We start from the raw sequence: 461,373 nt of genomic DNA, 5'->3' as shown, positions 1-461,373 counted from the left end.
CGCGGCGGAAGTACAGCAGCTCCGGGACCTGGTGGAAGGGCCCGTGCAGGGTGATCTCGGCGACGAACGTGCGGTCCGCGTGGTGGTAGCTGTCGTGCGGCTTCACCCGGCGCAGCACGTCGGCCCGCATCACACCGTAGAAGTCGTCGCCACCGGGCTCGAACAGCAGACTGCGGAAGCGCTCCGGCGCGTGTGGCGAGTCGGTGGCCAGCCCGTAGTCGTACGGGACCTTCACCTTGCCGTCCTCGTCGATGACCGCCTGGTCGCTGTGCGCGAGGATGACGTCCGGCCGCTCGTCCAGCGCCTGGACGCAGCGCCGCAGCAGGTCGCGGGCGTAGAGGTCGTCGTGCGAGGCCCACTTGAACAGCTCGCCGCGGCACTCGGTGAACACGTAGTTGTGGTTCGGTGCGGCGCCTATGTTCCGGGGCAGCCGGATGTACCGGATGCGCGAGTCCTGCGCGGCGTACTTGCGGCAGATGTCCTCGGTCCCGTCGGTCGAGGCGTTGTCCGAGATGACCAGCTCGAAGTCCTCGTAGGTCTGGCCGAGCAGGGCGTCGAGCGATTCGGCGAGGTACTCCTCGCCGTTGTAGACGGGCAGGCCGATGCTCAGCCGGGGAAGGGCGGTCATGGAGTCCTCACTTCGGGGATGGGGTTCCGGCGGCGCTCGCGCAGGGCGGACCGCAGCTGCAGCCACCACACGGCCGAGCCGCAGACGGTCGCGGCGGCGACGCCCCAGGCCGAGCCGACCGTGCCGGCCACGGCAGCACCGCCGAGCCCGCCGATGACGTAACAGGCGGAGGCGAACAGCTGGCTTCGCAGGCTGCGCCGGGCCGCGGCGAGTGCGCGCAGCCCGGCCGCCGCGCCGCTGCCGAGGCCGGCCCCCGCGACGCCGAGCGTCGCCGGCACGATCAGCTCCGAGGCAGAGCTCCAGACGCCGCCGAGCACGAACTCGCCGGCCCGGTCCGGCATCAGCAGCAGCGCCGCGCCCCAGAGCATCGCGGCGGCGGCCTGCCCGCCGCCGAGGAGAAGGCAGAATCTGTTCAGCTGATGCGGGGCCTGCCGCAGGACCCGTGCCGCTTCGGCGACGGTGACCAGCGACAGCCCCATCAGCAGAGCGAGGAACGGGCCGAGCAGGAGCTCGGCGCCCCGGACCGCGCCGACCGCGCCGACCCCGACGATGGCGCCGAGGCCGTACGCCCTCAGCTGGCTCGCGCCGCTGAGGCTGACGTTCTCGACCAGGTACCGGTAGCCGAGATCGCGCTGCTCGCGAAGCCACCCGCGCGCCCCGGTCGTCCGGGGGCGGATGCCCGACTGGAGGCAGCCGTACACCGCGGCCACCGTGGCGGACGCGCCCCAGGCGAGTACGAAAGCGGCCACGCTTCCCACGCGGGCCGCCACCACCATGGCCGGGACGAGCGCGACGCCCCACACCACGTCGTTGGCGAACGCCTTCTGCCCGTGCCCGGCGGCGAAGAACGCGAACCGCCAGGCGTCCTGCAGCAGCAGCGCAGGCAGTACGACGCCGAGGCAGACGAACGCGGGCCCCACACGGCCGCCCAGGCCAAGACCGACCAGCAGACACACTGCGCCGAGAGCGGCACCGATGCCGAGCGCGGCACCCGACGACCGGGCCGCCGCCGCGCGCCAGGAAGCGGTCGGCACGCCGCTGAAGCGCACCACGAGCGGGTCGGTGGCCAGGCCGCGGGAGACGTTGAGCACCACGCCGTAGGTCAGCCAGGCCAGGCTGAAGACGCCGAACGCGGCAAGCCCCAGCGAGCGTGCCACGTAGATCCCCACCGCGAAGTTGGTCATGCTGGAGGCCGCCTGGTCGGCCAGTCCCCAGGACAGACGGCCGACCATGGCCCGCTTGGCGGTCCGATTCCCTCCCTCGGTGGCCATCGGCGTCACGCCTTGATCAGCCCGGCGCCGTGCAGGGCGTCGGCCGCGGCGGCGACGGCGTCGAACGGCAGCCCGGACCGCTCGGCGACGTCCAGCAGACTGTGCTCGCCGTCGGAGAGACTGAGCACCCAGAGCATGGCCATCTCGGCCTGCTTCGCGTCGCTGCGGCCGCCGAGCGAGTCGTACAACCCCCGTCGGCCCAGCTGTGGTTCGCCGTAGGGGCTGAGGTTGACGTACCGCCGGTTGCCGTCGAGGACGGCGAACGCCTCGCGGCAGACGGCGAGCGTGTCCTCCATCGCGTCCGGGGAGACGAAGTCCGGGTTGTCCGCCGAGGTGTGGTACTCGGGGTAGCCGGCGTACGGGGTCCGGCTGAGCGAGCCCACGCCGAGATCGAATCCGGGCGAGCAGTACTGCCGCTCGTCGTAGCCGTACGGAGTGAACTCGTTGACGCGGTGCGGGCGTTCGGAGGCGCTGAGCACGTGCCGCATCACCCGGTCGATCTCCGCGTCGCCGCGCCTGCTCTGCTTGTACGTCAGCCGGCCCGGGTCGCCCGCGCAGGCCAGCACGAGCCCGTGCTTGACCCGTTCCACCCGCTCCGCGTTGCGGGCCAGCCAGGTGATCGCCCCGATGGTGCCGGGCGCGTAGATGAACCGGTAGGTGTAGTACGGCGTCCGCTGGGCCAGCGCCCGGGCCAGGAAAGTCGCCACCGCGATGCCGGCCAGGTTGTCATTGGCCAGCGACGGGTGGCAGACGTGGCAGGAGACGATCACCTCGTCGGAGACCTGCCCGGGGACCACGTGCTCGGCGTAGGTGAGGTGGCCGTCGGCGAGTGTGGAGTCGACGCGCACCTCGTAGTCGCCGTCCGGCATCGCGTCCAGGGTCTCCTGGGCCAGGCAGAATCCCCATTCCGGCTTGTAGTAGCTGGTGCGGTACGGCACCCATGCCGGGTGGTCCGGCAGGGTGTGCAGGTGCGCGCGGAGCTCGGCCAGCGGCATGGTCGCCGACACCGGCACGCTGTAGCCGAGCACGTGCAGGCTGGACGCGGCGAAGTCGACGACCCGGTGGCCGGCCGTGTCGGCGATGTACGCGTCCCGGATGTTCCACTCCTGCGGCACCGTCCAGTCGAGCACCTGCGTCCCGGTCGGCACCTCGTGCACCTGCAGCGGGACGTACTCGCCGATGATCTCCAGGGTGGCGCGCACACCGTCGCCGGTGATGCTCCGGCACAGCGGGTACAGCCGCTCCACCAGCGCGTGCATCTGATCGCCGGCCCCGGTCGTCATCTGCTCGCCGGCCGCGGTCATCCGCGCCGCCGCAGGGTGTCGTCGACGGTGCCGGCCTCGGACGCCGCGCGCAGCACGGCGAGACGGGTGAAGCGCCGCTCGAAGTCCTCCTTGGTCAGCCCGAACTCCCGGTAGGCGTCGGCGAGTTCGAGCGCGCCCTGCTTGACCGTCCACTCGCAGTCGAAGCCGGGGATCGCGGCGCGGAACCGGGAGAAGTCCACCCGGTACGACCGCGGATCGGCGCCGTGCTCCCCGGTGATCACCACCTTCGCCCCGGAAACCGCCTCGGCGACCTGCTCAGCGATCTCTGCGACCGTGACGTTGTTGACCTCGCTGCCGATGTTGAACGCCCGGTCGTGCACCGCTTCCCGCGGCGCGGTCAGCGCGGCCGCGAAGGCCCGTGCGATGTCGGCGGCGTGGACCAGCGGGCGCCAGGGGGTGCCGTCGGAGAGCACGAGGACCTCGCCGGACAAGAGGGCGTGCCCCACCAGGTTGTTCAGCACGATGTCGGCGCGCAGCCGGGGCGAGTAGCCGAATGCGGTGGCGTTGCGCATGAACACCGGGCTGAAGTCGCCGTCGGCCAGCGCGTGCAGGTCGTCCTCCACCCGCACCTTGGACTCCGCGTACGGCGTCACCGGGCGCAGCGGGGCGTCCTCGGTCACCAGGCCCTCCCCGCCGGCGGCGCCGTAGACCGAGCAGGTCGACGCGTACAGGAAGCGCCGTACGCCGGCCTCGCGGGCCAGCCGGGCCAGCCGTACGGACGCGTGGTGGTTGATGTCGTAGGTGAGGTCCGGCGCCAGTGATCCCAACGGGTCGTTGGACAGCGCGGCCAGGTGGATCACGGCGTCCACCCCGGCCACGTGTTCGGCCGTGACGTCGCGCAGGTCCACCCGATGCCCGGGCGGGTCCACGGGCGGCGTGCCGAGGACACAGTCGGCGAACAGGCCGGCGTCAAGACCGACGACCTCGTGCCCGGCGGCCGTGAGTACCGGGGCCATCACGGTGCCCAGGTATCCCTGGTGTCCGGTCAGCAGTACGCGCAAGGTTCATTCCCCCACATTGAAAGTGCCCAGATTGAGAGTGAGTTTGGTGACGGCGAAAGCCTCGGCGTAGCGCGCATGGCATTCGATGCCGCGGATCCGGGCCAGACCGAGGAAGGCCTCCCGGTCGTACCAGGGCCGGTGCCGCTGCGAGGGGTAGTGCTCCTGCAGCAGCCGCACCTTCTGTTCGGCGATCTCCTCAGACAGCGGCTGGTACGCCGTGGGGCGGCCGAGATCGCCGTCCCACTTGACGATCTCGTAGCCGAGCACGAGGTGGTCACGGAACGCGGTGGGTATCAGCTTCGCCAGGCCGCGGTGATCCTGGTGCGCGTCATCGGTGCGCGGGGCAAGGACGAGATCCGGTTCAGTTGCCGCCCGCAGTTCCTCGACCGCGGCCTTGGCCTCCTCCCAGTGCGCGGGCAGCCGGCCGTCCGGCAGCTTGTGCACGGTCAACCGCAGGTCGGCTCCGGGGCAGAAGGCGGCGAGCGCGGCCTGCTCCTCCTGTTCCCGCTCGCTGCCACCGCCGGAGAGCACCAGCGCGTCGACGCGGACACCCGGCCGCGCGAGGCACATCGCGAGCAGCGTGCCTCCTGCGCCGATGGCGATGTCGTCGCAGTGCGCGCCCACCGCGACGATCCGGTCCAGGCCCCCGGCGCCGAGCCGGATCATGCGGTCCTCACTCCGGCGCTCGCCTTCGCGCCGTCCCGCTCCCACACGGCCCACGGGCGGTCGCCCCGGGCGTACGCGTCGTCGAGCGCGGCCCGCTCCTTCACGGTGTCGGTCGGCTTCCAGAAGCCGCGGTGCTGGTGTGCCACCAACCGTCCGCGCTTGGCCAGTTGGGCGCATCCGTCGGCGACCAGGTCCCCGCCCTCCGGGATGTGGTCGAAGACCTCCTGGCGGAGCACGAAGTAGCCGCCGTTCTCCCACAGCGGCATGTCGCTCACCGCGGTGATGCCCCCCACCAGGCCGTCGTCGCCCAGGTCCACACAGTGGAACGAGGACTGTGGCGGCACCACCATCATCGACGCACCGGCGTCGCGCCCGGCGAACTTTTCGATCATCTCCGGCAGCGGGGCGTCGGTGAGCACGTCGGCGTAGTTCGCGAGGAACATCTCGTCGCCGTCCAGGTGGTGCCGCACCCGGCGCAGCCGCTCCCCGATCGGCGACTCGATGCCGGTCTGCACGAACGTGATCGTCCAGGAGGCGATGTCGGTGGACAGCAGCTCGGTCTGTCCGTTGCGCAGCACGAAGTCGTTGGACGTCGTCTCCTCGTAGTTGAGGAAGAAGTCCTTGATGTGGTGGGCCCCGTACCCGAGGCACAGGATGAACTCCGTGTGCCCGAAGTACGCGTAGTAGCGCATGACGTGCCAGATCAGTGGCCGCGGGCCGACCATCGCCATCGGCTTGGGCATGTCGTCGGAGGTTCCGCTGCGCATACGCAGCCCATAACCGCCGCAGAACAGTACGACCTTCATGGCTTGACCTCGACAATGCTCAGTTCCGGGATGGGAAAGACCAGCCGGCCGCCCCAGGCGTGCACGAAGGACAGTTGCTCGACCAGCTCGGCCCGCAGGTTCCACGGGAGGACGAGGACGTAGTCCGGTTCGTCGGCGGCTATCTGCTCGGGCGGCAGGATCGGGATGCGGGTGCCCGGGGTGAACCTGCCGTGCTTGTAGGGATTGCGGTCGACCGTGTACGCGAGCAGGTCGGGCCGGATGCCGCAGTGGTTGAGCAGGGTGTTGCCCTTGCCCGGCGCGCCGTAGCCGACGACCGTCTCGCCGCGCTCGGCCGCGTCGATGAGGAACCGCAGCAGGTCCCGGCGCACCTTGGCCACCTGAGCGGAGAACTCGGTGTACCCGGACAGCTCCTGCAGTCCGGCGGCCTTCTCCCGGGCCAGCACGTCGGCCACCCGCCGGGTCGGCTCGCCGGCCACCCCGGCCGGCCGGGCCCACAGCCGGATGGAGCCGCCGTGCGTGGGCAGCAGTTCGACGTCCACGAGCGAGAGTCCGCCGCTCGCCAGCGCCCGGGCCGCGGACGCGACCGTGTAGTACTGGAAGTGCTCGTGGTAGATCGTGTCGTACTGGTTCTCCTCGATCAGGGTCAGCAGGTGCTGCACCTCGATGGAGACCCAGCCGTCGTCGGCGACCAGGGCGCGCAGCCCCTGAGTGAACCCGACCACGTCGGGGATGTGCGCGTACACGTTGTTGGCCACGACCAGGTCCGCCGGGCCGTGCTCGGTGCGGACGTCGGTGCCGGTGGCCGGGTCCAGGAACTCCGTGAGCGTGGGTACACCCGCGTCCCGCGCCGCGGCGCCGACGTTCACCGACGGCTCGATGCCGAGGCAGCGGATACCGCGGTCCACCATGTGCCTCAGCAGGTACCCGTCGTTGCTCGCGACCTCGACCACGAAGGCGTCCGTCCCGAGATCCAGCCGTTGTACGGCGTCGGCGACGAAGGTACGCGCGTGCTCCACCCAGGAGGTCGAGTAGGAGGAGAAGTACGCGTACTCGCTGAACGTCTCCTCCGGCGTGATCAGCGGAGGAATCTGCGCGAGCCAGCAGTCGGTGCAGACCCGCAGATGCAGCGGGAACGCCGGCTCCGGCCGGTCCAGTTGGTCCGCGGCGAGAAAACTCTCGCACGGCGGGGTCGCTCCGAGATCGACGACGCTCTCCAGCGCCGCCGAGCCGCAGAGTCGGCATCGTGTCATTTACTGCCCCCCATTGATTCGGTCCCCACCGGCGGCGGGGTGTCCCTGCCGCCGGACCGACCCGCGATCGCGGTGCGGTACCCCTCCACCAGGCGCTCAAGGCCGACGGCCGGGCTGAAGCCCTGCTCGTAACGGCGCCGGGCCGCCTGGCCCATCTCCCGGTTCCGGGCCGGCTCGGCCGCGATCCGGCGTATACAGGACGCGAGCGAGGCGGGCTCGCCCGGTCGGTGAAGGAAGCCGGTCACCCCGTCCTCGACGAGTTCGACGAAGGCGCCGTGACCGGCGGCGACGGTCGGCACCCCGGCCGCCATCGCCTCCACGACCACCAGTCCGAACGCCTCCAGCCACGTCGAGGGAGCCACCACGGCCACCGACCGCGCGACGGCCTCCCGGCACTCCGCCGTGTCGTACAGGCCGACGTACCGCACGTCGTCCCGGCCCGCCGCCCAGGCGGTCACCTCCGGCTCCAGCGGCCCCGTGCCGGCGATCACGAGCGGCACGCCCACACCGCCGCTCGCCGCGAGCTCGTCCCACGCGGCCATGAGCAGCCGCACGCCCTTGGCCTCCGCGAGCCGGCCGAGATAGAGCAGATGCTCGCCGTCGCCCGTTCGGCAAGTGCCCGGCTCCGGCACGAAGTTGTGCTTCACCGCCAGCCGCTCGGCCGGCATGCCGGACCGCACCAGGACGTCGCGCTGCGCCGCGGAGATGCAGAAGAACCGCTCCACACCCGACCACCACCGCCGCCGGTTGACCGACAGACTGACCGCGAGCGGCACCGTCGCAAGACGCGAACTCCGGTAGCAGCCGTGCCGGACGGCGGGCAGCGGCGCCCTCCCGACGCACTCGGTGCACGGCCGGCCGTCCCGTTGCAGCGTGCCGGGCGGGCAGACCTGGGTGTAGTTGTGCAGCGTGGCGACGGCGGGCACACCGGCGTCGGCGCAGGCGGCCAGGACCGCGGGCGACAGGAGCGGGAAGACGTTGTGGACGTGCACCACGTCCGGTCGCTCCGCGCGAAGCCGGGCCGCGAGCTCCGAGCGGACCGCCGGGTTCCACGGCACGAGGAGCGGCAGCGCGGCCTTGGAAAGGAGGGACCGGGCGGCGATGTCGTCGCTGCGCCGCTCGAACACCTCGACCCGGTGACCGGCCCCGCGCAGCAGCGCGACCTCCTGGTCGACGACCTTGTTCTCCCCGCTCGGCTGCGCCGAGGCGTAGCGGTTGTGCACCACGAGGACGTGCATGCTCAGGTCACCTCCGATCTCCGGGCCCATCGCGGGACGGGCCGTCGAGGGACTTCGGGCGTCGGGAGGGGAGCGGCCGCGGCAGGTACCGCAAGGAGCGAGGCGGCCAGGGCCAGATGCAGCAGATACGGCGAGGCGTCGCCGAGCCCGGCCTCGGTGTACGACGCGATCGCGCAGTAGCTGATCAGGAAGATCGCGCAGGCCCTCTGCAGCGACGGTGGCCGCAGCAACGCGACGACACCCAGCACGATGATGATCGCCGCCACCAGGACGACGCCGGTCAGACCCTGCTCCTGGTAGACGGCCAGCCAGCTGTTGTCGATCGGCAGCCCGCCGAACGACTTGTCGCCAAGACCCGCGCCGAACAACTGCTCCGAGGTCGTCCTGGGCGCTGCCAGCAGGGCGTCCCACACCTTGGCCCGACCGGTGAGGCTGGTGAAATTCTCCTGGCTCTGTCCGCGCAGGAACCACGCCTGCAGTGCGGAGCCGAACCCCACCGCGGCCACCGCGGCGCAGAGCACCGTCCAGGTGAAGAACCGGCGGGCGGCGGCGCTGGTCAGGACGAGCGAGCCGATCGCCAGCGTCAGCCCGATGAGCAGGCCGAGGGTGGCCGTCCGGGTATGGGTCAACGCGAGCAGGACGAGTGACGGCACGATGACCACGGCCGCGCCTGTCCTGTCGGTCCGGCGGCCCAGTACGAGCAGCACGGTGAGCCCGATGATCACCGCGGCGTACTGGCCGATCTGCGGCGGGGTGAGCGGCCACAACGCGCCGACCAGGCGCCCGCCGTAGAGCTCGGGCAGGGCCGCGCCCGGCGACACGACCAGGCCGGCGGCCACCGACCCGAGCACCGCGAAGTACATCCGGATGTGGTGCCGTACGAACGTCAGGCCGCCGTCCCACCAGCGGCTGAGCAGCCACAGCGTGCCGATGAAGAGAGCCAGCCGGGTGCAGCGGAACAGCGCGCCCAGCCCGGACTCCAGCTGCAGGCTGGAGATGAGGCTCGGCACCAGCAGCAGGGTGAGCAGGAGCACGAAGGAGCTGGCCCGTATGCGCAGCCGGAGATTGACCGCGAGTGCCAGTGTGAACGCGGCGACCAGCGCGCCCATGGTGACCAGTTGGATGAGGGAGCGGGGCAGCGGAACGATGGTCTTCGCCCCGGCGGAGCCGAGCGTGTTGAGGATCAGCAGCCCCCAGACGATCCCGACGATCCTCGGTGTGCCGGCGGGGCGCGGTTCGGCGCCGGGCCGCGTGCCCGCCGTGTCCGCTCCGCCCGGCGGCCCACCGTGCCGCAGCTCCCCGCCCATCTCAACCACCGGCCCGTGGGCCGAGGGTGCTGCCCGTGTCCTGCTGGTAGGTCCTGCCCTGCCACTCCCCGAAGCCGAGCACCCGGCCCGGGTCGTGGGCGACGAACTTCCACGGTCCGAGGTAGACGTTGTCGTGCCAGCGGTTGTGCTGTTTGCGGGTGATCGCGTCGGCCACCCGCTCGCCCTTGTACGGCGACCAGTCCGGATAGGTGCCGTAGTTGGACAGCACCGCCATTCGGTCGCACATCGTCGTGCAGTCGACGACGGACTTGTCCAGCACGAAGCGGTTGTCGTGGATGTCCACCCGCTGGGTCTTCCACCGGCAGTCGGCGTAGAGCGGTGGCTTGGCGATGCCCGGCTGCGCGCAGCGGTCGGAGTTCCGCACCAGCAACGTGCAGTCACCGGACGAGGTGTTGGCCGGGCTGTTGCAGAACCGGTCGGCGTTCTCCCACAGGGTGATTCCGGACCAGTTGTTCTCCAGCAGGTTCCCGTGGACCTCGATCTTGTCGGTACGGGCTCGGATCCGTGGTTCGCCGCCGGACTCGGACAGGTAGACGGTCGCGTACGGGAAGTCGTCTCCGCCGTCGGCCCCCTTGCGGCCCTCGACCCAGTTGTTCCGCCGGATCGTGTTGTTCCGGATCACCGCGTTGTAGCTGGTCTCGTAGATCAGCGCGGCACCGTCGTTGGCCTCGATCACGTTGTTCTCGATGCGGAAGTCGTTGTTGTTCGTGTCCGCCCACAACCCCGTTCCGCGGTTGTCGTGCACCCAGTTGCCGCGTACGTCGGCGCCGTTGACGGCCCAGAACTTGATGCCTCCGGTGCAGCCGCAGCCCTCCTTCCGCCGCTCCCAGTCGCCGGTGTTGTTGCCCACGATCTCGTTGCCCTCGACCACCAGGCCGCGGATGGAGTCGCCGGCCTTGTACGCGTTCATGCCGTACTGGCCGTTGTCGCGCAGGCAACTGGCGCGGACCTGCTGACGGGCACCGGCCATCAGCCCGGCGGCGGAGTTGTACTGGATCGTCGCGTGCTCGATCACCCACCCGTCGGCCGAGTCATGGTTGACCACGCCCTCGTCGTGCGGCGCGACGAAACGCTGCACGGTCAGGTAGCGGATGGTGACGTTGCCGGCACTGCCGCCGAACGCGTACTGGTTCTTCTTCCGGCCGTCGAGCACCGCGCCCGGCGCGCCGAGATAGCGGTTCCCCTTCTTGGGGATGACCTGGGCGTAGCGGTCCGGATCGAGCCTGTGCTTGCCCGGCCGAAGCCAGAACGTGGTCTTCGGGGGGCTGCTCCTGGTCTTCGCGGCCAGGTCACCGACCACCGCGGGGTCCACCGTCACCGCGCCCGCCGGCGCCTTCGCCGGTCCGGCCGCGGGCTCGGCGCACACCCGGGCCACCGATCGGGTCGCGGACGGGGCGGATGCGGACGCCGGGGCCTTCGGCTCCGCCTTGGCGCCCTGCGAACCGTCGCAGCCGGTCACCGTCAGCAGGGCCAGTGCCAGCGGTGCCGCCGCCGGCGCCCAGTGCCGCCTCTTGACGCTCACTCGTCCCCCGGGCCGCGGAACCTGAGCACAGTGGTGAACTCCCCCAACGGCGCGGAGCCGTCGGCGAAGCCGGTGCCGACCAGCGTCGTGGCGGGTTCCTTGCGCCCGAAGCCGGGGGAGTACCAGCCCAGCGGCGGGTCGGTCTCGCCGCGATGCGACCGCCAGCTCAGCTGCCCGGGCAGGTCGAGCACCGCGGAACGGTCCTCGCCGTCCCGGGTCCAGGTGAGCACCGCCCGGTCGTCCGTCAGGTCCGCGGCGATCGCGGGGCCGAGGTGGAACGCCAGCCGCACGGCACGGCGCGGTCCGTGTCGGCCGCGGACCTCGTCGACGACCCTCAACTCCTGGCTGGCGCCCGTCAGTTCCACCCGGCGGCGGTGCACCGCGCCGTCGGTGCGCCGGTAACCGTCGTGCTCGGCACACCAGTGGGCCGTCCCCCCGTCGGAGGCGTCGGACGTGTCCGCGACCAGGACGCGGCTGCGGGCCTGCCGGGTCCACAGGAACGGGCCGCCGGAGACGGACTGGTCATCGCCGTCCAGCTGCAGGGTGTTGTGGCCGAGGGTCGAGCGGAAGTACTGCCGCCACTCGGGCTGCCCGTGGTAGCAGAACGTCCCCGGGTCGGCGAGCACGTCGACCCCGTCGTGCCGGACCTCCACGGACAGCGCGTCCGCGTGGGCATGAGCGGCGATGGACAAGAAGCCGTGCGGACCACCGTCGCAGCGGCACCAGATCTCCGCCGGACCGCGCAGGATCGTCATGCCCGCGTCGGCGAAGTGGCCCGGCCGGCTTGCCGGACGGGTCGCGGCCGGTGCCGTTCCATCTTTCGGGTACGGACGGATGAGCGCGGCCAGCAGCGGGGTGCGCACATCGGTGCCGGTCACCTCCGGCCACCACGCGAGCCGGCCGAACACGGCGTCCCCGGTGGTCAGCAGCGAGGCCCAGCGGTCGGTGCCCGCGCCGTCCACGACCAGACCGTGCCCGTCGTCCGCGTCCCCCTGGCGTGGGGGCCGTAGCCGGTTGTCCACCACGGCCGCGAGCGCGTCGGTCATCCGCAGCAGCACCAGCCGGACCGTCGCGGGGACCGGCACGTCGGCGGCGTCCGCCTCGGCCACCGCGGCCAGACCGAGTTCCAGCACGAGTCCGTGGTACTCGGTGGCCAGCTCGCGGTTGAGGCCGGAGGGGAAGGTGTTGCTTCGCAGGTGCCGCTCAAGGGATCGCAGCGCCTCGGCTCCCCAGCGCGCCGAGGAGGGGAACCACCCGAACGCGCAAGCCGCCGCGAACTGCCCGGCGGCCTCGGCGACGACGTGGTTGTTCGCCGAAGACCCCCGGCTGGGGAAGGCGGCCAGCCAGCGCTGGTGGTGCCAGATCTGGTTCAGCGCCACCGGGTTGCCCTCGAAAAGACCGGCCGCGCCCGGCCAGCCGTCGAGCAGCCGGCGGATCCACACCCAGGACAGCAGCCGGATGCCCAGCTCGATGCCGCTGATCCAGTGCACGCCGCGCAGCGGTGGGTTGGCCGTCCACCACGACCGCAGGTGCTCGGCCACGCGCTCGGCGTACCGCTCGTTCCCGGTGATCGCGTAGGCGGCGGCGAGCTGGGTGAGGTACTGATGCCGGGACGGCTCCCAGATCTGCTTGATGTCCCCGACCGCGTCCTCGTTCCGGTACGGCACGTCGAAGGCGTAGCCCCACGGGGCCCGGCGCCCGGTCTTCGGGTCGGACCACCAGTCCGGGTCGGTCAGGTCGTGGCGGGCCACCCCGAAGAACTCGGCGTGGCCGTCCATCAGCCGGTCCGCCTCGGCGACGAGGCGTTTCGCGGCGTCCGAAGGTATCGCGGCGATCGTCCCGGCGGGCAGTACCGCGGTGAACCGGGCGCCGGTCACGCTCGGGCAGTTGGGCGGCTCCGACCGCCACCGCCGCCTGCGCACCGCGTCGGCCGCCCGGCCCCCGACCTCCCGCGGCCCCATCCGGGACAGGCGCCGCAGGTACCAGCCCGGACTCCCCGAGTTCACAGTCATCGCGCCCTCGCCAACGTCACCGGCGCGCCGCCGGCCAGGCCGGTCCCCACGGCGAGGGTGGCCGACGTGGTGGCGACCAGCGACTCCAGCGGCACCGGCATCGGCCCGCCGGTCCGCACGGCCTTGATGAACGCGGCCAGCTCGGCGTTCTGGCCCTTGTCCCGGGCCTTGGGCAGCCGCGAGCTGACCCACTGCTTGCGGCCGGCTGTGCCGTCCGAATACACGGAGGCACGGACGAAGTCGTCGAGCCGCAGCACCTTGCCGTCCGCGATGAGGTCCAGCGTCTCCTTGGGGAAGCCGGCCGCGCCTGTGGTGACGTAACTGATGGTGGCGGTGGACCCGTCCGGGTAGCCCAGCACTATCTGCAGGTCCTCGTTGCCGGACGTGGCGACCGCGTAGACCGAGACCGGGTCCGCTTCGAGCAGCCAGCTCGCCGTGTCGATGAAGTGTCCGCCCTCACCGGCGAACCGTGAGCCCTCGGTGCCCTGTTGGAGGTACCAGCTGCCGTGCCCCAGCCGGCCCGCGTTGACCAGATAGCGGAGGCTCGCCGGACCGGTCCGGGCGCCGAACCGCTTCCTGGCCTCCTGCAGCAGCGGTGCGAACCGGCGGTTGAAGCCCACCTGCAGCCGGTCGTTGCCGGACTCCTCCACCGCGGCGAGCACGCCGGCCAGCTCGTCCTCGGTGAGGGCCAGGGGCTTCTCCACGAACACCGTCTTGCCGGCAAGGAGGGCTCTGCGGGTCAGTTCGGCGTGCGAGCTGTGCCGGGTGACCACGAACACCGCGTCGATGGACTTGTCGCCGAGCACGGCGTCGAGATCGGTGGTCGCCTCGGCGAAGCCGAACTTCCGCTGCGCGTTGGCCGCGGACAGCGCCGTGGTGGTGACGACGGTCGACAACTCGACGCCGTCACGCTGGGCCAGGTGCGGCAGCAGCATCGACGTCGCGTAGTTTCCCGCGCCGACGAACGCGAGGCGCACCGGCGTCTTGGCGGACCGGGCCGGGGCGGACGCCGTGCCGCTGCGTCGCACCGCGGGTACGGCCACCGTCGGGGCCGCCGCTTCCCCCGCCTCCTCCTTCTGCCCGGGGTACCGGAACAGCACGGCCACGGCCTTCAGGTCGCCGTCCTTCAGGCGCTGGTACGTCTCGACGGCGTCATCGAAGTCGGCGACGTGGGACACCAGGGGCTCCACGTCGACCCTGCCGCGGGCGAGGAGATCGAGGAAGCACGCCAGGTTGCGGCGCTCGGTCCAGCGCACATAGCCGATCGGGTAGTCGCGCCCCTCCAGCTCGTACTCCGGGTCGTAGCGCCCTGGGCCGTACGAGCGGGAGAACCGGACGTCGAGCTCCTTCTCGTAGTACGCGTTCCACGGCAGGTCCAGGCGGCACTTGCCGATGTCGACGACCCGGCCGCGGTCCCGGCAGAGCCGCGCGGCCAGCTCGACGGGCTGGTTGCTGCCGCCGCCGGCGGCCAGGTACACCTGGTCGACGCCGTGACCGCCGGTGAGTTCGGCGACGGCGGCCTCCACGGCCGTGGACGCGGGATCACCGCAGGCGTCGGCGCCCAGGCGCTCGGCCAGCTCGCAGCGCACCGGGTCGGGGTCGACGCCGACGACGCGGACCCCCGCGGCGGCGAGGAGCTGCACCACCAACTGCCCGATCAGCCCGAGGCCGATGACGAGGGCCACCTCGCCGAGCTGCGGCTCGCCTCGGCGGACGCCCTGCATCGCGATCGACCCGACGGTGCCGAAGGCCGCGTGCCGCGGCGCGAGGCCGTCCGGCACCGGGGTGTAGAGGTTCTTCGGCACCCAGTTCAGCTCGGCGTGCAGCGCGTGCTCGTTGCCGGCGCAGGCCACGAGGTCGCCGGCCTTCACGTCGTCGATCCCGGCGCCGACCTGCTCGACCACACCGCACAGCGAGTAGCCCAGCGGCGTGTAGGAGTCCAGCTTGCCCATCACCTTGCGGTAGGTGGCGGGCACCCCGTTGGTGGCCACGCTCTGCATGACCTTGGCCACCTGGTCCGGCCGGGAGCGGGCCTTGCCCAGCATCGACATACCGGCCTCGGACACCTTCATGAGCTCGGTCCCGGTGGATATGAGCGAGTAGGCCGTGCGGACAAGGACACCGCCCGGCTTGCACCCCGGCACCGGCACGTCGAGCACCGCCAGCTCGCCGCTCTTGTAGTTCTGAACAACCTGTTTCACCCGAAGTCCCCTTGTTTCTACGCCGTCAAGCCGCTTGGCTCCGGCCGGAGCCAGAGGTCGCGTCGCGATACCAGTACTCGAGCGTCAGCACATGCCACAGATGCTTGGAGAAGTCCCGCTGCCCGGCGGCGTCCTCGGCGACCATGCGCGCCAGCGCGTCACGGCGCAGGATCCCGGAACCGACGAGCACGCCGTCGTTGACCACCTCGCGCACCAGCGGTGCCAGATCCCGGCTCATCCAGGCGCGCAGCGGGGCGCTGAACAGGCCCTTGGGCCGGTAGACGATCTCCCGGGGCAGGATCGAGGAGGCCGCCTCCTTGAGGACGGCCTTGCCCTGCCTTCCGACGATCTTGCGGTCGCCGGGCACGGCGAACGCCGCCCTGACCACCTCGACGTCCACGTACGGCACCCGCACCTCGGTCGACGCGGCCATGCTCGACCGGTCCGTGTAGGCGAGGTTCAGGCCCGGCAGGAACATCCGGGCGTCACCCAGGCACATGCGGTTGACGAAGTCGTCGAGGTCGTTGTCGTGGTAGATGTCCGCGTGCTCGGTCAGTACGTCCTGCACCGTCCCGGCCAAGTCGGGGTTGACCAGGGCGAGCAGCTCCTCCTGGTCGTACATGGTGTAGCTGCGCCGGAACGCGGTCTCCTCCGGCAGGTCGGCGAAGGAGAGGAACCGCTTCGCGAAGCGCACGGACCGGTACCCCCGGCGGGCCGTCGCGACCGGCAGCCGGTCCACGGCCCTGGACAGGCCGCGCCGCAGGGGCCGAGGGACGCGCTGGTAGCGCAGCGCGATCAGGTTGGCCAGGTGCTTGCGGTAACCGGCGAACAACTCGTCCGCACCCATCCCCGAGAGCATCACCTTGACCCCGGCCTCCCGGGCCGCCTCGCAGATCAGGAACGTGTTGATCGCGGCGGGGTCGCCGATCGGCTCGTCCAGGTGGTACGTCATCCGCGGCAGCAGGTCGAGCACGTTCGGAGCGATCTCGATCTCGTGCAGGTCGACGCCGAACCGCTCGGCCACCTGCCGGGCATAGCGCAGGTCGTCCGGCATCGCCTCGAACTTGGCGTCCTCGGCGCGGAACCCGATCGTGTACGCGGAGATCCCGGGCCGGTCGCGGGCCGCCAGCGCGGTCAGGTAGCTGGAGTCGAGGCCGCCGGAGAGGAAGGTCGCCACGGGTACGTCGGAGAGCAGGTGACGTCGAGTCGACTCCTCGACGATGGCGGCCAGGTCCGGTTGCTCGCCGCTGCGGGCCCGCTCCTGGCCCTCGGCGGCGACATCCTTCAGATTCCAGTACCGGCCGCGCTCCACGCGGCCGTCGGGCCGGCACCGGAGCCAGCTCCCCGGCGGCAGCTTCTCCGCTTCGCGGAACGCGCACCGTGAGTCCGGCACCCAGTAGTACAGCAGTGACGCCACCAGCGCCCCATGGTCCACCTGTAGCGGTCCGCCGGTGGCGGCCGCCAGCGCCTTGAGCTCGGAGGCGAACACCAGGCCCTCGCCGCGCCGGAGCAGGAACAGCGGCTTGATGCCCAACTGGTCGCGGGCCAGCACCAGTTCGCCGGTGCGCTCGTCGAAGATCCCGAACGCGAACATGCCGCGCAGCCGCGGCAGGCAGTCCGTTCCCCAGCGCCGCCAGGCCTCAAGGAGCACCTCGGTGTCGGAGGTGCCGCGGAAGCGCACCCCGGCGGCCGCCAGCTCGGCGCGCAGCTCGGGCGCGTTGTACAGCTCGCCGTTGTACGTGAGGGCGAGGCCGTCCGAGACCATCGGCTGGGCGCCGGTCTCGGACAGGTCGATGATGGCCAGCCGGCGGTGCCCGAGCTGTACTTCGCCGTCACCGAGGGGGTGGCCGTAGCGGCCCGCGCCGTCCGGGCCGCGGTGGGCGAGGGTGTCGGTGAGCCGGTCGGTCACGGCCTTTCCGTCCGGCCATCGGTAAGTGCCTGCGATGCCACACATGTCCTACCGCACCTCCTGGTCGTCGTCCGGGACCCGTGCGGCCGGCATCGGCTGCCGCTCCGTGCGCCGCCGGCCCGTCCCGTTCTGCCGGACCGGCCGCTCGGTCCGGCCGCGCAGCGCGTTGTGCAGCCCGTCCCACAGCGTGCCGTCGGTCCGGTCGCGCGGATCGGGGTCGATCAGCACCACGCCGATCACCGGAATCCGCTGGTCCGCGAGCTGCCGCGCCACGGTGTGCAGCCACGCGGCGCTGCCGTGCCCGGCACGCACGACGAGCACGGTCTGGCTGCCGAGGTGCTGCAGGTCGGTCCAGGCAGTGCCGGGCGCCACCGAGCCGACGCCGATCCGGCGCTCCTGATGCGACACGGCCGCGGCTCGCTCGCCGCTGACCACGGTGGGGTCTCCTGGCTTCTGGCGGCGCTTCGCGAGCTGCGGTCCGGGCAGATCATCGATGATGACCACTGGCCCCTCCGCCCCCAGTGCCCCGGCGAGGTCCAGGGCGATCACGCTCGTGCTGCGCGCGCAGCCCAGTTCCAGCAGCGACACCGGTTCCGTGGAGCCGCGGACGGTGCGGGCAAGGGTCGCGGTGAGCCGTTCGCGTGTCGTCCGGGTCCGTCGGCGCTGCCACAGTCTGCCCGGCCGGCGGGGCAGCTCCGCGATGACCGAGGCGCCCAGGTTCGCCGCGATGTCCCGGCGCAGCACGGGGCGGTCCGCCACCACCGTGCCGACCGCGGCGAGCGCGAGGCCGAGGACGAGCCCGAGGACGAGCCCGATCGCGGAGTTGGTGACCGCGGCCTTGGGCAGGGAGTGCCGCACCGCGCGGGGGGCGTCCACGATCTGCGTGCCTGTGATGATCTTGGGCGTGCCTGTGCGCGCCTCCGCCGCGCGCTGGTCGAAGTCGGCGATTCGCGAGTTGAGCTCGGCCCGGCGGGCGAAGAGGGACTCGATGCTCGCCGACGCTTCCGGGTCGCTCTCCGGCGACTGGTCTCCGATCTCCCGGTTGACCTGGGCGAGTTCGTCCCGCATGCGGTCACGCTGGTCGAGCAGGGCCTTGGCCTCGGCCTTCGCGGTTTCCCGCATCCGCCTCACATGGTCCGCGACGAACGCGTCGGCCAGTGCCTTGGCCCGGGCCACCGCTTCCGCGTCGCTGTCACCCGTCACATCGATCTGCAGCAGGTTGTTGGTCAGGCCGGTACCCCGGTAGTCCTCCATGAAGTCCTCGGGTTTTTCCGGGGAGTTGAGGGACTGCAGGGCCTTGTCGGCGATCCGTGTGGTCCCCAGCAGCGCGACGTCGGTGCGGATCAGCGTTCCGGTGTCGTTCGGCTGGTCCTCCTTGTGCGCGACCAGCACCTTGGTCACCGCGGCCGGCCGCGGCGGCAGCAGGACCGCCACCGCCAGGCCGGCCAGCAGCCCCAGGAGCGCCATGGAGCTCCAGAGGCGGCGGCGCCTGCGCACCGACACCACCAGCGCCTGCAGGTCGAAGAGCGGAGTGGCTGCCGACGACTCCGAAGTCGTGCTCGTCGTCACACCGGACCTCCCGTCGCGTGGTCGCGAACCGCGAGCGCCGGGGCGGCGCTGTCCGGAGGACCGTCGGCAGACCGTGTGGGACGGGCCAGGACCGGGCCGGCGACGACGATGCCGACGACCTCGTGCCTGCCGTCCGCACACGCCTCGGCGAGGCCGGCGAGCTCCTCCTTGGTCCAGCTGCCCGCACTGAGGACAACCAGGGCACCGGACTCGGTGCCGCTGTCCGGCACCATCGGCCGGTCCACCGAAACCTCCACCACCCGCAGCAGCGGATCGCCCTCGGCCTCGGCGACGAGCTGCTCGGCGGCCCGGCGGGCGATCTCGTCGCCGTCCGGCACGACGGCCAGCAGCCGCCGGGGGACCGGTAGCCGGTCCCGGAGGCGAGCGCACACCCGCCGGTAGCGGATCCGCCTGCCGGCCTCGTCGCCGGACCTCTGCGGCGTCGGCACGTCCCACCGGGTGTCGATGCGCAGGAGTCGGCGGATCGACACCCGTGGGCCACGGGTTTCCGGCCGGTGCGCACGCCGTTCATCAGGCACGTCGACGGTGCCGAGGAGCGCCGAACCCAGCGCCGCGGCGATCTCCGGTTCGCCGCGCAGCCGACGATTCATCCGTGCGGCAGTGAGATGGCCGACGACCGCGAGCAGGAAGAACAGCAGTGCCCCGGCGACGATGAGCTGCATCCTCGTCGGCGGCGCCTCGCCGGTCGGCCGGGCCGCCGGACCCATGACGACCATGCCCGCCATGTTGGCTGCCGGGTCGGCCTGGTCCAGCTTCGTCATGGCCTCCTCCAGCGAGGTGCGCAGCTTCTCGAGCGCGGTGCGGGTCTGCACGCTCTCCACGCTCTGCCCCGGATCGGCCGCCTCGGCCAGGTCGCTGATGCGGCGGTTGGTCTCCTCCACCTGCTGCCGCAGCTCCTCGGGCTCTGCGGCCGCTGCGGAGTCGGTGCTGCCGCCTGCTATCCGCGCGGCGAATCCGACGAACTGCCGGGCCACCTGGTCGGAGAGCTGCTGCGCGCGCTCCGGGGTGTCGGCCGTACCCGAGATCCTGACGATGTTCCCGTCGGCGGCCTTGGCGCTCACCTGATCCCGTAGCTCGGCACCGCTGACGTCCGGCCAGTCGAGCCTGGCGGCCGCGCGGTCGACCACCGTCGAACTGGTCGCGATGTCCACCTGGGTCAGCAGCGCGCGCTCTTCCCACTGCCCCGGCAGCAGAACCGATGCCGACGTCGTGTACCGCGGCGGGAACACCACCGAGGCGCCGTAGCCGACGAGCGCGCCCACCATGGCGAGGACGGCGAGAAGCCGCCCGCGCCGACGGAAAATCCGCCCGATCGTGACCAGACGTATCGTGTCATCGCTCAAGGGCGCTGCCTCCTCCGTGCCCGGACCGGCTCGCGCGACGACACCGGAGTGTGGTCACGGCAGGCGGCGGCGTAGGCGGCGAGCAGCGATGCCTGCGAGTTCCGCCAGGAAAGCTGCCCGCTGATCCGCTCCTGGCCGATGCCGCCCATCCGGGCCCGCTTCTCCGGATCGTCGAGGAGCACCGTGATGAGCTTGGCGAATTCGGCCTCGTCGTTGGCGGGCGCGTAGACAGCGGCGTCACCGGCGGAGACTCGCGCCTCCCGGAGGTCGAACGAGACGATCGGCCGGCCCATCGCCATGTACTCCAGGACCTTGTTCATGGTCGACACGTCGTTGAGCGGATTGCGCGGGTCGGGGGAGAGGCACACGTCCGCGGTGGACAGGTAGCGCACCAGGTCGGCGTCCGGAACGCGCCCGGTGAACTGCACCTGTTCGGAGAGACCGAGCTTCCGGGACAGCTCCACCATCGCGTCGAAGGCGTCGCCGGAGCCGACGAACACCGCGTGCCAGTCGGTCCGCCCGAACTCGTCGCGCAGCTTCGCGAGGGCGCGCAAGGCGTAGTCGACGCCGTCCTGCGGGCCCATGACGCCGAGGTAGCACAGCAGATGAGACTTGCCGCGCTTCAACTCAGGCTCGGGCGGCACCGGTTGGAACCGGTCGGTCTGGGGCGCGCTGCGCACCACGAAAACGTCCTCGGCGCGTTGACCGCCACGGCGGATCGCGACGTCCCGGTAGCTCTCGTTCGTGGCGAGTACGACGTCCGCGGCCCGGTAGGTCCGCCGTTCCAGCGCGCACACGGCGCGGTAGAGCAGATCCTCGCCGCGGTCGAACCGGGAGAGGTACAGCTCGGGTACCAGGTCGTGCTGGTCGAAGACGAACCGCGCCCCGCGCCGCTTCAGCCACAGTGCCGGCAGGAACAGCAGGTCGGGCGGGTTGCAGGCGTGGACCACGTCGACCGGGCCGACCTTGCGGGCCAGCCGGGCCGTGTGCCACAACGCCGATCCGTACTCCCGCAGATAGCCGGCCGGCCCTCCGGTGGCCGCGCGCAACGGGTAGCGGTGGATCCGCACCCCGTCGATCTCCGCCTCCGGCTCCGTGTCCCGCTTCTCCCCCCGGGGACAGATGACGTGCACCTCCCAGCCCGCGTCGCGCAGCGTCGTGCACTCCTGCCACACCCGCCGGTCGAACGGCACCGACAGGTTCTCCACCAGGACCAGCGCGCGCCGGTTCGAACCGGCGCCGCCGGCCGTGTCTTCAAACGATCTGTCACCAAGCAAGGCCCATGTACCCCGGTTCGGTCCGGCGCGTCTCGGCGTCGGGTAGGTGGATGAGGTCGACGATCACCGGGCTGTCGCCATGGGGCAGCGCCGACAGCACGGCCGGGTCCCTGGTCCCGACCAGGCACACCTCGGCGTGTTCCAGCACCTCGTCGACGGAGTCCGCGAGCAGCTGCGCGAGATGCGGCAGCCGGCTTTCGATGTACTCGCGGTTCGCGCCGATCAGCCGGGAGAGGCTCACGTTGGCGTCGTAGATCCGCAGGTCGTACCCCTTGCCGAAGAGTCTCTCCGCCAGCTCGACGAGCGGGCTCTCGCGGAGGTCGTCGGTGCCGGGTTTGAAGGACAGCCCGAACAGGCCCACCCGGCGCTTGCCGGTGCGCTCGACCAGCTCCACCGCGCGCTGCAGATGCGCGGAGTTGGAAGGCAGCACGTGGGCGAGGATGGGCACCGAGATGTCGGCCCGCTGCGCCGCGTGGACCAGGCTGCGCAGGTCCTTGGGCAGGCAGGAGCCACCGAATGCGAAGCCGGGCCGCAGATAGGCGGGGCTGATGTTCAGCTTGCGGTCGGCCAGGAAGACATCCATCACCTGGTGCGAGTCCACCCCGAGCGCCTGGTACACCGCGCCCAGCTCGTTCGCGAAGCCGATCTTGAGGCCGTGGAACGCGTTGTCCGCGTACTTGATCGCCTCGGCCGTCGGGACCGGCACCCGGAACACCTCGCCGGGCAAGCCGTCGTACAGCGCCGTCACCGCGTCGCCGCTTGCCGGGTCGATCTCGCCGATGACGGTCTTGGGCGGGTCGAAGAAGTCCTGCACGCTCGTGCCCTCGCGCAGGAACTCCGGGTTGACCGCGACCCCGATGTCCACCCCGGCCGTGCCGCCGACGTACTTCTCCAGGATCGGTACCAGCAGGTTCAGGCAGGTGCCGGGGAGCATGGTGCTGCGGAACACGACGGTGTGCCGGCCCTCCTTCTTGGCCCCCTCGGCCAGCACGGCGCCGATCTGCTCGGTGACCCGCTCCAAGTACGTGGTGCACAGGCTGCCGTTGGGCTCCGACGGTGTGCCCACGCAGACCAGCGACACCTCGCTTCCCATGATCGCCTCGCGGACGTCGGCGGTGGCTCTCAAGGCTCCGGTCCGTACGACGTCGGCGATGAGCTCGCCGATCCGTTCCTCGACCACCGGGGCCTTGCCGTCGTTGACCAGGTCGACCTTCACCTGGTTCACGTCCACCCCGATGACCTCGTGACCCATGTCGGCCAGACATGCGGCCGACACACAGCCCACGTAGCCGAGCCCGAAAACGCTGACCCTCATGACCCGTCCCTCCCCCCAGGCAGGCCCTTTTGGCCTGCGGTCCGCGTGCCGGCGGGGCCGTTGAGTTGCAGACCCCCGTGCATCAGTAGGCCCCCTGCCCGTAGAGCACCGCACGCAGCGTCTTCCACAAGATCACTGTGTCCAGGGCGAGCGACCAGTCCTCCACGTACCGAAGGTCCAGCCGGACCGCCTCGTCCCACGACAGGTCGCTGCGTCCGCTTATCTGCCACAGGCCGGTGAGCCCGGGCTTGACCAGTAGCCGCCGCCGGATGTCCGGGCCGTACGCGGCGGACTCCTCCGGCAGCGGAGGCCGCGGACCGACGAGCGACATCGATCCGGTGAGCACGTTGAAGAGCTGCGGAAGCTCGTCGATCGAGTACCGGCGCAGCACCGCTCCCAACGGGGTCACGCGCGGGTCCCGGCGGAGCTTGAACAGCAGGCCGGCGCCCTCGTTCCGGTGGGCCAGCCCGGCACGTGCCCTGTCGGCCCCGGCGACCATGGTGCGGAACTTGAAGATGGTGAACTCGCGGCCGTCCTTGCCGACCCTGCGCTGGCGGTAGAGCACCCCACCCCGGCTGTCCGCCAGCACGAGCAGCCCGACGAACACCATCAGCGGTGCGAACAGCATCAGCAGGACCGCCGCGCCCATCCGGTCGACGACTCCTTTGACCGCCCGGCGGCCCCCGGTGAAGGTCGGCATGCTGACCCGCAGCAGCGGGATCCCGAGCACCGCGTCGACGTGCAGCCGCGGGCCGGCCACCTCCATCAGCACGGGGGCCACGACCATCTCGGTATCGCTGCCTTCGAGGTTCCAGGCCAGCCGCTGCAGCCGGTCCGGTGACCAGTGCGGGTCCGGTGTGACCGCGACGACGCGGTAGCCGTCGTGGCGGACGTGCTTGGCGACGTCCGTCAGCCGGCCGACGACCGGCACTCCGTCGACTTGGTCACCGTCGAGCCCGCGACCGTCCGTCGTGCACACCGCGTCCACTCGCCAGCCGATGTGCGGGAACTTGCGCGTTCGCGTGATCAGGTCGCGCACGGTGTCCGGGCTCCCGGCAGCGAGCACCGGTCTCAGGCACCGTCCTTCCTTCCGCTGTTTGTGCAGCCGTAGGCGGAGCAGATACCGCGCGGTCATGGTGACGAGCGCGATCGCGGGGATCGCGACGAAGATCCAGAGCTTGATGTTGCGTGAGGTGAGTGCGATCCCGCCGAGCGCCAGCACGACGGTCGCCGTGAACAGTGAGCGTCCGAGCCGGCGGAATTCCTCGGCGCCCTGGCCGAGTACGGCCGGAGCCCACGACCGGCTCACCGCGAGCGCTCCCAGCACCAGCAGCTCGGTGCCGAATGCGAGAATTCCCCACTTCTCATGCCAGTTGGCCGCGTCCCGGGCCCCGAAGAAATTTCCTATCGCCCCCACCACGAAGGCGGTCACCACGGTGTCGGTGGTGATCACGGTACGGCGATACCGCTGCTCCCAGTCGATCGCGGGCCGGCTGATCGCCCCGTTCGCCAGACGCTCGCGCGCCGACGGAAATGGGCGGACTGATCCCCCTTGCCGCACAGAACCCCCCAGGTTCCCAGTGGTTCGACGTATTCGCCTAACACTGTTCCGCTCCCCGGGGGCCCCTCCCCCCGCACTGTCCTCCCCTCGGGAGGCCCCCCGCCCCCGAGCCGTGCTGTTCCTCCCCGCAGGAAGCCCTCGCTCCCCGCGCATGACATCCCGGCTACTTCAGAGGTACTTGAACAACCCGCCCCGGCGGCGACAGTTCGTGTGTCCCGCCAGGCTCTCGAGGTGCGCGGGAACCCGCCGGAACCTCGGATGCTCCCCGCACCCAAGGCCCCCTCTCGGGCTCCAAGAATTGATCATCCCCACGTCTGGGGATGCGATTGCCGACTGTCCATAGCGCCAGACCTTTTGATCATTATTTGTCGCCATGTGTCCGATCAGCTGAAGCACGGTCAATCTAGACCATGAAGGACCTGTGTGTAGAGGGGATGTGTGTAATTTGTGGTCAAGCTTTGAGGCTGGATGCATTGGTTGGTGACCGCCCGCGGGGCCTTGGCGCCGGCGCGTGCTCCAGCGGCTCGCCGGACCCCGGGCGCGGCTTCGGCGCGGTGGTGATCGGCGAGCCGCGGCGGGCCTTCTCCGGCGCCCGGTTCGACAACGGCTTCCGCTGTTCCTGCACTACGGCGTGCCGTTGGGGGTTCCCGAGGTGGGCGGGGCGATCGACCCGGACGACGAGGCGTACGACTTGATCGTGCCGGTGTCCGGCGGCATGTCCACGGGCGGGTGCGGCCGCCTCGCGGTCCGGGTGTGTGCCGCGATGTCGGCCCGGGCGCCGATGGAGGGCCGGGGCAAGAATGGCCGGTACTCGAAGTGCGGGAGCGAGCCTGATCGAAGTGCGTGACGCCCACCGACTTGCAGGGCCTGGTCTGAAGGCTCGAAGGCGGGGTCTGGCCTCACGGTTTGTCGCACAGGGGTCAGTTGCTCAGTCGCGCATTTTCCCGACCAATTGTGATGTGGAGCGGGAGGCGGTGCTGGCGCCCTTCTCAAGGGTGTCCGGGTCGGCGGCTGAACCGGGGTCTCCCGTACCCGCTCTCGTGTGCGCGTCCGCCCGGTGAGCCGTGGTCAGTGTGGTGCGAGTGCGGCGAAGGCCTCGTCCAGGAGGTCGACCAGGTCGAGGTGGCCGTTGGAGGCGGTCCAGTGGTCGATGGCGACGTTCAGGCAGTCCAGGGCGGCGGCGGCCCGTACGGACCGGCCCAGCGTTGTGGAGTCTGCGGCGTTGTCGCGCTCGGCCAGGGCCTCGACCAGGGCGGGACGCCAGCCGTGCTGCTTCTCCAGCTGGCGGGCGCACAGGGCAGGAGTGTCCTTCACCAGGCGTGTCATCGCCAGGGAGCCCGCCGGGTCCAGGCGGTAGCGCTCGACGACGGTGTCCAGTGCCCGGCGCAGAGCCGTCCAGTCGTCCTCGTCGGCGGGGCGGGCCCGCAGGGCGTCGGCGACCTGGGCGCCGTGGGCGTTGAAGGCGCCGAGGACCGCGTCCTCCTTGGTGCCGAAGTAGCGCAGAAAGGTGCTGCGGGACACTCCGGCAGCCGCCGCCAGGTCGTCGAGGGTGACCTTGGCGAAGCCCTCCTGACGGAACAACTCGAAGGCAACCTGGGCCAGTTCGGCCCGCACGGCCGCCCTGGCGATGTCTCGTGTGTTCGTACGCGCCGCTCCACTCACCCCGTGATCGTACCGCTTGACCGACCCCGGATCGCAGGAGAGAGTCTTGGTGGCTAACATGACACTGAGTTTCACACTTGACATCGAGATTGACATCGAGATTGGCATCGATCCTCATCGAAGGGGAGATTCGACACCGTGACCCAGACTCTTGGATTCATCGGCAGCGGCATGATCGACGGAGCGCTGGCCCGCCTCGCCGTCGCCGCCGGACTGAACGTCGTCGTGAGCAACTCCCGCGGCCCGGACACCCTCGGCGACCTCGTCGCCGAACTCGGTGAGCGGGCCCGCGCGGCCCTGCCCGCCGAGGCCGCGCGGGCCGGTGACCTGGTGGTGGCGACCGTCCCGCTGCACGCCTACGACCGGCTCCCCGTGGAGGCCCTGGCGGGCAGGACGGTGATCGACACGATGAACTACTACCCGGACCGCGACGGCCGCATCGCCGAGCTGGACTCGGGCGGGCTCACCTCCAGCGCCCTCGTGCAGCGGCATCTTGAGGGTGCGCGCCTGGTCAAGGCGTTCAACAACATCGACTTCCGGCGCCTGTTCACCAGCGCCCGCACCGCCGGTGCCGCCGACCGCAGCGCCCTGCCCGTCGCCGGTGACGACCCGGCCGCCAAGGCGGACGTGGCCCGTCTCCTCGACGTCCTCGGCTACGACGCGGTCGACATCGGCACCCTCGCCGACAGCTGGCGCAGCGAACCCAACACCCCGGTCTACGTCCAGCCGTACATGGCGGAGCGGCCCGAAGGGCTGAGCCAGGAGGAGACGGGGCGCTGGTTCTTCGAGACCCCTGGCGTCCCGGTGCCCGCAGCCCGGGTGAAGGAGCTGACGGACGCTGCTGTCCGGGGTCCGGTGGGCGGTCCTCCCGCGGCCGTCCCCAGGAGCTGAGTCCGGCAGTCGCAGTACGGGATACGGGAGTTGTGGGGCCGCCTCGCAACTCCCGTACCGAGAGGCGGCCTTACCCCCCCCGGGTGCCGGCCGGTGTGGGTCCCTCCCCTTGACGCGTCGGGCTTTACGCCTCGGTGCTCTACGCGTTGGGGTCGAACGCGATTCCCGCGGGCTCGGCCTTCGTGAGGTGGGCGGCGAAGTTGGCGTCCTTGAGGCCGAAGTTGGCGCTGCCGAAGTCGTACGCGCTCAACTTGTCGCGCAGGCCCGCCGGGTAGCCGTTCCAGCCGACCAGGGCCGGGTACTGCCATGTGTGGTGGTCGTTCTCCGGCGGCTCGTCGGCCGAGTTCGCGGCACGGAAGGCGTGCGTGCTCACCCCGTCCTTGTGGTACACGATCTTGGCGTGTGTGCCGTCCCACCGGATCTGGTCGCGGGTGTGCACGGTGAACTCGCCGTGCGCGGAGGTGGAGACGTACTGGACCTGGTTGTTCTGCACCCACACCACGGCGTGCTCCCAGTCGTGGCGGTGGCCGCCGACCGTCGCCTGGTCCTTCTCGAAGTAGAGGCCGTACATGATCGCGCACCAGCCGTTGTTGCACTTGGACCGTGCGTACCCGTTGGTGTTGGCGAGGTCCGAGGCGTCGTGGCACTCGGCCTGCGGGGCGCCGGACGGGTTGAGGCCGCCGTTCACGGTTCCGTCGGGGCCGATGGCGGGAGTGGGGTAGCAGCCGTCCGTGTCGTAGTCGTACGTCGGCTGGTACGTCTTCTCCAGGTCATCCGCGTTGGCGGGCAGGGCCGTTGGGGGAGCGGCGAGCGCGCTGCCCGGAAGGGCGATGACCAGCGCTATGGCACTGCCGAGGGTGAGCGAGGCTTTGCGGATGCGCGAGCTCTTCTGCACAGCGTCCTCCTGTGTGGCCGCGATGTGGGGGTGGGCGGCCTCTTTGGCATGCCCAGATCACCTTGCCAGGATTCGCCGGCCGTCCGATCGTCGACAGGTGTCGGAGTCGTGAAAGATCAACCAACAAAGGGGAAGGGTGAGTTGGGGCGCGCTGAACGAGGGAGGGCCAGGTCAGGGTCGGTGAGGGCGAAGTGATGGCGCCGGAAGCGGAGTTGGGCGCGTGGTGGCGTCGGCGAGGGCCTTTGGGTCACACCGGGCTCGTGCCTGGTCGCCGCGCCGGGGTGCTGGAGGCGTCAGGATTCCCTCGCGGGAACCCTGGTCTCAACTCCGCGGCCAGGGCCGCCCGTCGTGGCGTTCGACGTCGCGGTTCAGGCGGCTGAGCAGGGTCGCGAACTCGGCGACCTCCTCGGGCGTCCAGTCGGCCACCACCTTCTCCAGCCCGCTGATGTTCTCGGCGCGGTCGGCGGTCAGGCGCCGCTCGCCCTCGGCGGTGATGGCGAACTTGCGGGCGACGCCCCCGTCCGGGTCGGGGATGCGCTCGACGACGCCGGCCCGCAGCATGGCGGCGGTCTGCCGGTTGAGGGTGGAGACGTCCAAGCCGAAGGCGGCGCTGAGCCGGCCGATCGACATCGGCCCCTCCGCCCGGATGCGGCTGAGCAGGAGATAGGCGCTGCGGTCGAGCCGCCCGTGCAGACCCCGTGCGTGCGGGGTGAGCAGGTGGATGTGGCGCCCGAGCAGCATGGCCTCGAACTCGATCAGAGGTGTCGGCTTGTCCATGCGGGATTCCTCGACTCCTGGATCGGCGTTCTGGTCCTGCTGGGGGGCGCTGGTCCGTGCGGTGCCGCGAGGTATGGCGCGGTGCGGCACGGCGTGATGCCTGACCGCATCACGCGGGCGTCGTCATGAATATGCATGATGCACTGGGCATGTACGATGCACATTCTATGCATGCCGCATTCCTGCCGTGCAGTGCGTCGCGCCCGCCGTGATCCGGAAGCGCAAGAGGGAGAGTCCCCCCGTGGAAAGTCCTGACAGTCCCAAGGCCGAGTCCCGCTCAGGCGGTGTCGTCGGCATCCTCGCCTTCGCGGGCATCGTGGCCGCGCTCACGCAGACCCTGGTCGTGCCGCTGATCGGTGACCTGCCGAAGCTGCTCGACACCAGCGCCTCGAACGCCTCGTGGGTGATCACCGCCACGCTGCTGGCCGCGGCGGTGGCGACGCCCGTCGCGGGACGCCTCGGTGATATGTACGGCAAGCGGCGCATGCTTCTGGCCTCGCTGATACCGCTCGTCGTGGGCTCGATCGTCTGCGCCCTGTCCTCCTCCGTGATCCCGATGATCACCGGACGCGGTCTGCAGGGCCTCGGCATGGGCGTGGTGCCCCTGGGCATCAGCCTCCTGCGCGACGTGGTGCCGGCGGAGAAGCTGGGCTCGTCCATCGCGATCATGAGCGCGTCCATGGGAGTGGGCGGTGCGCTCGGCCTGCCGTTCTCCGCGGCGATCGCCGAGAACACCAGCTGGCGCGTGCTGTTCTGGGTCGTCGCCGCCCTGGCCCTCGCGGTCGGCACCCTGATCTGGTTCGTCGTGCCCGTCGGCCGGGCGAACACCGCCGCGGGCAGCAGCTTCGACCTGCTCGGCGCGGCCGGCCTGGGCGTCGCGCTCGTCTGTCTGCTCCTCGGCGTCTCCAAGGGCGCCGACTGGGGCTGGGGGAGCGGCACCACCCTCGGACTGCTCGGTGCCGCGGTCGTCGTCCTGCTGGCCTGGGGCTGGTGGGAGCTGCGGACGCGTGAGCCGCTGGTCGACCTCCGTGTGACCGCCCGCCCGCAGGTGCTGATGACGAACGTCGCCTCGATCCTGGTCGGCTTCTCGATGTACGCCCAGTCGCTGGTCGTGCCCCAACTGCTCCAGCTGCCCGAGGCCACCGGCTACGGCCTCGGCCAGTCGATGCTGGCGATGGGTCTGTGGATGGCACCCGCCGGCCTGATGATGATGGTGATGTCGCCGATCGGCGCCAAGGTCTCGGCCGCCCGCGGCCCCAAGGTCACCCTGACCATCGGCGCCCTGATCATCTCCCTCGGCTACGGCATCTCCCTGCCGATGATCGGCACCGACTCGCCCCTGGGCCTGCTCGCCGTGACCATCGTCGCCAACACGGGCGTCGGCTTCGCGTACGGCGCGATGCCGGCCCTCATCATGAGCGCGGTGCCCCAGTCGGAGACGGCCTCCGCCAACAGCTTCAACACGCTGATGCGCTCGATCGGCAGCTCCGTGTCGGCCGCCGTGATGGCGGTGGTCCTGGCCCAGATGACCACGGACTTCGGAGGGTTCGCCCTGCCGTCCGAGGACGGGTTCCGGGTCGCCATGCTGATCGGCTCCGGTGTGGCCCTCGTGGCCGCGGCCGTCGCCTTCTTCATCCCGGTCCCGAAGGCGGTCGCCGAGCCGGAGCCCGGTACGGCACCGGACGCCACCCCCGAGACGGCCGAGGCCAAGGCCTGACCGCGGCGACCGAGGTGACCGCGGCCCGACTTCGGGGGCCCAAGGACTGTCAGTAGACGTCCCGGACGTACCGCTTGTCCGCCGCGAGTTGCTTCACGTACCCGGCGGCCTCGGTCTCGCTCAGGCCGCCGTGCGTGACGGCGATGTCCCGCAGGGCCCGGTCGACGTCCTTGGCCATACGGGAGGCGTCACCGCAGACGTAGAAGCGGGCGCCGCTCTGGAGCCAGGACCAGAGTTCCGGTCCGTGCTCGCGCATCCGGTCCTGGACGTAGACCTTGGCGCGCTGGTCGCGGGAGAACGCCGTGTCCAGACGGGTGAGGGTGCCGTCGTCGACGAAGGCCGTCAGCTCGTCCTCGTAGTAGAAGTCCGTGGCCCGGTGCTGCTCGCCGAAGAACAGCCAGTTGGGCGCCCGGTGCCCGAGGGCCCGCCGCTCCTGGAGGAAGCCGACGAACGGCGCGACTCCGGTGCCGGGCCCGACCATCACCATCGGAGTCGTCGGATCCGCCGGGGGCCTGAAATGGGGCGAGCGCTGCACGAACACCGGTACCGGCGTGTCCGGTTCGGCGTCTGCGAGGAAAGGCGAGCAGACACCGCCCCGGACCTGTCCGCCGAGGTTCTCGTACCGCACGACGGACACCGTCAGCGACACGAGGTGCGGGTCGACGAGCGGGCTGGAGGATATGGAGTACAGGCGCGGCTGGAGCCGTTTCAGAACCCCGGCCCACTCCTGGGCGCTCGCCCGTACGGGGTGCTCGGCGATGACGTCGACGGCCTGCCGTCCCCAACTCCACTTGGCCAGCCCGTCCTTGTTGTCCGGGCGCAGCAGCCTCTTCAACTCCCGGTTGTCACCGGTCCGTTCGGCCACGAAGCGCAGCAGGTCGGGGGTGATCCTGGTGATGTCGAGATGCCGTCCCAGTGCGTCGGCAAGAGAGGTGTGGCCGACTCCGTTCACGTCCACGGTGGTTGAGGCGTCCAGCCCGGACACCTCCAGCCATTCCGCCACCAGGGAAGGGGAGTTGACCGGCCGCACACCGAGCGCGTCCCCGGCCTCGTACGTCAACGGGGTCTCGCTGTCCCGCGTGTCGAAGGTGAACCCGCGGACCTCCTTGCCCGCACCGGGCAGGCTGAGCAGCCGGTTGCCGGTGAGCCGGGCGGTGACGGGGGCGGGCTTCCGCAACGCCGAAGGCGCACTCGGGGCCGGTGCGGGAGCGGATACCTGGCCCGGCACGGGAGCAAGCACGGGAGAGGGCGCCTGTCCCGCCCGGCCGGGCACGAGCGCGGTGAGCACCTGGTCGAGCCAGGCCTGCGCGGAGGGCTCGTAGTCCGGCTCGCAGTCCGTACGCGGAGCGAGCCGGACCCCTCCCAACTCGTCCAGCCGCCGGTCGAGCCGGCGGCCGTGCCCGCAGAAGTCGTCGTACGAGGAGTCGCCGAGGGCCAGTACGGCATAGCGCACGCCGTCCATGCGCGGCGACTCGGAAGTGGCCAGCGCCGACCAGAAACCGGAGCCGTTGTCGGGGGCTTCGCCGTCGCCGAACGTGCTCGTGATCAGCAGCAGATCCGCCCCCGGCGGCAGCGCACGAGGGTCGGCGTCGTCCATCCCGAGGAGCGTCGCCCGGTGCCCGGTCGCGGTGATCCGCTCGGCCGCCGCGACCGCGAACTCCTCGGCGTTGCCGGTCTGCGAGGCCCAGAGGACGACGACCTCGCGCAGGGGAGTGGCCGGGGCCCGAGGGGTCTGGGCCGCTCGCGAGTACATCCCGGCGAGGACGCCGTTCACCCACAGGGCGTGGTCCGGGCTGAACGGTGCGTCCGGCGGCAGCACGGGCACACCGGGGGCGCCCGCGGGAAGCCCGGCGAGGAATCCGGTGAGGTACTGGCGTTCCTGGGCGGTGAGGACGGGGGGAGGGGCGGGAGTGAGGCCGAGGGCGCCTGCAATCCCGGCGCCGACCGTCTCGGCTCCGGAAACTTCAGCCCTTCCGGCGTTTGAGGAGCGGGGGCCTGGGAGCAGCGCCCCCAGCGGGGCCCGGGGCAGCGCCCCGCTTTCGGGAAGGGGCGGGGTGGGGGAGGAAACCCTCACCACCGAAACCGCACACACCTTCAACTCCGGCTGAAACGACACAGGATCAACGGCGTCACTGGTGACGGCATTGACGCTCAGATACTCCCCGAACAGATCGTTCCAGTGGAACGGCGCGAACAGACACCCCGGCTGAACCCGGTCCGTCACCACCGCGGGCAGCACGGCCCGCCCCCGCCGCGAGGCGACCTCGACCCGGTCACCCCCGGCCACGCCGAGCGCCGCGGCGTCCTCCGGATGGACCTCCACGAACGGCCCGGGATCGAGCTTGTTGAGCTTGGCCACCCGCCCCGTCTTGGTCAGCGTGTGCCACTGATGCTGAAGCCGTCCGGTGTTCAGCACGAAGGGAAAGTCGTCGTCCGGCATCTCGGCGGCGGGCATGTGCGGCCGAGCATGGAACACGGCCCGCCCACTGGCCGTGGGAAAAACGGGGCCTCCGGAGTCGACGTACCGAATCGGATTCCGGTCGTCCCCGTCCTCCCGCGCCGCCGGCCACTGCACGGACGTCTCCCGCAGCCGCTCGTACGTCACACCCCGCAGATCCCACCCGGTCTTCGGGTTCCAGGCGCGTTTGATCTCCTCGAAGATCTCCTCCGCGCTCTCGTACGAGAACCCCTTCTCGTACCCCATCGCGCAGGCGACCCGCGCGATGAGCTGCCAGTCCGCGAGCGCCTCGCCGGGCGGCTCCACGGCGGCCCGGGCGAGCGTGAGGTTGCGCTCGCTGTTGATGAGGACGCCCTCGGTCTCCGTCCACATCGCGCCGGGGAGCACGACATCGGCGTACGCGTTGGTCTCGGTCTCGGCGAAGACGTCCTGTGTGACGACGAACTCGGCGGCCTCAAGACCCTCGATGACGGTCCGGCGGTTGGCCACCGAGGCCACGGGGTTGGTGCAGATGATCCAGCAGGCCTTGATCTCGCCGTCGGCCATCTTCTGGAACATCTCGACCGTGCCCTTGCCGACCCCGTCCTTGCGGAGGGTGTCGGGCGGCAGCTCCCACAGCTCCTCGACGAAGGCACGTTCGTCGTCGACGAGCACGGACCGCTGCCCCGGCAGACCGGGACCCATGTACCCCATCTCGCGGCCGCCCATGGCATTGGGCTGCCCGGTGAGCGAGAAGGGCCCGGACCCCGGGCGGCAGATCGCGCCGGTGGCGAGATGCAGGTTGACCAGGGCGTTCGTGTTCCAGGTACCGTGTGTGGACTGGTTGAGGCCCATGGTCCACAGGCTCATCCACTCGCCCGCTTCACCGATCAGCCGCGCGGCCGCACGGATGTCGTCCTCCGGGATACCGGTGATCTCGGCGACGGCGGCGGGCGGGTAGTCGGCGAGGAAGCCGGGCATGGCCTCCCAGCCCTCCGTGTGGGCCGCGATGAAGTCGGGATCCGTGTCCCCGTTCTCGTGGAGCAGGTACAGCAGCCCGTTCAGCAGAGCGAGATCCGTCCCCGGCTTGATCGGCAGGAACAGATCGGCCTTGTCCGCGGTGGCGGTGCGCCGTGGATCGACGACGATCACCTTCGCCCCCGCCGACCTCACCCGTTCCATCATCCGCAGGAACAGAATCGGGTGGCAGTCCGCCATGTTCGAGCCGATGACGAGGAAGGCGTCCGCCTTCTCGAAGTCCTGGTACGAGCCGGGCGGCCCGTCGGCCCCCAGCGACAGCTTGTAGCCGGCGCCCGCGCTCGCCATGCACAACCGCGAGTTCGACTCGATCTGGTTCGTCCGTACGAAGCCCTTGGCCAGCTTGTTCGCCAGGTACTGGGCCTCCAGGCTCATCTGCCCCGAGACGTAGAAGGCGAAGGCGTCGGGACCGTGCTCGTCGATGACCGCCCGCAGCCGCCGCGCGGTCTCGGCGATCGCCGCGTCGACGGGCGCCGGCACCGGCTCCGCCCCGCGGTCGTCCCGTACGAGGGCGGTGGACAGCCGTCCCGGCGCGGCGAGCATGTCGGCCGTGGTCGCGCCCTTCGTGCACAGCCGGCCGAAATTCGCGGGGTGCGCCTTGTCCCCGGACGCCTTCAGGACCGTACGCCGTCCGTCCGGGCCCATCCCGATGTCGAGGACCATGCCGCAGCCCACACCGCAGTACGAGCAGACCGTGCGCACCTGCGACGTGGGGGTGGTGGTGCTCACACGCTGCCCTTCTCCGGCCTCTCCGAGGGGAACCTCGGTCCATGAGCGTACGAATTGCCCGTTACGCCTGTGTCACATGGCGCGATCATGAGGAGTTACACGCGCCACACAGCCGCCGTCGGCGAGGTGTGAGGGGACCCGGAGGTGCGACAGGGGTGTGAGGGGACGCATAGGGGACCGGTCCGCCGCGGACCGTGTCGCATTGGGCCGAACGGGTGATCATGCGCAAGAATTGCCCGGTGCAGGCAATCAGTGCGAGTCAGGTCGGGGGGAACCGGTGAACAGCCACGACGTCACCGATGAACAGTGGGAAGGACTCGCCCAGGTCGTACCGCTGCGTGGTCGCGACGCCTGGCCCTCGGCAGTCGGCCACCGGGCGATACCGGAGGCGGAGACAGAGGCGCGACGCCGTTTCGTGGTGCTCCGGGTCAGCATCTTCGCGGACGCCCGTGAGGTGGCCGAGACCCTGATGGCCGGTATCCCGGTCCTCCTCGACCTCACCAGCGCCGAGACGGACGTAGCCAAGCGCGTACTCGACTTCAGTACGGGTGTCGTCTTCGGCCTCGCGAGCGGGATGCACCGGGTCGACCGGAACGTCTTCCTGCTCACACCGCCCGGAACCGAGGTGCGGGGGCTGATGGAGGGGGCGGGGATTCCCGGGGTGTGACGTGCAGGGGGTGACCCCCGGGGTCCGGCGCACAGAGTGTGACGTGCGGGGAGTGGTTCCGGGGGTGCGATTCCGCGGAGGCGATTCCTGACGGTCGAGGGTGTCAACCCTCGATCCGGTCCCCCGTTCGTAGGAACGTTTCGCGGACGAAACGGTTCCGCCTGGTCGCGGAGCCCTACCGTCCGGATATGACCGTGTCACCTCTCGGGTCCCGCGCGAAGGCCGAGGCACGTCCGGACCGGCCGAGCGTCGTCGAACTGCGGCTCACCGCGTTCGCCGCGCACCGCCGCGCCGGTTTCCCGCTCGGACCGCTCAGCCTCTTCGCCGGCCCCAGCGGCAGCGGCAAATCCAGTGCCCTGCGGGCGTACGAGGCACTCGCCCGGCTCGGCGGCGGCGCCGAACTGGACGAGGTGTTCCCGGACCCGGTCGCGTGCGTGCCCGAGCGGGCCCGCCCCGACGCCCAGCGGCGGCGCGGCTTCCGCATCGGCTGCACGGCGGACGGCCCCGAGGGTCCCGTACGGCTCGACGTCGCAGTGCAGGCCGAGCCCGAACTGCGCATCGTGGGCGAGCGGTTGACGGCCGGCGGGCTGACCCTGCTGGAGACCGCCCTGCGCGACCCGAGCCGACGTTCCGTGCAGGCGGCCTGGCACACCGCGGGCTCCTCCCCGGTGACCCGGGCGCCACTGCCCGACGACCGTCTCGGCACGCCGCTCCTGCCGCTCCGCGTCGCCGGAAAGACGGACGGCCAGCGCCAGGTCCTCGCCGCCGCCGAGCAGATGGTGGTGGCCCTGCGGTCGGTCTTCGCCTGCGATCCACTGCCCCGTTCGATGCGCACGGCGGTGCCGCTCGGCGCGGGACGGCTGCTGCGCGGCTGCGGCAACCTCGCCGAAGTGCTGTGGCGTACGAGGTCGGAGTGCGGGCGCCGGCACGGGCTGCTGGTCGACGCGGTGCGCGCGGGATGTGCGGGACCGGTCCGTGACCTGTTGGCCGAGCGGCAGCCCGGCAGGATCGACGGGATCGACGGGACGGTCCGGGCGCTGCTGGACCGGGGCGACGGGCTGCGCACACCGCTCGGGCGGCTGGGGGACGGGGAGTTGAGGTACCTAGCGCTGTCCCTGGTGCTGCTCACCGGGCCGGGCGTGCTGGAGGTCGACACGGCGGGAGAGGTGCCCGCGGCACTGCAGACGCTCACCGTCCTCGCCGACGGCTTCGACCGCGATCTGGACGTACGGCAGCGGGAGGGGCTCGTACGGCTGGCGGCGCGGATGTGTGAGCGCGGGCACATCCGGCTGGTGGGAGCCGTGAGCGACGCGTCCTGGGCGGCGGGGGTGGGCGGGGTGACGGTGGTAGACCTTGAACCGTGACCGAACTTGATGTGGCGATGTTGCAGCGCAGGCTGACCGAGTTCGCGGCGGCGCGGAACTGGCAGCAGTACCACACGCCCAAGAACCTCGTGGCCGCGCTCAGCGTGGAGGCGTCCGAACTCGTCGAGATCTTCCAGTGGTTGACGCCCGAGGAGTCGGCCCGGGTGATGGAGGACCCGGAGCGGGCTCCTCGTGTGACGGACGAAGTCGCCGACGTGCTCGCGTACTTGCTGCAGGTGTGCGAGGTGCTCGGCATCGATGTCCTTGAGGCGCTCGATGCGAAGATCGACCGGAATGAACGGAGGTTTCCGGTGGGGGAGGGGTCGTGACCGTCCGCTTGTTGCCCATGAGGCGCCCCCGGAAAGGGACTTGAAGACCCCGTTTGTCACTCTCCGGAGTCGTTGATCTGTCCACAATCAATTCCGTGTCCACAGATTTCAGGCTTCCTCTGGCTTTTCGTCCCGAAGCACTTCACTCTGGGTAGTGGACAGGCGGAGTTCGGGCAGGCGTGTGAAGAGCGCGTCGGGACAGACGGGGTCAGCGCATGGACGCGGTGCGGCTCATCGGCGCGAGCAGATGTGCCCTGATGGGGAGCGCGGACGCTCCCGGGATCATGGCGGAGGCCTGGCAGGCGCAGGCCCTCGCCCAGGCGATAGGCAGTCGGCTGGCGGTGTCGGGGCCGCCCGAATTACGGGGCGAGGCGCTGGGGTTGACCGAGTTGGCGGGGCGGGGGTGCGGGGTGCTGGACGCGCCGGTGCTCGACGTGGGAAGGCTGCGGGCCGCCCAGCTCACCGAGCTCGGCGATGCGCGCCTCGCTCTTCTCGACCTCGGCGGGCTGCTCGGCGAGGTCGGCATCGCCCTCGTCGGGATAGCCTGCGCGGCCAACGACGAGGGGACGTACTGGCAGTGCATGGAAGCGATCGACGCGGCGGACGAGTCCCGGGACCGGGTACTGGAGATGCTCCGAAGACTCGCGGCACGGGACCAGGGGGCGACGGCGGGGTAGGGGGTTTCTTCGCCCCCGCCGCCCCTGCCCATTCCCTTCACTCTGGGGGCTGACGCCCTGAAATTCAGCCCCTCCGGCGTTTGAGGAGCGGGGGTTCGGGGGCGGAGCCCCTGAGCAAGTGACGGGAATGGGCAGGGGCGGCGGGGGCGAAAGATCAGGTGCGGTCAGGCCCCTCGGCCGGGGCCGGGCGCTCGGCCGACTGCTGGAAATCCGCGTCGAGTTGCGACAGATCCGCGTTGAGCGCCGCCATCAGCTCCTCCATCTGCTGCAGCAAACCCTTCGGCTGCGACGAGGGAACGGCTTCCTGGGACATGACGGCCTCCTCGGCCTTCGCCCTCCCCCACGGGGAGAACCAGCAACGCACCGGCCGACCGCCGGCGACGGGTGCCGGGCGGTCCGGCTCCGCCCGAGCCAACGATCACCGCACAGACGGGTCACTGGCCCGGTCTCCCCGCAGGCACACGGTTGACGGATTTTCACCCGACCGGGGACGCGGAGGACCGGCGGGACCGATGGGGTTGACCGACGTTCGACCGTGCAGGATGGAGGCATGGATCTTCGAATCTTCACCGAGCCCCAGCAGGGCGCCACCTACGACACCCTTCTCGCTGTTGCCAAGGCCACCGAAGACCTCGGCTTCGACGCCTTCTTCCGCTCCGACCACTACCTCCGCATGGGTTCCGCGGACGGCCTCCCGGGCCCCACGGACGCCTGGATCACCCTCGCCGGACTGGCCCGCGAGACCAAGCGCATCCGCCTCGGCACGCTGATGACCGCCGGTACGTTCCGCCTGCCCGGCGTCCTGGCGATCCAGGTCGCCCAGGTCGACCAGATGTCCGGCGGCCGCGTCGAACTGGGCCTGGGCGCGGGCTGGTTCGAGGAGGAGCACAAGGCGTACGGCATCCCCTTCCCGAAGGAGAAGTTCGCCCGTCTCGAGGAGCAGCTGGCGATCGTCACCGGGCTGTGGGAGACGAAGGTCGGCGAGACCTTCAGCTTCGACGGCACCTACTACCAGCTCACCGACTCGCCCGCGCTGCCCAAGCCGGCACAGCCCAAGGTGCCGGTGCTCATCGGCGGCCACGGCGCCACCCGTACCCCGCGCCTCGCGGGCCGTTACGCCGACGAGTTCAACATGCCGTTCGCGTCGATCGAGGACAGTGAGCGCCAGTTCGGCCGGGTGCGGGCGGCGGCGGAGGCGATCGGCCGCAAGGGCACCGACCTCGTCTACTCCAACGCCCTCGTCGCCTGCGTCGGCAAGGACGACGCGGAGGTCGCCCGCCGCGCCGCCGCGATCGGCCGCGAGGTCGAGGAGCTGAAGGCGAACGGGCTGGCCGGCACCCCGGACGAGGTCGTCGAAAGGATCGGCCGGTACGCGGAGATCGGCTCCCAGCGGGTCTATCTCCAGATCCTCGACCTCGACGATCTGGACCACCTGGACCTGATCTCCTCCCAGGTGCAGTCCCAGTTGCAGTAGCAGGGCGGTCGCCGCGCCCCGGCGATCCACCGACCGGTGGTGACTGTTCCGGGATTCGTCCCGGTCCCTGGCCGACGGAAGCTCCTTGGCCGGGACCGGGACCGGGATTGGGGGACCGGGTCCCGGACGGAAGACCGGACCGAAGCCGCGAGCGTCAGCCGTACTCCCTGCCTCTGCTCCTGCCCTCGCCCCCGCGTCAGCGGTCGGTGAGCAACCCCGCGTCATGGGCCAGGACGGCCGCCTGGACGCGGTTGGCGCAGCCGGTGCGGGTCAGGATCCGGCTGATGTGGGCCTTGACCGTGCCGGCGCTCATGTACAGCTGGTCGGCGATCTCCGCGTTGGACAGGCCCGTGCCGAGCAGCCGCAGGACATCCCGTTCGGCCGGGGTCAGTTCCTCGGTCCTGCGCGAAGCGGCCTCGGTGTCACGGCCGGAGCGCACGTGCCGTTCGAGCAGTTGGCGTGTGATGCGGGGTGCCAGGACCGGTTCGCCCTTCGCGGCGAGCTGCACGGCGCGGATCAGTTCGGCGGGGCCCGTGTCCTTGAGGAGGAATCCGCTCGCCCCGGCCCGCAGGGCCCGCGTCACGCTCGCTTCCTCGCCGAACGCCGTCAGCATCACCACACAGGTACGGGGCGAGAGCCGGGTGATGTCCTCGGCGGCCGCGATACCGTCCCTGGTCGGCATCTGGATGTCGAGCAGGGCGACGTCGATGTCCTGGGCGCGGCAGGCCGCCGCGGCCTCCAGGCCGTCACCCGCTTCGGCCACGACCTCGATGTCGTCGGCGTTCTCCAGGATCAGCCGGATTCCGACACGCATCAGTGCTTCGTCGTCGGCGACCAGGACTCGGATCATCAGCTCATCCTAGGGCCGCCATCACCAGCAGGACGATCAGGAAGCCCGCCGTGGGCAGGACCACGAGCACCGCCGTGCAGCCGGCGCCGAGGGCACGCGGCCAGGTCAGGGTCTGGGCCGACAGCGGGGAGTTGGACCCCGGCTGCCAGGTGTCACCGGAAGGAGGGCCGGGCGCATGCGGAAGGGGGGCGGCGCCGGCCTCCGCGGGCGCGGACACAGGCCCGTTCGTCGTGTGGGACGGCAGCCATGCCGTCACGCGGAAGCCGCCGTCCGGCAGGGCACCCGCCCCGAAGGTGCCGCCGAGCAACGAGATCCGCTCCTGAAGTCCGGCCAGCCCGCTGCTCGTTCCCCCCTGGGAGTCGCCCGGCATGCGCGGCGCCCCGTTGGTGACGTACACCTCGATGCCCGCGTCGGTGCCTTTGACCTCCACCAGGGTGGGCGCGCCGGACGCGTGTTTCAGTACGTTCGTCAGCCCTTCGCGGACCACCCGGTGGATCGCCTGCCGGACACGGGCGCCCACCTCGACCGTGTCGGGAACCGACCAGACCAGCTCGACCGGGCCGCCACCCGTCTGCCGGGACTGGGCCACCAGAGCGGTGATGTCCTCGTACGTTCCCCGGTCGCCGCCGGTCTCGTCCGACAGGTCCGCGTGCCGCAGGACGCCGAGGATCTCGCGCAGCTCCTCCATGGCCGTCCCCGCGGTCGTGCGCAGCAGCTCGACCTGTCCGGCCAGGGGAGGGGCCTGGCGTGCGGCGGCGAGTTCCAGCGCCCCGGCGTGCACCGAGATCAGGCTCAGCCGGTGGCCGAGGAGGTCGTGCATCTCCCGCGCGATCCGGGTCCGTTCCTCCATCCGCGCCGCCGCGGCGGTCAGCGTACGGGTCTGTTCCAGATAGGCGTTGCGCTCCCGCAGCAGGTCGACCAGGGGCCGTCGCCGGCCCAGCATGGTGCCGGCCAGCGCGGGGAGCAGCAGGAGGAGTACGGCGGAGACGGCGTTATCCGCCAGCTTCAGCGGCAGGGTCTCCCACCGGAACAGGCCCCCGGCGACGGTCAGTCCGCCGAGCGCGGCGCAGGCCACCCCGACGACCCGCCACGCGCGCCGCGGCGGCGCGATACGACGGGTGGCGGACAGCACGATCAGCGGTATCACCGCCAGCACCCAAACGTTGGCACCCGCCAGCAGCGGAAAGGCGCCCAGGACCGCGGCGACCGGCCGGCCGCGCCGCGCGGCGACGAGCAGCGCCGCCCACAAGGCCTCCAGTACCGCGAGGACCGGCCGGTCCGGCGGTATCAGCAGCAACGGGATCAGTCCGAAGGCCGCCGCCAGGGCACACACCAGTCCCTCGGCGACGACCGTGCGACGTGGAGTGGCGCGTATCGCGGCCCGGCTCTCGGCCGCCTCGCGGCGCAGCCGCCGTACCGCACCGGTCGGCCGGCGCGTCGGCGGTCCGGGCGACTGCCGTTCCTCTTCCGTCACTTGACTCATGTTCGCCTCTGTCCCCGGTGCCACGGATCCGCCGGAAGGAACGGTATCCGCGGCGGACAGGGGCGCTGCCCGGCGGTCCCCCGGTGTCACGCGCCCGACCGCGGACCCAGCTCCGCCCGCAACGCGGCGGTGTCCACGCGCTCGGCGGCCAGCAGCCGTCCGACCGTCCGGCCCTCGTCCCCCGCCTCCGCGTCGACCGCGGGTGCTTCGAGCAGCGCGGCCAGCAGGTGGACCGTACCGACCGTGGGTGAACCCTGCTCGGCGGCGATGAGCTGCGCGGTCGACCTGGCCTGCTGGGCGGAGTCGGAGAGCTGCGTCTGGTCGAGGCCGCCGACCGGCGCGTCGATGGTCGCCGAACGGGCCAGGGACTCGTGCCGTACGCCGTGCCTGCGCAGGAGTTCGGCGGCCGTGCTCACGGATGCCAGATCCTCGGGCAGCGACCGTCCGGCGACGGCCAATGCCCGGTCCAGGGCCAGGATTCCCAGCAGGAGGTCCACGGGCTCCGTCCTGCCGCGCCCGTACCGTGCCACCTGCCGTGCGGCCTCGACGCTCACCGCGAACATCACCGGTGAGCCGTAGATGGACGACCCGGCGGTCCACGACGTGATCGCTCGGGACAGGCGGTTGCCGCTCCTGCCCAGCGTGCCGGCCCGGCGGAGGAGCAGGACGCCACGGGATTCCGGTCCCTCGGTCTCCGCCGAGGCCCTCGCGTCCAGTGCGTCGAGCGCCGTGGCCGCGGCGGCCAGGTCCAGCCTCTCCACGACCAGTGCTTCCCGGGCGCGGCTCGCAGGCAGGTGCAGCAGGGCCCGCGCCACGTGCCGGCAGCGCACCGCGACCGTCCCTTCGGCGCGGGCCGACCTGAGCGCGAGCAGCAGGCACATCCGTGTCGCGTCGGTCATCCCGGGCAGCGGCCGGTCGCTCTCGGCGGCCGGTTCCTTCGCCTTGCGCGAGCCACGCGATGCGCCGGTCTTGAGCCCGAGGCGCCACTGTGCCTCGCGCCAGGCGGCGGTGACCTCGGCCTCGTCCTCGTCGGTGGCGTCCACCGGAGTGCTGCCGTATCCGTCGTCGTTCGCCCAGGCCGCCCCACCGCTCCCGGCCCGCCCGGAGACCAGGCCGCTGAGCGAGCCGGCCTTTCGCATCCCGGGGGCGATCGCCGAACCGGCGTCCGTCTCACCCATCACGAGCGCGGACAGCAGGTTCTCGGTGCCCACGGCCGGCGACTCGAACTTGACCGCGTCGCGCAGTGCCTCCACGAGCAGTTCCATGACATCGAGCTCGAACTCCGTGGACGCACCGGCCAACGCGGCCCTGGTGGTGGCGTCGGTGGGTGCTCCGGTCGTCGGTCGCTGGTGCATCGGACGTTCCCCTCGGGCAGCTGTGGCCGGACATGACCGACGCTAGACGGACACCGCACCCCACAGCGTCGGCCGACCGGCCAAGCTCCCGGTCCGACCGGCCAAGCGTCCGGTCCGATCGGCCCGCACGCTGTCCGCGTACGGTCCGGAAGCCTTCCTCGTACGGCCCGGAAGCCGTCCGTGTGCAGCCCGGAAGCGGCTCGCCCGCAGTACGCGGAGGATGGAAAATGCCTGACTCCTCCGGAGAGGTTCGCTGTACGTTGTGCACGGTGCCGGACGGCGGCATCCCCGATTTCCGCAGTTCAGAAGCGGTTCTGAAAGACGTTTCGAGGCAGACCACCGTGTTCCTGACGATCAGTACCACCGGCACTCCAGAGCGCCCCGCGACCGACCTCGGCTTCCTGCTGCACAAGCATCCCGACAAGGCGCAGGCGTTCTCCACCTCCTACGGCAAGGCGCATGTCGTCTACCCCGAGGCGAGCGTGGAGCGCTGCACGGCGGCGCTGTTGCTGGAGGTCGACGCGGTGGCGCTGGTCCGGCGCGGCAAGGGAAAGGGCCGCGGCGGAGCCCCGGACGCCGCCCTCGCGCAGTACGTCAACGACCGGCCGTACGCCGCCTCGTCCCTGCTCGCCGTGGCACTGAGCAGTGTGTTCTCCAGCGCGATGAAGGGCACCTGCCAGGCGAAGCCCGACCTGCCCGCGCGCCCGCTGCCCCTGCGCGTCGAGGTGCCCGCACTGCCGGCCCGCGGCGGCGCCGACCTCGTACGGGCGCTGTTCGAGCCGCTCGGCTGGACGGTGGGTGCCGAACCCGTGGCGCTGGACACCGAGTTCCCCGAGTGGGGCGACTCGCGGTACGTGAGCCTCGTACTGGAAGGTGAGCAGCGGCTCGCCGACGCGCTGCGGCATCTGTACGTCCTGCTGCCGGTGCTCGACGACGCCAAGCACTACTGGGTGTCGTCCGACGAGGTCGACAAGCTGCTGCGGGCCGGGGAGGGCTGGCTGCCCGACCACCCGGAACAGAAGCTGATCACCAGCCGCTATCTGTCACGCCGTTGGTCGCTGACCCGGCAGGCCATGGAGCGCCTCGAACTCGTACGGCTCGCCGAGACCGACGACAGCGCGGTCGAGGAGATCGACAACGCCGTCGACGAGCAGACGGACACGGAGGAGAAGCCGGTACCGCTCGCGGTGCGGCGGCGCGATGCGATCGTCGCCGCGCTGAAGGCCACCGACGCCGCGCGGGTCCTCGATCTGGGCTGCGGGCAGGGCCAGTTGGTGCAGGAGCTGCTCAAGGACACGCGGTTCACCGAGATCGTCGGGGTCGACGTCTCGATGCGGGCGCTCACCATCGCCTCGCGGCGGCTCAAGCTGGAGCGGATGGGCGAGCGGCAGTCCGAGCGCGTCAAGCTCGTCCAGGGTTCGCTCGCCTACACCGACAAGCGGCTCAAGGGGTACGACGCCGCCGTGCTGAGCGAGGTCATCGAGCACCTCGACCTGCCGCGGCTGCCCGCCCTGGAGTACGCGGTGTTCGGTTCGGCGCGCCCCAGGACCGTGATCGTGACGACGCCGAACGTCGAGTACAACGTCCGCTGGGAGACCCTCCCCGCCGGCCACGTGCGGCACGGCGACCACCGCTTCGAGTGGACGCGCGAGGAGTTCCGCGGCTGGGCGGGGACTGTGGCCGAACGGCACGGATACGACGTGGAGTTCGTGGCGGTCGGGTCCGACGACCCCGAGGTGGGGCCACCGACCCAGATGGCTGTTTTCACCGTGACCACGCGGGACGCGAGGACCACCGGCGACGCGAAGACCACTCAGAACACGAAGGAGGAGAAGGCCGCATGACCAGTAACGAGACCAAGGTGCGCACCCTGCCCGTCACCGACCTGTCCCTCGTCGTGCTGATCGGCGCGTCCGGGTCGGGCAAGTCCACCTTCGCCCGCAGGCACTTCAAGCCGACCGAGGTGATCTCGTCGGACTTCTGCCGCGGCCTCGTCGCCGACGACGAGAACGACCAGAGCGCCAGCGGCGACGCCTTCGACGTCCTCCACTACATCGCGGGCAAGCGGCTCGCGGCGGGCCGGCGCACGGTCGTCGACGCGACCAACGTGCAGCAGGAGAGCCGTAAGCAGCTCATCGACCTCGCCAGGAAGCACGACGTGCTGCCCATCGCCGTCGTGCTCGACGTGCCCGAGGAGGTGTGCGCCGAGCGCAACGCCTCCCGCATCGACCGCGCCGACATGCCGCGCCGCGTCATCCAGCGCCACACCCGCGAACTCCGCCGCTCCCTAAGGCACTTGGAGCGTGAGGGGTTCAGGAAGGTGCACGTCCTTCGGGGCGTGGCGGAGATCGAGAGCGCCGAGGTCCGCACCGAGAAGCGGTACAACGACCTGACCCACCTCACCGGACCGTTCGACATCATCGGCGACATCCACGGCTGCGCCTCCGAACTGGAGTCGCTGCTCGGCAAGTTGGGCTACGCGGACGGCGTGCACCCCGAGGGCCGTACGGCCGTGTTCGTCGGCGACCTCGTCGACCGCGGCCCGGACACCCCGGGCGTCCTGCGCCGGGTGATGTCCATGGTCGGCTCGGGCGCGGCCCTGTGCGTACCGGGCAATCACGAGAACAAGTACGGCCGTCACCTCAAGGGCCGCAAGGTCCAGCACACCCACGGCCTCGCCGAGACCATCGAGCAGATGGAGGGCGAGAGCGACGAGTTCAAGCAGCGGGTACGGGAGTTCGTGGACGGGCTGATCAGCCACTACGTCCTCGACGGCGGCCGGCTCGTCGTCTGCCACGCCGGACTGCCCGAGAAGTACCACGGGCGTACGTCGGGCCGGGTCCGCTCGCACGCGCTGTACGGCGAAACCACCGGCGAGACCGACGAGTTCGGGCTGCCGGTGCGCTACCCGTGGGCCGAGGACTACCGGGGCCGGGCGGCCGTGGTCTACGGGCACACCCCCGTCCCGGAGGCCACCTGGCTGAACAACACCATCTGCCTGGACACCGGTGCCGTGTTCGGCGGCAAGCTCACCGCGCTGCGCTGGCCGGAGCGCGAACTCGTCGACGTACCGGCCGAGCGGGTCTGGTACGAGCCGGTCAAGCCGCTGGCCTCCGAGGCGCCCGGCGGACACGAGGGGCGGCCGCTGGACCTCGCGGACGTGCACGGCCGCCGGGTCGTCGAGACCCGGCACGCCGGACGTGTCTCCGTACGCGAGGAGAACGCGGCCGCGGCCCTGGAGGTCATGAGCCGCTTCGCCGTGGATCCGCGGCTGATGCCGTATCTGCCGCCGACGATGGCGCCCACCGCCACCTCCAAGGTGGACGGCTATCTGGAGCACCCGGTCGAGGCCTTCGCGCAGTACAAGGCCGACGGGGTCGCGCGGGTCGTGTGCGAGGAGAAGCACATGGGGTCGCGGGCGGTCGCGCTGGTGTGCCGTGACGAGGAGACCGCACGCGAGCGGTTCGGCGCGACCGGGGTGTCGGGCGCGCTCTACACCCGTACCGGGCGTCCCTTCTTCGACGACTCCGCCGTCACCGAGGAGGTCCTCGGCCGGGTACGGGCCGCCGTCACCGAGGCCGGGCTGTGGGAGGAGCTGGAGACGGACTGGGTGCTGCTCGACGCCGAGCTGCTGCCCTGGTCGCTCAAGGCTTCCGGGCTGCTGCGCTCGCAGTACGCCGCGGTGGGCGCGGCTGCCGGAGCCGTCTTCCCGGGAGCGGTGGCCGCCCTCGAAGGTGCCGCGGCGCGTGGTGTCGACGTACAGGACCTGCTGGCCAAGCAGCGGGAACGGGCCGTCGACGCCGCCTCCTTCACCGACGCGTACCGCCGCTACTGCTGGACCACGTCCGGTCTCGACGGTGTCCGCCTCGCTCCCTTCCAGATCCTCGCCGTACGGGGCCGGAGCCTCGCCGATCTGCCGCACGAGGAGCAGCTCGCGCTGATCGACCGGCTGGTGGCGGACGACCCGTCCGGCCTCCTCCAGACCACCCGGCGCCTCTTCGTCGACACGGGTGATCCCGAGTCGGTGCGGGCCGGTGTCGACTGGTGGCTGGAGATGACCGGCCGGGGTGGCGAGGGCATGGTCGTCAAGCCGGACCGGGCTGTGGTGCGCGGCGGGGACGGGCGGCTGGTCCAGCCCGGTATCAAGTGCCGCGGTCGCGAATACCTCCGGATCATCTACGGGCCCGAGTACACCCGTCCCGAGAACCTCGACCGTCTCCGAGGCCGCTTCCTCAACCACAAGCGGTCGCTGGCCCTGCGCGAGTACGCCCTGGGCCTGGAGGCCCTGGACCGGCTCGCGGAGGGGGAGCCGTTGTGGCGGGTGCATGAGGCGGTGTTCGGGGTGTTGGCGTTGGAGTCGGAGCCGGTGGATCCGCGGCTGTAGCCCTTTTTCTCCCAGACCCCCGCTGAAATTCAGCCCCTCCGGCGTTTGAGGAGCGGGGGTTCGGGGGCAGCGCCCCCGAAAAGGGACGGGGACGGGTAGGGGCGGCGGGGGCGAGAAACTCCTGGCCTTCGGTGGGTGAACACGCGCCCGAATGGTCAGGATGGAGGCATGGGATTCCACGTCGACTCCGAAGCCGGGCGGCTGCGCCGCGTCATCCTGCACCGGCCGGATCTAGAGCTCAAAAGGCTCACCCCCAGCAACAAGGACGCCCTGCTCTTCGACGACGTGCTGTGGGTGCGCAGGGCCCGCGCGGAGCACGACGGTTTCGCCGACGTGCTCCGCGACCGCGGAGTCACCGTCCACCTCTTCGGCGACCTGCTGACCGAGGCCCTGGCGATCCCGGCGGCCAGATCGCTCGTCCTGGACAGGGTCTTCGACGAGAAGGAGTACGGGCCACTGGCCACCGACCACCTGAGAGCCTCCTTCGAGGCCCTGCCCGCGGGCGAGCTGGCGGAGGCACTGGTCGGCGGGATGACCAAGCGGGAGTTCCTGGAGGCACACCCCGAGCCGACCTCCGTGCGCTTCCATGTCATGGACCTCGACGACTTCCTCCTCGGCCCCCTCCCCAACCACCTCTTCACCCGCGACACCTCCGCCTGGATCTACGACGGCGTCTCCATCAACGCCATGCGCTGGCCCGCGAGACAGCGCGAGACCGTGCACTTCGAGGCGATCTACCGGCACCATCCGCTGTTCCAGGACGAGACGTTCCACGTGTGGTCCGAGGGCCAGGCCGACTACCCGTCCACCATCGAGGGCGGGGACGTGCTCGTGATCGGCAACGGCGCCGTGCTGATCGGGATGAGCGAGCGGACGACGCCCCAGGCCGTGGAGATGCTCGCGCACAAGCTGTTCGCCACCGGCTCGGCGCAGACGATCGTGGCGCTCGACATGCCGAAGAAGCGCGCCCTCATGCACCTCGACACGGTGATGACGATGGTCGACGGCGACACCTTCACCCAGTACGCGGGGCTCGGCATGCTCCGCTCGTACACCATCGAACCGGGCGTCGGCGACAAGGAACTGAAGGTCACCGACCATCCGCCGGAGCACATGCACCGCGCGATCGCCGCCGCGCTGGGGCTCGACCGGATCCGCGTGCTGACCGCCACGCAGGACGTCCACGCTGCCGAGCGCGAGCAGTGGGACGACGGCTGCAACGTACTCGCGGTCGAGCCGGGCGTCGTCGTCGCCTACGAGCGGAACCAGACCACGAACACGCATCTGCGCAAGCAGGGCATCGAGGTGATCGAGATCCCGGGGAGCGAGCTGGGACGGGGGAGGGGCGGTCCTCGGTGTATGAGCTGTCCGGTGGTACGGGATCCGGTCGGGTAGCGGTCAGCGCCTGTGCGGGGCTTCGAAAGTGAGGCCTACGTCTCGAAAATGAGTCCGTATAGAAATGTGGAGCATCGTATAGAATTCCAAGAGTCCCTGTTTACGTAACCCTGGAGCGCCCCCATGGCGACAGTCCCGTACGCCCTCGCAGGCCGCCACTTCCTGAAGGAGCTGGACTTCACGGAAGAGGAGTTCCGTGGCCTGATCGGGCTCGCCGCCGAGCTGAAGGCGGCGAAGAAGGCCGGGACGGAGATCCAGCACCTGCGGGGCCGGAACATCGCGCTGATCTTCGAGAAGACCTCGACGCGCACGCGCTGCGCGTTCGAGGTCGCGGCCGCGGACCAGGGGGCTTCCACCACCTACCTCGATCCGTCGGGCTCGCAGATAGGGCACAAGGAGTCCGTGAAGGACACCGCACGGGTGCTGGGCCGGATGTTCCACGCGATCCAGTACCGCGGGGACAGCCAGGACGGTGTCGAGGAGCTGGCCGCCCACGCGGGCGTGCCCGTCTACAACGGTCTGACCGATGCCTGGCACCCGACCCAGATGCTCGCCGACGTCCTCACGATGACCGAGCACACCGCCAAGCCGCTGAACCGGATCACCTTCGCCTACCTCGGCGACGCGCGCTTCAACATGGGCAACTCCTACCTGGTCACCGGCGCGCTGCTCGGCATGGACGTACGGATCGTCGCGCCGAAGGCCTACTGGCCCGCCGAGGAGGTCGTCGACCGGGCGCGCGAGCTCGCCGTGCGCAGCGGGGCGCGGATCACGCTCACCGAGGACGTCGCGGAGGGGGTCGCGGGCGCCGACTTCGTCGCCACCGACGTCTGGGTGTCCATGGGGGAGCCCAAGGAGGTCTGGGACGAGCGAATCGTCGCCCTCGGCCCGTACGCCGTGACGATGGACGTCCTGCGGGCCACCGGCAACGCGGACGTCAAGTTCCTGCACTGCCTGCCGGCCTTCCACGACCTGGGCACCAAGGTCGGCCGCGACATCCACGAGCGGCACGGGCTGGACTCGCTGGAGGTCACCGACGAGGTCTTCGAGTCGGCCCACTCGGTCGTCTTCGACGAGGCGGAGAACCGGCTGCACACGATCAAGGCGATGCTGGTGGCGACCCTCGCCTGAGTGCTGTGAGTGCTGTGAGCGCTGAGAGGGGTGCGGCGGGTGACGCCGTCGCTACAGCGGGTTCCGCTGGTGCGGCACCACCGGCAGCCTGAACCAGACCGCCTTCCCGGAGTCCGTGGGGCGGTGCCCGCACGACGAGCTGAGGGCGCGGATCAGGAGCAGCCCGCGGCCGTGCTCCTGCCAGGGGTCGGGCTCGCCCGACGGGTCGGGAATCGTGAGATCGCCCGGCGGGGCCGGATCGGGGTCGTGCACCTCGACCTGGCAGCCGGTCGGCAGCAGCTCCACGACCAGCTCTATGGGCCGGTCGCCCTTGGTGTGCTCCACGGCGTTCGCCACCAGTTCAGCGGTGAGCAGTTCGGCGGTGTCGCTGTCGGCGGCGTGTTCGAGCTCGGCGAGCGCTGTACGGACCAGGGCACGGGCGACGGGCACGGCCGCAGCGGTGTGCGGCAGAGCGATGCGCCAGGAGGCCGGGGCGTGGGGATCGTGCAAGGCGGGTCCGTTCATGGAGCAGGATGTCCTGCTTTCAACTTTAGGAATGGTACGACGCAACCGGGCAGAGGCGCTCGTCGGGCTTTTTTCGGGACGTTCGGCCTGGTACCGGGCTGCTTACCCAGGTGAACGGTCCGGCTCCCGTGTTCTGCGCCCGTCGTTACCGGGCTATCGACGAGTCGTGACTCCGTGACCGCGTTGTCGCGCAACCATGACGGCGGTCACCAAGGCAAAACAGGGCCGTGGGAGGCCAGGCACGTCGGTGCCTGGCCTCCCACGGCCCTGTTCGGACGACTGGCGGACGTCCGCAGATCAGCTGTACGGACGGATGCCCCGCCTACCCCGTCTCCCTGGACTCCTCCGCCTACCTCGGCTCACGCGTGCGGGTCGGCCTCCCCCAGGTCGACCATCCCCGCCGTCAGCGTCGCCCCGTCCGCCGGGTCGACCAGGATGAACGCCCCGGTGCGGCGCGAGTCCGCGTAGTCGTCGAGCGCGAGCGGCTCGGCGGTGCGCAGCGTGATCCGGCCCAGGTCGTTGGCGGCCAACTCGGCGGCCCCGGCCAGATCCTTCACCATCGCCTTGACCGTACGGGTCGTGTGCCTGACCAGGACCCGGTCGCCGACCCGCAGCGGACGGTCGGCCAGATGACAGACGGCGGCCCGGACGTCCCGTGTGAGCGCGGGCACGTCCGCCCCGGTCGTGATCATGTCCCCGCGCGAGACATCGCGCTGGTCGGCCAGGCGCAGGGTCAGCGACTGCGGGGCGTACGCCTCCCGCGCGTCCTCGCCGAGTACGTCGATGCCGGTGATCGCGGAGGTCTCGCCGGAGGGGTGGACCGTCACCCGGTCCCCGACGCGCAGCGAGCCGGAGACCAACTGGCCCGCGTAGTAACGGGTCCCGGCGTGCCGGATCACGTACTGGACGGGGAAGCGCGCGGGTTCGCCCGAGCGGTCGCCGCCGACCGGGACGGACTCCAGATGCCGGAGCAGCGCCGGACCCTCGTACCAGTCCATGCGCGTCGAGCGGTCCACCACGTTGTCGCCCGCCAGCGCCGACACGGGGACCGGTGTGAAACCGGGCAGGTCCAGCTCGGCGGCGTGGCCCGCGAAGTCCTCGACGATCCGGTCGAACTCCTTCTCCTCGTATCCGACGAGGTCCATCTTGTTGACCGCCAGCACGATGTGCGGGACGCGCAGCAGTGCGGCGATCGCCGCGTGGCGGCGGGTCTGCTCGACGACACCGTTGCGGGCGTCGACCAGGATGATCGCCAGTTCGGCCGTGGAGGCGCCGGTGACCATGTTGCGGGTGTACTGCACGTGTCCGGGGGTGTCGGCGAGGATGAACCGGCGCCGGGCCGTGGCGAAGTAGCGGTACGCCACGTCGATGGTGATGCCCTGCTCGCGTTCGGCCCGCAGGCCGTCGGTGAGCAGCGCCAGGTCCGGCACGTCCTGGCCACGGCTCTGGGAGACGCGCTCCACGGCCTCCAACTGGTCGGTGAGGACCGACTTGGAGTCGTGCAGCAGCCGGCCGACCAGGGTGGACTTGCCGTCGTCGACGGACCCCGCGGTCGCGAACCGCAGTGTGTCCACGGTGGTGCGGGACATGGCAGCGATGGCGCCGGTCGTGGGTTCGGTGGTGCCGGTCATCTCTAGAAGTACCCCTCGCGCTTGCGGTCTTCCATCGCGGCCTCGGACATCTTGTCGTCGGCACGGGTCGCGCCCCGCTCCGTGAGCCGGGAGGCCGCGATCTCGGCGATGACCTGGCCGAGGGTCACCGCGTCCGAGTCGACGGCGCCGGTGCAGGACATGTCGCCCACGGTCCGGTAGCGGACCTGCCGCTTCTCGACGGTCTCGCCGTCCTTCGGGCCGCCCCACTCGCCCGCGGTCAGCCACATGCCGGCCCGCTGGAACACCTCGCGATGGTGGGCGAAGTAGATCTCCGGCAGTTCGATGCCTTCGCGGGCGATGTACTGCCAGACGTCCAGCTCGGTCCAGTTGGACAGCGGGAAGACGCGGACGTGCTCGCCGGGGGCGTGGCGTCCGTTGTAGAGGTTCCACAGCTCGGGGCGCTGGCGGCGCGGGTCCCACTGGGAGAACTCGTCCCGGAGTGAGAACACCCGCTCCTTGGCGCGGGCCTTCTCCTCGTCCCGGCGTCCGCCGCCGAACACCGCGTCGAACCGCTCGGCCTGGATCTTCTCCGTCAGCGGCACCGTCTGCAGCGGATTCCGCGTCCCGTCGGGACGTTCCCTCAGCACACCCCGGTCGATGTAGTCCTGCACGGAGGCCACATGGAGCCGCAGCCCATGTGCGGCCACCACACGGTCCCGGTACTCAAGGACTTCCGGAAAGTTGTGTCCTGTGTCCACGTGCAGCAGCGAGAACGGCACCGGAGCGGGCGCGAACGCCTTCAGCGCGAGATGCAGCATGACGATGGAGTCCTTGCCGCCGGAGAAGAGGATCACCGGCCGCTCGAACTCACCCGCCACCTCGCGGAAGATGTGCACCGCCTCGGACTCCAGGGCGTCCAGATGCGAGAGCGCGTGCCGGGGGAGCGTGCGCTGCGGAAGCGCGTGCGTACGGTCGGCGGTCGTGTCGGCGGTCGCGTCGGTGGTCGTATCGGCGTTCGTCGGGCCCGGTGTCACGCGAGCCCCCTGGCCGCCAGCACCGCGTGCACCGAGTCCGCCGACTCCTCGGGCGTCTGTGACTGCGTCTCCAGGGAGAGGACAGGGTCCAGCGGCGGCTCGTACGGGTCGTCGACTCCCGTGAGACCGGTCAGCTGCCCCGCCGCCTGCCGCGCGTACAGGCCCTTCACGTCCCGCTCGCTGCACACCTCGACCGGAGTGGCCACGTGCACCTCGATGTACGGCGTCCCGCTGGCCTCGTGCCGTTTGCGCACCGCCTCGCGGCTGTCGGCGTACGGCGCGATGACCGGTACGACCGCCAGCACCCCGTTGCGCGCGAGGACTTCGGCGACCAGGCCGATGCGCTGCACGTTGGTGTTGCGGTCCTCGCGGGAGAAGCCGAGACCGGCGGAGAGGAAGCGGCGGATCTCGTCGCCGTCGAGGACCTCCACGCGGTGTCCCTCGGACCGCAGCCGGCCGGCGAGGAAACGGGCGATGGTCGTCTTGCCCGCGCTCGGCAGCCCGGTGAGCCAGATCGTGGCTCCCTGAGCCGTGGGAGGCTTCTGACGGCCCCTGGCCGTGGTGGTCATGCGCGCTGTCCCTTCGAGGCGCCCGTGACGCCGCGCCGTTGATCGGAAAGGTCGTGGAGGTCGTGGAGTTCGCGAACCTCGTGGAGTTCTCGGAAGAGGGCCTCCCAGCGGGGGTGCACGGCGTCCGGGCCGTACGAGGCCGCCGTCAGCACTGCGGCGACCCCCATGTCCGCCCGCAGCGCCCGGTCGCCCATCAGCTTGGCCATGGCGTCGGCGAGCGCGTCGGGGTCCTCGGGCGCGACCAGCAGACCGTCGACTCCGTGCGTGAGAACGTCCGAGGGCCCGGTCGGGCAGTCGAAGCTCACCACCGGGAGCGAGTGGCTCATCGCCTCGATCATCACCATCGGCAGCCCCTCGAAGCGCGAACTGAGCACATAGAAGGAGGCCTTGGCGAGTTCGTCGTCGAGCCGGTCCGAGTGGCCCATCAGGAACACGTGGTTGTAGAGGTGGTGCTCCTCGATGAGCGCCCGCAGCTCGGTCTTCTTCTCGCCACTGCCGTAGATCCTCAACTGCCAGTCGGGGTACGTCTCGACGAGCTTCGCCCACGCCGGGATCAGCAGGTCGAAGCCCTTCTGCGGGAAGAGCCGCCCCGCCGCCACCGCGATCTTCGAGCGGTGGTCGGAGGGCACCTGGTCGAGGGAGTGCACGGCGTTGGGGATGCGCACGACGCGAGTGCCGGGCAGCAGTCGCTCGTACTCCTCGCGGTCCCGTTCCGTGAGTACGGCGACCGCGTCGAAGCGCGCGTAGGTCTCCCGGATGCGCTGCCGCACGTCGTCCTTGTGCGTGCCGTGGTTCATGTGTTCCTGCGCGACACGCACCACGCCGCCCGTCGCGTGCTCCGCCGCGAGGAAGTTGAGCGCGGGCCGCGTGGTCACCAGCACCCCGTCGCGCAGCGAGGAGAGGTACGCGATCAGCCGCCGCTCCACGTACCGGTTGAAGTAGCGGTAGCCGAACTCGCCGCACGGGATGTGCCGCGCGGGCTGCTCGGTCAGCCGGCCGCGGCGCCAGTCCTGCCAGCGGCCGGCCACCCCCGACGGCGGGGTGTGGGCCTCCTCGCGCAGGTCGACGACCGTCGTGACCGTCACCCGCGGGTCGAGCGGGAACTGGAGGTCGTCACGGCGGCGCAGCGCGCTCACCAGCTCGACCTGCCAGCCGGCCCGCACCAGGGAGTTGGCCTGGTTCATCACCGTGCGGATGGTGCCGCCGCGTCCGTACGCGTGCAGGAGCAGATAGCGGACCTTCGGCCGCCCTCCGATCTGATGGATCGTCATGTCGTGGCTCCCGTACGGCACTCCAGCGAAAGGTTGTCCTTCACCGTGTAGTACGGACGCACGCCGATGCCGTGTACCCGTTGCTCGGGAAAGACCATGATCTTTTTCTTGCCGTGGACGTCGTCGAGCCGCCGCCCTGCCCGCAACTCCGCCTCGCCGTCGGTGAGATGGATGTCCCACTCCTCGGCCTCGGCCGTGTCGCCGGCCGCCAGGTCGGCGACGGGAAACTCGCCCTCGAAACGGTCGCCCTTCACCTGCGCGGGATAGTCGAGGCGCTGTTCCGCATGGCTCCGGCGGGTGAGCAGCAGCCGCCACTCGCCCTCGGCGGGGTGCCCGTGGATGTGTCCGACGAGTCTGACGCGCCCGTCGCGCGGCCAGACCTCGGTTATCTCGGCGTGCGGCTTCACGAGGTGTAGCCCCAGGCCTCGCACATCGGTCGCAGGATCTCCGGTATCTCGTCCTCCGCGGGAAGTGCCCGGCCGCTCTGCACCTGGCCGGTGCGGATCTTGTCCCGCCAGTCGCCGAGGCCCTTCACGACCTGTGTGTCGTCCTTTCTGCCGTAGTCGAGCATCGACGGCTCGAAGTCCACGTCCAGGAAGGCGCAGAGCCGGCGCATCTCCTTCTCGGGGCCGGCGGTGATGTCCTCGTAGCGCAGGGTGTGGCCGCCGGTGATTCCCTTGCGGGCGTTGTCGACGGCCCGCATGTAGCGCAGCGCGTCGGCGGCGGCCTCGTCGAAGGTCCGCTTGCCGGGGTCGCCCTCGTGCCAGGACCGGGCGACGGACACCGGGTGGCGGAGCAGGAAGACGAAGCGGGCGTCGGGCCAGCAGTCCCGGATGCGCCGGTACACGAACGCGTTGCTCGGCGTCTTCTCGACGATGAAGTCCTTGCCGGACCTGACCAGTTCCCGGTGCATGACCCGGTCCCACAGCAGGTGCTCCAGATCGCCGCGCTCCAGGTCCAGGGCGCTCATCGCACGCTGCGACAGCTTGCTGCCGAAGTCGACCTCCAGGCGGCGGATGTGCAGCTCGTGCGGGGAGTGGAAGCGCGAGTGCGCGTTCAGGAGCATCCGCAGCAGGGTCGAGCCGGAGCGCACGGGGGACATGATGAAGACCGGCTCCCGCAGCAGCCGGTCCGTCGCGAGGTCCACGGGCGCGGGACATCGGTACACCGGCGTGGGCCTCTTCCCGGGTTTCGCCGCCGCTTTCTTCGGACCGGGCGGCGCGACGGCAGCGGCCTTACGCACCTGGAGGCCGGTGGTGGCGGAGAGCGCCCGGTTCAGACTGCGCATCAGACTCATGCGTCACGACGCTAGGTAAGGATTATGAGAAGAGGGACTGAGCAGCCTGAGCGTTCCCTTAGCGGTCCGAAGTGTGGCCGGCGTCACATGGATTCGGGTTTGGGGTGGTTCTCCGGTACGCCCGCGAAGGCCGCCCCCGCGTCCCGCAGCCGCTCGTGCAGCGCCCGGAAGACCGCCGCCGAGCGGGCGCCCGGCCAGTCCTCGGGCAGCAGCGCGGGAGGCAGCCCGGGATCGGCGTACGGGAGATGGCGCCAGGTGTCCAGGGCGAGCAGGTAGTCGCGGTACGCCTCCTCCTCGGGGGTGTCGTCCCGCGCCTCCCAGTCGTGCAGCACGCGCGCGTGGTGGTCGAGAAACGCCTCGTGCTGCTTGGCGATCGCGGCCAGGTCCCACCAGCGGGCGACCGCGTCGGCCGTCGCCGCGAAGCCCAGATGCTCGCCGCGGAACAGTTCCACGTACGCGTCGAGACGCAGCCGTTCCAGCGTGTGGCGGGTCTCCTCGTAGAGGCGGGCGGGCGCGAGCCACACCCCGGGGGCGGCCGTCCCGAAACCGAGGCCGGCCAGCCGGGAGCGCAGTACGTGACGTTTCTGCCGCTCGGACTCCGGCACGGAGAACACGGCCAGCACCCAGCTGTCGTCCTCGGGGGGCGAGGCCGCGTAGACCCGCCGGTCGCCGTCGTCGAGGAGCTGTCGCGCGTCCGGCGACAGTACGTACCCGGCCGCGCCCGACGCCGTGCGCGCAGGCACGAGCAGCCCGCGGCGTTTGAGCCGGGACACCGACGAACGCACGGAGGGCGCGTCCACGCCGACCGCGGCGAGAAGCCGGATCAGTTCGGCCACGGGTACGGGACCAGGGGCGAAGCGGCCGTACGCGCCGTAGAAGGTGACGATGAGGGACCGGGGAGTGTGCTGCTCGGACACGTTGATCACTCTAGATCGTCACCATCACGCTTGATCGCCTTCCAGGGGCATGGGATCACTTTCCGTTCGTACGGAACCGCCTTCCGCACGTGCCGGGTTGACGTCCGCGCGCGGCCGGTTCGCCGGTCAGGACGTGTGCGATACGGTCGACCCGGGTGCGGAGGTCGCCGTACGTCCAGGGCTCACCGGAGGCGGTACGGAAGACCGGGCGGTCCGGGGCGGTGTGGGCGAGGAGCTCGGCGGCGCAGCTGAGGCGCTCGGGAAAGCGCAGTTCCGGGAGGTCGAAGCGGAGCTCGGGCCACTGGTCCGGCGGCGGCGGATGATCGCGCGGGAAGGTGTCGACGTCCCGGGGGTTCCTGGGCTCCATGGTGGTTCGCCCCCTTGTCATGGTGGGGTCGCACCTGGAGCGTATCGTCTTCATGACGGCAGTCAATGGGCCGCGATAGGTGGTCCTTGCTGTCCTGCGGCCCCGCCTGTCCCCGACGGGATCCGCGGAGATGACGGGATCCCGGGAGATCCGGGGAGATCTGAGGAGACCCGGGAGATCCGGGGAGTGTCAGGCCGCGATGGTCAGCTGCACGGCCGGTACCCGGTGCGGGGCGACGACACGGCCGTCGGGCAGCAGCACGCCGGTGTCGTCGAAGGCGATCGCGCCGTCGCACAGCAGGTACCAGCCCTGCTCGGGGTGCGCGGAGACGATGTGCGCCTCGTCGCGGTGGGAGCGCTCGGCGCGGTCGGCGGACGGGCACGAAGACTGGTGGGAACACATGGCGTACCTCCACGTGCGAAGGGTTCGGCGGCGTTGTCGCCGCCTCTTGTGGATAGACCATCCTCCTGCCGCGAACTCATCGGAACAGTGGGAAGGGAAGCGTGACAACACGCGGACAACACACGGACGTGCCCAGGACGGATGGTGCGGACTCGCCACCAAAGGGGTGATGATCACGCGCGCGAGCACACCGGGCCGGTACCTGTGGAGACCCCCACCCCAGGAGGTACTCCAATGCCATTGCGCCAGGTCATGGGCACAGCCACCGGTGCCGCGCTGCTGCTGCTCACTGCCGCGTCGTCCGCGCACGCGGTCGCCGGCTCGCACGAACTGTCCGAACGGTCGGGGCCGTTCGAGACGGTGACGGTCGACCCGACGGGCCGCGTCGCCGCGGACGGCACGGTCACCCTCTCCGGCACCTACCGCTGCACTGGCGGCACCGGACCGGTCTTCGTGAGCTCCTCGCTGGGCCAGGGCGAGGGCAAGTCACGCAAGGGGGTCGGGGGCACCAGCGCGGTCTGCGACGGCGCCGAGCACCGCTGGACGAACACCGACCGCACCGAGCCGGGACGGTTCACGCCGGGTGCGGCCCGCGTCGAGGCCACGGTGATGGAACTGCGTTCGGGTGGCGGCCTTCCGCTGCCGTACTTCCACGCGCGTCAGCAGCAGGACGTCACGCTCGTCGACTGACCGCCGACGAGCACGTACCGGGCCGGGCCCGCCCGCCGAGTCCCAGGAGACCCGGCGGGCGGGCCCGGTTCGGGTTCACCGTCTGCCGCCTGTGCCGCTTCCTCTGTCGGGCCACCGTCGCCCCTGTCGGTTCACTGCAGGTCCTGTTGAGAGCCGTCCTCGGTCGGCAGGCAGCCGTCCTCGTCGGTGGGCCCGCTCACATAGCTGGAGTCCAGCCGGTACAGGCCCGCCCGCCGCACGGTCAGCTCTGTCCAGGGTCCGGCCGGCCGTACGCAGGCCCCGGCGGCCCGCAGCCACGGCGAGTACCGGACCCGGACCGTCACCGTGCCGGGCCCCGGAACCCTCAGCACCACGGCCGCCTCGCCCGCCCGCACCACTCGCGCGGGCGCCGAGACGAGCGGCTCCGCGTCCCGGACGCGGTAGATCCTCCAGTACGCGTCGTGCCACACGGGCTCAAGCCAGTCCTGCCCGGAGGTGACGAGGGCGGCCTCGTGCTCGGCGGGGCCGTCGGGTGTCCCGTCGGGTACGACGACGTATCCCACGGCCCACTGGCGCAGCCAGGCGTGGTAGCGCGGAGCGTCGAGCGCGCCCTCGTAGAACAGCCGCCCCCGCTCGACGTCCAACTGCCGGTTCCAGCCCCGCATCAGCTGCGCGTGCGGCGCGAAGAGGGCGGCCTCGCGGTGGTTGCGGGCGGGCACCACCTCGACCCGGTCGCGATCCGCGTCGAGCCGCTCGAGTTCGGCGAGCACGCCGCCGGTGTGCGTGGCCCAGGCCGGCACCGACGTGGTGACCCGCAGGTCGTTGGCGGTCGTCGTGGTGGTCCAGGCGACCGACGCGGCGAGCGCGAGAGCCAGGGCGAGCGCGCCGGCCCGGCGGTCGGTGGCCCGGCGTGCCGTGATCCGGCGTGCCGTGGCCCGGTACGCGGCGGCCCACCGTACGGCGGTCCGCCGCAGGGAGGTCTGCCACCACGAGGTCTGCCGCGCGGAGACCCGTTGCACGAAGACCCGCCACAAGGAGGGCCGGACGTCACCGGACCCGGCCGCGCCCCGCAGACACGCGAGCAGCACCGCGGGGGCGAAGAGCGCCGCGAGCCGTTCCACGTTGGTGCCGATGGGCGAGGGGACGAGACAGGTCAGTACGACTCCGACGGCGTACACGGCCGCCCCGCCCCGTAGCACCCGCCACGCGCGGGGAGCCGCCCACAACACGGCGCCGGACAGCAGCAGGGGCAGCAGCATCCGGACCGCGGGCATGGGCTGCTCGCCCTGGAAGGGAAACAGAAGTGCCGTCGACGCGCAGACGACGACGGGTGGCACGCAGAGGACGAGGCACTTGGCGTACCGCCGGTCGAGCAGATACCCGGCACCGGCCACCAGCAGGAAGAGCCCCGCCACCGGACTGGCCAGGGTGGCCAGCAGTGCTCCCAGGGCGCCCGCGGTCAGCCGGTCCCGCCGCTCCGGACGGCCCGCCACGGCCAGGAGGCCGGCGAGTCCGAAGGCCAGCCCGAGGGCGAACGTGGTGCGCCCCGAGGCGACGTTGGCCCACAGTCCGAGAGCGCCGAGCAGCGCGGGCCACAGCGGCACCCTGGCGACGGTCCGCTCCAGCAGCGAGCCCAGCAGCCAGGTGGCGGCCACCCCGGCCAGGACGGAGGCGGTCCGTACACCCAGCATCGCCATCAACGGAGGGGACAGCACGCTGTAGTTGGCCGTGTGGGTACCGCCGTACCAGAACAGGCCGTAGGCCGAGTCCGGGTTCCGGGCAAAGAATCCCGCCCAGGCGTACTGGGCCGCGAGATCGCCGCCACCCGTCGCGAGAAGCGTCGCCCACACCCCGTACAGCGGGAGGACGGCGAGGACCGCGAGCACCGGGACGCGGCCCGCCCACAACCGAAGCGGCCGGTACGCGGGCCTCCGGGGGACGTCGAGGACACCGTCCGGACCGGAGGGTGCGGGGGCGACCACGGAGAGCGGCTGTACGCGCATGAAGGCTGTTCCTGGGGCAGAGCGGGCGGGACGGATGGGACTGCTGCGGAGGTAGATGCGATTCTCCCTGGTGACGTTCACTGCTCGACGCCCACGGAGGGTGAGAAGGAACAGCCCTGCCAGGCCACATTCCGTGACCCCGCGCGGTCTCTCTGGCGCACGCCGGAAACCGCCCGCCCGGTCCAGTGCCCGGTCCAACGAACCGCAACTGCGGCCGTCACGTGGCGTGCGGCCGTCCGGCTGAGGCCCGGTACCACCGGAGCGGCAGGTGCCCCGACAGCGGATACCGCCGAAGTCACCTCCGTTTTGATCGATTGATCGCTACGATGGGGTCATCGCGCGAAACTCGATCGTGCGAGCCGCCGTGCGGTGGTGGCCGGGCGGCGCGGCCGACGTGGGCGGGAGCGGTGGGGACATGCGGGAGTCGGCGCGGACGCGGCAGGACCGGATCGCGGAGACGGTGCGGGACCGGGGTGTCGCGCGCATCACCGATCTCGCCGACGAACTCGGCGTGTCCGTGGTGACGGTGCGCAGGGACGTCGAGGACCTGGCCCGGCGTGGGGAGGTGCGCCGCGGGCACGGGGTGGCGCGTTCACTGCGGCCGGTGCCCGAGGAGGCCCCCGTCGGCGGCGACGCGGTCGCCATGGTCGTACCGGAGAGCAACACCTATCTCACCGAGGCCGTGCAGGGCGCGCGGGAGGCCGCGGCCAAGGCCGGTCTGCGGCTCGCGCTGCACATCACCGCAGGTGACGGCGGGTCGGAGCGCGAGGCGGTGCGCCAGGCGGTGGACGCCGGCGCGCGCGGCCTGCTGCTGTCCCCGCACTGGCGCACACGGGCCGAGGCGGAGGCGGACCACTCGTGGCTGGCCGCCCTGGACGTCCCGGCGGTGCTGGTGGAGCGTCGCCCCGCCCGGGCCGGCGGGATCTACTCGCTGGACTGCGTGCGCACGGACCATGCGTACGGCGTGCACCTGGCGCTCGGGCACCTGGTCGGTCTCGGGCACCGGCGGATCGTGCTGGCTGCGCGTGACGACAGCCCGACCGCACGGGTCATCCGCGCCGAGTTCGCCGAGCAGACCGCCGCCCGGGGGCTCGCGGAGGGATGCCCCACGATCCTCAGTTCGAGCACCGCAGGTCCCGACCCGCGCCTCGCCGACCCGCGGGCTGCCGACCTGGCCGAGGCGGTCGGGGAGAGCGGCGCGACCGCGGTGCTGATCCACAGCGACATGGACGCGCTGATGCTGGTGCAACGGCTGCTGGCGGCGGGAATCGACGTGCCGGGACGCTGTTCGGTGGTCGCGTACAACGACGTGGTCGCGGACATGGGACCGGTGCCACTGACGGCCGTCGCCCCGCCGAAGGCGGAACTCGGCCGAACCGGGGTCGAGCTGCTGCTGCGAAGGCTCGACATGGCGGGCGGCGGGCTGCGGCCCGGGGCCACCCGGCACATGGAACTGCTGCCGGGCCTCGTGATCAGGGAGTCCACGACCGCGCCGGTGGTCTGATCCCGTCCGTGATCCCGTCGAGGCCGCCTGGTGTCCCCCTGGTGTCCCCTGGTATTCGGGCTGGTACTCCGCCTGGCGTCCCGGTGTGTTCGTTTGACCGCTTTAGTTTCTTCTGTTCGATGTATTGACGCCTTTTTCGTCTGGCGCTGAGGATGCCCATGACCCAGCAACGACGCGGGAGGGCCCATGCCTGGTCAACGCCCAGCAGTCAGACGCTCAGGTGCGGCCGTGACGGCACTGCTCACGATCTTCGCCATGCTGCTGGTGGCGGGCTGCTCCGGCGGCGGGAAGGGGGACAGCGTCGGCGACGGGCCGGTGCACGTCACCTTCTGGTCGGCGCTGCGCGGCAGCCAGGAGGTCGTGGACGAGTACAACCGCACCCACACCAGGATCAAGGTCGACTTCGAGCAGGTCCCCTCGGGCGACCAGGGCGGCTGGGCCAAGCTCAGCAACGCCGCACGGGCGGGCAACGCCCCCGACGTCGCCACCATCGAGTATCCCCAGCTGCCCAGTTACGCCATCGACGGTGTGCCCCGCGACATCACCGACATGCTGCCCGACTCGGTGCGCCGCAAGATCATCCCGCAGGCGATGGACCTGACCACGTTCGAGGGGCGCACCTACGCCCTGCCGGTCGACATCGAACCGATGGTCTTCCTCTACCGCAAGGACCTGTTCACCAAGTACGACATCCCGGTCCCCAAGACCTGGGCCCAGTTCGAGAGTTCGGCCCGCAAGCTGAAGAAGGCACAGCCCGGCTCCCGTATCGCCAGCTTCTTCACCACCGGCGGCACGCTCGCCATGGCCGGCCTCGCCTGGCAGGCGGGCGCGCAGTGGTACGACACCTCCGCCACGTCCTGGAACGTCTCCATGGACGACGCCCCCACCCGCAAGGTCGCCGCCTACTGGCAGCGCCTGGTGGACGACGACCTGGTGCGTGTCGAACCCTCGTCCAGCCAGCAGTGGCGGGCGCATCTGCAGAGCGGTGAGACGGCCGGCTGGCTGGCGGGAGCCTGGGCGGCGGGCTCGATGATGGCCTCCACACCGGGCGGCAAGGGCAAATGGGCCATCGCCCCCTCCCCGCAGTGGGACCCGGAGAAGCCGTCCCTGGGCACCCAGGGCGGCTCGACCTTCATGGTCACCAAGGACAGCAACCACCCCGAGGAAGCCCTGGACTTCATCACCTGGATGGTCACCAGCCCGGACGCTCTGCGCGCCAAACTCTCCAGCGGGGTCAGCAGCGCGTATCCGACCGTGACCGACCTGGTCCCGGTCGCCCGCAAGGAGATGGACACCAGCTACTACTCGGGCCAGGACATCTTCGGTCTCTTCCAGAGGGAGGCCGAGCTGATCTCCACCCGATGGAAGTGGGGACCGCGCATGGTCTCGACGATCAGCTCCGGCGACGACGGGCTCGCGCGGGCCGGTGTCGGCAGCGGAACCATCCTGGGGGCCCTCCGGGAAGCACAGAGCAAAACCCTGCCCGACCTGAAGAGCCTCGGCCTGTCCGTCACCACCCGCTGACCGGCAGCCGTGCTGCACCACGCCGCACACCACCCCTCCAGAGCCGCACATCAGGTTGGATCCGAGGTGCATCCGTGAGCACAGTGATGACTTCCAGAAAACGGACGGGGACCACACCGCCACCGGCGGACCCCGCCCGCACCCGCAGAGCCGGACGCCGACAGCAGAGGTTCGCCTACGTCACGCTCCTCGCCCCGTTCACGGCGCTGCTCGTCGCCGTGTTCCTCGTCCCCGTCGGCTATGCCGTCTACCTCAGCTTCTTCTCCGAGGACCACGACGGCCTCGGCTTCGGCGGCGGCCGCACCATCTTCACCGGGCTGCGCAGTTACCTCGCCGTGCTGCAGGACCCGAGCTTCATCTCCGGCTTCGGCTCCATCGCCCTGTACTGCGTGATCTTCGTCCCGCTCGTGGTCGCCGGTTCCCTGGGCCTCGCCCTGCTGCTCGACTCCGGACTGATCCGGCTGCGGCGCACCGCGCAGATGCTGCTCTATCTGCCGCACGCCGTGCCCGGCATCATCGCGGCGGTCATCTGGCTGTACCTCTACACCCCGGGGCTCAGCCCGGTCATCAAGCTCTTCGCCGAGGCCGACATCACCATCGACTTCCTGGGCCTGCACACCGTGCTCCCGTCGATCGTCAACATCGCCCTGTGGAGCGGCCTCGGCTACAACATGGTGATCTTCTACGCAGCGCTCCAGGCGCTGCCGCGCGAGGTGCTGGAAGCGGCCAGGATCGACGGGGCGGGAGGCGTGCGCACCGCGTTCCAGGTCAAGATCCCCATCATCCGGGGGTCCGTCCTCATGGTGTGCATGTTCTCCCTCATCGCCGCGCTGCAGCTGTTCACCGAGCCCATGCTGATGAACCAGGCGACGCCGATGGTCAACTCCCGCTTCACACCGAACATGTACATCTACGACGCGGCCTTCCGCCGCAACAACTACGGACTCGCCTCCGCGGCCTCCGTCATCCTCCTCGTCGTCACCTGCGCCCTGTCGTTCGCGGTAACTCGTTGGGCCGGCCACCGGGAACGGAGCGCGAAATGACCACGACGACTCCCGTCACCCCCACGGCCCCGTCCGCCGGGCCGACCGCCAAGCCACTCGGCCGCCCCTTCGGCAGATCCGGACTCACCAGCCGCGGCGTCGCCAACGCCGTCGTGCTGATCGCCGCCCTCTACACGATGATGCCCGCCCTGTGGCTGCTGTTCGCGTCCACCAAGAACGCCGACGCCCTCTTCGGCTCGGACATCTTCTCCCTCGGCGACTTCTCCCTCTCGCGCAACCTCTCCGACCTCTTCGCCATGGACGGCGGACTCTACGGCGAGTGGTACCTCAACAGCCTGCTGTACGCGGTCGGCGGCGCCCTGGTCGGCTCCCTCATCAGCGTCTCCGCCGGATACGCCTTCGACAAGTACGAGTTCCGGCACAAAGAGAAGCTGTTCGGGCTCGTCCTCACCGGCGTCATGGTCCCGCAGACCGTGCTCGCCCTCCCGCTCTATCTGGTGGCCTCCGAGATCGGCCTGGTCAACACCTTCTGGGCGGTCTTCATCCCCGTCCTGTTCAACCCCTTCGGCGTCTACCTCGCCCGCCTGCTCAGCAGCGGCTACGTACCCAACGAGGTGCTGGAGGCGTCCCGCGTGGACGGCGCGGGCGAACTGCAGACGTACATACGCGTCAGTCTGCGCATGCTCGGCCCCGGATTCGTCACCGTCTTCCTGTTCCAGCTCACCGCCATCTGGAACAACTTCTTCCTGCCGATGGTGATGCTCTCCGACCAGCACCTGTATCCGCTGAGCCTCGGGCTCTACACCTGGAACAGCTCCGCCACCGTCTCGCCCGAGTACTACCCGCTCGTCGTCATCGGCTCGCTGCTCGCCGTCGTGCCGCTGATCGTCGCGTTCGTCACGCTGCAGCGCTACTGGAAGTCCGGCCTGACCGCCGGAAGCGTCAAGTGATGTGCAAGGAGCCCCAGTTGACCCGTAGGAGCGTCAAGTGACCCATCCCGGCCTCCGGCCCCGTCCACGCCCGCGTGCCGTGCTCGCCATGGCACAGCGGACCGCCGAGCAGGTCCTCGACCCGGATGTACGGGCCCGGCTGGCCGCCCTCACCGACATCGACCCGCGGCTCGTCCTGGACGATCTCACCACCCCCGCCGCCCACCACGCGCTCGCGGACGCCGACCTGCTCGTCACCGGCTGGGGCTGCCCGCCCATCGACGCGGCGGTACTCGACGCCGCGCCCCGGCTGCGCGCCGTCGTGCATACCGCCGGGACCGTACGCCACCACATCACCGCCGCCTGCTGGGAGCGCGGCCTCACCGTGTCCTCCGCCGCCGCGGCCAACGCCGTGCCGGTCGCCGAGTACACCCTCGCCATGATCCTGCTCGCCAACAAACGCGTCCTCGACACCGCCCGGACCTACCGCACCGAGCGCCGGCGCATCGACTGGAACGCACGCCACCCCGACGCGGGCAACTACCGCAGGACCGTGGGCATCCTCAGCGCCTCGATCATCGGACGCCGCGTCATCGACCTGCTCCGCCCGCACGACCTGAACGTGCTGCTCCACGACCCCTTCGTCACGGACACCGAGGCACGCGATCTCGGGGCGGAGCCGGTCTCCCTGCCCGATCTGTTCGCGGTCAGCGACGTCCTCAGCGTCCACACACCGCTGCTGCCCGAGACCCGCGGCCTGGTCGGCCGCGAGCTGCTGGGCCGGCTCCGTACGGGCACCACGCTGATCAACACCGCGCGCGGCGCGGTCATCGACCAGACCGCTCTCACCGGCGAACTGGTGTCCGGGCGGCTCCACGCGGTCCTCGACGTCACCGAGCCGGAGGTACTGCCCGCCGACTCACCGCTGTGGGACTGCCCGAACGTCCTCATCACACCGCACATCGCCGGCTCGAAGGGCGGAGAACTGCGCCGCCTCGCCGACCTGGCCCTCGCCGAGATCGAGTCGTACGCCCTCGGACGGCCCTTCGCCCACCCCGTCCGGCCCGAACACCTGGCCCGCCTCGCCTGACCCCACCCGTCCATCGCAGCCGCCTTCGGAAACCGACGGAACGAACAGGAGACATGGCCCCTCCCATGCCTGAACACCCGCTGCCCACGGCCCCCGAGGAAGACCGCACTCTCAGCCCGTACACCGGCTACACCCGCGCCCACTGGGAAGCCACCGGCGACCGGCTGCTGACCGCCGCCCTCCGCTACGCCACCCCCGGCCACGCCCTGATCGACCTGCCCGGCCCGCCCTCCCAGTCGGGCGTGCGCTCCGACGGTCTCGAAGGGTTCGCCCGTACGTTCCTGCTCGCCGCGTTCCGCACCGCCGGGGCCTCCGGCAAGGACCCGCACGGATTCCTGGAGCGCTACACAGCCGGCGTCGCGCGCGGCACCCGCACGCCCGGCCGCGACGACGCCGAGTCCTGGCCGGAGATAGGCCACCACGGCATCCAGGGCCAGCCCATGGTGGAGTCCGCCTCCGTGGCGCTCGCCCTGCGGCTGACCACGCCCTGGACCTGGGACACCCTCCCCGCTGCCGACCAGGACCGCGTCGAGCAGTGGCTGCGCGGCGCGCTGCGGCACACGCCCGCCCCCAACAACTGGTACCTCTTCCCGCTGACCGTGGCCGGATTCCTGGAGTCCGTCGGGCGGGGCGACGCCGAGACACGCGGGGCGATCGACCGCGGGCTCGGCCTGCTGGACGGCTGGTACCAGGGCCAGGGCTGGTACTCCGACGGCGACGGCCGCTCCTTCGACCACTACAACGGCTGGGCCCTCCACTTCTACCCGCTGCTGCACGCCCACCTCACCGGGGACCGGGCGCTGCTCGACCGACTCGGGCCGCGGCTGCGGGAGTTCCTGGACGGGTTCGCGCTGCTCTTCGACGCGAACGGCGCGCCCATTCACCACGGGCGCTCGCTGACGTACCGCTTCGCGGCCGTCACCGCCGTGGCGCTCGGTGCGCTCACCGGTGAGACACCGCTCGACCCGGGCGTCACCCGCCGCATCCTCAGCGGAGGGCTGCGCCATTTTGCCGACCGGGGTGCGCCGACCGCGGACGGGCTCCTCGGACTTGGCTGGTACGGGCCGCACGAGGCGACTCTCCAGCGGTACTCGGGGCCCGGCTCCCCGTACTGGGCCTCCAAAGGGTTCCTCTCGCTGCTGATCCCGGCCGAGGATCCGGTGTGGACGGCCACGGAGGGGCGAGCGCCGGTCGAGGGGGCCGACCGTGTGCTCGCCCTCCCCTCGCCCGGGCTGCTCGTCCAGACCACGGGCGCGGACGGGCTGGCGCGTCTGCACAACCACGGCAGTTACAAGCTCGACTCGCGGGAGCCGGAGCGGGCCCCGGGCAACCCGTTGTACGCCCGGCTCGCGTACTCCACGCGCACCGGTCCGACCAGCGCGGCCAACGCTTCCGACAACCATGTCGCCCTGTCGGCCCGTGGCATGCGGAGTGCCCGTGTACGCATTCACCCGCTGGGTGCCGGGCGTGACTGGCTCGCCTCGTGGCATCGGCCCGTCTTCCCGGTGGGCGGGCCAGTTCTTCCCTCGGCGCGGATCGAGAGCCTGACGCTGGCCCGCGGCAGGCTCGAACTGCGTGTGCATCGCACGGTCGGTGTGCCGATGGGGACGCCGGTCCATCACAGCGGTTGGGCTGTTGCGGTGCCGCCGGGCACCGTCCCCGAGGTCGAACAGGGCGCGGAGGTACGGCTCGACGGGGCGGAGGTGACGAGTCAACTGGTCGGGCTGTACGGCTGGGAGACGCCGTGCGTGGTGCGGGCGCCGCAGGGGACGGCGTATGGAGCCTGGGCGCTCCTTCCCGAGCTCACCGGAACTGTTGGTGAGGGGGGAGAGGGGACGGTGTTCGTTGCGTTGGCGTCCCTCACCGGGGAAGCCGGTGCGGCGCCGATTGCCGGGCAGGTCGGGGCCGGGGCCGGGGCCGGGGTCGGGGTCGGGGTTGAGGTGAGTGGGCTTGTTGTTGCTGTTCGTTGGGGGGATGGGGGGCGTACGGTCGTGGACTTCGGTGCGGGTGGTGTGGGTGGCCTCTCGGTCACCGAGGAGTCGGCGTGACGCTGCGGCTGGGGTTGTGTTCCGTCACCCTGCGGCACCTCGATGTGGCCGGGGTTCTCGCGGCCGCGGTCGAGGCGGGGCTGGAGTGTGTGGAGTGGGGCGCCGACGTCCACGTACCTGCGGGTGACGGGGCCGCGGCCGTCCGGGTTCGCGGCGCCACCGAGGAGGCGGGGCTCGCTGTGGCCTCGTACGGCTCGTACTACCGCGCCGGGCTTACCGACCCCGCGGAGTTCGACGGAGTCCTTCGTTCTGCTGTGCTGCTCGGGGCTGCGCGTATTCGGATCTGGGCGGGGGCGACGGGTACGGAGGAGGCGTCGGCGGAGGAACGGGCGGCGGTCGTCGAGGACACTCGGCGGGTGGCGGCGCTTGCGGCCGATGTGGGCGTGTATCTCGCTTACGAGTTCCATCGCAACACGCTCACCGATGGGGCTGATCGTGCGTTGCGGTTGCTGGAGGAGGTGGGGAGGCCTGACGTGCTCACGTATTGGCAGCCGCCGCTCGATGTGGCCGACTCGGATGCGCTTGTTGGTCTCGACGCGGTGATCGACCAGGTGGCCGCCGTTCATGCGTTCTCGTGGTGGCCGGGGACGAGTCGGCGTCCGCTGTCCGTGCGGTCCGAGTTGTGGGGGGCGGTTTTTGATCGGCTGCGGGGGCTGGGTGGTGGCGGGCCGCTGGATGTTCTTCTGGAGTTCGTTCCCGACGACGACGAGAAGATCCTGGTGCGTGAGGCTCGGACGCTTCGGGGGTTTGGGGGATAGGTTCGTTTTCGGCCGCGGGTGTGTTGTGGCTGGTCGCGCAGTTCCCCGCGCCCCTTGGGTGGGTGGGGGTTTCGGTTCGTCTTCTGGGTGCGGGGCCGTGGCGGGATGTGCGTCCGCAGCCGGTGACGTAAGGCGCGGTTGCCGCACGGTGGCCGACAACTGGTGTCCTCGTATGCTGCGGCCACACATCCCGCCACGTCCCCTTCGGCCGGTGGACATCCGGCCCCCGCCAGAGGGGGGCGCCCCTTCAGGGGCGCGGGGAACTGCGCGATCAGCCACGACGGAGCCGCGCCGGACCCAGAAGCCCAGGGCGGAGCCCCGAGTGGTGGCTGGGGTGGTTGGGAAAGGAAGGCGGAGGGGGCCGACCGTAGGGATGGGGCAGGGAATGGACATCGAAGCGATCCGCCGGGACACACCGGGTACCGCGAACCGCGTTCATTTGAACAACGCGGGGGCCGGGCTGCTGTCGCGGAGGACCCTTCGGGCCATGACCGAGCATCTGGAGCTGGAGGCGGCCATCGGTGGATATGAGGCCGCCGGTCGGGAACGGGACCGCATCGACGCCACCTACACGAACATCGCAAGGCTCGTGGGCGGCCGCCCCGACGAGGTCGCGCTGTTCGACAACTCCACGCACGCCTGGAACGCCGCGTTCTACTCCATGACCTTCGCGCCGGGCGACCGCATCCTCACCGGCCGCGCGGAGTACGGAAGCAACGTCCTCGCCTATCTGCAGATCGCCCGGCGTACCGGCGCCGAGGTCGTCGTCGTCCCCAATGACGAGTCCGGGCAACTCGACACCGCGGCTCTGGCGGAGCTGATCGACGACCGGACCAGGCTGGTCGGTGTCAGCCACGTCCCCACCAGCGGCGGCCTGGTCAACCCCGCGGCCGAGATCGGTCGCGTCTGCCGGGCCGCGGGTGTGCCCTTCCTGCTCGATGCCACCCAGTCCGTCGGCCAGTTCCCGGTCGATGTCGCCGAACTCGGATGCGACATGCTCACCGCCACGGGCAGGAAGTTCCTGCGGGGCCCCCGCGGAACGGGATTTCTGTGGGTGCGCTCCGAAGCGCTGGACCACCTGGAGCCGTACGTCAGCGAGATCGCCTCCGCCACCTGGGACGGGAAGCGGAGTTTCACCTGGCGCGACGGTGCCCGGCGCTTCGAGACCTGGGAGGTGAGCTACGCCAACGTGCTCGGCCTGAGCGCCGCCGTCGAACAGGCTCTGGAGATCGGCATGGAGCACATTGGGCGGCGTGCCTTCGAGCTCGGCGCCCGCCTGCGTGAGCGTTTGGACGCCGTGCCCGGTGTCACGACGTACGACCTCGGTCGGGAGCGGTGCGCGATCGTGACCGCCAAGGTCGATGCCGTGGCCACCGCGGATGTCGCTGCCGCATTGGCGGCCCGCGGCATCAATGTCACCACCACCGTGGCGGCGCACACCCAGTTCGACACCGAGGACCGGGATGTCCATCCGCTGGTGCGGCTCTCGCCGCACTACTACAACACCGAGGCCGAACTCGACCGCGCCGTCGAGGTGTTCGCCGAGCTGGCAGTACGCCCCAAGTAGCGGTAGGTGAAGAGGGCGCCGGCGGCCAGGAGGGCGGTGGCTATGACCAGGGTCGCGTTGTAGCCGTTGTCGAAGGCGGATGTGGCGGCGTCCAGCAGGGGGCGGCCCTGTTCCGCGGGCAGGTGGTCGGCGGTGGCGCGGGCCTCGTCCAGGCTGTCGGCCGCGGTGCCGGGGGTGCCCGCCGGCAGGGTGACCGTGCCGGTGTAGACGGCGGTCAGCACGCTGCCGAGCACTGCGACACCGGTGAGGCTGCCCAGTTCGTACGAGACCTCCTCCACCGAGGAGGCCATACCGGCGCGGTGGGGCGGGGCGCCGCCGATGATCGCGGCGGAGGCGGCGGTCATCGTGGTGCCCAGACCCGCGCCGGCCAGGATCAGGCCGGGGACGACCCAGCCGGAGCTCTGCGCGGAGTCCAGGAGGGGGACCGCGCCGGGGGTGAGCAGGAGGGTGAGCAGGATGCCCAGCGCGCTGGTGGCGAGACCGCCGCCGATCAGCGTGCGCACGCTGACCCGGTGGACCAGGCCGCCGACGACGACCCCGGCCACCAGGGCGCCCAGCGCGCACGCGGCCACGAGCAGGCCGGCGCTGAGCGGGGTGTGACCGATGACCAGCTGGAGGCGCTGGGCCAGGACGAGCTGGATGCCCGCGGTGGCGAACATCGCGAGGCCGGCGCCGAGCACGCCGACGAGCAGGGGCCGGTTGCGGAAGAGCGCGAAGTCGATCAGAGGGTAGGGCTGAGTGCGCTGGCGGTGCAGGAAGGCCCGGAAGCCGAGGAAGGACACCAGTAGCGCCCCGACTATGTGCAGGGGTGCGGGGTCGGGCCTGGTGGTCTCCTTGATCGCGTAGACCAGCGCGACCAGGCCGACCATCACGTAGACCGAGGCGACCGGGTCCCAGGGGCGGTCCGCGCGGCCGGATCCGCCCGGCGCGAGGAACACCGCCGCGACCAGGGCGAGCAGGACGACGGGCACGTTGACCAGGAACACCGAACCCCACCAGAAGTGCTCCAACAGGAAGCCGCCGAGGACCGGTCCGAGCGCGGTGCCGACCACCGACGTCGTGCCCCAGATGCCGATCGCCACCCCGCGTTCCCGCTCGTCCTCGAAGGTGAGCCGGATCAGCGCCAGGGTCGAGGGCATCATCGTCGCCGCGCCCACCGCCAGGAAGGCGCGCGCGGTGATCAGCATCCCGGGGGTGGGGGCGAAGGCGGCCATCGTCGACGCCGCACCGAAGATGACCAGGCCGGCCAGGAAGAGCCGCTTGTGTCCCACCCGGTCGCCCAACGTGCCGGTGCCCAGCAGCAGGCCGGCCGACACCAGCGGATAGGCGTTGATGATCCAGAGCTTCTGCGAGGCGTCGGCGTGCAGGTCACCGGTCAGGGTGGGCAGAGCGGTGTAGAGCACCGTCATGTCCACCGATATCAGCAACAGCCCCGCCGAGACGGTCAACAGGACCCACCAGCGTCGTGCCTTGCTCATGTCGTACCTCGGATCTTCTGGATTCGACGGTGTGCCGGAAGGGCGCTGAGCCTGTGGGTCACGGCGTGGAGGCCGATTCGGTGAGCGCGGCGATCCGCTGCCGCAGGGCATCCTTCACCGCGGGCGTGAGTTTCGTCCCGGTGGTCGCCTCGAAGAGCCACAGACCGTCCGCGGCCATCCGGGCCAGGAACAGCTCCAGTTGCGCCGGATCGGGGTCGGACGGCACCGGCACCCACCGGTCCACCAGGGCGTTCCACACCTGCGCCAGCTCCGGGTCGGACGCCGACTCGACCATGAACGCCAGGTCCGCCTTGCGCGGCGCGCTCTCCATGTCCATCAGCGTGTAGGCGATCGCGCGCTCGGCCGCCGTCGCCTCCGCGAAGTCTTTCCCGAGCCTCGCCTCCAGCTGCTTCTCCCATCCCTCGGTCAGATACCGCTGGATCGCCAGCAGCAGCTCCTCCCGGGTACGGAAGTGGTACAGCAGGCCCCCCTTGGTCAGTCCGGCCTCCACGGCCACGGACTCCAGGGTCAGGCTCGTGATCCCCTCTTTCTCCGTCACACGGATCGCGGCGTCCAGGATCTGGGTTCTCGAACTCGGTCGCATAGCCGTAACTGTACCATCCGGAAGGTACAGTTACGCAGGTGGAGGAGTTGGCATGCTGCCGAGGGCCCTTGCCGACCAGTATTTGTGCTGGTCGGCAAGGGCCCTCAGGTTGGCCGGCCGTCCGGTCAGATGTCCCGGAAGGTCTCGATCTGTGCCCCGACCGAGTTGAGCCGCTCGGCCAGGTCCTCGTAGCCGCGGTTGATGACGTACACGTTCCGCAGGACGGACGTGCCCTCGGCCGCCATCATGGCCAGCAGGACGACGACGGCGGGGCGCAGGGCCGGCGGGCACATCATCTCGGCGGCGCGCCAGCGGGTCGGGCCCTCGACCAGTACCCGGTGCGGGTCGAGGAGTTGGAGGCGGCCGCCGAGGCGGTTCAGGTCCGTGAGGTAGATCGCGCGGTTGTCGTAGACCCAGTCGTGGATCAGGGTCTTGCCCTGCGCCGAGGCCGCGATCGCCGCGAAGAACGGGACGTTGTCGATGTTCAGGCCCGGGAACGGCATCGGGTGGATCTTGTCGATCGGCGCCTCCAGCTTGGAGGGCCGGACGGTCAGGTCCACCAGGCGCGTACGCCCGTTGTCCGCGAAGTACTCCGGCGTACGGTCGTGGTCGAGGCCCATCTCCTCCAGGACCGCCAGCTCGATCTCCAGGAACTCGATCGGCACCCGGCGCACGGTCAGCTCGGACTCCGTGACGACCGCCGCGGCCAGCAGGCTCATCGCCTCGACCGGGTCCTCGGAGGGGGAGTAGTCGACGTCCACATCGATCGTCGGCACGCCGTGCACGGTGAGTGTCGTGGTGCCGATGCCCTCGACGCGTACGCCCAGTGCCTCCAGGAAGAAGCAGAGGTCCTGGACCATGTAGTTGGACGAGGCGTTGCGGATGACGGTCGTGCCGTCGTGGCGTGCGGCGGCCAGGAGCGCGTTCTCGGTCACGGTGTCGCCGCGCTCGGTCAGCACGATGGGGCGGCCCGGAGTCACCTTGCGGTCCACCTGCGCGTGGTAGAGGCCCTCGGTGGCCGCGATGTCCAGACCGAACCGGCGCAGCGCGATCATGTGCGGCTCGATCGTCCGCGTCCCCAGGTCGCATCCGCCGGCGTACGGCAGCGTGAAGCTGTCCATGCGGTGCAGCAGCGGGCCGAGGAACATGATGATCGAGCGGGTGCGACGGGCCGCCGCCGCGTCCATCGCCCCCATGTCCAGCTCGGCCGGCGGCACGATCTCCAGGTCGACGCCACCGTTGATCCACCGGGTGCGTACGCCGATGGAGCCGAGCACCTCCAGAAGGCGGTACACCTCCTCGATGCGCGCGACGCGGCGCAGCACTGTGCGGCCCCGGTTCAGGAGCGTCGCGCAGAGCAGCGCCACGCACGCGTTCTTGCTGGTCTTCACGTCGATGGAGCCGGAGAGCCGACGGCCGCCGACCACCCGCAGATGCATCGGACCCGCGTAGCCGAGCGAGACGATCTCACTGTCCAGCGCTTCACCGATTCGGGCGATCATCTCAAGGCTGATGTTTTGGTTGCCGCGTTCGATGCGGTTCACCGCACTCTGACTGGTGCCGAGCGCCTCGGCCAGCTGCGTCTGTGTCCAGCCCCGGTGCTGACGGGCGTCACGGATGAGCTTACCGATGCGTACGAGGTAGTCGTCTGCCATGGCGGCAGGCTATCTCACATATGAGATGTGGCATCTCGGGGGGTCCGAGAGGGTGACGGACCCTCAGCGGCGCTTGGGGCGCTTGGTCGTGGTGCGCCGCCAGCCGAAGGGGCCCGGCAGATCCATCGAGGTGGTCCGGCGGCCCGTACTGCTGTGTGTGCGCCGCGGCCCGTTCTTGCCGCCGCTGGTGATGGACCACGAGCGGCGGTTGATGTTCAGCCGTACTCCCGGCAGGATCCGGAAGCTCTTACGGAATGTGAGGGGCATACGTGCCTCCTTGTCGTCCGTCGCCGGGTACCCCGGATGCCGGTCGATACGCCGAACGGGCTTGCCCCCAGGCCCGGTTCGGGTCCGGGTCCGTGTCCTGGGCTGCGCCGGGCCCGTTCTCGCGGCTGCCCCGCGGCACTGTTTCGGCCGTCTTGAGATGCCTCCCGGAGCAGGTCGGCGGGCGTTCGCGTGCAACAGGACACACCCTCCGGGCATGACCGCCCAGCGGTCATGTACTAGAGTTATCTCGACATCGAGATATCTGCCGAGGCGTGCCGCAGCCGCCCGGACCGGTAAGGGTTACCTAACTTAGCCTTACCTTAGCGGATCGGCCAAGAGGGCGTGGCGGCAGGATGCGGTGGTACGCGCACATGAATGAAGGAGACTGTCGTGTCGGCGAACAGCTTCGACGCCCGTAGCACGCTCAGCGTGGGCGACGAGTCGTACGAGATCTTCCGGCTGGACAAGGTGGAAGGCTCGGCCCGCCTTCCGTACAGCCTCAAGGTCCTGCTGGAGAACCTGCTCCGTACCGAGGACGGCGCGAACATCACCGCCGACCACATCCGTGCTCTTGGCGACTGGGACTCGCAGGCCCAGCCCAGCCAGGAGATCCAGTTCACGCCGGCCCGCGTGATCATGCAGGACTTCACCGGTGTGCCCTGTGTCGTGGACCTCGCGACCATGCGTGAGGCCGTGAAGGAGCTGGGCGGCGACGCGGCGAAGATCAACCCGCTGGCCCCCGCCGAGCTGGTCATCGACCACTCCGTCATCGCCGACAAGTTCGGCACCAACGAGGCGTTCGCCCAGAACGTCGAGCTGGAGTACGGCCGCAACCGCGAGCGCTACCAGTTCCTGCGCTGGGGCCAGACCGCCTTCGACGAGTTCAAGGTCGTCCCGCCGGGCACCGGCATCGTCCACCAGGTGAACATCGAGCACCTCGCGCGGACCGTCATGGTCCGCAACGGGCAGGCGTACCCCGACACCCTCGTCGGTACGGACTCGCACACCACCATGGTCAACGGCCTGGGTGTACTGGGCTGGGGCGTCGGCGGTATCGAGGCCGAGGCCGCGATGCTCGGCCAGCCGGTCTCGATGCTCATCCCGCGAGTCGTCGGCTTCAAGCTCACCGGTGAGCTGACCCCCGGCACCACCGCCACCGACCTCGTGCTGACCATCACCGAGATGCTCCGCAAGCACGGTGTCGTCGGCAAGTTCGTCGAGTTCTACGGCGAGGGTGTGGCGGCCACGAGCCTCGCCAACCGCGCCACCATCGGCAACATGTCGCCGGAGTTCGGCTCCACCGCCGCGATCTTCCCGATCGACGGCGAGACGCTGAAGTACCTGAAGCTGACCGGCCGCAGCGAGCAGCAGGTCGCCCTCGTCGAGGCGTACGCCAAGGAGCAGGGCCTCTGGCTCGACCCGGCCGCCGAGCCCGACTTCTCCGAGAAGCTGGAGCTGGACCTGGCGACGGTCGTCCCGTCGATCGCCGGTCCGAAGCGCCCGCAGGACCGGATCGTCCTCGCGAACGCCGCCGAGCAGTTCAAGAGCGACGTCCGCAACTACGTCGACACCGCCGACGAGGCCGGCAAGGAGTCCTTCCCGGCCTCCGACGCCCCGGCCAACCACCCCAACGGTGCTCCGTCGAACCCGGTCACCGTGACCGCCGCCGACGGTTCCACGTACGAGATCGACCACGGTGCGGTGACGGTCGCGGCCATCACCTCCTGCACCAACACCTCGAACCCGTACGTCATGGTCGCCGCCGCGCTCGTCGCGAAGAAGGCCGTGGAGAAGGGGCTCACGCGCAAGCCCTGGGTGAAGACCACTCTCGCGCCCGGCTCCAAGGTCGTCACCGACTACTTCGACAAGGCGGGGCTCACCCCCTACCTCGACAAGGTCGGCTTCAACCTCGTCGGCTACGGCTGCACCACCTGCATCGGCAACTCCGGCCCGCTGCCGGAGGAGGTCTCCAAGGCCGTCAACGACCACGACCTGGCCGTCACCTCGGTGCTCTCCGGCAACCGTAACTTCGAGGGCCGGATCAACCCCGACGTCAAGATGAACTACCTGGCCTCCCCGCCGCTGGTCGTCGCGTACGCCCTCGCGGGGTCCATGAAGGTGGACATCACGCGCGACGCCCTCGGCGTCGACCAGGAGGGCAAGCCGGTCTTCCTGACCGACATCTGGCCGACCGAGGCCGAGGTCAACGACGTCGTGGCGAACGCCATCGGCGAGGACATGTTCAACAAGTCCTACCAGGACGTCTTCGCGGGCGACGCCCAGTGGCAGGCGCTGCCGATCCCGACCGGCAACACCTTCGAGTGGGACCCGCAGTCCACCTACGTGCGCAAGCCCCCGTACTTCGAGGGCATGACGATGGAGACCACCCCGGTCTCCGACATCACCGGCGCCCGTGTCCTCGCCAAGCTGGGCGACTCGGTGACGACGGACCACATCTCGCCCGCCGGTGCCATCAAGGCCGACACCCCGGCCGGCAAGTACCTCACCGAGCACGGCATCGAGCGGCGTGACTTCAACTCCTACGGCTCGCGCCGAGGCAACCACGAGGTCATGATCCGCGGCACCTTCGCCAACATCCGCCTGCGCAACCAGATCGCGCCCGGCACCGAGGGCGGCTACACCCGCGACTTCACCGTCGACGGCGGCCCGGTCTCCTTCATCTACGACGCCTCGCGCAACTACATCGAGCAGGGCACCCCGCTGGTCATCCTGGCCGGCAAGGAGTACGGCTCCGGCTCGTCCCGCGACTGGGCGGCCAAGGGCACCGCGCTCCTGGGCGTCAAGGCCGTCGTCGCCGAGTCCTACGAGCGCATCCACCGCTCGAACCTCATCGGCATGGGCGTCATCCCGCTGCAGTACCCGGAGGGCCAGTCCGCCGAGAGCCTCGGCCTGACCGGCGAGGAGGCCTTCTCCATCGCCGGCATCACCGAGCTGAACGACGGCACCACCCCCCGTACGGTCAAGGTCACCACCGACACCGGTGTGGAGTTCGACGCGGTCGTCCGCATCGACACCCCCGGCGAGGCCGACTACTACCGCAACGGCGGCATCCTGCAGTACGTGCTGCGCAGCCTGATCCGCAAGTAGGCAGCCACCACCGCAAGTTATGCGGTCCGGTACGGCAGTCGAGGGCCGCACTCCCGGGGACGGGGGTGCGGCCCTTTGCCGTGCGGAGGGCGGTCGGCGTGTGTGGCGGCCGACGGTCCGGTGGGTGGCTCGTGTGCTCGGGCCGCTACACCCAGCCCCGCTGGGCGGCCCGTACGCCCAGCTGGAACCTGCTTGCCGCGCCCAGCCGTTCCTGGAGTTCGCTTACGCGGCGTCGCAGGGTTCTGAGGCTCACGCCCAGATGGCGGGCCACCGCCTCGTCCTTCATGCCTGCCGCCAGCAGCCGGATCAACACCCGCTCGCCCTCGGGGAGTCCACCGTTGGCGGCTGTTTGGCCGAGCGGGGTCGCCTGCTGCCAGGCCAGGTCGAAGAGCTTCTGCAGGGCCTCGGTCACCGCCGAGTGCCGTACCACGACGGCGCAGTAGCCGCCCGTCTCGGAGGCGGTCAGCGGGAGCATCGCCCGGCGCCCGTCGACCAGCAGCATCTTGACCGGCACCGAGGGCAACACCCGGGCCTGCTCGCCGAGTTCGACCATCTTCCAGGCGTGCGTCAGGACGTCCGGGTCCTCCAGGGCGGTGGCCGCGTACACCGCGCGATAGACGACCCCGCGGCTGAGCAGATCGGCCTGGAGGTCCAACTGCGGGGTGCGCGGGGCGAGATACGGGGGAGTGTCGAAGAGGCACACCTCGTGCTCGGCGCGTGCGTACAGCTCCTCCAGGCGGGCCGCGTTGGCGCCCTCGCCGGAGACGACCTCGACCAGCCGGGCGGGCTCCTCGCGCAACAGCCCGGCCTCGTACGCGGTGGCCATCTCCTCGGCGGTGGCGGCCAGCAGTTCGGACTCCGTCTCGCGCCGCCGGATGAGCGCACGGATCCCCACCCGTGGGTCGACCGCGCGTAACCCGCCCATGGAGTCCGGGGGTTGGAGAAGCCCGAGAGCCAGCAGCCGGTTGCAGGACTCGCGCACCCGTGCCGGCGGACCACCGGTGAGCAGCGCCCAGCCGGCCGCCCCGGCGTCGGGCTGATTGAGGATCGCCTGGTACACCAGCTCGTCGAAGACGGAGACCCCCACCGCGGCCCAGGGGCTCGCGGCGGGGGTCTGTCGTGCCGTGTCGTATGCCGTGTTCACCATGGCCCGGCACGGTAGAGGATCTTTGTTAAGGCTGATACACCGTGCCGGGCGGGCGGTTGCTTCGGGCCGACGCAATGGCCCGGCGGGCGGCTACTTCAGGCCGAAGGCCCGCAGTACGGTCTGGTCGATCCCGTTGCCGTCGCGGTCGGTGGCCCGCACCCGCAGCGACACCGACTCGGCATCCTTCGCCGGCTTGAACCGCGCCGTGCCGTTCTTGACCTTCACCTCCTTCCAGGACGCGCCGTCGTCGTAGGAGGCCCATGCCTTGAGAGCGTTTGCCTTGACGCTTCCCAGCTGGTTGGAGACCGGCAGCCCGATCTCCAACCCCCGGCCGCTCTTGGCCCGGTTGAGGAGGTCGAGGCCCTTGGGGGCGATGCCGACGGTCAGCAGCGGCAGTGCGGTCTCGGCGGCGGTGTGCGCCGAGGCGAAGGTCCATTCGGTGTGCGTGTTCGTGGAGTACTTCGCCCACTCCGCCCGCCGCTGCACGTCCAGCTCGAAGCGGTACGAGGCCTTCGCCGCAGGGACGTTGAAGATGCCGTACCCGCCCAGCGTCGAGTCGCCGACCAGTTGCCCGTCCGCGTAGAGCTTGCCCTTCGCGGTGCTGTCGGTGCCGTCGATGTATCCGTAGTGGCCCGGCGTGGAGTCGCTCAACTCCGCCACCGAGAAGGTGAGTTCGTCACCCTCGCGCACGGAGAGGCCGTACTCCTCGCTGGTGCCGGGGCGGACCACCTGGCGCAGCCAGTTCTCGGTGGGCTCGGTGGCCGGCTTGCTGAAGGTTCGCAGCGGGCTCCACTGGCCCCTGAGCGTCTGCCAGTTCGGATAGGCGACGTGCCAGGTGCGGGTGTCGGGGTCGACGTAGTAGTACTCGTCGCGTTCCGTGCCCAGCTCCAGGTACTTGCTGTTCTCGATGCCGAAGAGCTGCCAGGGGCGGAAGGTGTAGAGGGTGTCCGCGCCGAGCTCGCCGGCCGTGGCTCCGTGGTAACGGGCCGTGCGCTTGACCGTGTTGGACTTGTCCAGGTCGTACGTCTGGTTCTTGGAGACGCCGCCGCTCTGCGCGGCGAGCAGGTTGTAGACGTACGGGCTGACCGGCGTGCCGCCCAGCTTCAGTGTGACCTTCTTGCCGGTCTGCTTGCCGGACTGCAGCAGGCCGGTGAGCCTGGCGCCCTCCTCGCCGGTGGCGATCATCAGCGGAACGGTGGTCGCGCGGTCCACGGCCTCGATCCAGAAACCGGGTGTCTTGCGGTACGCGATGAGGTAACCCGCCCCGGCCCTGGTCGCGTTGGCCAGAGCGCCGTCCGCCCGCTCGGTGGCGCCGAGCCCGACGACCGCCACCTTGCCCTTGACGTCGAGACCCGCGAAGTCGGCCTCGCTACCGCCGCCCGCGTCCACCGCCTGGACCTTGCGGTCACCGCTGATCTTCAACGGGAAGTCGTTGTAGGTCTGGGAGTAGTAGAGCGAGGACAGTTCGACCTTCTCGGGGCTGGTGACGCTCGCCGTCAACTCCTTCGCGTACAACCGGAACTTGGCGGAGAACTCGAAGCTTCCCTCGGTGACCTTCTCGGTCGGCGAGACATAGAGGTGGTCGGTCCACCAGCCCTGGCTGTACGTCAGACCCCAGGCGCTGCCAGGCCCTTCGCGGTGCACATTGGTGCTGAAGCCCTGGAACTCGGAGTCCTGCTTGGTCTTCGGCTTGATCTCGACGGCCTTGCGGGCGTCGAGGACGACCTCCGTGTCCTTGCCGACCTTGATCTCGGGGTTGACGACGATCGAGGTGCCGACGGCCGTCCCACCCGCGTCGCGGTCCGGGATCCAGGTCGAGATGGAGTAGGTGCCGGCCGGAACCTGCCAGGTCCAGCCGGTGCCGAGGAAGCCGTACTCGTCGGGGTAGGCGCCGTTCAGCTCCATGAGCGTGTAGATCGACCCGCCGGTGGGCGGCTTGCCGTCGCGGCCCAGGAGCGAGACCTTGAGGTCGTACGTCTTCGGCGCCTTCTCGAAGCCGACGGCCGTGGTGACCTGGATGCCGTCGGCGGCCGCCGTGACATGGCCCGTGTACCGGCCCTGGGCCTCCTTCGCGGGGTCGACGCCGACCGGGACCGTGGCGGTGCCCTTGGCCGGAACCGTCACCGTGTCGTCGCCCGGGACGGCCGCCGCGAGCGAGGAGGCGACCTTCAACTCCACTGCGGTGTCAGTGGTGTTGGTGTACGTGATCTCCTTGGTGACGGCCCCGGCGTCGCCGTCCTCGAACTTGCCGAAGCTCAGCGCCGGGGTCGCGAAGACTCCCTGCCGGACCGCCCGTACGGCGTCGACCCTGCCGTCTCCCTGCTCGAACACGGAGTTGTCGGCATTCGTCTTCGCGGTACTGGCAAGGGCCTGCTTGATCTGCTGACCCGTCCAGTCCGGATGGGCCTGCGCGACCAGGGCCGCCGCGCCCGAGACGTGCGGCGTCGCCATCGAAGTGCCGCCCGCCGTCGTGTAGTTGGCGTCGACCGGGGTGCCCATGGCGGTGCCCGAGGCGCGGGCCGCCGTGATGGCCGCGCCCGGAGCGGTGATCTCCGGCTTGACCGCGGAGTCGCCGAGGCGCGGACCGCGGCTGGAGAACGGGGCGAGCTTGTCCGACTTGTCGACCGCGCCCACCGTCAGCGCCGAGTCGGCGATTCCCGGGGTGCCGATGGTCTGCTCGTACGGACCGGCGTTGCCCGCCGCGACGACGAAGAGGGTGCCCGTGGAGGCGGACAGCTCGTCGACGCTCTGGCTGAGCGCGTCGGAGGGGCCCGATGCCGTGCCGCCCAGCGACATCGACACGATCTTCGCACCGGAGCGGGCCGCCCACTCCATGCCCGCGATGATCCACGAGGACTGGCCCCGGCCGTCGTCGCCCAGAACCTTGCCGACCAGCAGCTCGGCGCCCGGCGCGACTCCCTTGCGTTTGCCGTCCGAAGCCGCGCCCGAGCCGACGATCGTGGACGCCACATGGGTGCCGTGGCCGTGACCGTCCTGCACCGCCTGGTCGGGTACGAAGCTCTGGGACTCGGCGACCTTCCCGGCGAGGTCCGGGTGCCCGGTGTCCACGCCCGTGTCCAGGACCGCGACCTTGACGCCCTTGCCGTCGTAGCCCGACCGCCACACCTCGGGCGCGCCGATCTGCGGCACGCTCACGTCGAGGGACGCCTTCACCTTGGCGTCCAGCCAGATCTTCTCGATGCCGTCGCCGAGCTGCCGCGCGGCCTTCGAGGTCGCCTCGGTGCCGAGCGCGGGGGCGATGTCCGCCCAGAAGGCGGTGGACTTCTTCGCGCTGAGTGCGGCGCCGTCGATCCCGGGCAGCGCGAGTGTGCGGCGCGCGCCGTCGGGCGTCGCGCCGCCCTTGCTGTAGGTGGCGATGAGCGGGGTGGTGCCGGTCTTGGTGTCGGCGTACCCCTGCTTCACCAGCTGGGTGATGTTGAACAGGGCCGGGTCGAGGCGGCCCGCCCGGAGCAGCGGCACGGCGTCCGCGGGGATGACGCTGATCTCGCCCTTGCGCTCGCTGGACAGGAAAGTGGCGGCCTCACGCCCCTTGCCGCGCCGGACGTCGACGGCGTTCCTGCCGTCCGCTCCCGCGGTGAGCGACACGGTGTCGCCGGTGAGAAGGGTGACGGTCTGAGTGGTTACGGCGCCGGTCGCGGCGTCGGGTTTCGTGGTCGCGGCGTCGCTTGTGGCGGCGCTCTGTACGCGCGTGGCGTCGGGCTTGGTGACCGCGGCCCCGGGACCGGCCGTCGCGGGCGTGATCGCCCCCGTGAGCAGTCCGGCCGCTCCGGCCACGGCCCAGAGGGCGTGGAGTCTTCGCATGGGTGGACGTCCTCCCCTGAACGCTGACAACGCTTCCGGCCTGGTGGGCGGAAGCCAGTGATCAGAGTGGGCGCCGGGCGGCAGGAGGCTCAAGGGATTCGCGTGGCCGAGGAATGCCAATGCCCCTTTTGGCCAAGGGAGTTGGCGGGTGCGCTACGCCGGGGGACGGGTCGCCGTCTGCCCCGGCCCACCGGGTCGCACGGCTGCGGCTCAGGCGGAACACAGGGTTCTGCCAGCGAACCGGGACAGGATCAAGACATGTCTGGTATCCGAAGGGAGCACGTCCGCGTGCTGAACGTCGACGACGAAACCGGCCACACGGGACCGCTCCCCGCGGTAGGCATCAGGGTCGTCACCGAGGGCGTCACCGCCATCGGTGGGCGGCCCTGCCGGGGGACGGACGGCTCGTCCGTGCCGCGCGTCGGGCACAGCGGCGTTGCGCACAGCCGCATCGCGCGCGGTGGCGTCCCGCATGCCGTCGTTCCGCATGCCGTCGTGCTCGACGGATTGCGACACGACACAGCCGGGCCGGAGCACCGCACAGCCGGGCCGGAACCCCGCACGGACGGACTCACGGACGGACTCACTTCGGCGCCGACGATCCACACCGGGCGGGGTGCCACGTATGCCGCCGGACCGATGGAGGACGGGAGATGAGTTCGCGACTGCGACTCCGGGAGCGGCATCGGGTTCGGCTGTGGGCGCAGCAGTGGGGGCGGTCGTCGCGGGACCACCGTTCCCCGCGCGGCCGTTCGCTGCGGTCCCGCCTTCCGCTGTTCGTCGGAGTCGCCCTCGTCGCCGTGTGCGCGGTGACGGCACTCACTGTCTTCCTCGTCCAACGCGCCTATCTGCTCGGCGATCTGGACCAGCGCGTCACCAGCGCCGCCGAGCGCGTTCAGGGCGGGACCCCGGGCAGGACCTCGGGCAGGACCCAAGGCACGACCGAGGCCGGGCCGGCCTTCGACACGGACCTGACGTTCCTCGACCAGCGGGGTCAGGCCGTCGGCACGATCACAGGCACGCTCGAAGCCGACGGGTACGTTTCCGCCGCCCGGGTCGTCCCCCAGGACGGCGATCCGCGAAATCTCGGCGCCGCCCAACGCGCCGCGCTCGACGGCATCGAGGCCGACGGCTCCCTGCACACCCGAACCGTGCCCGGCCTCGGCACCTACCGGGTCACCGCCCTCGCCGACGGCGGGCAAGCCGTCCTCACCGGCCTGCCGATGGACGGCGTACGGGACATGATCCGGAGCCTGATCGTCGTCGAGGCCGTGGTCGCCGTCGTCGGTCTCGCCGCCGCGAGCTGCGTCTGTGCCGTCGTCATCCGGCGTCAGCTGCGGCCGCTGGGGCGGGTCGCAGCCACCGCCGTCGAGGTCTCCCGCTCACCGCTGGACCGGGCTGGGGCCACGGGCCTCACCCCCGCGTCCGGCCTCACCCGCGTATCCGAACGGGACACAGGCCCCGGCAGCGAGGCGGGCCAGGTCGGCGCCGCGCTCAATCGCCTGATCGACCACGTGGAGTCCTCGCTCGACCAACGGCAGCGCGGCGAGGAGGAGATGCACCGCAGCGAGGAACGCATACGCCGCCTCCTCGCCGACGCCAGCCATGAACTCCGTACGCCGCTCGCGGCCATCGCCGGTTACGCGGAACTGATGAACCGCGGCGCGGGCATGATCGAGCCCACGCTGGCCTGGCGGAGGATCTCCGCCGAGTCGGCGCGGATGACCGGCCTCGTGGAGGATCTGCTGCTGCTCGCCCGGCTGGACGAGGGACGGCTGCCGCACTCCGCCGAGGCGGACCTCGCGGCCCTGGTCGCCGAGGCGGTATGGGACGCGCGGGCCACCGGGAGCGACCACGACTGGCAGCTCGGACCGCTCCTCGACACCCCGGCGCTCGTCGTCGGCGACGAGGCCCGACTCCACCAGGTGGTGGCCAATCTGTTGGCCAACGCGCGTATGCACACACCTGTGGGCACGACCGTCGTCACCTCGGTGGAGGCCACGGACGAACGCCGCGTCATCCGGGTACGCGACAACGGCCCCGGCATCCCGCCCACCCTGCTCCCCAGGGTCTTCGAACGCTTCACCCGCGCCGACGCCTCGCGCTCCCGCCCGGACGCCAGGTCCGGCGGCGCCGGTCTGGGCCTCGCCATCGCGGCGGCGATCACACAGGCGCACGGGGGCCGGATCGGAGTCGAGAGCGAGCCGGGACGCACGGAGTTCACCATAGAACTGCCCGCCATCGGGATGCCCCGGCTGCTCCCCGTGGACACGGTCTCGGCTCCCTCGACGCCGACGCCGACGCCGACGCCGACGCCGACGCAGGCCCAGGCCCAGGCCCAGGCCCAGGCCCAGGCCCAGGCACAGGCACAGATGCGGGCCCAGGCACAGACGTCGGCACCCACGCCCGCACCGCCCCCGCCCCGGTACCGACACGAGCCCCGGACATCGCCTCTTCGTCCATGAGCGGACAGTGACCCGTTCCCCAACCGTCGCGCGAACCGCACCCCGTCCGGGTGCGGCCCTTGTGCGCCAGGCGTTTACAGGTGTAGAGGTCCGCGCTAGCGTCAAAAGCACGTGTGGTGGGAGCGCTCCCACATCTGGTGGACCGGAACCCGCCCGGGGCTCGCTCCCATCTCGCGCATCCGCACACGGACGTCAACTGACATCACTGGACATCGCACGGCCCGTGAACGAAGGGACGGACAGATCTGTCATGATCCTGACAACCTCCTCGCCCACCCCGCGGCCCCCGCGGCGATTACCGCTACCCGCCCGCGGCAGAGCCTTCCTTCTCATCCTGCTGGCCCTGGTCGTCACGATCCCGGCGCTCGGTCTGGTCGTCTCGGCCGGCGGCGAGGCGAAAGCCCACGGCACCCCCATGAAGCCCGGCAGCCGCACCTTCCTGTGCTGGCAGGACGGGCTCACCGACACCGGTGAGATCAAACCGATCAACCCGGCCTGCAAGAAGGCGCAGCAGGTCAGCGGCACGACCCCGTTCTACAACTGGTTCTCGGTGCTCCGCTCGGACGGCGCGGGCCGCACCCGCGGCTTCGTGCCCGACGGCGAGCTCTGCAGCGGCGGCAACACCAACTTCACGGGCTTCAACTCCCCGAGCGCCGACTGGCCGTTGACCCATCTGACCTCGGGCGCGACCGTCGACTTTTCCTACAACGCCTGGGCCGCGCACCCGGGTTGGTTCTACGTCTACATCTCCAAGGACGGCTTCGACCCGACCAAGTCGCTCACCTGGAACGACATGGAGGAACAGCCGTTCCTGAGCGTCGACCACCCGCCGCTCAACGGCTCTCCGGGCACGGTCGAGGCGAACTACTCCTGGTCGGGCAAGCTCCCCTCGGGCAAGTCGGGCCGCCATCTGATCTACATGGTCTGGCAGCGCTCGGACAGCGCGGAGACCTTCTACTCCTGCTCCGACGTCGTCTTCGACGGCGGAAACGGAGAGGTGACGGGCGTCCACGACCCGGGCAACCCGACCGAGCCCCCGCCCGGCGCCTGCTCCGCCACCCGCCGCACTACGGGCAACTGGTCCGGCGGTTACCAGTCCGAGGTCACCGTCACCAACACCGGTGAGGTGCCGATGCTCGGCTGGATGGTCGACTGGTCACTGCCGGGCGGCCAGTCCGTCGCCAGCCTCTGGAGCGGCAACGCCACGTACAGCGGTCAGAACGTGATGGTCCACAACGCCGACTGGAACGGGTCGCTCGATCCGGGCGAGAGCGCCTCGTTCGGGTACGTCGTCCAGGGGTCCGGGGGTGATGCGGCGACGGCCCTCGCCTGTCGGCCGGGCTGAGCCGGGCCGGTGAACCTGTGACACCACTTGCTCGGGGCGGACCCGGTGGCCGTAATCCACCGGGTCCGCGAGCCGGGCAGGTTCGGGGGAAGGTCTGCCCGGATGGAAAATGGCTTGTGCCGACCAAACGTTGTCGCGCCCGAGGACGCGACAACGTTGTCGAATGGTCTCGCCGAGACTCTACTCCTCCAACAGACAACGCTGTCAAACCTGTTGGGCCTTGAGCCGTCCAGGACCCCACCCCGTACGTCGACCCGCTCATCGGCGCCAGGAACGGCGGCAATGTCTTCCCGGGCGCAGTCGTCCCCTTCGGCATGCTCTCCTGGAGCCCCGAGAACACCCGCGGCGACGCGGACCTGCATGTGTTCACCGTCGCGGTGAACTGAACTGTCCTCCCCAGCAAGGCAGTCCGCCTCCGTCGGTGCTCCAACCGGCGGAGGCGGTAGCGTGTGCGATTCCGACGATCTCCCCGGGGGACGAGCCATGCGCGCGCGAGGGACAGTGCTGCGGCCCGCAGCCGTCTGTCTGGCACTGGTGATGCTGCTGGGTGGACTCGCGGGGTGCGGCGCCGGTGTCGGCGCCGCGAAGAAGTCGTGGATCGCGGTGCCGGACCAGTTCTATCTCCGGCCGCCCGGGGACAAGTCCGGTCCGACGAACAAGGTGCCCTTCCACGTCCAGGCCGAGGACGTGAAGGCCAGGAGCCGCTTCGGAACGCAGGACCATCGGCTCACGGTGGACGTCACCGGGTCCGAGCAGGCCGTACGGCTCAAGATCTCGGACATCCGCAAGAAGAACCCCAGGTGCGCCGGAACCGACACCCGGGTCGTCTGCAAGGTGAGCGGCGCCTACAACAGCTGGTCCGACATCGACCGTGTCTATCCGTACGCCGCCCCGGGCAGCAGGCCCGGCGACAGCGGAACGGTCCGTTTCAGCTTCACCACCCAGAAGGGGAAGAAGCTCAGCGCCCGCACCCGGGTCGTCGTCGGCGAGCCCGTGGTGAAGGTGCGGACGACGAAGGTGTTCAAGGACGTCGAACCCGGCTCCGTCCTCGGCACGCCCGTCGTGGTCCGCAACACCGGGGAGGTGCCCGTGCGTGGCGTCGGCCTCGAACTCGCCGTCGGTACGGGCCTGCGTTTCAAGCACCGGTACGGCAACTGCCGCTACCCGGAGCCCCAGAAGGGTTCCGTCGCCGTGTGCGAGTTCCCCGACCTGCGCATACCGCCCGGCCAGGCGATCACCCTCCGTCCGGACCTGACGCTGGACGTCGCCACGACGGAGATGTACTCCTCGTTCCACCAGCAGGCGTGGGCCCTGGACATGGGCCCCGCGAAGAACAGTGTCGTGCCCGAGGGCGGCGACCACGGTGACGGCGCCCGGCTGACGACCGCGACCGCGAAGGCAGCCGACCTGAAGGCGACGTTCGCCGGCGGTGATGTGTGGAGCGAGGTACAGGTGGACACCTACGCCGACTTCGAGGTCTTCGCCGTCGACGTGAGCGGCGAGCGCGGCAGCGAGCACACCGTGCGCCTGAAGGTCCGCAACAACGGGCCCGCCAACCCCGGGAGCACGACACTGCTGTTCACCCCGCCGGAGAGTGCCACCGTGGTGAAGCAGCCCATGGAGGCCATCGACGAGGACGTCTACGAGCCCTACTGCGACCTCGACAAGGGCACGTACTCCTGCTCCGTGGGAAGCGGGCTCGAAGCGGGCAGGACACGCACCTTCGACTTCACGCTCCGACTCGGCGGACCGGGCGAGGGCAGCGTGCGGGTGACTGACGCCCCCGACTCCGACCGCCGGGACCCCGACCCCGCCAACGACACGGCACCGGTTACCGTCCTGCCGTAACCGGTGCCGCGTACGCCGTGCGCGTGCTGTCGAGCCGTGCTGTGCGTCAGCTCAGCAGTTCCACCTCCGCCAGCGTCGCCTCACCGTCGAGGACCAGGCGGTACTCGGTGTACGCCCCGGGCGCCTTGACCGAGAACGCCCGTGTCTGCCGGTCCCAGGTGAAGGACTGGCCGGACCGCTTGTCGAGGTCCTTCCACGTGGTCCCGTCGGACGAGCCCTGGAGGACCCAGCCCTGCGGAGCCTTGGAGCGCTCGGCCGAGGTCAGCGTGTACTGAACGGCCTTGGCCCGGTCGGCAGTCGGCAGATCCACCGACTCGACGGTCGCGTTCGTCGCCGAGGTGTTGTCGAACAACTCGCCCTCGCCCTCGATGACATCGCTCCGGGGCGACGGCACCTTGTCGTCCTGGGCGATCGAGACGGGCGCCGCGTTCTTCCCGGTGCCCCACGAGGACGGCTTCGACCCCATGTCGAACTCCAGCACGCCACCACGGGAGATGATCGAGTGTGGAAGCGAAGTCTTCGTCCACGCCTTGCCGTTGACCTTCAGGCCCTGCACGTAGACGTTCTTCGCGCTGTTCTTCGGGGCCTTCACGACCAGCTTCTTGCCGTTCTCCAGGTGCACGGTCGTCTTGGTGAACAGCGGTGAGCCGACGGCGTATTCGCCGCTGCCCATCACCAGCGGGTAGAAGCCGAGCGAGGAGAAGAGGAACCAGGCCGACTGCTCGCCGTTGTCCTCGTCGCCGTGGTAGCCCTGCCCGATCTCGCTGCCGGTGTAGAGCCGGGACAGCACCTCGCGGACGTTCTTCTGCGTCTTCCAGGGCTGGCTCGCCGCGTTGTACATGTAGTTGACATGGTGGGCGACCTGGTTGGAGTGCCCGTACATGCCCATCCGTACGTCACGGGCCTCGGTCATCTCGTGGATGACGCCCCCGTACGAGCCGACGAACTCGGGCGAGGCGGTCTCGGGTGTCGCGAAGTACGTGTCGAGCTTCTCCGCGAGCCCGGAGCGACCGCCGTACAGGTTGGCGAGGCCGCGGGAGTCCTGGGGCGCGGTGAAGGCGTAACCCCAGCCGTTCGTCTCGGTGTAGTCGTAACCCCACACCCTCGGGTCGAACTTGGACGACTCGACCCGCCAGTCGCCCTTCTGGTCACGGCCCTGGAAGAAGCCGGCCTTGTCGTCGAAGAGGTTGACGTAGTCCTGGGCGCGGTTGAGGAAGTACTCCGCCTCCTCCTTGTAGCGCTTCTCGCCCGTCTTCTCGTAGAGGGCCTGGCCCATCTTCGAGATGCCGTAGTCGTTGAGGTAGCCCTCAAGCGCCCACGACAGACCCTCGTGCGTGTCGGTGCTCGTGTAGCCGAGGAACGGCGAGGTCGCCATGCCCTTGCGGCCCACGCCCGAGGAGGGCGGCACGACGGTGGCGTTCTTGACCGCCGCGTCGTACGCCGACTTCGCGTCGAAGTCGACCCCCTTCACGTACGCGTCCGCGAACGCCACGTCCGACGAGGTGCCGGTCATCAGGTCCGCGTAACCGGGCGAGGACCAGCGCGAGGTCCAGCCGCCGTCCTTGTACTGCTGCACGAACCCGTCGACCATCTCACCCGCCTGACCGGGCGTCAGGAGCGAGTAGGCCGGCCAGGTCGTCCGATACGTGTCCCAGAAGCCGTTGTTGACGTACACCTTGCCGTCGACGATCTTCGCGCCGGTGTGCGTCGGGGTGTCCGGGCCGGGCATCGGCGAGAACGGCGAGGCGTACTGGTACTTCGAACCGACCTTCTCGAAGCCGGAGTTGGGGTACAGGTACAGCCGGTAGAGGCTGGAGTACAGGGTCGTCAGCTGGTCCGGTGTCGCGCCCTCGACCTCGACCTTGCCGAGGATCTTGTCCCACTGCTTCTGGGCGCGCGACTTGACCGCGTCGAAGGACGTGCCGTCGGGGATCTCCTGACGGAGGTTGTCCTTGGCCTGGTCGATGCTGATCAGGGAGGTGGCCAGGCGGAGCGTGACCGTGCGGTCCTCGCCCGCCTTGAACCGCAGATGGCCCTTCACACCGGAGGAGCCGCCCTCGGTGACCTCCGCGTCGAAGACCCCGTACACGAAGAGGCGGGTCGCGCCCGTCGACAGGCCGGACTTCACGTCCGAGTAGCCCGTGAAGGTCCCGTTCTCCTTGTCGAGGGTCAGGCCCGCCTGGTCGGTGACGTTGTCGAAGATAACGCTCGTGTCGTCGCCGGGGTAGGTGAAGCGCATGGCCGCCGCGTGGTCAGTCGGCGCCATCTCCGTCTTCAGCCCGTTCTCGAACCGCACCCCGTAGTAGTACGGGCGTGCCGTCTCGTTCTCGTGCTTGAAGGGCAGCGCGCGGGCGGTGCGGCCCGTCTCCGGGGTGCCGGACGCGGCCGACGGCATCACCTGGAAGGTCTGCCGGTCGCCCATCCAGGGGCTCGGCTCATGACTCGCGCTGAACGCCTGTATCGTCGGCAGATTGTCCGCGTTGTTCGCCCGCGCGTAGTCGTAGAGCCAGCTGAGTGAACCGGCGTTCGTCACCGGCGTCCAGAAGTTGAAGCCGTGCGGCACGGCCGTCGCCGGGAAGTTGTTGCCGCGCGAGAAGCCGCCGCTGGAGTTGGTGCCGCGCGTGGTGGACGCGTAGTCCGAGAGATGTGCCTTGGGCTTCTCGGGCTTCTGCACGCTCAGGTTCACGTCGTCCAGCCAGCCGCGGAACTTCGCGGGCCCCTTCGGGGAGTCGTACGCGACCAGGATCCGGTCGACCGTACGGCCGGCCGCGACCGAGCCGATCCGGGAGACGACGTTGTTCCACTGGTTGACGTACAGGACCTTCGACGCGCCCTGTCCCTGAGGCGTCAGCGGGAACCCGTGCTGGTCCTGGGCGCGCAGGTCGCTCAGATGGGTGCCGTCCGTGAAGGCCAGGTCCACCGAGACGTTCGTGGCGTCGTAGTCCCGGTCGCCGTCCGCCATGGACGGGAAGACCCGGTAGGCCAGCTCGGTGTCGCGGCCCACGGCCACGTTCACGTCGAAGACCTTGTTGTACGAATAGGCGCGGCCGTCGGCCTTGTGCGTGCCCGCGTACCGGAGGGCCTTCTTGCCCGTGAAGCCCGCGCCGGACTTCGCGGTCGGGGAGCCGCTCGGGCCGCGGTCCACCAGCGAGAGCATGTCCTTGGGTGTCGGCTCCTCGCCGCCGCCCGTCGAGAACTGCACGTCGGCGAGTTGCAGGGCGTCCGAAGCGCCGTTGTTCCTGGTGATGTCGAGCCGGAAGTGCTGGTACTCCGCGGGCTCGGCGAGGTCGTACGACTTCGTCTGGAAGCGCTCGCCGAAGGACTCGCCGGTGCGGGTGTCGAGGGTCTTCCAGTCCTTGCCGTCCGTGGACCCCTGGAAGGTCCAGTCGACAGGGTCGCGCTCGTCGTGGTCGTTGGCCGACGTGAGCGCGTACGTGACCAGCTTGACCGGGGCGTCCAGCTCGAACTCCACCCAGCCGGTGGGCGCGAAGGTCAGCCATTTGGTGCCGGGCTCGACGTCGACGAGGTTCTCCTTCACCTCGCCCGAGCCCGCGTTCTCGCCGCTCGCGCCGACGTCCGTGACGTGCTCGGTCACATTGCCGGGAATGCCGGTGCTGAAGCCGCCGTCGACACCCGACGAACGCTTCGAACCATCGGGCGCGGTGTCGACTGTATTCAGCCAGTCGGGTGCTGGTTCACCCGCCTCGAAGGAGGAACCGAACTCCCGGTCCGCGGCCGCGGCTTCGGCCGGACGGGCGACCGCGGCGCCCTGCGAGGCCACCACCAGCGCGAAGGCGGTCGCTCCGAGCACCGCCGTGGAACCCCATCCGTGCCGTGCCCTGATCCGAGATCTGTGCGGAGACCCTTGCCGAGATCTGTGGTGCATGCGCCAGCACCCTCCCTGTCACGTGCGCCTGGACAACGTTGTCAAATTCGCTGCGCAGGTCCAGTAGGGAGTCAAGTGGTCAGTGATGTCAAGGGTGTTGAACGTGGCGTACGGGGGTAATGACGACAGTCGGCCCGATGGCCCATCCACGGGCTCACCTGTCGGCTTCCTGTTCGACCGCTGATCGTTCCCTGATCACCCGCTGTGCGGCGGAGGCTGCGGGCAGCTGATATTTCCGCGAGGTCTCACTTCGGGAAAGAGTGTCGGCCAACTGTGCATTCGATCTTGCTCCGCTGGCGGGAAGTGGACTATACCTGTCGGCGTCCGCCCAGTCGTTCGACGGGCCGCGGACAGGCACAGGCCAGGGAGAAGAAGGGGGCGTGGCGATCAGCGACTGCCGCGTATTCCCGCCGATCCCGGTATTCCACGCACGATCCAGCTCTACGTCCCCCCGCGGAAAGCGCCGGGCAAGCCGTCCGACCTGCTTTTCCCGCCGGGGGTCCGGGGGTTGACCCCCGGGTAATGCAGTACAGACCGCGGTGCCGGGGAGGGTCCGGTTCACCGCCTGAGTCCTGATGAAGGCGAGGACTTGAGCATGGGATCCACTTCCGCCCACAACAACCGTGAGGGCGTCGGCCGCCGCGATCTGATCAAGCGGACCGCTGCGCTCGGCCTGATTTCCGTACCCACGATGAGTTTCCTGTCGGCCTGTGCCAGCGGTGACAGCGGCAGCGAGGAAAAGGTCGACAAGGGCAAGAAGACCAAGGAGAACCCCCTCGCCGTCAATGAGAGCGCGCCGCTGGAGATCGTCATCTTCGACGGTGGTTTCGGCACGAAGTACGCCGAGGACGCCAAGGCGATCTACGAGAAGAATTTCCCCAAGGCCAAAGTCAAGTTCTCCTCGACGCAGAAGATCCAGTCGGTCCTGCAGCCGCGCTTCAACCAGGGAACTCCGCCGGACCTGATCGACAACTCGGGTGCCGAGCAGATGGACATGGGCGTCCTCGTGGGCAAGAAGCAGCTCTCGGACCTCACCCCGCTGCTGGACGCGCCGTCCGTCGACGACCCGGCCAAGAAGGTACGGGACACCCTGCGCCCCGGCATCGTCGAGATGGGCCAGTTCGACGGCGACCCGGTCTGGATCATGTACTACGCGTACACCGTCTACGGCGTGTGGTACTCCCAGAAGGCGCTGGAGTCTCTCGACGCCACGTACCCGGAGACCTGGGACGACATGCTCGCGGTCTGTGCCAAGGCGAAGAAGCAGGGCATCGCGGGCTGGACGTACGCGGGCAAGCACCCGTACTACATCCCCTTCTCGCTCTACCCGATGATCGCCAAGGTCGGGGGCGTCGAGGTCCTCGACGCCATCGACAACCTGGAGCCGAACGCCTGGAAGCACCCCGCGGTCAAGACCTGCTTCGAGGCGTACTACGAGCTCTACAAGAAGGGCTACATCCTCAAGGGCACGCCGGGCCTCGACCACATCCAGTCCCAGACGGCCTGGACCGAGGGCAAGGCGCTCTTCATCCCGAACGGCTCCTGGGTGGAGAACGAGGCGGCGAAGACCATGCCGAAGGACTTCGACCTCGCGGTGAACGCGCCCAGCGGCATCGACAGCTCGGACAAGATGCCCTTCGGCACCATCTGGGCGTCCGGCGGCGAGCCCTTCATCGTCCCCGCCAAGGCCAAGAACACGGACGGCGGCATGGAGCAGCTGCGCATCATGCTCAGCGAGGCCTCGTCGAAGAACTTCACCGCGTCCGTCAAGTCGCTGACCGCGTTCAACGGCGGCACCGACGGTATCGAGCTGACGCCGGGTCTGAAGTCCGGTGTCGCGGCCCTGGAGAAGGCGGGCACCAACGTGGTCAACCCGCGCATCCAAGACTGGTACGTGGCGTTGCAGAAGGAGAAGATCGGTGTCGGCGGCCTCGGCGAGATGATGGCGGGGCGGCTCACCCCGGCAGAGGCCATCAAGAAGATCCAGGGCTATGCCGACGAGGCGGCCAAGGACGACAACATCCAGCACTACAAGCACCAGTGAGCGAGGCCGGGGCTCCGGGCGGTGACCGGGGCCCCGGCTCTCGAAGTGCGGCGTCGACGGCAGCCCCCGCGGGAAGATCGGGTCGGTAGGAATGCAACACGGCAAATACCGTTTCATCGTGGGGTTCTTGACGGCCCCCCTGGCCATCTACGGCCTCTTCGTGATCTGGCCCTTCATCCAGTCCATCTACTATTCGTTCACGGACTGGAGCGGTCTGAGCCCCGAGTTCAAGATGGTGGGCTTCAAGAACTACACGCGACTGCTCGATGACGAGGTCTTCTGGAAGTCGATGCAGCACAGCGTGATGCTGGTCGTGCTGCTGCCGTTGGTGACCCTCACCATGGCGCTGTTCTTCGCCTTCATGCTCAATGTCGGCGGACGGCGCCGAAAGAATGCCGCGATCGCCGGTGTCCGCGGCTCCGCCTTCTACAAGGTGGTCTACTTCTTTCCGCAGGTGCTGTCGATCGCCATCGTCGCGCTGCTGTTCCAGTTCGCCTACAACCCCAACAGCGGTGCGATCAACTCCGCCCTGAAGGCGATCGGGTTGGACAGCGTCCAGCCCGACTGGCTCGGTGACCCCGATCTCGCCCTCTGGTGCGTTTTCGCGGTACTCGTCTGGTGCACCGTCGGTTTCTTCGTGGTGCTCTTCTCCGCGGGAATGGCCTCCATTCCCAAGGACTACTACGAGGCGGCGCTGCTGGACGGCGCAAACCGCCTCACGACATTCTTCAAGATCACCCTGCCGCTTCTCTGGGACACCGTGCAGTCCGGCTGGGCCTATGTGGGCATCCTGGCGCTCGGCGCCGAGGCCTTCGCGGTCGTGCAGATCATGACCGTCGGCCCGAACGGCGGCGGTCCCGACTACTCGACGACCGTCCTGCCGCTGTACGTCTACCAGAAGGCGTTCCGTGACGGTCAGGCCGCCTACGCGACGACGATCGGTGTCGCCCTGCTCGTCGTGACGCTGCTGTTCGTGGCCGTCGTCATGAAGCTGGGCCGGCGCGAGCGGCTGGAGTACTGATGCAGACCGAGCTGACCGAGCCGCGAGGAGGCCACGAGTGAAGACGACCGACATGCCTCCCGCCGACACCACCGAGGAGAGGCCGCCCGTCATGAAGACGACGTCGGCGCCCGGGCCGCGGGAGAAGGCCACCGAGGGCAGGACCCTCAACATCTTCTCGCACGGCATGCTCGTCCTCTGGGCGTTCATGGTCGTGCTGCCGCTGCTCTGGGCGGTGATGACCTCGTTCAAGACGGACAAGGAGATCTTCAGCTCGCCCTGGGCGCTGCCCGACTCGCTGCACTTCGACAACTGGTCGCGCGCCTGGACCGAAGCGAACATGAGCGACTATTTCCTCAACACGATCATCGTGGTGGGGTTCTCGCTCCTCGGCACCATGCTGCTGGGCTCCATGGCGGCCTATGTCCTCGCGCGCTTCGAGTTCCCCGGGAACCGCTTCATCTACTTCCTCTTCATCGGAGGAATGAGCTTCCCGATCATCCTGGCGCTGGTCCCGCTGTTCTACGTCATGCAGAACCTCTCGCTGCTGAACACGCTGCCCGGACTGATCCTGGTCTACATCGGCTACTCACTGCCGTTCACCGTGTTCTTCATGACGGCCTTCTTCCGCACGCTGCCGACCTCGGTGGCCGAGGCGGCCTTCGTGGACGGCGCCTCGCACACCAGGACGTTCTTCCAGGTGATGCTGCCGATGGCCAAGCCGGGCCTGATCAGCATCACCATCTTCAACTTCCTGGGCCAGTGGAACCAGTACATGCTGCCGACCGTGCTCAACACCGAGCCGGACAACAAGGTTCTCACCCAGGGCCTCGTCCAGCTGGCCGTCAGCCAGGGCTACAAGGGTGACTGGTCCGGTCTCTTCGCCGGCCTCGTGATGGCGATGCTGCCCGTGCTGGCCGCGTACATCATCTTCCAGCGCCAGGTGGTGCAGGGGCTGACCGCGGGCGCGCTCAAGTAACGGTTCGGCCGTCGGTTCGGTTTGCGAGGGTGGTCCCGGATTGGCGCCGGGGCCACCCTTGTGTGTGCGGGCGCCGGCGCGCCCCTCTCTTGCTCAACCTCTTGACGGGAGGCAACCCAAACGGCTCAGCTTAGAGTTCACTAGTTGGACATAGACGGGGTCTCACTGAGGCGACCCCGTACGCAGGAGGTCGTCGTGGAGACTCCGGGGTCGCAGTCGTCGCTGCACCGAGCCAATCTCGAACGGGTCGTACGCGCGGTGCGCCTGGCCGGGTCGCTCACGCAGGCCGAGATCGCGAGGACCACGGGCCTGTCCGCGGCCACGGTCTCCAACATCGTCCGGGAGCTGAAGGACGGCGGAACGGTCGAGGTCACGCCCACCTCGGCGGGCGGCCGGAGGGCGCGCAGCGTCAGTCTCAGCGGCGATGCCGGCATTGTGATCGGCGTCGACTTCGGGCACACGCATCTGCGCGTCGCGGTCGGCAACCTCGCCCATCAGGTCCTCGCCGAGGAGTCCGAGCCACTCGACGTGGACGCCTCCGCCGCACAGGGCTTCGACCGGGCGGAACAGCTGGTCAGCCGCCTGATCGCGGCCACCGGCGTGGACCGTACGAAGATCGCGGGCGTCGGGCTCGGCGTGCCGGGGCCGATCGACGTGGAGTCCGGGACGCTCGGCTCCACCGCCATCCTGCCGGGCTGGACCGGCACCAAGCCCGCCGAGGAGATGGGCGGACGGCTCGGTGTGCCGGTGCACGTCGACAACGACGCCAACCTGGGAGCCCTCGGCGAACTCGTCTGGGGGAGCGGCCGGGGCGTACGGGACCTGGCATACATCAAGGTCGCCAGCGGTGTCGGCGCCGGACTGGTGATCAGCGGCAAGATCTACCGTGGCCCGGGTGGCACAGCGGGAGAAATCGGGCATATTACTCTTGACGAGTCCGGCCCGGTCTGTCGCTGCGGCAACCGGGGCTGCCTGGAGACCTTCGCGGCGGCACGCTATGTGCTGCCGCTCCTGCAGTCCAGCCACGGCACGGACCTGACCATGGAAGGTGTCGTACGACTGGCGAGGGACGGAGACCCTGGCTGCCGTCGGGTGATCGCCGACGTCGGCCGACACATCGGCAGTGGAGTCGCCAATCTCTGCAACTTGCTCAACCCGAGTCGCGTGGTTCTCGGCGGTGATCTCGCTGAGGCCGGAGAGCTCGTGCTCGGGCCCATAAGGGAGTCCGTCGGCCGCTATGCGATCCCCAGTGCGGCACGTCAACTATCCGTTCTGCCAGGGGCACTTGGCGGCCGGGCGGAGGTCCTCGGGGCGCTCGCTCTCGCACTCAGCGAGATGGGCGATTCAACCCTTTTGGACGGTTCGCTCACCACGGCCACGCCTGCCTTCACTTAGAGAACGGATGGCACCGTTGCCATCTCGTTAAGGATTTACTTCTTGACGTCGCACTTGTGGCCGAGTTGACTTCCAGCCACCTCGGCCGCAACGTCGCGGCCTCGTCAGGGAGGTTTCTGAAGTGAATACGCGTATGCGTCGCGCCGCCTTTGCTGTTGCCGCAGGTGCGATGGCTGTCTCGCTGGCTGCCTGTGGCAGTGCCGACGAGGCCGGCGACGGTGACAGCACGAAGTCCGCGGCCAAGGGTGACGCCATCAAGGTCGGCCTCCTCCTTCCGGAGAACCAGACCGCTCGGTACGAGAAGTTCGACAAGCCCCTGATCGAGAAGAAGGTCAAGGAGCTCACGAACAACAAGGGCGAGATCGTCTACGCCAACGCCAAGCAGGACGCCACCACGCAGTCCCAGCAGGTCGACACGATGATCACCAACAAGGTGGACGTGCTGATCGTGGACGCGGTGGACTCCAAGGCCATCGCCAACGGCGTGAAGAAGGCCAAGGACGCCGGCATCCCCGTCGTCGCGTACGACCGTCTGGCCGAGGGCCCGATCGACGCCTACACCTCCTTCGACAACGAAGAGGTCGGCCGCGTCCAGGGCAAGGCGCTCCTGGAGGCCCTGGGCGACAAGGCCAAGCCCTCCGCGAAGATCGTCATGATGAACGGCGCGGTCACCGACCCGAACGCCGCCCTCTTCAAGAAGGGCGCGCTGTCCGAGCTCGAGGGCAAGGTCGCCATCGCGAAGTCGTACGACACCAAGGAGTGGAAGCCGGAGAACGCCAACGCCAACATGGAAGGCGCGATCTCCGCGATCGGCAAGAACAACATCGTCGGCGTCTACTCCGCCAACGACGGCATGGCGGGCGGCATCATCACGGCCCTGAAGGCCGCGGACGTCTCCCCGCTCCCGCCGGTCACCGGCCAGGACGCCGAGCTCGCCGGTGTGCAGCGCATCGTCTCGGGTGAGCAGTACATGAGCGTCTACAAGCCCTACCCGCAGGAGGCGGACGTCGCCGCGGAGATGGCCGTCGCCCTCGCCAAGGGCGAGAAGCTCGACTCCATCGCCAAGGACTCGGTCGACAGCCCGACCACCAAGGGCGTCCCGTCGGTGCTCGTCCCCGTCGTGTCGCTGACCAAGGACAACATCAACGACACCGTCATCAAGGACGGCATCTACACGGTCGACGAGATCTGCACGGCGAAGTTCAAGACCGCCTGCGACAAGATCGGTCTCAAGTAGCCAAAACGCAAGTCCCTTACCGCGTACGGGAATTCATCATCGGATTCCCGTACGAGGCTTGATTCCCGCAGGGAATCCCGTCCGGGGCTCGCGTACTCGAAGCTCCTCCGGCGCCCCGCAACCACCAGCCCCGCAAGCTAGGGCGGGGCGCCGGACGGAAAACTTCCTCCCTCCCCCAATTCTTCTGCACAACCTCCCGCCGGGTCAGGCGGCGAAGGAGATGGTTAACGTGTCCGCTACGCCTGTCCTGGCGTTGCGCGGGGTCTCGAAGCGGTTCGGTGCCGTCCAGGCGCTCACCGACGTAGAGCTCGAGGTCCACGCCGGCGAGGTGGTCGCCCTGGTCGGCGACAACGGCGCCGGAAAATCCACGCTGGTGAAGACGATCGCCGGCGTGCACCCCATCGATGAGGGCGTCATCGAATGGGACGGCAAGACCGTCCAGATCAACAAGCCGCACGACGCCCAGCACCTGGGCATCGCGACCGTCTACCAGGACCTCGCGCTGTGCGACAACATCGACGTCGTCGGCAACCTCTACCTGGGCCGTGAGCTGAAGAAGCGCGGCATCCTGGACGAGGTCGAGATGGAGCGCCGCTCCCGCGAGCTGCTCCAGACGCTGTCGATCCGCATTCCCAGCGTGCGCATCCCGATCGCCTCGCTCTCCGGCGGTCAGCGCCAGACGGTGGCCATCGCCCGCTCCATGCTCGGCGCGCCCAAGCTGGTCATCCTCGACGAGCCCACCGCGGCCCTCGGTGTCGAGCAGACCGCCCAGGTCCTCGACCTGGTCGAGCGGCTGCGCGAGCGCGGCCACGCGGTCCTGCTCATCAGCCACAACATGGCCGACGTCAAGGCCGTCGCCGACAAGGTGGCCGTGCTCCGGCTCGGCCGCAACAACGGCGTCTTCGAGGTCAAGACCACCTCGCAGGAAGAGATCATTTCCGCCATCACCGGTGCCACGGACAACGCCGTGACCCGTCGTGCGGCGCGCAGCAACGGGGAGGCTCAGAAGTGAGCATCGACAAGACCTCCGCCACTCCCGACGACCACGTCGTCGAGAACCCCGAGGCCGCCGCGGGCGCCGATGTCGCCGTCGACCCCCGGCTGCTGGTGCGCGAGCGAGGCTTCGCCGGCTACCTCGACGAGTTCAAGCGCAAGATGCGGGCCGGTGACCTGGGCTCGATCCCGGTCGTCGTCGGCCTGATCGTCATCTGCGTCATCTTCCAGAGCCTCAACTCGGCCTTCCTCTCGGCCGAGAACCTCAACAACATCGCCGTCGCGATGGTCGCCACCGGCATGATGTCCGTCGGCATCATCTTCGTGCTGCTGCTCGGCGAGATCGACCTGTCGGTCGGCTCGGTCAGCGGTGTGGCGGGCGCCATCACCGCCGTGCTCAGCGTCACGAACGGCGTGAACGAGTGGCTGTCGGTGCTCATCGCCCTCGCCAGCGGTGCGGCCATCGGTGCGATCCACGGCTTCTTCTTCGCCAGGATCGGCGCGCCCGCGTTCGCGGTCACGCTGGCCGGCCTGCTGTTCTGGCTCGGCTTCATGCTCCAGATCCTGGGCGAGAACGGCACGATCAACCTCGACGGCGACGGCGTGGTCGGCAAGCTGACCACGTACTACTTCTCGGACGTCGCGGCCGCCTACGGGCTCGCGGTGGTCGCGGTGGCGCTCTTCTTCGTCACCTCGTTCCTGGACAGCCGCCGTCGTGAGGCGGCGGGCATCCCGGCCCGGCCGCTCATCGACATCGTGGTGCGCACCGCGATCCTCGCGGTCGTCGCCTTCGCCGCGGCGATCATGTTCAACCAGTACAAGGGTCTGCCCCTGGCGCTGCTGCTGTTCGTCCTGGTCCTGGTGATCACGGACTTCGTGCTGCGCCGCACGACCTACGGCCGCAAGATCTTCGCGCTCGGCGGCAGCGTCGAGGCGTCCCGTCGTGCCGGTATCAACGTCACGGCGGTACGGGTCTCGGTCTTCGCCATCGCGGGCTTCTTCGCCGCGGTGGGCGGTCTGTTCTGGTCCTCGAAGATCGCGGCGGCCAACCAGAGCGCCGGTGCGGGTGACCTTCTGATGAACGTCATCGCGGCGGCGGTCATCGGTGGCACCAGCCTCTTCGGTGGGCGCGGGCGTACGTGGAACGCGCTTCTCGGTGTCATGGTGATCACGTCGATCCAGTACGGGCTGGCTCTCGAGGGCATCGCCACGCCGGTTCAATACATGATCACTGGTGGTGTGCTTCTGGCCACGGTTGTCATCGACTCCATCACCCGCAAGACCCAGAAGACCGCGGGTCGCGCGTAGCAGTACATGGCCTGACGGTTGTGGAGAGCTGCGGGCCGGCTGTGGCTGGTCGCGCGGTTCCCCGCGCCCCTTAGGGGCGAAGCCCCCTTCGGACAAGTGCCCGACACCAATGGCGGTGTCGGGCACTTTCGTCTGGCCGTGTGCGTTTGGTGGCGGGAGCCGTGGGCGAGATGTTTTACGGCCGAACGCGTGACGTACGACGCACAGCCCGGCCGCCGCCGTGAAAGGCGGAACATTAGACTCGACAGACCCGGCAAAGCTCGATCAGCTCTACTGCAAGGAGGCACGGGTGCCGCTGCTGACCCGCATCAGGGGACCGCGCGATCTGGACCGGCTCAGCCTGGAGCAGCTGGACCAGCTGGCAGGCGAGATCCGGACCTTCCTCGTCGAAGAGGTCTCCAAGACCGGCGGCCACCTCGGCCCGAACCTCGGTGTCGTGGAGCTCACCATCGCGTTGCACCGCGTCTTCGAGTCCCCGAAGGACAGAGTCCTGTGGGACACGGGACACCAGTCCTATGTGCACAAGCTGCTCACGGGCCGCCAGGACTTCTCGAAGCTGAAGATGAAGGGCGGCCTGTCCGGCTACCCCTCGCAGGCGGAGTCCGAGCACGACGTCATCGAGAACTCGCACGCCTCCACGGTCCTCGGCTGGGCCGACGGCCTCGCGAAAGCCAACGAGGTCCTCCGAAAAGAGGACCACGTCGTCGCCGTCATCGGCGACGGAGCCCTCACCGGCGGCATGGCCTGGGAGGCGCTCAACAACATCGCCGACGCCAAGGACCGCCCCCTCGTCATCGTCGTCAACGACAACGAGCGGTCGTACGCCCCCACCATCGGCGGCCTCGCCAACCACCTGGCGACCCTGCGCACCACCGACGGCTACGAGCGTTTCCTGGCCCGGGGCAAGGACATCCTGGAGCGCACGCCCGTCGTCGGAAAGCCGCTCTACGAGACCCTGCACGGCGCCAAGAAGGGCCTCAAGGACTTCATCGCCCCGCAGGGCATGTTCGAGGACCTGGGCCTGAAGTACGTCGGCCCCATCGACGGCCACGACATCGAGGCCCTGGAGTCCGCGCTCGTCCGCGCCAAGCGCTTCGGCGGCCCCGTCATCGTGCACTGCCTCACCGAGAAGGGCCGTGGCTACCAGCCCGCCCTCCAGGACGAGGCGGACCGCTTCCACGCCGTCGGCAAGATCCACCCCGACACGGGCCTGCCGATCGCCTCCTCCGGTGCCGACTGGACGTCCGTCTTCGGCGAGGAGATGGTCAAGCTCGGCAAGGAGCGAGAGGACGTCGTCGCCATCACGGCCGCCATGCTCCAGCCGGTCGGCCTCGACAAGTTCGCCAAGGCCTTCCCGGACCGGGTGTACGACGTCGGCATCGCCGAGCAGCACGCGGCCGTCTCGGCGGCCGGACTCGCCACCGGCGGCCTGCACCCCGTCTTCGCCGTGTACGCGACCTTCCTCAACCGCGCCTTCGACCAGGTCCTGATGGACGTGGCCCTGCACAAGTGCGGCGTCACCTTCGTCCTCGACCGGGCCGGCATCACCGGCACCGACGGCGCCTCCCACAACGGCATGTGGGACATGTCGATCCTCCAGGTCGTCCCCGGGCTGCGGCTGGCCGCCCCGCGCGACGCCGACCAGGTCCGCGCCCAGCTCCGCGAGGCCGTCGAGGTCACCGACGCGCCGACCGTGGTCCGCTTCTCCAAGGGTGCGGTCGGTCCCGCCGTACCCGCCGTGGGCCGGATCGGCGGCATGGACGTCCTGCGCGAGCCGGGCACCGACGCCCCGGACGTGCTGCTCGTCTCCGTCGGCGCCCTCGCTCCGATGTGCCTGGAGATCGCCGGCCTCCTCGACAAGCAGGGCATCTCCACGACCGTCGTCGACCCGCGCTGGGTCAAGCCCGTCGACGAGGCCATGGCCCCGCTCGCCGAGCAGCACCGCGTGGTCGTCACCGTCGAGGACAACTCCCGTGTCGGCGGTGTCGGTTCGGCCGTCGCGCAGGCCCTGCGCGACGCGGGCGTGGACATGCCGCTGCGCGACTTCGGCATCCCGCCCCGCTTCCTCGACCACGCCTCCCGCAAGGAGGTGCTGGCCGAGATCGGACTGACCGCACCGGACATCGCCCGGCAGGTCACCGGCCTCGTCTCCAAGCTCGACGGCCTCCCCCACTCTCGGCTTCGCTCGAGCGGGGGGACCCCCACCGAGCAGGCCCACGCCACGGTGGAGTCCGCCCGCGACTGACACGCCGGGTCGCACGCGACCGGCACAGTCGGGTCCGCACGCGACCCACACGGCCGAGTGGGCCGGTTTCCACACCCTTTACGGTGGTGAAACCGGCCCATTAGCGTGAAACCTGCCGCGCCGGGGCATACGGACCACGCCCCCTCTCGATCATGTCGAGGACGACAAGCGTGGGAGGTACGCCGTGAGCAGCACCCTCTTCAGGACGAAGAAGGTCGAACAGTCCATCCTCGATACCGAGGAGCCAGAGCACGCGCTCAAGAAATCCTTGTCCGCGCTGGATCTGACCGTCTTCGGCGTCGGTGTCATCATCGGCACCGGCATCTTCGTCCTGACCGGCACGGTCGCCAAGAACAACGCCGGTCCCGCCGTAGCCCTGGCCTTCGTCGTCGCCGGGGTCGTCTGCGCGCTCGCCGCGCTCTGCTACGCCGAGTTCGCCTCCACCGTCCCGGTGGCCGGCTCGGCGTACACGTTCTCGTACGCCTCGCTCGGGGAACTGCCCGCCTGGATCATCGGCTGGGACCTCGTTCTGGAGTTCGCGCTCGGCACGGCGGTGGTCGCCGTCGGCTGGTCGGGCTACATCGCCTCGCTGCTGGACAACGCGGGCTGGCACCTGCCGGCTTCCCTCAGTGGGAGAGAGGGGGCCGACGGCTTCGGCTTCGACATCCTCGCCGCCGCCCTCGTACTGGTCCTCACCGGCATCCTCGTGATCGGCATGAAGCTCTCCGCCCGGATCACCGCGGTCGTCGTCGCCATCAAGGTCACCGTCGTCCTCGTCGTCATCATCGCCGGCGCCTTCTTCATCGTGGGCGACAACTACGACCCGTTCATCCCGAAGGCGCAGGAGGTGTCGGCCGGCGGCGATCTCCAGTCCCCGCTCATCCAGCTGATGTTCGGCTGGGCCCCCTCCAACTTCGGCGTGATGGGCATCTTCACCGCCGCCTCCGTCGTCTTCTTCGCCTTCATCGGCTTCGACGTCGTGGCCACGGCCGCCGAGGAGACCCGTAACCCACAGCGGGACATGCCGCGCGGCATCCTCGGCTCACTGATCATCTGCACCACGCTGTACGTCGCGGTGGCGATCGTCGTGACCGGTATGCAGCACTACACCGAGCTCTCCGTGGACGCACCGCTGGCCGACGCGTTCAAGGCCACCGGGCACCCCTGGTTCGCGGGCTTCATCAGCTTCGGCGCCGCCGTCGGCCTCACGACGGTCTGCATGATCCTGCTCCTCGGCCAGACCCGGGTCTTCTTCGCGATGAGCCGCGACGGACTGCTGCCGCGCTTCTTCTCGCACGTCCACCCGCGCTTCAAGACCCCGCACCGGCCGACCATCCTGCTCGGCGTGATCATCGCGATCCTCGCGGGCTTCACCAGCCTCAGCGAGCTCGCCGAACTGGTCAACATCGGGACGCTGTTCGCGTTCGTAGTCGTCGCGATCGGCGTGATCATCCTCCGCCGCACCCGCCCCGAACTGCCCCGCTCCTTCCGCACCCCGCTGGTGCCGTTCCTGCCGATCGTCTCCGTGCTCGCCTCGCTCTGGCTGATGCTCAACCTGCCCGCCGAGACCTGGCTGCGGTTCGGCATCTGGATGGCGCTCGGCTTCCTCGTGTACTTCCTGTACGGCCGCTCCCACAGCCGTCTCGGACGCGGTGAGGAGGCCACGGCCGGCGAGGTCATCAAGCCGCAGCGCGGAGACACCCAGTAACCGACCCTCGCGATCGACCGACCTCGCGATCAACCGGCCCCGTACGTCCCGCCTCGGCGGAGACTGCGGGGCCGGACCACGTATGGTGGCGCGCCGACCGCCGTCGCCACGGCGGCTCCTGACGGCCCGGTACGAGCAGGTGGGCATCGTCGGGCGGGGCGGTGCTGTGCGTGCGTGTGAGGTGGCTCCCAGGGGGCTGGGGCGGTGCGTGGGCGCGTGGGGTGAGGGCGACGACCACGTGCGGTGTGCGGTGTGCGTGGTGTGCGGTGCTAGGGGCGGACCGTGCGCGGACCCGTGACCTCCGCGCCCAACTCGCTCACCCGGCGGCGCAGTTCACGGTCGGCCGTGACCACCAGCCGCCGACGGTCCGCGGTCGCGGCGGTCAGCTCCACGATGCGGTCGTCGCCGCTGCCGGGCGCCTCGTCGACCCGTACGCCCGGGACGGAGGCGGTGCCGCGAGCGCCTCCCTCGACCACGAGGATCAGCTCCAGGGGACCTGGGTACTCCGCAAGCCCGTCGGTGGCGTACGGGACGAGCAGGTCCCGCAGGCGCTCCGCGGCGCCCCGGCGGTCACGCCACCAGCCGTCGGGCACGGACCCGACCACATTGGCGGCGTCGACGATCACGAGCAGCGGGGCGTCCATGTGGCCAGGGTCGCACGGAGGGGGATCACACGACCCGATTAGAGTGGGGGAGTGTCAATGGTCCGCACAGTGAACGGTGACTGGCTCATACGCGGCCGGGACGGCAGACTCGGCGCCTACGCCCCGCGGGACGAAGCGGTGTGGTGCTGGGCCGAGCAGCACCCGGGCGGTGCCTGGTCGGCGCCCCGTACGGTCGGCGGCGACCAGCGTGTGCACCCCGCGCTCGCCGTGGGGCAGGGAACCGACGGTTACGCCCATCTGGTGTCCTGGCGCCCCACCGGCGGACAGGAGTCGGGGCTCGTCCACGCCACGCACTTCCGGCCGCACCTCGCGGCCCTCGACTGGAATCCCCTCGGGCATCCCAACAAGACGGGCGAGGCGACCGGAGTACCGGCCGTCACCGTCGACGCGCAGGGCCGCGCCCATGTCTTCGTACCCAACAGGGGCGGCGGCGTCAGCATGCGCGGCCAGAAGGAACGCGGCGGGTGGGGTCCGTGGCGCGACCTCAAGGGCCGTGAGGTCGAGGGCGAACTGGCGGCCGTGACCCGGGAGTCCGGGCTCGTCGAGCTGTACGCGGCCTCGCCGGCGGGCATCCTGCGCTGGACCCAGGCGGGCCCCGGCCACATCCCCGCGCTCGACGAGGAGCCGCTCAAGGTGGCGGCCCGGCCCGGCACCCTGCGGGCCCTCAGCACCTCCGACGAGCACGTGACGCTCTTCTTCACGGACGAGACGGACACCGTTTGCGCGTGGCGGGCCGGCAGTGAGCCCGTGGCGCTCCTGACCTGTGCCGGGCCGGGGCCGGTGTCCGCGATCCGCTGCACACTCGACGGTGTCGACTGCACGTTGCTCGCGCAGCGTTCGCTGAGCGGCCGTATCGCCTTCGCCGCCTACCCGACCGAGCAGGAGTCGGCGGGTGCCTGGTGGACCGAGTCGGGTCCCCAGCTCCCCACGGACGTCCAGCTGTCGCTGGGCCATGACCACGAGGGCCGCGTCACGGCCGCCACCCTCCAGCCGACCACCGGCCAACTCCTACTGACCCGCCGCAAGGAGGAGCCGGGCTTGGCCTTGGAGGCTTGGCACACCATTTAGCTCGCCCCCGCCGCCCCTACCCGTCCCGTCCCCTGGGGCTTCGCCCCAGACCCCGTGGGGTGGGTTGTCGGGTGGAGGTCGGCTGTGGCTGGCCGCGCAGTTCCCCGCGCCCCTAAAAACCTGGGGGTGCGGGGAACTGCGCAGTATTCAGCCCCTCCGGCGTTTGAGGAGCGGGGGTTCGGGGGCGGAGCCCCTGAAAAGGGACGGGAATGGGTAGGGGCGGCGGGGGCGAAAAACTTCCGGCCCGGGACGAACGTCAAGTGCCCCGCACGCCAGGCAGGCGTACGGGGCACCGACAAGCACAGCGCAGCGGCTACGCCGGGACGCTGGCCACACCCCGCGCCAGGAACGGCTTGCCGTTGACCCGCTCGGAGACACCCTCACGGTCCAGGTAGGGCGTGATCCCGCCCAGGTGGAAGGGCCACCCCGCACCAGTGATCAGGCACAGGTCGATGTCCTGCGCCTCGGCCACGACACCCTCGTCGAGCATGAGCCCGATCTCCTGCGCGACGGCGTCGAGCACCCGCGCCCGCACCTGCTCCTCGGTCAGCACGGCATCGCCCTGCTGCAGCAGCGCGGCGACCTCCGGGTCCAGCTCCGGCTTCCCGGAGTCGTACACGTAGAAGCCGCGCTTGCCCGCCTTGACGACGGCCGCGAGGTTCGGGGAGACCGTGAAGCGCTCCGGGAAGGCGCGGTTCAGTGTCTCGGACACGTGCAGGCCGATCGCCGGACCGACCAGCTCAAGCAGCACCAGCGGCGACATCGGCAGGCCCAGCGGCTCCACCGCCTTCTCCGCGACCTCGACCGACGTGCCCTCGTCGATGACGTTCTGGATCTCGCCCATGAAGCGCGTGAGGATGCGGTTCACGACGAACGCCGGGGCGTCCTTCACCAGAACCGCGGTCTTCTTCAGCTTCTTGGCGACGGCGAAGGCCGTGGCCAGGGAGGCGTCGTCCGTCGCCTCGCCCCGCACGATCTCAAGGAGCGGCAGGATCGCGACCGGGTTGAAGAAGTGGAAGCCGACGACCCGCTCGGGGTTCTTCAGCTTCGACGCCATCTCGGTGACCGACAGCGAGGAGGTGTTGGTGGCGAGGATCGCGTGCGCCGGGGCGACCGCCTCGACCTCCGCGAACACCTGCTGCTTGACGCCGATCTCCTCGAATACGGCCTCGATGATGAAGTCGGCGTCGGAGAAGCCCTCGGCCTTGTCCAGCACACCGGTCACCAGGGCCTTGAGGCGGTTGGCCTTGTCCTGGTTGATCCGGCCCTTGCCGAGCAGCTTCTCGATCTCGGCGTGGACGTAGCCCACACCCTTGTCGACGCGCTCCTGGTCGATGTCGGTCAGCACGACCGGCACCTCCAGGCGGCGCAGGAAGAGCAGGGCGAGCTGCGAGGCCATCAGACCGGCGCCCACGACACCGACCTTGGTGACCGGACGGGCCAGGTTCTTGTCCGGGGCACCCGCGGGACGCTTGCCGCGCTTCTGCACGAGGTTGAACGCGTAGATGCCGGCGCGCAGTTCGCCACCCATGATCAGGTCGGCGAGGGCCACGTCCTCGGCGTCGTAACCCTGCTGCAGGTCACCGTTCTTCGCCGCGGCGATGATGTCCAGCGCGCGGTACGCGGCCGGGGCCGCCCCGTGCACCTTGCTGTCCGCGATGAAGCGGCCCTTGGCGACGGCCTGGTCCCAGGCCTCGCCGCGGTCGACGGCCGGGCGGTCGATGACGATCTCGCCCTTGAGGACGGACGCCGTCCAGATCAGCGACTGCTCCAGGAAGTCCGCGCCCTCGAACAGGGCGTCGGCGATGCCCAGCTCGTAGACCTGGGCACCCTTGAGCTGCTTGTTCTGGTTGAGCGAGTTCTCGATGATCACCGAGACGGCCTTGTCCGCGCCGATCAGGTTCGGCAGCAGGGTGCAGCCGCCCCAGCCGGGGACCAGACCGAGGAAGACCTCGGGGAGCGAGAAGGCGGGGAGGGCCGCGGACACCGTGCGGTAGGTGCAGTGCAGACCGACCTCGACGCCGCCGCCCATGGCCGCGCCGTTGTAGTACGCGAAGGTCGGGACCGCGAGGGCCGCGAGGCGCTTGAAGACCTCGTGGCCGCCCTTGCCGATGGCCAGCGCGTCCTTGTGGTCCTTCAGGAGCTCTACGCCCTTGAGGTCCGCGCCGACCGCGAAGATGAACGGCTTGCCGGTGACACCGACGCCGATGATCTCGCCGGCCGCGGCCTCCTTCTCGACCTGGTCGATCGCGGCGTCGAGGTTCGCCAGCGAGGCCGGGCCGAAGGTGGTCGGCTTGGTGTGGTCGAGGCCGTTGTCGAGCGTGATGAGCGCGAAGCGCCCGGCGCCGAACGGCAGGTCGAGGTGGCGTACGTGCGCCGACGTCACGACCTCGTCGGGGAACAGCTCGGCCGCGCCCTTCAGGAGTTCAGTGGTGCTCACTTGTCGCCTCCGGCGTCCTTGTGGTGCGGGTTCTCCCAGATCACCGTGGCGCCCATGCCGAAGCCGACGCACATGGTGGTGAGGCCGTAACGGACCTCCGGCTGCTCCTCGAACTGGCGGGCCAGCTGCGTCATCAGCCGGACGCCGGAGGAGGCCAGCGGGTGGCCGTACGCGATGGCGCCGCCGTACTGGTTGACGCGCGCGTCGTCGTCGGCGATGCCGTAGTGGTCGAGGAACGCGAGGACCTGGATGGCGAAGGCCTCGTTGATCTCGAAGAGGTTGATGTCCTCGATGGAGAGACCGGCCTTCGCCAGCGCCTTCTCCGTGGCCGGGATCGGGCCGTAGCCCATCACCTCGGGCTCGACACCCACGAAGGCGTACGAGACCAGGCGCATCTTGACCGGCAGGTTGTTCTCGCGGGCGAAGTCCTCGGACGCGATGATCGACGCGGTGGCGCCGTCGTTCAGACCGGCCGCGTTACCGGCGGTGACCCGGCCGTGCACACGGAACGGCGTCTTCAGACCGGCCAGGTTCTCCAGCGTGGTCCCGGGACGCATCGGCTCGTCGGCGGTGACCAGGCCCCAGCCCGTCTCGCCCGCCTCGGCGTTGGTACGGCGTACGGAGATCGGGACCAGGTCGGCCTGGATCTTGCCGTTCGCGTAGGCCTTGGCCGCCTTCTCCTGCGAGCGCACGGCGTACTCGTCGGTGCGCTGCTTGGTGATGTGCGGGTAGCGGTCGTGCAGGTTCTCGGCGGTCATGCCCATGAACAGGGCGGACTCGTCGACCAGCTTCTCGCTGACGAACCGCGGGTTCGGGTCCACGCCCTCGCCCATGGGGTGGCGGCCCATGTGCTCGACACCACCGGCGATGACGGCGTCGTACGCGCCGAAGGCGATGGAGCCGGCGGTCGAGGTGACCGCGGTCAGCGCACCGGCACACATACGGTCGATCGAGTAACCGGGCACGGACTGCGGCAGCCCGGCCAGGATTCCGGCCGTGCGGCCCAGCGTCAGACCCTGGTCGCCGATCTGCGTGGTCGCGGCGATGGCGACCTCGTCGATCTTCTTCGGGTCGAGACCGGGGTTGCGGCGCAGCAGCTCCCGGATCGCCTTCACGACGAGGTCGTCGGCACGGGTCTCGTGGTAGATGCCCTTCGGGCCCGCCTTGCCGAACGGGGTGCGGACGCCGTCGACGAAGACGACGTCCCTGACGGTACGAGGCACGATGGCTCTCCTCCAGATGCGGGATTGCACTACTGCGCGACACACACGCCCTGAGCGCGCGCTCACCTCCCATGCTACTTGCGGGTAACCCACCTGCCCAGTCCCACAGCGGGTAGCGGCGAAGGTCACATGGCTCTCAGCGCGCCCGCGGCCCGTACGGGGCCGCTACCGCGCCAGCGCCGCCGCCCCGGGCGACCCGCCGATGCCCGAGCGCCGCGAGATACCGCACGGCCTCGGTGACGGCGGTCGCGTCGTCGGTCCACGCGGAGGTGAGCCCGCCGGTGAGCGACGGGTGTCTGACGGCTACCGGGATTCATTCGCAGTGCATCGGCCTTCAGGTCGGTGGTGAAGCGAATCTCGTGATGGTGACGCGGAGCGTCACGGATGCCGTCCTGCGGAGCAGGAGAGCCCAGGCGTCCATCCATGGCCGACGCGGAGCGTCAGGGACTCTGATCCGGCGAAGTCGGGCAACGCCGGCCCCCTGCCCGGCCCGTCCGGGCTGTTCTACTCCTGCCGGTTCCAGGGGGTACCGGTCGTTCGTATGTTCCCTCTGGTGACAGGGGGGCGCTCGTTCGTACGATCACCGCATGCAGCTTCGGTACGCCTTCCGGCTGTACCCGAACACCGGCCAACGCACGGCGCTGGCCAGGGCGTTCGGGTGCACCCGCGTCGTGTACAACGATGCCGTGCGCGCCCGCGAGGACGCCCGCAGGGCGGGCGAAGCCTTCCCCACGGCGGGTGTGCTCTCCCGGAAGCTGATCACCCAGGCCAGGCAGACACCCGAGCGGTCCTGGCTGGGCGAGGTCTCCGCAGTGGTGCTCCAGCAGTCCCTGCGCGACGCGGAGAGCGCCTACAGGAACTTCTTCGCCTCCCTCAAGGGTGAGCGCAGGGGCTCGAAGAGCGGTGCGCCCCGGTTCAAGTCCCGAAAGGACACTCGTCAGTCGATCCGCTTCACCGCGAACGCCCCCTGGTCGGTCACCGGTTCCGGAAGGCTGAACCTGCCGAAGGTCGGGGCGGTGAAGGTGAAGTGGTCCCGCACCCTGCCCGCGCAGCCCTCTTCGGTCACCGTGATCAAGGACGCGGGCGGACGGTACTTCGCCTCGTTCGTCATCGACATCGACCCGGCCGCCGACGCCCACCGGATGCCCGGCACCGACCACACGGTCGGCATCGACCTGGGCCTGACCCACTTCGCCGTCCTCTCCGACGGGACGAAGATCGACTCCCCGCGGTTCCTGCGCCGGGCGGAGAAGAAGCTGAAGAAGGCCCAGCGTGAGCTGTCCCGCAAACAGAAGGGGTCGAACAACCGGGAGAAGGCCCGTTTGAAGGTCGCTCGCGCCCACGCGGGGGTGGCCGATGCGCGCCGCGAGTTCCACCACCAACTCTCCACGCAGCTGATCTCCGAGAACCAAGGGATCGGTGTGGAGGACCTGGCGGTCAGGGCGCTGGCACGCGCCGGACTGGCGAAGAGTGTGCATGACGCGGGCTGGGCGCAGTTCGTGGCCATGCTGGAATACAAAGCGGTCCGGTACAGGCGCACCCTGGTGAAAATCGGCCGGTTCGAGCCGACCAGTCAGGTGTGTTCGGGGTGCGGGGCCAAGGACGGCCCCAAGCCCCTGCACATCCGGGAGTGGACTTGTGCCGCCTGCGGTGCGGTGCACGACCGGGACCACAATGCCGCGAAGAACGTGAAAACGGCCGCCGGACTGGCGGTTGCAGCCTGTGGAGCGCCGGTCAGACCAGGACTCGTCCTGGCACGGCGCGACGAAGCAGGAAGCCACGGACTCCCCACCGGAAACCGTGCCGCGTAGCGGCACAGCAACCGGCGGAGAAGGCCAGAATCCTCGGGCTTCAGCCCGAGGAGCAAGTCAAATCTACAACGGCTTCACGAGGGGCGCGACGAAGTAGGAACGGCCCGCGGCCGCCATGAGTCACAACCACTCACGGCGACCGGGCGACCCTCGTTCATTCCTGGGACTTGGCCTTGGCGGCCAACGCCACCACCAGCACCGGCGTAACCTGCTCGACCTGCCAGGGCCGAGCCCCGTACCCGGCGAGCGCGGCCGCCACGGACTCGGCGTCCGCGGAAGCCGGCGGCTCCCAGCAAACCCGCCGAACCGTGTCCGGAGTGATCAGGTTCTCCTGAGGCATGTTCAGCGTCTCCGCCAGCGCGGAGACAGCGGCCCGCGCCGCGGACAGCCGAGCCGCGGCCGCCGGGTCCTTCTCCGCCCAGGCCCGCGGCGGCGGAGGCCCGGTCAGCGGCTGCCCAGGCTGCGGCAGCTCGGCATCCGGCAGTTCCTTCGCGCGGTCGACGGCGGCCTGCCACTGCTCCAGCTGACGCCGCCCCATCCGATGCCCGAATCCGTTGAGCGCGGCGAGTGCGTGAACGTTGGCCGGAAGTGAGAGGGCGGCTTCCACGATGGCCGCGTCCCCGAGCACCTTGCCCGGCGAGATGTCCCGGCGCTGCGCGACCCGGTCCCGGGTCTCCCACAGCTCCCGTACGACCGCCATCTGCCGGCGGCGGCGCACCTTGTGCATCCCGGACGTACGGCGCCACGGGTCCTTGCGGGGCTCCGGCGGCGGCGCCGAGGCGATCGCGTCGAACTCCTGGCGGGCCCACTCCAGCTTGCCCTGCCGGTCGAGCTCCTTCTCCAGCGCGTCGCGCAGGTCTACGAGCAGTTCCACGTCGAGCGCGGCGTAGCGCAGCCACGGCTCGGGCAGCGGACGCGTCGACCAGTCGACCGCGGAGTGTCCCTTCTCCAGTACGAAGCCCAGGACGCCCTCGACCATCGCGCCGAGGCCGACCCGCGGGAACCCGGCGAGCCGTCCGGCCAGCTCGGTGTCGAACAGGAGGCTGGGGACCATGCCTATCTCGCGCAGACACGGCAGGTCCTGGGTGGCCGCGTGCAGCACCCACTCCACACCGGAGAGCGCCTCGCCGAGGCCCGACAGATCGGGGCAGGCGACGGGATCGATCAGTGCGGTGCCCGCGCCCTCGCGACGCAGCTGCACCAGATACGCGCGCTGGCCGTAGCGATAGCCGGACGCCCGCTCGGCGTCCACGGCGACGGGGCCGCTGCCGGCCTCGAACGCGGCGATCACCTCGGCGAGCGAGGCCTCGTCGGCGATGACGGGCGGAATTCCGTCGCGGGGCTCCAGCAAGGGGATCGGCGCCGGTTCGACGTCGTCCGGAGGAGCGCCTCCGGTGGTTCGCAGTGAACTGTCTGCTGCGGTCTCTTGGGCGTCGGTCACCTGTCAAGGGTATCTGTGTATCGACGACGCCCGTCGACGGAACGTTCCGTCGACGGGCGTCTGAGGGTCGTAAACCAGTCAGGTCAGTGAATCCTGAATCATCGGTGAATCCGGAATCAGTGGATGATCCCCGTCCGCAGGGCCACCGCGACCATTCCGGCGCGGTCGCCCGTGCCGAGCTTGCGGGCGATACGGGCGAGGTGGCTCTTCACGGTCAGCGCGGACAGGCCCATCGAGACGCCGATGGCCTTGTTCGACTGGCCCTCCGCCACCAGCCGGAGCACCTCGACCTCACGGCCGGACAACTCGCGGTAACCGCCCGGGTGGCTCGGGGAGCCCGGGGGACGGCGGTGCATACGGGCGGCCGCCGAGCCGATCGGGGCGGCGCCCGGCCGGCTGGGAAGCCCGAGGTTCGTGCGGGTGCCGGTGACCACATAGCCCTTGACGCCGCCCGCGAGGGCGTTGCGTACGGCGCCGATGTCGTCGGCGGCGGACAGGGCCAGGCCGTTCGGCCAGCCGGCGGCCCGGGTTTCGGACAGGAGGGTGAGGCCGGAGCCGTCGGGGAGATGGACGTCTGCGACACAGATGTCGCGGGGGTTGCCGATGCGGGGACGAGCCTCCGCGACGGACGAGGCCTCGATCACGTCGCGAACACCGAGCGCCCACAGGTGGCGGGTGACGGTGGAGCGCACACGGGGATCGGCCACGACCACCATCGCGGTCGGCTTGTTCGGGCGGTAGGCGACCAGGCTTGCGGGCTGCTCGAGGAGAACGGACACCAGGCCTCCTGGGGTGCGGGACGGGGGACCGGCTGTGGGGATGAAGCCGGGACGAACCGTGCTTTCAAGGTCACAGAGGTCTTCGGCACCAAACCCGTCCGCCTTTAGAGAATGATCACGATTTGGTGAGTAACAATGCGTGCAATTCGGACGGGCGATCGATCATCCGAAGATCGAAACGAGTTCGCTCCGCTTCGTTACGCGGCCGAAAGTGGTCGTATCGACAAAAGGGCAGAGTCGTTCGCGTACCGGCTCGGGCGCTCCGGAGACGGCCCGAGCCCCCAAAACCCCAAGAAGAAGTGCCGTGTTCGCGCGATGTGATCCGGACAGTGGTCCCACGCACGGGTGTCTCTCCCTGCGCGAAGGCTCTGTTCCCCTTAATCTTCCCCGCATGGCTGCGGCTCAGGGACGACTGTCGGACGGCGCTGGCGGAATGGACGACGCGAAGGAGGGGGAACGGGATGCGACGGAGGCGGCTCCGCTGCCTTTCCGGGCCGCTGTCGACGCGTTGAGGTCCGCGCGGCTGCGGCCGCAGATCGAGATCGACCCGACGAAGCCGCCGCAGCGGCTCGCCCCCTTCACCTACGCGCTGGAGGCCACGGTCGTCGACGGAGACGAGGATCTGGCGGACGGCCGGCTCGTCCTGCTCCACGACCCGGCGGGACACGACGCCTGGCAGGGCTCGTTCCGCCTGGTGACCCTGGTCCGCGCGGAGCTGGAGCCCGAGATGGCCACCGACCCGCTGCTTCCCGAGGTCTGCTGGTCCTGGCTGACCGGCGCGCTCCAGGCCCGCGGCCTCTCCTACGGCGAACCCAGCGGCACGGTCACCCGGGCCGGCTCCCACTACTTCGGCGGCCTCGCGGACCGGCCGGCCAACTCCCAGATCGAGATCCGCGCCTCCTGGACACCCCGCGAAGGCCTGGGCGGTGTCCCCGACACGGCCTCCCATCTGGCGTCCTGGTGCGACCTCCTGGCCCAGATCGCCGGCCTTCCCCCGGCCGCCCCGGGCGACGCCTCCATCGTCAGCCTCCCGCAACGCCGGGGCCCTCAGTCCCGCTGACCCGGACCGCCGCGCCCCTCTCCTCCGCCCACGTGCGGGTCCCGGGCGCGGCCCTACCCGGGGTCGGGGGCCGCGCCGACCGTGGGAGACTTTTCGGCGTGAGCGCCATTGACCGCCCCAAGGGCCAGCAGCCGACAGCGACGTACGACTCCACCTTCCTCAAGGCGTGCCGACGCGAGCCCGTGCCGCACACGCCCGTGTGGTTCATGCGGCAGGCGGGGCGGTCACTGCCCGAGTACCTGAAGGTGCGCGAGGGCATCCCCATGCTGGAGTCCTGCATGCGGCCCGAGCTGGTCACCGAGATCACGCTCCAGCCGGTACGGCGGCACAACGTGGACGCGGCGATCTACTTCAGCGACATCGTCGTACCCCTGAAGGCCATCGGTATCGACCTCGACATCAAGCCCGGTGTGGGTCCGGTCGTCGAGAAGCCGATCCGCTCCCGCGCCGACCTCGCCCAACTGCGCGACCTGACGCCCGACGACGTCTCGTACGTCACCGAGGCGATCGGCATGCTCACACGCGAACTCGGCCCGACGCCCCTCATCGGTTTCGCCGGTGCGCCCTTCACGCTCGCCAGCTACCTCGTGGAGGGCGGCCCGTCCCGCAACCACGAGCACACCAAGGCGCTCATGTACGGCGACCCGCAGCTGTGGGCCGACCTGCTCGACCGGCTCGCGGACATCACGGCGGCCTTCCTCCGGGTGCAGATCGAGGCCGGGGCAAGCGCCGTCCAGCTCTTCGACTCCTGGGTCGGCGCGCTCGCGCCCGCCGACTACCGGCGCTCCGTGATGCCCGCCTCGACGAAGGTGTTCAAGGCCGTCGAGGAGTACGGCGTCCCGCGCATCCACTTCGGTGTCGGTACGGGCGAGCTGCTCGGGCTCATGGGCGAGGCCGGTGCGGATGTCGTCGGTGTCGACTGGCGGGTGCCGCTCGACGAGGCCGCCCGTCGCGTCGGCCCCGGCAAGGCGCTCCAGGGCAACCTCGACCCCGCGGTCCTCTTCGCCCCGACCGAGGCCGTCGAGGAGAAGACCCAGGAGGTCCTCGACGCGGCGGCCGGTCTGGAGGGGCACGTCTTCAATCTCGGGCACGGTGTCCTGCCGTCGATGGACCCGGACGCGTTGACCCGACTCGTCGAGTACGTCCACACGCGCACGGCCGGCTAGTCCGGGCTCACCAGCGGGGGTGTGCTCTTCTGCCCCACAGGAGGCCTCGGGGCTCGGGTGGGGGTGGGGTACCGGGGCGCAGGGGCCAGGCGAGGAGCATGCCCGCCAGGAAGCCGACGACGTGGGCCACGTACGCCACGGTGCCGGCCGCCGAGACTCCGGTGCCCGACGAGTAGACCGCCTGCAGGACGAACCAGGAGCCCAGGACGATCCACGCGGGCAGGCGCAGCGGCAGGAAGATCAGGAACGGGACGAGGACCCAGACCCTGGCCTTCGGATAGAGCACCAGATACGCGCCCAGGACGCCGGCGATCGCACCCGACGCGCCGATCAGCGGGTCGCCCGAGTCGGCGTTGACGAGGGCGAAGCCGTACGCCGCCGCGTAGCCGCAGGCCACGTAGAACAGCACGTAGCGGATGTGGCCGAGGCGGTCCTCGATGTTGTTGCCGAAGATCATCAGGAACAGCATGTTGCCGAGCAGGTGCAGCCAGCTGCTGTGCAGGAACATCGCCGTGAGCACCGACACCGGGGGCGACTTGTCGTAGCCGGGCGGGCCGACGACGCAGCCGGCGCCCTGCGGGCCCACGCCCACGTCACCGGTGGGGACGGTCGTCGGGGTCTGCCCGTGGATCAGCTCCCTGGGCACCGCCGCCCAGTGGTCCAGGAACGCCTGGAGGTGGCACAGCTGGGCAGGGCCGCTCTCGCCGGTGATCGAGCTCGCCACACCCGGAGTGGCCAGGAACACCACGAAGTTGGCGGCGATCAGCGCGTACGTCACATACGGCGTGCGACGGACCGGGTTTACGTCATGGACGGGTATGACCACGCGGAAATCCTGCCCGGGTTCGGGGGACTCTGAACGGGACCGCGGGCGTGTGCGTATGTTTCGGCAACCGTCGTGATCCAAGCAACACGTGAGGAACAGGTCAATGAACGACCGAGTCACTCAGCCCCTGATCGCCACGCCGGACGGAGAGGCGGAGCTTTCCCTCGTGGTCAGGCTGTCGTGGGAGGACGTGGCCGCGCTCGGCCAGGAGGCCGGTCGGTTGTCCGCCAGTATGCAGCGGCCCGTGACGTTGGACGAGGCGGTGAGCCATCGGCTGCGGAGCCGGCAGGCGGGGTCGCACGCTCGGCCTCAGCAGGCGCCGCCGATGCCGCCGTCGGCGGTGTCTGCGCCTGCGGTGTCGACGGTCTCGTCGTTGCCTCGGTCGCCGGGTGAGCAGGCTCGGCAGGCCATAGAGAAGATCAACGGGAACGGGTCGGCCCAGGGGGCCTGAGCGGGGGTGGCGGCTGCGGGTTCGTTGTGGCTGGTCGCGCAGTTCCCCGCGCCCCTTGTGGGGCGCCCTCCCCGCAGCCAAGAAGTCCGGCGTCAAGCCGTCCTTCCTCGTACCGCGATCACCGCCTTGCGGGCCGCTACCAGGATGGGGTCCCAGACCGGGGAGAACGGTGGGGCGTAGCCGAGGTCCAGGGCTGTCATCTGTTCGACCGTCATGCGGGCGGTGAGGGCCACCGCGGCGATGTCGACGCGTTTGGCGGCGCCTTCCTGGCCGACGATCTGGACGCCGAGGAGGCGGCCGGTGCGGCGTTCGGCGAGCATCTTGACCGTCATGGGGTCGGCGCCCGGGTAGTAGCCCGCGCGGCTCGTCGACTCGATGGTGACCGTCTCGAACTGGAGGCCCGCCCGGCGGGCGTCCTTCTCGCGCAGGCCGGTACGGGCGATCTCCAGATCGCAGACCTTGCTGACCGCCGTGCCGACGACGCCGGGGAACGTGGCGTAGCCGCCGCCGACGTTCGCGCCGATCACCTGGCCGTGCTTGTTGGCGTGGGTGCCCAGGGCGATGTGGCGTTCGCGGCCCGAGACCAGGTCGAGGACCTCGACGCAGTCGCCGCCCGCCCAGATGTTCTCGTGCCCGCGCACCCGCATCGCCAGATCGGTCAGCAGCCCCTTGTGGTCACCGAGTGGCAGCCCCGCGGCCTCGGCGAGCGCGGTCTCGGGACGTACGCCGATGCCGAGGACCACCACGTCCGCCGGATACTCGTCGTCCTCCGTCGCCACCGCGCGGACCCGGCCGTCCTCACCCGTCAGGATCTTGGTGACCTCGGCGTCGTTCACCATAGTGATGCCGAGACCCTCCATGGCCTCGTGCACCAGACGGCCCATGTCCGGGTCGAGCGTCGACATGGGTTCCTGGCCGCGGTTGACGACCGTCACCTCGTACCCGCGGTTGATCAGCGCCTCGGCCATCTCCACGCCGATGTACCCCGCGCCGATCACCACCGCGCGGCGGCCCGCCGTGAGGGCGAGCGTGTCGAGGAGTGCCTGCCCGTCGTCGAGGGTCTGCACGCCGTGCACCCCGGGCGCGTCGATGCCGGGGAGCGCCGGCCGCATCGGGTGGGCGCCCGTCGCGAGCACGAGCTTGTCGTACGACGTCCACGCCTCGGCCCCGGACTCCAGATCCCGGAAGCGTACGCGGCCGCCCGCCACGTCGAGTTCCGTGACCTCCGTACGCATCCGCAGGTCGATCCCGCGCGCCCGGTGCTCCTCCGGAGAGCGCGCGATCAACTGGTCCCGGTCCGTGACGTCACCGCCCACCCAGTAGGGGATGCCGCACGCGGAGTAGGAGCTGAAGTGGCCCCGCTCGAACGCCACGATCTCCAGCTCGTCGGGGCCCTTCAGACGGCGCGCCTGGGACGCGGCGGACATGCCCGCCGCGTCCCCACCGACGACCACCAGGCGCTCTTGGGAACGGCTCGCACGGCTCATGCTCATACGAACACGCTACGGGGCGTCGCTGTTTCGGTCCCGCCAGTGCCGTTCGGGTCGTTCAGTCCTTGTCGTCGCCCTCTCCTCGGATCGGCGGGGCGACCGGCAGCGAACCTGTGCCCGCACCCGCGCCGCTCGGCGCCGCCGCGACCGGGCGGGCCGGCGTGCGGCCGCGCAGGAAACGCACCCACAGGAACAGCAGCAGCGCCGCGCCCACCAGGAAGGGCAGGACCGCCCCGAGAGCCAGCGCGATCCAGCGGAACATGGTGACGAACGCGTCCCAGCCGCCACCGAGCGCGTCCGCGAATCCCGGGTCGTCGTCCTCGACGACCTTCTTCACCGGTGTCTCGGACAGCGACAGGGTGATCGTGGCCAGGCTCGTACGGTCCTTCAGGGACGCCTGCTGGGCCAGCAGCGACTCCAGGTCGGCCTGACGGGTGCTCAACTCGCCCTCAAGGGTGACCACATCGCTCAACTTGGTCGCCTGGTCCATCAGCTCGCGGATGCGCACCACGCTGGCGCGCTGCGACTTGATCCGGCTCTCCACGTCGACGACCTGCTCCGTGACGTCCTCGGCCTTCGCCCTGCGGTCGATGAGCTTGCCCGAGCCCTCCAGCTCCGTGAGCACCTCCTCGTACTTGTCCGAGGGCACTCGCAGGACGACACGGGAGCGTTCGCGGCCCTCGGAGTCGCGGTCCGTGGTCTCGTTGCCGACCATGCCGCCCGCGTTCTCGACCACCGTGCGGGTCTCGTCGAGGGACTTCGGCACATCCTTGACCTGCACGGTCAGGGACGCGGTGTGGATGATGTGGGCGGTCAGCTTCGGTGGCGCGGCGGCCTGTTCGCTCTTGCCGCCGCTCGCGTCGCTGTCGGCCGCGCCCGCGCCCGCCTCGTTCGCGCCCGGGGCGGCGGCCTTGTCGCCGCTCGAACTCGCGCCTCCGTCGTCGGCCGCGCCCGTGCACCCGGTCAGCGCGAGGGCGGCGGCGAGCGCGAGCGCCGAAAGGATCTGGACAGGTCGTGCGGATCGGTGCCTGGTCGTACCACTGCCACGCGTCTGCATATCGGCTTACCCCCGAGGGTGTCGTGATGACTGACGCTCCTACGACGCAGAGCCCTTGTGAGACGTTGGCCGAATCCGGTCCCGAAGAGGTCACGGTCGGGACTCGTCATGGACACCCTCACCGGCACGTTCACGGGTACCGGGGCCCGCGGGACCGTCGGTGGGGTCTGGGACAGTGGAGACATGCACGCAGACACACGTACGGGCACGGGTCATGTCGTCGTCATCGGGGGCGGTATCGCCGGTCTGGCCGCCGCCCACCGGCTGCTGGACGGCGGAGCGCGCGTGACCGTGTTCGAGGCCTCGGACCGGCTCGGCGGCAAGCTGCTGCCCGGCGAGATCGCCGGAGTGCGGGTCGACCTCGGTGCCGAGTCGATGCTCGCCCGGCGGCCCGAGGCGGTGGCGCTCGCCCGCGAGGTGGGCCTCGCCGACCGGCTCCAGCCGCCCGCGACGGCGAGCGCCTCGATCTGGACGCGCGGGGCATTGCGGCCCATGCCCAAGGGGCACGTCATGGGCGTCCCCGGCGACGCGGCGGCCCTCTCCGGAGTCCTCTCGGAGGAGGGCCTGCGCCGGATCGAGCGCGACCGCGACCTGCCGCGCACGGAGGTCGGCGACGACGTGGCGGTGGGGGAGTTCGTCGCCGCGCGCCTCGGCCGTGAAGTTGTCGACCGCCTCATCGAGCCCCTCCTCGGCGGTGTCTACGCGGGCGACGCGTACCGCATCTCGATGCGCTCGGCCGTCCCCCAGCTCTTCGAGGCGGCCCGCACCCACACGTCGTTGACGGAGGCGGTCCGCGAGATCCAGGCGAGAGCGGCACAGAACCAACAGACAGGGCCGGTCTTCACCGGTATCGAGGGCGGCATCGGCGGGCTCCCGCTCGCCGTCGCGGAGTCGGTCCGCGCGCGGGGCGGCGAGATCGTCACGGGAGCACCGGTGACGGAGCTGCGGAGGGTCGAGGGCGAGGCGGACGGCAGCGGGCGCTGGCGTGTCGTCGCCGGTGGTGACGTCCTCCATGCCGACGCCGTCGTGGTGGCGGTGCCCGCCGGTGCCGCGGCCGGACTGCTCGGCGCCGAGGCCCCGGCCGCCGCGGCCGAGCTCGCGACCGTCGAGTACGCCTCCATGGCACTGATCACCCTCGCCTACCGCCGCGACGAGATCGCCCTCCCCGAAGGCAGCGGTTTTCTGGTGCCGCCTGTTGACGGGCGCACCATCAAGGCCTCGACGTTCGCCTCCCAGAAGTGGGGGTGGATCGCGGAGGAGGACCCGGACGTGGTGGTCCTGCGCACGTCCGTCGGGCGCTACGGCGAGACGGAGATCCTCGGCCGGGACGACGCCGGCCTCGTCGACGTGTCGCGGCACGACCTGCGCGAGGCCACCGGCCTGCACGCCGAGCCCGTCGAGACCCGGGTGACCCGCTGGACCGACGGACTGCCCCAGTACCCGGTCGGGCACCACGCGCGCGTGGCCCGCATCCGTGAGCACGTCGGCAAGCTGCCGGGCCTCGCAGTCTGCGGAGCGGCGTACGACGGCGTCGGCATCCCGGCCTGTGTCGCGAGCGCGAACGCGGCCGTGGACAAGCTGACCGGCGACCGCGCAGGACTGACGGACGCGCTGAGCGCGAACCCGGTGCAGAGCCTGCACGGCGGAGCGGGAGAATAGCCCCATGAGTGACGACGCCCCCACCACCGGCCAGGCCAGGATTCCGAACGCCGGCAAGAAGGCCAAGGACCTGAACGAGGTCATCCGCTACACCCTCTGGTCCGTGTTCAAGCTGCGTGACGTCCTGCCCGTGGACCGCGCCGGGTACGCGGACGAGGTCCAGGAGCTCTTCGACCAGCTCGACGCCAAGGACGTCACGGTCCGCGGCACGTACGACGTGTCGGGGCTGCGCGCCGACGCCGACCTCATGATCTGGTGGCACGCCGAGACGGCCGACCAGCTCCAGGAGGCGTACAACCTCTTCCGCCGTACGAAGCTGGGCCGCGCGCTGGAGCCGGTCTGGTCGAACATGGCGCTGCACCGGCCGGCGGAGTTCAACCGCTCGCACATCCCGGCGTTCCTCGCCGACGAGACGCCGCGCAACTACATCAGCGTGTACCCCTTCGTGCGCTCCTACGACTGGTACCTGCTGCCGGACGAGGACCGTCGCCGGATGCTCGCCGACCACGGCAAGATGGCCCGGGGGTACCCGGACGTGCGTGCCAACACGGTTGCCTCGTTCTCGCTCGGTGACTACGAGTGGATGCTCGCGTTCGAGGCCGATGAGCTGTATCGGATCGTGGACCTCATGAGGCACCTGCGTGCGTCCGAGGCGCGGATGCATGTCCGGGAAGAGGTGCCGTTCTATACCGGGCGGCGTAAGTCTGTTGCTGAGCTGGTTGCCGGGCTTGCGTAGTCGCTCCGCGGGTGGGCTGGTACGTCGGCTGCGGGTGTGTGGGGGCTGGTCGCGCAGTTCGCCGCGCCCCTGAAGGGCGCCGCCTCTAAAGGGGCGCTACCGGGGTTGGCTCCTTGTGTGGTGCGCAGGTTGCGCGGCGCATCGGGAGCTCGCCCTCCAGCAAGTACGCGTCCAAATAGGCGTTGACGCAGGCGTTGGAGCCGCCGCCGATGCCGTGGGTGCCCGATGCCCGCTCGGTCACCAGGACCGAGCCGGACAGGCGCTGGTGCAGCTCCAGGGCACCGGTGTACGGCGTCGCCGCGTCTCGTTCCGCCGCCAGGATCAGCGTCGGCGGCAGCTCGCCCGGTGATGTGCGTACGTCGAGCGGACGCTGCCGGGACAGGGGCCAGTAGGCGCAGGGCAGGTTCATCCAGACGTTGTCCCAGGTCTCGAACGGGGCCACGCGTGCGAGCCGGGTGTTGTCGCGGTCCCAGGTGTGCCAGGCCCGGGGCCAGGGCGCGTCGTTGCACTCGGTGGCGATGTAGACCGCCTTGCTGTTCTCCTGCTCCTCCACCGCGTCCGGGTTCGGCCCCGCCTGCCGGATCAGCGGCTCCGGATCGCCCTTCAGATAGGCGGAGAGCGCCAGCGCGCGCTGCGGCCAGTAGTCGTCGTAGTACCCGGCCTGCAGGAACGTGCTCTGGAGCTGACCCGGACCGACCTTGCCGCCCGCGGGTTCGGCGGCGAGCCGCGCCTTCGCACGCTCGTAGCTGCGGAGCACCTCCTCCGGCGTGCGGCCCAGCCCGTACACCTTGTGGTGCTTGGCCATCCACGTGCGGAAGTCGGCCCAGCGGCCCTCGAAGGCGACCGACTGGTCGAGGTTGTTCCGGTACCAGACCTTCTCCGGGTCCGGGTTCACGGCCGAGTCGAAGACCATCCGGCGTACGTGCGAGGGGAACAGCGTCGCGTACAGCGAGGCGAAGTACGTGCCGTACGAGGCCCCCATGAAGGTCAGCTTCCGTTCGCCGAGGGCGGCGCGCAGGACGTCCAGGTCGCGGGCGTTGTTGAGCGAGGAGAAGTGCCGGATCTCGCGCCCCGACCGCTCGACGCAGCCCCGCGCGAACGCCTTGGCCCGCGCGACGCGTTCCTTCTTGTACGACTCCGAGGGGTACGTCGGCGACTGTGTGGGGCCCTTCAGGAGCCGCTTCGGGTCCTGGCAGGAGAGCGGCGCCGAGCGGCCGACCCCGCGCGGGGCGTAGCCGACGAGGTCGTACGCCCCGGCGATGCGCTTCCACTCGGGGATCATGCCGATCAGCGGGAAGTACATGCCGGAGGCGCCGGGGCCGCCGGGGTTGAAGACCAGCGAGCCCTGCCGCGGGACCGGCCGTTTGCCGTCCTTGCCGGTGGCCTTCACCCGGCTGACGGTCAGTTTGATCTTCTTGCCCTCGGGGTGTGCGTAGTCGAGCGGCACCTCCACCGTGCCGCACTGCAGGCTGCCCGGGGTGTCCTGCTCCTGAGAGCAGTTGCCGAACCGGATGCCCTCGGCGGCGGCGCGCTGGGCGGCGACCGCCGTGCCGTGCAGCTCGGTCCAGCCGAGGGGGGTCTGGGCGCTGCCCGCGGGGGCGGCGACGACGGCGGTCAGAACCAGGGACCCGGCCGTTCCGTAGAGGGCGGCAGCTCGCATCGCGTTCCCTTCAGTGCACGGCAGCAACAAAAGGGATATTTCGTTTGGTACTTGGCGAAGTAAAGCACCGGCCCGCCGGTGTCGGCGCAATGACCCCGATGCGCGCCCGGCGTGCGTCCAGGGCGCGTTCTAGGCGTGCGGCTCGCGGTGCGCGAAGGCCGCCCGCAGATCCGGTTCGCCGATCGCGCGGATGCCGCGTACGGCCACGGTGGTCAGGTACGTACGGTCGTCGCTGCCCGTGTCGGCGCGGCGGGCCAGGGCGCTGAGCAGGTGCTGGCCCGCGGGGGAGGCCCAGCGCGTGTAGGGGTGGACCTCGATCCGGGCGATGGCGAGGCAGCTCAGCGTGAGGATGAGGGGGAGCGTGAACCAGATGGCCACCAGGGCCCGGTTCTCCTGCGCCTGAGAAGGCATCAACAGGGCGACCGCTCCCAGCGCGAGCACCGCCGCCGCGGCGGCCCGCACCTGGCGGACGGCGCCCGCGACGGTCGTGCGGGCGCCGTCCGGCACGGCGAGGCCCGCCGCGACGAGGCGGTCGGCGAGGACACGTACGGACTCCGCGGCGGCAGCGGTCGTACGGACCGGCGCGATCCGCGACTGTCCGTACGGGCCTATCGCGCCCAGCACCGAGCGCTCCATCTCGTCCCGGCCGCGCGGGTCCACGACGGTCGCCCAGCCCGTGTGGGCGAGCAGGAGGCGGTGCTGGCGGGCCATCGACACCAGCGTCAGATCGGCGACCCGCGCGGGGCCGCCCGACAGGAACGCGGCCTCGTACAGGGTGAGGCCGCGGCCGTGGAACCGGTCCGTCTCGTCGACGGCGGCGGCGCGGACGGAGGCCAGGCACAGACGCGTACAGGTGGTGCCGGCCGCGACCCAGGCCAGGAGCAGGAGGAGGACCCAGAACATGCGGGATTTCTATGCGAAGGAGGCCGGGGCGCGCCACGGCTTGTTCACAATTTGGACGGAGCGTCGTCGCAGTGTGACGTTTCGCTTCGGTGCGTTCCGGTTCTCAGGGCTTCTTGTTCCCGGACTTGTCCCCGCCCGTGTCCCCGTCCTTCGAGGCCTCGGAGTTCTTGGGCCCCTTGGGATCCTTCGGTTCGTCGTCCTCCGGTGGGCGGCTCGTCGCGGGCGGCGGCAGGGTGTACGTCGGCGAGGCGGAGCGGGCGGCCGGGGACGGGGAGACCGGGACGGGCGGGCTCGGGGAGTCCGTCGGACCGGGCGGGGCGGGGGAGCTGGTGAGCGGCGGCGGGTTCGCGGTGGCCGCGTCCCGGGCCAGGGCGTCGAAGTCGACGAGACCGGTGGCCTCCAGGACCGTGATGTGGTCCAGGACCGTGGTGTTCGCGTCGTCGGCGAGGCGGCGGACGAGCGAGTTACGGGTGTTCGCGCGGACCTGGGCGACGAGGCCGAAGACCTTGCCGTGCGCCTTGCGCAGGATGTTCGCGAACTGCACGTCGTATTCCTCGCCCCGTGCCGCGCTCAGCGTGCCGAGCCAGGCCTGCTGCTGCTCGTTGGGCTGGTTGGGCAGCTGGAGGCCGAGCTGTGAGGCCACTTCGCGCACACGCTCGTCCAGGAACGTGTGGCCCTCGACGAGGTGCTCGCCCGCCGTCCTGACGGCCTGGGTCGTACCGCGTTCCTCGGCCTGCTGGCCGGCGGGCAGCTCCCAGAGGCCCGCGAGCCGCACCTTGGTGACGAAGTCGCGGTCCAGCGCGGACAGCGGACCGTACCTCGTCGACAAGGTCTGGGCGTTCAGCGTGTCCACACCGGTGCCCGACCGGTCCGAGTACGACCAGATCGGGAAGATCAGCGCCACGAGGGTCGCCGCCAGGCCCGTGACGATGAGCCCGGTGCCGCTGAACAGTCTGCGGCTGTTGATGGATCGCATGGTGCCTCCTGTTGCGGCACCGCACGTTAGTGCGCTTCGGGTCGGGGCTGGAATATTACTGCGCGGTGTACGTCAACTGAGGTACGGGTTCGGACGGTTGCCGTACGAATCCGGACAGACGGCCGCAGGCGGGGCGTTTTCGCAGGTGGAGGCGGTGCGGCGGCGCGCGGGCGACGACGGGCGGGCTTCCGCGCACCACGCGCACGCGCGGGGTGCGCCCGGCGTCGGCCGGATGCGAGCCCGCGCGCCCGGACGCCGAGCCAGGGGCACTGAGCAGGCAAGGGGCCCGCGGTTCTGTACAGATTCGGCGCCCATGTCGCCCGGTGAGCGATGTCACGCGGTGACGAAGGCCTCTACGCCCGGCGTCGACTCGGTCTCAACGCCCCGGCGGGACCCGTCATCGCCTCGGCAGGACGGGCCTCATCGCCTCAGCAGCACCCGTCGCGTGGCACGGGCCAGCCGCGCCGCCGGGTGCTGCGACAGCGGCGCGGGACCCGAGCGCTCCAGCCACCAGGCGCTCACCCGCCGCCGTACGTCCGGGTCCTCCAGCCGGCCGCCCAGCAGCAGATGCTCGGCGAAGTCCAGCGCGTCCCGCCGGTAGCCGCCGGTCATCGGGTGGCCGTGCGCGTACGCGAGGAACGCCTTGCGGTACGCCCCCGCCAGAATCTCCGGCAGCTCCGGCGCGACCTTGGCCACGACGTCGGCCCGCTTGCCCGCCAGCGCCCGGGCCTGCACCGAAAGGCGGGTCCCGTCGAAGCCCTCCGGCACGGGCGTCCCGGCGACCAGCGCGGACAACAGGGCCGCCTGCGCGAGGGCGAGCCGCTGGCGGGAGGGGTCGGTGGACGGCGATGCCTTCCACGCGTCACCGGAATCGGGGGAGTCGGTGTGGTCGCCTGAATCCGGCTCGGCGGTTCCGGGGGTGTCGGAGGTGCCATCGGCGGATGCCCGCTCGGCGGCGGGGCTCGCGGCAGCGTCGTCCGGGACCTCCGTCGGCTCCGGTGCCTCCGATGCCTTCGGAACCACCGAATCCGATGCCTTCGGAACCACCGAAAGGGCACCCTTCTCCACCGTCTCCCGTATCGCCGTCAGCTCTCGCTCCAGCTCGGCAGGTGCGGGGAAGTTCTCGTCGCGCTCCAGGAGCACGCCCGGCGGGCGGACCCGGGAGGACAGGTCGGCGAGGATCGCGAGGACGGCCGGCGGCACGGCGTGGGCGTGGCTGTCGTGCCAGACGCCGTCGCGTTCGAAACCGCCGGCGACATGGACGTACGCGATGGCCTCGACGGGCAGTTCGTCCAGGGCCTTGGCGGGGTCCTCGCCGCGGTTGACGTGGTTGGTGTGGAGGTTGGCCACGTCGATGAGGAGGCGTACGCCGGTGCGGTCCGCGAGGTCGTACAGGAACTGTCCCTCGGTCATCTCCTCGCCCGGCCAGGAGATCAGCGCCGCGATGTTCTCCACCGCGAGCGGCACGGGCAGCGCGTCCTGGGCGATGCGGATGTTCTCGCAGAGGACGTCGAGGGCGTCCCGGGTGCGGGGGACGGGCAGCAGGTGCCCGGCCTCCAGGCGGGGCGAGGCGGTGAGCGCCCCGCCCGCCCGGACGAACGCGATGTGCTCGGTGACCAGCGGGGAGCCGAGGGCCTCGGCGGCCGCCGCGAGGTCGGCGAGCTTTCCCTCGTCGGGGCGGTCGGCGCCGCCGAGCCCGAGCGACACCCCGTGCGGAACGACCGTGACGCCGCGCTCGCGCAGCCGCACCAGCGACTCCGGGAGGTGCCCCGGGCACACGTTCTCCGCGACGGCCTCGACCCAGTCGATGCCGGGCATGCCCTCCACGGCCGCCGCGATCTCCGGCCGCCACCCGATTCCCGTACCCAAGCGCTTCATCGCGTCCCCCTCCTTCACCACGGCTTCACCAGGACCTGTGCGTCGTCTCCTTCGACGGACCTGTTGTTCCGGCGTGACGGGGTCATGGCCCCGGGAAGCGGGGCCGAACCCATCGGCGGGGACGTTCAGAGCAACATTTGAGCTTCGGGACGGGCTGAGGTCATCCCTCGCTAGGGCGAGGGAGTGGGCGAGGCCCCGCCCGGATTGTCCGGGTCCTCGGCTTCCGGCCGGTTCGTGTTGACCGTGCCCGGCGCACCCGGTGAGGGCCGCGAGGTGGTCTGGATGTCGCCTGACGCCTCCGCGGGCGGGGCGGCGGGCGGGGCCACGCCCGAGACCGGCGGCGGCGGACCACTCGGGCTGGCCGTCGATCCGGCCACCGAGTCGTTGGCGATCGCGTCGAAGTCGATCGCGCCGGTCTTCTCCAGCACCGTGATGTGGTCGAGCACGGTCTGGTTGGTGTCCGAGGCGAGCTGACGCACCAGCGTGTTGCGCGTCTGGTTCCGGACCGTGCCGATCACCGGGAAGATCTTGCCGTGCGCGGACCGGAGGAGGTTCGCCCACACCTTCACGTAGTCCTCGTCCGACGCCGCGGACATCTGGTTCAGCCAGCCCTGCTGCTGCTCGGTGGGCTGGTTCGGCAGTTCGAGACCGAGATCCCGCGCGACGCTGCGTGCGCGCTTGTCGAGGTCGGTATGGCCGACGATCAGGTGGTCGGCCGCCTCCCGCACCGGACCGCTCGGGAAGCGCTCGGCAGCCTGCTGGCCCGCCGGCAACTCCCACAGACCTGCCAGCCGCACGCGGTTGATCAGGTCGCGGTCGTTGGCGGTCAGCGGCCCCCAACGCGTCGGTACGGTTCCGGAGGCGAGGTTCGCCTCTCCCGTACCGGCGCGGTCGGCGTACGACCACACGGGGAACGCGAGCGCGCCGAGTGTGCCGACGAGTGCCACGATGACGAGGGCCGTGCCGTTGATACGCCGCAAAGGTGCCTCCCGGGATATGCCAACTGGTCGTTGGGAATCTGTACTTGGCCAGCGCAGGGAGATACGTGCGGGGCGGGCGGTGTGTTCAACGGTCGATGTTCGGTGAGTCACTTTTGTTGTTCGGGCGTGTCGCGAGGACCGGGCAGGTCCGCCCGGTCCTCGCGACACGCTGTCGGGCCGGGCCCGCTCAGCTGAACGGGTCCAGCGTGATGTACGCCGTCTGCGGGTTGCTGTCGTTGACCAGCGACTCGTGGTTGCCGACGTCGTCGAAGGCGAAGCCGTACGCCTTGCCGTCGGCCATCTGGGCGTGGATCTTCCGGGAGTAGTGGTTGGTCACGGTGTCCTGGTAGAAGCCCGCGGAACTCGTGTCGGGCTGGTTGGGGTTGGTCAGGAGCGTGGACCGGTTGTAGCCCGCGCACAGGGTGCGGGAGATCGGGCCGCGCACCAGGTCGTTCGGCGCGTCCAGATGCTTGTGGCAGCCGAAGATGCTGTCCGAGTCGGGCTTCTGGAAGCTGGTCACGACGGCGCCGGAACTGTTGGTGAAGTTCATGACGTTGCCGGAGACCCTGCCGTAGTACTTGGTGGCCGGCTGGTTCGCGAACGGTGTCACCGTGAGCGTGGAGGTGGCGTACTTGCTCCACACCCGGTTGACGTAGTCGTTCATGACGGTGCTCGGCAGGGCGCCGGACTCGATGCCGTGGCCGGGTGCGAGGGCCCGCAGGACGGTTCCGTCGGAGCGGGTCTTGATGAGGTTGGCCCAGCCGCCGGGCTGGCCCCTGAGGGCGTTGAAGAAGCCGTTGTAGCCGCCCGGCTTCAGGTGACCGGTGTTCTTGACGGTGCCGGCGGTGTTCTTGACGCCGACCGCGTACGGGGCCGAGAACATGTCCACCTGTGTGCTGTTGATCCACAGTCCGGAGTCGTTGAGCGTGTACTCGGTCCAGTTGAAGAGGATGTTCGCGTTCGGGTCGGTCGGGTTCTGCACCGCGGGCTGTACCAGACCGCCGGTGGTCAGCTTGAAGACGAGCTTCTGGCCGTACGAGAAGTAGACCCGGCCGGAGAACTTCGGCATGCGGATCGTCCTGCTCTGGCCGTTGGCCGGTCCGGCGATCGACGCGTCGGGTGCGGGGGTCGGCGGGTTGCCGCCGGCGGGCCAGGCGTGGAACGTGCCGTTCGCGTCGGCCCAGCCCTGCTGGCCGGTCGAGAGCAGGGTCCCGATGTTGTAGATGTAGATCTGGTCGCCGCGCCCGGAGTTGTTCTTGAACTCCAGCGGGATGGTCGTGGGCACCGCGGCTTCGGCGTGGGACGCGGGGCCCACCGTCGTGAGTCCCGCGGTGACGGTTGCCGCGGCGACCAGAGCCACCAGCGCTTTCCGTAGGGCAAGCACGCTCGTCCTCCTGCCAGGTGGGCTTCTCCCACCGGAGTCGAAATGCGACGGACGGATGGTCTGGGGCCGCGTCCCGTCATGGGGAGGCAAGAAGAGGCGCGGCCCCTTCCGGTCGTTTGAGAGCGCTCTCAGAGTGTCCCTCTGAATGGGACACGTCAAGGTCTAGACCAAGATGGTCATCGTCGGGCCGGCATCGACGTCCGGGACCGCGCACACCGTCGTGCGGGAACAGGTCACGACGACGGGCCGTGGGTCCAGGCACCGGCCAGCAGCGTGGCGTGCACGGGCATCTCACGCAGGGTCCGGGTGTCCGCGGTGAGCGGGTCGGCGTCGGTCACCACCAGGTCGGCCCGGTCGCCGACCCGGATCAGCCGCCTCCCCCGGGACGAGCCGGCGAGGGCGTCCGCCACCGGTATCCGCTGCTCCGGGTGCCACGGCGGGCGCTCGTCGCCGGTGCGCGTCACGGCGGACGCCATGGTCAGCCAGGGGTCGAGCGTGGCGACGGGGGCGTCGGAACCCAGCGCCAGGACGGCCCCGGCGGCGAGCAGGTCGGCGAAGGCGTAGGCCCGGTGGGTCCGGCCCGCCCAGTGCCGGTCGGCGACGTCCCGGTCGTCCACCGCGTGGGTGGGCTGGATGCTCACGGTGACGCCCAGCTCGGCGAAGCGCGGGATGTCCTTGGCGGCGAGCAGCTGGCCGTGCTCGATCCGGCCGTGGCAGCGCACCTCCTCGAAGGCGTCGAGCGTCATCTCGTTGGCGCGGTCCCCGATCGCGTGGATCGCGGGTTCGATCCCGTGGGAGGAGGCGCGGCGCAGCAGGGACACCAGTTCCTCCGGGGGCAGCTGCTCCAGTCCGTGGGAGCCGGGCTCGCCGGGGACGGCGCCCGGGTACGCCTCGTGGCACAGCGCGGTGCGGGTGTTGAGCGAACCGTCGGTCAGCAGCTTGAACGGCCCGACCTCCAGCAGCCCGCCGGGGGTGTCCAGGGTCTGGCCGGTGCGGAGCCCGCGGCTGATCGCCGCATCGAGCTGAGGGGACCAGATGGAGGCCGCCACGCGGAGCGGCACCGCGGCGCCGTTCATCCGGCGGGTCCAGTCGGCGATGTTGTCGGCGTACTCGAAGTCGACGATGCCGGTGATCCCGCGCGCGGCGGCGGCGACGCAGGCCTCCTGCACCCATTGGTCCGTCAACTCCACCGAAGCGGTGGGGAGTTGGGCCATGGCCTGGATGCACTCGTCCTCGCGCAGCAGTCCGGTGGGGTGGTCTCCGCGCCCGACCAGGGCGAGTCCGGCCGAGTTGAGCCAGGCGGAGTGCAGATCCATGCTGATCAGCAGGGTGGGGCGGTCCGGGACGAGGGCGTCGAGCAGGTCCTTGTGGGGCGCGTCCGGCCACAGTCCGTCGCGGAAGCCGTGGCCGATCATCGGCTCACCGGCCGGGAGGGCGGCGGCCTGTCGGCCTGCCGCGTCCGCGGCCTCCCGCGCCGAACGGGCGCCGGACACGTCGAGCCGTCGGCGCAGGCCCGCCCACTGGACCATGTGTACGTGCGAGTCCCACAGCCCCGGCAGCAGCGTACGGCCGTCGAGGTCGAGGCTCTGGCCGTCGGCCCGCGGTGATTCACCCGCGGGGAAGACGGCCTTGACGAGGCCTGACTCGATACGGACATCGCTCAGCGGTCCGCCCGCGCCGAGGCGGACGCGGCGCAGGGTGAGCGGCTCGGCGGTGGCCGAGGGGGTGCCGGGCGCTGCGGTGTTCGGGCCGGTCACGGTGTTCGTGTTGCTCACGGCTTCCTCCGGATGTCGCGCATGGCGCGGGCGAGTTCGGGGCCGGCGTGCGGCCGGCCGGATTCGAGGGCGTCGGCAAGACGGAGGACGGTCTCCTCGCGCTCGTCCTGGCTGAGCTTCGCCTTGGCCGTCACCTTCGTGGCGGGCAGCCGGAATCCGGTGACGGCGGCGGCGATCCGGTGGGCGTAACTCTCCACCCGGGCCAGCCGCCATGGCTCGGGAAAGCGGTCCTCGAAGTGGTCGACGGTGGCGGACAGTACGTCGTAGGTGCCTGCCGGGTCGAGGACCTCGGGGTGGCCGTGGACATGCAGGACCGTGAAGTTCCAGGTCGGGACGTGAGGTGTCTCCCCGTACCAGCTCGGCGAGATGTAGCCGTGCGGTCCCTGGAGCACGACGACGACCTCGTGGGAGCCGAGTTCGTGCTTCCTGGCGTCGGTCCCGGCGAGGTGGCCGAGCAGCGTGCAGCCGGCGTCCCCGGAGTCCTGTCGCGAGTCGTCCACCAGCACCGGCAGATGGGAGACGACCAGTCCGCGGTGGGCGGTGTGACTGATCAGGGTCGCCCACGGGTGGGCCCGTGCGAGACCACGGATCCACCCGGGGTCGTCGACCCGGAAGACCTCCTGCTCCAGCATGTGCGCTGTTCCGTCCTGTCAGTTCCGAGCCGTGGGTTGTGGGGCCGTCAGTTCTCGGGGAAGTGGCAGGCGACCTGCCGCCGCCCGTCGGCTGCCGGCGCGGTCGGCACCGGCCGCTCCGCGCCGCAGAGGTCCTGGCTCTTCCAACAGCGCGTGTGGAAGGCGCACCCGGCGGGTGGCCGGGTCGGGCTGGGAGGGTCGCCCTGCAGCACGATGCGGCCGGTGGCGCCCCGGCTCCGCGGGTCCGGATCGGGGACGGCCGAGAGCAGCGCCCGGGTGTACGGATGCGCGGGGCGGGAGTAGACGGTGTCGCGGTCGCCGTGCTCGATGATCCGCCCCAGATACATGACGGCGACCTCGTCGGCGACGTGCCGGACCACGGCCAGATCGTGCGCGATGAACAAGTAACTGAGCCCGAACTCCCGCTGCAGTTCCTTGAACAGGTTGATGACCTGCGCCTGCACGGACACGTCGAGCGCCGACACCGGCTCGTCGCAGACCAGGATCTTCGGGCGGAGCGCGAGTGCCCGTGCGATGCCGAGGCGCTGGCGCTGTCCGCCGGAGAACTGGTGGGGGTGGCGGTGCGCGTGCCCGGGGTCGAGCCCGACCATGTGCAGCAACTCGTGTGCCCAGGACGCGCGTTCCTTCTTCGGCATCAGGTCGCGGTGGATGTCGAGCGGCTCACGGACGATCTCCAGCGCCGTCATCCGGGGATCGAGGGAGGTGTACGGGTCCTGCATGACCAGCTGGATGTCGCGCCTGCGGCGCCGCAGCTCGGCCGACGGCAGAGTGAGGAGATCACGGCCCTCGACGAGCACGGTGCCGGAGGTGGGCCGGTCCAGGGCCATCAGCAGGCGGGTGAGGGTCGACTTGCCGCATCCGGACTCGCCCACCAGACCGAGGGTGGAGCCCCGCCGCAGGGTCAGGTCGACGCCGTCGACGGCCTTGACCGTGGCCCGGCGCCCGCCGCCCAGGGGCAGCCCGCCGGACCGGTAGTGCTTGACCAGGCCGCGGGCCTCGAGCAGCGGGGCACCGGTCGGGACGTCATCGGGCACCTGAGACCTCCAGCGGGTAGTGGCAGGCGACGAGACGTGCGGGCGGGGCCGGGAGCAGCATCGGCTCCTGTGTCGCGCAGCGTTCACCGGCGTTGGGGCAGCGGGGGTGGAAGGCGCAGCCGGAGGGCAGCAGGCCGGGTCCCGGCGGGCTGCCCGGGATCGGGGTGAGGTCGTCGGTGTCCCCGTCGAGGCGGGGCACGGCGGCGAGCAGCCCGCGCGTGTAGGGGTGCGCCGGCCGGTCGTACAACTCCTGGACCGGGGCCTGTTCCAGGATGCGTCCGGCGTACATGATCGCGACCCGGTCGGCGGTGCCCGCGGCGAGTCCCAAGTCGTGGGTGATGAGCAGCAGGGCGGAGCCGGTCTCCTCGCGGAGTTCGGCGAGCAGTTCCATGATCTGTGCCTGCACGGTGACGTCCAGGGCGGTGGTGGGTTCGTCGGCGATGAGGACGTCGGGGCCGAGCGCCACCGCCATCGCGATCATGATCCGTTGCCGCATGCCGCCGGAGAACTGGTGCGGGTGGTCGCGGTAGCGGTGGGCCGGGTCGGGGATGCGGACCCGGGCCATCAGCTCGACGGCCCTGGCGCGGGCCTCGCGGCGGCCGACGCCCTCGTGGGCCCGTATCGTCTCGGCGATCTGGAAGCCCACGGTGAGGGTGGGGTTGAGGGCGGAAAGGGAGTCCTGGAAGACCATCGCGATGCGCTTGCCGCGCAGGGCACGGAGCAGGTCCGGGGCCAGCGTCAGCAGGTCCGTGCCCCGGTGGCGGGCGGTGCCGCCGACCCGGGCCGTGGTGGCGGGGAGCAGGCCCATGACGGCCATCGCGGAGATGCTCTTGCCGGAGCCGGACTCGCCGATGAGCGCGAGGGTCTCCTCCTCGTGGAGGGTGAACGAGACTCCGTGGACGACCCGTTGGGCGGCGCCGGACCGGGACAGCACGTCGACGGTGAGGTCCTGGACGTCCAACAGTGGCGCGTTCAGCGGGGCTTTCACGGTCGTGTGGCTGGTCGTGTCGTCCATGGGGGAGTCACCGGCCTCTCGGATCCAGGGCGTCACGCACGGTGTCGCCGAAGGTGATGAGCACGAAGACGGTGAAGGACAGGAAAAGCCCGGGGAAGACCAGCAGGTGCGGGTGGGTCCGGAAGGAGTTCTGGGCTCCCGCGAGCTGAAGTCCCCAGGAGATCGAGGGGGGTTGGAGCCCGACACCGAGGAACGTCAGCGCGGCTTCGGCGACGATCACTCCGCCGACCGTGATGGTGGCGAGGACGAGGACCGGGGTGAGGGCGTTCGGCAGGACGTGTCTGCGCACGATGTGCCACTGGCTCGCGCCGAGGCTGCGGGCCATCACCACGTAGTCGGCCTCGCGCACCGATCGTACCGACGCCCGTACCACCCGGGTCATGGTCGGCCAGCCGAAGAGCGCCAGCACTCCGGCCACGGTCGGCACGTCCCGGGTGGTGAAGCTGTTGAGGACGACGATCGCGCCGAGCAGGAACGGGAAGCCGAGGAAGACGTCGGTGATCCTGGCGATCACGCTGTCGACGATCCGCCCGGCCATCCCTGCGAGGCAGCCGAGGACCAGTGCGACGGCGAGCCCGAGGCCGGTGGCGAGCAGGCCGACGCCGAGCGAGGCGCCCGCTCCGTGGATGACGTTGGCGTACAGGTCGCAGCCCTGGACGTCGTATCCGAAGGGGTGTCCGGGGGCCGGGCCCCCGGCGCTGTGGCCGAGGTCGCAGACGGTCGGGTCGCCGTGGCCGAACCAGCCCGCGAAGAGCCCCGGCGCGGCGGCGAGCAGGAGGAGCAGAAGGGCGCAGCCGCCGGTGAGGAGGAACACCGGCCTGTGGCGCAGCTCGTGCCAGGTCCCGCCCGGGGCCCCGAACGAAGCCTCGGGCGAAGTCCCGTGTGTCCCAAGCTTTTCAGGGGAGAGAGCGGCGTCAGTCATGGCGGATCCTCGGGTCCAGGAGGCTGTTGAGGAGGTCGACCAGGACGCTCGCGGCCAGGAAGATCAGGATGAGAGCGGTCGACACCCCCACCACCGTCGGTCCGGCGTGGGCGCGGACGGCCTGGAAGAGCAGCTGGCCGATGCCGGGGAGGTTGAAGACGCCCTCGATGATCACGGTGCCGCCGAGCAGGTATCCGAGGTCGATGGCGAGGTAGGTGACGGCCGGGATGAGGGAGTTGCGCAGCACGTGGACGCCGACCACCCGGCGCCGGGTGAGGCCCTTGGCGACGGCGGTGCGTACGTAGTCGGCGCGCAGGTTCTCGATCACCTCGGCCCTGACCAGCCGGGACACCGACGCCAGTCCGAAGGCCGCGACGCACAGCGCGGGCAGCAGATAGCTCGTCGGCCAGCCGTCGGTGGTCCCGGCGACCGGGAACCATCCCAACTGCACACCGAGGACGACCTGCGCCGTGTACGCGAGCACGAACACCGGCACGGAGGTGGCGCCGATCGTGAACGCGAGCACCGTACGGTCCGTCCACGTTCCCTGGCGCAGCGCGGCGATCACCCCGAGCCCGATGCCGACGACCGCCTCGATGCCCCAGGCGGTCAGCGCCAGCTTCAGGGTGACCGGCCAGCGGTCGGCCATCTGCTCGGCGACCGGGCGCCCGCTGAAGTCGGTCCCGAGATCGCCGTGGAAGAGCCCGGCCAGGTAGTGGCCGTACTGGACCAGCAACGGATCGTCGAGATGGTGCTGCTCGCGCAGGGCCCGCGCCACGCTCGGGGCGAGCGGCCGGTCGCCGGCGAGCGCGGCGATGGGGTCGCCCGGCAGGACGTACGTCATCGCGTAGATGACCAGGCTGATACCGAAGAAGACGAGCAGCGCCTCCAGCAGGCGGCGTATGAGGTACGTCATCCGGGGTCCCCCGAGATGTCACGGGCGCGGGCGTGGTCCGCGGCGGCCAGCAGCGCCCCGTACTGGATCCCGGCCAGCGTGGAGATCGCGATCGGGTCGCCCGTGACCGGGCCGGCCTCGCGCTCCCACGTCTCGTACGTCTCCAGCAACTCCCCGTGGCAGCGTCGTACTTCGGGAGTGGCGGTGCCCGCGACCACCTCCGCGTTCAGGGCGCGCAGCAGCATGCCCCCGAAGCGGACGCGGAGACTGTGCACACCGGCTTCGCAGTCGAAGCGTTCGGACACCGTGGCGGCCCGGTCGGGCAGTTCGTCGGCGCGGGCCGACTCCATCGTCGCGAGTTCGGCCAGCGACGGTACGAAGTCGCGGACCGCCCGCAGGAACGGGGACCGGATGGTCAGGTGCGGGTTCGCCGCGTCGAGGATGCCGCCGAGGAAGGTCCCGGCCTCGCCCAGCGCCCGCGCCCGGCCCCGGACCACGTCGGCGTGGCGCTGCTCGGTCGGCGTGTTGTCGTCGGCGTCCGGATGGCTCCAGTGCGGGACCTCGGTGACGAAGTAGAAGGTGCCGTAGCGCTCGGCGTACGCGGCGCTCGACGAGCCCGCGATCTTGGCGGCGGCGTCGACGCCGAGCCCTTCGAGATAGTCGTACGCGTCCTTCATGTCGATGCAGCCGTAGACGGCGGGGGAGTAGACCGGGGCGTGGGCGGCCTCGGGTTCGCCGGTCGCCAGCGGCATGCCGAGGGAGGCCGGGATCTCGGTCAGGACGCCGTACAGCTCCGGAGCCGGACGGTTCATGTAGTAATAGACGCCGCCCGCCTCGCAGTTGTGCAGGGTGGTGAGAAAGCGTGGCCGGGTGGCGTCCAACAACCGCATCAGCGCCAGGGTTTCGGGCAGTACGCGGTCGAACCACGCCTTCTTGTAGGCGAACGGGAAGGTCCACTCGACCTGTTCGTTGCCGGCGGGCCGGTAGAAGTGGCGTCCGTAGTTGCGCTTGTCGGTCGGGGTGGCGAACCAGCCCTCGTTGAGGCGGGCCCCGTCCGGGTCGATGCAGGGCACGATGTGCCAGGCCCCGCCGAAGTGCCCGCGCAGCTCCGGGCCTTCGCACAGGGCGGTGGCCAGGTGCAGGGCGGTGACCGCGCCGACCGGCTCGTTGGGGTGCACCCCGCCGACGACGACGTATCCGCCGTCCCCGTCCGTCGTGAGGCTCGCGGGTCCTTCGCCCACCGTGAAGCAGTACAGGGGTTCGCCCAGGGTGGAGGTGCCGATCCGGCTCTCGGTCACCAGGCCGGGATGAGCTGCGGCCAACTGCCTGAAGGAGGCGAGGAGTTCGTCCACGGCCGGGTAGGCGTGGGTCTCGGGGACGGTCGCCGCGTGCCGTACCCAGTTCCCGGGGGGCGGCATGGCGGGGGCGGACTGCTCGGATGTCGCGGCGGTCATGCTGGTGCGGATCTCCGGGGTGTCGGGGGTACGGGGGCGCGGGTGCCGGCGGACGCGTACGTGCACGGTGCGGGACGGTCAGCCGACGACGGATATCCGGCTGAGCTCGACGTCGGCCGGGCCCACGGTCACCCCGGTCACCCTGGGGGTGCTGGCGTAGATGTAGCTGCCGTAGAAGAGCGGGATCACCGGGAAGTCCTGGAGGATGCGCCTCTGCGCTTCGTTGTAGAGCTTCGCGGCCGAGGCCGTGTCGGGCGCGCTGTCGGCCCGCTGGAGCAGCTTGTCGACGTCGCCGTCGCTGTAGTGGCTGCACACCTGGCAGCCGCCGGCCTCGGTGAAGATGCCGCGCAGGGTCGCCTGCATGCTCGGGTAGAGGGCGCCCCAGTGCGAGTGGTTGAGCCCGGTGATCTTCCCGCCGAACGCCTTCTCGCTGAACTCGGCCCAGTCTGCGGTCGGTTGGGCCCTGACGTCGGCGATGTCCAGGTTCTGCCTGAGCTGGTTGGCGACCGCCTTGTAGAGCTCGTCGAGGCCGAGCCCGCCCGGGTAGGTGATCGTCAGCTCACCGGACCAGCCGCCCGCCTCCTTGAGCAGTTTCTTCGCCGCGGCCGGGTCGTACTCGCAGGCGTCGCAGATGCCGGTCTCGGCGCCGACCTCGGAGGACGGGGTGAGGGAGGTGGCCGGGGTGTAGAGGCCGCCGTAGATGGCCTTGTTGACCGCGGACCGGTCGATCGCCATGGACAGCGCCCTGCGCAGCCGGACGTCGTCGAACTTCCTGCCCTGCAGCGGCAGGCCCATGAACTCCAGCGACGGAGCGTCGTAGGTGTGCAGCCGGTCCCCGAAGTCGGCCTTGGCCTGGCCGTACTTGCTCACCGGCACATAGGCCAGGTCGATGTTGCCCGCCTGCACGTCGGTGTACGCGGTGTTGAGGTCGGCGTAGCTCTTGAAGGTGATCGCGGACGACTTCGGCTTCGGCCCCCGGTACGCCGCGTAGGCGCTGACCGTGGTGCCCTCGTCGGCCTTCCAGGCGGAGGTCATCCTGAACGGACCGTTGCCGATCGGCTTCTTGTCGTAGCCCTTGGGGTCCTTGAACGCGGCCTTCGGCATGGGGTAGAAGCCGAGCTGGCTCGGGGTGAGCTGGAGCGGGAACTGGCTGTCCGGGCTGGTGAGGGTGACGTCCAGGGTCGTGGCGTCGACGGCCTTCACGCCCGAGAGGGTCCTGGTCCTCGGCTTGCCCTTGGCCGGGTTCAGCGCCGCGTAGCCCTCGATGCCGGCGAGCTGGCCGTTGCCGGCCCAGCCGTTGGGGGCGTAGGCGGTGGCGTTCCAGGCGTCGGCGTAGCTCTGGGCGGTGACCGCCTCGCCGTTGTGGAACTTCCAGCCGGGGCGGAGCTTGATGGTCCAGTGCCGGGCGTCGGTGGAGGTCACCGACTTCGCCTGTACGTAGCTGATCCCGCCCTTGGCGTCGACCTTGACCAGCGGGGCGAAGAGCGCGCGCAGCTGGTCCCAGCCGACGGTGCTTCGGCCCGGGGTGAGATGGTCGGGCTCGGCGACGGCGACCGAGAATCCGCCGGTCCCCGCCGAACCGCCGCTGTCGTTCGAGCCGCCGGAGCAACCGGAACAGACGAGGGCGAGAACGAGGGCCGACGATAGGCTCGCCGGGGCTGTGAACATGGGTGATCTGGGCAAGACGACTCCATGGGAGAGCAGGGGCGCGCCATGGCCCGGCCCCGGGTGAAGGACCTGGGCGACCGGGTGCTCACCAGGGCGCGTACCGGGATACTGGGCGTCGCTGAGATGCCATGTCAATGCAAAGCTGCGAAACTTTTAAGATGAGATGAAAGTTTACGAGGAGGAATCAATGCCCGGCGAGGCTCCCGCCAGTACCGCGCACGACAGTTCCGGACGTCACGACGGCCCCGGACATCAGGACAGTGCCGGCGGCTGGAGCCGGGAGTCCTTCGTGGAGGAGGTCGGCCTGGTCTGGGAGGCGGCCGGGAGCAGCCGCATGGACGGCCGCATCATCGCCTACCTGCTCATCACGGATGTTCCGTACGTCTCGTCGGCGGCGCTCGCCCGGGCCCTGCGGGTCAGCGCCGGTTCCGTCTCGCTGGCTACCCGTCGCCTGGTCGAGGCCGGTTTCATCAGGCGGCACGCGGTGCCGGGGGAACGCAGCCACTACTTCCGCGTCGACGACGACGTGTGGGGCAGCTTCCTGGCCGGTGAACGCCGCTATCTGGACCGGCAGGAGCAGCTCGCCGAGCGGGCCATCGAACTGCTCGGCCCGGAGGAGGAGGCGCCCCGACGCCGACTGGGCAACATGCGCGACTACATGCGCTGGGTCCGGGGCAGCCACCACGACCTGCTGACCCAGTGGCGCACCTACCGGTCCCAGACCGCCGACCAGGGAGCTGACCGGCCGACGGACGAGACCGCGGACCCGGCCACCGGGCTCCAGGAGGAGGGCGGCCCGGCGGCCGGGGAACCGTCGCCGACGCCCGCACCGACGGACGGCGAGGAGATCCGCGACCACCGCTCCGCCACGCTGAGCCCGGTCCTGGCACGGCATCTCGTACCGGACGCGCTGTGGGCCGCCGCCGAACCGCTGCTTGCCTCAGGATCCGCGAACGAACGCGCGGCCCTCACCGCCGTGGTCTACGTCCTCACCTCGGGCTGCAGCTGGCAGCAACTCCCGGCGCAGTTCGGGATCTCGCACTCCACCGCGCACCGCCGCTTCACCGCGTGGAGCAGGGCGGACCTCTGGCAGCGGTGGCTCGACACCGTGTCCGCGGCGCCCGTGGACGCCGCGGACCTCGAATGGTGCACGACCATCGTCAGGACGGCCGCGAGCCGTCGGCCCGGCAGCGGAGGGTGACCGGCCCGGGGCCGCTCAACTGCCGGGGACGGTGTCCTCGAACGTGGTGCCCGCCCCGCGGTACGCGTTCAGCCTGGCGGTGACCTGCGCCGGCGAAAGGACCTGGTCCTTGACGTGCAGGACGTAGTCGACCTGCTGGTCGTACGCCCGCGCCGTGGTGCTGGTCTGGCCCGCGAGGTCGATCAGCCACTGGTTGAAGTTGATCGACATCGGCCGCTCCGGCAGATACGCGGAGTCATGGGTGCCGAAGAGCTGTCCGTCGATGTAGTACTTGATGGTGCTGTTGTCGATGGTCAGCACCAGGTCGTGCCAGCCGCTGAAGCTCCGACGGGCTTCGGTGTGCTGGTTGACCGCCACCCACGGGTCGGGCTGGTAGGTCTCCCAGGACGTCGTGTAGAGGATGTTGGCCGGCTCGCCCCAGCCGCCGTTGGGCAGGTACTCGAAGTCGTACTCGGCGTAGTCGTCCGCCATCGGTGCCTTGAGGTCGTTGATGGTGAAGAACGTCTGGACGAGGCGGTCGCCGTCCGGGCCGTACTTGGGCGCGTCGTTGAACCTGACCCGGGCCGCGTAGGTGCCGTTCTTGAACTTCGTCGCCCTGGTGAGGATCTCGGTCTGCTCGGTGCTCGCCGCGGTGCCGGCGGTCGAGGTCTCCAGGTTCATGATGGAGTTGCCGCCCGTGGTGGCGAAGGTGACGTTCTCGGGCGCCCAGGTGGCGCCGGGCACGCCGGGGCCACCGGAGTTGGAGCGCACGCTCCAGCCGTGCGCCGAGATCCTCGGGTCGGTGTGGCCGCTGTAGTTGAAGTCGTCGAACAGCGCGGCGCCCTCCGCCGGAGGATCGGTCGGCGGGTCGGTGGGCGGGTCCGTCGGCCCGTTGCCCGCGGGGGCCTGGCCCCACAGGAGGGTGCCGCCCGACTGGGCCGTGACCTTGGTCCAGTCTCCGTACGATGTCCGGGAGGCGCCGAACGAGTAGTCGTCGCTCTGGTTCAGGGACGCCCAGTTCGCCTGGTGGAAGCGCAGTTGCAGGTCTCCGGTGTCGGCGCCCGGGGCGAGCGAACCGGCACCGGAGGTGAAGCCGACCTCCAGGTAACGGTCGGCCGTGGCGGTCGGGTTGGCGAGCGTACCGAAGGTGCCGGTGACGTTGGCGCAGCCCTTGACGGCCCAGGAACAGGCGAAGCGGTAGGTCGCGCCCGCCGAGTCGGCCTTGAAGTAGTAGCGGACCTTGACGCCGCTCAACTGCACGCTGGTGGTGCCGGTGTTCGTCACCTTGAACCAGGGTTCGGCCTGGTCGGCGCCGGCTCCCGTGGCGCTCGTACGGTACTGGACGCTCAGCCCGTCGGCGGCCGCGCTCGCGGTGGTGGGGAGTGCCGTGAGCGCGGCGGCGCCCATGGCCACGGCGACGGCGGTGTGAGCGGTGGCGCGCAGCCTCTTCTTCGCGAGTCTCATCGTTGTTCCTCTCCAGAAAGGTGGGGGTGATTCCCGGAACGGACAGGGTCAGGGGTGGCGGCGGATGCCGAGCGCGTCGAGCCGGGCGGTGTGCTCGCCGAGCCGGGCACGGAAGTCGGCCCAGTCGGTCGCGCCGCTCCAGCCACGGTCGGCGAGGGCGCACAGCCGCGGGTAGGTGAGGTACTCGATGTGGGCGGGCGTGGTCACGAACTCGGTCCACAGCTGGGTCTGGGCGCCGAGCACCCGCCCGGCCGTCTCGGCGTCGGCGTCCTCGGGGACGGGGTCGTGGGCGTGGACCGCGCGCAGATCGACGACGGTGCCGGGCTGGGCCGGCGGCTCGTTCGGGTCGTCGGACTGGGCGTGGTCGAGGTACGTGGCCCGGTGGTACGCGTTGATCACGGGATGGCCGCGGCGGGCCGCCGTCAGGGTGTGGGACGGGTCGCGCCAGGTCATCACGGTGAAGTCCAGGGGCAGTTCGGCCCCGGTCTCGGCCCAGCCGACCGGGCGGCGTCCGCGACGGACGAGGAAGTCGCCGATCTGTCCGAGGAACCAGCCGTGCAGCGCTTCGGGGGTCGACAGCCCTTCCGCCGCCGCCCGTTCGCGCGCGGGGGCACTGTGCGTCCACTCGGTGGTGGGGCACTCCTCGCCGCCGAGGTGGATGTACGGCGACGGGAAGACGTCCATGACCTCTTCCAGGACGGTGCGGCAGAAGTCGAGGACCTCGTCGTGGACACCGAGGACGGTGTCGCACACACCCCAGCGCGTCCAGACGTCGAGGCTGCGGTCCGGGTGGTTGCCCAGTGAGGGATAGGCGGCGAGAGCGGCGCGTACGTGCCCCGGCATCTCGATCTCCGGCATGACGGTCACGCCGCGAGCGGCCGCGTACCGCACCAGAGAGGCGAGTTCGGCCCGCGTGTACGCCCCACCGTGCGGGACGCCGTCGTACGTGCCGCTGCCGGCCGGGCCGGTCCGGGACTCGGCGCGATGGCCGCCGATCTCGGTGAGCTTGGGACGGGCGGCGACCGGCATGCGCCAGCCCTGGTCGTCGGTGAGATGTAGATGGAACACGTTGATCTTGTGCAGGGCCAGCACGTCGACGTACCGGCGCAGATAGGAGACGGGCTGGAAGTGGCGTGCCACGTCCAGCATCGCGCCGCGCCAGGTGTGCCGCGGGACATCGGTGACGTCGGCGCACGGCAGCAGCCACGGCGTGCCGTGCTCCGGAGCCGCCGACAGGGCCTGAGGCGGCAGGAGTTGACGGATCGTCTGGATCCCGCGCAGCAGACCGGTGAGGTGTGCGGCGCGCAGCAGCACGGCGTGCGGGTCGACGGTGAGTCGGTACCCCTCCTCACCCAGGTCGCCGAGGCCGGGGTCGAGCGCCAGGGCGAACCGTCCGTCCGGGGACGGTCGCAGGGACAGCCCGGTGGCGGGGGCGAGCAGGGTGCGCAGCAACTCCGCGGCCGGTTCGGCGCCCGCGCCGATGTGCAGCGCGGTGTCGGCGTCGAGCGTGAAGTGTCCCGGCCGGAGCGCGGCCTCCGTGGGGCGGGGGACGAGGGTGAGTAAGGATCGGGGTGCGGGCACGGGTCGCCTCCGGAACGGGTCGCGGGGGTGCGTGGGGTCAGCCCTTGACCGCGCCGGCGGCGAAGCCCGAGGTGACATGGCGCTGGAGCGCCAGGAACACGACGAGTGCCGGGGCGGCGAAGAGGGTCGAGGCGGCCATGGTGGCGCCCCAGTCGGTGCCGAACACGTTCTGGAACGAGGACAGCCACACGGGCAGGGTGCGGTTGTCCTGCTGCTTGATGATCAGGAAGTTGGCGTACGTGAACTCGTTCCAGGCGGTGATGTAGCCGAACAGCGAGGTGGCCATCAGGCCCGGTGCAAGGAGGGGGAACGCGATGTGCCGGAACGCGCCGGGCCGGGTGCAGCCGTCGACCTGGGCGGACTCCTCCAGTTCCGGGGGGATCGTGTCGATGAAGCCGCGCAGGACGATCAGCGTGAAGGGCAGCGTCATCATGAAGTAGACGAGGGTCAGGGTCGGCAGCCGGTCGAGCATGTCGGTGTCCCGGGAGATGATGTAGACCGGGATGATCAGCGACTCCCAGGGCGCCATCTGGGCGATGAAGACCATGAGAACGAACTGCCGGCGCCCCTTCCACCGCATCCGGGCGACCGCGTAGGCGGCGCCGAGCGCGATGACGAGGGCGAGCACGACGGCGCTCAGCGTGACGAGGATGCTGTTGCGCCAGAACAGGCCGAAGCCATCGGCGCCGACGGCCGTGCGGAAGTGGTCGAGCGTCCAACTCCCCGGGAGGATCCGGGGGTTGTCGGACTGGATGTCACGGGTCGGGGTGAACGCGGTGGCGACCATCCAGTAGACCGGGAACAGACAGACCACGACCGTGACGACGGCGGCGGCGTTCAGGGGCAGTCGACGGACGCGGGGCCGGGTGGTGGTGCTCATGAGAGCTCGTCCTCCTGGCGGAACATCTGGCGGAAGTAGAGGACGAGCACGCCCGACATCAGCACGACGGTGACCATGGAGGCCGCCGAGCCGAGGTCGTAGCGCTGGCTCGACAGGGCCGTCTGCACCGCGTACACGGGCAGGATCGTGGTCGCGTCGCCGGGCCCGCCGTTGGTCATCACCCAGATCTGGACGAACGCCTTGAAGGTCCAGATCACTTCGAGCGAGAGCACGAGCATGAAGATCGGCCGGACGATCGGATAGGTGATGGACCGGAATATCCGCGGCCCCGACGCCCCGTCGAGCCGCGCCGACTCGTACAGCTCGGTGGGGACGGTGGTGAGGGCCGAGTAGAGGGTGATCGCCGCGAACGGCACGGACTGCCACACGATGAGGGCGATGAGGATGGCGAAGGCGGCCGGTCCGTGCGCGAACCAGGGGTAGCGGTCGAAGGACTCGAACCCCAGGTCCGTCAGGACCGCGTTGACGATGCCGAACTCCGAGTGGAACAGCCACTGGAAGACGGTGGTCGCCGCGATGACGGGCATCGCCCAGGTAAGCACCAGCGCGCTGAGGACCGCGATCCGGCCGAACCGGCCGAGTCGCTCGATCATCAGCGCCACCAGCGTGGACAGCACCATGATCAGTACGACGTTGACAGCCATGAAGAGGAACGTGCGGCGCACGACCTCCCAGAAGCGGCTGTCCCCGAGCAGCGTCTCGTAGTTCTTGAGCCCGACGAAACACGCGTCGCCCAGGATGAGTTGGCGCAGCCCGAAGTCCTGAAGCGAGATCACCACGGCACGGACCAGGGGATAGACGAGCAGGTAGAGCGTGCCGAGGACGGCGGGCGCGATCAGGACGTACGGCCAGATCCCGCGGCCGCCGTCCTTCGACGGGCGGCGCCGTCCCGAGCCGGTGTCGCGCCGGGGTCGGGAGGTGCTCGGTGGGGGGTGGGACGCGGTCTGCTCTCGGACGGCCGACACGGCACTCTTCCTCCGGTGCGTTGGCGGTTCCGGTGAGTTGTCGGTCAGGAGCCGGAGTTCATCGCCGTGGTGATGGCGTCGGACGCGGTGGCGGCTGCCTTCTCGGGGTCGCCTCCGGTGAGAACGGCCGTCATGTAGTCCTTGATCGGGTTCTTGGCCTCGACGGCGGCCCAGCCCGGTGTGTTGGGCGTGGCATGGCCTTCGGCGGCGCCGACCGCCATGGCCGAGGCGCCCGGGTCCGAGGCGACCGCGCCGGCGAGGGTGGTCTTGTTCGGGACGTAGCTCATGGCGACCGCGAGCTTCTTCTGCCAGGCGTCGCCGGTGAGTTCCTTGATGAACGTGTAGGCCGCGTCCTGTTTGGCGGAGGCCGTGGGGATGACGAGGTCGGAGCCGCCGGTGAAGACTGCACCCGGTGTCCCGGCGGTCTTGCCCGGGATCGGGAAGAAGCCGAGCTTGCCCTTCAGTGCGGGGTTGTTCTCGATGACGACGTTGGCGCCGCCGGGAGTCGAGATGACCTGGGCGACCTTCCCCTTGGCCATGACGTCCGCCTGCGGAGGGCTGTCCTCGTCGGAGTCCTTGGGGCCCTTGCCGAGTGCCTGGAGCTTCTCGTAGAACTCCATGCCGCGGATCGCCTCGGGGGTGTCGAGGTTGCCCTGCCACTTGCCGCCCGACTCGGTGGCGAGGTCGCCGCCCTCGTCCCAGACGAAGCCCGCGAGGGCGTACCACATCTGCCCGGGCAGATAAATGCCTTGTGTGTCGCCGGAGTTGAGCTTCTTCGTGGCGGCGATCCACTGGTCGCGGGTCTTGATCGCGGCCGCGTCGACGCCCGCCTCCTCGAAGAGGTCGGTGCGGTAGATGACGACGCGGTTGGCGGCGTAGTACGGGATGCCGTACTGCTTGCCCTCGTAGGCGCCCGGCTCGGCAAGACCCTTGAGCCAGTCCTTGCCCCCGAGTTCGTCGGCCTTGTCGCTGAGGTCGAGCAGGCCACCGCTCTGCGCGAACTGGGCGACCTGGGTGTTGCCCGTCTCGATCACGTCCGGTGCGTCGCTGCTGGCGAGGGCCGCCGTGACCTTCTCGCCGATCCCGTCCCACTCCTGGATCTGCACCTTGACGTCGATGTCCGGGTGAGCGGCCTCGAAGCCCTTGACGAAGTCCTTCTGGAACCGCGCCGAGACGCTGTCGCGCATCAGCCAGACGTCGATGGCGGTGCTCCCGCCGGAACCGCCGTCGGAGTCGTCGGAGGAACTGCTGCAGGCACTCAGCCCGGCGGTCATCAGAAGCACGGACACACCGGCAAACAAGCGGAGCTTCACGGTTCACCTCTGGAGGACATGACCCAACCACCTGACCAGTGAAGCCCACTGGTCAGCTCACCTCTTGATGCGGGGATGAAACTGGCATAGACCAATCAGTGGCGTCAACCCCCCGTGCTCACTGGGTTCTTGACGCTTTGGCCGGTCAGAGGCTGAGTGATCACCGTTCGGAAGCGGTTACACTTCCCCCCACCAGGAGGGCAGTTGCGCGCGACCACTGGTCAACTGGTAAACCGGCCGGCGCGCATGAGGGGGCACAGCATGAAGGAAGACGCACCCGGTGCGGTGCTCAAGCGGGAGCGGGTCCGCGACTTCATCCTCGATCTCGTCGAGTCGCACCGCCCGGGTGACGCGATCCCCTCCGAGCGCGCCCTGTGCGCCCGGCTGGGCGTGTCCCGCCCGACCCTGCGCGCGGCGGTCGACGAACTCGTCGCCGCGGGTCTCCTGGTGCGGGAACACGGCCGCGGCATGTTCGTGGCGCCCGAGAAGATCACCCAGGAACTCGTCTCCGGCCAGCAGACCATGACGGCGCCTCAGGCCTCCGGGGCCTGGTCGAGCCGCCTGCTGGAGTTCACCACCTTCGCGGCCGGTGCGCGCGTGGGTCGCAAGCTGCGTATCTCACCCGCCGCGGAGATCGTGTACGTGGCACGGCTGCGCCTGGTCGACGGCGCCCCGATGGCCATCGAGCATCTGCACATCAGGGCCGATCTGGTCCCCACCCTGTCCGCCCAGGAACTGGAGGCCGGCGACCTCTACGAGCACCTGCGCGAACAGCACGGCGTACACGTCCAGGAGGCCGTCCAGGCGATCGAGCCGACCGTCGTCACCCGGGCCGAGGCCGAGCTGCTCGACGTTCCCGAGCTGTCCCCGGCGCTCCTCTTCGAGCGGCTCACCTCCGACACCACGGGGCGGCCCGTCGAATACGTCCACTCGATCTACCGCGGCGACCGCTACCGCATCGTCTCCCGGCTCACCCTCGATCCCTCGGCCACGGCGCCGCCGGCCCGGCTCGGACACCACCCCGGCATCCCCCCGGGCGACTTCGCACATCGCGACACCATCGCGTCCTCCACTCGGGGGGACATCCAGTCGGCGCCGTGAGCGGGCTTCTCGTGGTGGTCGGGGGTTACGGAGCGATCGCGTCGGCCGCCGGTTCCGGCCGGTTCGCCGGTGTGCTCGCGGGCTGCTGAGGCCCTCGGGCGAGGACGTAGACGAAGAGGGCGGCCATGACGGCGACCCCTGCCCACATGGCGTTCTGCCAGCCGTCGACGAACGACTCCCGGGCGGCGCGGACCAGCGCCTGCGCCTGATTGCCGGCCTGGGGCGCGGCGTCGAGCGCGTTGGCGACGCCTTCGCGCGCGGTGTCGGCCGGGCCCTCGGGAACGCCGCCGAGCCGGGAGTCGATGGCGCCCCGGTATCCGGCGGACAGGAGTGCTCCGAGCAGGGCGACGCCGAGTGCGGTGCCGAACTCGCGGGTGACGTCGTTGAGCGCCGACGCGACGCCCTGGCGCTCCCGCGGAAGGGCGCTGGTGATGGCCTCGGTGGAGGGCGTCATCGACAGACCCATGCCGACCCCCATGGCGAGCATCCCGGGAAGGACGGACAGATAGCCGCCGTCGACGGAGACGACGGCGGCCATGAGCGCAAGACCGGCACCGGCCAGGAGGATGCCCGTGGCCATCGTCGCCCGGGGGCCGACACGCTCCGCCAGCCGTGGAGCGAGACCGGAGGCCGCCATCATCAGCACGGCCATGGGCATCAGTGCCAGGGTGGACAGCAGCCCCGACCAGCCGAGAACGGCCTGGAAGAACGGGAAGAGGACCACGAAGATGCCCGCCTGGACCCCGAAGACCACCAGAAGCGTGATCGAGCCACCGGCCAGACCGCGCTCTCGGAACAGGCGCACGTCCAGGAGCGCGGCATCCCGGCGGCGCAGTTCCCAGGTCACGAAGCCGATGGCGGCGATGACGCCGACGACCAGGGCGATCAGGGCCGCGGGGGCGGTCCAGCCCCGCTCGGGACCTTCCTGGAGGACGAAGATGAGCCCGACCACCGCGACCACGGACGTCAGCGCGCCGACGGTGTCGAAAGCGTGCCCGGACGTCTCGCGGGAGTTGGGGACGGACCGCAGCGTCATGGCGAGGGCGACCACGACGAGTGCGATGGGCAGGACGAACAGCCACCGCCAGCTCACCGCGTCGACCAGGGCGGCCGAGAGGAACATGCCCAGGACCCCGCCACCGCCGGCCACACCGGTCCACACGCCGATCGCCCGTCCCCGTTCCTCCTTCGGGAAGGTCGAGGTGATGACGGCGAGGGTGATCGGCATGATCACCGCCGCGCCCACGCCGCTGAACAGACGAGCGGCGAGCATGACCTCGGTCGACGGGGCCAGACCCGCCGCCGCACTGGCGACACCGAAGACGGTCAGGCCGGCGAGCAGCATGGGCTTGCGGCCGAAGCGGTCGCCGATCGCGCCGAGCGGCAGCAGGAGCGCGGCCAGGCTCAGCGTGTAGAGGTTGATGATCCACAGGACCGTGCTCTGCGAGGCGTCGAAGGCGACGGCGAGATCGGGCTGGGCGACGTTGAGCCCGGACACCGACGCGATGACGGCCATCAACGCGACACAGACGGCGATCAGGATCGTGCGACGTTGACGCGCGTCGGGCACGCCCTCGCCAGGGGCGTTGGCGCCGCTCGGGTCGGGGCTCAGTTCGGGAGCCTGGTTCGTACTCATGGATTCCTCGGGATTCCTCTCAAGAGGGCATGCGGACATGCGGGCATCGGCTCAGCAGGGCATGCGGACATCGGCGCCGGAGCGGAAGCCGAAGCGCCAGGGGTGACGGGTGGCGGGGCGGTCCCCGGATGGCCGGGGTGGGCCGGCCCCGGTCTTCGCTCACGCGGTCGGTGAGCGGCGGGCCGCGGGGCCGAACACGGACGACGCTACGTGCTCATTGCCGCTGAGGCATACGATGTTGCCTATGACGCAAGACAATGGTGAGCTGGACAGCCTGGTACGCAAACGCATCCGTGCCCTGCGCGTGGCCCAGGGCTGGTCCCTGGAGGAGCTGGCCACCCGTGCCCAGGTCAGCCAGTCCACGCTCAGCCGCATCGAGACCGGCCGGCGCCGCCTGGCCCTGGACCAGCTCGTCACCCTGGCCCGCGCCCTGGACACATCCCTCGACCAGCTGGTCGAGACCGCCACGGACGACGTCATCTCCAGCCCGATGATCGACGCGGCCCACGGGCTGATGCGCTGGCCCATCAAGGCGGACCCCGGCATGACCGTCGTACGCCAGCGAATGACCGACCCGCCGCCCGACAATGCCGCGCGGATGCGCGCCCACCCGGGCCGCGAATGGCTCGTCGTCCTCTCCGGCACCGCGATCCTGCTCCTGGGCAACCGGCGCCTGCGGATCGAGACCAACCAGGCGGCGGAGTTCACCACGATGCTCCCGCACGCCATCGGCGCCGAGGGCGGACCGTGCGAGATCCTCGGCATCTTCGACCGCGACGCCCGCCGCGGTCACCAGCGCGGCGAGGACGCGGGACAGACGAACCGCCCGTCTCCGTGACCGTATGCGCGTTCCGCAGCTCAGCCGGTCATCGTCTTGCGCATTCCGGAAGCCGCCAGGTCACGCGGGAACGGCCCGCTTAGCTTGGGCGCATGAACCACCCCTCCCCGCACACAGCGCACCATGTTCACGAGCACGAGCACGACGCAGGAGACCACTCGGAGATCCTCGACCTGGACTCGGAAGTACTCGCCGAACACATCGCGTCCATCACCGCCTGGCTGCCCGTCGGGGCCGGCCCCCGCCACATCGTGGATCTGGGCTGCGGGACCGGAGCCGGCACTCTCGCTCTCCTCGACCGCTTTCCCGGGGCGGAGCTGACGGCCGTCGATTCCTCGGCCGCCCACCTGCACCGCCTCCAGGAGAAAGTCCAGGAGAAAGTCGGGGAGAAGGCTCGGAGAAAGGCGGCCGGAGCGGCCGGCCGCCCGCGCATCGTGCAGGCCGACCTCGACGCGAAGGTGTGGCCCGACCTCGGCACGCCGGAGCTGGTCTGGGCATCGGCCTCCATGCACCACATGTCCGACCCCGACCGCACCCTGCGCCAGGTCCACGACCTGCTGGCACCGGGCGGGCTGTTCGCCGTCGTCGAGCTGGCAGGCTTCCCCCGGTTCCTGCCCGCCGACGCCCCGGAAGAGGCTCCCGGCCTTGAGGAGCGCTGCCATGCCGCACTCGACCGACGCCACGCCGAGCAACTACCCCACCGCGGCGCCGACTGGGGAAGCAAGCTGACGGAAGCCGGCTTCACGGTCGAGGGCGAACGCACCATCACGGTCGACCTCGGGCCACCGCACACCGAGGCAGTGGGCCGCTACGCGCTCAGCGGTCTGCGCCGCATGCGCGGCAACGCCGCATCCGCCCTGACGGCCGAGGACCTGACCGCTCTCGACCGACTCCTCGACACCGACGGCCCGCACAGCATCCTGCGCCGCGGCGACCTGAGCGTGCGCACCGAGCGCACGGTGTGGGCCGCACGCCGCACCTGACCCCCACCGCCCCGGAGCCGGCCGCGCGCAGGGACGTGAGACTTCTAGTCCGCCGACCGGCGCACGTGGTCCGGCAGGGTGCCGACGCGGTCGTACCCCTCGACGGCGACAGTTGTCCCGGGCGCGATCTCCGTGAAGCCGGCGTCGCGCACCAGCGGCAGCCCGCTCGTGGTGAGTTCGGTCCAGCGGGCGGGGGCGGCGGTACGGACCGTGAGGGGGAAGCCCGCCTCGCGCCAGGCCGTGCGGTCCTCGTCCGACAGCTCCCACCAGGCCAGTTGGGCGCCGTGGCCCGCCTGGGCCATCGACTTGCCGGCCGACATGTCCAGGTCCGGGTTCATCCAGAGCACGGGCGCCGCCGGGTCGGCGTCCCCCGGCGGCTCCGGGTCGTCCAGGTCCGTGCCGGAGACCTGGAGGCGTGCCAGGTCCTTGGGCCAACCGTCGAGCGGGACCGGAGGGAAGACCCGGACCTCGGCCGACTTCCCGGTGACGGTGAGGCCGGGCAGCGCCTCGGCCCGCCGCCACTCGGCGCCGCGCGCCCGCCGGACGACCTTGCGGATCCGGGCGTCCTGCCAGTCCCGCATCGCCTGCGCCCACTCCCCGTCCCCCAGCGACCGCTCGTCGCTGAGCATCACCAGGACGGCACGGGCCGCGGTCTCCAGCGCGTCCGTACGCCCCGGCGGTTCGTTCCGCTCGATGCGGACAACCAGGGGCAGCACGTACTGCGGTGCCTCGTCGCGGGCGGTCCGCTCGTGCCGGAAGGGGCTGTCCTGGGGGTTGTCCTGGGGGCTGTCCCGCGGGATGTTCCCGGCGTCGGCACCGGAGGTGGTCGTCTGGTCGCTGCTCACGCCCTCCAGTCTGCCAGGCGGAAGATCGGTTCCTCGGAACGGTTCCTCGGAACGGATCGCCGACCGGTTCCTTTGGCCGGTTCCTTTGACCAGTTCCTCTGAACGGTTCCTCTGCGCTCGCGCGAACGTCCGCGCGAGGATGGGGCGCATGAATCGCGAGTTGCTGCTGGAGGGCGTCGGCCGCCGGTACGGTCTCGGCGGCACCCCATGGGTGCTGCGCGGCGTCGACCTCACGCTGGCCCCGGGCACCCTGACGCGGATCGAGGGCGCCAACGGCACCGGCAAGTCGACCCTGTTGCGCCTGCTCGCCGGGATCGACGCCCCCACCGAGGGCCGTATCACGGGCCGCCAACGCACCGCGTACGTCCCCGAGCGCTTCCCGGCCGCCCTCCCCTTCACCGCGGCCGGCTATCTGATCCACCTCGGCAGCGTCCACGGGCTGTCCCGGGGCGAGGCCGCCCGAGCCGCAGTCGAGTGGCTGGAACGCCTGGGCGCCGACGAGTACGCCCGTACGCCGATGTCGGAACTCTCCAAGGGCAGCAGCCAGAAGGTCGCGGTCGCCCAGGCCCTGCTCGCCGAACCGGAACTCCTCGTCCTCGACGAGGCCTGGACCGGCCTCGACACCGCCGCCCGTACGGAACTGGAGCGGGCGGTGCTGGAGCGCGGGGCCGCGGGCGGCACGGTGGTGTTCGTCGACCACGACCCGCGACGGCTGGCCGGGGCGCCGGACGCCACGTACGCGGTCGTGGACGGCAACGTCCGTACGGTCATGGGGAGTTCGGCGCCGAGGGAGGGGGCGTACGTGGTTGTCGAGGTACAGGGGCCACCGGGCGCCGAGCCGCCCGCGGAGGCGACACGACTGGCCGTCTCCGTCGAGGAGCACGGCCCCGGCCCCGGCCTCGGAAGGCTCCGCCTCACCGTCCCCGCGACGCATTCGGACACCCTGCTCAGAACCCTGCTGACGGCCCGCCCGCCGTGGCATGTGGTGAGCGTGGGGGAGGAGTCATCCGCGACCGGCGGACTGCCAAGAGCCTCTGCCGTCACGGTTGTTGATGCCGATGCCGATGCCGATGCCGATGCCGATGCCGATGCCGATGCCGATGTCGACGCCGACGCCGAGGTCCGCTCATGATCGCGCTCCTCCGCTATCAGGCCGCGCTTCTGCTGCGCTCTCAGCGCTGGCTGCCGCCGGTCATCCTGTACGCGGCCGTTCTGGGGATCGGCGTCCAGACGGGCCAGCCGGTGCTGGACTCGCTCGGTTACGCGGCCGCCGCGGTGCTCCCCGTCGCGGCCTGGCTCGTACGGATCTGCGCCACCAACGAGCCGCCCGCCGCCCGCAGTTGTGTGGGTGCGGCGGCCGGGCCCGCGCGGGCGCATCTCGCCTGTCTGCTCGTCGCGTTCGGGGCGGCGGCGCTGCTCGGGGTGGTGGCGACAGTCTTCGTGACCGTGGTCAGCGATCCGGCGAGCACCGACCACCGGACGCCCGTGCCCGTCGTACCGGCGGGCGGCGCCGGGCTGCTCGCCGCGCTCGCCTGCGCACTGCTCGGCACGGCCGTCGGAGCGCTCACGACCCGGCCACTGCTGCGGTCGACCGGCCGGGCGGTCCCGGCCATGCTCCTTGCGGCGGTGCTCGCACTGGTGGTGACGGGATCGCCGGCCCGCGTGGCGGTCACCGACCTGGTGACGGGGTCGCAGGCGGGGGTCGTACCGGCGCCGGTGTTGCCGCTGTTCTTCGCCGGCGCGATGGCTGCGGCGGCGGTCGCGGTGGCATGCGCGCTGACCACCCGCCGGGGTTGATCAACCGGAGCAGGCCGTGCGCTGTGCCTCTTGCCACTCGCAGACGGGGCACAGGGTGATGCCCTTGTGGGACTCCGGGTACTCCGTGGGCTTCTGGCAGAGGACGCACTCGGCGAAGCGCTCCGTGTGAAGGCCGGTGGGTGATGTGCCGGCCGGTGGGGGCTGGTCGCGCAGTTCCCCGCGCCCCTGAAGGGGCGCGGGGTGCTCGGAGTCGTAGTCGTTGCTCATTGGTCCCAGGGTAGGGCGGAGGCCCGTCACGCCGCGTCGAGGCGTGACTGTTCCTCCGTGGAGAGCTTCAGTTCCGCGGCAGCGACCGAGTCGCGGATGGTCTCGGGGCGGGAGGAACCCGGGATCGGGATCACCACCGGTGCCTTCGCGAGCATCCACGCCAGGCAGACCTGCTGCGGGCTCACGCCGTGTGTCCTGGCCACGTCCGCGAACGCGGCGTACCGCGAACCCAGCGCGCCGGCGTTCGAGATGCCGCCCAGCGGGCTCCACGGCAGGAACGCGATGCCCAGTTCGGCGCAGAGCTCCAACTCCGGCTCGCTGGAACGGAAGGCGGGCGAGAACTGGTTCTGCACGCTCACCAGTCGGCCGCCGAGGATCTCGTTGGCCAGCCGGATCCGCTCGGGACTGGCGTTGGAGATGCCCGCGAAGCGGATCTTGCCCGCGTCGAGCAGATCGCGGATCGCCCCGACCGACTCCTCGTAGGGGACTCGCGGGTCCGGCCGGTGGAACTGGTAGAGCCCGATGGCCTCGACGCCGAGCCGCTCCAGCGACGCGTCGCAGGCCTTCTTCAGGTACTCCGGCGAGCCGTTCAGCGTCCACGAGCCGTCGCCCGGACGCAGATGACCGCCCTTCGTCGCGATCAGCACGTCCGAGGTGTCGCCGCCGTACCCGGCCACCGCGCGGGCGATCAGGGACTCGTTGTGACCGACCTCGTGGGCGTCCCGGTGATAGGCGTCCGCGGTGTCGATCAGAGTCACGCCGGCCTCCAGCGCGGCGTGGACGGTCGCGACCGAACGCTGCTCGTCGGGGCGCCCCTCGATGGACATCGGCATACCGCCCAGACCGATCGCTCCGACCTGGACGTCACCGACGGTGCGTGTCTGCATGGAGGTTCCTCCTGGGGGTTCATTCGGTACGCCCCCAGCCTCCACCGTGACCTTTTAGCCGTCCAACAAGAGAATCCGATCGCTTTGAGCGGTGCCGGTGCTGAATCCGGTGCTGGACTCGCCGGGGTGGGACCCGTGGCCCGCGTCCCACCCCTCCCGTCGGCCGAGGCTCCCGCCCGGCGAGCGCGGAGTTACCTCCGCCAGGGGCCCGTCACCGCGAACGTCGTTCCGGGCGTGTAGCAGTTCACGTACATCGTCCCGCCGTCGGGCGAGAAGGTGACGCCCGCGAACTCGCCCCACTCCGGCTCTTCCGGTGTGCCGATGTTCTGCCGGTTGCGGGCCATCGCGTACACCTCGCCGCGTCGCGTCACGCCGTACACGTGCTGTACGCCCCCGCCGTCCTCGCAGACCATGAGGCCGCCGCTGGGGGCGAGGCAGATGTTGTCGGGGGACTCGCCGGGCAGCTGTACGTCGGTGTCGGGACCGAAGACGATCACCAGGGTGAGCCGGCGGGCGTCGGGATCGTACCGCCAGATCTGGCCGAAGTGGTCGGCGGCCGAACCCTCGCTGCTGTGCGCGAAGGACGAGACGAAGTAGACGGACCTGCCGCCCCAGTAGCAGCCCTCCAGCTTCTGGGCGTGGGTGATGCCCTTGGGACCGAAGTCCTGGAAGCGGATGGCGGTTTGGGCTGCGAGCGGGTCCGGGACGTCCACCCACTCGACACGGTCGAAGGTCGCGCCGGTCTCCTGGATCGAGGAGAGGTCCGGTACGCCCGGCACGCGCATGGCCTGGAGCCGGCCGCCCGCGCGGAGCGAACCGCGGCCGCCCTCGGGCTTGTTGGGCAGGAAGCGGTAGAAGAGGCCGAAGGGCCTCTCGAAGGCGTCCTCGGTCTCGTAGACGATGCCGCGCTTCGGGTCCACGGCGATCGCCTCGTGCTGGAAGCGGCCCATCGCGGTGAGGGGGACCGCGCCCGTGCGGTGCGGATGCGCGGGGTCGACCTCGAAGATGAAGCCGTGGTCCTTGGTGTAGCCGTTCGTGCCGGCCTTGTCCTCGGTCTCCTCGCAGGTGAGCCAGGTGCCCCAAGGGGTGGGCCCGCCCGCGCAGTTGACCGCCGTACCGGCGATCGCGACCCGCTCGTCGAGTACGTTCCCGCGCGAGTCGACCGTCAGCGACGTACAGCCGCCCTTGCCCATCGGGTCGTAGGTGAGGCCCTTGATCGTCGGGACCGGGATACGGCCGGTGTTGCGGTTCTCGTGGTTGCGGACCAGGTGGACGACGCGGCCGTGTCTGTCGCCGGAGCCGGACCGTCCGGCGAACGCGGCCATGCCGTCGTGGTTGCTCGGCACCCGGCCCTCGCCGGAGCGGAGTTGGTCGCCCTCGCGGGAGAGCACCCGGTAGCGGAAACCTTCCGGCAGATCCAGCAGGCCGTCCGGGTCGGGGATCAGGGGGCCGTATCCGGTGTGGCCCAGTGCGGTGGCAGTGCCGGTGAAGAGCTCCGACATGGCTCCCGTGAACGCGATGCCCACTCCCAGGGCACCGGAGCGGGCGAGCACCTCGCGTCGTGTTGCGGACATGGGGCAACCTTCCTGTTGGCGGACAGGAGAATGTGACCCGCCTGTGTGTATCACGCGGCACCGGGCGCGTGAACCACGCGCGTAGCGTGGCGTTCTCACGGAGCGTCAGACGACCCGGATGGCGGGGGAGTTGGGCCTCGGCCCCCAGCCGGTCCGTCGGGCGCCGACGCCACCTGCGGAACGTCCGTCCCGTGCGCCTCGATCGGCTGCTGTGCCCGTTCCAGGAACCGCAGCAGCTCCACGGGGAAGGGCAGCACGAGCGTGGAGTTCTTCTCGGCGGCGACCGCCACCACGGTCTGCAGCAGCCGGAGTTGGAGCGCGGCGGGCTGCTCGGACATCACCCCGGCTGCCTCCGCCAGCTTCTTCGACGCCTGGAGTTCCGCGTCGGCGTTGATGATCCGCGCCCGGCGCTCACGGTCGGCCTCGGCCTGCCGGGCCATCGACCGCTTCATCGTCTCCGGCAGCGACACGTCCTTGATCTCGACGCGGTCGATGGAGACGCCCCAGTCCACGGCAGGGCTGTCGATCATCAGCTCCAGGCCCTGGTTGAGCTTCTCGCGGTTCGACAGGAGGTCGTCGAGGTCGCTCTTGCCGATGATCGAGCGCAGTGACGTCTGCGCCATCTGTGAGACCGCGAACCGGTAGTCCTCGACCCTGATGATCGCGTTCGAGGCGTCGACCACCTTGAAGTAGACGACCGCGTCGACGCGCACCGTGACGTTGTCCCGGGTGATGCCCTCCTGCGCGGGCACGGGCATCGTCACGATCTGCATGTTCACCTTGTGCAGGTGGTCGACCCCGGGGACCACCAGCGTGAACCCCGGCGGGCGTGGCTGTCCGCGCAGGCGCCCGAGCCGGAGGACCACTCCGCGTTCGTACTGCTTGACGATCCGTGCCGCCGAAGCGACGTAGACGACCCCGACGGACGCGACCGTCGCCGCCGCGACCAGGAGTTCTTCGACCATGACGACCCCTGCCCTCCGCACCTCGTACCGATCGAGTCGCCGCTTATGTGGCTATTTCAACGATACGCCCGTGTTCCGACAGCGGAACGGCCCGAGGCTCGGTCGAGCCTCGGGCCGATCCTGCCTGCTCAGGGGGCTACGGCGTCGTGACCTTCACCGGCTCCGTGCCCGTCGCGCTGTGTCGCTCGGCCCAGTTCTCCAGGGCCGTCCGGCACGCGTGGTCCAGGTGGTGCAGCCCCGACAGGTCCAGCTCGACCGGCCGGTCCTGGGGCAGCGCCTCCAGGTTGTCGAGGATCTTCGGCAGCCGCAGGAAGGTGGCGTTGCCCGACAGGTACGCCTGCACGGGGCCCGCTCCCTTGTCGATGACCTCCAGCTTGAGGTGTGAGGCCTCCCAGGCCGTCTTGGCGACCGCGAGGGCGAGCCCGATCAGGACACCCTCGAACATGCTGATCGCGACGATGGACACGGCCGTGACGATCAGGATCAGCGCCTCGCCCCGGTGCTCGCGCCACAGCGACACGATCCCGCGCAGCGGAATCAGCTTCCAGCCCGCGTGCACCAGGATGCCCGCGAGAGCCGGCAGCGGAATGTAGGCGAGCACGGCCGGCAGCAGCGCAGCGAACAGCAGCAGCCACACACCGTGCATGACCCGGGACGCCTTCGTCCGCGCGCCCGCCTGCACGTTCGCCGCGCTGCGCACGATCACCGCGGTCATCGGCAGCGCGCCGAGCAGCCCGCAGACCGTGTTGCCGGCACCCTGCGCCATCAGTTCCTTGTCGTACTCGGTACGCGGCCCGTCGTGCAGCCGGTCCACGGCGGCGGCGCTGAACAGCGACTCCGCCGAGGCGATCAGCACGAAGGCCACCACCGTGCCGAGCACGCCGAGACTCGCCAGTTCGCCGACGGTCTCGAAGCCCGGCAACTGGATCGAGTCGAGCAGGCCCTTCACCTCGACGGTCGCCACGGGCAGGCTGAACGCCAGCGTCACGAGCGTGGCCAGCGCGACCGCGCCGAGCGCCCCCGGTACCGTACGGACCTTCTTCGGCAGGTGCTTCCACAGCACGAGGACGGCGATGGTGCCGGCCCCGAGCCCGAAGGAGGCCAGTGCCTCGGTGGAGACGGCGGAGTCGGCGACCAGACCGGGCAGTCCGGCCAGCTTGCCCAGACCCGAGGCGGGCGCCTCCATGCCGGCCACCGAGTAGAGCTGCCCGGCGATCAGGACGAGCCCGATCCCGGCCAGCATGCCCTCGACGACGGCCACCGAGATGGCCCGGAAGTAGCGCCCCAGCTTCATGGCGCCCATGGCCAGTTGGATCAGACCCGTGGCCAGCACGATGACTCCGAGCACGGGCAGTCCGTACTCGCGCACCGCCTCGAAGACCAGCACGGTCAGACCCGCGGCGGGACCCGAGACCTGCAGGCTGCTGCCGGGCAGCAGACCGGTGACGAGGCCGCCCACGATGCCGGTGACCAGGCCGAGTTCGGCGGGCACGCCCGACGCCACCGCCACGCCCACGCACAACGGCAGGGCGACGAGGAAGACGACGAGCGAGGCGGCGAAGTCCTGCCGCAGATGAGGGAACTTCATTCGGTTGCTTGTACTCATTCGATTGCTTGTGGGGGTGCCCATCGCGTTGCTCACAGCTCCTCGAAGGAGTCGGCGTGCACGTCGTGCGCCAGTACGGAGCCCGTGTGCACCTCGTAGAACCAGCCGTGCAGACGGAGTTGACCACTCGTCAGACCCCGCGCCACGCACGGGTAGGAGCGCAGTCGCAGGAGCTGGGTGAGTATGTGGCTCTGCACGGCCTCGGCGACGGCCGGATCCTCGACGGCGCCTTCGGGCCGGGGAGTGGAGTGCGCGAGCCAGTCGCGTACGGCGGGTACGGCGGTCAGGTCGTCGCCGCGCACCAGCGCGCCGACGGCACCGCAGTGGGAGTGGCCGCAGACGACGATGTCCGCGACTCCGAGCACCTCCACCGCGTACTCGATGGTGGCAGCCTCGCTGGTGGGCTGCGAGGAGGTGTGCGGGGGGACGATGTTGCCCGCCGTGCGCAGTTCGAAGAGTTCACCGGGCCGGGCTCCGGTGATCAGGGCCGGGACGACCCGGGAGTCGGAGCAGGTGATGAACAGGACCTGCGGGGACTGGCCTTCGGCGAGACGGGCGAACTCCTCCGGGCGGTCCGCGGACTGCTTGCGGAAGGAGCGTGCGTGATCGATGAGGGGCTGCATGTGTCAGTTCCTCCTGGCGCGTCACAGGGCGCGTCGGTGTACAAAACGGAGCGCATGCGGGTACGGCGACATGACCCCACGTCAACGCGCTCGGCGGACGTGGCGTGGTGAGGGTGGGTCAGGTCGGAGTCGCTTCGTTCCCGGTGGGGGTCGGGTCGTCAGCAGCGGAACACTTGAAGTGCCGCCGCGGAATGGGCTGTCGACGATCTCGTCGTACGGTGGTGCACCGCCGGAGCGGCGATGTGCGACGGGTCGTCGTGATAGGTCGCGGGGTCCTTGCAGAGCAGTGGACGCGCGGGTGACTGGGGGACGTGGTCCGCGACGCGGATCCGGTCACGGGTCCGCAGGGGACCCGTCGGGCTGCCCGGGTGCAGGGCCTCGCCACAGGTGACGAACTCGGCCTTGCTCTTGGGGCCCGTGACAGGTGTCGCATGCGCGGAAGCGAACGCCGAAGCAGGGTCGGAGAGTTGCAGGGCGAGCAGGACGGCGGCGAGAACGGCAAACAGGGTCCGGGCCGTCGTACCTCGTAACATGCTCCCCCTCTCGGCCGGCTTCAGGTCAAGTGCTCTCACGTCAACATGAACGTTAACTGGTGAAGTTGTTTGCAGGGTTAACTTAACGTTTCACCCTGAAGAGAGCCTGAAGAGGGCTGAAGAGCATTGGTGGCAGGCCGGAAACCGGCTGGGGCACGGCGGTTGCTCAGCCCTTCACGAGGCCCTTCGCGTCCCGCGCCAGCGCCGTGAGCCGGGAGATCGCGCGGAAGTACTTCTTGCGGTAGCCGCCGTTCAGCATCTCCTCGCTGAACAGCCGGTCGAAGGGCATGCCCGAGGCGAGTACCGGCACCTCGCGGTCGTACAGACGGTCGGCGAGGACGACGAGCCGCAGTGCGGTCGACTGGTCCGGGACCGGCCGGACGTCCGTGAGGCAGACCGCCGCGATCCCGTCGGTCAGCGCGCCGTACCGGCTGGGGTGGACCCGGGCCAGGTGGTCGAGCAGATGCGGGAAGTCGTCGAGCGAGGCGCCCGGCGTCGCGTACGCGGCCTTGGTGACCTGCTCGTCGGAGTACGGGGCCGGGGCCTCGGGCAGTCCGCGGTGGCGGTAGTCCTCGCCGTCGATGCGCAGCGACCGGAAGTGCGCCGACAGGCCCTGGATCTCGCGCAGGAAGTCGACCGAGGCGAACCGGCCCTCGCCGAGCTTGCCCGGCAGGGTGTTGGAGGTCGCGGCGAGCGCCACCCCCGCCTCGACCAGCCGGCCGAGCAGGCTGGACACGAGGACGGTGTCGCCGGGGTCGTCGAGCTCGAACTCGTCGATGCAGAGCAGCCGGTGGCCGCTCAGTGTCTGCACGGTCTGCTGGAAGCCGAGAGCGCCGACCAGGTTCGTCAGCTCCACGAACGTGCCGAAGGCCTTGAGGGAGGGCTCGGCGGGGGTCGCGTGCCAGAGGGAGGCGAGCAGGTGCGTCTTGCCGACGCCGTAGCCGCCGTCGAGGTAGACACCCCGGGGGCCGGCCGGGGCCTTCGCGGCCTTCCTGCCGAAGCCGAGGAAGCCCCGCTTGCCGGAGCCGGCGGCCCGCGCCCCGCCGAGACCCGCCGCGAAGGCGTCCAGGACGTGGACGGCCTCGGTCTGGCTGGGCTGGTTCGGGTCCGGAATGTACGTATCGAAGCGGACCGAGTCGAACCGCGGCGGCGGCACCATCTCGGCGACCAGCCGGTCCGCGGGAACGTGCGGCTCGCGGGCACACAGGGACGACGGGGCCGCGTCGGCTATCGAGTCGAGACCGGAGGCGCTGGTGGAGGTTGACACGGTTCCCCACTGTACGGGCCGTGCCAGACTGCACGACATGCGACGCCTGTTCCCTGTGACCGACGAGACAGCAGCCCGGGACTCGGGCGGGGCCCCTGGTACGGCCGGTGTGGACGGGGCCGACCGGGAGTGGGCGCTGGAGGAGCTGGCGGCGGCGTACGCCTATCCGTCCGGCTCCGGCCCAGCGGGACCGGAGCCGTGGCTGCGGGCCAATATGGTGTCCACGCTCGACGGTGCCGCCCAGCACGACGGGCGTTCGCAGCCCATTTCCAGCGCCGCCGACATGCGGATCTTCGGCACGTTGCGTGGGCTCGCGGACGCTGTGGTGGTCGGTGCGGAAACGGTACGCCAGGAGGGTTACCGCCCGGCACGCGCGCGGGAGGACTTCGCCGCGCTCCGGGAAGCGGCGGGGCAGGGTCCGGCCCCGGCGATCGCGGTGGTGAGCGCGAGCCTGGACCTGGACTTCTCGCTGCCGCTCTTCACCTCGCCCGTGGTCCCCACGCTCCTGCTCACGGGCGCCGCGGCGGCCCCCGACCGGATCGCCGCCGCCGAGAAGGCCGGCGCGCAGGTCGTGATCGCGGGTGACGGCATGGGCGTGGACCCGGCCCGGGCCGTACGCGCGCTCGCCGACCGGGGCCTGTACCGGCTCCTGACCGAGGGCGGGCCCCGGCTGCTGGGCCAGCTGGTCGCGGCCGGGGTACTCGACGAGCTGTGTCTGACGGTGTCCCCGATGCTCACCGCGGGCGACGCCCAACGCATCGCCGGCGGCCCTCCGGTGGCCGTGCCGAGGCGCTTCGAGCTGACGTCTCTGCTGGAGGAGGCCGGGTTCCTGTTCAGCCGTTACCGTCGGACCTGACCAAATAGACGGAATCATCCGTTCCGTTTGACTTTCGCTGGGCACACTAAATCTCGCAGTACCCGTGCGGTTACGGGGCAGGATGGTTTCCGCAGGGGCCTACGGACGGCCCACGGATGAGAAGGGCGCCTGTCGTGTTCACAAGCGTACTGATGATCGAGAAGGCCCTGACGTCCGCGGACGTGGAGTTCGTCACCAGCTTGCACGGTGACGAGGACGTCGCTTTCCATGTGCTGCTCCAGCCCCGCGGCGATCAGGCGGACCGGCTGCTGCGGGCCATCGACGACGTGGCGCTCGGCGAGCTGGACGAGGCGGCGCGCGAGCATGAGACGCCCGAGGGCGAGGAGGCCGTCGGCCAGGGACAGAAGGCCCTGGAGGTGTCTCTGGTGGCGTTGCGGGCGGCGGGGAGCGAGGCGGAGGGGCGGCTGATCGAGGATCATCCGCTGGATGCGCTGAAGGGGCTCGTGGACGAGATCGACGCGGATGAGGTCATCGTGCTGACCGATCCTCATTACGTGGAGGAGTTCTTCCACCGGGACTGGGCCTCGCGGGCTCGGCACAAGGTGGGGGTGCCGGTCCTGAAGCTGTTCTCGCACAGCAAGTCATGAGTGGGGTTGTGGAGGTCTGAGTTTCGGCTGCGGGTGCGTGGGGGCTGGTCGGGCAGTTCCCCGCGCCCCTCAAGGGTGTCTGTCGGCGCACCGAATAGGCTGGGGCCGCGTTCTTTCGCGGGGCGTGCTCACCGTCGTACCGAAATCCTGGGAGAAACACGTATGGCACCCGGTCTTCCCACCGCCATGGACCGACCGCACTTCATCGGCATCGGCGGTGCCGGGATGTCGGGGATCGCGAAGATCCTCGCGCAGCGCGGGGCCGAGGTCGCGGGCAGTGACGCGAAGGAGTCCGCGACCGCCGAGGCCCTGCGCGCGCTGGGGGCGACGGTGCACATCGGCCACGCGGCCGGGCATCTCGCCGACGACGCGACCTGCGTGGTCGTGTCGTCCGCGATCCGCGCCGACAACCCGGAGCTGGCCCGCGCCGCCGAGCTGGGCATCCCGGTCGTCCACCGTTCGGACGCCCTCGCCCGTCTGATGGACGGCCTGCGGCCGATCGCGGTCGCGGGCACCCACGGCAAGACGACCACGACGTCGATGCTGGCCGTCTCCCTGTCGACCCTGGGCCTGAACCCCTCGTACGCGATCGGCGGCGACCTCGACGTCCCCGGCTCCAACGCCCTGCACGGCGAGGGCGAGATCTTCGTCGCCGAGGCCGACGAGTCGGACCGCAGCTTCCACAAGTACGCGCCCGAGGTGGCGATCGTGCTGAACGTGGAGCTGGACCACCACGCCAACTACGCCTCCATGGACGAGATCTACGAGTCCTTCGAGACGTTCGCGGGCAGGATCGTGCCCGGCGGCACCCTGGTGATCACCGCGGACCACGAGGGCGCGCGCGAACTGACCCGGCGGCTCTCGGACGACATCCGGGTGGTGACGTACGGCGAGTCCGAGGACGCGGACGTACGTGTCCTGTCCGTGGTCGCCCAGGGACTGAAGAGCGAGGTGACCGTCGAGCTGGACGGCTCGCCGCTCACCTTCACGGTCTCGGTCCCGGGCCGCCACTACGCGCACAACGCGGTGGCGGCGCTGGCGGCGGGCGCGGCCCTCGGCATCCCGGCGGCGGAGCTGGCCCCGGCCATCGCCTCGTACACGGGTGTCAAGCGGCGGCTCCAGCTGAAGGGCGAGGCGGCGGGCGTGCAGGTCATCGACTCGTACGCGCACCACCCGACGGAGATGACCGCGGACCTGGAGGCGATGCGCGCGGCGGCCGGTGACGCCCGCATGCTGGTCGTCTTCCAGCCCCACCTGTTCTCCCGCACCCAGGAGCTGGGCAAGGAGATGGGCGAGTCCCTGGCCCTGGCGGACGCCTCGGTCGTGCTGGACATCTATCCGGCCCGCGAGGACCCGATCCCGGGCGTCACGAGCGAGCTGATCATCGAGGCGGCCCGGGCCGCGGGTGCGGACGTGACGCCCGCGAAGGACAAGGCGGACGTGCCCGCGGTGGTGGCGGGAATGGCGAAGCCCGGTGATCTCGTTCTCACCATGGGCGCGGGTGACGTGACGGACCTCGGACCCGAGATCCTGACCCGCCTGTCGAAGTAGCCGTACCTGAGTTGAGGGGTTGAGCTTCATGTCGTACGACATCGAGAAGCCGGACGAGCAGTGGCGCGCGGAGCTGAACCCGGCCGAGTACGCGGTCCTGCGCAAGGCCGGCACCGAGCCGGCGTTCACCGGCGAGTACACCGACACCAAGACGAAGGGCGTGTACTCCTGTCGCGCCTGCGGCGCTGAACTCTTCACGTCCACCGAGAAGTTCGAGTCGCACTGCGGCTGGCCGTCCTTCTACGACCCGAAGGAGTCCGACGCGGTCGAGCTGATCGCGGACCGGTCGCACGGGATGGTGCGGACGGAGGTGCGGTGCGCCCGGTGCGGGTCGCATCTCGGGCACGTCTTCGAGGGCGAGGGGTATGCGACCCCGACCGACCAGCGGTACTGCATCAACAGCGTCTCGCTGCGGCTGACGCCCGACGAGGGCTGATCAGGAAGGGCGGCGACGAAACAGCGGTACTGCGTCGCCGTCATCCGCTGAGTAGGCTCCGAGGCATGCGGATCTCCGTCTCCTCCGACATGGACGAACCCGTCGCCCGCGCCCTTCTCGAAGAGTTGCGCGGGCGCGGTCACGAGGTGCTGGCGCACGGGGCGTTGCGCCCCGGGGACGATCCGCAGTGGGCGGTGTGCTCGGCGACGGCGGCTCGTGAGGTCGCTGCCGGGAGGGCCGATCAGGCGGTCGTGTGCTGCTGGACCGGCACCGGGGCGTCGATGGCCGCGAACAAGGTGCCGGGCGTGCGGGCCGCGTTGTGCACGGACGCGTACACCGCCCAGGGCGCGCGGCGGTGGAACGACGCCAATGTGCTGGCGCTCAGTCTGCGGCTGACGTCCGAGCCGCTGCTCAAGGAGATCCTCGACGCCTGGTTCGCCGCTGAGGCCAGCGAGGACGCCGAGGACCGGGGGAACGTGGCCCATGTCGGACGGCTCGACCTCGGAACAGTCGAGTCGTAGTTCCTGGTTCGTGGCCGGGCCCCGTCGTCCGGCGCGGCTCACAGCACCTTGCGGTGCACCAGGATCGACAGGACCAGCGCGCCCGGCAGCAGGGGTACCCAGACCGTCAGGACGCGGTAGCCGATGACGGTCGCCGCGGCGATGCCGACCGGTGCGCCGAACGCGACCATGGTGAACACCAGGGCCGCGTCGACCGGCCCGATGCCGCCGGGCGCGGGCACGGCTCCGACCGCCGTACTGGCGAGGAGCAGCGCGAGGATCACCTGCGCCCAGGACAGCGGGAGCCCGAGCGAGAACCCGACGGTGGCGATCACGCTCCCCTGGAGCAGCGGAGTCGCGGCCGAACCGCCCCAGAGGGCGAGGATCCGGGCCGGCCGGGTGTGCAGCCCCCGGACGTCGGTCAGGGCGGTGCGTACGCAGTCGAGGGCCGGGCGGCGCAGCGGACGCACGGCGGTCACGAGCAGCGCGGCCGAGCCGAAGGCGAGTGTCACGGCACCGGCGACCAGGAGCATGGTCCGTTCGTCCGGGACGAGTTCACCGAGGTGCAGCAGCTCCGGGAAGGCCACCATGAAGACCAGCAGCACCAGCGTCTTCGCGATCGGCTTGACCAGCGAGTACAGGGCGAGCGAGGCGGTGGCCCTGGCCAGGGGGATGCCGCGGCCCTGCAGGAAGCGCAGGGTGACGGCGTGGGCGCCGATGCTCGCCGGGAGTACGTGATTCGCGGTACCAGCGGCGACCTGGGAGGCGAGCAGCAGCCCCGGCGGCAGCCGGTCCGGTATGGCGCCCTGCCGCACACACGCGGCGGCCACCCACCCCAGGCAGGTGAACAGGGCCGCGGCCAGCAGCCACCAGGGGTCGGCGGAGGCCAGTCGGGCTGCGCCGTCACGGACGGCACGCCAGTCGAGCACCGCCCACGCCCCGATGAGGAGGAGCGGGAGCAGGCTCAGCGCCCAGCGGGTCAGGCGCGCGGCGGCGGAGAAGCGGGAGCGGGACGGCGAGAGGGACGGGGAAGGGGAAGCGGGGGCGGGCGTGGGGAGCGCCCGGGGGACGGTGGTGTCGAGCGGCAGCAGGGACACGGCGCACGTCGTCCTTCCGCGTCACGCCCGCGCGGGGTGCGGGGCGGACGGATACAAGGCGAGGCAGGAGGGGACGACGGAAACCTGCCCGCCCGGTGTGACGGCGTGGTGTCCAGGAACCGAAGGAGCGCGGGCGGGCGGGCGACGCGGGCCACCTTGTACCGAGTGCCGGCCGGGCGGAGTGTCTGCGGGGGCGACCTGAGCATGTTCGTCGTGGGCGGGGCGGCGCCGAGTTCCGCTGCCGCCCCGGCTCGGCGCGGCTCGGCTCTCTCCAGCCGGCCAGCCAGCCGAGCCTGGCCAGCCAAGTCAGGCCTGGCCAGCCAAGTCAGGCCCGGCCGGTCCCTCCGACGGGCCTCACACCCGGCCGCTCGGCCGTCCGCTTCCGTTGCTCTGGGCCGAGGTGGCTATCAACTGGTCTATCAGTGCGATCAGTACGTCCCGGCACGACTCCCGGTCCCGGGCGTCGCAGAGCAGCACGTGGGTGTGTTCCGGCAGGGCAAGGGCGTCCCGGATCTCGTCCGCGGCGTACGGATGCTCGCCGTGGAAGCCGTTGACGCCGACGACGAACGGGATGTCGCGCCGCTCGAAGAAGTCGATGGCGGCGAAGCTGGACTCCGGGCGTCGGACGTCGACGAGGACCACGGCGCCCAGCGCACCGATGGCCAGGTCGTTCCACATGAACCAGAACCGCTGCTGCCCCGGCGTGCCGAAGAGATACAGCACGAGTTCCTGGCTGAGCGTGATCCGGCCGAAGTCCAGGGCCACGGTCGTGGCGTGCTTCTCCGGGATGCCGTTGAGGTCGTCGATGCCCAGGCCGGCCGAGGTCAGTGGTTCCTCGGTGCGCAGCGGCACGATCTCGCTGACGGCGCCGACCATGGTGGTCTTGCCGACGCCGAATCCCCCGGCGATCAGGATCTTGACCGTGTCGGGTGCTGAGGTCCCCTGGATGACGGGGTCAGAGCCGGCCAAGGCCGTCCCTCACTTTCTGCAGCAGGTCCATGTCCGAGGTTCGGGAGATCTGGCGTGGGGCGTGGGCGACGATCCGGCCCGCCTCCAGCAGGTCGCAGAGCATGATGCAGACCACGCTGACCGGCAGGTCGAGCTGGGCGGCGAGCTCCGCGACCACGACCGGCTTCGCACACAGCCGAAGGATCCGCGTGTGCTCGGGCTGCGGCCGGGCGGCCCGGTCGGGCGGCGGGTCCACCGTGGTGACCGACGTGATGAGGGTGAAGTCGGTGCGGCTGGGCCTGGTGCGGCCGCCGGTCAGCGTGAACGGCCGCACCAGACGGCCGCTCGCGTCGCCTCCGTTCACTTCACTCGCCGTTGTCGGTGACGGCGACGCCCGCCCGCGGTGCCGCGCTGAGGTGTTCGCCGATCTTCTTCACCAGCATGTTCATCTGGTACGCGACCACGCCGACGTCCGCACCCTGGCTGGTGAGCACGGCCAGATGGGCGCCTGGCCCGGCCGTGCTGAGTATCAGATAACTGTTGGCCATCTCGATGAGCGCCTGCCTCACGGGACCGCCGCGGAAGTCCATGCTGACGCCCTTGCTGAGGCTCATCAGACCGGACGCGGTCGCCGCAAGACGCTCGGCGTCATCACGTAGGAACCCCGTGGACCTGCTGACGACCAGTCCGTCCTCGGAGAGCACGACGGCGTGGTTCACCTCGGCGACCCGGTCCACCAGTCCGGTGAGCAGCTGGTCGAGCTGGCTGTGCGTGGCGGGGATGGGGCGTGTCATTTCTCTGTCCTTCATGAGCGGTCTGCGGGCGGAGTCGAGGGGACGGATGCGCCTTCGGGTGCGATTTCTTCCCCTTGGTCGTACGCCGTATCCGTGTCGTTGTCACGCGCCTGGAGCGTTCCGCGCTGGAAACCGGAGAGGGAGGACGCCGCGCGCTCCGCTGTGAAGTCCGCGAAGGGGTCGTCGGCCTCGGCGGACGCGACCGGCGGCGCGTCCTCCCGCAGCTCGGCGGCCAGGCTCGTCTGCGGAACCCGGCGCGGCAGCGGGGCGATGCCGCCGGGCCCCGGAGCGGCCGTGCCGGAGCGGGCCGCACCGGAGGCGACCCGTGTCCCGGCCGCCTGAGGCGTCCGCGCCCGGGCGACGGGCTGAGCCTCCCGCGAGCGCTCGTGGGTCTGCCGGTCGGGCCCCGGGATCCGGTCGGCAGAGCTCTTCGCGGCGACGCCGACCGGCTCGGCGACCGGATCACCGGCAGGTTCCCCGCCCTGCTCCCGGGCGGCCGGCAGGGCCCCGTCGGCGTCCTCCACGTCCGCGGAGGGGGATTCGAGGGGCTCGCGCACCACGATCTCGTGCGGGATCAGCACGATCGCGGTGGTGCCCCCGTACGGCGAGGACCGCAGTGTGACGGTGATGCCGTGCCGGGTGGCGAGCCGGGCGATCACGAACATGCCGAGCCGCAGGTCGTCGGCGAGCGCCACCACGTCGAACTGCGGGGGCACCGCCAACTGGGCGTTGAACGACGCGTAGTCCTCCTCGGACATGCCGAGACCGCGGTCCTCGATCTCGACGGCCAGACCCTTGGCGACCATTCCGGCCCGCACGCCGACCGGGCTGGGCGCGGGGGAGTACGCGGTCGCGTTGTCGATGAGTTCGGCCAGCAGGTGGATGACGTCCGCCACCGCCGGCGGGGTGAGGAACACCTCCTCGTCGGTGTTCACCTCCACCCGCTGGTACTCGGCGACCTCACCGACGGCGCTGCGCAGGATGTCGATCAGCGCGACCGGTTCGGTCCAGCTGCGCCGCGGCTGCTCGCCGCTGATGATGACGAGGTTCTCCTCGTAGCGGCGCAACTGGCTCGCGGTGGAGTCCAGTTCGTACAGGCCCTTGAGGATGTCCGGGTCCTGGTGCCGGCGCTCCAGCGCGTCCAGCTTGGTGAGCTGCAGGTTGACCAGGTTCTGGCTCTGCCGGGCGATGCCCAGGATGACCTTCTGGAAGCCCCGCCTGGTGTCGGCGAGTTCCACCGCGGTGTGGACCGCCGTCCGTTGCGCGGCGTTGAACGCCTGGGCCACCTGCCCGAGTTCGTCCCGGCCGTAGTCCAGCGGGGGAGTGGCCGACTCCACGTCGACCTTCTCGCCGCGGTTGAGCCGTGCCACCACGTCGGGCAGCCGCTCCTCGGCCAGGCTGAGGGTGGCGATACGCAGTCCGCGCAGCCGCCGGGAGAGGGAGCGGGTGATCCGCCAGGACATGAGGACGCACACCAGCAGGGCGACGAAGCCGCCGGCGCTCAGCGCGGCCGCCTTGATCAGCAGGTCCTCCGCCCGGTCGTCACTGCGTTCCAGCAGTGCCGCCGTCTCCTGGCGGATCAGGGCGGTGTACTGGTCTCCGAGTTTGTCGAACGCGGGGCTCCACTGCTTCTGCGCGTCCGGCAGGGTGATCTTCCGGCCGTCGGTGAGGCCCTTCGCGCGGGCCGCGACCACCTGGTCCTCGACGCCCTCCAGGGTCTTCCACTCCGGACCCTGCAGGATCCGCTCGGTCTGCGTCTTCACCGAGCCGCGCAGCGAGGGCACCAGCTGGTCCTCGACGAGCCAGCGCTTCGTGTTGACCAGCTGGACGTAGTGGTTCCACGCGTTCTCGTCGAGCTTCCCGGACGGCCAGGCCAGGTGCAGCTGGGCGTCCTCCTGGGAGACCAGCTCGGCCGAGTGCTCCAGGGCGACCAGCGGGCCGGCCTGCGAGGTGAGTTCCCCGTCGTCGACCTGGGAGAGCTCCTGGAAGGCGTGGATCTGGTCGTCGATGATCGAGGTGTACTGGTCCAGTGCCTGGTCGGGGGTGATGTCGGTGGGGTTGTCCACCTGGCCCCGGTAGTACTCCAGGCTGCCCACCGACGCGATGACCGAGTACATCCGGTCGCTGATCCGCTCGGGGGCCCGCTGGATCGCGTCGGACTGGCCGACGAGGGTCGCGACCGCCTTGTCGGTACGGGCCCGCTGCTCGTCCAGGGCGGTGCGCGAACTGCCGGGCCTGGCCAGCAGTACGGCCGACAGACTGCGCTCCCGCTGCAGCGCGAGCGTCGCCTCGGTGCCCATGGCCCCGGTCGACTTGCTCAGCTCCGTCTGGTCCCGCAGCCGCAGACCCTCCGAGAACATCTGGATCGTCGTCACGCCCCACATGGCGGCGAGGGTGACGCTGGGCACCAGAGCCAGCAGGATCAGTGAGAGACGTATGGAGCCGAGACGGCGGCGGGAGCCAGTCCGTGGAGACATCGTCGTCCTAGGGCGATCAGCGGTGAGCGGAAGGGGTCTTGGGGGAAGTCGGGTGGTCAGCAGGGGTGGGCGGCGGGACGAGGGCGGCGGGTGACCGCGTGTCCGGAACAGCACAGGGGGTGCGCAGGATGCTATCCGTACAAGTGACCGTACGCACGGTGAGTACCCCAAACCTTGGCGACGCCGTTACCTGACGGCGCCGGATCAGCCGGTCCGGCACCGCGGTTCGTCGGGTTCGGCACTGCCCTTCGGCCGGTCCGCCACGGGGCGTGTCACCGCGTTCCGTTGGCCGCGAACTTCGAGACCGCGGCGACGTTCTGCTTGGTGACGAAGGCCGGTCCGGTGAGCACGGGCTCCTCTCCGCCGCCGCTGACGTTGCCGTTGGTCTTGTACAGCCAGAACGCGTCCACGGCGAGATAGCCCTGCAGATAGGGCTGTTGGTCCACGGCGAACTGAACGTCCCCGCTCTGCACCGCCTTCACCAGGTCCTTGTTCAGGTCGAAGGTGGCGACCTCGGCCTTGCTGCCCGCCTCCTTCACCGACTTCACCGCCGCGAGCGCGAACTCCGCGCCGTTCATGACGACTTCGTCGATGGTCCGGTCCTGCCGCAGGGCTGCCGCGACGGAGTCGGTCACCGCGTCCATGTCGGTGCCGTCCACGTAGTGCATCTCGGTCCGGCCGGCGAACGTCTTCTTCACCCCGGCGCAGCGGGCCTCCACGGCGACGTTGCCCCGCTCGTGGATGACGCACAGGGCGTGCTTGGCGCGCAGGGCGTCCAGCTTGTCGCCGACCGCCTGGCCCGCGACGCTCTCGTCCTGGCCGAAGTACTGCAGCAGGCCACCGGACTTCCAGGCGTCGATACCGGAGTTGAGACCGACCACCGGGATGCCCGCCGCCCTGGCCGCGGCGACCGCGCTCCTCATGGCCTCCGGCTTGGCCAGGGTCAGCGCTATGCCGTCGACCCGGTCGGCGATCGCGTCCCGCACCAGGTCGGCCTGGCCCTTGGCATCGGGGTTGCTCTCGTAGGTCAGCGCGATGCCGTCCTTGGCGGCGGCCGCCTGCGCGCCCTTCTGCACCAGCTCCCAGAAGGCGTCGTTGGGGGCGCCGTGGGTGATCAGGGCGACCTTGATCCCGCCGGCGCTCGCCTTGCCCGCCGCGTCGGCGTCCGAGCCCGCGTCCGATCCGCCGGAACCGGAGCAGCCGGACGCGAGCAGACAGACGGCCGCGACGGCGGCGGCCAGAGCGGTGGCGCGCGTGGATCCGGTGGGGACGGGACGTGAGGGAGTCGTGTTCATGGGGGGTATGGCACCTCGCTGTGCGGCCGGGCAAGCGGATGGGGAGCGTGAAGTCGGTGTGACCGTCGGCGGATCAGGTGTGCCGACTGTCGGACTTTTGCTGGCCGGAGCCAATCGTGTGTGACGCCTGGTAGTCAAGTGAGCGCCCAGATGGCCGGAGTTGTCTTTTTTGATCTTGAGGTGGAGTGAGAAGCGGTCAACCACTCCTGGAAGTCGTCGTGTTGGCGCCCTCGGAGCGGGGCCGGAGCGGAACGAGGGGTTCCCGGGATTCCGTACGGGCGCGGGAGGCCGCCCCGACCGCGACGGCCGCGCTGCCGAGCCCGGCCCGTACGACCCGGACCGGGTGGCCGCTGACGGGGGGCTCCGCCGTGAGCGCGGCCCGGATCGACGGCTCCAGGAGAGTCCAGGCGCCGCTGACCCCGCCGCCGATCACGAAGGTCGTGACGTCCAGCATGCCCGCGGTGATCAGGATCGCGCGGGCGACCGCGGCGCCGGCGGCCTCGTACACGGCGAGCGCGTCCGGGTCGCCGCGGCCCGCCGCCTCGGCGACGGCGCGGGCGCTGCGGTCGAGCCCGGTCCGTTCGCCGTACCGCGCGGCGATGGACCGGCCGGAGGCCAGGGTCTCCAGATGGCCGCGGCCGCCACAGGTGCACGGGAGGTCCCCGAAGCCCGGGATGTGGCCCGTCTCGCCCGCCGCGCCATGCGGCCCCTCGTACAGCGCCCCGTCCAGCCACAGCGCGCCGCCGACCCCGGTGCCGAGCGTCATGCCGAGGACGTGCCGCTCGCCCGCGACGGCGCCCTTGGCCACCTCGCCGCGCAGAAACGCGTTGACGTCGTTGTCCAGGAAGACCGGTACGCCGAGCGCGGCCCCCATGGTCGCCGTCACCTCGAAGCCGGCCCAGGCGTGGAAGGAGTCGCTGGCCACGAGGACGCGTCCGGCGCGGGCGTCGACCAGACCCGCCGCGCCCACCCCGACCGCGCGCAGACGGGCCGGTACGCGCGCCAGGAGCAGGCCCAGCGCGTCGAGCGCGGCGCCGACCATCGCCGTGCCGCCCTCCGCCGCGGGCGTGGGCACCTCCTGGCTGTCCACGACGGCGAGTTCGGGCGTGCAGAGCACGACGTGCGTGGTCGTGCCGCCGATGTCGACACCGGCGAACACCTCGGTGACGGTGGTGGTGGCGGGCGGACCCGGCTGGGGTGGACGCGGCTGGGGTGCGGTCACGCCCCGCCCTCCGTTCCGGCGGCGGCGAGCGCGGCCTGTCGTTCGGTACGGCGCACACGTTGGAGCACCGGGTCGGGTACGGGCACGGCGGCGATGAGCCGACGGGTGTAGTCCGTCTCCGGGTGGGTGAGAGTGGTCGCGGTGGCGCCCTCCTCCTCGACCCGGCCCGCCCGCATGACGACGACGCGCCGCGCGAACTGCTGGACGACCGCGAGGTCGTGGGAGACGAAGAGACAGGCGAAGCCGAGCTCGTCCTGGAGCTCGGCGATCACGTCCAGGACGGTCTGCTGCACGCTGACGTCGAGCGCGCTCGTCGGCTCGTCGGCCACCAGCAGCCGGGGGTCGAGGATCAGCGCCCGGGCGAGACTCACCCGCTGCCGCTGTCCGCCGGACAGCTCGCGCGGCCCGCGGCCCGCCAACTCCCTGGGCAGCCGCACGCGTTCGAGGACCTCCGCGACCCGCGCCCGGCGCTCGGCCGCCGGCATCCCGCGGCGGTGCACCCGCAACGGTTCCGCGACGCACTCGGCCACGCTCATCCGGGCGTCCAGAGAGGCCACCGGGTCCTGCAGCACCACGCCGACACCGGAGAGCAGGGCCCGGCGCGCGCGTCCCCTGGCCCGCCGGAGATCGGTACCGAACAACGACACCGAACCGGAGGAGGGCGCCACGAGCCCGAGCGCGACGCGGGCAGCCGTCGACTTGCCGGAGCCCGACTCGCCGACGAGCCCGAGGGTTTCCCCGGGGCGTACGGTCAGCGAGACGTCGTGGAGGGCCTGGACGGCCCGCGGCCCGCGCCCGAACCGGACGGAGACGTCGTGCAGTTCGACGACCGGGGCGTCGGCGGGGGTGCCGGGCTCGGTTGTGGGTTCCGGGCCGCGGCGATGGGACGCGACGACGGCGGGCGGGGGCACCACGCTGCCGCTGACCGCCTTGACGCCGCCCACCCCGCCGCCCGCCGGCCCAGGCACGCCCACCCCGCCCACTCCCGCCACAGCCAACCGCGGTACAGCCGCCAACAGCCGCTTCGTGTACTCGTGCGTCGGCCGCAGCAGGACCTCCTCCACCGGGCCGGTCTCCACGATCTCCCCGTCCAGCATCACCGCGACCCGGTCCGCGAAGTCCGCGACGACGCCCATGTTGTGGGTGACGAGCAGGACACCGGTGCCGGAGTCCGCCGCGAGTGCCCGGAGCAGATCGAGGATCTCGGCCTGGACGGTGACGTCGAGCGCGGTGGTCGGCTCGTCGGCGATCAGCAGGCTCGGGGAGTTCGCGATCGCCATGGCGATGACCACGCGCTGCCGCTGTCCGCCGGAGAGCTGGAAGGGGTACGCGGACGCCCGCTTCTCCGGATCCGGGATACCGACCCGGCGCAGCAGTCCGACCGCCTCGGCGGCGGCTTCGCGCGCGGAGACCGGCCGGTGGTTGCGTACGACCTCCGCGATCTGTGCCCCGATCCGGGTCAGCGGATCGAGGGCGGTCGCGGGCTCCTGGAACACCATCGACACCGTGCGCCCCCGCAAACCCACGAGGTCGGTCTCGGCGGCGCCCACGACCTCCGTGCCGTCGACCGAGGCCCGGCCCGACGCCCGCGCGTTCCCCGGCAGCAGCCCCATCGCGGCGAGCGCGACCGTCGACTTCCCTGACCCGGACTCGCCGACCAGCGCCAGCGTCTCCCCGGGCCGTACGTACAGCGACACCCCGCGTACGGCGGGCACGTCACCCGTCTCCGTGGAGAAGGTCACCCCGAGGTCCTCGACCTCCAGGATGCCGCTCATGCCACTCGTCCCCGTCGTGCCGCTCATGCCCGCCCCTTCACGTCGAACGCGTCCCGCAGCCCGTCCCCGACCGCGTTGAACGCGCACACGACGAGGATGATGGCGAGGCCCGGCGGCACGATCAGCCACCAGCGCCCGGAGTACGCGGCCGTCAGCCCGGCCGACAGCATTCCGCCCCAGTCGGTCGACGGCGGCTGGACACCGAGTCCGAGGTACGAGACGTACGCGACGAGCAGGATGGCGTCGGCGACCTGGAACGTCGCCGCGACCACGATCGTGGAGACCGAGTTGGGCAGGATGTGCCGGAAGATCGCCCGGCCGTGCGTCCCGCCGATCGCGCGGAGCGTCAGCACGTAGTCGCGGCTCTTCAGGGTGAGCGTCTCCGCCCGTACGAGACGGGACGGGACGAGCCAGGACACGAACCCCAGGATGAGGATCAGCCCGAGCGAGTCCGGGGTCGTGATCGCCGAGACGACGAGCAGGATGAAGAGCGCCGGGATGGCGATACCGGCGTCCACGACCCGCATCATGACCGCGTCGACCCAGCCGCCCGCGTACCCGGCGACCGCGCCCCACAGTGTCCCGATGACCGTCGCGAGGAGCCCGGCCGCGAGCCCGACGAGCAGCGACACCTTCCCGCCGAACATCAGCCGCCCCAGCTCGTCGTGCCCGACCGCGTCGGTGCCGAGCCAGTGCGCGCCGCTCGGCGCGAGGTTCACCTGGGTGAGGTCGGTGTGGGTCTGGTCGGTCGAGTACACCAACGGGCCCACGAAGCAGAACAGCAGGAAGAGGACGACCACCGACAGCCCGGCCACCGCGAGCCTGTTGCGCGCGAACCGCCGCACGGAGAGGCGGTATCCGGTGGCCAACTCCCGCGTGGCCGCCTCGGTCTGGAGTACGGCACTCATGTCCGGCCCGCCTTCACACGAGGGTCGATGATCCGCTGGACGACGTCGGCGAGCAGCGTGCCGACGACGGTCGCGACGGAGATGACGAGCACACAGCCGAGCAGCACCGGATAGTCCGAGGACTGCGCGGCGCTCCAGAACAGCAGCCCCATTCCCGGGTAGTTGAAGAGCTGCTCGACGACGAGCGCACCGCCGAAGAGCACGGGCACGTAGTAGCCGAGCATCGCGACGACGGGCGTGAGGGAGTTGCGGAAGACGTGCCGCCAGAGGATCGCGCGCGGCCGCGAACCGCCGGCCCGCGCGGTCCGTACGTAGTCCTCCTGGAGGTTCTCCAGCGTCGCCGCCCGCATGTACCGGCTGAACACGGCGACCATCGACGCGGCCCCCGCGACCACCGGCAGTACCAGGGCGCCCGGTTGCGCGAACACGTCGGCGAGCGTCTCGCCCTGGGGTGCCTGCGAGGGGAACCAGTCCAGCCACTGGGTGAACACGAGCACGAGCACAAGTCCCAGGAAGTACACGGGAGTCGCGTACGCCACGAAGCTCACCGTGGTGATGACGTAGTCCACCGGCTTGTTGCGCCGCACCGCCTGCCACATGCCCAGCGGGATCGCCAGCAGCAGCCCGACGAGCGCGGACAGCACGGTCAGGACGAGCGTCTTGGGCAGTCGCTGCTCGATGAGCTGGAAGACCCCCTCGTTGAGCGTGTACGAGGTGCCGAGGTCGCCCTGGAGCAGCGTGCGCAGGTAGTAGAGGTACTGGACGGGGAGCGAACGGTCCAGGCCCTGCTCGTGGTTGAAGGCCGCGATCTGCTGGGCCGTCGCCTGCGGGCCGAGGATCCCGCGTGCGGGACCCCCGGGCAGCGCGTGCAGCAGGCAGAAGACCACGACCGTGACGATGAGGATCACCACGAGGGCCTGGAGGACCCGCCGGGTCAAGTAGAGGAAGGTGTCCATGAGTTGGCTCTCAGCCGTTCCTCACCTGGTCCACTTCCACTGTGCCGGGTGGAAGTTGGCGAGCGAGTCCTGCGAGAAGCCGCCGAGGCCGTTCTTGACGACGGAGATCTGGTAGTCCGGCGCCGGGAGCCAGATGACCGGCAGGTCCTTCGCGAGGGCCGCGCTGTAGTCCTGGACCGCCTGCGACGAACTGGACGTCGTGGACGCGGTGATCAGCTTGTCGACGTCGGGGTTCGAGTAGTTGCCGAAGTTCGAGCCGCCCTTGGTCTGGAACAGCGAGTCGCCGGTCGGGAAGGCGTTGAAGTACCAGCTGCCCGCGGTGCCGAAGAAGGACAGCTGCCACTTGCAGATCGGCTGGCCCGAGGTGCACTGCGGGGTCTGCGAGAGCACCGAGTTGACGGGTGCGGTCTTGATCGAGAACTTGATGCCGGTCTTCTCCAGCGAGGACTGGATCGAGCTCATCATGTTGTCGGTCACGGCCGAGCCGGACTGCGACAGCACCTGCATCTCGAACTTCGTTCCCTCTGCGACGCCTTCACCGCACTGCGCGTCCCCGGTCCCCGGGTCCGTACAGACCATGACCCCGCCCTTCTCCTGCCAACCATGGCCGGTCAGCAGGGACTTGGCGGCCGAGGTCGAGAACGGGTACGGGTTGTCCTTCTGCTCCTGCGAGACGAAGTCGGACGCCTGCGCCTGCGGGACCGGGCCGTAGCCGGGCACGGCCGTGCCGTTGAAGATGACCTTCGCCAGGCTCGTCTGGTCGATCGACCGCTGGACCGCCTGACGCGCGTACAACTGCTTGAACACCGCACCCATGGCGGGGTTGTTGAAGTTGTACGGCATGTAGGTGATCGCCCAGCCGGACCACGGCTTGACCGTGTAGCCCTGCGCCGTGAACCGGTCCTTCTGGTCGAGGTCGGTCGCCTCGATGTAGCCGTAGTCGACGCTGCCGGAGCGCAGAGCGTTCTTCTCGGCGTCCGCCGTCGTGAAGGGGAGCAGGTTCACCGTCGCGATGTTCGCCTTCTCACCGCCGTCGTACTTCTTGTTGGCGGCGAGCACGACCTTGCCGGACGTGGCGAACGACTTGACCGAGTACGGGCCGCTGAGGGTCTTCCACAGCGCGTCCTTGTCGTAGCGGGAGATGTTCTTCGCGGCCGAGTTCAGATACGTCCAGACTTTCTTCGCGCCGGCGGCGGTCCGGTCGGCGTCGGACACCTGCGCGGAGGCGTCCGTCTTGTCCCACACGTGCTGCGGCAGCGGAGTGATCTCGCTGAACTCGTTGGCCAGCATCCACTGGGAGTTGTAGGCCTTGTCGAAGGTGATCGTGAAGTGACGGTCGTCGACGGTCTTGAACGACGTCCAGTTGTCCGGCGCCTTGCCCGGGTTGTAGCCCGCCCACTCCGCCTTGTTCGCCTTGATGAGGTTGAACCAGAACTCGACGTCCCGCGAGGTGATCGGCTTGCCGTCGCTCCAACTGCGGTCGCCCAGCGTGATCTTGACGCTCTTGCCGTCGGACGCGAAGTCGGCGGCCGTGGCGATGGACGCCTTCTTGTTCCAGGCGATCTTGCCGGTGGAGCCGTCGTACGCGACGAGCCGCTCCCACAGACTGTCGGCGATGGACCTGTTGTTGGTGTTGAGGTGCGCGGCCGTACCGATCGGCAGGATCCAGTTCGGCGTGAAGTTCGCGGGCAGCGCGTAGTCGATGGAGTCGGGGGACGCGGACGACGTGTCGTTCGTCCCGGAGCAGCCCGCGAGCAGCAGTGTGCCCGCCGAGACGACGGCACAGGCGACGAGCGTCGTGCGAGCAGGGGACATGGCTCTCCTCAGGTGAACAAGGGCTCAGGGTGCGCGAGGCCGGAGATGAACGGCGGCGCTCGGCGGAGCCAGTCAACGACCGGAAGGTTCGAAGAAACAGGCGGCCCGCTGTAAAAAGTCTGTTACTGCTGTTCTGGAAAAAGTCGCGCGAGGGACATACGGGCATACGCTCGTCGCCTCGACCTCCGGATTTTCCCGGCTTTCCCAATCCTGGGAGTTACTTCGTCCATGTCTGAAAAAAGTGCGGGACACCGGAGGGGCGTCACGGGCGTCTCCTCGCTGGCCGAGAGCGTCCTCGAACTCCTCGCCTCGGGGCAGGCGTCGACCCGCACGGAACTCGTCGCTCTGCTCGGTGCCGCACCCTCGACGATCTCGCTCACGGTCGGCCAGCTCCTGGCGCACGGGCTGGTCGCCGAGCAGGGCACGCGTTCCTCGACCGGCGGGCGTCCGCGCAAGGTGCTGCGCCTCGGCGGGAGCGAGGGGTTCGCCGTCGCGGCCGACCTGGGCGGACGGCACGCGCGCGTCGGGGTCGTCCTGCCCGGCGGCGGGTTCACCGAGGTCTCCACCGTGCCGTTCGCGACGGCCGAGGGGCCCGAGACCGCGCTTCCGGCACTCGCCGAGACCCTGGAGACCCTCGCCGGGCGACGCGGCCGGGAACTGTTGCGCGGCGTCGGCCTCTGCCTCCCGGGTCCGGTCGACGTCGTGCCGGGTGTCGTCACGCTCCCCTCGCGCATGCCCGGCTGGAACCGCTTCCCCGTCCGGGACTGGCTGGAGGAGCGGTTCGGCGTACCGGCCGCGATCGAGAACGACGCCAACTGCATGGCCGTGGGCGAGCACAGCGTCCAGCCCGCCGAGCGCCGCCAGTCGATCATGGTGAAGATGGGCTCGGCGATCGGCGCGGGGGTCATCGCCGACGGGAAGCTGTACCGGGGTGGGACCGGCGCCGCCGGCGAGATCACCCACGTACGGGTCGAGGCGGGCCACGACATCCCCTGCTCCTGCGGCAACACCGGGTGTCTGGAGACCGTCGCCTCGGGCGCCGCGCTCGTCCGGATCCTGCGCGAGCGGGGCCTGGACGTCGCGTCCATCGAGGACGTCGTGCGGCTCGCGTCCGACGCCGATCCGGAGGCCACCCGGGCCGTCCGCCAGGCCGGCCGCTACCTCGGCATGGTCCTGTCCGCGAACGTCAACTTCTTCAACCCCGACGCCGTGTACCTCGGCGGCCTCCTCTCGACGCTCGAACCGTTCGTCGCCGCCGTCCGCAGTCAGCTGTACGAGGGATGCCACCCGCTGGTGACCAAGCACCTGGTGATCGAGCGGGCCAGCCTCGGCGCGGACGCGGGACTCGTGGGCGCGGGCCAGTTCGCACTCCAACGGGCCCTGGCGAACGCCCTCCAGGCCGTCACCGGCACCGTCGCCCCCACCCATCACTGACCACCGTCACCCACCACCGAGCGAGTCACCGACACCCACCACCGCGCGACTCACCGACACTCATCCACCGTGCGAGGAGCCATGCCACAACCGCGTACCCCCGTCGCCCGTCCCCTGATCGCGATCGCCGGGCTCGGCATCGAGTCGTCGACGTTCTCGCCGGCCAGGACCGAGGCCCCCGCCTTCCACCCGCAGCGCGGCGCGGACGTCCTGACGCGCTATCCGTTCCTGGCGCCCGGAACGCCGTTGAGGGATGCCGCCGAGTGGCGCGGCGCGCTGGTCGGCAAGGCGCTGCCCGGCGGTACGGTGACGGCGGCCGCGTACGCCGAACTGGCGGACGAACTCATCGCGAGACTGGGGGAGTTGGAGGACCTCGACGGCCTCTGGTTCGACATCCACGGCGCGATGACGGTGGAGGGCGTCGACGACGCCGAGGCGGTCCTGCTCGCCCGGGTACGGGAGACGGTCGGCCCGGACGTCATCGTGTCCACCTCCATGGACCTGCACGGCAACGTCTCACTCGAACTCGCCCACCTGAGCGACCTGATCACCTGCTACCGCATGGCCCCGCACGAGGACGCCATGGAGACGAAGGAACGGGCGGCCCGCAACCTGGTGGATCTCCTCACGACCGGCGTGCCCCGCCCGGTCAAGGCCTGGATCCCGGTACCGGTGCTCCTGGCGGGCGAACAGACCTCCACCCGCATCGAACCCGCGAAGAGCGTGTACGCGGCCGTCGACGAGGTGGAGGCTACCCAGGGCGTCACGGACGCCGCGATCTGGGTCGGCTACGCCTGGGCGGACGAGCCGCGCAACCGGGCGGCGGTCGTCGTCACGGGCCCGTCGCGAGAGGCGGTCACGGCGGGCGCGGAACGGCTGGCGCGCGGCTTCTGGGAGGCACGCCACGACTTCGCCTTCGTCGCCCCGACGGGCACGCTGGACGACTGCCTGGACGAGGCACTGGCGGCCCCCGAGGCGAACCGGCCCTACTTCATCAGCGACACCGGCGACAACCCGACGGCGGGCGGCGCGGGCGACGTCACCTGGGGGCTCGAACGGGTGCTGTCCCGGCCCGAGTTCAAGGAACCGTCGGGACCGACGGTCATCTACGCCTCGCTCCCCGGCCCGGCCGCCGTGGAGACGGCGGTACGGGCGGGCGTCGGAGCGACCGTCACCGTCACGGCGGGCGCGGAGGTCGACGACCGGCACGCCGGCCCGCTCACCATGACCGGAGTGGTCCACGCGATCCGCCACGGCGACCCGCACGCCCAGATGGAGGTGGTGCTGCGCGTCGGCAGCGTGCACGTGATCCTCACCGCGCTGCGCAAGCCCTACCACCACGAACACGACTTCACCGACCTGGAGTTGTCGCCCCGCACGGCCGACATCGTCCTCGTCAAGATCGGCTACCTGGAACCCGAACTCTTCACCATGGCAGCCGACTGGAAGATGGCCCTCACCCCGGGCGGCGTCGACCAGAACCTCCTCCGCCTGGGCCACCACCGCATCCACCGCCCGATGTACCCGTTCGACAGGGAGATGCCCACCCCCGACCTGACGGCGAGAGTCATCCCCCCGTCGAACGAGCAACCCGCGCCCCGATAGGGGCGCGGGGAACTGCGCGACAAGCCCCCACCGGGCCGCGGACTGAAAACTGGCACCCAGCGGAGCGCTACGGCTTACGGGCCACCGCTCCGTACATCGCGATGTCCTCGTCCCTGATCCCCTCACCACTCGTGGCATCCGGATGCCACTTGTGCACCTGGACGATGCCGGGCTCGACGAGTTCGAGGCCCTCGAAGAACTCGTCGGCCTCGTCGATCGTGCGCAACCGCATGGGCATGTTCCGCGCCGCGTACTCGCGGGCGACCCGCCCCACGTCCTCGGGCGCGAACTCGGCGGTGCCGATGGACATCGCGAGATAGCTGCCGGAGGGGAGGGGCTCCAGGAGGCGGCGCACGATGCCGACCGCGTCGTCCTCGTCCAGGACGAAGTGGACGATCGCGATCACGGTCAGCGCGACCGGCTTGTCCAGGTCGAGCGTCTCGCGGAACTCGGGGGAGTCGAGCACGGCCTCCGGGTGCTGGAAGTCGGCCTCGATGTACGCCGTCTTCCCCTCGGGCGTGCTGGCCAGCAGCCCCTGGGAGAGGGTGAGGACGATGGGGTCGTTGTCGACGTAGACGACCCGTGACTCGGGGGCGACCGACTGGGCGATCTCGTGGAGGTTCGGCGAGGTGGGGATGCCGGTCCCGATGTCCAGGAACTGGCGTATCCCCGCCTCCTTCGCCAGCCAGGCCACCGCGCGGTTCATCCAGTCGCGGTTGGCCTTCATGTGGATCGGCAGGGCGGGCCACTCCCGCGACATGGCGTCGCCCGCCTCCTTGTCGGACGGGTAGTAGTCCTTACCGCCGAGGATGTAGTCGTAGATGCGTGCCGAGTGGGCGTTCTCGGTGTCGATCCGGTCGGCCGGCCATCCGTTTTCGGGCAAAGCCGCCCCTCCTGTCAGGTCGTCGGGTTCGAAGTCAACGCTCAGGAAAATCAAGGGTGTTGATCAAAGCAGAAGTGTTCAGGAAACCAGGGAAGTCTGTGCGCGGGAACAAGGGGGTGCCTCAAAGCAGGAAGTCGGCGGCACCCGCCTTCACGCCGGCCAGGAAACTCGTCATCTCGCGAGGCGTGAAAACCAGCGCGGGACCGTCGGGATCGGTCGACTGGCGCAGTGCGACCCGGCCGTCGCCGAGCTTCTTCGCCTCGACGCAGGCGCCGCCCGCGTCGTCGCTCCACGGCTTGTACCAGCCGCGTGTGCCGAGTTCCCGGGAGGGCATGCCGTTGTGTATGTGCCCGTTGCGTATGTGGTGGTGCACGTCAGAGCTCCTTGCGAATCGCACCGAGGAGAGCCTCGGTCTTTCTGGCGGGCGTCGCCTGCGCGCCCAGCCGGTCCAGAGCCTCGCGATAGACCACGACGTCGTCGTCCTTGTCCAGATAGACAGCGCCCACCAGACCGTTGAGGTAGACGATGTCCGGCAGCTCGCGTGCCCGGAACCGGAAGAGATGGAAAGCCCCCGCCCGCATCGCCGGATGCGGGCCGTTCTTGAACGGCATGATCTGCAATGTCACTTGGGGTAGCGAGTTGACCGCGATCAGATGGTCGATCTGGGCGCGCATCACCTCGGGTCCGCCGACCGGCCAGCGCAGTACGGTCTCGTCCATCACGATCCACACGCGGGGTGGCGAGGGCCGGGACAGCAGTTCCTGGCGCCGCATGCGCAGCGCGACCCTGCGCTCCGTGGCCTCGGTCGCGGCGTGCGGATTCCCGGCGCCCAGCAGAGCGCGGGCGTACTCCTCGGTCTGCAGCAGACCGTGCACGAACTGGGCCTCGTACGCGCGGATCTGCAGCGCCGCCTGCTCCAGGCTCAGATAGGCCGAGAACCAGTCCGGCAGCACGTCACGGTAGGTGTGCCACCAGCCGCGCTTGTTGGCCTCGCGGACCGATTTCAGGAAGGTGTCGATCTCCTGCTGGTCCGTCACGCCGTACACCTGGAGCAGTTTCTCGGCGTCCGGGAGCCTGAGCCGGGCCACCTTGGCGGCTTCCATCCGGCGGATCGTGGAGTGACTGACCCCGATCGCCGCACCCGCCTCCTCGAACGTCAGTCCGGCGCGGGTGCGCAGCTCCTCCAGCTGCCTGCCGAGGATCATGCGCAGGACGGAGGGCGCGCCGCCCCAGTCGGTTTCCGCGGTCACGCCTTACCCCCTCACAGCGGGTTCGAGGTCGCAGTCTGTCACGATCATCCGTTCGACGGAGGAAGCATGCACCTGGCGAATTGCAATTTTCAACTTGTCGGTTGCGGGCTGTTGTTGGCAGGTGTCACAGTGGGGCGTACCGTCCCGGTCCGGTGAACGGCGAGACGATGCGGCCAAGTTGGGGGAGACCGGGCCGCGATTCGTCACTGTGCGCAACGGGTTGTACGCGCCTCGCGGCGGAACCGGATCAAGCGGTACCGGCACTGGCCCGACCCCCGGTGCGAAGGCAGAAGAAAGGCGAACGGCGATGGCTCCGCCCTCCCTCCCCAAGCCATTGGGCCGACTGCCCGCGAGCGAACACCCCCACAGAGCGGGCGTGTTCGGACTCTCCCCGACCCCCGCCTCGGTGGGAGTGGCCCGCAGGAACGTGCGCGAACTGCTGAGCGAATGGGGCACGAGCCCCGAAACCTGCGACAACGCCGTCCTCGTGACCTCCGAGCTGGTCACCAACGCGCTCACGCACACGGCGAGCGAGTGGATCGTCTGCAGACTGCGCACCGCGGGCGGGCGGCTCCACATCGAGGTCGAGGACCAGAACCGCGGCCTGACGCTCCCCGCACAGCGCAGCGCGGGCCCCGACGACCAGGGCGGCCGCGGACTGATGCTCGTCGGCATGGTCAGCACCGACTGGGGCGTCAAGGACAGCGCGAACGGTGCCGGACGCGTGGTCTGGGCCGTCCTGCCCTCCCCGCCGGTGCCGTCGCCGTCCTCCCCGCCGGTGACGTTGCGGTCGGTGCCGCCGCAGCCGACGTCGTCGGAGTCACGAGAACCCGCCTCCACCGGGCGCGCGCCCACCACGCACCTCACCCGGCCCAACCCCCACTCGGCCGAAGGACACCTGCCTCATGGAACTGCAGCACGCCCCTGAACCGCGACCGCGCATGTACGGCTCGCGGCTGCGCCCCTCCGCGACCTTCCCGTCCGGGCGGTCCGGTCGCCTGGTCATCCCCGCCCAGCTGCGCGCCGGGCTGGGCTGCGACGCCGTGACCACCTCCCGCGAGCACGGCGAACGCATCATGAACTCCCTGCCCCGCGTGGGCTGTGTCTTCGCCGACGACTTCGAGGGCGAGGAGCGCTGGTGGTGGATCGTCCCCTCCGGCTCCCACATCGGCGTCACCTGGCCACCCTCCACGACGTACACCGTCGGCGCGCACCTGGCCGACCCGTCCTGGACACGCGCCCGCCGGGGCCCCTGGGCCGACCGGCCCCGGCTGATCCACAGCCCCGCGGGAGGCTCGCCCTACACCCCGCCGATACCCCTGTACTTCCTCACGTGCCGCCTCGCGGGCAGCGTCCCGAGCTGGTCCCTGGGCGCGGCGGACTGAACACTCCCGCCCTTCCTCGAACGCCGCGCGTTCCCCCTTGTGCCACCCCGGGGGAACGGCCCCACCACCTCTGACGTAGACGTATGCGACAAGGTGAACGCGGTGGAGGGTGATGGGCGACCGTGCCAGGTGACCATGTGACGCAGTGCGACGGCCGGAGCCAGGGCTCCCGGCCGAGTCGCGCGGGCGCCCGGGTCCGGGCCATGACGTTCGCCCTCGTCGGCAGTGTGCTCGCCGCCGTCGGCCATCACGCGGTCGAGGGCGGGCAGGTGCCGTGGCGGCTCGTGACCGCCTTCGCCGTCGCTCAGTTCATCGTCGTACGGCCCTTCGCCCGTCGCCGCCCCGGACTGCTCGCGGTCGGCGGATGCACCCTGGCGGCACAGGCCGCGATGCATCTCGCGCTCACGACGGCCGGCGGCCACCGTGCAGGTACGGGACACATGGCCCACGCCGGGCACGACGCGATGACGACGGGCGCAGGCGGACCCCCCTGGCAGCACGCCTCCGAAACGGCCATGACGACCGCGCACGTCGTCGCCGCCCTCGTCGTCGCCTGGCTGCTCCACCGGGCCGACACCGCTGTGACGGCGGCTCTGGCCACCGGCCGTACGCTGCGCGCCGCCGCGGCGGCGGTCATGGCCCGGTTCCTGCCGGGCACGGCCGTCGCCACCACCCAGCGGCCGCTGCCCGTACCGCTCACCGGCTCCTTCGAACTCCCCGCGGGAGCACGGACCCAGACCCTGGAACACGCGCTGGTGCGCAGGGGACCCCCGGGACGGACACCCGTCCCCGTCGTCCCCCTCACCCGGGCCCGGCCTCGGCCCGCCCGGTTCCACCAGCAAGGAGTTCCACCGTGTCCCTGTCCATCAACGGGCGTCGTGTCGCACTGACCGGCGCCGCCGCACTCACGGCCGTCCTCGCGCTCGCCGGTCCCGCCTCGGCGCACACGGAGGTCGAGGCCGACAAGGCGCAGGCCCTCGCCGAGAACGTCACCCTCACCGTCGTCTGTGAGGCGGAGTCCGCCACCGCGGGCTTCCGCGAGGTGCGCGTCGTGCTGCCCGAGGGGATCGCACCGGCCGACGTCACGCTCGAAGAGGCCCCCAAGGGCTGGCAGTTGAAGGCCACCGACGACGGTTACGTCGTGGGCGGCACCCCTCTCAAGACCGGCGTCGACGCCGAGTACAAGGTCAGGATCCGCCAGCTCCCGGACGTCGAGGAAGTGGCGTTCAAGACCATCGACACCTACAGCGACGGGAAGGTCTCGCGCTGGATCGAGCTGCCCAAGGGCGGTGAGGAGCCCGAACAGCCCGCCCCGCTCCTGAAGTTGAAGGCGGCGGCACCGGGCGCGAAGCCGCTCGCTCCCAGCCCGACCGCGAGCCCGACGCCCAGCCCGACCCCGTCGGTCACCGCGACGCCTTCCGAGTCCGGGGCCACCGCGGCCGCGGCCGACGCGACGAAGGACGACGACGGAACGCCCATGAGCCTCGTCGTCGGCGGGGTGGTCGTGGCGGTGCTGGTCCTCGGTGGCGGAGCGTGGTGGCTGACGAACCGCCGCGCTTCCGCATCAGGGAGCTGATCTCACCCGGCCCGTGGGACGCGCACGTCCCACGGGCCGGGTCAGGACGCGGGCGGCGGGGCCTGCACGAGTCCGGACTGGTAGGCGATGACGACCAGTTGGGCCCGGTCGCGGGCGCCCAGCTTCGTCATCGCGCGATGCACGTGCGTACGTACGGTCAGGGGGCTGACGACGAGGCTCTCGGCGATCTCGTCGTTGGACCTGCCCTCGGCTGCCAGCGCCATGACCTGCCGTTCGCGGGAGGTGAGAGTGGCGAGGCGCTCGGGTGTCGCCAGCCGGTCGGCGGGTGCGGGGGCGGCGAGGAAACGGGTGATGAGGGAGCGCGTGGCGAGCGGGGAGAGCAGGGACTCGCCGACGGACACCGTCCGGATGCCGTCGAGGAGCACATCGGCGGTGACGTCCTTGCCGAGGAAGCCGCTCGCGCCGGCGCGCAGGGCCCGGGCCACGTACTCGTCGGTCTCGAAGGTCGTGAGGATGAGGACCCGAGTGCCCGAGAGATCCGGGTCGGCGCAGATCGCGGTGGTGGCGCCCAGACCGTCCGAGCCGGGCATCCGGATGTCCATGAGCACGACGTCGGGGCGGTGTGTGTGGGTGAGTTCGACCGCCTCCTTGCCGTCCGTGGCCTCGCCGACCACCTCCATGTCGTCGCAGGAGTCGATCAGGATCCGGAAGGTCGCTCTCAGCAGGGCTTGGTCGTCGGCGAGCAGGACGCGGATGGTCATCTGATTCGGTTCGCTTCCGGGATCGGGATCGGGGTCGGGGTCGGGGTCAGAGATGGATCGGCAGTTCGCCGGTGACGCTGAAGCCACCCTCGGGGCGGGGGCCCGTGCGGACGCGGCCGCCGACGGACCGGGCACGTTCCCGCATGCCGATGAGGCCGAAGCCGCCGCTGGGGGAGGGCGCCACGGGCGTGTCCCCGGATCCGTCGTCGGTGACCGTGATGGTCAGCCGGTCGTGCGTGTACGTCAGTGTCACCTGCGCCGCCCGCGCGGCCGCGTGTTTGGTGACGTTGGTGAGCGCTTCCTGCACGATCCGGAACGCTGTCAGATCCACGCCCGGTGAGAGTGGCCGCCGTTCGCCCTCGGTGACGATGTCGACCGTCAATCCGGCGGAGGCGAACGCGGTGGCCAGCTCGGTCAGCCGCCCGAGTCCGGGGGCGGGTTCCAGGGGTGCCTCGGAGTCGTCGGGCCGGCGCAACAGGCCGACGGTGGCCTTCAGTTCGCGCAGTGCGGTGGAGGTGGTGCCGACCAGGTCGGCGAGGATCCGCTCCGTCTGTTCGGGGCGGCTGGCCGCGAGGTGTGCGGCGGTGCCGGCCAGGGCGTTGGCCAGCGCCATGTGGTGGGCGACCACGTCGTGCAGTTCGCGGGCGATACGCATGCGTTCCTCGGCGACCCGGTGGCGCGCCTCCTCCTCACGGGTGCGCTCGGCGTGCTCGGCGCGGGACTGCACGGCCTCCAGATAGGCGCTCCGCAGCCGGGAGGCCGTACCCCAGACGATCGGAAGAACCACCCAGGCGGCGGGGCCGATCGTCTTGAGGGCCAGCGGATGGCCGTACGGGTCGAAGAGCGTCGCCGTGGTCACCAGCAGGGCGGTGACGGCGATGCAGTGGACGCGTGCGGTCCTGCGGTCGGTGTGGACGGCCAGCCAGTACAGCGCGGCCATGACCGGTGCCAGCAGCAGCGGGGTGAGCAGATAGCCGGCCGCCCCGGCGGTGTTGCCGCAGATCGCGGTCACCGCGACGACGGTACGGGGGTGGCTCCGGTGCCACAGCAGGGCGACGCAGGCGATGCCGCCCAGCAGCACGCCGAGACCGAGCGATCCGTTCGTCCGGGAGTTCCCTGCCGTGGTGAACGCGCTTCCCAGGGCGACGGCGGCGAAGAGCTGCACGATCACCACCACGTCGACGACGCGGGGGTGGTCCTTGGCGTACCGCTGCCAGCTGGTGATCATCGGACTCTCCGGTGGGAAGTGAGCTGGGGCCATGGTGGGTGACGGCCCGTGCGTACGGCCGACGAGGACCGTCCGTGACGAGCACGGGCGGCCCTCGGGCGCGTACGGGATGCGGGTCAGACGTGGGCCGACTCCCGGTCGTGCGTGCCGACCACGGTGAGGGGCACGGCGGCCTTCCGGTGAAGGGCCTCGCCCTCCACGTCGATGTCGGGCAGCAGCCGGTCCAGCCAACGGGGCATCCACCAGGCGGCCTTGCCCAGCAGGGCCAGGACCGCCGGGACGAACGCCATACGGACGACGAACGCGTCGAACAGGACGGCCACGGCCAGCCCGAAGCCGATCATCTTGATCATGGATTCGCCGGCCCCGATGAAGCCGGAGAACACCGCCATCATGATCAGCGCGGCGGCGACCACGACCCGGGCGCTGTACCGGAAGCCGGTGACCACGGCCTGGCCGGGCCGGTCGCCGTGCACGTACGCCTCCCGCATGCGGGTCACGAGGAAGACCTGGTAGTCCATGGCGAGTCCGAAGACGATACCGACCAGGAAGATCGGCATCATGCTCATGATCGGGCCGGTCGTCTCCAGGCCGAGCAGGTCCGCGCCCCAGCCCCACTGGAAGACGGCGACGACGGTACCGAGGGCCGCGAGCACCGACAGCAGGAACCCGAGCGCTGCTTTGACCGGCACCAGGACGGACCGGAACACGAGCAGCAGGAGCAGGACCGCCAGGCCCACCACGACGATCAGGTAGGGGATCAGTGCGTCCTGCATCTTCTGGGCGACGTCGATGTTCAGTGCCGTGGTCCCCGTGACCTCGAACTCCGCGCCGGTCGAGGCCTCGGTCGCGGGCCGCTCGTCACGGATGGTGTGGACGAGGCCCTTCGTCCGCTCGCTGGTGGGCGAGTCGGCCGGGACCGCGGAGAAGACCGCGGTGTCCCCGGCCGGGTTGAACCGGGCCGGCGAGACGGACACGACTCCCTCCGTGGCGCCGATCTCCTTGGAGATCTTGGCCACGGCGGTCCTCGCGTCCCGGGCGCCCTTGGCGTCCACGACGATGGTCAGCGGCCCGTTGAAGCCGGGGCCGAAGCCGTCGGCGAGCGCGTCGTAGGCACGGCGTTCGGTGGTGGACGTCGGCTTGGCCTCGTCCCCGGACGTGCCCAGCTGCAGGTCCGTCACGGGTATCGCGAGTGCGCCGAGCCCGGCGACGGAGGCCAGCAGGACGGGCACGGGGCGGCGCAGGACGAAGCGGGCCCAGCGGCTGCCGCCGTTGTTCTCGCCGCCCTCCTTGATACGTCCGTTCCTGCGGGCCCTGCGCGAGAGAACGGCGTTGGGCCAGAAGCCGAGGACGGCCGGGACCAGGGTCAGTGCGATGAGCACACCGACGACGACCGCGCCGGCGGCGGCGAGACCCATCTTGGTCAGCATCGGGACACCGACCACCGAGAGCCCGGCCAGCGCGATGACGACGGTGAGCCCGGCGAAGACGACGGCGGATCCGGCGGTGCCGGCGGCCAGGCCCGCCGCCTCCTCGGGACGGTGTCCGTTGGCCCGCTCCTCGCGGTAGCGGGAGACGACGAACATCGCGTAGTCGATGCCCACCGCGAGGCCGAGCATCGTGGCCAGCGTCCCCGTCGACGAGGACAGTCCGAACGCGTCGGACAGCGCCATGATCGACGCCATGCTGACACCGACGCCCAGGACGGCGGTGAGGAGCGGAAGGCCGGCGGCGGCCAGCGACCCGAAGGTCATCATCAGTACGACGGCCGCGATCGAGACACCGATGATCTCCGCCGTACCGCCGGCCGACGGCTGGGTGGCCAGCGCGGAGCCGCCCACCTCGACGGTCAGCCCCGCGTCACGGGCCTGTTCGACGGCTTTCTCCAGGTGGTTCTTGCTGGCGTCGGTGAGGTCGTCGGCCTTCACCTCGTAGGTGACGGTGGCGTACGCGGTCGTCGCGTCCTTGCTCACCGCCTCGGCCCGGAAGGGGTTCACGGCACCGGCGACCTGCGAACCGTCGCCGGCCCGCTCGACGAACGCGTCGATGGTCCTCCGGTTGTCGGCGGCCGTGATCTTCTGCCCGCCGTCCGCGATGAAGACGACCCGCGCGTTCGCCCCGTCGGCCGTGGCCCCGGGGAAGCGCTGGTCCATCAGGTCGAACGCCTTCTGGGACTCGATGCCGGGCATGGACGACCCCGCGTCGGGTGCCTCGGGCGCCTTGGCGGCGGCGAAGCCGACCGCGGCCAGCACCGCGACCCACAGGAACGTCACTAGCCAACGCCGTCGGAAGGTCAGACGGCCCAGTCGATAGAGAAAAGCAGCCACGGGACGGAGGTCTCCACATCTGGTCTCGGGTACGTCCCAAGGCTCCCGGGCAGTGGCCGCCACGTCGTCGTGCGCCTGCCGACACTCTCCCGTACTGAGAACGCAGTACGCCCGGGCCCGGCACGTCCACCGAGGGCACGAGGGGGCACGCCACGGTCAGCATCGAGGCGTACGGGGAGCGGGGCCTCGCGGTCTCGGAGGTTCCCGCGGTCAGGGGCGGGGCCAGGGCCGCTCGTCGAGGTTCTCGATGTCCGTGTTGAACCGCTTGAGGTACCCGGCGAAGGTGGCGACCTCCTCGGGGTCCCAGTCGGCCATCACCTTCTCCAGCCCCTGGATGGCCTCCGCGCGATGCGTGTCGAGTCGGTGCTCGCCCTCGTCCGTGATGCGGAACTTGCGGGCCATGCCCCCCTCGGGATCCGGAATGCGCTCGACGAGCCCGCCGCGCAGCATCGCGGCGGTCTGCCGGTTGAGCGTCGAGGCGTCAAGACCGAAGGCGTCGCTGAGCTGCCCGATGGACATCGGGCCCTCCATACGGATGCGGCTCAGCAGGATGTAGGCGCTGCGCTCGAGGCGGCCGCCGGTCCGGGCCCTGGGCGAGTTCAGATAGAGGTGCCGCCCGAGCAGCATCGCCTCGAACTCGATCAAGTGCGTGGGCTTGTCCATGCCGCCGGTCCTTCCCCAGATCTCGACTCCCGCCCCGAAACCTGAGCCTGGGCCGGATGTCAGGGCAGGAGCCATGACATCAAATATGCACCACGCACCTAATGTGTACGATGCATGCCCCCCTCGGCCGCGTCGGTGATGTGCGGGAATGTTCGCGAGAGCGGCGGCCTGCTCGGGTGGAGCGATCCCATTCAGAACTTACTTGAGTCAGGCAAGCATCTGCTAAGGTGGGCTCCATGCCCACGCCATCACCCGCGCACACCCCCGACCCCCTGTCCGGAGCCGCGTCCGCACCCGTCTCCGATGAGGTGACCGAGATCGAGCGAGCCCTCAACCGCATCGTCTATCTGACCGGTCGGGTCAGGCAGCACGACCGCCTCATGGCCCTGGCCGGGGTGTCGCTGGACCGGGCCGCGGTGGCGCTGCTGCGGCAGATCGCCGATTCGGAGCCCATGCGCCCCGGCGAGCTGGCGGCACGGCTGGCCGTGGAGGCGTCGCACGTCACCCGGCAGGTGCAGCAACTGGAGAAGGGCGGTTACGTGACCCGGGTCCCGGACCCGGACGACCGCCGTGCCCAGCGCATCCAGCTCACCCCCGTCGGCCAGGAGGCGATCGACCGCATCCGCATCGCGAGTTGCCGGGGCATGGAACTCGCGCTGTCCCACTGGAAGCCGGAGGAACTGCGGCAACTCTCCACGCTGTTCCATCGGATGGTCGACGACTTCCTGGACACCGAGGTCACGCTGGAGGGCGAGGACGCCTCGCCGCGCCGGGCCTGACCTGGCCGGTCAGGCCCGGTCGACGGCATGGCCGGCTCGCGCTCTCGTCGCCGGAGTCCCGGGGTGCGAGGGTTTCCCCCGTGCCGTTCGGCGCGACCACCGTTCGTGCGCGACGCGTGAGCCCGGCACGAGGTGGTGTCGCCGCCCGCCTCCTACTCGTGAACGAGGTGCATGCGATGGACGGGACGGACGGGGTGGACCGGGTGCACGGAATGGACGGCGTCGGTGTCGGCGGGGTGCGCGGGAGTGGCACAGAGGTGTCCGCGCCCGCCCGTGGGAACGGGCAGCACGTCCTGGTCGTCGTCCATGACTCCGCGATCGCCGAACTGCTCACGACCACACTGGAGTTGGCGGACTACCGGGTGACCGGCGCCCGTACCGGGGTCCAGGGCATGGCGCGGCTCGCCGAGCACCGTTTCGACCTCGTGGTCATGGACGTGTCGGTCCCGGACATCGAAGAGCTGGGTGAGGGGCGCCGCTTCCGGCCGGCCGACCGGCCCCCGGTGCTCTTCCTCGCCGAGTACGAGAAGCTGAGCCTCCTCGTTCCCGAACTGGGCCTGGGCGAATCGGACTACGTCACCGTGCCGTTCCGGATCTCCGAAGTGCTCACCAGGGCCCACGTGTTACTGCGCGGCCGCAGCCCGGTGCGGCAGGGGCCGCGCTACGGCGACCTCGTCCTCGACGACGACACCTGTCAGGCCCGGCGCGGCCGACGGGCCCTCGACCTCACCCCGGCGGAGTACCGGCTGCTGCGCCATCTGCTCGTCAACGCGGAGCGGGTGCTGTCGAAGGAGCAGATCTGCCGGCACGTCTGGGGCGAGACCCGGGCCGGCAACGCGATCGAGAAACTCGTCTCCCGCCTGCGTCACAAGGTGGACCAGGAGCAGCCCCCGCTGATCCACACGCGCCGGGGCTTCGGCTATCGGCTCGGCCGCTGAACCTGGCACCGCCCGCGCCTTCGTCTCCCCGAACCCTGCACCCCGTACCCCGCCGCACCCCCAAGTCCCGCGGACCATCGGCTCCCCACGTCTCCAACTCCCTCACCTCCACGCCCTTGTGGCCCTCCAGCTCGGCGGCCGTGCGCTTCTCGCACCGGCCGCCTCGTCGTGTCCGCGGGGCGCGGTCGCGACGTGAGGTGGCGCGAATGTGTTCCCAGGTGGCCGACCTCCTACGGTCGAATATGTGATCCGGGTCACGTCAGCTTCATGTCAGGCAACTGACCGGAAGCCGTCAGTCCGCTCCGCTTGCATGTGGTCCCAGAGGTCTCCACCCCTTCCCCGTTCTCCGCCCCGGCGGAGCCCCCACCGAGGAGTCAGATGGCCGAGACACTGGCCGGAGCCGCGTCCGACGCAGCCGAGGCGATGCCCGAGTTCCCGATGCCGAGGGCGGCCGGCTGCCCGTTCGCCCCGCCGCCGGCCGTGGAGGAGCTGCGCGAGCAGAGCCCGATCAGCAAGGTCCGGATCTGGGACGGCAGTACGCCCTGGATGATCACCGGGCACGCCCTGCAGAGGGCCCTGCTGACCGACCCCCGCGTCAGCGCCAACGACAAGAGCCCCGGCAGCTTCCCGTTCGTGACCGCGTACCGGCAGCAGATCGCCGAGTACACCCCGGAGCTCATCGTCAACACGGACGCCCCCGAGCACACCCGGCTGCGCCGGATGGTCAACGGGCCGTTCATCGTCAAGCGGATCGAGGCCATGCGGGCCCCGATCCAGAAGATCGTCGACGCTCTGATCGACGACATGCTGGCCGGGCCGAACCCGGCCGACCTCCTGACGGCGCTCGCGCTGCCCGTGCCCTCGCTGGTGATCAGCGAACTGCTCGGAGTGCCCTACGCGGACCACGAGTTCTTCCAGGAGAACAGCAGCCTCGCGCTCGACCGGGCCGCCGCGCCCGAGGACTCGCGGGCGGCGAGCAACGCGCTCTCCGCCTACCTCGACGACCTGCTCGGCAAGAAGCTCACCGACCCCGGTGACGACGTGCTGTCCGAGATGGCGGGGCGGGTCACGGCCGGCGAGATGAGCCGGAGCGAGGCCGTCCACATGGGCGTGGCGATGCTCATCGCCGGCCACGAGACCACCGCCACGATGATCAGCCTCGGCACGCTGGTCCTGCTGGAGAACCCCGAACAACTAGCCCTGGTGCGCGACTCCGAGGACCCGAAGGTCGTCGCCGGCGCGGTGGAGGAGCTGCTGCGCTATCTGAGCATCGTCCAGGTCGGTCTGCGCCGCGTCGCCACCGAGGACATCGAGATCGGCGGCCAGGTCATCCGCGCGGGCGACGGCCTGATCGTGGATCTGCACGCCGCCAACTGGGACCCCGAGGCGTTCCCCGGCGCCGACCAGGTGGACGTCACCCGGCCCGCGCGTCAGCACCACGCGTTCGGCTACGGCCCCCACCAGTGCCTGGGCCAGTCCCTGGCCCGCCTGGAACTCCAGGTCGTCTACGGCACCCTCTACCGGCGCGTCCCCACGCTGCGCCTGGCGGCCAGGGTCGAGGACCTCGAGTTCGACCACGACGGCACCACGTACGGCGTCGCCTCCCTGCCCGTCACCTGGTGACCGGATCCCACCGGTGAACGCAGTGGGCGAACGTACCGAAGGAGCAAGGAAGAAGACCATGCGTGTGGAACTGGACGAACCGAAGTGTGTGGCGGCGGGTCAGTGCGTGATGGCCTCCCCGGAGGTCTTCGACCAGCGTGACGACGACGGGGTGGCGATCCTGCTGGAGGAACAGCCCGCCGACGAACTCCTCGACGGGGTGCGCGAAGCCGTGGCGATCTGCCCGGCGGCGGCGATCCGGCTGGTCGACCAGTGAGGCGGATTCTCGTCGTGGGTGCCTCGGCGGCCGGACTCTCGGCCGCCGAGACGCTGCGCCGGGAGGGGTACGACGGCACGCTCACCCTGGTCGGTGACGAGCCGCACACGCCGTACGACCGGCCGCCGTTGTCCAAGCAGATCCTGGCGTCCGAGTGGGAGCGCGACCGGCTGACGCTGCGCTCGACCGGCGAACTGGACGCCCTGAAGCTGGACTTGAGACTCGGCACCGCTGCGACGGGCCTCGACCTCGACGGGCGTGCGGTGCTGCTGGCCGACGGCACGCGGGTGGCGTACGACGGGCTGATCGTGGCCACCGGAGTGCGTCCGCGACGGCTGCCCGGTGACGGGCACGCGCATGTGCTGCGCACCCTGGACGACGCGCTCGCGCTGCGGGACCGGCTGAGGGAGGGGCGGCGTCTCGTGGTCGTCGGCGCCGGGTTCCTGGGCGCCGAGGCCGCCGCCGTGGCCCGGGGTCTCGGCGCCGAGGTCACCCTTCTGGAACCGGCGCCCGTACCGCTCGGCCACGCCGTCGGCGACGAGGTCGGGCGGGTGCTGTCGGCCGCCCACCTGGAGCACGGGGTGGACCTGCGCACCGGGGTCACCGTCCGCGAGGTGACCGAGGGCGGCGTACTGCTGGCCGGCGGTGAACTGGTCGAGGGCGACGAGGTGTTGGTGGCCGTCGGCTCGCTGCCGAACACCGAGTGGCTGGCGGACAGCGGCCTCACGATGGGCGACGGCCTGGTCTGCGACGAGTACTGCGAGGCGGTCCGGGAGTCCCCCGGGCCGATGAAGTCCCATGGGTCGACGGCCGGGGGCGTGTACGCGGCCGGTGACGTCGCCCGCTGGCACAACCCGCTGTTCGGGGTGTCGATGCGTATCGAGCACCGCACGAACGCCGCCGAGCAGGGCATGGCCGCCGCGCGGAACCTCCTGCACCCGCAGGCGCGCAAGCCGTTCGCGCCGGTGCCGTACTTCTGGTCGGACCAGTACGGCATGAAGGTCCAGGCGTTCGGCCATCTGCGCGGGCACGACGAAGTCGCCGTGTTCGAGGGGGACTTGGCCGAGCGCCGGTTCCTGGTCGCCTACCGCAGGGGCGACCACCTGACCGGGGTGCTCGCGGTCGGTATGCCGCCGAAGGCGATCCGCGGCTGGCGGCAGGCCGTCGCCGCGCGCTCCACCTGGCGCGACGCCGTACCGGCCACTGGCGTGTTGTAACCCTCGCGCTCAACCGGGCGCGGGGACAGGGTGGTTCAACCGATCAGGGAGGTTGTTCATGGTCGACCGTCCGAACGAGGAGCGTCGTGACGTGGTCGTGGTCACGGGGGCGGGAGGGATGGGCCTCGCGGTCGCGCGCCGGCTGGGCAACGGGCGGAGCCTGCTCCTCGCCGACGCGTCGGCCCAGGGGCTCGACCGGGCCGTCGCCGCGCTCACCGACGAGGGCTACGCGGTGCGGGGCATGGTGACCGACGTGTCCGACAGCGGGGCCGTGCACGAACTCGCGGAGGCGGCGGCCGCGCAGGGCCGGGTGGCCGCCGTCGTGCACACCGCGGGAGTCTCGCCCGCGACCGGGCCGGCGAAGACGATCGTCGAGGTCAACCTGCTCGGCACGGCCCATGTCATCGACGCGTTCGAGACGGTCGCCACCCGCGGTACGTCCCTGGTGGTGATCTCCAGCATGGCCGGTCATGTCGCGTCCCTGAGCCGGGAGGAGGAGGCGGCCCTCGCGACGGCCCCCATCGAGGACCTCCTCGGCCTCGACGTCGTCACCGCCATCGGCGACGACGCGCAGACCGCGTACATCGTGACCAAGCGGGCCAACCACGTACGGGTGCAGGCCGCCGCGCTCGCCTGGAACCTGCGGGGCGCCCGGGTGAACAGCGTCAGCCCGGGCGTCATCGCCACCGCGATGTCCCGGGCTGAGGCCGCGTCGCCGTCAGGGGCGCACATGACGCAGATGCTGGAAGCGAGCGGATCGGGCCGCGTCGGGACGCCCGGGGAGATCGCCGACGCCGTGGCGTTCCTGACCGGCCCCGAATCGTCGTACATCACCGGGACCGACCTTCTCGTCGACGGCGGACAGGCCGCCTGGCTCCGCCTCCACTTCCGTCCGCAGTAGCGACCCGGCGGCGACCGCACCCCCTCAACAGCAGAAGGGACACGCATGACCACCCCCCACACCCCGTCCGCCGCGCCCGACTTCGACCCTCAGGAGCTCGGGTTCGACCCGGAGGCCCTGCGTGCGCGCTACCGGGCCGAGCGCGACCGCCGGATCCGCCCCGACGGCAACGCGCAATACCACCGCGTCGCCGGTGAGTTCGGCTACTACGCCGACGATCCGTACGTGGAGGAGCCGGAGTTCAGCAGAGAGCCGCTGACCGACCGGGTGGAAGTGGTGGTCATCGGCGGCGGGTTCGGCGGGCTGCTGGCCGGGGCGCGCCTGCGGCAGGCGGGGGTGCGGGGCATCCGGGTCATCGAGCAGGCCGGGGACTTCGGCGGGACCTGGTACTGGAACCGGTATCCGGGAATCCACTGCGACATCGAGTCGTACGTCTACATGCCGCTCCTCGAAGAGATCGGCTATGTCCCGCAGTGGAAGTACGCGCCAGGCGAGGAGATCCGGCAGCACGCGCGGGCGATCGGACGGCACTTCGGCCTGTACGAGGACGCCTGCTTCCGGACCCTGGCGACCGAACTCCGCTGGGACGACACCGAGTTGGAGTGGATCGTCACCACCGACCGCGGCGACCGGATGCGGGCGCGCTTCGTGGTGGTCTCCAGCGGCACGCTCAGCCAGGCGAAACTCCCCGGCATCCCCGGCATCGAGAACTTCAAGGGCCACACCTTCCACACCAGCCGCTGGGACTACGCGTACACCGGCGGCGACGCGAACGGAAACCTGCACCGGCTCGCCGACAAGCACGTGGCCGTGATCGGCACCGGAGCGACCGCCATCCAGGTCGTGCCGCACCTCGGCCGCGACGCCGAGCGGCTGTACGTGTTCCAGCGCACGCCCTCCTCGGTCGACGTACGCGGCCAGCGCCCCACGGACCCGGGATGGGCACAGGCGCTGGAACCGGGCTGGCAGCGGCGCCGCAGGGACAACTTCCTCAGGACCGTCACCGGGAGCCACGCGGACGAGGACCTGGTGAACGACGGCTGGACCAGCAGCGCCCGGCTGCTGCAGAACCTCATCCCGACCAACAACTACGCGGACCTCCCGCAGGCCGAACGCGACCGCGTGAACGAACTCGCCGACTTCCAGAAGATGAACGAGATCCGCGACCGCGTGAACACCGTCGTCGAGGACCCCTCCACGGCCGAGGCGCTCAAGCCCTGGTACCGCTACATGTGCAAGCGGCCCACGTTCAGCGACCACTACCTGGACACGTTCAACCGGCCCAACGTGACGCTGGTCGACACGGCCGACCACGGGGGCGTCGAGCGCATCACCGAGGACGCCGTCGTGGTCGGCGGTGCCGAGTACGAGGTCGACTGCGTCATCTTCGCCACCGGCTTCGAGGTGGGCGTCTCGGGGATCCTGTCCGGCCGGCTCCCCGTGTACGGAAGGGACGGCGCCTCACTGCCGGGGGCCTGGATGAAGGGCGGCCCGAAGACGCTCCACGGCTTCTACAGCCACGGTTTCCCGAACCTCTTCCAGCTCGGCCCCCTGCAGAACGCCAGCGCCGTGAACTACGTCCACATCCTCGACGAACAGGCCGGCCATGTCGCCGAAGTGGTCGCCGAGGCGCGGGGGCGCCGCGCCCGTTACGTGGAGCCGTCCCCCGAGGCCCAGGACGCCTGGGTCGCGACGATCCGTCAGAAGGCCGCGGACCTCTACAAGTTCCAGGCCGAGTGCACCCCCGGCTACTACAACAACGAGGGCATGCCCCGAAAGCGCAGCGAGTCGTACGGCGACGGACCCGTCGCGTTCCACGAACTGCTCAGGCGCTGGCGCGCGGACGGCGGTATGAACGACGTCATCGTCGAGTGATCCGCCCGGGGTGTCGGCGCAGGGGCGCGCCGACACCCCGACCGCGTGAGCGACCATCACCGAACCCAGGGACGGGGAAGTGACGATGAGGCCCAGCCGATACGACGACACAGGCAACACGCGGCCCACGAGCAGCCGTTGGGACCTGCGCAGACTCAACCCGCCCAACCGGCTGTGGGGTTCGAACGGCGTCACCTTCGGACCCGACGGGCGGCTGTACGTGGCACAGTTCCTCGCCGGGCAGATCAGCGCCGTCGACACGGCCTCGGGGGACGTCGACGTGGTGGTGCCGCTCGACGGTCCGGTGCAGGCGCCCGACGACCTCGCCTTCGGGGCGGACGGTTCCATGTACATCGCCGACCTGACACCGGGGCGGGTCTGGCGGCGCAGCCCCGAGGGCGCGTACAGCCTCGTCTCCGACCAGGTTCAGGTGCCCAACGGCATCACCTGTGTCGGAGACCGGCTCTTCGTCAACGAGATGAGGATGAACGGCCGCCTGCTGGAGCTGTTCCCGGACGGCGGCGACCCGGTGGTGCTGACCGACGGGCTGGCCCTCGGCAACGCGATGCAGCTCGGCCCGGACGGCTGTCTGTACTACCCGCACATGATCGGCAACCAGGTCTGGCGGATCCCGCCGGACGGCGGCACACCCGAACTGTTCGCCGAGGAGGTGGACGACCCGGTCGCGGTCCGGTTCGACAAGGGCGGCGTCCTGGTCGTCCTGTCGCGGGGTCCGGCCGGCATCGTGACCCGCATCGATCTCGCCACCGGGGCGCGTTCGGTGGTCGTCAGCGGTGTCCTCGGGCTGGACAACGCGGCCTTCGACGCGGAGAACCGCATGTTCGTCTCCAGCTTCGGCAGCGGCGGCGTCACGGAGATGCGCGAGGACGGCCGCACCCGGGAGATCGTTCCCCGAGGGCTCAGCGGCCCCTTCGGGGTGACCGTCGACCTCCGCGGCACGGTCTACGCGGCGGACCACTACCGCCTGGCGAGCCCCGGCGACTCCGGGGAGCACGACTCCAGCGGCGTGATCACCCACGAACTCCAGACGTTCGTCCACGGCATCACCGCGGACGACGGGCTTCTCCACTTCGCCTCCGAGTACGGCGACGTCCGTACGTACGATCCCGTCCGCAGGACCACGCGGGTACGGGTGCGAGGGCTGAACGAGCCCACCGGAATCGAGCGCGCGCCGGACGGAGCCCTCGTCGTGGCCGAGTCGGGCGCCGGACGTGTCGTACGGATCGACGGACGGGTCGACGGCACGGACACCGTCACCGTGCTCGCGGAAGGGCTCCGGCACCCCGTGGACGTCGCCTTCGACGCCGAGGGGCGCTGCTATGTCAGCGACGACGGACTCGGGGCGGTGCTCCGGATCGACGACGGCGAGACGGTGACCGTCGCGGACGGCCTCGGCGCGCCGCAGGGGCTGGCCGTCCGCGGGGACGAACTGTTCACGGTGGACACCGAGCACCGGTGTCTGGGGGCGGTGTCCCTCACGACGGGGGAGACCCGGGTCGACGCCGAGAACCTCGCGGTCGGCCTGCCCCCGGGGATCACCCGTACCGAACCCGCCCTGTTCGCCGAGGGAATGCCCGGCTCCCCGCACGCGTTCGCGGGCCTGGCCGCGGCCCCGGACGGCTCCCTCCTCCTCTCGGCGAACGGCGAGGGAAGCATCCTGCACCTGTCGGCACGCGCGCCTTCGGAAGAATGAGGGGCCCGGCGCCCCGATAGGGGCGCGGGGCTGTGACATTTGCGGCTCCGCCGCGGGGCGCGACCAGCCACAACGAACCCGCAGATGAAGCACGGCCCTCCCGGCGGAGCGCTACGTGCCGGAGATGCCGCCCAGGCAGAACCGCCAGACCTCCTCGGAGGTGACCGGCTCGGAGTGACCGTCGGCGGGCGCACCGTGGGCCTGGGCGGCGAAGATGACGGTCTGCAGGACGAGCGCGGCCTGGCGGCGGGGCCGTCCGGCCGCGATGACGCCCGCGTCGGCGGCCCGCTCGATGAGTTCCGCGAACACCGTGAGCAGCGGCCGGTGGGCGGTCGCCACCTGCGAGGGGTGATTCACCAGCAGTTGCAGGGCGAAGCCGCCGAACAGCGGCCGCGGCACATCGGGGCTCGGCTGCGCCCGCGCGTGGAGCATCTCCACGGCCAGGCGCAGCGCCCGGAGCGGATCGCTCCTCGAAGAGGCGGCTTCCCGTATCTCGTTCGCCGACTTGGCGAGCGTGTCCTCGAACAGGGCCAGCAACAGCTCATGCTTCCCGTCGAAGTACTGGTAGAAGCTGCGCAGCGACTGCTTCGAGCGGTTGACGACCTCCTGGACGGTGAAATCCGTCGTGCCCTTCTCGGCGATCAGCTCGTAGGCCGAGTCCAGGAACCTCTGTACGCGTTCCTCCGCGCGCAGCTTCGCGGTCCGGGTGGATCGCTCGACGGCTCGCCGGCGCCACGCCGGTTCTTCGGGGGCAGCGGTCATTCGTCGAACGTTACTCGACGGGCTCATTCGGAGAGCGCCGGTCGAAATCCCCTACGGCACTGTCAGTGGCATCGGCGATACTTCATCGATCCCCCTCGCTCCGTACGAGGCCCCGGACGAGACTCCGGTCGAGAGCGGGAGGGGAGCCGATCGAGGGGGAACACCGTGCCACAGCCCGACCCGTCCGACACACCGTCCACGCCGCCGTGGCGGCTCCTTCTCGGGTACGTACGCCCGTATCGCTGGACGCTGCTGCTCGGGGCCGTGCTGTCGCTGCTGACCGGCGCCGCGGGGCTCGCGCTGCCGCTGGTCGCCCGATCGCTCATCGACGACCTGGGGCACGACCGGGCGATCACCGGCGCGCTGCTGGCCATGTCGGGGCTCGTGGTCGCAAACGCCGCGATCGGGGCACTGGGTGGGTACGTACTGCGGTACACCGCCGAGTCCGTCGTGCTCGGAGCGCGGCGGGGCCTGGTCTCGCATCTGCTGCGACTGCGCATAGCCGCCGTCGACCGCAGCGAGCCCGGGGACCTGATGGCCCGGATCACCTCGGACACCACGCTGCTCAGGGAGGTCACCACCGACTCGCTGGTCGGTCTCGGCACGGGCGGGCTCACCCTCGTGGCCACGCTCGCGATGATGGGGTTCGTCGACCCGGTGCTGACGGGCGTCACCCTGGGCGTGGTCCTGGCCGCGGGCACGGTGATCGGCGTGATCGTGCCGCGGATCAACCGCGCCAGCAAGCGCGCGCAGGACGCCGTCGGAGCCATGGGCGCCTCGCTGGAGCGAACCCTCGGCGCGCTCAGGACCATCAAGGCGTCCGGTGCCGAGCACCGCGAGGAGCAGGCCGTGCACTCGGCGGCCGAGGAGTCGTGGCGCCAGAGCGTCCGGGCCGCCAAGTGGTCGGCGCTGGCGGGGAACACGGCCGGCCTCTCGATGCAGGTCGCCTTCATCACCGTGCTCGCCGTGGGCGGCGCACGGGTCGCGACCGGGGCGGTCGACATCGGCACCCTCGTCGCGTTCCTGCTGTACGTCTTCTACTTGATGGCGCCGATCCAGCAGGTCGTCGGAGCCGTCGCCCAGTACCAGACCGGCTCGGCCGCCCTGGCCCGGATCGAGGAGGCCAGGCTGCTGCCCGCCGAACCGGCCGCCGAGCCCTCACCGCTGCCCCAGCCGGGTGCCGAGCCCGCCGCGATCGCCTTCGAGGACGTCCGCTTCCGCTACGACGACGACCTGCCGTACGTGCACCACGGCGTGACCTTCGCCGTCCCGCCACGCGGCATGACCGCCTTCGTCGGACCGTCCGGCGCCGGGAAGACCACGGTGTTCTCGCTCATCGAGCGGTTCTACGACCCGGAGCAGGGGACCATCACGCTGGACGGCCGCGACCTCACCGACTGGGAGGTCTCCGCGCTCCGGTCCGCCATCGGCTATGTGGAACAGGACGCGCCCGTCCTCTCCGGCAGCCTCCGCGACAACCTCCTGCTCGGCAATCCCGACGCCGACGACGGCGAGGTGCTCCGCGCACTGAAGACCACCCGCCTCGACTCCCTCGTCGACCGGCTGCCGAAGGGGCTCGACACCCTCGTGGGTCACCGCGGCACCAAGCTCTCCGGCGGTGAGCGTCAGCGCGTCGCCATCGCCCGCGCCCTGCTCAGGCGGCCCCGGCTGCTGCTGCTCGACGAGGCCACCAGCCAGCTCGACGCGGTCAACGAAGCCGCTCTGCGCGACACCGTCGCCGATGTCGCCCGCACCACCACGGTCCTGGTCGTCGCCCACCGGCTGTCCACCGTGACGATGGCCGACCGGATCGTCGTCATGGACGCGGGGCAGGTACGGGCGGTCGGCACCCACCGCGAACTCGTGGCCGGCGACCCGCTGTACGCCGAGCTCGCCGCCACGCAGTTCCTCGCGGCCACCGACGACGGCCTGATGACGCCCGAGCCCGTCGACAGCTGAGCCCGACGACTGGGCGTGACGACTGGGCTCCGGCGGGGAGGCTGAGCCGACGGCGGCCGCGCCGTGCCCGCGGACGGCCGGTTACGAGGTCACGGGCTCCGACTGCCGCAGAGTCGCCGCCAGTTGCTCGATGCGCGGTGCGTACCCGGCGTGGCTGTACCGCTCCTCGACGGCCCACGGGAACGTCCGGTCCGCCCGTACGGCGGGCAGGCGGGCCCAGGTCGGCCTGGTCTTCTTCAGCTCGGCCGGCTGGAGGTTGCCGTCGCGGTTGTCGACGAGGATCAGATCCGCCTCGTACGTGTCGGCGTTCTCCCAGCTGAGTTCCTGCCAGAAGCCGCCCGTGCCCGTCTTCGAGGGCGTCACGAACTCGACACCGAGCGACTCGTAGAAGCGCAGGTCCGTGAAGGCGTCGGGAGCGGCGACGTACAGGATGTCGGCCGAGGCGGCGACCGCCATGACCTTCAGGCCGCTACGGCCCTTCGCGCGCGCCGCTCCCGCCGCCCGGCGCAAGGCGGCCGAGGCCGACTTGAAACGCTCCTCCGCGGAGGTGACCGGGTCGGCCGTCAGATCCGCGCCGAGTGACTTCGCAAGCTCGGCGAAGCGGCCGATCACATGGGTGAGCGAGCTCTTCGCGGTGAGGATGCCGACGCTGGGAGCGAGCGACTCGATCTTCTCGGCCGACTCCTCGGGGACGTACCAGAGCGCCGGTGGCTCGGTCATCTGGGCGATCAGCAGGTCGGGCCGCAGTCCCGCGTACCGCTCGACGTTGAACTGGGGATAGATGTTGCCGAGGATCGTCACCTTGTCCACGTCGATGCCGCCGGCCCGGGGGTCGGGCTCGCCGTTCTCCAGCTTCGTCGGGCCGAAGACGCCCGTGCACTCGATGCCGAGGTCGTGCAGCGCGGCGGCCGCGCCGACGAAGGCGACCAGGCGCTTCGGCGTCCGGTCCGCCTCGGCCGTCGTGCCGCGGTCGTCCCTGAAACGCCATGTCCCCTCGCCGGCGGACGAGTTGGTGGCGCTGCCGCCATCACTGTCACTGTCTCCGTCGCTGCCGCACGCCGTGAGGAGACCGCCGAGGCCGAGGGCTCCCACCGCGGTGAGGACGCCGCGACGGGAGAGCGCGCGGGTGGACGCGGACGCGGACTCGGGGGCGGCGGGGCGCGGGGCGTGCATGGGCGACTCCTTCGGCGGGAGACCGGGGAAGAGTTCGACAGGAGGCCGGCGGCGAGAAAAGTAAGGCTAACCTAACTTCCTCTCGTCGGCAGCCCCCTCCAGCCCCGTCCGTGCCCCTTCCCGGCGAGACAGGACCGAACGTCCGGAAAGGGGCCTTTCCCGCCAACTGGCCAGTCCCTATAGGGGGTTCCCGGCCATGGATCGAGGGTTTTCCCCGTATCCGCGGGACAAAGGCTCCGCCTATTGTTCGACCACAGCCGAACCACAGGTAACCCCTGATGGAGGCTTGCGCACGGCCGGCCTCGCGCCTTCTCGATTGCACCCCCCGCCGCTTCGACGACGAAGCGAATCGAACCGCTGCTCCGTACCGCACGGCACCGTATGCACCGCATCGCATCGCCGTCTCGCGCTGCCCGGAGCCGGCCACGAAAGGCACTCACTTGCGTACTCCTCGCCCCGCGAGACGGAAGCTGATATCCGTCGCCGCGATCTCCGCGACGCTGCTGGCAGGGACCGCCACGTCCCTCGCGCTGGCCGGTCCCGCCACCGCCAAGGTCCCCGCCGAGCAGGCCGCGAAGACCGCCGCCGCTGCCGTGGCCGCCCCGGCCGAGCGGCTGATCGTCGGCTACAAGTCGGGCGCCACCGAGGCCAAGTCGAACAAGGCCGCCTCCGCCGACGCCGAGGCCAAGGGCAAGGAGGCCGGCGAGAGCCTGGACTTCCAGCGCCGCCTCGGCACCGGCGCCGCGCTGGTCGACCTCGGCGAGCAGCTGAGCAAGGCCGATGTCGCCGACGTCGTCGCCGAGTACCAGGCCGACCCGCAGGTCGCGTACGTCGTGCCGGACCGCCTCAACAAGCCGCAGGCCGACCCGAACGACACCGAGTACAGCAAGCAGTGGGACCTCTTCGAGACCACCGCGGGCATGCGCGTGCCCGGCGCCTGGGACACCGCGACCGGCAGCGGCGTGACCGTCGCCGTCATCGACACCGGTTACGTCACCCACTCCGACCTCGCCGCCAACATCGTCGCGGGCTACGACTTCATCTCCGACACCGCGGTCTCGGTCGACGGCAACGGGCGCGACAGCAACCCGGCCGACCCGGGCGACTGGTACGCCGCCGGCGAGTGCGAGCAGACCACGGGCAGCTCCTCCTCCTGGCACGGCACCCACGTGGCGGGCACCATCGCGGCCGTCACCAACAACAGCAAGGGCGTCGCGGGCATCGCGTACAACGCGAAGATCTCCCCGCTGCGGGTCCTCGGCAAGTGCGGCGGCTACGACTCCGACATCATCGACGCCATCACCTGGGCGTCCGGCGGCAGCGTCTCCGGCGTCCCGGCCAACGCCAACGTCGCCAAGGTCATCAACATGAGCCTGGGCGGTGGCGGCGCCTGCACCACGGCCACCCAGACCGCGATCAACAACGCGGTCGGCCGGGGCACCACGGTCGTCGTCGCGGCGGGCAACAGCAACGCCAACGCGGCCAACTACTCGCCGGCCAGCTGCGGCAACGTCATCTCGGTCGCCGCGCTCAACCGCACCGGCGCCAAGGCGAGTTACTCCAACTTCGGCTCGGTCGTCGACATCGCGGCACCCGGTGGCCAGACCAGCACCGGCACCGCCAACGGCATCCTGTCCACGCTGAACTCCGGTACGCAGGGCCCCGGTTCGGAGTCGTACGCCTACTACCAGGGCACCAGCATGGCAGCCCCGCACATCGCGGGCCTCGCCGCGCTCGCCAAGTCGGCGAACTCCGCGCTGACCCCGGCCCAGATCGAGTCCGCGATCAAGACCAACTCGCGTGCTCTGCCGGGTACTTGCTCGGGCGGCTGTGGCGCGGGCCTCGCGGACGCGGCCAAGACGGTGCAGGCGGTGAGCGGGTCCGGAGGCTCCACGGGGGGCACCACCTTCACCAGCAGCACGGCCGTCTCCATCCCGGACGCGGGCTCGGCCGTCGAGTCCTCGATCGCCGTCAGCGGCCGCACCGGCAACGCGCCCTCGGCCCTCCAGGTCGGCGTCGACATCACCCACACCTACCGCGGTGACCTGGTGATCGACCTGGTCGCCCCGGACGGTACGGCGTACCGGCTGAAGTCCTCGGGCTCGGACTCGGCCGACAACGTCAACACGACCTACACCGTGGACGCCTCCAGCGAGACCGCCAACGGCACCTGGAAGCTGCGCGTGCAGGACGTGGCCTCGGCGGACACCGGCAGGATCAACAGCTGGAAGCTGACCTTCTGACCGTCGAGCGGCCGTCGGACGACTGCTGATCCAGGCGGACGGCGACTGATCGACGACTGACCAGCCACCCCCCACAGGGTGGGGCCGAAAGGCCCCGCAGGGGCGGCCGACGCGAGCGGGCGTCGGCCGCCCCTGCCTTTCGTTTCGCGGACGTATACCTTCGTCGGTGTCTTTCATCCCGCCGCTGGATGGTGGAACCCGCGCGTCCGGGACAGGATGCCCGCATGAAGGGTGATCTGTTTTCCAGCGAGTACATGGTGCAGCCGGCCACTGCGGCGGGCATGAGCGTCGAGAACGCCAAGTCGATCAAGTACGCCGTCAACGGCGAGATGCTCGCCCGGCAGGGGGCGATGATCGCCTACCGGGGCAACCTGCAGTTCGAGCGCAAGGGCCAGGGCGTCGGCGGCATGCTCAAAAGGGCCGTCACGGGCGAGGGACTGGCGCTCATGGCGGTGCGCGGGCAGGGGGAGGCCTGGTTCGCGCACGAGGCGCAGAACTGCTTCATCGTCGACATCGACCCCGGTGATGTCTTCACCGTCAACGGCCGCAACGTACTGTGCTTCGACGCCTCGCTGAAGTACGAGATCAAGACGGTGAAGGGCGCGGGCATCACCGGCGGCGGGCTGTTCAACAGCGTCTTCACCGGACACGGCAGGCTCGGTCTCGTCTGCGAGGGCAACCCGCTGGTCATCCCGGTCTCGCCGCAGTGGCCGGTGTACGTCGACACGGACGCGATCGTCGGCTGGACGGCCAACCTCCAGACCTCACTGCACCGTTCGCAGTCCATCGGCTCGATGATCCGTGGCGGCTCCGGCGAAGCGGTGCAGTTGATGCTCCAGGGCGAGGGCTACGTCGTCGTACGGCCGAGCGAGGCGACACCGCAGAAGGTCCAACAGCACTGATGCGGGCCCCTGTCGGGCCTGTTCGCGGCTGTCGGACCGTCCGGGGTGGGGGTCGGGTGTGCGCTCGTCCCCTTCGCGGCCGGGGGGCCGTCGGTCCGCCGCCCGGCCTACGCCGTGGCCCGTCGGCGGCGCCACAGCACCGCGGCGGTGCCGGTGGCGACCAGCGCCGCGGTGCCGGCCGCGGCGGGCAGGAGCACGTCGGTGCCGGTAGAGGCGAGCGATCCGTCGCCGGTGCTGTCGAGCGAGCCGCCACCGGTCGTGGTCTGCGCGCCACCGCCTCCCGTGCCACCCGCGCTGTTCCCGTCGGCGGTCGGACCGTCGACGGGAACCGTGGTGCCTGAACCGGTCGGGTCGGCGTCCGGAGCGGAGTCATCGGGCGGCGGCCCGGACGTTCCGTCCGAAGGGCTGGGCGAGGCCGGGTCCGAGGGCGACGGAGACACCGGGTCGGACGGTGACGGCGACTCGGAGGGCGACGGCGGCACCGGCGCCCGGAACACGGTGAGCGAGGCCTCGGACGGGCTCGCGACGAACACCGAGTCGCCGCCCGGCGTCACCGCGACGGACGAGCTGCCCAACTGCCCGTTGACTCCCGGCAGTTCGGCGCCCATGCCGAGGTCCTTGAGCGTCGCCATGTCGTACACCGCGAGCTGCCCCACGCCGTCCCCCTCCTCCGGCGGGTTGCCCCAGTCCTGCCACACCGCGAACGCCCGGTCGGAGCGCGGGTCCACGGCGACATCGGCGATGGTGTCGCCGGGCTTCGCGTCGAAGGAGGCGGCCAGTCTGCCGGCGGCGATGTCGTACGCCTCCAGTACGGTGCCGCGCCCCGCCCACAGCACCCCGCGCTCGGTGTCCCACTCCAGGAAGGACACCGCGGCCCCCGCGGCGAGCGGGATCTCCTTGCCGTCCGGCGTGAAGTCGGCCGAACCGACCCTGCGCAGGAGGCTGTTGGTGTTGTCGGTGACCCAGATCTGCCCGGCGGCGGTGTCCACGGCGAGCGGGCCACCGGCGGCCGGCAGGGTCAGCGAGCGCTCCACGGTCACCGACGTCTCGCCGACGGTGACCTCCTCCAGTTTCGTCCCGCGTACGACCACGACCGTGCCGGCTTTCGCGCCGGCCTTGGCCTGAGTGATCGTCGTCCCGGTGAGCCAGCCCCCGTGCCCCGCGGTGTCCCCGTCCTTCACGGCGGCGATCCCGCGCAGCCCGACCAGGTAGTGCACCCCGTCGCCCGGCAGCGGCCCGGCGAGCCGTTTGCCCGGAAGCTGGGCGGGCGCTCCCGTGCTGCCGGGCGAGGTCTTCACCCAGTTCAGTACGTTCCCGGAGGCCGGGTCGACGACATGGACGCCGGCCAGGCTGCCGCCCGTCGTACCGGCGACCGTGTCGGACCCGACGTACAGCTTCCCCGACTCGGGGTGCACCAGCAGGTCGAGCGGTTTGCCGACGGTCGTGAGGCGGGCCGTCTGCTCGTACCCGTCCGTGGCCGGCGGGTCGTCGGCGCCGACGGCGGGCGTGCTGACGACGACGGCGGTGAGGACCACCGCCGTGATTCCCACGAGGGCGCCCGCCGCCCGGGGGCGGAGCACATCGCTCCGCCCCCGGGTTCTGAGAGGCGCGGTCACGAGAAGGTGACCGGGATGTAGACGTCGTACGAGCGGGTGCCGCTCGCCGTGTGGTCGGCGCGCGTCACGATGGCGCAGTCGACGTCCGTGCCGCAGACCTGGCCGGAAGCGATGTTCGGGTTCACGTGCACGCTGACGTCGAAGGAGCCGCCGGAGCCGTAGGCGGAGCTGTTCGCGACCGTGCCGCCGCCGAAGTTCGACACCCAGTGCGAGGCGCCCGTCGTGCCGGTCTGGTCCGCGCCGCCCAGGCAGGGGGTCGGCCGGGAGGTGTACGTCGACGGGTCCCCGGGCACGACGCCGTCGGGTATCACGCACAGGCCGACGTAGACGCCCTGGATGGTGTTGTAGCCGCTGCCGGAGACGGTGATGTTCTGCCCGGCGGCAGACAGGCCGTCGGGGGCCGTCAGCGACAGGTTGTACGTCGTTCCGCTCACCGTCACGGACCGCGTGGCGGTGGCGGCCGAGGCGGAGGTGGCGAGCCCGATCGTCAGCGCGGCGGCGGTGGCGCCGACGGCGGCGATTCGGGTGGCGTGGGCGAACACGGCGGATCTCATGGGCAGTTGGCCTTTCGGAGGCGAAAACCACTTAGGTAAGGCAAACCTAAGTTGCAGGTCAATGGATCGTCAACCCGTACCTCAGGGAGCCCAGCGGAACCGGCGGACTCAGGCCACGTGCAGGGGCAGCGACTTCAGGCCGTTGATGAAGTTGGAGACGAGCCGCCGCGGAGGCCCGGCGACGCGCGGCGGCACGGGCAGGGCGCGCAGCGCCTCCTCGTACAGCACCCGCAGTTGCAGCCGGGCGAAGTGCGCGCCCAGACAGACGTGCGGTCCGTCCCCGAAGGAGACGTGCGGATTCGGCGTACGTGCCAGGTCGAGCCGGTGCGGCTCGGCGAACACCCGCTCGTCGTGGTTGGCGGAGGCGTGGAAGACCACCACCTTGTCCCCGGCGCGGATCCGCGTCCCGGCCAGCTCGGTGTCGCGCACGGCGGTGCGACGGAAGGTGAGCACCGGCGGGTGCCACCGCAGGAGTTCGTCGACGGCCGACTCCAAGTCGACGTGCCCGGCGCGCAGTTGGTCGTACGCCTCCGGATGCCCGGCCAGCGCCAGCAGCCCGCCGGGAGCCGCGCCGCGAACCGTGTCGTTGCCCGCGACCGTCAGCAGGAAGAAGAACATCTCCAGTTCGGCGGTGGCGAGTTCACTGTCGGCGGCGAGTGCGGTCATGACGTCGTCGCCGGGATGCCGCCGCTTGTGGCCGGCCAGCTCGCGGGCGTACGCGAACATGTCCCGCAGTGCCGCTGGGGAACGGGGGTTGACCGGTCTGCCCACGGCGTCCAGCACGGGCGGGCCCGCCTCGTCCGGGTCCTGGTAGCCGATGACCCGCTGGGTCCAGTGCAGCAGCAGCCCGCGGTCGCTCTCCGGCACACCGAGCAGATCCGCCAGGTTGAGCAGGGCGTAGTCGTCGGTGACATCGGTCACGAGGTCGCACGTGCCGTCGTTCCTGCGGGCGGTCGCCACCGCCTGTTCGAAGAGCGAGCGGGCCCGGGTGCGGGCGACCGACGCGAAGTGGTCGACGCGACGCGGCGTGAACGCCCGGCTGACCGGCCGCCTCAACCTCCCGTGTCCCGGCGGATCCTGATTGAGCATCATCCGCCGGATGAACGGCAGGTCGTCCGGATCCGGATCCCTGATCTGGGTCGCCCCGAGATACGAGGAGTACGTCCCCGAGTCCTTCAGGACCCGGACCACATCGGCGTGCCGGGTGACCGCCCAGAAGCCGGGCCCGGCCGGCCAGCCGAGAACCTCGGGCTCCTGCTGCCAGGCCACCGGATGGTGGTCGCGCAGGACGCGGTAGGCGGCGTGGGGGACACCGGCTGCGTACTGCCGGGGATCGAAGACGTCGGGGACGGCGTCCGGGCCGGGCTCCCCGGCGGGTGGCATCGGCGTCGCTGGTGAGGTCACGCCACCACGGTGACCCGGTCGCGGCGGGGCGGCAAGGGCGTGCGTGAGGGCTCCCCCGACCGGCGGCGCGAATGTGCTTTCGCATTTTCCCGGCGGCCGCGGGAACGGCGCATAAGTGTGTGGTGATCACGTCAAGTGGAGGGCATCATGCGCGCATGCCGACGCGCCGAGCCCGCTTCCGTACGGGTAAACCGACCGTCGCCGCGATCGCCCTGGTGATGACCCTGGCGGCCTGCGGCGGCGACTCCGACGACTCCGATTCCGGTAACGCCGGGGGCAACGGGCTGGAGAGGTCGAGCATCACCGTCGCCGCGCTCCCGCTGGCCGACGACGCACCCCTCTACATCGCGCAGAACCGGGGCCTGTTCAAGAAGGAGGGCCTGGACGTGCGCATCCAGCCCGTCCAGCAGAGCATCCAGGCACTGCCCGCCCTGTCGAAGGGGCAGGTCGACGTCATCGCGAGCGCGAACTACGTCACCTTCCTCCAGGCCCACGAGAAGGGCACCCTCGACCTCCGCATCCTCGCCGAGGGAGCGCGGGTGGCGCCGCACATGATGGACGTCCTCGTGCCTCAGGACTCGGACATCAGGAGCGTCGCCGACCTCAAGGGCAAGAAGGTCGCCGTCAACATCCTCAACAACATCCAGTCACTGACCCTGAACGCGATCCTCGACCAACAGGGCGCCGGCCGCCCCGAGTACCGGCAGATCGCCTTCCCCCAGATGGGACCCGCCCTGGAGAAGGGACAGGTCGACGCCGTCCACGCGGCCGAGCCCTTCAACAGCGCCATCCAGAACGACCTCGACGCCCGCGTGCTCGTCGACGGCGGCTCCGCCCCCGTGGAGTCCATACCGATCAGCGGCTACGTCACGACCCGCGGCTACGCCTCCGAGAACCCGAAGACCGCGGCGGCCTTCAAACGGGCCATCGCAGCGGCCGCGGAGATCGCCACGCAGGACCAGAGCGCCGTACGCGAGGAGTTGCCCAAGTACGCCAAGGTGACCGTGGGCCAGGCCGAGTCGATCCGCCTGCCGGCCTACCCGGCGACCACGGACGTCTCCCAGCTGAGCCGGCTCACCGAACTCATGAAGGAACAGGGCCTGTTGAAGAAGGCGATCGACCCGGGAACGTTGCTCGTCAAGTGAGGAACCGTCGTCAGGAACTACTGCTCGGTGCGGTCGGCGTGCTGCTCGCCCTCGGAGTGTGCGAGGCGGTCGGCCGGGCAGGTCTTGTGCGCCGCAGCTATCTGCCGCCCGCCTCCGAAGTCCTGGCACGCGCGGTGGAGTTGGCGGGCGACCCGGTCTTCCTGGACGGGCTCGGAGCCACGGTCCGAGCCTGGGCTCTCGGTCTCGGCCTCGCCTGCGCGATCGCCGTCCCGCTGGGCCTGCTGCTCGGGAGTGTGCCCGTGGTCGACGAAGCCGTGCGTGCGATCGTCGAGTTCCTGCGCCCCCTGCCGTCCGTCGCGCTGATCCCGCTGGTGTCCCTGCTGCTGGGCTCCGGTACGGAGACCAAGGTCGCCCTCATCACGTACGCCTCGGTCTGGCCCATCCTCTTCAACACCGTCTACGGCCTCGGTGAGACCGATCCCCTGGCCAAGGACACCCTGCGCGCCTTCGGCTTCGGCCGTCTCTCGGTCCTCCTGCGTGTCGAACTCCCCGCGACCGCGCCCTTCATCGCCGCCGGCGTCCGTATCTCCGCCGCCATCGCCCTCGTTCTCGCCGTCGCCACCGAGATCCTCGCGGGGTTCGGGGAGGGCCTCGGCATCTTCATCGCCCAGTCCGGCCTGGCGACGGACGGCTCGCGGGACGTACTGGCGGGGGTGGTGTGGGCCGGGGCGCTGGGGTTGGTCATCAACAGCGCGCTGGTGTGGGGGGAACGATGGTTGTTCCCTTGGACGGCCGAGCATCGGGGGATGCGGTGAGGTGGGTGGGGGGTTGGTTCTTCGCCCCCGCCGCCCCTACCCAGTCCCGTCCCTTTTCGGGGGCCAGCCCCCGAACCCCCGCTCCTCAAACGCCGGAGAGGCTGAGATACCCAGGGGCGCGGGGAACTGCGCACCGGGGGTTCGGGGGCGGAGCCCCTGAGGAAGTGACGGGAATGGGTAGGGGCGGCGGGGGCGAAAACCAGGACAGCGAGGCCGGTCGATGAGGGGTGGCAAGGCGGCGCGCAGCGCACTGCTCCGGTGGGGCGTGCTCGCCGTGGCCATCGGCGCCTGGCAGACAGCCACCCGCACACACGACAGCGTCTATTTCCCGCCACCCTCAGAAATCGCCCGCCACACCCACAACCTGTGGTTCTCGGGCCCACCCACCCACGCGTTCCTCACACCCGAGGCCACCGTGAACATCCTCCCCAGCCTCGCCCGCATGACCACAGGCTTCGCCCTCGCCGCAGCCGCAGGAATCGCCCTCGGCACAGCCCTGGGCCGCTCCCACCGCGCCTACGCCCTCTGCAACCCGGTCCTGCAGTTCGCCCGAGCCATCCCACCCCCGGCCCTGGTCCCCGTCTTCGTCGTGATCTTCGACTTCGGCACCCAGATGCAACTCGCGTCGATCGTCCTCAGCGCCATCTGGCCCGTACTGATCAACACGGCGGAGGGCGCCCGCAACACCGACCTCCTGCGCATCGACGTGGCGGCCGTCCTGCGCCTCACCACGGCGGAGAGACTCTGGCTCCTGTTCCTGCCCTCGGCCCTGCCGCGCATCTTCGCGGGCCTGCGCCTGAGCCTTTCGCTCTCGCTCATCCTGATGGTCTTCTCGGAGCTGCTGCCCGGCACGGCCAACGGCATCGGCTTCACACTCACCGACGCCCAGTCGCGCTCCGACCTGCTCACCGTGTGGGCCGCGCTGGTGCTGCTCGGCGCACTCGGATACGTACTCAACACCGGCCTGTTGGCGGTCGAGAAACGACTGCTGGGCAAAGGGAGGCCTGCATGAAGCCGGACACGGGACCGACCCGCGCGGCGGAGACCCCCACCGTCCTGGAAGCCGTCATCCGGTTCTGCCGCGACACCGGTATGACCACCGTCTTCGGCAACCCGGGATCCACGGAACTACGCATGTTCCGCGACTGGCCCGACGACTTCACCTATGTGTTGGGACTACAGGAATCCGTGGCCGTGGGCATGGCCGCAGGACACGCACTGGGCACGGGCCGCGCGGCCCTCGTCAGCCTCCACTCGGCGGGCGGAGTCGGCCACGCCCTGGGCGCGGTCTTCAACGCCTACCGCGACCGCGTACCCCTCGTCGTCCTGGCGGGCCAGCAGTCGCGCGCCCTGACCCAGTTGAGGCCGTTCCTCGGAGCCGACGACCCCGTACAGTTCCCGCGCCCGTACGTGAAGTCGAGCCGCCAGCCGGACCGCGCGGCCGACGTACCGGCCGTACTCGCCGAGGCCCACCGCCTGGCCATGTCGCATCCGCGCGGACCCGTCTTCGTTTCCGTCCCCGAGGACGACTGGGACCAACCGGCCGCGCCCGTCGAACCGCGCACGCTGCACGGTGAGTTCACCGCCGACGCTGGCGCCCTGTCCGCCCTGGCGACGCGCCTGGACACCTGTGAGCGGCCCGCGCTGGTCGTCGGCCCCGGAGTCGACGACGAGCACGCGTCGGCCGAGGTCCGGGCCCTCGCCGAACGCACCCGTGCCGCCGTCTGGATGAGCCCGATGTCCGGCCGATCCGGCTTCCCCGAGTCGCACCCGCTCTTCCAGGGCTTCCTGCCGCCTGCGGCCGACCGGCTGGCCGCCTGCCTGGAGGCGTACGACGTGGTGGTGGCCCTGGGCGCGCCCCTGTTCACGTACCACTTCCACACGGAGGGCCCGCCGCTGCCCGCGCGTACCGAGCTCTTCCACCTCGACTGCGACCCGGGACAGGCGGCGTGGCTGCCGACGGGCACGAGCATCGTCACGACGCTGAAACCGGCCGTCGGGCAACTCGCCGCGCTGGTGGGGGAGTCGGACCGCAAACCGCCGCCGTCCCGCCCGGCGCCCCTCCCCGCCCGCGCCCCCGGTGACGGCGGCGGCCCGATCGCGCCGGAGCTCGTACTCGACCTGCTCCAGGAACGGCTGCCCCGCGACCGTGTCCTCGTGGAGGAGACGCCCAGCCATCGCGAAGCGCTCCACGCGCGCGTGCGCATCGAATCGGCGGGCGGGTTCCTCACCACCGGCAGCGGAGCGCTCGGCTGGGGACTGCCGCTCGCCGTGGGGCGCGCGCTGGCCGACCGGCGGCGGGTGGTCTGCCTGGTCGGCGACGGATCGGCACTGTATTCCGTGCAGGCACTGTGGACGGCCGCGCGCCACCGGGCGCCCGTCACGTACGTCCTCCTCGACAACGGCGGATACGCAGCCGTACGCGCCCTCGGCCACCGCATCGACATCGCGCCCGTGCCCGGCACGGACATCGGGGGCATCGATTTCGCCCGGGTCGCGACGGGCTTCGGCTGCCCGGCGGCGTACGTGGAGGAGTCCGCCGACCTCCCCGCCGCACTCGACCGTGCGCTGGCCGGTCACGGTGACGACGACGGGCCGTTCCTGCTCCACGTCCGGGTCGACGACGGCGCGTTCGACTCCAGGGACAGGTGACCGCCCCGCATGCTCCGCCTCGACTCGCTCGGCCAGTGGTACGGCGACCATGCCGTCCTGCACGACATCACGCTCACGGTCCCCGACGGCCAACTCCTCTGCGTCGTCGGGCCGTCCGGGTGCGGCAAGTCGACACTGCTCCGCACCGTCGCGGGGTTGCAGCCCGCGCGGGAGGGAACCGTCAGCGTCGACGGGGAACCCGTCACCGGTGTGCCCGACCGGCTCGCCGTCGTCTTCCAGGACTACGGGCGCTCGCTCTTCCCCTGGCTGTCCGTCCGGGAGAACGTCGCGCTTCCCCTGCGACGGCGGGGTCTTGGGCGGGCCGAACGGCGGGACGAGGCCGAGCGGATGCTGGAACGCGTGGGGCTCCCCGGCGCGGGGCGGCGGCATCCCTGGCAGCTGTCCGGCGGTATGCAGCAACGCGTCGCGATCGCCCGCGCTCTGGTCTGCCGCCCGTCTCTCCTCCTGATGGACGAGCCCTTCGGGTCCCTCGACGCCCAGACGCGCGAGGACCTCGAAGACCTTCTCCTTGAGGTGCATCAGACGGAGGGGCCGACGATTGTGTTCGTCACGCACGACATCGACGAGAGCGTGTACGTGGGGGACCGGGTGGTCGTCCTGTCGGCCGGCCCCGCCTCCCGGATCGTCCTCGACCTCCCCGTCACGCTCCCCGGCAAGCGCGACCAGATCGCGACGCGGGGGCTGCCGGAGTTCGTGGGGTTGCGGGCGGAGGTGGGGAGGGCGGTACGGGGGTGAGGGGGCGGGCTCTTTCCTCGCCCCCGCCGCCCCTACCCGTCCCATCCTTCTGGGGCTCCGCCCCAGGCCCCGTGGAGTGTGTTGTCGGGTGCGGGTTCGTTGTGGCTTGTCGCGCAGTTCCCCGCGCCCCTTTTAGGGGCGCGGGGAACTGCGCACGGGGGTTCGGGGGCCGGCCCCGAGAAGTGACGGGAATGGGTAGGGGCGGCGGGGGCGAAAAGGCCCCCGTCACCCCAGCCGTACGTCCTGCCACACCATCCGGTGGTCCGACGTCGGGACCACCGTGCCGTTGCCGACCAGCCGGTGGAGCGGATCGCCGGACGTGGGCCAGAAGACCCCGTTGCCGGCGGGGATCAGACCGCGGGACGGAATGACATGGTCGACCCGGAGATTGCCGGGCGCGGTGTCACCGAAGTCCGCCGTGTCGTACACGGGGTCACCGACATGCGAGGCGTTGGCACCCCCTTGAAGCCGGGAAGCCTCGACGCCACCACGAGAGGCCGGCGGAACCCCCGGCAGCCGCACAGCCGAGTGGTCCAGCAACTGGCGCACCGCGTTGTCGTAGCTGTCCCCGTCGAAGGGGTCGGCGTTGAGATCACCCGCGATCACGAAACGGGCCCCGGCCCGCAACCCACCCCGTACACCCCGGTCGTCGTACAGGTACGCCCCACGACGCCGCCCGCCGATGTAGTCCGCCCACAGCCGGATCTCGTCGTGGTTGCGCCGCCCGTTGCGGTCCTCGGCCCCGTCGAAGGTGGGCGGAGTCGGATGCGAGACGAGGAAGTGCACGGTGGAGGAGGAACCGTGGCCGAGCCGGACCGGCAGATCCCAGTGGCTCTTGGAGGACAGCCGCAGGATCGCCGTGGCCTCCGCGCTGTAGTAGCCCTCCGGCATGACGTTGCCCGGCATGTCCTTCCACAGGAAGTGCTGGAAGGTGCGGGCCGCCCGGACGTCGATCGGGTACTTGGAGAGGACGGCCATGCCGTACTGGCCGGGGAACCAGCCGTACCCGAAGGCGTCCTGCCCGTACGCGTCGGAACCCGGCGTGGTGACGGCGCCGTTCTTGCCGTCGAGGTCCACCCCGGAGGCGACACCGGTGTTGACGGGCGCGGTGAAGCGGTACGGGAAGCGCACCGGCTTCGCGCCGTTCTGGCCCACGGCCAGGTAGTTGCGGAGGAACAGCCGGACCGCGGTGCCGTCCTCGTCGTAGTCGAACTCGTTGATCAGCAGGACATCGGGGTCGACCCGCTGGATCGTCTCGGCGACGTTGCGGGCCTGCTGGTTGTCAGGCGTGGACAGGTCCGTGACGAGGGCGCCCCGAGTGCCGCGGTTCAGCGAGGCGTTGAAGGTGGCGAAGCGGACGGCACGCCGGGGCGAGCTCGCGCCGGCGGAAGCGCCGAACGCCGTCGTGCCGGCCAGCGCGGCTCCGGTGAGACCGGCGAGCGCGGCACGGCGGGAGAACGACGGGCGGTGCGGTCTGGGGTGGTTCATCGGTACTCCGGGGGAGGGAGGAGAGACGAGGAGGGGCACGTGAACTCCCGTAGTCTGCGCGCGTAGACGCAGGTGGCACAAGGGTCTGCCGGGGACTCACAGACGGCGGTGAAGCGGGGCTTTCGGACGGCCGACGCCCTGGTGTACGCGCGTCGTACGGGTTCACCGCACGTACTCCGGGGCCCGCCCGCACGGCATCACAGCGGGCGTTCCCAGGGCATCGCACCCGGCGCCCGCAGGACGGCACATGGCCGGCCCGCGGAACAGCACACCTTTCCCCGAACCGCTTCCCATCACTCGTCCGTTCACGCGATGGTGCGATCATGTGCGGCCGTACGGATGCCCGTGGGAGGCCGCGGGTAGGGCCGGGCCATGACGCAGCCGTTCGAACTCCCGCACTTCTACATGCCGTACCCCGCGCGGTTGAACCCGCATCTCGACGAGGCGCGCGCCCATTCGAGCGAGTGGGCGCGTGGGATGGGCATGCTGGAGGGCTCCGGTATCTGGGAGCAGGCCGACCTCGACGCGCACGACTACGGCCTGTTGTGCGCGTACACGCATCCGGAGTGCGACGGACCGGCCCTCTCGCTCATCACCGACTGGTACGTGTGGGTCTTCTTCTTCGACGACCACTTCCTGGAGACCTTCAAGCGCAGTCAGGACCGCTCCGGCGGCAAGGACTATCTCGACCGGCTCCCGCTCTTCATGCCGCTCGACCTGTCGACCCCCGTACCGGAGCCGCGGAATCCCGTCGAGGCCGGGCTCGCCGACCTCTGGGCGCGCACGGTTCCCTCGATGTCCCTGGGCTGGCGCAAGCGGTTCGCCGAGTCCACCGAGCATCTGCTCAACGAGTCGATGTGGGAGCTGTCCAACATCAACGAGGGGCGGATCGCCAACCCCGTCGAGTACATCGAGATGCGCCGCAAGGTCGGCGGCGCCCCCTGGTCGGCGGGGCTCGTGGAGTTCGCGACGGCCGAGGTCCCCGAACCCGTCGCCGGCTCGCGGCCGTTGCGCGTGCTCATGGAGACCTTCTCCGACGCCGTGCACCTGCGCAACGACCTCTTCTCCTACCAGCGGGAGGTCGAGGACGAGGGCGAGCTGAGCAATGGCGTGCTCGTCCTGGAGACCTTCTTCGGCTGCACCACCCAGCAGGCGGCCGACACGGTCAACGACGTCCTCACCTCGCGGCTGCACCAGTTCGAGCACACCGCGCTCACCGAAGTGCCCGCGCTGGCCCTGGAGAAGGGCCTCACGCCGGACGAGGTCCGGGCGATCGGCGCGTACGCGCAGGGGCTGCAGGACTGGCAGTCGGGCGGCCACGAGTGGCACCTGCGGTCGAGCCGCTACATGAACGAGGGGGCTCTCGCGGCCTCACCGCTGAGCGGCCTCACCGGTCCAGGCACCTCCGCCGCCGACATCGGGGCACTGCTCGCCGCCGCCGGTGCCGAGCGGCTGCGCGCGTACACCCATGTTCCGTACCAGAAGGTGGGACCCTCCCAACTCCCCGATTTCTACATGCCGTTCCAGGTCCGGCTGAACGCCGATCTGGAGGGGGCACGGCAGCGCATCACGCCGTGGGCCCACAGCATGGGCATCCTGGAGGAGGGCGTCTGGGACGAGGACAAGCTCGACGCCTACGACCTGCCGCTGTGCTCGGCGGGCCTGGATCCCGACGGTACGCCGGAGGCCCTGGACCTCAGCGCGCAGTGGCTCGTGTGGGGGACGTACGGCGACGACTACTACCCGATGGTGTTCGGGCACCGGCGTGACGTGGCCGCGGCGAAGGCGTGCACCGAGCGGCTCTCCGCCTGTATGCCCCTCTCGGGTGAGGAGATCCCGCCCCCGGCCAACGCGATGGAGCGGGCCCTCGCCGATCTGTGGCGGCGGACGACGGTCACGATGTCCCTGGAGGCGCGCCGCACCTTCCGGGCCTCGGTGGACGTGATGACCGAGAGCTGGGTGTGGGAGCTGGTCAACCAGCTCCAGAACCGCATCCCCGACCCCGTCGACTACCTGGAGATGCGTCGCGCCACCTTCGGCTCCGACCTCACCAAGAGCCTGTGCCGCCTGGGCCACGGCCCGGCGGTGCCTCCCGAGGTCTACCGCAGCGGTCCGGTCCGTTCGCTGGAGAACGCCGCGATCGACTACGGGATGCTCATCAACGACGTCTTCTCGTACCAGAAGGAGATCGAGTACGAGGGAGAGGTGCACAACGCGATCCTCGTCGTGCAGAACTTCTTCGGCTGCGACTACCCGACGGCACTCGGCGTCGTCCACGACCTCATGACCCAGCGCATGAAGCAGTTCCAGCATGTCGCCGCCAACGAGTTCCCTCTGCTCTACGAGGACTTCCAGCTCTCCGACGAGGCCCGCGAGATCCTGGAGGGCTATGTGGTCGAGCTGCAGAACTGGATGGCCGGCATCCTGAAGTGGCACTACGACTGCCGCCGATACGGGGCCGCCGACCTGGCCCGCCGCGCCCACGGCTTCGTACCGGGACAGCTCCCGGGCCTGCCGATCGCCGCCAGTCGTCAGAGGGCGTCGATCGGCGCCCTCTGACGGGCCGAGCGTTCTGATGGACAGACCGGTCGATCGGGAACGAATCGCTTCACCCGTTCGAGGATCGTGGCGTGCCGGTGCGGAGGGTAGGGCTCTGGCCGGAGGCGATCATCCATGGAACAGACCGCGTTGCGTCCCAAACCGATGCCGGGCCGGGAGCCGGGTGGCGGCCGCCCGACTCCCGGCCCGGTCCGCCGCCCGCACGCCGCACGACGGCGCGGGCGACGGCTCATGACCCTGCTGTTCAGCCTGTTCGTCGGGGCGGTCCTCGTGCTGTCGGGGATCGGCCTCGGCACCGTGGGCGCCACGGTGATCGGGATGAGCAAGCTCGCCGACCTGCGGAGGGAGGCGGGCGAAGCGGGCGGTGCGCCGGGGGCGTCCGGCCCGGCGCAGGAGTCGGCGGAAGGCCCGGCGGAGGGATCGGTTCAGGGGCCGGGCGGCTCCAAGTCGGCCCCAGGAGACGGGAGTTCCGCCTCGCCGAAGAACCCGTCCCGGGATCCGCGGAGCGAGCAGCACCGAGAGCGGCCCACCCTGGGTGTGGAGGCCGTCGACTCCGCCAAGGGCCCGGGCGCGCTCCTCGTCGGCGTGCACGTCCCCGGACCCGGCTACACCGCGGGTCTCGTACGGGGTGACGTGCTGCTCGTCTTCGGCAGGACCCGTGTCGACTCGGCCGCCGACCTCGCGCGGGCCGTAGCCGCGGCCCGCCCCGGCACCGCGGTCACGCTCACACTGCGGCACGCGAGCGGCGGCTACCAGCAGCTGTCGGTGACCCCCGGCGTCGTCACCTGACGGGATCCGGCGTCACACGGCCACCCTGAAGTGGCTCGTCAACCGGCCCTCGTCGTCCAGCACATGAAAGGCGAATCCGGGAGGCGCCTCCCGGTCCGCCGCACCCTCGCCCTCCCACGGCAGCCGCAGGGTCCAGGTCACTCCGGGCCCGACGACCAGCGGCCGCCCGCCGAACGCCGTGGCCGCGGGCGTGTGGGCGTGCCCGGTGATGATCCCGGCGACCTCGCCCCTGCGCGCTAGCAGCGCGGCCAGCGCCGACGGCCGGCGCAACTGATAGGCGTCCGGCAGCGGATGGTGCAGCGCCACCGGCGGGTGGTGGAAGGCGAGCAGTGCGGGCAGCCCGTCGAGTTCGTCGAGCGTCTCCTCGATCCAGCCGTACGTCTCCTCGTCCAGCTCTCCCTCGTCGCTGCCCGGCACGCTGGAGTCGCACATCAGGACGGCCGCGTCGTCGAAGACCCGCACGCTGTTGATCGGCCCGTCGCCCGCCGGTTCGCCGAGCAGTGCCTTGCGGTAGGGGGCGCGGCTGTCGTGGTTGCCCGGACACGTCAGCACGGGGAAAGGGGCGGCGCGGTCGCGCAGCCCCAGGATGCGCCCGGCCTCCTCGTACTCGGCCTCCGTCCCGTGGTCCGCGATGTCCCCGGTGACCAGCAGGGCGTCCACCTGGCCCGGCAGCTCCCACAGCCGGTCCCGCACCCGCTCGGCGCGCTCCGTCGCCCGCCCGGTCCCGTCGAGATGCAGGTCGCTGATGTGCGCGAGCACGAGCATGGTGGTTTCCGCCTCCCCTGGGTGGACCTTAATGGCTTGAGCATATCCAAGCATTAGAACTAATGGTTGGGCAATCGGGGATCGTTAAATGTCTTGGCCATGCCCCCTCCGCCGGGCCACGATGGGCCCCATGCTGAGCACCCTTCTCGCCTTCCTCGGCGCCTGCACCCTGATCGCGGCCTCGCCCGGACCGAGCACGGTGCTGATCATCAGGCAGTCCCTGCAGAGCAGGCGCTCCGGATTCCTGACGGTGCTGGGCAACGAGACCGGCGTCTTCGTGTGGGGAGTCGTCGCCGCGTTCGGCCTCACCGCGCTGCTCGCCGCCTCCGAGATGGCGTACGACGTGATGCGCGTCGTGGGCGCCGTCGTGCTCGTCGTCTTCGGCGTGCAGATGCTGTGGCAGGCGCGGCGTGCCAAGGGCGCGGCGGACGACGGTCCGGGCCAGGACGGCGGGAAGAGCGGCTGGACCTCCTACCGGACCGGCCTGCTGATCAACCTCGCCAACCCCAAGGCGGCGATCTTCGCGATGTCCTTCCTCCCTCAGTTCGTGCCGGAGGGCGCCCCGCACCTGCCCACCATGGTCGGGCTCGCCGCCCTCTGGGCGGTCTACGAGATCGGCTACTACAGCCTGTACGTCTGGTTCGTCGGCCGGATGAAGACCGTGCTGTCCCGGGCCGGCGTACGGCGCAGGCTGGAGCAGGTCTCCGGAGGAGTGCTGCTGCTCCTCGGCGCCCGCCTCGCCCTGGAGAGCTGATGCCGTCACCGGAAGACGCAGTCGCGAAAGTCGTGGTGACCGGCTCGCGCCGCCCCCGCTGTCCGGGCAGGATGCTGCCCGTAGCCCCTTTTGACCCACGGAGGCCCGGATGACCGGCACGCCCGCGCCCTTCACCGCCGACGACTACCAGGCACGGATGGAGCGCGCCGCGCGGGCCGCCGCCGACGCGGGGCTCGCCGGGGTGCTGGTCGCGCCCGGACCCGACCTCGTATGGCTCACCGGCTACGCGCCGCCCGCGGCCACCGAGCGGCTCACCCTGCTCGTGCTCGCCGCCGGACAGGACCCCGTACTCGTCGTGCCCACCCTGGAGGCCCCGGACGCCGAGAAGGCGGCGGGCGCGCCCGCGCTGACGCTGCGCGACTGGACCGACGGCAAGGACCCGTACGCGACGACGGCCCCGCTCCTCGACGCCGCGGGCCGCTTCGGGGTCAGCGACAACGCCTGGGCGCTGCATCTGCTGGGCCTCCAGACGGCGCTGCCCGGCACCTCGTACGTCTCGCTCACCGAGGGACTGCCGATGCTCCGGGCCGTCAAGGACACGGCGGAACTGGAGCGTCTGGCGGCGGCGGGAGCGGCCGCGGACACGACGTACGAGGAGATCCTCAAGGTCTCCTTCGGCGGTCGCCGTGAGTCGGAGGTCGCCCGTGATCTCGCGGACCTGCTGCGGCGGTTCGGGCACTCACAGGTGGACTTCACGGTCGTCGGCTCGGGACCGAACGGCGCCAACCCGCACCACGAGGCGGGCGAACGCGTCATCGAGAACGGCGACATGGTCGTCCTCGACTTCGGGGGACTGAAGCACGGCTACGGCTCCGACACCTCACGCACCGTGCACGTCGGCGAGCCGAGCGCCGAGGAGCGGCGGGTCCACGACGTCGTCCGCGAGGCCCAGGAAGCGGCGTTCCGGGCCGTGCGGCCGGGCATCGCCTGCCAGGACGTCGACCGGGTGGCCCGCGCGCACATCACCGAGGCCGGGTACGGCGACCGCTTCATCCATCGCACCGGACACGGCATCGGCGTCACCACCCATGAACCGCCCTACATGATCGAGGGCGAGGAACAGCGGCTCGTGCCCGGGATGTGCTTCTCCGTGGAGCCCGGAATCTATCTGCCGGGCCGTTTCGGAGTACGTATAGAGGACATCGTGACGGTCACCGAGGACGGCGGACGCCGCCTCAACAACACCTCCCGGGAGTTGGCCGTCGTGCACTGACCACCCCCAGGAGACCCCGGACCCCGAACGGCAGACGGCGCGACCATGACCCAGGCAGCGACACCCACCGCGGACACCGTGAGACGGCTCGTCCGCTCCCTGCTCCCGGACGGCGACGGGCCCGAGATCCGGCCCGTCGCCGAGGGCGGCGAGCACTCCACCTGGTTCGTGGGCGCACGCCATGTGCTGCGGCTCGCCCCGGACCGCGAGGCCTCCCAGCGCCAGCGACGCGAACTGCGGCTGCGCGACCTGGTGCGCCCCCACATCGGGGTCTCCGTGCCGGTGAGCATCGCGCACGGCGAGTGGGCGAGCGGTCTGACGTACACGCTCGACACGCTGATCCCCGGCGGCTCCGGCGAGCGGCAGGACGTGTCCGCCGTGGGCGAGGCCGACCTGGCGGGACTGCTCACGGGGCTGCGCGAGGTGCCGGTGCGCCAGGCCGAGGCGTTCGGCGTGCCCAGGGCAGCGCCCCGGTCCCTCGAAGTGCTCCGGACCGCCGCCGAACGCGCCGCCGAACAACTCGCCGCGGCCGACGAGTTCGACCCCGCCCGGCTCCAGCAGCTCACCGCGGCCGCGGCCGGTCAGCTCGCCGTGCAGCCCGGCGCCGCCTTCCTCGTCCACCACGACCTCAAGGGCGAGCACCTCGTGGTCAGCGCCGACGGACGCGTACGCGGCGTCCTCGACTGGACCGACGCGGTGGTCGGCGACCCGGCCGAGGACATCGCGGGCCTCGCCCTCGCCGTCGGCGCCCCCGCCGCCGTCCGCGCGGCCACCCTCGCCGGTTACGGCGCCCGCCCCTGTCTGCGCGGCCTGTGGCTCGCCCGCTGCGACACCCTGACCCGCCTCGCCGACCGCCTCCGGAACCGTGACAACAGCCCTTTGCCGCTCCTCCGCTCCCAACTGCGGCGCTCCTGGGAGGCGATCCTGCTGGAGCGGGTCACGGAACTGCGGGACGAGACGGACGAGACGCTCTAGGGGGAGTTCGAAAGCGGGGGCCGGGGGCGGCGCGCGTAAACGCTTGCGCAAGCGTTTACGTCACCCCTGCAGAAGCACCACGCACGACTCGCCCGGCAGGCTCAGTACCCCGTCCGCCCCCGGAACCTCCACCGGCTCCCACGCCGCCAGTACGCGGGCCGGCCGACTGCCGAGGGGGATCGCCGCGGGGTCCTTGCCGAGGTTCACGGCCACCCGGACGTCACCGCGGCGGAAGGCGAGCCAGCGGGTGCGCTCGTCGAAGGCGACCTTGACGTCCGCGAGGTCGGGGTCGGTGAGGTCCGGCTGGGTGTGCCGCAGGGCGATGAGTTCGCGGTACCAGTCGAGCACGCGCGCGTGGAGCCCGTTCTCCGGTTCGGACCAGTCCAGGCAGGAGCGGTCACGGGTGGCGGGGTCCTGCGGGTCGGGGACGTCCTCCTCGGCCCACCCGTGCGCCGCGAACTCCCGGCGCCTGCCCCGGCGTACGGCCTCCGCGAGCTCGGGATCCGTGTGGTCCGTGAAGAACTGCCAGGGCGTGCCCGCCGCCCACTCCTCGCCCATGAACAGCATCGGCGTGAACGGCCCGGTCAGCGTCAGCGCGGCCGCGCAGGCCAGCAGGCCGGGGGATAGGGAGGCCGAGAGCCGGTCGCCCTGTGCGCGGTTGCCGATCTGGTCGTGGGTCTGCGTGTACCCCAGGAGGCGGTGTGCGGAGACCTTCGTGAGGTCCAGCGGGCGGCCGTGACGGCGACCGCGGAAACTCGAGTACGTGCCGTCGTGGAAGAAGCCCGTGGTCAGCGTCTTCGCGACCGAGGCGAGCGGGGAACGGCCGAAGTCCGCGTAGTAGCCCTGCGCCTCACCGGTCAGCGCGGTGTGCAGCGCGTGGTGGAAGTCGTCGTTCCACTGCGCGTGCAGCCCGAGCCCGTTCTCCTTGCGGGGCGTGATGATCCGCGGGTCCGCCAGGTCCGACTCGGCGACGAGGAACAACGGCCGGCCCTGCTCCTCGGCGAACTCGTCGACGGCGGCCGACAGCTCCTCCAGGAAGTGACACGCGCGCGTGTCGTGCAGCGCGTGCACGGCGTCCAGCCGCAGCCCGTCGAACCGGTAGTCGCGCAGCCACGCCAGCGCGCTGCCGAGCAGGAACGCACGCACCTCGTCCGAACCGGGCGCGTCCAGGTTCACGGCGGCGCCCCAGGGCGTGTGGTGCGTCTCCGTGAAGTACGGCCCGAAGGCGGGCAGGTAGTTGCCGGACGGCCCCAGATGGTTGTGCACGACGTCCAGGACCACACCGAGCCCCAGCTCGTGCGCCCGGTCGACAAAGCGCTTCAGCGCCTCGGGGCCGCCGTACGGCTCGTGCACGGCCCACAGCGACACCCCTTCGTACCCCCAGCCGTGCCGCCCGGGGAACGGGCACAGCGGCATCAACTCGACGTGCGTCACGCCCAGTTCCACCAGATGCCCGAGCCGCTCGGCGGCCGCGTCCAGCGTTCCCTCGCGCGTGTACGTGCCCACGTGCAGCTCGTACAGGACGGCGCCCGGCAGCCCGCGCCCCGCCCATTCCGCACGCCACGCGTACCGCTCGTGGTCGACGACCGCGCTCAGCCCGTCGGGCCCGTCCGGCTGCCTGCGCGAGCGCGGATCGGGCAGTGCGGGGCCGTCGTCGACCGCGAACCCGTACCGCGTACCGTCCTGCGCCTCGGCCTCCCCCGTCCACCACCCCACGCGCTCCGGATCGGGCTCCAGCGCGCGCGTGGTGTCCGCGCAGTGGAGCGTCATGCGGTCGGCCTGTGGTGCCCACACCTCGAACTGCACGGACGGTTCTCCCTCGCTGCTCACCGTGACGTCGCCGGTCCCATGGTGCGTCAAACGAGATCAATTCACCTTCGAATCCTCCGGATCGAACGACTTGAAAGGACCGGATCCGACGTAGGTGCTCCTCTGAAGTGCTGCGTTTTCTGGACACTCCGGCCGTGCTGCCAGACAATCGGCTCCGTGACGTCGTCCTCCGAGTTCCACACCTATCCCGCTCCCGCGCGGTTGTCGGACGCCGAGCGCGACCGGGCGCTGAGGGTGCTGCGGGAGGGCGTCGCCCTGGGAAGGCTCTCGCACGACACGTTCGTACTGCGGATGGAACTCGCGTTCGCCGCCCGCACGTTGGACGAACTCGCCGCGCTCACCGCCGACCTGCAGACGGAGAGCCGTTGGTCGCGGGTGCTGTTCGGCGCGGTCGAGGCGGTCTCCGGCTTCACCGTGCGGCTGCGCAGGGCGTGGCAGGCGGAGCGGCTGCCCAAGCTGCTGCTGCCGCGGCCGGACAACCGGTACCCGCTGCGCATCGGGCGCGACCCGGCCAGCGGCCTTCGGCTCAGCCACGAGACGGTGTCCCGTGTGCACGCCGAACTCACCCGCCAGGGCGGTATGTGGGTGCTGCGGGATCTGGGCTCGACCAACGGTACGTCCGTGAACGGGCGGCGTGTGATCGGTGCCGCCGTTGTCCAGGTCGGTGACCAGGTCAGCTTCGGGCGGATGGCGTTCCGGCTCGCTGCGGACTGACGCTTCGCTGTGCGGGAGGGTGGTCCTGCAGCTGCTCGTTCGTCGGCTGCGGGTTTGCTGTGGCCGGTCGCGCAGTTCCCCGCGCCCCTATCGGAGTGCGGAGCCGATGTCTCCACCCGGGCCGTCCCGGCAGATGTGAACGTTTCGGCCGTGTCGTGGTGTTGACGTACCTCCGTAGTCGTGACTCACTGTGCGTACGCCATGCACAACAAGTGATCCGATGGCTCTTCACAGCGGAGGTCAAGACGCTGCCGCCACTCCTCCGCTATCTGTCCGTCGACGAGCTTGGCGTGCGGGCGGCCGCGCTCGTCGACCGCCGCCCACGGGACGCCCGGCTGCGCCAAGTGGGCACGTCACGGACCGGACTGCCCCTGTTGCTGCTGTCCGTCGGACACGGCAGCCGCCAGGCCCTGATCGTCGCGGGACCCCACGCCAACGAGCCGGTGGGCGGCGCCACCGCCCTGCGACTGGCCGAACGGGCCCTCGCCGACCCCCGGTTGTGCGACGGCGCCGACGTGACCTGGAACCTGCTGCTGTGCCTCGACCCCGACGGTGCCCGCCGCAACGAGGGCTGGCTGTCGGGCCCGTACACCCTCGGCCACTACTTCCGGCACTTCTTCCGCCCCGGTTTCCTCGAACAGCCCGAGTGGCTGCCCGACGGCGCGGCGGCGGCCGCCCTCCCGGAGACCCGCGCCCTGCTCGCCCTCCAGGACGAACTGCGGCCCTTCTTCCAGTGCTCCCTGCACGGCGTCGACGTGGGCGGCGGCTTCGTCGAGCTGACCCGCGACCTGCCCGGACTCGCGCCGCGCCTCGCCCACATCGCGGGGCGCCTGGGCATCCCGCTGGAACTCGGGTCGTACGACACGCTGTACTGGCCGACTCTCGGGCCCGCCGTCTACCGGATCCCGCCCCCGCGGCGGGGCGACCTGGCCGCGGCCATCACGGAGGCGGCGGTCGAGTCCACCTGGTTCCACCCGCACCCGTACGGCACGGTGACCGCCGTCGTCGAGGCGCCCATGTGGGGCGTGGCGGCCGTGGGGGACGCCTCGACGCCCGCGGACGCCGACGGGGCCCTGCGGGCCGTCAGCCGCACGCTGCGGCGCGACACGGCCCTTCTGGAGGCCCTGCTGGCCCGTATCCGCCCCTCCCTGGACACGGCTCCGGACGCGGACCGTCTCCTCGCGCCGGTCGACGACTATTTACTGGTCTGCCCCGGCCTCGCCGACTCCTGGGACCCCGACACCGGTCCGGACACCGACGCGGACGGCGGCGCGCGCCCGCTGCCTCCGCTCGACACGGCCCGGCTGACCGCGCTGCGCATCTCCGGGCGGCGGATAGCGCTGCGCACGGCGGGGCTGCTGCGCCAGCTGGTTACCGCTGCCGGGCACGATCCGTCCGGCGCGACGGCGGACCTCGACCGGCTCATCGACGAGTGGTGCGCGGACTACCACGACGGCCACGGGGCACGCTGGATCCCGGTGGCGCGGCAGGTCGAGTACCACGCGCGTGTGGTGCTCGCCGCGTTCGACCTGGCGCGGCACCAGGCACCCGTCCCGCCTCCCGGCGCGAGTCCGCTCGGCACGCCTCCGAGGAGGGCCGAAGTGCCGTTCGAGTGAGTCGGGGTGGGCCTCGGGGCCTTGTGTGCCGATGCACAGGCAATGACGAACACTCACAAAGCGACGGCGGCGGTACGGGCCTGTCTGCTGACCGCCTGTGCCCTCCTCGTGGCGGGTTCCGGGCCGGCCCGGGCGGCGGCGCCCCCGGAGTCGCTCGCGGGCAACTGGCTCTACGTCACCGTCACCCGCGGCGACGCCCGCTCCAGCGACACGCGCGGCACGCTGCTGCTGTGCGACCCGCCCCAGGGCCACGCGCACGCGGTACGGGCCTGCGAGGAACTCCGCGCCGCGGGCGGCGACATCGGCCGCATCCCGCCCAAGGAGGTCTACTGCCCGATGATCTACGCGCCGGTGACGACCTCCGCGCGCGGAGAGTGGGGCGGCCGCGCGGTCACGTACAAGGAGACGCACTCCAACTCCTGTGTGATGGCGGCGCGGACGGGATCGGTGTTCGCCCTCTCGGACTGAGCCGTTCGCAGTGAACCGCCGGGCACGCGCGTGAGCCGACCGCCGGGCACGCGCGTGTGGCGCAGAAAATGGCCTCCACGCGCGCGCCTCACGCCGCCCGGTCCCGGGCGTGCCGTGCGGCTGCCACCACCGTGCGGCTCTGGTGCTCGACCTGATGCTCCAGCGGCACCCAGCGCGCCCGGAAGCGCTCGGCGAACGCCTCGCTCCAGGACGCGACCAGACGCTCCAGAGAGGGCGCGGAGCGGTCGTCGGCCTCCTGGAGGACCCGTAGGAGCATCGCCGCGGCCCGCAGCGGGAGCCGTCGGCCGAACGCGTCCACGCTGCCCACGTACGCCATCGTCGTGCCCGCGGGCGGCGTCTGCGCCCAGTCGCCCGCCAGCCCCGGCACCAGCTCCAGCGCCCACTTGGCGGCGCGCAGCAGCGGACCGTCCGGCCCGGGAAGACGTGGCAGCACTTCGGCGAGGACACTCTCGACCTGGATCGCGTCCTGGAGGAGGCGACGGGCCAGACGCCGCATCGCCGCCGCCGGGGCGGGATGCGGCGCGGGATCGTCGACCAGGTCGCTCGCCCACATCGGCACCTCGACGACCGCGGTCAGACCGCCGTACCGGTGGGCGTGGTACCAGGTGCTGTGCCGGGCGTCGTCCGGCATGCTCGGGTACGCCGGGTCCGAGTCCGGGTCGGGCATCACATGCACACCCGGCCCGGAGGCGGGCCAGCCGGCGGCGTCCGAGGCGCCCGTCTCCACCGGGATGTTCAGCTCAGCGGCGGACTTGGCGAACGGTTCGGCGAGACCCGGGACGTCCTTGGTCAACTGCACCCAGCTGCCGCCCAGATCCGTTCCGTGGAGGGTCACCTGGAGGTAGGGGCGCAGTTCGTCGATGACCCGGGTCAGGGCCCGCGTCTCGGGCGGCAGACGGTCGGGCGGCAGCACGGACGGCGACCACTCGGGCTGCTCGGGGCCCGCCGGGCGGAAGAAGCCGAGGTGGTAGTCGAGCAGGGTGCGCGGCGCCGGTGTCACATGGAGGCTGGCGCCGTCCGGGTCCGCGCAGAGCAGGAAGTGCCAGGAGGTGTCGGCCCGCAACTCCCGCTCGCGCAGCACCCGTTCGGCCAGCGACAGGAGGGTGGAGCCGCCCGTGGGCTCGTTGGCGTGGGCGCCCGCGACGACCAGTACCGAGCGCGTGGCGTGGCCCACGGAGAGCAGGTGCAGGGGCCGGCCGGCGCGCGAGGAGCCGACCTGTCTGAGCGAACACAGGCCCGGCCGGTGGGCCGCCAACGCCCGGGCCGAGGAGACGATTTCGGTCACACTGGGGTAGCGCAGCTCCGGCAGGAGACTCACCCCCGACTAGGTCCGCCCGGCGTCGCAATCCGCAGTACTCCACGGACCGGAGGAACTGTCAAGGACGTGAAGGGGCGCCACCGGGGAGCGCCCAGCAGCATTTACCGGTAGCCGGGGGGGCAATTCACCCCCGGACGGCGGGCGCGGCCCACGCCCTCCGCCGGGCGCCGCCGGTCAGCCGCTCGCCCCGGAGCCGGCGCCGGAGTCGTCGACCCGCTCCAGCAGCACCACGGGCAACGGTCCGAAAAGCTCCTCCACGCGCGCGTGCCCGGTGAACTCCCGTCCCGGAGCGAGCGGATCGGCCCACCGCCCCGCGGGCAACGGCAGCACCGTGTCGCGCCAGCCGCCCGCCTCCTCCAGGCGCAGCGACAGCCGGGTGACGGCCGTGACCACCTCTCCGGAGCGCACGAACGCCACACAGTGCCCGGCGCCCGGCCCCTCCGCGAGAAGCGGGGTGTACGTCGCCGACTCGCCGAACACCGCGGGCCGCCGCCCGCGCAGCCGCAGCGCGGCCCCGGTGAGAGCGGCCTTCTCGGCGGACAGGCCGTCCGGGTCGACCGGCGGGAAGTCCGCGGGCCGCCGGTTGTCCGGGTCCACGAGCGCCCGGTACTCGACCTCCGTGCCCTGATAGAGGTCCGGCACGCCCGGCATCGTCAGATGGACCAGCGCGGCCCCCAGGACGTTCGCGCGCACATGCGGCTCGACGGAGCTCCTGAACCGGGCCACCAGCTGCCCGGGCGTCCCGCACGGCCCAGCCTTGAGGAACTCGGCCACGGCGGCCTCGTACGCGGGATCCTGCTCGGTCCACGAGGTGCTCAGGCCCGCCTCCCGGACGTGCTTCAGCAGCGCGTCCTGGAGCCGCTCCCCGGTTGCGGGACCGAGCCCGACCGCTGTCTGCCACGCGGCCCAGGCCACCTGCGGATCCGGCGCGCCGACCCCTTCGGCCGCCGTCCACCCGGTCACCTCGGCCAGCAGGTCGGCCCAGCGCGACGGCACCTGCGTGAGCACCGAGATCGCCGCCCGTACGTCGGCGCTGCGCTTGGTGTCGTGCGTGGACAGGACGGTTCCGGTGGCGGGCCAGTCGCGCTGCACGCGCGCGCAGTACGCGTGGAAGTCCTCCGGGGACACGGCCGGGGACCCCGGTTCGCCGCCCACCTCGGTCGCCGACAGCAGCGGAACGTACCGGTAGAACGCGGTGTCCTCCACGGACTTGGCCCGCAGCGCCGACGCGGTCTGCGCGAACCGCGCCCGGAACGCCTCGTACTCGGGTCCCTCGCCGGCCCGGCCGAGCACCAGGTCCCGTACGAGATCGACCGCGTCGGCCTCCTCGGGCACCTTGAAGGCCAGGCGTGCCTCGGCGGCGGCCTCCTCGGTGACGACCGCCGCGGCGTCCCCGGAGGTGTAGGGCCGGTAGACCTCCATGCGGACGAGGAGCTCCCGCAGCGCGGTGCGCAGGGCCCAGGGGGCGCGGTCGCGCAGCGCGGCGACGGGCGAGGTGCGGCACAGGCGGTCGGCCTCGCGTGTGAGCCGGCCGACCTCGGCGGCCAGCTCGTGATGGACCACCTTGTACGCGGCCCGCCGCACGGTCGCCTCCCAGACGCCCCCACGGTCGGCCTGGGGGGCCGCGAAACGCCGGTACTGGCCGAGGAGTTCCCCCGCGCCCGCCGGGTCCGTGAAGAGGCCGTCCACGTGCCGCAGCGCGTCGTATCCGGTGGTGCCCGCGACCGGCCAGGCGGCGGGCAGCGGCTCGCCGTCCGCGAGGATCTTCTCGACGACCGTCCAGCGCCCGCCCGTCGCCTCGTTCAGACGGCGGAGGTACGCGTCGGGGTCGGCGAGGCCGTCCGGGTGGTCGATCCGCAGCCCGTCGACCACGCCCTCGTCCAGCAGCTGAAGGATCTTCCCGTGTGTGGCCGCGAACACCTCCGGGTCCTCCACGCGCACCCCGATGAGCTCCGAGATGCTGAAGAACCGCCGGTAGTTGAGCTCGGTGCGGGCCAGTCGCCACCACCCCAGCCTGTACCACTGCGCGTCCAGCAGCCGGGGCAGCGGCAGCTTCTCCGTGCCGGCCCGCAGCGGGAACACGTGGTCGTAGTAGCGCAGGACGTCCCCGTCGACCTCCAGGGCGCCGCTCTCCGCGCCGAGCGGCTGTCCCAGTACCGGCAGCAGCATCCGCCCCTCGTGGGCCCGCCAGTCGATGTCGAACCAGCGCGCGTACGGCGAGTCGGGGCCCTCGCGCAGCACCTCCCACAGGGGGCGGTTGTGGCGCGGGGCCATCGCCATGTGGTTCGGCACGATGTCCACCACGAGCCCCAGACCGTGCTCCCGCGCGGTGCGCGACAGGGACCGCAGCCCCGTCTCGCCGCCGAGTTCGTCGCGCACGCACGCGTGGTCCACGACGTCGTAGCCGTGCTCCGAACCCGGAACCGACTCCAGGACCGGCGACAGATGCAGATGCGAGACGCCGAGCGAGGCCAGATACGGGACGGCCGCCTCGGCCTCCCCGAAGGGGAACTCCGGTTGCAGCTGGAGCCGGTAGGTGGCGGTCGGCGCGGCGGGGGGCACCGGGTCGGGACGCTCAGGTGTCATGGGAACCTACGTACCCGCCCGGGGGCGGTTTGTGCCATCGACACGCCTGCGCTCCGCGGGGTGCGCCGTTTGAAGGTGCGGGTTCGTTGTGGCTGGGCGCGCAGTTCCCCGCGCCCCTGAAGGGCGGCGGTGGTCGGCTCGCGCGCTGCACGCGCGAGCCGACCACCGCCGCCAGCCGATCCGACTAAGCGGGCCGCTGCAGCACCATCATGCTTCGGTCCACCAGGGACAGGCGGTCGCCCGCCTGGACCTTCGCACCCGTGCCCCGTTCCAGGCCGGACGGCAGCGCCGTGTCGACGACGACCTGCCACTGGCGTCCGTGGTTGACCGGCACCACGAACTCCAGGGTCTTCGGAGAGGCGTTGAACATCAGCAGGAACGAGTCGTCGCCGATGCGCTCACCGCGCGGCCCCGGTTCCGAGATCGCGTTGCCGTTGAGGAACACGGACAGGGCACGCGCCTGCGTGGAGTTCCAGTCGCGCTGGGTCATCTCCTCGCCCCCGGGGGTGAACCACGCGATGTCCGACAGCTCGTCGTGGGTGCCCTCCACGGGCCGGCCGTGGAAGAAGCGGCGCCGCCGGAACACCGGATGGTCGCGGCGCAGCCACACCATCGCGCGCGTGAACTCCAGCAGCTCGGCGTCGCCCTCGGCGTCCTCGGGCCACGGCACCCAGGACAGCTCGTTGTCCTGGCAGTACGCGTTGTTGTTGCCGCTCTGCGTGCGCCCGAACTCGTCGCCGTGGCTCAGCATCGGCACGCCCTGGGAGAGCATCAGTGTCGCGGTGAAGTTCCGCATCTGACGGGCTCGAAGGGCCAGGACCTCCGGGTCGTCGGTGTCGCCCTCGGCCCCGCAGTTCCACGACCGGTTGTGGCTCTCGCCGTCGCGGTTGTCCTCGCCGTTCGCGTCGTTGCGCTTCTCGTTGTACGACACCAGGTCGTGCAGCGTGAACCCGTCGTGGCAGGTGACGAAGTTGATGGACGCCAGCGGGCGCCGCCCGTCGTCCTGGTAGAGGTCCGAGGAGCCCGTCAGCCGGGACGCGAACTCGGCGAGCGTCTGGGGCTCGCCCCGCCACATGTCCCGTACGGTGTCGCGGTACTTTCCGTTCCACTCGGTCCACAGGGGCGGGAAGTTGCCCACCTGGTAGCCGCCCTCGCCGACGTCCCAGGGCTCGGCGATCAGCTTCACCTGGGAGACGACGGGGTCCTGCTGCACGAGGTCGAAGAACGACGACAGCCGGTCCACCTCGTGGAACTGCCGGGCCAGGGTCGCCGCCAGGTCGAAGCGGAACCCGTCGACGTGCATCTCGGTGACCCAGTAGCGCAGCGAGTCCATGATCAGCTGGAGCACGTGCGGGGAGCGCATGAGCAGCGAGTTGCCCGTCCCCGTGGTGTCCATGTAGTAGCGGGGATCGTCGGTGAGCCGGTAGTACGAGGCGTTGTCGAGGCCCTTGAAGGACAGCGTCGGTCCCAGGTGGTTGCCCTCAGCGGTGTGGTTGTAGACCACGTCGAGAATGACCTCGATACCGGCCTCGTGGAGTGCCCGTACCGCCGACTTGAACTCCAGGACCTGCTGTCCGCGGTCGCCCCAGGAGGCGTACGCGTTGTGCGGGGCGAAGAAACCGATGGTGTTGTAGCCCCAGTAGTTGTTGAGGCCCATGTCGACCAGACGGTGGTCGTTCACGAACTGGTGAACGGGCATCAGTTCCAGTGCCGTGACGCCCAGTTCGGTCAGGTGTTCGATGACGGCAGGGTGGGCGAGGGCCGCGTACGTGCCGCGCAGCTCGTCCGGCAGCCCCGGGTGCCGCATCGTCAGGCCCTTCACATGGGCCTCGTACAGGAGCGTGTGGTGGTACTCGGTGCGCGGGCGCCGGTCGTCGCCCCAGTCGAAGTACGGGTTGACCACCACGGAACTCATCGTGTGGGGCGCCGAGTCCAGGTCGTTGCGCTTGCCGGGCGACCCGAAGTGGTAGCCGTACACCTCCTCGCCCCATTCGATGCCGCCGCTTATGGCCTTCGCGTAGGGGTCCAGCAGCAGCTTCGCGGAGTTGCAGCGCTGCCCCCGCTCGGGCGCGTACGGACCGTGCACACGGAAGCCGTACCGCTGGCCCGGCATGATGCCGGGCAGGTACGCGTGCCGTACGAACGCGTCGGTCTCGCGCAGCTCTATCGCCGTCTCCGAGCCGTCGTCGTGCAGCAGACACAGCTCGATCCGGTCGGCGGCCTCCGAGAAGACCGCGAAGTTGGTGCCGGCGCCGTCGTACGTGGCACCGAGTGGGTACGCCTGTCCAGGCCAGACCTGCATGGATGCAACTCTTCCAGTTGTTCGACGCCGCCGGGGGCGACTCCCGCCCGAGTCTCCCTGAAAGTGATGGAACCACCTATGACTTACGTCCCTCTTACCGAACGACCAGTGCATACGCGGTATGCCGAACCAGTGGGACTCGAGCGACTCCTATAGATACAGGGGAAGTAGGGGGAAATGTGCGCACGATAGTGCACCGCCATCTGGGCAAGGTGGTGGCGGGTGCGGCCATCGCGGTCGCCGGGACCGCCGTCATGGTCGGGATCACCCTGCCGGGCTCGGCGGGTGCCGACGACTCCGGTGGCGGCAACGGGGCGGGCCAGACCTCCCAGCAGGCCGGACAGAGCCAGGACCAGGCTCAGGGGGCCGTGCAGCCGGGCGTCGTCGAAGAGGCACCGGCCGAGGGCGACAAGGGCAAGGGACGCGACCCGCTCACCGACGACGAGACCGAGCGTGTCGAGAAGCTCGCCCTCGACCAGCAGCTGTTCCGCAGCAGCGAGAACGTCGAGGGCGACAAGGGTCCCCAGCGGATCACCGTCGACCTCGCCGAGCCCGACGAGAGCGAACTGGACGACCCGAACGCGCCGCGCCGCGCCGAGGTGTCGTTCTACGACTACAAGGACGACTCGCTCGTCACCAAGACCGTGAACCTCGACACCGGCAAGGTCGAGGGGACCGACACCCAGCACGGCGTCCAGCCGCCGCTCAGTCGTGCCGAGACCGTCGAGGCCGCGCAGCTCCTGATCGCCGACCGGCTCGGCGCAGGCCTGAGGGCCGACTTCAAGGACGCCACCGGCAAGGAGCTGACCACTCCCGACCAGCTGCTGCTCAACAGCATGGTCTACCGGGCGAACTCCGGCACGCCCGCGGCCCTCGCCGACTGCGGCAAGCACCGCTGCCTGCGGCTGTTCGTGAAGGCCAAGAACGGTCCCTGGATCGACAGCCGTGACCTGGTGGTCGATCTGAGCACCCGGAAGATCGCCAAGGTCGGCTGACCCTTCCTTCCGTTCAGTCTCCTGCGTTCACCGGCCCGGGTTCGGCCCGGGCTCGGCGAACTCCGTCCACTTTCCAACTTTCCTGCTTGTGCAAGGGAGTCACTTCTTCATGCGCGTGAACAGAGTCAACCGCGCCCGCAGGCGGACGGCGGTGGGCCTCTCGGTGGCCGCCCTGACCGTCGGCGCCACCACGGCCGCGGGACCGGCCGTCGCCCAGCCCAAGGCCGCCCCCGCGGCAGCCGCCGACTGCAGCGCGGCCTACAAGATCGAGCAGACACTCGCCACCGGCACCAAGTGGTCGATGTGCTGGCACTACGAGAGCGAGGCCGGGCTCGTCCTGGAGAACGTCTCGTACCAGCCCAAGGGCGAGGCGGCCCCCATACGTGTCCTGACGAGTGCGAAGCTCGCCCAGATCCACGTCCCCTACGACGACGGTTCGGTCGAGTACGACGACCTCACGGGCGCCGGATTCGGCCAGGGCCTGATGAACATGGCCCCCGGCGAGTGCCCCGGCGGCACCATCAAGACGGTCAAGGTCCCGGACGCCTGGGACCCGGAGCACCCGAACGTCAAGGGCCTGTGCACCACGACCCGTTCACGCGGCCACGCCTACCGCATGCAGGGCGACTCGGCGAGCAAGGTCTTCCAGCAGCAGGGCAAGGACCTGCTCGTCTACACCGTCAACCAGGTCGGCTGGTACGAGTACATCACCGAGTGGCGCTTCTCGGACGACGGCGCGATCAACATGAACGTCGGCGCCACCGGCAGCCTCTCGCCCGGTGACTACGACGCCGGTGACGGCCGTGGCTGGCCGATCGGCAAGGGCGCCAAGGGGTACGCGACCAGCCACAGCCACAACGTCTTCTGGCGGCTCAACTTCGGCCTCGACGGCAACTCCAAGAACAAGGTAGAGCAGTACGACTCCGTGGTCAGCCCGCCCGCCGCCAACGGCGAGGCCCCGCGCAACAAGACCACCCGCACGAAGATCACCAAGGAACTCGCGGGCGACGCCAAGAACATGCGCTGGTGGCGCGTGGTCAGCACGACCGGCAAGAACAAGGACGACCACGCCCGCTCGTACGAACTCGTCCCGGGCGCCAGCTCCAAGTACCCGGGTCGCAGCTACACCAAGCGCGACGTCTATTTCACCCAGTACAAGAAGTGCGAGCAGTTCGCCAGCAACAACCTGCGCAACTGCGGTACCGGAGCAGGTAAGTCCGTCGACAAGTGGGTCAACGGACAGAACCTCACGCACCCCGTGGCCTGGGTGAACATCGGGTTCCACCACGTGGCCCGGGACGAGGACCAGCAGCCCATGCCGGTCCACTGGCAGGGCTTCTCGCTGGCCCCGCGTGACGTCACCGCTATGAATCCGCTCACTCCGCCGGAGCTGGCCGATCAGAACGGCAGGCCGGACAACGGTAGTTGAGAAACGACCTGTCCATCCGGCTGCACCGTTCGCCGCTCCCGGAGTACCCTTCCTTGATCGTTGGCTGGGGGAGTGCTCGGGGGAGCGGAAGGCGGTGCGCGGGTGGGGTCCGGAGGGCTGGAGTTGCCCCCTGGTGACGGCGGTCACGAGGGGAGCTCCACGGATGCCCCACCGGGCGCGGTGTCCCTGGCGCGACCGATGGAAATCGGAGCGGAGCTGGACTGGGGCGCCGACGCCTGGCGCGAGGTGCGTACGCGCGCCCAGCGGGCCGGCCGGGCCTACATCTGGCTGAACCTCGTCGAACAGCGGCTGCGCGCGGTCGTGGCCGCTGTTCTGCGCCCGATCTACGAACCCGTCCACGGCGAGGACGACTGGGTGGTCGCCGCCGCCGGACCCGCGGGGCAGGAGTGGGTGCAGCGCGCCGTCGCCGTGCGCGAAGTCAGCCGCCGCAAGGGCTACTTGCTCGACCCCGCCGACGACAACGTCATCAGTTTCCTCACGTTGCCCCAGCTACGCGAGCTGATGGTGCAGCACTGGCCGTGCTTCGAGCCGTACTTCGACGAGCGCCGGGACGTCGAACTCGCCCTGGACGAACTGGAAGTCACCCGCAACGTCGTCTCGCGCAACAGGGCGCTGTCCGAGGCCGTCCTCGCCCAGGCCGAGCGCGCGTCCGCGAAGCTCCTGGAGATACTCGGCGCGGGCAGCGACGTACCGTCCGCGCGCCGGCTCCCCGTCGACGCGGTCGAGAACCTGGTCGGCGACCGGTACGCGGACGTGGTGGGCGTGCACTCGGACCGGGTGCGGCTGATGCGGCAGTTCCCCGCCGAGGACATCTTCGGCGGAGCGCGCCGCCTCGACGCCATCGGCATCGGCCTCAACCTCCTCGTGCAGAACTTCTCCGGGCGGCGGCTCGTCAGGCTGGCCGAGTCCGGCTGCCGGGTGCGGCTGCTTTTCCTGAACCCGGCCTCCAGCGCGGTGAAGCGCCGTGAGCGCGAACTCGGTATCAAGAGGGGCGAGTTGAGCCGCTCCGTCGAGATGAACATCCTGCACATGCGCCGGGTCCGGGCGCGGCTGCGCGATCCCGGCGCCTTCGAGATCCAGGTCTACGACGAGACGCCCCGCTTCACGGCGTACCTCGTCGACGGGGACGGCTCGGACGGGATAGCGGTCGTCCAGTCGTATCTGCGGCGGACGCGAGGGATGGAGGCGCCGGTGCTCGTGCTGCGCGGCGGAGGACGGGTGTTGAAGCCGGACGAGATCGGCGAAGAAGGGCTTTTCGGGACGTACCGCGAGGAGTTCGAGGTGGCTTGGGCCGATTCACGGCCTGTGTCCTGACGGTTCCCGTGACGGGCCTGTGTCCGCCTCCGCGGTCGGCCTGACGGGCGTCAAGCGGAATGCGGTCGTCGGATTGTCAGTGGCCCATGGGATCGTGGAGGTCATTGGGGGATCGCACCACGAAGAAGGGGGCCGGCATGGGTTGGCACGGGGAGCTGCTGGTCGGCTTCGACCTGGAGACGACCGGGACGGATCCGCGCGAGGCGCGCATCGTCACCGGGGCCGTGATCGAGGTCAGGGGAACAGAGCCGGTCGGGCACCGCGAATGGCTCGCCGACCCGGGAGTCGAGATCCCGGCGGACGCGGTGGCGGTGCACGGGATCAGCAACGAAAGGGCGACGGCCGACGGCAGGCCCGCAGACCAGGTGGCCGACGCGATCGCCTCGGTCCTCGTCTCGTACTGGCAGTCGGGCGTCCCGGTCGTGGCGTACAACGCGGCCTTCGACCTGACCCTGCTCTCCGCCGAACTGCGGCGGTACGGACTGCCGTCACTGCGCGACCGGCTGGGCGGAGTCGATCCCGCGCCGGTCATCGACCCGTACACGATCGACCGCTCCGTGGACCGCTACCGCCGCGGCAAGCGGAATCTCGAAGCGGTCTGCGCGGAGTACGGGATCGCGCTCGACTCCGCCCACGATGCCTCGGCTGACGCCCTGGCGGCGGCCCGTCTCGCCGGCGCGATAGCCGCCCGCCATCCCAAGGTCGCGGCCCTCGGCCCGGCGGAGCTGCACCGCCGCCAGATCGAGTGGTACGCGGAATGGGCGGCCGACTTCCAGAGCTTCCTGCGCCGCAAGGGGGACGCGACGGCGGTGGTGGACGGGGTGTGGCCGTTGCGGGACCTGACGGACGAGCGGGTCTGAACCGCTCGTTCACACCGGTCGTTCACACCGCTCGCTGGGCCTCTTCGGTGCCTTGGCGCTCCGCTGGGAGGGCCTGCTGAACGAGCTTGTCCTTGAGCTGCGGGTCCGCTGTGGCTGGTCGCGCGGTTCCCCGCGCCCCTGAAGGGGCGGGTAGCCCTGGTGGGGCAGCGGATCGGTGGGCGCGTTCCACTGCCTGGCCCCAGTACGTTCCGGTGATCAGCAGGGTCGCGCCGAGGGCGGTGAGTGGGGTGAAGTGGTCGCCGGCCAGACCGATACCGACCGCGGCGGCCCATATGGGCTCGGTGCCGAGCAGGAGGCTGGCCCGGCTCGCCGAGGTGCGCTGGACGGCCCAGGTCTGGGCGAGGAAGGCGAACACACTGCAGAACAGGGCGAGATAGAGCAGCTGGGCCCAGCCCGCGACGCCGATGTGGGCGAGCGTGGACAGTTCGCCGGACGCGGGCAGCAGGAACAGCGCCGAGCCGACGAGGGTCTGCACGGTGGTCAGCCGCAGCGGGCGGATCGCACGGTTCACGGTGAGCCGGCCGACGAGTGCCACATGCACCGCCCGGATCAGCGCCGCGGCGAGCATCAGCAGGTCGCCGAGGCGGGGCGCGTGGAAGCCGTTGCCCGACATGAGGAGGCCGACGGCCAGCAGGCACACGCCGGCGGCCGCGTAGAAGGAGAGCGGGAGGCCGCCGCGGTGGCCCGTGCGGTCGAGGAGGGGAGTGATCACGATGGTCAGGCTGATGATCAGCCCCGCGTTCGCGGCACTCGTGTGGGCGACGCCGTACGTCTCCACCACCAGGACGGCCGCCTGGGTGACCCCCAGAGGCACACCGATCCGGATCTCGTCACGGGTCCACCCGCCGGACTTCCGGTCGGTGGCGATCAGACCGAGACAGGCGAGCGCGGACAGGGCGTACCGCGCGAACAGCACCACCAGGACGGGCAGCACGGCGGTGGCCGTCTGGGCGGACAGATAGCTGGAACCCCAGACGAGGGCGACGAGGAGAAGTACCGCATCGGTACGGCGGGCATCAGGCACGCGCTCACCCTGCACCGTCCACGTCCCTGAAGCCCAGAGCCAACTTCTTAAACGATCCTTTAGCATCCCTACATCGGTACGATGCGATCGCTGGGACGAGGACATGGACGAACGGCAGCTGAGGATCCTGCGTGAGCTGGGCGAACTGGGCAGCGTCACGGCGGTCGCCGAGGCGCTGCTCGTGACGCCCTCGGCGATCTCCCAGCAACTGCGGCTCCTCCAGCGCGCGATCCCCGTACCGCTCACCGAGCGCCAGGGGCGGCGGCTGGTGCTCACCGACGCCGGGCAGGCGCTGGCCGGGGCGGCGATCGAGGTGGAGACGGCGCTGGAGCGGGCCCGGCACACCGTCGCGGAGTTTGTCGACCGGCCGGACGGCGAGGTGTCGGTGGCGGCCTTCCACAGCGCGGCTTCGGCGTTCTTCCCGCTGTTGCTCCAGGCGCTCGCCGAGCCCGGCGGGCCACAGCTGTCCCTCGCCGACGCGGATGTGACGCAGGACGACTTCCCGCCGCTGACCAGGGAGTACGACCTGGTGCTCGCCCACCGCCTGGAGCACACCCCGGGCTGGCCGCGCACGGTCACGGCCACCACCCTCCTGCGCGAACCGCTCGACGTGGCGATGCCCGCCGACCACCCGCTGGCCGTCAAGCGGCGGCTCACCCCGCGTGACGTGGCCGACGAGCCCTGGATCACGGCGCACGACGGCTTCCCGGTGGTGGCGACCATCGACGCCATCGCCACGGCCGCGGGCCGTCGGCTCCGTCTCGCCCACCGCATCAACGAGTTCGCGGTGGTCGCCGAGGCCGTCGCCGCCGGCGGGGGCCTCGCCCTGATGCCCCGCTGGACGATGCGCCCGCACCCCGCGCTGGTGCTCAAGCCGCTCAGCGGTGTTCAGGCACGGCGGCACATCGACGCGCTCCACCGCCCCGAACGCACGGCCCGCAAGGCCGTACGGACGGTTCTCACCGAACTGCACCGGGCGGCCGGGACGATCCGCGGCTGACCGGCCACCACATGGCGGTCCGGGCGCGAGGCGGGCCGCACGGCAGTCCAGGCAAGGGTGCCTCAGAAGGGATACCAGCGAACCGTTTCGTCGCCGTCGCGCAATGACGCCACCCGGCGCTCGAACTCCGCCAGTGCCTTCGGATTGCTCGGTGCGTGCTGGGAGACCCAGGCGCAGCTGGCCGTCTCGCGGGCCCCGCGCAGCACTCCGCAGCCGTCCCACTCGCGTACGTCCCAGCCGTAGGTCCGGGTGAACGCGTCGTACGCCTCGGCGGGCAGCCCGTACCGGTCGCGGGACAGCGCCATGACCACGAGGTCGTGTTCGCGAAGGTCGGTGGAGAAGGTCTCCAGGTCGACCAGGACCGGCCCGTCGGGGCCGATGTGGACGTTGCGGGGCAGCGCGTCGCCGTGGATCGGGCCCGGCGGCAGATGCGGGGTGAGTGCGGCGGCGGACGTGGCGAAACCGTCGCGCCGGTCCCGCAGGAACGCGGCGTCCGCGGGGTCGATCGCGTCGCCCGCGAGCCGCAGCCACCGCTCGACGCCGCCCAGCAGTTCGCGGCGCGGCAGTGTGAAGGCGGGGGAGGGCAGGGCGTGCACCAGTCGCAGCAGTTCGGCGAGATCGCGGGGTTCGGCGGGACGCACGGGAGCGGGCAGCCGGTGCCACACCGTCACCGGGTGACCGGCCACGGACCGTGCCTCGGACTCGGCGGCCCGCACCGCGGGGACGCCCGCCTCGGCGAGCCAGACGGCGATGGCCAGTTCCCGCCGCGCCCGGTCGAGGAGTTCGGCGTCGCGGCCCACCTTGACCACCAGATCACCGGCCGCGAACACGGCGTTCTCGCCCAGCGCGAGCAGCTCCGAGCCCCGGTCGAACCCCGCCTCGGCGAGCACGTCCCGCGCCTGTGCCTCGTCCATCACTCGCCTCCCGTGGAGCCCTTGGTTCTCGTCCGGTTGTCCCGCGGTTCTCGTCGCGTCGGCGGTCGAGATCACGCCATACGCCGCCCAGTGTCGCATTCACACTGGTGAGAGCCCTCGGGAGGGTGTGTGCGCTGTCTTGACGGCGTGTCAGTACGTCAGCACGATGACGGGGGCCGCCGGGACGGCCAGACCCGTACGAGCCGCCCAGAGGAGCTGATTCCGTGACATTGGCGACCGTGCGGAAGCGGTCAGGGAAGCGGTCGGCGAGGGGTGCGCCGGGTGGAGGCGGAGGCGCGGGTGACCGCCTCGTCGACCACGGCGCCTGGTTCCTGGTACTGCCCGCGCTGATCCCGATCCTGGTGCTCAGCGTCGGACCGCTCCTCTACGGCATCGCGCTGGCGTTCACCGACTCCCAGTCGGGCCGCACCGAGCCCACACAGTGGATCGGGACCCTCAACTTCCAGGACCTGCTGCACGACACCCTGTTCTGGGACTCGTTCCGGATCGGCCTGCTGTGGGCGGTGGGGGTCACGGTCCCGCAGTTCCTCCTCGCCCTCGGCCTCGCCCTGCTGCTCAACGAGAACCTCCGCTTCCGCTGGCTGGCACGGTCGCTCGCGATCATCCCGTGGGCGATGCCCGAGGTGGTCGTCGGCATCATGTGGCGGCTCGTCTACAACCCGGACGCGGGCATCCTCAACGAGACGATCCGCGACCTGGGCCTGGGCGATGGCCGCGACTGGCTGAGCGGCCTGGCCACCGCCCTGCCCGCGGTGATCGTGGTCGGCGTCTGGGCGGGCATGCCCCAGACGACGGTCGCCCTGCTCGCCGGACTGCAGAACACATCGCGCGAACTGCACGAGGCCGCCGCGATGGACGGCGCGGGCGCCTGGCGCCGCTTCCGCACGGTGACCTGGCCCGCCCTCAAACCGGTCGCCCTCGCCATCACCGCGCTCAACTTCATCTGGAACTTCAACTCCTTCGCCCTGGTGTACGTCCTGACCAACGGCGGCCCGGGCGGACGCACCCGGCTGCCGATGCTGTTCGCGTACGAAGAGGCCTTCCGCTACGGGCAGTTCGGGTACGCGGCGGCTATGGGCTGTGTGATGGTCGCGGTGATCTCGGTGATCCTCGCCCTCCATCTGGTCGGCCGGCTGAGGGGAGGCGAGGACGCGTGAGGACTCGGAAATCGGCTCGCGCGGGCCAGTACCTCGCGCTCCTCGCCTATCTCGTCTTTCTCGCCTTCCCCTTCCTCTGGCTGATCTCCACCGCCTTCAAACCGGCGCGCGAGCTGGGGAGTCTGCATCCGACCTGGATCCCCAAGGACCCGACCCTCGCCAACTTCCGGCAGGCCTTCGACGAACAGCCGCTGCTGGACGCCGCGTTGAACTCCCTGATCGCTGCGGTCGGCGCGGCGGTGATCGCCGTACTGATCGCGACCCCGATGGCGTACGTCATGGCCCGGCACCGCACACGGCTCGCGAAGGCGGCGACCGGCTGGGTCGTGGTCAGCCAGGCGTTCCCGTTCGTGCTGGTGATCATCCCGCTGTTCCTGGTCCTGAAGAACCTGCGGCTGATCAACTCCGTACCGGGTCTGATCATGGTGTACGTCGTGTGGGCGCTGCCGTTCGCACTGTGGATGCTCGTGGGATACGTACGGGCCGTGCCGACCGAGCTGGAGGAGGCCGCGGCCGTGGACGGAGCCGGCAAGGTGCGGACGCTTGTCTCGATCACCGCGCCGTTGCTCGCGCCGGGGATCGTGGCCACGGCGCTGTTCGCGTTCATCAGCGCGTGGAACGAGTTCTTCTTCGCGCTGGTGCTGCTCAAGACCCCGGAGAAACAGACCCTTCCGGTCGTCCTCACGCACTTCCTCGGCGCGGAGGGCGTGGCGGACCTCGGGCCCCTCGCGGCCGCCGCGTTCCTGGCGACCCTGCCCTCGCTGGTCGTCTTCGCGGTCATCCAGAAACGGATCACGGGCGGGATGCTCGCCGGGGCGGTGAAGAGCTGATGCGGACGAAACGGCTCGTCGCGATGGTGGTGGTGCTGCTGCTCATGGGCAGCGCGGCCTGCACCGGCGGTGACGGCGGTTCGGAGGACGGCAGGATCACCCTCCGCTTCCAGTCCCTCGCCTGGCAGGAGGAGTCCGTCGACGTCAACAAGGAGCTGGTGAAGGAGTGGAACGCCACCCATCCGGACGTCAAGGTCGAGTACGTACAGGGGAGTTGGGAGAGCGTCCACGACCAGCTGCTCACCTCCTTCGAGGGCGGTGAGGCACCGGACATCATCCATGACGCCTCGGACGACCTCGCGGACTTCGCGTACGGCGGGTATCTCGCGGATCTGCGTGAGCTGCTGCCCGGGCGGCTCAAGTCCGACATCCCGCAGCGGAGTTGGGAGACCGTGACCTTCGGGGACGGGATCTACGGCGTGCCGTTCCTCCAGGAGCCGCGCGTCCTGATCGCCAACGCCAAGTGGCTGCGGGAGTCGGGCGTACGGATTCCCACCCCCGAGAAGCCGTGGAGCTGGGACGAGTTCAGGGCGATCACCGACGAACTGGGGGATGGGGAAGGGAAGTACGGGGTGGCCTGGCCGCTCAAGGAGCCCGTGTCGGCCACGCTCAACCTCTCGCTCTCGACCGGCGGGCAGCTGTTCCACCGTGGCTCGGACGGCAAGGTGCGGATCCGGTTCGAGGCGGGTGACGAGGTGGTGCCGCGCACCATCCACGACCAGGTCAACACCGATGGGAGCGCGTCGAGTTCGACGCTCGGCAGCGGTGGGTCCGACACGCTGCCCGGCTTCTTCGGCGGCAAGTACGCGATGGTTCCGCTCGGGTTCTCCTACCGGCAGCAGATCGTGCAGCAGGCGCCGAAGGGCTTCGAATGGCAGGTGCTGCCCGCGCCGGCCGGTGCGGATGGGCTCACTCAGGGGGTGAGCCCTCAGACGCTGTCCGTCGCGGAGGACAGTCCGCACAAGAAGGAGGCCGCCGCGTTCATCGACTTCCTGCTCCGGCCTCGGAACATGGTGCGGCTCGCGCTCGGCGACTGGATGCTGCCGACCGGTACGGGGGCGCTCCGGGATCCGGCGCTGCGTGTCGAGAAGGGCGGGTGGGCGATCGGGACGGGGCTCGCGCGGTATCTGCGGTCGGCGCCGGCGCAGTCCGTGCGGGGGTATCCGGAGTGGAAGGACAAGGTGGCCACGCCTGCGTTCCAGGAGTACTACAGCGGGGCCATCGGGCTCGGTGAGTTGCGTGAGCGGTTGGTGGGGGACGGGAATCTGGTGCTCGCGCGGTATCAGAGGTGACGGTTCGCCGGCGCGGGCCTTGGGGACGCGGGTGGTTTGTCGGATGCCGGCCGGTGGGGGCTGGTCGCGGCGTTCCCCGCGCCCCTAAAAGATTGCGCCGTTCCCCGCGCCCCCAAACTGCGCCGTTCCCCGCGCCTCTGGAGGTGAGCCCCTGGAGGAACGTGCGGGTGAAAATCGGTTGGCCGGGGCCGCCCCGGACGTCTAGCGTGCCGGTCGTGGGTATCAATGCGATTTTTTCTTCCGGTCTCGGCCGGGGCTGCACGCATTCCATTCGGATGCGTCGTGCCCCCGGTGCCCTGACCGGCCCGGGGATCTGCGCCCGCTGACGGCAATCGCCGCAGGGGCGCCCCCTCTCACGTACGCCTTGAAGCAGGTACGCGGCTGACGCGTGCCCGCCCGCGCGCGTCCTTTTCTCCTCCCTTCCGGTCGGGGCCTTCGTCTGCCCGTTTCGCCCTCACGGAAGACAAGGACCGCAGGCCATGGCCCGCCCCACCCACGTTTCGCGCGCGCTCTCGCAGAACTTTCTCACCGACCGCGCCACCGCAGACCGCTTCGCCCGGCTCGCCGTACCGCGGCCGTACCACCCACCCCTCGTGCTCGAAGTGGGCGCGGGCAAGGGCGCGTTGACCGAGGTGCTCGCCCCCCGCTGCCGGGAACTGCTGGCCTACGAGATCGACCCACGACTGGTCCCCGCCCTGCGCACCCGATTCTCCGGAACCCCTCAAGTGCGGGTGATCGGCGGTGACTTCCTTGCCGCGCGGCCACCGGGCAGCCCCTTCTCCGTCGCCGGAAACGTGCCCTTCTCGCGCACCGCGGACGTCGTCGACTGGTGTCTGCGCGCGCCCGGCCTGATGGACGCCACGCTCCTCACCCAGCTCGAATACGCCCGCAAACGCACCGGGGACTACGGGAGTTGGACCCTGCTCACCGTCCGCACCTGGCCGCGCTTCGAGTGGCGGTTCCTCGGCCGGGTCACCAGGACCAGGTTCCGGCCCGTGCCCCGGGTCGACGCCGGAATCGTACGCATCGAGCGACGCCGTACCCCGCTGCTCGACCGGACCTCGTACGACGACTGGCGGCACCTGGTCGAGCTCGGCTTCTCCGGGGTCGGCGGATCGCTGCACGCCTCGCTGCGCCGGGCCCATCCGAGGCGCCGGGTGGATGCCGCGTTCCGGGCCGCACGTCTCGACCCTCGTGCGCTTGTCGGGGAAGTGGCGCCCGAGCAGTGGCTGGGGCTCCACGACGTGCTGGCGGCGCGGTGAGTCGCGTACGGAGGGCGGTCGCAATTAAGTTGTACGAGACGTATCGTCTCGCTTATGGTCGGCTCATGACCACCCCACACCCCGCCCACATCGCCATGTTCTCCATCGCCGCCCACGGGCACGTGAACCCGAGCCTCGAGGTGATCCGGGAGCTCGTCGCCCGCGGGCACCGGGTCACGTACGCGATTCCGCCCGCCTTCGCCGAGAAGGTCGCGGAGACGGGCGCCGAGCCGAAGCTCTGGAATTCCACGCTGCCGTCCCCCGACGACGATCCCTCGGCATGGGGGACCACACTCCTGGACAACGTGGAGCCTTTCCTTGCCGACGCGATCCAGGCGCTTCCGCAGCTCATCGAGGCGTACGAGGGCGACGAGCCGGACCTCGTACTGCACGACATCACCTCGTACCCGGCCCGTGTCCTCGCGCACCGCTGGGGCGTCCCGGCCGTCTCGCTCTCGCCGAACCTCGTCGCCTGGGAGGGGTACGAGGAGGAGGTCGCCGAACCCATGTGGGCGGAGCCGAAGAAGACCGAGCGTGGCAGGGCGTACTACGCGCGCTTCCATGCCTGGCTGGAGGAGAACGGGATCACCCAGCATCCCGATCCGTTCGCCGGCCGCCCCGACCGTTCCGTCGTCCTGATCCCGAAGGCCCTCCAGCCGAACGCCGACCGGGTCGACGAGTCGGTGTACACCTTCGTCGGTGCCTGCCAGGGCGACCGCGCCGCCCAGGGGGAGTGGCGGCGGCCCGACGGTGCCGAGCGCGTCGTCCTCGTGTCCCTGGGCTCCTCCTTCACCAAGCAGCCCGCCTTCTACCGCGAGTGTGTGAAGGCGTTCAGTGGCCTGCCGGGCTGGCACGTGGTGCTGCAGATCGGCAAGCACGTCGACCCCGCGGAGCTCGGCGAGGTCCCGGGGAACGTCGAAGTGCGGGACTGGGTGCCGCAGTTGGCGATCCTCAAGCAGGCCGACGCCTTCGTCACGCATGCGGGCGCCGGCGGCAGCCAGGAAGGGCTGGCCACCGCCACACCGATGGTGTGCGTGCCCCAGGCCGTCGACCAGTTCGGCAACGCGGACATGCTTCAGGCGCTCGGTGTCGCCCGGCACCTGCCGATGGAGGAGGCGACGGCCGAGACCCTGCGCGAGGCCGTACTCACCCTCACCGGCGACCCGGACGTGGCGCGGCGGCTCAAGGAGATCCAGGAGGGAATGGCGACCGAGGGCGGCACGGCACGCGCGGCGGATCTGATCGAGGCGGAAATCCCCAAGAGCGTCACGGGTACATGACCGAAGCTTTACCGAGACCGGAAGGGGCGTGATCGGGTAACCGTCTGCGAAATCGGGTGACCGTCCGCGAACTCGGAATTCCCACGGGTCACGGTTGTACGCCAATGGTGAAGCCATGGCGCCCTTTGGATAACGGGACGGTCATTCGATAACGCTCGGGTAACGCGGCATCCGCCCGATCAGGGCATGGACAGGGTTATCGGGTTGGACGGCTGACCCCTGCCGAAGGTTGCACGGGTCTCTTCTTGTTCCTTGTGTGAACACCTTCCTAGCTTGAGGTGAACTCACTACGAACGCTGGGAAGTTGATCAATGCGCCGAGACATACCGCCCCTCGCCGAGGTGCGCCGCATCACAGAGAAGAAGCGTGACGCGTGGTGGACCGTGCTGCTCGTCGACCCGGTGGCCACACCGTTGGTGAGGCTCACCGCGATGCGTACGAGGATCACGCCGAACCAGATCACCTGGGGGGCGTTCCTGCTCGGCCTGGTCTCGGCGGCCTGCTTCGCCTTCGGCGACTGGCGGTGGCTGATCGCCGGCGCACTTGTCTACCACCTGAGTTTCATCCTCGACTGCATGGACGGGAAGGTGGCCCGGCTGACCGGCCAGGGCTCCGTCTTCGGGGCCTGGCTGGACTTCGTCTTCGACCGCATCCGGGTGGCGGTGTGCGGGGTCGCGCTGATGGCCGGGCAGTACGACCGCACCGGTGACACGATCTACATCTGGCTGGCCCTCGCGGTCGTCGGCCTCGACACGCTGCGGTACATCAACTCCCTGGAGATCTTCAAGATCCGCTACAACATGCGCAAGCAGATCAAGGCGCGTGTGCGGGAGGCCCGCCGCTCGGAGAACTCCGCCGAGGTCGCCTTCATGGAAGACCTCTTGCGCAACAATCCCTCGGCGGACATCGAACACGACATCCGCAAGACGTCGGCCCTGTCCGAACCGGGCTCCATCCCGGCCGAATCGGCCTCCTACCCGGCCGAATCGGCCCCCGACCTGTCCGAACCGGCCTCCGAGGGAACCATCGACGCTCCCCAGAAGCCCCGGGGCCAGGTCATCGATCTCCAGCAGGAGTTCCGCCACCGCTTCCCGGTCTATCTCCGGATGCGGTCCTTCCTCCTGCGCCACCGGATTCGTACGCACCTGGTGAGCGGCATCGAATTCCAGATGGGCGTCTTCATCGTCGGCCCGCTCCTCGACGCGGTCATCGAGGCGACCCTGGTCTCCGGCGCCCTGCTTCTCGTCTTCGAACTCGCCATCATCTACAAGCTGTTGCTCTCCACCCGTGACTTCACCCGCACCATCGACTCCTTCGAGCGGGACGAGGTGGCCACGGCGGCCTGATCCGGCGTGCCGCACACGAAGGCGTGGCCGGGGCGAGTGCCCCGGCCACGCCGTCGCTGTGCGGTGGTTCAGGTCGTCAGACCCGGACCCTCTCCCCCTCGACCGCCGGAGGCGGCGGCGAGGCCGCGGCCTCGGGGGACTCGTCGTGGCTGAGGTCCGGCAGACGGTTCAGCCACTTCGGGAAGTACCAGTTGCGTTCGCCGAGCATGGCCATGACCGCCGGGAGCAGCACACCGCGGATGATCGTCGCGTCGATGAGGACCGCGGCCGCGAGGCCCACACCCATCTGCTTCATGGACTGCATGGACAGCGTGCCGAAGATCGCGAAGACGGCGACCATGATGACGGCGGCGCTGGTGATGACACCGGCCGTCGTGACCACCCCGTGCTGGATGGCGTCCCGGGTCGTCAGCCCCCGCAGCCGCGCCTCACGGATTCGCGAGACCACGAACACGTGGTAGTCCATCGAGAGCCCGAAGAGGATCACGAAGAGGAACAGCGGCAGCCAGGTGATGATGGCGCCCACGCCCTCCGCGCCCACCAGCGACGCGCCCCAGCCGTGCTGGAAGACGGCGACCAGGATGCCGTAGGCCGCCCCCACCGAGAGGAGGTTGAGGACGATCGAGGTGATCGCGATCGTCAGCGAGCGGAACGACAGGAGCATCAGCAGGAAGGCGAAGACCACGACGAAGGCGAAGACCGGGGCGACCGCGCTGACGAGCTGGTCGTTGAAGTCCTTGGAACCCGCGACCTGACCGGTCACCGGGGCCTCGACCCCGTCGACCTTGCCGAATGTCGCCGGACGGACGTCGTCGCGGATGATCTCCAGGCTCTTCTCGGCCTTGTCGAGGTTCGAACCGCCCACCAGCGGCACGTACACGAAGGCGACGTTCTTCGAGTCGTGCACCTTGACCTCGACCGGGCCGCGTGAGGCACCCGAACTGACCGCCCGCTCACGGAAGTCGGCGATCGCGGACTTCACCTCGGCGGAGTTGATGTCGTCGGCCTTGACGACCACCTCGGCCGGGTCGGAACCACCCGGGAAGGCCTCGTTGACCCGCTCGTACGTCGCCACGATCGGCAGCGAGTCGCCGAACTCCTGGTCCAGTGTGAGGTTCTGGGTCTTCATGCCGAGCGCGGGAGCCGCGATGGCCAGCAGTGCGCCGGTCGCGACGACCAGCGAGATCGCCGGCTTGGCCAGCACCACACGCAGCACGCCCGTCCAGAACCGGCTCCCGTTGTCGGAACCGCCATTGGTCTTGCGGCGCTTGTCCGGGTGCAGGAACGGGATCCGGCCCTTCTCGACCCGCGTACCGAGCAGCGAGAGGACCGCGGGCAGCACCGTCACCGAGCCGACCATGGCGACCGCCACGACCATCAGCGAGGCCAGGCCCATCGCCTTGAAGGTGGCGATTCCGGTGAACAGCATGCCCGCCATCGCGACGCACACCGTGACACCGGAGACGACGATGGCGCGGCCGCTGGTCGCTGCGGCGATCCGGAGCGCGGTCTCGGGATCCCTGCCCGCCGCGCGCTCCTCACGTTCGCGCCGCAGATAGAACAGGCAGTAGTCGACGCCGACCGCCAGGCCGACGAGCAGCATCACGGAGCTCGACGCGTCGTCCATCGGCTGGAAGTGACTGACGATCCCCATCAGGCCCATCGTGGCCATGATCGCGGTGATCGCGAGCAGGACCGGAACCAGCGCCGCCACCAGCGCCCCGAACGCGACCAGCAGGATGCCGAGGGCCACGGGGACGGCGGAGTACTCGGCCTGCTTGAAGTCGTCGCCGAACGCGTCGTCGAACGTCTTGTTCATGCTGGCGCCGCCGATCTCCTCGATCCGCACCGCCTCATGGTTCTTCTGTACCTCGTCGACGGCCTTCAGAACGGGCTCCACCCGCTCGCCCGCCGTGTCCGCATCGCCGCGCATGTCGAACTGCACGAGCGCGCTGCGGCCGTCCTTCGAGATCGTGTCCGTGTCGTACGGCGAGGTCACGTCGGTCACCTTGCCGGTGCCCTCGACCGCCTTCATCACGGCGTCGACGGCGGCGCGGAACTCGGCGCTCGTCGCCTTGACCCCCGCGTCCTTGCCCTGGATGAGCACGGTCTCCCCGGCCGGCTCGTCGATTCCCGCTTCCTCCGCGATGGCCGCGGCCCGGCCTGTCTCGCCGCTGAGCTGATCGCTGTCCTTGAGCTCGACCGTGCCCGCCGCCGAGCCGAGCCCCATTGCCAGGACGACGAACAGCAGCCAGATCCCGACGGCCGCCCAGCGGTGCCGGGCACTCCAGCCGCCGGCCCGGGCCGCTATGCCCCGTACCCGCGTGTCTCCGTTCCCCATGACGGGCTTTCCCCCTCGTCTTCGGTGTCGGCCCCCTGCCGGCACCTTCTGTTTCGAAGGTATGGGGCGGATAAGGACCTCTCGTCGTGCTGCCCGGTGAGGTACCGGGAGCCGGAGTCCTCCCCTCGGACCCCGTGACCTCAGCACTGAGGAGGATGAAAGCCCCTTACATGTAAAGCGGCACCTCGGGGGTCGTGATCAGGGTGTCCGGTCTGTCCCCCGTCCGTCCCCCGTCCGTCCCCTGTCCGTCCCGGTCCGGGTCCGATCTGCCGGGGAAGCTCCTTTTCGGTGTTACGAAAGTTTGTTGAACAAGTCACAGCTGTGTGCGGGGGTTGAACTGAGCGCGTCCATCGGTCAGGGTTTTGAGCCAACCGGCCGGTAACTTTCGGTGTCCGGCCGCCCGGGAACCGCGGCCGTCGTGCCCACCCCCACGGGGCACGACGGCCGCTTTATGGTGTGCGGATGACTGAGGGCATGACGACGTACGCGGCACTGCTGCGCGGGATCAACGTGGGCGGCAGCAGGAAGGTGCCGATGGCCGAGCTGCGCACCCTCATGGAGGGTCTCGGACACGCGGGTGTCCGTACGTATCTCCAGAGCGGGAACGCCGTCTTCTCCAGCGGCCACGGCGACGAGGACACGCTCGCCGCGGAGCTGTCGGGGGCGCTGGAGAAGAGCTTCGGCTTCACGGTCGACGTCCTGGTGCGCGACCACGCCTATCTCCGGGCCGTCCTCGACGCCTGCCCGTTCCCGGCCGCCGACCTGGAGGGGAAGCAACTGCACGCCACCTACTTCTCCGAGCCGGTCGACGCCGAGCGCTTCGCGTCGGTCGACCAACAGGCCTTCCTGCCCGAGGAGTTCCGCCTCGGCGACCGTGTCCTCTACCTGTACGCCCCCGACGGCCTCGGCCGCTCCAAGCTGGCGGAAACCCTGTCGAAGCCCCGGATGTCGAAGGGCATCATCGCCACCACACGGAACTGGAACACCGTCACCAAACTCGCGGAGCTGACCAGTGGCTGACCACGGCCCCGCCGTCGAGGCGGCCATCGAGGGCGAACTGCGCCTCCTCGACCCGGAGATCCGCCGCTCGCCCGAACTCCTCGGGGAGCTGCTGCACCCCGACTTCCACGAGTTCGGCGTCTCCGGGCGGCACTGGGACCGGGCCTCGATCATCGACGCACTGGCCACGGCGAAGGAGCCGGGGACCGGCCTCGGCATCACCTCCCGGGTGACGGGCGTCGAGCTCGCCCCCGATCTGGTCCACCTCACCTTCGACACGGAACACAACGGCCGTCACGCACACCGGAGTTCGCTGTGGCGGCGGACGGGGGAGGGGTGGCTGCTGTACTTCCACCAGGGAACGCCGTTCAGCCCCGAAGGCTCTCGGGGAGCCTGACCTTCCGGACACCGAGGTAGGTCGTGTGCGAGGTGATCTCCGCCGGGACGGTGAGGCGGGGGTCCGCGTACAGGCGCCGGATCTCCTCGGGCGACACGGCCTCGGTGGCCGTGGCCGCGGCCACCGTGTCGAGCAGCGCGAGATCGTCCGCGGTCACCTCCGGCTCGTCCTTCGCCGCCAGCCCCCACGCGTCCCACGGCAGCACCTCCACCCCGCCGAGGGCCGCGAGGTCCCGTACGACGTTGCAGCGCACGAACCACAGACCCTGCAGGGTGCCCGTGGGGAGAGGGATCCCGAAGGCGTCGGGGTCCGCGTCGCGCGCCCGGCACGCCTGCCAGGCGGTTCCGGCGACGAGGAACTGGTCCCGCGGGACGTCCAGCGGATCGAAGGGCACGTCGTGCGCCCCGTCGGCCACCTGGGCGTCCGCGAGCTGCCAACTGCCGTCCGGCAGACGGTATTCGGTGACCCAGTGGTCCCCGTGGGTCACGAGGGAGGAGCCGTCCTCGAAGTAGGTGGCGAAGCCGCACCGGACGCGGGCGGGGGTGCCCGTCGCCCTCAGGAACGCGCACAGCAGCAGCGCGAAGTCCCGGCATGTGCCGGCGAACCGCTCGCCGAGCTCCCGGTGTTCGGTGAGCGGCGCCTGTGCGCGCTCGCGAAGGATCCGCAGGATCTCGCTCACGTACCGGGCCTCGGCGTCCTCGTGACGGCGCTTGTCGGGCATCGCGTACCCGAAGTGCCCGCCCTCCTCCCGGTGGATGAGCAAGTTCCTTACGAGGGCGGCGAGTTCACGCGGGTCTGCGGGCAGACCGGCCGGTACGGCTCCGGGGTCGCTGTACGGGCTCTGCTTGAGGTGGAAGTCGTGGGAGTCCATGCCCCGGAGCGTGGAGTCTGCCCCAGGGGCAAGGTCAAGCACCGTCGGGCGAGGTCAACTCAGCGCGTCTAGACGGGACATGTCCCCCTCGCCGAGCCGTACGACGGCCGCGTCGAGGTTCTCCTCCAGGTGAGCGAGGGAGCCCGTGCCGGGGGTCGGGCAGAGCACGGGGGAGCGGTGCAGCAGCCAGGCCAGGGCGATCTGTCCGGGCGGGACTCCGTGCGCGGCGGCGATGCCCGCGCACACCCGGTCCGTGGTCAACGAGCCGTTGCCCAGGGGGGAACCAGGGCAGGAACGCGATCCCGTGCGCCTCGCACAGCTTCAGCAGGGGATCCGAGGCGCGGTCGGTGAGGTTGTACCGGTTCTGAACGGACTCGATGTCCGTCAACTCCCTTGCCGCTTCGAGCTGTTCGGCCGTCACCGAGTCGAGCCCGATGTGCCGGATCTTGCGGCGACGAGTTCCTCGGCGATCGACGGGCCGTAGTTGTCCGCCGTGTCGATCAGCGTGACTCCGCGCTGGACAGCCCGCCGCAGAACGGCCACCGCGTCCCGGGCCTCACCGCGCGGCCCCCAGTAGCCGGGACCGGTCAACTGGGCGGTGCCGTAACCGAGGCGGCGTACGGGCAGCTGTCCGGCGAGCTGGAAGTTTTCCGGAATCATTGATGGAGCGTACACACGCCTGTGGCAGGCTCGGACACATGCGCTACATCATCATCGGAGCAGGGGCTGTGGGCGGGGCCATCGGCGGTCGCCTCGCGGGATCGGGACACGACGTGGTGCTGGTCGCGCGGGGCGCGCAGTACGAGGCGCTGCGCGAGCGGGGGCTGCGCCTGGTGACGCCCGACGGCCCGCACACCCATCGGCCGCCCGTCGTCGACGGGCCGCACGCGCTCGGCGAACTCGGCGCCGACGACGTGCTCGTACTCGCCGTCAAGACGCAGGACAGCGAGGCGGCACTGGAGGCATGGGGACCCGTGCCCGTGGCGGGCGGCGGCACGGCGGCCGAGCGGCTGCCGTTGGTCTGCGCGCAGAACGGCGTGGAGAGCCAGCGGCTCGCGCTGCGCCGCTTCCGGCGGGTGTACGGGGTGTGCGTGTGGCTGCCCGCGACGTTCGTCGAGCCGGGGGTGGTGTCCACCGCCGGTACGCCGCTCACCGGGATCCTGCACCTCGGACGGTATCCGCACGGCACGGACGAGACGGCGCGGACTATTGCCGCCGACCTGACCGCGTCCCGCTTCGAGGCGCCGGTCGTGGCCGACGTGACGCGCTGGCAGTACGCCAAGCTCCTCGGCAACCTCGCCAACTCGATCGAGGCGGTCAGCGGCGTGCTCACCAGCGAGGAGGGCATCGCGCTCTACGGCCGGGTGCGTGCCGAGGGGGAGGCCGTGCTGGCCGCCGCGGGCATCCCGTACGCCTCCGAGGAGGAGCAGAAGGAGGCCCGCGCCGACAAGATCCGCTTCGAGCCCTTCGACGGGTCCGAGCGGGGCGCCGGGTCGTCGTGGCAGTCGCTGAACCGTGGCACGGGGACCATCGAGGCGGACTATCTCAACGGGGAGATCGCCCTGCTGGGGCGGTTGCACGGCGTACCGACGCCGCTCAACGACCTGCTGCAGCGGCTCGCCAACGTCTTCGCTCGTGAGCGGCGGGCGGCCGGTTCGATGCCGGTGGACGAACTCGTACGGCTGTCCGATGACGCTGTCGCGTTTGTTCAAGAGGGGGCGGGGCCGCGTCCCTAGCGTGTGACGCATGGAGACGAACGCGAACAAGAACGTGGACGAGAACTCGGACAAGAGCCTGGACCAGGAGAACGCGCCCTACACGATCGAGAGCCTGTACCCGTCCATGGTCGAGTGCGCCGCCGAGGCCGCACGTGTCGCGCGCGGGGTCACCGCGGAGCAGCTCGCCGGGACCACCCACTGTCCGGACTGGGATGTCCGGGCTCTGGTGAACCACTGGGTGCTCTACACCTCCCACGGTCTGGAGCACCGGGCGTTGCGCAAGCCGCTGCCCGAGTCGCTGACCGGGCGGGATTTCGCTGCCGAGCCCGGGTGGGCGTCGGCGTACGCCGCCCAGCTGGACCGGGCGGTTGCCGTGTGGGCCGATCCGGTGGTGTGGGAGGGGGAGGTGGACCTGGGCATGGGATCCATGGCGGCTCCCGAGCTGGCCTCGATGATCGTGAAGGAGATGGCGGTGCACGGGTGGGACGTCGCTACGGCGACCGGCCAGCAGTACCGCATCTCCGACGTGGCCGCCCGCGTCGTCCTGGACGTCGTAGTCACCCACGGCGACCTCTACCGCCAGTACGACGGCTTCGCCCCCGCGGTCCCGGCGCCTTCCGATGCCTCCACCTTCACGCGTGCCCTCGCCTTGAGCGGCCGCGACCCCCGACTGTCCCACGCGACCTCCTGAACGAACCTTTTTCCGCCCCCGCCGCCCCTACCCATTCCCGTCCCTTACTCAGGGGCTCCGCCCCCGAACCCCCGTATCGCGCTGAACGCGCTCGTCCTCAATCGCCGGACGGGCTGGGTGGGTGGGGGTTACTGGGGATGGGTGGGTTGGTCATGGGCGGGTGGGGATCGGCCTGAACGGCCTCGTCCTCAAACGCCGGACGGGCTGGGTGAGGGATCGGTCTGGACGGCGTTGTCCTCAAGCGCAGGACGGGCTGGAAGTGGGGGCGCAGCCCCACTTTCAGGGGCGCGGGGAACTGCGCGACGAGCCACAACGAAGCCGCACTCGACGACGCACCCGACGGGGTCTGGGGCGGAGCCCCATAGGGACGGGACGGGTAGGGGCGGCGGGGGCGAGGAAAATGCCCGGGTCAGGCGCCGATCGCCGTCAGCGCCGGGGTTCGGGCGGCGTCGTACCGGTGCAGGAGGACGCGGGCCACCTCCGGGGACGCGCCGAGGACGTCGGCGAGAACGTCCGCCTCGGCCGCCCCCCGCGCGATCCGATCCGGCAGGAAGCCGGGAGCCAGGACGTACGGCGCGACAGCCACCCGCGCGCACCCAAGGGCACGCAACTCCCGCACCGCATCCCCCGTACGAGGCAACGACGCGGAGGCGAACGCAGGCCGCACGGCACACCAACCGGTCCGCCGCCACTCCCGCGCGATTTCTGCGATCACTGCGATCGCCTCCGGGTCCGTGGACCCCGCCGAGGCCAGCACGACCCCGGTCGAGGACTTGTCGGCGGGGGACAACCCCGCCTCGTACAACCGCCGTTCGAGCGCGGCGGTCAGCAGTGGCGACGGACCGAGCACCTCGGCCTGCCGGATCCTCAGCCGGGCCGGAGCCTCGCTCAGCACCGCCGGGATGTCCGACTTCGCATGGAAGGCCCGGGTCAGGAGCAGAGGGAGGGCCACTACGTCACGTACGCCCTCCGCCGCCAGTGACTCCAACACCCCCGAGACCGAAGGGATGTTGAAGTCCAGGAAGCCGGTCTCCACGCGCACGCCCGGGCGCAGGGCCCGTACGCGCCGCACCAGGGCGTGCACGGTCGCGGCATGGCGCGGGTCGCGGCTGCCGTGGGCGATGACGAGAAGTACCGGTCGAGGCATGGGAGTTCAGCTCTTCACGAGGAGACCGCGGCTGCGCAGTACCCGCCGCTCCAGCGGACTGAAGATCAGCAGGTCGATGGCGATTCCGACGATCAGGATGAGGAGGATGGCGAGGAAGACCATGGACATGCTGTTGGCGGTGCGGCCGTTCTCCAGGAGTTGGCCGAGGCCGATGCCCAGGTCGGGGGAGGAGGCGATGATCTCGGCGGCCATGAGGGAGCGCCAGGAGAAGGCCCAGCCCTGCTTGAGGCCGGCGAGGTAGCCGGGCAGGGCGGCGGGGATCACGATGTGCCAGGTGCCGCGCAGTCCGGTGGCGCCGAGTGTGCGGCCGGCCCGCAGGTAGAGCGGGGGTACCTGGTCGACGCCGGAGACGAGTCCGTTGGCGATCGAGGGGACGGCGCCGAGCAGGATCACCGCGTACATCATCGAGTCGTTCAGCCCGAGCCACAGGACGGCCGGCGGCACCCACGCCACCGACGGCAGCGACTGCAGTCCGGACAGGATCGGGCCGATCGCCGCGCGGACGAACTTCACGCGGGCGACCAGCAGACCGAGCGGGGTGCCGATCACCAGGGCCATGAGGAAGCCGAGCAGGCCGCGCGAGACGCTGGTCCAGATGTACTCCAGGAGCGTGCCCTGGAGCCAGGCCTCCCTGACCTCGTCCCAGACCGCGGACGGTGCGGGCAGTTTGTAGCTGTCGGTGACCTTCGCCCAGACCAGGACCTGCCAGACCACCAGCACCAGCGCCACGGCGACGATCGGGGGAAAGATCTTCTCCACGAAGGTCCTGCGGAACGGGGCCCGCCCGGTCTGGACGGTCTCCAGGGCGTCCAGGCCCGCTTCGAGTCCGGCGAGATCGTTGCCGTCCTTGACGGCGTTCGTCTCAGTGCTGGCCATGGCGGCGGATCTCCCCACGCAGTTGTTCGGTGATCTCGACGGACAGTTCCGCGACGGCGGAGTCCTCGATACGGCGTGGCTGCGGGATGTCGACCGTCCACTCGTGGGCGATCCGCCCCGGACGCGAGGAGAGCAGGACCACGCGCTCGGCGAGGCGTACCGCTTCGCGGACGTTGTGGGTGACGAAGAGGACCGACACGCTGGTCTCGCGCCAGATGCGGGTGAGTTCGTCGTGCAGCACGTCGCGGGTGATGGCGTCGAGGGCGGCGAAGGGTTCGTCCATCAGGAGCAGTTTGCTGTCCTGGGCGAGTGCGCGGGCCAGGGCGACCCGCTGGCGCATTCCGCCGGACAGTTCGTGCACCCGCTTGCCGTAGGCGCCCTTGAGTCGGACGAGTTCCAGCAGCTCCTCCGCCTTCACCCGCCGTTCCGTTTTGGGCATGCCGCGCAGTTTCAGGGCGAGTTCGATGTTCTTGCCCGCGGTCAGCCAGGGGAACAGGGCGTGTTCCTGGAACATCAGCGCGGGGCGGCCGTCGGTACCAATGGTGCCGGCCGATGGTTTGTCGAGTCCGGCGACGAGGTTGAGCAGGGTGGACTTGCCGCAGCCGGAGGCTCCCAGGAGGGTGACGAACTCGCCGGGCGCGACATCGAGGGTGATGTCGTCCAGGACGAGCTGTTGGCCGGCGGGTGTGGTGAAGGACTTCGAGACGTGCTCGATCCGCGCGGCGGATGCTACCGACGTGCCGGTGTCGGCGGCCTTGGCGAGGGCGGTTGCCATGGTCGTCACCTCCTGGGAACTCATGCGGGCGAGAAAAAAGGGGGCGGGCTTGTCCGGTCTTGTCCGGGGGGCTACTTGACGCCGAGTCCGGCGTCGTCGACCGTGCTCTTGCCCTCGGCGCTGAGGACCTTGTTCAACGGGGTGAGGTCATAGATGCCGTCCAGCTTGGGCTGCTTGAGCAGGCCCGCCTTGACCGCGTGCGCGGCCTCGGTGTTCAGGGTCGAGGCCAGCGGGTCGTCGGTGAACTGGATCGACTTCCACGCCGGGTCCAGCACGCCGGCGGGCAGCGGCTTGCCGGACAGCTCCTTCAGCTTTTCGTTCGCGGCGGCCTTCGCCTTCTCCGGGTTGGCGTTGATCCACGTGTTGGTCCTCACCGAGCCGCGCAGCACCGCCTGGACGACGTCGGGGTGCTCGGTGAGGAACTTCTGGGAGACGATGATGTTGGTGATCACGAACTTCTTGTCGGGCCACAGGTCCGCCTCGTCCAGGAGGACCTTGCCGCCCTCGGCGACCAGCTTGGAGGCGGTCGGCTCGGGCACCCACGCCCCGTCGATCGAACCGGACTTGTAGGCGTCCGGGGTGATCTTGTTGTCGGTGCGGACCACCGACACATCGCCCTTGCCGCTCTGCGCGTCGACCTTCCAGCCCTGCTCGGCGATCCAGTTGAGGAACGCCACGTCCTGGGTGTTGCCCAGCTGCGGGGTGGCGATCTTCTTGCCCTTGACGTCCTTCAAGGACGTGACCTTGTCCGGGTTGACCACGAGCTTCACGCCGCCGGACGCGGAACCCCCGATGATCCGCAGGCCCTTGCCGTCGGTGGTGCTGTAACCGTTGATCGCGGGCGAGGGACCGATCCAGCCGATGTCGATCGAACCCGAGTTGAGCGCCTCGATCTCCGCAGGACCCGCATTGAACTGGGAGTACGAGACCTTCGTGCCGCCCAGCTCCTTCTGCAGCAGCCCCTCCTGGTCACCCACGAGCGCCGTGGCGTGCGTCAGGTTCGGGAAGTAGCCGATCCGCACGGAGTCGAGACCGTCGACCTTCTTGCCCTCGGCGGCGACCTCCGACGTGTCACCGTCCTTGGCCTGGGACCCGTAGCCACAGGCGGTGGCGGCGAGCGCCAGGAGGGGCAGAGCGGCAATGGCGGCGAGGCCGCGGCGCAGCTTGCTTCGGGTGGCAGGCACGGGAGGTGTTCCTCTCGTCGGCCCGGCGGTCACGTCTCTCAGGTCGTGGCCGGGAGGTCGGCTGGTCTTCGCTTTCGCAGGCGGTGGGTGGCGAGGACGCACAGACAGTGCGCGTGCTCAAGCCCCGCCGGGGCCGTCACCTCGCACATCGCGCCACCCCGCCCGTGCCACTGCCGAGCGCACCGCTGCCGACGCGGCCGCCCTCCTTCGCGAACGTGGAGTAGAAGTCGGTGGATTGGAAGCCGGGGGAGTCGAAGCCGGAGGAGCCGAAGTCGTGGGAAGCCATGTCAGAAGTCCCAACCGTCGTCGTCCGCCTCGGCCTTGACCGGCTCCGGAGAGGCGAAGGACTCGCCGACCATGCCCGCGGTGAGCGTGGTGCCGTCGGACGGGTCGATCAGGATGAACGAGCCGGTGCGCCGGGAGTCGGCGTACGAGTCGACGGGCAGCGGCTCGGCCGTACGGATCTTGACCCGGCCGATGTCGTTGGCGTCCAGGTGGCCCGGGTGCGGGTGCAGCGACAGGTCGTCGAGCGTCAGCCGGGACGGGATGTCCTTGACGAGCGCCTTGACCGTGCGGGTGCCGTGCTTGAGCAGCACGCGGTGGCCGATGGTCAGCGGCGCGTCGGCGACGTGGCAGACGGTCGCCTCGATGTCCTGCGTCGTCGCGGGCGCGTCCTTGGTCGGCACGAGCAGGTCGCCGCGTGAGATGTCGACGTCGTCCTCCAGGAGGACGGTCACCGACTGCGTCGTCCAGGCCACGTCGACCGGTGCGCCGAGCAGGTCGATCGCGGAGATCCGCGACGTACGGCCGGAGGGCAGCACCGTGACCGACTCGCCGACACGGAAGGCACCGGCCGCGATCTGGCCCGCGTACCCCCGGTAGTCCGGGTGCTCGGCGGTCTGCGGACGGATCACGTACTGCACGGGCAGACGCGCGTGGCAGGTCGTGAGGTCGTGGCTGACCGGGACCGTCTCCAGGTGCTCCAGGAAGGTCGGGCCGCCGTACCAGTCCATGTTCGCGGACGGGTCCACCACGTTGTCACCGGCGAGCGCCGAGATCGGGATCGCGGTGATCTCGGGGACGCCCAGCTCGGAGGCGTACGCCGTGAACTCCTCGGCGATCGCCGCGAAGACGGACTCCTTGTACTCGACGAGGTCCATCTTGTTGACGGCCAGCACGACGTGCGGGACACGCAGCAGTGCGGCGATCGCCGCGTGCCGGCGGGTCTGCTCGACGACTCCGTTGCGGGCGTCGACGAGGACCACCGTCAGCTCGGCCGTGGAGGCACCCGTCACCATGTTGCGGGTGTACTGCACGTGTCCGGGCGTGTCGGCGAGGATGAACCGGCGCCGGGCCGTGGCGAAGTAGCGGTACGCCACGTCGATGGTGATGCCCTGCTCGCGCTCGGCCCGCAGGCCGTCGGTGAGCAGGGCGAGGTCGGGCGTGTCCTGGCCGCGGTTGCGCGAGGCGTGCTCCACGGCCTCCAGCTGGTCGGTGAGGACCGACTTGGAGTCGTGCAGCAGCCTGCCGACGAGGGTGGACTTGCCGTCGTCGACGGACCCCGCGGTGGCGAAGCGCAGCAGGGTCGTCGCGGACAGCTGCTCGACCGACAGCGGCACGGTGGGTTCGGTGGTGCTCGTCATGGTTAGAAGTACCCCTCGCGCTTGCGGTCTTCCATCGCGGCCTCGGACATCTTGTCGTCGGCGCGGGTGGCGCCCCGCTCCGTGAGCCGGGAGGCGGCGATCTCGGTGATCACGGCGTCCAGCGTGGTGGCGTCCGAGTCGACGGCACCCGTGCAGGACATGTCACCGACGGTCCGGTAGCGGACCTGCCGCTTCTCGACGGTCTCGCTGTCCTTCGGGCCGCCCCACTCGCCCGCGGTCAGCCACATGCCGGCCCGCTGGAACACCTCACGCTCGTGGGCGAAGTAGATCTCCGGCAGTTCGATGCCTTCGCGGGCGATGTACTGCCACACGTCCAGCTCGGTCCAGTTGGACAGCGGGAAGACGCGGACGTGCTCGCCGGCCGCGTGCCGACCGTTGTAGAGGTTCCACAGCTCGGGGCGCTGGCGGCGCGGGTCCCACTGCGAGAACTCGTCCCGCAGCGAGAACACCCGCTCCTTCGCGCGGGCCTTCTCCTCGTCCCGGCGTCCGCCGCCGAACACCGCGTCGAACCGCTCGGCCTGGATCTTCTCCGTCAGCGGCACCGTCTGCAGCGGGTTACGCGTCCCGTCCGGGCGCTCCTTGAGGGTGCCGCGGTCGATGTAGTCCTGTACGGAGGCGACGTGCAGCCGCAGCCCGTGCTTCTTCACCGTGCGGTCGCGGTACTCCAGGACCTCCGGGAAGTTGTGCCCGGTGTCCACGTGCAGCAGCGAGAACGGCACCGCGGCGGGCGCGAACGCCTTCAGCGCGAGATGCAGCATGACGATGGAGTCCTTGCCGCCGGAGAAGAGGATCACCGGCCGCTCGAACTCACCCGCCACCTCGCGGAAGATGTGCACCGCCTCGGACTCCAGAGCATCCAGGTGGCTCAGGGCGTACGGGCTGTCGGTCCCCTCCTCGGAGACGTCGGCAACGGTCGTCGTCATGCGAGACCCCTCTCGGCGAGCAGCGCGTGAAGCGCCGCCGCGGACTCCTGCACGGACTGGGTGTGCGACTCGATGCGCAGATCGGGCGACTCGGGCTCCTCGTACGGGTCGTCGACCCCGGTCAGACCCGAGATCTCGCCCGCCGCCTGCTTGGCGTACAGGCCCTTCACGTCCCGCTCGCTGCACACCTCGACCGGAGTGGCGACATGCACCTCGATGTACGCGGCCCCGCTCGCCTGGTGGCGCTTGCGCACCGCCTCGCGGCTGTCCGCGTAAGGAGCGATGACCGGCACCAGCGTCTTGACGCCGTTGCGTGCCAGCAGGTCGGCGAGGAAGCCGATGCGCTGTACGTTCGTGTGCCGGTCCTCGCGGCTGAAGCCGAGGCCCGCCGTCAGGAACGTACGGATCTCGTCGCCGTCGAGCACCTCGACGCGGTGGCCCTCCTCGCGCAGCCGTCCGGCCAGTTCGTACGCGATGGTGGTCTTGCCGGCGCTCGGCAGACCCGTGAGCCAGATGGTGGCTCCGGTCACTTGAATCTCCTGGTTCATCGAATTCGTCGAAGTGGCAGCCATGGTCAGCCGTGCAGCCCGCACTCGGTCTTCGCGCGGCCCGCCCAGCGGCCGGCGCGCGCGTCCTCGCCCTCCAGCACCCGGCGGGTGCAGGGGGCGCAGCCGACGGACGCGTAGCCGTCCATCAGCAGGGGGTTGGTGAGTACGCCGTGCTCGGTGACGTACGCGTCGACGTCGTCCTGCGTCCAGCGGGCGATCGGCGAGATCTTTACCTTGCGGCGCTTCTCGTCCCAGCCGACGACCGGGGTGTTCGCCCGGGTCGGGGACTCGTCGCGGCGCAGGCCCGTCGCCCAGGCGCTGTACTTGGTGAGCCCTTCTTCGAGGGGCTTGACCTTGCGGAGCGCGCAGCACAGGTCGGGGTTGCGGTCGTGCAGCTTCGGCCCGTACTCGGCGTCCTGCTCGGCCACGGTCTGGCGCGGGGTGAGCGTGATGACGTTGACGTCCATCACGGCCTCGACCGCGTCCCGGGTGCCGATGGTCTCCTCGAAGTGGTAGCCGGTGTCGAGGAAGACGACGTCCACGCCGGGCCTCGCGCGGGAGGCGAGATGGGCGACCACCGCGTCCTCCATCGAGGAGGTCACGCAGAACTGCTTGCCGAAGGTGTCGACCGCCCACTGGAGGATCTCCAGGGCGGAGGCGTCCTCCAGGTCGCGGCCGGCCTGCTCGGCGAGAGCCCTGAGCTCGGCGTCCCGGCCGCTCTCAAGATTCGTATCGGTATCGGTATCGGTCTGAACGGTCGTCATATCTCGTCCCCTCCACCGTCGTTGCGCTGAACTCCCCGGGACAGCAGCCCGAGGAACTTCAGTTGGAAGGCTCGATTGCATGCCGCGCATTCCCACGCGCCGTGCCCCTGCTCGCTGGGACGCAGGTCCTCGTCACCGCAGTAGGGGCAGTAGAAGGGCGCCGCGCGCTCGCTCATGAAAGAGACTCCTCGCTGGCACGAGTAGCCCAGGTGGCGAAGCGCTCGCCGTCCTCGCGCTCCTCCTCGAAACGCTTCAGCACGCGCTCGACGTAGTCGGGCAGGTCGTCCGAAGTGACCTTCAGGCCACGGACCTTGCGGCCGAAGCCGGCCTCCAGGCCGAGTGCGCCGCCGAGGTGCACCTGGTAGCCCTCGACCTGCTCGCCCTGGTCGTTCAGCATCAACTGGCCCTTGAGACCGATGTCCGCGACCTGGATACGGGCGCAGGCGTTCGGGCAGCCGTTGATGTTGATGGTGATGGGCTCGTCGAACTCGGGGATGCGGCGCTCCAGTTCGTCGATCAGCGAGGCACCGCGTGCCTTGGTCTCGACGATGGCGAGCTTGCAGTACTCGATGCCGGTGCAGGCCATCGTGCCGCGCCGGAAGGGCGACGGCTTGGCGGTCAGGTCGAGCGACTCAAGGCCCTCGACCAGCGAGTCGATCCGGTCCTGCTCCACGTCGAGCACGATCATCTTCTGCTCGACGGTGGTGCGCAGCCGGCCGGAGCCGTGCGCCTCGGCCAGTTCGGCGATCTTGGTGAGGGTCGCGCCGTCCACGCGGCCCACGCGCGGGGCGAAGCCCACGTAGTAGCGGCCGTCCTGCTGACGGTGCACACCGACGTGGTCGCGCCAGCGGGCGACCGGCTGGTCGGGAGCGGGGCCGTCGACCAGCTTGCGCTTCAGGTACTCGTCCTCGAGCACCTGGCGGAACTTCTCGACACCCCAGTCGGCGACCAGGAACTTCAGCCGGGCACGCGTACGAAGGCGCCGGTAGCCGTAGTCGCGGAAGATCGAGAGGACGCCGATGTGGACGTCCGCGACCTCGTCGAGCGGGACCCAGGCGCCGAGGCGCTGGCCGATCTTCGGGTTGGTGGAGAGGCCGCCGCCGACCCAGAGGTCGAAGCCGGGGCCGTGCTCCGGGTGGTTCACGCCGACGAACGCGACGTCGTTGATCTCGTGCGCCACGTCGAGCAGCGGCGAGCCGGAGATCGCGGTCTTGAACTTGCGGGGCAGGTTCGAGAAGTCCTTGTTGCCGATGACCCGGCGGTGGATCTCCTCGATGGCCGGGGTGCCGTCGATGATCTCGTCCTCGGCGATCCCGGCGACGGGCGAGCCGAGGATCACCCGGGGTGTGTCACCGCAGGCCTCGGTCGTGGACAGCCCGACGGCCTCCAGGCGCTCCCAGATCTCCGGGACGTCCTCGATTCGGATCCAGTGGTACTGGACGTTCTGCCGGTCGGTGAGGTCCGCGGTGCCCCGCGCGAACTCCTGCGAGATCTCGCCGATGACCCGCAGCTGCTGGGTGGTGAGGCGTCCGCCGTCGATCCGCACCCGCAGCATGAAGTACTTGTCGTCCAGCTCCTCCGGCTCCAGGATCGCGGTCTTGCCGCCGTCGATCCCGGGCTTGCGCTGGGTGTAGAGGCCCCACCAGCGCATGCGTCCGCGCAGGTCGTTGGGGTCGATCGAGTCGAAGCCCCGCTTGGAGTAGATCGTCTCAATGCGTGTCCGCACGTTGAGACCGTCGTCGTCCTTCTTGAACTGCTCGTTGCCGTTGAGCGGGGTGTAGTGACCAACGGCCCACTGACCCTCGCCGCGGTGACGGCTCACCTTGCGGCGGGGCGTTGCGGCAGCGGGATTCTGTGGGGTGGCGGCCATGGTGTTCTACGTCCTTCGGGACAGGCGGATGCGGCTCTGACCTGCGCGTGTGGGCGCATACGGGCATACGTGCGCGTCTTTGCGCAGGGCGAGACAAAGGGGATGTCGGCAGTGCTGGGCTCGGGGTCAAAGGCCCCCGGTGCCTTGTGTCAGCAGGCCGGACAGATGGCGCTGGACATGCGGCCGAGGTCGACGTGCCGCCGACTCACCAAGGCAATTCCAGTTCCAGACATGACGGAAGCGTGTCACGGCGATCTGGACACAGTCCAGCTTCGTCCATGATGCGGACACCCTTGTCTCGATACGCGAGACAAGGGTGGTGTCGGTCACACGGCAGGTCGCACGGCAGGTCACGTGGCCGGGATCCGCCCACGTCGTGCCAGGTCAGCCTGCGTGAGCCCCCGGCCAGGGCCCGGGTGCCGTCACGTCCGGCTCCTCCTCGACCTTGGTGTCGAAGAGCTTGAAGCCGCGGCGCAGGTAGTTGTCCATCGCGTGCTCGCCGTCCTTGCTGCACGTATGCAACCAGACGCGCTTCGTCTGCGCCCGCCCCGGCCAGCGGTCGGCCAGGTCCCAGGCCCGTGCCACGCCGTGGGAGAGGAGGTGCCCGCCGATGCGCCGGCCCCGGAAGGCGGGGATCAGCCCGAAGTGGACGATCTCCACGACGCCGTCGTCCTGCGGCTCCAGTTGTACGTACCCGGCGGGCGTTCCACGGTCGTACGCGACCCAGGTCTCCGCGCCCGGCCGGTCCAGGCCCTCCTGCCACTGCGCGTACGTCCAGCCGAGCCGGTCCGTCCAGCGGATGTCGCCGCCGACCGCTGTGTACAGATAGCGGCTGAACTCGGGGGAGGGCACCTCGGCGCGGACGATCCGGACGTCGCCGTCGGGGGCGGCGGCGGGCAGCTGGTCGGCCGGGGAGACCTGCTCCAGGGACCAAGTGGTCACAGCGATGCTCATGCGGGCCAGAGAACCACGAAGGCGGGCCCCGCTCCAAAGCGGGGCCCGCCTCCACGGGTGCTCACGTTGACGGCTGTCCCGGGCTCACCGCTGACGCCCGAGGTCAGGCCACCGGGCCGGCGCGGGAGGCCGGATCACCGGGGGCGTGCGGATCACTCCACCGAGCCGTCGACCTCCGACAGCGGGACCGCGTACAGGACGCGCTCCGGGACGGCGGGCAGCTCCCATTCGTTGTCCTTGTTCGCCGCCCACTCGGTGAGGGTCCACAGCTCGCCGGTCTCCTGCCAGTACGACAGGGACTCGGTGTGCTGGCCCCAGCAGGCGTACGACCCGCCGGCCCCGCACTTCGTGGCCTTGGCGGTGCTCTCGTTCTGCCGCCAGAGCGTGCCGTGCCGGTCGCGGGTGCCCGGCGCGTACCCCGCGTACCAGTCGGCCTTGCTCGCGCCGCTCGGTTTGTGGGAGAGGACGCCCTGCAGCCCGACGGCCTTGGTCTCGTACGCCTCGTCGGCGTTCACGTTGTCGCTGGCGTTGCTGCCGAGCAGGCCGGTGCGGTCGCTCGCGGTGCTGTAGTAGTAGCGCCAGACGCGGGCCGGCTCACTGCCACCCGAGCTGAACCACTCGTTCGCGACCAGGCTGTCCGGTGTCGACGTACGGTCCAGGGAGATCGAGCCGAAGCAGGGGACCGCGTTGTTGTTGCTCGCGGAACAGGCTCCGCCGGTGAGGTCGTACGAGCCGATGGCCGGCATCACGTACTGGTAGCCGCGTGCCGACCAGCCGCCGCCGACCTTGCCGATCTCGGTGCTGTTGACGTCGGCCTGCAGGATGCGGTTCATGTCGAAGACGAACAGCGCGTTGTTGTGATCGGCGCCGTTCTTGGCGGTGACGATCAGCTTGTCCTGGTACCAGACCATGCCGCCGACGTGGGAGCGGACCGCTCCGAAGTCCTTGCCCCCGGAGAGCGGAGCGACCAGCAGGACCCAGCGGTACCTGAGGTTCTTCGGGTCGTTCGCGTCGATGAAGGCGACCCGGGCGAGGCCCTTGTCGTCGGCGGGCTCGCCCGCCTTGTGGTCGTTGTGCGTCCAGCCCGCGAGGATGACCCGGTCGTTGCCCCACTTGCCGTCGTTGTCGGCGTCCCCGGAGGTGGTGACGGACTGCGGCAGCCATTTCTGTGTCGTCGCGTCCCCGCTGTCCCAGCAGTACGCACGGGTGGCGGTCGGCTCGACGGGCAGGGCCGCCGACTCGGTGGAGTCGCAGTCGGCCTTGTTCCGCATCGGGTGGTTCGCGCTGTCGAGGACGGCGCCGACCCCGACGTTCCCGCCCATTCCGCTCTGGAGGGTGTCGAGTGTCGTGCCGCTGACCAGGTTCTCGTGCAGCTGGAGCTTGTTGACCTCGGACGAGGAGGTGATCGACGTCAGCGGGCCCGGGTTGTCGCTGCCGGCAGCCTGCGAGGTGCTGATGATGGTGGCGGCGGCGGTGAGGGCGAGGGCGGTCCCGGACAGCGTGGCCCGCAGGACACGCCCCTTCTTTCGGCGGCGGTGTCTGCCTCGAGATGTCATAGGTCCTCCCGTCGTCGGCCAACTGCCTCCTGTGATCCGGCGGTTGAGCGCCGGAGGCGGCGGATGTGGGGGGCCGTGGGAAGGATGGTACGTCAGGGTGTGGCGAGTCCGGTCGAATACCCCGGAATAGGTCGGGAGTAGACCGGTTCGCTCCGCGGGTTGGGCGGGGGTGTTGTGTGTTGGGTGCGGGTTGGTGGGGGCTTGTCGCGCCCCGCGGCGGAGCCGCAGATGTCACAGCCCCGCGCCCCTTAAAAGCAAGGGCTACCGCCCCCCGGAGAAAAAGCAAGCCGCTACCGCCCCCTAAGAAGGGGCGGCCTGCCTTGCCCTCAGTACTCCCGGTGCCGTCGAGTGCGGGAGTAGGTCCAGGGGATCTCGCGGCAGGGTTGTCCGGACCTCCGCCGCTTCGCAGAAACGATACGGCCGGTGGTCCAGGACCGCCCCCAGATATCGGCGTACGCGTGACATCTCGGCTCGTACGGTCACCGTGCGGGCGGGGTCGCCGAACAGGTCGTCCGCCAGTGCCGCGGCGCTGAGGCCCGAGCGGTGCAGGGCCAGGAGGTAGAGCAACTCGGCGTGCCGCGGACTCAGTTCGTGGGTCCAGGTGCCGGTGACGCCCGTGACGGTCACCGACCAGCGGCGCGGCTGCGACAGGTCGAGGGCGATCCGGGCTGCGCCACGGGGCGCGGACTCCTCGTCCGAGACGCGCACCAGCCAGCCGCCGGGCAGTGGTTCCACCGAGCACAGGCCGAGCGTGGGCAGCCAGACCCGGTCCGTGCCGATCGCCCTGGGCAGCGCGAGCCTCTCCATGTACGGCATACCGGTGATCGCGGCGGTCCAGCCGTCCTTGTCGACGGCGAGCGCGCGGCCGGCGACCCGGGCGAGCACCGGCGCGGCCACCGCGCGCAGCCGGTCCAGCGCGGTCAGATGCCGCTCCCGCAGCCGCGCCTCGGCGAGCTTGGCCACCGAGTCGACCCAGGCGAGCGTCGCCGGGTGCATGGTCTCCCAGGGCCCGCTGATGTCCACGACGCCGATCAGCCGGCCGTCGCGCGGGTCGGTGATCGGCGCGCCCGTGCAGGTCCAGGCGGAGTGCGTGCGTACGAAGTGCTCGGCGGCGAAGACCTGGACGGGGCGGCGGGCGACGGCGGGCGTGCCGACGCCGTTCGTGCCGACGACCTCCTCGCGCCAGTCCGCGCCGATCTCGAAGCCGAACCCGTCGGCCTTGCGCAGCACCGACCGGCTGCCCTCGCGCCACAACACCCGGGCCTGCGCGTCCGCCACGACCATGATGTGCTGGGTGATGTCCCCGACCGACAGCAGCCCCTGCCGCAGTACCGGAAGGACGTGCCGCAGCGGGGAGTCGCGCCGGCGCCGCTCGACCTCGTCCGGACCGAGCACTCCGGCCCGGAAGTCGTGGTCGGGGTCCACGCCGGAGCGCAGCATCCGCCCCCAGGACTCCCCGATGACCGGCCGCGGATCGAGCCGGGCGCGCTCGCCGGCCAGCGTCGCGTTGCGCACCTCGTCGAGCACCCGAGCCGCCTGCGCTGTGTCCACCGCGGCGAGCCGCGTCACGTCCATCGGCGAGTACACCACTGGGTCCTCCCGGAGAGCCTGAGCGGGCAAAGTGGCCCCGGCCGCCCGGCCATGTGACCCGAAGCCCGTACTGACTGCACGTCTCATAGTGCCGTCTGTCCGTCGCGGAGGGCGACACTCCGGACGCGGAGCGGAGATTTCACGCAGGGTGCGGAGAGGTTGCAACCCCCTGCAACCCTGGTGAACTTCCCCCGCGTGTCCAAAAATTGACGCAACGCCGCCTCGTGCGGCGTGCGTGCTCCGCTCAACGGGGCCATGGAACGGGGGTGGTGCCGTGTCGGCGCAGCACCACCCCCGTGCCCCGTACGTCTGTTGACGGCGGCTCAGAAAACGGGCCGCGCCCGCTCCACCACCGAGCCGAGGTCCAGGGTGTGCGGCAGGGTCCCGAACGACGCCCCCCAGTCCCCGCCGAGGCGTGAGGCGCAGAACGCGTCGGCGACCTCCGGCGGCGCGAACCGGACCAGCAGCGAGCCCTGGAGGACCACGGCGATGCGCTCGACGAGACGCCGGGCGCGTCCCTCGATGCCCTCCAGGTCGGCGAGTTCGGTCAGCAGGTTCTTGATCGCGCCGTCCAGCCGGTGGTCGGCGCCACGGGCCCTGCCGACCTCCTGGAGGTAGGCGTTGAGGGCCGCAGGTTCGCGTTGCAGGGCGCGCAGGACGTCCAGTGCCTGGACGTTGCCCGCGCCCTCCCAGACGGAGTTGAGCGGAGACTCGCGCAGCAGCCGCGGCATGCCCGACTCCTCCACGTAACCGTTGCCGCCGAGGCACTCCAGGGCCTCCACCGCGACCGGCGTGCACCGCTTCGTCACCCAGTACTTCGCGGCCGGTACCGCGATCCGCAGGAACGCCCGCTCCTGCTCGCCCCCGTCGTCGTACGCGGCGGCGAGCCGCAGCCCGAGCACCGTCGCGGCCTCCGACTCCAGGGCCAGGTCCGCGAGGACGTTCCGCATCAGCGGCTTGTCGATCAGCCTGCCGCCGAACGCCTCGCGGTACGTCGAGTGGTGGACCGCCTGTGAGACGGCCTGCCGCATCAGACCCGCCGAGCCGAGCACACAGTCCAGCCGGGTCGCCGCGACCATCCCGATGATGGTGCGCACCCCGCGCCCCTCGTCCCCGACCCGGCGCGCCCACGTGCCGTCGAACTCGACCTCGGCCGACGCGTTCGACCGGTTGCCCAGCTTGTCCTTGAGCCGCTGGATGCGGAACACGTTCCGTGTGCCGTCGGCGAGGACCCGCGGCACCAGGAAACACGTCAACCCGCCGGGAGCCTGCGCCAGCACCAGGAAACCGTCCGACATCGGCGCCGAGCAGAACCACTTGTGGCCCGTCAGCTCGTACGTCCCGTCCTCGGCCAGCGCTCGCGCGGACGTCGTGTTCGCGCGTACGTCGCTGCCGCCCTGCTTCTCCGTCATGCCCATCCCGAAGAGCACGCCGGCCTTCTGCTGAGCGGGCCGCAGGTCCTGGTCGTAGACCATGGACGTGAGCCGGGGCTCCCACTCGGCGGCGAGCGCCGGGTCGGTGCGCAGCGCGGGCACCGCCGCGTGCGTCATCGACAGCGGGCACAGGTTCCCCGCCTCGACCTGCGTCCAGACCACGAAGGCGGCCGCGCGCCGCACATGCCCGCCGGGCTGTGACCACGCCGCCGTCAGGCCCGCCGAGACACCCTTGCCGAGCAGCCGGTGCCAGGACGGATGGAACTCGACGTCGTCGGCCCGGTTGCCGTAGCGGTCGTGGGTGCGCAGCTTCGGCGGGTTCTCGTTGGCCAGCGCCCCCCAGGCCTGGACCTGCGCCGATCCGGAGGTCAGCCCGAGGGCCGACAGATCGCCGTGCGCCTCGTCGAGCAGCTGTGGGTCGAGGTGCCGGTCGACCGCCTCGACGAGGGCACGGTCGGCGTTGAAGACGTCGTACGAGACCAGCGGCGGAGCCTGGTTGGTCACGGTGTGGGTGCTGGCTGCCATGTCTGGGAACCTACCCCTCGGTACGGCGGTCGTCACCAAACTCCCGCCGCACTGGACCGTGCCCCTTTCCGCCCCGCCGTGCCGGTCAGGCGGGGTGCGACAGGGCGGCCAGTTCGCCGGAGCCGCCGAGCGTGTCCTCGCCGTGGACGTTCACCCCCCAGCCCGGGCTGTGGACCGTGTCGAGGTAGCGCTCGCCGAGGTCCGGGGCGATCGCCACCGCGGTGAGGTTGCGCCGCCCGTACTGGGCGAGCCAGTCGGTCGCGCCGCTGACCACGGTGCCGGTGGAGCCGCCGAACAGGAAGCCCCGGGAGGCGAGTCGGCGGCAGGCCCGCAGCGTGTCCGGCTCCGGGACGTGCACCACGTCGTCCACGTAGGACTCGTCGAGCAGCGGCGGACGGACGGCCATGCCCAGGCCGGGGATCATCCGGGGAGCGGGCGGCCCCCCGAAGGTCACCGAGCCGACGGTGTCCACGGCCACGATCCGCACCCGGCGCCGCTGCTGCCAGAACCAGCGCGCGCAGCCCATCAGGGTGCCGGTGGTGCCGGCCCCGACGAACAGCACGTCCAGGTGCGGGAAACGGCGGGCGATGGCCGGTGCCGTGGTGCGGTAGTGCGCGCGCCAGTTGCCCTCGTTGGCGTACTGGTTGAGCCAGACGTACCGGTCGTCCGAGGCGCACACCGCGCTCACGTACGCGATCCGCGCGCCCAGGAAGCCGCCGTGCAGATCGGGTTCGTCGATCACGTGGACGACGCTCCCCAGCGCCTCCATCATCCGCCGGGTCGCCGGATTGCAGCGCGAGTCGGTCACGCACAGGAACCCGTAGCCACGGCTCGCCGCGATCATGCTCAGCGCCACGCCGAGGTTCCCGGACGACGACTCGACCATGACGGATCCCGGCCGCAGGACACCCTCGCGCTCGGCGGCGTTGACCATCTCGGTCGCGGCCTTCAGTTTGATCGACCCCGCGAAGTTGAACCCCTCGCACTTCAGGAAGAGCGGCAGCCCCAGTGCCGCCCGCAGGTCGACGTAGAGCTCGTCCTCGTTGAACTGTGTGGGCTCGGATATGACGGGCATGATGTCCCCCCTGTTTCATGCGGCACCGCGCTCCGCTCCTCGCGTGGCGCGGTGCCCGCCGGTCAGCCGTACCGGCGCAGTTCGTGGAAGAAGCCGTCGACGACGTGCGGCTCGCCCCTTCGGGCCACCTCGTCGTGGACGAACTTGCCGACCGCGAGGTCGAGGACCCCGAGGCCGAAGGGCGAGAACACCACCGTCCGGTCCGCGGGTACGGTCACCCGCCCACAGAGCACGTCGTCCAGCGTGCCGTCGAGGAAGTCGCGGCCGCCGGTGTGCTGTTCGGCCAGATGCGGTGACGTGTCAGCCTTCAGGCAGTGCTCGACGTCGTCCACGAAGTTGGCCGAGTCGAGCAGGATCTCGGGCGCCAGGTCGCGCAGCGACACATGCAGCACGAGCGGGGCGTGGGAGAACCACGCCGGGTCGTGGATGTGCGGCTTCGCGGCGACGGTGGCGAAGACCAGCAGGTCGCTGGAGCGGATCAGCGACTCGGCGCTGTCGTGCACGGTGATCCGGCCCTTGGTGCCCGACCGTTCCAGGTAGCCGCTGAAGCCGGCCGCGCTGTCCGCGGACAGGTCGAACACCCCGGTCTCCTCGAACGACCAGCCTGTGGCGGCCAGATGGGTGTGGATGTAGCGGGCGATCAGACCCGTCCCGACGAACCCGACCCGGGTGGGCCGGGCGCGGTCGCGGCTGAGGCGGTCGGCCGCGAGGGCCGCCGAGGCCGCCGTCCGGGTGGCGCTGATGATCGAGCTCTCCAGGCACGCGAACGGATAGCCCGTGTCGTGGTCGTTGAGGATCAGCACGGCCGAGGCGCGCGGCAGACCGCTCGCCGTGTTCCCGGGGAAGCTGGAGACCCATTTCAGGCCGTCCACCCCCACCGGCCCGCCTATCGAGGCGGGCAGCGCGATGATCCGGGACGACGGACGGTCCGGGAAACGCAGGAAGTACGACGGAGGGTTCACCGAGTCGCCCGCGCCGTGCAGGCGGTACACCGACTCGACCAGGTCGACGATCTCGGACTCCCGCCCGTGCAGGGCCTCGTGGACCTGGGCGCCGGAGATGACGGAGAACGGGGGAGGCGTCAGCGCCCCCGGTTCCGTGGTCGTCGTGCCGTTCTCGTCCGTGGTGGTCATGCGGCCCTCACTTCGATGGTCGGTGCGCAGTCGGTCAGCCGGACCGGGTCGCCCAGGGCGGCGAGCACCTCACGGGGCCCCTCGAAGGGCTCCCTGCTGTGCGCGGTACGGATGTTGTCGACGAGCAGCAGGTCACCGGAGTGCCACGGCTCGCGTGCGGTGTGGGCCCCGTACACCTCGTTGATGATCAGTACGACGTCCTCGCCGATCGGGTCGCCGTTGCCGTAGCGGGTGTTGAAGGGGAGCCCGTCGGAGCCGTAGACGTCCACCAGGTACTCGCGCACCTCGGGGTCCATGGTCCACTCGTTGAGGAACGCGATCTGGTTGAACCAGCAGCGCCGCCCGGTGACCGGGTGGCGGACCACGGCGCTGCGGCGCTGCCGGGTGCGCAGGGAGCCGTCGCTCTGCCAGGCGAACTCGATGGCCTGCGCCCGGCAGTAGTGCTCGACGGCCGCGCGGTCCTCGGTGCCGAAGGCCTCGGCGAGGCTCGCCCCGATCTCGTCGTTGTACGTGCGGGTGAGCAGCCAGCCCTCCCGCTCGAACCGTGCGGTGAGGGAGGCGGGCAGCGCGTCGAGCACGGCAGGTGCGTCGGCGACGGCGGTGGCGCCGCCCTGGTCGGGCGCGTCGAGGCAGGCGTACAGCATCAGGCCGGGGAACTCCAGCGCGTAGCTCAGCTCGTGGTGCATGCACATCTGCTGGTTCGGCGGCCACTTGGAGGAGGAGTACACACCGTCCTCGTACGAGCGCCGGGGCGCGAAGGACTCCCGGTCGGGCATCAGGCCGGTGGCCAGTCGGCGGAAGACGGCCGCGGTCGTGTCCGGGTCGCGCAGTCCCAGGCCGCGGACGAGGAGGCTGCCGTGCTCGGCGACGACGGCCCGCAGCGCGTCGCGGTGTTCGGCCGCCCAGCCCGTCGTGTCGCCCGCGGCGTCGGCGCGCAGGATCGGAGGGCTGCCGGGGCGCAGATCGACGTCCGGTAGCAACGTCGGAGATGAAGACGACATCAGGTGCTTCCTTTCGGCCTTGCGGTGTTCGGTCGTGCGGGTGTGCGGTGTTCCGGTCATGGGTGTCGTCGGTGCCTTCGGTTCCGTCTCTTCCGTGTGGTCAGCCGTGGTCAGGAGGCGGCGGGGGTGTCCAGGAGCCCCGCCAGGTCCGCGAGGACGGGATGACGTGTGACGTCCTTGAGCGTGATCGCCCGGTCCAGGGCGATCGCGAGCTTCACGGCCGCGAGCGAGGTGCCGCCGCGGTCGAAGAAGTGGTCCCGGCGGCCGATCCGGTCGCCGGGGATGCCGAGCACCTGGGCCCAGGCCGCCGCCACCCGGCGCTCGCTCGCGGTGCCGGGCGCGTGCGGGCCCTCACCGGCGGGCGAACCGTTCCCGGCGGAGTCGAGCTCACCGGCGAGCCTGGTCAGCGACTTCCGGTCGGTCTTGCCGTTGGCGGTCAGCGGCAGGCTGTCCCGCCGGTGGACGGCCGAGGGGACCATGTACGCGGGCAGCGACACGGCCAGCCGCTCCCGCACGGCCGCGGAGTCGAAGCGGGCGGACCCGGCGCAGAACGCCACAAGGCGCGTCCCCCCGACGACCACCACGGCGCCGTCCCGGACCCCGGGCACCCGCAGCAGCGCGTTCTCGATCTCGCCGATCTCGATACGGAAGCCGCGGATCTTGACCTGGCTGTCCCGGCGGCCCAGGAACTCCAGCTTGCCGTCGGGCAGCCAGCGGCCGTGGTCACCGCTGCGGTAGAGCCGCTCACCCGGGCGGTACGGGTCGGTGGTGAACGCCGCCCGGGTCCGCTCCGGGTCGTTGACGTACCCGCGGCCGACACAGACCCCGGAGAAGACGATCTCGCCGGGCGCGCCGAGGGGTACGGGGGACAGGTCCTCGTCGACGACGTACACCCGCACGTTGGCGACCGGCCGGCCGAGCGGGACCCGGTCCTGGTCCGGCACCCGGGACATGACCTCGTGATTGGTGTCGTCCGAGGTCTCGGTCAGCCCGTACGCGTTGACCAGCCGGATGCCGGGCTCTGCCGCGAACCAGCGCTCGACGAGCTCCTTCTTCACCGCCTCCCCGGTGACCGACACACAGCGCAGATCCGGCAGTTCGCGCGGGCGCTGCTCCAACTCGGCGAGCACGGCCTCCAGATACGACGGGACCACCTGGAGGACATTGACCCGGCCGCCGGTGATCGTGTCCACGAACCGCGGGACGTCCAGGATCACCTCCTGTTCGACCAGCAGGGTGCGGCCGCCGACCAGGAGCGCGGAGACCAGCTGCCACAGCGAGATGTCGAAGCACTGGGGTGCGGTCTGGGCGACGACCTGGCCCTCGCCGACGCCCAGGTCGTCGAGCTTGGCGTGGACGTGGTTGAGGAAGCCGGCGTGCTCGCACATCGCGCCCTTGGGCTCGCCGGTGGAGCCGGACGTGAAGTAGATGTAGGCGAGTTGGCCGGCGGCGACGGGGATGCCGAGGTCGCTGTCGGGGTGGTTCTCCGCGTAGGCCGCGTCGACGTGCAGGACGCGGGCGCCGGTGTCGGCCCCGTCCAGGGTGGTGGTGCTGCCGTCTTCCGTCAGGACGAGTTCGCATCCGGCGCGCGCCAGGGTGGCCGCGATGCGTTCGGCCGGGAAGTGCGGCTCGATGGGCAGATACACGCCGCCCGCCTTGAGGACGGCGAGGACGGCGGCCATCCAGTCCAGGTCGCGTTCCATGACCACGGCGACGACGTCCTCGCGCCGCAGCCCGCGGGTCAGCAGGGCCCGACCCAGTTGGTTCGCACGGGAGTTGAGCTCCTGGTACGTCCACTGCCGGTCGCCCTGCACGGCCGCGACGGCGTCGGGGTGGGCCAACACCCTCTCCTCGAACAGCTCGTGGACCCGGCGGTCCGGCAGCTCGCGGTGCGGCCCCGCCAACCCGTCGAGCTGGAGGCGGAGTTCGTCGTCGGACAGCAGGCTCTGCCGGCCGGGCTCGGCGTCCGCGTCGGCGGACAGATGGGTGAGCGCGGTGAGGTGGTAGCCGGCTATCCGGGCGGCGGCGTCCGCGTCGAGGACGTCGGTGCGGTAGCGCAGGCGCAGGGTGTGGTCGTCGAAAGCCACGTGCAGGACGGCGTCCTCGGGGCCCCGGCCGCCGTGCGGATCGAGCACCGTCTCGAAGGCGGCCGGTTCGTCCTCCGCCCTCCGCGCGGCCAGGTCCGCCTCGGCCTCGCGGGTGTGTTCCAGCAGGTCGTGCCAGGAGCCGGTGCCGACGGTCAGCCGGCACGGCCTCGGCCGCTCGCCCTTCGCCGCCACGTACCCGACCGTCACCTCGCGCTCGCCGGACAGTGCGGCGAGGACCCGTGCGTGTGCGGCCAGCAGAGCGCGGGGTTCCCGCACCAGGCCCTCGGGCAGCGGCACTTCGTACTCGGCGGTGCCCGGCACCGGGTCGAGCGTCCACTTCGGGATCGTTTCCATGGTCTTTCTTCCCCCTGTTGTCTTTCTGGTCTGTGCCGCGGAGCCTGGCCGGGCCGCGTAGCCGTCAGGCGCGTCGCTGAGCGACCGCCGGGTTCCCGCCCCAGTGCGCCCCCGCCGGTACTTCCTCGCCCTTCATCAGGAAGGAGTCGGCGGCCAGTACGGCGCCGTCGCCCACCGACGCCCCGTAGTGCACGAGCGCGCCGACGCCGAGCGTCACGCCGTCGCCGATCTCGATGTGGTCGGACTTGAAGGTGCCGTCCTCCTGCGAGTGCGGCTGCACCTTGGTGTGCGCACCGAGGGTGCTGTCGCTCCCGATGGCGGTGAGCGTGCGCTCCGTGATGGAGCAGCCGTCGTCGAAGACCCTGCGGCCGATACGGACCCCGAGCAGCCGCCAGACCAGGTTCTTGAACGGGGTGCCGTTGTAGACGCTGATGTGCCTGTCGGGGATCTTCCACAGCCGCTCGTGGCGCCAGAAGAGTGGGTCGTAGATGGAGTGCAGCCGGGGCTCCAGCGGACGGAACCGGCAGATCAGCCGCTCCACCAGCACGTAGTAGCCGGTGGTGAACGCGAGGCCGGCGATCAGGGACGCGCCGATCAGCAGACCGCCGGCGGTGCCGAACTCCCCGTACAGGTCGAAGGCGGCGAAGCCCAGGACCGTGAGCACGAACCAGTCGAACCAGCGGATGAACAGGAACAGACCCATGGTGCGCAGGTTGTGCCGGTTCTTCGCGGAGAGGCGACGGTGTAGCTCGTCGCCCTCACGGAGGTGGTCGAAGCGGGTGTCGCGCTCCACGGTCCTCGGGATCTCGAAGGGCGGGGAACCCAGCAGGCCGACCCCTTCGCGTATATCGCCGTCGAGCGGGACCATCACCTTCGTCGCGAGCAGGCAGTTCTCGCCCGTGCGGCCTCCGGCGGGGTAGGCGATGTGGTTCCCGAGGAAGTTGCGCGCCCCGATGGACGTCTGCGAGATGCGGAACGACGTGCCGGAGAACTCGGCGTTCATGATCGACAGTCCGTCGGCGACCATCGTGCCGCTGCCCACGGTGGCCAGGTAGGGCGTCTCGTGGGCCACCTCCGTACCGAAGTTGGAGCCGGTCTGCTCGACGTGCGAGAGGTCGTATCCGAGGGCCCGCAGGTAGTGGACGATGTACGAGCTGTCCCCGCACAGCCACTTGAAGAACTTGACGTTGGTCAGGCGTGCGACGGCACGCTGCACCGAGTAGTGGAAGCCGTGGAGCGGATAGACCCGGTCCGGTTCGAGGGCCAGGTTCAGCAGCCGCGGCAGTACGGACACGGTGACGAAGCCGATCAGGATGAAGCCCACGAAGAGCGCGAGCGACAGACCGAGCGCCTCGGCGTAGAACCGCGCCGACGTGATGTGCCGCGTCTCCCGGTCGAGCAGCACGTCCAGCGCGGGCGCCACCGTGAGCAGCATGTACGTGCCCCCGATGAGGAGCGGCACATAGAGGAACAGTGTCTGCAGCACGGTGGCCAGGCCGTAGCCCGCCCGCCGCGCGGTGCCGCAGTCCGCGGGCTCGACCCGTACGTACTCGACGTCCGTGCGCTGGGCGGGGGAGCCGTGCCAGTGCTGACCGTCCGGCACCGACGCGCCGCCGTACAGCGCGGACGAGTGGCCGAGCTGGGAGCCGTCCCCCATGGAGGTGCCGATGTCGAGGACGGTCTTCTCGCCGACGAAGACGTCGCGGCCCAGGGTGACCGGGCCGGTGCGTATCCGTCCGGCGTGAGCCTGGTAGCAGAGGAAGTAGGAGTCCTTGCGGATCACCGTGCCCGCGCCGACGGTGAACAGGTCGGTGCAGACCGGGACGGAGGGGGAGAGGATCGTGACGCCCTTGCCGATCCGCGCCCCGAGCGCCCGCAGGTAGAGCACGTAGAGCGGGTTGCCGGCGAACAGGACCATCGGGTTGGCGTGCAGCAGTGCCTTGACGGTCCAGAAGCGCAGATAGGCCAGGCTCCAGACGGGGAACTCGGTCTCCTTCCAGCGGCCGACCAGCACCCACTTGGCCACCACGGGCAGCGCGCACATCCCGACGAAGACGGCACCGCCGAAGACGGCCGACCGCAGGTAGACGTCCACCAGGCCGTCCGCGGCCGAGACCCAGTCGTACCCCTGAGCGGTGACGAGCCCGGAGAGCAGGCAGTACGCCGTGAAGACCAGGAACTGGAGTGCTCCGCACAGGACATAGCGCGCGGTGCTGCCCGGTGGAGGAGGCTCGGCCGGTTCGGGAGCGGGCGCCGGCGGCTCGTCCGGGACCTCGGCCAGCGCCGCCGCGAGACCCCGTATCGTCGGGTGCCCGTACACGTCCCGCATCGACACGGCCGGCAGGTCGGGATGCTTCCTGACCCGGGCGCAGAAGTGGGCCATCACCAGGGAGTTGGCACCGAGGTCGTCGAAGAAGTGGCTGTCGACGGGGACCCGCTCGACGCGTACGACGCCGGCCAGCACCTCCGCGAGGACGTGTTCGGTGCCGTTCGCCGGGGCGTGGGTGGTCAGGGAGCCGGCCGGAGCGGCGGTCGTGACCTCACCTGGATTTACCACCACTTGATCTCCTTGCTGATGATTACTGCTACTTGTTGACCGTTCGGAGTGATTGGTACTCCGGATGGGAATACGAAGGAATCACGCCCGCAGTTTCATCGGGCAGCCGAATTGGCTATGCCTGAGGCGTGGGTGAACCAGGGTGATTCCGATGTGATTCCGGTGTGCCGGAAGAAGGAGTTGTTCCGGAAGAAAGGGCTCGGGCCGGAAGGAAGAATTGTGCTCATGGAAATGAGATGGCAGACGAGAGGAAATTGTTCGCCGAGTGTCTGAAGTGGCCGCGTGAAAAGGTGCAGAGCAGCACGGCATGATCCGCGTGGTTCCCACGCGGATCACGGGTAACGCGGCTGTGTCGGGCCCTGGTCCAGGCCTTTCTGAGTCCCCCGTGTCGTGGTGCACTGAGCCGTCCCCACGTGCCCAGCGGAATGCAATCCGAATTGTTTACGTGTGCTCATGAACGGGTCAAGGGCGTTTCGTCCTATGGCGCTTTCTCGCCGTTCGGACCTTCATCGAATGCACCCCTGAACCGTCCCCTCCGCACGTGCGACCGGGGAACTCACCTTATGGATGGCGTATATGCTGTCGCGCGTTCCACTTCTGGAGGGTGAGTAATTCAGCCAACGCGGTCATGACAGAAAGCCGGTTCGATTTTCCTTTACGATTTCTGTCGGGTTGCTGCCGCTTTTCTTTCGTATGACGGAACCGGGAGGGCGGAAGCGCGCCGCCGGGCATGTCGGACCCGGCCGTGGTACCGCGGGATGAGTGCAACCTCGCACGGCGGATACCTTTAGGGCGTGCAGCCAGCAAGTGAAACCCCTCAGAGCGCGTCCGGCCGTCTCCATCGGGCCCGTGCCCTCTATCGGAACGTCTCCAAGCGCAGGACCGCCTGGCTGCTGATCAAGGACACCGTCAACTCGTGCATCGAGTACCGGATCCTCGGACTCGCGGCGGAGGCGGCGTTCTTCACGCTGCTGTCCGTGCCGCCGCTGCTGCTCAGCATGCTCGGCCTGCTGGTCTACGTGGACGACTGGACCGGCGCCGACACCATCGCCAGCGTGGAGACCAACCTCCTGGAGGCGTCCCGCACGATCCTCACCGACAAGGGCGTCACACAGATCGCCGAGCCGGTCCTCCACGACGTCATGGAGGGCGGCCGCCCCGACGTCATCTCCCTCGGCTTCCTGTTCGCCCTGTGGTCGGGCTCGCGCGCGGTGAACGTCTTCATCGACACCATCACCGTCATGTACGGGCTCGACGGCGTGCGCGGCATCGTCAAGACCCGGCTCGTGGCCTTCGCGCTGTTCCTCGCGGCGCTGCTCATCGGCTCCATCGTGCTGCCGCTGGTCGTCGCGGGCCCGGACGCCGTGGTGAACGTCGTCCCCTGGTCGGAGAACGTCGTACAGGGGCTGTACTGGCCTGTCGTCATCGTGCTGTCCATCGCCTTCCTGACGACGCTGTACCACGTGTCGGTACCGGTGCGATCGCCCTGGGTCGAGGACGTGCCGGGCGCCCTGGTGGCCCTCGCCATGTGGGTGCTGGGCAGCTTCCTGCTGCGTATCTACCTGACCAACACGGTCGAGGGCCCCAGCATCTACGGCTCCCTGGCCGCGCCCGTCGCCGTGCTGCTGTGGATCGGCGTCTCCGCCTTCGCGGTCCTCGTCGGCGCCGCCGTCAACGCGGCCATCGACCGGGTCTGGCCGGCCGCGGCCACCGCCGCCGCGCGAGCCGTCAACGAACGGCTGCGCGCCGAGCAGGCCGCCGACCTGGTGGCCCGCGCGGCCGCGGCGAGGGCCCACCTCGCCGACGACCCGGACGACCCCGACATGCCCTCCGAGTTCCCGGAGCGCTGGTCCCGCTTCCTGCCCCCGGAGGACGTGACCTCCCGGCTGCGGACGCATGCGAAGACCACCCCCAAGAACGGCGACGAGACGCCCCCGCCGCAGTGACCGCGACGGGGGCGCCAGGGTGCGCTCCGGAACATTTCGGGGGTACGCCGGCGGCCGTCAGACCTTCCACACGCCGGTTGCCGCGAGCTCCCGCGCGAAGTCCGTGAAATCGCGCGGCGCGCGCCCCAGAACCTGCCGGACGGTCTCCGTGGACCGGGCGTTGCCGCCGTCGAGCAGCCCGTCGAAGACCTCCTCCATGAACGCGACCTCCTCGGGCGGCAGCCCGAACCCGGCCAGGATCGCCCCGTACTCCTTCGTCGACACCGGCACGTACCGGATCTCCCGGCCCGCCGCGGCGGAGATCTCCGCCATGGCCTCACGGAACGAGAGCAGCCGCGCCCCGGTGATCTCCAGGGTCCGGCCCGCGTACGAGGAGTCCGCCAGCGCCTTCACGACCACGTCCGCGAGGTCCCGCGTGTCGATGAACGGCACCTTCACCTCACCGGCGGGGAACACGAACTCACCACTCCGCACGCCCTCCAGCAGCAGGCCCTCGCTGAAGTTCTGGAAGAACCAGTCGGCCTGCACGACCGTCCACTCGGCACCCGACTCGCGCAGCGCCCGCTCGGCCGGCTCCGCCTGCCGCTCGCCGCGCGCCGACAGCATCACCAGACGGCGTACGCCGAGCTCCTGGGCCTGCCGCGCGAGGGCGGCGATGTTCTCCGCGGCACCCGGCGCGCCGATGTCCGGGGTGTACGCCAGATACGCCGCGTGCGCGCCGCGCAGCGCCTCGGTCCAGGTCGAGGAGTCGTACCAGTCGAAGCGCACCTCGCTGCTGCGCGAAGCGGCCCGTACACCGAACCCGGCGGCCTTCGCGGACTCCGCCACCTGACGCCCCGTCTTGCCCGAGGCCCCCGTCACCAACACCGTCTCGTTCCGCGTGTTTTCCGTCATGAGCCCAGTCAACGGCCCCGCGGCGAAAGGGAACATCGCTGAAGCTCTCGTTCCCATAAGGGCGCGTCTACCCTGAGGTCATGGACGCACTCGCAGGCCTTCTGGAAGGTCCACGCGCGCGTGGCGCCTTCATGATCCGAGCGTGTTTCGAGCCGCCCTGGTCCCTGCGCATCGAGGACCGTGCCCCGCTCACCGTCATGCTCCTGGTGCGCGGGCATGCCTGGATCACGCCCGAGGACGGGGAGCGGGTGCGGTTGCGGGCCGGTGACCTCGCCATCGCGCGCGGCCCCGACCCCTACACCTGCGCCGACGACCCGTCGACCGCGCCCCAGGCGGTGATCCTGCCGAACCAGGTGTGCACCTACCCGGACGGCCGTTCGCTGAAGGGCCGGATGGACCTGGGCGTCCGCACCTGGGGCGCGCGGCTCGACGGCTCGATGGTGATGCTGATCGGGACGTATCCGATGCACGGCGAGGTCAGCGGGCGGCTGCTGGACGCGCTGCCGGCGCTGCTGACCCTGCCCTCCGACGTGTGGGAGTGCCCGCTCACCCCGCTGATCATGGAGGAGATCGTGCGGGACGAGCCCGGCCAGGAGGTCGTCCTCGACCGGTTGCTCGACCTGCTGGTCATCGCCGCGCTGCGGGCCTGGTTCTCCCGCCCCGAGGCCGAGGCGCCCGCCTGGTACCAGGCTCTCGCCGACCCCGTCGTGGGCCGGGTCCTGCGACTCCTCCAGGACGACCCCGCGCACCCCTGGACGGTCGCCTCCCTCGCCACGAAGGCCGGCGTCTCACGGGCCGCGCTCGCCCGCCGCTTCAGCGAACTCGTGGGCGAACCACCGATGACGTACCTGACCGGCTGGCGCCTCGCCCTCGCCGCCGACCGGCTGCGCGGCACCGAGGACACCCTGGAGGCGATCGCCCGCCAGGTCGGCTACGGCAGCGCGTTCGCACTGTCCAGTGCCTTCAAGCGGGTCTACGGGGTCAGCCCGCAGGAACACCGGACGAGGGCGGCGTAGCGATTTGTCTGTGGCTGGATCGGCTGGATCGGCTGGGTCGTACGTGGAGGACGTGTCGCCGAGCCCGTACCGGGAGCGGGCGTCGCGGCTCCCGGGCGCGGTCGTCTGGACCCGTACCGCCGTGCCGGGCGACTCGGCGCCGGTGCTGCCCGACGGGTGCATGGACCTGCTGTGGACCGAGGGGCGGCTCTTCGTCGCCGGGCCCGACACCCGCGCGTACGTGAGCGAAGCGTCCGGCGGCACCCGGTTCGCGGGCGTCCGGTTCTTCCCCGGGACGGCGCCCGCCTATCTCGGCGTCCCGGCGCACGAACTGCGCGACCGGCGGGTCGACCTCGCGGATCTGTGGAGCGCGGGGGCCGTCCGGCGGCTGACCGAGCGGGTGGACGCGGCGGCCGATCCCGCCGCCGCGCTGGAGGCCTTGGCCGTGGCACGGGCGGGCGATGTCGATCCGCCCGATCCGTGGGTGCGGGGCGCCGTCGCGGGGCTGTCCGCGGGACGTTCCGTCGCCTCGGTCGCGGACGCGGTGGGGTGGAGCGAACGGCAGCTGCACCGGCGGGCGCGGGGCGTCTTCGGCTATGGGCCGAAGACGCTGGCGAGGATCCTGCGCCTGCAGCGGGCGTTGGGGCTGGCGCGGGACGGGGTGCCTCTGGCGGACACCGCCGCGCGGGCCGGCTTCGCCGATCAGGCTCACCTGGCGCGTGACGTACGGGAGCTGGCGGGGGCGCCGTTGGGGGAGTTGCTGCGGCGTTGAGGGTGTGGTCGGGTCCGTGAGTGGGCGCGTGCGGGCCGGTGGGGGCTGGTCGCGCAGTTCCCCGCGCCCCTGAAGGGGCCGGCCCATTCGTTTCCTAGGCCGTGCTGCTCAGCGGTGCGAACAGGTCCACGCCGTTGCCGTCCGGGTCGAGTACGACCGCGTAGCGCATGCCCCAGTCGGCGTTCCAGGGCTTGAGCTCGGAGGCGTAGCCGGCGGCCACCAACTCCTCGTACGTGGCGTCGACGTCCGCCGGGCTGTCGCACGCGAAGGCCAGGCCGACCCTTCCCTCACCCGTCGGCGGCTGCCAGCCGGGGTGGAAGGAGCGGATCGTGTCCTCCGTGTCGAGGGCGAAGCGCAGGCCGCCGGGCAGGCCCGCCTCGACGTGCGGCTGCTTCTCGGAGCCCTCGGGGAATTCGAGTCCCAGGCGGCGGTAGAAGGTCAGGGAGGCGGCCATGTCGGAGACGACGAGGCCGATGAGGTCGAATCGTGGAGTCATGGGACCACCGTAGGAAGGACGGTGGACGGTGGTCTTGAACGAATCGGACACGGCGACAGCCTCACGGGGTCAAAGCTGTGTGGCCGTGCGGATCAGGCCGGCGAGGGCGAGGGAGCGGCTGTGCGCGGGCCAGGCGATGTGGGTGACGACCGGGGGCGCGTCGGCCAGGGGGACGGCGGTGTGCTCGGCCCACAGCCAGGCGCGGGCGGACTCGGGGAAGACGGCCACGGTGCGTCCGAGGGCGATCAGCTGGGCCAGCTGCGTCTGGTCGTGGATCTCGGGGCCCGGGCCGGGCGGGTACGTGCCGTTGCGGGACCAGCGGGCGAGCGGGAGGTCGGGGATGTCGCCGACGTCGGCCAGGGTCAGTGACTTGTGCGTGGCGAGGGGGTGGCCGGCGGGCAGGATGGCGATCTGTCCCTCGGTCAGCAGTTCCTCGCTGTCGAACCCGGCGAGGGAGTTGAACGGCTTGTGCATGAGCGCCACATCGGCGCGGCCGTCGCGCAGCAGCTCCGCATGCTCGCACATGCCGCTCGGCAGCACCTCGATCTCGGCGGCGTCGGGCTCGGCAGCGTAGGCCGCCAGGAGCTTCTGCAGCAGTTCGTGGGACGCGGCGGCCTTCACCGCCAGCACCAGGCGGTTGCGGCGACCGCCCGGACCGTCGGCGCCACCCGCGCGACGGGTGCGGCGAGCGGCGGCGGTGGTCGCGTCGAGGGCCGCGCGGCCCTCGTGCAGCAGCACCTCTCCGGCGCCGGTGAGGGTGACGCCGCGGCGGTTGCGTTCCAGCAGGGTGACGCCGAGGCGGCGCTCCAGCTGCTGGATGGCCCGGGACAGCGGCGGTTGGGCCATGCCGAGGCGCTCGGCGGCGCGGCCGAAGTGCAGTTCCTCGGCGACGGCGACGAAGTACCTCAACTCGCGGGTCTCCAAGGTGTCCATGGCCTCAACGTACGCCAGTGATACCCGCCGGGTATGACAGGGCACCGTATCGGTGTTGGATGCGCCGCTCGTCCGCGAGTGAACATCAACGGCATGAGCGAAGCGAGGATCGCGCTGGTGACCGGCGCGAACAAGGGAATCGGGTACGAGATCGCGACCGGTCTCGGTGCCCTCGGGTACCGCGTGGGCGTGGGAGCCCGCGACGAGGCCCGGCGCGGGAGTGCCGTCGAGAAGCTGCGCGCCGCCGGGGTGGACGCGTTCGGGGTTCCGCTGGACGTGACCGCCGACCTGAGCGTCACGGATGCCGCGGAACTGGTCGAACGGCAGGCCGGGCGCCTGGACGTCCTGGTCAACAACGCCGGCATCTCGGGAGAGGTGGGCCCGGGGTGGGTGCAGGACCCGACCGCGCTCGACCTCGACCTGGTCCGCACGGTCGTGGAGACCAACGTCATCGGTGTCATCCGGGTGACCAACGCGATGCTGCCGCTGCTGCGGCGCTCGGCGTCGCCACGGATCGTCAACGTCTCCAGTTCCGTCGCCTCCCTGACCCGGCAGGCGGACCCGGACATCGAGATCGGCCCCGTCATGGCGGCCTACTCGCCGTCGAAGTCGTTCCTCAACGCCGTCACCGTGCAGTACGCCCGGCAGCTCGCCGGCACGAACATCCTGATCAACGCCGCCTGCCCGGGCCTGGTCGCGACCGACTTCACCGGCTTCCAAGGGCCCCGCACTCCCGAGCAGGGCGCGGCCACGGCGATCCGGCTCGCCACGCTGCCCGACGGCGGCCCGACCGGTTCGTTCTTCGAGGACGACGGCGTCATCCCCTGGTGACCCCGGACCGCCGCCCGCCCTCGGACCGCCCCCGCAGCCACACGTACACGGGGATCCCCGCGAACAGGAACAACACCCCCTGGTACACGGCCGCGTACCCCGCCCCCGCGATCAGCCAGAACGAGAAGGCGAAGGAGAGGGCGGCGACGATCAGGTCCCGTGCCAGGCCCGCGGGGCGGACCCGTTCACGTGTTCCCTGGGCGAGCCAGTACAACTGGGCCGCGGCAGACAGCAGATACGGCACGCACCCGGTGAAGGTGGTGATGAGTACGAGCACGCGGAACGTGGTGTCGGGTCCCGCCGTGTAGTTGAGGCCGATCAGAACCGTGCCGAGGGAGGCGCAGGCAAGGACACCGAAACCGGGAACACCGCCCTTGCCCACGCGGGCGAACCTCGCCGGGAACAGCCCGTCGCGGGCGGCGGCGTACGGCATCTGGGCGCTCATCAGGATCCACCCGTTGAGGCAGCCGACCATCGACGCGACGGCGACGATCGCGATGAGCGTGCCGCCCCGGTGGCCGCCGGTCATCGCGTCGACGGCGTCGGCGAACGGCGCGCCGGACTGGGCGAGTTCGCCGTGCGGGACGAGCCCGAAGACCGCGACCGTGCCGAGGAGGTAGACGAGCGCCGAGCCGAGCGTGCCCAGCACGCTCGCGCGGCCGACCGTGCGCTCCGGGTCGCGGACCTCGCCCGCGCTCATCGCGGCCGACTCTACGCCCAGGAAGCTGTAGAGGAGCAGCGCGGCGGAGGCGGCGAGCGCGCCGGGCACGCTGTCGCCCGAGGCGTTGAACGGGCCGAAGTTGTCGGTGTCGATGAAGAAGAGCCCGACGGTGGCGACCAGGAGCAGCGGCACGAACTTGAGGATCGTCGACACGATCTGCACCCCGCCGACCCAGCGGGTGCCCGCGAAGTTCGCGGCGGCGGGCAGCCACAGCGCGGCAGCCGCCACGGCCGCCTCCAGGGCCCGGTTGCCGTCCAGCGGCAGCAGCACATCGGCGTATCCGACGGTCGCGACCGCGAGCGCGGCGATGCTGACCCAGGTCATGGTCCAGTACGACCAGGCCGACAGAAAGCCCGCGAACTCGCCGAACGCGTCCCGCGGATACACGTACAGACCGCCGGTGACCGGGCTGCGGCGCGCGAGCTTCCCGAAGAGCAGGGCGAGCAGCACCGCGCCTATCGAGAGGATGACGAAGGCGACCAGGCTGACCGTGCCGTACGGCGCGACGGTGGCGGGCAGCACGAAGATGCCGCCGCCGATGATGTTGCCCATGACGAGGGCGGTGGCGGCGGCGAGGCCGAAGGTGCGGCGGGGCGCGGCCGGGGCCGGACCGGGCGGTGTTCCACCGGCCTCGGTGGTGCTGGGGGCAGTCATGGCACTTCCGGATTCCGTGGGGACGCGCCGCATCGCGTCCGGCGGCCACGGCGACGCCGGTCGACGCACTGCGGCGTACGGGGTGTGGGGAGGCCGTGATCGTAACCCCACATCCCACATGGTGGGCAATCTGTTCACACACTGGACACGTACGGGCATCCGCCGCGCCTTCGACTAGCGTCGTGACATGAGCAGCGACACCACCCGCGATCCCTCTCCCGCCGCCCCGCGCACCCTCGCCGAGGCGCTCGCCGCCGGCACCGCCGTCCTCGACGGGGGCATGTCCAACCAACTCGAATCGGCCGGGCACGACCTGAGTGACGAGTTGTGGTCGGCGCGGCTGCTCGCCGAGCGGCCCGAGGCCATCACCGAGGCGCATCTGGCGTACTTCGAGGCGGGCGCCGACGTGGCGATCACCTCCAGCTACCAGGCCACCTTCGAGGGCTTCGCGGGGCGCGGCATCTCCCGCGAGCGCGCCGCCGAACTGCTCGGGCTCAGTGTCGAACTCGCCCGCGAGGCGGCCCGGCGGGCCGAGGCGAAGGGTGTGCGCGGGCCGCTGTGGGTGGCGGCGTCGGTGGGCCCGTACGGGGCGATGCTCGCGGACGGTTCGGAGTACCGGGGCAGGTACGGGCTGAGCGTGGCCGAGCTTGAGCGGTTCCACCGGCCCCGGCTGGAGGTGCTGGCGGGGGCGGGCCCTGACGTCCTGGCTCTTGAGACCGTGCCCGACGCCGACGAGGCGCGGGCGTTGCTGCGGGCGGTGCGCGGGCTCGGCGTACCGGCGTGGCTGTCGTACAGCGTCGCCGGGGACCGGACCAGGGCCGGGCAGCCGCTGGAGGAGGCCTTCGGACTCGCCGCCGACGCCGACGAGGTGATCGCGGTGGGCGTCAACTGCTGCGCCCCCGACGACGTGGACGCCGCGGTGGCGACCGCCGCACGCGTCACCGGCAAGCCGGTCGTGGTCTACCCGAACAGCGGCGAGACCTGGGACGCCGAGGCGCGCGCCTGGACCGGCCGCTCCACCTTCGCCCCCGAACAGGTCAGCGGCTGGGAGCGGGCCGGGGCCCGGCTGATCGGCGGGTGCTGCCGGGTCGGCCCGACGGCGATCACGGGGATCGCCGAAGCACTTGCCTCAGCCGGCTCACTTGCCTCACCCGGTTCACTCGATTCGCCCAACTCGCTCGGCCCGCTCGACTCCGCGTGAGGCCGCTTCGGGCCGGCGGGGTGCCGTGCTCGCCCGCACCACCAGCCGCGTGGACAACTCCGTACGCGTCCCCTCCGGCTGCTCACCGGCCATCATCCGCACCAACAGGCGCAGTGCCGTCGCAGCCATCTCGGCGAGCGGCTGGCGGACGGTCGTCAGGGCCGGCGAGGCCCAGTGGGCCTCGGGCAGATCGTCGAAGCCCACCACGCTGACGTCGTCCGGGACGGAGAGCCCCCGCTCGGCGAGTGCCCGGTACGCGCCGAGGGCCATGCGGTCCGAGCAGACGAAGACGGCCGTGGGCGGTTCCGGCAGATCGAGGAGCTCCAGCATGCGGCGGTGCGCGGCACTCTCGTCGAAGTTGCCGTAGCGCAGGTACTCGGGGCGGTGGCGCAGTCCGGCCGCCGCGAGCGCCGAGCGGTAGCCGGAGACGCGCGCGGTGCTGCACATCTTGCGGCGGTAGCCGGCGATGACGGCTATGCGTTCGTGGCCGAGGGAGAGCAGATGCTCGGTGGCGGTCACCCCGCCGTGCCAGTTGGCGGCGCCCACCGAGACGACCCCGGGCGGCGGTTCGAGCACCGGGTCGATCAGCACGAACGGGATGCGGTGCTGGTCCAGCCAGGCGTACTGGGACGCGGTCAGCTCGGAGAGGTTGAACAGCACCCCGGAGGAGCCGCGCGTGGAGAGCTTGTCCAGCCAGCCGCGTTCCGGCCGGCCGCCCCGGGTCCGGGTCAGTCCCGCCGAGACGACCACCTCGAGCCCCGCGTCGTGCGCCGCCTCCTCCACGCCGTGCAGGATCGAGCCCGACCAGGAGTTCTCCAGCGAGTGAACGACGAGGTCGACCAGGCCGGGCGACTTCACCGCGTCGAACCGGGGTCTGCGGACGTAGCCGAGCCGGTCGAGCGCCTCAGTCACCCGGCGGCGGGTCTCCGGCGCCACGTCCTCGCGGCCGTTGACGACCTTGGAGGCCGTCGGTACGGAAACGCCCGCCTCGCGTGCGACGACCGCGAGGGTCGGCCCGGCCACGCTTCCGGTACGCACCATGGAAGCCCACCTCTCCAGGCCCCGTCCCGAGGGCCGTCGAAAGTTTCGGGTAGAAAGCGCTTCCTACAGTAAGGCCGCTGTGACACGCCGTGGAAGAGCCGGTATTCAACGGAATCTCGCGGAGCCGAAACTTTCGAAATGTCGAACACGCAGGTCCCGGGCGCCTTGGGCCTGCCGCCCCGCCCTGCCGGACGGAGGGCCACGCGGCGGATTTCACCCTTCCCGGGACCGCGCCGAGGCTGCCCCGGGACTGCTCCGGGACCGCCCTGGGGCTGCGTGACACAGGGGTTGTGTGATGCGCTGAGGGGGCAGGCCCTGTGGTTCCCGCCGTGGTGAGGAGATGGTCGAATGACCGAGGGTCCCGTGGTCGGCACCCCCTACGGTGCCGTTCGAGGCCGTTACGAGAACGGCCTCGCCGTGTTCCGGGGCATCCCCTACGCCGCCCCTCCCTTCGGCCCCCGCCGCTTCCGGCCGCCCGTCCCGCCCGAGCCGTGGGACGGCGTGCGCGACGCGGGCACCTTCGGGCCGACGCCGCCCAAGCCGCCGTACTCCGAGGCCTTCGCGAAGCTGCTCTCCGACCCGGTCGTGCCGGGCGACGACATCCTCAACCTGAACGTGTGGACGCCCGAGCCGGGCCCCGGCGCCCGCCTGCCCGTCATGGTGTGGATCCACGGCGGGGCGCTGACCCGCGGCTCGTCGGCGGTACCGGTGTACGACGGCCGGGCCTTCGCCCGCGACGGCCTGGTGTTCGTCTCGCTCAACTACCGCCTGGGCGTGGAGGGTTACGGCCTCTTCCCGGACGCCCCCGCCAACCCGGGCCTGCGCGACCAGCTCGCCGCGCTGGAGTGGGTGCGGGACGCGATCGCCGGGTTCGGCGGCGATCCGGGCCGGGTGACGGTCTTCGGCGAGTCCGCCGGCGCGATCAGCATCGGGGCACTGCTGGCGAGCCCCCGTGCCCGGGGACTGTTCCGGCGGGCCGCGCTGCAGAGCGGGCCGCCCGAGGTGACGGAACGGGACAAGGTGCGGCGCCTGGTGCGGCGTATGGCCACCCGGCTGAGGATCCCCGCGACCGCCGAGGCGTTCGCCGCCGCCGACCGGGCCGCCCTGGCCGAGGCGCAGGCCGAGGTGGGCCGCCGTGCCAGCCCGGTCCTCGGGGGCCCCGCGTTCGGCATCGTCGTCGACGGCGACCTCGTGCCGCGCGATCCGCTGGAGGCGCTGCTCGACGGCGGCGCGGCCCGGGACGTAGACCTGTTGCTGGGCTGGACCAGCGAGGAGTACCGGCTGTGGCTCGCGCCCACCGGCCTCCTGGAACGCATCGACCGGCTGGGCCCGGTCGCCCTGGCCGGCGCGATGGCCCGCTGCCGCTGCGGCCCCGAGGTCCCGCGCGGCTACCGGCTGGCCCATCCCGACGTGAGCACCGCCGACCTGGTGGGCCAGCTGGTCACCGACCATCTGCTCCGCGTACCGCTGCACCGCCTGGCGGACGCCCACCCTGCGCCCTCGTACGTCTACGAGTTCGCCTGGCCCTCCAACGTCCCCGGCCTCGGCGCCTGCCACGCCCTGGAGCTCGGTTTCGTCTTCGACACGGCCGATGTGCCCGAGTCCGCCAAGCTCGCCGGGCCCGGGGCCCCGCAGGCTCTCGCCGACGAGATGCACTCGGCGTGGGTGCGGTTCGCCGTCGAGGGGGACCCGGGGTGGCCGGTGTGGGACGCCACGCATCCGGTACGGGTCTTCGGCGCGGGAGGACCCGCGGTCGTGCACGGACCTCGGGATCGCGAACTCGCCCTGTGGGAAGCAGAGTTCGCCGCCTCGGAGGCCACGGCCGCCGCCGACGGCCAGAAGACGCCGAAGCCGGGTGCGGTGCCGTTGTCGGTCGTGCGGCGCCTTCGGAGGCCAGGAGGTGTGCGGCGGGGGTGACGACCGAGGGCCGTCCTCCTGTCTCCGTCCGCCCGCCTCCGCTCTTCCGTCTCCGTCCGCCCGTCACAGGGCGCGTTCCGTCCGCCCCTCACCGGCCGCCGATTCGACCCGCCCAGCCGATTCCGCCGAGCAGGTGCTGCCGGAAGTCCGGATCCTCGTAGGCCTCCGAGGCGTGGCCGAGGGCGGTGTAGAAGACCCGGCCCGCGCCCTGTTCGCGGCACCACACGAGCGGATGGTCGTCCCCCATGCCGCCTCCCTCGTACGAGGATTCGTCGGCGGAGACGAGCACGCGCACCGCGTCGCGCGGGTTCGTGCGGAAGTCGTACCACTCGTCGGTGAAGTCCCAGACGGCGGGCAGATGCCGGGTGGCGGGGTGATCACGGTCCTCCACCACCGCCTTGCCCGGCTGGTGCTCGGGGTGCCGCGCGAACCTGGCCCCGAGCAACTCGCCGTAGTAGGGCCAGTCGTACTCCGTGCAGGCCGCCGCGTGCACCCCGACGAAGCCGCCGCCCGCCTCGACGTACGCGGCGAGGTGCTCCCGGCCGGCGGGCGTCAGGATGTCGCCACTGGTGGAGAGGAAGACGACGGCCGCGTACGGGTCGACGGGGGCGTCGAAGAAGTCGGGGGCCTCCGTCGCGTGGACGGTGAAACCGTGCGCGGCCCCGAGCGACCGTAGGGCGGCGATGCCGTCGGGTATCGACTCGTGGCGGTAGTCCGTGGTGCGGGTGTGGACGAGGACACGGGGTTCGAGGTGCTGCGCTGCCATGGGATCCGACTCTATGGCGCGCTGTCGCGCGGGCCGGAGGGCCGGCGGCACGGACGGGAGTCCGAAACTTTCGGTCCGGCGGGCCGGTCGCTCAACCCGACGCGCCCACCTCGTTGTCGGGCGCCCCGTCGCCGACCGGCGGCAGGTCCCCGCGCTCGACCGGCTCGGTGGCGGCACCCTCGGGCGCCGGCGGCAGGAGGGCGGTCAGTTCGGCGGCGTCCGGGTGGTGTGCCGCCTCCGCGGCCGCGCGCAGGACGGCGCGGGCCGGCCCGTTCGCGTCACCGACCAGCCGGATCACATGGCCGTCGCGCGGCACGGCGTACTCGTGCCGGCCACCGGCCTTCCTGTACCAGCCGTCCCCGTCGCGCTCACAGGTGACCGCCTCGCCCGATCCCTGCCCCACCTGCGTTTTTGGGCAGTTCTCCGCGGTCAACGTGCCCCGGTCCACGAAGAGTTCGAACTGGGCATGGGTCTTCTGTGAGAAGTACGCGGTGTGGAACCCGTCGCCCCCGAACACTCCCACCGACTGCTGGGCCACGGCGAACCCCGGGGCCCCGGTGACGTAGACGTGCTCCGGCGCGATCCCCAAGGCCCGGGCGCGGGCGGCGAGTTCGGCGGGGTCGGCCGGGCTGCCCGTGCCCTTGTCGGTACCGCCCGTCCCGGCGTCGGCACCGGCCGCGCCCGTGTCGGCCCCGGCCCCCGCCTCCTCCGTACCGCAGGAAACGAGCAACAGGGGCAGGAGCAGCAGCGGCAGGACTCGCGCGGCACGGATCATGGGAGCCATCCTGCCGCACAGGTGTTCCCCATGTCCGGGCCGGCTGCGGGGAGGCGCTCCGGCCTCGGGGAACAACGGGGCCTCCGCGCGGTGTCACCAGCTGACTGTGGCCGCCACCGGCAGGTGGTCGCTGCCGGTGGCCGGCAGTACCCACGAGCGCTGCGGCTCCACGCCGCGGACCAGGATCTGGTCGATCCGTACGACCGGGAACCCCGCCGGCCAGCTGAAGCCGAAGCCGTCCCCGGCCGTCTCCTGGGCCGAGCGCAGCTGCGAGGTGAGGCCGGCGAACGCGCGGTCGTCCGTCGTGCCGTTCAGGTCGCCGAGCAGCACCACCCGCTCGTTGCGCTCGGCCGCGACGGCCTTGCCGAGCGCCTGCGCGCCGTCGTCCCGCTGCCTGGTGGACAGGCCGGCCCGGGGATTGACGCGTACGGACCCCAGGTGGGCCACGTACACCGCCAGCGGCCCCTGCTCTGTGGCCACCGTGGTGCGCAGCGCCCGGGGGGTCGCCGCCTTCTCCTCGGCCGACAGGTTCTCCGCCAGCGGCCCGGCCATGCCCAGCATCGCGACGTCGACCGTCCGGGTGTCCGACAGCGGCAGCCTGCTCCACAGCCCGACCGTGCCCTTCACCGCGTGGTACGGGTACGCCTTCGCCAGCCCCTTCTCGTACGCGTCCCGGGCCTGCCCGGTCATCTCCTCGAGAGCCAGCACGTCCGCCCCGGAGGCCGCCAGTTCGCGGGCGGTGCCGGCCGGGTCGGGGTTGTCGGCGCCGACGTTGTGGCTGACCACGGTGAGGTCGCCGCCCGGATGGGACTTGTCGCCGAGCAGCGGGCCGAAGAGGTTCAGCCACACCAGGACCGGCAGCAGCAGCGCGGCCACCGCGGAGGCGGAGCGGCGCCACAGCGCTCCGGCCAGCAGCACCGGCACGAACAGGCCGAACCACGGCAGGAAGGTCTCCACCAGGCTGCCGATGTTCTTGAACCCGTCCGGGATCCGCGCGTGCAGCAGCATGAGCAGGCCCAGCAGCAGCGCCAGCGCCGTGAGCACCGGGCCCCGCTTCCAGGGTCCCGGCCCGGAAACGATGTGGACCGCCCGGCGGATGCCCGCACGCCAGGCACCGGAGCCGCCACCACCCCGGCGGCCGGCGTCGCTCTCACCGGCCTCCGCGGTGTCCCGCGCGTCGGCGGCCACGGTTTCCTGGGTGTCCTGCTGGGGGGTGGTCGTCATCGTGTGGAGGCTCCCGGTGGACCGGACGGGAGTCGCCCGGGATCGTTCTGGTTCGTCTTCGGGGCGGGCGGAATCTCGTCGTCGACGACCGCCGGGCCGTCAGGCGCGGTCGCTCGGGTACGGCCGGCTCCCGTTCGTGCTGGTTCGCTGCGGGACATGCCCCCAGTCAAGGCAGGGCGGTGTTGCAGGGACGTATGCGGTTTTCGATATGCCGACGATATGTACCGACTCGTAGCATCGACCGTATGCGTGTGCTGATCGTCGAGGACGAGCCCTTTCTGGCGGAAGCCATCCGCGACGGCCTGCGCCTGGAAGCGATCGCCGCCGACCTCGCGGGTGACGGCGACACCGCTCTGGAACTGCTGAGCATCAACACCTACGACATCGCCGTCCTCGACCGAGACATCCCGGGCCCCTCCGGCGACGAGATCGCCAAACGCATCGTCGCCTCCGGCAGCGGCATGCCGATCCTCATGCTCACCGCCGCCGACCGGCTCGACGACAAGGCCTCCGGGTTCGAACTCGGCGCCGACGACTACCTCACGAAACCCTTCGAACTCCGCGAACTCGCGCTCAGGCTCAGGGCCCTCGACCGCCGGCGCGCCCACAACAGGCCGCCCGTACGCGAGATCGCGGGCCTGCGTCTCGACCCGTTCCGCAGAGAGGTCTACCGCGACGACCGTTACGTCGCGCTGACCCGGAAGCAGTTCGCCGTACTCGAAGTCCTCGTCGCCGCCGAAGGCGGTACCGTCAGCGCCGAGGAACTCCTGGAACGCGCGTGGGACGAGAACGCCGACCCGTTCACCAACGCCGTGCGCATCACCGTCTCGGCCCTGCGCAAACGCCTCGGCGAACCCTGGATCATCGCCACCGTGCCGGGCGTCGGCTACCGCATCGACACGCAACCGGACGCCGGACACGGGGCCGGACACGGGGGAGCGGACCGTGGATAGGCGGCCCGGTGTGAGCGTTCGCCTCAAACTCACCCTCAGCTACGCCGGATTCCTCATGCTCGCGGGCGCCCTGCTGCTCACAGCGGTGTGGTTGTTCCTCCTGCGTTATGTCCCCGATCGCGCGATGCTCTACAACCCCGACGACCGGCCCACGGGTGGTGTCTTCCCCGTCCGGTCCGCCCTCCTGGACGTCTTCGCTCCGAGGGCGGCCGCGGTACTGGTGTTCCTGCTGGTGTTCGGTCTCCTGGGAGGGTGGATCCTCGCCGGCCGCATGCTCGCCCCGCTGACCCGCATCACGGACGCCGCACGCACCGCCACCAACGGGGCGCTCTCCCACCGGATCCGGCTACCGGGCCGCAAGGACGAGTTCCGTGAACTCGCCGACGCCTTCGACGCGATGCTCGCCCGGCTCGAAGCGCACGTCGCCGAGCAGCAGAGATTCGCAGCCAACGCCTCTCACGAACTGCGCACCCCACTGGCGGTCTCGAAGGCACTGCTCGACGTGGCACGCGCCGATCCGAACCAGGACGCCGGTGAGGTCATCGACCGCCTCCACGCCGTCAACACGCGAGCGATCGACCTCACCGAGGCACTGCTCCTGCTCAGCCACGCCGACCAGCGGTCCTTCACCCGAGAACACGTCGACCTGTCCCTCCTCACGGAGGAAGCCACCGAAACGCTCCTCCCTCTCGCCGAGAAGCGTGGCGTCACCGTCGAAACCTCCGGCGACATCGCCCCCGTCCTCGGATCGCACGCGCTCCTGCTGCAGCTGACCACGAACCTCGTGCACAACGCGATCGTCCACAACCTGCCCGAAGGGGGCACCGTGCGGGTCGACACCAGCGTCCGACCCGGCACCGTGGTGCTCACTGTCGAGAACACCGGCGAGAAGCTCACCCCACAACGGGCCTCGACACTCACCGAGCGATTCCAGCGCGGCACCGAACGCGTACACACCGACCATGCGGGCGTCGGACTCGGCCTGGCGATCGTCAGAACCATCGCCCAGGCGCACGACGGAACACTCACCCTCACCCCGCGCTCCGCCGGAGGGCTCCACATCACGGTGGAACTACCCGCCGCGACCTCCGGCGTGAGCTGACCTACGAAGGACTGCGGGCCGTGCTCAGGCCGAGCCGTCCCACAGCTCGGTGCTGTGGGACTCGGCCAGTGACGCGACCCGGTCGACGACCTCCTCGGCCGGTCGTGGTTCGAGGCGGCGGCCGTCGCGCAGACGGAGTGCCACCCGGTCGTCCACGGCCTCCTTCGCGCCGATCACCGCCTGGTACGGGACCAGACGGGACTCCCGGACACGAGCGCCCAGGCTGCCGCTCTCCGGGCCGGCGATCTCGGCCCGCAGGCCCCGTTCGGCGCAGCGGGCGGCGAGGGAGGCGGCGTTCGGGAGCTCCGCGTCCGAGATCGGCAGGATCACCAGCTGGGTCGGGGCGAGCCAGGGCGGGAAGGCGCCGCCGTGCTGCTCGACGAGGTGCGCCACGGCACGCTCCACGCTGCCGATGATGCTGCGGTGGACCATCACCGGCCGGTGCTTGCCGCCGTCCGCGCCGATGTAGTGCAGGCCGAACCGCTCGGGCTGGTGGAAGTCGACCTGCACGGTGGAGAGGGTGGACTCCCGGCCCGCGCCGTCCGCGACCTGGACGTCGATCTTCGGACCGTAGAACGCGGCCTCGCCCTCGGCCGCCTCGTACGGCAGCCCCGAGCGGTCCAGGACCTCGGTCAGCAGCGCGGTGGACCGCCGCCACAGTTCGGGCGCGGCGACGTACTTGCCACCGGGGCCGGGCAGGGAGAGCCGGTAGCGGACCGGGTCGATCCCGAGCGCCTCGTACGCCCGGCGGATCATCTCCAGTGCCGCGCCCGCCTCGTCGGCCACCTGGTCCAGGGTGCAGAAGATGTGGGCGTCGTTGAGCTGGATCGCTCGTACGCGGGTGAGGCCGCCCAGTACGCCGGACAGCTCGGAGCGGTACATGCCGCCCAACTCCGCCATTCTGAGCGGGAGTTCACGGTAGCTGTGGGAGCGGGAGCGGTAGATCACCGCGTGGTGGGGACACAGGCTCGGGCGCAGCACGACCTGCTCCGAGCCCAGTTGCATCGGCGGGAACATGTCCTCGCTGTAGTGCGACCAGTGCCCCGAGATCTCGTACAGCTCCCGCTTGCCGAGCACCGGCGAGTACACGTGCCGGTAGCCGGCCCGGCGCTCCTCGCCGCGGATGTACTCCTCCAGGGTGTGCCGCACGGTCGCGCCGTCGGGCAGCCAGTACGGCAGCCCCGCGCCGATCAGCGGATCGGTGTCGAACAGATCCAGCTCACGGCCGAGCCTGCGATGGTCGTGACGGTTGCCGTGGTCGTGGCTGCTGTCGGTGATGTTGTCGTTCATGGTGGCGGTCTCCTCGTGGACGGGAAGGTGTCCGGGTGAGTGACCGGGTACGCCGAAGCCCCGGGGCACTCGCCCCGGGGCTTCGGACTGGCTCATGAGTCAGCGCGCCGGGACACTCTCCGGCGTCGTCGTCATATGGGCGCGCTTCATGACGGGGACGGTAGCAAGGGGCCGGGGGAGCGCGCGCGGGATTTTCTCCGCGCACCGGCCGGGGCTCGTCCTCCCGGTCGCCGGGGGCCGCCCTCCCGGCCTCGGCCCGCATGACCTTTCAGGATCACCGCATGAGTGACGTCGCACCGCTCACCCCGCAGCTCGCCGACCAAGTCCGCGAGGTCTTCCAACTCCCGTCAGAGCGCGCCGAGTTCGAGCCATTCGCGCACAGCCTCAGGAACGGCGTCACGGGCGTGTGGCGCGTCACCGCCGGCGGGCGCTCCGCGGTCCTCAAGTTGCTGACCCGCGCCCGCCCCTCCTGCGCCCGCCCCTCCCGCGCCCCCGTCGACGCCTGGCCACCGGGATCATCAGTGTGGCCAGCAACCCCAGCGCGGCGGCGACCAGCCACCACGTACGCGGTATGGAGCTCTCGTCGGCAGCGTTCTGCGTACGCGCGGTCTTCGGTGCGGCCGACTCCGCGGCAGGACGGGCGGTCGCGGCCGGGCTCTCGGTGACGGCGGTCAGGACGACGTCGTTGCCGTCGCCGCCCCGGTAGCTGATCCGGTACTCGGCCTTGCCCACCTGGACCGCGGCGCCTTCCTTCAGCCCGGTGAACGTGCCGGTCGTCTTCGCCCTGCCCGCGTGGTCGATGAGCGTGACCGTCTCCGTCTGCGAACCCGATTCCGTCTTCGCCTTGGCTGTCGCCTTCGAGGAAGCGACCGAGCGGGCGTCCAGCTTCCCCGCCAGCGCGACCCTGCCCTCGACCTTCAACGCCTCACCCTGTACGACGAGTTGACCACCAGAGCGCTGTGTGTAGTTGCCGGTCACCGTCACCCCGCCCGAGACCTCGCCCGCATTGGTCACCGAGCCGACGACCGTGCCCTTGCCGGACAGGGAGGTGGACAGATCCAGCACCGCGCCGGGCGACTTGCGGACGTCGAGCCGTGCGCCGGAGGCCGTGAGGCGGATCGTCCTGCTGCGGGCCAGGCCCGTCCCGTCGAGCGCGAGCGTGCCCTTCGTGACGGTCGTCGTCCCGGTGTACGTCACCGCCGCACCCGTCAGGGTTGTCGTCGCCGCACCTGACTGAGTGAGCGAGCCGCTGCCGCTGATCCGGGAAAGGGCCAGCGGCTTGGAGGCGTTGCGGAGCACCAGAGAGCCGTCGTTGACCACCTTGTAGAGGTCGCCCCTGGTGTGGAGCCCGCCGTCGCCGCCCGCCTTTCCGCTGCCAAGCCGCAGGACCGCGCCCTTCTGGACGGTCGTGGAGCCGTCGTAGTACTGGACGGCGGCGAAGGTGACGTCGTTGCCCTTGGTCCCCTTGATGACGACGTCCCCGGCGCCGGGCGCGGACAGCGTGTCGTGGAACCGGCCGCCGCCGATGGGCGCGCCGAGCGTCACGGGCCCGTTGTAGTCGAACGTGAGCAGTGAACGGGACCTGGCGGCAAGCAGGTTGATGTAGACGGTCTCGGCCGTCCCCGGCATGAAGATCTTGCTGGTGGTCCCGTCGCCCCACTGGACGTCGGCACCCTTGATGTTGGTGCCGCGCTTGTTGACGTTCTTGCGTGCGGGCCGCCAGTTGAGCGCCGGGTCGCTGAGCGAGGGGTTGGTGTCCCCGCCCTGGTTCGACCAGCTGTACTGGCCGGTGAGGACGACCTTGCTGCCCGGCCGCGACTGGACGTTGATGTCGCTGCCGTACTCCCGCTGGTAGAAGTTCTGCCGCAGGGTGACCGTCCGGCCGAGCGGGGTGTCGACGGTCCAGGTTCCCTGGTTGAGGATGGCGCGGGCGTTCGGCAGGGACACCGGGTACTCGGACTTGCCCGCGTCCATCGCCGTGCCGTTGTCGATCACCCCGGTGAACGGGTGCGTGCCCGCGATGTCGAGCTTGCCCCACATGAACCGCGGCTGGCTGACCAGCCCCGAACCGCTGATCGTGCCGAGGTTGAAGGTCCGTACGAGGGAGAGCCGCAGCGTCCCGTCGACCTTGATGTTGAGCTGGTTCAGCCGATAGCCCGGGGTGTTGTACGGGAAGTGTCCGATCAGGCCCGTGCCGCCACCCGTTCCGTACTGGAGGGTCGCCCCGCGCTCGACGGTGATCGCGGGCGGGTCCGGGTTGCTCACGGTGGTGTACGGGTGGTTGCCGCCCTGGGTGCCGACCAGCTGCCGCTGCCGGGACTCGGGCAGCGTGAAGTCGCTGTTCTTGGTGAGGACCAGGGTGCCGGAGCCGCGCACGGTGAGCGTGCCCTCGCCCCGGAACACCCCGTCGTACGTGGTCTCCCCGGCCGGCACCGTCACCACGGTGTCTCCGCTCAGCGTCACGTCCCGGTCGGCGAGCACCGCCGTGGTGACGTCCTTCGCCCCGGCGGGCGCCGCCACCGCGGCCGGTGCCGTGACTCCTGCCGCGACGACGACGGCGAGCGCCCCGCAGGCTCCGGCCAGCCGCCCACGGATTCCCGCCGCCCGTCCATGAATCCCTGTCGCCCGTACGCGAATCCCTGCCGCCGGTACGCGGATGTTCTTGTTCACGTCCGTGGAGACGGGTGTGACCCGGGGCGGATAACAGAAACTTCGGTCGCAAAAGTTTCGCGCCTCGGATCGCTCCCGATCCGTTGACCTCCCCGGAACGCGCCCTTACGGTTTCGGCGTTTCTTAATGTCAGATGTTGTTCGAAATTGTGAACATGAGCGTGGAGGGACACACGCATGAGCCGCAGTGACGACGTCGCCCCGTCCGAAGTCCCCAGCCGAAGACTCGTCCTGAAGGGCGCCCTGGCCGCGGGCGCGCTCGCGGCCGCCGTACCCGGGGTCGCCGAGGCCGCCGCCGACGGGACCGGACCGGGCGGCCGGTACGTCAACCCGCTCGTCCGCAACCGCGCCGACCCGCACATCCACCGTCACAGGGACGGCTACTACTACTTCACGGCCACGGCCCCCGAGTACGACAGGATCATCCTGCGCCGCTCCCGGACCCTGCGCGGGCTGACCAGGGCCGCCGAGTCCGTGATCTGGACGAAGCACGCGAGCGGCGACATGGGCGCGCACATCTGGGCGCCGGAGATCCACCACATCGACGGCAAGTGGTACATCTACTTCGCCGCCGCGCCCGCGAACGACATCTGGGCCATCCGCATCTGGGTGCTGGAGAACGCGAGCCGCGATCCCTTCCGCGGGGAGTGGGTCGAGAAGGGCCAGTTGAAGACGGCGTGGGAGACCTTCTCCCTCGACGCCACGACCTTCACCCACCGGGGCACCCGCTATCTCGCCTGGGCGCAGCACGAGCCCGGCATGGACAACAACACCGCGGTCTGGCTGTCCGAGATGGCGGACCCGCTGACCCTGACGGGACCTCAGGTCCGGCTCACCACACCGGAGTTGCCGTGGGAGGTGATCGGTTACAAGGTCAACGAGGGCCCGTCGGTCATCAAACGCCACGGCCGCGTCTTCATGTCGTACTCGGCGAGCGCCACCGACTTCAACTACTGCATGGGCCTGCTGACCGCCGACGCCGACAGCGACCTCATGGACCCGGCCAACTGGTCCAAGTCGCCCACGCCCGTCTTCACCAGCAACGACACCACCGAGCAGTACGGCCCGGGCCACAACAGCTTCACCGTCGCCGAGGACGGCCGCACCGACGTCCTCGTCTACCACGCCCGCCAGTACAAGGACATCGTCGGCGACCCGCTGAACGACCCCAACCGGCACACCCGCATTCAACGGCTCGGCTGGAAGCCCGACGGCACCCCCGACTTCGGCATCCCCGTGGCCGACACCTCGAAGGAGAGTGTCCGATGAGACGTGCGTACGCGGTACTCCTCGCCCTCTGTCTGGCGCTGGCCGGCGCACTCGCCACCGCGGGCCCGGCCCAGGCGGCGCCCCAGACCGTCACCAACGGCACGCAGTTCACCGACACCAGCGGCAACCCGCTGCACGCCCACGGCGGTGGGGTCATCAAGGTCGGCTCGTACTACTACTGGTTCGGCGAGAACCGGAACAGTGACAACACCTTCCGGTACGTGGACGCCTACCGCTCGACGGACCTGAAGAACTGGGAGTTCCGCAACCACGTCCTCACCGAGGCGAGCGATCCGGAACTGGCGACCGCGAACATCGAGCGGCCGAAGGTCATGTACAACGCGTCCACCGGCAAGTTCGTGATGTGGATGCACAAGGAGAACGGCGTCGACTACGGCGAGGCCCGCGCGGCGGTCGCCGTCTCGGACACGGTCGACGGCAACTACACCTGGCAGGGCAGCTTCCGGCCGCTCGGCACGCACATGTCCCGTGACATCACGGTGTTCGTGGACACCGACGGCGCCGGATACATGATCTCCGCGGCCCGCGAGAACTACGACCTCCAGATCTACCGCCTGACCGCCGACTACACGGGCATCGCGAGCCTGGTCGCGGACCCCTGGCACGGCGGCCACCGCGAGGCCCCGGCGCTCTTCAAGCGCAACGGCGTCTACTTCATGCTGACTTCGGGCGCGACGGGCTGGAACCCCAACCAGCAGCAGTACGCCACGGCGACCTCGATCGCGGGCCCGTGGACGGCCATGACGAACGTCGGCGACTCTACGACCTACGGCTCACAGACCGCGTACGTCCTTCCCGTGCAGGGGAGTTCGGGCACCTCGTACCTCTACATGGGCGACCGCTGGGGCAACTCCTTCGGCGGCACGGTCAACGACTCCCGTTATGTGTGGCTGCCGTTGACGTTCCCGAGCTCGACCACGATGTCCATGTCCTGGTCCCCGGAGGTCACCGTCGACACGACCGCCGGGACGGTCACCGGAACGAGCGCCACGTACAACACGCTGATCGCCCGCAACTCCTCCAAGTGCGCCGACGTGACCAGCCAGTCGCTGTGGGCGGGCGCCCAGATCAAGCAGTACACCTGCAACGGCGGCAACAACCAGAAGTACTGGTTCAAGTCCGTGGGCAGCGGCTACTACCAGCTGAACGTGCGGAACAGCTCCCTGTGCGTTCAGGAGAACGCCAACACCGTCACCCAGGAGAACTGCAACTCCTCGGCGGCCAACCAGCAGTGGTCGCTCACCACCAGCGGCTCCTACGTGAGCGTCACCTCCCGCGCGAGTGGCGAGTGCCTGGACGTGAACGGCGCCTCCACCGCCGACTCCGCCGCGATCATCACGTACACGTGCAACGGTGCGACCAACCAGCAGTGGACCCGAGGAACCTGAGGAGTCGCGTTGAGACGCACGACGATCACCCTGCTGGCCACGCTGACCATCGCCACGGCCCTGTCCGCCGTCCCGGCCCAGGCGCACGGCCGTGGCATGGGACTGGAGAACTGCACGGCGACTGCATGCCACTTCGACGTCGCGCCCGGCACGTACGACGTACGCGTCCGGCTCGGCGGTGACACCGCGGCGAGCACCGGCATCACCGGGGAAACGCGACGCACCCTGCTCGCCGAGACGCCCACCGGGGCGGGCGAGCCGGTGACCCGCACGTTCACCGTGAACGTCCGCACCCCCGAGGGCGAACCCACCGGAGCCGAGGGCACGCCCGGTCTCGACCTGGTCGTCGGCGGCTCGGCACCCGCACTCGCCGACATCCGGGTCACTCCGGCCGCCGCCCGGCACACCCGGCAGATCTTCCTCGTCGGCGACTCCACGGTCTGCGACCAGCCGGGCGACCCCTACTCCGGCTGGGGCCAGCAACTCCCGCAGTACCTCCGCAAGGGCGTCTCGGTCGCCAACTACGGGGATTCAGGGGAGAGTACGGTCACCTACCTCGCCGACCCGCGGCTCTTCGGGACCGTCCAGCCGCTGATCCGCAGGGGCGACCTCGTCCTTGTCCAGCTCGCCCACAACGACAAGCAGACCGACGAGGCCACGTACCGCGCGAACCTGGAAACACTCGTCGCGGGCGTACGGGACAAGGGTGGCCGTCCGGTTCTGGTCACCCCCATCGTCCGCCGCTGGTTCAACAGCGACGGCACCCTCAACAACGGCACGGCCCTGCTGGTGAACGGCCTCGGCGTCGACCATCCGGCAGTCACCCGCTCGGTCGCCGCCGCGCACGACGTGCCGCTCATCGACCTCACGGCCAGGACGAAGGCCCTGGTCGAGTCGCTGGGTGTCGAGGGCTCCAAGGCGCTCTACCTCTACAACGAGAAGAGGGACAACACGCACACCTCCGCGTACGGCGCGACGGCGTACGCGGAACTCGTCCGTGACGAACTCCTTGCCCAACACCTGGTGCCCGAGCGCCTGGTGAGGTGAGCTGGACTCCTGGGGCGTCCCGTCCGGAACCGGGGCGTCCCAGGTACGCATCCCTGGGGCGCCCCGGGGGCCCGTACGCATTGCCCGTTCCACCCGAGCGAGACAGGAAGCCCAACCGATGTCCGCACGCCCCGCCGGAGTCCCCGAGGACCGCACCCTCAGCCCGCACACCGGCTGCACACGCGCCCATTGGGAGGCGGCAGCCGACTCCCTGCTCGCGGCCGTCGAACCGTACGCGACCGAGGACCGAGCCCTCTACCACCTGCCCGGCGAGCACACGAGCTGGTCGGGCCGCCTCTCCGACGGCCTGGAGGGATACGCCCGTACGCTGATGCTGGCGGCCTTCCGCCGCGACGAGAAGGCCCTGGAGCGGTACGCCGAAGGCCTCGCCGCCGGAACGGCCGGCGTCTGGCCCAGCGTCGAGGACCGCAGCCAGCCCCTCGTCGAGGCCGCCTCCATCGCCCTCGCCCTGCGCCTCACCCGGCCCCTCCTCTGGGACCGGCTCGACGACGGCGTACGGCAGCGGGCCGCGGCCTGGCTCGGCGGCGCGCTGACGGCCGAACCCTGGCCCTGCAACTGGGAGTTGTTCCCGGTGACGGTCGGCGGCTTCCTGGAGGAGATCGGCTACGAGACCGCGCTGTCCCGTGCCGCGGTCGACCGGGGCCTCGACCGCATCGAGAAGTGGTACGTCGGCGACGGCTGGTACACCGACGGCGACGGGCGCGCCTTCGACTACTACAACGGCTGGGCCATGCACCTGTACCCGGTGCTGCACGCCTGGCTGGCCGACGACGAACGGCTGCTGGATCTCTACGGCGGTCGCCTCTCGGCCCATCTCGCCGACTACGCCCGCCTGTTCGGGGGCGACGGCGCGCCGATGCACCAGGGCCGCTCACTGACGTACCGCTTCGCGACGACCGCCCCCCTCTGGCTGGGAGCGCTCACCGGCCGTACGCCCCTGTCGCCGGGGGAGACGCGGCGGCTGGCGTCCGGCGCGCTGAAGTACTTCCTCGACCGGGGAGCTGTCGACGACCGCGGCCTGCTCACCCTCGGCTGGCACGGCCCCGACTCCGCTGTCCTCCAAGGCTATTCGGGCCCCGCCTCCCCGTACTGGGCGAGCAAGGGCTTCCTCGGTCTGCTGCTGCCGCCGGACCACGAGGTGTGGACGGCGCAGGAGGAACCCGGCCCGGCCGAGCGGGCGGACGCGGTGACAGCCGTCGCCGCACCCAACTGGCTACTGCAGTCCACGAGTTCGGACGGCCTGGTCCGCCTCCACAACCACGGCAGCGAGGACGTCCGCTACGACCCCTACTACACACGCCTCGCGTACTCCACGGTGACGACGCCCTCACCGTCGTACGACAACAGCGTGTTCGTCGGAGACGATCCGGGCCGTACCGGGATCGAGCCGTTGGGCGTGGGCGAGGGCTGGGTGGCCTCCCGGCACACGACGGCCTCCGGTGCCCGAGTCACGAGCCTCGTGCTGGCCGAGGGTGCGGTGGAGGTACGGGCGTTCCGGGTGTCGGGCGCGCCCGAGGGGACGGCGGTGCGTGTCACGGGATGGGCGGCGGGGGAGAGCGGCGCGCGCGCCGAACTCCAGCCTGTCCAGGGCTTGTTGAGCGACACCGACGGATTGACCGGTGCCATGGCCGCCGTGGACACCGTCTTCGTCGCACTCGCCCGCCTCACCGCCGAGCCGGAGCCGGTCCCGCTGGAGGAGTCGGTGGCCGTGACCGTCCTGGCGGGGACGAACGAGATCCACGTCCGCTGGAGCGGCGGGCGAGAAGTGCGGGCCCGGCTGGACGACGGCGCGGTCGCGGTCGGCACCGCGCGGCCGGGCGCCTGAGCGCGCGGGTCACAGGCGTCGGTTCTGGGGCAGCCGTGTGATCTCGACGAACACGGCCACGGACACCGCCGTGGCCGGAGCGAAAGCGGCGAACTCGTCCCAGTGGGAATCGCCGAGACCCGGCATCTTCGCGGACAGGAGCCGGGCGAGACCCCAGCAGACGGCCCACGAGGTCAGGAAGGCCGGCCAGCGGTGCCGCACTCCTTTGATCACGTCGTCGAGCATGGCCACCCACACGATGACCGTCATGAGCGACGGCGTCACGACGTCGTCGTCCGGGGTGAACACCGCGAAGACGGCCCCCATGGCCAGACCGAACAGCAACGCCCGCACCAGGGGCCCCGCCGCGGCCGGACGGCGTGGCATGTCACGGGGCAGCCAGAAGAACCGCCGCACGCTCCGGACGAAGCCGTGCTTCCCCTTGTCGGCCATCGCGCCGTCCTCCCCCGTACCGGGCACGCAGGGGTGCCCGGCGTTGGTTGAGACGCCCGAGTCCCGGCAGGGGTTGCACGGAGGGAGCGGGTCCGACTCAGGGGCCGGGGCCCCGGACCGTTCGGCGAGCGCCGAAGCGTTCCGCCCCTAGCGTTGCCGTATGACCACGTCCGAAGCGCGCGCAGTATCCGGAGCGCCTCAAACACCCGCGGTGCCGGCCGCCCCTGCGGCCCCCGGAGCACCTGCGACCTCCATGGCACCGGTGGAGAGTGCCCCGGCCACCGACGACCGCGACCCGGCGGAAGCCGTCACCGCCATGGTCGACCACGTCCTCGCGCTGGCCGCGACCTGGACCGCCTGGGACGGGACGCCCGCCCAGGCCGACGACCGCGTCCACACCCCGCACAAGGCCGTCCGCCGGGTCGCCGACCACATGGTCGACCACCTCGCCGAACTGGAGGCACGGCTCGTCGGTGAGCGCCCGCTGCCCGACCACTGGCACGCCTCCGCGACCACCACACCCGCCGATCTCGCGCCCTTCACCCAGGATGACCTGGACGAGGCCCGCAGCAGGCTCGGCCGGCTGGCCCGGATCTGGGCGAACCGGTTGTCCGCGCTCACCGAGGAACAGCTCGACCACTCGCCCGGCGACGGCTGGACCTTCCGCCAACTCGCCTTCCACCTCACGGGATCCACGTACTACGCCGACGCCGTCGGAGACCTGGACGGTGCGTCGTGACCGCGTTCGCCGCGCTTCACCACACCGACGCCCCGCTGCTGCTCCCCAACGCCTGGGACCACGCCTCGGCGGCGGCCCTGGCCGCACAGGGCTTCGCGGCGGTCGGCACGACCAGCCTGGGAGTGGCCGCGGCCGCCGGACTGCCCGACGGGGTGGCGGCGACCCGCGACGCGACACTGAACCTGGCCCTGGCGCTGGGCAACGGCCCGTTCCTCCTCTCGGTCGACACCGAGGGCGGCTTCAGCGACGACCCGGACGAGGTCGCCGGGATGGCCCGCGAACTGGCCGCCGTCGGGGCCGTGGGCATCAACCTGGAGGACGGCCGCCCCGACGGCACCCTGGCACCCGCCGAACTCCACGCGGCGAAGATCGCGGCGGTGAAGTCCGCCGTACCGGGCCTGTTCGTGAACGCCCGGACCGACACCCACTGGCTGGGCGACGGTGACGGCGGCGGTGACATGGACGACACGAGCCGCCGCCTCGACGCCTACCAACAGGCGGGCGCCGACGGCGTGTTCGTCCCGGGCCTCTCCGACCCGGCCCGGATCACCGCCCTGCTGAAGACCCTGGAGGCTCCTCTCAACATCCTCTACTCGCCCACGGGCCCGACCGTGCCCGCCCTCGCCGACCTGGGCGTACGCCGTGTCAGTCTCGGTTCGCTCCTCTACCGCAGGGCCCTGGGCGCTGCTCTGGAGACGGCTGCCCTGATCCGGTCGGGCCGGCCCGTCGAGGGGCCCGCGCCGACGTACGGCGAGGTGCAGGCGCTCGTACGGCCAGGCTCACAACGGCCGGACGCCCTTGGGTGACCCTGGTAGCGTTGATGTTTTCGTGGGTATAGAACCCTGTGGACTCCGACCGGCGAGGGACCGAGGAACCATGGACATGGAGATCCCCGGCGACAAGCGACTGGCGGCCGCCGTCGTGATGCACGAAGGCCGTGTGCTGTTGGTGCGCCGCAGCGAGACCGAGCGGTTCCTCCCCCTGGTGTGGGGTGTTCCCTGCGGAAAGCTGGAGCCCGGCGAGAGTCCCGAGGACGGTGTGCTGCGGGAGCTCAAGGAAGAGACGGGCCTTCTCGGCGAGGTCGTCCGGAAGGTCGGCGAATCGTCCTTCGTGAGCGAGTACCAGGGGCACGAGATCAAGAACTGGCAGCAGAACTTCCTGGTCAAGCCCCTCTCCTGGCACATCACCCTCCAGAAGCCGGACCAGAGGTACGTCTGGCTGAGTCCCGCCGAACTCCACAGCGTCGACATCGACGCGTACAACCTGGACATCGTCCGTCAGGCCCTCACGAGCTTCTGAGCAACTCCGCCAGCGCGTCGAGTTCGGCCAGATAGCCCGCCACGTCGAGCGGCACCTTCGGCACGGACCCCGGATGCGGCCCCGCCGCCGTGAACACGTCGGTGTGCTCCCGCCGTCCGTTCCCCGTCTCCAGGAAGAGCGTCACCGTCGGCTCGGCCGTGTCGCACCACGCCCGGTGCAGGGTGTGCGCCGGCAGGGCGTAGGTGCTCCCTGCCGCGTACTCCGCGACCTGCGTGAGGTGCAGCCGGGCCGGACCCGTCGGCTCCAGCAGCCAGTCGGCCGACCCGTCCGCCAGGGACTCCCGGTAGCGGTCCGCCTCGATGCCGCCGCCCTCCCGGGGCGCGTACAGCTCCATCGCCAGCCGCCCCCGTACGACATAAGAGGCAAGCGGGGAACGGTGGTTGTGGATGTCCTCCTTGCCGATCGCCCCGCGCCCCGCATGCCACAGATGGGCGCGCAGCATGTGATGCGGGCCGCCGTCGATGAGCAGGAGCTTGTCGAAGCCGAGGACATGGCGGTACGAGAGGCGGGCGCAGGCGCCCGGATCGCCCTCACCGGAGGCGAGTTCGGCGGTCAGCTCCAACAGGCGGTCCGGGGAGCCCAGTTCGGCGACGACCGAGCGCGCCGCCAACACCCTTTCGTGCTCGGGCAGTTCGCCGCCCAGTGCCTCGGCGAGCAGCCTCCGCGCCGCCAGGACCTGCCGACCACCCATGCACGCTTCTCCAGTCTCAGCCACTCGGTCGGTATACCCATACGGCATGCGCCCGCAGCGCCGAAAGACCCTGATAGGTCATCCACATGGGGCGGCGCAGTTCGCTGGTGTCGTCGCGGACCCAGGTCCATATGCCGTCCGTCTGCCCCGCCCATACCGCGCTCACCGCGCCGCTCAGGCGCTCCCGCCACTCCTCCTCAAGGCCGTCCTCCAGGGCGATGTCCCGGGCGCCGGGGGTGAGCAGTGCGCGGACCACCCAGGAAGCGGTGAAGTGCCGTACGTTCAGGACCTCGTGGCGGGACGGGTCGTCGGTGCGGGGCCTGCGCACCTCCTCGCGGAGGTTGGCCAGATCCAGGCAGGCGTCGTGCGGGGCGTCCGGGCAGGCCAGCAGCCAGCGCACACCGTCCTCGCGAGCCGCGCGGCCGTTGGCGCTCTCGCCGCCCAGCACCCGGGCCGCACGGTCCAGGGCGACCACGGCCTGTGCGGTGTGCAGCGGAGACGGCGGGCCGTGGAACGGCGCGAGCCGGTAGCCCCAGCAACGCCGGTGCTGGCGACGCGGATCGGTGACCGCGCCCTCCACCAGCGCGTCCCGCAGCAGCGGCAGCGCGTCCGAGCCCGGCGCGGCACGCAGCAGACCGCGCAGCACGGTCGTCACGACATGCGTCAACTCCCGTCCCGTACGGTCGAGGTCATGGGTGAAGCCCGCCTCGCAGTGCGCCACCTCCGCCGCCAGCCGCTCCCGCGAGGCCCCCGCCCGGGCCAGCGCGCCCAGCACCAGGGCGGTCACCTCCGGACGGGCCTCGGACCCCTGCGAGCGTGCCGACCAGCCGCCGTCGGGCAGCCGCAGCCGCCACAGCGTGTCCACCAGGTCGCCCGCGCCGATCCGTCCCTCGGGCATCCCGAGGTCGAGCATGATGTGCAGGCCGTACGCGGTACCCACCGAGGTGGGCCGGCCGGGGCCGCTCTCGTCGAGGGAGTGGGGCCACCCGGTGAGCCGCCCGCGGACCGGGTCGTCGACCACGCAGACCTGTTCGGCGAGGGTGTCGTACGAGGCGGAGAACAGCGCGGCGAGCGGGCCGGGCCCCGACAGAGCCGCGGCGTTGACCGTCAACTGCCCGGGCGGCACAGGGGTGTTGTCCGCGTACCGGGACCGGAGCAGCGCCGCCGACAGCCAGGCCGCCATGGCCGTCGCTAGCCCGCTCACCACGGCGATCGCGTACCGCGCGGACTCCCCGTCGATACTGTCCGGCAGCACCCCTACCAGGGACTGGAACACCGCGTAACCGGCCGCCGCGCAGCCCAGGCCGCCCAGCCATCGCACGATTCGCGCGGGGCGCGGGCCATGGGGCACGTGCGGATCGGGATCCCGCCTGGACGCGTCGCGTCGGAGCTGCTGTTGGGACACTGCGCGCTCCCTCTCCCAGGGCGGCACTTGAAACGGCGAAGTTTCCAGTCTAAGTGGTCAGGGGGGCACCTGGGGTAGGGCAACTCATGCGTGAAAGGCGCGTGTTCGTCGTGGCCGGTCGTGCGTTGTCCGCGCCCTACGGGGCGTTCGCCGTCGGCCAGTTCTCCAGCAGCACATGGAGGGCCTCGACCGTCCGGTTCCAGGACGTCTGTACGTCACGGGCGGCGCCGAAGCCGCCGGAGGCCTCCAGGGCGCAGTAGCCGTGGAAGGTGCTTCTCAACAGGCGGACGGCGTCGGTGAGATCGGGTTCGTCGAGGCCGTACGCGCGGAGCATCCCGTACGTGACCTCGCCGGTCCGGGCGAAGACGGGGGAGGAGGCGACGAGGGCCTGGTCGATACGGATCTGCGTGGCCGCGTAACGCCCCGGCCGCTCCAGCGCGTACTCCCGGTAGGCGTCGGCGAAGGCGGCCAGGGCGTCCTTGCCGGCCCTTCCGGCCACCGCCGTGGAGATCCGGTCGACCATCTCGCCGCCCGCGAGGAGCGCGACCCGGGTGCGCAGGTCGTGCAGGCTCCTGACGTGCGAGTACAGGCTCGCGTCCTTCACACCGAACCGCCGGGCCAGCGCGGACAGCGTGACGCCCTCGAAGCCGACCTCGTCCGCGAGGTCGGCGGCGGCCTCGACGAGACGGTCGGCCGTGATCCCGGCACGGGCCATCGTCAACCATCTCCTAGGGGCTCTGGCCAAAAGCCTGGAGATGGTAGCAACAAGCAGGCCATTCCGCGGCGGACCGCCGGACGCCGACGACGTGCCGGGCGGGCCGCTTCATGCGGTGACCTTTGCGATGAACGCGGCGAGATTCGCGACGGTCCGCTGGATCTTCTCCTCCAGGGTGAGCGACTCGGGGAGCCGCGCGCCGACGCCCGCGTCCTTCCTGCCCCGCACGTACAGCGGGCAGGCGAGGTCGCTGCACATGTAGGCGCCCACGGAATTGCCCTGCTGCCCGGCCCTGCCCGCCTTCGCGGCGACGAGCAGCGAGACGCCCCCGGTGTGGGTGGTCAGGCATATCGAGCACATGCTGCGCCGCGTCTGCCAGGAGGAGGCGCCGGTGCCGCGCAGCGCGAGCGCCACCGGACGGCCGTCCAGCTCGGTGGCGAGGTAGGCACGGTCGGGGGCCTGTGGGTCGCGCCAGCCGAGGAAGTCCAGCTCGTCCCACGGCCGTTCGGCCAGGTCGCGGGGGACGGACAGGCGCTTCGACTCGCCCTTGGTGCAGTTCACGAACGCGGTACGGATCTCTTGCTCGGTCAGCGGCTTCATGAGAGGCAGGCTAATTTGCCTAAAGGTGTTAGGCAAATGCATAATAGTTGTCGGCAAGAGAGAGGCTGGTTATGGTTCGAGTAGGGCTGACCACGGAGCGCCTGACCCGGGCGGGGGCGGAGCTGGCCGACGAGGTCGGCTTCGACCACGTGACCGTCTCGGAACTCGCCCGGCGATTCGACGTCAAGGTCGCGAGTCTGTACTCGCACGTGAAGAACTCGCACGACCTCAAGACCCGGATCGCCCTGTTCGCGCTGGAGGAACTCGCCGACCGGGTCGCCGCCGCCCTCGCCGGGCGGGCCGGCAGGGACGCCCTGGCCGCCTTCGCGGATGCCTACCGCGACTACGCCCGGGAGTACCCCGGTCGCTACGACGCCGCCCGGTTCAGGCTCGACCCCGAGACGGCGGCCGCCAGCGCCGGCGTCCGGCACGCGCAGATGACACGGGCGATCCTCCGCGGCTACGACCTGACGGAACCGGACCAGACACACGCGGTCCGGATGCTGGGCAGCGTCTTCCACGGCTACGTGAGCCTGGAGATGGCCGGAGGCTTCAGCCACACCGCTGTCCCCTCGCAGGAGTCCTGGGCCTGGACCCTGGACTCCCTCGACACCCTGCTGCGCAACTGGACCGCGCACTGACCGGCAAGGTCCGCCGCCGCGCCGGAGGCGGTCCGCCGCGCCGCACACCGGCGCATCCGAACCGTACGAACCATCTGAAACTGTTGATCAACAGGTTGAGGCAATGAACACCGATCACGACTGGATCACCACACCTGTCACCGCGGACATGCTGCGCGGTTTCCTCGACGTGGAGCCGACCGCACACGGCCTGCTGCCTCATCGCCTGCCCGCTCGGGCCCGTCGGCAGATCCCCGACGACCAACTCGCCGTGGCCGAGGCCCAGCCCTCCGGCGTGCGGCTGGTCTTCCGCACCAGGGCCACCGTCATCGAACTGGACACACTGCCCACCAAGCGGGTCTACCGAGGCTTCCCGGCCCCGGCGGACGGTGTGTACGACCTGCTGGTCGACGGCCGTCTCGCCGCCCAGGCCACGGTGGCCGGCGGCAACCTGCGCACGATCGTCGACATGGTCACCCAGGCCGCCGAACTGACCGAGGGGCCCGCCGGCACCGCCCGGTTCACCGAACTGCCCGCGCGTGAAAAGGACGTCGAGATCTGGCTTCCGCACACGGAGATCACCGAGTTGATCGCCCTGCGCACCGATGCGCCCGTCGAGCCGGCGCCGGACAGCGGCCGCAAGGTGTGGCTGCACCACGGCAGTTCGATCAGTCATGGCTCGAACGCGGCCCACCCGACCGCCATTTGGCCGGCCCTGGCCGCGAGCCGGGGCGGGGTGGAACTGGTCAACCTGGGCTTCGGCGGCAGCGCGCTGCTCGACCCGTTCACCGCGCGCGCGATGCGGGACACTCCCGCGGACCTGATCAGTCTCAAGATCGGCATCAACATCGTCAACGCCGACGCGATGCGCCTGCGCGCCTTCACCCCCGCGGTCCACGGCTTCCTCGACACCGTCCGCGAGGGCCATCCGACCACCCCGCTGCTGGTCGTGTCCCCCGTCCTGTGCCCGGTCCAGGAGGACACTCCCGGCCCCCTCGCGCCCGACCTCGACGGCGGAACCCTGCGGTTCAAGGCCACGGGCGACCCCGCCGAACGTGCCGCCGGGCGCCTGACGCTCAACGTCATCCGCGACGAACTCGCCCGGACCGTCGCACAGCGGGCGGCCGACGACCCGAACCTGCACTACCTCGACGGCCGTGACCTCTACGGTGAGAAGGACTACGCCGAGTTCCCGCTGCCCGACGAGGTCCACCCCGACCCCGCGGGACACCGCCGCATCGGCGAGAACTTCGCACGGCTCGCGTTCGGTGAGGGCGGCCCCTTCGCCACCGGGACCGGATGACCAATTGCTGAGGGAGCAGCCATGAGAGTGCCCGAAGAGCCGCCACCCCTCACATCACCCACGTCCCCGAAGGCGACCATGCTGCTGTCACACCTCCCGGAAGGGCTCCGGGCGCGTCTCGTCCCCGTCGAAGCCGCCACCACGCTCTTCTGCGCCCTGTGCTGGAAGGTCCTCGCCTTCGCGATGTACGCCGAGGGCTACGACCTCGATCCCAGCGCCCCGGTCCAGCCCGCAGGCGACGACCAGATCGAACTGCTCGCCCTGCTCTTCGCCTGCTCGGTCCCGGTCACCTGGCTCCTCGGCAAGGTCTCCCCGCCCGGCCTGCGCACCGCCGTGGACAACGTCGTGGTCGTGCGCCTCGCCGTGGCCCTGGCCCTCTCCCTGGTGATGTTCCTGGGCCTGCTCACCGGAATGCGCATCCCCCTGCTGGGCTGGACGATCTGAACGGCCACCACGAGCCGAGCCCTCCGAACAGTCCGGCACACAGCCCCGAACAGCCCGCACACACAGCCGCCCGGACAGGCGGTACAGCACCTGTCCGGGCGGACGTTCGTCGGTCGGGCCGACGCCGACGGGATCAGCCGATCGGCGCGTACACCACACCCAGCTTGTCGATCTCCTCGCCGGAGCGGCCCGTGAAGCCGACGATCTGCCAGCCGGCCGGGGCCGTGTACGTCACCGCGTCGGACGTTGCCGAACCGGCCGCCACCGTACGGGACCTGTCGGTGGTGAAGGCCGCCGAGAAGACCCGGGTCCGGCCGTCCTTCTGGCCCCGGGTGAGCTTGACCGAGGTGAGGTGCTCACCGGCGGCGAGGGTGAGCGAGGCGGCCGTACCGCCCGTGCCGCCGTGGGGCAGGGACGTACCGCCGTCGAGCGTGAGCGACACCGCGTCCAGGCGGGAGGCACCGCGCAGCGTCAGCGTGCGAGGCGAGGGCGTGGCCGGAAGGTCGTCCGCGTCGTTGAAGGCCGTGCCGTGCGGGCCGCCGAACGTGTCGCTCGCCCGGAGCTTCGCGGGCAGCGTCCAGGAGAAGTCGACGGCGTGCGGGAAGTGGTCGGAGAGGTTGCCGCCCGCCGAGTCCAGGAACTTCGCCCAGTCGTTGTTGTAGCGGGTGGCGGAGAGGTTCACCAGGTCGCTGCCCCGGTAGAGGACCTTGTCCACGACCTCGCAGTCGTTCGTCGGCACGGTGGTGGGGCAGACGATCGCGTCGCTGCCCTGGGCCGGGGCGTTGCCGCCGCGCACCTGCTGGACCCACGCGTCCGTCAGACCGTTCTCGCTCGCCAGCAGGCGGATGTTGTCGCCCGCGCGGGTGTAGCGGGTGTTGGTGTCGCCCATGACGATCACCGCGTTGCCCGAGGAGTTGGCCGTGATGAAGGCCGAGAGCTGCTCGACGTTCTTGCGGCGGGCGGCGAGGGCGTCGTCCGTGGAGTCCGCGTTCGTGTGCACGTTGTAGAGGTCGACGAAGACGCCCTCGGCCAGCCGGACCCGGGCGAGCGAAAAGCCCTTGGGCGTAAGGCAGTTGGTGCCGGTGCAGTCGTTCCACCTCACGCGCTGGAAATCGTCGAACGCGTAGTCCGAGAGGGTGTTGAGCCCGTCACCGAAGGGCACACCGCCGCTGGTCGCCGTGCGGTACGGGTGGTTGTCGCCCGCGTACAGCGCCGCGTGGTAGTTGAAGTCCTCCTGCACGTTGACGATGTCGTACGCCCCGAGGCGCGGCGAGATCAGCGGGGTGTTCTTCTCCGGACTGCCGGAGCTCAGCCCCTCCGGGAGGCCCGCGACGTTGTACGTGAGGACGTTGAAGGTGCCGGAGGAGGGGGCCGCGGCCGCGGCGGGCGTCGAAGTGACGGCGGTGAGCCCGGCGAAGGCCAGCGCGCCGGCCATCAGGGAGCCTATGAGTCTTCTCATGGTGGGGGCGTCTCCAGTCGGAGGAAACAGGGAGCGGATCGGGGTTCAGGGGTACTGCGGGGATCGGAAGAAAGTTGAACGCTGTTCAGGTTCAAGGTCAACCAGTGTGACGGACAAGGACAGTTGGGGGAACAGTGGGAGACGAGGTGACCTGCCGTGTCGGTGTCGCCCGGCGATCACCGTGGCTTTGGCCAAAGTTCATGTTTCGCATCGAGTCTCCATACGCGCGTCCGCACCGGCGGCGCCGGACACAGGAGGCCGACATGGGGCACAGCCACGGGCACGGGCACCACCACCATCACGACCACGACCACGGTCATGAGGGCGGTACGGCGCTGCCCGCAGCCTTCGACACCTCCGTACCCGACGAGGCCCTGACGCCCGACCAGCGGTCGCGCCGCTCCATGCTGCGCCGCGCGGGCCTGCTCGGCGCGGGCCTGGCGACCGCCGGAGTCCTCGGCGGCGCGACGAGCGGGACGGCGGCCGCCGCCCAGCCGGCGTCCGGAGGCCGGAGAAAGAAGGGCTTCCTCTGGCTGGCGGGCGACCACCACATCCACACGCAGTACAGCAGCGACGGCAAGTACCGCGTCGTCGACCAGGTCCGCCAGGGCGCCAAGCACGGCATGGACTGGCTGGTCATCACCGACCACGGCAGCGTCGCGCACGCCAAGATCGGTGTGGACAAGGTCAACCCGGACATCAAGGCGGCCCGTGACGCCTATGAGGACACCCTCGTCTTCCAGGGTCTGGAGTGGAACATCCCGGGCGCCGAGCACGGCACGGTCTTCGTGCACCCCGGCAGGAACGAGGTCTCCGTCCTCAAGCAGTTCGAGACCGACTACGACGGCAGCGTCAAGAACGCCTCCGGCTCCTCGCCCGCCAACGAGGCGCTCGCCATCGCGGGTCTCGCCTTCCTCGGCGACCAGGTGAAGCGGCGCAAGGTGAAGGACGCGCTGATGCTCGCCAACCACCCGGCGCGCCGCGGTGTCGACTCCCCGCACGAGATCCGCGCCTGGCGCGACGCGACGCCCGCGAGCCACCAGATCGCCGTCGGCTTCGAGGGTGCGCCCGGCCACCAGGCGGCCGGTCTGCCCGCGCCCCTCGGCATGGGCCGGGCCCGGGGCATCTACGACAACAACCCCGGCGTCGACTCCTTCGCCGGCTACCCGCCGGAGAGCTACCGCACCTGGGGCGGCTTCGACTGGATGACCGCCACCGTCGGCGGCCTGTGGGACAGCCTGCTCGCCGAGGGCAAGGCCTGGTGGATCAGCGCCAACTCCGACTCGCACCAGGTCTACGCGGACACCGCCGCGCGAGGCGGCGGCGACTTCAACGCCAACGGCCGCTACGACGACCCCGTCTACGCCGGCAAGATCGACATCACCCAGGGCGACTACTGGCCCGGCCAGTACAGCCGCACCCACGTCGGCTCCGACGGCTTCTCGTACGCCGCCGTCATGGACGGCATCCGGGCCGGCCGCGTCTGGGTCGACCACGGCCAGCTCCTCAGCGGCCTCGACGTCCGCCTCTCCGGCGGCAGCCGCTGGGCCACCCTCGGCGGCGCACTGCACGTCAAGAAGGGCACGAACGTCACGCTCACCGTGGACATCGCCCTCGCCGACGGCCCCAACTGGGCTGGTTTCGTGCCGAAGTTGGCCCGTGTGGACGTCATCCAGGGTGACGTCACAGGACCGGTCGCGGACAAGGACACCTTCACCGCGCCGACCGCCAAGGTCGTCAAGTCGTACGAGGTCAACAAGTCCACGGGCACGGCCCGGATCACGTACTCCCTCGGCCGCGTCGACCGCCCGCTGTACGTCCGCCTGCGCGGCTCCGACGGCAAGCGGTCCGCCGTCGGCTCGCGGGGTGCGGCGGTAGACCCCGCGGGCCCGGCGATCGACGTCGTCGGCGACGCAGACCCGTGGAACGACCTGTGGTTCTACTCGAACCCCGTGTGGGTCCTGCCCGCGTGAACCAGCACGTCATCACGGTCGACACCGACATACGCGACCTGCGTGCGGCCGACCACCTGCTGCTGGAGCTGGCAGCCGAACTCGCCCTCCACGAAGGCGCGTTCGGCTGCACCCACCTGGTGCGCGGGGAACGGCCGAGGGTGGTGCTGTCGTTCGCGACGGCGTCCCCCGAGGCCGCCCGCGGCCTCACCGCGAAGGGCTACGAGGTGACGACCGGCGCACCCGATGAAGTGGGCCGGGCCGTCGTCTACCCGGGGGCGGCCGCCCTGACCGGCACGGTGACGGTCGCGGAGCTGCTGTCCGGTTCCGCGATCGACCGCGTCACCGTGCTGGGGTCGCCGGGTGAACCCCCGCCGGACCAAAGGGTGGTGACGCGGGATCATGTCCGACCGCAGTGGCAGGAAGGCGACCTGGTCCTGACCCTGATGCCTGCGGTGGGAGGGGTGCTGGTCCCGTTCGAGGTCCCGGACCCCACGCCGTGCTGCGCGGACCACTGACCGGTTCGACACGACGGACCTTGCCTGGACGGGCTTACAAGGTGGTGTGGGCGGAGGTCCGGGTACCGGGCCGGTGACGCCGGTGACGGAGCAGCCGGCTGGAACTGTGGTGAGGGTCCCAGCCGACGTCGCTCCCCCAGAAAGAAGGTACGGAGGCGGCGGCGCGGCGGGTCTCCAGTTCCCGCCCGGCCCGTCTCCGATTCGCGCCCAGAAACCGGGTAACTCTCAAGTGGGTCAATCGATATACCGATAAATACCCGGGCAAGTCAGGGAGCGGTTCCATGAGCGGTGGCGCCTTGCACGTACACCAGGCCACTGTGGGCGAGTTACAGACGGCCGCGTCCACGGTCCTCGCGCCACTCGCGGTGACTGCCCCAAGAGCGGGGGCAGGTACGGGAGTTGGAGCGGGCGAGTTCCGGGCCGACATCGACGCGGCGGCGGTCGGGCGCGCGGCGGTGGCGCGAATCCGGGGTTCCGGACATCTGGTCCAGCGGTCGGCGCGGGCGATCTCGTCCACCGATCCCGAGTTGCTGAAGATCACGCTGCACGGATCGCCCGAGCCCGCCGCGGCGGATCAGGGCGGCAATCAATCCCGGGCACACAGCGGCGACTTCGTGGTCTTCGACATGACGCGCCCGTACCGATTAGCCGTCGCCGACGGCTGTGACGTCATGGCCGTCGGCATCTCGCGCACCGAACTGGGGCGGCACGCCGACTCGGTGGCCGCCCGGGCGGCCCGTCGTCTGCCGGCCGACACCGGTGCGCAGGCGGTGCTCGCCATGTTCCTCCAGGGGCTCGGCCGCCATCTCGACGAACTGGCGGGACCGGCCCAGACCCACGCGGGGGACGCCCTGGTGTCCCTCCTCCTCGCGGCCTTCACGGAGACCGAGCCGGGCCGGACGGACACGGCCACCGAACTGGTCGACCGCATCCGCGTCTACGCGCTGGCGAACATCTCCGACCCGTCCCTGTGCGTCGACTCGGTCGCGGCGGCCCACGGCATCTCGGCCCGCCAGCTGCACCGCCTCTTCCACCGCGCCGGCGCCCCCTTCGCGGCCTGGCTCCGCGGCGAACGCCTCGCCCGCATCCGCCGCGACCTCCTCGACCCCGCCCACGACGGCCGCACGACGGCCGCCGTCGCCGCCCGCTGGGGCCTCCACGACCCACGCCACCTGTCCCGCGCCCTCAAGTCCCAGTGCGGCAGAACGGCCCGCGAGCTGCGCCTGGAAAGGCGGTGAGTGGAACGGTGACCCGGGCGGGCCCACGGGTTCCGGCGTGCCCGAGAGTGCAACTCGCAATGGCACAAGGCCAGTCGGCGCTGTGGCTCAGGAGTGGCCCAGGACTGCTCGCGTCCCCCGTGCCGACTCTGGGTGTCAGCCCCTGAAGAGGTCGATGAGTCCGTACGGTGCACGCTCTCCGAGGCAGAGGTCCAGAGTCTCGTGGGCGTCGGCGTAGAAGGCTTCACTGCGGGGGAACAGCGCCTCTTCGTAGGCGGCGAGAGCCGCTTCGACGTCGTCCGGGTGCGCGGCTATGGCCCTGGCGAGTTCGGCGCCGTCGAACATGGCCAGGTTCGCGCCGTCGCCGGACGGCGGCATCAGGTGCGCGGCATCCCCGAGGAGCGTCACCCCGGGCACGCGGTCCCATCGGTGCCCGTCCGGAAGGGTGTGAAGCATGCGCGCGACCGGAGCGGTCTCGCCGTCGGTGATCAGCGCGGTGAGTTCCGGGGCCCACCCGTCGAACTCGGCCGCGATCCGAGCGGTCGCTGCGGCGGCGTCGGTGAAGTCGATGCCGGCGATCCACTCGGCCGGGCGGTTCAGCTCGACGTAGGTGTGCAGGATGTCTCCCGCCTCGCGGTGCGCGATGATCCCCTTGCCCGGGGTCAGCGCGTACATCGCGCCGACACCGACCGTTTTCGCCGTCGCGGAGTGCCGCTCGTCGACGTCGTACAGGTAGGTCTCGATGAACGTCGTGCCGATGTACTCGGGCCTGGCGTCGGAGAGCAGTGGACGGACCTTCGACCAGGCGCCGTCGGCACCGACCACAAGGCCGCTGGTCACGGTGGAGCCGTCGGCGAAGGTCAGCTCGTGCCGTCCGTCACCGAGGGAGCGGACACCGGCGACCTTGCGGCCCCACTGGACCGTCCGGTCGGGCAGGGAGTCGAGCAGGATCCGGCGCAGGTCTCCGCGGAGCACTTCGGGACGCCGCGCCGCGCCGTCGTCGGGCTCGTCGTGCAGCAGCTTGCCGTGCCGGTCGAGCACGCGCGCCGCCTCGGCGCCTTCGTGGATGATCGCGCGGAACTCGTCGGTGAGGCCGGCGTCGGCGAGCGCACGCTGCCCGTCGTCCTCATGGATGTCGAGCTGGCCCCCCTGCGTGCGGGACTTCTCCGAGGGATCGGCCTCGTAGACCGTTGCGGGGATGCCGTGGACGTGCAGGACCCGGGCGAGGGTCAGTCCGCCGAGGCCGGCGCCGACGATGGCAATCGAGTGGTGGCGGGTGTTCATGGCTTCCTCGTTCCCCTGCGGGCGGAGCGCCGGGCACCTGCCCGGACACCTAAATGGATCCGTGTTCCATAAGCAATATGGAACACGGATCCATGGTGTGTCAAAATGCGGTCATGCCACGGACACGAGGAAGAGCACCCGATGGGAAATGGCGTGCCGATGCCCTTTCGCGAGAGGTCATCGTCGGTGCGGCCGTCGGGCTGCTGGACGAGCTCGGCGAGCGGGGACTCACCTTCCGGCTGCTGGCCAAAGAGCTGAACACCGGACTGGGCGCGCTGTACTGGCATGTGGCGAACAAGGACGAACTCGTCGCCCTGGCCGCCGATCAGGTGCTCGGCGACGCCTTCGCCGCGGACCTGCGCCCCGAGGAAGGCGCCGGCTCCGGACTGCGCGCGCTCGCCGTCGCCGTCTTCGATGCCCTCGACCGGCACCCGTGGGCAGCGTCCCACGTCAACGCGCCGCCCACGCTGGCGAACGCACTGCACCTGCTCGACCGCATCGGCACCCTTGTCGCACGAACCGGGCTGCCCGCCGAACGGCATTTCGCGGTCTCCACCGCGATCTCCTACTACATCACCGGTGTCAGCGCCCAGATCGTCGCCCCACGCGCCACCATCGACGCGGCCACCGGCCGCGACGACTTCCTCGCCCGGACCGCCGAAGACTGGGGAAAACTCGACCCCGCCGACTACCCCTTCCTGACACGCACCACCGCGGACCTGCGCGACCACGACGACCGTGACCAGTTCACCACCGGCCTCGACCTGCTCCTCGACGGCCTGAACGCGACCGCTGACCCACGACCGCCCACGTGATGCCCTGGCGGTGGCCATACGAGAACGGGGCCCGGTAGGGCTTCGGCGGCAAGAGGCCGATGTGAAGGGGCTGTCCGGCACGCCGGCCCGATCGCGCGGTCCGAGCCGGCCCAGGTGTCACTCCGGCGGGTGGATATCCGGGGGCCAGAGGGCTCAGCCCTGGCCAGCCGTACGGGGGAGTCGTACGGGTGTCCGGACAGTGGGCGCATGTCCATGCATATTGTCCGACCCGTGAACCGTCGCCGCTCGCTCACGGGGCGGGCCGCCCTCGCGCTCGCCGCGGCGCTGGCGCTGGTGGTGGCCCTGCCGAGCGGTGCCCTCGCCGCACCCGGTGATCTGGATCCCGCCTTCGGCAACGGCGGCAAGGTCCACATCGACCGGGGCTACTACGCGGAGGGCCAGGACGTCGTCCTCCAGCCCGACGGGAAGATCGTCAGCGTCGGAACCAACATGGACGCCGGGTGGCTGACGCCCGACTTCTCCGTGATGCGCCACCACGCCGACGGCCGCCTCGACACCGCGTTCGGCGACGAGGGTGAGGTGATCACCGACTTCGGCGAGGGAGAGGACCTGGCGCAGGCCGTCGCTCTCCAGCCCGACGGGAAGATCGTCGTGGTCGGCCGGACCGGCGTGCCGGACGGGGGCTGCTGCTGGTTCACGGTCGCCCGCTACCTCGCGAACGGCAGCCTGGACACGAGCTTCAGCGGGAACGGCTGGGTCCGGGCCGACTTCGGTGACAACGGCGCCTCGGACGCCCAGGCCGTCGTGGTCCAGCCCGACGGGAAGATCGTCGCCGCGGGCCAGAGCGGCGGCGACTTCGCCGTCGTCCGCTACCTCGCGAACGGCAGCCTCGACACCGGCTTCGGCGACGGCGGCCGGGTGCTCACCCCCTTCGCCGGGGGCGCGTACGGACACGACATGGCGCTGCAGCCGGACGGCCGGATCGTCGTCGCGGGCAACGCGGGAAGCCCCGCCATCGACTTCGCGCTCGTCCGCTACACCACCGACGGCAGTCTCGACACGACCTTCGGGGCCGACGGCCGGGTCACCACTCCGCTCAACGGGGACGACTCGGCGCGCGCGGTCGCGGTGCAGTCCGACGGCCGTATCGTCGCGGCCGGATTCAGCAACTACGACCTCGCGCTGACCCGCTACACCGCCAACGGGAGCCTCGACACGGGCTTCGGCACAGGCGGCCGGGTCACCACCGACTTCGACGGCACCGTGGACCGCGCCTTCGACCTCGCCCTCCAGCCCGACGGCCGTATCGTCACCGGCGGCCTCAGCAACGCCGACCTCGCGGTGGTCCGCCACCAGGCGAACGGCAGCCTGGACACCGGCTTCGGCGCCGGCGGCAGGGCGTCCGCCGACTTCCTCGGCTTCTTCGACGAGGCGCACGCCGTCGCCGTACAGCCCGACGGGAAGATCGTCGCGTTCGGCAGCAGCGGCGACGAGCGCGCCCTGGTCCGCTTCCTGGGCGGCCCGGGCAGCCCGCCGCCCGCGGGCGCGGACGTGTCGGTCACCAAGACCGGCCCCGCCACGGTCACCATCGGCGACCGGGCCACGTACACCGTGACGGTCACCAACAACAGCACCTCGACCGCCGCCACGAGCGTCACCCTCACCGACACACTCACCGGGCCCGCCGCCTCGGTGGTCTCGGCGACGCCGGGCCAGGGCACCTGCACGACCAGTACCACCGGCGCGGCCTGCGCCCTCGGCACCCTCGCCCCCGGAGCGGTCGCCACGGTGATCGTCGTCACCGAGCCGAGAGCCACCGGCACCCTCTCCGACCGGGCCACCGCCGGGGCCACCCAGACCGACCCGACCCCCGGCAACAACAGCGCCACGGCGACCACCACGGTCAACAACACCCGCGGCTGCACATGCATCGGCACCAGCGGCAACGACACCCTGAACGGCACCAGCGGCAACGACGTGATCTGCGCCCTCGGCGGCGACGACACCGTGAGCGCGAGCTACGGCAACGACACCGTGTACGGCGGACACGGGAACGACCGTCTCGACGGCGGCTTCAGCGACGACACCCTGAACGGCGGCCCGGGCAACGACAACCTGATCGGCAACTACGGCAACGACCGCCTCAACACCGTGGACAACGTGTCCGGCAACGACACGGCCAACGGAGGCCCCGGCACGGACACCTGCACGACGGACTCGGGGGACACCCGCATCAGCTGCCCCTAGCGGTTCCCCGCCGAGCCATCGAGCCGCCGAGCCGTCGAGCCCCTGGTCCCGCCCCCACGCGGTGGGACCAGGGGCTCGTTCACGGCCGGCGGCCAATCGGCGCCCGGGCCGTCGTCGTCATCCGTTGACCCCCGTGTAGTGCCGAAGACTCCACCTCCACAGCAGCCGCGACCCCAGATAGGCCGCGGCCCCGAGCAGCGGCGACACCGCCGCCAGCCAGTACGGGACAGCGGTGTCGTGCCCGGTCAGTACCGCGGCCGGGAAGTACGCGACGAACGCCAGCGGCAGGCCGAACGTGAGGAAGCCGCCCACCGCCTTGGGCAGCACGTTCAGCGGATAGCTGCCGAACGTGCCGAGGAGCTCCTCCAGCCAGCGCCCCCAGTAGTCGGCGGCCGGGAAGCGCAGCGAGGCGCAGGCGACCGCCGTGAACATGGCCGCCTCCAGGAGCATCCCGCCGAGGACGCAGAGGATCAGATACGAGATCCGGCCCGCCGTCCAGTCCAGGTCGCTGCGGCTCAGGGCGCCCGCCATCAGCCCCGCCGCCACGGTCAGGTCACCGATCGCGTTCGTGGGGAAGTAGGAGAGCTGGAGCTGGCGGTAGACGGGCATCGGGCGGACCAGATACGTGTCGATCACCCCTTCCTGGATGTGCCGGGCCAGACCGTGCACCCGCCCCAGGAACAGCACGAACAGTCCGTGCGCCAGCATCCGTGTCGCCGGGATCAGCAGGACGTCCGAGCTGTCCCAGCCGCCCATCCCGCTGAACCGGGTGAGCAGCACGGTCGCGAATACGATCACCGACACCTGCCAGACCGCACCGATCGCGATCATCATCAGGAACTCGGAGCGATACTCCAGCTGGGCACGGAAGTTGAGCCGGGTGATGCGCCAGACGACGCGGAGAGCCTTGGTCGACATGTCAGCCTCCCTGCGAGATCACGCGCCGGGCGGCCCGCCGCCACAGCAGCCGGGTGAGCAGGGCGAGGGCCACCACCCAGGCGGCCTGTACGGCCAACTGCGGGCCCGCGTCGGACAGTTCGATGCGGCCGACGTACAGCGACAGCGGCACGCTCAGCGTCGCCTGGAACGGCAGGAAGCCGCTCATGGTGATGAACCAGTCCGGGAAGAACCACAGCGGCGCGTACACCCCGGACAGCAGGTTCTGCGCGAAGATCAGGATCAGCATCGCGGCGCCGTTGCGGAGCGTCCAGAAGCAGAGCTGGTCGATGGCGAGCATCACGTAGTAGAGGACCCACTGCCCCAGGAACGCGCTGACCGCGAACACCCCTGCCACGGCAGCCGACTTGGGCGGCTCCACGACTCCGACGGCCAGACAGATCACGTATCCGGCGAGCACCCACACCAGCCCGTACAGCTGCTCGCCGAGGGCCCGCAGCGCGTAGTAGCGCTGGGGCGGGAGCGGGCGCAGATACCAGTAGATGATCGTGCCGAAGTGCATGTGCTGGAGCACGGTGTCCCGGCCCGCGTACTGGTCCAACTCCCGTATTCGGGTTGCCAGTACGGCCAGTACGGCATACGTGACCGCCTGGTCCTCGGTCAGGCCGGCCGTCGTGCCGGTGGCCGAGTACAGGCCGTGCCACAGTGAGGCGACCAGTACCACCTGCACGGTGAGCCGGAGCAGTGCGGCGGTCATCCGCGGCGGGGTGTGGAGTTCGCCGAGCGGGGTGACGCGGGCGGCCCGCCAGCCCTGGAGGACGGTCACGGTCACTCGCCCCCCGCCTGGACGTACGCGGCACGCATCACGTCCTCCAGGTCGGCCTCGTCCAGGGCGATGTCGGTCACCTCGTACCGCTCGATGACCTGCTTCAGCGCCTGGTGCATGGCCGGGGCCGCGGGCCCGTCGGGTCCGAAGACGACCTGGGGGCCCTCATGGCGCACCAGCACCATCCCCGGCAGCGCCTCGACGGGAGTGTGCGGGTCGGCGAGTGTCACCCGCACCTGCCAGGTCGAGCCGAACTTGCGCCGGATCTCGTCCAGCGTGCCGTCCAGGACGAGCCGCCCGTGGTTGATCAGGACGACCCGCTCGGCGAGCCGCTCGACCTCCGTCATGTCGTGCGTGGTGAGCAGCACCGTCCGCCCGCGCTCCTCCACCTGGTACCGGAGGAACTCGCGGACCTGTTCCTTGACCACCACGTCCATGCCGATGGTGGGTTCGTCGAGGAACACCACCCGTGGATCGTGCAGCAGCGCCGCGGCCAGGTCGGAGCGCACGCGCTGGCCGAGCGAGAGATGCCGTACGCGGGTGTCCCAGAAGGAGGACAGGTCGAGCAGTTCGTCGAACTCCCGCAGTCTCGTGCGGTGTTCGGCCTCGGGGACGTCGTAGATGTCGCGCAGGATCGCGAAGGACTCCCGCACCGGCAGGTCCCACCACAGCTGGGTGCGCTGTCCGAACACGGCCCCGATGTTGCGCGCGTTGCGCTCGCGCTCCTGGTACGGGACCACGCCCGCGACCCGGGCCTCGCCGGACGTGGGGGTGAGGATGCCGGTGAGCATCTTGATGGTGGTGGACTTGCCCGCGCCGTTCGGCCCGAGCAGGGCGAGGAGTTCGCCGGGGGCGACGTCGAAGGTGATGTCGGAGACGGCGTCCTTGGCGACCCGCTCCGGATTGACGAGAGACCTGACGGCGCCCATGAAACCGGGGCGGCGCACGGTGGTGTGGAAGGTCCGGGACAGGCCACGGACCTCGATGGAACCGATCACGCGGGGAACCTCCGGGGGAGCGGGGGACACACGAACACGGCCGTCCGACTGGGGAGCCGGACGGCCATGTGACCGGTAACAGTGTCAGTCGTCGACCGTCGAGAACACAAAGGAGAATTCAGCCGGTTGAACCCGCAGCCGGTACTGCGGCAGCACGCCGGGACCGCACGACTGCGAGCCGATGCCCTGCTGACCGTGGTCGAGGTTGACCCACACCGTGTCGCCCGGAGTGAGGTCGGTCAGATGCCGGGCCGCGTCCAGCTGCTCGGTCGTCCACCGCCGTGCGGTGAACCAGAACTCCGGGTCGCCCTCGATCCGCAGGTATCCGACCTCGGCCCAGCGGACGTCGGCTCGGGCGCCGTTCTCCTGCGGGCGCACGTACGGTGTCTGCAGGTCCTCGACGGTCGTGTCCCACAGGAGCGTCTTCGCCGCGGCCCTGGTGTCCGGGTACGCCTCGCCACCACTGCCGAACCACGTCACGTTCTCCCCGAACGACGCCGGCAGACCCAGCCGGATGCCGAGCCTGGGCAGCGGCACCGTCCAGTCACCCTCGGGAGAGACCGAGACGGTCAGGCGCAGTCGTGTCCCGTCGGACGTCCACCGGTACACGGTGCGCAGGGCCACCTCCCGGGCGGCCGGTGCCACCCGGGTCCGTACGGTCAGCGCGTCATCGGCCAACTCCACGGCGTCCAACCGGTGTTGCATACGGTGCAGGCCCAGCTCGCGCCACACCACGCCGGGGCGGACGTCGTCCTGCCAGGACGCGCCGTCGTCGTTGTCGGTGGTGGCGCGCCACACGTCCAGGCGCAGACCGGTGACCTCCGTCGTGCCGATGGTCCGCAGCACCCCGGTGCGGGCGTCGAAGGAGGCCGGGCCGAGGGTGATCCGGTCGCCGCCGGCGGCGGGCCGCGCACCGGTGGCCGCCGGACGGGGCCCGCGCGGCGTGACGGTCTGCTGCGCCCATGCCACCTCGTGGCAGCGGCCCGCCCAAGAGGTGTCCTCGGCGAGCAGCGCGCGGACCGTCCACTCGACCTCGTCGCCCTGACCGTCGGGCGCGGCCGTGGGCAGCTTGACCTCGGCCGACTCCCTTGGCGCGAGCGACGGCACGGTGAGCGTGTGCGCACCCGTGGGGAATCCGTCCACCTGGTACGAGAACTCGAACTCCAGGTGCGAGAGGTCGGAGAAGTCGTACGCGTTCGTCACCCGTACCGTGCCGTTCGCGCCGTCGCCCTCGATCCGGACCGGCTCGATGACCTTCTTGTACTCGTGGAGCCCGGGCGAGGGCCTGCGGTCCGGGAAGAGCAGCCCGTCGCAGACGAAGTTCCCGTCGTGCAGCTCCTCGCCGAAGTCACCGCCGTACGCGAAGCCGTACCGCTCGTCCTTGATGCCGTGGTCGATCCACTCCCAGATGAAGCCGCCCTGGATCCGGTCGTGCGCCTCGAAGATCCGCTGGTAGTCGGCGAGCCCGCCCGGTCCGTTGCCCATCGCGTGCCCGTACTCGCACTGGATGAAGGGCAGTTGGCGCCGCTTCAGCGGGCCGCCGTCCAGGCCCCTGCCGATCCGTTCGACCTCGGCGTGGTCCGCGTACATCCGCGAGTACATGTCCGTGTCACGGCAGTTCCAGTCGCCCTCGTAGTGGATGAGCCGTGAGCGGTCCCGGCCACGGATCCACTCGGCCATCGCGGTCAGCCCGCGCCCGGTGCCCGCCTCGTTGCCGAGCGACCAGATGACGATCGACGGGTGGTTCTTGTCGCGCTCGACCATGCGGGACGCCCGGTCCAGGAGGGCCGGCGTCCAGCGGTCGTCGTCCACCGGGTTGTCCCGCCAGGCCTGTTCGGTGAAGCCGTGGGTCTCCAGGTCGCACTCGTCGATGACCCACAGCCCGTACTCGTCGCACAGGTCGAGGAAGGCCGGGTGCGGCGGATAGTGGGAGGTGCGCACGGCGTTGATGTTGTGCCGCTTCATCAGCAGCACGTCCTCGCGCATGGTCTCCGGATCGAGGGCGCGGCCCGTCTCCGGATGCCACTCGTGCCGGTTGACGCCCTTGAACAGGACCGCCGTGCCGTTCACCTTGATCAGGCCGTCCGCCAGCACGACCGTACGGAAACCGATCCTGAGCGGCACCCGCTCGCCCTCGGTGACCAGCGTCCCGTCGTACAGCCGGGGTTTCTCGGCGGTCCACGGCCGGACCGGCACGGTCACGGACTCACCGGTAGCGACATCGATGTCGAGTTCGGGCACCGAGACCCGCCCGTCGACATCGGAGTCGACGCGCAGGGTCCCGGTGCCTTCGAGATGGTCGTACGAGGCGTGCACGAAGAAGTCGAGCGCGCTGCCCGCCGGCCGGTGCAGCAGCGTGACGTCCCGGAAGATGCCGGGCAGCCACCACTGGTCCTGGTCCTCCAGGTACGAGCCCGCCGACCACTGGTGGACGCGGACGGCGAGCACGTTCCCCGACTCCTTCAGGAGGTGCCCGACCGCGAACTCGTGCGCCAGCCGGGACCCCTTGAACTCACCGATGTCCGTCCCGTTCAGCCACACCCGGGCACACGACTCCACCCCGTCGAAACGGAGTACGGCCCCACCGTCCGCCGGCCAGTCGTCCGGCAGGTCGAAGACCCGCAGATGGTCGCCGGTCGGGTTCTCCGTCGGCACCCGCGGCGGATCCACCGGGAACGGATAGAGATGGTTGGTGTAGATCGGTGCCCCGAAGCCCCCGTCACCCTGGAGGACCCAGTGCCCGGGGACCCGCACCTCGGGCCAGTCCCCGGCGTCGAATCCCTCGGCGGCGAACGATTCGTCCTCGGCATCAGCCGTCTCCGAGAGCCGGAATCGCCAACTGCCGTTCAGGGAAAGGGAATCGGCGTCCGAGGAGGCGTACCACGCCCGGGGCGGCAGCGCGCCGCTCCCGGGCGAGACGTCCTCGACGTAGTCGACGTCGACGGAATGGGTGGTGCGCAAGGACATCGGTCTCCTAGGTCAGCCCTTGATACCCGTCTGCGCGACCCCCTGCACCAGCCAGCGCTGGAGGAACAGGAACACGAGCACCAGGGGCAGGATCGAGATGGCGGTGGCCATGAAGATCAGGTGGAAGTTGACGGTCTGGTTGGTCATGTACGAGGAGAGCGCGACCTGTACGGTCCACGCCTCCTGGTCCTGGCCTATGACCAGCGGCCACAGGAAGGCGTTCCAGCCGCTGATGAAGGTGATCGTCGCGATCGCGGCGAAGAAGTTCAGCGAGTTGGGCACGACGATGCGCCAGTACGCACCCCAGTACCCGAGCCCGTCCACGCGCGCCGCCTCCTCCAGTTCTTTGGGGAACCCCAGGAAGTACTGCCGGAACAGGAAGCAGGTGAAACCACTGAACAGCCCCGGAACGATGAGACCTTGCATACTCGACACCCAGCCGAGCGACGAGACCAGCACGAAGCTCGGTACGAAGGTGACGGCGGCCGGGACCATCAGGGTCACCAGGACCGCGTAGAAGATCTTGTCGGCGTACTTGTACGGGATGCGGGCGAGGCCGTAGCCCGCGAGCGAGCAGACCAGCAGGGTGCCGACGGTGTGCAGGACACCGACGATCGCCGAGTTCCACAGGGACTGGGCGAACGGGACCGTCGGATCGTCGAACAGCTCGGTGACGTTGCCCCACTGGATGTCGGTCGGGAACCACTTCCAGTTCTCGCCGGTGATCTCGGCGTCCGTGGACAGGGCGTTGCGGACGATCAGGTAGAACGGGATGAGGAAGAGCAGGGCGCAGATGCCGGTGGCGATGTAGAGACCGGCGGAGCCGAGCACGCCACGCCGGTCGCGCCTGCGCTCGCGCCGCTTCGGGGGCTCGGGATCGGCCTTGCGGGTTTCGATGACGGTCGTCACTTGGAGCCGTCCCCCCTTCCGAAGCCCAGGAACCGGCCCTGGAGCATGGTCACCATGCAGATCAGCAGGGTCAGGATGACCGCGCCCGCGCTGCCCGCGCCGTAGTCCTGGTCGTCGCCGAGGGCCGTGTAGTACAGCTCGACGAGGGGCGGGCGGCCCCAGGTCGTCTTCGACAGCAGGTTGAAGAACTCGTCGAACGCCTGGTACGCGGCCACGAGCAGCAGCAGGATCACCGCCGTCGAGGTGGCCCTCAGCTGGGGCAGCGTGATGTACCGGAAGGTCTGCCAGCCCGGCTTGGCGCCGTCGATCGCGGCGGCCTCGTACAGCTCCGGCGGGATGTTCTGCAGGGCCGCCAGGAACAGGATCATGTAGAACCCGGCCTGGAGCCACAGTCGGACGGTCACGATGACCAGCCAGTACCAGGGCGGGTTCGGGTTGGCCAGCCAGGCGATGTTCTCGACCCCGAACCAGCCGAGGACGGTGTTCATCATGCCGAAGCGGACGCCGCTGAAGATCGACATCTTCCAGATCAGCGAGGCGGCGACGAAGCTGCACGCCGTCGGCAGGAAGAAGACGGACCGGAAGAACGCCTTCATGAAGCGCAGCCGGTGCACCATCAGTGCCAGACCGAGCGACAGCGCCCAGGTGACCGGCACGATGATCGCGGCGAAGACGGTGAAGGTGACGAGCGACTTGGTGAAGTCGCCGTTCGTCAGCATCAACTTGTAGTTGTCGAAGCCGACGAACTTGTCGGGCGTGACCGTGTAGCGCGCCTCGAAGAAGCTGAGCCAGGCGCTCCATCCGATGGGGATGTAGACGAAGATCACCAGGCCTATGAGGAACGGGCCGGTGAAGAGCCAGAAGTTGAACGTGCTGCCACCCATGCCCCGCCGCGGCCTGGTCTTGGAGACCTTGGCCGGGGCGGGGCGCGTGGCGTCACGAGTCGTGGTGGTCGCCATGTCGTTACCTGTTGTCCGTCGGCCTATCCGAAGAGCTTCTTGAGTTCGAGATTGACCTTCTTGTCCGCGGCGTCCAGGGCCTTCTCCGGGTCCATGCCCTTGCGGACGGAGTTGGCGATCACTTCTTCGAGCGCGGTGATCATCGCCTGGGTCCAGGAGATGTTGTCGAAGCGCCCGTAGTCGGTGAAGAGCTTGACGCCCTCAGCGGGCAGGCCCGACTTGAGCTTGGTGGCGGACTCGGCGATCGAGGTGCGCGGCGGGATGTGGAAGCCGTAGCTGAGCGCCCAGTCCTCCTGGTACTTCTTCTGGTCGATCCAGAGCCACTTCACGTACTCCTTGGCCAGGTCGACGTTCTTGCCCTTGGCGTTGACGAACATGGACCAGCCGCCGTTGTAGACCGCGGGCTTGGCGCCGGAGGCGGCCGAGGGGAAGGGGAATATGCCGAGGTCGTCGCCGAGGGCCTTCTGCATCACGGGCATCGCCCACATGCCGCACCACTGGATGGCGGTCAGACCCTGGACCAGCGCGGACGGGTCCCAGTAGTCGGCGGGGGCGTCAAGGAGCAGGTGGCCGCTGGTGAACATCTTGCGGTACACCTTCAGCGCCGCCGCCACGTCGTCGGTGTGGTACGCGATCTCGTTCTTGGCGTTGAGCTGGTCGGCGCCGGCCGCCCAGACCAGGGCGTAGTTCGTCGACACCATGTTGTTGCCGAGGAACAGGCCCTTGACCTTGTCGGTGGTGAGCTTGTCGGCGGCCTCGGCGAGCTCTTCGAGGGTCTGGGGCACCCCCACACCCGCCTTCTCCAGCATCGACTTGCGGTAGTAGAAGAACTGCGGGTCGTCGATCATCCGGACGCCGTAGACCTTGCCGTCGACCGTGTGGGACTTGATGTCGGCCGGATTGAAGTCGTCCTTGACCGGGGCGATGATGTCGTCCAGCGGCGCCACCTGGCCGCTCTTGATCATCTGAAGCTGCGGGTGGAACTCGAAGACGTCGGGCGCGTTGTCGGTGAGCAGCGCCGAGAACAGCTTGCTCTCGAAGTTGTTGCCCGTGATCCACTGGGTGGTCACGCGGGCCTCGTCGTAGGCCTTCGCGTACCTCTTGATGGCCTCCTGCGTCCCGGCCTCCCCGTACGCGTGGAAGTACTGCACCAGGCCCTTGCCCGAACTGCCGCCGCCCTCACGGCCGGTGTTGCCTCCACAGGCGGCCAGCGGACCCAGTGCGGCGAGTCCCGCCGCGGCTCGCAGTACGGATCGACGGTCCCAGTTGCTGTTGCTCAGTGCCGACATTTGACGTCCTTGTCTCGAGTACGGCTGCGGCTCGAAATCGCTATGCGGTGGCGGGACGTTAACCTTCGGCTAAGGCTTCGGCAAGGGGTTGGACGAAGTCTGTTCGAAGCGTTGTGCACCGTCCGGAATACCGGACGTGGCGGGGCGTCGACGTCACGAAGACGGCGCCGTACGGCTCCTCGTGGGGGAGGTGCGACGCGGGACGGCGGTCCTGCCGCTCGCCGGTTTCAGGCCCACCGAGCTGAGCGCGCCCTCCAGCGCGAACGTCGCCGCGCCCAGGCACACGGGGTCGGTGGGAATGGAGGAGAGGACGATCTCGGTGCTGGCCAGCGGCCGTCTCAGCGCGTGCCGGGCCACGGCCTCGCGGACCTCGTAGAGCAGCGGCTCGCCGAGCGAGGCCGCGACCCAGCTGCTCAGCACGATCACCTCGGGGTTGAGGAGGTTCACCAGGTCGGCGATCGCGGCGCCGAGATAACGCGCGGTCTCCTGGACCACCTCGGTAGCCACCGGGTCCTGCGCGGCGACCCCGCGGGCGAGCGCGTTGATCGTCGCGGTCTGGTCCTCGGGGTGCAGCAGGGTGCTCTCCGGGCTCGACTCGCGGAGATTCAGCATGATTCCGGGCGCCCCGACATACGTCTCCACGCACCCGCGGTTGCCGCAGTGGCACGGCCGCCCGTCCAGCACGAGCGTGGTGTGCCCCCACTCGCCGGCGCTGTTGCTGACACCCCGGTGCAACCCGCCGCCCAGCACGAGCCCGGCACCGACGCCCGTCCCGAGATTCACCACCACGGCGTCCCCACGCCCGCGCGCGGCCCCGAACCACAGCTCGGCGACCGCGCAGGCGCGCAGCGGATTGTCCAGATACAGCGGATACGCGATGTGCTCGGCGAGCAGGTCGAGCAGCGGCACGTCGTGCCAGTCCCAGTTCGGCGCGTACTCCGAGACACCTGCCTCCCGGTCCACCTGGCCCGGCACACTGACGCCGACCCCGAGCACCCGGGCGCCCTCGATACCGGCCTGCGCGACCACCGACCCGACGGCCGAGGCGACATGCCCGACGACCTGCTCCGGACGGATCTCACCGGGGCGCATGTCCTCGTCGGCGCGGGCCAGCACGCTCAGCGCCAGGTCGAACAGCTCGACCCGGACGTAGGTCTCCGCGATGTCGACGCCGATCAACGCGCCCCCCGACGCGTTGACGGCCACGAGGCCCCGCGGGCGGCCACCCGCGGAGTCCTCGAACCCGACCTCCGTCAGCATCCCCAGGTCGAGCAGCTCACCGACCAGCGTGGCGATCGTGGCCAGACTCAGCCCGGTGGCGGCCGCCAGTTCCTGGCGGGACGTCGGCGAGTGGGCGATGATCTGGCGCAGCACCCCATAGCGGTTCGCGGTGCGGATGTCGCGTGACGTGCGCTTCACCAGAACGTGCCCCCTCGGTCCCTCCAGGCATGACGGGTCCCGACGGCCCCGGCGCGGCGCAAGGCTATGACCGTCCGGTGACTTTCGACAAGGGGTTAGGAAAGGGGCTGTACAAAGTCCCTGCCGCTCACGGCGGGCACAGTGCGGATCGAGCCGTCCGTCACCCGCCGAGCACCTCACCGACGAACGCGTTGCGGAACGTCCCCGCCGGGTCCAGCTCCTCGGCCAGGTTCCTGAACTCCGCCAGCTGCGGATAGCGTCCGCGCACCACCGGTGCCGTCATCGTGAACACCTTGCCCCAGTGCGGCCGCGGATCGAACGGCGTCAGTGCCTCCTCCACCCGCCGCACCACGGGCAGCACGGCCGCCGTGTCCTCGACCCAGGTGAAGTGGAAGGCCACCGTGTCCCGCCCGTACGCCGGGCTCAGCCACTGGCGGTCGGCCGCGACCGTACGCACCTCGCAGACCTGCAGCACCGGCGCGATCTTCTCCCGGATCGCGTCGAGCGCACGCAGGGCACCCGTGGCGTGCGGGCGCGGCAGCAGGTACTCCGACTGGAGCTCCGCACCGCTGCTCGGCGTGAACTCGGGCCGGAAGTGCGGCAGTCGCTCGTGCCAGGGCCCGGGCACCCCGAACTGCTGGGTGCAGTTCCCGGCGGGCATCCCCGGCACCGGGTGCATCGCCTCGGTGGCCGGCTCGGCCCACGGAAACCCGTCCCACGGAACGTCGGTACGCCGCTTGACCCACGCCTGGACGAAGCCCGACCGACGCCAGTCGGTGAACAGACTCACGCTGTACGCCGACGCCGACACCGTCTCGAAGTCCAGTTCCGCGAGAGTCATCCGGCCGAACACATGCTGGGCGACCTCGAAGTCCGGCTCCAGGTCGAGCGTGAGCGCGGTGACGACACCGAGCGCGCCGAGCGAGGTCACGGCCCCGCTGAAGCGGGGGTCACCCCGGCCGATCGTCAGGGCCGAGCCGTCGGCGAGGACCAGCTCGACCTCCCGTACGGGCGAGGCCAGCGAGCCGTTCGCGTTCCCCGAGCCGTGCGTGCCGGTCGCCACCGAACCCGCCACCGAGATGTGCGGCAACGAGGCCATGTTGGGCAGCGCGAACCCCCGCTCGTGCACCGCCCGCGCCAGCTCCGCGTACCGCACACCGCCCGCCACCCTGACCGTACGGGCCGCGGGGTCCACCTCGACCGACGGCGGCAGCGCGGTCAGCGAGAGAAGCACGCCCTCACTGCCCGGGTCGGCGATCTCGTTGAACGAGTGCCCGCTGCCGAGGACCCGCACGCGGTCGGCACGCGAGACGAGGGCCCGCAGCGCGTCGAGCGAGTGCGGCCGCTGCAGCTCCTTGGCGGAGTAGGTGATGTTCCCCGCCCAGTTGGTCAGAGCCTCTGCCATCCGTGGGTCCTTCCCGGAAGTTCTCGGTGACCGGTGAACCAGCCACATTGGAACCTACCTCGCCCATTCCGACTCAGGGGCGCGGGGGAACTGCGCGACCAGCCACAGCGGACCGCACACCCACTCACCGTCGGACCCGCGTCCACTCGCCGTCGGGCGCCCCGTCCATTGACCCTCTCGCTCCGCGAGACCTACCGTAGAGACCGGTTGCTATAGACGCGTCACCGATCCGGAAGGCCACCCCACCTTGCGCCCACGCCCCGCCGCACTTTTCGCCATGACAGCCGAGAACGTGCCCAAGATCTTCCCTCCGGACGTACTGGCCCGCCTGGGCAACGCGGTAGAAATCGATCCCACTCTGACGGCCGGGAACTTCACCGACCCCCGAGTACGGGACGCACTCGCCGACACGGAGATCCTGATCACCGGCTGGGGCTGCCCCCACATCGACGAGGCGGTCCTGGACGCCGCACCCAAGCTGCGGGCGATCCTCCACGCGGCCGGCTCCGTCAAGGGGCTCACCTCGCCCGCGGTCTGGGAACGCGGCATCACCGTCTCCTCCGCGGCCGGCGCGAACGCCCTCCCCGTGGCGGAGTACACGCTCGCCATGATCCTCCTGGCGGGCAAGGACCTCTTCGCCCAGCGCGACCGGCTGCGCGCCCAACGCGCCTTCCCCTACGGGGAGATCATGCCGGGAGTCGGCAACTTCGGCCGCCGCGTGGGCGTCGTCGGAGCCTCCCGGATCGGCCGTCGCCTCATCGAACTGCTGCGGCCCTTCGACCTGCGGGTCACCCTCGCGGACCCGTACGTCGACGCGGCGCAGGCCGCCGCCCTCGGCGTACCCCTGCTGCCGCTCGACGACCTGCTGCGCACCAGCGACATCGTCACCGTCCACGCACCGCAGACCCCCGAGACCCACCACCTCATCGGCCGCCGCGAACTCGCCCTGATGCCGGAGGGATCCGTGCTCGTCAACACGGCCCGCGGCTCCCTCCTCGACCACGACGCTCTCGTCGAAGAGCTGCGCGCCAACCGGCTCAGTGCGATCCTCGACGTCACCGACCCGGAACCGCTGCCCGCCGACTCGCCGCTCTTCGACCTGCCGAACGCGTTCATCACCCCGCATCTCGCGGGCTCGCAGGGCAACGAGGTGGCCAGGCTCGGTCTCGCCGTCACGGAGGAGGCCGAACGCCTGCTGTCCGGACGGGAGTTGGCCCACGCGATCGACCACGCCGTACTGGAGCGCACCGCATGACCTCGATCCTGACCCCGCGGGCCGACGCCGCCGACGCGGGCGAGCCCCTGCACCACTTCTGGTCCGTCTGCGCCGGCGCGGGCCGCGCGGCCGAGGGCCTGCGCGCCTCCTGGCAGGAGCAGTTGCACCAGGTCGCGGAGGGCTGCGGCTTCCGATACGTACGCTTCCACGGCCTCTTCCACGACGACATGTTCGTGTACCGGCAGGGGGAGGACGGGCAGGCAGTCCTCAACTTCCAGTACGTGGACGACCTGTTCGACCGGCTCCTCGACGCGGGTGTCCGCCCCTTCGTCGAACTCGGCTTCAGCCCAGGTGACCTGGCCCGCGAGAAGGGCACCATCTTCTGGTGGGGCGCCCACGGCTCCCCGCCCACCGACCTGGTCGCCTGGGCGAGCCTGGTCTCCGCGACCGTCCGGCACTGGGTCGCCCGGTACGGGATCGACGAGGTCCGCCACTGGTACTTCGAGGTGTGGAACGAGCCCAACCTCGACCCGTTCTTCCGCGGCACCCGAGCCGAGTACTACGACCTGTACGCGGCAACGGCCCACGCCCTCAAGGCAATCGACCCCGCCCTGCGCGTCGGCGGACCGGCCACCAGCAACTTCGTGCCGGACGCACGCTTCGACGGCGACACCGAGGACAAGAGCGGCCACGTCACGGTCACCGCCGACAACCTCGACGCACTGGAGTGGCGACCCGTCTGGCTGGAGCACTTCCTCGACCACTGCGCCCGCGAACGGCTGCCCGTCGACTTCGTCTCCTGCCACCCGTACCCCACGGACTGGGCGCTCGACCACCACGGCCAGGGCGCCCACTACACACGCGGCGCCGACGCCACCCGCCAGGACCTCGCGACGGTCCGGGACATCGTCGGCAAGAGCCCGTTCCCGGACGCCGAGATCCACCTCACCGAGTGGAGCTCGACCCCCTCTTCTCGGGACCACACCCACGACCACTCGCAGGCCGCCACCTTCGTCGTCCGGGCCAACCTGGAGTCGATCGGCCTCGTCGACTCACTCGCGTACTGGACGTTCACGGACGTCTTCGAGGAGATGGGCGCCGGGGACACCGCCTTCCACGGCGGCTTCGGACTCGTCAACCAGCAGGGCATACCCAAGCCCACCTACCACGCCTACCGGTTCCTGCACGCGCTCGGCGACGAACTCCTCGTCCGGGTGCCGGGCGCGATCGTCACCCGGGAAGCGGCGACCGGCCGGATCACCGCCCTCGCCTACCACTACCCGCCCGAGATGCCCCTGGCCGTGCCCCTCTCGACGCCGGACCGCACGGTCGCCGAGCAGACGCTGGCCCTGGGCACCCCCGTCCCGTACACCCTGAGTCTCACCGGACTGCCAGCCCGCGCCGCCTTCACCGTGGAGATCCTGGAGCCGGGCAGCGCGGCCGGCGGCGACACCCTCGCCGCCTGGCGCGAGCGCGGCGCACCCGAACCGCTCTCCCGCGAGGACATCAGCGCCCTCCGGCGGACGGCCCCCCGCACGGAGACCGTACGGGCCGACGCGGCGGGCGAGCTGACCTACGAACGGCAGCTCGCGCCCTGGTCGGTGGTGCTCGTACGGCAGGACGACGGAGGGCTCGACCAGCACGTAGGAGTACCCGGCCACCCCATAGGGTGACCGGTACGGAGCAGGGGAGGGGAGCCCACCGGTGGCCAAGAAGACGGAGCCCGTGATGGGCAATGACGCCTCCACGGTCCGGGACGTCGCCGCGCGCGCGGGCGTCTCAGCCTCGACCGTCTCCCGGGTCCTGGGCGGCACCTACCCGGTCGCCGCGAGCACCCGCGCCCGGGTGCTCAAGGCGATGCGCGAGCTCGACTACGTGGTCAACGCGCACGCCCGCGCACTCGGCGGCTCCACCAACAAGACGGTGGCGTTCGTCGTCGACGACGTCACCGGCCCCTTCTACGCCCACATCGCACGCGGTGTGGAGGAGCAGGCGTCCGCCGAGGGCAGGCTCTGCATGCTGTGCACCACCCACGGCGATCCGCAGCGCGTCCTCGCCGTCGTCGAGACCATGCGCGAACAGCGGGCCGACGCCGTGATCGTCGTCGGCGGCGCCTGGGAGGACAAGGCCTACCAGGACCGCATGACGCACTTCGCGCACGCCCTGGACCGGGTGGGTTCGCGACTCGTGCTCGTCGGCAGGCCACCGCTCGGCCCGGGGGTGCCCGCCACGGTCGTCGAGTACGACAACGAGGGCGGTGCCTTCGCGATGACCACCCATCTGCTCACCTCGGGCCACCAGCGCATCGCCTACCTCGGCCGGGTGCCCGGCCTGTCCACCAGCGGCCAGCGCCTCAGCGGCTTCCGGCGCGCGCACGAACTGCTCGGGGTGGCCCCGGACCCGGCCCTGATCCTGGACGGCACGTTCAGCCGCTCGCACGGCTATCAGGGGGCCCGTCAACTCCTCGCGTCCGGCGCCGACTTCACGGCCGTGTTCGCCGGCACCGACATGGTCGCGGCGGGCGCGCTGCAGGCGCTGCGCGAAGCGCGCGTGAGCGTCCCCGACGACGTGTCCGTGGTCGGCTACGACGACGTGCCGCTGGCCCTGGACCTCTTCCCGGCCCTCACCACCGTCAACGTCCCGCACGAGGAACTGGGCCGTGCGGCCGTCCGGCTGGCCCTGCACCGCGAGGAACTCCCCGGCAGCCAGCACCTGGTGCTCGGCACCCACATCGTCCTGCGGGACTCGACACGGCGACCCGGGCACTGACTTCCGCCGTCCCGTCCCGACTTCCCCGTCCCGATCTGACTTCCCTGTGCCGTCCTGTCTTCCCCGCTCCGTTCCTGACTCCCCTTTCCCTCATCTCCCTCATCGTGGCGACCTTTGCCCTTCGTTGGACAACCGGTCTCTAGAGAATCGGCTGTCCGGTAGCTACCCATTTTCCGGTTACCGGTTCGAAATCCCGTGCAATACCGGGTGAGTTGGCCCGGTTCCCCAGTTTTCTCTGCCCGATGTCTTGCCGACGTCCGGGACCGGTTCTAGCTTCCATAGAGACCGATTTCTATGGCGCCCTCGGACGGCAGAACCCGAGCGGCGGACGGTCCCCCCTGTTCCAGTCCCCTCAGGAGCCGCCATGCCCCAGCCCCGTGTCCCGCACCGCGCGACCCTGTCCGCCGCCGCGCTCGCCACCGTGCTCGCCCTCACGGCGACCGCCTGCGGCGGTGGCTCCGACGACTCCTCCGACCAGTCGAAGGGGCCGGTCACGCTGGAGTACTGGAGCTGGTCGGAGACGAAGAACGTCGACCCCGTGGTGGCCAAGTTCAACGCCACACACACCGGCATCAAGCTCAAGTTCGTCAAGCAGGCCGACAACCCGGGCACGGCACAGAACCTGCGCAACGCGGTCGCCGCCAAGAAGGACGTCCCCTGCCTGGTGCAGAACTTCGGCGAGGTGCCCAGCCTCGTCGGCGAGGGGCTGCTGAGCAGCGTCGACAAGGAACTCAAGCCGTACCTCGACCGGTTCAACCCGGCCGCCCTGCCCAGCGTGCAGGCGGGCGGCGAGTACTACGCCGTCCCGACCGGCTTCAACCCGACCTTCATGATGATCAACCGCTCGGTGTACGACAAGTACGGCGTCGACGTCCCCAAGACCTGGGACGACGTGATCGCCGCGGGCAAGAAGCTCAAGAAGCACGGCGTGTACGTCATGAACCTGGCCGGCGAGGACCCGTCCACCCTGGTCAACCTGGTCCAGCAGGCGGGCGGCTCCTGGTACGAGCAGAAGGGCGACAGCTGGAAGATCGACTTCCTGTCACCCGAGTCCCTCAAGGCCGCCGACATCGTCCAGCAACTGGTCGACGGCGGCATGGTCGCCAACCAGACCTATCAGGACCGGCCCGCCCTGATCAGCTACTTCGACTCCGGGAAGATGGTCTCGCTGCCCACCCAGACCTGGCAGCTGCAGAACTACGAACTGAACTACAAGAAGTCCCTCGGCGACTGGCAGCCCATCGACCTGCCCCAGTTCTCCGACGCCACGGAGTTCACCACCTCCTCCTACAGCGCCAACAACGGCGTACTCGTCCCCAAGGGCTGCGAGCACGTCAAGGAGGCCGTCGAGGCGGCGGTGTGGATGAAGACCGACAAGACCGGCATCAACTCCACCTACCAGAAGGACACCAAGCAGTACGAGTGGCCGGGCGCCGTCAAGGACGTCACCCCCTGGGTCGACTCGGTGGTCACCGACAAGCTCTTCGGCACGCACAAGTCCGAGGCCCGCGGCGTGATCCTCAAGTCCGTCGAGCACGCGAGGAGCAACTGGACGGTCGGCCCCAACTACACAGGTGTCTTCGCGGAGTTGCAGGACCAGTGGGCGAGGATCGTCACCAAGAGGACGACGGTGAAGCAGGCCCTTGAGCACCTCCAGGAGTTCACGGTCGACGACCTGAAGTCCAAGAACATCAACGTCGAGGGCTGACCCATGGCAGCCGTCACCGAAGCACCGTCCCGGTCCCGGGCCGCACGCCTGGGATGGCGGCGGATCATGGCCCTCAAGGGCGCCTCGTTCACGGTCCCCTTCTTCCTCGGGTTCCTCCTGTTCACCGTGACCCCGCTCGTCATGGCACTCAAGGAGAGCCTCTACAGCGAGAAGGGCTCCGGGCTCGGATTCGGCGAGAAGACCGTCGAGTTCGTCGGCCTCGACAACTTCGTCCAGGGCTTCGGCGACGGCCGCTTCTGGGCCTCGATGCTCCGCGTCGGCCTCTTCGCGGTCATCAGCATCCCGGTCATCCAGATCGCCAGCGTCGGGCTCGCGCTGCTCCTCGACTCGGCCTCGCAGCGCGTCGCCGACCGCTTCCGGATCCCGCTGCTGGTCCCGTACATGATCCCGGGCATCGTCGCCACCCTCATCTGGATCTACCTCTACAGCCCGGTCGTCGGACCGCTCACTCCCTTCCTCGACCTCTTCGGCATCGACGCCAACTTCTACGGCGGCGAACTCATCTGGGTGTCCATCGGCAACCTGATGGCGTGGAGCGGGATCGGCTTCAACATGCTGATCGTGTACTCGGCGCTGCGCTCGGTCGACGCGAACGTGTACGACGCCGCCCGCATCGACGGGGCCTCCGAGTGGCGGATCGCCTGGTCGATCAAGGTGCCGCTGGTCCGCCGTTCCCTGGTCCTCACCACCGTGCTCAGCATCATCGGCACCCTGCAGATCTTCAGCGACACGATGCTCTTCAAGTCCATGGCACCGGAGACGGTCACCCGCGACTTCACCCCCATCATGGCGATCTACGACTGGGCCTTCCAGCAGGGCAACTTCAACTACGCCTCCGCCCTCTCGATCATCCTCGCCCTGGTCGTCGGCACCGCGTCCGCACTGTTCTACCGACTCACGAACAAGGCGCCCACGTCATGACCGCCGTCAGCAGCAGGCCCACGACCGCTGTCCCGGCCGCGCCCCTCCGTGTCGCGCGGCGCAAGCCTGCCGCGGCGGGCGCGGGCGGTGTGTCCGTTCCTCGGCCCACGAGCGAGGTCTCCCCTTCATGACCGCAACCATCGACCGGTCCACGACCACACCCCCGCGCCCGAAGCGCGGTGCCGCCGCGTCCCGCGACGGTACCGGCCCCGTCCGGCACGGCCGGCGGACCAAGGCCCTGGTCCTCGGCGGAGTCGTGTTCTTCACCCTCTACTCGCTGGCGCCCGTGTGGTGGCTGATCGTGTCGGCGACCAAGAACCAGTCCGACCTCTACACCACCAACGGGCTGTGGTTCTCCGACCTGCACTTCACGGACAACCTGAAGGCGCTGTTCACCTACCAGGACGGCATCTTCCTTAAGTGGCTGTGGAACACGCTCTATTACGGAGTCGTCGGCACCGCCGGCATGACCCTGGTCTGCGTCGCCTGCGGCTACGGCCTGGCGATGTACCGATTCCGTGGCCGGGGCGTGCTGATGGGCTGCATCATCGGGTCCTTCCTCGTTCCGCACGCACTGCTCACCATCCCGTCCTTCCTGCTCTTCACGGACCTGCGGATGGTCGACACCCCGTCGGCGATCATCGTGCCGAGCCTGTTCAACGCCTTCTCCGTCTACCTCGCCAAGGTGTACGCGGAGGGCGCCATCCCGCCCGAACTCCTGGAGGCCGCCCGCATCGACGGCGCGGGCGAGTACCGCATCTTCTTCACGGTCGGCGCCCGCCTCATGTCCACGGGCGCTGCGACGATCTTCCTGCTCGGCTTCGTCGGCTCCTGGAACTCGTTCTTCGGACCCCTGGTGTTCCTGCGTACGCCGGAGAAGTGGACCGTGATGGTCGGCCTCTACTCGTGGCTGAAGGTCAAGGTCGACACATCCGCCGACCTGACCGGCATGGTGGTCGTGGGATCGTTGCTCTCCCTCATCCCGATGGTCATCCTGATGATCTCGATGCAGCGGTTCTGGCGCTCCGGCGTCACGCTCGGCTCCCTCAAGTAGCCACGCCCGCAAGGCCGTTCAGGTAGGCGCGCTCGCGCGGCCGACTGGCTGGTCGCGCCCGCGTGACTGCCCGCGTGGCTGTGCCCGCAAGGCCGCCCGAGCACTCGGCCCCCGACCGGCCCGCAGTCCTTCCCGCATCCCGCGATCCGACCCCTCCCGCTCCTTTCCCCGCCGTGAGGATCCCGCATGTCCGTCACCAGAAGATCCGTCCTGGCCGGTACCGCCGCCGGCACCGGCGCTCTCGCGCTGACCGGCTGGTCCTGGACCGCCGCCGAGCAGGCGTCCGCCGCAGCGGCCGGGGAGGCCGACGGCGCGAGACGCCTCGACCTCGTCGACTTCGGCAACCCCGACTCCGAGACGGCGCACGGGCTGACCGCCCCCGACTCCGCCGCCGTCGACGGCAACGCGGGCGACCGGGCCCGAGTCGCCAAACCCCTGGCCACCCCCGACATCAAGACCGGCGACCTCCGCTTCACGGTGCGGGTCGACCCCCTCCATCAGAACTACCTCACCGTCAAGTTCTGGGGCGGCGACACCTCCCCGTACAAGACGATCGCGTACATCAACGGCGAGCAGATCGGCTACCGCCGCTCCGGCGACTACGAGGCGCTGAACACCGGCACGGTCCGTCCGCTGCCCGGCCGCTTCTTCTACGCCACGGTGATGCTGCCGCTGGAGCACACCAAGGGCCGCGAGCACGCCGAGATCACCCTGCGCACCTACGACGCCGCGTTCACCGCCAAGGTCACCGCCGACTCCCGCGGCTACTACCGCGCGTACACCCACACCGGCGCGTACCTCGACGTGAGCGGCGAGCCGCAGGCCGGCTTCACACCGCCCACGGACACGGTCGCGGACCTGTCCGAGCCGCAGAAGCAGGCACTCGTCGACGGCTATGTGGCCGGCCAGGTGAAGCTCTTCAACGACCACTCGGCGAAGATCGACGCATCGGCGACGGCCAGGCTCAGCATCGTCCGCTACGAGGACGAACTCCGTTTCTACGCCTCCGCGTTGACCCAGTCCAGCTGGTGCCCGGCAAGGACCGCCACCGACCGGCGGACGGCCCTGCTGCGGGTCTTCAAGTGCGTGGACAACCACACCAAGGACTACTACGCCGACACGAGACTCCTGGCCCGCGGCGGCCACCAGGGCGACTGGGGCGGCTACTACGGAGCACTCGGCGAGGCCCTCTACATCGTCGAGAACCTCATCGCGGACAAGGAGGTCCTCGGCAGGGAGGCCTTCGAGGCATTCCTGGACGAGCCCTTCACCACCGGGACCAGCGAGGGCAGGACCTCCCTCAAGGACGTCGACTTCGACGGCTCACCGCTGACCCGCCGGGCCGCCTGGGGCCGCGTCCTGAAGGCCAACTTCGACTACGCCCGCTCGCGGCTCTCGTACATCTACAACCAGGTGATGTACACGTACGAGGGCGCCTGGGAGGCCCACGAGGGGCTGCGGGTCATTGGTTCGGAGTTCTACGAGGGCAAGGCGCGCAGCCACCGCATCGCGGGCGAGGCGCTCGGCTGGCTGCCCTTCCTCGGCGAGGAGGTCCTCGTCGGCCCGGACGGCCAGGACCTGGACCTCTTCCACTCGCTCTTCTACCACGACACCACGGCCCGCTGGACCGACGACTACATCAAGTACGTCATCAAGGGCCTGGCCAGGTCCAAACTGGACAAGCGCGGCAACCTGGTACGCCGCCTGCCCCTCGGCAAGCACTACACCACGATCACCGAGGCGGGCCACACCCGCGAGAACGGCTACGTCGCCAACTACGGCGAGGCCACCAACTACCTGCCGGAGTGGTTCCATCGCACCTGGGGCCACAAGGGCGACGAGGACCTGAACGACCGGATCCTGGAGATCGCGCTGCGCAACCTGCACGCCCGCTCCCTGGCCCGGATGACCGACCTCGACGACAACCTCAAGCGCACCATGCGCATGGAGATGGTGATCGACGAGCGCAACACCAACTACCCGGGCTTTCCAGGCTACGTGCTGCGGATCTCCGAGGGCAGGATCCTCAACTACGTCGCCCTGGCCCGGCACATGGCCGAGCACGCAGACCGGTACACCGCGAACCGCTGGGCGACCACGCGCTCGTACGCCCGCGAGGCGGTCGGCTTCGCCCAGCAACAGCTCGCCGACCACCAGTACTTCAGCTCCTTCGCCTCCGTGACCGGCAAGAGCAAGTACGACCTCGCGCTCGGCGAGACCTACGCCTACCTGAAGGCCCACGAGCCGACCGGAATAGTCCACCCGCACACGGACTTCGCCCACTACACGCCTGGGGAACTGACCGCACTAGCGGTGAACCGTGCCCACTACGAGCGCTTCGCCTGGGTCGACGTGGACTGCATGTTCGTCTCGCTCAGGGACGGCGACCTCCACCTGTGGGGCCAACTCAACGAACGTCAGCGGGGGTTCGCCCGCAACGGACGCCTGCACGTCCGGCAGGCGAACCGCGACCACATCGTGCAGATCAACACCAACGCACGCTTCCAGTACGAGGACTACTGGGCCCGCATGGACAACATCGACGTCGACTTCATGGAGGACCAGCAGACGGGCGACTCCTCGGCGCTCCAGGCGTTGGCGGGTGAACTCGCACCGATCACCTTCCAACCGGGCGTCGGCACGGTCCGCCGCGAGAACTTCGAGGCAGACCACGCCTATTCGGGCTACCCGGACCTGCTCACCGCCCGCTACGGCCGCTACTTCTTCGTCTTCAACACGACCCGCAAGACGTACGGGAACGAGCGGTCGTACGAGGTGGAGGTCCCCTCGGCCACAGGCCGGACCGGTTCGACGGGCGCGACCGGTTCGACGGTCCTGGACCTGGTGAGCGGCAAGGAACTTCCGGTGCGCGGCGGCAAGGTGAGGGTCCCGCCCAAGACCGGCCTGGTACTGAAGCTGCCGACAGCCCTGGATACCGAACTCCCGCCCGCACACGTCGACTTCGTGCACACCCTCCCAGGCGACGGAGCGGTCACCGTGACCTGGCAGACGACCGCGGGCGCTTCCCACTACGAGGTGCGGCGGGCGACCCGACAGCAGGGCCCGTACAAGGTCCTGTCGGCGAAGGAGACCGGTCACCACTTCACGGACACCTCCGCCCGCCCCGGCGAGACGTACTTCTACACGGTCACCGCAGTCAACGGCCAAGGCCCCGGCTGGACTTCGCACACCATCCGAACCGAACTCCCGAAGCCCGCCTCGCCCGGCCTCAGGAACTCGGGCTGGCGCGACGACGCCCTGCGCAAGGCGAGGCCGGGCAGCACGGCGGTGCGAGGCGCGACGATACGAGTGCTCGGCGCACGCGGAGACGGACTCGGCGAGGGTGACGACTACAAGGTGCCCTCCCGCAGCGTGGAAGACCAACTCCACTACGTGAGCCGCCCGTTGGCCGGCTGCTTCACCCTCACCACCCACGTCACCGGGTCGCGCGGACCGCTCACCGGACTGATGCTCCGCGACCGGATCGCCGCCGACACCCGCCATCTGTTCTTCGGCGCGGACAAGGACGGACAGCTCGTCTTCCACAACCGCACCCGCGACAGCCGCCACGACTGGCAGGACGACCTGCGTTCACCCATCACGCGCCGGCTCGACGGGCAGACCCTGGCCGCGACGCCGTACCTGCGGATCGTGAGGGACGCCGGCAGCCACCGCGTACACGGCCAGGTGTCGGCCGACGGCACCACCTGGGTGACGGTCGCGACGCTCTTCACGCCCTTCCCGTACGCGGTCCACGCGGGCTTCGCGGCGACGGGCGACGCGGAGTTCGCCAAGGTGGCGGTGGACACCCTCGGCGCGCACGCGCTCCTGCTCTCCGTCGAGCGCGACGCCGACACCGCGACCGTCCGCTGGAACAAGCCCGACGACGCCCTGACCTTCACACTCTCCCGCTCAACCGGCGGCGGGCAGTGGGAGGTTCTGAAGAAGGACACACGCGAGTACGCCCACGAGGACAAGAACCTGCGCCACGGCACCCGCGCCTACAAGGTGACGGCGGCCCTGGTCGACGGCGGCACCCGCGACTCCGCCGTGACAGTCGCGGTCGCCGAGGCCTTCGCGCAGGTCCTCACCCGGGCACGGAGGACGGACGCCTCCGAGTGGACGAAGAAGTCGTACGCGGCCTTCACGGCCGAACTCGACCGTATCGAGAAGGCGACCGGCGACCCGGAGACCGCCCGCGTCGACGCCGTGTACGCGGCCCATGAACTCCTCGTCTCCGTCGACACGTTGCTGCGGAAGTTCCAGGTCACACCGTCCATGGTGGTGGCCTCCACCACTCAGTGGCCAGGCACCGGAACCAGGGAAGCCGCAGGCTGGCGGGCCTTCGACGGCGACCCCACGACCTACACCGACACCACGGCCGCCGAAAGCTGGATCGACATCGACGCGGGCGCCTCGGGCCCGATCACCGTCGACCGCATCCGTCTGTACCCTCGCGGCGACCAGCTGAGCCGCGCCAACGGCACGGTGTTCCGCGGCTCTGACGAGGCCGGGGTCGACGGGACCGACTTCCACACGGTCAGCGGGGTCGACGCGGCTCGGTGGTACGAGTTCCGGCTCGCCGAGCGGGTGTCGTACCAGCGGATCCGTGTTTATGACGGGCACAACGGGCGTTGCAATGTGGGGGAGATCGAGTTCTGGTATCAACTGCCCGACGAGGAGTGAGATCCGCGGGTTCGTTGTGGCTGGTCGCGCAGTTCCCCGCGCCCCTGAAGGGGTGCTGCCCACTCCTGTACCAGGGACGCCAGTTGCCGGGGGCGTTCCTCGTGCAGGTAGTGGCCGCAGTCCTCGAACACCTCCACCCGGGAGCCCGGTTGGGTGGGCGTGCCGCGCTCGAAGTCGGCGGCGACGGTGCTCGCGTACACGCCCAGCACAGGACAGTCGCGGTGCGCCAGATACGCGCGGGTGGCGGGCCGCAGGCCGAAGGCGTCCGGGGCCAGGTACATGCCGTCGCGGCACTGAGCCAGCACCTCCGGGTCCATGGCAGCCATCAACGTCCGCTGCCGGTCGCGCAGTTGGTCATGCGCCCCCGGCCGGAAGGCACTGTCCACGAAGCGGGCGGCCCACTCCGCGCCCTCCCTCCGCAGCTCCTCCTGCTCCCGGGGGATGCGTACGGCTTCGCTCTCGTCGGCACCGTACGCCGAGTCGACGACCACCAACGCCCTTACAAGATGCGGGTGTTCGACCGCGAGTGCCGTGACCGCCTGGGCGCCCATCGAGTGGCCGACGGCGATCACCGGGCCCGGGTCCAGCCGGCCCAGCAGATCAGCCAGGTCGGCGGCGAAGTCGCGCGGCCCGTAGCCGCTCGGCGGCTTCGGGGAGCGGCCGTGGCCCCGCAGGTCAGGGACGATCACGCGGTGCCGCCAGTACGGGAGGGTGGGCGCCCAGTCGTCTCCGTCGCCGCCCCACCCGTGCACCAGGAGGAGGGCCGGGCCCGTGCCGGGGTGGTCCGTGTGGTGGAGGGCTACCGGTGGGGAGGTGGTGGTCACGGAGGTGACTGTAGACGCGGCCCGGCCACCAGGAGGGATCCCGGCACTAGGAGGGACCCCGGCGCCAGGAGGGACCCGGCACCACGGTCCCGGGAGGAGGGGCATACCGTGAGGAGTCGAACACAAGAGCCGGGAGCACCGGGGGCGAGGGAGGACGGGATGGGCAGCCGTACCGCGCTGGTCGAGGACCTGATGGAGAGGTTCCCGCACGTACCGCGGGAAGCCGTCTTCAAGGAGGACCTGCTCCGTGGGGGCGTGGCCTTCGACGACTCCGCACTCAGCGACAACGAGGACGGGGACGTCAAACCGAAGTCGTACTTCATCTTCTCCTTCGACCACGGCACCCTGCCCGAGCTGGGCGAGGCCGCGCTGCGCCGCCCACCGGAGGAGATCATCCTCACCGGCGGCCCGTACGACCTGCGCCGCACAGTCGTCTCCGTACGCGTGAACCCGTCCTCCCCGTACCGCGTGGCCGCCGGCGAGGACGGCATGCTGGGCCTCTACCTGGACGGGAAGCGGATCTCGGACGTCGGGGTCCCGCCGATGCCGGAGTACTACCGGCACAAGCTCTCCAACGGGAAGTCCGTCATGGAGGTGGCCCCGACGATCCAGTGGGGCTACCTGATCTACCTGACCGTCTTCCGGGTCTGCCAGTACTTCGGCGCCAAGGAGGAGTGCCAGTACTGCGACATCAACCACAACTGGCGCCAGCACAAGGCGGCGGGGCGGCCCTACACCGGCGTCAAGGACGTCGACGAGGTCCTCGAAGCGCTGGAGATCATCGACCGCTACGACACGGCGAGGACCTCCACCGCCTACACCCTCACCGGCGGCGCCATCACCTCCAAGCTCCAGGGCCGTGACGAGGCCGACTTCTACGGCATGTACGCCAAGGCCATCGAGGAGCACTTCCCGGGCCGGTGGATCGGCAAGGTCGTCGCCCAGGCACTCCCGCGCGACGACGTACAGCGCTTCAAGGACTACGGCGTGCAGATCTACCACCCCAACTACGAGGTGTGGGACCGCCGTCTCTTCGAGCTGTACTGCCCCGGCAAGGAGCGCTACGTAGGCCGGGACGAATGGCACAAGCGCATCCTGGACTCCGCGGAGGTCTTCGGCGCGCGCAATGTCATCCCCAACTTCGTCGCGGGCGTGGAGATGGCGGAGCCCTCCGGTTTCACGACGGTCGACGAGGCGATCGCCTCCACCACCGAGGGCCTGCGCTTCTTCATGTCGCACGGCATCACGCCCCGCTTCACCACCTGGTGCCCGGAGCCGACGACACCCCTCGGCAAGGCCAATCCGCAGGGTGCCCCGCTGGAGTACCACATCCGCCTCCTTGAGGCGTACCGCTCCACCATGGAGGACTTCGGGCTCTCCTCGCCGCCCGGATACGGTCCGCCCGGGCCGGGCAACGCGGTCTTCTCGGTGAGCTCGTTCATGGACAGCCTGCCGGCGAACGAGGTGACGGAAGAGGTGCCCGCAGTCTGAGGGAACGGGGCGTATGGGACGTACGGCAGTTCCAGGGACGGTCGATTGAGTCATTCGGGGCTGCCGGGACGTACAACTGGTGTACGACTGGAGCACGGCTGAGGCCGAGGGGCCTGGTGGGACGTGCGACCCGCGGTAACCGGATGTGCAAGTGCCGCTTGTCAGTTGTGCAGGAACCGTGAAAAACTCTGGTCCCGTCGCAGACGTCCCCCTCAACTCCCGTATTACCCAGGTGAGTTGACCCCGCTTGTGGATGCAGGTGAAGTCCCCACCCATGCCAGACCTGCCGACCCCTCAGGATGCCGCCGAGGCCACTCTGTTCTCGGAGTGCTGGGACGCGGTCCTTTCGTACGCCGATCTCTGCACCGGCGCTTCCACCCATGCCCGCCAGCTGGCCTCCGAGGCGTTCTCGCTCGGCATACGCGAAGCGCGTGCTGCTGAGGCCGAGTCCAGCGGCAAGAACTTCGGGCGCCGGACCCGCACACCCCGGCTGCCCCGAATACCGCTGCTCCTGACCGCCGTACGCCAGACGACCGCCATCTGGGAAGCGAGGGGCCAGGGAGAGCGCCTGGACCCCGACCTCCGCCTGTGGCTCAACTCCGAGAAGGCCGCGCGCTTTTCGGGACCGCCCCTGCACAGGCCGCTCGCCCTCCGCGGGCTGCGGGACATGCAGGAACCGGATGCCGCGCTGCTGTGGCTTGCGGAGGTCGAGGCGCTGCCGGTCGCCTCCGTGGCCCGCCGGCTCGGCCTCGACCCGGAGGGCGCGGCCGAGGAACTGCAGCAGGTGCGCGGGGTGTTCCGCGACCGCTGCCACCGCAACCACCTCGACACACCGCTCTCCGAGGAGTGCCGCAGTTACGCCCGGCTCCTCGACGCGGTCACCCGCTCGCCCGCCGCCGAGGTACCGGACGACCTGTCGTGGCACCTCGCGCGGTGCGTCGAGTGCGCGGAGGCCGCCGCCTGTCTGCGGCTCGTCGGCGGGGGACTGCCCGCCGCGCTCGCGGGCGGGGTCATCGGCTGGGGCGGGCTCGCCTACCTGGAAAGACGCCGCAGGGCCGTCGAGTCGGGGCTCAGCCGAGGCGCGGCCGACGACCCGGACGAGCAGGACAGCGACGCGGCGGAAGGACGCCGCGCCCGCATCGGCCGTGTCGGACTGATCGTCGCCGCCGTCGGCGTCTCCCTCCTGGCACTGGCGGTCACGTTGGCGCCGTTCGGCGAGGACGGGGGCTCCGGCTCCCTGGAGGGGACGGCAGACAGGGAGCCCGTGGGCCAGCAGGTCCCCTCGCCCGACCCCGTGCCGTCGGGACCGGGGAACGACTCGGCCGCTTCCTCCACGACCTCCCCGCAGCCGTCCGAGTCGAAGACCGACGAGAAGTCCGGTACGGGCTCCGCATCGGAGAAGGAACCCCAGGGCGACTCCACTTCCTCGGCCGAGGAGGACGGCGCCGACCCCAACCCCAGCGAACCCGCCGTCTGCCACGCCCGGTACGAACTGGTCAACGAGTGGCCCGACGGCTTCCAGGCCACCGTCACCGTCAAGTCCGACTACGCCCTCAACAACTGGCGCGTCAGCTGGACCTTCCCCGACGGCCAGAAGATGACCCAGATGTGGGACGGCAACTTCGACCAGGACGGCTCCCGGGTGACCGCGACCGCAGCCGACTACAACAAGTCCGTCGCCGCGGGCGGATCGTTTGCGGTCGGCTTCCTCGGCTCCTGGAAGCCCGGCAGCGGCAACGCGGAACCGGACGAGTTCATGCTGAACGGGCGCAGCTGCACACACAGCTGAGCCGGGGCAATAAACCGGTTGGCTCAGGCGGCGGATCGGGCTACGGTCTGTCTGTCCTCGTGGTGGGTCTCCACCGCCGTAATGCTGGTGTGATCAAGGAGGTGTGATCGATGGCTGTCATCGAGCTGGGCGCTGCCCGCATCCGGAAGTTCATCGAATCCACCTCTGTGGTCACCGGCTGACACCCTTCTTTCTCCGCGCCCGAGCGCGCGCGGCCGGGGCCACCCTCCGAAGGGTCACCCCTTGTCTTCCTCTTCTTCTCTGTCTTCTTCCGCCCACCCGCTCGCGCCCTACGGCTGGGACGACGCGTGGGCTGCTGAATTCGGCCCCCATCTCGAACGGGGGCTCGTACCGGGCCGGGTCGTGCGGGTCGATCGCGGACAGTGCGATGTGATCACCGCCGGCGGGCTCGTCAGGGTCGACACCGAGTTCGTGACGCCGAACGACCCGCTGCGCGTCATCTGCACCGGCGACTGGGCCGTCGTCGACGCCGGCGGGGACCCCCGGTACGTACAGGAGTATCTGCCGCGCCGCACGGCCTTCGTACGCTCGACCTCCTCCAAACGCTCGGAAGGACAGATCCTCGCCGCCAACGTCGACTTCGCGATCATCGCGGTCTCCCTGGCGCTGGAACTCGACCTCGGCCGCATCGAACGCTTCCTGGCCCTGGCCTGGGAGTCAGGGGCACAGCCGCTGGTCGTGCTCACCAAGGCGGACCTGGTACCGGACGCGGTGGGCCTGGCCTACCTGGTCCAGGACGTCGAGACGACGGCACCGGGCGTACAGGTGCTGGCCGTCAGTTCCACGGACGGGGACGGCCTGGACGGCCTGGGCGCCGTGGTGTCCGGCGGAACGTCCGTCCTGCTGGGGCAGTCGGGCGCCGGCAAGTCGACGCTCGCGAACGCGCTCCTCGGCGAGGACGTGATGGCCGTCCAGGCGGCACGCGACGTGGACGGCAAGGGCCGCCACACGACCACGACCCGGAATCTGCTCCTCCTCCCCGGCGGGGGCGTACTGATCGACACCCCCGGGCTGCGCGGGGTCGGGCTCTTCGACGCCGAGAGCGGAGTCGGCCAGGTGTTCTCCGAGATCGAGGAACTCGCCGCCTCCTGCCGGTTCCAGGACTGCGCGCACGAGGCCGAGCCCGGCTGTGCGGTGCTCGCTGCCGCGGGCTCCGGGGTGCTGCCCGAGCGGCGGCTGGAGAGCTACCGGAAGCTGCTTCGGGAGAACCAGCGGATCGTCGCCAAGACGGATGCGCGGGCCCGAGCGGAGCTCCGGAAGGAGTGGAAGCGGCGGGGCGCGGAGGGGCGGGCCGCGATGGAGGTGAAGCGGGGGGTTCGGGGGCGCTGATTTTCGTCCGCGGGCGCGCGGGGGCTGGTCGCGCAGTTCCCCGCGCCCCTGGATGTGGGGGCTGAGGCCGGCGTGTTCCTGCGGGTTCGTCGTGGCTGATCGCGCAGTTCCTCGCGCCCCTGGGTGGGAAGGGGCTGGGTTCGTGTTGTGTCTGCACGTATGTGGTGGCTGATCGCGCAGTTCCCCGCGCCCCTGGGTGGGAGGGGGCGGGGGCCGTCGGTCGTCCGCGGACCCCGGTCGCGCGCCTGGCCTCGCCCGTGGGGGCGGGGCCGCGGCGGGGTATCCGTCCTCGGTCTGGCGCGACTGTGTGAGTTTCCCAGAGGGCACCCGGTGCGGACGCGCCATCCGCTGCGGGCGGACACCCCGCCACGTCCCCTCGGGCCGTACGGCGGCTGACGGCCGTCCCCCACCGGGCCGCAAGCCGCCGACGCGCGTGGGGCGGGGCCGTGCCGGTATGTCAACGTTCGCGACGTACGGCTCCCGCTGGAAACGCCCACCAAGAGCACTCAGGGCCGTACGCCCGGCAGTCGCGAACGTGACATACCGGCACGGCCCCGCCCCACCCACCGACGGCGAGCGTCACGTCCGATTTCCGCCAGCCGGGTGCTCGGTGGGGGCGCAGACTGGAGGGGTGATTGACGAAGAGACCAGGTATGGAGCGGTGCGGAGCAGGGACGCCCGGTTCGACGGGGAGTTCTTCTTCGCGGTGGAGACGACGGGGATCTACTGCCGGCCGAGCTGCCCCGCGGTGACGCCGAAGCGGGAGAACGTCCGCTTCTACGCGACGGCAGCCGCCGCGCAGAGTTCCGGGTTCCGGGCGTGCCGCAGGTGCCGCCCGGACGCCGCGCCGGGTTCCGCCGAGTGGAACGTACGCGCCGACGTCGTAGGACGCGCGATGCGGATGATCGGCGACGGGGTCGTGGACCGCGAGGGAGTCGCCGGGCTCGCAGTGCGGCTCGGATACAGCGCCCGCCAAGTACAGCGCCAGCTCACCGCAGAGGTGGGCGCCGGCCCGGTGGCCCTGGCACGGGCCCAGCGGGCCCACACCGCGCGGGTCCTGCTGCAGACCACGGAGCTCCCGATCACGGAGATCGCGTTCGCGGCCGGGTTCGCGAGCGTGCGGCAGTTCAACGACACGATCCGAACGGTCTACGCCTCGACACCGACCGAGCTGCGCGCCGCCGCACCCCGCCGGGGCGCCGCCTCGCGCCGTGCGGCCACTCCGTCGGCGGGGATCCCGCTGCGCCTCGCCTACCGTGGCCCGTACCAGGCCGGTGAGGTCTTCGACCTGCTGGCCGCCGAGGCCGTCGCCGGTGTGGAGGAGGTCGCGGGTGGTGCGGGGTCCCGTACCTATCGGCGGACCCTGCGCCTGCCGTACGGCACCGGCATCGTGGCAGTCGACGAGCGGCTGTCAGAGGCCTCGGCCCACGCAGGCGGCTGGCTCGACGCCAGGCTGCACCTCACCGACCTGCGCGATCTGACCACCGCAGTGCAGCGGCTCAGGCGGCTCCTGGACCTGGATTCCGATCCGTACGCCGTGGACGAGCGCCTGGGCGCCGACGAACGACTGGCTCCACTGGTGGCGGCCAGGCCAGGCCTGCGTTCGCCCGGGGCCGCCGACCCGGAGGAACTGGCCGTGCGCGCGCTCGTGGGCCGGGACGAGGCCGAGCGCCTCGTGCAGGCGTACGGGAAGCTGCTGGACGCACCCTGCGGGACGCTCACGCATGTCTTCCCCGAGCCGGCCGCACTCGCGGAGACGGGCGGCACGCTCGGCCCCCTCGCCACGGCGCTCGCCGACGGCAGCCTGAGGCTCGACCCGGGTGCCGACCGTGAAGAGGCGCAGGCCGTGCTGCTCGCCCTGCCCGGCATGGATCCACGGGCCCTGGCCGTCATCCGAACCCGTGCCCTCGGCGACCCCGACGTGGCATCACCGGACGAGGACGTCCCCGACGCCTGGCGCCCCTGGCGCTCCTACGCCCTGCATCATCTGAGGGCGGCCGGAGAGACCCCACCGACCACGAGCGACCTGGAAGAGCACCGATCATGACGAACGTCCAATACACCCAGCTCGACAGCCCGGTCGGCCAACTCCTGCTCACAGCAGACGAGTCCGGGTCCCTGACGTCCCTCTCGGTCCCCGGACAGAAGGGCGGCCGCACCGTCCAGCCGGACTGGCGGCCCGCGCCCGAGCTCTTCCGGAACGCCCGAGAGCAGCTCGCGGCCTACTTCGCCGGTGAACTCAAGGAGTTCCAGCTGGAGTTGAAAGCGAGCGGCACGAAATTCCGGGAGCAGGTCTGGGGCGCCCTCGACTCCGTGCCCTACGGGGCGACCACCACGTACGGGGAGATCGCCGCGCGGATCGGCGCGTCGCGCGTCGCCGTGCGGGCCGTCGGCGGGGCGATCGGTGCCAACCCGCTGCTGATCGTCCGGCCGTGCCATCGGGTGATCGGCGCAGACGGGTCGCTCACGGGCTACGCGGGCGGACTGGAGCGGAAGCTTCAGCTGCTGACGCTGGAAGGGCGATAGACCGCGGCCCGCTCAGTCCTCCAACCCCCAGCTGTGGATCCGCCGTGGGTGGACGCGGATCAGCTCCTCGCTGAAGTGCGGGCCCAACTCGTGGGGGCCCGTGAGGAGTTCGGCATCGCCCCGGATGTCCACGCCGCGCACCTTCCAGGGGCGGAGACTGACGATGTCGTCGACGACGAGCGCGACCCTGGGGTTCTTCCGGAGGTTGCGCCACTTCTTGGTGGTGCCCATGGCGTATCCGCCGATCAGGATCGTGCCGTCGTCCTGCGGATAGAAGCCCACGGGGTTCGCCTGCGGCTGCCCGTGCTCGTCGACGGTGGCCAGCCGACCCAGTCGCTGGGACTTTAGGTACACCCGTTCGGCTTCACTGAATGCGGTCATAGCTGCAGCCAAACACGGATTTCGCGCCCTGCGCATCGGATCCTGGCCCTAGGTCCGGAGACCTGCACCTGGCCGGGCTCCGTCGGCGGAAGGCAGTGACGCATGGTCAGACAGACGCTGGTTGCCGTGGCCGGAGCGCTGACGCTCACGCTGATGGGTACGGGGGTCGCCCACGGGGGCCGGGAGCCCCTCGCGCGGACCGCCCCCGCTCACTGGACCGGCACCTGGGAAGGCTCCGCCTCCGGTACCGCGCCCGGCCTTCCCGGCGCCTCGATCCGCAACGTCGTCCACACGAGTGTCGGCGGTACGGCCGTCCGCGTACGGATCTCGAACCGGCTCGGCACCCTGCCGCTGGCCCTCGGCGGAGCCACCCTCGCCCGGCAGGTGCGGAACGCGCCCAAGAGCTCGCACGCCCTCCCCGGCACGATGCGCACGCTCACGTTCGGCGGGCGGAAGAAGGTCACGGTGCCGGTGGGCCGGGATGCGGTGAGCGACTCCGTGACGCTGGCTGTCCCGGCAGCCACCAATCTCCTCGTCACCCTCCACACCCCGGGGGACTCGGGCCCGGCCACGTACCACCGAGACGCCCTGCAGACCAACTTCGTTGCCCCGAAAGGCAATCGGGTCGCCGATGTGAGGGGTACGGCGTTCACGGTGACCACGCGCTCCTGGTACTACGTGACCGGGGTGGACGTAAGGCGGGCGGATGCCGCGGGAAGCGTGGTCGCGCTCGGGGACTCCCTCACAGACGGTTCGGGTTCGACGCCGAGTGCAAATCGACGGTGGCCGGACCGGCTCGCCGAGCGTCTGCGGCGCCTGCCCGGGGGACGTCAACAGGGCGTTCTGAACGCGGGAGTCGCCGGGAACCGGCTGCTGCTCGACGGCCGGGGGCCCAGCGCCCTGGCCCGGTTCGACGCCGACGTCCTCTCCCGCACCGGCGTGCGCACGCTGATCGTGATGGAGGGCATCAACGACATCAAGAGCGCGCCGAACCAGACCGACCCGGCGGCCCTCGGTGCCGCGTACCGCGAGATCGTACGGCGCGCCCATGCCCGCGGCATCCGGGTCGTCGGGGCCACGCTCACCCCGTTCGGCGGTTACGGCGGATACACGGACAGGCGTGAGCGCGTACGGCGGGAGGTCAACCGGCTCATCCGTGGCGGTGGGCTTTTCGACGCGGTCGCGGACTTCGACGCCGTCGTCCGCGACCCGTCCCGGCCGCACCGCATGCTGGCCGCCTACGATCCCGGCGACCACCTCCACTTCAACGACGCGGGCATGCGGGCCCTCGCCGACAGCATCGACCTGAAGGCACTGGCGGGATAGCTCACGGGGTGGCCGGCAGGCCCCAGCGCGGGGCTTCCTCGTTCGGCTCGACGGGCGCGATGCGCAGGTCCGGCCGCTCGCCCTTGGCGGTGATGAGCGCCGACTCACCCTTGCGCAGGGCGACTTGGACAGCCCTGTCACCCAAATCCGTGAACCGCAGGGGCCGACCACGCCCGTCCCGCACCTCGATCGCGCCGGCTATCCCGTGCCGTACGACGCAGGGGGCGCCCGCCTCGCTGACCAGCCGCACCCAGCGGGTCCTGCCGCCCTTCCGTACGGCGCTGAGCAGGAAGGCCCCCTGAGTTCGGAAGTCGTGCACCGTCAGGTCGGCCCAGGCGGCGGGCAGGGCGGGGAAGACACGGATGACGTCGCCCCAGGACTGGCAGATCATGTCGTGGACCGACTGGGCGGCGGAGAGCGGGGTCTCGATGACCGGGCCCGACTCCTTGTACATGGTGTTGGGCTGGATGAAGCGGGTCATCAGCTGGCCCAGATAGCTGAGCGCGTCCTCGCCCTTGCCGAGCAGCGCCGACATGGAGGCGGCGCCCGTGAACGTGTAGCCCTGGAGGGCGCCCTCGAAGCCGACCCAGTGGGCCAACGACTTCTCGATCAGGGCCTTTTCGTCCGGAGTGTCGCCCGTCAGCTCGTACAGCGGGTAGACGGCCAGGAGGTGGGAGTAGTGGCGGTGCGACTTCGCGAAGGGGATGTCCGCGCCGATCATGAAGCCGTTCGTGTCGGTCGGGTAGGCGGCACGCTTGGCCAGGACCTCGCGCCAGCGGGGCGCCAACTCGTCCTTGATGCCGAGGAGTTCGGCGGAATCGAGGAGGGTGCGGCAGCCCCAGGTCAGCAGCATCAGGTCGTAGTTGCAGTCCCGCGAGTTGCCGCCGTACTCGGGTGAGAAGGTCGCCGGGAGGTGCAACTTGCCGTCCGCGCCCGGCTCCAGGAAGTGCAGGTAGTAGTTGACCGCCTTGCGCAGGAGCGGGAAGAGGACGTCCCGGAGGATCGACTTGTCCATGGTGTGGCGGTAGCTGAGCCAGACGTTGTGCAGGGCCCAGGTGAGGTTGCCGACCTCGGGAGTCGGCGGGTCCTGGCCGGGGATGCCGACGCCGTAACCGAGTACCGGGTCCGTCGCGCCGCCGTTGACCAGCGAGGCGTCGGTGGTGCGAGGTATGCCCAGCGAGTCGGAGCGGTAGGCGGGCGCCATCTCGGCCTTGAGGTGGTCGCGGAACTCGCTCAACGACCGGGTCACGGCGTCGAGTTCGAGATGGTTGGAGCCGTGGATCAGCCAGTACTCCAACTGCACGTTCAGGTTCCACCAGGTCGCGGGCCAGGGCGTGGGCTCCAGCCAGGGGCCGCTCGTGGCCATCGCGGGAGCGTCACGACGGGCCGCGGACGCCGTCTTGTAGAGCTGGATCCAGTAGAAACGCTGGATGCGCGCGTCCGGGAGGGAGAGGAAGCTCTTGCGGTAGAAGGCGTGCCACCAGGCGCGATGCGTCACTGCCAGTGCGTCGTACGGCAGGAGAGCGGTGGTGCGGACGGTGGCCAGGGCCCGCCGCAGTGCCGTCGACTTCGGGTAGGAGTGCGCGACGTCGACGTACAGGGTCCGCCGGGAGCCCAGCGACCGCTCCCGCCACGCGGTGACGTGCTGGCCGCCGGAGAGGAGTGGTTGCACGGCCGCGGACACGCCGTCGTGCTGCTCGATCGCGGCGGGCGGGTTGCCCGTGTATCCCGGCGGCACCGGTTTGAACGCGGCACGGGGGCTGATCGCGTCCGCAGGGTGGAACACCCACCGGAAGTCGCGCTCGCCCTTGCTCGGTGTCACCTCGACGGCGAGCACGGAGCGGGTGGTGTGGATCAGGGCGCGGATCGTGAGGGTGCCGCGGTCCGTGGTGAGCGTGCCGGTCAACTCGGCGTCGCGCAGCCCGAGTCGCCAGTCCAGTCCGGTGATCGCACCCACCGGCTCCAGGGTGAAGTGGCCGATCGGCAGCCGCGCGAGGCCGAAGAGGGAGCCGAACTGCGGGCGGTGGTCCTGCACTTCGGAGTGCTGGATGTTGAAGCGGACGGCCTCGGTCTCCCGGCCCGGTTCGGCGTAGATGCCCGAGCCCAGGAAGCCGTTGCCCAGGTACGGGCCCTCGTACCAGGTCTTCGGCATCTGCTCCCAGACCAGGTCGGCGTCGTCGAGGACGGTACGCCAGGGGTCGGAGGACGTGGAGGGGGCGTACGGGTCGGAGGGGGCGCTTCCATGGTCGGCCGCGCTCGCCTGTGCCGGGAGGCCCGTGGCGAGAAGTGTCCCGCCGAGGGCGGATCCGGTGGCGAGCACGGTTCGTCTGGACGGGCTGGGCATCGCGCCTCCTGGCGGCTCGTTCCACTACGTGCACTCCGGAGATTCATCGGAGCTATCCCAAGGCGAAACGTAGAGAAGGTGTGGGAGGCCGTCAATATGAAGGGAGAGATCCGATGTGTGGAGTGTGTGGCGCGGGATCACGGTCCCCAGATCACAGCTCCCAGCCACGCCCCCGCGATCAGCAGGCAGGCGAACAGTTCCACCAGCACGCTTGTCCCGCCCGCCCGCATCACCGAGCGGACCGACGCCTTCGCCTCCCCGTGTCCGCCGAGCCGCAGCCGTTCGGCGAGATAGGCGCCGCCGAGATAGCCGGGTATCGCGCCCAGCACCGGCACGAGGAAGAAGCCGAGCAGGGCCCCGACACCCGCGTACGCCGCCATGCGCGGGGTGGCGCCGCTCGCGCGCAGTCGGCGCGGCGGCAGCTGCCAGCGGATCACCTGGGCGAGGAGCAGGACGGCCGTGGCGCCCACCAGCACGGCCCACGAGAGCCCCTGCGGATCCTCGAACGCCCACCACAGGACCGCGGCCCACACCAGCCACGGCCCCGGCGCGCCGGGTACCAGTACTCCGCTCAAGCCGAGCAGCAGCACCACCCCGACCAGCAGGAGTTCCCACGCTCCCATCTGTCCAGAGTGCGGGAGAACGGGTGAAACCGCAGGTCAGTCCTGTCGCTCCCGGGCCACCCAGCCCTTCTCGTACGTGTGCCAGCCCAGCTGGAGCCGGGTCGTCACGCCCGTCAGCTCCATCAGCCGCTTCACCCGGCGCTGCACGGTCCGCAGGCCGAGGTCGAGCTGTTTGGCGACGCTCGCGTCGGTCAGCCCGGCGAGCAGCAGGGAGAGGATCTCCAGGTCGGTGCCGTCCGGCCCGTCCCGCTCCTCCTCCGTGACCGCGTCGGGCGCGCCCAGACGCAGCGGCAGCGCGTCCCGCCACACCGACTCGAACAGGCCCGACAGTGATTCGAGCAGCCCGCTCGCGTGGACGACGAGGGCCGCGGGCTCCAGGGTCCGCGAGGTCAGCGGCACCATGGCCAGGGCCCGGTCGGCGATCACCAGCTTGGTCGGCACCGTGTCCACGACCCGTACCTGCTCGTCGCGCCCGAGTGCGGCGGACAGCTCGGCGATGCCGTTCGGCAGGTGCAGCACCGACCGCTCGACGACCACGCGGTAGCGGACGCCGCGGTCGGCGGCCTGCTCCTCGGCGTCGTTGTCGGTGCCGGAGACGACGACCGGGTTCCCGGTGACCAGGGCGCACACCTCCTCGCTCGCGCCGAGCTGGAGCTGCAGGAACCGCTGGGCGACCGCGGCCGCGCCGGTCACCACCTCGACCAGATCGTGCGCGGCGGGCTCTACGACCCGGGCGCGGTACTCCTCGGCGAGCAGCGCGGCCGCCAGTTCCGCCTGGTCCAGCTCGTGGCGCCGCTGGGTGAGCAGCGCGCCGATCGCGACACCCGGCGGCGCCGCGACCCAACGGCCCGGCCGGGCCGACGACTGGGCCGCGAGACCGTGCCGCTCCAGCCGGCGCAACGCGCGCTCGGTGTCGTGCTCGCCGAGCGTGAGCCGCCGGGCGAGATCGGGCACGTCGGCGGCGCCCACGGACACCAGTGCCCGGTAGGCCGACTCGTGTGTCTCGTCCAGCCCTATCGCTGTCAGACCTGTCGCTCCCGGCATGCGGCGACGCCCCTCCCCGAAGACCCGGCCGTGGCGGAAAACGGCCACGGCGTAAAACCGCCTCGGCACATCATCGCCGTACCCCGCGTCTCTCTGCCAAGGTGGCGCCACCGCAGCATGACGCGCGGGCCGTGGCGAGGACCCGCCACGGACCCGGGAGGGCCGAGTACGCGGTGGGTGGGCGGGGCGGCGGACGGGCCGCGACCGCCGGGCACAGCTGCCCCTCAGGGAAGCGGGTCAGACTCAGGGCCGAACCGGGTGACTCCCAGGAGAACTGGGGAACTCGGCCGTTCAGACCGTGACCCGGGCGTACGGCGTGCGCCGGGGCCCGCGGGTCACACCGGCGCCGCCGGGCGGTTCTCCCGTGGGGGGTGGGATCGCCCGGCGGTTTCGTATCGCCGTTCGATGTCCAACCCCGTGGCCGGTTTTTCCGGATGCACCGTTTTCATCCGGCCTCCGCGGTGGACAATTAGGGGCATGAGCCAGCAGGGGGAGAAGCCCACCGGTCAAGAGGACGACTGGTGGGGGCAGCTGTACGACGACTCCACGGGGGACACGGGGCCCGCGGCCGCGGCCGACTCCCTCGACGACCGCTTCGCCTCGGCGTCGGACACCCTGGGCGTCCCGGACGAGGCGCCCCCGCCCACGCCCGTCACGGGCCCCGGAATCCCGCCGCCCCGCACCCGAACACCGGCCGAACGCCGCCTGGGCAGCGGTTCGGAACCGGCCGCGCCGGAGAACGACGCCCCCGCCGGCCGCGGACCCACGGCCGACGACCTCGTGGCCGACGGCCCCGCGGTCACCGGCTTCGGCACCGGCTGGCCGGTGGCCGGCTGGGGCCCCGGCGAACGACAACCGCCGGAGCCAACCGGCGGTCCACCTCCTGGGGGACCTGCGCCTGGCAGCTCTGCGGCCGCCGGGCGTGCGGTCGGCGAACCCGTGCCGGGCGGGCCCGCGGCGAACGGCCCTGCGCCTGGCGGGCTTGAGCCCGGCGGGGCCGCGTCCGGCGGTCCCGCACGCGGCGGTCCCGCACGCGGCGGGCCCGTGCCCGATGGGCCTGCAGTCGGTGGCCCTACGGCGAACGGCCCGGCGCATGGCGGGCCCGCGCACGGCGGACCCTCGCCCAGTAGGCCCGCAGGCGGCGAACCCGTGCCTGATACGCCCGCAGCCGGCGGGTCCGAGGCCGATGGGCCGGCTGCCTCCGGGCCCACCGCCCCAAACGTGGCTCACGGGCCGTGGGCAGGTTCCCCGCGTGGGCCCGCACCCGGTGGTGAACCGGAGGTCGGCGGAGAGGTGCTCCGGCCCGGGGAGCCGGAGAACGACGCGCTGCGGCGCAGCGGGCTCCAGCGGCAGCGGGCGCCCTGGGAGACCCCGCCCACCGAACCTCCGGGCCCGGCCTCCTTCCCGCCGGCCCCCCAGCCGCGGAGCCCTCAGCCACCGACCCAGCCACCGACCCCCCAGCCACCGACCCCCCAGCCACGGAGCCCCCAGCCGCCGGACCCCCAGCCGCGGAGCTCACAGCCGCGGAGCCCCCAGCCACCGGGCACTCCGCCGCGGAGCCCTCAACCGCCGGGCCCTCAGCCGCCGGGATTCCAGCCGCGGAATCCCGAGCCGCAGGGAGTCCAGCCGCCCGGCCCCCCGCCGCCGGGGTTTCACGCGGTGGTGCCCCGCAGTGGTACGTCCACGGAGGCGCCCGGGGCAGGGACGCCCGCGTCACGAACCCCCTCCGACTCCGACTCCCCGCCCGCCACCCTCGTCGACGCCTCCTCCGGCCAGGTCCCCGACCAGGCCCCCGTACAAGCCCCCGTGCAGGCCGCCAATCTCCCCGCCCCCGTCGACTACGTGGGCTCGGGACCGCCCACCTATGACGCCGAGCCGACCGCCCTGCCTCCCGCCGACGCGGACGATCTAGACGATCTCGTGGCGGACACCGTGCTGGACGGGGCGTCGTACGGGACGTCCACGCTGCGGGCCGTGTCCGCGCGGGGGGACTCGGCGCGCTACCGGGGCGAGCCGCGCCGGGACTCCCTGCTCACCGCCCGCTTCGGCGTCGGGGACGGCGCGCTCGTGCTGGTCGCGATGGCGACCGGGGCCCGGGCCACCCCCGGCGCGCACCGGGCCGCCGCCGAGGCGTGCCAGTGGATCGGGCGGGCCGTCGGCCGCAGCCACGCGCGCCTGGCCGAGGACATCAGGGCCGCCCGGCGCGGCGACCTCAAGTCGGGCCTGCACCGGCTCACCGACCGCAGCCTCGGAAAACTGCGGGCCACCGCCGCCGAGCAGGGCATCGAACCGGAGGAGTACACCGCGAGCCTGCGCTGCCTCCTCCTCCCCGCCGACCCCGAGTGCCGCACGCGCGTCTTCTTCGGCGTCGGAGCGGGCGGCCTCTTCCGGCTGCGCGACGGCGAGTGGCAGGACATCGAGCCGCACGTCGCCGACACCGCGGGCGAGGCCGTCGTCGGCTTCGGATCGCTGCCGCACGAGACCCCCGACGGCGACCGGCTCACCATGGACCTCGGCATCACCACACCCCCGAGCCCGTACGAACCCGCCCCCGAACCGCCGCCCCGCGACCCGTTCCGTTTCCGCGCCTCCGTCGCCCGCCCGGGCGACACCCTCCTGCTGTGCACCAGCGGTCTCGCCGAACCCCTGCGCGGCGAACCCGGCCTGGCCGAACACCTCACCTCCCGCTGGTCGGACGGTGATCCGCCCGGCCTCGCGGCGTTCCTCGCGGACACCCTGGTACGGGTCAAGGGGTACGCCGACGACCGGACAGCCGCGGCCGTTTGGGAGGCGTAACCGCGCCCGCTGTGAATTCATGGGACATGAAAGGGCACCTGTGACAGCGAAAGACAGCTGGCTGAAGACAGCCGAGGGGCGAGTGACTCATGGCCAAGCAGAACGTCGCCGAGCAGTTCGTCGACATCCTCGTCCGCGCGGGCGTGAAACGCCTGTACGGAGTCGTGGGCGACAGCCTCAACCCGGTCGTCGACGCCATCCGGCGCAACTCGGCCATCGACTGGATCCACGTACGCCACGAGGAGACGGCCGCCTTCGCGGCGGGAGCGGAGGCCCAGATCGCGGGCAGGCTCGCCGCCTGCGCCGGCTCCTGCGGGCCGGGCAACCTCCACCTCATCAACGGCCTCTACGACGCCCACCGGTCCATGGCCCCGGTCCTCGCCCTCGCCTCGCACATTCCCTCCAGCGAGATCGGCCTCGGGTTCTTCCAGGAGACCCATCCCGACCAGCTGTTCCGGGAGTGCAGCCACTACAGCGAGATGATCTCCAACCCGAAGCAGATGCCCCGGCTGCTCCAGACCGCCATCCAGCACGCGGTCGGACAGAGCGGCGTGAGCGTCGTGACGCTGCCGGGCGACATCGCGGACCAGCCCGCCCCCGACAAGGCCGTCGAGACCGCCCTCGTCACCTCCCGCCCCAGCGTCCGCCCCGGCGACACCGAGATCGACAAGCTCGCCGCGATGATCGACGAGGCCGACAAGGTCACCCTCTTCTGCGGCAGCGGCACCGCAGGCGCGCACGCGGAGGTCATGCAGTTCGCCGAGAAGATCAAGTCCCCGGTGGGGCACGCCCTGCGCGGGAAGGAGTGGATCCAGTACGACAACCCGTACGACGTCGGCATGAGCGGCCTCCTCGGGTACGGCGCCGCCTACGAGGCCACCCACGAGTGCGACCTGCTGATCCTGCTGGGCACCGACTTCCCGTACAACGCCTTCCTGCCCGACGACGTCAAGATCGCCCAGGTCGACGTACGGCCCGAACACCTCGGCCGCCGCTCGAAGCTGGACCTCGCGGTGTGGGGCGACGTGAAGGAGACCCTGCGCTGCCTCACCCCGAAGGTGAGCCCCAAGAGCAACCGCCGCTTCCTCGACAAGATGCTGAAGAAGCACGCCGACGCACTCGAAGGCGTCGTGAAGGCCTACACGCGCAAGGTCGAGAAGCACGTCCCGGTCCACCCCGAGTACGTCGCCTCCGTCCTCGACGAACTCGCCGACGAGGACGCCGTGTTCACGGTCGACACCGGCATGTGCAACGTCTGGGCGGCCCGCTACATCTCGCCCAACGGCCGCCGCCGCATCATCGGTTCGTTCTCGCACGGCTCGATGGCGAACGCGCTGCCGCAGGCCATCGGCGCGCAGTTCACCGACCGCGGGCGCCAGGTCGTCTCGATGTCCGGCGACGGCGGGTTCTCCATGCTGATGGGCGACTTCCTCACCCTCGTCCAGTACGACCTGCCGGTGAAGGTCGTCCTCTTCAACAACTCCTCCCTGGGCATGGTCGAGTTGGAGATGCTGGTCGCCGGACTCCCGTCCTACGGGACCGCCAACAAGAACCCCGACTTCGCAGCCGTCGCCCGCGCCTGCGGTGCCTACGGCGTACGGGTCGAGAAGCCAAAGCAGCTCGCGGGCGCGCTGAAGGACGCCTTCAGGCACAAGGGCCCGGCGCTCGTCGACATCGTCACCGACCCCAACGCCCTGTCGATCCCGCCGAAGATCAGCGCGGAGATGGTGACCGGGTTCGCGCTGTCGGCGTCGAAGATCGTGCTGGACGGGGGAGTCGGCAGGATGCTGCAGATGGCCCGCTCCAACCTGCGCAACGTGCCGCGGCCGTAGGCCACTTCCTCAGGCCGCCGGGAGTCAGTCGGTGCGGGGCACCCACTGGCGGTCCGAACCGACCGAGCCGTACCAGTAGCGCGGGAGACCCTCGACGCCGCTGGTACGGAACGGCTTGCCGTGATCGTCGACACGGATCGTGCCGGTGCGTCCCTGGGACGACCAGTCGAGTTCCAGGTACCAGCTGCAGTCGCAGGAATTCGTCCGTGCGTTGACGAGCAGCACCTCCGGGTCCTCGGCGGACACCCGGTAGGGCATACGCATCGCGGGGATCGCCCCGTCGACGTCACCGCCCGCGACCGCACGTGCGATGGGCCGGTCCTTGTCCAGGTCGACGGCGAAGGAGCGCGGGGTGACTGCTCCTCCGCAGCCCTCGTCCATGGAGTAGCCGGCACCCCGCAGTTGGGTCGAGCGCCCGACGACCCGTACCCGGAGGGCCTCAAGGACGACGGCGGTGGACGACTTTCCCTGTACGGAGATCTTCACGATCGTCTCGCGCCCGTGCACCGCGTTCTGCGTGGCCGCCCACCTTGCGGCATCCTGCGTGATCGGAGGCGGTGGTACCTGTTCCGGCTTCTTGTCGACGACGTACTCGTGGCCGCAGTCGAACGTCCAGCCGTGCGAGTTCGCGGTCCAGGTCAGGGGGAGGCCGGTGGAACCGGAACCGTTCGGCCGGCCGGCGTTCCCCGACGGCTCACCGCCCTTGCCGGGGGGCGTGGAAGCCTTTCCCTTGCCGCCGGGCGACGGCGAGGACGATCCCGAGACCTTGGGGGACGGGCTCGTGGACCGGCGGTCACGCGGGTCGTGGGTGGCCGCCGTCGAGGTCGGACCCTCGCTCGGGCCGACGATCTGGGACGCGTCGTCGGACCGACGGTTGTCGGACAGGGCGGAGAGGCCGCCCAGAGTGACCAGCAGCGCCGTCACCACGGCGGCGGTGACCGTGACCCGCCGCCGGTACCAGGCCCGGCGGGGGCGCGGCCCCGAGCCGCCGGAGGAACTGGAAACGGTCGGCATGCTCGATACGGGTCCGGCCTCCGCGTCCGAAGACTCCGACTCCGACTCGTCGCCTTCTTCGGGCCCGTGGCTTCTGCCGGGACCAACGACTCCCTCGGGTACGTCGCTTCCCTCGGGGACGCCGACCTCCTCGGGGGCGGCGCCGCCCCCGGACTCGGCACGACCGCCCACGGGCACGGTGTCCGCTGCGTCGGCGACCGGAGCCGGAGCCGGAGTTGGAGCGGGATCCGGACTCTCCGGTGCCCCCGACGTCCGCGGTCGCTGTCGCGCCGCCACCGCGAGGATCCAGAGGCGGTGCAGTTCGAGCCGCTCGGCCGGTGTCGCTCCGCACAGCGCGGCGAACCGCTCCACGGGTGCGAAGTCGAGCGGTACCGCGTCACCCGCGCAGTAGCGGTGCAGCGTCGAGGTGTTCATGTTCACCCGGCGCGCGAGGGCACCGTAACTGCGGTCAGTGCGCGCCTTCAGACGCCTCAGCAGTGCCGCGAACTCCTCGACGTCGTCGTCCCGAGTCGACACCGTTCCCCCGTGCTTCTCGTCGTGGCCCCTGGTCCAAGGGGCGTTTCCCGTCCCGGGAGGGCATCCCAGGCACTCCATGTACCTGCACGTCAGATGGCCTGGGATGGTTCCACCGTCGCGGATCCGGCGCTGTCTGTTGCGCAGGCCCCGAGTGACGGCTGATGCTCTTGGTGTCACACCGACCGCCGCCGGACCGACCACCCGGTGGCAGCCCACGACCGGGACCGGCGTCGACACCCGTGCACACGGATCCTTCCCGTGTGCACCTCACTTCACCGACCCGCGCGGATCAATCATGCACTCATACACAGGGGGACCCATGTCCAAGCGCACCCGAGCGGCCTCGCTCACCACATTCGTCGCCGCGAGCGTCGCTTTCGGCGCGGTGCTCGCCGGCCCGGCCGACGCCACCGGGAAGGACACGGGCGCCTCGAAGCACGCCTCTACGAGCGCGTCGGGGAAGGCGAAGGCGTGGCCGAAGTTCCTGTCGGCCTCGCAGCTGCCGCCGCACCCCACGTCCTCCTGGACGGCGGGCAAGGTCACGGACGGCGTGCCGGACGAGCTCCGGTTCTGCATCGAGGACACTCTGCCGGGCTACGACTCCCGGTACCGCGACTTCCGGACGGACCTGGAGACCAACGCCCAGCAGCTCACCTTCGTCGTCGGCACCAGCGCCAAGGCCAAGGCCCTGGCCACGCGGCTGAACAAGGACATCCGGGCGTGCGCGACACGGATCGAGCAGTCCGACCCGGAGACCGAGGCCGCGCTGAAGGACTACGGCAAGCTGTCGGTCGAGGAGGGCGCCCACGCCTACGGCCTGCACACCGAGACGTCCTGGGGTGCCACCGACATCAACCTCTACTCGGTCGGCAGGGACGGGAAGGCCGTGACCCTCGTGCGCTGGGGGCAGATGGGCGACTTCTCCGACGCGCCGGTGAAGGCGTTCAAGAAGACGACGACGACCGCGGTCAACAAGCTCTACTGACCGCCGCCAGGGGGGAAAGTGCCGGAGCCGCCCTCCCGCCACGGGGGTGTGAGAGGGCGGCTCCTCGCACGAGCGACACCGAGCAACACGCGGCTCGTCGTCGACATGCCCCGTAACCACAGGATCGTCCGCATCGGCACCGGGGCCGGGAGCAAGCAGCCCTGCGCGGAGGCGAGGAGCGGCAAGGCGAGAACCGGCCGCCGCCGGTGCCTGTGGTTGATCTGCGCACTACAATCCTCGCGACCTCATCGGGGGAGAGCCGTCGTGGAAACGATCATTGTCCAGTTACCGGGTCCGTCGTGGGCGGACGTCGAGCACGACCGACACGGAGGCGGACCCGGACCTGGGCTGCTGCACCTGGGGCCCGGTGACATCGCCGACTTCGGGCGCGGCGGACCGGGGGCCGCGGATCTGGCTGTCGTCCTGGCCGACCCGGGCATCTCGCGGTGTGCCGGACGGCTGGAGGCGGCCGAGGACTACTGGCGGCTGTCCAACTTCAGCCCGACCGCCGCCTATGTGGTGGAGAACCTGGAGGGCGCCGGCGAGTACATCACGGTGGCCCCCGGCCGCCTAGGCGCGCCGGTCCCCTTCGAGTTCTCCCGTGTCGTGCTGCCCGCCCTGAACGGAACCGCCGACTTCAAGGTGTTCGCCCCGCAGCACGCCTACCTCGACGAGCGGTCCGCGCCCGGCGCCGGTGACCAGACGGTCAACCCCTTCGCCCTCGACCAGACGTCGAAGTACTTCCTCGTCCTGGTGGCGCTGTGCGAGCCCCGGCTGCGCGAGCCCTCGGACACGACGCTCCCCGGCGCGGGGGAGATCGCGGAACGGCTGCGTCCGCTGGACTCCTGCCGCGATCTGTCCCGCTCGGCGGTCAACTACCACATCGACTACCTGTCCTTCGCGAAACTGCGCCTGGACCAGGGGGACATGGAAGGGGAGCAGGGCGGCCGTACCGGTGCCAAGCGCGCCCGACTGGTGGCGTCGGCGCTCCGGTTCGGCCTCGTACGCGAGGAGCACCTCGCCCTGCTCCCGCGCCGGACGGCGAGCCGTCGTCCGGTGCAGGAAGCTTCCGCGTGACACCGTCGTCCAGTGCGGAAGGCTCCCACCCGCCTCCGCCCCTCGAAGAAGGCCCCGCATTGACCCCCCGCACAGGCCCCTCGTCGCACCTCCCTGCCGGCTTCCGCATCGACGGCTGGGAGCTCGGAGCACCCATCGGATCCGGCGCTTGGGGCACCGTCCACGAGGCCCGTTCCGTCGCCGACGGCACCCCGGTCGCGGTGAAGGTGCTGCGCACCGACGCCCTGGCCCCGGGACAGCGGGCCGCCCTCGGTGAACTCGTCCAGCGCGAGGTGCGGTTCAGCCGGGAGGCGGACCACCCCAACCTCGTACGGACCCATGCCGTGTGCACCGTCGAGGCGCCGGAGCATCCCGATCTGGACGGTGCGATCGCGCTGGTCATGGACCGTGCCGAGCGCAGTCTGCAGGACGTGCTCGATGCGACCGAGGCCGGTCGGCCGGTCCCCGACGCGGACCGCGTACTGCGTTCGGTGGCCGCCGGGCTCGCGCACATGCACGGGGCGGGATGGGTGCACGGCGATCTGAAACCGGCCAACATCCTGTTGAGCTCGGACGGCGACGTGTGGCTCGCCGACTTCGGGGTCGCCGCGGAACTGGAGGGCACTCACGCCCACATGCCGCCGCTCGGCACCCTCGACCATCTGCCGCCCGAGTGGTGGTCGCAGCGCACCGACTCGCGGGGCACGGTCGTCCGGACGACCGCCGACATCTGGGCCTTCGGCGTCCTCGCCCACCAGGTGCTCACGGGCGGGCTGCACCCGTTCCCGGGGGCCACCGCCAGGGCCCGTTCCCTTGCCGCCCAGGCCTACGCGCGCGGGACCGCACCGCTGCGGCTGGACGCCGACATCGAGGAGAGCAGGCGCCGGCTGATTGCCGACTGTCTGTCGCCGGACCACGCCACGCGTCTCCAGTACAGCGCCGACGTCCTCAAGTCCCGCGTCGGTGAACTCGCCGGTGTGCCCCGCCGTCGGCGGCGGCTGGTGCCGGCCGTCGCGGGCCTTCTGGCGGGGGTCGCCGCCGTGACCGGTGTGCTCCTGCTGCGGGACGACGGCGGTGCCGACGACAAGGGTGGCCCCGGCACATCCGCCACGCCCACGGTCACCAGCAGTCCGGTGGCGGTGACCGCGGGGGAGATCCCGCCGGACTCCGACATTCCCAAGGCATTGCGCCCGGTCATCGTGAAGGCCGCACACCGCTGTACCGACAAGGAGATCACCCCCATCGTGCTCGCCGCCATGCTCAAGGCGGAGAGCGGGTTCGACGCGAAGGCGGCCCGCCCGGCCTCCGAGGAGTTCGGCATCGCGATGTGGACGCCCTCGGTGTTCCGGGCCTGGGCCGTGGACGGGGACGGCGACGGCGACAAGGACCACATGTCACCGCCCGACGCGATCTCGACGATGAGTCTGTACGTGTGCTGGCTCGACCAGCGTTTCAAGGAGGCCGGGCTGCCGGAGAAGGACCTCGTCAAGCTCGTCGTGGCCGGCTACCGCACGAGTGACCGCACGATCATCGAGGAGCGCGGTGTCCCGGAGCGCGTGCGGCCGCACGTGGACAAGGTGATGCGCTATCTCGCCGAGTACGAACGGTGAGCCGGAACCCGGTCGGCGACGGGGTCCCGGCTCACTGACTCACGCCTCGGCTACGACCCCGCGCAGTCCGGCACGTCCGGCAGCCGGTTGTCGGGCGAGCTGATGTAGATGTTGGAGATGTAGCCGCCGTACTGGGGCAGGTACGCCCACCACTCGTTGGTGTAGGGCGGCACGCTGACGGTCTGGCCCTTCTTCTGGCAGCCCACCAACACCTCGACCCCTGCGGGCAGTTGGGTCATCGGCGGGTTGGCGGTGGACGGGTCCCGGCGGACGTTCACGTGCTCGCTCCAGGTTCCGTACCACTTGCCCGTCGGCCGAACCCCGCCGGGCACGTTCAGGGAGCGGGTCAGCCGGCCGATGTCGGTGTAGGCCTTGCCGTACGACGTGCCGACCGGGTGGAGCGTCAGAACGGCCACGATCGAGCGGTCGCCCGTGCCCACGGTGCCGGTGCTGTGCAGCGCCGGGCGGGTGAGGTCCACGGCCGCGGCGGCGCGGCCCTCCGGAGCGTCGGCGGTCCGCGCGCCGGTGGTCGCGGGCGTGGCGGCGGCCGTGCCCGTCGAGCCGCACGTGCCCTCCGGGAACGAGGAGCCCGCCCAGCCCTGCTTCACGGCCCAGGGGCGGTCGAACGCCCCGGCGATGCCGAAGTGCTGGTCGAAGTCGTCCGAGGCGCAGCGCGTGGACTGGCGCAGGTTGCCCATGACGAAGTCGCGCACGGGGGCCGGTGCCGTGTCCAGGATGTAGCGGTAGATCTTCACGGTGTCGCGGGCAGACAGGGCGGTGTAGCCCCAGTAGCCCGGGTAGCCGGCGGGCGGCCCGGCGGTGTCGGTCAGGCCGAGCCGGGAGACCATCCGGTCGATGATCGCCGAACCGCCGTAGTTGGACCAGTAGTAGTCGGCCGCGTCGTCGTCGCTGCTGCGCAGCATGGGCTCCAGACGGGCCCGGTCCGCGGCGGGGATGGGGTAGGACGGCCCGCGGTTCCACAGGAAGTCCAGGGCCAGCAGCAGTTTGACGACGGAGGCGGACCGGAAGGGCGCGGCGGAGTTGACCTGTTCGGTGAAGGTGCCCGTCTGCCGGTCGAAGACGGCGACCCCGGCGGTCACGCCGTCGGGGATCTGGGCGGCGGCGGGTGCCTGGGCGGCGGCGGTGGCCGGTGTGGCCGCGCCGGAGGTCAGGATCAGAAGTGCGGCGGCGGACGCGAGAAGTGTTCTCCACACGGGTCCGACCGTTCCGCGAAGGCGCGTGATGCGGTACATGGTGGTTGTCTCCCCCTGGAGGACCGGCTCGGCCCCGACGACTGCCGGGACCGCACCGGCCGGGTTTCGGGCGGCGGACGGTGAAGGCCGGTTCAGTCCAGGTGCGGCCTGAGGACGATCGGGTTGACCGGCGTGAGGGCCGCGGTCGCGAGAGCGGGTGCGGCGGTGCCGCGAAGCGGCCTGCGCAGGGTTGTTCTTCCTCCGTGGAGTCCGGTGAGCGGAAGGCGGCCGAGGGCTACCACCAGTCGACGCCGTTGCCGTTGGTGGCACAGCGGACGGTGCCGTTCGTGGCGAGCGAACCGCACACCCGGAACTGGTAGTTCGGGTCGGTGCTCGTGCGCTTGAACGGAGTGGTGAGGCTCTGCCCGTGGTTCTGCACGGTGAAGGGGCCGCACTGCAGCCACGGGAGGACCGCACCGCCGTTGTCCCAGCCCGTGGCCTTCCAGTCCATCCAGACCTTGTCGCCCGGCCGGGTCGGCCCGCTGATCTTCCCGAACCCGATCTGCTGGTCGCCGTACACCCCCTTCTCCAGGGTGATGACGACACCGCCGCCGAGGTCGAGCCTTCGCGGCTTGGCCGTGTCTCCCTCGGCGTTGTCGGGGTGGTCACGGAACCCGTGAGAGCCACCGGTGCATTCGTCGGCCGAGGCCTGTGCGGGTCGCGCGGGTTGGGCGACCGTGATTCCGGTGGCCAGTGCGCAGACGGCCGCCGCGGAGGCGAGAACGGAACGGATCGGATGCATGGAAGTCGTTGCTTCCCTTCGTCGATGGAGCCCCGGCGGTGAACACCGCGGGGCAGCTCGAACCCTAGGAAGAGAAGCGGGCGACCGGTCCTGACGAATGTCAGGTTGACAGCGGTCGGCCCCGAACAGACGCCGCCCTCGGGCCAACAGCCCGTCGCCGCCGTGGAGTTACGCATCCGGGCAGGGCCGCGGGACGAGGGCTTCCGCGCTCCGACTCGTACAGCGCCGGATCCGGCCAACCCGTCACACCGATGTCCGGTACGGGCGCGAGGAAGCCGGAGGAACCCGTCAGGCGGCGCGAGTTCGCTACGGCAGTGCCCTCCTCCGGCGCCCTCGTCCGATGCCTTTGTTCAGTGTCCTCGTCCAGTGCCTCGTCGCCGAGGCCCATCTGCCACGCGACTTGGTCGAGTACGGCCGGAACGGCAGTACAGCATCGGTAGTTGGGCCGATCGCGGGTGGTCGCCCGGCACCCGGGACCGTAGGCGCGACAGCGTGCGGCACGGCCGGGTCGGCCGTCGGCCCCGCGGGCGGACGTACCGGCCTGTCTCATCGCGCGTGAGGACCGCGAGGACGCGGGGAACACACGGGATGGCGCCGGGGAGCCCTTGCGGGGGCGCCCGGAACGGCCTACTGCAGCCCCGTCACCTGGAAGTCCTCCACTCCCGGGGCGCCTGGGTCTCCAGCGGCTGTCGCACGGGCGTCCGCTCCGCGCAAGGGGGCGGCGGACTGTCTCGGGGCGGGCCCCGATCGGCTCTCCTCCGTGATCGTCGGTCGTGCGCGGCGGCTCCTCCGAGGGCTGGGGGCGGGTGGTTCGTCCTGCGGCATTTCTGGACAGCGACCGGTCATCCGTGGACGTATCAGGGGTGGTTGACGATTCGACATGAGTGTCGTGTTCCGGGCCGGGGCATGCATTCCGTGAACGTGTTCGAGCAGGAGGGGAATCGACAGCGGCGTGCGGGCGGGGGTCATGAAGAGGCAGGCACGAGGAGGCGGTCCCGTTGTATCCGGGGCCTTCTCGGCGAAGACGGTACAGACGACCACGACGGCGGGGGACACAGCGGACGGGACGACCGACCAGCACGGCGTTCCACAACTCAGGCTCAGGCTCGGGCGCTGCGACCTCCGGGCGGTGCCCCAGGTCCGCAGGGCGCTGCGGGACCTGCTCGCCCACTGGGGGCGGCCCGGCCGATCCGAGATAGCGGAGTTGCTGACCAGCGAGCTCGTCACCAATGCCCTCGTCCACACCGAGCACGACGCGCTGCTGACAGCCACCGTCGGCCCGCGCGGACTCCGGGTGGAGGTACGGGACTTCGTGGGGCGCAGGCCGAGACTGCGGGTACCGAACGCCGACGACGGTACGCACGGCAGAGGCCTGATCCTGGTGCAGTCCCTCGCGGACGCGTGGGGCGTCCGGGTCCATGGGGTGGGGAAGGTGGTGTGGTTCGAGCTGGACGCGGGAGCGGCGTGAATCCCGGACGGGGCCGCGACCTGGCACTCGACGAGTCAGCGACATGACACCGGACCGGTCAACGACCTGACACCAGACCGGTCAGCGACCTGACACCGGACAGGGCAGTGACATGAAACTGGACGGGGGCGCGGCATGAACTGCCGTGCCCCCGTCCAGAGTTGAGGCCTCGAAAAGGCCCCGTCCGGATCAGCCGAACTGCTGCTCCAGGTCCTTCAGCTTGCGCTCAAGGGAGTCGAGACGAGGGAGCGCCATTGTGTCGTCCTCCGCGGTGAGATCGACCGTCGAGGACTCACTGCCTCGGCGGACGGGCTGCAACGAGGGTCGGGCGGCGCGTGCGGGAAGTTCCGGCGTTGCTATGGCAGGCTCCGCGGCGACCTGGGTGGCCGCCGGGGCCGGCTGGAGTTCCGCCTGACGGCCTCCGCCGCGTCCGATCATTCCGCGGTGGCCGCGGGTGATCGCCTTGATGCGGGCACGGTCCAGCTTCTCCTGGTCGCGCCGGCGCAGGCGGTTCTGCTCCTTCTCCCGCTTGTCCTCGCGCACTTCCTCGACGGCCTCGTCCAGGCTGCGCACGTTCTCGAGGAGCATCAGCGACCAGGCGCCGTACGTCTCACGAGGGGCACGCAGCCACCGCACGATCCGGATCTGCGGCAGCGGCCGGGGCACCAGGCCCTGCTCGCGCAGGGCGGCGCGGCGGGTCTGCTTCAGCGCGCGGTCGAACAGGACAGCGGCCGACAGGGACATGCCGGCGAAGAAGTGCGGGGCGCCCGCGTGGCCGAGACCCCTGGGGGCGTGCACCCAGTTGAACCAGGCGGCGGCGGCCGCGAACGTCCACACGAGTATCCGGGAGCCGAGCGCCGCGTCACCGTGGCTGGCCTCGCGCACCGCGAGTACGGAGCAGAACATGGCCGCGCCGTCCAGGCCGAACGGCACCAGGTACTGCCAGCCGCCGGACAGGTTCAGATTCTGCTCGCCGAAGCCGACCAGGCCATGGAAGGAGAGTGCGGCGGCGACCGCTGCACAGCAGAAGAGCAGTACGTAGGAGGCGGTGCCGTAGACGGCCTCCTTGCGCCTGCGGCGCTCTTCCGTGCGCTCCCACGAATCGTCGGCGTGGGTTTTCTCCCCGGCGCGCTTGCCACGCGCGAGCACCGCAACCGCCGCCAGCAGGCCCAGGAGCAGCACGGCGCCGGGAAGCAGCCAGTTCAGCGATATGTCGGTCAGTCTCATCTGGGGTCCCTTGCATTGGGATAGGGCGTAACGCCCGCCATAGTGGCCCAATCCCGTGCGTCCTCAGAGGGTTTCGGGGCAAGAGGCCGCCAAGGGAGTGCAAGGGTATGCGCGAGGACGGCATTCTCCTCGAACTGCCGCTTGAGGAGCGGGAGTTGAGTTCGAGTTAGATTACCCTTACGGGTGGTTCCACGGAAAGTTCTTGCGGCAAGTGAGGATTTTGTGAATCGACTGTAACCAAAGGGCTCGGCCGGGCCGTCGTGAAGGTGCCTGGTTCCGTGCCGAGTTGATCTTACGTGACGTGGAGTCAGCCTGTTGCCACGGGATCAGACCGCCGCGGCGGCCTCCGCCGTCAGCTTCGCGATGCGGACCGCCTCGGAGTTGCGGGGGCAGTTGGCGCAGGTGTCCTCGGCGTCGAGGGTGTAGTAGAAGCAGCAGCTCGCCCGGTCACGGGTGGACAGGCACTCGCCGTTCGAACCGGTCACCTCGCGGAAGCCGGCCGTGCCGACGTACGGCCGGGTCGTGCCGGGGAACAGCCGCTCCAGTTCGTCCGTCGCGCGCCGCTGCTCGCCCAGGAGTCCGGCGACGTACCAGAGGCTCTCGACGACCTCGTCCGTCGCCATGCCCCACAGGGCGCGGCCCCGGCGTCGGGTCCGGGGGCCGAATCCGTCGAGGACCGGTTCCAGGTGCTCGGCCACTGCGGCCCGCACCTCCGCGCGCAGGGCCTCCTCGTCGGGGACGACGCGGGCCCCGGGCAGTGCGGCCGCCGGGTCGTCCGGCAGGCAGGCGAACTCACCGACGCGTACGGCGATGCTGCCGGGCATGCGCTGGAAGGTGACGTGCTCCACGGGAAAGCGGGGCACCCGGCGCAGCAGGAACCACGGCACCGTGATCAGCAGACAGGCCGGCCAGGCGTAACGGTGCAGGCCGAAACTGGCGATCACGTCCGGGCGGCCCCGCCGTCCGTGGTCGGTGAGCACCTGGTCGTCGTCCCAAGCGAGGAACGCGTCCAGGTCGGCCCCGCCGGCCGCGAGCCCGGCGACGGAGATCCACCCGTCGCCCGTCGGGGCGGGTTCGTGCGGTGCGAGCTCCGTGACGCCCAGGGCCGGGAGTGCCTCGGTCATCCGCGTGTACGCCGCTGTGAGGGCCGAGCCGACCGGGCGTACGTCTGCGCCGGGCGAGGTCTCGGCCGGGGCGGGAGCGGACATGCAAGGACCCCGTTCCGTGATCGGTTGCAGGTAAGGCTTACCTTACCCGATACGATCGAGGTTTACCCTGTTCTGTCGGGGTCGCTCCGGACCCCGACAGAAATACTCATCACCACTGCCCGTCCTGGAGGAGGCTCCCGTGGAGAAGGCCGATTCGCGCGAGGCGTACGGCTCCGCAGGGGACCCTTCGGAGACCACCCCCGGCACGCAGGCGCCTCGGGTACCCCAGCAGCAGGCCCGGGCCGCGGGTGAAGGCAGGGAGCGCACGGCGGGCCGGGCGTTCCGCGAAGACGCACCCCGGGACGCCGCCGCACCCGGCACCCCGGCCCCGGCTCCCGCCGCCGCTCCCGCCGAGCACACCGCCCGCGGGGAGCACACGCACAGCGAGACGCCGATTCCACAGCCGAGGGTGACGCGGGAGGGGCTCCCGGCCTCGGCGGACGCTCCGGGAACCGGTGCACGCCGGGCCTCGACGGCCGCTTCCGGCCGTCCGGGCACCTCGGAGACCTTCGGAGACCCGTGGCGCCACGGGACCTCCGGAGCCCCCGCGGCTTCCGGTGGCTTCGGGGGACCCGGAAACCCCGGCGCGCCCGGCACACGCGGAGGGCTCGGAGCGCCGAGCGCACCCGCGGGGCCCGGCGGTTCCGGTGTACGCGACACAGCCGGCTCGCGGGGAGTCCCCGCCGCCCGTACGTCTTCCGCGCATCCGGCCCCGTCCGCGTCCCCCCGCCCCGCGATCCAGCGAGCCTCCGTCCGCGGCCAGATCCTCGACGCGCTGCGGGCCGCCCTCGTGGCCGGCGAACTCGCCCCCGGTGAGGTCTACTCGGCCCCCGCGCTCGGCGAGAGCTTCGGTGTCTCGGCGACGCCCGTACGCGAGGCGATGCAGCAACTCGCCGTCGAGGGCGCCGTGGAGGTCGTACCGAACCGGGGCTTCCGCGTCGTCGAGCGCGGCGCCCGGGAGCTGGCCGAACTCGCCGAGATCCGCGGGCTGATCGAGGCGCCCGTGATGCTGCGCCTGGCCCGCACCCTGCCTGCCGACGACTGGGAGGACCTGCGCCCCCTCGCGGAGGAGACGGCCAGGGCGGCGGCCGTCGGCTGCCGGGCGACGTACGCCGAGGCCGACCGTGCCTTCCACCGGGCGCTCCTCGCCCTCGCGGGCAACGAGCAGCTCGTACGCATCGCGGACGACCTTCACCGGCGGGCGCAGTGGCCCCTCGGCGGAAGCCCGACCGCTCGCGCCCGCCTCGAACTGATGGCGGACGCGGCACAGCATCTTGCCCTTCTGGACGCCCTGTCCGCGCAGGACCTTTCGGCGGTCGAGGCGCTGCTGCGGGAGCATTTCGTCAGCATGTGAGACTCCGCAGGCTGCAGGCCCCCAAGAGGCGCGGGGCTGTGACATTTGCGGCTCCGCCGCGGGGCGCGACCAGCCCCCACGCACCCGCACATGCCACACCAGCCGGCGGCAGCCACCCGGCTCAGGCCGTTGCCGCCGGTGGCGTCAACTGGTCCGCCAGCCAGGTCGGTACGCCTCCCAGGAGGCGGAACAGGCGCCCCGCCTCGGCGCGCAGGCGGGAGGCCTCCGGCTCGGTCTCCGCGTCGGCCAGGGAGGCCAGGGCCGGGGCCGTGCCCACCAGATAGCCCAACTCCTCCCGGATGCGCAGGGATTCACCGAAGCCGTGCCGGGCCTCCGCCAACTCGCCCTCGCGCAGGGCGAGTCCGGCGAGGTGGCGCCAGGTGAAGGAGAGCAGGAGAGCGTCGTCCTGGGCGGTGGCGCCGGCGTGGGCGCGGCGGTAGGCGGCGCGCGCGGACTGCGGGGAACGGGCGAGGTTCTCGGCGAGCAGCCCGCGCCGGAAGTCGAGCAGGGCCCGGCCCGGAGCGCCGGGCGCGATCAGTGCGGCGGCCCGGCCGAGCGCGGCCCGCGCCTCGTCGGCCCGGTCGCGGACGGCGAGCAGCGTGGACGCGTACGCGAGCTGCCCGCGCTCGCAGGCCGCGGCGCCCCGCTCGTCGTCGGACTGGGCCAGCGCCTCCGCCGTACGCAATGCGTCCTCCGCCTCCGCCCAGCCCTGCTCGGTGTAGAGGCAGCGCTCGACGAGGAGCGAGGCCCGCTGGAGCGCGGCCGATGCCGTGTGCGGTTCGAGGAGCGCCGCCGCGTCGGCCCAGCAGGCGCGCGAGCGCAGCCGCCACACCGCGGTCTGGAGTGGATCGTCCCCAGCAGTCGTTCCGTAACCAGACATGGCGGGATACGCCACGTTGCCCTCCCCGAGCACGCCATTGAGCTGTTGAGTGGTGGCGGCATCTCAGCACGAATGCACTCGCCCGGCCAAGGGGGTGGGTGAAGGATTTCACAAAGTCGTGGGACAAGGGGTGCGGCGGCGAAGGCACTTGGTGCCACCAGCCGCACACGCTTGTGACCTCAGCTCATCCGCAACGCCAGGAAGAAGTCGAGCTTGTCCTCCAGGCGGGAAAGATCGCGACTCGTCAACTGTTCGATGCGTCCCACCCGGTAGCGCAGCGTGTTGACGTGCAGGTGCAGACGGGCTGCGCACCGGGTCCAGGAGCCGTCGCAGTCGAGGAACGCCTCAAGGGTCGGGATCAGCTCGGCGCGGTGGCGCCGGTCGTAGTCGCGGAGGGGATCGAGGAGCCGCGCCGTGAAGGCGCGACGCACGTCGTCCGGGACGAAGGGCAGGAGCAGGACGTGCGACGCCAGCTCCTGGTGCCCGGCCGCGCACACCCGGCCGGCCCGCGCCGCGGCGACCCGGCGTGCGTGCCGGGCCTCCTCCAGGGCGCCGCGCAGCCCCTCCGCCGAGTGAACGGAGGCGCTGACGCCGAGGGTGAGCCGCCCGTCGTCGTCGAGGCCCGCCGACAGCGGGTCCCGTACGGCCGCCAGGAGGGTGTCCGCGTGCAGCCCGGCCTCCGAGCCGTCGTGCTCCGAGGAAACCGCCGGAAGCGGTACGAGCGCGATGGCCTCGTCACCCGTATGGGCGACCGCGATCCGGTCGGACGGTTCGGGCCCCGACGACAGCGGGTCGACGAGGATCTCCTCGAGGAGGGCCTGCGCCACCGGGCCGCCCTCGATCTCCCCGCCGTCCCACTCGACCCGGGCGACCACGACCTGCCAGTGCGGGGCCGCGCCGAGCCCCGGCAGCAGCACGGGCGCCGCGACCCGCAGCCGCGCCGCGATCTCACCGGGCGCGGCACCGGTCTGCACCAGTTCGAGGACCTCCTGCGCGAGCCGCCGCCGCACCGTGCGTGCCGCGTCCCGCCGGTCCCGCTCCACGGAGATCAGCTGGGTCACGCCCTCCAGCAGGTCGAGCCGTTCCGCCGGCCAGTCCCCGGCGTCGGCCTCGACCGCGAGCAGCCAGTCCGACAGGACCGTCTCGCGGACGTCCCGCGCGCCCGTCGTGACCGCCGTGCCCGGGCCCCGCGCGCTGCTGCGGATCGGGAAGAGCGAGTACGTCGTGCCGCCCACCGCCACCCGGTACGGCCCGCGCCGCCCGGTGCGGACCGCCGACAGATGCTCGCCCGCCAGTGCCGCGCACACCGCGGCGGGCAGCCCCGGCTCGGCATCGGGGGAGCCCGCGATGAGGCGCCCGGCGGGGGAGAGCACCCAGGCCCGCAGGTCCAGGTCGGAGCCGAGCAGGTCCAGGACCACGTCCGGGCCGCCGCCCGCGGGACCCGAGGTCATCATCCGCCGGTGCCGGTCCACCACGGCCGCCAGATCCCCGGCGCGCTCGCCCGACACCTGCCGTACGACGTGCTCGGTGATCGTCGCGAAGGCCACCGACTCGTTGACGGCGAACAACGGCAGCCGGTGCCGCGCACAGGCCGCCACCAGGTCCTCCGGGATGGGGCCCAGCTCGGCCTCGCCCGCGCCCAGCGCGGTGACCCCGGCGCTCGCGAGGATCCGTACGAAGGGCTCCGAATCGGTGGCGTCGCGGCGCCAGGCGAGCCCCGTGAGCACCAGCTCGCCGCCCGAGAGATAGCGGCTGGGGTCCCGCAGGTCCGTGGTCATCACGCCACGGACCGTGCGGTCCAGCTCGTCCTCGCCGCCGAGCAGCCGCAGGCCCAGCGCGTCCGTGTCCAGCAGTGCGCGCAGCCGCATTCTCGTCGCCGCCGTTCTGTCTCGAAAACTACGATGGATCTGGATGGTTCCGGAGTGACCCGAGGATGGGTGCCCCGTGCACGGGTTCCCGGGCTCCGCAGCGTGGGTCCGAGGGGTCCGGTGGACGGTGGTTCCGGCCCTCATGGCCTGTGTCCTGGGCTTTCGCGACAGGTGGTCGCTGATTCCCGAGGCTGTGTCTGGTGTTTCCCTGGGAAAGCGGGGAGGTTACTGATGGCCTCCGTTCATACGAATCTACAAGATGCGCGCCCTGGCCAGCGAACTCCTTCATGGTTTCGGTGACTGACCCAGGTGCGGGACGGCGCTGTGTACTGATTTCAATCAACGTGAACAACGTATGAACGAGCCGGGCCCGCCGCACACGAACTGGCTTGAACAGAACCATCCACGAGACGAAGAAGAGAGCCGGTCATGGACTTCCTTCGCCCCGCCAGCTGGGAGGAGGCGCTCGCCGCGAAGGCCGAGCACCCCACCGCTGTGCCGATTGCGGGTGGCACCGATGTGATGGTCGAGATCAACTTCGACCACCGCCGGCCCGAGTACCTGCTGGACCTGAACCGCATCGGCGAACTGGGTGAGTGGGAGGTCGGCGAGGAGTCCGTCCGCCTCGGCGCCTCGGTCCCGTACACGGCGATCATGGAGCAGCTGCGCGGCGAGCTGCCCGGCCTGGCCCTCGCCTCCCACACGGTGGCCTCCCCGCAGATCCGCAACCGCGGCGGCGTCGGCGGCAACCTCGGCACCGCCTCCCCGGCCGGCGACGCCCACCCCGCCCTCCTCGCGGCGGGCGCGGAGGTCGAGGCCCAGTCCGTACGAGGCACGCGGCTGATCCCGATCGACGAGTTCTACACCGGTGTGAAGCGCAACGCGCTCGCCGCCGACGAGCTCATCCGGGCCGTCCACATCAAGAAGGCCGACGGCCCACAGCAGTACTCGAAGGTCGGCACACGCAACGCCATGGTGATCGCGGTCTGCGCCTTCGGTCTGGCCCTGCACCCCGACACCCGCACGGTCCGCACCGGCATCGGCTCGGCCGCGCCCACACCCGTACGGGCCAAGGCCGCCGAGGAGTTCCTGAACGCGGCGCTCGAAGAGGGCGGCTTCTGGGACAACGGCAGGATCATCACCCCGTCGGTCGCCAAGCAGTTCGCGGAGCTGTGCTCCGCCGCCTGCAACCCGATCGACGACGTCCGGGGCACGGCGAGCTACCGCCGCCACGCGGTCGCCATCATGGCCCGCCGCACGCTCACCTGGACCTGGGAGTCGTACCGCGGCACCGCCGCCCATTCGGAGGGAGTCGCGTAATGCGCGTCAATTTCACGGTCAACGGCCGTCCACAGGAAGCCGACGATGTCTGGGAGGGCGAGAGCCTGCTCTACGTCCTGCGCGAGCGCATGGGGCTTCCCGGCTCCAAGAACGCCTGCGAGCAGGGCGAGTGCGGCTCCTGCACGGTCCGCCTGGACGGCGTACCGGTGTGTTCGTGCCTCGTCGCGGCCGGCCAGGTCGAGGGCCGCGAGGTCGTCACGGTCGAGGGCCTCGCCGACTTCGCCAAACAGCGTGCGGAGCACGGAGGTTGTGCCTCCGGGGCTTCCGGAGCCTGCGGTACGCCCCTGGACGCGGCCAAGCAGTGGGCGGCCAGGCCTTCGGACTCCCAGGCGGGCGAAGGCACCGAACTCTCCCCGATCCAGCAGGCGTTCATCGACGCCGGCGCCGTCCAGTGCGGCTTCTGCACGCCCGGCCTGCTGGTCGCCGCCGACGAGATGCTGGAGCGCAACCCGACCCCGAGCGACGCGGACATCCGCGAGGCGCTGTCGGGCAACCTCTGCCGCTGCACCGGCTACGAGAAGATCATGGACGCGGTCCGCCTGGCGGCCGCCCGACAGGGAGAGGCGGTCTGACCATGCCCGGCAAAAGCGCTCCCCTCGGCACTCCCACCAAGGTCACCCAGGGTTCCCGGACCAAGGGCGGCATCGGCGAGTCCACCCTCCGCCCGGACGGCATCCTCAAGGTCACCGGCGAGTTCGCGTACTCCTCCGACATGTGGCACGAGGACATGCTCTGGGGCCAGATCCTGCGCTCCACGGTCGCCCACGCCGAGATCGTCTCCATCGACACGGTCGAGGCGCTGAAGACCCCCGGCGTCTACGCCGTCATGACGTACGACGACCTGCCGACCGACGTGAAGAACTACGGCCTGGAGATCCAGGACACCCCGGTGCTCGCGCACGGCAAGGTCCGCCACCACGGCGAGCCGGTCGCGATCGTCGCCGCCGACCACCCTGAGACCGCCCGACGCGCCGCCGCCAAGATCAAGGTGGAGTACCGGGAACTGCCGGTCATCACGGACGAGGCGTCCGCGACCGCGCCCGACGCGATCCTCGTCCACGAGGGCCGCGACGACCACCACATCGGCCACGTCCCGCACCCGAACATCGTGCACCGCCAGCCGATCCTCCGCGGCGACGTCGACGAAGCCCGGAAGCGCGCTGACCACATCGTCGAGGGCGAGTACACCTTCGGCATGCAGGACCAGGCCTTCCTCGGCCCGGAGTCCGGTCTCGCGGTGCCCTCCGAGGACGGTGGCGTCGACCTCTACATCGCCACCCAGTGGCTGCACTCGGACCTCAAGCAGATCGCACCCGTCCTCGGCCTCCCCGAGGACAAGGTCCGCATGACGCTGTCCGGCGTCGGCGGCGCGTTCGGCGGCCGCGAGGACCTGTCGATGCAGATCCACGCCTGCCTCCTCGCACTGCGCACGGGCAAGCCGGTCAAGATCGTCTACAACCGTTTCGAGTCCTTCTTCGGCCACGTCCACCGCCACCCCGCGAAGCTCCACTACGAGCACGGGGCGACGAAGGACGGCAAGCTGACGCACATGAAGTGCCGCATCGTCCTGGACGGCGGCGCCTACGCCTCCGCGTCCCCGGCGGTCGTCGGCAACGCGGCGTCCCTCGCGGTCGGCCCGTACGTACTCGAAGACGTCGACATCGAATCGATCGCCCTCTACTCCAACAACCCGCCCTGCGGCGCCATGCGCGGCTTCGGCGCGGTCCAGGCGTGCTTCGCCTACGAGGCTCAGATGGACAAGCTCGCCGACAAGGTGGGCATGGACCGGGTCGAGTTCCGCCGGCTGAACGCGATGTCCCAGGGCACGATCATGCCGACCGGCCAGCCGGTCGACTCCCCGGCCCCGGTCGCCGAACTCCTGCGCCGCGTCAAGGCGATGCCCATGCCGCCGGAGCAGCAGTGGCTCGCGGCCGGCGAGGCGGCGGACGTCCGCCAGCTGCCCGGCGGCCTCTCCAACACCACCCACGGCGAAGGCGTCGTACGAGGTGTCGGCTACGCGGTCGGCATCAAGAACGTCGGCTTCTCCGAGGGCTTCGACGACTATTCAACGGCCAAGGTCCGCATGGAAGTCGTCGGCGGCGAGCCGGTGGCCACCGTCCACACCGCGATGGCGGAGGTCGGCCAGGGCGGCGTCACCGTCCACGCGCAGATCGCGCGCACCGAGCTGGGCGTCTCGCAGGTGACGATCCGCCCGGCCGACACACAGGTGGGCTCGGCCGGTTCGACCTCCGCGTCCCGCCAGACGTACGTCACCGGCGGCGCCGTCAAGAACTCCTGCGAGCTGGTCCGCGAGAAGGTCCTGGAGATCGGCCGCCGCAAGTTCGGTTCGTACCACCCCGCCTGGGCCACCGCCGAACTGCTCCTGGAGGGCGGCAAGGTCGTCACCGACGGCGGCGAGGTACTGGCCGACCTGGTGGACGTACTCGAAGGCGAGGCCGTCGAGGTCGAGGAGGAGTGGCGGCACCGGCCGACCGAGCCCTTCGACCTCCGTACGGGCCAGGGCTTCGGCCATGTCCAGTACTCCTTCGCCGCCCATCGCGCGGTCGTCGAGGTGGACACCGAGCTGGGCCTGGTGAAGGTCATCGAACTGGCCTGCGCCCAGGACGTCGGCAAGGCGCTCAACCCGCTGTCCGTCATCGGCCAGATCCAGGGCGGTACGACCCAGGGCCTGGGCATCGCGGTCATGGAGGAGATCATCGTCGACCCCAAGACGGCGAAGGTCAGGAACCCCTCCTTCACCGACTACCTCATCCCCACGATCCTCGACACGCCGACCATCCCCGTCGACGTGCTCGAACTCGCCGACGACCACGCGCCGTACGGGCTCCGTGGCATCGGCGAGGCACCGACCCTGTCGTCGACTCCGGCTGTCCTTGCGGCAATTCGGAACGCGACCGGGCTGGAGCTCAACCGCACGCCGGTACGTCCGGAACACCTCACCGGAACCGCGTGACAGACCCTCCGGGCGGCGCACGGAACGTCACACACTCCGCGCTGCCCGGAGTACTCAGTTCGTTCGTCTCGGGCCGTCCCCCGGGTCGTGCGGCCGAAGCACGTTCCCAAATCCCGCAACGCCGAAGGCAACCGCGGGTGTCCCTGTGAACCTTGGGAGTAGGCCCACATGACCCAGCAGTCACTGGAGCCGAGGACCACCGCCGACGATGCGGGTGAAGGAACCCGTATCCCGGCCGGCAGGTCCTGGCTCGACCGGTACTTTCACATATCCAAGCGAGGAAGCTCGGTCGCGCGTGAGGTGCGCGGCGGCGTCACGACCTTCATGGCGATGGCGTACATCCTGCTGCTCAACCCGCTGATCCTGTCCGGCAAGGACGCGGCGGGGGACACGCTCGGCCAGAAGGCCCTGATCACCGCGACCGCGTTCGCGGCGGCCTTCACCACGCTCCTGATGGGCTTCTTCGGCAAGGTGCCGCTCGCCCTGGCCGCCGGACTCTCCGTCTCCGGCGTCCTCTCCTCGCAGGTCGCTCCCCAGATGACCTGGCCGCAGGCCATGGGCATGTGTGTGATGTACGGCGTCGTGATCATGCTCCTGGTGGTCACCGGGCTGCGCGAGATGATCATGAACGCGATCCCGCTGGCGCTGAAGCACGCGATCACCATGGGCATCGGCCTGTTCGTCGCCCTGATCGGCCTGGTGAAGGCGGGCTTCGTCCACCAGGGCGAGGCGACCCCGCTCTCCCTCGGTGCGACCGGTGAACTCGCCGGCTGGCCGGTCCTGCTCTTCGCCGTCACCCTGCTCGCCATCTTCATGCTCCAGGCGCGCGGCATCCCCGGCGCGATCCTGATCGGCATCGTCGGCGGCACCGTACTCGCCGTCGTCCTCAATGCCCTGGACGTCATCGACGCCAAGCAGTGGGCCAGCGGCGCACCCGAGCTGCACGGCAGCGCGGTGTCCATGCCAGACTTCTCGATCTTCGGAGACGTGGAGTTCGGCGGCTGGGGCCAGGTCGGCGCGATGACGGTCGGCATGATCGTCTTCACCCTTGTCCTCGCCGGGTTCTTCGACGCGATGGCCACCATCATCGGCGTCGGCACCGAGGCCAAGCTGGCCGACGACAAGGGCCGGATGCCGGGTCTGTCCAAGGCGCTGTTCATCGACGGCGCGGGCGGCGCGATCGGCGGCGTCTCGGGCGCCTCGGGCCAGACGGTGTTCGTCGAGTCCGCCACAGGCGTAGGCGAAGGCGCCCGCACGGGCCTCTCCTCGGTCATCACGGGCCTGTTCTTCGCGGCCTGTCTCTTCTTCACCCCGCTGACGGCGATCGTCCCGGGCGAGGTCGCGGCCGCGGCCCTGGTCGTCATCGGCGCCATGATGATGATGAACGCCCGGCACGTCGACTGGGCCGACCGCGCCACCGCGATCCCGGTCTTCCTGACGGTCGTGATCATGCCGTTCACGTACTCCATCACCGCGGGTGTCGCGGCCGGAGTCATCAGCTACGTCGCCATCAAGGTCGCCCAGGGCAAGGCGCGGGAGATCGGGGCGTTCATGTGGGGCCTGACGGCGATCTTCCTCGTCTACTTCGCCCTGAACCCGATCGAGAGCTGGATGGGCGTCCACTAGGCGCTCCGCGAGGCGCTCCGCTGGTTGGGGGTGCTTCGTCCGCGGGTCCGTCGTGGCTGGTCGCGCAGCTCCCCGCGCCCCTTTCGGGGCGCGGGGCCGACCCGACCGACGAGCCACCCCAACCACCGTTAGGAGAACGAGAGATGCTGGACATCGCCGAAGAGCTGCACCGGTGGGTCGAGCAGGGACGCGACTTCGCCGTGGCCACCGTGGTGGCCGTCGGCGGCAGCGCTCCTCGTCAGCCCGGCGCCGCCCTCGCGGTGGACGCCGACGGCACGGCGATCGGCTCGGTCTCCGGCGGCTGTGTGGAGGGCGCGGTGTACGAGCTGTGCCAACAGGCGTTGGCGGACGGGAAGCCGGTCCTGGAACGCTTCGGCTACAGCGACGACGACGCGTTCGCCGTGGGCCTGACCTGCGGCGGCATCATCGACATCCTGGTCACGCCGGTACGCGCCGAGGACTCCGACCGGGAGATCTTCACTCAGGCCCTCGCCACCGCCACGCGCGGGGAGGCGGCGGCAGTGGTGCGTATCGCATCCGGACCTCCGGAACTCCTGGGCCGCGCCCTGCTGGTCCGCCCGGACGGCTCGTACGAGGGCGGATTCGGCGCCCACCCGGAACTGGACCGGACGGCCGTGGACGAGGCGCGCGCCTTCCTGGACGCGGGCCGCACAGGCACCCTGGAGATCGGAGAGCAGGGCTCTCGCTGCGGAGCACCCCTCACACTCCTCATCGAATCATCGGTCCCGCCACCCAGGATGATCGTTTTCGGAGCGATCGACTTCGCCTCCGCCCTGGTCCGTATCGGCAAGTTCCTGAACTACCGCGTCACGGTGTGCGACGCCCGCCCGGTCTTCGCGACATCGGCCCGCTTCCCGGAGGCCGACGAGATCGTGGTCGACTGGCCACACCGCTACCTGGAGCGCACGCACGTCGATGCCCGCACGGTCCTCTGTGTCCTGACCCACGACGCCAAGTTCGACGTACCCCTCCTCCGGCTCGCGCTCCGCCTCCCCGTGGCGTACGTCGGAGCGATGGGCTCCCGCCGCACCCACCTGGACCGCAACGAACGTCTCCGCGAAGTCGGCGTAACCGAACTGGAGTTGGCCCGCCTGCGCTCCCCGATCGGGCTCGACCTGGGAGCCCGCACGCCCGAGGAGACGGCCCTCTCCATAGCCGCGGAGATCGTCGCCAACAGGCGAGGCGGCACCGGAGTCTCACTCACCGGCGCCCACACCCCCATCCACCACGACATGTCGTCGACACTGAGGCCCACCGCACGAATAGGTTCGGTGGCCTGACACAGGCGCACCCGCCCCGGGGCGAGACGCGTCCTCAGGAGGGGGCGAGAGTCAGACGTGGGCGAGAAGCCGCTCCAACGGCCGAGGCGTCCGCTCCAGATCCAGACTCTCGACCATCCCGCGCGCGTACTGTGCCTTGCGGCCACTGTGCGTGCCCAAGAACCTCCGCAACTGCTGCTCCACGGTCCGCTCCCGCTGGGCGGGCTGGTTCCGGAAGGTGCGGAACGGCCTCGACTCGCCCTGTTCCACCACGACTTGCTGCACGACCTCGGCGCCCAGAGCCCGGATCAACTCGTCCTCCAGGTCCATGTCGCACACGTAGAAACCAAGTGGTTCCAGCCCCTCCGGCGGGATGTCGGAGCCGAGCCCGGCCCGCTCCAGCGCCCGCCGGAAGAAGCGCTCCTCCCCGACATCGCACAGGCCGGCCAGCCGCACGCCGAGCCCCTGAGGCCCGCACAGATCCACGAACCTGCTGACACTGGTCGCACCCCCGAGCGGCACGACCGACACACCCTCGGCATCCAGATCCCGGCCACGCCGCGTGGCCAGCACCTCGACCGCGACCTGATCGCTGCCCCCCTCGACGAGCACGACCGTACGCAGCCCGACCCCGACCGCCAGCTCCCGCGCGCTCTCACCGGCCGCCGACGCCCCCACTCCACCGGCCGCCCACTCGACAACGGCCCGACGGAATCTCTCCATGTCGCTCATGGATCCCAGTCTCGCAAGTCCGCTCGGCCGCACTCCACAGACTTTTGGCAGGGTGGGCTCCATGACTCTCACGGGCGAGCAGGTGGAACGCGTCGACGAGCACGACCGGGTACTCGACATCGTCGACCGGGGCGAAGCCGTCCGCCGCGGCTGGCTGCACCGGGTGGCCACGGTCGTATGCCGCGACCCAGGGGGACGCATACTCGTGCACCGCAGGCCGGAGCACGTCACACGCTTCCCCGGCCAGTACAACTGGCTGCTGGGCGGAGCCGTCGAAGCGGGGGAGTCCTACGAGGAGGCCGCGACCCGGGAGCTGAAGGAGGAACTCGGAATCAGGGCCACGGTCCGCTTCGCCTTCAAGTACCTCTGTCGGGGAGAGATCAGCCCGTACTGGCTCGGGTTGCACGAGGCCGTCATCGATGAGGTCGACGGGGACATCACGCCGGACCCGTCGGAGATCGCGTGGCACGACTGGCTGCCCGAGGCCGAGCTGCGACAGAGGCTGTGGCAGTGGCCCTTCGTCTCGGACAGCCGGGAGGCGTACATGAAGTACACGGAGCTGCCCGAGAACCTCCAGCCGCGACCTCCATCCCATCCCTGACCGTCAGCCATCCCACCACGGACCGTCAGCCGGACATGTGGAGGACGCCCCACACCCCGTCAGGGCCGCACCAACAGCCGACGCACAACCCGCCCGAACACCCACCGAGCCACCCACCCCACCAAGGAATCAAAAACCCGGGACACCCCCCACACCCTCAACTCCTCTCGCCACACGACCCGCGAACCACCGCCCACCCCCGAACGCACCTCAATCTCGGCCCACCCAGTTACAAAAGCCCCCCGCTTGACGAGCCGACAGACCCCGGCCCGCCCTCCCACAGGCGGCCGCCACACGACAACCTCCATGGGGTCATCAAACGCAAGTACCCCGACCCCGGTCCGGGCCACGAACATGGTGCCCACGCCACCCCCCGCCCTCGCGGCAACAGTGATCCGGGTCAGGGGCACCACATCCGCATGCCTCTCCCACGCAGTGAGCCGCCGCCAAGCCTCACCGACACCCACCACGCTGTCCCGCCGCACAACAAAGAGAGCCACGCCAAGATCGTAGGCAAAAACCACCCAAGTCCCCCGCACCCGCCGACGCACCCGGGGCGGGGCCGTGCCGGTATGTCAACGTTCGCGACGTACGGCTCCCGCTGGAAACGCCCACCAATAGGACTCAGGGCCGTACGCCCGGCAGTCGCGAACGTGACATACCGGCACGGCCCCGCCCCACCCACACCGGCCCGGAAGCGCCCTAGCCGCCCCCGAACGCGTCCGGCACCATGACCCCGTGGACGGTGAACCGCACAGCAGACTCGACGAGTTGCAACGAGACCCGTACCCCCACTACGAGCGCGCGAGAAGGGCCAAAGGCCTGACGTTCATCCCGGAACTCGACGCCTGGCTGGCGGCCAGAGACGAGGACGTCAGGGAGATCCTCCGCCGCCCGGACGACTTCTCCTCGGCGAACGCGCTGCGCCCGGACGTGATGCCGGCCCCGCCGTCCTCGCGGTTCGACATCACCCGCACCCCGGGCCGGCACCTGGCATTCGGCCTGGGGGTGCACACCTGCCCAGGATCCCAACTGGCGAGAGAGCAACTCCGCCTGACCCTGTAGCAGTTGACGACCCGCTTCCCCACCCTCCGCCTCACCGACGACCACCCGGTCACGATGCGCCCGACCCTGATCCACCGCTCACCCGAGAACCTGCACGTCACTTGGTGAGGCAGCCCGCGGCCTGCCGACGACGTCAGACGTCCAACAGATCCCGCACCCGCACGGGCAACCCGGTCTCGAACGACTCGTTGGCGGCCAGCCCGGTGACCAACGACCTCGCCCCGTCAACCGCGTCGGCAGCCCGCCCCAGGGCATCCCCGCCGGACCGAGGGCCGAACAGATCGGCCAGCATCCGCACATCTCCACCCCCATGTCCACCCTCAGCGGCACCCACCCCGCCCCCGACCTTCACCTCACGAGCCGGCTCCCAGAACCGCCGCAGCAACAACTCCGTACGCCCGGCCTCATCCCCGACAGCCGCCCCGTGCATGACAGGACTCGCCCCGTCGGCCCGCACCGCGGACCGAGTCCACGTCGACTCCTCCACCAACAGCTCCAGCCGCCCTTCGCTCCCGTTGAAGGCGACGCGATACCCCTCCCAGGGGGAGTAGGCGGTCAAGTGATACGTCAACGAGGCCCCGGACGCATACCGCACAAGCACGGCCATGTCGTCCTCGATGCTGACCCCGGGCCCGAACACGTTCTGGTCGCGGTGATACCCGTCCTCAGCCTCCGCCTCCAGATAGAGCGCACGCAGCACCTCGGAGTCCGCAAGCCGCACCGCGAACGGATCCCCCTCCGCCGCAGCGGCCCCGTGAGCCCGGGCATAGGGCCGAGCAAGCCCCCGCCGCCGCCCGGCCTCCTCGCCGTAGAAGAACAGCCCGCCCTGCGCGAACACGGTCTCCGGCTCCGTGCCCAACCACCAGTTGACCAGATCGAAGTGATGCGTGGCCTTGTGGACCATCAGCCCACCGGAGTTGGCCTTGTCCCGGTGCCACCGCCGGAAGTAGTCCGCACCGTGCCGCAGATCGAGCAGCCACTCGAAGTGCACCGACCCGACCTCGCCGATCTCCCCGGCCGCGATGAGTTCCCGTACAGCCGAATGCACCGGGTTGTAGCGGTAGTTGAAGGCGACCCGCACGTCACCCCCGGTCCGCCGCCGAGCATCGAGAATGCGGCGGGCCTTGTCGGCGTCCGTGGTCATCGGCTTCTCCGTGACGACGTCGCACCCCGCTTCCAGCGCTCGCACGATGTAGTCGTCATGGGTGCGGTCGACACTGCACACAACAACAAGATCCACCCGCTCGCGCCGCAACATGACCTCGAAGTCCTCGGCGGCGTAAGCAGGCACGGCCCCCCGCCCAGGATGATCGGCCGCGATCCACCCGTTGTGGACGGCCATACGACGGGCGTTGACGTCACAGAAGCCCACCAATTCGATCCGGTCCGCGTACGGCCCGGTCAGCGCCTCGGTGAACATCCGCGCACGCGCACCCAGCCCCACCACGGCACAACGACGACGCTTTCCCCCGACGGCCCCGACAGGCGCGACGGGCGCGGCCGACGAGACGGATGTGGCGGATGCGATGCACGGGTCTTGTTCTGACATCAGGACCTTCCCTAGGGTCGTACCGGGGGGTGGAAGCGCTTTCTAGCGAATGAGGTGACCCACTCATGCCCGGAAACAGGACAAGGAAGTCCTGGCCGTTCCGCAGGACCGCCAAGCCCCGGCCGTCTCGCACGACGACCGCGGCCCTCGCGCTCTGCGCGGCGGCAACGGCACTCACCGGCTGCTCCGACACGGGCGGGTCGAGCAGCGCGGGCGGCAACGTCGTCCTGCGCTACACCTGGTGGGGCAACCCGGACAGAGCGGCCCGAACCCAGGAGGCCATCGACCTCTTCGAGAAGAAGTTCCCGGACATCGTTGTCCAGACCTCCTTCTCCGGATACGACGCCTACAAGCAGAAGCTCGCCACCCAGGCGGCCGGCGGCGACGCCCCGGACGTGATGCAGCTCGACTACCGCATGATCGACCAGTACGCGTCCGGCGGCGTCCTCCTCGACCTGGGGAAGCAACAGGCCGTACGGACCGAGGAGTTCGACCGCGGCCTGCTCGCCACCGGGGTCGTGGACGGCAAGCAGTACGCGCTCCCGCAGGCCCGCGGCACGGAGACGGTCGTGTACGACACCAAGGCGTGGGAGTCGTCCGGCGTCGAGAAGCCGCGGAAGGGCTGGACCTGGAGCGACTGGGCCGACGCCATGCGCGCCCTCGCCGAGAAGACCGGGAAGCCCGGCGCCACCGACCCGGGCCAGAGCGAGGACGCCTTCGAGGTGTGGCTGCGCGGCCAGGGCAGGTCGCTCTACACCAAGGACCGCGAACTTGGCTTCACCGCGGATGACTTGACCCGCTGGTGGACCTTCACCGACAAGCTCCGCCGGGAGGGCGCGGTGTCGCCCGCCGAGCAGACCACCCAGCTCGACGGCGCGGTCGAGAACACCCCGCTCGGCCGCGGCAAGTCCGTCTCCGACTTCAACTGGGACGCCCCGTCGAGCGGATACGTGGCTCTCGTCCCGACGGGCGTGACGCTCGCGCCGATGCCCTCGGGCGAGGACGGCACCCCCGGCCAGTACTTCAAGCCGTCGATGTTCATGGGCGTCGCGGCCGACTCGGGCCATCCCGAGGAGTCGGCCAGGCTCATCGACTTCATGCTGAACGACCGGGACGCGGCGAAGATCCTGGGCGCGACCCGTGGCATCCCGGTCAACGAGTCGATCCGTACGACGCTGGCCCCCGAGCTGAAGGACTTCGACAAGACGGTCGCCGACTACCAGGCCTCCGTGGACGGAACCCTCAACTCCCCGCCGCAGGCGCCGCCTTCGGGCGACAGTGCCCTGCAGACCACCTTCCAGCGGGACTACGACCAGGTGTCCTACGAGCAGATGTCGCCCCGCGAGGCGGCCGAGGACTACGTCACCGAGGCGAAGGCGGAGCTGAGGTCATGACCACCACCGAAGTACCGGCCACCGCCCGCGCAGGGAAGCCCTCCACACCACCGAAGCGACCCGGAAGGCGCCGACGCGAGGGCGCCGCCTGGGTGTTCCTCTCCCCGTGGGTCCTCGGCGCCGCCGTGCTGACCCTGCTCCCGATGGCCGTCTCGCTCTATCTCTCCTTCACGGACTACGACTTGTTCAACCCGCCCCGATGGGTGGGCCTGCGCAACTACACGCAGATGTTCACCGAGGACCCGCGCTACTGGCGCTCGGTCGTCGCGACACTCACGTACGTCGTCATCGCCGTGCCCCTCCAACTCGGCCTCGCCCTGGTCGTCGCACTCGCCCTCAAGTCCATGCGGCGCGGCCGCGGCTTCTACCGCTCGGCCTTCTACGCCCCCTCCCTGCTCGGCGCCTCCATGTCCATCGCCCTGGTGTGGCGGGCGGTGTTCAACGACGGCGGAACGGTCGACAACCTGCTGGGCACGGGCGGCTGGGTCAACCGGCCGGGCTGGGCACTCTTCGCCGTCGCCCTGCTGACGGTGTGGCAGTTCGGCGCCCCCATGGTCATCTTCCTCGCCGGACTCCAGCAGATCCCCTCGGAGCTGTACGAGGCCGCGTCCGTGGACGGAGCGAGCCGATGGCGCCAGTTCCTGTCCATCACCGTGCCCATGCTCTCCCCGGTGATCTTCTTCAACCTGGTGCTCCAGACCATCCAGGCCTTCCAGGTCTTCACCCCGGCGTTCGCGGTGAGCGCGGGCAAGGGCGGCCCCGCCGACTCGACGCTCTTCTACACGCTCTACCTCTACGACCGCGGCTTCGTCGCCTCCCACATGGGCTACGCCTCCGCGATGGCCTGGGTACTGCTCCTCGTCATCGGAGCCGTGACCGCCGTACTGTTCCGGACCTCGCGATCCTGGGTCTTCTACGCGTCCGAGGGGGACCGATGACCACCTCAACTGTCGCCGTACGCAAGCCCGTCGCCTGGCGTCGCGTCGCCCTGCACCTCGGCTGTCTGGCCGCGCTGCTCGTGATGCTGTACCCGCTGGCATGGCTGCTCGCGACCTCGCTCAAGCCCGCCGACGAGGTCATCGCCAGCCTCGACCTGCTGCCCAGCAGCCTGGAGTGGTCCAACTACAAGACGGCCCTCGACGGCGTGAACGACGTCTCCGTGTGGCAGTTGCTCGGCAACTCGCTGTTCATCGCGGGCGGCGCGGTCGTCGGGAACGTACTGAGCTGCTCGCTGGCCGCGTACGCCTTCGCCCGGCTGCGATTCCGCTTCCGCGGCCCGCTGTTCGCGTTCATGATCGCGACGATCATGCTGCCGCACCACGCCGTGCTGATCCCGCAGTACATCATCTTCAACCAGCTCGGCATGGTGAACACCTACTGGCCGCTGATCCTGCCCAAGTTCCTTGCCACGGAGGCGTTCTTCGTCTTCCTCATCGTGCAGTTCATGCGAGGGCTGCCGCGCGAACTGGAGGAGGCGGCGCGGATCGACGGGTGCGGGCCGTTCAGGAGCTTCTTCCTGGTGATCCTCCCGCTCACCCGTCCGGCACTCATCACCACGGCGATCTTCACCTTCATCTGGACCTGGAACGACTTCTTCACCCAGCTGATCTACCTCTTCTCGCCGGAGAAGTTCACGCTCACGCTGGCGCTCAGGTCGTTCGTGGACGCGTCCAGCCAGTCCGCGTTCGGCCCGATGTTCGCCATGTCGGTGATCGCCCTCCTCCCGATCGTCCTGTTCTTCCTCGCCTTCCAGCGGTTCCTGGTCGAGGGCATGGCGAACTCCGGGATCAAGGGATGAGCGCCGGACAGGCCCGCGAGACGGGCGAGATCTTCGGGCCGCGCATGACGCTGTTCGCGGACGTGCTGAGCGTCGGCGTCTGCACGGCCCTGGTGTCGCTGCCGGTCGTCACCTTGCCGGCGGCGCTGTCCACGGCCTGCGCGGTCCTGCGCGGCGCCCGCGAGGACCAACCGGCCACGGCGGGGCGGTACTTGACGACGCTGCGACGACGCCTGCGCGCCGGGGACCTCGCTGCCGGGGCGCTGTCCCTGGCCGGCGTCCTGCTGCTCTGGGCGGACCTCGCCCTGGCACGCGCCGGACTGCCGGGCGCCCCGCTGTTCGCTTTCGCCGCCGCCGCCATCGGCACGTACGCGGCCGTCGTGGGCCTTCGCGCCTGCGGGCGCCCGGAGTCGCTCACCGACTGGCGGGCGGCCGTGGTCGGGGCCGCCCGGGACTCCGTACGGGACGTGGGTGGCAGCGGTCTCGTCCTGCTCGCCGTCGCGGCGGCCGCGTTGTGCGCCTGGATGCTGCTGCCGCTGGCGTTCCTGGCGCCGGGACCGCTGGCGCTGGCGCTCACGGCCGTCGACGTACGGATGCCGCACCGGCCAGGAGGAGTGACAGCACCGACCGAGTGACGCACGCCGTAGGCCCGCGCCGGAACTCACAGGGGTGCGCGCCCGACTTCTGGACCGTCACGGCCCGGACCGGCCGCTGCCGTGCGATCCCGAGAACCGGCATGGGCGAGTCCCGACAATCCGCCCCGAGCGCGGGGGCCGTCGCGGGTGCCGGCGCGATCGCGGGCGCGCCACTGCGGAAACTGGTGCCGCCCGCGCTGCGCGGCTTCCGGCCTGCCCGGCTTCGGCGACGGGGTCGCGCTGCTCGATCTGCTGGCCGCGCTGCCCGGGGCACGCCGTGAGGCGTTCGTTCTCTCCCGGCTGATGGGGCTGCCCTGCGCGGAGGCGGCCGAGCTCAGTGAATGCCCTGTCGGAACCGTGCGCTCCCGCGTGGCCCGCGCCACCCTCGTCGGCCTGCTAGCCGAGGCCGACGCGCCGGCCATACGCGGGCACGTGGGCACGTGGGCACGCGGATCCAGCCTCCGAGCCGCGCGACCGGGCCGCCTGATCTGTCCGTTCCTCGGCCTTTCGAACAGCTTTCAAATACCCCCGGGGGTACATGCTACTGTCCCTCATATACCCCCGGGGGTAATTTTCGTTCGGAAGGAGTGCCCGACGTGTTCTTCGTTGACACCATCGAGGTGGCGGGGCTCGGCAACCGCAGCTATCTGGCGGGCGGCGAGCGGGAGGCCGTCGTGATCGATCCGCCGCGTGACGTCGACCAGGTGATCGCGGCCGCGGCCCGGCGGGGCGTGCGGATAGCGCACGTGGTCGAGACGCACGTGCACAACGACTACGTCACCGGCGGTCCGGAGCTGGCCCGGCTCACGGGCGCGGCCTACCTCGTTCCGGCCGGAGCCCGTGTCTTCTTCGAGCGGACACCCGTGCGCGACGGGGACAGGACGGTCGTCGACGCCGGCGCGGGTCTGGCCCTGCGCGCGCTGGCGACCCCGGGCCACACCCCGCACCACACCTCGTACGTCCTGGAGGAGGCCGGGGCGGCGGTCGCGGTCTTCACCGGGGGTTCGCTGCTCATCGGTACGGTCGGACGCCCCGACCTCGTCGAACCCCGCCTGACCGAGGACCTGGCCCGCGCCCAGCACGCCTCCGCCCGCAGGCTCGCGGACGAACTCCCCGACGAGACAGCGGTGTTGCCCACCCACGGCTTCGGCAGCTTCTGTTCCGCCGGCCGGGCCGAGGGCGGTGCCACCACCATCGGCAAGGAGAAGTCGGCCAACGAGGCGCTCGGCCGGGACGTGGACACCTTCGTCGCCGATCTGCTGGCGGGGCTGGACGAAGTCCCCGCCTACTACGCGCACATGGGCCCGGCCAACGCCGCGGGGCCCGCGCCCGTCGACCTCACCCCACCGGCCGTGGCCGACGCCGACGAGATCGCCGCCCGGCTGGCCGCGGGGGAGTGGGTGGTCGATCTGCGAAACCGGGTCGCGTTCGCCGAAGGGCATGTCGCGGGCTCGTTCAACTTCGAGGCCGAGGGGCAACTGGCCACCTATCTGGCCTGGTTGATCCCATGGGGCAAGCCGGTGACGCTGCTCGCCGAATCGGCCGGGCAACTGGCCGCCGCCCAGCGCGAGTTGGTCCGGGTCGGCGTCGACCGTCCGGCCGCCGCGGCCACCGGTGAACCCTCGGCATGGGTGCGCGGGGGCGAGCCCCTGGCCGCATTCCGCCGGGCCACGTTCGCCGATCTCGCCGACCTCGTCGGTCGCCACCCCGGTGACGGCCCTGTCGTACTGGACGTCCGGCGGGCCTCCGAACGCGCCGGCGGCTTCATCGAGGGCTCGGTCCACATCCCGGTCCATGCCCTGCACGGACGGCTCGGCGAGATTCCCGCGGGCGAGGTGTGGGTGCACTGCGCGGGCGGCATGCGCGCCGCCATCGCCGCCTCCCTGCTGGACGCGGCGGGCCGTGAAGTCGTCGCCGTGGACGACGCGTTCACCGCGGCGGAGAAGGCCGGCCTCACCGTCCGGACCGTCTGAACACCCACCGGTACGAGAGGGCTGCCTCACCGGGGTCGGTCTCCCACAGGCCCGGACCTCACCTGGGACCAGCCTTCCGCGGGTCCGGTCCGCGCCTGGGATCAGCCCTCACGCGGGTCCGGTCCGCACCTGGGATCCGCGTTCACGCGGGGCAGACCGCGCGGGGCCCGGACCTCCCCTCGGGCCAGTTCCCAAACGGGTCCCGCCCTCGCGCGGCAACCGCCGTCCATCATCAGAAAGAAGCGAGCCCGTGCCCATGAATCCTCTCCCCCTGCCCCGCGCTCCCGGCCGGGTCACCGTGCACCGGGCGGCGGCCTCCACCGGGCACAGTCCCAACGGTGCGGCGAGCGGCGGTGGTGCCGACAGCCCTGAGAACGGCACGGTGGCGTGAGCCCTCTCATACTCGCCCTGACTGCCGGTGCCGTCATCGGGCTGGCGCTCGGCGCGCTCGGAGGCGGCGGCAGTGTCCTGGCCGTCCCCGCCCTGATCTATCTGCTCGGTTTTACCCCGGTCGCGGCCAGCACCGCGAGCCTCCTCATCGTGACCGCCACCTCGGCCACGGCACTGTTCGGCCACGCCCGCGACGGCCAGGTCCGCTGGCGTACGGGGGCGCTCCTCGCGGCGGCGGGCATCGGCCCGGCGCTGCTGGGCGGCGCGGTAGCGGGTCGGCTGCCGGACGCCGCGTTGACCGGGGCCTTCGCCGTGGTCGCGGCGGTGGCGGCGGCCCGCATGCTGCGCTCCCGGCAGGGTCCGGACGACGCCCGTCCGGTCCGGTCCGTCCGGGCCGCGGCGGCCGGTGGCGGGCTCGGCGCGGTCACCGGCGTACTCGGAGTCGGCGGCGGCTTCCTCGCCGTACCGGCGCTCGTGGGCGTACTCGGTCTGCGGATGAGGGAGGCGGTGGGCACCAGCCTGCTCGTCATCACCGTCAACTCGCTCGCCGCGCTCGTGATGCGCGCCGGTACGGCCGACGGCCTGGACTGGGCCGTCATCGCGCCCTTCGCCGGGGCCGCGATCCTCGGCGCGTGGGACGGCAAACGCCTCGCCGCGAAGGTGTCCAGCCCCACGCTCCAACGGGTCTTCGCCCTGGTGCTGCTCGCGGTGGCCGCCCTGATGCTCATCGACACGGCGGTGTGACCGGCTTCAGCCACGCGATCACTCCAGTAACTCCAGTAACTCCAGCCTCCAGTACCTACCGACACAACAGGAGCACCTCAGTCATGACCGTTTCCCCCACGCCCGTCGTCCTCGGCGTCGGCCAGGCCCGCAGCCGGCTGCACGACCTCACCGTCATCGACGTACGGACGCCGGGCGAGTACGCCTCGGGTCATCTGCCCGGCGCCCTGAACATCCCGCTGGACCAGGTGCGGCGGGTGCTGCCCGGACTACGGCATGCCGCCGAGCGCGGTGACGTCCTGATGGTGTGTGCCTCCGGCAACCGCTCCCAGGCAGCCTGCGAACTCCTGGCCGGAGAGGACATCGCCGCGGCGACCCTTGCCGGCGGCACGACCGCGTGGGCTGCCGAGGGGAACGACCTGGACCGGCCCCCGGCCTCCGGTGCCCGCGTCGTCTGGGCCATGGAACGCCAGGTGCGCCTCACCGCCGGCACGCTCGTACTCGTCGGACTGGCCCTGGGACTGTTCGTCCACCCGGCCTTCCAGCTCCTCTCGGCCGGGGTCGCGGGCGGCCTGGTCCTCTCCGCGCTCACCAACACCTGCACCATGGCCGTCCTGCTCGGCAAGCTGCCGCACAACCGCCCTCGCGCGGCCGACCTGGAGGCCACACTGGCCGCTCTGCGCGGCCGCTGAGCGGGCGCGGGCGGTCATCGCACCCCTGCGCCTTCCGCCCCATGCGCGTTCCGCCACACCGAATTTCCCTGCGCCGAGTCGCCCTGAGAGGCGCCGCTCTGTGCCGCGTGGTCGGGGCGGAAGGTGACCGACGTGCCCGAGAAGCGGGCGGTGAGGCCGTCGGTCGAGGTGGCGACCGAGCGAAGACGTAGGCCGTCGGGAATGTTCCGCAGCCGGATCGGCTGCTCGAAGACCTTGTCGAGCAGCGCCTGACCGGCGTCGGGCAGTACACCGCTCGTCACCCGGAAATCCTCGAAGGCGATGCGGTTGCCGGAGACCGCCGACACCTTCACCGTCACGGTGATCCCGTCGCCGAACGGCATCGCGATCCTCCGCCGATCCGGCCGGGCCGGTCGCCCTGGGACACCTCAGGACCGAGGGCGTCGGACACATCGGTGTACGACAGCCGGGCGGTCGCTTCGGCACTGCGTGCCCGTGCCTCGCTGCCGTCGTCCGACTTCCGCAAGTCGTCGAGCCCGAGGTCGAGTTCGGTCACCGGCAGCGGACGGGTGGCCTCGTCGGCGGGTATGTCGTGAGCGCTGATGTCCACGTGCCGCAGGGTGCCGGAGACCACCTGGGTCAGCACGGGGAAGCCCCGCACATGGACCTTGGGCCGCGTGGATGTGCCCATGCCCTCCTGGAACGCCTCGGCCGTACCCGACTCCACCCGCGCCGTCGCGACACGGTCGACCACCACGGGGACGAGGATCAGCGCGCACAGGGCGGCGAGCGCGATGACGAGCGGTAGCCGGTGCGTCCGAGTGGCGTCCGGCTGGTACGCGAAGTCGTCGCGGTATTCGGGATGGGGGCGGTACATGAGTTCTCCTGTCGCGTTGTACGGGGTCGCTGGGCGCCCGGGTTACTCGGCACCCGAGTTGCGTGCCCGAGTCGCTTGGCACCCGGGCTGGTTGGCGTCGCAGAGGCGGCGAACCGTCGAGGCCGCGACATCGCGGTCGGCGCCCGCGGCGATCAGAGCGGTGGTGGCGGTGCCCGAGCCGTCGTCGGCCCAGATCCCGGAGTTGACGCTGTCGAGGAGGGCCAGAATGTGCGCTTCGAGGGCTCTGCTGAGCGGGCCGGGCGGGACGCCGGTGTGGAAGACGCCCTGCCGTTGGCCACGGGCGAGGATCCCGGCGACCATGTCGCGCACGGGAGTCAGGAGTTCGCTGAACCCGCTGGCCCTCAGGTCCTGGCGGGCGAGCCCGATGAGCGTGCGATAGCGGTCACCGACCGGCCAGAGGGTGAGGACGACACGCGCCAGGGCCCTCGCGGCATCCGGAGCCGACGTGTCGATGTCGGCGGTCGCGCCGCGTATCGCCTCCCCGGCCTCCGCCGCGAGCCCTCCGAGGAGAGCGGCCCGCCCCGCGAAGTGCGCGTAGACGGTGCGACGCGCCACACCGGCGGCCTCGGCTATGTCACCGAGGCTGCTGTCGGCGTTGCGCCCCAGTTCCCGCCGAGCCGCTTCCAGGATGCGCGTGCGGGTGGCGCGGGCCGTACGGCTGAGGGGTTCGTGCGTCGCTGGCGGGCTGGTCACATCGGTACCTCGGCGGGCGGGGGCAGGGACGACTACCGCGATATTTGCACACTGGTGAGCAATAAACTAGTCTGCACATCAGTGGGCAATTAAGTCGCCCCGCTCGTCCCGCTCACCCCCTGGGAGCCTCCAATGCCGCTCTTCGCCAACACACCCGTCGAGAAGATGACAGGGCCGTACCCGCGGCGCCGGCCCGCCCTGCTGGTGCTGTGTCTGAGTCTGCTGATCGTGGTCATGGCGAACACGTCACTGATCGTGGCGGCGCCGGACATGACCCAGGACCTGGGCCTGAGCAGCAGTGACCTGCAGTGGGTCATCGACGGCTACACCGTTCCCTACGCCGCGCTGATGCTCGTCCTCGGCTCGATCGGCGACAAGTACAGCCGTCGCGGTGCCCTCGTCGCGGGTCTGGTGATCTTCGCGGGCGGTTCGGTGATGGGCAGCCTGGTCGACGGGACGGGCCTGGTGATCACGGCCCGGGCGATCATGGGCGTCGGCGCTGCGGTGGTCATGCCGGCCACGCTGTCCCTGCTGGTCGCGATCTTCCCGAAGCGTGAGCGGGCCAAGGCCATCACGGCCTGGACCGCGACCTCCGGCCTCGCCATCGCGGTCGGCCCGCTGGTGGCCGGCTGGCTGCTGGAGGACCACGCCTGGGGTTCGACCTTCCTGATCAACGTTCCCATCGCCGTCGTCGCCGTGATAGGCGCGCTGGTCCTGGTGCCGCCGTCGAAGGCGGCGAACGCGGGCCGGATCGACTACGTGGGCGGACTGCTGTCGATCGTCTCCGTCGGCTCGCTCGTCTACGCGATCATCGAGGGCCCGCACTTCGGCTGGGGCACCGGCCCGGTCACCGCCGCAGTGGTCGCGGGCGTGGGCCTGCCGGCCTTCGTGCTCTGGGAGCTGCGTCACCCGCACCCGATGCTGGACGTGCGCAGGTTCGCCCAGCGTCCCTTCAGCGGCTCGATGCTGGCGGTGCTGTTCTTCTTCTTCGGCACCTTCGGCGCGATCTACTACTCCACCCAGTTCCTGCAGTTCGTCCTCGGCTACGGCGCGCTGGAGACCGGCGTCCGTCTGCTGCCGCTGGCCGGCGCGGTGTTCGTCGGCGCCGCGGCCACCGGGCGCCTGACGCCGAAGCTGGGCATGAAGGCGATGGTGGTGGCCGGCATGGCCATCGGCACCGTGGGCGTCCTCCTGCTCACCCGGATCGACACGGGCTCCACGTACGCCGACTTCCTGGCGCCGATGATGATGCTCGGGTTCGCGATCGGTCTGAGCGTGTCCCCCGCCACCGACACCATCATGGGCTCCTTCCCGGAGAGCGAGCTGGGCGTCGGCGGCGGCGCCAACGACACCGCGCTGGAACTCGGCGGCTCCCTCGGCATCGCCGTACTGGGCTCGCTGCTGGCCACCGCGTACAAGGACCGGCTTGCCGACCTGGTCGGCGGTCAGCTGCCGGCCTCCGCGATGGAGACGGCCAAGGACTCGGTCGGCGGCGGTCTGGCGGTCGCCGAGCAGATCGCGAAGACCCCCTCCGCCGGACCCCAGCAGGCGCAGGCCCTGATCGACGCGGTGCACGAGGCCTTCGCCCACGGCGTCGCGCACACCAGCCTGATCGGCGGGATCATCATGGCCGCCGGAACCATGATCGTCCTCGCGGTCCTGCCCGGCCGCAAGGCCGCCGAGAACGACCAGGAGGAGCCGGCGGAGCCGGAGGAGAGCCCGAAGGAGCGCGTGGACGTCGTCTGAGGACGCACACGCGGGTCGGCTCCCGGAGAACGGAGCCGACCACAAGGAGGCCGAACCTGAGGTCCGGCCTCCTTCACCCATGACGGGCCGTGCCCGAGCGGCGCACGGCCCGGGCGGTGCCGGGAGGGGACGCCCGGCACCGCCCTTCTCACTGACGGGCGGGCTCGGCACCTGTCCGCGCGCGGCGTTCGGCTCCCAGCCGGGCGTAGTAGTCGATGAGTTCGGGCGCGTCGACGGTGGCCGGGTTGACGACCTGCTCGGCGGGCGTGCCCTGGAGCAGCCGCTTGACGGGGACTTCGAGCTTCTTGCCCGTGCGGGTGTGCGGGACGGCCGGGACTGCGAGGATCTCGTCGGGGACGTGGCGCGGCGAGACACCGGCGCGGATCGCCTCACGGATGCGGTGGCGGAGCGCGTCGTCGAGGGTCGCACCGGCCGCCGGGACCACGAACAGCGGCATCCAGTAGCCGCCGTCCGGTTCCTCCGCCCCGATGACCAGGGCCTCGGCGACCTCCGGAAGCCGCTCGACGACATCGTGGATGTCGGCGCTCCCGAGCCGTACGCCGTTGCGGTTGAGGGTGGAGTCGGAGCGGCCGTGCACGATCACCGAACCGTGGGAGGTGAAGGTGATCCAGTCGCCGTGCCGCCACACACCGGGATACGTGGAGAAGTACGCGTCGTGGTACCGGGTGCCGTCCGGGTCGTCCCAGAAGTACAGCGGCATCGACGGCATGGGGCGGGTGACCACCAGCTCACCGACCTGGTCGAGGACAGGGCGCCCCTCGGCGTCGTACGCGGCCAGCGCCACGCCGAGGTGGGGAGCCGACAGTTCCCCCGCCCGGACAGGTGTCGTGGGCGCGCTGCCGGCGAAGCCGGAGACGATGTCCGTTCCGCCGCTGATGGAGGCGAGCAGGACGCGGTCGCCGACGTGGTCGCGGACCCAGGGATAGGCGGAGGCCGGCAGTGCGGAGCCGGTGCAGCCGACCACGCGGACGGACGACAGGTCGTGCACGGACGGGTCGATGCCGAACTTGGCCATCCCCAGCAGGTATTGGGGACTCGTGCCGAAGACGGTGACGCGATGGCGGGCGGCCAGCTCCCACAGGATGCCGGGGCGGGCGAGCGGCGCCGGGCTGCCGTCGTACGTACAGGCCGTGGCGCCCGTCAGCAGGGTGGAGGCGACCAGGTTCCACATCATCCAGTGGGTGGTGGTGTACCAGAGGAGGCGGTCGCCGGGGCCGAGGTCGGAGTGCAGACCCAGGGTCTTCAGGTGTTCCAGGAGGACTCCGCCGTGGCCGTGCACGATGCCCTTGGGCAGGCCGGTGGTGCCGGAGGAGAAGACGACCCAGCGCGGGTGGTCGAACGGTACCGGCGTACAGGCGAGTTGCTCCGTGCGGGTGGCCGCGTCCTCCCACGGCACGGCCAGGGACGGGTACTTCCGGGACAGCCGCGGCAGGCCGATGTGATCCACGAGCACGGCGGCCTTCAACGTCGGTAGCGCGCGGGCCAGTTCGAGGGACGCCTCGCGGCGGTCGTGGGCGGTTCCGTTGAAGAGGTATCCGTCGGCGGAGATCAGGACGGTGGGTTCCAGCTGGGCGAAGCGGTCGGCGGCGGCCTTCGGCGCGTAGTCCTGGCCGCACACCGACCAGACGGCGCCGAGGCTCGCTGCGGCGAGGAACGCCACGATGGCGTGCGGGGTGTTGGGGAGGTAGCCGACGACCCGGTCGCCCATACCGACGCCGAGGTCGCGCAGGGTCGCGGCGACGGAGGCGACCTCGGCACGCAGTTGCCCGGCGCCGACCGGGCGGGCCGAACCGGTCTCGTCCAGCGCGACGATCGCGGGCCGGTCGGGGCTCAGGCCGCGCAGGGCGTGGTGGGTGTAGTTGAGGGTCGCCCCGGGGAACCAGCGGGCACCCGGCATGGCCTCCTCGGCCAGCACCCGCTCGTACGCGCTGTCCGCGTCGATGTCGAAGTACTCCCACACCGCACCCCAGAAGCCCTCCAGGTCCGTGACGGACCAGCGGTGCAGCGCGGCGTAGTCGGTGTGGTCGTCGCCCGTGCCGACGCCCCGGTGCCGGGCGGACCGGCGGGCGAAGTCCACGATGCGGCTGGAGGCCGCGGCCTGCGGATCGGGAGTCATGAAGGGGTCCGGGTACGGCCTGGTCATCGTGCGGCGCTCCTCAACAGGCTTGTGTCGATGGTCCGTTGGGCGGGGAGAGGTTTTCGTGTGCTGTGCAGCAGGGCCGCCCAGCCCGCGGTGTCGGTGAAGTCGTCGGCGCCGGACGGGACGACGTCCATGACGACGCGGTCGGGACGCAACAGCACGGCGTCCGCCCGGCCCTCGCGCAGCCAGGCGGCAAGGTGGCCGTCGTCGCCGAGGCCGGCCACGGGGACGACCCGGGCACCGAGTCCGCCGGCGACCGCCCGCAGCGAGGGCGAGAGCGGTACGGCGGTCAGTACGGCGAAGGAGCCACCGAGCAGCTCGTCGAGACGGACGCGCCGCCCGTCGACGGCCACCCACGGCTGCGGGCAGATTCCGCCCACGAGACCGCGACCGCCCCAGCGGGTCCAACGGAGGGCGCGTCGGCGCACGAGCGGCCCCGCGGCAAGGGCCGGACTGAGGTCACGGGCGGCCGCCGCGGTCAGGCCGGGAATACGGAAGGCCGCGCCCAGGACGCCGCGACGGAGGACGGCGGCACCGTCCTGGCCGCCGGTCATGGCCCAGCCCATCGCGACCGCGAGCCGGATCGCATGACGGGCGTGCGGCTTGCGTTCGCTCTCGTACGTATCCAACAACCGCTCGTCAGCGCCCTGTTGGAGGACTCGGGCCAGCTTCCACGTCAGGTTGTGGGCGTCGCGCATCCCGGAGCACAGCCCCTGCCCGATGAACGGCGGGGTGAGGTGCGCGGCGTCACCGAGCAGGAAGACCCGCCCCCGGCGCCAGCGGTCGGCGATACGGGCCCGGAAGGTGTACTGAGCCTGCCGCACCACCTCGAAGTCGGAGCCGTACGAGAGATCCACCCAGGGAGCGATCAGCTCGCGCAGCCGCTCGTGATCCGCTTCCGGCTCGTCCCGCAGACGGAACTCCCAGCGGTAGCGGTCCTCGCCGATGCGCATGAAGGTCGCGGGCCGGTCGGGATCACAGACCTGTTCCACGCCTTCCCAGCAGCGGACCGGGACGCTCGTGCGCACGTCGACGACCGTCCAGCGCTCCTCGAAGCGCAGGTCCTGCCATCCGGCGCCGACGGCGTCGCGGGTGAGGCTGCCCGCACCGTCACAGCCGAGGACGGCGTCCGCCCACAGGTGTTCCTCGGCGCCGTCCCGGCGGAGGGTCACCCGGACAGGGCCATTGCTGTCCTCGCCGACGTCCACGCCGACGACCTCCACCCCGGTCCACAGATCGCACTCCGGGCGGCGGGCCAGGGCGTCGCGCAGCAGCCGCTCCAGCTCCGGCTGGTCGAACATGCTGGTCTGCGGGAAGCCGTGCGCCCCCTGCTCGGCGCGCGGGAACTCGGCCATCACCCGGTGCCGGGCGTCCAGCAGCCGGAGCCCCCGCGCGGGGCGGGCGATCGCGGTGAACTCCTCGTCGACCCCGGCGGTCTGGAGGATCCTGCGCACCTCGTCGTCGGTGGCGACGGCGCGGGGGAGGGGGTAGACGCCGTGATGGCGTTCGAGGACGACGGTCCGTACGCCGCGCCGGGCGAGCAGGAGGGCGGCGGTCACACCCACCGGCCCGGCTCCGACGATCACCACGGGTACGTGTGCCGACCTGGGCGCGGTGTCCCGTGCTCCGGCGGCCTGGTCGACGGTCATGTGCGGCTCACTTCTGCTCTCGTTTCGCGGTGGTCACTGCGCGTGGGTCATTGCGCGTCGGTCACGGGGGTGCGCTGTTCACCGAGGTCGATCCGCCCGTCCGGCGTGGCGATCGTCGCGGTGATCAGGTCGCCGTCGCGCAGATAGTGCGGATTGCGGGCCTGGCTCTTGAAGAACGCCTTCCACTTCACGGCGGGCGGCAGAAGCGCACCGATCTTCTCGACGGCCTTGGGCGGGGCCTTGAGGGCGGTGCCGCCCGGGGTGCCGGTGAGCAGCAGATCGCCAGGGCCCAGGGTCTGGAAGCGCGCGAGCAGGGTCAGCGCCTGCGCCGGGCGGACGATCATGTCGGCCAGGGTGCGGTCCTGGCGCAGGTCGCCGTTGACCGACAACCTCAGCCGCAGATCGAGGAGATGGGCGAAGTCCTCCGGCTCCGGCAGACAGAGGTAGGGCCCGGCCGGCGTGAAGGTCGGGTACGACTTGCTCTCGTAGAACTGCGTCTTGGTCAGCTGTACGTCACGGGCGCTGACGTCGTTGGCGAGGACGAGCCCGGCCACGTACGAGGGCAGGTCCCGCTCGGTGACGACGGTGCCCACGGGCAGGGGCGCGCCCATCACCAGGCCGAGCTCGATCTCGTAGTCGAGGAACTTCACGTGCGACGGGCGGACGATCGCCTCACCCGGGCCGCTCACCGAGCCGGACGCCTTGCGGAAGAAGGTGGGCGGGATGTCGCCGGTGAAGCCCGAATCGCGGGCGTGGCTGCGGTAGTTGACCATCTGGGCGACCACCCGGCAGGGCGTGGTGACCGGGGAGAGGGCCACCAGGTCGGCGACGGCCGTGCCGGTGTCACCGGAGGCGGCGGCTTCCCGGACGGCGGCGCGGTCGGCCAGCAGGTCGGCGGTGGTGACGGCCTTGGTCTCGATGCGGACGGCGCGCGTGTCGCGCACCACCCACCAGCCGTCGGCGGTGCGCAGGACGTTGGAGCTCATGTCATTGCCTTCATCGGGGGGCGGAGGATCAGGAGTCGGGGGATCAGAGGGCGGGGGGATTCAGGAGTTCACGGCCTTCAGCAGACCCAGCAGGCGTGCCGGGTCCACTTCGTTGTCGCCGCGCAGGGCCTGGACGACGTCTCGGACCCGGGCGGGGGAGGGGCTCGCGCCGAGGAAGTCGCGGGTGGCCGGCGGGCCCCACTGGGCGAGGCCGCTCGTCGACATGGGTGCCCACCCGGGTTCGAGGTCGCGGGAGAACAGGTCGCCGTCGGCGAAGTGCTCCAGCATGAAGCGGTCGGGGTCGCGCCAGTAGTCGAAGAGCTGGCTGCCCTGGATGTGCCGCCCGATGCCCCAACTGCGTTTGTATCCGCGCTCGTTGAGGTACTCCCCGCCGGCCGCGATCGAGTCCAGGTCGGTGACCTGGTAGGCGGAGTGCACATAGCCGTTGCCGGGGCCCAGGTGCATGGCCAGGGTGTGGTGGTCGACGGCCAGAGTGCCCCGGTCGCAGCGGATGAACGCCATCGTCGGGCCACGCTCACGCTGCCCGTCCAGGAAGAGGAAGTCGCTGACGATCATGCCGAGTGTGTCCAGGTACCAGTCCAGCGCACGGCCGAACACCCTTGTCTCCAGGACCACATGGCCCAGCCGCTGGATACGGGACGGCTCGCGGGGCGGGCGCTGCGTGGCGTTCGTACGACGGTGATCGGTGCCGAAGTTGAGGAGCAGCGGCCCCTGTTCGGGCAGCGCCGGCAGATCCTCGCCGCAGTGCACCACGCGCACCGGGAAGCCCGAGGGGTCCAGGAGGTCCACGGCCCTGCCGTCGCCGGGGGCGCCCGTTCCATCGAGGTCCCGCACGTCGGAGCCGGTGGCTCGGGCCAGCCGGTCGAGATCGGTCCGCTCGGCCGCGCGGAACGCCGGTCCGACGAAGCGGGACGTACGCCCCTTGCGGATCACCATGCAGGGCGAGCCGGCGAGGGTGCCGCGCAGCCACAGCTCGTGCTCGGTGCGGGCGGCGACACCGAAGCCGAAGTCGCGGGCGAAGACCTCGGCGCGGTCCAGATCCGGCTTCTCGAACTCCAGCCAGGCCAGGTCGGCCACCTTGATCACGGGGTTTCGGGAGCGCCCGGGGTGCTCGCCCCGCAGGGCGCCCTGCTCGCTGTGGAGGTCCTGGTGGGCTGTCCTGGTCATCGTGTTCTCCAAGCAACATCGCCGTAATGATGAAATCATCAAGTTTGACAATGTCTCCCGTCAAGGGGTCCGGAGCGTTAATTGATGGATTCATCAGAACTGTGATCGGCGTCTGATCCGTGACTAGACTCTGCGCATGCCTACGACAGCCCCACCCGGCAACCGGTTCGAACGGCGTCGCGCCGAGACGCGTCAGGCGCTCGTGCGCGCGGCCCGGCAGATCCTCGCCGAGAACGGTGACACCGGCGTGAGCATCCAGGCGATCGCGGAGCGCGCGGACGTGGGGTTCGGCTCCTTCTACAACCACTTCGCGTCGAAGGCGGAGCTGTTCGACGCGGCCGTCGTGGACGCCCTGGAGGAGTTCGGCCAGACCTTCGACGAGCGCCTGAGCGGGATCGACGACCCGGCGGAGCTCGTGGCCGCGGGCTTCAGGCTCAGCGCCAGAATGGCCGACTCGCATCCGGAGCTGATGCAGGTCCTGCGCCGCCGGGGACTGGAGCATCTCCACTCCGACCGCGGCCTCGCTCCCCGCGCCCTGCGTGACCTGGAGATCGGCGTCGCCTCCGGCCGTTTCTCCCCTGTCGACCCGACCGTCGCGCTGTCCGCGCTGGGCGGGACCCTGCTGTCCCTGGTGGAGCTGAGGTTCACCCGCCCGGACCTGGACGGCGACGAGGCCGCCGTGAACCTGGCCGAGATGGTCCTGCGCATGCTGGGCGTCCCGGCCGACGACGCCCACGACGTCGCCCGGCGGCAACTCCCCGACCTCGGCTGACGAAGGGGTCCCTGCGGCCCCAGGGGGCGTGGCCCTTCACCGTGGGAGAATGACAGGGCCCTTCCCACCCCCTGCATCCGCGAGGACGTGTCGTGCCCAAGCCCGTGGTCCGTGAGCCGTTGCGACGCAATTCGCGTTCCAACCGGGCCCGCATCCTCGCCACCGCCCGACAGGAACTCGGCCGGAACCCCGACGTCACCCTGGAGGAGATCGCGCGGGCGGCCGGCGTGGTCCGCCGTACGCTCTTCGGGCACTTCCCGGGGCGTGCGGCCCTGCTGGACGCTCTCGCCGAGGAGGCGTCCGAGGCCCTGCGCGGAGTCGTGGCCCGGAAACCGGACACGGCGGAGGCACCCGAGCGTGCGCTCGCGCGGTTCGTCCTGTCGATCTGGTCGGTGGGAGACCGCTACCGGCTGCTCCTGGCGCTCGCCCGCCAGGATCTGGGCATGGAGCGGGTGTCCGAGGTGCTGGCCCCGGCCCGTGACGAGGCGACGGCCGTCCTCGAACGAGGGCAGCACGCGGGCGTGTTCCACGACCACCTGCCGGCGGTGGTCCTCAGTTCCGCCCTGGAAGCCCTGACCATCTCCCTGCTCGAAAGCGTCAACACGGGCACGTGGGAGGACGACGGGACGCGGACCGCCGTCGCCACGCTGGTCGCGGCGGGCGTACCGGAGAAGGAGGCGTCCGCGGTCGTCGAGGGCGTGGCGTCGGAGGAACGCGCCGAGGCCGCCGGCGCGTAGGGGCCGTCGCCCTGTGCCGTACGAGCCCGTATGGGTCATATGGGGTCGTACGAGGCCCGTGGGAACCCGTTCGTCATGTCGTGGCGTCTTGATCATCGGAAGGAAAACCACGCCCGCACGAACAGGAAGTACGTCTTGGACACCACAGGATCCAGCCCCGGCTCCCGCGCCCGCTTCAGCTCACGCCCGAGCCGCCGCACGGCACTGGCCCTGGGCGCCGGAGCGGCGCTGGCGGTCACCGTCCCGACCGCGGCGCATGCCTCGACCCTGTCCGGAGAGAGCCTCTCCGGACAACTGAGTGACCTGGAGCGGGAGTACTCCGCACGCCTCGGGGTCTTCGCCCACGACACGGCCACGGGCCGGACCGTGGCCCACCGCGCCGACGAGCGTTTCCCGATGTGCTCGGTGTTCAAGGGACTCACGGCCGCGGCCGTCCTGCGGGACCTCGACCGCGACGGTGAGTTCCTGGCCCGGCGCATCCGGTACACCAAGGAGTACGTCACGGCCGCGGGGTACGCCCCGATCACGGGCACGGACGAGAACGTCGCGAATGGCCTGACGGTCGAGGAGCTGTGCTCCGCCGCCGTCTCCCAGAGCGACAACGGCGCCGCGAACCTCCTCCTGCGCGAGCTGGGCGGACCGACCGCGATCACCCGGTTCTCCCGCTCGACCGGGGACAGGATCACCCGGCTCGACCGGTGGGAGCCCGAGCTGAACTCGGCGGAACCGTGGCGGAAGGCCGACACCACCAGCCCGCGTGCCATCGGGCAGACCTACGCGCGGCTCGTGATCGGCAGGGCGCTCCCGTCCGAGGACCGTGAACGGCTGACCGGGTGGCTGATCGCCAACACCACCAACACCGAGCGCTTCCGCGCCGGACTGCCCAGCGACTGGATCCTCGCGGACAAGACCGGCGGCGGCTCGTCGTACGGAGTCGCCAACGACGTGGGCGTCGTGTGGCCTCCCGGGCGGCCGCCCCTGGTGCTGGCCGTCCTGTCGACGAAGTACGCCGCCGACGGGCCCACGGAAAACCCGCTGGTCGCCCGGGCGGCAGCGTTGGTGGCGGCAGAACTCACCTGACGCGGCAGGAGGAAGCACGCATCACGCCGACGGTGGCCACGAGCCGCCGTCACTCCTCCGCCGGCTCCCCGAGAGCGTGGTCCCCGCCCGCCGGGCGCGGACCACGCGTACGCAAGGATGGCCCGATGAACGATCACATGGCCCGGCCCGTACTGACTCCGGTCCGGGGCCCGGCTCGTATCGCCGTCGCCGCCCTAGTGCTGGCCGGCGCCGCCTGGGCGGCCCGGGCCGTCTGGCAGCTCCGCCTCGCCGCGACCGGGCTGCCGGCCTCCGGGCCGCCGGACCAGGGTGACGGCCGGCACCGCCCGCTGACCTCGCTGGAGGACGGCTACCACCTCGTCAGTTCCCTGGGGGACGGCGCCACGGTGCTCTGCGCGATCGCGTTCCTGTCGTGGCTGTGGCGCGTGCGGGACAACGCGGGCGTCCTGTCGGGACAACAGCCGCGCTACGCCTGGCCATGGGTCTACGCGGGCTGGATAGTGCCCGTCCTGAACCTGTGGATACCCCGCGGGATCGTCGCGGACGTCCACCGCGCGAGCGCCCCGGGGGAACGGCTTCCCCGCGCCGTGAACTGGTGGTGGGGTCTGTGGCTGGCAGGGATGCTGAGCGGGGTGGGGCTGATGTACGCGGACTCCACGGACGACGTCATCGTGCGTGCCTACACGGACGTACACCTGCTGCTGGCGGCCGACGCGGCCGTCGTGGGTGCGGCCGTGGCGTGCGTGTTCGTGGTCCGCGCGCTCACCGCGGCGCAGCAGCCGGGTACGGACGAGCCTCCGCGGCAAGGCGACGCCCGGCTGTCCTAGCCCGCGGACCCGACCGACCGGCCGGGGACACGGTGTCCCCGGCCGGCCGGACAGATCGGACAGATCGGGTCGGTCAGGTCGGGTCGGTCGGGTCAGTCGGTGGTGGGCAGTTCGGCGCGTACCGCCCGGGCTGCCGCGACCAGGTTGTCCAGGGACGCCCGGGTCTCGGGCCAGCCGCGGGTCTTCAGGCCGCAGTCGGGGTTGACCCACAGCCGTTCGGCCGGGATGGCCTCAAGCCCCTTGCGCAGCAGGGCGGCTGCCTCGTCCGTGCTCGGCACGCGCGGGGAGTGGATGTCGTAGACGCCGGGTCCGGCCTCGCGCGGATAGCCGTGGCCGGCCAGTTCGCGGGCGACCTGCATGTGGGAGCGGGCGGCCTCCAGACTGATGACGTCCGCGTCCAGGTCGTCGATCGCCTGGACGATGTCGCCGAACTCGGCGTAGCACATATGGGTGTGGATCTGGGTGTCCGGCCGGACACCCGCGGTGGTGAGCCGGAACGCCTCGGTGGCCCACGCCAGATAGCCCGGGCGGTTGGCGGCACGCAGCGGCAGGGTCTCGCGCAGCGCGGGCTCGTCGACCTGGATGACCGAAGTCCCGGCCGTCTCAAGGTCGTTGACCTCGTCGCGCAGGGCGAGGGCGACCTGCCGGGCGGTGTCGCCGAGCGGCTGGTCGTCCCGGACGAAGGACCAGGCGAGCATGGTGACCGGCCCCGTGAGCATGCCCTTGACGGGGCGCCGGGTCAGGGACTGGGCGTACGTCGTCCAGCGCACGGTCATCGGCTCGGGGCGGGAGATGTCGCCGGCCAGGACCGGCGGACGGACGTAACGGGTGCCGTAGGACTGGACCCAGCCGTGCTGCGTGGCGAGATAGCCGGTGAGCTGCTCGGCGAAGTACTGGACCATGTCGTTGCGTTCGGCCTCGCCGTGCACGAGGACGTCCAGGCCGGTCTTCTCCTGGAACGAGATCACCTCCTGGATCTCGGCCCTGATGCGCTCCTCGTAGCCGGCCGTGTCGATGCGCCCGGCCCGCAGGTCGGCGCGGGCGACGCGCAGTTCGGCGGTCTGCGGGAAGGAGCCGATGGTGGTGGTCGGCAGCAGCGGCAGACCGAGGTGGGCCCGCTGCGCGGCGGCGCGTTCGCCGTACGGCTGCGAGCGGCGGGCGTCGGCGTCCGTGACCGCACCGACCCGCGCCCGCACGGCCGGGTCACGGGTGATGGGCGAGTGCGCGCGGGAGGCCAGGGCGGCCCGGTTGGCGGCGAGTTCGCCGGTGATCGCGCCCGTGCCCTGGGCCAGACCCTTGGCGAGGGTCACGATCTCGGCGGTCTTCTGCCGGGCGAAGGCGAGCCAGCGCAGGATCTGCGGCTCGATGTCCCGTTCGGCGGTGGCGTCGAGCGGCACGTGGAGCAGTGAGCAGGACGCGGCCACGTCGACCCGGTCGGCCAGCCCCAGCAGGGTGCCGAGCGTGGCCAGGGACTTCTCCAGGTCGTTGACCCAGATGTTGCGCCCGTTGACCACGCCCGCGACCAGGCGCTTGCCCGGCAGTCCGCCGACGGCGGCGAGCGCGTCCAGGTTGGCGGCGGCCGCCTCGGTGAAGTCGAGGGCGAGGCCGTCGACCGGGGCCTTGGCGAGCATCGGCAGGGCGTCGCCGAGCCGGTCGAAGTAGGAGGCGACCAGCAGCTTCGGACGGTCGGTGAGCGCGCCGAGGTCGCGGTAGGCGCGGGAGGCGGCGTTCAGTTCGGCGGGCGTACGGTCCTGGACCAGGGCCGGTTCGTCGAGCTGCACCCACTCCGCGCCCGCCGCCCGCAGATCGGAGAGGACCTCGGCGTACACCGGCAGCAGTCGGTCCAGCAGGGTCAGCGGGTCGAAGTCGGCGGCCACACCGGGTGCGGGCTTGGCGAGCAGGAGATAGGTGACGGGCCCGACGAGGACCGGCCGGGCGGTGAGGCCGAGGGCGAGGGCTTCGCGGAGCTCGGCGACCTGCTTGGCGGAGTCGGCCGTGAAGACGGTGCCCGGGCCCAACTCCGGGACCAGATAGTGGTAGTTGGTGTCGAACCACTTCGTCATCTCCAGCGGCGCCACGTCCTGGGTGCCACGGGCCATCGCGAAGTAGCCGTCGAGCGCGTCGGCCTCGACCGCGGCGCGGTGGCGGGCGGGGATCGCGCCGACCATGACGCTGGTGTCCAGGACATGGTCGTAGTACGAGAAGTCGCCGGTCGGCACTTCGTGGACGCCGGCCTCGGAAAGCTGCTGCCAGTTGCTGCGGCGCAGTTCGGCGGCGGTGGCCCGGAGGGCGTCGGCGTCGACGCGGCCCTTCCAGTACCCCTCGATAGCCTTCTTCAGTTCCCGGCCCATGCCCTGACGGGGGTAGCCGTACACGGTGGCCCGTGCCGCCGCGGCTGCGGACTTCGATGTCACGGAACTCTCCTTCGCGAGATGTCTCCCTGAGATCCCGGCGACGGGACGTGAGCGCGAAGGGGTGACGAACCCGGCGGAAGTACCTCGCGCGGCAAGGCGCGGTCGTCCACCGGATATGTACGCCGACCCGCCCACGAGGTCACCGGGATGTCCGTACGCGATCGGTCACGCACGGGCAGATGGCAGGTCTTCGGACTCGCGAGCACGTCCTCCGTACGGAGGACACCTACTGGCCGTCGCTTCCCAGGCCCCGCTTCTCGGGGTCCAGTGCGTTTGACGGCGGTCGTTCCCGCTCACCGCTGCGGGGCAGTCCCGGATTCCCACCGGGTTCCCTCTTACGACGCATCCCGCCTGGCGGACGGGGCGAACCAGCTGCACCGGTCAGCCTAGGGGGCGCGGCCTCGCGACGTGAAACGTTTCCCATATGCCGGACGGCCGTACGAGACACCGCCCAGGTGAACCGGACGGGCGTGGAGCGGTTGCCCGGTCCGGCTCAGCCCGTGTTGCCGCCGAACGCCCGAAGAATGCGCTCGGCGGCGAGCGTGGCCGTCAACTCGCCGTTCCTGACCCGCTGTTCGAGATCGGGTCCGAGGGCGCGCACGGCGGGGTCGGCGTGCAGGCGGCCGAGGAGTTCGTCGCGCACCATCGTCCAGGTCCAGTCGACCTGCTGGTCACGGCGTTTGGCGGCGAGACGGCCGGACGAGTCGAGAAGCGTACGGTGCTGTTCGAGACGCTCCCAGACCGTGTCCAGGCCCGTCGACTCACGGGCGCTGCAACTCAGCACCGGTGGCGTCCAGGCGGCGTCGGCGGGATGCATCAGCCGCAGCGCACCCGCCAACTCCCTTGCCGCGCCCCGGGCGTCGCGCTCGTGCGGGCCGTCCGCCTTGTTGACGGCGATCACGTCCGCCAGCTCCAGGACACCCTTCTTGATGCCCTGCAACTGGTCCCCGGTACGGGCGAGCGTGAGGAGCAGGAAGGAGTCGACCATGTTCGCGACGGCGGTCTCGGACTGGCCGACACCGACCGTCTCGACGAGGACGACGTCGAAACCGGCCGCCTCCATCACCACGATCGACTCCCGGGTCGCCTTGGCGACCCCGCCGAGCGTGCCGGCGGTGGGGGAGGGCCGGATGAAGGCCGCCGGGTCGACGGCCAGGCGTTCCATCCGTGTCTTGTCGCCCAGGATGGACCCGCCCGTCCGGGTCGACGACGGGTCGACGGCGAGCACCGCGACCCGGTGCCCGAGCGAGGTGAGCAGCGTGCCGAACGCGTCGATGAACGTCGACTTGCCCACACCCGGGACACCGCTGATACCGATCCGCCGCGCCTTCCCGCTGTGCGGCAGCAGCTCGGTCAGCAACTCCTGCGCCATCGCCCGGTGCTGGGGCCTCGTCGACTCGACGAGCGTGATGGCGCGGGCCACCAGCGCCCGCTTCCCGTCGAGCACGCCCTTCACATAGGTGTCGAGGTCGATCGCCATGGGGCTCAGAGGTCGTGGCCGAGGTCGGTGGCCAGGCGCTCGACCAGGTCGTACGCCGCGTCCGGGATCACCGTCCCGGGTGGGAAGACGGCCGCCGCGCCCATCTCGATCAGCGTGGGCACGTCCTGCGGCGGAATCACCCCGCCGACCACGATCATGATGTCCTCGCGCCCCTCCTCCGCGAGCGACTCCCTGAGCGCCGGTACGAGGGTCAGGTGCCCGGCGGCCAGCGAGGACACCCCGACGATGTGCACGTCCGCCTCGACGGCCTGGCGGGCCACCTCGCCCGGCGTCTGGAACAGCGGGCCGACGTCCACATCGAAGCCGAGGTCGGCGAAGGCGGTCGCGATCACCTTCTGGCCGCGGTCGTGGCCGTCCTGGCCCATCTTGGCCACCAGGATGCGCGGGCGGCGGCCCTCGGCCTCCTCGAAGGAGTTCACCAGCGTGCGGGTGCGCTCGACGGACGGGGACTCGCCGGCTTCGGTGCGGTACACACCGGAGATCGTACGGATCTGGCTCGCGTGCCGCCCGTACACCTTCTCAAGGGCGTCGGAGATCTCTCCGACGGTGGCCTTCGCGCGGGCCGCGTTCACGGCCAGCTCAAGGAGGTTGCCCTGACCGCCCGCCGCCCGGGTCAGGGCGTCCAGCGAGTCCTGGCAGGCCCGCTCGTCGCGCTCCGCGCGCAGCCGCCGCAGCTTCTCGATCTGCTGGGTGCGCACGGAGGAGTTGTCGACCTTGAGGACGTCGATCTGCTCGTCGGTCTCCACGCGGTACTTGTTGACGCCGATGACCGGCTGGCGCCCGGAGTCGATGCGGGCCTGGGTGCGGGCCGCGGCCTCCTCGATGCGCAGCTTGGGGATGCCCGCGTCGATGGCCTTGGCCATGCCGCCCGCCGCCTCGACCTCCTCGATGTGCTGCCAGGCCCGGCGCGCGAGGTCGTACGTCAGCCTCTCGACGTACGCGCTGCCGCCCCACGGGTCGATCACCCGGGTCGTGCCGGACTCCTGCTGGATCAGCAGCTGGGTGTTGCGGGCGATGCGGGCCGAGAAGTCGGTGGGCAGGGCGAGGGCCTCGTCGAGGGCGTTGGTGTGCAGGGACTGCGTGTGGCCCTGGGTGGCCGCCATCGCCTCCACGCACGTACGCGTGACGTTGTTGAACACGTCCTGCGCGGTCAGCGACCAGCCCGAGGTCTGCGAATGGGTGCGCAGGGAAAGGGACTTGGCGTTCTGCGGGTCGAACTGCTTGACCAGCTTGGCCCACAGCAGGCGTGCCGCCCGCATCTTGGCGATCTCCATGAAGAAGTTCATGCCGATCGCCCAGAAGAAGGAGAGCCGGGGTGCGAACGCGTCCACGTCCAAGCCCACTTCGCGCCCGGCCCGGATGTACTCCACCCCGTCCGCGAGCGTGTACGCCAGCTCCAGGTCGGCCGTCGCGCCCGCCTCCTGGATGTGATAGCCGGAGATGGAGATGGAGTTGTAGCGCGGCATCCGATGCGAGGTGAAGGCGAAGATGTCGGAGATGATCCGCATCGACGGCTTCGGCGGATAGATGTAGGTGTTGCGGACCATGAACTCCTTGAGGATGTCGTTCTGGATGGTCCCGGCCAACTTCTCGGGCGGTACGCCCTGTTCCTCCGCGGCGACGATGTAGAGCGCCAGAACGGGCAGCACGGCGCCGTTCATCGTCATCGACACGGTCATCCTGTCCAGCGGGATGCCGTCGAAGAGCTGCCGCATGTCGTAGATGGAGTCGATGGCGACACCCGCCATGCCGACGTCACCGGTCACCCGCGGGTGGTCGCTGTCGTAACCCCGGTGCGTGGGCAGGTCGAAGGCGACGGACAGACCCTTCTGGCCGGCCGCCAGGTTCCGCCGGTAGAAGGCGTTGGACTCCTCGGCCGTGGAGAAGCCCGCGTACTGCCGGATCGTCCAGGGCTGGTTGACGTACATCGTCGGGTACGGGCCGCGCAGATACGGGGCGACGCCCGGGTACGTACCCAGGAAGTCCAGGCCCTCCAGGTCCTGCCCGGTGTAGAGGGGCTTGACCGCGATGCCCTCCGGGGTCTCCCAGAGGAGGTCGTCGCCGCCGGCCGCCTTCTTGACGGCATCGCGCCACTCGTCGGGGCCGCCGTCCGCTGTCGGGACCCCCAGTTCGATCCCGGAGAAGTCGGGGATCGGTCCCGTCGGTTTCATCAGGACACTCCCATGCGGTCGAGGGTGGCGGACAGTACGGCTACGGCGTCACAGCCCGCGAAGACGTAGTCGTCCACACCGGGGTACTGCCCGGGACGTCCGGCGAGGAACACATGCGCGGCGCCGGCCGACTTGAGGGACGCGGTGACCTCGGCGGCCCGCTCCTCGTACAGCGCGTCGCTGGAGCACAGACAGGCCTCGGTGGCTCCGCTGTCCTCGAAGGCGCCTTCGAGGACGGGTTCGATGCCGCCCGCCTGGAACAGGTTCGATGCGAACGTGAGGCGGGCGGTGTGGGCGGCGGCCGGGCCGAGGGCCGCCAGGAAGATCCGCGGCCGGGTGCCGCTCGCCGCCAGGTGGGCGTCGGAGCGGGCACGCAGGGCCTCGTACGCCTCGTCGCGGCGCACCCGGGGGAGTCCGCCGGACGGCGGCTCGGGTGCGGGCTCACGTGCCACCGACCGCTCGGCGAGATGCGGGAACTCGCTGACCCCGGTGACGGGCTCGCGCCGCTTGGCCAGCTTCGCGCTGCGTGCCTGCCAGGTGGCGGCCAGTTCCTGGCCGACGAGCCCCGACCGCAGGGCGGCGGCCTGCCCACCCGCCCGCTCGATGGACTGGAAGAACTCCCAGCCCGCGTGGGCGAGTTCGTCGGTGAGGCGCTCCACGTACCAGGAGCCGCCCGCCGGGTCGATCACCCGGGACAGATGCGACTCCTCGACCAGGATCGTCGAGGTGTTGCGGGCGATCCGGCGTGTGAACGCGTCCGGCAGGCCGAGGGCGTGGTCGAAGGGCAGCACGGTGACGGACTCGGCGCCGCCCACTCCGGCGGCCAGTGTGGCGACCGTGGCGCGCAGCATGTTCACCCACGGGTCCCGGCGGCTCATCATCACCGGCGAGGTCACCGCGTGCTGCACCTGCCCGCCCGGCGCCCCGCAGACCTCGGCGACCCGCGCCCAGAGCCTGCGCGCCGCGCGCAGCTTGGCGATGGTCAGGAACTGGTCGGCGGTGGCCGCGTACCGGAACTCCAGCTGCGCACAGGCCTGTTCGACGCTCAGCCCCGCCCCGGTCAGCTCCCGCAGATAGGCGACACCGGTCGCCAGCGAGCAGCCCAGCTCCTGGCCGGCGGACCCGCCGGCCTCGTGGTACGGCAGCGCGTCGACCGTCAGCGCCCGCAGCCCCGGGTACTCCTCGGCGCACAGCCGCGCGAGAGCGGCGACGGGCGCGAGGTCGAACCCGTCGTCTCCCGTACGGGCCTCATGGCCCAGGGGATCGGCGCCGAGGTTGCCACGGGCGGCGTCGCGCGCGACGCCCCGCTCCTCGTAGATCCGCAGCAACTCCCGTGCGGCGGTCTCGACTTCACGCCCCGCTTCCAGGACGACAGGCGCCAGGTCGAGGTAGACGCCGTCCAGGACCGTGCCGAGCGACGACACGGGGAAACCGCCCGCGCCGACGGCCAGCCACAGTGAGGCGACCCCGTTCTCCAGGTCCGCGAGGACCGCGCCGTTGTCGGCGGCCGTGTGCCGCTGCCGTACGTCCCAGCCGCCGAGGGTGTTGCCCTCGGCACGGCCGCCCCTCACGAAGGGGGCGAAACCGGGCAGGCCGGGATCCGGCGCGGAGTCGTGTGCGCTGTAAAGAGGGCGGGCGCGCAGCCCGTCCTCGAGCGTGGTGGACAGGGCGTCCTCAGCTGCGCCGTCCGAGACTTCCTTGCCCGACTTGCGCAGTACGCCCGCCACGAGGCGTTGCCACTGCTCATGGGTCGCGTCAGGGAACTCGGCGGCCAGCGAGAGCCCGTCGTCAGGCAGGACCGTCATGCTCGGATGCTAGGTCAGATCCACAGGTGAGCAGCAGAGGGACCCGCTGTGACCTTGACCTCGCAGGGGTCCTCTTGATCCGTGGACGGGGTTCGTACTACGGGCCACGGCGGCACGTACGAGGGCACACCGCGTCACTGTGCGGCGAGTCCGGCCGGTCCCTAGAGCCAGTCCCGGCGCTTGAAGATGAAGTACAGGCTCACGCACACCACGGCCATCAGGCCGATCGCGAAGGGGTATCCGAAGGTCCAGCCCAGTTCCGGCATGTCGTCGAAGTTCATGCCGTAGATCGTCCCGACGAGCGTGGGGGCGAAGAGGATGGCGGCCCAGGACGAGATCTTCTTGATCTCCTCGTTCTGTTCGAAGCCCGCCTCGGCCAGGGCTCGCATCTCCGCGTTCTGCTGCTGGGTGACCAGGGTCGCGTTCACGGTGAGGATGTCCGTGAGGGCCTGGCGGAAGCCGTCCACGCGTTCGCTGGTGTGGGTGACGTGGTCGGCGACGTCGCGGAGGTAGCGCTGGAGCTCCTCGTCGGTGCCGTACTTGGCGAAGCCGGCCATCAGGCCGTGCAGCATGCCGACCAGGGGGCGGGTGGCGCGCTGGAACTCCACCATCTCGCGGGAGAGTTCGTAGATGCGCCGGGACACCCAGGGGTCGCCGCCGAAGACCTCGGTCTCGATCTCGTCGATGTCGTTCTGGACACCGGAGACGACCGGGGCGTAACCGTCCACGACGGCGTCGAGGATCGCGTACAGAACCGCCTCCGGGCCGAGTTTCAGCAGCTCCGGTGTCTCCTCCATGCGGCGGCGCACGGCGGAGAGGTCGGGGGCGGCGCCGTGCCGGACCGTGATCAGGAAGTCGGGGCCGATGAAGACGTGCAGCTCACCGAAGTCGACCTCCTCCGACGCGTCGAGGTACCGGGCGGCGCGCAGCACGACGAAGAGCGTCTCGCCGTAGCGCTCCAGCTTCGGCCGCTGATGGGCCTCCATCGCGTCCTCGACCGCGAGCGGGTGGAGGTCGAACTCGGCCGCCAGGGAAAGGATTTCCTCCTCCGTCGGACGGGCCAGGCCGATCCACGCCATGCCGTCCGGCTGCTCGCGCAGCTCACGGAACGTGTCCGCGAGGGTGGCGGGGTTCGCGACCCGCGTCCCGTCGCGGTAGAGCGCCGCCTGTACGACGCTGCCGGACTCCGCGGGAGCCGGCTCGGCGGGGGCCGGACGTGGCGCCGGCGGATCCGCCGGCGGTGGCGTCGCCTCGGGCACGGCGCGCCGCCACACCGGCTTTCGGCCGCCCCCCGAAGGCGGCACGGGGCGGCGGGCTCGGCGGTCCGACATCGCGGCGGCCTCCCTGTTGGTGTCTCGACGGGTCGCGTCCTTCGAACGTGTCGAACGTCCGTCTCGGCGATCACCGAGCAGGATATACGGGTCAAATGGCGTGAGCGGGGGCGCGGGGTAGGGGATCGGCAAGGGTTGCGGACAGAACTTGTCCGCAAGTCCCGATAGCGTGCGGAGCATGACGAAGACGACCTCGACCGCCCCCGTGCTCAGCGTCCGTGAGCTGAACCGCGCGACGCTCGACCGGCAGCTGCTCCTGCGCCGGGCCACCCTGTCCGCGACGGATGCCGTCGAACACCTCGTCGGCCTCCAGGCGCAGAACGTGAAGCCCCCGTACTACGCCCTCGCCGCCCGTCTGGAGGGATTCGCGCCCGAGGAGCTCTCGGCCGCCATGGAGGCGCGCGAGGTCGTGCGCATCGTGACCATGCGCTCCACCATCCACACCCACACAGCCGACGACTGCCTCACGCTGCGGCCGCTCGTGCAGGCCGCACGGGAGCGGGAGCTGTACGGCTTCCGCCACGGGCTGGTCGGCGTGGATCTCGACCGGCTCACCGCGATCAGCCGGGAACTCGTCGAGGCCGAGCCGCGCACCCTGAAGCAGTTGCGCGAGGCACTGCTCGTCGAATGGCCGGACGCCGACCCGCTGGCCCTCGCCATCGCGGCCCGCTGCCGGCTGCCCCTCGTCCAGGTCACCCCGCGCGGCATGTGGGGCCGCAGCGGACAGGTCGCGCTCACCACCGCCGAGCACTGGCTCGGCCGGCCCGCGGAGCCCGCGCCCGCCCCCGACGCCACCGTCCTGCGCTATCTCGCCGCCTTCGGCCCCGCATCCGTCAAGGACATGCAGACCTGGGCCGGTCTGACCCGGCTGCGCGAGGTCTTCGAACGGCTGCGGCCGCAACTGGTCACCTTCCGCGACGAGCACGGCGTCGAGCTCTTCGACCTGCCGGACGCCCCCCGCCCGGACGCGGACACACCGGCCCCGCCTCGGCTGCTGCCCGAGTTCGACAATCTGCTCCTCTCGCACGCCGACCGCTCCCGGGTGGTGTCCGCCGACTACAAGGGCCGCTCCTGGCAGGGCAACCAGGCCTACTGCACGCTCCTCGTCGACGGGTTCCTGGAGGGCGTGTGGCGGCTGGAGGAGTCCCCCGACGAGGCCGTGATCACCATCGAGCCCTTCGGCACACTCAGCCGGCGGCAGCGGGACGAGGTGGCCGAGGAAGCGACGCGGATGCTGTCGGTGCTGAGCACGGCGTCCTCGTACGACATCCGGTTCGGGACCGTCGTACGGGGCTGACCGCGGAGACGGGACGCGACCGGTGCGGAGACGGGCTGTAACGCGACCGGTGCGGATACGGACGGGGTGCGACCGGTGCGGGAGAGAGCGCGGCCGGGGTGGGAGGGAGCGCTCGGGGGTCAGTCCGCGCGGCCCGTGGTCGCGACCGTCACCCCGAGGCCGACCATCGTGAGGCCGCCCGCGCCGCCGATCATCGACAGCCGGCGGTCCGAGCGGGCGAACCAGTTGCGGGCCGTGGCCGCGGTCAGGCCCCACAAGGTGTCCGTGACCAGGCCGATGGTTATCGGGATCAGGCCCAACACCAGCATCTGCAAGGGCACTTGACCGGCCGAATGGTCGACGAACTGCGGGAGCACAGCGGCGAAGAAGACGATGCCCTTCGGGTTGGTGACACCGACGAGGGCGCCGTCCAGGACCGTCCGCAGATCGCCGCGGGCGGGTGCGTCGGCGCGCTCCGTGATGTCCGACGCCCGCATCTCCTTGCGGTGCCGGAACGCCTGGACGCCGAGGAAGACCAGATAGGCGGCCCCCGCCAGCTTCACCGCCATGTAGACGGTGACCGACCGCTCCACCATCGAGCCGATGCCCACGGCGACCGCCACGACCAGCAGATACGAGCCGAGGACATTCCCGAGCGCCGTCGCCACCGCCGTGCGCCGGCCGTGGGCGAGCGCCCTGCCGATCACGAACAGCACGCTCGGCCCCGGGATCATGACCACCAGCAGCGACATCGCCGCGAAGGCCAGGAACCGATCCGTCGACACCATGCCCGTCACCCCCACCTCACCTGTCACCACGCCGTCACCCGCACCGGAACCCATTGAAACAGGCGCCACCGACAACGCACCCCGGACCGGTCCGGGCACATGGAAAGGGGGCGTTGCGGGCCGCTCGTGGAGGCCCGCAACGCCCCCTGGCTCAACCTGAGTCGCGCTCAGGAAGTCATCGGGACGGCACTACGTGAGTGCTAGGAGTTGACCTGCGTCGTCACCAGGCTGGAGAAGGTGGTCAGGCGGCTGTAGACGCCGGGGTAGGAGGCGTCCGCGCAGCCGTAGCCCCACGAGGTGATGCCGGCGAGCTTGCCGCCGATGACGAGCGGGCCGCCGCTGTCGCCCTGGCAGGTGTCCACGCCGCCGGAGGTGTAGCCGGCGCAGACCATGTCGGAGGAGATGTAGGACGAGCCGTACGCCGAGGAGCAGGTGGCGTTCGAGACGGTCGGGACCGTGGCGGTGCGCAGTTGGTTGGAGGAGGAGCCGCCCGAGCTGGTGGTGCCCCAGCCGAGGATGCGGGCGGTGGCGCCGGCCGCGTACACACTGGTCTCGGAGGAGGAGACGTAGCTGATGGGCGTGTACGGCATCGAGGTCGACAGGGTCAGGACGGCGACGTCGTCACCCTGCTCGGCGTCCACGTAGCTCGGGTGGATCCATATCTTGCTGACCCGGCTGACCGTGCCGTTGGTGCCGTTGCGGTAGGTGCGTCCGCCGACGACTCTGACGCTGCTCGTGGTCTCGTCGACCATGCAGTGGGCGGCGGTGACGACCTTGGTCGCCGACACCAGGGTGCCGCCGCAGAACTGGTTCTGCGAGGAGTCGGTGATCTGCATGACGTACGGGTACGCGGCCGCCGTGGTGGTCGAGCCGCCGACGATGGGCTGGGGAGCGGCGCTCGCGGTGGTCGCACCGAGCAGACAGGTCGTCGCGGCGGCGGCGACCGCGGCGGTGACGGCGGCGGCCTTCTTGGCAAGAGTGAGCCCGAACATGGTTCTCCTCAGGAGTGCCGGTGGGGGGTGCACTGTGGGGGTGGAGCGACAGCCTGCGGGGCGGGTCCCACGCTAGAAGCGGACCTGCTCTCTCCCCAATGAGGGAACTCCCTGCGGGAGTTGACGAGGGAAAACCCTCGGTCACGACCTGGCCTGTCCCTCCGGGCCGAGGGCCGAGGGCCGAGGGCAGTTGGCGGGGCACGGGTGCGCCGACGCGGCGCGACGGGAGGGCGCCCGCGCCCCGTCCGCCGCCCGCACGTCCGGCGAGCGTCTCCCGGCTTTCGTCCACCGGCGGGCATCTGCCGGCTTCGGCCTCCCGCCGACGGTCTGCCCGCCCGGGCGAGTACCTGACGGCAGGCGTCCGGAGCCGGGCGGGCACCACTTCCCAGCGGCCGCCCGCACCCGCCGGGCACAGCTTCCCAGCGACCGCCCACATCCCGACGGCCACCCGTACCCGGCTCAGCCCACCGGCCTCAACCCCCGCACATGTACAGCGAGTTCAGTCCCCCCGCCGCTGCCCCGCGGCCAGCCTCACGATGTCGACCCGGGACCGGATCCCCAGTTTTCGGTACACCCGTGTGAGCGTCGCCTCGACCGTTTTCACGCTGATGAACAGGCGGGCGGCGATCTCGCGATTCGTGGCGCCCTCCAGGACGAGCCCCGCGACCTGGCGTTCCGTGGAGGCCAGTCGGTCGAGGTGCGGCAGGAGGGACTCGGGAGCCATCGCGGCAGGGCCGGCGGGAGCGGGGGCGGTCACGGAGGCCGCCTCCAACTGCCGAAGCCAGGGCACCGCCTTGCAGCGTCGGAACAGCCGTGCAGCCTCGTCGTACGAGCCGCGCCCCGACTGCTCCGCCCGCAGCCGGGCCAGCGCGAGGGCGGCCCGGGCCTCCTCCAGCCCGTAGCCGAGCTGCGCCAGTCGGTCCTGTGCCGAGGTCAACTGCTGTGCGGCCGCCTCGTACTGACCGGCCGCGGCTTTCACCAGGGCCTCGGCCCGGTCCAGTACGGCGAGGACGCTCGCCCGCCGGAGCCGTACCGCGTGCTCGCGTGTGGCGGTGATGACGTCCTGCGCCTCCGCCGGTTCGCCGACCAGGACGAGCGCTTCGGCGAGGTCGCCGTGCCAGCGGCCCCGCGCGGGGTCGAAGATGCCGAGCCCCTGCTCCAACTCCCGTGCCCTGCGCAGCGATTGGACCGTCCCGGCGGCGTCACCGGCCACGAGCTGGGCATGCCCGAGCGCGCCCAGTGCACGCGAGAGGTAGATCAGGTCGCCGTCGTCCTCGGCACGGCGCACCGCGTCGCCGGCCAGCACGAGCGCCCGGTGCACGTCCCCGCCCGCGGCCTCGGCGAGCGAGGTGAACATGTTGCCCGCGGCCTCGCCGATGCCGGTGTCCCGGGCGAGCCGCAGGCTCTCGTGGGCGAGGTCGAGGGCGCGGGCGCAGTGTCCGGAGCGCAGTTCGGTCTCGGCGAGTCCGCGCAGGAAGTGCACCTCGCTCTCCACCATGCCGCGCCGCCGCACCTCGCCGAGGAGCCGGGTGATCGTCGTACGGGCGTCGGTGAGCTGGTCGCTCATGATCTGCCAGCGGAACCGGGTGGCCCCCGCGCCGTTGTGGTCGCACGCCACCCGCAGGTCCTGCGGTTCCGCGAGGGCCTTCTCCAGGGTCGCCGGGGCCGCCGGGTGACCCATCAGGGTCTCCATCTGGGCCTGGAAGGACAGGGCCATCAGCTCGGTGCTCCGGTCACCGGCGATGGCGGCGAGCCGGGCCGCGTGTGCGGCCTCCTCGCGGCCCTTGGCCATCTCGCCCTCCACGAGCAGCGCCCGCCACGCCAGTTGGTAGCGGACCAGGGCGAGCAGCCGCGGATCCTCGCCCGCGTCCGCGAGGGCCTGCGGGAACACGGCCTCGACGTCGGCCATCGCCTGCCCCGCCGAGTCGATCACCACCATCCAGGCCCGTACCCGGACCGCCGGATCGGTCGCCCGGTCCAGCACGTCTCGGGCCACCTCCCGGGCGAGGTCGATCTCGCCCGAGGTCAGCGCGTCCTCGGCGGACTTCAAGCGCCGTTCGTCCGCGCCGGGCCCGCCGTCCGGCGGGGTGTGCCGGGCGGCGAGCAGCCCGAGCTGGGCCGCGACCGAGGGGGCGCCACGGTCCCGGGCGAGCGCCGCCGCCTCGGAGAGCCGCGCGGCGACCTGCTCGTCGGTGCCGGTGGTGGCCAGCGCGAGATGGCGGGCCCGCTCGATCGGGTCGGAGGCCACCGTGGACAGCGCCGCGTGGGCGGCCCGCCGCTCCTGGGGCGTCGCCTGTGCGTACAGCGCGGCCGAGACGAGCGGGTGCGCGAAACGGACCGCGCCCTCCTGCCCGTCCGGGCCCTGGCCGTCGGGACCCTGGGCCGCCACCAGGCCGAGCGAGGCCGCGAGCGCGATCTCCGCCTCCGCGTTCGTACGGCCGGCGGACCCCAGCAGGGTCTGCGTGGGGCGGGCTCCCGCGCTCGCGACCAGCAGGGTCTGCCGGGCCTCGGTGGACAGCAGTTCCAGGCGGCTGAGGACGAGGGCACGCAGCGAGGTCGGCACCGGCAGCGGCTCGCCGGGGCGCGGCGGCGTCGGGCTCTCGGCCAGGGCGCGGGCGAGCTCCAGGGCGAACAGCGGGTTGCCGCCGCTGGTGTGGTGGATGTCCCGCAGCGTCGAGCGGCCCAGACCGGTGTAACCGCGGGCGACCAGCAGCTCGGACACCTGCGGCCGGGACAGCGGGGTCAGCCGCAGGGCCAGCGCCTCCGGCGGATACGCGCGTAGATACGGGTCGTGTTCTTGTTCCTTCGGTTCGGTGCCGGTACGCACCGCGCCGAGCATCCGCACCGGCATCCCACCGAGGCGGCGGGCCGCGAAACCGAGCAGCTCGGCGCTGGGCGCGTCCAGCCACTGCAGGTCGTCGGCGACGAGGAGGACGGGGCCCTTGGCCGCCAGCGCGCGCAGCACCGAAAGCACCGCGAGCCGCAGCGCGAGGCCGTCCTGGTGCAGGGACGATTCGGCGCGGCCGGTGAGCGCCGCTTCGAGCGCGGCCTGCTGCGGGGCGGGCAGCGCGTCGGCGACCTCGTCGGCGACCAGGCCGAGCAGATCGACCAGGGCGAGGAACGGGAGATGGGATTCGGACTCGGTCGCGGAACAACGCAACACAGTCCGGGTCGATTCGGCGTATTCCGCAGCCATTGCCCGCAGGACGGTCGACTTTCCTATTCCGGGCGGACCGTGCAAGAGAAGGCTGCCCCCTCGGGAGAGCTGCTCACGGGCTCGTCTGAGCACCTCGTCCCGCCCGACGACCTGCTCGGAACGGGGTCTGACAGGCTCCTCGAAATCCCGTCGCACGCGCACCGCTCCCCTCATGTCGTGTTCGGCTCAATATTAAGCAAAGAGCCGTTGAATTTCGGAGGGTTGCGCCGTGAGGGAAATAACAGAGATCAGGTATACGGGATTTCAGCGTGCCCGTGCATGTATAGAGCGCGGGGGGAGGTATGGACCTTCAGAGCCGTGGTCCGGGCGAGGTATGGACCTTCAAGGCGGCAGGCAAGGGCGGAATCTCAGGGCAGCAGCCCCGCCCGCCGCGCCGCGACCACGGCCTCCAGCCGCGTGTGCGCGCCCAGCTTGCGCATCGCCGAGCGCAGATAGGCCTTCACGGTCTCCGGACGCAGCCCGAGCCGGTCCGCGGCGGCCGCGTTGGTCGTACCGATCGACACGCAGGCAAGAACGTCCAGCTCACGAGGGGTGAGCCGGACCCTCCGGGCCGTCGGCGCCGGGCCGGGCGAGGCGGTGAGAGTGGCGCAGACCGCCAGGAGCTCCGCCCGCAGCGCCGGGTCCACGACGCGCGGGGCCAGCGCGCGAAGCGCCCCGTGCGCCTCCCGGACCCGCTCCCACGCCGCGCCCTCGGTGCCGTCCGGCGTCACCTCCGGCTCGCGCGCCGCCGCCAGCAGGCCCTGCGCCTCGTCCCGTACGACCAGTGACTGCTCCACGTCCCGCGCCGCCTCCACGGCCGCGGCCAGTGTCCGGTCGCCGAGGGGCTGGGCCGTGCGCAGGGCGCCGTACAGGACGCCGCGGACCCGGCGGCGTACGACGACCGGCACCGCGAGGATGGCCCGCAGCCCCTCCGCGGCGACCGCGGCGTCGTACTCGTGGCTGATCTGCCGGGAGGAGGAGTAGTCCAGGACGGCGCACGGCCGGGCCAGGGCGACCGCCTTGCCGCCGAGGCCGTTGCCCGACGACACCGCGAGCGCGCTGAGCGCCGCCGTCGCCGTACCGTTGAGCTCGCTGATCCGCACCTGATGGCGGCCCGGCTCGACCAGGCCGCCGAAGGCCACGGGCAGCCCCGTCGTCCGCCGCAGCCGCATCAGCGCGCCGCGCAGCTCCACCGCTTCGGTCGCGCCAGTTGCCACGTGCTCGTCCCTTCACCACAGCGCACCCCCCGTTCGGGGGTGGTGAGACCCGCATCACGGATTACACGATGTGAGTGAGCCGCCCGGCAATGGTCCGGGTCCGAGGAGGACAGATGACTACGCCGCCGACGACGCCGACGGAGCGCTTCCGCAGCGCGCGGGACTTCCTGCTGGAGCACCGCGAGGACTACGCCACGGCCTACGAGGGCTTCGTCTGGCCCCGCCCCGAGCACTTCAACTGGGCGCTCGACTGGTTCGACCCCATCGCCCACGGCAACGCCAGGACCGCGCTGCACATCGTCGAGGAGGACGGCCACGAGACCGAGCTGTCCTTCGGCGAGCTGTCCGTGCGCTCGGACGAGGTCGCGGGCTGGCTGCGCGAGCTGGGCGTGCGCGCCGGGGACCGCATCCTCGTCATGCTCGGCAACCAGGCCGAGCTGTGGGTGACGGCGCTCGCCGCGATGAAACTGCGCGCCGTGGTCATCCCGGCCACCCCGCTGCTCGGCCCCGCCGACCTGCGCGACCGCGTCGAGAGGGGCCGGGTCCGGCACGTGATCGTGCGCGCCGGGGACACCGGCAAGTTCGACGAGGTGCCGGGCGACTACACACGCGTCGTGGTCGGCGGCGAGCACCCGGGCTGGCAGTCGTACGAGGACGTGTACGACCGAGCCTCGGACGTGTTCAGGCCCGACGGCCCGACCAGGGCGGACGACCCGCTGATGCTCTACTTCACCTCGGGCACCACCGCCCGCCCCAAGCTCGTCGAGCACACCCACACGTCGTACCCGATCGGCCACCTGTCGACCATGTACTGGATCGGCCTCAAGCCGGGTGACGTGCACCTGAACATCTCCTCACCCGGCTGGGCCAAGCACGCCTGGTCGAACCTCTTCGCGCCCTGGAACGCCGAGGCGACCGTCTTCCTCCACAACTACACGCGCTTCGACGCGGCCCGTCTGATGGCCGAGATGGACCGAGCGGGAGTGACCACGTTCTGCGCCCCGCCCACCGTCTGGCGCATGCTCATCCAGGCCGACCTGACCCAGCTGCGTACGCCCCCGCGCGAGGCCGTCGCCGCGGGTGAACCGCTGAATCCCGAGGTCATCGAGCAGGTGCGGCGCGCCTGGGGCGTCACGATCCGCGACGGCTTCGGGCAGACCGAGACGGCCGTGCAGGTGTCCAACAGCCCGGGTCAGCCGCTGAAGACGGGCTCCATGGGGCGGCCGAGCCCCGGCTTCAAGGTCGAACTGCTCGACCCGGTCACGGGCGCGCCCGGCGCCACGGAGGGCGAGATCGCGCTCGACCTGTCCGCACGGCCCGTCGGCCTGATGACCGGCTACCACGGCGACCCCGACCGTACGGCCGAGGCGATGGCCGACGGCTACTACCGCACCGGCGACATCGGTTCACGCGACGCCGAGGGCTACATCACGTACGTGGGCCGCAGCGACGACGTCTTCAAGGCCAGCGACTACAAGATCAGCCCCTTCGAGCTGGAGAGCGCGCTCCTGGAACACGAGGCCGTCGCCGAGGCGGCCGTCGTGCCCGCCCCGGACGAACTGCGGCTCGCGGTCCCGAAGGCGTACGTCGTGCTGGCGGAGGGCTGGGAGCCGGGGCCCGACACCGCGAAGGTCCTCTTCGAGCACTCGCGTACGGCCCTCGCCCCGTACAAGCGCATCCGCCGCCTGGAGTTCGCCGACCTGCCCAAGACGGTGTCCGGAAAGATCCGCCGGATCGAGCTGCGCGAGGCGACGGCCGCCGGGTCGGACGCCGAGTACCGCGAGGAGGACTTCCGGTGAGCGAGGTGAGTGAGGTGGATGCGGTGAGTGGGATGGGCGAACTGTCGTACACGCACGGGACGAGCGGGACTTCACTGGTCGGCGACACCATCGGAGCCAACCTGGACCGGGCCGTCGCGGCCTGGCCGGACCGCGAGGCACTCGTCGACGTACCGTCCGGGCGGCGCTGGACGTACGCCGAATTCGCCGCGGACGTCGACCGGTTGGCCCGCGCGCTGCTCGCCGGCGGGGTCGCCAAGGGTGACCGGGTGGGCATCTGGGCGGTGAACTGCCCGGAGTGGGTGCTCGTCCAGTACGCCACCGCCCGCATCGGCGCGGTCATGGTGAACATCAACCCGGCCTACCGCACCCACGAGGTCGAGTACGTCCTCAAGCAGGCGGGCATCTCGGTCCTGTTCGCCTCGCTCAGCCACAAGACGAGCGACTACCGGGCCATGGTCGGGCAAGTGCGGGGAAAATGCCCGCAGTTGAGGGAGACCGTCTACCTCGGCGACCCGAGCTGGGACGCGCTGATCGCCCGGGGCACTCCCGACCTGGACGAGGAGCTCCGTGCGCGCCGGAGCGAGCTGTCCTGCGACGACCCGATCAACATCCAGTACACGTCGGGCACGACGGGATTCCCCAAGGGCGCGACCCTCTCCCACCACAACATCCTCAACAACGGCTATTTCGTGGGGGAGTTGATCGCCTACACCGAGCAGGACCGGATCTGCGTCCCCGTGCCCTTCTACCACTGCTTCGGCATGGTCATGGGCAACCTCGCCGCGACCTCGCACGGCGCGTGCATCGTGATCCCGGCCCCGTCCTTCGACCCGACGGCGACCCTGCGCGCGGTCCAGGATGAGCGCTGTACGTCCCTCTACGGCGTACCGACCATGTTCATCGCGGAGTTGAACCTCCCGGACTTCGCGACGTACGACCTGTCCTCCCTGCGGACCGGCATCATGGCGGGCTCGCCCTGCCCGGTCGAGGTGATGAAACGGGTGGTCTCCGAGATGCACATGGCGGAGGTCTCCATCTGCTACGGCATGACCGAGACCTCGCCCGTGTCCCTCCAGACCCGCCGCGACGACGACCTGGAGCACCGCACCGGCACGGTCGGACGCGTCCTGCCGCACATCGAGGTCAAGGTCGTCGACCCGGCGACCGGCACGACCCTGCCGCGCGGCTCGGCGGGCGAACTGTGCACCCGCGGCTACAGCGTGATGCTCGGCTACTGGGACGAGCCCGAGAAGACCGCCGAGGCCGTCGACGCCGGGCGGTGGATGCACACCGGGGACCTGGCCGTGATGCTCGACGACGGGTACGTACAGATCGTCGGCCGGATCAAGGACATGATCATCCGGGGCGGCGAGAACATCTACCCGCGGGAGATCGAGGAGTTCCTGTACGCGCACCCGAAGATCGCGGACGTACAGGTGGTGGGTGTGCCGCACGAACGGTACGGCGAGGAGGTGCTGGCCTGTGTCATTCCGCGCGATGCGGGGGATCCGCCGACGTTGGGGGAGGTGCGGGACTTCTGTGAGGGGAGGCTGGCGCACTACAAGGTGCCCAGTCGGTTGCGGGTCATGGAGGACTTCCCGATGACGGTGTCCGGGAAGGTGCGGAAGGTCGAGTTGCGGGAGGGGGCTGCTGGGGGTGTTTGACGGCTGCGGGCCGGTGGGGGCCGGGCGCGCAGTTCCCCGCGCCCCTTGCGGGGCGCTCAGGCCATGGCCCTGTACATGCACACCCGGGGCCAGCGGTCGAGGCCGTGCTCGGCTTCCGTTGCGCGGATCTTGCGCAGGCCCGGGGTGAGTTCGGGTTCGGTCAGGGCGCGGAAGCCGATGCGCTCGTAGTAGGGCGCGTTCCAGGGGACCTCCGTGAAGGTGGTCAGCGTGAGACCGGTCAGGCCCTGGTCGCGTGCGTGGTCGGCGGCGTACGCGATCAGGGTCCGGCCCACGCCCCGGTGCGCGGCGTCCGGGTGGACGGAGACCTGCTCGATGTGGAAGGCGCCGTCCACGGGTTCGCCGACCAGGTACGCGACGGGGCGGCCGGCATCCCCGCCACCCTCGGCCTCTTCACCCTCGGCCCCATCACCCTCGGTCTCGTCACCTTCGGCGACCCAGGCGTGGCCCGCCTTCCGGAAGCGCTCCAGCAGTTCGAGCGCGGGCGGCTCGTCGTCGGCGATCTCCGTCATGCCCAGGGTGCGGAAGGGTGCGCCCGCGGCCCGCTCGATGTCCTGGAGCAGCGGGAGGTCGGCGGGAGTGGCCGCTCTGATGCGCATGACGTCAAGTATGCGGTCGTGTCGGGGAGTCGGGGTACTCAGTTACCCGTGGCTATCAGGTCGTCGGCGAGGCTGTTCACCGGCTGTGGGGTGCCGGTGAGGTCCAGTACGAACAGGGGGATGCCGAGGGAGTCGGCGCAGACGCGGGCGTCCTCCTCGTAGCCGGCCAGCGAGAAGTAGACGCAGCCCGCCGACTCCGTCATCGCCGTCAGCCACAGGCACTCCACGTCCCGCAGGGAGGCCGGTCGCACGGTCGGGTCGACCTGGGCCAGGATCCCGCGGGCCGCCAGACCTATCCCGGAGGGCGGCCGCTGGTCGGCCCGCCGGATGTCCCGGTACCCGAGCCAGCGCAGATACAGCGCGGCGGCGGTCACGGCGTCCCGGGCCGTGCGGATGACCACCGGCTGGAACGCGGGGCGGGGGGACGGGGCGGTACGGGGGAGGGGGATGGCGGCTGCGGGGAGACGGCCGGCCCGGCCGGTCCGCTCGGCCCGGGGCTTCCGGGGCGGGCGGCCGGAGTGCTCGCGTGAGCCCTCGTACGGGCCCTCACGTGAACCCTCGTACGAGCCTTCGTGAGAGCCCGCACGGGAGCCGCCCTGAGGGCTCTTGCCGGTGCCAGTGCCGGAGGAGTGCGGTTCGTCGGCGCCCGAGGGTCCCGTGTCGCCGTCGGCCCCCGGCTCCGTCACCGGTACCCGTAGCACCACCCCGCAGGGGCACCCCAGCTCCGGACGGGGCCAGTGGTCCGTCCGCCCGCAGGCCTCGCAGCGGATCGTCACCCAGCCCTCGTCCCAGGTGTGGTGCGTGACGGGCTCCGGGAGCGTGCCCCGGTCGAGGACGGGCGCCACAGGCGCTCCGCACACGCACGGGTACGACGGCGCCGCATAGACATGCTCGCGCCGACAGGCCGGACACCTCACCGGCACGTTCTCGGACATGACCCTCTCCAGAACACCGTGACACCACAACGCCACATTGGGACAGCGCCTCCATCGTCCTCCGGAACCCCTTCCTCCGGCAGCGAAACGATCCGACGCCCCGTGATTCCCCGACTGCCGACCGGTCGCCGGCTGCCCGCCGGCCCTTGACGCCCCCCGGCCTCCCACCTACATTGCTTCCAGATAGTAGAAGTTAGTTTCCGTAATACGGAATTTGAAGCTCTCCGCGGGGCGCGACGGGAGCCCGAATCCGACGGCCGAAGCAGGAGTACGCAATGGCTCGTATGACCGCTGCCCGCGCGGCAGTTGAGATCCTCAGGCGTGAGGGCGTCACCAGCGCGTTCGGTGTCCCGGGCGCGGCGATCAACCCCTTCTATGCGGCGCTCAAGGCCTCCGGCGGAATCAGTCACACCCTCGCCCGCCATGTCGAGGGCGCCTCCCACATGGCGGAGGGCTACACCCGCACCGCACCCGGCAACATCGGCGTCTGCATCGGTACGTCAGGTCCCGCGGGCACCGACATGATCACCGGTCTGTACTCCGCGACCGGCGACTCCATCCCGATCCTGTGCATCACGGGCCAGGCGCCGACCGCCGTGATCCACAAGGAGGACTTCCAGGCCGTCGACATCGCGTCGATCGCCAAGCCGGTCGCCAAGATGGCGGTCACCGTGCTGGAGGCCGCGCAGGTCCCGGGCGTCTTCCAGCAGGCCTTCCACCTGATGCGCTCGGCCCGCCCGGGACCGGTCCTCATCGACCTTCCCATCGACGTCCAGCTGACGGAGATCGAGTTCGACCCGGAGACGTACGAGCCGCTGCCGGTCTACAAGCCGTCCGCGACCCGTGCCCAGGTCGAGAAGGCGATCACGCTCCTGAACGAGTCGGAGCGGCCGCTGATCGTCGCGGGCGGCGGCATCATCAACGCGGACGCCTCCGAACTCCTCGTGGAGTTCGCCGAGTTGACCGGCACACCGGTCGTCCCCACCCTCATGGGCTGGGGCATCCTGCCCGACGACCACGAGCTGAACGCCGGCATGGTCGGTCTGCAGACCTCGCACCGCTACGGCAACGCGACCTTCCTGGAGTCCGACTTCGTCCTCGGCATCGGCAACCGCTGGGCCAACCGCCACACCGGCAGGCTGGACGTCTACACGGCGGGCCGGAAGTTCGTGCACGTCGACATCGAGCCCACCCAGATCGGCAAGATCTTCGCCCCGGACTACGGGATCGCCTCGGACGCGAAGGCCGCTCTTGAGCTGTTCGTCGAGGTGGCAAGGGAGTTGAAGGCCGCGGGCAGGCTGCCCGACCGCTCCGCGTGGGCCCAGGCCGCCCAGGACAGGAAGGCGACCCTCCAGCGCCGTACGCACTTCGACGACATCCCCATCAAGCCGCAGCGCGTCTACGAGGAGATGAACAAGGCCTTCGGCCCCGAGACCCGGTACGTCACCACCATCGGCCTCTCGCAGATCGCCGGCGCCCAGATGCTGAACGTCTACCGGCCGCGGCACTGGATCAACTGCGGTCAGGCGGGCCCCCTCGGCTGGACCGTCCCGGCCGCGCTGGGTGTCGCCAAGGCCGACCCCGAGGCGCAGGTGGTCGCGCTCTCCGGCGACTACGACTTCCAGTTCATGATCGAGGAGCTGGCCGTCGGGGCCCAGCACCGGATCCCGTACGTGCATGTGCTGGTGAACAACTCCTATCTGGGCCTGATCCGTCAGGCGCAGCGGGCGTTCGACATCGACTTCCAGGTCAACCTGGAGTTCGAGAACCTCAACTCGCCCGAGCTGGGCGTCTACGGCGTCGACCACGTCAAGGTCGTCGAGGGCCTCGGCTGCAAGGCGATCCGGGTCACCGACCCGAGCGAGCTGGGCGCCGCCCTCGAACAGGCGAAGAAGCTCGCCGTCGAGTTCCGGGTCCCGGTCGTCGTCGAGGCGATCCTGGAGCGCGTCACCAACATCTCGATGTCCACGACCAACGACATCAGCAACGTCGTGGAGTTCGAGGAGATCGCGACCGAGCCGGGCCACGCGCCCACGTCCATCAAGACCCTGAAGGTCTGACAAGCCCCTGGGAGAGAGCGGCTCAAGGGGAAGAACCGAGGCCCCCGTCCTGAGGATCCAGGACGGGGGCCTCTCGGCGTGTTCAGTTCGAGCGGCCCCCGCCGCCACCCGAACGGAATCCGCCGCCCCCGTGCTTCCCCCCGTCTCCGGACGCCCCCGACGTCCGAAGTACCGTGCCGGACCGGCCGGACCGGGAGACGCCTCGGAGCGGCATCAACGCGGACTTCTCTCGCCCAGGCGTTGAAATCAACATGCTCATACGTCTCACCCCCGTCTCAGGCCAAGCCCGCTGTTCTTCGTATGGGGCCCGCCGCCCCCGTGCCGGCGGGCCCCATGTGCTGAGAATGTGCCCTGAAGCACAGTGAGTTGAAGCCCTCGGAGGCATATTCAGAGGTTGATTTGAGGGTTCCGTATCCGACGTACGCACACAGACGTACACGCGCGGACGTACGTACGGACGTCACTCGGCCGCGTGGTGCTCCGACAGGCCCGGCCAGTCGTCGGGCCCGCCGCCCTGCCAGTCGATGATGTCGCTCTCCTCCACCTCGATCTCGTCCAGGTCGGCGAGGCGCAGGATCTCGACGACGTCGTCGAGGTGGTAGGCGATGCCGAGGGTCTCGCTGCCCGCGGTGACCCGGCGCGAGCCGTCCAGCGCCGGAGGGTGTACGACGATGCTGGGAAGGTCCATGCATCCAGGCTGCTGCGCGGCCGTGGAATCCGCACCCCGAAAGCGACGGGTGTTTCCGCGGACTGCGAAGAGCGCCCGGTACGGACGGCGAAGACGTGCCGGGCACGGACGGCCGAGAGCGCCCGGCACGGACGACGAAGAGCGCCGGGTACGGGACCGTCCGTATCCGGCGCTCTTCGCCGACTCGTTCAGGTGTCGTCCGGGGACCGCGGCGGTCGTGACGGGCCGGGGCCGCCCATCCCTCAGGTCGAGAAGGGGGCTCCGGGGCCTTCACCACCGCACTGGCTCACGTACCGCCGCGGCCCTCGGCCGGCCCGCTCCGCCCGTCGACAACCCCTCATCCGGGTCCACGGGCTTCACGGGCGACGCGCCTGGGGTCCGACCTCCCGTCAGACCCGGGGCGCAGCTTGGGAGTTGAGAGGGTTACTCCTCGCGCAGGGCGAGGACCGCCTCCTCCACGCGCCTGCCGTACTCGGGGTCGGCGGCGTGGAAGTGGGCGAGGTTCTTCTCGATCACGTCGTCGCGGGAGACCTGGGAGAGGCCGCCGGCGATGTTGGCGACCAGCCGGGACCTCTCCTCCTCCGACATCAGCCGGTACAGCTCGCCCGCCTGGAAGAAGTGGTCGTCCTTGGTGTGGAGCGGGGTCTCGTACGCGCCGGTGTGGCCGTTCACCGCGAGCGGCGCCGACAGGGGGCGGCCGGTCTCCGTCGGGCCGCCGTACGAGTTCGGCTCGTAGTTCCTCGCCGCGCGGCCCTGGGAGTTGGCAGCCATGAGGCCGTCCCGGCCGTAGTTGCTCGCCACCGTCGCCCTGGGGGCGTTGACCGCCAGCAGGGTGTGGTTGACGCCCAGCCGGTAACGGTGCGCGTCCGCGTACGCGAACAGGCGGCCCTGGAGCATCTTGTCCGGCGAAGGACCGATACCGGGAACGAAGTTGTTCGGGGAGAACGCGGCCTGCTCGACCTCCGCGAACACGTTGTCCGGGTTGCGGTCCAGGACCAGCCGACCCACCCGCCGGAGCGGGTAGTCCTCGTGCGGCCAGACCTTCGTCAGGTCGAACGGGTTGAAGCGGTAGCCGTCCGCCTCGGCCGCCGGCATGACCTGGACGTACAGGGTCCAGGACGGACGCACCCCGCGCTCGATGGCCTGGAGCAGGTCAGTCTGGTGCGAGTTGGGGTCCTTGCCCGCGATCTCCGCGGCCTGCTCGGAGGAGAGGCTGCGGATGCCCTGGTTCGTCTTGAAGTGGTACTTGACGAAGAAGGCCTCGCCCTCGGCGTTCGTCCACTGGTAGGTGTGCGAGCCGTAGCCGTTCATGTGGCGGTACGAGGCCGGGATGCCGCGGTCGCCCATCAGCCAGGTGATCTGGTGCGTGGCCTCGGGGGCGTGCGCCCAGAAGTCCCAGACGTTGTCAGGCTCCTGCCTGCCCGTGAACGGGTCGCGCTTCTGGGAGTGGATGAAGTCCGGGAACTTGACCGGGTCCTTGATGAAGAACACCGGGGTGTTGTTCCCGACGAGGTCGTAGTTCCCCTGCTCCGTATAGAACTTGACCGCGAAGCCGCGCGGGTCGCGCACCGCGTCCGCGCCGCCCAGGCTGTCCGCCACCGTCGAGAAGCGCAGGAAGACCTTGGTGCGCCTGCCGACCGTGCTCAGGAAGTCCGCGTACGTGAAGCCGGTGACGTCGTCGGTCACCTCGAAGTGGCCGTACGCGCCCGAGCCGCGGGCGTGCACCACCCGCTCCGGAATGCGCTCGCGGTTGAACCGGGCGAGCTTCTCGAGCAGGTGCTGGTCCTGGAGGAGGAGCGGGCCGCCGGCGCCGGCGGAGGCGGAGTTCTGGTTGTCGGCGACCGGGGCGCCGGACTCTGTCGTGAGCACGCGCTTCGACATCGTGACCTTCCGTACGAGGGGCAGCGGAATTCTTCGGAAGTTGTTTTCCGCTTTGTGGAGCCTAGGTTTGGGGCGATCCGGACGTCAACGGTTTGTTGAAGTTCGACGGTCGGGGTGATGGGTTCCGGGCGGCGCCACCGCTTGGGCGCGACAGGACAGGTGTCAGCGGCGGCGCCGCCCGGAGGTCTTTGTGAGGCCGGATGACCGTCAGATCTGCGCGCCGGAGAGGCGCTCTACCGCGCGCAGCAGGGCGGAGTGGTCGAGGCCGCCGTCGCCCTGGGTTCGCAGCGAGGCGACGAGCTGGGCGACCACGGCACCGACGGGCAGCGCGGCACCGACGTTGCGGGCGGCGTCCGTGACGATGCCCATGTCCTTGTGGTGCAGGTCGATACGGAAGCCGGGCTTGAAGTCGCGGTTCAGGAAGTTGTCCTTCTTGCGCGTCAGGACGGTCGAGCCGGCGAGGCCGCCGTTCAGGACGTCGAGGGCCGCCCTCAGGTCGACGCCCGACTTCTCCAGGAAGACCACGGCCTCGGCGCACGCCTGGATGTTCACGGCGACGATCAGCTGGTTCGCGGCCTTCACGGTCTGGCCGGAGCCGTGCGGACCGCACAGCACGATGGTCTTGCCGAGCGCCTCGAAGATCGGCTCGGCCTGGTCGAAGTCGGCCTGCTCGCCACCGACCATGATGGACAGCACGGCCTCGACCGCCCCGGCCTCGCCACCGGACACCGGTGCGTCCAGGACCCGTATGCCCTTGTCCTTCGCGGCCTTCGCCAGGTTCACGGAGGTCTGCGGGGTGATGGAGGACATGTCGATCAGGAGCGCGCCGGACCTCGCGTTCTCCAGGATCCCGTCGGGCCCGTACGCGATGGCCTCGACCTGCGGGGAGGCGGGCACCATCGTGATCACCACGTCGGCGTCCCGTACGGCCTCGGCGATCGAGCCGGCCGCGGTGCCGCCGGCGGCGGTCAGCCGGTCCAGCTTGTCCTGTTCCAGGGTGAACCCGGTGACGTCGTAACCGGCCTTGATCAGGTTCTCCGACATGGGGGAGCCCATGATGCCGAGGCCGACCCAGGCGACCTTGGGGTGTGTGCTGCTCATGAGGGTGCCTCTCTGAAAGCTCTTGGTACGTCGATGAGTTGGCGCTCAGCGCGCCGCGCGGGCCTCGGCGGGCAGCCACTCGAAGGCCTCGGCGCTGGGGCGGTCGCCCGGCTTGTACTCCAGGCCGACCCAGCCCTCGTACCCCTGCTTGCGGAGCCGGCCGAGCAGCTCCTCCAGGGGGAGTGAGCCGGTGCCCGGGGCGCCGCGGCCCGGGTTGTCGGCGATCTGGACGTGGCCGGTCCTCGCCGCGTACCGGTCGATCACCGACGGCAGGTCCTCGCCGTTCATGGACAGGTGGTAGAGGTCCATCAGGAACTTGGCGTTGCCGAGCCCGGTCGCCTCGTTGACCCTGTCGACGACCGCGATCCCGGCCGGGGCGGTCACCAGCGGATAGAGCGGTGACTCGGGCTTGTTGAGGGTCTCGATCAGCAGGACCGCGCCGATGCGGTCGGCCGCGCGGGCCGCCAGCACCAGGTTCTCCAGGGCGAGTTCGTCCTGCACGGCCGGGTCCACGCCCTCGACGCGGTTGCCGTACAGCGCGTTGAGCGCCCCGCAGCCCAGCGACTGCGCGAAGTCCGCGGCCACATCGATGTTCGCGCGGAACCGCTCGGACTCCTCGCCGGGGATCGACAGCGCGCCCCGGTCCGGGCCCGGCAGCTGTCCGGCGTAGAAGTTCAGGCCCGTGAGCTGTACGCCCGCGTCCTCGATCGCCTTCTTCAGGGCGTCGAGCTCGGCGCGCTCGGGGGTGGGGGAGTCGACCCAGGGCCACCACAGCTCGACCGCGGTGAAGCCCGCCGCGGCGGCGGCCGCGGGGCGCTCCAGAAGCGGGAGCTCCGTGAAGAGGATCGACAGGTTGACGTTGAAGCGCTGCTCAGCGGCTGCATCCATCGAGAAACCGGGCATGTGGGTCGGCGCTCCCTTCCGTGTCGAGTAGTTCCGTATTGCGGAAGTTAGTTTCTGCTTGATGGAAAGGCTGCCCGCGTCGGGGAACCTTGTCAAGAGGGGTTGCCCGGAAAAGCCGCCCGGGTGGCGGGAGGTCCGGGCGGATTCGCCCCAGCGGCACCACCGCCGTTCGATCGGGTGTTCCTCACGGGTGGCGTGCGGGTCGGCTAGGGTCGCTTGCGCGCCCGACAGCCCCCGCGTCACGTGGGCCGGGGGAACGGGCAGGTCGGAGCCGATGCCATGGGGGCACAGTGCGATTGAGAGTGGAGTTCACGACCGAGCCCTTCGATCTCGACGAGGCTCCGCGGCACGCGCTGGTCGCCCGCGAGGTCATCGAGGCGGCCGAACTGGACGCCGTGGACGTCGGCCCGTTCGGCAACACAGCGGAGGGCGGCGCGGACTCGGTGCTCACCGCGGTCGACGCGCTGCTGCGCCAGGCACTGGAGGCGGGCGCCACCCGGGTCTCGCTCCAGGTCAACGTGATCGGGGAGGGGGGCGAGTGACCGGAATCGGGGACGACCCCTTCGTCACGGCCGTGAAGCCACTGGTCGACGCCATGGGCGGCGAGATGTTGCCGCCCGGCCAGGCGGGACCCGACGACGTCGTGCTCTCCTGGGAGGGCGCCGACGTCGTCGCCGTGCGTCTGCCCCAGCTCGCCGACTCGCTGGACCACATCCTGGCCGCCCTGGAGCGCAAGCGGGGCAAGCCGCTGGCCGCCCTGGACCGCAAGGCCAAGCAGGAGGTCGTACGGATACTCGAGGCGCGCGGCGCCTTCTCCGTGCGGCACGGCGTGGAGACCGTAGCGGGCGCGCTCGGCGTCAGCCGGTTCACCGTCTACAACTATCTGAACCGCGAGAAGGGCGCCTGAGTCGCGAGAGGGATGCCTGAACCGCGAGAAGGGCGTCTGATCCGCCGCCCGTCGGCGGCGTGCAGCCGACAGGCCTCTGACCTGGTGTGACGCGGTCACGGGCGACCGGCCGGGGGTCCCGCGCCGCACGGCCGGGAGCCTCCGGGCCTCCTCCGCGGTCCGCCATGCGGGCGACGGTTTCCGCTTCCCGGATTTGTTACCCGGATTTTTCAACAAAGTGTTGACGTGATGTTTCCGAGGGCGTTAGCTAATCCGCAGCCCGTCCAGCACAAGGCCACGGAGGCTTCCCGTGACTTCGAATACGACATCCGGCGGCCTCGCCCGTTTCAACGCCGTGGAGGAGCACGCCGCCTACGCCGCCCTCCACGAGGTCTGCGCCTCGGCGACCTGGGCACACCGGCTGCTCGCCCGCCGCCCGTACGCCACCACCGACGAACTCTTCGCGGAGAGCGACGCCGCCACGGCGGGCCTGACCGACACGGACCTCGACGAGGCGATGGCGGGCCATCCGCCGATCGGACGCCCGAAGCCCGGAGACCCGACCTCCTCGCGCGAACAGCGCGGCATGGCCGGCTCCTCCGAGGAGCTGAAGGCGGAGATGCTCGAACTGAACCTGGCCTACCAGGAGAAGTTCGGCCATGTCTTCCTGATCTGCGCGACCGGCCGCACCGGCGAGCAGATGCGCGACGCGGTCAGGGAACGGATCGGCAACGCCCCCGGGCGGGAGCGCGAGATCGTGCGTACCGAACTGGGAAAGATCAACCGCATCCGGCTCGCCCGACTCGTCGAAGAGGACGCACCCGTATGAGCACCGAGACCACCGCTTCCGTGTCCACGCACATCCTGGACACCAGCGTCGGCCGCCCCGCCGAGGGTGTCGCCGTCCAACTCGCCGCCCGCGCCGGCCGCGAGGCGGACTGGCAGGCACTCGGCGGCTCCGCGACCGACGCGGACGGCCGGTGCAAGGACCTGCCGGCGCTGCCGGAGGGCACCACACACGTACGGCTCGACTTCGCGGTCGAGGCGTACTTCTTGAAGTTCGAGAAGAAGCAAGCCGATGCGCAGCAGGACGCCCCCGCGAGCCGGGACAGCGGCAGCGTAGGAGCGTTCTTCCCGGAGGTGGCGATCACGTTCGCCGTCGTGCCGGGCGAGCACTTCCACGTACCGCTGCTGCTCAACCCGTTCGGCTACTCCGTATACCGAGGGAGCTAGCAGACACATGCCCACGATCCTGGGACAGAACCAGTACGGCAAGGCCGAGAACCGAGTCGTAAAGATCACGCGGGACGGCGCCACCCACCACATCAAGGACCTGAACGTCTCCGTCGCGCTCTCGGGCGACATGGACGAGGTCCACCTCTCCGGCTCGAACGCCAACGTCCTGCCGACGGACACCACCAAGAACACGGTGTACGCCTTCGCCAAGGAGCACGGCATCGAGTCCGCCGAGCAGTTCGGCATCCACCTCGCCCGGCACTTCGTGACGAGCCAGGAGCCGATCGGGACGGCCCGGATCCGTATCGAGGAGTACGCCTGGGAGCGGATCGCGACCTCCGACGCGAACTCCAGGTTCATCGGCGCCGACGAGGTCAAGCACTCCTTCGTCCGCCAGGGCCAGGAGACCCGCGTCACGCAGATCACGTACGACGGTTCGTCGTGGGAGGTCGTCTCCGGACTCAAGGACCTGGTCGTGATGAACTCGACCAACTCCGAGTTCTGGGGCTACGTCAAGGACAAGTACACGACGCTCCCCGAGGCGTACGACCGCATCCTGGCCACCCAGGTCTCCGCCCGCTGGCGGTTCAACTGGACCGACGACGAGCAGAAGACGCCCAACTGGGAGAAGTCCTACGAGCAGGTGAAGAAGCACATGCTCCAGGCCTTCGCCGAGACGTACTCGCTGTCGCTCCAGCAGACCCTGTACCAGATGGGCTCGCGGATCATCGAGAACCGCGGTGAGATCGACGAGGTCCGCTTCTCACTGCCGAACAAGCACCACTTCCTCGTCGACCTGGAGCCGTTCGGACTCAAGAACGATACCGCCGAGGGAGCTGTGTACTTCGCGGCCGACCGCCCGTACGGCCTGATCGAGGCCACGATCCTGCGGGACGGCTGCGAGCCGAAGATCCCGGTCGACCTCACCAACCTCTGAACCAGCCTCTGACGCCCCCATTTCGGCACCCGCGGCCCGCCCGCCCGGACGGGCCGCGGCACTCAAAGCTCCCAGGGTCCTGCCGTGCCCACTCCAACTCAGCGATTCCTCAGCGAAGAAGGACGAACCATGGCAGCAGACCCGCGCATCGTCATCGAGAACTGTGCGATCGCGACCGTGGACGCCGACGACACCGAGTACGCGTCCGGTCACCTGGTCCTGGCGGGCAACCGCATCGAGTCGCTCGGCACGGGCAGGGCCCCTCAGGGCCTGGAGAACGTCGTACGCCGTATCGACGCGACCGGCCATCTCGTGACCCCGGGCCTGGTCAACACCCACCACCACTTCTACCAGTGGATCACCCGCGGCCTCGCCACGGACCACAACCTCTTCAACTGGCTCGTCGCCCTGTACCCGACCTGGGCGCGCATCGACGAGCGCATGACGTACGCGGCCTCCCAGGGCTCGCTCGGCATGATGGCCCGCGGCGGAGTCACCACCGCCATGGACCACCACTACGTCTTTCCGCGGGGCTCCGGCGACCTGTCCGGCTCGATCATCCGGGCCGCCCGCGAGATGGGTGTCCGCTTCACGCTGGCCCGCGGCTCCATGGACCGCAGCGAGAAGGACGGCGGGCTGCCGCCGGACTTCGCGGTCGAGACCCTCGAAGGGGCCCTCGCCGCCACCGAGGCGACGGTCGACGAACACCACGACGCGTCCTTCGGCGCGATGACGCAGGTGGCCGTGGCCCCCTGCTCGCCCTTCTCGGTGTCGACCGAACTCCTCAAGCAGGGAGCCGAGTTGGCCCGTCGCAAGGGCGTCCGCCTGCACACGCACGGCTCGGAGACGGTCGAGGAGGAGCAGTTCTGCAAGGAGCTGTTCGGGATGGGCCCGACCGACTACTTCGAGTCGACCGGCTGGCTCGGCGAGGACGTGTGGATGGCGCACTGCGTCCACATGAACGACTCCGACATCGCCGCCTTCGCCCGTACGAAGACCGGGGTGGCCCACTGCCCCTCGTCCAACGCCCGTCTGGCGGCCGGGATCGCGCGTGTCCCCGACATGCTGGCGGCCGGCGTCCCGGTCGGACTCGGCGTCGACGGCACCGCGTCGAACGAGTCCGGCGAACTCCACACCGAACTGCGCAACGCCCTGCTGATCAACCGCCTCGGCGCCCATCGAGAGGCGGCGCTGAACGCCCGGCAGGCGCTGCGGCTCGGCACGTACGGAGGGGCCCAAGTCCTGGGCAGGGCAGGGGAGATCGGCTCGCTGGAGGCCGGGAAGCTGGCCGACCTGGTGCTGTGGAACCTGGACACCCTGGCCCACGCGTCGATCGCCGACCCGGTCACCGCCCTCGTCTTCGGCGCCGCGGCGCCGGTCACCGCCTCCTTCGTCAACGGCGAGCAGATCGTCGAGAACGGCCGACTGCTGCACGTCGACGAGGACGCCATCGCCCGCTCCACGCGGGACGAGGCTCAGCGCCTCGCGCGGATCGCCGCGCAGGCCTGACACATCAAGACCTCCGGCTGAGGGGGACGGCCCTCGGCCGGTGGCCGTGGACCCGAGCGGGGCCCACGGCGACCGTCTCCGGGGCACGCGCACGGACGTGCGCGCGCCCCGGAACGGTCTCCCGCCACGCTCCCTTCGTGACGGGCATCGTCCCGGTCCCGCACGACCGCGCCCCACCTCCCTGAAACCCACGTCGACGCCGACGTGCAACCGACCGGAGGAGCCGCCGTGGCCGCCCAGCCCACGTCCAGCAGTACGGACGCAGACCCAACTCGCCCGCACAAACACCCAGTTGACGAGAAACTCCCTGCCCTGAAGATGGCCACGAGCGGTCTGCAGCACGTGGCCGCCATGTACGCGGGCGTCGTCGCCCCGCCCCTGATCGTCGGCGCGGCCGTGGGCCTGACCGCGACCGAACTGACCTTCCTCACCGGCGCCTGTCTGTTCACCGCGGGCCTCGCCACCTTCCTCCAGACCCTCGGGATCTGGAAGATCGGCGCCCGGCTGCCGTTCGTCAACGGCGTCACCTTCGCCGGGGTCGCCCCGATGATCGCGATCGTCAACTCCACCGACGACAGGAGCGACGCACTGCCGGTCATCTTCGGCGCGGTCATCGTCGCCGGCGTACTCGGCTTCTTCGCCGCCCCGTTCTTCAGCAAGGCGGTCCGCTTCTTCCCGCCCGTCGTCACCGGCACGGTCATCACGCTCATCGGCATATCCCTGATGCCGGTCGCCTTCGGCTGGGCACAGGGCCCCAACCCCACTGCTGACGACTACGGTTCCACCACCAACCTGGGCCTGGCGGGCGCGACCCTCGTCATCGTCCTGCTCCTGCGCCGCTTCACCCGCGGCTTCGTCAAACAGATCGCCGTGCTGCTCGGCCTGGTCGTCGGCACGCTCGTCGCCATCCCCTTCGGCGCCACCGACTTCGGGCCGGTGGCCGACGCGGCCGTGGTCGGTTTTCCCACGCCGTTCCACTTCGGCGCCCCGCAGTTCCAACTCGCCGCGATCGTCTCGATGTGCGTGGTGATGGTGGTCTCGATGACCGAATCGACCGCGGACATGCTGGCGTTGGGGGAGATCGTCGAGCGACCGGCCGACGAGAGGACGATCGCGGCGGGCCTGCGCGCCGACACCCTCGGCTCGGCCCTCAGCCCGCTCTTCAACGGCTTCATGTGCAGCGCCTTCGCCCAGAACATCGGCCTGGTCGCCATGACGCGGATCCGCAGCCGGTACGTCGTCGCCACGGGCGGCGGTTTCCTGGTCCTGATGGGCCTCTGCCCGATGGCCGCCTCGCTCATCGCCGTCGTACCCCGCCCCGTGCTCGGCGGCGCGGGCGTCGTGCTGTTCGGCTCGGTCGCCGCGAGCGGCATCCAGACCCTCGTCAAGGCAGGTCTGGAGAAGGACAACAACGTCCTGATCGTGGCTGTCTCGCTGGCCGTCGGCATCATCCCGATCACGGCGCCGGAGTTCTACCACGCGTTCCCGGAGACCGCGAAGATCATCCTGGACTCGGGGATCTCGACGGGGTGCGTGGCGGCGGTCGCCCTGAACCTCGTCTTCAACCACCTCGGCGGGGGACGCGCGGCCGACGACGAGGTGACGTCCCCGATGGATCCGCAGCCGGCCTCGGTCCACTGACCCGCCCGTACGGGACCTCCCGCCACCGGGCCTCCCGTACGGACGGGCAGGGTGCGGCACGTCACGCGTGCCGCGCCCTTGGGTGTTCGGTCAGATGTTCAGCCGGTGGTGGCTGTGCTCCTCCGGCTTGTCAGCCGATGTGGTAGCTGTCCCCGTAGACCTGCCAGTCCAGGGGCGGATCCAGGTTCAGGTTCCGGTTCCTGAGGAAGACGCGCTGGGCGGTGTCCACCCGGCTGGTGTCCTCGTGGGCCTCCTCCTGCTTCATCGCCCACACCCGGGCGTCGAGGAAGGCGTTGAGGTACGTCACCTCGTCGCCGCCCTGGGCCGGGGGCCTGGCCCGGTCGAGCGCCCGCCTGCGGATGCTGCTGAAACTCGTACTGTCGCCGCCGTCGCCGTGCATCACGATGGCGTCGTAGTAGGCGAACTGGCCGAGCGTGCCGATGCCGTCGGCCTTGCCCCGCCCTACCGCGGGGTTGAAGTAGACGCGGTCCCGCTCGTCGTTCTGGGCCTGCCGGAACGCCTCGTCCTGGGCGGCCCGGCGCCAGGCGTCCGGGTATCCGGGGTCGAGGTCCTCGTGGGAGTCGGTGCCGTCGACGCGACGCAGGGCAGGCAGATACCCGGCCAGTACGTTGCCCGGCCTGCGCCGCGCGTACAGCTCGACGAGGTCGAGCATGTCGCCCGTACCGGAGCAGAAGCCGATGATCCCGGCCGTGTAGCCACGGCCGTCGCCGATGTCCTCGATGTACCTGTACTGCGCCTTCCAGTCCAGCGAGGAGTTCTCCGCGCTGGAGACCAGCTTCATGGCGATCTCCTTCTTCGCCGGGTCGTCGAGGCCGGCCGGCGCGGCGCTCGCGGACCTGGTGGCGATGACGGGACCTGCCACCAGGGATGCTCCGATCAGCGCGAGAAGCGTTCGACGCGAGGAGCGTATGTGGGGGGTGTGCACGGGACCTCCAGTGGGGTGGGAGTCGTTCATCCGTACTGTTAGGAAAGTTTCCTACCAGAGATTCGGAGTGACGTATACCCGTCAAGGAGGTGTGGGGTGGGGATGAGTCGAGGTCGTGTTGTGGGCCGGACGAGTGGCGCGGGACCGGTCAGCGGGTCGTGACCAGCAGTTCTCGTACGCGGACGGCGACTTCGTACGTGTCACCGATGGGCCGGGTGGCGAGGTTCCCCGGCCGGCGTGTCCAGCGCTCCTCCAGGGCGAACCAGTCGATGGCTTCCGGCGCGCGATTCCCGGCCGTCGCGGCCCGCAGTTCGGTGAAGTACGTCGACCACCGCAGTCGGTAGAGCCCGCCGACCAGGCCCGCCCACTCGCGGTTCGCGTAGTCGCGCAGTCCGGCGTCCGCGCCCTGCCGAGTGCCCCACACCGTCAGCAGGGACAGATTGTCGTACGCCAGTCGGTCCCGCTCCGCCGCGTCCGCGCCCCAGGCCCGCGCGTCGGCGACCCAACGCCCCAGCAGATGCCGGGAGTCGGTGGCCAGCAGGGTCTCCAGCACGTCCATCAGGGCGAGCCAGTTCCCGGTCGCCCGGTCGAAGCCGGGCGCGTCCCCGGCCTCGTACGTCTTCCTGACGCGGGGGAGGAGGACGCGGCTGCGGTTGGAGACGGCCTGGCGGGCCACGTCGAGGAGGTCGCTGCGGTACGCGGAGGAGTTCCGGAGGCTGGCGCGCACCCGGAGCAGTTCGCCGAGCGCGGGCTCGAACTCGTCGGCGTCGTACCGGAGTTGCTTGGGCGACCACTTGGCGGCCGACTTCGCTGTGAGCGAGGGGCGGGCACCGAACAGTCCGTCGGCGCCCTCGCTCCAGGAGTCGGCGCGTGTAGTGCCGTACGCGGTACGGCGAAGGATGTCCCAGGCGGCCTCGGCATGCGGATCGCGGGCCCCGTAGCGGGCGAGGGCCCACTCCCTGAACCACACCGTGAGGTCCAACTCGCCGTCCTCCCAGGCGAGTTCGGAGAAGAGATCGAAGGCGGCGGGGTTGTTGTTGGCCGCCTCGGGCAGCAGGGCGACACCGCGCAGGGTGCTGCCCGGCTTGGTGCGCCACTTGTTGAACAGCGCTGCCCAGTCAGGGGTGTTGGCGCCCAGGGTCGTATGGCCGCCGAAGTTCCAGATCGAGCCGAAGGCGTACGGGGTGTCGCCCCAGTCGGACTCGCGGTCCGTGACCTTCGGGAAACGGTCGGAGAGGCCGTCGATGACGAGCATGTGGGACTTGTCCACGGCGTCGACGATGGCCCGCGGCGGGTTGCGCTGCCAGCCGAGGATGACCCAGACCGCGTCCGGGTGTGCGGTGAGCAGGGCCTTCTCGACGCCCTTCGCCGCGTCGGCGACCGGGACGTCACCAGGGTCGCCGCCCTCGTGCAGCAGGTCTATCTTGTAGAGCGTCGAAGGGCCGCCGAACATCTCGTCCTGGGTCCGGTAGAAGGCCGCCGCGACGCGCGCGAAGTGCTCGGTGCGAGGGTCCAGCCAGTCGGGGCGCCCGAGTCCCATCCATCTGCCCTGAGGGACGGTGCGCGCCCCCTTGTTCCGGTCGGCGAAGCCCGGCGGGACCGTGCCGAAGTAGCCCGGGAACACGGGCGTCATCCCCAACTCCCGTACCCGGTCGGTGATTCGGCGCCCGAGCGCGGCCCGGGCGTCGAGGAGTTGCCGCGACACGGGATCCGGGAAGGCGGCGAGATTCTGCATCAGCCACCACGGCTGGTGGGCGGGCCCCGCGATCCACTGCCGCAGCTCCTCGTCCGTGTACCCGAACCCACGGAACACCCGGTGGTAGAGCGCGTCCGCGCCCGCGTACACGAGGACCTCGTTGTAGCCGTGCAGCGCCAGCACGTCGAGCTCGCGTTCCCAGTACGTCCAGTCGTTGTACGCGCCCGTGTAGCCGTCGTTCGTGTCGTTGAGGGCGAAGCGGTGCGGGACGCCGGCCTGCCGCGTGACCGTGCCGGGCGGGCCCGGCAGGTCTTTCGGGAGGTCGAGTTGCTCGCCCGCCCAGCTGATGTTCGCGTGGGTGACGTGCTTCAAGTACCAGCGCAGGCCCGTGAGTTGGGTGGCCGCGGTGTCGCCGGTGATGGTGATGCGGCCGGTTTCGCCGGAGACCCGGAAGGTATCCGGCTCGCCTGTCGCCTCGAATCGCAGCTGCCGCCAGTGGCGGGGGAGGAGCCGCCGGGCCGCCCTCGTTGCCGCCGCTGCTACCGCCTCCGTCACGGGTGCCTCCTTGGCCGGGGTGCCGTCCGAGTGCGCGGGTGCGTGGGAACAAGCGACGGTACCGGCCGCGCCGGCGACGGAGGTGAGGAACGCGCGACGGGCTAGCGGCATGGGGGTCTCCGGGGTCGCGGGGCGGGGCGGGGTGGGCGCCGTGGGAGGGATACCCCCGGTGGGGGGCCTGGGTACGGCGGTTGGGCCACATGGGGGAGAACCCGCGGTGAACTGGCCGAGGGGTTTCCTTCGCCCCCGCCGTCCCTTCCCGTCCCGTCCCTGGGGGCTGCCGCCCCCAGACCCCCGCTCATCGGCCTGAACGGCCTCGTCCTCAAACGCCGGACGGGCTGAAATGCCAGCCCTGGCCGCGAAGTATTCAGCCTCTCCGGCGTTTGAGGAGCGGGGGTTCGGGGGCTGGCCCCCGAGTAGTGACGGGAACGGGTAGGGGCGGCGGGGGCGAAAGAAACCCCCTCGGGTCACACCCGGCCCAGGGACTGACAGGGCTGGGCCACCGGGAGGCGGCCGGTGAAGAAGGAGCGGGGCGGGACGCCCATCAGGGTGCGGAAGTCGGCCGTCATATGGGACTGGTCGTAGTAGCCGGTGGACGCGGCAAGCTCGGCCCACCCCGTCGTCCCGGCGTGCGCCAGCACATGCCGCACCCGCCCGATCCGAGCAAAGTGCTTGGGAGAGACCCCAACCCCCTCGGCGAACAGATTGCGCAACTGCCGCTCACTCACGGCCAACCGCGCCGCCAACTCCCGCACCTGCGAAGGAACCCGCTCCACATCCGTCGACAGCGCCTCGACCGCGGCCCGCAACACCTCCCGCCGCGAACGCCCCGCCCCGTCATCGGCCGCAAGCCGCCCCGGCAGCACCTCCATCAACCGGCCCACCGCGTCCTCGCCCTCCAACCACCGCAACTCGCCCGCGAGTTGACGTGCGGACGAACCGGGAAGATCCCCGAGCCGCACCACGCGCCCCACGAGCTCGACCGCCGCGACACCGAGCAACGGCCGCGCCGTACCCGGCCCGAGCCGCACCTGCACACACGACGCGAGCCGCTTGCTCGTGTGATAGGTGGCCCGGGTGCGCGGCCCGACGACGAGCGTGTCCCGGTGACCGTTCTCGTCGACCCGGACGACCACCTTCGTCGCGGTGTCCGGGACACGGGTGAACGGCTCACGCGACTCACCACCGTCGCTGTCACTGTTGCTGCCGACCACCGCCCCGATCTCGATGCCGTCGATCCACGGCCGCAGCGCGTCGGGGGCGGGAAGCGCGCGCTCGGCAACGTCGTTGGTCACCCGTCCACCGTAGACGCGCCGGACAGCCGCACGGCCTGCCGAACCGTGCCGGAATTTCCTAGAGCTTCCGGCCACCCGCTCGACACGCTGGTGCCCATGATCCTCATCACCGGTGCCACGGGCACCATCGGCAGCGAAGTCGTACGACAGCTCGCACAGCGCGGGGAGAAGGTACGCGCAATGACCCGAGACCCGTCCCGGGCCCAAGCCCGGGCCAGGGCGCGGACCCGGACGCCCGACGGGGCAGGGGCAGGGGCGGAGGTGGAGGTCGAGGTGGTGCGAGGGGACTACCTCGACCCCGCCTCCGTGGACGCGGCCATGTCCGGCGCCTCGGCCGTGTTCCTCGTCGGCGTCCTGGGCCCGGACGACGCGGACCGCGACCGCGCCCTGGTCGAGCAGGCCCGCGCGGCGGGCGTACGCCGCGTCGTGAAGCTGTCGGCGATCGGCACCGGCGACCCCGCCCTCGGCAGGGTCGGCACCTGGCACCTCCCGGGCGAACAGGCCGTACGGGAGAGCGGGTTGGAGTGGACGGTCCTGCGCCCGTCGTCCTTCGCCTCGAACACCCTGAGCTGGGCCGAAGCGATCCAGGCGGGTGAACCCGTACCGAACATGACCGGCGACGGCCCGCAGGGTGTCATCGACCCGCGCGACGTCTCCGAGGTCGCCGTGGAGGCACTGCTCTCCGCACGGCACGCGGGCCACACCTACACGCTCACCGGTCCCGAGACGCTCGGCGTCCCCGACCAGGCAGCCATACTCGCCGAGGTCCTGGGCCGCCCGGTCGCCACCGAGGACCTCACTCCGGACGAGTCCCGCGCCCGGCTGACCGAGTGGGGCATGGCCGCGGAGTACGTGGAGGGTGTGCTGGCCGGCAGCGCGTACGTACGCGGTGGTGGCAACGCCGTCGTCACGGAGGGGGTGCGGCAGGTGCTGGGCCGGCCGCCCCGCACGTACCGGGAGTGGGCGGTGGACCACAGGGCGGCGTTCGGCGAGAACTGACACGCGGGGCGCGGCTGAAGGGGACGTCCCCTTCAGCCGCGCCCCCTGCACATGAGGCCCTGCCCCCAACTCCTGTGGCAGCCGCCTCAGCCGGACACCTCCACACGTTCCGCGGCCTCGGATTCGGCACCGGCATCGGATTCGGCCTCAGCCTTGGCCTTGACCGCTTCCGTGGACGACTCGCGCCCCGGCCGCAGCACCCCCGCCGCGAGTACCAGCCCCGCCAGCGCGATCCCCGTACCGACCGCGAACGCCAGCCGGTATCCGTCCGCGGTCGCCGCGGTGAGCGCCGTGCCGCCGTCCACGAGGCCGTCCGTGCGGCTCGCCGCGAGGGTGGTGAGGGCGGCGAGGCCCAGGGAACCGCCCACCACCTGGGTGGTGCTGAAGAGGCCGGACGCCAGGCCCGCGTCCTCCTCCCGGGCGCCGGACATCGCGAGCCCCGTCACCGCGGGCATCGCCGCCGCGAACCCGGCGGAGAGCAACAGCATCGCGGGCAGCACGTCGACGACGTACGAACCGTCGGCCGGCACCCGGGCCAGAAGCGCCATCCCGGCCGTGATGAGTACGAGCCCGGCGAGCAGCACGCGGTACGGGCCGAAGCGGCCGATCGTCCGCGCGGACAGGCCCAGCATCAGTACCCCGATCAGGACGGGCGCGGGCAGGAACGCCGTACCGGTCATCAACTCGCCGAAGCCCAGGACGCGTTGGAGGTACAGCGCCCCGATGTACTGGAAGCCGTACATCGCCGCGACCATCAGGATCTGCACCCCGTTCGCGCCGGTGAGCAGGCGTGAGCGGAACAGCCTCAGCCGCAGCAGCGGACGGGCGGCCCATGCCTGCCGCAGGGCGAAGGCGACGAAGAGCGCGACGGAGACGGCTCCCAGCACGAGCGTGGCACCCAGCCCGCGTTCGCCGGCGCCCACGATCGCGTACACCGTGAGCATCAGCGCGCCGGTGACCAGCGCGGCACCCGGATAGTCGGCACCCTTGCCGAGCCCGGCGCCGCGGTCGGGGGCAAGGACGCGAAGGGCCGCGATCCAGGCCACGATCCCGATCGGCAGGTTGATCAGGAAGATCCAGTGCCAGTCGAGCGCCTGGGTCAGGGCCCCGCCGAGGAACGTGCCGAGCGCGCCGCCAGCAGCGCCGACCGCACTGAACACGGCGATCGCCCTGGCCTGTTCGCGCGGCTCGGGGAAGAGCGCGACCAGCATGCCCAGCACCACGGCCGAGGTCATCGCCCCGCCGACGCCCTGCAGTGCCCGCGCCGCGATCAGCATGCCCTGGCTCGTGGCGACCCCGCACAGCACGGACGCCAACGTGAACACGACGAGCCCCGCCACGAACATCCGCTTCCGGCCGACCAGATCACCGAGTCGCCCCACGAGCAGCAACAGCCCGCCGAACGGGATCAGGTACGCGTTCACGACCCAGGCGAGTCCCGGGGCCGAGAAGCCGAGGTCGCTCTGGATCGCGGGCATCGCGACGGTCACGATGTTGCCGTCCAGGATCGTCATCAGCGTGCCCGCGCAGAGCACGACGAGGGACGCCCAACGGGAGTACGTTCGCTGTGCCGGACTCTGTTCAGGGCGCGGTGTGGGTCGCTCTGTGGGTGACCCGTTCCGGGACGACATGGTCCTTGGCCTCCGTATCGCTGCAGGTTGTTCCATAGGTGCACGACTTGTAACGGGGGACATCGTGGGTGACTATGGAGACCGGCGTAAGGAGGCACTTCAATGTCCCAGGGGAACACCGGTGTTACTCCCCAGGTCGTGCACGCGGAGGGCTGCCCGGTCCGGGAGGTTCTTGACAGGGTCGCGGGAAAATGGAGCGTGATGATCATCGTGGCCGCCGCTCACGGCCCGATCCGCTTCACCGAACTGGAGCGCAGCATCGAGGGCATCAGCCGCCGCATGCTCACGCTGACCCTGCGCAATCTGGAGCGCGACGGGCTCCTCACGCGCACCGTCCACCCGACGGTCCCGCCGAAGGTGGAGTACGAACTCACGCCGGTGGCCCGTGAGTTGCACGCCAGCCTGCTCGGACTGACCGACTGGGCGGAGCGGCATCGCGTCACGATCGCCGAGTCGCGTGCGGCGTACGACGCCCTGCATCGGCCGGAGTTGGTCGCTCCGCTGTGAGCCGGGTGCGTGGTGTGGTGTGTCGTGTGCGGGTTCGTTGTGGCCGGTCGCGCAGTTCCCCGCGCCCCTGAGGGGGCGCGCCCTCGGGGCGCTCGCCCCCCAATTGCTTCAGAGGCCGAACCGCCCGGGGTCCGAGGCCAGTGCGCGGAAGTAGTCCTTCGGGTCCGCTACCAGCTTTCGCTCCTTGAGGTCCATCACGCCGCCGACCGCCGTGATCTCGGCGGCGACGGTGCCGTCGGTCTTGCGGATCGTCTGCTCGATCCGGAACGTCTTGCCCTCGCCCCAGATGAAATCGCAGGTCACCTCGACCTCGTCGCCGGCCCGCAGCTCCTGCCGGTAGCGGACGGTCATCTCCAGGGACACCGGGCCCACGCCCTTGGCCGCCAGACCGGCCTGGCTGATCCCCGCGGCCTGCAGTAACGACCAGCGGGCGTGCTCCGCGTAGTTCACGTACACGGCCTGGTTCAGGTGCCCCTGGACATCGGTCTCGTACCCGCGCACGGTCACCGGGACGGAAAACGGTTCGGCCATGACTTCTCCTTCGACGGCGCTTCTACGGTTTCGACCGCAAACAGAATGGGCGCAAGCGTACTGAGCGGTTGCTCACGGCCGTCAACCATTGAATGTCGTAGGACATCCGGGGGCTGTCACGTCCGGCGCGGCGAGGCCAGCAGATACCGCGCGCCGGTACGCGGCTCCGTGTGCTCGCCGACCTGCCAGCCTGCCTGCTCCAGCGTCGCCGCGCATTCCCGCAGGGCCCCGGCGTCCGGCACGCGCACGGCGACGGCCTCCGGCTGGGGCGTCGCCCGCACCCGGTACCCCTCGGTGTCCGCGCCCGCCGGCCGGTGCCCCGCGGCCTCCAGCGCGAGCGCGGCGGCCTGCACCAGATGCGTACGCTCCCACGCGCACGGCCGGTCCACGACACCGTGCGGATTGGTCATGCGGCGCAGCTCGAGCAGCCCCTGCCAGGCGCTGTGCACCTCACGTATGCGCGACGGACCGGCGTCGATGCCCTCCTCGCCGCCGACCCGCGCGGCGAACACCCCGGAGGACTCCCGGGCGGGCTCCCGGGCGGGCTCGGCGGCTTCCGTGGCGCTCGTCGCCGCGGTGGCCGTCTCCTCGCGGACCCGGTGCCCGGCGGGGGTGAGGAAGTGATCGTGCGGCGGACGCGGATGCCGGAACGCGAGCTCTCGCTTCACCAGCGCCGCGAGCTGGCTCTCCGTACCTCTGAGCCGCCCGGTCACGGGATCGGCCGTGTCGATGACGCGCCGCTGTGCGGCGGTCGGCGGACGTGTCACGGCGCGCTCCTCCCGGTCCGTCGATGAGCGGGCCCGATCGAAGATCCGGTCGACCGGCGGGCCCATTCGAAGACTACGACCCGGGTCTGACATCGCCCCGTCACAGGTCTCTGAAGAGCCCGTCCGCCCGGACCCCGTCCGCCGGATTTCCTACTGCCGGTAGCCGCTCAGGAACCGGCCGATCCGGCTGATGGCGGCGTCCAGGTCGTCGGCGTGCGGGAGGGTGAGGATGCGGAAGTGGTCGGGGGCCGGCCAGTTGAAGCCGGTTCCCTGGACGACCTGGATCTTCTCCCGCAGCAGCAGGTCCAGGACGAACTTCTCGTCGTCGTGGATCTTGTGGACCTTGGGGTCCAGGTGCGGGAACGCGTACAGCGAGCCCTTCGGCTTCACGCAGGACACGCCGGGGATCTCGTTGAGCTTCTCCCAGGCCACGGTGCGCTGTTCGTGCAGACGCCCGCCCGGAGCGGTCAGCTCGTGGATGGACTGACGGCCGCCGAGCGCGGCCTGGATGGCGTACTGCGCGGGCGCGTTGGCGCACAGCCGCATGGAGGCCAGCATGGTCAGGCCCTCGATGTAGTTCTTCGCGTGCTGCTTCGGGCCGGTGATCACCAGCCAGCCCGAGCGGAAGCCGGCCACCCGGTACGTCTTCGACAGGCCGCAGAAGGTCAGCACCACCAGGTCGGGGGCGAGCGCGGCCACCGAGTGGTGCACGGCGTCGTCGTACAGGATCTGGTCGTAGATCTCGTCGGCGAAGACCATCAGGCCGTGCCGGCGGGCGAGGTCGAGGATGCCCTCGATGATCTCCTTCGGGTAGACCGCGCCGGTGGGGTTGTTCGGGTTGATGATGACCACGGCCTTGGTGCGGTCCGTGATCTTCGACGCCATGTCGTCCAGGTCCGGGTACCAGTCGGCCTGTTCGTCGCAGAGGTAGTGGACCGCCTTGCCGCCCGCGAGTGTGGTGACGGCCGTCCAGAGGGGGAAGTCGGGTGCCGGGATGAGGATTTCGTCGCCGTCCTCGACCAGTGCCTGTACGGCCATCGAGATCAGCTCGGAGATGCCGTTGCCGAGGAAGACGTCGTCGACGCCCACCTCCAGGCCCAGCGTCTGGTAGCGCCCCGCCACGGCCCGGCGGGCCGAGAGGATGCCGCGCGAGTCCGTGTACCCGTGTGCCTGGGGCAGCATCCGGATCATGTCCTGGAGGATCTCCTCCGGCGCCTCGAAGCCGAACAGT

Annotated in this window: 375 protein-coding genes, 7 pseudogenes and 1 riboswitch (2 of these 383 cut by a window edge); of the genes and pseudogenes, 175 read left to right on the top strand and 207 right to left on the bottom strand. The window is 70.7% G+C overall.

Translation table 11 applies throughout. From position 1 onward, the window contains the following. From OG718_RS16840 to OG718_RS16745, 20 genes are all read right to left on the bottom strand, one after another. Positions 1-628: the 5' portion of a glycosyltransferase family 2 protein gene (locus OG718_RS16840; protein ID WP_143638279.1), read on the bottom strand. Its footprint begins 320 nt before the window's first position; the window shows 628 of its 948 coding nt (coding positions 1-628); the start codon lies at positions 626-628; the stop codon falls past the left edge of the window. Beyond that, on the bottom strand, positions 625-1,899 hold the full coding sequence (locus OG718_RS16835; protein WP_143638281.1) for a hypothetical protein: 1,275 nt from the start codon (positions 1,897-1,899) through the stop codon (positions 625-627). Before OG718_RS16835 ends, OG718_RS16840 begins: the two co-directional genes overlap by 4 nt. Before the next feature lie 5 nt (positions 1,900-1,904). After that, positions 1,905-3,203: a DUF4910 domain-containing protein gene (locus OG718_RS16830; protein ID WP_328844510.1), complete on the bottom strand. Its 1,299-nt coding sequence runs from the start codon at positions 3,201-3,203 to the stop codon at positions 1,905-1,907. Then, entirely contained in the window at positions 3,200-4,225 is a 1,026-nt protein-coding gene (locus OG718_RS16825) for an NAD-dependent epimerase/dehydratase family protein (RefSeq protein WP_306937208.1), read from the bottom strand. Before OG718_RS16825 ends, OG718_RS16830 begins: the two co-directional genes overlap by 4 nt. 3 nt (positions 4,226-4,228) lie before the next feature. Beyond that, entirely contained in the window at positions 4,229-4,891 is a 663-nt protein-coding gene (locus OG718_RS16820) for a PIG-L deacetylase family protein (RefSeq protein ID WP_328844509.1), read from the bottom strand. Then, complete coding sequence (locus OG718_RS16815; RefSeq protein ID WP_328844508.1) at positions 4,888-5,697, bottom strand: glucose-1-phosphate cytidylyltransferase; 810 nt, start codon at positions 5,695-5,697, stop codon at positions 4,888-4,890. Before OG718_RS16815 ends, OG718_RS16820 begins: the two co-directional genes overlap by 4 nt. After that, a complete protein-coding gene (locus tag OG718_RS16810) occupies positions 5,694-6,929 on the bottom strand; it encodes a class I SAM-dependent methyltransferase (RefSeq protein ID WP_143638289.1) in 1,236 nt (411 codons plus the stop codon). The genes OG718_RS16815 and OG718_RS16810 overlap by 4 nt, the downstream gene beginning before the upstream one ends. Next, on the bottom strand, positions 6,926-8,167 hold the full coding sequence (locus OG718_RS16805; RefSeq protein WP_143638291.1) for a glycosyltransferase: 1,242 nt from the start codon (positions 8,165-8,167) through the stop codon (positions 6,926-6,928). The genes OG718_RS16810 and OG718_RS16805 overlap by 4 nt, the downstream gene beginning before the upstream one ends. 2 nt (positions 8,168-8,169) lie before the next feature. After that, complete coding sequence (locus OG718_RS16800) at positions 8,170-9,474, bottom strand: O-antigen ligase domain-containing protein (RefSeq protein WP_328844507.1); 1,305 nt, start codon at positions 9,472-9,474, stop codon at positions 8,170-8,172. 1 nt (position 9,475) lies between these two features. Further along, positions 9,476-11,017: a right-handed parallel beta-helix repeat-containing protein gene (locus tag OG718_RS16795; protein ID WP_143638295.1), complete on the bottom strand. Its 1,542-nt coding sequence runs from the start codon at positions 11,015-11,017 to the stop codon at positions 9,476-9,478. Further along, positions 11,014-13,029: an alginate lyase family protein gene (locus OG718_RS16790; RefSeq protein WP_143638297.1), complete on the bottom strand. Its 2,016-nt coding sequence runs from the start codon at positions 13,027-13,029 to the stop codon at positions 11,014-11,016. The genes OG718_RS16795 and OG718_RS16790 overlap by 4 nt, the downstream gene beginning before the upstream one ends. Further along, entirely contained in the window at positions 13,026-15,230 is a 2,205-nt protein-coding gene (locus OG718_RS16785) for a bi-domain-containing oxidoreductase (RefSeq protein WP_328844506.1), read from the bottom strand. Before OG718_RS16785 ends, OG718_RS16790 begins: the two co-directional genes overlap by 4 nt. Positions 15,231-15,255: 25 nt before the next feature. Next, the gene (asnB, locus tag OG718_RS16780; RefSeq protein WP_328844505.1) at positions 15,256-17,184 is read right to left on the bottom strand and encodes an asparagine synthase (glutamine-hydrolyzing); all 1,929 of its coding nucleotides are present in this window, start codon (positions 17,182-17,184) and stop codon (positions 15,256-15,258) included. A gap of 3 nt (positions 17,185-17,187) precedes the next feature. Further along, positions 17,188-18,708: a Wzz/FepE/Etk N-terminal domain-containing protein gene (locus OG718_RS16775; protein WP_328844504.1), complete on the bottom strand. Its 1,521-nt coding sequence runs from the start codon at positions 18,706-18,708 to the stop codon at positions 17,188-17,190. Further along, entirely contained in the window at positions 18,705-20,072 is a 1,368-nt protein-coding gene (locus tag OG718_RS16770) for a polysaccharide biosynthesis protein (RefSeq protein ID WP_328844503.1), read from the bottom strand. Before OG718_RS16770 ends, OG718_RS16775 begins: the two co-directional genes overlap by 4 nt. Continuing rightward, entirely contained in the window at positions 20,069-21,349 is a 1,281-nt protein-coding gene (locus OG718_RS16765; protein ID WP_328844502.1) for a glycosyltransferase family 4 protein, read from the bottom strand. The genes OG718_RS16770 and OG718_RS16765 overlap by 4 nt, the downstream gene beginning before the upstream one ends. Beyond that, positions 21,339-22,664: a nucleotide sugar dehydrogenase gene (locus OG718_RS16760; protein WP_143638306.1), complete on the bottom strand. Its 1,326-nt coding sequence runs from the start codon at positions 22,662-22,664 to the stop codon at positions 21,339-21,341. The genes OG718_RS16765 and OG718_RS16760 overlap by 11 nt, the downstream gene beginning before the upstream one ends. A gap of 82 nt (positions 22,665-22,746) precedes the next feature. Beyond that, a complete protein-coding gene (locus tag OG718_RS16755; RefSeq protein ID WP_328844501.1) occupies positions 22,747-24,225 on the bottom strand; it encodes a sugar transferase in 1,479 nt (492 codons plus the stop codon). A 624-nt stretch (positions 24,226-24,849) separates the two neighbouring features. Then, positions 24,850-25,023, bottom strand: coding sequence for a hypothetical protein (locus tag OG718_RS16750; protein ID WP_186001208.1), 174 nt, complete (start codon positions 25,021-25,023; stop codon positions 24,850-24,852). 270 nt (positions 25,024-25,293) lie between these two features. Beyond that, the gene (locus OG718_RS16745) at positions 25,294-25,887 is read right to left on the bottom strand and encodes a TetR/AcrR family transcriptional regulator (RefSeq protein WP_260695272.1); all 594 of its coding nucleotides are present in this window, start codon (positions 25,885-25,887) and stop codon (positions 25,294-25,296) included. A 138-nt stretch (positions 25,888-26,025) separates the two neighbouring features. Between OG718_RS16745 and OG718_RS16740 the strand changes: the two genes are divergently transcribed. Beyond that, positions 26,026-26,778, top strand: coding sequence for an NADPH-dependent F420 reductase (locus OG718_RS16740; protein ID WP_328844500.1), 753 nt, complete (start codon positions 26,026-26,028; stop codon positions 26,776-26,778). Positions 26,779-26,917: 139 nt separating this feature from the next. On the opposite strand, the gene OG718_RS16735 is transcribed toward OG718_RS16740, so the two are convergent. Beyond that, the gene (locus OG718_RS16735; protein WP_143638312.1) at positions 26,918-27,673 is read right to left on the bottom strand and encodes an NPP1 family protein; all 756 of its coding nucleotides are present in this window, start codon (positions 27,671-27,673) and stop codon (positions 26,918-26,920) included. 321 nt (positions 27,674-27,994) lie between these two features. After that, entirely contained in the window at positions 27,995-28,450 is a 456-nt protein-coding gene (locus OG718_RS16730; protein ID WP_328844499.1) for a MarR family winged helix-turn-helix transcriptional regulator, read from the bottom strand. Positions 28,451-28,691: 241 nt separating this feature from the next. Here OG718_RS16730 and OG718_RS16725 point away from each other — a divergent pair, with 241 nt between their 5' ends. Next, on the top strand, positions 28,692-30,167 hold the full coding sequence (locus OG718_RS16725) for an MFS transporter (protein ID WP_143638316.1): 1,476 nt from the start codon (positions 28,692-28,694) through the stop codon (positions 30,165-30,167). Between the two features lie 49 nt (positions 30,168-30,216). Here OG718_RS16725 and OG718_RS16720 read toward each other — a convergent pair whose 3' ends face one another. Then, positions 30,217-34,305: a molybdopterin-dependent oxidoreductase gene (locus tag OG718_RS16720; RefSeq protein ID WP_443055343.1), complete on the bottom strand. Its 4,089-nt coding sequence runs from the start codon at positions 34,303-34,305 to the stop codon at positions 30,217-30,219. Between the two features lie 343 nt (positions 34,306-34,648). Here OG718_RS16720 and OG718_RS16715 point away from each other — a divergent pair, with 343 nt between their 5' ends. The 4 genes from OG718_RS16715 to OG718_RS16700 all read left to right on the top strand — a co-directional run bounded on the left by OG718_RS16715 (position 34,649) and on the right by OG718_RS16700 (position 37,408). Further along, complete coding sequence (locus OG718_RS16715; protein ID WP_055618766.1) at positions 34,649-35,038, top strand: cell division protein SepF; 390 nt, start codon at positions 34,649-34,651, stop codon at positions 35,036-35,038. Between the two features lie 188 nt (positions 35,039-35,226). Beyond that, a complete protein-coding gene (locus OG718_RS16710; protein ID WP_143638320.1) occupies positions 35,227-36,402 on the top strand; it encodes an ATP-binding protein in 1,176 nt (391 codons plus the stop codon). Then, complete coding sequence (locus OG718_RS16705; RefSeq protein ID WP_143638322.1) at positions 36,399-36,731, top strand: nucleotide pyrophosphohydrolase; 333 nt, start codon at positions 36,399-36,401, stop codon at positions 36,729-36,731. The genes OG718_RS16710 and OG718_RS16705 overlap by 4 nt, the downstream gene beginning before the upstream one ends. Positions 36,732-36,946: 215 nt before the next feature. Beyond that, positions 36,947-37,408, top strand: a complete 462-nt coding sequence (locus OG718_RS16700) for a DUF6099 family protein (RefSeq protein WP_143638324.1) — start codon at positions 36,947-36,949, stop codon at positions 37,406-37,408. A 154-nt stretch (positions 37,409-37,562) separates the two neighbouring features. Here OG718_RS16700 and OG718_RS16695 read toward each other — a convergent pair whose 3' ends face one another. Continuing rightward, positions 37,563-37,721, bottom strand: coding sequence for a hypothetical protein (locus OG718_RS16695; protein ID WP_328844497.1), 159 nt, complete (start codon positions 37,719-37,721; stop codon positions 37,563-37,565). 237 nt (positions 37,722-37,958) lie between these two features. Between OG718_RS16695 and OG718_RS16690 the strand changes: the two genes are divergently transcribed. Further along, positions 37,959-38,882 (top strand): LLM class F420-dependent oxidoreductase, encoded by a 924-nt coding sequence (locus OG718_RS16690; protein WP_143638326.1) that lies wholly within the window; start codon positions 37,959-37,961, stop codon positions 38,880-38,882. 196 nt (positions 38,883-39,078) lie between these two features. Here the strand turns inward: OG718_RS16690 and OG718_RS16685 are convergent, their stop codons facing one another. The 3 genes from OG718_RS16685 to OG718_RS16675 all read right to left on the bottom strand — a co-directional run bounded on the left by OG718_RS16685 (position 39,079) and on the right by OG718_RS16675 (position 42,570). Continuing rightward, positions 39,079-39,732, bottom strand: coding sequence for a response regulator (locus OG718_RS16685; RefSeq protein WP_143638328.1), 654 nt, complete (start codon positions 39,730-39,732; stop codon positions 39,079-39,081). Between the two features lie 4 nt (positions 39,733-39,736). Further along, on the bottom strand, positions 39,737-41,215 hold the full coding sequence (locus tag OG718_RS16680; protein WP_328844496.1) for a sensor histidine kinase: 1,479 nt from the start codon (positions 41,213-41,215) through the stop codon (positions 39,737-39,739). 86 nt (positions 41,216-41,301) lie between these two features. Further along, positions 41,302-42,570, bottom strand: a complete 1,269-nt coding sequence (locus OG718_RS16675) for a hypothetical protein (RefSeq protein ID WP_328844495.1) — start codon at positions 42,568-42,570, stop codon at positions 41,302-41,304. 341 nt (positions 42,571-42,911) lie between these two features. Here OG718_RS16675 and OG718_RS16670 point away from each other — a divergent pair, with 341 nt between their 5' ends. The 4 genes from OG718_RS16670 to argF all read left to right on the top strand — a co-directional run bounded on the left by OG718_RS16670 (position 42,912) and on the right by argF (position 49,480). After that, positions 42,912-44,414, top strand: coding sequence for a 3' terminal RNA ribose 2'-O-methyltransferase Hen1 (locus OG718_RS16670; protein WP_143638672.1), 1,503 nt, complete (start codon positions 42,912-42,914; stop codon positions 44,412-44,414). Then, positions 44,411-46,954, top strand: a complete 2,544-nt coding sequence (locus OG718_RS16665) for a polynucleotide kinase-phosphatase (protein ID WP_328844494.1) — start codon at positions 44,411-44,413, stop codon at positions 46,952-46,954. Before OG718_RS16670 ends, OG718_RS16665 begins: the two co-directional genes overlap by 4 nt. Before the next feature lie 168 nt (positions 46,955-47,122). After that, on the top strand, positions 47,123-48,349 hold the full coding sequence (locus OG718_RS16660) for an arginine deiminase (RefSeq protein ID WP_186001210.1): 1,227 nt from the start codon (positions 47,123-47,125) through the stop codon (positions 48,347-48,349). Between the two features lie 123 nt (positions 48,350-48,472). Beyond that, positions 48,473-49,480 carry an ornithine carbamoyltransferase gene (gene argF / locus OG718_RS16655; RefSeq protein WP_143638336.1) on the top strand — a complete coding sequence of 336 codons (1,008 nt, stop codon included), beginning with the start codon at positions 48,473-48,475 and terminating at the stop codon, positions 49,478-49,480. 51 nt (positions 49,481-49,531) lie between these two features. Here argF and OG718_RS16650 read toward each other — a convergent pair whose 3' ends face one another. The 10 genes and pseudogenes from OG718_RS16650 to OG718_RS16605 form a co-directional block, all read right to left on the bottom strand. Beyond that, positions 49,532-49,984 (bottom strand): ATP-binding protein, encoded by a 453-nt coding sequence (locus OG718_RS16650; RefSeq protein ID WP_143638338.1) that lies wholly within the window; start codon positions 49,982-49,984, stop codon positions 49,532-49,534. A 359-nt stretch (positions 49,985-50,343) separates the two neighbouring features. Next, a complete protein-coding gene (locus OG718_RS16645; RefSeq protein ID WP_143638673.1) occupies positions 50,344-51,573 on the bottom strand; it encodes a sulfate adenylyltransferase subunit 1 in 1,230 nt (409 codons plus the stop codon). Positions 51,574-51,617: 44 nt separating this feature from the next. Beyond that, on the bottom strand, positions 51,618-52,496 hold the full coding sequence (gene cysD / locus OG718_RS16640) for a sulfate adenylyltransferase subunit CysD (protein WP_328847780.1): 879 nt from the start codon (positions 52,494-52,496) through the stop codon (positions 51,618-51,620). 110 nt (positions 52,497-52,606) lie between these two features. Further along, a complete protein-coding gene (cysC, locus tag OG718_RS16635) occupies positions 52,607-53,179 on the bottom strand; it encodes an adenylyl-sulfate kinase (protein WP_143638342.1) in 573 nt (190 codons plus the stop codon). Further along, on the bottom strand, positions 53,176-54,450 hold the full coding sequence (locus tag OG718_RS16630; protein WP_328844493.1) for a glycosyltransferase family 4 protein: 1,275 nt from the start codon (positions 54,448-54,450) through the stop codon (positions 53,176-53,178). The genes cysC (OG718_RS16635) and OG718_RS16630 overlap by 4 nt, the downstream gene beginning before the upstream one ends. Next, positions 54,447-54,857 (bottom strand): hypothetical protein, encoded by a 411-nt coding sequence (locus OG718_RS16625; RefSeq protein WP_143638346.1) that lies wholly within the window; start codon positions 54,855-54,857, stop codon positions 54,447-54,449. Before OG718_RS16625 ends, OG718_RS16630 begins: the two co-directional genes overlap by 4 nt. Further along, positions 54,854-55,747 (bottom strand): sulfotransferase family protein, encoded by an 894-nt coding sequence (locus OG718_RS16620; RefSeq protein ID WP_328844492.1) that lies wholly within the window; start codon positions 55,745-55,747, stop codon positions 54,854-54,856. The genes OG718_RS16625 and OG718_RS16620 overlap by 4 nt, the downstream gene beginning before the upstream one ends. 83 nt (positions 55,748-55,830) lie before the next feature. After that, a complete protein-coding gene (locus OG718_RS16615; protein ID WP_328844491.1) occupies positions 55,831-56,673 on the bottom strand; it encodes a PaaX family transcriptional regulator in 843 nt (280 codons plus the stop codon). Between the two features lie 109 nt (positions 56,674-56,782). Next, positions 56,783-57,031 (bottom strand): annotated as a pseudogene (locus tag OG718_RS16610) (2-aminobenzoate-CoA ligase); the annotation flags it as partial. A 189-nt stretch (positions 57,032-57,220) separates the two neighbouring features. Further along, positions 57,221-57,433, bottom strand: a complete 213-nt coding sequence (locus tag OG718_RS16605) for a DUF5999 family protein (RefSeq protein ID WP_143638352.1) — start codon at positions 57,431-57,433, stop codon at positions 57,221-57,223. Between the two features lie 234 nt (positions 57,434-57,667). On the opposite strand from OG718_RS16605, the gene OG718_RS16600 reads away from it, so the two are divergent. Continuing rightward, positions 57,668-58,123: a DUF6299 family protein gene (locus tag OG718_RS16600; protein WP_328844490.1), complete on the top strand. Its 456-nt coding sequence runs from the start codon at positions 57,668-57,670 to the stop codon at positions 58,121-58,123. Between the two features lie 131 nt (positions 58,124-58,254). On the opposite strand, the gene OG718_RS16595 is transcribed toward OG718_RS16600, so the two are convergent. Then, positions 58,255-60,105, bottom strand: coding sequence for a hypothetical protein (locus OG718_RS16595; protein WP_328844489.1), 1,851 nt, complete (start codon positions 60,103-60,105; stop codon positions 58,255-58,257). 415 nt (positions 60,106-60,520) lie between these two features. On the opposite strand from OG718_RS16595, the gene OG718_RS16590 reads away from it, so the two are divergent. The 8 genes from OG718_RS16590 (at position 60,521) to OG718_RS16555 (ending at position 70,529) form a co-directional block, all read left to right on the top strand. Beyond that, on the top strand, positions 60,521-61,609 hold the full coding sequence (locus OG718_RS16590; protein WP_328847779.1) for a LacI family DNA-binding transcriptional regulator: 1,089 nt from the start codon (positions 60,521-60,523) through the stop codon (positions 61,607-61,609). Between the two features lie 186 nt (positions 61,610-61,795). Next, positions 61,796-63,133 (top strand): ABC transporter substrate-binding protein, encoded by a 1,338-nt coding sequence (locus tag OG718_RS16585; protein WP_143638357.1) that lies wholly within the window; start codon positions 61,796-61,798, stop codon positions 63,131-63,133. Between the two features lie 86 nt (positions 63,134-63,219). Continuing rightward, positions 63,220-64,176: a carbohydrate ABC transporter permease gene (locus OG718_RS16580; RefSeq protein WP_143638677.1), complete on the top strand. Its 957-nt coding sequence runs from the start codon at positions 63,220-63,222 to the stop codon at positions 64,174-64,176. Next, positions 64,173-65,087, top strand: coding sequence for a carbohydrate ABC transporter permease (locus tag OG718_RS16575; RefSeq protein WP_143638359.1), 915 nt, complete (start codon positions 64,173-64,175; stop codon positions 65,085-65,087). The genes OG718_RS16580 and OG718_RS16575 overlap by 4 nt, the downstream gene beginning before the upstream one ends. 88 nt (positions 65,088-65,175) lie before the next feature. Beyond that, positions 65,176-66,156, top strand: coding sequence for a hydroxyacid dehydrogenase (locus OG718_RS16570; RefSeq protein ID WP_328844488.1), 981 nt, complete (start codon positions 65,176-65,178; stop codon positions 66,154-66,156). A 65-nt stretch (positions 66,157-66,221) separates the two neighbouring features. Next, the gene (locus OG718_RS16565) at positions 66,222-68,204 is read left to right on the top strand and encodes a DUF2264 domain-containing protein (RefSeq protein ID WP_328844487.1); all 1,983 of its coding nucleotides are present in this window, start codon (positions 66,222-66,224) and stop codon (positions 68,202-68,204) included. Then, on the top strand, positions 68,201-68,962 hold the full coding sequence (locus OG718_RS16560) for a sugar phosphate isomerase/epimerase family protein (protein ID WP_223064932.1): 762 nt from the start codon (positions 68,201-68,203) through the stop codon (positions 68,960-68,962). Before OG718_RS16565 ends, OG718_RS16560 begins: the two co-directional genes overlap by 4 nt. Before the next feature lie 487 nt (positions 68,963-69,449). Next, the gene (locus OG718_RS16555; RefSeq protein WP_260695274.1) at positions 69,450-70,529 is read left to right on the top strand and encodes an aminotransferase class V-fold PLP-dependent enzyme; all 1,080 of its coding nucleotides are present in this window, start codon (positions 69,450-69,452) and stop codon (positions 70,527-70,529) included. Here the strand turns inward: OG718_RS16555 and OG718_RS16550 are convergent. From OG718_RS16550 to OG718_RS16535, 4 genes are all read right to left on the bottom strand, one after another. Continuing rightward, a complete protein-coding gene (locus OG718_RS16550; RefSeq protein WP_143638367.1) occupies positions 70,460-72,007 on the bottom strand; it encodes an MFS transporter in 1,548 nt (515 codons plus the stop codon). The two genes, OG718_RS16555 and OG718_RS16550, sit on opposite strands and share 70 nt — an antisense overlap. A 58-nt stretch (positions 72,008-72,065) precedes the next feature. Beyond that, positions 72,066-72,611 (bottom strand): TetR/AcrR family transcriptional regulator, encoded by a 546-nt coding sequence (locus tag OG718_RS16545; protein ID WP_143638369.1) that lies wholly within the window; start codon positions 72,609-72,611, stop codon positions 72,066-72,068. 125 nt (positions 72,612-72,736) lie between these two features. Next, positions 72,737-74,266 carry a helix-turn-helix domain-containing protein gene (locus tag OG718_RS16540; protein ID WP_143638371.1) on the bottom strand — a complete coding sequence of 510 codons (1,530 nt, stop codon included), beginning with the start codon at positions 74,264-74,266 and terminating at the stop codon, positions 72,737-72,739. 63 nt (positions 74,267-74,329) lie between these two features. After that, positions 74,330-74,533: a DUF4236 domain-containing protein gene (locus OG718_RS16535; RefSeq protein ID WP_143638373.1), complete on the bottom strand. Its 204-nt coding sequence runs from the start codon at positions 74,531-74,533 to the stop codon at positions 74,330-74,332. A gap of 390 nt (positions 74,534-74,923) precedes the next feature. On the opposite strand from OG718_RS16535, the gene acnA reads away from it, so the two are divergent. Then, positions 74,924-77,641, top strand: coding sequence for an aconitate hydratase AcnA (gene acnA / locus OG718_RS16530; RefSeq protein WP_143638375.1), 2,718 nt, complete (start codon positions 74,924-74,926; stop codon positions 77,639-77,641). A gap of 145 nt (positions 77,642-77,786) precedes the next feature. Here the strand turns inward: acnA and OG718_RS16525 are convergent, their stop codons facing one another. Together OG718_RS16525 and OG718_RS16520 are read right to left on the bottom strand one after the other, a co-directional pair. Continuing rightward, positions 77,787-78,788 carry a helix-turn-helix transcriptional regulator gene (locus OG718_RS16525; protein WP_328844486.1) on the bottom strand — a complete coding sequence of 334 codons (1,002 nt, stop codon included), beginning with the start codon at positions 78,786-78,788 and terminating at the stop codon, positions 77,787-77,789. Positions 78,789-78,878: 90 nt separating this feature from the next. Further along, positions 78,879-82,610 carry a S8 family peptidase gene (locus tag OG718_RS16520; protein WP_328844485.1) on the bottom strand — a complete coding sequence of 1,244 codons (3,732 nt, stop codon included), beginning with the start codon at positions 82,608-82,610 and terminating at the stop codon, positions 78,879-78,881. 258 nt (positions 82,611-82,868) lie between these two features. On the opposite strand from OG718_RS16520, the gene OG718_RS16515 reads away from it, so the two are divergent. The 5 genes and pseudogenes from OG718_RS16515 to OG718_RS16495 all read left to right on the top strand — a co-directional run bounded on the left by OG718_RS16515 (position 82,869) and on the right by OG718_RS16495 (position 88,268). Then, positions 82,869-83,267 (top strand): hypothetical protein, encoded by a 399-nt coding sequence (locus OG718_RS16515; protein WP_328844484.1) that lies wholly within the window; start codon positions 82,869-82,871, stop codon positions 83,265-83,267. Then, positions 83,264-85,075 carry a sensor histidine kinase gene (locus OG718_RS16510; RefSeq protein ID WP_328844483.1) on the top strand — a complete coding sequence of 604 codons (1,812 nt, stop codon included), beginning with the start codon at positions 83,264-83,266 and terminating at the stop codon, positions 85,073-85,075. Before OG718_RS16515 ends, OG718_RS16510 begins: the two co-directional genes overlap by 4 nt. Positions 85,076-85,325: 250 nt before the next feature. Beyond that, a complete protein-coding gene (locus OG718_RS16505; RefSeq protein ID WP_328844482.1) occupies positions 85,326-86,420 on the top strand; it encodes a lytic polysaccharide monooxygenase auxiliary activity family 9 protein in 1,095 nt (364 codons plus the stop codon). A gap of 227 nt (positions 86,421-86,647) precedes the next feature. Then, a pseudogene (locus OG718_RS16500) lies at positions 86,648-86,773 on the top strand (hypothetical protein); the annotation flags it as partial. Positions 86,774-86,903: 130 nt separating this feature from the next. Continuing rightward, positions 86,904-88,268 (top strand): DUF11 domain-containing protein, encoded by a 1,365-nt coding sequence (locus OG718_RS16495; protein ID WP_260695275.1) that lies wholly within the window; start codon positions 86,904-86,906, stop codon positions 88,266-88,268. A gap of 46 nt (positions 88,269-88,314) precedes the next feature. Here OG718_RS16495 and OG718_RS16490 read toward each other — a convergent pair whose 3' ends face one another. Beyond that, positions 88,315-92,154, bottom strand: coding sequence for a GH92 family glycosyl hydrolase (locus OG718_RS16490; protein WP_443055092.1), 3,840 nt, complete (start codon positions 92,152-92,154; stop codon positions 88,315-88,317). 595 nt (positions 92,155-92,749) lie between these two features. Between OG718_RS16490 and ngcE the strand changes: the two genes are divergently transcribed. The 9 genes from ngcE (at position 92,750) to OG718_RS16445 (ending at position 105,063) form a co-directional block, all read left to right on the top strand. Further along, positions 92,750-94,198: an N-acetylglucosamine/diacetylchitobiose ABC transporter substrate-binding protein gene (gene ngcE, locus OG718_RS16485; protein ID WP_143638386.1), complete on the top strand. Its 1,449-nt coding sequence runs from the start codon at positions 92,750-92,752 to the stop codon at positions 94,196-94,198. Positions 94,199-94,289: 91 nt separating this feature from the next. Continuing rightward, positions 94,290-95,219: a carbohydrate ABC transporter permease gene (locus tag OG718_RS16480; RefSeq protein WP_306937141.1), complete on the top strand. Its 930-nt coding sequence runs from the start codon at positions 94,290-94,292 to the stop codon at positions 95,217-95,219. Between the two features lie 52 nt (positions 95,220-95,271). Next, on the top strand, positions 95,272-96,177 hold the full coding sequence (locus tag OG718_RS16475; RefSeq protein ID WP_143638684.1) for a carbohydrate ABC transporter permease: 906 nt from the start codon (positions 95,272-95,274) through the stop codon (positions 96,175-96,177). 195 nt (positions 96,178-96,372) lie between these two features. Then, positions 96,373-97,572 (top strand): ROK family transcriptional regulator, encoded by a 1,200-nt coding sequence (locus OG718_RS16470; protein ID WP_143638390.1) that lies wholly within the window; start codon positions 96,373-96,375, stop codon positions 97,570-97,572. Positions 97,573-97,705: 133 nt separating this feature from the next. Next, the gene (locus OG718_RS16465) at positions 97,706-98,809 is read left to right on the top strand and encodes a substrate-binding domain-containing protein (RefSeq protein WP_186001220.1); all 1,104 of its coding nucleotides are present in this window, start codon (positions 97,706-97,708) and stop codon (positions 98,807-98,809) included. 220 nt (positions 98,810-99,029) lie between these two features. Continuing rightward, entirely contained in the window at positions 99,030-99,821 is a 792-nt protein-coding gene (locus tag OG718_RS16460; protein WP_200395366.1) for an ATP-binding cassette domain-containing protein, read from the top strand. Beyond that, positions 99,818-101,110, top strand: coding sequence for a sugar ABC transporter permease (locus OG718_RS16455; RefSeq protein WP_269647611.1), 1,293 nt, complete (start codon positions 99,818-99,820; stop codon positions 101,108-101,110). The genes OG718_RS16460 and OG718_RS16455 overlap by 4 nt, the downstream gene beginning before the upstream one ends. A 289-nt stretch (positions 101,111-101,399) precedes the next feature. Continuing rightward, a complete protein-coding gene (dxs, locus tag OG718_RS16450) occupies positions 101,400-103,355 on the top strand; it encodes a 1-deoxy-D-xylulose-5-phosphate synthase (protein WP_143638398.1) in 1,956 nt (651 codons plus the stop codon). A 184-nt stretch (positions 103,356-103,539) separates the two neighbouring features. Then, complete coding sequence (locus OG718_RS16445; protein ID WP_143638400.1) at positions 103,540-105,063, top strand: amino acid permease; 1,524 nt, start codon at positions 103,540-103,542, stop codon at positions 105,061-105,063. A 269-nt stretch (positions 105,064-105,332) separates the two neighbouring features. Here the strand turns inward: OG718_RS16445 and OG718_RS16440 are convergent, their stop codons facing one another. Next, positions 105,333-105,707 carry an NYN domain-containing protein gene (locus OG718_RS16440; protein WP_143638402.1) on the bottom strand — a complete coding sequence of 125 codons (375 nt, stop codon included), beginning with the start codon at positions 105,705-105,707 and terminating at the stop codon, positions 105,333-105,335. A 69-nt stretch (positions 105,708-105,776) separates the two neighbouring features. Here OG718_RS16440 and OG718_RS16435 point away from each other — a divergent pair, with 69 nt between their 5' ends. Further along, on the top strand, positions 105,777-106,796 hold the full coding sequence (locus tag OG718_RS16435) for a hypothetical protein (protein ID WP_328847777.1): 1,020 nt from the start codon (positions 105,777-105,779) through the stop codon (positions 106,794-106,796). 313 nt (positions 106,797-107,109) lie between these two features. Here the strand turns inward: OG718_RS16435 and OG718_RS16430 are convergent, their stop codons facing one another. The 3 genes and pseudogenes from OG718_RS16430 to OG718_RS16420 all read right to left on the bottom strand — a co-directional run. Further along, the gene (locus OG718_RS16430) at positions 107,110-109,236 is read right to left on the bottom strand and encodes a 3-hydroxyacyl-CoA dehydrogenase NAD-binding domain-containing protein (protein WP_143638404.1); all 2,127 of its coding nucleotides are present in this window, start codon (positions 109,234-109,236) and stop codon (positions 107,110-107,112) included. Then, positions 109,233-110,459 (bottom strand): thiolase family protein, encoded by a 1,227-nt coding sequence (locus OG718_RS16425; protein WP_143638406.1) that lies wholly within the window; start codon positions 110,457-110,459, stop codon positions 109,233-109,235. The genes OG718_RS16430 and OG718_RS16425 overlap by 4 nt, the downstream gene beginning before the upstream one ends. 166 nt (positions 110,460-110,625) lie before the next feature. Then, positions 110,626-110,766: pseudogene (locus OG718_RS16420) on the bottom strand (LacI family transcriptional regulator); the annotation flags it as partial. Positions 110,767-111,046: 280 nt separating this feature from the next. On the opposite strand from OG718_RS16420, the gene OG718_RS16415 reads away from it, so the two are divergent. Further along, on the top strand, positions 111,047-112,270 hold the full coding sequence (locus OG718_RS16415; protein ID WP_328844481.1) for an RNA-guided endonuclease InsQ/TnpB family protein: 1,224 nt from the start codon (positions 111,047-111,049) through the stop codon (positions 112,268-112,270). Between the two features lie 154 nt (positions 112,271-112,424). Here OG718_RS16415 and OG718_RS16410 read toward each other — a convergent pair whose 3' ends face one another. After that, on the bottom strand, positions 112,425-113,711 hold the full coding sequence (locus OG718_RS16410; protein ID WP_328844480.1) for a ribonuclease D: 1,287 nt from the start codon (positions 113,709-113,711) through the stop codon (positions 112,425-112,427). Between the two features lie 116 nt (positions 113,712-113,827). Then, entirely contained in the window at positions 113,828-114,490 is a 663-nt protein-coding gene (locus tag OG718_RS16405; protein WP_143638412.1) for a response regulator transcription factor, read from the bottom strand. 391 nt (positions 114,491-114,881) lie between these two features. Here OG718_RS16405 and OG718_RS16400 point away from each other — a divergent pair, with 391 nt between their 5' ends. Together OG718_RS16400 and hemE are read left to right on the top strand one after the other, a co-directional pair. Beyond that, on the top strand, positions 114,882-115,550 hold the full coding sequence (locus tag OG718_RS16400; RefSeq protein ID WP_143638414.1) for a DUF3000 domain-containing protein: 669 nt from the start codon (positions 114,882-114,884) through the stop codon (positions 115,548-115,550). Between the two features lie 98 nt (positions 115,551-115,648). Beyond that, entirely contained in the window at positions 115,649-116,716 is a 1,068-nt protein-coding gene (hemE, locus tag OG718_RS16395; protein ID WP_143638416.1) for a uroporphyrinogen decarboxylase, read from the top strand. Between the two features lie 7 nt (positions 116,717-116,723). Here hemE and OG718_RS16390 read toward each other — a convergent pair whose 3' ends face one another. Further along, positions 116,724-117,542: a rhomboid family intramembrane serine protease gene (locus OG718_RS16390; RefSeq protein ID WP_143638418.1), complete on the bottom strand. Its 819-nt coding sequence runs from the start codon at positions 117,540-117,542 to the stop codon at positions 116,724-116,726. Between the two features lie 103 nt (positions 117,543-117,645). On the opposite strand from OG718_RS16390, the gene OG718_RS16385 reads away from it, so the two are divergent. After that, positions 117,646-117,993: a hypothetical protein gene (locus tag OG718_RS16385; protein WP_143638420.1), complete on the top strand. Its 348-nt coding sequence runs from the start codon at positions 117,646-117,648 to the stop codon at positions 117,991-117,993. Positions 117,994-118,085: 92 nt separating this feature from the next. Here the strand turns inward: OG718_RS16385 and OG718_RS16380 are convergent, their stop codons facing one another. After that, entirely contained in the window at positions 118,086-119,486 is a 1,401-nt protein-coding gene (locus OG718_RS16380) for an FAD-dependent oxidoreductase (RefSeq protein ID WP_328844479.1), read from the bottom strand. 55 nt (positions 119,487-119,541) lie between these two features. Further along, positions 119,542-120,540, bottom strand: a complete 999-nt coding sequence (locus OG718_RS16375; protein WP_143638424.1) for a DUF4349 domain-containing protein — start codon at positions 120,538-120,540, stop codon at positions 119,542-119,544. A gap of 183 nt (positions 120,541-120,723) precedes the next feature. On the opposite strand from OG718_RS16375, the gene hemG reads away from it, so the two are divergent. Continuing rightward, on the top strand, positions 120,724-122,199 hold the full coding sequence (gene hemG / locus OG718_RS16370) for a protoporphyrinogen oxidase (protein WP_328844478.1): 1,476 nt from the start codon (positions 120,724-120,726) through the stop codon (positions 122,197-122,199). A gap of 4 nt (positions 122,200-122,203) precedes the next feature. Continuing rightward, positions 122,204-122,935, top strand: a complete 732-nt coding sequence (gene hemQ, locus OG718_RS16365) for a hydrogen peroxide-dependent heme synthase (RefSeq protein ID WP_143638428.1) — start codon at positions 122,204-122,206, stop codon at positions 122,933-122,935. Positions 122,936-123,020: 85 nt separating this feature from the next. Here the strand turns inward: hemQ and OG718_RS16360 are convergent, their stop codons facing one another. From OG718_RS16360 to OG718_RS16295, 14 genes are all read right to left on the bottom strand, one after another. Further along, a complete protein-coding gene (locus tag OG718_RS16360; RefSeq protein WP_328844477.1) occupies positions 123,021-124,595 on the bottom strand; it encodes an alpha/beta hydrolase in 1,575 nt (524 codons plus the stop codon). A 129-nt stretch (positions 124,596-124,724) separates the two neighbouring features. Then, on the bottom strand, positions 124,725-125,498 hold the full coding sequence (locus OG718_RS16355; RefSeq protein ID WP_328844476.1) for a TIGR04222 domain-containing membrane protein: 774 nt from the start codon (positions 125,496-125,498) through the stop codon (positions 124,725-124,727). Positions 125,499-125,601: 103 nt separating this feature from the next. After that, complete coding sequence (locus tag OG718_RS16350) at positions 125,602-126,474, bottom strand: DUF4142 domain-containing protein (RefSeq protein ID WP_328844475.1); 873 nt, start codon at positions 126,472-126,474, stop codon at positions 125,602-125,604. Positions 126,475-126,894: 420 nt separating this feature from the next. Then, positions 126,895-128,352 (bottom strand): DUF692 domain-containing protein, encoded by a 1,458-nt coding sequence (locus tag OG718_RS16345; RefSeq protein ID WP_328844474.1) that lies wholly within the window; start codon positions 128,350-128,352, stop codon positions 126,895-126,897. Between the two features lie 170 nt (positions 128,353-128,522). Continuing rightward, positions 128,523-129,332 carry a DUF4142 domain-containing protein gene (locus OG718_RS16340; RefSeq protein WP_143638438.1) on the bottom strand — a complete coding sequence of 270 codons (810 nt, stop codon included), beginning with the start codon at positions 129,330-129,332 and terminating at the stop codon, positions 128,523-128,525. A 187-nt stretch (positions 129,333-129,519) separates the two neighbouring features. Then, positions 129,520-130,716 carry a glycoside hydrolase family 64 protein gene (locus OG718_RS16335; RefSeq protein ID WP_373466146.1) on the bottom strand — a complete coding sequence of 399 codons (1,197 nt, stop codon included), beginning with the start codon at positions 130,714-130,716 and terminating at the stop codon, positions 129,520-129,522. A 233-nt stretch (positions 130,717-130,949) separates the two neighbouring features. Continuing rightward, positions 130,950-132,491, bottom strand: a complete 1,542-nt coding sequence (locus OG718_RS16330) for an amidohydrolase family protein (protein WP_443055087.1) — start codon at positions 132,489-132,491, stop codon at positions 130,950-130,952. Next, complete coding sequence (locus tag OG718_RS16325; RefSeq protein ID WP_143638444.1) at positions 132,488-133,123, bottom strand: FMN-binding negative transcriptional regulator; 636 nt, start codon at positions 133,121-133,123, stop codon at positions 132,488-132,490. Before OG718_RS16325 ends, OG718_RS16330 begins: the two co-directional genes overlap by 4 nt. A 47-nt stretch (positions 133,124-133,170) precedes the next feature. Then, the gene (locus tag OG718_RS16320) at positions 133,171-134,178 is read right to left on the bottom strand and encodes an ABC transporter ATP-binding protein (RefSeq protein ID WP_328844473.1); all 1,008 of its coding nucleotides are present in this window, start codon (positions 134,176-134,178) and stop codon (positions 133,171-133,173) included. Continuing rightward, on the bottom strand, positions 134,168-135,193 hold the full coding sequence (locus tag OG718_RS16315; RefSeq protein ID WP_328844472.1) for an ABC transporter ATP-binding protein: 1,026 nt from the start codon (positions 135,191-135,193) through the stop codon (positions 134,168-134,170). Before OG718_RS16315 ends, OG718_RS16320 begins: the two co-directional genes overlap by 11 nt. Positions 135,194-135,200: 7 nt before the next feature. Then, complete coding sequence (locus OG718_RS16310; RefSeq protein ID WP_143638448.1) at positions 135,201-136,115, bottom strand: ABC transporter permease; 915 nt, start codon at positions 136,113-136,115, stop codon at positions 135,201-135,203. After that, entirely contained in the window at positions 136,108-137,031 is a 924-nt protein-coding gene (locus OG718_RS16305) for an ABC transporter permease (RefSeq protein ID WP_328844471.1), read from the bottom strand. Before OG718_RS16305 ends, OG718_RS16310 begins: the two co-directional genes overlap by 8 nt. Continuing rightward, positions 137,028-138,530, bottom strand: coding sequence for a M14 family zinc carboxypeptidase (locus tag OG718_RS16300; protein ID WP_328844470.1), 1,503 nt, complete (start codon positions 138,528-138,530; stop codon positions 137,028-137,030). The genes OG718_RS16305 and OG718_RS16300 overlap by 4 nt, the downstream gene beginning before the upstream one ends. A gap of 12 nt (positions 138,531-138,542) precedes the next feature. Further along, positions 138,543-140,147: a peptide ABC transporter substrate-binding protein gene (locus OG718_RS16295; protein ID WP_328844469.1), complete on the bottom strand. Its 1,605-nt coding sequence runs from the start codon at positions 140,145-140,147 to the stop codon at positions 138,543-138,545. Between the two features lie 172 nt (positions 140,148-140,319). Here OG718_RS16295 and OG718_RS16290 point away from each other — a divergent pair, with 172 nt between their 5' ends. Further along, a complete protein-coding gene (locus OG718_RS16290; RefSeq protein ID WP_328844468.1) occupies positions 140,320-141,333 on the top strand; it encodes a transposase in 1,014 nt (337 codons plus the stop codon). 15 nt (positions 141,334-141,348) lie between these two features. On the opposite strand, the gene OG718_RS16285 is transcribed toward OG718_RS16290, so the two are convergent. Genes OG718_RS16285 through OG718_RS16265 form a run of 5 tightly spaced genes read right to left on the bottom strand, consistent with a single transcriptional unit; the run spans position 141,349 to position 147,536 of the window. Further along, a complete protein-coding gene (locus OG718_RS16285; protein WP_143638454.1) occupies positions 141,349-142,776 on the bottom strand; it encodes a cellulose binding domain-containing protein in 1,428 nt (475 codons plus the stop codon). Positions 142,777-142,824: 48 nt separating this feature from the next. After that, positions 142,825-144,357: a beta-N-acetylhexosaminidase gene (locus tag OG718_RS16280; RefSeq protein WP_328844467.1), complete on the bottom strand. Its 1,533-nt coding sequence runs from the start codon at positions 144,355-144,357 to the stop codon at positions 142,825-142,827. Between the two features lie 37 nt (positions 144,358-144,394). Next, positions 144,395-145,237, bottom strand: a complete 843-nt coding sequence (locus OG718_RS16275; RefSeq protein ID WP_143638458.1) for a carbohydrate ABC transporter permease — start codon at positions 145,235-145,237, stop codon at positions 144,395-144,397. Next, positions 145,234-146,223 (bottom strand): carbohydrate ABC transporter permease, encoded by a 990-nt coding sequence (locus tag OG718_RS16270; protein ID WP_328844466.1) that lies wholly within the window; start codon positions 146,221-146,223, stop codon positions 145,234-145,236. Before OG718_RS16270 ends, OG718_RS16275 begins: the two co-directional genes overlap by 4 nt. 44 nt (positions 146,224-146,267) lie before the next feature. Further along, the gene (locus OG718_RS16265) at positions 146,268-147,536 is read right to left on the bottom strand and encodes an extracellular solute-binding protein (protein ID WP_328844465.1); all 1,269 of its coding nucleotides are present in this window, start codon (positions 147,534-147,536) and stop codon (positions 146,268-146,270) included. A gap of 261 nt (positions 147,537-147,797) precedes the next feature. Between OG718_RS16265 and OG718_RS16260 the strand changes: the two genes are divergently transcribed. Beyond that, positions 147,798-148,637, top strand: coding sequence for a GntR family transcriptional regulator (locus tag OG718_RS16260; RefSeq protein ID WP_143638464.1), 840 nt, complete (start codon positions 147,798-147,800; stop codon positions 148,635-148,637). Between the two features lie 25 nt (positions 148,638-148,662). On the opposite strand, the gene OG718_RS16255 is transcribed toward OG718_RS16260, so the two are convergent. Beyond that, positions 148,663-150,273, bottom strand: coding sequence for an MFS transporter (locus OG718_RS16255; RefSeq protein WP_328844464.1), 1,611 nt, complete (start codon positions 150,271-150,273; stop codon positions 148,663-148,665). 244 nt (positions 150,274-150,517) lie between these two features. Between OG718_RS16255 and OG718_RS16250 the strand changes: the two genes are divergently transcribed. Beyond that, entirely contained in the window at positions 150,518-151,111 is a 594-nt protein-coding gene (locus OG718_RS16250; protein ID WP_143638468.1) for a helix-turn-helix domain-containing protein, read from the top strand. A 92-nt stretch (positions 151,112-151,203) separates the two neighbouring features. After that, entirely contained in the window at positions 151,204-152,094 is an 891-nt protein-coding gene (locus OG718_RS16245) for a class I SAM-dependent methyltransferase (RefSeq protein WP_328844463.1), read from the top strand. Between the two features lie 44 nt (positions 152,095-152,138). Here OG718_RS16245 and OG718_RS16240 read toward each other — a convergent pair whose 3' ends face one another. Beyond that, positions 152,139-152,939 (bottom strand): peptidyl-tRNA hydrolase, encoded by an 801-nt coding sequence (locus tag OG718_RS16240; protein ID WP_443055083.1) that lies wholly within the window; start codon positions 152,937-152,939, stop codon positions 152,139-152,141. A 148-nt stretch (positions 152,940-153,087) separates the two neighbouring features. On the opposite strand from OG718_RS16240, the gene OG718_RS16235 reads away from it, so the two are divergent. Both OG718_RS16235 and OG718_RS16230 read left to right on the top strand, forming a co-directional pair. Continuing rightward, on the top strand, positions 153,088-154,071 hold the full coding sequence (locus tag OG718_RS16235) for an ABC transporter ATP-binding protein (protein ID WP_328844462.1): 984 nt from the start codon (positions 153,088-153,090) through the stop codon (positions 154,069-154,071). Continuing rightward, complete coding sequence (locus tag OG718_RS16230) at positions 154,068-154,736, top strand: ABC transporter (RefSeq protein WP_143638474.1); 669 nt, start codon at positions 154,068-154,070, stop codon at positions 154,734-154,736. Before OG718_RS16235 ends, OG718_RS16230 begins: the two co-directional genes overlap by 4 nt. Here the strand turns inward: OG718_RS16230 and OG718_RS16225 are convergent, their stop codons facing one another. From OG718_RS16225 to zapE, 8 genes are all read right to left on the bottom strand, one after another. Then, positions 154,737-154,964 carry a hypothetical protein gene (locus tag OG718_RS16225; RefSeq protein WP_328844461.1) on the bottom strand — a complete coding sequence of 76 codons (228 nt, stop codon included), beginning with the start codon at positions 154,962-154,964 and terminating at the stop codon, positions 154,737-154,739. It lies immediately after the preceding gene. A 26-nt stretch (positions 154,965-154,990) separates the two neighbouring features. After that, on the bottom strand, positions 154,991-155,851 hold the full coding sequence (locus tag OG718_RS16220; protein WP_143638478.1) for an aldo/keto reductase: 861 nt from the start codon (positions 155,849-155,851) through the stop codon (positions 154,991-154,993). A 191-nt stretch (positions 155,852-156,042) separates the two neighbouring features. After that, positions 156,043-157,425, bottom strand: coding sequence for a PhoX family protein (locus OG718_RS16215; protein ID WP_306937096.1), 1,383 nt, complete (start codon positions 157,423-157,425; stop codon positions 156,043-156,045). A gap of 95 nt (positions 157,426-157,520) precedes the next feature. Then, complete coding sequence (locus OG718_RS16210; protein WP_306937095.1) at positions 157,521-158,390, bottom strand: slipin family protein; 870 nt, start codon at positions 158,388-158,390, stop codon at positions 157,521-157,523. Between the two features lie 136 nt (positions 158,391-158,526). After that, positions 158,527-159,978 (bottom strand): SulP family inorganic anion transporter, encoded by a 1,452-nt coding sequence (locus OG718_RS16205; protein WP_398937658.1) that lies wholly within the window; start codon positions 159,976-159,978, stop codon positions 158,527-158,529. A gap of 50 nt (positions 159,979-160,028) precedes the next feature. Beyond that, on the bottom strand, positions 160,029-160,619 hold the full coding sequence (locus tag OG718_RS16200) for a carbonic anhydrase (RefSeq protein ID WP_143638485.1): 591 nt from the start codon (positions 160,617-160,619) through the stop codon (positions 160,029-160,031). 158 nt (positions 160,620-160,777) lie between these two features. After that, positions 160,778-161,152, bottom strand: a complete 375-nt coding sequence (locus OG718_RS16195) for a hypothetical protein (RefSeq protein WP_328844460.1) — start codon at positions 161,150-161,152, stop codon at positions 160,778-160,780. Between the two features lie 166 nt (positions 161,153-161,318). Beyond that, positions 161,319-162,419, bottom strand: a complete 1,101-nt coding sequence (zapE, locus tag OG718_RS16190; protein WP_143638489.1) for a cell division protein ZapE — start codon at positions 162,417-162,419, stop codon at positions 161,319-161,321. 37 nt (positions 162,420-162,456) lie between these two features. Between zapE and OG718_RS16185 the strand changes: the two genes are divergently transcribed. The 5 genes from OG718_RS16185 (at position 162,457) to OG718_RS16165 (ending at position 166,391) form a co-directional block, all read left to right on the top strand. After that, entirely contained in the window at positions 162,457-163,275 is an 819-nt protein-coding gene (locus OG718_RS16185) for a pyrimidine reductase family protein (protein ID WP_306937086.1), read from the top strand. 134 nt (positions 163,276-163,409) lie between these two features. After that, complete coding sequence (locus tag OG718_RS16180; protein WP_186001213.1) at positions 163,410-163,883, top strand: indole-3-glycerol phosphate synthase; 474 nt, start codon at positions 163,410-163,412, stop codon at positions 163,881-163,883. Positions 163,884-164,045: 162 nt separating this feature from the next. After that, on the top strand, positions 164,046-165,434 hold the full coding sequence (gene murC, locus OG718_RS16175; RefSeq protein WP_328844459.1) for a UDP-N-acetylmuramate--L-alanine ligase: 1,389 nt from the start codon (positions 164,046-164,048) through the stop codon (positions 165,432-165,434). A 28-nt stretch (positions 165,435-165,462) separates the two neighbouring features. Continuing rightward, the gene (gene msrB / locus OG718_RS16170; RefSeq protein ID WP_143638495.1) at positions 165,463-165,870 is read left to right on the top strand and encodes a peptide-methionine (R)-S-oxide reductase MsrB; all 408 of its coding nucleotides are present in this window, start codon (positions 165,463-165,465) and stop codon (positions 165,868-165,870) included. A 65-nt stretch (positions 165,871-165,935) separates the two neighbouring features. Then, positions 165,936-166,391, top strand: coding sequence for an RpiB/LacA/LacB family sugar-phosphate isomerase (locus OG718_RS16165; RefSeq protein WP_328844458.1), 456 nt, complete (start codon positions 165,936-165,938; stop codon positions 166,389-166,391). A 38-nt stretch (positions 166,392-166,429) separates the two neighbouring features. Here the strand turns inward: OG718_RS16165 and OG718_RS16160 are convergent, their stop codons facing one another. From OG718_RS16160 to OG718_RS16110, 11 genes are all read right to left on the bottom strand, one after another. Beyond that, entirely contained in the window at positions 166,430-167,467 is a 1,038-nt protein-coding gene (locus tag OG718_RS16160; protein ID WP_328844457.1) for a lysylphosphatidylglycerol synthase transmembrane domain-containing protein, read from the bottom strand. A 354-nt stretch (positions 167,468-167,821) separates the two neighbouring features. Next, entirely contained in the window at positions 167,822-168,436 is a 615-nt protein-coding gene (locus OG718_RS16155) for a GTP-binding protein (protein ID WP_143638499.1), read from the bottom strand. After that, positions 168,423-168,779, bottom strand: a complete 357-nt coding sequence (locus tag OG718_RS16150; RefSeq protein ID WP_143638501.1) for a DUF742 domain-containing protein — start codon at positions 168,777-168,779, stop codon at positions 168,423-168,425. The genes OG718_RS16155 and OG718_RS16150 overlap by 14 nt, the downstream gene beginning before the upstream one ends. Before the next feature lies 1 nt (position 168,780). Next, complete coding sequence (locus OG718_RS16145; protein WP_055617928.1) at positions 168,781-169,209, bottom strand: roadblock/LC7 domain-containing protein; 429 nt, start codon at positions 169,207-169,209, stop codon at positions 168,781-168,783. An 11-nt stretch (positions 169,210-169,220) separates the two neighbouring features. Further along, complete coding sequence (locus OG718_RS16140) at positions 169,221-171,686, bottom strand: sensor histidine kinase (protein WP_328844456.1); 2,466 nt, start codon at positions 171,684-171,686, stop codon at positions 169,221-169,223. A 272-nt stretch (positions 171,687-171,958) separates the two neighbouring features. Further along, positions 171,959-172,981 (bottom strand): substrate-binding domain-containing protein, encoded by a 1,023-nt coding sequence (locus OG718_RS16135; protein WP_143638505.1) that lies wholly within the window; start codon positions 172,979-172,981, stop codon positions 171,959-171,961. 196 nt (positions 172,982-173,177) lie between these two features. After that, positions 173,178-174,140 carry an ROK family protein gene (locus OG718_RS16130; RefSeq protein ID WP_143638698.1) on the bottom strand — a complete coding sequence of 321 codons (963 nt, stop codon included), beginning with the start codon at positions 174,138-174,140 and terminating at the stop codon, positions 173,178-173,180. Positions 174,141-174,199: 59 nt separating this feature from the next. Then, complete coding sequence (locus tag OG718_RS16125) at positions 174,200-176,005, bottom strand: ABC transporter ATP-binding protein (RefSeq protein ID WP_328844455.1); 1,806 nt, start codon at positions 176,003-176,005, stop codon at positions 174,200-174,202. After that, positions 176,002-176,886: an ABC transporter permease gene (locus OG718_RS16120; RefSeq protein WP_143638507.1), complete on the bottom strand. Its 885-nt coding sequence runs from the start codon at positions 176,884-176,886 to the stop codon at positions 176,002-176,004. Before OG718_RS16120 ends, OG718_RS16125 begins: the two co-directional genes overlap by 4 nt. After that, positions 176,883-177,842: an ABC transporter permease gene (locus OG718_RS16115; protein ID WP_306937067.1), complete on the bottom strand. Its 960-nt coding sequence runs from the start codon at positions 177,840-177,842 to the stop codon at positions 176,883-176,885. The genes OG718_RS16120 and OG718_RS16115 overlap by 4 nt, the downstream gene beginning before the upstream one ends. Positions 177,843-177,863: 21 nt before the next feature. Further along, on the bottom strand, positions 177,864-179,657 hold the full coding sequence (locus tag OG718_RS16110) for a peptide ABC transporter substrate-binding protein (RefSeq protein ID WP_143638511.1): 1,794 nt from the start codon (positions 179,655-179,657) through the stop codon (positions 177,864-177,866). Positions 179,658-179,885: 228 nt separating this feature from the next. Between OG718_RS16110 and OG718_RS16105 the strand changes: the two genes are divergently transcribed. Beyond that, positions 179,886-181,091, top strand: a complete 1,206-nt coding sequence (locus OG718_RS16105) for an ROK family transcriptional regulator (RefSeq protein ID WP_143638513.1) — start codon at positions 179,886-179,888, stop codon at positions 181,089-181,091. Between the two features lie 81 nt (positions 181,092-181,172). Then, positions 181,173-182,696, top strand: coding sequence for a M81 family metallopeptidase (locus OG718_RS16100; RefSeq protein WP_328844454.1), 1,524 nt, complete (start codon positions 181,173-181,175; stop codon positions 182,694-182,696). Positions 182,697-182,763: 67 nt separating this feature from the next. Here OG718_RS16100 and OG718_RS16095 read toward each other — a convergent pair whose 3' ends face one another. The 3 genes from OG718_RS16095 to OG718_RS16085 all read right to left on the bottom strand — a co-directional run bounded on the left by OG718_RS16095 (position 182,764) and on the right by OG718_RS16085 (position 184,829). Continuing rightward, a complete protein-coding gene (locus tag OG718_RS16095) occupies positions 182,764-183,579 on the bottom strand; it encodes an SAM-dependent methyltransferase (protein WP_200395291.1) in 816 nt (271 codons plus the stop codon). A 121-nt stretch (positions 183,580-183,700) separates the two neighbouring features. Further along, on the bottom strand, positions 183,701-183,913 hold the full coding sequence (locus OG718_RS16090; protein ID WP_186001225.1) for a DUF397 domain-containing protein: 213 nt from the start codon (positions 183,911-183,913) through the stop codon (positions 183,701-183,703). 40 nt (positions 183,914-183,953) lie between these two features. After that, positions 183,954-184,829: a helix-turn-helix domain-containing protein gene (locus OG718_RS16085; RefSeq protein ID WP_143638520.1), complete on the bottom strand. Its 876-nt coding sequence runs from the start codon at positions 184,827-184,829 to the stop codon at positions 183,954-183,956. A gap of 376 nt (positions 184,830-185,205) precedes the next feature. On the opposite strand from OG718_RS16085, the gene OG718_RS16080 reads away from it, so the two are divergent. The 4 genes from OG718_RS16080 (at position 185,206) to OG718_RS16065 (ending at position 187,790) form a co-directional block, all read left to right on the top strand. Then, on the top strand, positions 185,206-185,757 hold the full coding sequence (locus tag OG718_RS16080) for an ATP-binding protein (protein WP_143638522.1): 552 nt from the start codon (positions 185,206-185,208) through the stop codon (positions 185,755-185,757). After that, positions 185,735-186,214 (top strand): hypothetical protein, encoded by a 480-nt coding sequence (locus OG718_RS16075; protein ID WP_143638524.1) that lies wholly within the window; start codon positions 185,735-185,737, stop codon positions 186,212-186,214. The genes OG718_RS16080 and OG718_RS16075 overlap by 23 nt, the downstream gene beginning before the upstream one ends. 203 nt (positions 186,215-186,417) lie before the next feature. After that, positions 186,418-187,104: a hypothetical protein gene (locus tag OG718_RS16070; RefSeq protein WP_328844452.1), complete on the top strand. Its 687-nt coding sequence runs from the start codon at positions 186,418-186,420 to the stop codon at positions 187,102-187,104. Next, complete coding sequence (locus tag OG718_RS16065; protein WP_143638528.1) at positions 187,068-187,790, top strand: DUF1775 domain-containing protein; 723 nt, start codon at positions 187,068-187,070, stop codon at positions 187,788-187,790. The genes OG718_RS16070 and OG718_RS16065 overlap by 37 nt, the downstream gene beginning before the upstream one ends. Before the next feature lie 41 nt (positions 187,791-187,831). On the opposite strand, the gene OG718_RS16060 is transcribed toward OG718_RS16065, so the two are convergent. From OG718_RS16060 to OG718_RS16045, 4 genes are all read right to left on the bottom strand, one after another. Then, the gene (locus OG718_RS16060; protein ID WP_143638530.1) at positions 187,832-188,512 is read right to left on the bottom strand and encodes a response regulator transcription factor; all 681 of its coding nucleotides are present in this window, start codon (positions 188,510-188,512) and stop codon (positions 187,832-187,834) included. Between the two features lie 46 nt (positions 188,513-188,558). Continuing rightward, entirely contained in the window at positions 188,559-189,740 is a 1,182-nt protein-coding gene (locus OG718_RS16055) for a sensor histidine kinase (protein ID WP_143638532.1), read from the bottom strand. A gap of 116 nt (positions 189,741-189,856) precedes the next feature. Beyond that, positions 189,857-192,067, bottom strand: coding sequence for an MMPL family transporter (locus OG718_RS16050; RefSeq protein ID WP_328844451.1), 2,211 nt, complete (start codon positions 192,065-192,067; stop codon positions 189,857-189,859). 210 nt (positions 192,068-192,277) lie between these two features. Continuing rightward, a complete protein-coding gene (locus tag OG718_RS16045; protein WP_143638536.1) occupies positions 192,278-192,730 on the bottom strand; it encodes a MarR family winged helix-turn-helix transcriptional regulator in 453 nt (150 codons plus the stop codon). Between the two features lie 236 nt (positions 192,731-192,966). Here OG718_RS16045 and OG718_RS16040 point away from each other — a divergent pair, with 236 nt between their 5' ends. The 8 genes from OG718_RS16040 to OG718_RS16005 all read left to right on the top strand — a co-directional run bounded on the left by OG718_RS16040 (position 192,967) and on the right by OG718_RS16005 (position 202,033). After that, positions 192,967-193,509, top strand: coding sequence for a MarR family winged helix-turn-helix transcriptional regulator (locus OG718_RS16040; protein WP_143638538.1), 543 nt, complete (start codon positions 192,967-192,969; stop codon positions 193,507-193,509). A gap of 236 nt (positions 193,510-193,745) precedes the next feature. Further along, on the top strand, positions 193,746-194,447 hold the full coding sequence (locus OG718_RS16035; RefSeq protein ID WP_443055342.1) for a response regulator transcription factor: 702 nt from the start codon (positions 193,746-193,748) through the stop codon (positions 194,445-194,447). 378 nt (positions 194,448-194,825) lie between these two features. Further along, positions 194,826-196,070 (top strand): cytochrome P450, encoded by a 1,245-nt coding sequence (locus tag OG718_RS16030; protein ID WP_328844450.1) that lies wholly within the window; start codon positions 194,826-194,828, stop codon positions 196,068-196,070. 58 nt (positions 196,071-196,128) lie between these two features. Beyond that, a complete protein-coding gene (locus OG718_RS16025) occupies positions 196,129-196,326 on the top strand; it encodes a ferredoxin (protein WP_055617289.1) in 198 nt (65 codons plus the stop codon). Further along, positions 196,323-197,543 carry an NAD(P)/FAD-dependent oxidoreductase gene (locus OG718_RS16020; protein WP_328844449.1) on the top strand — a complete coding sequence of 407 codons (1,221 nt, stop codon included), beginning with the start codon at positions 196,323-196,325 and terminating at the stop codon, positions 197,541-197,543. Before OG718_RS16025 ends, OG718_RS16020 begins: the two co-directional genes overlap by 4 nt. Positions 197,544-197,601: 58 nt before the next feature. Beyond that, the gene (locus tag OG718_RS16015) at positions 197,602-198,444 is read left to right on the top strand and encodes an SDR family oxidoreductase (RefSeq protein ID WP_143638544.1); all 843 of its coding nucleotides are present in this window, start codon (positions 197,602-197,604) and stop codon (positions 198,442-198,444) included. Positions 198,445-198,489: 45 nt separating this feature from the next. Further along, entirely contained in the window at positions 198,490-200,319 is a 1,830-nt protein-coding gene (locus OG718_RS16010) for a flavin-containing monooxygenase (protein WP_328844448.1), read from the top strand. Between the two features lie 85 nt (positions 200,320-200,404). After that, positions 200,405-202,033 carry a hypothetical protein gene (locus OG718_RS16005; RefSeq protein WP_328844447.1) on the top strand — a complete coding sequence of 543 codons (1,629 nt, stop codon included), beginning with the start codon at positions 200,405-200,407 and terminating at the stop codon, positions 202,031-202,033. A 111-nt stretch (positions 202,034-202,144) separates the two neighbouring features. On the opposite strand, the gene OG718_RS16000 is transcribed toward OG718_RS16005, so the two are convergent. After that, positions 202,145-202,795 carry a TetR/AcrR family transcriptional regulator gene (locus OG718_RS16000; protein ID WP_143638549.1) on the bottom strand — a complete coding sequence of 217 codons (651 nt, stop codon included), beginning with the start codon at positions 202,793-202,795 and terminating at the stop codon, positions 202,145-202,147. 165 nt (positions 202,796-202,960) lie between these two features. Between OG718_RS16000 and OG718_RS15995 the strand changes: the two genes are divergently transcribed. After that, positions 202,961-204,754: an ABC transporter ATP-binding protein gene (locus OG718_RS15995; protein WP_328844446.1), complete on the top strand. Its 1,794-nt coding sequence runs from the start codon at positions 202,961-202,963 to the stop codon at positions 204,752-204,754. Positions 204,755-204,835: 81 nt separating this feature from the next. Here the strand turns inward: OG718_RS15995 and OG718_RS15990 are convergent, their stop codons facing one another. After that, positions 204,836-205,927 carry an ABC transporter substrate-binding protein gene (locus tag OG718_RS15990; RefSeq protein WP_328844445.1) on the bottom strand — a complete coding sequence of 364 codons (1,092 nt, stop codon included), beginning with the start codon at positions 205,925-205,927 and terminating at the stop codon, positions 204,836-204,838. A gap of 440 nt (positions 205,928-206,367) precedes the next feature. Between OG718_RS15990 and OG718_RS15985 the strand changes: the two genes are divergently transcribed. Beyond that, positions 206,368-208,170 carry a S8 family peptidase gene (locus OG718_RS15985; RefSeq protein WP_186001215.1) on the top strand — a complete coding sequence of 601 codons (1,803 nt, stop codon included), beginning with the start codon at positions 206,368-206,370 and terminating at the stop codon, positions 208,168-208,170. A gap of 224 nt (positions 208,171-208,394) precedes the next feature. Then, a complete protein-coding gene (locus OG718_RS15980) occupies positions 208,395-209,072 on the top strand; it encodes an AIM24 family protein (RefSeq protein ID WP_143638556.1) in 678 nt (225 codons plus the stop codon). Between the two features lie 107 nt (positions 209,073-209,179). Here the strand turns inward: OG718_RS15980 and OG718_RS15975 are convergent, their stop codons facing one another. The 3 genes from OG718_RS15975 to OG718_RS15965 all read right to left on the bottom strand — a co-directional run bounded on the left by OG718_RS15975 (position 209,180) and on the right by OG718_RS15965 (position 212,625). After that, a complete protein-coding gene (locus OG718_RS15975) occupies positions 209,180-210,652 on the bottom strand; it encodes a hypothetical protein (RefSeq protein WP_328844444.1) in 1,473 nt (490 codons plus the stop codon). A gap of 32 nt (positions 210,653-210,684) precedes the next feature. Next, entirely contained in the window at positions 210,685-211,242 is a 558-nt protein-coding gene (locus tag OG718_RS15970) for a hypothetical protein (RefSeq protein WP_328844443.1), read from the bottom strand. Positions 211,243-211,350: 108 nt separating this feature from the next. Beyond that, the gene (locus OG718_RS15965) at positions 211,351-212,625 is read right to left on the bottom strand and encodes a cytochrome P450 (RefSeq protein WP_328847772.1); all 1,275 of its coding nucleotides are present in this window, start codon (positions 212,623-212,625) and stop codon (positions 211,351-211,353) included. Positions 212,626-212,801: 176 nt separating this feature from the next. Here OG718_RS15965 and OG718_RS15960 point away from each other — a divergent pair, with 176 nt between their 5' ends. The 5 genes from OG718_RS15960 to OG718_RS15940 all read left to right on the top strand — a co-directional run bounded on the left by OG718_RS15960 (position 212,802) and on the right by OG718_RS15940 (position 217,975). Continuing rightward, a complete protein-coding gene (locus tag OG718_RS15960; RefSeq protein WP_328844442.1) occupies positions 212,802-213,791 on the top strand; it encodes an ABC transporter substrate-binding protein in 990 nt (329 codons plus the stop codon). Beyond that, the gene (locus OG718_RS15955; RefSeq protein ID WP_328844441.1) at positions 213,788-214,567 is read left to right on the top strand and encodes an ABC transporter permease; all 780 of its coding nucleotides are present in this window, start codon (positions 213,788-213,790) and stop codon (positions 214,565-214,567) included. The genes OG718_RS15960 and OG718_RS15955 overlap by 4 nt, the downstream gene beginning before the upstream one ends. Before the next feature lie 220 nt (positions 214,568-214,787). Then, the gene (locus OG718_RS15950) at positions 214,788-215,579 is read left to right on the top strand and encodes an ABC transporter permease (RefSeq protein ID WP_328844440.1); all 792 of its coding nucleotides are present in this window, start codon (positions 214,788-214,790) and stop codon (positions 215,577-215,579) included. Next, positions 215,576-217,219, top strand: coding sequence for a benzoylformate decarboxylase (gene mdlC, locus OG718_RS15945; RefSeq protein ID WP_143638569.1), 1,644 nt, complete (start codon positions 215,576-215,578; stop codon positions 217,217-217,219). The genes OG718_RS15950 and mdlC overlap by 4 nt, the downstream gene beginning before the upstream one ends. Positions 217,220-217,228: 9 nt before the next feature. Then, on the top strand, positions 217,229-217,975 hold the full coding sequence (locus OG718_RS15940; RefSeq protein WP_328844439.1) for an ABC transporter ATP-binding protein: 747 nt from the start codon (positions 217,229-217,231) through the stop codon (positions 217,973-217,975). 225 nt (positions 217,976-218,200) lie between these two features. Here the strand turns inward: OG718_RS15940 and OG718_RS15935 are convergent, their stop codons facing one another. Next, complete coding sequence (locus tag OG718_RS15935) at positions 218,201-219,463, bottom strand: endonuclease/exonuclease/phosphatase family protein (RefSeq protein ID WP_328844438.1); 1,263 nt, start codon at positions 219,461-219,463, stop codon at positions 218,201-218,203. A gap of 372 nt (positions 219,464-219,835) precedes the next feature. Between OG718_RS15935 and cyc2 the strand changes: the two genes are divergently transcribed. Both cyc2 and OG718_RS15925 read left to right on the top strand, forming a co-directional pair. Further along, positions 219,836-222,022: a germacradienol/geosmin synthase Cyc2 gene (gene cyc2 / locus OG718_RS15930; RefSeq protein WP_328844437.1), complete on the top strand. Its 2,187-nt coding sequence runs from the start codon at positions 219,836-219,838 to the stop codon at positions 222,020-222,022. Between the two features lie 114 nt (positions 222,023-222,136). Further along, positions 222,137-222,811, top strand: a complete 675-nt coding sequence (locus OG718_RS15925) for a S1C family serine protease (RefSeq protein ID WP_143638576.1) — start codon at positions 222,137-222,139, stop codon at positions 222,809-222,811. A 12-nt stretch (positions 222,812-222,823) separates the two neighbouring features. On the opposite strand, the gene OG718_RS15920 is transcribed toward OG718_RS15925, so the two are convergent. Continuing rightward, positions 222,824-223,576, bottom strand: coding sequence for a phosphodiesterase (locus tag OG718_RS15920; protein ID WP_143638578.1), 753 nt, complete (start codon positions 223,574-223,576; stop codon positions 222,824-222,826). Positions 223,577-223,706: 130 nt separating this feature from the next. Between OG718_RS15920 and OG718_RS15915 the strand changes: the two genes are divergently transcribed. The 3 genes from OG718_RS15915 (at position 223,707) to OG718_RS15905 (ending at position 226,539) form a co-directional block, all read left to right on the top strand. Further along, the gene (locus OG718_RS15915) at positions 223,707-224,330 is read left to right on the top strand and encodes a LysE family translocator (RefSeq protein ID WP_143638580.1); all 624 of its coding nucleotides are present in this window, start codon (positions 223,707-223,709) and stop codon (positions 224,328-224,330) included. 109 nt (positions 224,331-224,439) lie between these two features. Next, positions 224,440-225,564: an aminopeptidase P family protein gene (locus OG718_RS15910; protein ID WP_328844435.1), complete on the top strand. Its 1,125-nt coding sequence runs from the start codon at positions 224,440-224,442 to the stop codon at positions 225,562-225,564. A gap of 45 nt (positions 225,565-225,609) precedes the next feature. Then, entirely contained in the window at positions 225,610-226,539 is a 930-nt protein-coding gene (locus OG718_RS15905; RefSeq protein WP_143638584.1) for an aminoglycoside phosphotransferase family protein, read from the top strand. Positions 226,540-226,599: 60 nt separating this feature from the next. Here the strand turns inward: OG718_RS15905 and treZ are convergent, their stop codons facing one another. After that, a complete protein-coding gene (gene treZ, locus OG718_RS15900) occupies positions 226,600-228,345 on the bottom strand; it encodes a malto-oligosyltrehalose trehalohydrolase (RefSeq protein WP_328847771.1) in 1,746 nt (581 codons plus the stop codon). Positions 228,346-228,525: 180 nt separating this feature from the next. Between treZ and OG718_RS15895 the strand changes: the two genes are divergently transcribed. The 3 genes from OG718_RS15895 (at position 228,526) to OG718_RS15885 (ending at position 231,167) form a co-directional block, all read left to right on the top strand. Then, a complete protein-coding gene (locus OG718_RS15895) occupies positions 228,526-229,083 on the top strand; it encodes a DUF1707 and FHA domain-containing protein (RefSeq protein ID WP_143638586.1) in 558 nt (185 codons plus the stop codon). A gap of 212 nt (positions 229,084-229,295) precedes the next feature. Continuing rightward, positions 229,296-230,699 carry a M14 family zinc carboxypeptidase gene (locus tag OG718_RS15890; RefSeq protein WP_443055074.1) on the top strand — a complete coding sequence of 468 codons (1,404 nt, stop codon included), beginning with the start codon at positions 229,296-229,298 and terminating at the stop codon, positions 230,697-230,699. Between the two features lie 42 nt (positions 230,700-230,741). Further along, a complete protein-coding gene (locus tag OG718_RS15885) occupies positions 230,742-231,167 on the top strand; it encodes an SSI family serine proteinase inhibitor (protein ID WP_143638588.1) in 426 nt (141 codons plus the stop codon). An 88-nt stretch (positions 231,168-231,255) separates the two neighbouring features. On the opposite strand, the gene OG718_RS15880 is transcribed toward OG718_RS15885, so the two are convergent. The 3 genes from OG718_RS15880 to glgX form a co-directional block, all read right to left on the bottom strand. Beyond that, complete coding sequence (locus tag OG718_RS15880; RefSeq protein ID WP_143638590.1) at positions 231,256-232,506, bottom strand: M14 family zinc carboxypeptidase; 1,251 nt, start codon at positions 232,504-232,506, stop codon at positions 231,256-231,258. A gap of 174 nt (positions 232,507-232,680) precedes the next feature. Further along, positions 232,681-235,092: a malto-oligosyltrehalose synthase gene (gene treY, locus OG718_RS15875; protein ID WP_328844434.1), complete on the bottom strand. Its 2,412-nt coding sequence runs from the start codon at positions 235,090-235,092 to the stop codon at positions 232,681-232,683. A gap of 184 nt (positions 235,093-235,276) precedes the next feature. After that, on the bottom strand, positions 235,277-237,394 hold the full coding sequence (gene glgX / locus OG718_RS15870; RefSeq protein WP_328844433.1) for a glycogen debranching protein GlgX: 2,118 nt from the start codon (positions 237,392-237,394) through the stop codon (positions 235,277-235,279). A gap of 179 nt (positions 237,395-237,573) precedes the next feature. Here glgX and OG718_RS15865 point away from each other — a divergent pair, with 179 nt between their 5' ends. The 4 genes from OG718_RS15865 to OG718_RS15850 all read left to right on the top strand — a co-directional run bounded on the left by OG718_RS15865 (position 237,574) and on the right by OG718_RS15850 (position 242,013). Further along, entirely contained in the window at positions 237,574-238,389 is an 816-nt protein-coding gene (locus OG718_RS15865; RefSeq protein ID WP_328844432.1) for a Tat pathway signal sequence domain protein, read from the top strand. Between the two features lie 109 nt (positions 238,390-238,498). Beyond that, the gene (locus tag OG718_RS15860) at positions 238,499-239,818 is read left to right on the top strand and encodes a copper amine oxidase (protein ID WP_143638598.1); all 1,320 of its coding nucleotides are present in this window, start codon (positions 238,499-238,501) and stop codon (positions 239,816-239,818) included. Positions 239,819-239,920: 102 nt separating this feature from the next. Then, positions 239,921-241,153 (top strand): SAV2148 family HEPN domain-containing protein, encoded by a 1,233-nt coding sequence (locus OG718_RS15855; protein WP_143638600.1) that lies wholly within the window; start codon positions 239,921-239,923, stop codon positions 241,151-241,153. A gap of 137 nt (positions 241,154-241,290) precedes the next feature. Then, positions 241,291-242,013: a 3'-5' exonuclease gene (locus tag OG718_RS15850; RefSeq protein WP_306936986.1), complete on the top strand. Its 723-nt coding sequence runs from the start codon at positions 241,291-241,293 to the stop codon at positions 242,011-242,013. A 22-nt stretch (positions 242,014-242,035) separates the two neighbouring features. Here the strand turns inward: OG718_RS15850 and OG718_RS15845 are convergent, their stop codons facing one another. Beyond that, a complete protein-coding gene (locus OG718_RS15845) occupies positions 242,036-243,058 on the bottom strand; it encodes a DMT family transporter (protein ID WP_328844431.1) in 1,023 nt (340 codons plus the stop codon). Positions 243,059-243,161: 103 nt separating this feature from the next. Here OG718_RS15845 and OG718_RS15840 point away from each other — a divergent pair, with 103 nt between their 5' ends. Further along, a complete protein-coding gene (locus OG718_RS15840) occupies positions 243,162-244,058 on the top strand; it encodes a LysR family transcriptional regulator (protein WP_143638606.1) in 897 nt (298 codons plus the stop codon). Positions 244,059-244,120: 62 nt separating this feature from the next. Here the strand turns inward: OG718_RS15840 and OG718_RS15835 are convergent, their stop codons facing one another. Next, complete coding sequence (locus OG718_RS15835) at positions 244,121-244,972, bottom strand: phosphotransferase enzyme family protein (protein WP_328844430.1); 852 nt, start codon at positions 244,970-244,972, stop codon at positions 244,121-244,123. A gap of 224 nt (positions 244,973-245,196) precedes the next feature. Here OG718_RS15835 and OG718_RS15830 point away from each other — a divergent pair, with 224 nt between their 5' ends. The 6 genes from OG718_RS15830 to OG718_RS15805 all read left to right on the top strand — a co-directional run bounded on the left by OG718_RS15830 (position 245,197) and on the right by OG718_RS15805 (position 252,160). Then, positions 245,197-246,150, top strand: coding sequence for a carbohydrate ABC transporter permease (locus OG718_RS15830; protein WP_328844429.1), 954 nt, complete (start codon positions 245,197-245,199; stop codon positions 246,148-246,150). Beyond that, positions 246,147-246,980, top strand: coding sequence for a carbohydrate ABC transporter permease (locus OG718_RS15825; protein WP_143638612.1), 834 nt, complete (start codon positions 246,147-246,149; stop codon positions 246,978-246,980). Before OG718_RS15830 ends, OG718_RS15825 begins: the two co-directional genes overlap by 4 nt. Then, on the top strand, positions 246,980-248,272 hold the full coding sequence (locus OG718_RS15820) for an ABC transporter substrate-binding protein (RefSeq protein ID WP_328844428.1): 1,293 nt from the start codon (positions 246,980-246,982) through the stop codon (positions 248,270-248,272). The genes OG718_RS15825 and OG718_RS15820 overlap by 1 nt, the downstream gene beginning before the upstream one ends. 479 nt (positions 248,273-248,751) lie before the next feature. Continuing rightward, positions 248,752-249,534, top strand: a complete 783-nt coding sequence (gene erm / locus OG718_RS15815) for an ErmE/ErmH/ErmO/ErmR family 23S rRNA (adenine(2058)-N(6))-methyltransferase (protein WP_143638616.1) — start codon at positions 248,752-248,754, stop codon at positions 249,532-249,534. A 65-nt stretch (positions 249,535-249,599) separates the two neighbouring features. After that, entirely contained in the window at positions 249,600-250,814 is a 1,215-nt protein-coding gene (gene mgt / locus OG718_RS15810; protein ID WP_143638618.1) for a macrolide-inactivating glycosyltransferase, read from the top strand. Between the two features lie 311 nt (positions 250,815-251,125). Further along, a complete protein-coding gene (locus OG718_RS15805; protein ID WP_143638620.1) occupies positions 251,126-252,160 on the top strand; it encodes a CDP-alcohol phosphatidyltransferase family protein in 1,035 nt (344 codons plus the stop codon). 76 nt (positions 252,161-252,236) lie between these two features. Here OG718_RS15805 and OG718_RS15800 read toward each other — a convergent pair whose 3' ends face one another. Further along, positions 252,237-254,501 (bottom strand): MMPL family transporter, encoded by a 2,265-nt coding sequence (locus tag OG718_RS15800; RefSeq protein ID WP_143638622.1) that lies wholly within the window; start codon positions 254,499-254,501, stop codon positions 252,237-252,239. A gap of 474 nt (positions 254,502-254,975) precedes the next feature. Between OG718_RS15800 and OG718_RS15795 the strand changes: the two genes are divergently transcribed. Next, positions 254,976-255,521, top strand: a complete 546-nt coding sequence (locus OG718_RS15795) for a DUF1697 domain-containing protein (RefSeq protein WP_143638708.1) — start codon at positions 254,976-254,978, stop codon at positions 255,519-255,521. Continuing rightward, entirely contained in the window at positions 255,514-255,897 is a 384-nt protein-coding gene (locus OG718_RS15790) for a nuclear transport factor 2 family protein (protein ID WP_143638624.1), read from the top strand. Before OG718_RS15795 ends, OG718_RS15790 begins: the two co-directional genes overlap by 8 nt. On the opposite strand, the gene OG718_RS15785 is transcribed toward OG718_RS15790, so the two are convergent. Beyond that, on the bottom strand, positions 255,869-256,768 hold the full coding sequence (locus OG718_RS15785) for a transglutaminase-like domain-containing protein (RefSeq protein WP_328844427.1): 900 nt from the start codon (positions 256,766-256,768) through the stop codon (positions 255,869-255,871). The two genes, OG718_RS15790 and OG718_RS15785, sit on opposite strands and share 29 nt — an antisense overlap. A gap of 54 nt (positions 256,769-256,822) precedes the next feature. Next, a pseudogene (locus OG718_RS54420) lies at positions 256,823-257,428 on the bottom strand (aldo/keto reductase). 38 nt (positions 257,429-257,466) lie between these two features. Here OG718_RS54420 and OG718_RS15765 point away from each other — a divergent pair. Together OG718_RS15765 and OG718_RS15760 are read left to right on the top strand one after the other, a co-directional pair. After that, positions 257,467-258,504, top strand: a complete 1,038-nt coding sequence (locus tag OG718_RS15765; RefSeq protein WP_328844425.1) for a ketopantoate reductase family protein — start codon at positions 257,467-257,469, stop codon at positions 258,502-258,504. Positions 258,505-258,610: 106 nt separating this feature from the next. Then, the gene (locus OG718_RS15760) at positions 258,611-259,177 is read left to right on the top strand and encodes a TIGR03086 family metal-binding protein (protein WP_260695288.1); all 567 of its coding nucleotides are present in this window, start codon (positions 258,611-258,613) and stop codon (positions 259,175-259,177) included. 409 nt (positions 259,178-259,586) lie between these two features. Here the strand turns inward: OG718_RS15760 and OG718_RS15755 are convergent, their stop codons facing one another. The 21 genes from OG718_RS15755 to OG718_RS15655 form a co-directional block, all read right to left on the bottom strand. Then, on the bottom strand, positions 259,587-260,324 hold the full coding sequence (locus OG718_RS15755; RefSeq protein ID WP_143638632.1) for a sirohydrochlorin chelatase: 738 nt from the start codon (positions 260,322-260,324) through the stop codon (positions 259,587-259,589). Positions 260,325-260,330: 6 nt separating this feature from the next. Then, complete coding sequence (locus tag OG718_RS15750; RefSeq protein ID WP_306936956.1) at positions 260,331-261,221, bottom strand: ABC transporter permease; 891 nt, start codon at positions 261,219-261,221, stop codon at positions 260,331-260,333. Beyond that, positions 261,208-261,996 (bottom strand): ABC transporter ATP-binding protein, encoded by a 789-nt coding sequence (locus OG718_RS15745; protein ID WP_328847770.1) that lies wholly within the window; start codon positions 261,994-261,996, stop codon positions 261,208-261,210. The genes OG718_RS15750 and OG718_RS15745 overlap by 14 nt, the downstream gene beginning before the upstream one ends. A gap of 71 nt (positions 261,997-262,067) precedes the next feature. After that, on the bottom strand, positions 262,068-263,180 hold the full coding sequence (locus tag OG718_RS15740) for an aliphatic sulfonate ABC transporter substrate-binding protein (RefSeq protein ID WP_328844424.1): 1,113 nt from the start codon (positions 263,178-263,180) through the stop codon (positions 262,068-262,070). 136 nt (positions 263,181-263,316) lie between these two features. After that, positions 263,317-263,466, bottom strand: coding sequence for a hypothetical protein (locus OG718_RS15735; protein ID WP_143641815.1), 150 nt, complete (start codon positions 263,464-263,466; stop codon positions 263,317-263,319). A 1-nt stretch (position 263,467) separates the two neighbouring features. Continuing rightward, positions 263,468-264,823, bottom strand: coding sequence for a sulfate adenylyltransferase subunit 1 (locus OG718_RS15730; protein WP_143641816.1), 1,356 nt, complete (start codon positions 264,821-264,823; stop codon positions 263,468-263,470). 2 nt (positions 264,824-264,825) lie between these two features. Further along, positions 264,826-265,767 (bottom strand): sulfate adenylyltransferase subunit CysD, encoded by a 942-nt coding sequence (gene cysD / locus OG718_RS15725; RefSeq protein WP_328844423.1) that lies wholly within the window; start codon positions 265,765-265,767, stop codon positions 264,826-264,828. Beyond that, on the bottom strand, positions 265,764-266,315 hold the full coding sequence (cysC, locus tag OG718_RS15720) for an adenylyl-sulfate kinase (protein ID WP_143641818.1): 552 nt from the start codon (positions 266,313-266,315) through the stop codon (positions 265,764-265,766). Before cysC (OG718_RS15720) ends, cysD (OG718_RS15725) begins: the two co-directional genes overlap by 4 nt. A gap of 26 nt (positions 266,316-266,341) precedes the next feature. Continuing rightward, positions 266,342-267,079: a phosphoadenylyl-sulfate reductase gene (locus OG718_RS15715; protein WP_143641819.1), complete on the bottom strand. Its 738-nt coding sequence runs from the start codon at positions 267,077-267,079 to the stop codon at positions 266,342-266,344. Continuing rightward, complete coding sequence (locus tag OG718_RS15710; protein ID WP_055616311.1) at positions 267,076-267,255, bottom strand: hypothetical protein; 180 nt, start codon at positions 267,253-267,255, stop codon at positions 267,076-267,078. Before OG718_RS15710 ends, OG718_RS15715 begins: the two co-directional genes overlap by 4 nt. Continuing rightward, entirely contained in the window at positions 267,252-268,949 is a 1,698-nt protein-coding gene (locus OG718_RS15705; protein ID WP_143641820.1) for a nitrite/sulfite reductase, read from the bottom strand. The genes OG718_RS15710 and OG718_RS15705 overlap by 4 nt, the downstream gene beginning before the upstream one ends. Before the next feature lie 149 nt (positions 268,950-269,098). After that, positions 269,099-269,182: a putative leader peptide gene (locus OG718_RS15700; RefSeq protein ID WP_313904670.1), complete on the bottom strand. Its 84-nt coding sequence runs from the start codon at positions 269,180-269,182 to the stop codon at positions 269,099-269,101. 151 nt (positions 269,183-269,333) lie between these two features. After that, positions 269,334-269,903, bottom strand: a complete 570-nt coding sequence (locus OG718_RS15695; RefSeq protein ID WP_143641821.1) for a GNAT family N-acetyltransferase — start codon at positions 269,901-269,903, stop codon at positions 269,334-269,336. 152 nt (positions 269,904-270,055) lie between these two features. Further along, entirely contained in the window at positions 270,056-271,459 is a 1,404-nt protein-coding gene (locus OG718_RS15690; RefSeq protein ID WP_143641822.1) for a hypothetical protein, read from the bottom strand. 300 nt (positions 271,460-271,759) lie between these two features. Beyond that, positions 271,760-273,034, bottom strand: coding sequence for a GAF domain-containing protein (locus tag OG718_RS15685; RefSeq protein ID WP_443055341.1), 1,275 nt, complete (start codon positions 273,032-273,034; stop codon positions 271,760-271,762). 338 nt (positions 273,035-273,372) lie between these two features. After that, positions 273,373-275,007 (bottom strand): acyl-CoA dehydrogenase family protein, encoded by a 1,635-nt coding sequence (locus OG718_RS15680; RefSeq protein ID WP_143641824.1) that lies wholly within the window; start codon positions 275,005-275,007, stop codon positions 273,373-273,375. An 85-nt stretch (positions 275,008-275,092) separates the two neighbouring features. Next, positions 275,093-276,082, bottom strand: a complete 990-nt coding sequence (gene sbnA, locus OG718_RS15675; protein WP_143641825.1) for a 2,3-diaminopropionate biosynthesis protein SbnA — start codon at positions 276,080-276,082, stop codon at positions 275,093-275,095. Positions 276,083-276,144: 62 nt separating this feature from the next. Then, the gene (gene sbnB / locus OG718_RS15670; protein WP_143641826.1) at positions 276,145-277,215 is read right to left on the bottom strand and encodes a 2,3-diaminopropionate biosynthesis protein SbnB; all 1,071 of its coding nucleotides are present in this window, start codon (positions 277,213-277,215) and stop codon (positions 276,145-276,147) included. Continuing rightward, positions 277,212-278,216, bottom strand: a complete 1,005-nt coding sequence (locus OG718_RS15665) for a TauD/TfdA family dioxygenase (RefSeq protein ID WP_328844421.1) — start codon at positions 278,214-278,216, stop codon at positions 277,212-277,214. The genes sbnB and OG718_RS15665 overlap by 4 nt, the downstream gene beginning before the upstream one ends. Positions 278,217-278,326: 110 nt before the next feature. Beyond that, positions 278,327-280,657, bottom strand: coding sequence for a non-ribosomal peptide synthetase (locus OG718_RS15660; protein ID WP_328844420.1), 2,331 nt, complete (start codon positions 280,655-280,657; stop codon positions 278,327-278,329). 64 nt (positions 280,658-280,721) lie between these two features. Further along, positions 280,722-283,217: a Pls/PosA family non-ribosomal peptide synthetase gene (locus OG718_RS15655; RefSeq protein ID WP_443055070.1), complete on the bottom strand. Its 2,496-nt coding sequence runs from the start codon at positions 283,215-283,217 to the stop codon at positions 280,722-280,724. 791 nt (positions 283,218-284,008) lie between these two features. On the opposite strand from OG718_RS15655, the gene OG718_RS15650 reads away from it, so the two are divergent. Further along, positions 284,009-285,160 (top strand): YihY/virulence factor BrkB family protein, encoded by a 1,152-nt coding sequence (locus OG718_RS15650; RefSeq protein ID WP_143641830.1) that lies wholly within the window; start codon positions 284,009-284,011, stop codon positions 285,158-285,160. 57 nt (positions 285,161-285,217) lie between these two features. Here the strand turns inward: OG718_RS15650 and OG718_RS15645 are convergent, their stop codons facing one another. Next, entirely contained in the window at positions 285,218-286,054 is an 837-nt protein-coding gene (locus OG718_RS15645) for an NmrA family NAD(P)-binding protein (protein WP_143641831.1), read from the bottom strand. A gap of 80 nt (positions 286,055-286,134) precedes the next feature. Between OG718_RS15645 and OG718_RS15640 the strand changes: the two genes are divergently transcribed. Further along, complete coding sequence (locus OG718_RS15640; protein WP_143641832.1) at positions 286,135-287,070, top strand: AraC family transcriptional regulator; 936 nt, start codon at positions 286,135-286,137, stop codon at positions 287,068-287,070. A gap of 10 nt (positions 287,071-287,080) precedes the next feature. Beyond that, entirely contained in the window at positions 287,081-287,821 is a 741-nt protein-coding gene (locus OG718_RS15635) for an AraC family transcriptional regulator (protein ID WP_328844419.1), read from the top strand. 94 nt (positions 287,822-287,915) lie between these two features. On the opposite strand, the gene OG718_RS15630 is transcribed toward OG718_RS15635, so the two are convergent. Continuing rightward, positions 287,916-288,317 carry a VOC family protein gene (locus OG718_RS15630; RefSeq protein ID WP_328844418.1) on the bottom strand — a complete coding sequence of 134 codons (402 nt, stop codon included), beginning with the start codon at positions 288,315-288,317 and terminating at the stop codon, positions 287,916-287,918. A 69-nt stretch (positions 288,318-288,386) separates the two neighbouring features. After that, entirely contained in the window at positions 288,387-289,250 is an 864-nt protein-coding gene (locus tag OG718_RS15625; protein WP_328844417.1) for a LysR family transcriptional regulator, read from the bottom strand. A gap of 93 nt (positions 289,251-289,343) precedes the next feature. Here OG718_RS15625 and OG718_RS15620 point away from each other — a divergent pair, with 93 nt between their 5' ends. Beyond that, the gene (locus OG718_RS15620) at positions 289,344-290,081 is read left to right on the top strand and encodes an SDR family oxidoreductase (RefSeq protein WP_328844416.1); all 738 of its coding nucleotides are present in this window, start codon (positions 289,344-289,346) and stop codon (positions 290,079-290,081) included. Here the strand turns inward: OG718_RS15620 and OG718_RS15615 are convergent. After that, on the bottom strand, positions 290,068-291,456 hold the full coding sequence (locus OG718_RS15615) for an amino acid permease (RefSeq protein ID WP_328844415.1): 1,389 nt from the start codon (positions 291,454-291,456) through the stop codon (positions 290,068-290,070). The two genes, OG718_RS15620 and OG718_RS15615, sit on opposite strands and share 14 nt — an antisense overlap. Positions 291,457-291,643: 187 nt before the next feature. Here OG718_RS15615 and mmuM point away from each other — a divergent pair, with 187 nt between their 5' ends. Further along, the gene (mmuM, locus tag OG718_RS15610) at positions 291,644-292,657 is read left to right on the top strand and encodes a homocysteine S-methyltransferase (RefSeq protein WP_143641837.1); all 1,014 of its coding nucleotides are present in this window, start codon (positions 291,644-291,646) and stop codon (positions 292,655-292,657) included. Here the strand turns inward: mmuM and OG718_RS15605 are convergent. After that, positions 292,613-293,698 carry a LacI family DNA-binding transcriptional regulator gene (locus OG718_RS15605; RefSeq protein ID WP_143641838.1) on the bottom strand — a complete coding sequence of 362 codons (1,086 nt, stop codon included), beginning with the start codon at positions 293,696-293,698 and terminating at the stop codon, positions 292,613-292,615. The two genes, mmuM and OG718_RS15605, sit on opposite strands and share 45 nt — an antisense overlap. Before the next feature lie 348 nt (positions 293,699-294,046). Between OG718_RS15605 and OG718_RS15600 the strand changes: the two genes are divergently transcribed. After that, complete coding sequence (locus tag OG718_RS15600; RefSeq protein WP_328844414.1) at positions 294,047-295,615, top strand: carboxylesterase/lipase family protein; 1,569 nt, start codon at positions 294,047-294,049, stop codon at positions 295,613-295,615. 88 nt (positions 295,616-295,703) lie between these two features. Here the strand turns inward: OG718_RS15600 and OG718_RS15595 are convergent, their stop codons facing one another. From OG718_RS15595 to OG718_RS15585, 3 genes are all read right to left on the bottom strand, one after another. Then, the gene (locus OG718_RS15595; RefSeq protein WP_328844413.1) at positions 295,704-296,381 is read right to left on the bottom strand and encodes a ThuA domain-containing protein; all 678 of its coding nucleotides are present in this window, start codon (positions 296,379-296,381) and stop codon (positions 295,704-295,706) included. A gap of 91 nt (positions 296,382-296,472) precedes the next feature. After that, a complete protein-coding gene (locus OG718_RS15590) occupies positions 296,473-297,156 on the bottom strand; it encodes a hypothetical protein (protein ID WP_328844412.1) in 684 nt (227 codons plus the stop codon). Between the two features lie 93 nt (positions 297,157-297,249). Next, positions 297,250-298,380 (bottom strand): endonuclease/exonuclease/phosphatase family protein, encoded by a 1,131-nt coding sequence (locus tag OG718_RS15585; protein WP_328844411.1) that lies wholly within the window; start codon positions 298,378-298,380, stop codon positions 297,250-297,252. Positions 298,381-298,625: 245 nt separating this feature from the next. Between OG718_RS15585 and OG718_RS15580 the strand changes: the two genes are divergently transcribed. Both OG718_RS15580 and OG718_RS15575 read left to right on the top strand, forming a co-directional pair. Further along, positions 298,626-299,333, top strand: coding sequence for a response regulator transcription factor (locus tag OG718_RS15580; protein WP_143641842.1), 708 nt, complete (start codon positions 298,626-298,628; stop codon positions 299,331-299,333). A 10-nt stretch (positions 299,334-299,343) separates the two neighbouring features. Continuing rightward, the gene (locus OG718_RS15575; RefSeq protein ID WP_328844410.1) at positions 299,344-300,435 is read left to right on the top strand and encodes a sensor histidine kinase; all 1,092 of its coding nucleotides are present in this window, start codon (positions 299,344-299,346) and stop codon (positions 300,433-300,435) included. 24 nt (positions 300,436-300,459) lie between these two features. Here the strand turns inward: OG718_RS15575 and thrS are convergent, their stop codons facing one another. Continuing rightward, positions 300,460-301,725, bottom strand: a complete 1,266-nt coding sequence (gene thrS, locus OG718_RS15570; RefSeq protein WP_328844409.1) for a threonine--tRNA ligase — start codon at positions 301,723-301,725, stop codon at positions 300,460-300,462. Positions 301,726-302,166: 441 nt separating this feature from the next. After that, entirely contained in the window at positions 302,167-304,308 is a 2,142-nt protein-coding gene (locus OG718_RS15565) for an autotransporter (protein ID WP_328847768.1), read from the bottom strand. A 263-nt stretch (positions 304,309-304,571) separates the two neighbouring features. On the opposite strand from OG718_RS15565, the gene OG718_RS15560 reads away from it, so the two are divergent. The 4 genes from OG718_RS15560 (at position 304,572) to OG718_RS15545 (ending at position 309,965) form a co-directional block, all read left to right on the top strand. After that, positions 304,572-305,663 carry a glycoside hydrolase family 43 protein gene (locus tag OG718_RS15560; protein ID WP_143641845.1) on the top strand — a complete coding sequence of 364 codons (1,092 nt, stop codon included), beginning with the start codon at positions 304,572-304,574 and terminating at the stop codon, positions 305,661-305,663. After that, positions 305,660-307,072 carry an RICIN domain-containing protein gene (locus OG718_RS15555; protein WP_328844408.1) on the top strand — a complete coding sequence of 471 codons (1,413 nt, stop codon included), beginning with the start codon at positions 305,660-305,662 and terminating at the stop codon, positions 307,070-307,072. The genes OG718_RS15560 and OG718_RS15555 overlap by 4 nt, the downstream gene beginning before the upstream one ends. Before the next feature lie 9 nt (positions 307,073-307,081). Beyond that, positions 307,082-308,119: a rhamnogalacturonan acetylesterase gene (locus OG718_RS15550; protein ID WP_306936915.1), complete on the top strand. Its 1,038-nt coding sequence runs from the start codon at positions 307,082-307,084 to the stop codon at positions 308,117-308,119. Between the two features lie 118 nt (positions 308,120-308,237). After that, the gene (locus OG718_RS15545; RefSeq protein ID WP_328844407.1) at positions 308,238-309,965 is read left to right on the top strand and encodes a DUF2264 domain-containing protein; all 1,728 of its coding nucleotides are present in this window, start codon (positions 308,238-308,240) and stop codon (positions 309,963-309,965) included. Between the two features lie 9 nt (positions 309,966-309,974). Here the strand turns inward: OG718_RS15545 and OG718_RS15540 are convergent, their stop codons facing one another. Continuing rightward, on the bottom strand, positions 309,975-310,397 hold the full coding sequence (locus OG718_RS15540; RefSeq protein ID WP_328844406.1) for a hypothetical protein: 423 nt from the start codon (positions 310,395-310,397) through the stop codon (positions 309,975-309,977). Positions 310,398-310,713: 316 nt separating this feature from the next. On the opposite strand from OG718_RS15540, the gene OG718_RS15535 reads away from it, so the two are divergent. From OG718_RS15535 to OG718_RS15525, 3 genes are all read left to right on the top strand, one after another. Next, positions 310,714-311,136 (top strand): hypothetical protein, encoded by a 423-nt coding sequence (locus OG718_RS15535; RefSeq protein ID WP_328847767.1) that lies wholly within the window; start codon positions 310,714-310,716, stop codon positions 311,134-311,136. Then, entirely contained in the window at positions 311,133-311,942 is an 810-nt protein-coding gene (locus OG718_RS15530; RefSeq protein ID WP_143641850.1) for an isocitrate lyase/PEP mutase family protein, read from the top strand. Before OG718_RS15535 ends, OG718_RS15530 begins: the two co-directional genes overlap by 4 nt. Before the next feature lie 70 nt (positions 311,943-312,012). Further along, entirely contained in the window at positions 312,013-312,435 is a 423-nt protein-coding gene (locus tag OG718_RS15525; RefSeq protein ID WP_328844405.1) for an NUDIX hydrolase, read from the top strand. On the opposite strand, the gene OG718_RS15520 is transcribed toward OG718_RS15525, so the two are convergent. From OG718_RS15520 to OG718_RS15505, 4 genes are all read right to left on the bottom strand, one after another. Then, positions 312,422-313,147, bottom strand: coding sequence for a hypothetical protein (locus OG718_RS15520; RefSeq protein WP_328844404.1), 726 nt, complete (start codon positions 313,145-313,147; stop codon positions 312,422-312,424). The two genes, OG718_RS15525 and OG718_RS15520, sit on opposite strands and share 14 nt — an antisense overlap. Before the next feature lie 16 nt (positions 313,148-313,163). Continuing rightward, a complete protein-coding gene (locus OG718_RS15515) occupies positions 313,164-314,552 on the bottom strand; it encodes a hypothetical protein (RefSeq protein ID WP_328844403.1) in 1,389 nt (462 codons plus the stop codon). A gap of 136 nt (positions 314,553-314,688) precedes the next feature. Further along, on the bottom strand, positions 314,689-315,267 hold the full coding sequence (locus OG718_RS15510; protein WP_143641854.1) for a TetR/AcrR family transcriptional regulator: 579 nt from the start codon (positions 315,265-315,267) through the stop codon (positions 314,689-314,691). A 108-nt stretch (positions 315,268-315,375) separates the two neighbouring features. After that, positions 315,376-315,867, bottom strand: coding sequence for an FBP domain-containing protein (locus tag OG718_RS15505; RefSeq protein WP_328844402.1), 492 nt, complete (start codon positions 315,865-315,867; stop codon positions 315,376-315,378). A gap of 71 nt (positions 315,868-315,938) precedes the next feature. Between OG718_RS15505 and OG718_RS15500 the strand changes: the two genes are divergently transcribed. The 3 genes from OG718_RS15500 to OG718_RS15490 all read left to right on the top strand — a co-directional run bounded on the left by OG718_RS15500 (position 315,939) and on the right by OG718_RS15490 (position 318,234). After that, the gene (locus OG718_RS15500; RefSeq protein ID WP_143641856.1) at positions 315,939-316,508 is read left to right on the top strand and encodes a TetR/AcrR family transcriptional regulator; all 570 of its coding nucleotides are present in this window, start codon (positions 315,939-315,941) and stop codon (positions 316,506-316,508) included. 103 nt (positions 316,509-316,611) lie between these two features. Beyond that, positions 316,612-317,790: a GDSL-type esterase/lipase family protein gene (locus OG718_RS15495; protein ID WP_143641857.1), complete on the top strand. Its 1,179-nt coding sequence runs from the start codon at positions 316,612-316,614 to the stop codon at positions 317,788-317,790. Between the two features lie 21 nt (positions 317,791-317,811). Next, entirely contained in the window at positions 317,812-318,234 is a 423-nt protein-coding gene (locus OG718_RS15490) for a hypothetical protein (RefSeq protein WP_143641858.1), read from the top strand. Positions 318,235-318,367: 133 nt separating this feature from the next. Here the strand turns inward: OG718_RS15490 and OG718_RS15485 are convergent, their stop codons facing one another. Further along, positions 318,368-319,693, bottom strand: coding sequence for a jacalin-like lectin (locus OG718_RS15485; protein WP_328844401.1), 1,326 nt, complete (start codon positions 319,691-319,693; stop codon positions 318,368-318,370). Positions 319,694-319,956: 263 nt separating this feature from the next. Here OG718_RS15485 and OG718_RS15480 point away from each other — a divergent pair, with 263 nt between their 5' ends. The 3 genes from OG718_RS15480 (at position 319,957) to OG718_RS15470 (ending at position 323,401) form a co-directional block, all read left to right on the top strand. Beyond that, positions 319,957-321,666 (top strand): PHP domain-containing protein, encoded by a 1,710-nt coding sequence (locus OG718_RS15480; RefSeq protein ID WP_143641860.1) that lies wholly within the window; start codon positions 319,957-319,959, stop codon positions 321,664-321,666. Then, positions 321,663-322,163 carry a hypothetical protein gene (locus OG718_RS15475; RefSeq protein ID WP_143641861.1) on the top strand — a complete coding sequence of 167 codons (501 nt, stop codon included), beginning with the start codon at positions 321,663-321,665 and terminating at the stop codon, positions 322,161-322,163. The genes OG718_RS15480 and OG718_RS15475 overlap by 4 nt, the downstream gene beginning before the upstream one ends. Before the next feature lie 281 nt (positions 322,164-322,444). Further along, entirely contained in the window at positions 322,445-323,401 is a 957-nt protein-coding gene (locus OG718_RS15470) for a helix-turn-helix domain-containing protein (RefSeq protein ID WP_143641862.1), read from the top strand. 135 nt (positions 323,402-323,536) lie between these two features. Here OG718_RS15470 and OG718_RS15465 read toward each other — a convergent pair whose 3' ends face one another. Further along, the gene (locus OG718_RS15465) at positions 323,537-324,664 is read right to left on the bottom strand and encodes an FAD-dependent oxidoreductase (RefSeq protein ID WP_143641863.1); all 1,128 of its coding nucleotides are present in this window, start codon (positions 324,662-324,664) and stop codon (positions 323,537-323,539) included. Between the two features lie 113 nt (positions 324,665-324,777). Here OG718_RS15465 and OG718_RS15460 point away from each other — a divergent pair, with 113 nt between their 5' ends. Both OG718_RS15460 and OG718_RS15455 read left to right on the top strand, forming a co-directional pair. Next, positions 324,778-325,479 carry a TetR/AcrR family transcriptional regulator gene (locus tag OG718_RS15460; protein ID WP_328844400.1) on the top strand — a complete coding sequence of 234 codons (702 nt, stop codon included), beginning with the start codon at positions 324,778-324,780 and terminating at the stop codon, positions 325,477-325,479. A gap of 231 nt (positions 325,480-325,710) precedes the next feature. Continuing rightward, on the top strand, positions 325,711-327,687 hold the full coding sequence (locus OG718_RS15455) for a calcium-binding protein (RefSeq protein ID WP_328844399.1): 1,977 nt from the start codon (positions 325,711-325,713) through the stop codon (positions 327,685-327,687). A gap of 117 nt (positions 327,688-327,804) precedes the next feature. Here the strand turns inward: OG718_RS15455 and OG718_RS15450 are convergent, their stop codons facing one another. The 9 genes from OG718_RS15450 to OG718_RS15410 all read right to left on the bottom strand — a co-directional run bounded on the left by OG718_RS15450 (position 327,805) and on the right by OG718_RS15410 (position 339,356). Continuing rightward, positions 327,805-328,605: an ABC transporter permease gene (locus tag OG718_RS15450; protein WP_143641865.1), complete on the bottom strand. Its 801-nt coding sequence runs from the start codon at positions 328,603-328,605 to the stop codon at positions 327,805-327,807. 1 nt (position 328,606) lies between these two features. After that, the gene (locus OG718_RS15445) at positions 328,607-329,410 is read right to left on the bottom strand and encodes an ABC-2 family transporter protein (protein WP_328847766.1); all 804 of its coding nucleotides are present in this window, start codon (positions 329,408-329,410) and stop codon (positions 328,607-328,609) included. Positions 329,411-329,412: 2 nt separating this feature from the next. Beyond that, positions 329,413-330,408: an ABC transporter ATP-binding protein gene (locus tag OG718_RS15440; RefSeq protein ID WP_143641866.1), complete on the bottom strand. Its 996-nt coding sequence runs from the start codon at positions 330,406-330,408 to the stop codon at positions 329,413-329,415. 84 nt (positions 330,409-330,492) lie between these two features. Beyond that, the gene (locus OG718_RS15435; RefSeq protein WP_328844398.1) at positions 330,493-333,375 is read right to left on the bottom strand and encodes a glycoside hydrolase family 2 TIM barrel-domain containing protein; all 2,883 of its coding nucleotides are present in this window, start codon (positions 333,373-333,375) and stop codon (positions 330,493-330,495) included. Positions 333,376-333,387: 12 nt separating this feature from the next. Continuing rightward, a complete protein-coding gene (locus OG718_RS15430; RefSeq protein WP_328847765.1) occupies positions 333,388-334,206 on the bottom strand; it encodes a carbohydrate ABC transporter permease in 819 nt (272 codons plus the stop codon). A gap of 74 nt (positions 334,207-334,280) precedes the next feature. Further along, a complete protein-coding gene (locus tag OG718_RS15425) occupies positions 334,281-335,243 on the bottom strand; it encodes a carbohydrate ABC transporter permease (protein ID WP_143641869.1) in 963 nt (320 codons plus the stop codon). A gap of 23 nt (positions 335,244-335,266) precedes the next feature. Continuing rightward, a complete protein-coding gene (locus tag OG718_RS15420; protein ID WP_143641870.1) occupies positions 335,267-336,532 on the bottom strand; it encodes an ABC transporter substrate-binding protein in 1,266 nt (421 codons plus the stop codon). A 153-nt stretch (positions 336,533-336,685) separates the two neighbouring features. Continuing rightward, positions 336,686-337,951: an ROK family transcriptional regulator gene (locus OG718_RS15415; RefSeq protein WP_143641871.1), complete on the bottom strand. Its 1,266-nt coding sequence runs from the start codon at positions 337,949-337,951 to the stop codon at positions 336,686-336,688. 160 nt (positions 337,952-338,111) lie between these two features. Beyond that, positions 338,112-339,356, bottom strand: coding sequence for an FAD-binding protein (locus OG718_RS15410; RefSeq protein ID WP_328844397.1), 1,245 nt, complete (start codon positions 339,354-339,356; stop codon positions 338,112-338,114). A gap of 247 nt (positions 339,357-339,603) precedes the next feature. Between OG718_RS15410 and OG718_RS15405 the strand changes: the two genes are divergently transcribed. The 7 genes from OG718_RS15405 to OG718_RS15375 all read left to right on the top strand — a co-directional run bounded on the left by OG718_RS15405 (position 339,604) and on the right by OG718_RS15375 (position 351,731). Beyond that, positions 339,604-340,611, top strand: coding sequence for a hydroxyacid dehydrogenase (locus OG718_RS15405; RefSeq protein WP_143641873.1), 1,008 nt, complete (start codon positions 339,604-339,606; stop codon positions 340,609-340,611). Continuing rightward, positions 340,608-342,245, top strand: a complete 1,638-nt coding sequence (locus tag OG718_RS15400) for a GH39 family glycosyl hydrolase (protein WP_328844396.1) — start codon at positions 340,608-340,610, stop codon at positions 342,243-342,245. The genes OG718_RS15405 and OG718_RS15400 overlap by 4 nt, the downstream gene beginning before the upstream one ends. Before the next feature lie 31 nt (positions 342,246-342,276). Beyond that, complete coding sequence (locus OG718_RS15395) at positions 342,277-343,341, top strand: LacI family DNA-binding transcriptional regulator (protein WP_443055062.1); 1,065 nt, start codon at positions 342,277-342,279, stop codon at positions 343,339-343,341. 364 nt (positions 343,342-343,705) lie between these two features. Further along, entirely contained in the window at positions 343,706-345,049 is a 1,344-nt protein-coding gene (locus OG718_RS15390; RefSeq protein WP_143641875.1) for an ABC transporter substrate-binding protein, read from the top strand. Between the two features lie 3 nt (positions 345,050-345,052). Further along, the gene (locus OG718_RS15385; protein WP_260695593.1) at positions 345,053-345,991 is read left to right on the top strand and encodes a carbohydrate ABC transporter permease; all 939 of its coding nucleotides are present in this window, start codon (positions 345,053-345,055) and stop codon (positions 345,989-345,991) included. A gap of 127 nt (positions 345,992-346,118) precedes the next feature. Continuing rightward, a complete protein-coding gene (locus tag OG718_RS15380) occupies positions 346,119-347,045 on the top strand; it encodes a carbohydrate ABC transporter permease (RefSeq protein WP_143641876.1) in 927 nt (308 codons plus the stop codon). Positions 347,046-347,231: 186 nt separating this feature from the next. Next, the gene (locus OG718_RS15375; protein WP_328844395.1) at positions 347,232-351,731 is read left to right on the top strand and encodes a Tat pathway signal protein; all 4,500 of its coding nucleotides are present in this window, start codon (positions 347,232-347,234) and stop codon (positions 351,729-351,731) included. Here OG718_RS15375 and OG718_RS15370 read toward each other — a convergent pair. Beyond that, positions 351,710-352,555, bottom strand: a complete 846-nt coding sequence (locus OG718_RS15370; RefSeq protein WP_328844394.1) for an alpha/beta fold hydrolase — start codon at positions 352,553-352,555, stop codon at positions 351,710-351,712. The genes OG718_RS15375 and OG718_RS15370 overlap by 22 nt on opposite strands. A 159-nt stretch (positions 352,556-352,714) precedes the next feature. On the opposite strand from OG718_RS15370, the gene OG718_RS15365 reads away from it, so the two are divergent. From OG718_RS15365 to OG718_RS15345, 5 genes are all read left to right on the top strand, one after another. Further along, complete coding sequence (locus OG718_RS15365; protein WP_328844393.1) at positions 352,715-354,046, top strand: radical SAM protein; 1,332 nt, start codon at positions 352,715-352,717, stop codon at positions 354,044-354,046. A gap of 274 nt (positions 354,047-354,320) precedes the next feature. Continuing rightward, on the top strand, positions 354,321-355,835 hold the full coding sequence (locus OG718_RS15360; RefSeq protein ID WP_328844392.1) for a cellulose binding domain-containing protein: 1,515 nt from the start codon (positions 354,321-354,323) through the stop codon (positions 355,833-355,835). 243 nt (positions 355,836-356,078) lie between these two features. Further along, positions 356,079-357,185, top strand: coding sequence for a ribosome small subunit-dependent GTPase A (rsgA, locus tag OG718_RS15355; protein WP_328844391.1), 1,107 nt, complete (start codon positions 356,079-356,081; stop codon positions 357,183-357,185). A gap of 634 nt (positions 357,186-357,819) precedes the next feature. Then, positions 357,820-359,232: a DNA-3-methyladenine glycosylase 2 family protein gene (locus tag OG718_RS15350; RefSeq protein WP_443055340.1), complete on the top strand. Its 1,413-nt coding sequence runs from the start codon at positions 357,820-357,822 to the stop codon at positions 359,230-359,232. Then, on the top strand, positions 359,229-359,711 hold the full coding sequence (locus OG718_RS15345) for a methylated-DNA--[protein]-cysteine S-methyltransferase (RefSeq protein WP_328844389.1): 483 nt from the start codon (positions 359,229-359,231) through the stop codon (positions 359,709-359,711). The genes OG718_RS15350 and OG718_RS15345 overlap by 4 nt, the downstream gene beginning before the upstream one ends. 12 nt (positions 359,712-359,723) lie before the next feature. On the opposite strand, the gene OG718_RS15340 is transcribed toward OG718_RS15345, so the two are convergent. After that, positions 359,724-360,092 (bottom strand): PPOX class F420-dependent oxidoreductase, encoded by a 369-nt coding sequence (locus OG718_RS15340; protein ID WP_143641884.1) that lies wholly within the window; start codon positions 360,090-360,092, stop codon positions 359,724-359,726. A gap of 102 nt (positions 360,093-360,194) precedes the next feature. Here OG718_RS15340 and OG718_RS15335 point away from each other — a divergent pair, with 102 nt between their 5' ends. Further along, entirely contained in the window at positions 360,195-361,418 is a 1,224-nt protein-coding gene (locus tag OG718_RS15335; protein WP_328844388.1) for an SGNH/GDSL hydrolase family protein, read from the top strand. 1 nt (position 361,419) lies between these two features. Here the strand turns inward: OG718_RS15335 and OG718_RS15330 are convergent, their stop codons facing one another. The 3 genes from OG718_RS15330 to OG718_RS15320 all read right to left on the bottom strand — a co-directional run bounded on the left by OG718_RS15330 (position 361,420) and on the right by OG718_RS15320 (position 365,429). Then, positions 361,420-363,762 carry a glycosyl hydrolase family 95 catalytic domain-containing protein gene (locus tag OG718_RS15330; protein ID WP_328844387.1) on the bottom strand — a complete coding sequence of 781 codons (2,343 nt, stop codon included), beginning with the start codon at positions 363,760-363,762 and terminating at the stop codon, positions 361,420-361,422. Positions 363,763-363,899: 137 nt separating this feature from the next. Next, positions 363,900-364,385, bottom strand: a complete 486-nt coding sequence (locus OG718_RS15325) for a DUF456 domain-containing protein (RefSeq protein ID WP_143641887.1) — start codon at positions 364,383-364,385, stop codon at positions 363,900-363,902. Positions 364,386-364,421: 36 nt separating this feature from the next. Beyond that, entirely contained in the window at positions 364,422-365,429 is a 1,008-nt protein-coding gene (locus OG718_RS15320) for a helix-turn-helix domain-containing protein (RefSeq protein ID WP_328844386.1), read from the bottom strand. Positions 365,430-366,368: 939 nt separating this feature from the next. Here OG718_RS15320 and OG718_RS15315 point away from each other — a divergent pair. Beyond that, positions 366,369-368,225: a protein phosphatase 2C domain-containing protein gene (locus OG718_RS15315; RefSeq protein WP_443055339.1), complete on the top strand. Its 1,857-nt coding sequence runs from the start codon at positions 366,369-366,371 to the stop codon at positions 368,223-368,225. Positions 368,226-368,314: 89 nt separating this feature from the next. Continuing rightward, positions 368,315-370,057 carry a pyruvate dehydrogenase gene (locus OG718_RS15310; RefSeq protein WP_143641890.1) on the top strand — a complete coding sequence of 581 codons (1,743 nt, stop codon included), beginning with the start codon at positions 368,315-368,317 and terminating at the stop codon, positions 370,055-370,057. Between the two features lie 24 nt (positions 370,058-370,081). On the opposite strand, the gene OG718_RS15305 is transcribed toward OG718_RS15310, so the two are convergent. Then, complete coding sequence (locus tag OG718_RS15305; protein WP_328844385.1) at positions 370,082-371,587, bottom strand: helix-turn-helix domain-containing protein; 1,506 nt, start codon at positions 371,585-371,587, stop codon at positions 370,082-370,084. 319 nt (positions 371,588-371,906) lie between these two features. Between OG718_RS15305 and OG718_RS15300 the strand changes: the two genes are divergently transcribed. The 3 genes from OG718_RS15300 (at position 371,907) to OG718_RS15290 (ending at position 375,238) form a co-directional block, all read left to right on the top strand. Next, on the top strand, positions 371,907-372,572 hold the full coding sequence (locus OG718_RS15300) for a hypothetical protein (RefSeq protein WP_143641892.1): 666 nt from the start codon (positions 371,907-371,909) through the stop codon (positions 372,570-372,572). A gap of 264 nt (positions 372,573-372,836) precedes the next feature. Continuing rightward, positions 372,837-373,649 carry a serine/threonine protein kinase gene (locus OG718_RS15295; RefSeq protein ID WP_143641893.1) on the top strand — a complete coding sequence of 271 codons (813 nt, stop codon included), beginning with the start codon at positions 372,837-372,839 and terminating at the stop codon, positions 373,647-373,649. A 59-nt stretch (positions 373,650-373,708) separates the two neighbouring features. Beyond that, on the top strand, positions 373,709-375,238 hold the full coding sequence (locus tag OG718_RS15290; RefSeq protein WP_328844384.1) for a serine/threonine-protein kinase: 1,530 nt from the start codon (positions 373,709-373,711) through the stop codon (positions 375,236-375,238). A 50-nt stretch (positions 375,239-375,288) separates the two neighbouring features. Here OG718_RS15290 and OG718_RS15285 read toward each other — a convergent pair whose 3' ends face one another. Both OG718_RS15285 and OG718_RS15280 read right to left on the bottom strand, forming a co-directional pair. Continuing rightward, positions 375,289-376,491, bottom strand: coding sequence for a hypothetical protein (locus tag OG718_RS15285; protein WP_260695601.1), 1,203 nt, complete (start codon positions 376,489-376,491; stop codon positions 375,289-375,291). 235 nt (positions 376,492-376,726) lie between these two features. Further along, entirely contained in the window at positions 376,727-377,233 is a 507-nt protein-coding gene (locus OG718_RS15280) for a hypothetical protein (protein WP_328844383.1), read from the bottom strand. A 967-nt stretch (positions 377,234-378,200) separates the two neighbouring features. Here OG718_RS15280 and OG718_RS15275 point away from each other — a divergent pair. Further along, the gene (locus OG718_RS15275; protein WP_143641896.1) at positions 378,201-378,701 is read left to right on the top strand and encodes an ATP-binding protein; all 501 of its coding nucleotides are present in this window, start codon (positions 378,201-378,203) and stop codon (positions 378,699-378,701) included. A gap of 189 nt (positions 378,702-378,890) precedes the next feature. On the opposite strand, the gene OG718_RS15270 is transcribed toward OG718_RS15275, so the two are convergent. Both OG718_RS15270 and OG718_RS15265 read right to left on the bottom strand, forming a co-directional pair. Continuing rightward, positions 378,891-379,928 carry a DUF2637 domain-containing protein gene (locus OG718_RS15270; protein WP_143641897.1) on the bottom strand — a complete coding sequence of 346 codons (1,038 nt, stop codon included), beginning with the start codon at positions 379,926-379,928 and terminating at the stop codon, positions 378,891-378,893. Between the two features lie 326 nt (positions 379,929-380,254). After that, positions 380,255-381,136, bottom strand: coding sequence for a (2Fe-2S)-binding protein (locus tag OG718_RS15265; RefSeq protein ID WP_143641898.1), 882 nt, complete (start codon positions 381,134-381,136; stop codon positions 380,255-380,257). A 724-nt stretch (positions 381,137-381,860) separates the two neighbouring features. Here OG718_RS15265 and OG718_RS15260 point away from each other — a divergent pair. Further along, positions 381,861-382,490 (top strand): annotated as a pseudogene (locus tag OG718_RS15260) (GntR family transcriptional regulator); the annotation flags it as partial. Between the two features lie 121 nt (positions 382,491-382,611). Here OG718_RS15260 and OG718_RS15255 read toward each other — a convergent pair. Continuing rightward, positions 382,612-383,385 carry a hypothetical protein gene (locus OG718_RS15255; RefSeq protein ID WP_143641899.1) on the bottom strand — a complete coding sequence of 258 codons (774 nt, stop codon included), beginning with the start codon at positions 383,383-383,385 and terminating at the stop codon, positions 382,612-382,614. A 164-nt stretch (positions 383,386-383,549) separates the two neighbouring features. Beyond that, positions 383,550-385,238 (bottom strand): PucR family transcriptional regulator, encoded by a 1,689-nt coding sequence (locus tag OG718_RS15250; RefSeq protein ID WP_143641900.1) that lies wholly within the window; start codon positions 385,236-385,238, stop codon positions 383,550-383,552. Positions 385,239-385,667: 429 nt separating this feature from the next. On the opposite strand from OG718_RS15250, the gene OG718_RS15245 reads away from it, so the two are divergent. The 5 genes from OG718_RS15245 to OG718_RS15225 all read left to right on the top strand — a co-directional run bounded on the left by OG718_RS15245 (position 385,668) and on the right by OG718_RS15225 (position 392,480). Then, a complete protein-coding gene (locus tag OG718_RS15245; protein WP_143641901.1) occupies positions 385,668-386,558 on the top strand; it encodes an FAD binding domain-containing protein in 891 nt (296 codons plus the stop codon). After that, positions 386,558-387,151, top strand: a complete 594-nt coding sequence (locus OG718_RS15240) for a (2Fe-2S)-binding protein (protein WP_306936866.1) — start codon at positions 386,558-386,560, stop codon at positions 387,149-387,151. The genes OG718_RS15245 and OG718_RS15240 overlap by 1 nt, the downstream gene beginning before the upstream one ends. 2 nt (positions 387,152-387,153) lie before the next feature. Next, positions 387,154-389,553: a xanthine dehydrogenase family protein molybdopterin-binding subunit gene (locus OG718_RS15235; protein WP_328844382.1), complete on the top strand. Its 2,400-nt coding sequence runs from the start codon at positions 387,154-387,156 to the stop codon at positions 389,551-389,553. A 168-nt stretch (positions 389,554-389,721) separates the two neighbouring features. Continuing rightward, entirely contained in the window at positions 389,722-391,179 is a 1,458-nt protein-coding gene (locus tag OG718_RS15230) for an NCS2 family permease (RefSeq protein ID WP_143641904.1), read from the top strand. 143 nt (positions 391,180-391,322) lie between these two features. Further along, positions 391,323-392,480, top strand: a complete 1,158-nt coding sequence (locus OG718_RS15225) for an XdhC/CoxI family protein (protein WP_328844381.1) — start codon at positions 391,323-391,325, stop codon at positions 392,478-392,480. A 51-nt stretch (positions 392,481-392,531) separates the two neighbouring features. Here the strand turns inward: OG718_RS15225 and OG718_RS15220 are convergent, their stop codons facing one another. Then, entirely contained in the window at positions 392,532-393,191 is a 660-nt protein-coding gene (locus OG718_RS15220) for an ATP-dependent endonuclease (protein WP_328844380.1), read from the bottom strand. Between the two features lie 61 nt (positions 393,192-393,252). On the opposite strand from OG718_RS15220, the gene OG718_RS15215 reads away from it, so the two are divergent. Together OG718_RS15215 and OG718_RS54415 are read left to right on the top strand one after the other, a co-directional pair. Then, complete coding sequence (locus tag OG718_RS15215; protein WP_328844379.1) at positions 393,253-393,792, top strand: NUDIX hydrolase; 540 nt, start codon at positions 393,253-393,255, stop codon at positions 393,790-393,792. 738 nt (positions 393,793-394,530) lie between these two features. Beyond that, positions 394,531-394,740: pseudogene (locus OG718_RS54415) on the top strand (cytochrome P450); the annotation flags it as partial. A gap of 250 nt (positions 394,741-394,990) precedes the next feature. Here OG718_RS54415 and OG718_RS15205 read toward each other — a convergent pair. Continuing rightward, entirely contained in the window at positions 394,991-396,406 is a 1,416-nt protein-coding gene (locus tag OG718_RS15205) for a Gfo/Idh/MocA family protein (RefSeq protein ID WP_443055060.1), read from the bottom strand. A 65-nt stretch (positions 396,407-396,471) separates the two neighbouring features. On the opposite strand from OG718_RS15205, the gene OG718_RS15200 reads away from it, so the two are divergent. The 9 genes and pseudogenes from OG718_RS15200 to OG718_RS15160 all read left to right on the top strand — a co-directional run bounded on the left by OG718_RS15200 (position 396,472) and on the right by OG718_RS15160 (position 403,990). Then, entirely contained in the window at positions 396,472-397,800 is a 1,329-nt protein-coding gene (locus OG718_RS15200; RefSeq protein ID WP_143641911.1) for an ABC transporter substrate-binding protein, read from the top strand. Beyond that, complete coding sequence (locus tag OG718_RS15195; protein WP_328844376.1) at positions 397,797-398,738, top strand: carbohydrate ABC transporter permease; 942 nt, start codon at positions 397,797-397,799, stop codon at positions 398,736-398,738. The genes OG718_RS15200 and OG718_RS15195 overlap by 4 nt, the downstream gene beginning before the upstream one ends. Continuing rightward, entirely contained in the window at positions 398,735-399,598 is an 864-nt protein-coding gene (locus OG718_RS15190; RefSeq protein WP_143641913.1) for a carbohydrate ABC transporter permease, read from the top strand. The genes OG718_RS15195 and OG718_RS15190 overlap by 4 nt, the downstream gene beginning before the upstream one ends. Beyond that, positions 399,595-400,212, top strand: coding sequence for a hypothetical protein (locus OG718_RS15185; protein WP_328844375.1), 618 nt, complete (start codon positions 399,595-399,597; stop codon positions 400,210-400,212). Before OG718_RS15190 ends, OG718_RS15185 begins: the two co-directional genes overlap by 4 nt. Positions 400,213-400,416: 204 nt before the next feature. Beyond that, a pseudogene (locus OG718_RS15180) lies at positions 400,417-400,632 on the top strand (sigma factor-like helix-turn-helix DNA-binding protein); the annotation flags it as partial. Positions 400,633-400,808: 176 nt separating this feature from the next. Continuing rightward, on the top strand, positions 400,809-402,185 hold the full coding sequence (locus OG718_RS15175) for an MBL fold metallo-hydrolase (protein WP_260695604.1): 1,377 nt from the start codon (positions 400,809-400,811) through the stop codon (positions 402,183-402,185). Between the two features lie 256 nt (positions 402,186-402,441). Continuing rightward, positions 402,442-402,576, top strand: coding sequence for a hypothetical protein (locus OG718_RS15170; RefSeq protein WP_260695605.1), 135 nt, complete (start codon positions 402,442-402,444; stop codon positions 402,574-402,576). Then, positions 402,573-403,319 (top strand): sulfite exporter TauE/SafE family protein, encoded by a 747-nt coding sequence (locus tag OG718_RS15165; protein WP_328844374.1) that lies wholly within the window; start codon positions 402,573-402,575, stop codon positions 403,317-403,319. Before OG718_RS15170 ends, OG718_RS15165 begins: the two co-directional genes overlap by 4 nt. A gap of 83 nt (positions 403,320-403,402) precedes the next feature. After that, the gene (locus OG718_RS15160; RefSeq protein WP_306936845.1) at positions 403,403-403,990 is read left to right on the top strand and encodes a rhodanese-like domain-containing protein; all 588 of its coding nucleotides are present in this window, start codon (positions 403,403-403,405) and stop codon (positions 403,988-403,990) included. Between the two features lie 14 nt (positions 403,991-404,004). Here the strand turns inward: OG718_RS15160 and OG718_RS15155 are convergent, their stop codons facing one another. From OG718_RS15155 to OG718_RS15145, 3 genes are read right to left on the bottom strand one after another with little or no spacing between them, the layout of a single operon-like run. After that, the gene (locus OG718_RS15155; RefSeq protein ID WP_328844373.1) at positions 404,005-404,352 is read right to left on the bottom strand and encodes a hypothetical protein; all 348 of its coding nucleotides are present in this window, start codon (positions 404,350-404,352) and stop codon (positions 404,005-404,007) included. Further along, complete coding sequence (locus OG718_RS15150) at positions 404,325-404,846, bottom strand: LmeA family phospholipid-binding protein (protein WP_328844372.1); 522 nt, start codon at positions 404,844-404,846, stop codon at positions 404,325-404,327. Before OG718_RS15150 ends, OG718_RS15155 begins: the two co-directional genes overlap by 28 nt. A 42-nt stretch (positions 404,847-404,888) precedes the next feature. Then, positions 404,889-405,560: a TetR/AcrR family transcriptional regulator gene (locus OG718_RS15145; protein ID WP_143641919.1), complete on the bottom strand. Its 672-nt coding sequence runs from the start codon at positions 405,558-405,560 to the stop codon at positions 404,889-404,891. A gap of 132 nt (positions 405,561-405,692) precedes the next feature. On the opposite strand from OG718_RS15145, the gene OG718_RS15140 reads away from it, so the two are divergent. Continuing rightward, complete coding sequence (locus tag OG718_RS15140) at positions 405,693-407,306, top strand: MFS transporter (protein ID WP_328844371.1); 1,614 nt, start codon at positions 405,693-405,695, stop codon at positions 407,304-407,306. Positions 407,307-407,454: 148 nt separating this feature from the next. Here the strand turns inward: OG718_RS15140 and OG718_RS15135 are convergent, their stop codons facing one another. Genes OG718_RS15135 through OG718_RS15120 form a run of 4 tightly spaced genes read right to left on the bottom strand, consistent with a single transcriptional unit; the run spans position 407,455 to position 413,290 of the window. Beyond that, complete coding sequence (locus OG718_RS15135) at positions 407,455-409,470, bottom strand: acetoacetate--CoA ligase (protein WP_328844370.1); 2,016 nt, start codon at positions 409,468-409,470, stop codon at positions 407,455-407,457. Next, a complete protein-coding gene (gene mhpA, locus OG718_RS15130; protein ID WP_328844369.1) occupies positions 409,467-411,116 on the bottom strand; it encodes a bifunctional 3-(3-hydroxy-phenyl)propionate/3-hydroxycinnamic acid hydroxylase MhpA in 1,650 nt (549 codons plus the stop codon). The genes OG718_RS15135 and mhpA overlap by 4 nt, the downstream gene beginning before the upstream one ends. 47 nt (positions 411,117-411,163) lie before the next feature. Continuing rightward, positions 411,164-412,102 (bottom strand): fumarylacetoacetate hydrolase family protein, encoded by a 939-nt coding sequence (locus OG718_RS15125; protein WP_328844368.1) that lies wholly within the window; start codon positions 412,100-412,102, stop codon positions 411,164-411,166. Between the two features lie 60 nt (positions 412,103-412,162). Continuing rightward, entirely contained in the window at positions 412,163-413,290 is a 1,128-nt protein-coding gene (locus OG718_RS15120; protein WP_143641924.1) for a VOC family protein, read from the bottom strand. 136 nt (positions 413,291-413,426) lie between these two features. Here OG718_RS15120 and OG718_RS15115 point away from each other — a divergent pair, with 136 nt between their 5' ends. The 4 genes from OG718_RS15115 (at position 413,427) to OG718_RS15100 (ending at position 416,685) form a co-directional block, all read left to right on the top strand. Continuing rightward, positions 413,427-414,062, top strand: a complete 636-nt coding sequence (locus OG718_RS15115; RefSeq protein ID WP_328844367.1) for a TetR/AcrR family transcriptional regulator — start codon at positions 413,427-413,429, stop codon at positions 414,060-414,062. A 92-nt stretch (positions 414,063-414,154) separates the two neighbouring features. Further along, positions 414,155-414,799, top strand: coding sequence for a TetR/AcrR family transcriptional regulator (locus OG718_RS15110; RefSeq protein ID WP_143641927.1), 645 nt, complete (start codon positions 414,155-414,157; stop codon positions 414,797-414,799). A gap of 135 nt (positions 414,800-414,934) precedes the next feature. Then, positions 414,935-415,879, top strand: coding sequence for a class A beta-lactamase (gene bla / locus OG718_RS15105; RefSeq protein WP_328844366.1), 945 nt, complete (start codon positions 414,935-414,937; stop codon positions 415,877-415,879). Between the two features lie 125 nt (positions 415,880-416,004). Next, on the top strand, positions 416,005-416,685 hold the full coding sequence (locus OG718_RS15100) for a DUF4328 domain-containing protein (protein ID WP_143641929.1): 681 nt from the start codon (positions 416,005-416,007) through the stop codon (positions 416,683-416,685). A 92-nt stretch (positions 416,686-416,777) separates the two neighbouring features. Here the strand turns inward: OG718_RS15100 and metE are convergent, their stop codons facing one another. The 5 genes from metE to OG718_RS15075 all read right to left on the bottom strand — a co-directional run bounded on the left by metE (position 416,778) and on the right by OG718_RS15075 (position 425,907). Next, positions 416,778-419,099, bottom strand: coding sequence for a 5-methyltetrahydropteroyltriglutamate--homocysteine S-methyltransferase (gene metE / locus OG718_RS15095; protein WP_328844365.1), 2,322 nt, complete (start codon positions 419,097-419,099; stop codon positions 416,778-416,780). Between the two features lie 164 nt (positions 419,100-419,263). Further along, positions 419,264-419,487: riboswitch (cobalamin riboswitch) on the bottom strand. 105 nt (positions 419,488-419,592) lie between these two features. Then, the gene (gene meaB / locus OG718_RS15090; protein ID WP_328844364.1) at positions 419,593-420,579 is read right to left on the bottom strand and encodes a methylmalonyl Co-A mutase-associated GTPase MeaB; all 987 of its coding nucleotides are present in this window, start codon (positions 420,577-420,579) and stop codon (positions 419,593-419,595) included. Between the two features lie 5 nt (positions 420,580-420,584). Then, entirely contained in the window at positions 420,585-422,771 is a 2,187-nt protein-coding gene (scpA, locus tag OG718_RS15085; RefSeq protein ID WP_328844363.1) for a methylmalonyl-CoA mutase, read from the bottom strand. After that, entirely contained in the window at positions 422,771-424,576 is a 1,806-nt protein-coding gene (locus OG718_RS15080; protein ID WP_328844362.1) for a methylmalonyl-CoA mutase subunit beta, read from the bottom strand. The genes scpA and OG718_RS15080 overlap by 1 nt, the downstream gene beginning before the upstream one ends. Before the next feature lie 161 nt (positions 424,577-424,737). Next, a complete protein-coding gene (locus OG718_RS15075; RefSeq protein WP_186001393.1) occupies positions 424,738-425,907 on the bottom strand; it encodes a magnesium and cobalt transport protein CorA in 1,170 nt (389 codons plus the stop codon). Positions 425,908-426,085: 178 nt separating this feature from the next. On the opposite strand from OG718_RS15075, the gene OG718_RS15070 reads away from it, so the two are divergent. Next, positions 426,086-427,204, top strand: a complete 1,119-nt coding sequence (locus tag OG718_RS15070; RefSeq protein ID WP_143641937.1) for a winged helix DNA-binding domain-containing protein — start codon at positions 426,086-426,088, stop codon at positions 427,202-427,204. 119 nt (positions 427,205-427,323) lie between these two features. Here the strand turns inward: OG718_RS15070 and OG718_RS15065 are convergent, their stop codons facing one another. From OG718_RS15065 to OG718_RS15050, 4 genes are all read right to left on the bottom strand, one after another. Further along, positions 427,324-427,971: a LysE family translocator gene (locus tag OG718_RS15065; RefSeq protein WP_143641939.1), complete on the bottom strand. Its 648-nt coding sequence runs from the start codon at positions 427,969-427,971 to the stop codon at positions 427,324-427,326. A gap of 200 nt (positions 427,972-428,171) precedes the next feature. Beyond that, a complete protein-coding gene (locus tag OG718_RS15060) occupies positions 428,172-428,963 on the bottom strand; it encodes a S1 family peptidase (protein WP_143641940.1) in 792 nt (263 codons plus the stop codon). A 499-nt stretch (positions 428,964-429,462) separates the two neighbouring features. After that, on the bottom strand, positions 429,463-432,333 hold the full coding sequence (locus OG718_RS15055) for a helix-turn-helix transcriptional regulator (RefSeq protein ID WP_328844361.1): 2,871 nt from the start codon (positions 432,331-432,333) through the stop codon (positions 429,463-429,465). 194 nt (positions 432,334-432,527) lie between these two features. Further along, complete coding sequence (locus tag OG718_RS15050; protein WP_443055338.1) at positions 432,528-433,331, bottom strand: response regulator transcription factor; 804 nt, start codon at positions 433,329-433,331, stop codon at positions 432,528-432,530. 158 nt (positions 433,332-433,489) lie between these two features. Between OG718_RS15050 and OG718_RS15045 the strand changes: the two genes are divergently transcribed. After that, positions 433,490-435,175, top strand: coding sequence for an AMP-binding protein (locus OG718_RS15045; protein WP_328844359.1), 1,686 nt, complete (start codon positions 433,490-433,492; stop codon positions 435,173-435,175). Positions 435,176-435,207: 32 nt separating this feature from the next. Continuing rightward, positions 435,208-436,821 carry an AMP-binding protein gene (locus tag OG718_RS15040; RefSeq protein WP_143642045.1) on the top strand — a complete coding sequence of 538 codons (1,614 nt, stop codon included), beginning with the start codon at positions 435,208-435,210 and terminating at the stop codon, positions 436,819-436,821. A 56-nt stretch (positions 436,822-436,877) separates the two neighbouring features. Here OG718_RS15040 and OG718_RS15035 read toward each other — a convergent pair whose 3' ends face one another. Together OG718_RS15035 and OG718_RS15030 are read right to left on the bottom strand one after the other, a co-directional pair. Beyond that, positions 436,878-437,438, bottom strand: coding sequence for a GNAT family N-acetyltransferase (locus OG718_RS15035; RefSeq protein WP_143641947.1), 561 nt, complete (start codon positions 437,436-437,438; stop codon positions 436,878-436,880). A gap of 38 nt (positions 437,439-437,476) precedes the next feature. After that, on the bottom strand, positions 437,477-438,373 hold the full coding sequence (locus tag OG718_RS15030; RefSeq protein WP_328844358.1) for a hypothetical protein: 897 nt from the start codon (positions 438,371-438,373) through the stop codon (positions 437,477-437,479). Positions 438,374-438,648: 275 nt separating this feature from the next. On the opposite strand from OG718_RS15030, the gene gcl reads away from it, so the two are divergent. Next, entirely contained in the window at positions 438,649-440,433 is a 1,785-nt protein-coding gene (gcl, locus tag OG718_RS15025; protein ID WP_143641950.1) for a glyoxylate carboligase, read from the top strand. 460 nt (positions 440,434-440,893) lie between these two features. Here the strand turns inward: gcl and OG718_RS15020 are convergent, their stop codons facing one another. The 4 genes from OG718_RS15020 to OG718_RS15005 all read right to left on the bottom strand — a co-directional run bounded on the left by OG718_RS15020 (position 440,894) and on the right by OG718_RS15005 (position 445,006). Then, positions 440,894-441,121 (bottom strand): hypothetical protein, encoded by a 228-nt coding sequence (locus OG718_RS15020; protein ID WP_143641952.1) that lies wholly within the window; start codon positions 441,119-441,121, stop codon positions 440,894-440,896. Positions 441,122-441,544: 423 nt separating this feature from the next. After that, positions 441,545-443,002 carry a catalase gene (locus OG718_RS15015; RefSeq protein WP_328844357.1) on the bottom strand — a complete coding sequence of 486 codons (1,458 nt, stop codon included), beginning with the start codon at positions 443,000-443,002 and terminating at the stop codon, positions 441,545-441,547. Positions 443,003-443,209: 207 nt separating this feature from the next. Beyond that, positions 443,210-444,103 (bottom strand): 2-hydroxy-3-oxopropionate reductase, encoded by an 894-nt coding sequence (locus OG718_RS15010; RefSeq protein ID WP_328844356.1) that lies wholly within the window; start codon positions 444,101-444,103, stop codon positions 443,210-443,212. A gap of 45 nt (positions 444,104-444,148) precedes the next feature. Then, entirely contained in the window at positions 444,149-445,006 is an 858-nt protein-coding gene (locus OG718_RS15005) for a TIM barrel protein (protein WP_143641957.1), read from the bottom strand. Positions 445,007-445,296: 290 nt separating this feature from the next. On the opposite strand from OG718_RS15005, the gene OG718_RS15000 reads away from it, so the two are divergent. The 7 genes from OG718_RS15000 (at position 445,297) to OG718_RS14970 (ending at position 451,215) form a co-directional block, all read left to right on the top strand. Next, positions 445,297-445,548, top strand: coding sequence for a hypothetical protein (locus tag OG718_RS15000; RefSeq protein ID WP_143641959.1), 252 nt, complete (start codon positions 445,297-445,299; stop codon positions 445,546-445,548). Then, complete coding sequence (locus OG718_RS14995) at positions 445,545-445,913, top strand: helix-turn-helix domain-containing protein (protein ID WP_328844355.1); 369 nt, start codon at positions 445,545-445,547, stop codon at positions 445,911-445,913. Before OG718_RS15000 ends, OG718_RS14995 begins: the two co-directional genes overlap by 4 nt. Positions 445,914-446,202: 289 nt before the next feature. Continuing rightward, complete coding sequence (uraD, locus tag OG718_RS14990; protein WP_143641963.1) at positions 446,203-446,721, top strand: 2-oxo-4-hydroxy-4-carboxy-5-ureidoimidazoline decarboxylase; 519 nt, start codon at positions 446,203-446,205, stop codon at positions 446,719-446,721. Continuing rightward, complete coding sequence (gene uraH, locus OG718_RS14985; RefSeq protein WP_143641965.1) at positions 446,718-447,125, top strand: hydroxyisourate hydrolase; 408 nt, start codon at positions 446,718-446,720, stop codon at positions 447,123-447,125. The genes uraD and uraH overlap by 4 nt, the downstream gene beginning before the upstream one ends. A gap of 7 nt (positions 447,126-447,132) precedes the next feature. Beyond that, the gene (gene pucL / locus OG718_RS14980; RefSeq protein WP_143641967.1) at positions 447,133-448,065 is read left to right on the top strand and encodes a factor-independent urate hydroxylase; all 933 of its coding nucleotides are present in this window, start codon (positions 447,133-447,135) and stop codon (positions 448,063-448,065) included. A 129-nt stretch (positions 448,066-448,194) separates the two neighbouring features. Beyond that, positions 448,195-449,574 carry an 8-oxoguanine deaminase gene (locus OG718_RS14975; RefSeq protein ID WP_143641969.1) on the top strand — a complete coding sequence of 460 codons (1,380 nt, stop codon included), beginning with the start codon at positions 448,195-448,197 and terminating at the stop codon, positions 449,572-449,574. A gap of 318 nt (positions 449,575-449,892) precedes the next feature. Continuing rightward, complete coding sequence (locus OG718_RS14970) at positions 449,893-451,215, top strand: nucleobase:cation symporter-2 family protein (protein ID WP_443055337.1); 1,323 nt, start codon at positions 449,893-449,895, stop codon at positions 451,213-451,215. Between the two features lie 130 nt (positions 451,216-451,345). Here OG718_RS14970 and OG718_RS14965 read toward each other — a convergent pair whose 3' ends face one another. The 3 genes from OG718_RS14965 to OG718_RS14955 all read right to left on the bottom strand — a co-directional run bounded on the left by OG718_RS14965 (position 451,346) and on the right by OG718_RS14955 (position 455,707). Next, entirely contained in the window at positions 451,346-452,191 is an 846-nt protein-coding gene (locus OG718_RS14965; RefSeq protein WP_328844353.1) for a chitosanase, read from the bottom strand. Between the two features lie 118 nt (positions 452,192-452,309). Further along, the gene (locus OG718_RS14960; protein WP_328844352.1) at positions 452,310-454,523 is read right to left on the bottom strand and encodes an alpha-N-acetylglucosaminidase; all 2,214 of its coding nucleotides are present in this window, start codon (positions 454,521-454,523) and stop codon (positions 452,310-452,312) included. Positions 454,524-454,879: 356 nt separating this feature from the next. Continuing rightward, positions 454,880-455,707: an AraC family transcriptional regulator gene (locus OG718_RS14955; RefSeq protein WP_143641975.1), complete on the bottom strand. Its 828-nt coding sequence runs from the start codon at positions 455,705-455,707 to the stop codon at positions 454,880-454,882. 96 nt (positions 455,708-455,803) lie between these two features. On the opposite strand from OG718_RS14955, the gene OG718_RS14950 reads away from it, so the two are divergent. Beyond that, positions 455,804-456,706 carry an SDR family oxidoreductase gene (locus OG718_RS14950; protein ID WP_443055051.1) on the top strand — a complete coding sequence of 301 codons (903 nt, stop codon included), beginning with the start codon at positions 455,804-455,806 and terminating at the stop codon, positions 456,704-456,706. Positions 456,707-456,792: 86 nt separating this feature from the next. Here OG718_RS14950 and OG718_RS14945 read toward each other — a convergent pair whose 3' ends face one another. Then, positions 456,793-458,220, bottom strand: a complete 1,428-nt coding sequence (locus OG718_RS14945) for an MFS transporter (RefSeq protein ID WP_373466134.1) — start codon at positions 458,218-458,220, stop codon at positions 456,793-456,795. 219 nt (positions 458,221-458,439) lie between these two features. Between OG718_RS14945 and OG718_RS14940 the strand changes: the two genes are divergently transcribed. Beyond that, positions 458,440-458,844 (top strand): winged helix-turn-helix transcriptional regulator, encoded by a 405-nt coding sequence (locus tag OG718_RS14940; RefSeq protein ID WP_143641979.1) that lies wholly within the window; start codon positions 458,440-458,442, stop codon positions 458,842-458,844. A 108-nt stretch (positions 458,845-458,952) separates the two neighbouring features. Here OG718_RS14940 and OG718_RS14935 read toward each other — a convergent pair whose 3' ends face one another. The 3 genes from OG718_RS14935 to OG718_RS14925 form a co-directional block, all read right to left on the bottom strand. After that, positions 458,953-459,375, bottom strand: coding sequence for an acyl-CoA thioesterase (locus tag OG718_RS14935; RefSeq protein WP_143641981.1), 423 nt, complete (start codon positions 459,373-459,375; stop codon positions 458,953-458,955). A gap of 116 nt (positions 459,376-459,491) precedes the next feature. Further along, positions 459,492-460,142: a hypothetical protein gene (locus OG718_RS14930; RefSeq protein ID WP_306936810.1), complete on the bottom strand. Its 651-nt coding sequence runs from the start codon at positions 460,140-460,142 to the stop codon at positions 459,492-459,494. 150 nt (positions 460,143-460,292) lie between these two features. Beyond that, on the bottom strand, positions 460,293-461,373 hold the 3' portion of the coding sequence (locus OG718_RS14925) for a pyridoxal phosphate-dependent aminotransferase (protein ID WP_328844350.1). It continues 128 nt past the right edge of the window; 1,081 of the gene's 1,209 nt are visible here — the last part of the coding sequence; its start codon lies beyond the right edge, outside the window; the stop codon is at positions 460,293-460,295.

Source organism: Streptomyces sp. NBC_00258 (genome assembly GCF_036182465.1).
Classification (GTDB): domain Bacteria; phylum Actinomycetota; class Actinomycetes; order Streptomycetales; family Streptomycetaceae; genus Streptomyces.
The sequence above is the reverse complement of the archived record's forward strand: the minus strand, read 5'-3'. Positions and strand labels throughout refer to the sequence as shown.

Coding starts and splice junctions, on each gene's coding strand:
- OG718_RS16800 (WP_328844507.1), bottom strand. CDS start 9,474: ATGGGCGGGGAGCTGCGGCACGGTGGGCCGCCGGGCGGAGCGGACACG.
- OG718_RS16720 (WP_443055343.1), bottom strand. CDS start 34,305: ATGGTCCTCGACATCGGGATGGGCCCGGACGGACGGCGTACGGTCCTG.
- OG718_RS15585 (WP_328844411.1), bottom strand. CDS start 298,380: ATGACGACCACCCCCCAGCAGGACACCCAGGAAACCGTGGCCGCCGAC.
- OG718_RS16700 (WP_143638324.1), top strand. CDS start 36,947: ATGGACGCGGTGCGGCTCATCGGCGCGAGCAGATGTGCCCTGATGGGG.
- OG718_RS15645 (WP_143641831.1), bottom strand. CDS start 286,054: ATGACGGAAAACACGCGGAACGAGACGGTGTTGGTGACGGGGGCCTCG.
- OG718_RS15100 (WP_143641929.1), top strand. CDS start 416,005: ATGAACGATCACATGGCCCGGCCCGTACTGACTCCGGTCCGGGGCCCG.
- OG718_RS15680 (WP_143641824.1), bottom strand. CDS start 275,007: ATGGCAGCCAGCACCCACACCGTGACCAACCAGGCTCCGCCGCTGGTC.
- OG718_RS16010 (WP_328844448.1), top strand. CDS start 198,490: ATGACCACCCCCCACACCCCGTCCGCCGCGCCCGACTTCGACCCTCAG.
- OG718_RS16595 (WP_328844489.1), bottom strand. CDS start 60,105: ATGCGCGTACAGCCGCTCTCCGTGGTCGCCCCCGCACCCTCCGGTCCG.
- OG718_RS16230 (WP_143638474.1), top strand. CDS start 154,068: ATGATCGCGCTCCTCCGCTATCAGGCCGCGCTTCTGCTGCGCTCTCAG.
- OG718_RS16585 (WP_143638357.1), top strand. CDS start 61,796: ATGCCTGGTCAACGCCCAGCAGTCAGACGCTCAGGTGCGGCCGTGACG.
- OG718_RS15840 (WP_143638606.1), top strand. CDS start 243,162: ATGGACGAACGGCAGCTGAGGATCCTGCGTGAGCTGGGCGAACTGGGC.
- OG718_RS15705 (WP_143641820.1), bottom strand. CDS start 268,949: ATGGCCGCCACCCCACAGAATCCCGCTGCCGCAACGCCCCGCCGCAAG.
- OG718_RS15805 (WP_143638620.1), top strand. CDS start 251,126: ATGCGCCGAGACATACCGCCCCTCGCCGAGGTGCGCCGCATCACAGAG.
- OG718_RS16305 (WP_328844471.1), bottom strand. CDS start 137,031: ATGACGTACCTCATACGCCGCCTGCTGGAGGCGCTGCTCGTCTTCTTC.
- OG718_RS16730 (WP_328844499.1), bottom strand. CDS start 28,450: ATGGACAAGCCGACACCTCTGATCGAGTTCGAGGCCATGCTGCTCGGG.
- OG718_RS16835 (WP_143638281.1), bottom strand. CDS start 1,899: ATGGCCACCGAGGGAGGGAATCGGACCGCCAAGCGGGCCATGGTCGGC.
- OG718_RS16045 (WP_143638536.1), bottom strand. CDS start 192,730: ATGGACAAGCCCACGCACTTGATCGAGTTCGAGGCGATGCTGCTCGGG.
- OG718_RS15940 (WP_328844439.1), top strand. CDS start 217,229: ATGCTCCGCCTCGACTCGCTCGGCCAGTGGTACGGCGACCATGCCGTC.
- OG718_RS15410 (WP_328844397.1), bottom strand. CDS start 339,356: ATGGCAGAGGCTCTGACCAACTGGGCGGGGAACATCACCTACTCCGCC.
- gcl (WP_143641950.1), top strand. CDS start 438,649: ATGGCTCGTATGACCGCTGCCCGCGCGGCAGTTGAGATCCTCAGGCGT.
- OG718_RS16685 (WP_143638328.1), bottom strand. CDS start 39,732: ATGATCCGAGTCCTGGTCGCCGACGACGAAGCACTGATGCGTGTCGGA.
- OG718_RS15205 (WP_443055060.1), bottom strand. CDS start 396,406: ATGTCAGAACAAGACCCGTGCATCGCATCCGCCACATCCGTCTCGTCG.
- OG718_RS15325 (WP_143641887.1), bottom strand. CDS start 364,385: ATGGGAGCGTGGGAACTCCTGCTGGTCGGGGTGGTGCTGCTGCTCGGC.
- OG718_RS15125 (WP_328844368.1), bottom strand. CDS start 412,102: ATGAGCTCCAACGTCCTGCGCACCGCCGACGGCTGGTGGGTGGTGCGC.
- OG718_RS15700 (WP_313904670.1), bottom strand. CDS start 269,182: ATGTCTGGAACTGGAATTGCCTTGGTGAGTCGGCGGCACGTCGACCTC.
- OG718_RS16360 (WP_328844477.1), bottom strand. CDS start 124,595: ATGCGAGCTGCCGCCCTCTACGGAACGGCCGGGTCCCTGGTTCTGACC.
- OG718_RS15795 (WP_143638708.1), top strand. CDS start 254,976: ATGACGACGTACGCGGCACTGCTGCGCGGGATCAACGTGGGCGGCAGC.
- OG718_RS16210 (WP_306937095.1), bottom strand. CDS start 158,390: ATGGTCGAAGAACTCCTGGTCGCGGCGGCGACGGTCGCGTCCGTCGGG.
- OG718_RS16695 (WP_328844497.1), bottom strand. CDS start 37,721: ATGTCCCAGGAAGCCGTTCCCTCGTCGCAGCCGAAGGGTTTGCTGCAG.
- OG718_RS15560 (WP_143641845.1), top strand. CDS start 304,572: ATGAGCCGCAGTGACGACGTCGCCCCGTCCGAAGTCCCCAGCCGAAGA.
- OG718_RS15365 (WP_328844393.1), top strand. CDS start 352,715: ATGGGCAGCCGTACCGCGCTGGTCGAGGACCTGATGGAGAGGTTCCCG.
- OG718_RS16805 (WP_143638291.1), bottom strand. CDS start 8,167: ATGCACGTCCTCGTGGTGCACAACCGCTACGCCTCGGCGCAGCCGAGC.
- OG718_RS16675 (WP_328844495.1), bottom strand. CDS start 42,570: ATGCACCAGCGACCGACGACCGGAGCACCCACCGACGCCACCACCAGG.
- OG718_RS16510 (WP_328844483.1), top strand. CDS start 83,264: ATGAGTTCGCGACTGCGACTCCGGGAGCGGCATCGGGTTCGGCTGTGG.
- OG718_RS16120 (WP_143638507.1), bottom strand. CDS start 176,886: ATGAGTGCCGTACTCCAGACCGAGGCGGCCACGCGGGAGTTGGCCACC.
- OG718_RS16400 (WP_143638414.1), top strand. CDS start 114,882: ATGGCTGCGGCTCAGGGACGACTGTCGGACGGCGCTGGCGGAATGGAC.
- OG718_RS15690 (WP_143641822.1), bottom strand. CDS start 271,459: ATGACATCTCGAGGCAGACACCGCCGCCGAAAGAAGGGGCGTGTCCTG.
- OG718_RS15485 (WP_328844401.1), bottom strand. CDS start 319,693: ATGAGAAGACTCATAGGCTCCCTGATGGCCGGCGCGCTGGCCTTCGCC.
- mhpA (WP_328844369.1), bottom strand. CDS start 411,116: ATGACCGTCGACCAGGCCGCCGGAGCACGGGACACCGCGCCCAGGTCG.
- OG718_RS16710 (WP_143638320.1), top strand. CDS start 35,227: ATGACCGTGTCACCTCTCGGGTCCCGCGCGAAGGCCGAGGCACGTCCG.
- OG718_RS15535 (WP_328847767.1), top strand. CDS start 310,714: ATGGTCGACCACGTCCTCGCGCTGGCCGCGACCTGGACCGCCTGGGAC.
- OG718_RS16690 (WP_143638326.1), top strand. CDS start 37,959: ATGGATCTTCGAATCTTCACCGAGCCCCAGCAGGGCGCCACCTACGAC.
- OG718_RS15710 (WP_055616311.1), bottom strand. CDS start 267,255: ATGAGCGAGCGCGCGGCGCCCTTCTACTGCCCCTACTGCGGTGACGAG.
- OG718_RS15735 (WP_143641815.1), bottom strand. CDS start 263,466: ATGGCTTCCCACGACTTCGGCTCCTCCGGCTTCGACTCCCCCGGCTTC.
- OG718_RS16040 (WP_143638538.1), top strand. CDS start 192,967: ATGCCCACGCCATCACCCGCGCACACCCCCGACCCCCTGTCCGGAGCC.
- OG718_RS15240 (WP_306936866.1), top strand. CDS start 386,558: ATGCGCGTCAATTTCACGGTCAACGGCCGTCCACAGGAAGCCGACGAT.
- OG718_RS15950 (WP_328844440.1), top strand. CDS start 214,788: ATGAGGGGTGGCAAGGCGGCGCGCAGCGCACTGCTCCGGTGGGGCGTG.
- OG718_RS15045 (WP_328844359.1), top strand. CDS start 433,490: ATGACTACGCCGCCGACGACGCCGACGGAGCGCTTCCGCAGCGCGCGG.
- OG718_RS16380 (WP_328844479.1), bottom strand. CDS start 119,486: ATGAGCATGAGCCGTGCGAGCCGTTCCCAAGAGCGCCTGGTGGTCGTC.
- hemG (WP_328844478.1), top strand. CDS start 120,724: ATGCACGCAGACACACGTACGGGCACGGGTCATGTCGTCGTCATCGGG.
- murC (WP_328844459.1), top strand. CDS start 164,046: ATGGCACCCGGTCTTCCCACCGCCATGGACCGACCGCACTTCATCGGC.
- OG718_RS15620 (WP_328844416.1), top strand. CDS start 289,344: ATGAGCGAAGCGAGGATCGCGCTGGTGACCGGCGCGAACAAGGGAATC.
- OG718_RS15230 (WP_143641904.1), top strand. CDS start 389,722: ATGACCCAGCAGTCACTGGAGCCGAGGACCACCGCCGACGATGCGGGT.
- OG718_RS16605 (WP_143638352.1), bottom strand. CDS start 57,433: ATGTGTTCCCACCAGTCTTCGTGCCCGTCCGCCGACCGCGCCGAGCGC.
- OG718_RS16200 (WP_143638485.1), bottom strand. CDS start 160,619: ATGCAGCCCCTCATCGATCACGCACGCTCCTTCCGCAAGCAGTCCGCG.
- mmuM (WP_143641837.1), top strand. CDS start 291,644: ATGAGCAGCGACACCACCCGCGATCCCTCTCCCGCCGCCCCGCGCACC.
- OG718_RS15340 (WP_143641884.1), bottom strand. CDS start 360,092: ATGACCGCATTCAGTGAAGCCGAACGGGTGTACCTAAAGTCCCAGCGA.
- OG718_RS16385 (WP_143638420.1), top strand. CDS start 117,646: ATGAACGACCGAGTCACTCAGCCCCTGATCGCCACGCCGGACGGAGAG.
- OG718_RS15065 (WP_143641939.1), bottom strand. CDS start 427,971: ATGGTGTCGACGGATCGGTTCCTGGCCTTCGCGGCGATGTCGCTGCTG.
- OG718_RS15280 (WP_328844383.1), bottom strand. CDS start 377,233: ATGCATCCGATCCGTTCCGTTCTCGCCTCCGCGGCGGCCGTCTGCGCA.
- OG718_RS16760 (WP_143638306.1), bottom strand. CDS start 22,664: ATGAGGGTCAGCGTTTTCGGGCTCGGCTACGTGGGCTGTGTGTCGGCC.
- OG718_RS16260 (WP_143638464.1), top strand. CDS start 147,798: ATGAAGGAAGACGCACCCGGTGCGGTGCTCAAGCGGGAGCGGGTCCGC.
- OG718_RS16815 (WP_328844508.1), bottom strand. CDS start 5,697: ATGAAGGTCGTACTGTTCTGCGGCGGTTATGGGCTGCGTATGCGCAGC.
- OG718_RS16540 (WP_143638371.1), bottom strand. CDS start 74,266: ATGGCAGACGACTACCTCGTACGCATCGGTAAGCTCATCCGTGACGCC.
- cysC (WP_143638342.1), bottom strand. CDS start 53,179: ATGACCACCACGGCCAGGGGCCGTCAGAAGCCTCCCACGGCTCAGGGA.
- OG718_RS15980 (WP_143638556.1), top strand. CDS start 208,395: ATGAAGGGTGATCTGTTTTCCAGCGAGTACATGGTGCAGCCGGCCACT.
- OG718_RS15380 (WP_143641876.1), top strand. CDS start 346,119: ATGACCGCAACCATCGACCGGTCCACGACCACACCCCCGCGCCCGAAG.
- OG718_RS15480 (WP_143641860.1), top strand. CDS start 319,957: ATGGGGCACAGCCACGGGCACGGGCACCACCACCATCACGACCACGAC.
- OG718_RS15270 (WP_143641897.1), bottom strand. CDS start 379,928: ATGAGACTGACCGACATATCGCTGAACTGGCTGCTTCCCGGCGCCGTG.
- erm (WP_143638616.1), top strand. CDS start 248,752: ATGGCCCGCCCCACCCACGTTTCGCGCGCGCTCTCGCAGAACTTTCTC.
- OG718_RS15960 (WP_328844442.1), top strand. CDS start 212,802: ATGCCGACGCGCCGAGCCCGCTTCCGTACGGGTAAACCGACCGTCGCC.
- OG718_RS15030 (WP_328844358.1), bottom strand. CDS start 438,373: ATGTCCGAGAACGTGCCGGTGAGGTGTCCGGCCTGTCGGCGCGAGCAT.
- OG718_RS16275 (WP_143638458.1), bottom strand. CDS start 145,237: ATGAGCACCACCACCCGGCCCCGCGTCCGTCGACTGCCCCTGAACGCC.
- OG718_RS15135 (WP_328844370.1), bottom strand. CDS start 409,470: ATGACCAGGCCGTACCCGGACCCCTTCATGACTCCCGATCCGCAGGCC.
- OG718_RS16810 (WP_143638289.1), bottom strand. CDS start 6,929: ATGACACGATGCCGACTCTGCGGCTCGGCGGCGCTGGAGAGCGTCGTC.
- OG718_RS16290 (WP_328844468.1), top strand. CDS start 140,320: ATGCCCGGCGAGGCTCCCGCCAGTACCGCGCACGACAGTTCCGGACGT.
- OG718_RS16195 (WP_328844460.1), bottom strand. CDS start 161,152: ATGTTACGAGGTACGACGGCCCGGACCCTGTTTGCCGTTCTCGCCGCC.
- OG718_RS15320 (WP_328844386.1), bottom strand. CDS start 365,429: ATGCCGGGAGCGACAGGTCTGACAGCGATAGGGCTGGACGAGACACAC.
- OG718_RS16070 (WP_328844452.1), top strand. CDS start 186,418: ATGACGTTCGCCCTCGTCGGCAGTGTGCTCGCCGCCGTCGGCCATCAC.
- OG718_RS15160 (WP_306936845.1), top strand. CDS start 403,403: ATGACCGTTTCCCCCACGCCCGTCGTCCTCGGCGTCGGCCAGGCCCGC.
- OG718_RS15965 (WP_328847772.1), bottom strand. CDS start 212,625: ATGCCACCCGCCGGGGAGCCCGGCCCGGACGCCGTCCCCGACGTCTTC.
- OG718_RS16205 (WP_398937658.1), bottom strand. CDS start 159,978: ATGAAGTTCCCTCATCTGCGGCAGGACTTCGCCGCCTCGCTCGTCGTC.
- OG718_RS15185 (WP_328844375.1), top strand. CDS start 399,595: ATGAGCGCCGGACAGGCCCGCGAGACGGGCGAGATCTTCGGGCCGCGC.
- OG718_RS15465 (WP_143641863.1), bottom strand. CDS start 324,664: ATGAACACCCGCCACCACTCGATTGCCATCGTCGGCGCCGGCCTCGGC.
- OG718_RS16185 (WP_306937086.1), top strand. CDS start 162,457: ATGCGACGCCTGTTCCCTGTGACCGACGAGACAGCAGCCCGGGACTCG.
- OG718_RS15925 (WP_143638576.1), top strand. CDS start 222,137: ATGGAACAGACCGCGTTGCGTCCCAAACCGATGCCGGGCCGGGAGCCG.
- OG718_RS16235 (WP_328844462.1), top strand. CDS start 153,088: ATGAATCGCGAGTTGCTGCTGGAGGGCGTCGGCCGCCGGTACGGTCTC.
- OG718_RS15910 (WP_328844435.1), top strand. CDS start 224,440: ATGACCGGCACGCCCGCGCCCTTCACCGCCGACGACTACCAGGCACGG.
- OG718_RS16480 (WP_306937141.1), top strand. CDS start 94,290: ATGCAACACGGCAAATACCGTTTCATCGTGGGGTTCTTGACGGCCCCC.
- OG718_RS15800 (WP_143638622.1), bottom strand. CDS start 254,501: ATGGGGAACGGAGACACGCGGGTACGGGGCATAGCGGCCCGGGCCGGC.
- OG718_RS15615 (WP_328844415.1), bottom strand. CDS start 291,456: ATGACTGCCCCCAGCACCACCGAGGCCGGTGGAACACCGCCCGGTCCG.
- OG718_RS15385 (WP_260695593.1), top strand. CDS start 345,053: ATGGCAGCCGTCACCGAAGCACCGTCCCGGTCCCGGGCCGCACGCCTG.
- mdlC (WP_143638569.1), top strand. CDS start 215,576: ATGAAGCCGGACACGGGACCGACCCGCGCGGCGGAGACCCCCACCGTC.
- OG718_RS15345 (WP_328844389.1), top strand. CDS start 359,229: ATGACGAACGTCCAATACACCCAGCTCGACAGCCCGGTCGGCCAACTC.
- OG718_RS15215 (WP_328844379.1), top strand. CDS start 393,253: ATGACTCTCACGGGCGAGCAGGTGGAACGCGTCGACGAGCACGACCGG.
- OG718_RS15750 (WP_306936956.1), bottom strand. CDS start 261,221: ATGGCCAGCACTGAGACGAACGCCGTCAAGGACGGCAACGATCTCGCC.
- OG718_RS15150 (WP_328844372.1), bottom strand. CDS start 404,846: ATGTACCGCCCCCATCCCGAATACCGCGACGACTTCGCGTACCAGCCG.
- OG718_RS16315 (WP_328844472.1), bottom strand. CDS start 135,193: ATGGACGACACGACCAGCCACACGACCGTGAAAGCCCCGCTGAACGCG.
- OG718_RS16495 (WP_260695275.1), top strand. CDS start 86,904: ATGCGCGCGCGAGGGACAGTGCTGCGGCCCGCAGCCGTCTGTCTGGCA.
- OG718_RS15505 (WP_328844402.1), bottom strand. CDS start 315,867: ATGAAGCCGCTGACCGAGCAAGAGATCCGTACCGCGTTCGTGAACTGC.
- OG718_RS16090 (WP_186001225.1), bottom strand. CDS start 183,913: ATGCCCTCCCGGGAACTCGGCACACGCGGCTGGTACAAGCCGTGGAGC.
- OG718_RS15330 (WP_328844387.1), bottom strand. CDS start 363,762: ATGCCCAGCCCGTCCAGACGAACCGTGCTCGCCACCGGATCCGCCCTC.
- OG718_RS14965 (WP_328844353.1), bottom strand. CDS start 452,191: ATGAACGACTCCCACCCCACTGGAGGTCCCGTGCACACCCCCCACATA.
- ngcE (WP_143638386.1), top strand. CDS start 92,750: ATGGGATCCACTTCCGCCCACAACAACCGTGAGGGCGTCGGCCGCCGC.
- OG718_RS15235 (WP_328844382.1), top strand. CDS start 387,154: ATGCCCGGCAAAAGCGCTCCCCTCGGCACTCCCACCAAGGTCACCCAG.
- OG718_RS16630 (WP_328844493.1), bottom strand. CDS start 54,450: ATGACGATCCATCAGATCGGAGGGCGGCCGAAGGTCCGCTATCTGCTC.
- OG718_RS15285 (WP_260695601.1), bottom strand. CDS start 376,491: ATGTACCGCATCACGCGCCTTCGCGGAACGGTCGGACCCGTGTGGAGA.
- OG718_RS15200 (WP_143641911.1), top strand. CDS start 396,472: ATGCCCGGAAACAGGACAAGGAAGTCCTGGCCGTTCCGCAGGACCGCC.
- OG718_RS15420 (WP_143641870.1), bottom strand. CDS start 336,532: ATGTCGGCACTGAGCAACAGCAACTGGGACCGTCGATCCGTACTGCGA.
- OG718_RS15540 (WP_328844406.1), bottom strand. CDS start 310,397: ATGGCCGACAAGGGGAAGCACGGCTTCGTCCGGAGCGTGCGGCGGTTC.
- OG718_RS16520 (WP_328844485.1), bottom strand. CDS start 82,610: ATGCGAAGACTCCACGCCCTCTGGGCCGTGGCCGGAGCGGCCGGACTG.
- OG718_RS16100 (WP_328844454.1), top strand. CDS start 181,173: ATGCCACAACCGCGTACCCCCGTCGCCCGTCCCCTGATCGCGATCGCC.
- OG718_RS16225 (WP_328844461.1), bottom strand. CDS start 154,964: ATGAGCAACGACTACGACTCCGAGCACCCCGCGCCCCTTCAGGGGCGC.
- scpA (WP_328844363.1), bottom strand. CDS start 422,771: ATGAAACCGACGGGACCGATCCCCGACTTCTCCGGGATCGAACTGGGG.
- OG718_RS14975 (WP_143641969.1), top strand. CDS start 448,195: ATGGCAGCAGACCCGCGCATCGTCATCGAGAACTGTGCGATCGCGACC.
- OG718_RS15250 (WP_143641900.1), bottom strand. CDS start 385,238: ATGCGGCTGCGCGCACTGCTGGACACGGACGCGCTGGGCCTGCGGCTG.
- cyc2 (WP_328844437.1), top strand. CDS start 219,836: ATGACGCAGCCGTTCGAACTCCCGCACTTCTACATGCCGTACCCCGCG.
- OG718_RS15745 (WP_328847770.1), bottom strand. CDS start 261,996: ATGGCAACCGCCCTCGCCAAGGCCGCCGACACCGGCACGTCGGTAGCA.
- OG718_RS16000 (WP_143638549.1), bottom strand. CDS start 202,795: ATGACCGCTGCCCCCGAAGAACCGGCGTGGCGCCGGCGAGCCGTCGAG.
- OG718_RS16255 (WP_328844464.1), bottom strand. CDS start 150,273: ATGAGTACGAACCAGGCTCCCGAACTGAGCCCCGACCCGAGCGGCGCC.
- OG718_RS16030 (WP_328844450.1), top strand. CDS start 194,826: ATGGCCGAGACACTGGCCGGAGCCGCGTCCGACGCAGCCGAGGCGATG.
- OG718_RS16105 (WP_143638513.1), top strand. CDS start 179,886: ATGTCTGAAAAAAGTGCGGGACACCGGAGGGGCGTCACGGGCGTCTCC.
- OG718_RS16060 (WP_143638530.1), bottom strand. CDS start 188,512: ATGACCATCCGCGTCCTGCTCGCCGACGACCAAGCCCTGCTGAGAGCG.
- OG718_RS15155 (WP_328844373.1), bottom strand. CDS start 404,352: ATGCCGTTCGGCGACGGGATCACCGTGACGGTGAAGGTGTCGGCGGTC.
- OG718_RS15905 (WP_143638584.1), top strand. CDS start 225,610: ATGACCCAGGCAGCGACACCCACCGCGGACACCGTGAGACGGCTCGTC.
- OG718_RS16075 (WP_143638524.1), top strand. CDS start 185,735: ATGGAACTGCAGCACGCCCCTGAACCGCGACCGCGCATGTACGGCTCG.
- OG718_RS15715 (WP_143641819.1), bottom strand. CDS start 267,079: ATGACGACCGTTCAGACCGATACCGATACCGATACGAATCTTGAGAGC.
- OG718_RS16535 (WP_143638373.1), bottom strand. CDS start 74,533: ATGCCCCTCACATTCCGTAAGAGCTTCCGGATCCTGCCGGGAGTACGG.
- OG718_RS16525 (WP_328844486.1), bottom strand. CDS start 78,788: ATGGTGAACACGGCATACGACACGGCACGACAGACCCCCGCCGCGAGC.
- OG718_RS15040 (WP_143642045.1), top strand. CDS start 435,208: ATGGGCGAACTGTCGTACACGCACGGGACGAGCGGGACTTCACTGGTC.
- OG718_RS15020 (WP_143641952.1), bottom strand. CDS start 441,121: ATGGACCTTCCCAGCATCGTCGTACACCCTCCGGCGCTGGACGGCTCG.
- OG718_RS16820 (WP_328844509.1), bottom strand. CDS start 4,891: ATGATCCGGCTCGGCGCCGGGGGCCTGGACCGGATCGTCGCGGTGGGC.
- OG718_RS15520 (WP_328844404.1), bottom strand. CDS start 313,147: ATGGGTGGTCGGCAGGTCCTGGCGGCGCGGAGGCTGCTCGCCGAGGCA.
- thrS (WP_328844409.1), bottom strand. CDS start 301,725: ATGAACGACAACATCACCGACAGCAGCCACGACCACGGCAACCGTCAC.
- OG718_RS16515 (WP_328844484.1), top strand. CDS start 82,869: ATGTCTGGTATCCGAAGGGAGCACGTCCGCGTGCTGAACGTCGACGAC.
- OG718_RS15460 (WP_328844400.1), top strand. CDS start 324,778: ATGCCACGGACACGAGGAAGAGCACCCGATGGGAAATGGCGTGCCGAT.
- OG718_RS15375 (WP_328844395.1), top strand. CDS start 347,232: ATGTCCGTCACCAGAAGATCCGTCCTGGCCGGTACCGCCGCCGGCACC.
- OG718_RS15835 (WP_328844430.1), bottom strand. CDS start 244,972: ATGGACGAGGCACAGGCGCGGGACGTGCTCGCCGAGGCGGGGTTCGAC.
- OG718_RS15005 (WP_143641957.1), bottom strand. CDS start 445,006: ATGCCCGGTTTCTCGATGGATGCAGCCGCTGAGCAGCGCTTCAACGTC.
- OG718_RS15605 (WP_143641838.1), bottom strand. CDS start 293,698: ATGGTGCGTACCGGAAGCGTGGCCGGGCCGACCCTCGCGGTCGTCGCA.
- OG718_RS16245 (WP_328844463.1), top strand. CDS start 151,204: ATGAACCACCCCTCCCCGCACACAGCGCACCATGTTCACGAGCACGAG.
- OG718_RS15545 (WP_328844407.1), top strand. CDS start 308,238: ATGTCCGCACGCCCCGCCGGAGTCCCCGAGGACCGCACCCTCAGCCCG.
- OG718_RS15990 (WP_328844445.1), bottom strand. CDS start 205,927: ATGCACGCCCCGCGCCCCGCCGCCCCCGAGTCCGCGTCCGCGTCCACC.
- OG718_RS16460 (WP_200395366.1), top strand. CDS start 99,030: ATGGTTAACGTGTCCGCTACGCCTGTCCTGGCGTTGCGCGGGGTCTCG.
- OG718_RS16590 (WP_328847779.1), top strand. CDS start 60,521: ATGCGGGAGTCGGCGCGGACGCGGCAGGACCGGATCGCGGAGACGGTG.
- OG718_RS16325 (WP_143638444.1), bottom strand. CDS start 133,123: ATGCTGGAGCAGGAGGTCTTCCGGGTCGACGACCCCGGGTGGATCCGT.
- OG718_RS15470 (WP_143641862.1), top strand. CDS start 322,445: ATGAGCGGTGGCGCCTTGCACGTACACCAGGCCACTGTGGGCGAGTTA.
- OG718_RS16580 (WP_143638677.1), top strand. CDS start 63,220: ATGACTTCCAGAAAACGGACGGGGACCACACCGCCACCGGCGGACCCC.
- OG718_RS15860 (WP_143638598.1), top strand. CDS start 238,499: ATGCGCGTGAACAGAGTCAACCGCGCCCGCAGGCGGACGGCGGTGGGC.
- uraH (WP_143641965.1), top strand. CDS start 446,718: ATGAGCACCGAGACCACCGCTTCCGTGTCCACGCACATCCTGGACACC.
- OG718_RS15310 (WP_143641890.1), top strand. CDS start 368,315: ATGGCCAAGCAGAACGTCGCCGAGCAGTTCGTCGACATCCTCGTCCGC.
- cysC (WP_143641818.1), bottom strand. CDS start 266,315: ATGAACCAGGAGATTCAAGTGACCGGAGCCACCATCTGGCTCACGGGT.
- OG718_RS15500 (WP_143641856.1), top strand. CDS start 315,939: ATGGTTCGAGTAGGGCTGACCACGGAGCGCCTGACCCGGGCGGGGGCG.
- OG718_RS16220 (WP_143638478.1), bottom strand. CDS start 155,851: ATGCAGACACGCACCGTCGGTGACGTCCAGGTCGGAGCGATCGGTCTG.
- sbnB (WP_143641826.1), bottom strand. CDS start 277,215: ATGACCACCACGGACGAGAACGGCACGACGACCACGGAACCGGGGGCG.
- OG718_RS15170 (WP_260695605.1), top strand. CDS start 402,442: ATGAATCCTCTCCCCCTGCCCCGCGCTCCCGGCCGGGTCACCGTGCAC.
- OG718_RS16680 (WP_328844496.1), bottom strand. CDS start 41,215: ATGAGTCAAGTGACGGAAGAGGAACGGCAGTCGCCCGGACCGCCGACG.
- OG718_RS15685 (WP_443055341.1), bottom strand. CDS start 273,034: ATGGACGTGACGCGGCTCGCCGCGGTGGACACAGCGCAGGCGGCTCGG.
- OG718_RS16600 (WP_328844490.1), top strand. CDS start 57,668: ATGCCATTGCGCCAGGTCATGGGCACAGCCACCGGTGCCGCGCTGCTG.
- OG718_RS16375 (WP_143638424.1), bottom strand. CDS start 120,540: ATGCAGACGCGTGGCAGTGGTACGACCAGGCACCGATCCGCACGACCT.
- OG718_RS16545 (WP_143638369.1), bottom strand. CDS start 72,611: ATGCGACCGAGTTCGAGAACCCAGATCCTGGACGCCGCGATCCGTGTG.
- OG718_RS16660 (WP_186001210.1), top strand. CDS start 47,123: ATGGGATTCCACGTCGACTCCGAAGCCGGGCGGCTGCGCCGCGTCATC.
- OG718_RS16310 (WP_143638448.1), bottom strand. CDS start 136,115: ATGACTGACGCCGCTCTCTCCCCTGAAAAGCTTGGGACACACGGGACT.
- OG718_RS15755 (WP_143638632.1), bottom strand. CDS start 260,324: ATGCCTCGACCGGTACTTCTCGTCATCGCCCACGGCAGCCGCGACCCG.
- OG718_RS16790 (WP_143638297.1), bottom strand. CDS start 13,029: ATGACTGTGAACTCGGGGAGTCCGGGCTGGTACCTGCGGCGCCTGTCC.
- OG718_RS15555 (WP_328844408.1), top strand. CDS start 305,660: ATGAGACGTGCGTACGCGGTACTCCTCGCCCTCTGTCTGGCGCTGGCC.
- OG718_RS15625 (WP_328844417.1), bottom strand. CDS start 289,250: ATGGACACCTTGGAGACCCGCGAGTTGAGGTACTTCGTCGCCGTCGCC.
- OG718_RS15760 (WP_260695288.1), top strand. CDS start 258,611: ATGGTCGAGTGCGCCGCCGAGGCCGCACGTGTCGCGCGCGGGGTCACC.
- OG718_RS15435 (WP_328844398.1), bottom strand. CDS start 333,375: ATGTCCTTGCGCACCACCCATTCCGTCGACGTCGACTACGTCGAGGAC.
- OG718_RS14950 (WP_443055051.1), top strand. CDS start 455,804: ATGATCCTCATCACCGGTGCCACGGGCACCATCGGCAGCGAAGTCGTA.
- OG718_RS16110 (WP_143638511.1), bottom strand. CDS start 179,657: ATGTCCCCTGCTCGCACGACGCTCGTCGCCTGTGCCGTCGTCTCGGCG.
- OG718_RS15785 (WP_328844427.1), bottom strand. CDS start 256,768: ATGGACTCCCACGACTTCCACCTCAAGCAGAGCCCGTACAGCGACCCC.
- glgX (WP_328844433.1), bottom strand. CDS start 237,394: ATGCAGGTCTGGCCTGGACAGGCGTACCCACTCGGTGCCACGTACGAC.
- OG718_RS15920 (WP_143638578.1), bottom strand. CDS start 223,576: ATGCTCGTGCTCGCGCACATCAGCGACCTGCATCTCGACGGGACCGGG.
- OG718_RS15080 (WP_328844362.1), bottom strand. CDS start 424,576: ATGACGGTCCTGCCTGACGACGGGCTCTCGCTGGCCGCCGAGTTCCCT.
- OG718_RS15140 (WP_328844371.1), top strand. CDS start 405,693: ATGCCGCTCTTCGCCAACACACCCGTCGAGAAGATGACAGGGCCGTAC.
- OG718_RS16145 (WP_055617928.1), bottom strand. CDS start 169,209: ATGACACGCCCCATCCCCGCCACGCACAGCCAGCTCGACCAGCTGCTC.
- OG718_RS15120 (WP_143641924.1), bottom strand. CDS start 413,290: ATGACCAGGACAGCCCACCAGGACCTCCACAGCGAGCAGGGCGCCCTG.
- OG718_RS15075 (WP_186001393.1), bottom strand. CDS start 425,907: ATGTCGGACCGCCGAGCCCGCCGCCCCGTGCCGCCTTCGGGGGGCGGC.
- OG718_RS15360 (WP_328844392.1), top strand. CDS start 354,321: ATGCCAGACCTGCCGACCCCTCAGGATGCCGCCGAGGCCACTCTGTTC.
- OG718_RS15640 (WP_143641832.1), top strand. CDS start 286,135: ATGGACGCACTCGCAGGCCTTCTGGAAGGTCCACGCGCGCGTGGCGCC.
- OG718_RS14940 (WP_143641979.1), top strand. CDS start 458,440: ATGTCCCAGGGGAACACCGGTGTTACTCCCCAGGTCGTGCACGCGGAG.
- OG718_RS14935 (WP_143641981.1), bottom strand. CDS start 459,375: ATGGCCGAACCGTTTTCCGTCCCGGTGACCGTGCGCGGGTACGAGACC.
- OG718_RS16015 (WP_143638544.1), top strand. CDS start 197,602: ATGGTCGACCGTCCGAACGAGGAGCGTCGTGACGTGGTCGTGGTCACG.
- OG718_RS15390 (WP_143641875.1), top strand. CDS start 343,706: ATGCCCCAGCCCCGTGTCCCGCACCGCGCGACCCTGTCCGCCGCCGCG.
- OG718_RS15450 (WP_143641865.1), bottom strand. CDS start 328,605: ATGTCGACCAAGGCTCTCCGCGTCGTCTGGCGCATCACCCGGCTCAAC.
- OG718_RS16830 (WP_328844510.1), bottom strand. CDS start 3,203: ATGACCGCGGCCGGCGAGCAGATGACGACCGGGGCCGGCGATCAGATG.
- mgt (WP_143638618.1), top strand. CDS start 249,600: ATGACCACCCCACACCCCGCCCACATCGCCATGTTCTCCATCGCCGCC.
- OG718_RS14970 (WP_443055337.1), top strand. CDS start 449,893: ATGGCCACGAGCGGTCTGCAGCACGTGGCCGCCATGTACGCGGGCGTC.
- OG718_RS15245 (WP_143641901.1), top strand. CDS start 385,668: ATGGACTTCCTTCGCCCCGCCAGCTGGGAGGAGGCGCTCGCCGCGAAG.
- OG718_RS15490 (WP_143641858.1), top strand. CDS start 317,812: ATGAGAGTGCCCGAAGAGCCGCCACCCCTCACATCACCCACGTCCCCG.
- OG718_RS15935 (WP_328844438.1), bottom strand. CDS start 219,463: ATGAACCACCCCAGACCGCACCGCCCGTCGTTCTCCCGCCGTGCCGCG.
- OG718_RS15400 (WP_328844396.1), top strand. CDS start 340,608: ATGACCTCGATCCTGACCCCGCGGGCCGACGCCGCCGACGCGGGCGAG.
- OG718_RS15580 (WP_143641842.1), top strand. CDS start 298,626: ATGCGTGTGCTGATCGTCGAGGACGAGCCCTTTCTGGCGGAAGCCATC.
- OG718_RS16570 (WP_328844488.1), top strand. CDS start 65,176: ATGGCACAGCGGACCGCCGAGCAGGTCCTCGACCCGGATGTACGGGCC.
- OG718_RS15885 (WP_143638588.1), top strand. CDS start 230,742: ATGACGAACACTCACAAAGCGACGGCGGCGGTACGGGCCTGTCTGCTG.
- OG718_RS15060 (WP_143641940.1), bottom strand. CDS start 428,963: ATGTTCGGGCTCACTCTTGCCAAGAAGGCCGCCGCCGTCACCGCCGCG.
- OG718_RS15055 (WP_328844361.1), bottom strand. CDS start 432,333: ATGAGGGGAGCGGTGCGCGTGCGACGGGATTTCGAGGAGCCTGTCAGA.
- OG718_RS16620 (WP_328844492.1), bottom strand. CDS start 55,747: ATGAGTCTGATGCGCAGTCTGAACCGGGCGCTCTCCGCCACCACCGGC.
- OG718_RS16665 (WP_328844494.1), top strand. CDS start 44,411: ATGACCAGTAACGAGACCAAGGTGCGCACCCTGCCCGTCACCGACCTG.
- OG718_RS15660 (WP_328844420.1), bottom strand. CDS start 280,657: ATGGAAACGATCCCGAAGTGGACGCTCGACCCGGTGCCGGGCACCGCC.
- treY (WP_328844434.1), bottom strand. CDS start 235,092: ATGACACCTGAGCGTCCCGACCCGGTGCCCCCCGCCGCGCCGACCGCC.
- OG718_RS16345 (WP_328844474.1), bottom strand. CDS start 128,352: ATGAAGCGCTTGGGTACGGGAATCGGGTGGCGGCCGGAGATCGCGGCG.
- OG718_RS16115 (WP_306937067.1), bottom strand. CDS start 177,842: ATGGACACCTTCCTCTACTTGACCCGGCGGGTCCTCCAGGCCCTCGTG.
- OG718_RS15070 (WP_143641937.1), top strand. CDS start 426,086: ATGACGAAGACGACCTCGACCGCCCCCGTGCTCAGCGTCCGTGAGCTG.
- OG718_RS14945 (WP_373466134.1), bottom strand. CDS start 458,220: ATGACGATCCTGGACGGCAACATCGTGACCGTCGCGATGCCCGCGATC.
- argF (WP_143638336.1), top strand. CDS start 48,473: ATGGCGACAGTCCCGTACGCCCTCGCAGGCCGCCACTTCCTGAAGGAG.
- OG718_RS15190 (WP_143641913.1), top strand. CDS start 398,735: ATGACCACCTCAACTGTCGCCGTACGCAAGCCCGTCGCCTGGCGTCGC.
- OG718_RS14960 (WP_328844352.1), bottom strand. CDS start 454,523: ATGCCGCTAGCCCGTCGCGCGTTCCTCACCTCCGTCGCCGGCGCGGCC.
- OG718_RS15510 (WP_143641854.1), bottom strand. CDS start 315,267: ATGGCCCGTGCCGGGATCACGGCCGACCGTCTCGTCGAGGCCGCCGCC.
- OG718_RS16575 (WP_143638359.1), top strand. CDS start 64,173: ATGACCACGACGACTCCCGTCACCCCCACGGCCCCGTCCGCCGGGCCG.
- OG718_RS16440 (WP_143638402.1), bottom strand. CDS start 105,707: ATGGACGCCCCGCTGCTCGTGATCGTCGACGCCGCCAATGTGGTCGGG.
- OG718_RS16135 (WP_143638505.1), bottom strand. CDS start 172,981: ATGAACACGACTCCCTCACGTCCCGTCCCCACCGGATCCACGCGCGCC.
- OG718_RS16490 (WP_443055092.1), bottom strand. CDS start 92,154: ATGCACCACAGATCTCGGCAAGGGTCTCCGCACAGATCTCGGATCAGG.
- OG718_RS15665 (WP_328844421.1), bottom strand. CDS start 278,216: ATGTCGTCTTCATCTCCGACGTTGCTACCGGACGTCGATCTGCGCCCC.
- OG718_RS15275 (WP_143641896.1), top strand. CDS start 378,201: ATGAAGAGGCAGGCACGAGGAGGCGGTCCCGTTGTATCCGGGGCCTTC.
- asnB (WP_328844505.1), bottom strand. CDS start 17,184: ATGTGTGGCATCGCAGGCACTTACCGATGGCCGGACGGAAAGGCCGTG.
- OG718_RS16140 (WP_328844456.1), bottom strand. CDS start 171,686: ATGTCTCCACGGACTGGCTCCCGCCGCCGTCTCGGCTCCATACGTCTC.
- OG718_RS15600 (WP_328844414.1), top strand. CDS start 294,047: ATGACCGAGGGTCCCGTGGTCGGCACCCCCTACGGTGCCGTTCGAGGC.
- OG718_RS15765 (WP_328844425.1), top strand. CDS start 257,467: ATGCGCTACATCATCATCGGAGCAGGGGCTGTGGGCGGGGCCATCGGC.
- cysD (WP_328844423.1), bottom strand. CDS start 265,767: ATGACGACGACCGTTGCCGACGTCTCCGAGGAGGGGACCGACAGCCCG.
- OG718_RS15630 (WP_328844418.1), bottom strand. CDS start 288,317: ATGACTCCACGATTCGACCTCATCGGCCTCGTCGTCTCCGACATGGCC.
- OG718_RS16415 (WP_328844481.1), top strand. CDS start 111,047: ATGCAGCTTCGGTACGCCTTCCGGCTGTACCCGAACACCGGCCAACGC.
- OG718_RS16005 (WP_328844447.1), top strand. CDS start 200,405: ATGAGGCCCAGCCGATACGACGACACAGGCAACACGCGGCCCACGAGC.
- OG718_RS15300 (WP_143641892.1), top strand. CDS start 371,907: ATGTCCAAGCGCACCCGAGCGGCCTCGCTCACCACATTCGTCGCCGCG.
- OG718_RS16025 (WP_055617289.1), top strand. CDS start 196,129: ATGCGTGTGGAACTGGACGAACCGAAGTGTGTGGCGGCGGGTCAGTGC.
- OG718_RS15225 (WP_328844381.1), top strand. CDS start 391,323: ATGCTGGACATCGCCGAAGAGCTGCACCGGTGGGTCGAGCAGGGACGC.
- OG718_RS16465 (WP_186001220.1), top strand. CDS start 97,706: ATGCGTCGCGCCGCCTTTGCTGTTGCCGCAGGTGCGATGGCTGTCTCG.
- OG718_RS16555 (WP_260695274.1), top strand. CDS start 69,450: ATGACCGAGCATCTGGAGCTGGAGGCGGCCATCGGTGGATATGAGGCC.
- OG718_RS16285 (WP_143638454.1), bottom strand. CDS start 142,776: ATGAGACTCGCGAAGAAGAGGCTGCGCGCCACCGCTCACACCGCCGTC.
- OG718_RS15730 (WP_143641816.1), bottom strand. CDS start 264,823: ATGACGAGCACCACCGAACCCACCGTGCCGCTGTCGGTCGAGCAGCTG.
- OG718_RS16550 (WP_143638367.1), bottom strand. CDS start 72,007: ATGAGCAAGGCACGACGCTGGTGGGTCCTGTTGACCGTCTCGGCGGGG.
- msrB (WP_143638495.1), top strand. CDS start 165,463: ATGTCGTACGACATCGAGAAGCCGGACGAGCAGTGGCGCGCGGAGCTG.
- OG718_RS16475 (WP_143638684.1), top strand. CDS start 95,272: ATGCCTCCCGCCGACACCACCGAGGAGAGGCCGCCCGTCATGAAGACG.
- OG718_RS15850 (WP_306936986.1), top strand. CDS start 241,291: ATGGGTTGGCACGGGGAGCTGCTGGTCGGCTTCGACCTGGAGACGACC.
- OG718_RS16125 (WP_328844455.1), bottom strand. CDS start 176,005: ATGAGCGGCACGACGGGGACGAGTGGCATGAGCGGCATCCTGGAGGTC.
- sbnA (WP_143641825.1), bottom strand. CDS start 276,082: ATGCCCGTCATATCCGAGCCCACACAGTTCAACGAGGACGAGCTCTAC.
- OG718_RS15265 (WP_143641898.1), bottom strand. CDS start 381,136: ATGTCCGCTCCCGCCCCGGCCGAGACCTCGCCCGGCGCAGACGTACGC.
- OG718_RS15970 (WP_328844443.1), bottom strand. CDS start 211,242: ATGAGATCCGCCGTGTTCGCCCACGCCACCCGAATCGCCGCCGTCGGC.
- OG718_RS15115 (WP_328844367.1), top strand. CDS start 413,427: ATGCCTACGACAGCCCCACCCGGCAACCGGTTCGAACGGCGTCGCGCC.
- OG718_RS15915 (WP_143638580.1), top strand. CDS start 223,707: ATGCTGAGCACCCTTCTCGCCTTCCTCGGCGCCTGCACCCTGATCGCG.
- OG718_RS16055 (WP_143638532.1), bottom strand. CDS start 189,740: ATGATCACCAGCTGGCAGCGGTACGCCAAGGACCACCCCCGCGTCGTC.
- OG718_RS15820 (WP_328844428.1), top strand. CDS start 246,980: ATGCGGACGAAACGGCTCGTCGCGATGGTGGTGGTGCTGCTGCTCATG.
- OG718_RS15010 (WP_328844356.1), bottom strand. CDS start 444,103: ATGAGCAGCACACACCCCAAGGTCGCCTGGGTCGGCCTCGGCATCATG.
- OG718_RS15335 (WP_328844388.1), top strand. CDS start 360,195: ATGGTCAGACAGACGCTGGTTGCCGTGGCCGGAGCGCTGACGCTCACG.
- pucL (WP_143641967.1), top strand. CDS start 447,133: ATGCCCACGATCCTGGGACAGAACCAGTACGGCAAGGCCGAGAACCGA.
- OG718_RS15595 (WP_328844413.1), bottom strand. CDS start 296,381: ATGGCAGCGCAGCACCTCGAACCCCGTGTCCTCGTCCACACCCGCACC.
- OG718_RS15035 (WP_143641947.1), bottom strand. CDS start 437,438: ATGCGCATCAGAGCGGCCACTCCCGCCGACCTCCCGCTGCTCCAGGAC.
- OG718_RS15220 (WP_328844380.1), bottom strand. CDS start 393,191: ATGAGCGACATGGAGAGATTCCGTCGGGCCGTTGTCGAGTGGGCGGCC.
- OG718_RS15015 (WP_328844357.1), bottom strand. CDS start 443,002: ATGTCGAAGCGCGTGCTCACGACAGAGTCCGGCGCCCCGGTCGCCGAC.
- OG718_RS15495 (WP_143641857.1), top strand. CDS start 316,612: ATGAACACCGATCACGACTGGATCACCACACCTGTCACCGCGGACATG.
- OG718_RS15695 (WP_143641821.1), bottom strand. CDS start 269,903: ATGAGCATCGCTGTGACCACTTGGTCCCTGGAGCAGGTCTCCCCGGCC.
- OG718_RS15050 (WP_443055338.1), bottom strand. CDS start 433,331: ATGCGGCTGCGGCGGACGACGGGGCTGCCCGTGGCCTTCGGCGGCCTG.
- OG718_RS15525 (WP_328844405.1), top strand. CDS start 312,013: ATGGACATGGAGATCCCCGGCGACAAGCGACTGGCGGCCGCCGTCGTG.
- OG718_RS16355 (WP_328844476.1), bottom strand. CDS start 125,498: ATGTTCTGGGTCCTCCTCCTGCTCCTGGCCTGGGTCGCGGCCGGCACC.
- OG718_RS16505 (WP_328844482.1), top strand. CDS start 85,326: ATGATCCTGACAACCTCCTCGCCCACCCCGCGGCCCCCGCGGCGATTA.
- OG718_RS15590 (WP_328844412.1), bottom strand. CDS start 297,156: ATGATCCGTGCCGCGCGAGTCCTGCCGCTGCTGCTCCTGCCCCTGTTG.
- OG718_RS15195 (WP_328844376.1), top strand. CDS start 397,797: ATGACCACCACCGAAGTACCGGCCACCGCCCGCGCAGGGAAGCCCTCC.
- OG718_RS16650 (WP_143638338.1), bottom strand. CDS start 49,984: ATGAACGGACCCGCCTTGCACGATCCCCACGCCCCGGCCTCCTGGCGC.
- meaB (WP_328844364.1), bottom strand. CDS start 420,579: ATGGCGATCGACCTCGACACCTATGTGAAGGGCGTGCTCGACGGGAAG.
- OG718_RS16565 (WP_328844487.1), top strand. CDS start 66,222: ATGCCTGAACACCCGCTGCCCACGGCCCCCGAGGAAGACCGCACTCTC.
- OG718_RS15425 (WP_143641869.1), bottom strand. CDS start 335,243: ATGGCGACCACCACGACTCGTGACGCCACGCGCCCCGCCCCGGCCAAG.
- OG718_RS16250 (WP_143638468.1), top strand. CDS start 150,518: ATGACGCAAGACAATGGTGAGCTGGACAGCCTGGTACGCAAACGCATC.
- OG718_RS16350 (WP_328844475.1), bottom strand. CDS start 126,474: ATGCGATCCATCAACAGCCGCAGACTGTTCAGCGGCACCGGGCTCATC.
- hemQ (WP_143638428.1), top strand. CDS start 122,204: ATGAGTGACGACGCCCCCACCACCGGCCAGGCCAGGATTCCGAACGCC.
- OG718_RS16645 (WP_143638673.1), bottom strand. CDS start 51,573: ATGTCCCGCACCACCGTGGACACACTGCGGTTCGCGACCGCGGGGTCC.
- OG718_RS16165 (WP_328844458.1), top strand. CDS start 165,936: ATGCGGATCTCCGTCTCCTCCGACATGGACGAACCCGTCGCCCGCGCC.
- OG718_RS16215 (WP_306937096.1), bottom strand. CDS start 157,425: ATGTCCGCAACACGACGCGAGGTGCTCGCCCGCTCCGGTGCCCTGGGA.